The 458880-nt window shown below is 65.6% G+C and carries 415 protein-coding genes, 1 tRNA gene, 6 pseudogenes and 1 riboswitch (1 of these 423 only partly in view); of the genes and pseudogenes, 192 read left to right on the top strand and 230 right to left on the bottom strand.

Annotation, left to right across the window (positions count from 1 at the left end; all coding sequences use genetic code 11):
• From QX051_RS11295 to QX051_RS11275, 5 genes are all read left to right on the top strand, one after another.
• On the top strand, window positions 1-234 hold the final stretch of the coding sequence (locus tag QX051_RS11295) for a tRNA (cytidine(34)-2'-O)-methyltransferase (protein ID WP_315738345.1). It extends 252 nt beyond the left edge of the window; only the last 234 of its 486 coding nucleotides appear in the window; its start codon lies off the left edge, out of view; its stop codon occupies window positions 232-234.
• On the top strand, window positions 231-860 hold the full coding sequence (gene queE / locus QX051_RS11290; protein WP_315738346.1) for a 7-carboxy-7-deazaguanine synthase: 630 nt from the start codon (window positions 231-233) through the stop codon (window positions 858-860). Before QX051_RS11295 ends, queE begins: the two co-directional genes overlap by 4 nt.
• 17 nt (window positions 861-877) lie before the next feature.
• Window positions 878-1246, top strand: coding sequence for a 6-carboxytetrahydropterin synthase (locus QX051_RS11285; protein WP_315738713.1), 369 nt, complete (start codon window positions 878-880; stop codon window positions 1244-1246).
• Between the two features lie 93 nt (window positions 1247-1339).
• Window positions 1340-2227: an oxygen-dependent coproporphyrinogen oxidase gene (gene hemF, locus QX051_RS11280; RefSeq protein WP_315776146.1), complete on the top strand. Its 888-nt coding sequence runs from the start codon at window positions 1340-1342 to the stop codon at window positions 2225-2227.
• A gap of 32 nt (window positions 2228-2259) precedes the next feature.
• Complete coding sequence (locus tag QX051_RS11275) at window positions 2260-2985, top strand: HAD family hydrolase (RefSeq protein ID WP_315776262.1); 726 nt, start codon at window positions 2260-2262, stop codon at window positions 2983-2985.
• Between the two features lie 60 nt (window positions 2986-3045).
• Here the strand turns inward: QX051_RS11275 and QX051_RS11270 are convergent, their stop codons facing one another.
• From QX051_RS11270 to QX051_RS11255, 4 genes are read right to left on the bottom strand one after another with little or no spacing between them, the layout of a single operon-like run.
• A complete protein-coding gene (locus QX051_RS11270; protein WP_315738348.1) occupies window positions 3046-3819 on the bottom strand; it encodes an ABC transporter permease in 774 nt (257 codons plus the stop codon).
• Complete coding sequence (locus QX051_RS11265) at window positions 3803-4633, bottom strand: ABC transporter ATP-binding protein (RefSeq protein WP_315776145.1); 831 nt, start codon at window positions 4631-4633, stop codon at window positions 3803-3805. Before QX051_RS11265 ends, QX051_RS11270 begins: the two co-directional genes overlap by 17 nt.
• Window positions 4634-4647: 14 nt before the next feature.
• A complete protein-coding gene (locus QX051_RS11260) occupies window positions 4648-5646 on the bottom strand; it encodes an ABC transporter substrate-binding protein (RefSeq protein WP_315776144.1) in 999 nt (332 codons plus the stop codon).
• 52 nt (window positions 5647-5698) lie between these two features.
• Window positions 5699-6778, bottom strand: coding sequence for a 4-oxalomesaconate tautomerase (locus QX051_RS11255; protein ID WP_315776143.1), 1080 nt, complete (start codon window positions 6776-6778; stop codon window positions 5699-5701).
• Between the two features lie 103 nt (window positions 6779-6881).
• Between QX051_RS11255 and QX051_RS11250 the strand changes: the two genes are divergently transcribed.
• Window positions 6882-7781 (top strand): LysR family transcriptional regulator, encoded by a 900-nt coding sequence (locus QX051_RS11250; protein WP_315738715.1) that lies wholly within the window; start codon window positions 6882-6884, stop codon window positions 7779-7781.
• Window positions 7782-7819: 38 nt separating this feature from the next.
• On the opposite strand, the gene QX051_RS11245 is transcribed toward QX051_RS11250, so the two are convergent.
• From QX051_RS11245 to QX051_RS11225, 5 genes are read right to left on the bottom strand one after another with little or no spacing between them, the layout of a single operon-like run.
• A complete protein-coding gene (locus QX051_RS11245; RefSeq protein ID WP_315776142.1) occupies window positions 7820-8596 on the bottom strand; it encodes a TSUP family transporter in 777 nt (258 codons plus the stop codon).
• Window positions 8593-9843 carry a CCA tRNA nucleotidyltransferase gene (locus tag QX051_RS11240; RefSeq protein WP_315776141.1) on the bottom strand — a complete coding sequence of 417 codons (1251 nt, stop codon included), beginning with the start codon at window positions 9841-9843 and terminating at the stop codon, window positions 8593-8595. Before QX051_RS11240 ends, QX051_RS11245 begins: the two co-directional genes overlap by 4 nt.
• Entirely contained in the window at window positions 9840-10103 is a 264-nt protein-coding gene (locus QX051_RS11235; protein WP_315776140.1) for a DUF6111 family protein, read from the bottom strand. Before QX051_RS11235 ends, QX051_RS11240 begins: the two co-directional genes overlap by 4 nt.
• A complete protein-coding gene (locus tag QX051_RS11230; protein WP_409997670.1) occupies window positions 10100-10759 on the bottom strand; it encodes a CoA pyrophosphatase in 660 nt (219 codons plus the stop codon). Before QX051_RS11230 ends, QX051_RS11235 begins: the two co-directional genes overlap by 4 nt.
• Before the next feature lie 8 nt (window positions 10760-10767).
• Window positions 10768-11370, bottom strand: coding sequence for a DUF1285 domain-containing protein (locus tag QX051_RS11225; RefSeq protein WP_315776138.1), 603 nt, complete (start codon window positions 11368-11370; stop codon window positions 10768-10770).
• Between the two features lie 263 nt (window positions 11371-11633).
• Here QX051_RS11225 and QX051_RS11220 point away from each other — a divergent pair, with 263 nt between their 5' ends.
• The 6 genes from QX051_RS11220 to QX051_RS11195 all read left to right on the top strand — a co-directional run bounded on the left by QX051_RS11220 (window position 11634) and on the right by QX051_RS11195 (window position 21659).
• On the top strand, window positions 11634-12632 hold the full coding sequence (locus tag QX051_RS11220; protein ID WP_315738357.1) for a MoxR family ATPase: 999 nt from the start codon (window positions 11634-11636) through the stop codon (window positions 12630-12632).
• Complete coding sequence (locus tag QX051_RS11215; RefSeq protein ID WP_315776137.1) at window positions 12632-13588, top strand: DUF58 domain-containing protein; 957 nt, start codon at window positions 12632-12634, stop codon at window positions 13586-13588. The genes QX051_RS11220 and QX051_RS11215 overlap by 1 nt, the downstream gene beginning before the upstream one ends.
• Window positions 13585-16407 (top strand): DUF4159 domain-containing protein, encoded by a 2823-nt coding sequence (locus QX051_RS11210; protein WP_315776136.1) that lies wholly within the window; start codon window positions 13585-13587, stop codon window positions 16405-16407. The genes QX051_RS11215 and QX051_RS11210 overlap by 4 nt, the downstream gene beginning before the upstream one ends.
• A gap of 142 nt (window positions 16408-16549) precedes the next feature.
• On the top strand, window positions 16550-18613 hold the full coding sequence (locus QX051_RS11205; RefSeq protein ID WP_315738360.1) for a hypothetical protein: 2064 nt from the start codon (window positions 16550-16552) through the stop codon (window positions 18611-18613).
• A gap of 190 nt (window positions 18614-18803) precedes the next feature.
• Window positions 18804-19175 (top strand): DUF2946 family protein, encoded by a 372-nt coding sequence (locus tag QX051_RS11200; protein WP_315738361.1) that lies wholly within the window; start codon window positions 18804-18806, stop codon window positions 19173-19175.
• 162 nt (window positions 19176-19337) lie between these two features.
• Window positions 19338-21659 (top strand): TonB-dependent receptor, encoded by a 2322-nt coding sequence (locus tag QX051_RS11195; protein ID WP_315776135.1) that lies wholly within the window; start codon window positions 19338-19340, stop codon window positions 21657-21659.
• A gap of 142 nt (window positions 21660-21801) precedes the next feature.
• Here the strand turns inward: QX051_RS11195 and QX051_RS11190 are convergent, their stop codons facing one another.
• On the bottom strand, window positions 21802-22314 hold the full coding sequence (locus QX051_RS11190; RefSeq protein WP_315757014.1) for an N-acetyltransferase: 513 nt from the start codon (window positions 22312-22314) through the stop codon (window positions 21802-21804).
• A gap of 248 nt (window positions 22315-22562) precedes the next feature.
• Here QX051_RS11190 and QX051_RS11185 point away from each other — a divergent pair, with 248 nt between their 5' ends.
• From QX051_RS11185 to QX051_RS11170, 4 genes are all read left to right on the top strand, one after another.
• On the top strand, window positions 22563-23963 hold the full coding sequence (locus tag QX051_RS11185; protein WP_315776134.1) for an ethanolamine ammonia-lyase subunit EutB: 1401 nt from the start codon (window positions 22563-22565) through the stop codon (window positions 23961-23963).
• Between the two features lie 17 nt (window positions 23964-23980).
• Complete coding sequence (gene eutC, locus QX051_RS11180) at window positions 23981-24742, top strand: ethanolamine ammonia-lyase subunit EutC (RefSeq protein WP_315776261.1); 762 nt, start codon at window positions 23981-23983, stop codon at window positions 24740-24742.
• Window positions 24735-26141, top strand: a complete 1407-nt coding sequence (gene eat, locus QX051_RS11175) for an ethanolamine permease (protein WP_315738364.1) — start codon at window positions 24735-24737, stop codon at window positions 26139-26141. The genes eutC and eat overlap by 8 nt, the downstream gene beginning before the upstream one ends.
• A 149-nt stretch (window positions 26142-26290) precedes the next feature.
• Window positions 26291-27352, top strand: coding sequence for an AraC family transcriptional regulator (locus QX051_RS11170; protein WP_315776133.1), 1062 nt, complete (start codon window positions 26291-26293; stop codon window positions 27350-27352).
• 16 nt (window positions 27353-27368) lie between these two features.
• Here QX051_RS11170 and QX051_RS11165 read toward each other — a convergent pair whose 3' ends face one another.
• From QX051_RS11165 to QX051_RS11155, 3 genes are all read right to left on the bottom strand, one after another.
• On the bottom strand, window positions 27369-28541 hold the full coding sequence (locus tag QX051_RS11165; protein WP_315757010.1) for a M20 aminoacylase family protein: 1173 nt from the start codon (window positions 28539-28541) through the stop codon (window positions 27369-27371).
• 78 nt (window positions 28542-28619) lie between these two features.
• Window positions 28620-29552, bottom strand: a complete 933-nt coding sequence (locus tag QX051_RS11160) for a glycosyltransferase family 2 protein (RefSeq protein WP_315738367.1) — start codon at window positions 29550-29552, stop codon at window positions 28620-28622.
• A 48-nt stretch (window positions 29553-29600) separates the two neighbouring features.
• A complete protein-coding gene (locus QX051_RS11155; RefSeq protein ID WP_315776132.1) occupies window positions 29601-30122 on the bottom strand; it encodes an NUDIX domain-containing protein in 522 nt (173 codons plus the stop codon).
• A 127-nt stretch (window positions 30123-30249) separates the two neighbouring features.
• Here QX051_RS11155 and QX051_RS11150 point away from each other — a divergent pair, with 127 nt between their 5' ends.
• Complete coding sequence (locus QX051_RS11150) at window positions 30250-31134, top strand: metallophosphoesterase (protein WP_315776131.1); 885 nt, start codon at window positions 30250-30252, stop codon at window positions 31132-31134.
• A gap of 15 nt (window positions 31135-31149) precedes the next feature.
• Here QX051_RS11150 and QX051_RS11145 read toward each other — a convergent pair whose 3' ends face one another.
• Complete coding sequence (locus tag QX051_RS11145) at window positions 31150-31698, bottom strand: hypothetical protein (RefSeq protein ID WP_315738370.1); 549 nt, start codon at window positions 31696-31698, stop codon at window positions 31150-31152.
• Window positions 31699-31934: 236 nt separating this feature from the next.
• Window positions 31935-32141, bottom strand: coding sequence for a hypothetical protein (locus tag QX051_RS11140; protein ID WP_315717315.1), 207 nt, complete (start codon window positions 32139-32141; stop codon window positions 31935-31937).
• A 195-nt stretch (window positions 32142-32336) separates the two neighbouring features.
• Between QX051_RS11140 and QX051_RS11135 the strand changes: the two genes are divergently transcribed.
• Entirely contained in the window at window positions 32337-33782 is a 1446-nt protein-coding gene (locus QX051_RS11135; RefSeq protein ID WP_315776130.1) for a short-chain fatty acyl-CoA regulator family protein, read from the top strand.
• 281 nt (window positions 33783-34063) lie between these two features.
• On the opposite strand, the gene QX051_RS11130 is transcribed toward QX051_RS11135, so the two are convergent.
• On the bottom strand, window positions 34064-34750 hold the full coding sequence (locus tag QX051_RS11130) for an L-2-amino-thiazoline-4-carboxylic acid hydrolase (RefSeq protein WP_315776129.1): 687 nt from the start codon (window positions 34748-34750) through the stop codon (window positions 34064-34066).
• A 153-nt stretch (window positions 34751-34903) separates the two neighbouring features.
• On the opposite strand from QX051_RS11130, the gene QX051_RS11125 reads away from it, so the two are divergent.
• The 3 genes from QX051_RS11125 (at window position 34904) to mdoH (ending at window position 39334) form a co-directional block, all read left to right on the top strand.
• Window positions 34904-35530 (top strand): LysR family transcriptional regulator, encoded by a 627-nt coding sequence (locus QX051_RS11125; RefSeq protein ID WP_315776128.1) that lies wholly within the window; start codon window positions 34904-34906, stop codon window positions 35528-35530.
• Window positions 35531-35720: 190 nt separating this feature from the next.
• Window positions 35721-37217, top strand: a complete 1497-nt coding sequence (locus QX051_RS11120) for a glucan biosynthesis protein G (protein WP_315776127.1) — start codon at window positions 35721-35723, stop codon at window positions 37215-37217.
• Window positions 37205-39334 (top strand): glucans biosynthesis glucosyltransferase MdoH, encoded by a 2130-nt coding sequence (mdoH, locus tag QX051_RS11115; RefSeq protein ID WP_315776126.1) that lies wholly within the window; start codon window positions 37205-37207, stop codon window positions 39332-39334. Before QX051_RS11120 ends, mdoH begins: the two co-directional genes overlap by 13 nt.
• An 18-nt stretch (window positions 39335-39352) precedes the next feature.
• Here the strand turns inward: mdoH and QX051_RS11110 are convergent, their stop codons facing one another.
• A complete protein-coding gene (locus QX051_RS11110; protein WP_315738376.1) occupies window positions 39353-40651 on the bottom strand; it encodes a TadE/TadG family type IV pilus assembly protein in 1299 nt (432 codons plus the stop codon).
• 347 nt (window positions 40652-40998) lie between these two features.
• Between QX051_RS11110 and QX051_RS11105 the strand changes: the two genes are divergently transcribed.
• The 3 genes and pseudogenes from QX051_RS11105 (at window position 40999) to QX051_RS11095 (ending at window position 42932) form a co-directional block, all read left to right on the top strand.
• Entirely contained in the window at window positions 40999-41394 is a 396-nt protein-coding gene (locus QX051_RS11105; RefSeq protein WP_315776125.1) for a hypothetical protein, read from the top strand.
• 107 nt (window positions 41395-41501) lie between these two features.
• Window positions 41502-42347, top strand: a pseudogene (locus QX051_RS11100) (alcohol dehydrogenase catalytic domain-containing protein); the annotation flags it as partial.
• Between the two features lie 46 nt (window positions 42348-42393).
• A pseudogene (locus QX051_RS11095) lies at window positions 42394-42932 on the top strand (hypothetical protein).
• Between the two features lie 26 nt (window positions 42933-42958).
• Here the strand turns inward: QX051_RS11095 and QX051_RS11090 are convergent.
• Window positions 42959-43669, bottom strand: coding sequence for a hypothetical protein (locus QX051_RS11090; RefSeq protein WP_315776124.1), 711 nt, complete (start codon window positions 43667-43669; stop codon window positions 42959-42961).
• Window positions 43670-44156: 487 nt separating this feature from the next.
• Between QX051_RS11090 and pgm the strand changes: the two genes are divergently transcribed.
• From pgm to QX051_RS11070, 4 genes are all read left to right on the top strand, one after another.
• Complete coding sequence (gene pgm / locus QX051_RS11085) at window positions 44157-45797, top strand: phosphoglucomutase (alpha-D-glucose-1,6-bisphosphate-dependent) (RefSeq protein ID WP_315776123.1); 1641 nt, start codon at window positions 44157-44159, stop codon at window positions 45795-45797.
• Window positions 45798-46015: 218 nt separating this feature from the next.
• Entirely contained in the window at window positions 46016-47251 is a 1236-nt protein-coding gene (locus tag QX051_RS11080; RefSeq protein ID WP_315776260.1) for a lytic murein transglycosylase, read from the top strand.
• A 437-nt stretch (window positions 47252-47688) separates the two neighbouring features.
• Window positions 47689-48192, top strand: a complete 504-nt coding sequence (locus tag QX051_RS11075) for a DUF1993 domain-containing protein (RefSeq protein WP_315717326.1) — start codon at window positions 47689-47691, stop codon at window positions 48190-48192.
• 159 nt (window positions 48193-48351) lie between these two features.
• Window positions 48352-49449 (top strand): alkene reductase, encoded by a 1098-nt coding sequence (locus QX051_RS11070; protein ID WP_315776122.1) that lies wholly within the window; start codon window positions 48352-48354, stop codon window positions 49447-49449.
• A 168-nt stretch (window positions 49450-49617) separates the two neighbouring features.
• Here the strand turns inward: QX051_RS11070 and QX051_RS11065 are convergent, their stop codons facing one another.
• Both QX051_RS11065 and QX051_RS11060 read right to left on the bottom strand, forming a co-directional pair.
• Window positions 49618-50034, bottom strand: a complete 417-nt coding sequence (locus QX051_RS11065) for a hypothetical protein (RefSeq protein WP_409998089.1) — start codon at window positions 50032-50034, stop codon at window positions 49618-49620.
• A gap of 490 nt (window positions 50035-50524) precedes the next feature.
• Complete coding sequence (locus tag QX051_RS11060) at window positions 50525-53452, bottom strand: autotransporter domain-containing protein (RefSeq protein ID WP_315776120.1); 2928 nt, start codon at window positions 53450-53452, stop codon at window positions 50525-50527.
• Window position 53453: 1 nt separating this feature from the next.
• On the opposite strand from QX051_RS11060, the gene QX051_RS11055 reads away from it, so the two are divergent.
• Window positions 53454-53606 carry a hypothetical protein gene (locus tag QX051_RS11055; RefSeq protein WP_315773427.1) on the top strand — a complete coding sequence of 51 codons (153 nt, stop codon included), beginning with the start codon at window positions 53454-53456 and terminating at the stop codon, window positions 53604-53606.
• A 393-nt stretch (window positions 53607-53999) separates the two neighbouring features.
• Here the strand turns inward: QX051_RS11055 and QX051_RS11050 are convergent, their stop codons facing one another.
• Window positions 54000-56375: a TonB-dependent receptor gene (locus QX051_RS11050; protein WP_315776118.1), complete on the bottom strand. Its 2376-nt coding sequence runs from the start codon at window positions 56373-56375 to the stop codon at window positions 54000-54002.
• 312 nt (window positions 56376-56687) lie between these two features.
• On the opposite strand from QX051_RS11050, the gene QX051_RS11045 reads away from it, so the two are divergent.
• Complete coding sequence (locus tag QX051_RS11045) at window positions 56688-57323, top strand: response regulator transcription factor (protein ID WP_315776117.1); 636 nt, start codon at window positions 56688-56690, stop codon at window positions 57321-57323.
• Between the two features lie 127 nt (window positions 57324-57450).
• Here the strand turns inward: QX051_RS11045 and QX051_RS11040 are convergent, their stop codons facing one another.
• Window positions 57451-57807 carry an EF-hand domain-containing protein gene (locus QX051_RS11040; RefSeq protein WP_315738719.1) on the bottom strand — a complete coding sequence of 119 codons (357 nt, stop codon included), beginning with the start codon at window positions 57805-57807 and terminating at the stop codon, window positions 57451-57453.
• Between the two features lie 955 nt (window positions 57808-58762).
• Here QX051_RS11040 and QX051_RS11035 point away from each other — a divergent pair.
• Together QX051_RS11035 and QX051_RS11030 are read left to right on the top strand one after the other, a co-directional pair.
• The gene (locus QX051_RS11035; protein ID WP_315776116.1) at window positions 58763-59605 is read left to right on the top strand and encodes a hypothetical protein; all 843 of its coding nucleotides are present in this window, start codon (window positions 58763-58765) and stop codon (window positions 59603-59605) included.
• Between the two features lie 48 nt (window positions 59606-59653).
• Window positions 59654-59995: a hypothetical protein gene (locus tag QX051_RS11030; protein ID WP_315717331.1), complete on the top strand. Its 342-nt coding sequence runs from the start codon at window positions 59654-59656 to the stop codon at window positions 59993-59995.
• Window positions 59996-60038: 43 nt separating this feature from the next.
• Here the strand turns inward: QX051_RS11030 and QX051_RS11025 are convergent, their stop codons facing one another.
• The 19 genes from QX051_RS11025 to QX051_RS10935 all read right to left on the bottom strand — a co-directional run bounded on the left by QX051_RS11025 (window position 60039) and on the right by QX051_RS10935 (window position 80322).
• Window positions 60039-60980, bottom strand: a complete 942-nt coding sequence (locus QX051_RS11025; RefSeq protein WP_315776115.1) for a TonB family protein — start codon at window positions 60978-60980, stop codon at window positions 60039-60041.
• Window positions 60977-61402, bottom strand: a complete 426-nt coding sequence (gene exbD, locus QX051_RS11020) for a TonB system transport protein ExbD (protein ID WP_315776114.1) — start codon at window positions 61400-61402, stop codon at window positions 60977-60979. The genes QX051_RS11025 and exbD overlap by 4 nt, the downstream gene beginning before the upstream one ends.
• A gap of 3 nt (window positions 61403-61405) precedes the next feature.
• Window positions 61406-62182 carry a tonB-system energizer ExbB gene (exbB, locus tag QX051_RS11015; RefSeq protein ID WP_315773416.1) on the bottom strand — a complete coding sequence of 259 codons (777 nt, stop codon included), beginning with the start codon at window positions 62180-62182 and terminating at the stop codon, window positions 61406-61408.
• A gap of 335 nt (window positions 62183-62517) precedes the next feature.
• Window positions 62518-64260, bottom strand: coding sequence for an ABC transporter substrate-binding protein (locus QX051_RS11010; RefSeq protein ID WP_315738720.1), 1743 nt, complete (start codon window positions 64258-64260; stop codon window positions 62518-62520).
• A gap of 119 nt (window positions 64261-64379) precedes the next feature.
• On the bottom strand, window positions 64380-64709 hold the full coding sequence (locus QX051_RS11005) for a DUF2160 domain-containing protein (RefSeq protein WP_315738392.1): 330 nt from the start codon (window positions 64707-64709) through the stop codon (window positions 64380-64382).
• A 187-nt stretch (window positions 64710-64896) separates the two neighbouring features.
• Window positions 64897-65703, bottom strand: coding sequence for a carbohydrate ABC transporter permease (locus tag QX051_RS11000; protein WP_315776113.1), 807 nt, complete (start codon window positions 65701-65703; stop codon window positions 64897-64899).
• Entirely contained in the window at window positions 65703-66605 is a 903-nt protein-coding gene (locus tag QX051_RS10995; RefSeq protein WP_315738394.1) for a sugar ABC transporter permease, read from the bottom strand. Before QX051_RS10995 ends, QX051_RS11000 begins: the two co-directional genes overlap by 1 nt.
• Window positions 66606-66608: 3 nt before the next feature.
• A complete protein-coding gene (locus QX051_RS10990) occupies window positions 66609-67691 on the bottom strand; it encodes an ABC transporter ATP-binding protein (RefSeq protein ID WP_315738395.1) in 1083 nt (360 codons plus the stop codon).
• A 12-nt stretch (window positions 67692-67703) separates the two neighbouring features.
• Window positions 67704-68786: an ABC transporter ATP-binding protein gene (locus tag QX051_RS10985; RefSeq protein WP_315738396.1), complete on the bottom strand. Its 1083-nt coding sequence runs from the start codon at window positions 68784-68786 to the stop codon at window positions 67704-67706.
• Window positions 68783-70336, bottom strand: a complete 1554-nt coding sequence (glpD, locus tag QX051_RS10980) for a glycerol-3-phosphate dehydrogenase (RefSeq protein ID WP_315776112.1) — start codon at window positions 70334-70336, stop codon at window positions 68783-68785. Before glpD ends, QX051_RS10985 begins: the two co-directional genes overlap by 4 nt.
• Before the next feature lie 153 nt (window positions 70337-70489).
• Window positions 70490-71323 (bottom strand): DeoR/GlpR family DNA-binding transcription regulator, encoded by an 834-nt coding sequence (locus tag QX051_RS10975; protein WP_315738398.1) that lies wholly within the window; start codon window positions 71321-71323, stop codon window positions 70490-70492.
• A gap of 158 nt (window positions 71324-71481) precedes the next feature.
• Window positions 71482-71673 carry a hypothetical protein gene (locus QX051_RS10970; RefSeq protein WP_315738399.1) on the bottom strand — a complete coding sequence of 64 codons (192 nt, stop codon included), beginning with the start codon at window positions 71671-71673 and terminating at the stop codon, window positions 71482-71484.
• A 160-nt stretch (window positions 71674-71833) separates the two neighbouring features.
• The gene (locus QX051_RS10965; protein ID WP_315738400.1) at window positions 71834-72076 is read right to left on the bottom strand and encodes a hypothetical protein; all 243 of its coding nucleotides are present in this window, start codon (window positions 72074-72076) and stop codon (window positions 71834-71836) included.
• Between the two features lie 369 nt (window positions 72077-72445).
• Window positions 72446-72874, bottom strand: coding sequence for an acyl-CoA thioesterase (locus QX051_RS10960; protein ID WP_315738401.1), 429 nt, complete (start codon window positions 72872-72874; stop codon window positions 72446-72448).
• 51 nt (window positions 72875-72925) lie between these two features.
• Window positions 72926-73549: a flavin reductase family protein gene (locus QX051_RS10955; RefSeq protein ID WP_315776111.1), complete on the bottom strand. Its 624-nt coding sequence runs from the start codon at window positions 73547-73549 to the stop codon at window positions 72926-72928.
• 65 nt (window positions 73550-73614) lie between these two features.
• The gene (locus tag QX051_RS10950; RefSeq protein WP_315773451.1) at window positions 73615-74223 is read right to left on the bottom strand and encodes a TetR/AcrR family transcriptional regulator; all 609 of its coding nucleotides are present in this window, start codon (window positions 74221-74223) and stop codon (window positions 73615-73617) included.
• Between the two features lie 24 nt (window positions 74224-74247).
• Window positions 74248-77388, bottom strand: coding sequence for an efflux RND transporter permease subunit (locus QX051_RS10945; protein WP_315776110.1), 3141 nt, complete (start codon window positions 77386-77388; stop codon window positions 74248-74250).
• Window positions 77389-77657: 269 nt separating this feature from the next.
• Window positions 77658-78764 (bottom strand): efflux RND transporter periplasmic adaptor subunit, encoded by a 1107-nt coding sequence (locus QX051_RS10940; RefSeq protein ID WP_315756977.1) that lies wholly within the window; start codon window positions 78762-78764, stop codon window positions 77658-77660.
• Window positions 78765-78990: 226 nt separating this feature from the next.
• Window positions 78991-80322 carry an MFS transporter gene (locus QX051_RS10935; RefSeq protein WP_315773399.1) on the bottom strand — a complete coding sequence of 444 codons (1332 nt, stop codon included), beginning with the start codon at window positions 80320-80322 and terminating at the stop codon, window positions 78991-78993.
• Window positions 80323-80357: 35 nt separating this feature from the next.
• Between QX051_RS10935 and QX051_RS10930 the strand changes: the two genes are divergently transcribed.
• Window positions 80358-80546 (top strand): hypothetical protein, encoded by a 189-nt coding sequence (locus tag QX051_RS10930; RefSeq protein WP_315776109.1) that lies wholly within the window; start codon window positions 80358-80360, stop codon window positions 80544-80546.
• Between the two features lie 36 nt (window positions 80547-80582).
• Here QX051_RS10930 and QX051_RS10925 read toward each other — a convergent pair whose 3' ends face one another.
• The 4 genes from QX051_RS10925 to QX051_RS10910 all read right to left on the bottom strand — a co-directional run bounded on the left by QX051_RS10925 (window position 80583) and on the right by QX051_RS10910 (window position 83756).
• Window positions 80583-81545: an alpha/beta hydrolase gene (locus QX051_RS10925; RefSeq protein ID WP_315776108.1), complete on the bottom strand. Its 963-nt coding sequence runs from the start codon at window positions 81543-81545 to the stop codon at window positions 80583-80585.
• Window positions 81546-81594: 49 nt separating this feature from the next.
• Window positions 81595-82152, bottom strand: a complete 558-nt coding sequence (locus QX051_RS10920; RefSeq protein WP_315776107.1) for a TetR/AcrR family transcriptional regulator — start codon at window positions 82150-82152, stop codon at window positions 81595-81597.
• A 126-nt stretch (window positions 82153-82278) separates the two neighbouring features.
• The gene (locus QX051_RS10915) at window positions 82279-83451 is read right to left on the bottom strand and encodes a winged helix-turn-helix domain-containing protein (protein WP_315776106.1); all 1173 of its coding nucleotides are present in this window, start codon (window positions 83449-83451) and stop codon (window positions 82279-82281) included.
• Between the two features lie 74 nt (window positions 83452-83525).
• On the bottom strand, window positions 83526-83756 hold the full coding sequence (locus QX051_RS10910) for a hypothetical protein (protein WP_315776105.1): 231 nt from the start codon (window positions 83754-83756) through the stop codon (window positions 83526-83528).
• A gap of 380 nt (window positions 83757-84136) precedes the next feature.
• Here QX051_RS10910 and QX051_RS10905 point away from each other — a divergent pair, with 380 nt between their 5' ends.
• On the top strand, window positions 84137-84787 hold the full coding sequence (locus QX051_RS10905) for an OmpA family protein (protein WP_315738410.1): 651 nt from the start codon (window positions 84137-84139) through the stop codon (window positions 84785-84787).
• 66 nt (window positions 84788-84853) lie between these two features.
• Here QX051_RS10905 and QX051_RS10900 read toward each other — a convergent pair whose 3' ends face one another.
• Window positions 84854-86182: a phospholipid carrier-dependent glycosyltransferase gene (locus QX051_RS10900; protein ID WP_315776104.1), complete on the bottom strand. Its 1329-nt coding sequence runs from the start codon at window positions 86180-86182 to the stop codon at window positions 84854-84856.
• 139 nt (window positions 86183-86321) lie between these two features.
• On the opposite strand from QX051_RS10900, the gene QX051_RS10895 reads away from it, so the two are divergent.
• The 5 genes and pseudogenes from QX051_RS10895 to QX051_RS10875 form a co-directional block, all read left to right on the top strand.
• On the top strand, window positions 86322-87023 hold the full coding sequence (locus QX051_RS10895) for a FecR domain-containing protein (protein WP_315776103.1): 702 nt from the start codon (window positions 86322-86324) through the stop codon (window positions 87021-87023).
• Between the two features lie 35 nt (window positions 87024-87058).
• A complete protein-coding gene (locus tag QX051_RS10890) occupies window positions 87059-88186 on the top strand; it encodes a hypothetical protein (protein ID WP_315776102.1) in 1128 nt (375 codons plus the stop codon).
• Window positions 88187-88338: 152 nt separating this feature from the next.
• Window positions 88339-89772, top strand: a complete 1434-nt coding sequence (locus tag QX051_RS10885; protein ID WP_315776101.1) for an MATE family efflux transporter — start codon at window positions 88339-88341, stop codon at window positions 89770-89772.
• A gap of 283 nt (window positions 89773-90055) precedes the next feature.
• Complete coding sequence (locus QX051_RS10880; protein ID WP_315776100.1) at window positions 90056-91285, top strand: Tad domain-containing protein; 1230 nt, start codon at window positions 90056-90058, stop codon at window positions 91283-91285.
• Between the two features lie 424 nt (window positions 91286-91709).
• A pseudogene (locus QX051_RS10875) lies at window positions 91710-91811 on the top strand (GTP-binding protein); the annotation flags it as partial.
• Between the two features lie 176 nt (window positions 91812-91987).
• Here QX051_RS10875 and QX051_RS10870 read toward each other — a convergent pair.
• The gene (locus QX051_RS10870) at window positions 91988-92506 is read right to left on the bottom strand and encodes a cupin domain-containing protein (RefSeq protein WP_315717363.1); all 519 of its coding nucleotides are present in this window, start codon (window positions 92504-92506) and stop codon (window positions 91988-91990) included.
• A 149-nt stretch (window positions 92507-92655) separates the two neighbouring features.
• On the opposite strand from QX051_RS10870, the gene QX051_RS10865 reads away from it, so the two are divergent.
• Complete coding sequence (locus QX051_RS10865; protein WP_315738416.1) at window positions 92656-92871, top strand: CsbD family protein; 216 nt, start codon at window positions 92656-92658, stop codon at window positions 92869-92871.
• 364 nt (window positions 92872-93235) lie between these two features.
• On the opposite strand, the gene QX051_RS10860 is transcribed toward QX051_RS10865, so the two are convergent.
• Entirely contained in the window at window positions 93236-93694 is a 459-nt protein-coding gene (locus QX051_RS10860) for an FKBP-type peptidyl-prolyl cis-trans isomerase (protein ID WP_409998083.1), read from the bottom strand.
• 870 nt (window positions 93695-94564) lie between these two features.
• Window positions 94565-96151 (bottom strand): gamma-glutamyltransferase, encoded by a 1587-nt coding sequence (gene ggt, locus QX051_RS10855; RefSeq protein WP_315776099.1) that lies wholly within the window; start codon window positions 96149-96151, stop codon window positions 94565-94567.
• Between the two features lie 132 nt (window positions 96152-96283).
• Here ggt and QX051_RS10850 point away from each other — a divergent pair, with 132 nt between their 5' ends.
• Window positions 96284-97063, top strand: coding sequence for a rhodanese-related sulfurtransferase (locus QX051_RS10850; RefSeq protein WP_315776098.1), 780 nt, complete (start codon window positions 96284-96286; stop codon window positions 97061-97063).
• Entirely contained in the window at window positions 97050-97277 is a 228-nt protein-coding gene (locus tag QX051_RS10845) for a SlyX family protein (RefSeq protein ID WP_315776097.1), read from the top strand. Before QX051_RS10850 ends, QX051_RS10845 begins: the two co-directional genes overlap by 14 nt.
• Window positions 97278-97290: 13 nt before the next feature.
• On the opposite strand, the gene QX051_RS10840 is transcribed toward QX051_RS10845, so the two are convergent.
• Entirely contained in the window at window positions 97291-99201 is a 1911-nt protein-coding gene (locus QX051_RS10840) for a diguanylate cyclase (protein ID WP_315776096.1), read from the bottom strand.
• 170 nt (window positions 99202-99371) lie between these two features.
• Window positions 99372-99611, bottom strand: a complete 240-nt coding sequence (locus QX051_RS10835; protein WP_315738420.1) for a hypothetical protein — start codon at window positions 99609-99611, stop codon at window positions 99372-99374.
• A gap of 182 nt (window positions 99612-99793) precedes the next feature.
• Here QX051_RS10835 and hemE point away from each other — a divergent pair, with 182 nt between their 5' ends.
• Entirely contained in the window at window positions 99794-100840 is a 1047-nt protein-coding gene (gene hemE / locus QX051_RS10830) for a uroporphyrinogen decarboxylase (RefSeq protein ID WP_409998082.1), read from the top strand.
• Between the two features lie 4 nt (window positions 100841-100844).
• On the opposite strand, the gene hemC is transcribed toward hemE, so the two are convergent.
• From hemC to QX051_RS10815, 3 genes are all read right to left on the bottom strand, one after another.
• A complete protein-coding gene (hemC, locus tag QX051_RS10825; protein WP_315738421.1) occupies window positions 100845-101822 on the bottom strand; it encodes a hydroxymethylbilane synthase in 978 nt (325 codons plus the stop codon).
• Window positions 101823-101837: 15 nt separating this feature from the next.
• Window positions 101838-103463 (bottom strand): choline dehydrogenase, encoded by a 1626-nt coding sequence (locus QX051_RS10820; RefSeq protein ID WP_315776095.1) that lies wholly within the window; start codon window positions 103461-103463, stop codon window positions 101838-101840.
• Window positions 103464-103560: 97 nt separating this feature from the next.
• The gene (locus QX051_RS10815; RefSeq protein ID WP_315776094.1) at window positions 103561-104739 is read right to left on the bottom strand and encodes an acetate/propionate family kinase; all 1179 of its coding nucleotides are present in this window, start codon (window positions 104737-104739) and stop codon (window positions 103561-103563) included.
• 170 nt (window positions 104740-104909) lie between these two features.
• Between QX051_RS10815 and QX051_RS10810 the strand changes: the two genes are divergently transcribed.
• Complete coding sequence (locus QX051_RS10810) at window positions 104910-105944, top strand: uroporphyrinogen decarboxylase family protein (RefSeq protein ID WP_315776258.1); 1035 nt, start codon at window positions 104910-104912, stop codon at window positions 105942-105944.
• A gap of 138 nt (window positions 105945-106082) precedes the next feature.
• Window positions 106083-106730: a hypothetical protein gene (locus tag QX051_RS10805; RefSeq protein WP_315776093.1), complete on the top strand. Its 648-nt coding sequence runs from the start codon at window positions 106083-106085 to the stop codon at window positions 106728-106730.
• 12 nt (window positions 106731-106742) lie between these two features.
• Here the strand turns inward: QX051_RS10805 and QX051_RS10800 are convergent, their stop codons facing one another.
• The 14 genes from QX051_RS10800 to QX051_RS10735 form a co-directional block, all read right to left on the bottom strand.
• The gene (locus QX051_RS10800) at window positions 106743-107723 is read right to left on the bottom strand and encodes a PDR/VanB family oxidoreductase (RefSeq protein WP_315776092.1); all 981 of its coding nucleotides are present in this window, start codon (window positions 107721-107723) and stop codon (window positions 106743-106745) included.
• Window positions 107724-107733: 10 nt separating this feature from the next.
• Window positions 107734-108489 carry a GntR family transcriptional regulator gene (locus tag QX051_RS10795; RefSeq protein WP_315738426.1) on the bottom strand — a complete coding sequence of 252 codons (756 nt, stop codon included), beginning with the start codon at window positions 108487-108489 and terminating at the stop codon, window positions 107734-107736.
• 5 nt (window positions 108490-108494) lie between these two features.
• Window positions 108495-109538, bottom strand: coding sequence for an aromatic ring-hydroxylating dioxygenase subunit alpha (locus QX051_RS10790; RefSeq protein WP_315738427.1), 1044 nt, complete (start codon window positions 109536-109538; stop codon window positions 108495-108497).
• 372 nt (window positions 109539-109910) lie between these two features.
• Window positions 109911-110519: a nuclear transport factor 2 family protein gene (locus QX051_RS10785; protein ID WP_315776091.1), complete on the bottom strand. Its 609-nt coding sequence runs from the start codon at window positions 110517-110519 to the stop codon at window positions 109911-109913.
• 1080 nt (window positions 110520-111599) lie between these two features.
• The gene (locus QX051_RS10780; protein WP_315738429.1) at window positions 111600-112268 is read right to left on the bottom strand and encodes a hypothetical protein; all 669 of its coding nucleotides are present in this window, start codon (window positions 112266-112268) and stop codon (window positions 111600-111602) included.
• 153 nt (window positions 112269-112421) lie between these two features.
• On the bottom strand, window positions 112422-113090 hold the full coding sequence (locus QX051_RS10775; RefSeq protein WP_315738430.1) for a DUF1109 domain-containing protein: 669 nt from the start codon (window positions 113088-113090) through the stop codon (window positions 112422-112424).
• Window positions 113087-113719, bottom strand: coding sequence for a sigma-70 family RNA polymerase sigma factor (locus QX051_RS10770; protein WP_315738431.1), 633 nt, complete (start codon window positions 113717-113719; stop codon window positions 113087-113089). Before QX051_RS10770 ends, QX051_RS10775 begins: the two co-directional genes overlap by 4 nt.
• On the bottom strand, window positions 113709-114215 hold the full coding sequence (locus QX051_RS10765) for a DoxX family protein (protein WP_315776090.1): 507 nt from the start codon (window positions 114213-114215) through the stop codon (window positions 113709-113711). Before QX051_RS10765 ends, QX051_RS10770 begins: the two co-directional genes overlap by 11 nt.
• Window positions 114212-114997 (bottom strand): DNA-binding domain-containing protein, encoded by a 786-nt coding sequence (locus QX051_RS10760; protein WP_315776089.1) that lies wholly within the window; start codon window positions 114995-114997, stop codon window positions 114212-114214. The genes QX051_RS10765 and QX051_RS10760 overlap by 4 nt, the downstream gene beginning before the upstream one ends.
• A complete protein-coding gene (locus QX051_RS10755; RefSeq protein WP_315776088.1) occupies window positions 114997-115866 on the bottom strand; it encodes a DUF692 domain-containing protein in 870 nt (289 codons plus the stop codon). Before QX051_RS10755 ends, QX051_RS10760 begins: the two co-directional genes overlap by 1 nt.
• A gap of 53 nt (window positions 115867-115919) precedes the next feature.
• Window positions 115920-116267: a DUF2282 domain-containing protein gene (locus tag QX051_RS10750; RefSeq protein ID WP_315738435.1), complete on the bottom strand. Its 348-nt coding sequence runs from the start codon at window positions 116265-116267 to the stop codon at window positions 115920-115922.
• A 128-nt stretch (window positions 116268-116395) separates the two neighbouring features.
• On the bottom strand, window positions 116396-116968 hold the full coding sequence (locus tag QX051_RS10745) for a TlpA disulfide reductase family protein (RefSeq protein ID WP_315772083.1): 573 nt from the start codon (window positions 116966-116968) through the stop codon (window positions 116396-116398).
• 20 nt (window positions 116969-116988) lie between these two features.
• Window positions 116989-117333 (bottom strand): hypothetical protein, encoded by a 345-nt coding sequence (locus QX051_RS10740; RefSeq protein WP_315772081.1) that lies wholly within the window; start codon window positions 117331-117333, stop codon window positions 116989-116991.
• A gap of 169 nt (window positions 117334-117502) precedes the next feature.
• Entirely contained in the window at window positions 117503-117718 is a 216-nt protein-coding gene (locus QX051_RS10735) for a hypothetical protein (RefSeq protein WP_315776086.1), read from the bottom strand.
• A gap of 272 nt (window positions 117719-117990) precedes the next feature.
• On the opposite strand from QX051_RS10735, the gene QX051_RS10730 reads away from it, so the two are divergent.
• From QX051_RS10730 to QX051_RS10710, 5 genes are all read left to right on the top strand, one after another.
• Window positions 117991-118470, top strand: a complete 480-nt coding sequence (locus QX051_RS10730) for a VOC family protein (RefSeq protein WP_315755474.1) — start codon at window positions 117991-117993, stop codon at window positions 118468-118470.
• Window positions 118471-118661: 191 nt separating this feature from the next.
• Window positions 118662-118955, top strand: a complete 294-nt coding sequence (locus QX051_RS10725) for a hypothetical protein (RefSeq protein WP_315776085.1) — start codon at window positions 118662-118664, stop codon at window positions 118953-118955.
• Window positions 118956-119259: 304 nt separating this feature from the next.
• Window positions 119260-119625 carry a hypothetical protein gene (locus QX051_RS10720; RefSeq protein ID WP_315738441.1) on the top strand — a complete coding sequence of 122 codons (366 nt, stop codon included), beginning with the start codon at window positions 119260-119262 and terminating at the stop codon, window positions 119623-119625.
• 73 nt (window positions 119626-119698) lie between these two features.
• Window positions 119699-120505: a sensor histidine kinase gene (locus QX051_RS10715; RefSeq protein ID WP_315776084.1), complete on the top strand. Its 807-nt coding sequence runs from the start codon at window positions 119699-119701 to the stop codon at window positions 120503-120505.
• The gene (locus QX051_RS10710) at window positions 120496-120867 is read left to right on the top strand and encodes a signal transduction histidine kinase (RefSeq protein WP_315776083.1); all 372 of its coding nucleotides are present in this window, start codon (window positions 120496-120498) and stop codon (window positions 120865-120867) included. Before QX051_RS10715 ends, QX051_RS10710 begins: the two co-directional genes overlap by 10 nt.
• A gap of 19 nt (window positions 120868-120886) precedes the next feature.
• Here the strand turns inward: QX051_RS10710 and QX051_RS10705 are convergent, their stop codons facing one another.
• A complete protein-coding gene (locus tag QX051_RS10705) occupies window positions 120887-121807 on the bottom strand; it encodes a LysR family transcriptional regulator (RefSeq protein WP_315776082.1) in 921 nt (306 codons plus the stop codon).
• A gap of 135 nt (window positions 121808-121942) precedes the next feature.
• On the opposite strand from QX051_RS10705, the gene QX051_RS10700 reads away from it, so the two are divergent.
• The 7 genes from QX051_RS10700 (at window position 121943) to QX051_RS10670 (ending at window position 127898) form a co-directional block, all read left to right on the top strand.
• A complete protein-coding gene (locus QX051_RS10700) occupies window positions 121943-123223 on the top strand; it encodes a gallate dioxygenase (RefSeq protein WP_315772068.1) in 1281 nt (426 codons plus the stop codon).
• A 215-nt stretch (window positions 123224-123438) separates the two neighbouring features.
• Window positions 123439-124401 (top strand): PDR/VanB family oxidoreductase, encoded by a 963-nt coding sequence (locus QX051_RS10695; RefSeq protein ID WP_315776081.1) that lies wholly within the window; start codon window positions 123439-123441, stop codon window positions 124399-124401.
• 4 nt (window positions 124402-124405) lie between these two features.
• Window positions 124406-124609, top strand: a complete 204-nt coding sequence (locus tag QX051_RS10690; RefSeq protein WP_315776080.1) for a hypothetical protein — start codon at window positions 124406-124408, stop codon at window positions 124607-124609.
• Between the two features lie 263 nt (window positions 124610-124872).
• Window positions 124873-126516 (top strand): nitroreductase family protein, encoded by a 1644-nt coding sequence (locus QX051_RS10685; RefSeq protein ID WP_315776079.1) that lies wholly within the window; start codon window positions 124873-124875, stop codon window positions 126514-126516.
• Between the two features lie 65 nt (window positions 126517-126581).
• The gene (locus QX051_RS10680; RefSeq protein WP_315776257.1) at window positions 126582-127325 is read left to right on the top strand and encodes an ankyrin repeat domain-containing protein; all 744 of its coding nucleotides are present in this window, start codon (window positions 126582-126584) and stop codon (window positions 127323-127325) included.
• Window positions 127322-127636, top strand: a complete 315-nt coding sequence (locus QX051_RS10675; protein WP_315776078.1) for a hypothetical protein — start codon at window positions 127322-127324, stop codon at window positions 127634-127636. Before QX051_RS10680 ends, QX051_RS10675 begins: the two co-directional genes overlap by 4 nt.
• A gap of 22 nt (window positions 127637-127658) precedes the next feature.
• Window positions 127659-127898 carry a hypothetical protein gene (locus QX051_RS10670; protein ID WP_315738450.1) on the top strand — a complete coding sequence of 80 codons (240 nt, stop codon included), beginning with the start codon at window positions 127659-127661 and terminating at the stop codon, window positions 127896-127898.
• A gap of 126 nt (window positions 127899-128024) precedes the next feature.
• Here the strand turns inward: QX051_RS10670 and QX051_RS10665 are convergent, their stop codons facing one another.
• Window positions 128025-128468 (bottom strand): Rieske (2Fe-2S) protein, encoded by a 444-nt coding sequence (locus QX051_RS10665; RefSeq protein ID WP_315776077.1) that lies wholly within the window; start codon window positions 128466-128468, stop codon window positions 128025-128027.
• 191 nt (window positions 128469-128659) lie between these two features.
• Here QX051_RS10665 and QX051_RS10660 point away from each other — a divergent pair, with 191 nt between their 5' ends.
• Window positions 128660-129304 (top strand): glutathione S-transferase family protein, encoded by a 645-nt coding sequence (locus QX051_RS10660; RefSeq protein WP_315776256.1) that lies wholly within the window; start codon window positions 128660-128662, stop codon window positions 129302-129304.
• 5 nt (window positions 129305-129309) lie between these two features.
• Here the strand turns inward: QX051_RS10660 and QX051_RS10655 are convergent, their stop codons facing one another.
• Both QX051_RS10655 and QX051_RS10650 read right to left on the bottom strand, forming a co-directional pair.
• On the bottom strand, window positions 129310-131028 hold the full coding sequence (locus tag QX051_RS10655; protein WP_315776076.1) for an ATP-binding protein: 1719 nt from the start codon (window positions 131026-131028) through the stop codon (window positions 129310-129312).
• A gap of 25 nt (window positions 131029-131053) precedes the next feature.
• Window positions 131054-132670, bottom strand: a complete 1617-nt coding sequence (locus tag QX051_RS10650; protein ID WP_315776075.1) for a flavin monoamine oxidase family protein — start codon at window positions 132668-132670, stop codon at window positions 131054-131056.
• A 136-nt stretch (window positions 132671-132806) separates the two neighbouring features.
• Here QX051_RS10650 and QX051_RS10645 point away from each other — a divergent pair, with 136 nt between their 5' ends.
• From QX051_RS10645 to QX051_RS10625, 5 genes are all read left to right on the top strand, one after another.
• Window positions 132807-133211 carry a nuclear transport factor 2 family protein gene (locus tag QX051_RS10645; protein WP_315738454.1) on the top strand — a complete coding sequence of 135 codons (405 nt, stop codon included), beginning with the start codon at window positions 132807-132809 and terminating at the stop codon, window positions 133209-133211.
• Window positions 133212-133487: 276 nt separating this feature from the next.
• Window positions 133488-134006: a hypothetical protein gene (locus QX051_RS10640; RefSeq protein ID WP_315776255.1), complete on the top strand. Its 519-nt coding sequence runs from the start codon at window positions 133488-133490 to the stop codon at window positions 134004-134006.
• A gap of 92 nt (window positions 134007-134098) precedes the next feature.
• Window positions 134099-134260 carry a hypothetical protein gene (locus QX051_RS10635; RefSeq protein WP_315738455.1) on the top strand — a complete coding sequence of 54 codons (162 nt, stop codon included), beginning with the start codon at window positions 134099-134101 and terminating at the stop codon, window positions 134258-134260.
• A 59-nt stretch (window positions 134261-134319) separates the two neighbouring features.
• Window positions 134320-134910 (top strand): cysteine dioxygenase, encoded by a 591-nt coding sequence (locus QX051_RS10630; RefSeq protein ID WP_315776074.1) that lies wholly within the window; start codon window positions 134320-134322, stop codon window positions 134908-134910.
• Window positions 134867-136486, top strand: a complete 1620-nt coding sequence (locus QX051_RS10625) for a rhodanese-like domain-containing protein (RefSeq protein ID WP_315776073.1) — start codon at window positions 134867-134869, stop codon at window positions 136484-136486. The genes QX051_RS10630 and QX051_RS10625 overlap by 44 nt, the downstream gene beginning before the upstream one ends.
• A 160-nt stretch (window positions 136487-136646) precedes the next feature.
• Here QX051_RS10625 and mmsB read toward each other — a convergent pair whose 3' ends face one another.
• The 21 genes from mmsB to QX051_RS10520 form a co-directional block, all read right to left on the bottom strand.
• A complete protein-coding gene (gene mmsB, locus QX051_RS10620) occupies window positions 136647-137837 on the bottom strand; it encodes a multiple monosaccharide ABC transporter permease (RefSeq protein WP_315738458.1) in 1191 nt (396 codons plus the stop codon).
• Between the two features lie 21 nt (window positions 137838-137858).
• Window positions 137859-139409 (bottom strand): multiple monosaccharide ABC transporter ATP-binding protein, encoded by a 1551-nt coding sequence (gene mmsA, locus QX051_RS10615; protein WP_315776072.1) that lies wholly within the window; start codon window positions 139407-139409, stop codon window positions 137859-137861.
• Between the two features lie 80 nt (window positions 139410-139489).
• Complete coding sequence (chvE, locus tag QX051_RS10610) at window positions 139490-140560, bottom strand: multiple monosaccharide ABC transporter substrate-binding protein (RefSeq protein ID WP_315776071.1); 1071 nt, start codon at window positions 140558-140560, stop codon at window positions 139490-139492.
• A 108-nt stretch (window positions 140561-140668) separates the two neighbouring features.
• Window positions 140669-141550, bottom strand: coding sequence for an SMP-30/gluconolactonase/LRE family protein (locus QX051_RS10605; protein WP_315776254.1), 882 nt, complete (start codon window positions 141548-141550; stop codon window positions 140669-140671).
• Entirely contained in the window at window positions 141550-142632 is a 1083-nt protein-coding gene (locus QX051_RS10600; protein ID WP_315776070.1) for an aldose epimerase family protein, read from the bottom strand. The genes QX051_RS10605 and QX051_RS10600 overlap by 1 nt, the downstream gene beginning before the upstream one ends.
• 4 nt (window positions 142633-142636) lie before the next feature.
• Entirely contained in the window at window positions 142637-143563 is a 927-nt protein-coding gene (locus tag QX051_RS10595) for a Gfo/Idh/MocA family oxidoreductase (RefSeq protein ID WP_315776069.1), read from the bottom strand.
• A 2-nt stretch (window positions 143564-143565) separates the two neighbouring features.
• Window positions 143566-144495: a dihydrodipicolinate synthase family protein gene (locus QX051_RS10590; protein WP_315776068.1), complete on the bottom strand. Its 930-nt coding sequence runs from the start codon at window positions 144493-144495 to the stop codon at window positions 143566-143568.
• A gap of 9 nt (window positions 144496-144504) precedes the next feature.
• Entirely contained in the window at window positions 144505-146241 is a 1737-nt protein-coding gene (locus tag QX051_RS10585) for an IlvD/Edd family dehydratase (RefSeq protein ID WP_315738465.1), read from the bottom strand.
• Complete coding sequence (locus QX051_RS10580) at window positions 146238-146978, bottom strand: FadR/GntR family transcriptional regulator (protein WP_315772067.1); 741 nt, start codon at window positions 146976-146978, stop codon at window positions 146238-146240. The genes QX051_RS10585 and QX051_RS10580 overlap by 4 nt, the downstream gene beginning before the upstream one ends.
• On the bottom strand, window positions 146975-147955 hold the full coding sequence (gene yjfF, locus QX051_RS10575) for a galactofuranose ABC transporter, permease protein YjfF (RefSeq protein ID WP_315776067.1): 981 nt from the start codon (window positions 147953-147955) through the stop codon (window positions 146975-146977). Before yjfF ends, QX051_RS10580 begins: the two co-directional genes overlap by 4 nt.
• Window positions 147952-148944 (bottom strand): ABC transporter permease, encoded by a 993-nt coding sequence (locus tag QX051_RS10570; protein WP_315776066.1) that lies wholly within the window; start codon window positions 148942-148944, stop codon window positions 147952-147954. Before QX051_RS10570 ends, yjfF begins: the two co-directional genes overlap by 4 nt.
• Window positions 148941-150491, bottom strand: a complete 1551-nt coding sequence (locus QX051_RS10565) for a sugar ABC transporter ATP-binding protein (protein WP_315776065.1) — start codon at window positions 150489-150491, stop codon at window positions 148941-148943. The genes QX051_RS10570 and QX051_RS10565 overlap by 4 nt, the downstream gene beginning before the upstream one ends.
• Before the next feature lie 113 nt (window positions 150492-150604).
• Window positions 150605-151570, bottom strand: coding sequence for a galactofuranose ABC transporter, galactofuranose-binding protein YtfQ (gene ytfQ / locus QX051_RS10560; protein WP_315776064.1), 966 nt, complete (start codon window positions 151568-151570; stop codon window positions 150605-150607).
• 239 nt (window positions 151571-151809) lie between these two features.
• On the bottom strand, window positions 151810-152454 hold the full coding sequence (gene eda, locus QX051_RS10555; RefSeq protein ID WP_315738471.1) for a bifunctional 4-hydroxy-2-oxoglutarate aldolase/2-dehydro-3-deoxy-phosphogluconate aldolase: 645 nt from the start codon (window positions 152452-152454) through the stop codon (window positions 151810-151812).
• On the bottom strand, window positions 152451-153347 hold the full coding sequence (locus tag QX051_RS10550) for a sugar kinase (RefSeq protein ID WP_409998088.1): 897 nt from the start codon (window positions 153345-153347) through the stop codon (window positions 152451-152453). Before QX051_RS10550 ends, eda begins: the two co-directional genes overlap by 4 nt.
• Window positions 153348-153394: 47 nt before the next feature.
• On the bottom strand, window positions 153395-154426 hold the full coding sequence (locus QX051_RS10545) for an L-idonate 5-dehydrogenase (protein WP_315776062.1): 1032 nt from the start codon (window positions 154424-154426) through the stop codon (window positions 153395-153397).
• Between the two features lie 35 nt (window positions 154427-154461).
• Window positions 154462-155229 carry an SDR family oxidoreductase gene (locus tag QX051_RS10540; protein WP_315776061.1) on the bottom strand — a complete coding sequence of 256 codons (768 nt, stop codon included), beginning with the start codon at window positions 155227-155229 and terminating at the stop codon, window positions 154462-154464.
• A gap of 82 nt (window positions 155230-155311) precedes the next feature.
• Window positions 155312-156508 carry a mannonate dehydratase gene (uxuA, locus tag QX051_RS10535; protein ID WP_315776060.1) on the bottom strand — a complete coding sequence of 399 codons (1197 nt, stop codon included), beginning with the start codon at window positions 156506-156508 and terminating at the stop codon, window positions 155312-155314.
• A gap of 52 nt (window positions 156509-156560) precedes the next feature.
• Complete coding sequence (locus QX051_RS10530; protein WP_315776059.1) at window positions 156561-157286, bottom strand: GntR family transcriptional regulator; 726 nt, start codon at window positions 157284-157286, stop codon at window positions 156561-156563.
• Window positions 157287-157304: 18 nt separating this feature from the next.
• Window positions 157305-159167 (bottom strand): TRAP transporter large permease subunit, encoded by a 1863-nt coding sequence (locus QX051_RS10525; RefSeq protein WP_315776058.1) that lies wholly within the window; start codon window positions 159165-159167, stop codon window positions 157305-157307.
• 163 nt (window positions 159168-159330) lie between these two features.
• Window positions 159331-160347: a TRAP transporter substrate-binding protein gene (locus tag QX051_RS10520; RefSeq protein ID WP_315776057.1), complete on the bottom strand. Its 1017-nt coding sequence runs from the start codon at window positions 160345-160347 to the stop codon at window positions 159331-159333.
• A 184-nt stretch (window positions 160348-160531) separates the two neighbouring features.
• On the opposite strand from QX051_RS10520, the gene QX051_RS10515 reads away from it, so the two are divergent.
• The 4 genes and pseudogenes from QX051_RS10515 (at window position 160532) to QX051_RS10500 (ending at window position 164372) form a co-directional block, all read left to right on the top strand.
• Window positions 160532-161542 carry a Zn-dependent oxidoreductase gene (locus QX051_RS10515; protein WP_315776055.1) on the top strand — a complete coding sequence of 337 codons (1011 nt, stop codon included), beginning with the start codon at window positions 160532-160534 and terminating at the stop codon, window positions 161540-161542.
• Window positions 161543-161564: 22 nt separating this feature from the next.
• A complete protein-coding gene (locus tag QX051_RS10510; protein WP_315776054.1) occupies window positions 161565-163061 on the top strand; it encodes a mannitol dehydrogenase family protein in 1497 nt (498 codons plus the stop codon).
• A 156-nt stretch (window positions 163062-163217) separates the two neighbouring features.
• A pseudogene (locus QX051_RS10505) lies at window positions 163218-163442 on the top strand (arabinose ABC transporter permease); the annotation flags it as partial.
• Window positions 163443-163637: 195 nt separating this feature from the next.
• Window positions 163638-164372 carry a TonB family protein gene (locus QX051_RS10500; protein ID WP_315776053.1) on the top strand — a complete coding sequence of 245 codons (735 nt, stop codon included), beginning with the start codon at window positions 163638-163640 and terminating at the stop codon, window positions 164370-164372.
• Between the two features lie 3 nt (window positions 164373-164375).
• Here QX051_RS10500 and QX051_RS10495 read toward each other — a convergent pair whose 3' ends face one another.
• From QX051_RS10495 to QX051_RS10470, 6 genes are all read right to left on the bottom strand, one after another.
• Window positions 164376-165812, bottom strand: coding sequence for an FAD-binding oxidoreductase (locus tag QX051_RS10495; RefSeq protein WP_315776052.1), 1437 nt, complete (start codon window positions 165810-165812; stop codon window positions 164376-164378).
• Between the two features lie 119 nt (window positions 165813-165931).
• Window positions 165932-167593 carry an ABC transporter ATP-binding protein gene (nikE, locus tag QX051_RS10490; RefSeq protein ID WP_315776051.1) on the bottom strand — a complete coding sequence of 554 codons (1662 nt, stop codon included), beginning with the start codon at window positions 167591-167593 and terminating at the stop codon, window positions 165932-165934.
• A gap of 47 nt (window positions 167594-167640) precedes the next feature.
• The gene (locus QX051_RS10485; RefSeq protein ID WP_315738483.1) at window positions 167641-168501 is read right to left on the bottom strand and encodes an ABC transporter permease; all 861 of its coding nucleotides are present in this window, start codon (window positions 168499-168501) and stop codon (window positions 167641-167643) included.
• Window positions 168502-168503: 2 nt separating this feature from the next.
• On the bottom strand, window positions 168504-169535 hold the full coding sequence (locus QX051_RS10480) for an ABC transporter permease (protein WP_315738484.1): 1032 nt from the start codon (window positions 169533-169535) through the stop codon (window positions 168504-168506).
• Window positions 169536-169553: 18 nt separating this feature from the next.
• Complete coding sequence (locus QX051_RS10475; RefSeq protein ID WP_315776050.1) at window positions 169554-171173, bottom strand: ABC transporter substrate-binding protein; 1620 nt, start codon at window positions 171171-171173, stop codon at window positions 169554-169556.
• A gap of 158 nt (window positions 171174-171331) precedes the next feature.
• Window positions 171332-172747 (bottom strand): NAD(P)/FAD-dependent oxidoreductase, encoded by a 1416-nt coding sequence (locus tag QX051_RS10470; protein WP_315776049.1) that lies wholly within the window; start codon window positions 172745-172747, stop codon window positions 171332-171334.
• Between the two features lie 210 nt (window positions 172748-172957).
• On the opposite strand from QX051_RS10470, the gene QX051_RS10465 reads away from it, so the two are divergent.
• On the top strand, window positions 172958-173854 hold the full coding sequence (locus QX051_RS10465) for a LysR substrate-binding domain-containing protein (RefSeq protein WP_315776048.1): 897 nt from the start codon (window positions 172958-172960) through the stop codon (window positions 173852-173854).
• Between the two features lies 1 nt (window position 173855).
• On the opposite strand, the gene QX051_RS10460 is transcribed toward QX051_RS10465, so the two are convergent.
• The 3 genes from QX051_RS10460 to hydA all read right to left on the bottom strand — a co-directional run bounded on the left by QX051_RS10460 (window position 173856) and on the right by hydA (window position 177258).
• Entirely contained in the window at window positions 173856-174617 is a 762-nt protein-coding gene (locus tag QX051_RS10460) for an SDR family oxidoreductase (RefSeq protein ID WP_315776047.1), read from the bottom strand.
• A 1-nt stretch (window position 174618) separates the two neighbouring features.
• A complete protein-coding gene (locus QX051_RS10455; protein ID WP_315776046.1) occupies window positions 174619-175590 on the bottom strand; it encodes an NAD(P)-dependent oxidoreductase in 972 nt (323 codons plus the stop codon).
• Window positions 175591-175788: 198 nt separating this feature from the next.
• Window positions 175789-177258 (bottom strand): dihydropyrimidinase, encoded by a 1470-nt coding sequence (gene hydA, locus QX051_RS10450; protein ID WP_315776045.1) that lies wholly within the window; start codon window positions 177256-177258, stop codon window positions 175789-175791.
• Between the two features lie 128 nt (window positions 177259-177386).
• Between hydA and QX051_RS10445 the strand changes: the two genes are divergently transcribed.
• A complete protein-coding gene (locus QX051_RS10445) occupies window positions 177387-178046 on the top strand; it encodes an aspartate/glutamate racemase family protein (protein WP_315776044.1) in 660 nt (219 codons plus the stop codon).
• 250 nt (window positions 178047-178296) lie between these two features.
• Here the strand turns inward: QX051_RS10445 and QX051_RS10440 are convergent, their stop codons facing one another.
• Window positions 178297-179223 (bottom strand): N-carbamoyl-D-amino-acid hydrolase, encoded by a 927-nt coding sequence (locus QX051_RS10440; protein WP_315776043.1) that lies wholly within the window; start codon window positions 179221-179223, stop codon window positions 178297-178299.
• A 27-nt stretch (window positions 179224-179250) separates the two neighbouring features.
• Window positions 179251-180480, bottom strand: coding sequence for an amidohydrolase family protein (locus QX051_RS10435; protein ID WP_315776042.1), 1230 nt, complete (start codon window positions 180478-180480; stop codon window positions 179251-179253).
• Between the two features lie 249 nt (window positions 180481-180729).
• Here QX051_RS10435 and QX051_RS10430 point away from each other — a divergent pair, with 249 nt between their 5' ends.
• From QX051_RS10430 to upp, 3 genes are all read left to right on the top strand, one after another.
• Complete coding sequence (locus QX051_RS10430; protein WP_315738494.1) at window positions 180730-181986, top strand: GTP cyclohydrolase II; 1257 nt, start codon at window positions 180730-180732, stop codon at window positions 181984-181986.
• 15 nt (window positions 181987-182001) lie between these two features.
• Window positions 182002-183225 carry a URC4/urg3 family protein gene (locus QX051_RS10425; RefSeq protein WP_315776041.1) on the top strand — a complete coding sequence of 408 codons (1224 nt, stop codon included), beginning with the start codon at window positions 182002-182004 and terminating at the stop codon, window positions 183223-183225.
• A 273-nt stretch (window positions 183226-183498) separates the two neighbouring features.
• Entirely contained in the window at window positions 183499-184128 is a 630-nt protein-coding gene (gene upp, locus QX051_RS10420; RefSeq protein WP_315738496.1) for a uracil phosphoribosyltransferase, read from the top strand.
• Window positions 184129-184134: 6 nt separating this feature from the next.
• On the opposite strand, the gene QX051_RS10415 is transcribed toward upp, so the two are convergent.
• From QX051_RS10415 to QX051_RS10385, 7 genes are read right to left on the bottom strand one after another with little or no spacing between them, the layout of a single operon-like run.
• Window positions 184135-185508: an amidohydrolase family protein gene (locus QX051_RS10415; protein WP_315776040.1), complete on the bottom strand. Its 1374-nt coding sequence runs from the start codon at window positions 185506-185508 to the stop codon at window positions 184135-184137.
• Window positions 185505-186398: a polysaccharide deacetylase gene (locus QX051_RS10410; protein WP_315776039.1), complete on the bottom strand. Its 894-nt coding sequence runs from the start codon at window positions 186396-186398 to the stop codon at window positions 185505-185507. The genes QX051_RS10415 and QX051_RS10410 overlap by 4 nt, the downstream gene beginning before the upstream one ends.
• On the bottom strand, window positions 186385-187203 hold the full coding sequence (locus QX051_RS10405; protein ID WP_315776038.1) for an ABC transporter substrate-binding protein: 819 nt from the start codon (window positions 187201-187203) through the stop codon (window positions 186385-186387). Before QX051_RS10405 ends, QX051_RS10410 begins: the two co-directional genes overlap by 14 nt.
• A gap of 4 nt (window positions 187204-187207) precedes the next feature.
• A complete protein-coding gene (locus QX051_RS10400; RefSeq protein ID WP_315776253.1) occupies window positions 187208-187975 on the bottom strand; it encodes an amino acid ABC transporter ATP-binding protein in 768 nt (255 codons plus the stop codon).
• On the bottom strand, window positions 187972-188826 hold the full coding sequence (locus QX051_RS10395; RefSeq protein WP_315776037.1) for an amino acid ABC transporter permease: 855 nt from the start codon (window positions 188824-188826) through the stop codon (window positions 187972-187974). Before QX051_RS10395 ends, QX051_RS10400 begins: the two co-directional genes overlap by 4 nt.
• Window positions 188823-189644: an ABC transporter substrate-binding protein gene (locus QX051_RS10390; RefSeq protein ID WP_315776036.1), complete on the bottom strand. Its 822-nt coding sequence runs from the start codon at window positions 189642-189644 to the stop codon at window positions 188823-188825. The genes QX051_RS10395 and QX051_RS10390 overlap by 4 nt, the downstream gene beginning before the upstream one ends.
• 26 nt (window positions 189645-189670) lie before the next feature.
• Complete coding sequence (locus QX051_RS10385; protein WP_315776035.1) at window positions 189671-190645, bottom strand: N-carbamoyl-D-amino-acid hydrolase; 975 nt, start codon at window positions 190643-190645, stop codon at window positions 189671-189673.
• A gap of 153 nt (window positions 190646-190798) precedes the next feature.
• On the opposite strand from QX051_RS10385, the gene QX051_RS10380 reads away from it, so the two are divergent.
• Window positions 190799-191737, top strand: coding sequence for a LysR family transcriptional regulator (locus QX051_RS10380; RefSeq protein ID WP_315776034.1), 939 nt, complete (start codon window positions 190799-190801; stop codon window positions 191735-191737).
• A 115-nt stretch (window positions 191738-191852) separates the two neighbouring features.
• Here QX051_RS10380 and QX051_RS10375 read toward each other — a convergent pair whose 3' ends face one another.
• From QX051_RS10375 to QX051_RS10350, 6 genes are all read right to left on the bottom strand, one after another.
• Window positions 191853-192641 carry a creatininase family protein gene (locus QX051_RS10375; protein ID WP_315776033.1) on the bottom strand — a complete coding sequence of 263 codons (789 nt, stop codon included), beginning with the start codon at window positions 192639-192641 and terminating at the stop codon, window positions 191853-191855.
• A gap of 295 nt (window positions 192642-192936) precedes the next feature.
• Window positions 192937-193179 (bottom strand): hypothetical protein, encoded by a 243-nt coding sequence (locus QX051_RS10370; RefSeq protein ID WP_315738505.1) that lies wholly within the window; start codon window positions 193177-193179, stop codon window positions 192937-192939.
• A gap of 279 nt (window positions 193180-193458) precedes the next feature.
• Complete coding sequence (locus QX051_RS10365) at window positions 193459-194217, bottom strand: hypothetical protein (RefSeq protein WP_315776032.1); 759 nt, start codon at window positions 194215-194217, stop codon at window positions 193459-193461.
• Window positions 194218-194219: 2 nt separating this feature from the next.
• On the bottom strand, window positions 194220-194966 hold the full coding sequence (locus tag QX051_RS10360; RefSeq protein ID WP_315776031.1) for a hypothetical protein: 747 nt from the start codon (window positions 194964-194966) through the stop codon (window positions 194220-194222).
• A complete protein-coding gene (locus QX051_RS10355; protein ID WP_315776030.1) occupies window positions 194959-196821 on the bottom strand; it encodes a hypothetical protein in 1863 nt (620 codons plus the stop codon). Before QX051_RS10355 ends, QX051_RS10360 begins: the two co-directional genes overlap by 8 nt.
• A gap of 22 nt (window positions 196822-196843) precedes the next feature.
• Window positions 196844-197110 carry a hypothetical protein gene (locus QX051_RS10350; protein ID WP_315776029.1) on the bottom strand — a complete coding sequence of 89 codons (267 nt, stop codon included), beginning with the start codon at window positions 197108-197110 and terminating at the stop codon, window positions 196844-196846.
• Window positions 197111-197235: 125 nt separating this feature from the next.
• Between QX051_RS10350 and QX051_RS10345 the strand changes: the two genes are divergently transcribed.
• The 3 genes from QX051_RS10345 to QX051_RS10335 all read left to right on the top strand — a co-directional run bounded on the left by QX051_RS10345 (window position 197236) and on the right by QX051_RS10335 (window position 200491).
• Window positions 197236-197739: a very short patch repair endonuclease gene (locus QX051_RS10345; protein ID WP_315776028.1), complete on the top strand. Its 504-nt coding sequence runs from the start codon at window positions 197236-197238 to the stop codon at window positions 197737-197739.
• On the top strand, window positions 197636-199174 hold the full coding sequence (locus tag QX051_RS10340) for a DNA cytosine methyltransferase (protein WP_315776027.1): 1539 nt from the start codon (window positions 197636-197638) through the stop codon (window positions 199172-199174). Before QX051_RS10345 ends, QX051_RS10340 begins: the two co-directional genes overlap by 104 nt.
• Window positions 199175-200056: 882 nt before the next feature.
• Window positions 200057-200491, top strand: coding sequence for a DUF2267 domain-containing protein (locus QX051_RS10335; RefSeq protein WP_315738506.1), 435 nt, complete (start codon window positions 200057-200059; stop codon window positions 200489-200491).
• A gap of 59 nt (window positions 200492-200550) precedes the next feature.
• Here the strand turns inward: QX051_RS10335 and QX051_RS10330 are convergent, their stop codons facing one another.
• The 6 genes from QX051_RS10330 to QX051_RS10305 all read right to left on the bottom strand — a co-directional run bounded on the left by QX051_RS10330 (window position 200551) and on the right by QX051_RS10305 (window position 206121).
• Window positions 200551-202464, bottom strand: coding sequence for a nitric oxide reductase activation protein NorD (locus tag QX051_RS10330; protein WP_315776026.1), 1914 nt, complete (start codon window positions 202462-202464; stop codon window positions 200551-200553).
• Between the two features lie 3 nt (window positions 202465-202467).
• Window positions 202468-203277, bottom strand: a complete 810-nt coding sequence (locus QX051_RS10325; RefSeq protein ID WP_315776025.1) for a CbbQ/NirQ/NorQ/GpvN family protein — start codon at window positions 203275-203277, stop codon at window positions 202468-202470.
• Window positions 203278-203336: 59 nt separating this feature from the next.
• Window positions 203337-204683, bottom strand: a complete 1347-nt coding sequence (locus tag QX051_RS10320; protein WP_315776024.1) for a cbb3-type cytochrome c oxidase subunit I — start codon at window positions 204681-204683, stop codon at window positions 203337-203339.
• 37 nt (window positions 204684-204720) lie between these two features.
• Window positions 204721-205173, bottom strand: a complete 453-nt coding sequence (locus QX051_RS10315; protein ID WP_315738510.1) for a cytochrome c — start codon at window positions 205171-205173, stop codon at window positions 204721-204723.
• Between the two features lie 102 nt (window positions 205174-205275).
• The gene (locus QX051_RS10310) at window positions 205276-205539 is read right to left on the bottom strand and encodes a cytochrome C oxidase subunit IV family protein (protein ID WP_315755398.1); all 264 of its coding nucleotides are present in this window, start codon (window positions 205537-205539) and stop codon (window positions 205276-205278) included.
• Between the two features lie 3 nt (window positions 205540-205542).
• Complete coding sequence (locus QX051_RS10305; protein WP_315776023.1) at window positions 205543-206121, bottom strand: cytochrome c oxidase subunit 3 family protein; 579 nt, start codon at window positions 206119-206121, stop codon at window positions 205543-205545.
• Window positions 206122-206240: 119 nt separating this feature from the next.
• Here QX051_RS10305 and QX051_RS10300 point away from each other — a divergent pair, with 119 nt between their 5' ends.
• Both QX051_RS10300 and QX051_RS10295 read left to right on the top strand, forming a co-directional pair.
• The gene (locus QX051_RS10300) at window positions 206241-206396 is read left to right on the top strand and encodes a hypothetical protein (RefSeq protein WP_315738513.1); all 156 of its coding nucleotides are present in this window, start codon (window positions 206241-206243) and stop codon (window positions 206394-206396) included.
• 52 nt (window positions 206397-206448) lie between these two features.
• On the top strand, window positions 206449-206637 hold the full coding sequence (locus QX051_RS10295) for a hypothetical protein (protein ID WP_315776022.1): 189 nt from the start codon (window positions 206449-206451) through the stop codon (window positions 206635-206637).
• A gap of 6 nt (window positions 206638-206643) precedes the next feature.
• Here QX051_RS10295 and QX051_RS10290 read toward each other — a convergent pair whose 3' ends face one another.
• Window positions 206644-206889, bottom strand: a complete 246-nt coding sequence (locus QX051_RS10290; protein ID WP_315776252.1) for a hypothetical protein — start codon at window positions 206887-206889, stop codon at window positions 206644-206646.
• A gap of 302 nt (window positions 206890-207191) precedes the next feature.
• Between QX051_RS10290 and QX051_RS10285 the strand changes: the two genes are divergently transcribed.
• From QX051_RS10285 to QX051_RS10250, 8 genes are all read left to right on the top strand, one after another.
• Complete coding sequence (locus tag QX051_RS10285; protein WP_315776021.1) at window positions 207192-208610, top strand: M20 family metallopeptidase; 1419 nt, start codon at window positions 207192-207194, stop codon at window positions 208608-208610.
• Between the two features lie 25 nt (window positions 208611-208635).
• The gene (locus QX051_RS10280) at window positions 208636-210201 is read left to right on the top strand and encodes an amidase family protein (RefSeq protein ID WP_315776020.1); all 1566 of its coding nucleotides are present in this window, start codon (window positions 208636-208638) and stop codon (window positions 210199-210201) included.
• 258 nt (window positions 210202-210459) lie between these two features.
• Entirely contained in the window at window positions 210460-211227 is a 768-nt protein-coding gene (gene modA, locus QX051_RS10275) for a molybdate ABC transporter substrate-binding protein (RefSeq protein WP_315772031.1), read from the top strand.
• A 12-nt stretch (window positions 211228-211239) separates the two neighbouring features.
• Window positions 211240-211929, top strand: a complete 690-nt coding sequence (modB, locus tag QX051_RS10270; protein WP_315738519.1) for a molybdate ABC transporter permease subunit — start codon at window positions 211240-211242, stop codon at window positions 211927-211929.
• Window positions 211926-213023: a molybdenum ABC transporter ATP-binding protein gene (gene modC, locus QX051_RS10265; RefSeq protein ID WP_315738520.1), complete on the top strand. Its 1098-nt coding sequence runs from the start codon at window positions 211926-211928 to the stop codon at window positions 213021-213023. Before modB ends, modC begins: the two co-directional genes overlap by 4 nt.
• A gap of 205 nt (window positions 213024-213228) precedes the next feature.
• Window positions 213229-214089 carry a xanthine dehydrogenase gene (locus QX051_RS10260; RefSeq protein ID WP_315776019.1) on the top strand — a complete coding sequence of 287 codons (861 nt, stop codon included), beginning with the start codon at window positions 213229-213231 and terminating at the stop codon, window positions 214087-214089.
• An 11-nt stretch (window positions 214090-214100) separates the two neighbouring features.
• On the top strand, window positions 214101-214691 hold the full coding sequence (locus tag QX051_RS10255; protein WP_315776018.1) for a DUF2478 domain-containing protein: 591 nt from the start codon (window positions 214101-214103) through the stop codon (window positions 214689-214691).
• Window positions 214688-215110 carry a LysR family transcriptional regulator gene (locus tag QX051_RS10250; protein ID WP_315776017.1) on the top strand — a complete coding sequence of 141 codons (423 nt, stop codon included), beginning with the start codon at window positions 214688-214690 and terminating at the stop codon, window positions 215108-215110. Before QX051_RS10255 ends, QX051_RS10250 begins: the two co-directional genes overlap by 4 nt.
• Here the strand turns inward: QX051_RS10250 and QX051_RS10245 are convergent.
• The gene (locus tag QX051_RS10245; protein ID WP_315738524.1) at window positions 215019-215498 is read right to left on the bottom strand and encodes a TOBE domain-containing protein; all 480 of its coding nucleotides are present in this window, start codon (window positions 215496-215498) and stop codon (window positions 215019-215021) included. The genes QX051_RS10250 and QX051_RS10245 overlap by 92 nt on opposite strands.
• A gap of 21 nt (window positions 215499-215519) precedes the next feature.
• Window positions 215520-216767 (bottom strand): phosphoglycerate dehydrogenase, encoded by a 1248-nt coding sequence (serA, locus tag QX051_RS10240; protein WP_315738525.1) that lies wholly within the window; start codon window positions 216765-216767, stop codon window positions 215520-215522.
• Window positions 216768-217056: 289 nt separating this feature from the next.
• On the opposite strand from serA, the gene QX051_RS10235 reads away from it, so the two are divergent.
• Window positions 217057-219711 (top strand): flavin-containing monooxygenase, encoded by a 2655-nt coding sequence (locus QX051_RS10235; protein WP_315776016.1) that lies wholly within the window; start codon window positions 217057-217059, stop codon window positions 219709-219711.
• Here QX051_RS10235 and QX051_RS10230 read toward each other — a convergent pair.
• The 5 genes from QX051_RS10230 to QX051_RS10210 all read right to left on the bottom strand — a co-directional run bounded on the left by QX051_RS10230 (window position 219692) and on the right by QX051_RS10210 (window position 222842).
• Entirely contained in the window at window positions 219692-220192 is a 501-nt protein-coding gene (locus QX051_RS10230; RefSeq protein WP_315776015.1) for a DUF3147 family protein, read from the bottom strand. The genes QX051_RS10235 and QX051_RS10230 overlap by 20 nt on opposite strands.
• Window positions 220192-220539 carry a DUF3147 family protein gene (locus QX051_RS10225; RefSeq protein WP_315776014.1) on the bottom strand — a complete coding sequence of 116 codons (348 nt, stop codon included), beginning with the start codon at window positions 220537-220539 and terminating at the stop codon, window positions 220192-220194. Before QX051_RS10225 ends, QX051_RS10230 begins: the two co-directional genes overlap by 1 nt.
• Window positions 220536-221171 (bottom strand): phosphatase PAP2 family protein, encoded by a 636-nt coding sequence (locus QX051_RS10220; protein ID WP_315776013.1) that lies wholly within the window; start codon window positions 221169-221171, stop codon window positions 220536-220538. The genes QX051_RS10225 and QX051_RS10220 overlap by 4 nt, the downstream gene beginning before the upstream one ends.
• Window positions 221172-221266: 95 nt before the next feature.
• Window positions 221267-221908, bottom strand: coding sequence for a 2-dehydro-3-deoxy-6-phosphogalactonate aldolase (locus QX051_RS10215; RefSeq protein ID WP_315776012.1), 642 nt, complete (start codon window positions 221906-221908; stop codon window positions 221267-221269).
• A 1-nt stretch (window position 221909) separates the two neighbouring features.
• On the bottom strand, window positions 221910-222842 hold the full coding sequence (locus QX051_RS10210; RefSeq protein WP_315776011.1) for a 2-dehydro-3-deoxygalactonokinase: 933 nt from the start codon (window positions 222840-222842) through the stop codon (window positions 221910-221912).
• 71 nt (window positions 222843-222913) lie between these two features.
• Here QX051_RS10210 and QX051_RS10205 point away from each other — a divergent pair, with 71 nt between their 5' ends.
• The 3 genes from QX051_RS10205 to QX051_RS10195 all read left to right on the top strand — a co-directional run bounded on the left by QX051_RS10205 (window position 222914) and on the right by QX051_RS10195 (window position 225696).
• Window positions 222914-223738: a DeoR/GlpR family DNA-binding transcription regulator gene (locus QX051_RS10205; protein WP_315776010.1), complete on the top strand. Its 825-nt coding sequence runs from the start codon at window positions 222914-222916 to the stop codon at window positions 223736-223738.
• 31 nt (window positions 223739-223769) lie between these two features.
• A complete protein-coding gene (locus tag QX051_RS10200) occupies window positions 223770-224906 on the top strand; it encodes an MFS transporter (protein ID WP_315776008.1) in 1137 nt (378 codons plus the stop codon).
• A gap of 271 nt (window positions 224907-225177) precedes the next feature.
• Window positions 225178-225696, top strand: a complete 519-nt coding sequence (locus QX051_RS10195; RefSeq protein WP_409997674.1) for a nucleoside deaminase — start codon at window positions 225178-225180, stop codon at window positions 225694-225696.
• A 52-nt stretch (window positions 225697-225748) separates the two neighbouring features.
• Here QX051_RS10195 and QX051_RS10190 read toward each other — a convergent pair whose 3' ends face one another.
• On the bottom strand, window positions 225749-226870 hold the full coding sequence (locus QX051_RS10190; RefSeq protein WP_315776007.1) for a hypothetical protein: 1122 nt from the start codon (window positions 226868-226870) through the stop codon (window positions 225749-225751).
• Between the two features lie 570 nt (window positions 226871-227440).
• Between QX051_RS10190 and QX051_RS10185 the strand changes: the two genes are divergently transcribed.
• From QX051_RS10185 to QX051_RS10145, 9 genes are all read left to right on the top strand, one after another.
• Window positions 227441-229006: an ABC transporter ATP-binding protein gene (locus QX051_RS10185; protein WP_315776006.1), complete on the top strand. Its 1566-nt coding sequence runs from the start codon at window positions 227441-227443 to the stop codon at window positions 229004-229006.
• Entirely contained in the window at window positions 228990-230081 is a 1092-nt protein-coding gene (locus QX051_RS10180; protein ID WP_315776005.1) for an ABC transporter permease, read from the top strand. The genes QX051_RS10185 and QX051_RS10180 overlap by 17 nt, the downstream gene beginning before the upstream one ends.
• On the top strand, window positions 230068-230985 hold the full coding sequence (locus tag QX051_RS10175; RefSeq protein ID WP_315738536.1) for an ABC transporter permease: 918 nt from the start codon (window positions 230068-230070) through the stop codon (window positions 230983-230985). Before QX051_RS10180 ends, QX051_RS10175 begins: the two co-directional genes overlap by 14 nt.
• Before the next feature lie 81 nt (window positions 230986-231066).
• Window positions 231067-232146, top strand: coding sequence for a BMP family ABC transporter substrate-binding protein (locus QX051_RS10170; protein ID WP_315776004.1), 1080 nt, complete (start codon window positions 231067-231069; stop codon window positions 232144-232146).
• Window positions 232147-232349: 203 nt separating this feature from the next.
• A complete protein-coding gene (locus tag QX051_RS10165) occupies window positions 232350-233948 on the top strand; it encodes an ABC transporter substrate-binding protein (RefSeq protein WP_315776003.1) in 1599 nt (532 codons plus the stop codon).
• 91 nt (window positions 233949-234039) lie between these two features.
• Window positions 234040-235050: an ABC transporter permease subunit gene (locus QX051_RS10160; protein ID WP_315738539.1), complete on the top strand. Its 1011-nt coding sequence runs from the start codon at window positions 234040-234042 to the stop codon at window positions 235048-235050.
• A complete protein-coding gene (locus QX051_RS10155) occupies window positions 235047-235958 on the top strand; it encodes an ABC transporter permease subunit (RefSeq protein ID WP_315776002.1) in 912 nt (303 codons plus the stop codon). The genes QX051_RS10160 and QX051_RS10155 overlap by 4 nt, the downstream gene beginning before the upstream one ends.
• A gap of 27 nt (window positions 235959-235985) precedes the next feature.
• Complete coding sequence (locus QX051_RS10150; RefSeq protein ID WP_315776001.1) at window positions 235986-237020, top strand: ABC transporter ATP-binding protein; 1035 nt, start codon at window positions 235986-235988, stop codon at window positions 237018-237020.
• Window positions 237017-237994, top strand: coding sequence for a peptide ABC transporter ATP-binding protein (locus QX051_RS10145; RefSeq protein WP_315776000.1), 978 nt, complete (start codon window positions 237017-237019; stop codon window positions 237992-237994). The genes QX051_RS10150 and QX051_RS10145 overlap by 4 nt, the downstream gene beginning before the upstream one ends.
• A 9-nt stretch (window positions 237995-238003) precedes the next feature.
• Here the strand turns inward: QX051_RS10145 and QX051_RS10140 are convergent, their stop codons facing one another.
• On the bottom strand, window positions 238004-239350 hold the full coding sequence (locus QX051_RS10140) for an 8-oxoguanine deaminase (RefSeq protein WP_315775999.1): 1347 nt from the start codon (window positions 239348-239350) through the stop codon (window positions 238004-238006).
• A gap of 140 nt (window positions 239351-239490) precedes the next feature.
• Here QX051_RS10140 and QX051_RS10135 point away from each other — a divergent pair, with 140 nt between their 5' ends.
• Together QX051_RS10135 and QX051_RS10130 are read left to right on the top strand one after the other, a co-directional pair.
• A complete protein-coding gene (locus QX051_RS10135; RefSeq protein WP_315775998.1) occupies window positions 239491-240318 on the top strand; it encodes an FAD binding domain-containing protein in 828 nt (275 codons plus the stop codon).
• Window positions 240315-243029 (top strand): molybdopterin-dependent oxidoreductase, encoded by a 2715-nt coding sequence (locus QX051_RS10130; RefSeq protein ID WP_315775997.1) that lies wholly within the window; start codon window positions 240315-240317, stop codon window positions 243027-243029. The genes QX051_RS10135 and QX051_RS10130 overlap by 4 nt, the downstream gene beginning before the upstream one ends.
• Before the next feature lie 116 nt (window positions 243030-243145).
• On the opposite strand, the gene QX051_RS10125 is transcribed toward QX051_RS10130, so the two are convergent.
• Window positions 243146-243457, bottom strand: coding sequence for a hypothetical protein (locus tag QX051_RS10125; protein ID WP_315775996.1), 312 nt, complete (start codon window positions 243455-243457; stop codon window positions 243146-243148).
• Between the two features lie 199 nt (window positions 243458-243656).
• Between QX051_RS10125 and QX051_RS10120 the strand changes: the two genes are divergently transcribed.
• From QX051_RS10120 to QX051_RS10110, 3 genes are all read left to right on the top strand, one after another.
• Complete coding sequence (locus QX051_RS10120; RefSeq protein WP_315775995.1) at window positions 243657-244841, top strand: urate hydroxylase PuuD; 1185 nt, start codon at window positions 243657-243659, stop codon at window positions 244839-244841.
• 519 nt (window positions 244842-245360) lie between these two features.
• Window positions 245361-245660, top strand: coding sequence for a hypothetical protein (locus tag QX051_RS10115; RefSeq protein ID WP_315775993.1), 300 nt, complete (start codon window positions 245361-245363; stop codon window positions 245658-245660).
• Window positions 245623-245946, top strand: a complete 324-nt coding sequence (locus QX051_RS10110; RefSeq protein ID WP_315775991.1) for a hypothetical protein — start codon at window positions 245623-245625, stop codon at window positions 245944-245946. Before QX051_RS10115 ends, QX051_RS10110 begins: the two co-directional genes overlap by 38 nt.
• Window positions 245947-245970: 24 nt before the next feature.
• On the opposite strand, the gene QX051_RS10105 is transcribed toward QX051_RS10110, so the two are convergent.
• Entirely contained in the window at window positions 245971-246609 is a 639-nt protein-coding gene (locus QX051_RS10105; protein ID WP_315755360.1) for a TetR/AcrR family transcriptional regulator, read from the bottom strand.
• A gap of 315 nt (window positions 246610-246924) precedes the next feature.
• Between QX051_RS10105 and QX051_RS10100 the strand changes: the two genes are divergently transcribed.
• From QX051_RS10100 to QX051_RS10085, 4 genes are all read left to right on the top strand, one after another.
• On the top strand, window positions 246925-248046 hold the full coding sequence (locus QX051_RS10100) for an efflux RND transporter periplasmic adaptor subunit (RefSeq protein ID WP_315775990.1): 1122 nt from the start codon (window positions 246925-246927) through the stop codon (window positions 248044-248046).
• A complete protein-coding gene (locus tag QX051_RS10095) occupies window positions 248043-249119 on the top strand; it encodes an efflux RND transporter periplasmic adaptor subunit (RefSeq protein ID WP_315775989.1) in 1077 nt (358 codons plus the stop codon). Before QX051_RS10100 ends, QX051_RS10095 begins: the two co-directional genes overlap by 4 nt.
• On the top strand, window positions 249116-252193 hold the full coding sequence (locus QX051_RS10090) for an efflux RND transporter permease subunit (RefSeq protein WP_315775988.1): 3078 nt from the start codon (window positions 249116-249118) through the stop codon (window positions 252191-252193). Before QX051_RS10095 ends, QX051_RS10090 begins: the two co-directional genes overlap by 4 nt.
• Before the next feature lie 110 nt (window positions 252194-252303).
• Window positions 252304-253578, top strand: coding sequence for a DUF2130 domain-containing protein (locus QX051_RS10085; protein WP_315775987.1), 1275 nt, complete (start codon window positions 252304-252306; stop codon window positions 253576-253578).
• An 89-nt stretch (window positions 253579-253667) separates the two neighbouring features.
• Here QX051_RS10085 and QX051_RS10080 read toward each other — a convergent pair whose 3' ends face one another.
• The 4 genes from QX051_RS10080 to asd all read right to left on the bottom strand — a co-directional run bounded on the left by QX051_RS10080 (window position 253668) and on the right by asd (window position 257631).
• Window positions 253668-254561: a DUF3313 domain-containing protein gene (locus QX051_RS10080; RefSeq protein ID WP_315775986.1), complete on the bottom strand. Its 894-nt coding sequence runs from the start codon at window positions 254559-254561 to the stop codon at window positions 253668-253670.
• Window positions 254562-254735: 174 nt separating this feature from the next.
• Window positions 254736-255614 (bottom strand): DMT family transporter, encoded by an 879-nt coding sequence (locus tag QX051_RS10075; protein ID WP_315755497.1) that lies wholly within the window; start codon window positions 255612-255614, stop codon window positions 254736-254738.
• 30 nt (window positions 255615-255644) lie between these two features.
• On the bottom strand, window positions 255645-256640 hold the full coding sequence (locus tag QX051_RS10070; protein ID WP_315775985.1) for an NUDIX hydrolase: 996 nt from the start codon (window positions 256638-256640) through the stop codon (window positions 255645-255647).
• A gap of 115 nt (window positions 256641-256755) precedes the next feature.
• A complete protein-coding gene (asd, locus tag QX051_RS10065; protein ID WP_315775984.1) occupies window positions 256756-257631 on the bottom strand; it encodes an archaetidylserine decarboxylase in 876 nt (291 codons plus the stop codon).
• Window positions 257632-257666: 35 nt separating this feature from the next.
• Between asd and QX051_RS10060 the strand changes: the two genes are divergently transcribed.
• Entirely contained in the window at window positions 257667-259331 is a 1665-nt protein-coding gene (locus QX051_RS10060; protein ID WP_409998087.1) for an aminotransferase class III-fold pyridoxal phosphate-dependent enzyme, read from the top strand.
• Window positions 259332-259606: 275 nt separating this feature from the next.
• On the opposite strand, the gene QX051_RS10055 is transcribed toward QX051_RS10060, so the two are convergent.
• From QX051_RS10055 to QX051_RS10045, 3 genes are all read right to left on the bottom strand, one after another.
• The gene (locus QX051_RS10055; protein WP_315775983.1) at window positions 259607-260239 is read right to left on the bottom strand and encodes a hypothetical protein; all 633 of its coding nucleotides are present in this window, start codon (window positions 260237-260239) and stop codon (window positions 259607-259609) included.
• A 144-nt stretch (window positions 260240-260383) separates the two neighbouring features.
• On the bottom strand, window positions 260384-261073 hold the full coding sequence (locus QX051_RS10050; RefSeq protein WP_315738560.1) for a class I SAM-dependent methyltransferase: 690 nt from the start codon (window positions 261071-261073) through the stop codon (window positions 260384-260386).
• 50 nt (window positions 261074-261123) lie between these two features.
• The gene (locus QX051_RS10045; protein WP_315775982.1) at window positions 261124-262179 is read right to left on the bottom strand and encodes a glycosyltransferase family 1 protein; all 1056 of its coding nucleotides are present in this window, start codon (window positions 262177-262179) and stop codon (window positions 261124-261126) included.
• A gap of 357 nt (window positions 262180-262536) precedes the next feature.
• Between QX051_RS10045 and QX051_RS10040 the strand changes: the two genes are divergently transcribed.
• The 4 genes from QX051_RS10040 (at window position 262537) to QX051_RS10025 (ending at window position 267716) form a co-directional block, all read left to right on the top strand.
• Entirely contained in the window at window positions 262537-263235 is a 699-nt protein-coding gene (locus tag QX051_RS10040) for a L,D-transpeptidase (protein WP_315775980.1), read from the top strand.
• 255 nt (window positions 263236-263490) lie between these two features.
• Complete coding sequence (locus QX051_RS10035; RefSeq protein WP_315738563.1) at window positions 263491-265128, top strand: DUF4403 family protein; 1638 nt, start codon at window positions 263491-263493, stop codon at window positions 265126-265128.
• Window positions 265129-265539: 411 nt separating this feature from the next.
• Window positions 265540-266280 carry a response regulator gene (locus QX051_RS10030; RefSeq protein WP_315775979.1) on the top strand — a complete coding sequence of 247 codons (741 nt, stop codon included), beginning with the start codon at window positions 265540-265542 and terminating at the stop codon, window positions 266278-266280.
• A gap of 23 nt (window positions 266281-266303) precedes the next feature.
• Complete coding sequence (locus tag QX051_RS10025) at window positions 266304-267716, top strand: ATP-binding protein (RefSeq protein WP_315776250.1); 1413 nt, start codon at window positions 266304-266306, stop codon at window positions 267714-267716.
• Window positions 267717-267787: 71 nt separating this feature from the next.
• Here QX051_RS10025 and QX051_RS10020 read toward each other — a convergent pair whose 3' ends face one another.
• The 3 genes from QX051_RS10020 to QX051_RS10010 form a co-directional block, all read right to left on the bottom strand.
• The gene (locus QX051_RS10020) at window positions 267788-268306 is read right to left on the bottom strand and encodes a PRC-barrel domain-containing protein (protein ID WP_315775978.1); all 519 of its coding nucleotides are present in this window, start codon (window positions 268304-268306) and stop codon (window positions 267788-267790) included.
• 586 nt (window positions 268307-268892) lie between these two features.
• The gene (locus tag QX051_RS10015; RefSeq protein ID WP_315772004.1) at window positions 268893-269141 is read right to left on the bottom strand and encodes a hypothetical protein; all 249 of its coding nucleotides are present in this window, start codon (window positions 269139-269141) and stop codon (window positions 268893-268895) included.
• Window positions 269142-269304: 163 nt separating this feature from the next.
• Window positions 269305-270792: a hypothetical protein gene (locus tag QX051_RS10010; protein WP_315776249.1), complete on the bottom strand. Its 1488-nt coding sequence runs from the start codon at window positions 270790-270792 to the stop codon at window positions 269305-269307.
• A gap of 215 nt (window positions 270793-271007) precedes the next feature.
• Between QX051_RS10010 and QX051_RS10005 the strand changes: the two genes are divergently transcribed.
• The 10 genes from QX051_RS10005 (at window position 271008) to QX051_RS09960 (ending at window position 280751) form a co-directional block, all read left to right on the top strand.
• Window positions 271008-271790, top strand: a complete 783-nt coding sequence (locus QX051_RS10005; RefSeq protein WP_315772002.1) for a lytic transglycosylase domain-containing protein — start codon at window positions 271008-271010, stop codon at window positions 271788-271790.
• A 79-nt stretch (window positions 271791-271869) separates the two neighbouring features.
• A riboswitch (TPP riboswitch) is annotated at window positions 271870-271980 on the top strand.
• The gene (locus tag QX051_RS10000; RefSeq protein WP_315775977.1) at window positions 271968-272981 is read left to right on the top strand and encodes an FAD-dependent oxidoreductase; all 1014 of its coding nucleotides are present in this window, start codon (window positions 271968-271970) and stop codon (window positions 272979-272981) included. Its footprint overlaps the riboswitch before it by 13 nt.
• Window positions 272972-273169, top strand: a complete 198-nt coding sequence (gene thiS / locus QX051_RS09995) for a sulfur carrier protein ThiS (protein WP_315775976.1) — start codon at window positions 272972-272974, stop codon at window positions 273167-273169. Before QX051_RS10000 ends, thiS begins: the two co-directional genes overlap by 10 nt.
• A gap of 358 nt (window positions 273170-273527) precedes the next feature.
• Window positions 273528-274310: a thiazole synthase gene (locus QX051_RS09990; RefSeq protein ID WP_315775974.1), complete on the top strand. Its 783-nt coding sequence runs from the start codon at window positions 273528-273530 to the stop codon at window positions 274308-274310.
• Window positions 274297-274905 carry a thiamine phosphate synthase gene (locus QX051_RS09985; RefSeq protein WP_315775973.1) on the top strand — a complete coding sequence of 203 codons (609 nt, stop codon included), beginning with the start codon at window positions 274297-274299 and terminating at the stop codon, window positions 274903-274905. The genes QX051_RS09990 and QX051_RS09985 overlap by 14 nt, the downstream gene beginning before the upstream one ends.
• 387 nt (window positions 274906-275292) lie before the next feature.
• Window positions 275293-277194 carry a phosphomethylpyrimidine synthase ThiC gene (thiC, locus tag QX051_RS09980; RefSeq protein WP_315775972.1) on the top strand — a complete coding sequence of 634 codons (1902 nt, stop codon included), beginning with the start codon at window positions 275293-275295 and terminating at the stop codon, window positions 277192-277194.
• A gap of 568 nt (window positions 277195-277762) precedes the next feature.
• A complete protein-coding gene (locus QX051_RS09975) occupies window positions 277763-278149 on the top strand; it encodes a RidA family protein (RefSeq protein ID WP_315775971.1) in 387 nt (128 codons plus the stop codon).
• 433 nt (window positions 278150-278582) lie between these two features.
• Window positions 278583-279842, top strand: a complete 1260-nt coding sequence (locus QX051_RS09970; RefSeq protein WP_315775970.1) for an acyltransferase — start codon at window positions 278583-278585, stop codon at window positions 279840-279842.
• Window positions 279843-280030: 188 nt separating this feature from the next.
• Window positions 280031-280288, top strand: coding sequence for a hypothetical protein (locus tag QX051_RS09965; protein ID WP_315775969.1), 258 nt, complete (start codon window positions 280031-280033; stop codon window positions 280286-280288).
• Window positions 280289-280481: 193 nt separating this feature from the next.
• Window positions 280482-280751, top strand: coding sequence for a hypothetical protein (locus QX051_RS09960; protein ID WP_315775968.1), 270 nt, complete (start codon window positions 280482-280484; stop codon window positions 280749-280751).
• Between the two features lie 33 nt (window positions 280752-280784).
• Here QX051_RS09960 and QX051_RS09955 read toward each other — a convergent pair whose 3' ends face one another.
• Window positions 280785-281405 (bottom strand): glutathione S-transferase, encoded by a 621-nt coding sequence (locus QX051_RS09955; protein WP_315738576.1) that lies wholly within the window; start codon window positions 281403-281405, stop codon window positions 280785-280787.
• Window positions 281406-281513: 108 nt separating this feature from the next.
• Here QX051_RS09955 and QX051_RS09950 point away from each other — a divergent pair, with 108 nt between their 5' ends.
• Window positions 281514-282041, top strand: coding sequence for a mismatch-specific DNA-glycosylase (locus tag QX051_RS09950; RefSeq protein WP_315776248.1), 528 nt, complete (start codon window positions 281514-281516; stop codon window positions 282039-282041).
• A gap of 414 nt (window positions 282042-282455) precedes the next feature.
• Here QX051_RS09950 and QX051_RS09945 read toward each other — a convergent pair whose 3' ends face one another.
• Both QX051_RS09945 and QX051_RS09940 read right to left on the bottom strand, forming a co-directional pair.
• Window positions 282456-284072, bottom strand: a complete 1617-nt coding sequence (locus tag QX051_RS09945) for an IS1182 family transposase (protein ID WP_315775967.1) — start codon at window positions 284070-284072, stop codon at window positions 282456-282458.
• 607 nt (window positions 284073-284679) lie between these two features.
• Entirely contained in the window at window positions 284680-285120 is a 441-nt protein-coding gene (locus QX051_RS09940) for a hypothetical protein (protein WP_315717830.1), read from the bottom strand.
• A gap of 416 nt (window positions 285121-285536) precedes the next feature.
• Between QX051_RS09940 and QX051_RS09935 the strand changes: the two genes are divergently transcribed.
• Together QX051_RS09935 and QX051_RS09930 are read left to right on the top strand one after the other, a co-directional pair.
• Window positions 285537-285806: a helix-turn-helix domain-containing protein gene (locus tag QX051_RS09935; protein WP_315717831.1), complete on the top strand. Its 270-nt coding sequence runs from the start codon at window positions 285537-285539 to the stop codon at window positions 285804-285806.
• A 161-nt stretch (window positions 285807-285967) separates the two neighbouring features.
• Complete coding sequence (locus tag QX051_RS09930; protein WP_315775966.1) at window positions 285968-286495, top strand: collagen-like protein; 528 nt, start codon at window positions 285968-285970, stop codon at window positions 286493-286495.
• A gap of 30 nt (window positions 286496-286525) precedes the next feature.
• On the opposite strand, the gene QX051_RS09925 is transcribed toward QX051_RS09930, so the two are convergent.
• A complete protein-coding gene (locus QX051_RS09925; protein ID WP_315717862.1) occupies window positions 286526-286798 on the bottom strand; it encodes a DUF2277 domain-containing protein in 273 nt (90 codons plus the stop codon).
• Window positions 286799-286894: 96 nt separating this feature from the next.
• Between QX051_RS09925 and QX051_RS09920 the strand changes: the two genes are divergently transcribed.
• From QX051_RS09920 to QX051_RS09900, 5 genes are all read left to right on the top strand, one after another.
• Window positions 286895-287956, top strand: a complete 1062-nt coding sequence (locus QX051_RS09920) for an alpha/beta fold hydrolase (RefSeq protein WP_315775965.1) — start codon at window positions 286895-286897, stop codon at window positions 287954-287956.
• Window positions 287957-287977: 21 nt separating this feature from the next.
• Window positions 287978-288331, top strand: coding sequence for a hypothetical protein (locus QX051_RS09915; protein ID WP_315775964.1), 354 nt, complete (start codon window positions 287978-287980; stop codon window positions 288329-288331).
• Window positions 288332-288494: 163 nt separating this feature from the next.
• Window positions 288495-289616: an efflux RND transporter periplasmic adaptor subunit gene (locus tag QX051_RS09910; protein ID WP_315771986.1), complete on the top strand. Its 1122-nt coding sequence runs from the start codon at window positions 288495-288497 to the stop codon at window positions 289614-289616.
• Entirely contained in the window at window positions 289617-292691 is a 3075-nt protein-coding gene (locus QX051_RS09905) for a CusA/CzcA family heavy metal efflux RND transporter (protein WP_315775963.1), read from the top strand.
• Window positions 292688-292999, top strand: coding sequence for a DUF3240 family protein (locus QX051_RS09900; protein ID WP_315775962.1), 312 nt, complete (start codon window positions 292688-292690; stop codon window positions 292997-292999). The genes QX051_RS09905 and QX051_RS09900 overlap by 4 nt, the downstream gene beginning before the upstream one ends.
• A 109-nt stretch (window positions 293000-293108) precedes the next feature.
• On the opposite strand, the gene bfr is transcribed toward QX051_RS09900, so the two are convergent.
• From bfr to QX051_RS09885, 3 genes are all read right to left on the bottom strand, one after another.
• Window positions 293109-293594, bottom strand: a complete 486-nt coding sequence (gene bfr, locus QX051_RS09895; protein ID WP_315717837.1) for a bacterioferritin — start codon at window positions 293592-293594, stop codon at window positions 293109-293111.
• Between the two features lie 120 nt (window positions 293595-293714).
• The gene (locus tag QX051_RS09890) at window positions 293715-293999 is read right to left on the bottom strand and encodes a bacterioferritin-associated ferredoxin (RefSeq protein ID WP_315738584.1); all 285 of its coding nucleotides are present in this window, start codon (window positions 293997-293999) and stop codon (window positions 293715-293717) included.
• A gap of 188 nt (window positions 294000-294187) precedes the next feature.
• A complete protein-coding gene (locus QX051_RS09885; RefSeq protein WP_315738585.1) occupies window positions 294188-294445 on the bottom strand; it encodes a hypothetical protein in 258 nt (85 codons plus the stop codon).
• A gap of 181 nt (window positions 294446-294626) precedes the next feature.
• Between QX051_RS09885 and QX051_RS09880 the strand changes: the two genes are divergently transcribed.
• Together QX051_RS09880 and QX051_RS09875 are read left to right on the top strand one after the other, a co-directional pair.
• A complete protein-coding gene (locus QX051_RS09880) occupies window positions 294627-294965 on the top strand; it encodes a hypothetical protein (protein WP_315738586.1) in 339 nt (112 codons plus the stop codon).
• Window positions 294966-295180: 215 nt separating this feature from the next.
• Window positions 295181-295462, top strand: coding sequence for a hypothetical protein (locus QX051_RS09875; protein WP_008964967.1), 282 nt, complete (start codon window positions 295181-295183; stop codon window positions 295460-295462).
• A gap of 82 nt (window positions 295463-295544) precedes the next feature.
• Here QX051_RS09875 and QX051_RS09870 read toward each other — a convergent pair whose 3' ends face one another.
• The 3 genes from QX051_RS09870 to ettA form a co-directional block, all read right to left on the bottom strand.
• Window positions 295545-296732: a lytic murein transglycosylase gene (locus QX051_RS09870; protein WP_315775961.1), complete on the bottom strand. Its 1188-nt coding sequence runs from the start codon at window positions 296730-296732 to the stop codon at window positions 295545-295547.
• Between the two features lie 132 nt (window positions 296733-296864).
• Window positions 296865-297443, bottom strand: a complete 579-nt coding sequence (locus tag QX051_RS09865; RefSeq protein WP_315738588.1) for a TIGR00645 family protein — start codon at window positions 297441-297443, stop codon at window positions 296865-296867.
• Window positions 297444-297588: 145 nt separating this feature from the next.
• Window positions 297589-299238, bottom strand: a complete 1650-nt coding sequence (gene ettA / locus QX051_RS09860) for an energy-dependent translational throttle protein EttA (protein ID WP_315755321.1) — start codon at window positions 299236-299238, stop codon at window positions 297589-297591.
• A 304-nt stretch (window positions 299239-299542) separates the two neighbouring features.
• Here ettA and QX051_RS09855 point away from each other — a divergent pair, with 304 nt between their 5' ends.
• On the top strand, window positions 299543-299761 hold the full coding sequence (locus tag QX051_RS09855; protein WP_315738590.1) for a hypothetical protein: 219 nt from the start codon (window positions 299543-299545) through the stop codon (window positions 299759-299761).
• 124 nt (window positions 299762-299885) lie between these two features.
• A complete protein-coding gene (locus tag QX051_RS09850) occupies window positions 299886-300848 on the top strand; it encodes a D-2-hydroxyacid dehydrogenase family protein (protein ID WP_315738591.1) in 963 nt (320 codons plus the stop codon).
• Between the two features lie 81 nt (window positions 300849-300929).
• On the opposite strand, the gene QX051_RS09845 is transcribed toward QX051_RS09850, so the two are convergent.
• Window positions 300930-302165 (bottom strand): L,D-transpeptidase, encoded by a 1236-nt coding sequence (locus QX051_RS09845; RefSeq protein WP_315775960.1) that lies wholly within the window; start codon window positions 302163-302165, stop codon window positions 300930-300932.
• Between the two features lie 363 nt (window positions 302166-302528).
• Here QX051_RS09845 and QX051_RS09840 point away from each other — a divergent pair, with 363 nt between their 5' ends.
• The gene (locus QX051_RS09840) at window positions 302529-303551 is read left to right on the top strand and encodes a hypothetical protein (protein ID WP_315775959.1); all 1023 of its coding nucleotides are present in this window, start codon (window positions 302529-302531) and stop codon (window positions 303549-303551) included.
• A gap of 14 nt (window positions 303552-303565) precedes the next feature.
• On the opposite strand, the gene sseA is transcribed toward QX051_RS09840, so the two are convergent.
• From sseA to QX051_RS09825, 3 genes are all read right to left on the bottom strand, one after another.
• Window positions 303566-304423, bottom strand: a complete 858-nt coding sequence (sseA, locus tag QX051_RS09835; RefSeq protein ID WP_315775958.1) for a 3-mercaptopyruvate sulfurtransferase — start codon at window positions 304421-304423, stop codon at window positions 303566-303568.
• 107 nt (window positions 304424-304530) lie between these two features.
• Entirely contained in the window at window positions 304531-304944 is a 414-nt protein-coding gene (locus QX051_RS09830) for a rhodanese-like domain-containing protein (protein WP_315775957.1), read from the bottom strand.
• A 120-nt stretch (window positions 304945-305064) separates the two neighbouring features.
• Window positions 305065-306240: a VWA domain-containing protein gene (locus tag QX051_RS09825; RefSeq protein WP_315738596.1), complete on the bottom strand. Its 1176-nt coding sequence runs from the start codon at window positions 306238-306240 to the stop codon at window positions 305065-305067.
• A 115-nt stretch (window positions 306241-306355) separates the two neighbouring features.
• Between QX051_RS09825 and QX051_RS09820 the strand changes: the two genes are divergently transcribed.
• Window positions 306356-306601 (top strand): GlsB/YeaQ/YmgE family stress response membrane protein, encoded by a 246-nt coding sequence (locus QX051_RS09820; RefSeq protein WP_315738597.1) that lies wholly within the window; start codon window positions 306356-306358, stop codon window positions 306599-306601.
• A 97-nt stretch (window positions 306602-306698) separates the two neighbouring features.
• On the top strand, window positions 306699-307541 hold the full coding sequence (locus QX051_RS09815; protein ID WP_315717852.1) for a MoxR family ATPase: 843 nt from the start codon (window positions 306699-306701) through the stop codon (window positions 307539-307541).
• A 33-nt stretch (window positions 307542-307574) separates the two neighbouring features.
• Here QX051_RS09815 and QX051_RS09810 read toward each other — a convergent pair whose 3' ends face one another.
• On the bottom strand, window positions 307575-307958 hold the full coding sequence (locus tag QX051_RS09810; protein WP_315738598.1) for a response regulator: 384 nt from the start codon (window positions 307956-307958) through the stop codon (window positions 307575-307577).
• A complete protein-coding gene (locus tag QX051_RS09805) occupies window positions 307951-311649 on the bottom strand; it encodes a PAS domain-containing protein (RefSeq protein ID WP_315775956.1) in 3699 nt (1232 codons plus the stop codon). Before QX051_RS09805 ends, QX051_RS09810 begins: the two co-directional genes overlap by 8 nt.
• 238 nt (window positions 311650-311887) lie before the next feature.
• Here QX051_RS09805 and QX051_RS09800 point away from each other — a divergent pair, with 238 nt between their 5' ends.
• Window positions 311888-313399, top strand: a complete 1512-nt coding sequence (locus tag QX051_RS09800) for an ATP-binding protein (protein ID WP_315738600.1) — start codon at window positions 311888-311890, stop codon at window positions 313397-313399.
• Window positions 313400-313444: 45 nt separating this feature from the next.
• Here the strand turns inward: QX051_RS09800 and QX051_RS09795 are convergent, their stop codons facing one another.
• Window positions 313445-315574, bottom strand: coding sequence for a phosphocholine-specific phospholipase C (locus QX051_RS09795; RefSeq protein ID WP_315775955.1), 2130 nt, complete (start codon window positions 315572-315574; stop codon window positions 313445-313447).
• A gap of 277 nt (window positions 315575-315851) precedes the next feature.
• Here QX051_RS09795 and QX051_RS09790 point away from each other — a divergent pair, with 277 nt between their 5' ends.
• Window positions 315852-317444: an ATP-binding protein gene (locus tag QX051_RS09790; protein ID WP_315775954.1), complete on the top strand. Its 1593-nt coding sequence runs from the start codon at window positions 315852-315854 to the stop codon at window positions 317442-317444.
• A gap of 850 nt (window positions 317445-318294) precedes the next feature.
• Here QX051_RS09790 and QX051_RS09785 read toward each other — a convergent pair.
• Window positions 318295-318699 carry a VOC family protein gene (locus QX051_RS09785; RefSeq protein WP_315775953.1) on the bottom strand — a complete coding sequence of 135 codons (405 nt, stop codon included), beginning with the start codon at window positions 318697-318699 and terminating at the stop codon, window positions 318295-318297.
• A gap of 103 nt (window positions 318700-318802) precedes the next feature.
• On the opposite strand from QX051_RS09785, the gene QX051_RS09780 reads away from it, so the two are divergent.
• Entirely contained in the window at window positions 318803-319285 is a 483-nt protein-coding gene (locus QX051_RS09780) for a MarR family transcriptional regulator (RefSeq protein ID WP_315738605.1), read from the top strand.
• A 182-nt stretch (window positions 319286-319467) separates the two neighbouring features.
• Here the strand turns inward: QX051_RS09780 and QX051_RS09775 are convergent, their stop codons facing one another.
• Together QX051_RS09775 and QX051_RS09770 are read right to left on the bottom strand one after the other, a co-directional pair.
• Window positions 319468-320646: a cytochrome P450 gene (locus QX051_RS09775; RefSeq protein WP_315775952.1), complete on the bottom strand. Its 1179-nt coding sequence runs from the start codon at window positions 320644-320646 to the stop codon at window positions 319468-319470.
• A gap of 90 nt (window positions 320647-320736) precedes the next feature.
• Window positions 320737-321528 (bottom strand): helix-turn-helix transcriptional regulator, encoded by a 792-nt coding sequence (locus QX051_RS09770; RefSeq protein WP_315775951.1) that lies wholly within the window; start codon window positions 321526-321528, stop codon window positions 320737-320739.
• A 177-nt stretch (window positions 321529-321705) separates the two neighbouring features.
• Here QX051_RS09770 and QX051_RS09765 point away from each other — a divergent pair, with 177 nt between their 5' ends.
• A complete protein-coding gene (locus QX051_RS09765; RefSeq protein WP_315775950.1) occupies window positions 321706-322851 on the top strand; it encodes an ABC transporter substrate-binding protein in 1146 nt (381 codons plus the stop codon).
• Window positions 322852-323182: 331 nt separating this feature from the next.
• On the opposite strand, the gene QX051_RS09760 is transcribed toward QX051_RS09765, so the two are convergent.
• The 6 genes from QX051_RS09760 to QX051_RS09735 form a co-directional block, all read right to left on the bottom strand.
• Window positions 323183-324310 (bottom strand): integrase core domain-containing protein, encoded by a 1128-nt coding sequence (locus QX051_RS09760; RefSeq protein WP_409998081.1) that lies wholly within the window; start codon window positions 324308-324310, stop codon window positions 323183-323185.
• 267 nt (window positions 324311-324577) lie between these two features.
• Entirely contained in the window at window positions 324578-326212 is a 1635-nt protein-coding gene (locus QX051_RS09755; RefSeq protein WP_315775949.1) for a GMC family oxidoreductase, read from the bottom strand.
• Between the two features lie 63 nt (window positions 326213-326275).
• Entirely contained in the window at window positions 326276-326869 is a 594-nt protein-coding gene (locus QX051_RS09750) for a GNAT family protein (RefSeq protein ID WP_315775948.1), read from the bottom strand.
• 183 nt (window positions 326870-327052) lie between these two features.
• Window positions 327053-327979 (bottom strand): SMP-30/gluconolactonase/LRE family protein, encoded by a 927-nt coding sequence (locus QX051_RS09745; protein WP_315775947.1) that lies wholly within the window; start codon window positions 327977-327979, stop codon window positions 327053-327055.
• Between the two features lie 160 nt (window positions 327980-328139).
• Complete coding sequence (locus QX051_RS09740) at window positions 328140-328979, bottom strand: AraC family transcriptional regulator (RefSeq protein ID WP_315738613.1); 840 nt, start codon at window positions 328977-328979, stop codon at window positions 328140-328142.
• A gap of 78 nt (window positions 328980-329057) precedes the next feature.
• Entirely contained in the window at window positions 329058-329435 is a 378-nt protein-coding gene (locus QX051_RS09735) for a hypothetical protein (RefSeq protein ID WP_315738614.1), read from the bottom strand.
• A gap of 134 nt (window positions 329436-329569) precedes the next feature.
• On the opposite strand from QX051_RS09735, the gene QX051_RS09730 reads away from it, so the two are divergent.
• Window positions 329570-329842 (top strand): hypothetical protein, encoded by a 273-nt coding sequence (locus QX051_RS09730; protein ID WP_315718054.1) that lies wholly within the window; start codon window positions 329570-329572, stop codon window positions 329840-329842.
• A 23-nt stretch (window positions 329843-329865) separates the two neighbouring features.
• On the opposite strand, the gene QX051_RS09725 is transcribed toward QX051_RS09730, so the two are convergent.
• The 3 genes from QX051_RS09725 to QX051_RS09715 form a co-directional block, all read right to left on the bottom strand.
• The gene (locus QX051_RS09725) at window positions 329866-330342 is read right to left on the bottom strand and encodes an HXXEE domain-containing protein (protein ID WP_315738615.1); all 477 of its coding nucleotides are present in this window, start codon (window positions 330340-330342) and stop codon (window positions 329866-329868) included.
• Window positions 330343-330649: 307 nt separating this feature from the next.
• Window positions 330650-331084, bottom strand: a complete 435-nt coding sequence (locus tag QX051_RS09720) for a cupin domain-containing protein (RefSeq protein ID WP_315775946.1) — start codon at window positions 331082-331084, stop codon at window positions 330650-330652.
• Window positions 331085-331433: 349 nt separating this feature from the next.
• A complete protein-coding gene (locus tag QX051_RS09715; RefSeq protein WP_315775945.1) occupies window positions 331434-332087 on the bottom strand; it encodes a glutathione S-transferase family protein in 654 nt (217 codons plus the stop codon).
• A gap of 191 nt (window positions 332088-332278) precedes the next feature.
• Between QX051_RS09715 and QX051_RS09710 the strand changes: the two genes are divergently transcribed.
• The gene (locus QX051_RS09710) at window positions 332279-333499 is read left to right on the top strand and encodes a polyhydroxyalkanoate depolymerase (protein WP_315775944.1); all 1221 of its coding nucleotides are present in this window, start codon (window positions 332279-332281) and stop codon (window positions 333497-333499) included.
• Here the strand turns inward: QX051_RS09710 and QX051_RS09705 are convergent.
• Window positions 333489-334532, bottom strand: coding sequence for an AraC family transcriptional regulator (locus tag QX051_RS09705; protein ID WP_315775943.1), 1044 nt, complete (start codon window positions 334530-334532; stop codon window positions 333489-333491). The genes QX051_RS09710 and QX051_RS09705 overlap by 11 nt on opposite strands.
• A 131-nt stretch (window positions 334533-334663) precedes the next feature.
• On the opposite strand from QX051_RS09705, the gene QX051_RS09700 reads away from it, so the two are divergent.
• From QX051_RS09700 to QX051_RS09690, 3 genes are all read left to right on the top strand, one after another.
• On the top strand, window positions 334664-335113 hold the full coding sequence (locus QX051_RS09700) for a cupin domain-containing protein (protein WP_315718048.1): 450 nt from the start codon (window positions 334664-334666) through the stop codon (window positions 335111-335113).
• Between the two features lie 263 nt (window positions 335114-335376).
• Entirely contained in the window at window positions 335377-336864 is a 1488-nt protein-coding gene (locus QX051_RS09695; RefSeq protein WP_315775942.1) for an NAD(P)/FAD-dependent oxidoreductase, read from the top strand.
• A 161-nt stretch (window positions 336865-337025) separates the two neighbouring features.
• Entirely contained in the window at window positions 337026-337820 is a 795-nt protein-coding gene (locus tag QX051_RS09690; protein WP_315775941.1) for a substrate-binding domain-containing protein, read from the top strand.
• A gap of 77 nt (window positions 337821-337897) precedes the next feature.
• On the opposite strand, the gene QX051_RS09685 is transcribed toward QX051_RS09690, so the two are convergent.
• From QX051_RS09685 to QX051_RS09670, 4 genes are all read right to left on the bottom strand, one after another.
• Window positions 337898-338695 carry a transporter substrate-binding domain-containing protein gene (locus tag QX051_RS09685; protein WP_315738623.1) on the bottom strand — a complete coding sequence of 266 codons (798 nt, stop codon included), beginning with the start codon at window positions 338693-338695 and terminating at the stop codon, window positions 337898-337900.
• Window positions 338696-338860: 165 nt separating this feature from the next.
• Complete coding sequence (locus tag QX051_RS09680; RefSeq protein ID WP_315718042.1) at window positions 338861-339094, bottom strand: hypothetical protein; 234 nt, start codon at window positions 339092-339094, stop codon at window positions 338861-338863.
• Between the two features lie 149 nt (window positions 339095-339243).
• Window positions 339244-340152 carry a hypothetical protein gene (locus QX051_RS09675; RefSeq protein ID WP_315775940.1) on the bottom strand — a complete coding sequence of 303 codons (909 nt, stop codon included), beginning with the start codon at window positions 340150-340152 and terminating at the stop codon, window positions 339244-339246.
• Between the two features lie 161 nt (window positions 340153-340313).
• Complete coding sequence (locus tag QX051_RS09670; RefSeq protein ID WP_315775939.1) at window positions 340314-341507, bottom strand: MFS transporter; 1194 nt, start codon at window positions 341505-341507, stop codon at window positions 340314-340316.
• Between the two features lie 62 nt (window positions 341508-341569).
• On the opposite strand from QX051_RS09670, the gene QX051_RS09665 reads away from it, so the two are divergent.
• Window positions 341570-342376: a helix-turn-helix transcriptional regulator gene (locus QX051_RS09665; protein WP_315775938.1), complete on the top strand. Its 807-nt coding sequence runs from the start codon at window positions 341570-341572 to the stop codon at window positions 342374-342376.
• Between the two features lie 126 nt (window positions 342377-342502).
• On the top strand, window positions 342503-343852 hold the full coding sequence (locus QX051_RS09660; protein WP_315775937.1) for a malonyl-CoA decarboxylase: 1350 nt from the start codon (window positions 342503-342505) through the stop codon (window positions 343850-343852).
• A gap of 678 nt (window positions 343853-344530) precedes the next feature.
• Here QX051_RS09660 and QX051_RS09655 read toward each other — a convergent pair.
• Window positions 344531-344947, bottom strand: a complete 417-nt coding sequence (locus QX051_RS09655; protein WP_315775936.1) for an SRPBCC family protein — start codon at window positions 344945-344947, stop codon at window positions 344531-344533.
• 462 nt (window positions 344948-345409) lie between these two features.
• Here QX051_RS09655 and QX051_RS09650 point away from each other — a divergent pair, with 462 nt between their 5' ends.
• A complete protein-coding gene (locus tag QX051_RS09650; protein WP_315775935.1) occupies window positions 345410-346606 on the top strand; it encodes an XRE family transcriptional regulator in 1197 nt (398 codons plus the stop codon).
• A gap of 3 nt (window positions 346607-346609) precedes the next feature.
• Entirely contained in the window at window positions 346610-347122 is a 513-nt protein-coding gene (locus tag QX051_RS09645) for a DUF4411 family protein (protein WP_315775934.1), read from the top strand.
• Window positions 347123-347206: 84 nt separating this feature from the next.
• Here the strand turns inward: QX051_RS09645 and QX051_RS09640 are convergent, their stop codons facing one another.
• From QX051_RS09640 to QX051_RS09625, 4 genes are all read right to left on the bottom strand, one after another.
• Entirely contained in the window at window positions 347207-348247 is a 1041-nt protein-coding gene (locus tag QX051_RS09640; protein WP_315775933.1) for a hypothetical protein, read from the bottom strand.
• A 401-nt stretch (window positions 348248-348648) separates the two neighbouring features.
• The gene (locus tag QX051_RS09635; protein WP_315718031.1) at window positions 348649-348903 is read right to left on the bottom strand and encodes a DUF3297 family protein; all 255 of its coding nucleotides are present in this window, start codon (window positions 348901-348903) and stop codon (window positions 348649-348651) included.
• Window positions 348900-349376, bottom strand: coding sequence for a glutathione peroxidase (locus QX051_RS09630; protein WP_315775932.1), 477 nt, complete (start codon window positions 349374-349376; stop codon window positions 348900-348902). The genes QX051_RS09635 and QX051_RS09630 overlap by 4 nt, the downstream gene beginning before the upstream one ends.
• Complete coding sequence (locus QX051_RS09625; protein WP_315775931.1) at window positions 349376-350770, bottom strand: amidase family protein; 1395 nt, start codon at window positions 350768-350770, stop codon at window positions 349376-349378. The genes QX051_RS09630 and QX051_RS09625 overlap by 1 nt, the downstream gene beginning before the upstream one ends.
• 244 nt (window positions 350771-351014) lie before the next feature.
• Here QX051_RS09625 and QX051_RS09620 point away from each other — a divergent pair, with 244 nt between their 5' ends.
• Together QX051_RS09620 and QX051_RS09615 are read left to right on the top strand one after the other, a co-directional pair.
• Window positions 351015-352118, top strand: a complete 1104-nt coding sequence (locus tag QX051_RS09620) for a lactonase family protein (RefSeq protein ID WP_315775930.1) — start codon at window positions 351015-351017, stop codon at window positions 352116-352118.
• A gap of 79 nt (window positions 352119-352197) precedes the next feature.
• On the top strand, window positions 352198-352632 hold the full coding sequence (locus tag QX051_RS09615) for a group III truncated hemoglobin (RefSeq protein WP_315775929.1): 435 nt from the start codon (window positions 352198-352200) through the stop codon (window positions 352630-352632).
• Window positions 352633-352686: 54 nt separating this feature from the next.
• Here the strand turns inward: QX051_RS09615 and QX051_RS09610 are convergent, their stop codons facing one another.
• Window positions 352687-352944 carry a DUF6894 family protein gene (locus QX051_RS09610; protein WP_315718026.1) on the bottom strand — a complete coding sequence of 86 codons (258 nt, stop codon included), beginning with the start codon at window positions 352942-352944 and terminating at the stop codon, window positions 352687-352689.
• Window positions 352945-353249: 305 nt separating this feature from the next.
• Between QX051_RS09610 and pqqA the strand changes: the two genes are divergently transcribed.
• The 10 genes from pqqA to QX051_RS09560 all read left to right on the top strand — a co-directional run bounded on the left by pqqA (window position 353250) and on the right by QX051_RS09560 (window position 363964).
• Window positions 353250-353330 (top strand): pyrroloquinoline quinone precursor peptide PqqA, encoded by an 81-nt coding sequence (gene pqqA / locus QX051_RS09605; protein WP_012029362.1) that lies wholly within the window; start codon window positions 353250-353252, stop codon window positions 353328-353330.
• Window positions 353331-353545: 215 nt separating this feature from the next.
• On the top strand, window positions 353546-354475 hold the full coding sequence (gene pqqB, locus QX051_RS09600) for a pyrroloquinoline quinone biosynthesis protein PqqB (RefSeq protein ID WP_315775928.1): 930 nt from the start codon (window positions 353546-353548) through the stop codon (window positions 354473-354475).
• Between the two features lie 20 nt (window positions 354476-354495).
• Window positions 354496-355251: a pyrroloquinoline-quinone synthase PqqC gene (gene pqqC / locus QX051_RS09595; protein WP_409998086.1), complete on the top strand. Its 756-nt coding sequence runs from the start codon at window positions 354496-354498 to the stop codon at window positions 355249-355251.
• 206 nt (window positions 355252-355457) lie between these two features.
• On the top strand, window positions 355458-355766 hold the full coding sequence (gene pqqD, locus QX051_RS09590; RefSeq protein WP_315738637.1) for a pyrroloquinoline quinone biosynthesis peptide chaperone PqqD: 309 nt from the start codon (window positions 355458-355460) through the stop codon (window positions 355764-355766).
• Window positions 355763-356956: a pyrroloquinoline quinone biosynthesis protein PqqE gene (gene pqqE / locus QX051_RS09585; protein WP_315775926.1), complete on the top strand. Its 1194-nt coding sequence runs from the start codon at window positions 355763-355765 to the stop codon at window positions 356954-356956. Before pqqD ends, pqqE begins: the two co-directional genes overlap by 4 nt.
• Window positions 356949-357938, top strand: coding sequence for a prolyl aminopeptidase (gene pip / locus QX051_RS09580; protein ID WP_315775925.1), 990 nt, complete (start codon window positions 356949-356951; stop codon window positions 357936-357938). The genes pqqE and pip overlap by 8 nt, the downstream gene beginning before the upstream one ends.
• A gap of 178 nt (window positions 357939-358116) precedes the next feature.
• Entirely contained in the window at window positions 358117-358785 is a 669-nt protein-coding gene (locus QX051_RS09575; protein ID WP_315738641.1) for a DUF4286 family protein, read from the top strand.
• A 337-nt stretch (window positions 358786-359122) separates the two neighbouring features.
• Window positions 359123-360922, top strand: coding sequence for an FAD-dependent oxidoreductase (locus tag QX051_RS09570; RefSeq protein WP_315775924.1), 1800 nt, complete (start codon window positions 359123-359125; stop codon window positions 360920-360922).
• Complete coding sequence (locus QX051_RS09565; RefSeq protein WP_315738643.1) at window positions 360892-362742, top strand: 2-oxoacid:acceptor oxidoreductase subunit alpha; 1851 nt, start codon at window positions 360892-360894, stop codon at window positions 362740-362742. Before QX051_RS09570 ends, QX051_RS09565 begins: the two co-directional genes overlap by 31 nt.
• Before the next feature lie 166 nt (window positions 362743-362908).
• Window positions 362909-363964 carry a 2-oxoacid:ferredoxin oxidoreductase subunit beta gene (locus QX051_RS09560; protein ID WP_315775923.1) on the top strand — a complete coding sequence of 352 codons (1056 nt, stop codon included), beginning with the start codon at window positions 362909-362911 and terminating at the stop codon, window positions 363962-363964.
• A 298-nt stretch (window positions 363965-364262) separates the two neighbouring features.
• Here QX051_RS09560 and QX051_RS09555 read toward each other — a convergent pair whose 3' ends face one another.
• Window positions 364263-365543: a TMEM143 family protein gene (locus QX051_RS09555; RefSeq protein ID WP_315775922.1), complete on the bottom strand. Its 1281-nt coding sequence runs from the start codon at window positions 365541-365543 to the stop codon at window positions 364263-364265.
• Between the two features lie 160 nt (window positions 365544-365703).
• Here QX051_RS09555 and QX051_RS09550 point away from each other — a divergent pair, with 160 nt between their 5' ends.
• On the top strand, window positions 365704-366114 hold the full coding sequence (locus QX051_RS09550) for a VOC family protein (RefSeq protein WP_315775921.1): 411 nt from the start codon (window positions 365704-365706) through the stop codon (window positions 366112-366114).
• Window positions 366115-366129: 15 nt separating this feature from the next.
• Here the strand turns inward: QX051_RS09550 and QX051_RS09545 are convergent, their stop codons facing one another.
• The 3 genes from QX051_RS09545 to QX051_RS09535 form a co-directional block, all read right to left on the bottom strand.
• On the bottom strand, window positions 366130-367668 hold the full coding sequence (locus QX051_RS09545; RefSeq protein ID WP_315775920.1) for a SpoVR family protein: 1539 nt from the start codon (window positions 367666-367668) through the stop codon (window positions 366130-366132).
• Window positions 367665-368942, bottom strand: coding sequence for a YeaH/YhbH family protein (locus QX051_RS09540; protein ID WP_315775919.1), 1278 nt, complete (start codon window positions 368940-368942; stop codon window positions 367665-367667). Before QX051_RS09540 ends, QX051_RS09545 begins: the two co-directional genes overlap by 4 nt.
• A 224-nt stretch (window positions 368943-369166) precedes the next feature.
• Window positions 369167-371110, bottom strand: a complete 1944-nt coding sequence (locus QX051_RS09535) for a PrkA family serine protein kinase (RefSeq protein ID WP_315738651.1) — start codon at window positions 371108-371110, stop codon at window positions 369167-369169.
• Window positions 371111-372245: 1135 nt separating this feature from the next.
• Between QX051_RS09535 and QX051_RS09530 the strand changes: the two genes are divergently transcribed.
• From QX051_RS09530 to QX051_RS09505, 6 genes are read left to right on the top strand one after another with little or no spacing between them, the layout of a single operon-like run.
• A complete protein-coding gene (locus QX051_RS09530) occupies window positions 372246-375092 on the top strand; it encodes a bifunctional transaldolase/phosoglucose isomerase (RefSeq protein WP_315775918.1) in 2847 nt (948 codons plus the stop codon).
• 14 nt (window positions 375093-375106) lie between these two features.
• Entirely contained in the window at window positions 375107-376144 is a 1038-nt protein-coding gene (gene gnd, locus QX051_RS09525) for a phosphogluconate dehydrogenase (NAD(+)-dependent, decarboxylating) (protein ID WP_315775917.1), read from the top strand.
• Window positions 376141-377664, top strand: a complete 1524-nt coding sequence (gene zwf, locus QX051_RS09520) for a glucose-6-phosphate dehydrogenase (RefSeq protein ID WP_315775916.1) — start codon at window positions 376141-376143, stop codon at window positions 377662-377664. Before gnd ends, zwf begins: the two co-directional genes overlap by 4 nt.
• Before the next feature lie 53 nt (window positions 377665-377717).
• Window positions 377718-378416 (top strand): 6-phosphogluconolactonase, encoded by a 699-nt coding sequence (pgl, locus tag QX051_RS09515; RefSeq protein WP_315776247.1) that lies wholly within the window; start codon window positions 377718-377720, stop codon window positions 378414-378416.
• A complete protein-coding gene (locus QX051_RS09510; protein ID WP_315775915.1) occupies window positions 378403-378933 on the top strand; it encodes a gluconokinase in 531 nt (176 codons plus the stop codon). The genes pgl and QX051_RS09510 overlap by 14 nt, the downstream gene beginning before the upstream one ends.
• 19 nt (window positions 378934-378952) lie before the next feature.
• Window positions 378953-379777 (top strand): HAD family hydrolase, encoded by an 825-nt coding sequence (locus tag QX051_RS09505; RefSeq protein WP_315738656.1) that lies wholly within the window; start codon window positions 378953-378955, stop codon window positions 379775-379777.
• A gap of 11 nt (window positions 379778-379788) precedes the next feature.
• Here QX051_RS09505 and QX051_RS09500 read toward each other — a convergent pair whose 3' ends face one another.
• The gene (locus QX051_RS09500; protein WP_315775914.1) at window positions 379789-381600 is read right to left on the bottom strand and encodes a glycoside hydrolase family 15 protein; all 1812 of its coding nucleotides are present in this window, start codon (window positions 381598-381600) and stop codon (window positions 379789-379791) included.
• Between the two features lie 40 nt (window positions 381601-381640).
• On the bottom strand, window positions 381641-383593 hold the full coding sequence (malQ, locus tag QX051_RS09495) for a 4-alpha-glucanotransferase (RefSeq protein ID WP_315775913.1): 1953 nt from the start codon (window positions 383591-383593) through the stop codon (window positions 381641-381643).
• Between the two features lie 352 nt (window positions 383594-383945).
• Between malQ and treS the strand changes: the two genes are divergently transcribed.
• Genes treS through treY form a run of 5 tightly spaced genes read left to right on the top strand, consistent with a single transcriptional unit; the run spans window position 383946 to window position 396032 of the window.
• The gene (gene treS / locus QX051_RS09490) at window positions 383946-387251 is read left to right on the top strand and encodes a maltose alpha-D-glucosyltransferase (protein WP_315771977.1); all 3306 of its coding nucleotides are present in this window, start codon (window positions 383946-383948) and stop codon (window positions 387249-387251) included.
• Entirely contained in the window at window positions 387248-389386 is a 2139-nt protein-coding gene (gene glgB, locus QX051_RS09485; protein ID WP_315775912.1) for a 1,4-alpha-glucan branching protein GlgB, read from the top strand. The genes treS and glgB overlap by 4 nt, the downstream gene beginning before the upstream one ends.
• A gap of 4 nt (window positions 389387-389390) precedes the next feature.
• Window positions 389391-391466, top strand: a complete 2076-nt coding sequence (gene glgX, locus QX051_RS09480; protein ID WP_315775911.1) for a glycogen debranching protein GlgX — start codon at window positions 389391-389393, stop codon at window positions 391464-391466.
• Window positions 391463-393229 carry a malto-oligosyltrehalose trehalohydrolase gene (gene treZ, locus QX051_RS09475; protein ID WP_315775910.1) on the top strand — a complete coding sequence of 589 codons (1767 nt, stop codon included), beginning with the start codon at window positions 391463-391465 and terminating at the stop codon, window positions 393227-393229. The genes glgX and treZ overlap by 4 nt, the downstream gene beginning before the upstream one ends.
• Before the next feature lies 1 nt (window position 393230).
• Window positions 393231-396032: a malto-oligosyltrehalose synthase gene (gene treY, locus QX051_RS09470; protein ID WP_315775909.1), complete on the top strand. Its 2802-nt coding sequence runs from the start codon at window positions 393231-393233 to the stop codon at window positions 396030-396032.
• On the opposite strand, the gene QX051_RS09465 is transcribed toward treY, so the two are convergent.
• The gene (locus QX051_RS09465; protein WP_315738666.1) at window positions 396033-396344 is read right to left on the bottom strand and encodes a polyhydroxyalkanoic acid system family protein; all 312 of its coding nucleotides are present in this window, start codon (window positions 396342-396344) and stop codon (window positions 396033-396035) included. It abuts the gene before it with no gap.
• A 170-nt stretch (window positions 396345-396514) separates the two neighbouring features.
• Between QX051_RS09465 and QX051_RS09460 the strand changes: the two genes are divergently transcribed.
• Window positions 396515-396679, top strand: a complete 165-nt coding sequence (locus tag QX051_RS09460) for a DUF3309 family protein (protein WP_006614022.1) — start codon at window positions 396515-396517, stop codon at window positions 396677-396679.
• A 94-nt stretch (window positions 396680-396773) separates the two neighbouring features.
• Here QX051_RS09460 and ligD read toward each other — a convergent pair whose 3' ends face one another.
• Window positions 396774-399464 (bottom strand): DNA ligase D, encoded by a 2691-nt coding sequence (ligD, locus tag QX051_RS09455; protein ID WP_315775908.1) that lies wholly within the window; start codon window positions 399462-399464, stop codon window positions 396774-396776.
• 640 nt (window positions 399465-400104) lie between these two features.
• Here ligD and QX051_RS09450 point away from each other — a divergent pair.
• Entirely contained in the window at window positions 400105-400986 is an 882-nt protein-coding gene (locus QX051_RS09450; protein ID WP_315775907.1) for a Ku protein, read from the top strand.
• A 45-nt stretch (window positions 400987-401031) separates the two neighbouring features.
• Here the strand turns inward: QX051_RS09450 and QX051_RS09445 are convergent, their stop codons facing one another.
• Window positions 401032-401325 carry a DUF6496 domain-containing protein gene (locus tag QX051_RS09445; protein WP_315775906.1) on the bottom strand — a complete coding sequence of 98 codons (294 nt, stop codon included), beginning with the start codon at window positions 401323-401325 and terminating at the stop codon, window positions 401032-401034.
• 183 nt (window positions 401326-401508) lie between these two features.
• On the bottom strand, window positions 401509-401688 hold the full coding sequence (locus tag QX051_RS09440; RefSeq protein ID WP_315738670.1) for a hypothetical protein: 180 nt from the start codon (window positions 401686-401688) through the stop codon (window positions 401509-401511).
• Between QX051_RS09440 and QX051_RS09435 the strand changes: the two genes are divergently transcribed.
• Window positions 401687-401944: a hypothetical protein gene (locus tag QX051_RS09435; protein ID WP_315775905.1), complete on the top strand. Its 258-nt coding sequence runs from the start codon at window positions 401687-401689 to the stop codon at window positions 401942-401944. The genes QX051_RS09440 and QX051_RS09435 overlap by 2 nt on opposite strands.
• Before the next feature lie 179 nt (window positions 401945-402123).
• Here the strand turns inward: QX051_RS09435 and QX051_RS09430 are convergent, their stop codons facing one another.
• The 6 genes from QX051_RS09430 to QX051_RS09405 form a co-directional block, all read right to left on the bottom strand.
• Window positions 402124-402813, bottom strand: coding sequence for a response regulator transcription factor (locus QX051_RS09430; protein ID WP_315775903.1), 690 nt, complete (start codon window positions 402811-402813; stop codon window positions 402124-402126).
• A complete protein-coding gene (locus tag QX051_RS09425) occupies window positions 402810-405527 on the bottom strand; it encodes a sensor histidine kinase KdpD (protein WP_315775902.1) in 2718 nt (905 codons plus the stop codon). Before QX051_RS09425 ends, QX051_RS09430 begins: the two co-directional genes overlap by 4 nt.
• A 67-nt stretch (window positions 405528-405594) precedes the next feature.
• The gene (locus QX051_RS09420) at window positions 405595-406200 is read right to left on the bottom strand and encodes a K(+)-transporting ATPase subunit C (RefSeq protein ID WP_315775901.1); all 606 of its coding nucleotides are present in this window, start codon (window positions 406198-406200) and stop codon (window positions 405595-405597) included.
• Window positions 406201-406321: 121 nt separating this feature from the next.
• The gene (gene kdpB / locus QX051_RS09415) at window positions 406322-408439 is read right to left on the bottom strand and encodes a potassium-transporting ATPase subunit KdpB (RefSeq protein WP_315775900.1); all 2118 of its coding nucleotides are present in this window, start codon (window positions 408437-408439) and stop codon (window positions 406322-406324) included.
• A gap of 16 nt (window positions 408440-408455) precedes the next feature.
• Window positions 408456-410159, bottom strand: coding sequence for a potassium-transporting ATPase subunit KdpA (gene kdpA / locus QX051_RS09410; protein WP_315775899.1), 1704 nt, complete (start codon window positions 410157-410159; stop codon window positions 408456-408458).
• Between the two features lie 33 nt (window positions 410160-410192).
• Window positions 410193-410282: a K(+)-transporting ATPase subunit F gene (locus tag QX051_RS09405; protein WP_042340291.1), complete on the bottom strand. Its 90-nt coding sequence runs from the start codon at window positions 410280-410282 to the stop codon at window positions 410193-410195.
• Between the two features lie 439 nt (window positions 410283-410721).
• On the opposite strand from QX051_RS09405, the gene QX051_RS09400 reads away from it, so the two are divergent.
• The 4 genes from QX051_RS09400 (at window position 410722) to dapA (ending at window position 412832) form a co-directional block, all read left to right on the top strand.
• The gene (locus QX051_RS09400; RefSeq protein ID WP_315738677.1) at window positions 410722-411174 is read left to right on the top strand and encodes a hypothetical protein; all 453 of its coding nucleotides are present in this window, start codon (window positions 410722-410724) and stop codon (window positions 411172-411174) included.
• A gap of 87 nt (window positions 411175-411261) precedes the next feature.
• Window positions 411262-411477, top strand: a complete 216-nt coding sequence (locus QX051_RS09395) for a hypothetical protein (protein WP_409998080.1) — start codon at window positions 411262-411264, stop codon at window positions 411475-411477.
• Between the two features lie 132 nt (window positions 411478-411609).
• Window positions 411610-411885 (top strand): hypothetical protein, encoded by a 276-nt coding sequence (locus QX051_RS09390; protein ID WP_315775897.1) that lies wholly within the window; start codon window positions 411610-411612, stop codon window positions 411883-411885.
• A complete protein-coding gene (dapA, locus tag QX051_RS09385; RefSeq protein WP_315775896.1) occupies window positions 411882-412832 on the top strand; it encodes a 4-hydroxy-tetrahydrodipicolinate synthase in 951 nt (316 codons plus the stop codon). The genes QX051_RS09390 and dapA overlap by 4 nt, the downstream gene beginning before the upstream one ends.
• 36 nt (window positions 412833-412868) lie before the next feature.
• On the opposite strand, the gene QX051_RS09380 is transcribed toward dapA, so the two are convergent.
• The 4 genes from QX051_RS09380 to mobB all read right to left on the bottom strand — a co-directional run bounded on the left by QX051_RS09380 (window position 412869) and on the right by mobB (window position 416630).
• The gene (locus tag QX051_RS09380; protein WP_315775895.1) at window positions 412869-413126 is read right to left on the bottom strand and encodes a hypothetical protein; all 258 of its coding nucleotides are present in this window, start codon (window positions 413124-413126) and stop codon (window positions 412869-412871) included.
• A gap of 222 nt (window positions 413127-413348) precedes the next feature.
• Window positions 413349-415004, bottom strand: coding sequence for an OFA family MFS transporter (locus tag QX051_RS09375; RefSeq protein ID WP_315771955.1), 1656 nt, complete (start codon window positions 415002-415004; stop codon window positions 413349-413351).
• Between the two features lie 732 nt (window positions 415005-415736).
• Window positions 415737-415988: a sulfurtransferase TusA family protein gene (locus QX051_RS09370; protein ID WP_315775893.1), complete on the bottom strand. Its 252-nt coding sequence runs from the start codon at window positions 415986-415988 to the stop codon at window positions 415737-415739.
• 108 nt (window positions 415989-416096) lie between these two features.
• Window positions 416097-416630 (bottom strand): molybdopterin-guanine dinucleotide biosynthesis protein B, encoded by a 534-nt coding sequence (gene mobB / locus QX051_RS09365; protein ID WP_315738683.1) that lies wholly within the window; start codon window positions 416628-416630, stop codon window positions 416097-416099.
• A gap of 242 nt (window positions 416631-416872) precedes the next feature.
• Here mobB and mobA point away from each other — a divergent pair, with 242 nt between their 5' ends.
• The 3 genes from mobA to QX051_RS09350 all read left to right on the top strand — a co-directional run bounded on the left by mobA (window position 416873) and on the right by QX051_RS09350 (window position 419500).
• Window positions 416873-417502, top strand: coding sequence for a molybdenum cofactor guanylyltransferase MobA (gene mobA / locus QX051_RS09360; protein ID WP_315775892.1), 630 nt, complete (start codon window positions 416873-416875; stop codon window positions 417500-417502).
• A 9-nt stretch (window positions 417503-417511) separates the two neighbouring features.
• The gene (locus QX051_RS09355) at window positions 417512-418102 is read left to right on the top strand and encodes a cation transporter (RefSeq protein ID WP_315775891.1); all 591 of its coding nucleotides are present in this window, start codon (window positions 417512-417514) and stop codon (window positions 418100-418102) included.
• 186 nt (window positions 418103-418288) lie between these two features.
• Complete coding sequence (locus tag QX051_RS09350) at window positions 418289-419500, top strand: ABC transporter substrate-binding protein (RefSeq protein ID WP_315738686.1); 1212 nt, start codon at window positions 418289-418291, stop codon at window positions 419498-419500.
• Between the two features lie 63 nt (window positions 419501-419563).
• On the opposite strand, the gene QX051_RS09345 is transcribed toward QX051_RS09350, so the two are convergent.
• Entirely contained in the window at window positions 419564-420529 is a 966-nt protein-coding gene (locus QX051_RS09345) for a TAXI family TRAP transporter solute-binding subunit (protein ID WP_315738687.1), read from the bottom strand.
• Between the two features lie 107 nt (window positions 420530-420636).
• Here QX051_RS09345 and QX051_RS09340 point away from each other — a divergent pair, with 107 nt between their 5' ends.
• Window positions 420637-421602, top strand: coding sequence for a tripartite tricarboxylate transporter substrate binding protein (locus QX051_RS09340; protein WP_315775890.1), 966 nt, complete (start codon window positions 420637-420639; stop codon window positions 421600-421602).
• Between the two features lie 170 nt (window positions 421603-421772).
• Window positions 421773-421845: transfer RNA gene (locus QX051_RS09335), tRNA-Ile, on the top strand.
• A 17-nt stretch (window positions 421846-421862) separates the two neighbouring features.
• Here the strand turns inward: QX051_RS09335 and QX051_RS09330 are convergent.
• From QX051_RS09330 to QX051_RS09310, 5 genes and pseudogenes are all read right to left on the bottom strand, one after another.
• Window positions 421863-422450: pseudogene (locus tag QX051_RS09330) on the bottom strand (tyrosine-type recombinase/integrase); the annotation flags it as partial.
• A 93-nt stretch (window positions 422451-422543) separates the two neighbouring features.
• Window positions 422544-423074, bottom strand: coding sequence for a hypothetical protein (locus QX051_RS09325; RefSeq protein ID WP_315775888.1), 531 nt, complete (start codon window positions 423072-423074; stop codon window positions 422544-422546).
• Entirely contained in the window at window positions 423064-423954 is an 891-nt protein-coding gene (locus tag QX051_RS09320) for an FAD:protein FMN transferase (protein WP_315775887.1), read from the bottom strand. The genes QX051_RS09325 and QX051_RS09320 overlap by 11 nt, the downstream gene beginning before the upstream one ends.
• On the bottom strand, window positions 423935-424393 hold the full coding sequence (locus tag QX051_RS09315) for an FMN-binding protein (protein ID WP_315715594.1): 459 nt from the start codon (window positions 424391-424393) through the stop codon (window positions 423935-423937). Before QX051_RS09315 ends, QX051_RS09320 begins: the two co-directional genes overlap by 20 nt.
• A gap of 628 nt (window positions 424394-425021) precedes the next feature.
• Window positions 425022-427016, bottom strand: coding sequence for a multicopper oxidase domain-containing protein (locus QX051_RS09310; protein ID WP_315776246.1), 1995 nt, complete (start codon window positions 427014-427016; stop codon window positions 425022-425024).
• 575 nt (window positions 427017-427591) lie between these two features.
• Here QX051_RS09310 and QX051_RS09305 point away from each other — a divergent pair.
• A complete protein-coding gene (locus QX051_RS09305; protein WP_315775886.1) occupies window positions 427592-427894 on the top strand; it encodes a hypothetical protein in 303 nt (100 codons plus the stop codon).
• A 97-nt stretch (window positions 427895-427991) separates the two neighbouring features.
• Here QX051_RS09305 and QX051_RS09300 read toward each other — a convergent pair whose 3' ends face one another.
• From QX051_RS09300 to QX051_RS09290, 3 genes are read right to left on the bottom strand one after another with little or no spacing between them, the layout of a single operon-like run.
• Entirely contained in the window at window positions 427992-428672 is a 681-nt protein-coding gene (locus tag QX051_RS09300; RefSeq protein ID WP_315775885.1) for a hypothetical protein, read from the bottom strand.
• Window positions 428669-429226, bottom strand: a complete 558-nt coding sequence (gspM, locus tag QX051_RS09295; RefSeq protein WP_315775884.1) for a type II secretion system protein GspM — start codon at window positions 429224-429226, stop codon at window positions 428669-428671. The genes QX051_RS09300 and gspM overlap by 4 nt, the downstream gene beginning before the upstream one ends.
• The gene (locus QX051_RS09290; protein WP_315775883.1) at window positions 429223-429882 is read right to left on the bottom strand and encodes a PilN domain-containing protein; all 660 of its coding nucleotides are present in this window, start codon (window positions 429880-429882) and stop codon (window positions 429223-429225) included. Before QX051_RS09290 ends, gspM begins: the two co-directional genes overlap by 4 nt.
• 304 nt (window positions 429883-430186) lie before the next feature.
• Here QX051_RS09290 and QX051_RS09285 point away from each other — a divergent pair, with 304 nt between their 5' ends.
• Window positions 430187-430351, top strand: coding sequence for a hypothetical protein (locus tag QX051_RS09285; RefSeq protein WP_315775882.1), 165 nt, complete (start codon window positions 430187-430189; stop codon window positions 430349-430351).
• On the opposite strand, the gene QX051_RS09280 is transcribed toward QX051_RS09285, so the two are convergent.
• The 11 genes from QX051_RS09280 to QX051_RS09230 form a co-directional block, all read right to left on the bottom strand.
• Window positions 430323-431264, bottom strand: a complete 942-nt coding sequence (locus QX051_RS09280; protein WP_315776245.1) for a type II secretion system protein GspK — start codon at window positions 431262-431264, stop codon at window positions 430323-430325. The genes QX051_RS09285 and QX051_RS09280 overlap by 29 nt on opposite strands.
• A gap of 2 nt (window positions 431265-431266) precedes the next feature.
• Window positions 431267-431971 carry a prepilin-type N-terminal cleavage/methylation domain-containing protein gene (locus QX051_RS09275; protein ID WP_315738698.1) on the bottom strand — a complete coding sequence of 235 codons (705 nt, stop codon included), beginning with the start codon at window positions 431969-431971 and terminating at the stop codon, window positions 431267-431269.
• Window positions 431971-432384, bottom strand: coding sequence for a type II secretion system protein (locus QX051_RS09270; RefSeq protein WP_315782078.1), 414 nt, complete (start codon window positions 432382-432384; stop codon window positions 431971-431973). The genes QX051_RS09275 and QX051_RS09270 overlap by 1 nt, the downstream gene beginning before the upstream one ends.
• Window positions 432353-432826, bottom strand: a complete 474-nt coding sequence (locus QX051_RS09265) for a prepilin-type N-terminal cleavage/methylation domain-containing protein (protein WP_315775881.1) — start codon at window positions 432824-432826, stop codon at window positions 432353-432355. The genes QX051_RS09270 and QX051_RS09265 overlap by 32 nt, the downstream gene beginning before the upstream one ends.
• A 2-nt stretch (window positions 432827-432828) precedes the next feature.
• Window positions 432829-433308, bottom strand: coding sequence for a type II secretion system major pseudopilin GspG (gene gspG, locus QX051_RS09260; protein WP_315775880.1), 480 nt, complete (start codon window positions 433306-433308; stop codon window positions 432829-432831).
• Window positions 433309-433326: 18 nt separating this feature from the next.
• Window positions 433327-434541 carry a type II secretion system F family protein gene (locus QX051_RS09255; RefSeq protein ID WP_315775879.1) on the bottom strand — a complete coding sequence of 405 codons (1215 nt, stop codon included), beginning with the start codon at window positions 434539-434541 and terminating at the stop codon, window positions 433327-433329.
• Window positions 434542-434545: 4 nt separating this feature from the next.
• On the bottom strand, window positions 434546-436219 hold the full coding sequence (locus QX051_RS09250) for a GspE/PulE family protein (protein ID WP_409998079.1): 1674 nt from the start codon (window positions 436217-436219) through the stop codon (window positions 434546-434548).
• A gap of 113 nt (window positions 436220-436332) precedes the next feature.
• Window positions 436333-436860 carry a tetratricopeptide repeat protein gene (locus tag QX051_RS09245; protein ID WP_315775877.1) on the bottom strand — a complete coding sequence of 176 codons (528 nt, stop codon included), beginning with the start codon at window positions 436858-436860 and terminating at the stop codon, window positions 436333-436335.
• Window positions 436857-439214, bottom strand: coding sequence for a type II secretion system secretin GspD (gene gspD, locus QX051_RS09240; protein ID WP_315775876.1), 2358 nt, complete (start codon window positions 439212-439214; stop codon window positions 436857-436859). The genes QX051_RS09245 and gspD overlap by 4 nt, the downstream gene beginning before the upstream one ends.
• A 138-nt stretch (window positions 439215-439352) precedes the next feature.
• The gene (locus QX051_RS09235; RefSeq protein ID WP_315775875.1) at window positions 439353-440969 is read right to left on the bottom strand and encodes a porin; all 1617 of its coding nucleotides are present in this window, start codon (window positions 440967-440969) and stop codon (window positions 439353-439355) included.
• A gap of 454 nt (window positions 440970-441423) precedes the next feature.
• Window positions 441424-441660 (bottom strand): hypothetical protein, encoded by a 237-nt coding sequence (locus QX051_RS09230; protein WP_315775874.1) that lies wholly within the window; start codon window positions 441658-441660, stop codon window positions 441424-441426.
• Between the two features lie 449 nt (window positions 441661-442109).
• On the opposite strand from QX051_RS09230, the gene QX051_RS09225 reads away from it, so the two are divergent.
• The 3 genes from QX051_RS09225 to QX051_RS09215 all read left to right on the top strand — a co-directional run bounded on the left by QX051_RS09225 (window position 442110) and on the right by QX051_RS09215 (window position 449667).
• Window positions 442110-447164, top strand: coding sequence for a helicase (locus QX051_RS09225; protein ID WP_315775873.1), 5055 nt, complete (start codon window positions 442110-442112; stop codon window positions 447162-447164).
• Between the two features lie 34 nt (window positions 447165-447198).
• The gene (locus QX051_RS09220) at window positions 447199-448719 is read left to right on the top strand and encodes a formylglycine-generating enzyme family protein (protein ID WP_315775872.1); all 1521 of its coding nucleotides are present in this window, start codon (window positions 447199-447201) and stop codon (window positions 448717-448719) included.
• Window positions 448720-449103: 384 nt separating this feature from the next.
• Window positions 449104-449667 carry a DUF4399 domain-containing protein gene (locus QX051_RS09215; protein WP_315776243.1) on the top strand — a complete coding sequence of 188 codons (564 nt, stop codon included), beginning with the start codon at window positions 449104-449106 and terminating at the stop codon, window positions 449665-449667.
• A 1152-nt stretch (window positions 449668-450819) separates the two neighbouring features.
• Here QX051_RS09215 and QX051_RS09210 read toward each other — a convergent pair.
• From QX051_RS09210 to QX051_RS09190, 5 genes and pseudogenes are all read right to left on the bottom strand, one after another.
• Window positions 450820-451523 (bottom strand): annotated as a pseudogene (locus tag QX051_RS09210) (DUF932 domain-containing protein); the annotation flags it as partial.
• Window positions 451524-451530: 7 nt separating this feature from the next.
• Window positions 451531-454659 carry an efflux RND transporter permease subunit gene (locus tag QX051_RS09205; RefSeq protein ID WP_315775870.1) on the bottom strand — a complete coding sequence of 1043 codons (3129 nt, stop codon included), beginning with the start codon at window positions 454657-454659 and terminating at the stop codon, window positions 451531-451533.
• Between the two features lies 1 nt (window position 454660).
• Window positions 454661-455872, bottom strand: coding sequence for an efflux RND transporter periplasmic adaptor subunit (locus QX051_RS09200; protein ID WP_315775869.1), 1212 nt, complete (start codon window positions 455870-455872; stop codon window positions 454661-454663).
• Window positions 455873-456040: 168 nt separating this feature from the next.
• Window positions 456041-457462 (bottom strand): glycosyltransferase, encoded by a 1422-nt coding sequence (locus tag QX051_RS09195; protein WP_315775868.1) that lies wholly within the window; start codon window positions 457460-457462, stop codon window positions 456041-456043.
• Between the two features lie 16 nt (window positions 457463-457478).
• A partial coding sequence (locus QX051_RS09190; protein WP_315775867.1) for a thioester reductase domain-containing protein occupies window positions 457479-458880 on the bottom strand: 1402 nt, incomplete at its 5' end.

Here is a 458880-nt window from a genome sequence, read left to right as displayed (position 1 = left end):
ATCTGCTATCTCGACTTCAGCTACGGCGCGGACGACATCCTGCTGCTCGGGCGCGAGAGCGCCGGCGTGCCGGAGGCCGTGGCGGAGGTCGCCGATGCGCGGCTGCGGATTCCGCTGCAGCCCGGGCTGCGCTCGCTGAACGTGGCGATGGCGGCGGCGATGGCCGCCGGCGAGGCGCTGCGCCAAACCGGACAATTTGTCCAAATGCAATCTGCGCAAGGAGCCGAAGGGTGAGCTACGCGGTGAAGGAAATCTTCATGACCCTGCAGGGCGAAGGCGCCCAGGCGGGCCGCGCCGCGGTGTTCTGCCGCTTCGCCGGCTGCAACCTGTGGAGCGGACGCGAGGCCGACCGCGCAACCGCGACGTGCCGGTTCTGTGACACCGATTTCGTCGGCACCGACGGCACGCTCGGGGGCCGCTATGACAGCGCCGATCTCGCCGAGGCGATTGCCGGGCAATGGACAGGCGGTGCCGCCGACCGCTATACGATCCTCACCGGCGGCGAGCCGCTGCTGCAGGTCGATGCCGACCTGATCACGGCGCTCCACGCCCGCGGCTTCGCGGTCGGGATCGAGACCAACGGCACGCTCATTCCGCCCGACGGCATCGACTGGATCTGCGTCAGCCCGAAAGCGGGCACCGAGCTGAAGCTGCGGCAGGGCCATGAGCTGAAGCTGGTCTATCCGCAGGACGGCGCCGGGCCGGAGCGGTTCGAAGGCCTCGCCTTCGAGCGTTTCTCGCTGCAGCCGATGGACGGGCCCGACGCGGCCGCGAACACGGCGCGCGCGATTCAATACTGCCAGCATCATCCGCAATGGCGGCTCAGCCTGCAGACGCACAAGATGATCGGCATCAGATAGGGATTGTGACTGACACGATGTGGGAATTGACCAAGTCGTTCACCTTCGAGGCCGCGCATACGCTGCCGATTACGACGCTCGGCGAAGCCAGCCAGGAAATCCACGGCCATTCCTTCCGCGCCGAGGTGACGGTGCGCGGCGATGCGACCAATCCCGAGACCGGCATGGTGGTGGATTTCGGCGTGCTGACGCAGCGCTTGAGCGAGATCCAGGCCATGCTCGACCACAAGTTCCTGAACAAGATCGAGGCGATCGGGCTGCCGACGCTCGAGAACCTGTCGCGCTTCATCTATGAGCGCGTCCGCTCCATCGGCCATGTCACCAAGGTCAGCGTCCACCGCGACAGCTGCCGCGAGACCTGCACCTATTTTGGCCCGCAGGGCTGATCGCTTATGGTAGTAGCCAGGTGTAGCGACATGAGCGGTCCCACCCTCCCCTCCAGGGGAGGGTGAAAGAAACGCGCCCCGGGGAAAACTGCCATGACCACTGCCGCCATCGAGGATCGCAAGGCCCGCGCCCGCGCCTGGTTCGAGAGCCTGCGCGACCAGATCTGCGCGGCGTTCGAGCGGCTCGAGGACGAGGCGCCGGCCGCCCTCTATCCACGTCAGGCCAGCCGCTTCGTGCGCACGCCGTGGGAGCGCACCGATCATGCCGGCGGCCCGGGCGGCGGCGGCGTCATGAGCATGATGCACGGCCGGCTGTTCGAGAAAGTCGGCGTGCACTGCTCCACCGTGCATGGCGAGTTCGCGCCCGAATTCCGCAGCCAGATCCCGGGCGCCGCCGAGGATCCGCGGTTCTGGGCCTCGGGCATCTCGCTGATCGCGCATCTGTGGTCGCCGCACGTGCCGGCGGTGCACATGAACACCCGCTTCGTCGTGACCACCAAGGCCTGGTTCGGCGGCGGCGCCGACCTGACGCCGGTGCTCGACCGCCGCCGCACTCAGGAAGACCCGGATACGCTCGCCTTCCACGCCGCGATGAAGAGCGCCTGCGATGCGCATGCGGCGGTCGCGTCGTACGACAAGTACAAGCGCTGGTGCGACGAGTACTTCTACCTTCCCCATCGCAAGGAGCCGCGCGGCATCGGCGGCATCTTCTACGACCATCACGATTCCGGCGACTGGGAGGCCGATCTCGCCTTCACCCAGGATGTTGGCCGCGCCTTCCTGAAGGTCTATCCGGAGCTGGTCCGCCGTAATTTCAGCGCGCCTTGGACCGACGCGGACCGCGAGGAGCAGTTGATCCGGCGCGGCCGCTATGTCGAATTCAACCTGCTTTATGACCGTGGCACCACATTTGGGCTGAAAACCGGCGGCAATGTCGACTCGATCCTGTCCTCGATGCCGCCCGAAGTGAAATGGCCCTGAAACCTTCAGCCCCGCCGCCGCGTACCCAGGAGATGACCGCTCCCCTGCCCCGCGCCATGCTGATCGACATGGACGACACCATCCTGTCGGCCTATGGCCGGCCCGAGATCGCGTGGAACATCGTCGCCACCGAATTCGCCGACGAGCTGGCGCCGCATACCTCGCAGGAGGTGGCGGCCGCGATCCTCTCCTCGGCGCGCAGCTTCTGGTCGGTCGCCGGCGCCGAATGGCGGATGAAGCTGATCCAGGCCCGCCAGGAGGTGGTCAAGGGCGGCTTCGCGGCGTTGACCGCCGCAGGCCCGGCGCTGCCGATCGAGCTTGCGATCCGCATCGCCGACCGCTTCACCGCCTATCGCGACGAGCAGATGTTCATCTTTCCCGGCGCGCATGAGGCGATCGACGCATTCAAGGCGCGCGGCGTCCGGCTGGCGCTCGTGACCAACGGCGAGGCCGGCCAGCAGCGCGCCAAGATCGAGCGCTTCGCGCTGGCGCACCGCTTCGACCACATCCAGATCGAGGGCGAGCACGGCTTCGGCAAACCCGAGGAGCGCGCCTATTGGCACGCGATGGAGCGGCTCGGCGTCGGCCCCGAAGACACCTGGATGATCGGCGACAATCTCGAGTGGGAGATCGTGGCGCCACAGCGGCTCGGCATCTATTCGATCTGGATCGACGTCCATGGCGACGGCCTGCCGGAAGGCACCGACGTCAAGCCCGACCGCATCATCCGCTCGCTGACCGAGCTCGTGCCGGCCTGAAGCCTGGTGATCGATGCCAGAGCGCCGGCCCGTCAGGACCGGCGCTCTGTCGTATCCGGATCAGGCCGGACGCTCGGCGACGTTGGGGCGCCATTTGATCAGGCGGCTCTCCACGAGGTCGAGCAGCGCGTCGATGCACAGCACGAAGATCGCCAGGATGAAGATGCCGGCGAACACGCCGACCGCATCGAAATTGCCTTCGGCCTGCGCGATCAGATGGCCGAGCCCGGCGGACGAGCCGAGATATTCGCCGATGATGGCGCCGACCACCGCAAAGCCGACCGAGGTTCGCAGCGACGACAGGATCCAGCTCGCAGCCGCCGGGAAGTAGACGTGACGCAGCAGCTCCGAGCGCCGGGCGCCAAGGATGCGGGCATTCGCCAGCACCACCGGGTTGACCTCGCGCACGCCCTGCAGCGCGTTGAAGAAGGTGACGAAGAACACCAGGGTCACCGCAAGCGCCACCTTCGACCACAGGCCAAGGCCGAGCCATAGCACGAAGATCGGCGCCAGCACCACGCGCGGCACGGCGTTGAGCGCCTTGATGAAGGGATCGAGGATGCGCGCCGCGGAATGGTTGAGGCCGAGCCAGACGCCGGCGGTGACGCCGAGTCCGGTGCCGATGATGTAGCCGAGGATCGTCTCGGTCAGCGTCGTCGAGACATGCGCGTAGAAGCTCTGCGCCGACAGCCAGGCAAACACCTGCTTGAGCACCGCCAGCGGCGCCGGGAAGAAGAACGGATCGATGACGCCGTAGGTGACGCCGGCCTGCCAGCCGCCGACGATGACGATCAGCAGCGCGAGCTGGATGAGGCGTTCAGTCATGGCGGGCATAGCTTTTCTCCACTTCCCCGCGCAGCGAGGCCCAGATGTTGCGATAGAGATCGGTGAAGCGCGGATCGAGCTTGATCTCGGCCACGTCGCGCGGCCGCTCCAGGTCGACCGGGAAGCTGTCGATGACCCGCGAGGCCGGTCCCGAGGCCAGAACGACGACGCGATCCCCCAGCGCGATGGCTTCCTCGAGATCGTGGGTGATCATGACCACCGCGCGCTTCTCCTCCTGCCACAGCCGCAGCAGCTCGTTCTGCATCAGATGGCGGGTGTGGATGTCGAGCGCCGAGAACGGCTCGTCCATCAGGATGACCTTCGGTCCGTGGATGAGCGCCTGGGCCATCTGCACGCGCTTGCGCTGGCCGCCGGAGAGCTGGTGCGGATAGCGGTGCTCGAAGCCCCTCAGCCCGACCTTGACGAGCCAGGCCATTGCGCGCTCATGGCGCTCACGGGCCGACACGCCGCGGAACAGCGGGCCGAGCTCGACATTCTCGATCGCGGTCTTCCACGGCAGCAAGGCATCCTGCTGGAACAGATAGCCGATGTTGCCCTGGACGCCGCGCACCGGCTGGCCATCGATGGCGATGCTGCCTACGCTCGGCTTCAAGAGGCCCGCGATCGCGTTGAGGATGGTGCTCTTGCCGCAGCCGGTCGGACCGGCAATGGCGAGAAACTCGCCATCGGCGACCGTGAGGTTCACGTCCCTGACGGCGGTGTAGTTGCCGAAGGACATGGTGACCTGATTGATCTCCACCATGTTCCTGGCGCTGCGGGACTGGACCATCGGGTCCAGGTCCTTGACGACGGCGAGTGCCATTGTTTCCCCCCCGATCAGTTCGAGACGCTCTGCGCCTTCACGGCGAAGGCGTTGGTGTAGGTCTTGGCGAGGTCGATCGACGTCGCATCCACCTTGTCGTTGAAGCTCTTGAGGACGAGCAGCGGCGTCTGCACGTCGGTCTCGTCGAACTGACCATCCCTGGAGAAGATCGCCTTGGCCTTCTCGACCGCTTTCGTATAGGTCTGCTTCTCGCCGGAGATGAAATCGTTCGGCAGCACTGCGACGATCTCCTCGGCATTGTGCGTGGCGATCCAGCGCAGCGCCTTGACCGTGGCGTTGGTGATCTTCTGGACCGTGCCCGGGTTCTTGGCGATGTACTGCTGGGTCGCGTAGAGCACGGAGGTCGGATAGATGCCGCCATAGACCTGCTTGGCGCCCTCGTCGCTTCGCGCATCGATCAGGATCTTGCCGATCCCCTTCTGCTCGACATAGGTCGCGGCCGGATCGTAGTTCACCAGCAGATCGATCTTGCCCTGCTCCAGCGCGGCCACGGCAGCGGCCCCTGATCCGACGCCGATCAGATACACGCTCTCGGCGGGGATCTTGTTCTGCTTGAGATAATAGCGGACGAAGAAGTCCGAGGATGAGCCGGGGGCGGTGATGCCGATCTTGGCGCCCTTGATGGTCTCCGGCCTGGCCGGGTCGAACGTCGCAGCCTTGCCACCGGCCAGCACCAGACCGGAATTGCGCGACAGCAGCACGAAGCCGACGACCGACTTGTTCTGCGACTGCATCTGGATGGTGTGGTCGTAGAAGCCGACGGCGACATCGGTCGATCCGGCGACCAGCGCCTGCAGCGTCTTGGAGCCGCCGGAGGCGAAATTCTCCACGGTGATGTCGAGCCCTTCCTTCTGGAACAGGCCAAGGCCCACCGCGACCGGAAACGGCAGGTTGTTCAGATTGTACGAGCCGACGCTGATGCGCACGGGCTCGGCGGCGGCCGAGCTGCAGATTGCGACAGCCGCAGTGATGGCGAGCATGAGACGACGCATGTGACTTCCTCCCTTGTTATCGATGTCGATTGAGTCCGGACGCCGCGTGCGCTCAGGCGGCGTGTACCATCCGTGTCGTGGGCTTTGCGAACACGCAGCCTTCGAACAGCCTGCGGGCGGTCCGCAAAATCCCAGCCACGATCCGGCCATCGCGCTCCTGCAGCTTGACGTCGATATGGCCCATCGGGTGCTCGATGCCGATCACCGCAGGCGCGACCTGCAGCCCAGCGAGACGCGCACTCACCGTGTCCGCCACGATCAGCGAGGTGGCGATGCCGACGGCGCCGGTGGTGGCAAGCGACGGGTGGCAATCGTGCGGCATGAAATAGCGGGCCGACACGTGGCCGCCATGCACCGCGGGGGCGAGCAGCACCGGCTTGGGAATGACACGGTCGCGGACGTCGCCGAGTCCCATGCGCCCGCCGGCCGCCACGCGCAGCCGCTCGAGCCGCTCCAGCAGCGCCGTGTTCGCACTCAACGCGGCGGCGCTCTCATAACCGGTCACGCCGAGATCCTCCGCACGCACGATCATCATCGGCATCGCGCAGTCGATCAGCGTGACGTCGACATCGTCGATCGTCTCATTGGCCTCGCCGGTCGGAAACATCTCGTCCATCCGGTTGGCCGCATCGAGAAAGGTGAGCGCAATCGGCGCCGCTCGCCCTGGGACGCCGTCGATCGACGCGTCGCCGAGATATGACACTTTGCCGTTGGGGGTCGGCACCTCGGCCTCGATCAACTGGCGCGTATTGACGTTGTGGATGCGGACCAGCGTCGCCGGACCTTTCGCCGGCACCAGCCCCGCCTCGATGGCAAAAGGTCCGACCGCGGCAAGCATGTTGCCGCAATTGGGCGAGGTATCGACCAGTTGCTGATCGATCCGCACCTGCGCGAACAGATAATCCACGTCGGCGCCGGGCACGCTGGCCGGCCCGACGATGGCGACCTTGCTCGTGACCGGATTGCCGCCGCCGATGCCGTCGATCTGCAGCGGATGACCGGAGCCCATGACCGAGAGCAGAATCTCATCTCGCCGGGCCGGATCGCTCGGCAGGTCCGACGCCAGGAAAAAGGGCCCCTTCGACGTTCCGCCTCGCATCAGGACGCACGGTATCGAGATCAGATCGTTCATGCCGGCCTCAGTTATGTCATTTTCGTATCAATCTACGTTACTGTTGCGTATACTGAGCTGAGATCGATCTTTGAAATGCAAAGAATTGCGGTATTGATGCATGATTAACATCAATTGTGAGATCCTAGACCTCCGGGCCTTCCTGAGCGTCTCCGATCTGGAGAGCTTTCATCGGGCCGCCGAGGCCCTGAACCTCTCGCAGCCGGCATTGAGCCGGCGCATCCAGAAGCTGGAGGGCGCGATCGGCGCGCCGCTCCTGGAGCGCACGACGCGTCACGTCGCGCTGACGGCGCTCGGCGCCGAGCTGGTGCCGCTCGTGCGGCGTATGATCGAGGAGTTCGACGGCTCGCTGTTTGCTGTGCGCGACAGCGGCCTCAATCGCGGAGGCCTCGTCACCATCGCCTGCCTGCCGACCGCAGCGTTCTACTTCCTGCCGTCGGTTATCCGCGAGTTCAACGATCAATATCCCAACATCCGCTTTCGCATTCTCGACCTGCCTGCCACCGATGGGCTGCAGGCCGTCGAGCGTGGCGAGGTCGAGTTCGGCATCAACCTGATGGGAGCATCGGACCCCGAGCTGATCTTCGACCGTCTGGTCGAGGATCCCTTCGTGCTCGCCGCGCGCAAGGATCACCCGCTCGCCGCGATGGCGACGGTCGGCTGGGGCGATCTCGAGCCCTACCCTCTGATCACCGTACACCGGTCCAGCGGCAACCGGACCCTGCTCGATGCCGCGCTCGCCAAATCAGCGATCAAGCTGCGCTGGTTCTATGAGGTGACGCATCTCTCCACGTCGCTTGGACTCGTCGAGGCCGGGCTTGGCATCTCGGTTCTTCCGAAGATGGCGACACCGCAGAGCGATCATCCCTTCCTCGTCACGCGCCCCATCCTCAATCCCGAGATCTCTCGCACCATCGGCGTCGTGCGCCGCAGAACCGGCACGATGTCGCCTGCGGCGGAGCGTTTCCTGAAGATGCTGATCGGCCGCTGGGGGCGGACGTAGAGGCCGAGCAGCACAGCAGGTAGCCTGACGCCGAAGGGCTATCCCGCCGGCAGCAGGTGCCGCAGCGCCGACGCGATCATCACGCCGCCGCCGGTGATCACGGCGGCGTCGAGGATGGCGGCGTGGATGTGCACCGGCATGCGGGCGACGAAGGCCTTGGCGAGGAACGCGCCCGGCACCGCGACCGCGCCGATCAGGAGCGCGAAGGCCAGCACCTGCGCCGTGACCACGCCGGCCAAACCAAACACCGAGATCTTGATGACGCCCGTCGCCACCGAGATCATCGCGTCGGTGGCGATGACCGCGGCGCCTTCCAGGCCCGCCGCCATCAGCAGCGACAGCAGGATCACGCCGGAGCCGGAGGTGCCGCCGACCAGCACGCCATAACCGACTGCTCCGGCGGCAAGCCCGCCATTGCCGATCCTGACCTCGCGCTTGCGCAGGATCCGCCGCAGCGGGACGCTCATGATCAGCATGGTGCCGATCACGAACGCCGCGCCGGCATTGGTCAGTCGCGTGTAGCCGTAGGCACCGAGCGCGGTCGTGAGCGCCGCCGCGGCGATGACGATGCCGGCCCGGGTGCGATCGGCATGCTGGAGGTAGGCGGCGACGCGGCTGAGGTTGGTGAGGATCGCCGAGATCGCGATGATCGGCACGACGGGTTCGGCGCCGACCATCGGCACCAGCACGAGCGGCATGAGAGCGCCGGTGCCGTAGCCGGCGAGACCACCGATGATGGAAGCAAAGAGAGCGACGGAAGCGACGAGCAGGAGTTGCAGGAGCGAGATGTCGGCAAAGCCTGCCAGAAAATTCATGAACGTCCGTCGCGGTTGACACGCGCCGCCGCCTGATCGGCGATCGCGTTCAGCGATGCCTCGTCGAGCGGAAAGTCCGCAGCTAACCAGGCATCCTCTGCGAGGGTGAGCACATGACCGAGAAGCGGTCCCTCCGCAACCCCGCGCGCGATGAAATCGGCCGCCTTCAACGGCAATTTCGGCGGCGTGAAGCGCTGCGGCAACAGCGCACGCTCGCGCCAGCGCCGGTCGTCGCGATCGCGCGCCCGCGCCCAGCCGAGCATCAGGCGGTCGCGATAGACGGTCTCGCCGAGACGATACAGCAGACGCCGGACTCGCGCCTCGTCGGCGGATGCGAACCGCCACCAGCGATGGCCCATGCCGTCCAGCGCCTTGGTCTCGGCATTGGAGAGCTTCAGTCTGACGCCGAGACGGCGCGCATCCTCGGTCACGGCGACCGCGAGCGCCGCGAGACGGCGGACCGCGCTCGGCGAAAGCCCCAGTTCGCGCTCGATGCCGATCATCGCGGCGAACGGACCGAGATAGGCGACGCCGCCGAGGATCGCCGTCAGCAACCCGCCATCCGCCATCGCCGTGATCGCGCCGACCGCGCCGTCGGTGACGAGCAGTTTCAGCATCTCCATGCGCACTCGCTCGGCGGACAATGCGGCGAGGCCGGCGCGGCCGGCGATGCAGGCCAGATAGCCCTCGCGGTCGGGGACGCCGTGGCCGAATGCCGAATGGATGCGGAAGAAGCGCAGGATGCGCAGATAATCCTCGGCGATGCGCTGGGCGGGATCGCCGATGAAGCGCACGCGGCGTTGGGCGATGTCGGCGAGACCACCGACGTGATCATGCACCACGCCGTCCGGCCCGACGGACAGCGCATTGATGGTGAAGTCGCGCCGGTGCGCGTCGCCGACCCAGTCGCGGCCGAACTCGACCTTGGCCTTGCGGCCGAAGGTCTCGGTGTCCTCGCGCAGGGTCGTGACCTCGAATGGATGCCCCTCGAGCACGAGGGTCACGGTGCCATGGTCGATGCCGGTCGGCACGCTCTTGATCGACGCCGCCTTGGCGCGCCGGAGCACCTCCGCCGGCAGCGCCGTGGTCGCGATGTCGATGTCGCCGATGGCGATGCCGAGCAGCGCATTGCGCACGGCGCCGCCGACCACCCGCGCCTCCTCGCCGTCGCAATTGAGCAGCGCGAGCACGCGCGCGGCGGGACCGGACGAGAGCCAGGGCGCATGCAGCACCCGCGCGCCGATCATTTCTCGACCCCTGGAACGAGCCTGCCGTTCTCGACATGAGCGGGGATATAGGTCGAACGCGGCGGCGCGCCGGAGAACTCGGCGAGCAGGACCAGACTTGCAATCACCAACACCAGCGCCGCCACCGTCAATTTTGTGATCAGATGAAAGGGCCAGTTGACAGGCACCAACAGCCCCGATTTGGTCGCGAGCAAGAACAACACATAAACCGCAAAAGGAATGAGGAAAATTCCGATTTCCGTCAACACGCCACGGATCATGGCTGACAGACCCGCTCGTACAAAACCCGAAGGATACCCGCTGTAGCGCCCCATATGTAGCGCTCGGCGAACGGCATCGCGTAATACAAACGCTCCATGCCGCGAAACTCCTTGGAATGCAGCTGATGATTGGCGGGGTCCATCAGGAAGGCCAGCGGCACCTCGAAGGCGTCGTCGACCTCGCCCTCGTTGATCTTGAGCGTGAATCCGGGCCGCACCCGCGCCACCGTGGGCAGGATGCGGAAGCCGAAGGCGGTGCCATAGACGTCGAGATAGCCGATCGGGTCGACGAAGCTGCGGTCGAGCCCGACCTCCTCTTCGGCCTCGCGCAGGGCGGCATCGAGCGGCGAGGCATCGGTGACGTCGATCTTGCCGCCGGGAAAGGCGATCTGCCCGGCATGGCTCGAGAGGTTCGGCGAGCGCTGGGTCAAAAGGACCGTCGGCTCGGGATGGTCGACCACCGGGATCAGCACCGCCGCGGGGCGGATGGGCTGCTCGCGGGAGATGATCTCGAGCATGCGGTCGGTGCCGGAATCTCCGCTGGCCGGAATGACATCCGGATCGAGCAGGGCCTGCGGAACGTCGAAGCGCAACCGCGCGCGGCCCCGCGCGAAGAAATCGGCTGAACTGAGCCCAGCGGTCCCGTTCCTCACCATGGGCTGGTTCAAAGCGCCGCCCTCACCTGTTCTGCATCGGCCATGGGGAAGAACGCGCCGCCCGACCCCACGCCGAACATGACACGCCCATCGATCATCCGCTCCTCACCCATGTCAACAAGCTCGTAGTACAGCGCCCGCGTCACCTTGGCCCAGAGATCGGCTCGCACATGCAGATAGGGCGTCAGGCCGCCGCTCTCGCCGGGCTCGAAGCGCAGCCGGTGCTCGGCATCGCACGCAACCCAGTCGTCGACATTGGTGCGGAAATGCAGCAGCGGCCCGCGCGCATCGCTCTCCGTCCGCATTTCTACGGCCGTGAAGGGGGCATCATCGACGCGGATGCCGACCTTCTCCACCGGCGTGACCAGGAAATAGCGATCACCCTCGCGCTTGAGGATCGTCGAGAACAGCCGCACCAGCGCAGGCCGCCCGATTGGCGTGCCCATGTAGTACCAGCTACCATCACCGGCGATTCGCATGTCGAGATCGCCGCAGAATGGCGGATTCCACAAATGCACCGGCGGCAGTCCCTTTGTGGATGTGCCAGCCTGCGTTGCCGCCGACGTCAGCCGATCGAGTCCGTTGTCGGTGGTCTGCCCTTGCTTCGCCATGGTTTGCCTTGAGTTTGCGTCCACCTTGGCACGATTGGTGCAAGATTCCATCGCCGTCGTCTGTGCAAAAGTTCCTGGCGGCCCTGCAGGTCATGTAAGGTCGCCATAACGTGATGCCGTCAATACCCCGTAATGCCGATAATATGGGGATAGTTTAACTCAACGAATACAGCGCCTTCGCATAGGTTGGCATCCGTGTCCCGGCAAACTGGAGCGGAACGTCCGTCCGAAAGTTCAAGATGCGGGGCAGAAGGAGCGCGGGAATGGCTGAGAGTGCCGAGAAGCTCGAGGATGCGATCGTCCGGTCGGCCGAACAGGTCTCCGGCCAGATCCGAGCGGCAAAGGATGCGATCTCCAGCGTCATCTTCGGCCAGGACCGCGTGGTGGAAAACACGCTGGTGACCATCCTGTCCGGTGGCCACGCGCTGCTGATCGGCGTCCCCGGCCTCGCCAAGACCAAGCTGGTCGAGACCTTGGGCGTGACGCTCGGCCTCGATGCCAAGCGCATCCAGTTCACGCCGGACCTGATGCCGTCGGATATTCTCGGCGCCGAGGTGCTCGACGAGAGCGCCGGCGGCAAGCGCTCGTTCCGCTTCATCGCCGGCCCGGTGTTCGCGCAACTGCTGATGGCGGATGAGATCAACCGCGCCAGCCCGCGCACGCAGTCGGCATTGCTGCAAGCCATGCAGGAGCAGCACATCACCGTCGCAGGCGCCCGCCACGACCTGCCGAAGCCCTTCCACGTGCTCGCGACCCAGAATCCGCTGGAGCAGGAAGGAACCTATCCGCTTCCCGAGGCCCAGCTCGACCGCTTCCTGATGGAGATCGACGTCGACTATCCCGATCGCGACGCCGAGCGCCGCATCCTGTTCGAGACCACCGGTGCCGAAGAGAGCGGCGCCAAGGCCGCGATGACCGCAGACGCGCTGATCGCTGCGCAGCGGCTGGTGCGCCGGCTGCCGGTCGGCGATTCCGTGGTCGAGGCGATCCTGTCGCTGGTGCGGTCCGCCCGCCCCGGCCCGGAGGCCGGCGACGCCGGCAAGCTGATCGCCTGGGGCCCGGGTCCGCGCGCCAGTCAATCATTGATGCTCGCGGTGCGCGCCCGCGCGTTGCTCGACGGCCGCCTCGCTCCCTCGATCGACGACGTGCTCGATCTCGCCGAGCCCGTGCTCAAGCACCGCATGGCGCTCACCTTCCCGGCCCGCGCCGAGGGACGCACCATTCCGGACGTGATCCGGCAACTGAAGAGCCGGATTGGCTGATGGCCGCAGCGACAGGGCACGCCGACAAGGAGATTCTCGCAATCCGGCGTGCCGATGGCGAAAGCCGGACGCTGGCGTCGTCGCTGCCGCGGCTGGTGCTCGAAGCGCGCCAGATCGCCGCCAATGTGATCCATGGTCTGCATGGCCGTCGCCGCGCCGGCTCCGGCGAAAGCTTCTGGCAGTACCGCCGCTTCGTCTCCGGTGAGCCGTCGCAGCGCGTCGACTGGCGCCGCTCCGCGCGCGACGATCATCTCTACGTCCGTGAGCAGGAATGGGAGGCCGCGCACACGGTGTGGATCTGGCCGGACCGCTCGCCGTCGATGGCGTTCGCGTCGAAGGGCGCCCGCGACAGCAAGCTCGAGCGCGCCCTGATCGTGACCTTCGCCCTGGCCGAGTTGCTCGTGGCCGGCGGCGAACGCGTCGGCATTCCCGGCCTGATCAATCCGACCGGGAGCCGCAACGTGATCGACCGCATCGCGCAGGCGATGCTGCATGATGAGACGATCAGGCCGAGCCTGCCGCCCTCCTTCGTGCCGTCCGCGCTCGCCGAGATCGTCGTGCTGTCGGATTTCTGGTCACCGATCTCCGAGATCAGCACCATGCTCGCCGGCCTGTCCGCGTCGGGTGCGCACGGCACGATGGTCCAGGTGGTCGATCCCGCCGAGGAGACCTTCCCCTATTCCGGCCGCGTCGAGTTCGTCGAGCCGGAGGGCGGCGAGGTCATCACGGCCGGCCGCGCCGAGAGCTGGGCGCAGGACTACGTCGCCCGCGTGGCACTGCATCGCGACCAGATCCGCGCCGAGACCGGCAAGCTCGACTGGCTGTTCACCACCCACACCACCAGCCGCTCGGCCGCCGAGCTGCTGCTGTTCCTGCATGCCGGTATGACCACGGCCAAAGGTAGCGCGCGCGGCGGCGTCAAAGTGGGCGCTGGCCCCGGAGGGCTCGGCGCATGATGGGCCTACCGCTGTCGTTCGCCGAACCCTTGCTGCTGACCGGGCTCATCAGCCTGCCGGTGCTGTGGTGGCTGCTGCGGGTGATGCCGCCGCGGCCGCGCCGCATCGAGTTTCCGCCGACCCGGCTCTTGTTCGACATCACGCCCAAGGAAGAGACGCCGTCGCGCTCGCCCTGGTGGCTGACCCTGCTGCGGCTGATCGCGGCGGCGCTGGTGATCTTCGCCGCGGCCGGTCCGATCTGGAATCCGCGCACCGAGGCCGTCGGCAGCAAGGCGCCGCTTGTGCTTTTGCTCGACGACAGCTGGAGCGCGGCCGCAAGCTGGGACACGCGTATCAGGGCCGCCGACGAGATCATCGCCAATGCCGATGCCGACCGCCGCGGCGTCGCGCTGATGCCGCTGTCGGAGCCCGCACGCGACCTCACCTTGATGCCAGCCGGCGCGGCGCGCGTCGCGCTGCGCCAGATCGCGCCCAAGGCCTACACGACCGAGCGCGCCGATGCGCTGCCGCAGCTCGATCGCTTCCTGAAAGCGACGGGCGATGCCGAGATCATGTGGTTCTCCGACGGCGTCGATCCCGGCCGCGGCAGCGAGTTTGTCACCGGCCTTGCCAAGACCATCGGCGATCGCAGCCTGACGGTGTTCGAAGGCGGCACCCTGTCGCCGCTGGCGCTTGCGGGCGCCGAGAACGCCGCGGCCAAGATGACCGTGAAGGTGCTGCGCGCCGATCTCTCGGTTCCGGGCGGCATTGTGCGCGCGCTCGACGCCAAGGGCTCGCCGCTCGGCGAAGCGCAGTTCGGCTTCGCCGCCGGTGCGCACGACGCCGAGGCGAGCTTCGATCTTCCGGTCGAGCTGCGCAATGACATCACCCGGCTCGAGATCGCCGGCGAGCGCTCCGCAGGCGCCGTGCAACTGCTCGACAAGCGCTGGCGGCGGCGTGCGGTCGGCATCGTCTCCGGCGCCACCAGCGACACCGCGCAACCGCTGCTCGCGCCGACCTTCTATCTGACGCGCGCGCTGGCGCCGTTCGCCGATCTCCGCCTCGGTGATCGCGGCGCTCCGCAGCAGGTCATCACGCAGTTCCTCGACCAGAAGGTGCCGATGATCGTGATGGCCGACGTCGGCACGCTGTCGCCGGAGCTGCGCGACCGTCTCAACGGCTGGATCGAGAATGGCGGCGTGCTGGTGCGCTTCGCCGGCCCGCGCCTGGCGCAGGGCGACGACGATCTCGTGCCGGTCAAGCTGCGCCGCGGCGGCCGCACCCTGGGCGGCAGCCTGACCTGGGAGAAGCCGCAACACCTGGCCGCGTTCGCCGCCGACGGCCCGTTCGCCGGCATCACCGTCCCGAAGGACGTGACGGTCAATCGCCAGGTCCTCGCCGAGCCCGACGCCGTGCTGGCGACCAAGAGCTGGGCCTCGCTGGAGGACGGCACGCCGCTCGTCACCGGCGAGCATCGCGGCAAGGGCCTGATCGCGCTGTTCCATGTCAGCGCCGACATGCGCTGGTCCGATCTGCCGATGTCGGGCGCGATGGTCGAGATGCTCCGCCGCATCGTCGACATGTCCGGCTACACTTCGACGCCGGGCCCTGGTCCCGCGGGTGAGACCGCCAAGGCCACGCTGGCGCCGCTGCACATCCTCGACGGCTTCGGCGCCTTCGGACCGCCGCCTTCGACCGCCAAGCCGCTGCCGGCGGATTTCAACGACCGGGCTTCGCTGGATCATCCACCCGGATTCTATGGCCCAGCCGAGGGACCCACCGCAGTGAACACGCTCAGCCCCGCCGATCGCATTCTGCAGCTCGACACGTCGACGCTGCGCGCCAAGCGTGCCAGCTACACCACCGCCGAGCCGCGCGATCTCCGGGGCATCCTGCTGTCGACCGCACTGCTGCTGTTCCTGATCGACGCGGTCATCGTCGCCCTGCTCGGCGGCGTGCTGGCCTCGCTCGCGCGGTGGCGGCGTGCAGCGCCCGCGTCCATCGCGCTTGCGGTGCTTGCAACCGGCGCCCTGCTCGCGGTCGCGATGCCGACGGCCGCGCGCGCCGACGCCGCCAGCGACGATTTCGCCATGCGCGCGGTGTCGCAGACGCGGCTTGCCTATGTCGTGACCGGCAATGCCGACGTCGATTCCATCGTCAAGGCCGGCCTGACCGGACTGACCTTGTTCCTGGCCCAGCGCACGGCGCTCGAAGCCGGCGACCCCGTCGGCATCGATCCTGCGCATGACGAGCTCGCCTTCTTCCCGCTGATCTACTGGCCGATCGTGCCGGGCACGCCGAAGCCGCCGCAGGACGCGATCAACAAGATCGACGCCTACATGAAGCAGGGCGGCACGGTCATCTTCGACACCCGGGATGCGGTCGAGGCGCCGCCCGGCGACAACGGCGCGCAGCAGACCCCGGGCATGCAGTCGCTGCGCGAGATTCTCTCCTCGCTCGACGTGCCCGAGCTCGAGCCGGTGCCGCGCGAGCACGTGCTGACCAAGACGTTCTACCTGCTGCGCGACTTCCCCGGTCGCTTCACCGCAGGCCAGACCTGGGTCGAGGCGCTGCCGAAAGACGAGGACGAGGACAGCGCCTCGCGCCCGGCGCGCGGCGGCGACGGCGTCTCACCGATCATCATCACCTCCAACGACCTCGCCGGCGCCTGGGCCATCCGCCCCGACGGCCAGGCCATGCTGCCGATGGTTCCCGGCGAGCCGCGGCAGCGCGAATTCGCCTTCCGCGCCGGCGTCAACATCGTGATGTACACGCTGACCGGCAACTACAAGGCCGACCAGGTGCACGCGCCTGCGCTGATCGAACGGCTTGGGCAGTGATGACAATAGCCACGCGCAGCCGCGCCAAAACATCCGTCGTCACGCCCGGCCTTGAGCCGGGCATCCACGCTCCTGTTTTCCGAGGGAATGACGTGGATGGCCGGGACAAGCCCGGCCATGACGAAGCCAGCGAGTTTGCCTCATGAATTACGGCATCGCGTTCACGCCTCTCGTCCCGACGGTCGTGCTGTGGCTCGCGATCGGCGCGATCGTCGTCATCGCCGCGCTCCTGTTGCTCGGCCGCTCGCGCTCGGCCTGGATCCGCGTCACCGCGCTCGCCTTGATCGCGCTCGCGCTGGCCAATCCGCAGTTCACGCGCGAGGACCGCGAGCCGCTGAGCTCGGTCGCCGCCGTCGTCGTCGACAAGAGCCCGAGCCAGAATTTCGGTGACCGCAACAAGCAGACCCAAGCGGCCCAGGAGTCGCTGGTCGACAGCTTGAAGAAGATCAAGGGCCTCGAGGTCCGCGTCGTCGATGCCGGTCAGGCCGATGGCGAGACCGACGGCACGCATCTGTTCAGCGCGCTGACCTCGGCGCTGTCGGACGTCCCGGTCGATCGGGTCGCGGGCGCCTTCCTGATCACGGATGGACGCGTCCACGACATTCCCGGCAACGTCGCCGCGCTCGGCTTCCAGGCTCCGCTGCAGGCCCTGATCACGGGCCAGAAGGCCGAACGTGACCGCCGCGTCGCGATCACCGCCGCCCCTCGCTTCGGCATCGTCGGCCAGCCGCAGACGATCAGCTTCCGGCTCGACGACCAGGGCGTCAGCGGCGCCAGCGCCAAGGTCGTGATCCGGCGCGACGGCGAGGTCATCAGCGAGCGCACCTTGACCAGCGGCCAGGCCGCCAATGTCGACGTCGACATCAAGCACGAAGGCCAGAACATCGTCGAGATCGAGGCCTCGCCGCTCGACAACGAGCTGACCCTCGTCAACAACCGCGCCGTGGTCTCGATCGATGGCGTCCGCGACAAGCTGCGCGTGCTGCTGGTGTCGGGCGAGCCGCATTCGGGCGAACGCACCTGGCGCAACCTGTTGAAGTCGGACGCCAGCATCGATCTCGTCCACTTCACCATCCTGCGGCCGCCGGAGAAGCAGGACGGCACCCCGATCAACGAGCTGTCGCTGATCGCGTTTCCGACCCGCGAGCTGTTCCAGCAGAAGATCAACGAATTCCAATTGATCATCTTCGACCGCTACGCCCGGCAGGGCGTGTTGCCGATCGCCTATTTCGACAACATCGCGCGCTACGTCCGCAATGGCGGCGCGGTGCTGGTCTCGGCCGGGCCGGACTACGCCTCCAACACCAGCATCTGGCGCACACCGCTCGATTCGGTGCTGCCCGCCGAGCCGGTCGGCGTCACCGAGAAGCCCTTCTATGCGCATCTATCTGACGCCGGCAAACGCCATCCGGTTACGCGCGGCCTCGAGGGCTCGGGCTCCGAGCCGCCGCGCTGGAGCCGCTTCTTCCGCACCGTCGAGACGCGTAATGCGGTCAGTCCGCCGGTCATGACCGGCGCCGACGGCAAGCCGCTCCTGCTGCTGTCGCGCTTCGGCGCCGGCCGCGTCGCTCTGCTGCTGTCCGACCACATCTGGCTGTGGGCACGCGGCTACGAAGGCGGCGGACCGCATCTCGATCTGCTCAGGCGGATGTCGCACTGGCTGATGCAGCAGCCTGATCTCGACGAGGAAGCGCTGCGGCTGCAGATTCAAGGCAAGGATCTCGCCGTCATCCGCCAGACCATGGGCGACACCGTCCCGCCGGTGACCGTGACCTCGCCGTCCGGCACCACGCGCGAGCTCACTCTGAGCCAGGGCGATCCCGGCGAATGGCGCGCGACCCTGCCCGCCAACGAGCTCGGCCTGTGGCAGGCGACCGACGGCACGCTGAAGGCGCTGATCAATGTCGGCCCGACCAATCCGAAGGAATTCTCCGAGGTCACCTCGACCACCGAAACCCTGAAGCCGCTGGCACAGGCGACCGGCGGCGACGCCCGCCGCATCGCCGACGGATCCGGCATCGACTTGCCGCGCATCGTCCCGGTGAGGTCATCGACCTTGTTCAGCGGCGACGGCTGGATGGGCGTGCGGATGCGCGACGCCAGCGTGGTCAAGGGCGTCGGCGTGCTGCCGATGTTCGCCGGCGTGATCGGCCTGCTGCTGCTGCTCGGCGCACTCGCCGCAACCTGGGTGCGCGAGGGTCGTTAGCCTCGAAGGATACGAGCCCGCGCGACGTGGCGCGAAGGGCACAGCGACGGGGATTTCATCCGCCGTCGCAGTACACTGATTGACAGCTGTGAAGCCCCCCTGCGATGTTACAATGTAACAACGGCTGAGCCTCTCAGCCGAACGGGGTGGCCTATTCACATGAGCCAGATCACATGAGCCAGAGCTGGCGATGAGCTGGTTTCGCGCGAACATCAAAGATGTCTCGCGGCTCGCGCTGTTGGCGCTGGTGCTGCAATTCGCGCTCGCGTTCGGCCATGTTCATTGGCTCTCCACGCAGAGCCTGGACGGCAGTCGTATCACGACCGCACAGGCCCATACCGGCTCCTCTCCCGCAAGCCAGGACCCCGACCAGCAGCCCTCCGCTGATGGCTGCGCCATCTGCGCCGTCATGGCGATGGCGCAATCGATCCTGCTGTCACCGACGCCCGTTCTGACGCCTCCTGAAGCGGTGGCATTTCGTCTGCCCGATGCGATCACCGCCACTGTCGCGGCTGTTGTCGTCGACACCGCCTTCCAGCCGCGCGCTCCTCCCATCGCCTGATCTGAACCGCTCGAAACGCCGCCACGGTTGCGCTCACGCGCACGGCGGCCGCGTGCAGGAATGGGTCCGTCGCAAGCCGACGGCAGGCGCATCCCGCCAGCAACGAAAGACGTGGGACGCCTGATCAGGATCAGGAATTGAACGATGTTGTCGAGAGCCTTGATGTCGGGCTGCAGCGCCGCAGCCATGTTGTGCGTTTTGGGTGCGCCCGCGCGCGCTGACGATCCGAAGCCGGCGGCCGAGTTGCCCGAGGTCAACGTGACAGCGCCGAGCCCGATACGGGCACGGAAGCCGGTGGTGCCGCGGCCCAATCCTACCGCGCGCGTCGCGCGCGGGCCCCGTGCGCCGACGCCAGCGCGAGAAGCACAATCAGCGCCACCGCCGCCGCAACAGGGTGTGCTGCCTGTCGTCACCGACCAGTTCGCAACCGTCACCGTGGTGCCGAACGAGGAGCTTCGCCGCTCCGGCGCCGCCACGCTCGGCGACCTTCTCAATTCGAAACCCGGCATTACCGGATCGAGCTTCGCGCCGGGCGCCTCGAGCCGGCCGATCATCCGCGGCCTCGACGTCAACCGCGTCGGTATCGTCGAGAACGGCATCGGCGGCGGCGGTGCGTCCGATCTCGGCGAAGATCATTTCGTGCCGATCGATCCGCTCACCAGCGACCAGATCGAGGTCGTTCGCGGCCCCGCGGCGCTGCGCTACGGCTCCACCTCGATCGGCGGCGTCGTCAGCGCCACCAACAACCGCATTCCGCAGGCCCTGCCGACCTGTTCGACCGCGCCGTTTCAGACCTATGGCCTGCCGGCGAGCGCGCCGGCCGCGGGCAGCGCGCCTTGCGTCACCGCGGAAACGCGCACCTCGTTCAGCTCGGTCGACCGCGGCGTCGAGGGCGGCGTGCTGCTCGATGCCGGCGGCGGCAACTTCGCACTTCATGCCGATGCCTACGGCCGCAAGACCGGCGACTATTCGATTCCGGGCTACCCCTATCTGTTCGACCAGACCCGCCCGGTGAACGGCCGGCAGCCGAACTCCGCCGTGCAGAACGATGGCGCCTCGATCGGCGGCAGCTATTTCTTCACCGGCGGCTTCATCGGCGCGGCGATCCAGCAGACCGATGCGCTCTACCACATCCCCGGCATCGACGGCGCCGACAGCCGGACCCGGATCGACGCACACCAGACCAAGATCACCGCCAAGGGCGAGTATCGCCCGGACTCCGCGGCGATCGATGCGATCCGATTCTGGGCCGGCGCGACAGACTATCGGCACAATGAGCTCGGCCTTGCAGCCGTCACCGACCCGACCACCGATGGCGTGCGCCAGACCTTCACCAATCGCGAGCAGGAAGCGCGCGTCGAGATGCAGATGATGCCCGTCAATCTGCGCTTCGCCACGCTGACGACCGCCTATGGCGTGCAGGCCGGGCACCAGGAGCTGAATGCGCCGAGCCCCGACAACCCCGGCTCGGTGTTCAACGGCCTGTTCGGCCCCAACACCAACAATCGCGTCGCCGGCTATGTCTTCAATGAGCTCGCCTTCTCGCCCTCGACCAAGGCGCAGGTCGCTGGCCGGATCGAGCACGTCGCGCTGAACGGCTCCACACCGAACTTTCCGGTCGACTATCTGCCGGACGGTACGCCGCAGGCCAACATCGCCCGCAATCCGTCGTACACGCCGAAGAGCGCGAGCGTCGGCCTGTTGCAGAACCTGCCGGGCGATCTGGTGGCGAGCGTAACCGCGCAATATGTCGAGCGCGCACCGAAGCCAGCCGAGCTGTTCTCGCGCGGCGGGCATGATGCGACCGCAACCTTCGACATCGGTAATCCGAACCTGACCATCGAGACGGCCAAAACCGTCGAGGCCGGGCTGCGCAAGGCCACCGGCCCGTTCCGCTTCGAAGCCACGGCCTACTACACGCAGTTCAGCAACTTCATCTACCGCCGGCTGACCGGCGTGATGTGCGGCGACGATTTTGCCTCCTGCGGCACCACCGGCACCGAGCTGAACCAGGCGGTCTACTCGCAGCGCAACGCGCTGTTCCGCGGCTTCGAGTTCCAGAGCCAGTTCGATGTCGCTCCGCTCGGCAGCGGCATCTGGGGCATCGAGAACCAGTTCGACGTCGTCCGCGCCACCTTCTCCGACGGCACCAACGTGCCGCGGATTCCGCCGATGCGCGTCGGCGGCGGCCTGTTCTGGCGCGATGCCAACTGGCTGACCCGCATCAACCTGCTGCACGCCTTCGCCCAGAACGACATCGCGCCGATCGCGGAGACACCGACGCCGGGCTACAACCTGCTGAAGGCCGAGGTCAGCTACCGCACCAAACTCAATCCGAACATGTTCGGCGCGCGCGAGATGCTGGTCGGCCTCGTCGGCAACAATCTGTTGAACGAGAAGATCCGCAACTCCGTGTCCTACACCAAGGATGAGGTGCTGCTGCCCGGCATCGGCGTGCGGATCTTTGCCAATCTCAAGTTCTGATTGCGAATTCGGTCGGGGCGCGGAGGAAAGCAATCTGAGCCCCCTTCGTCATTGCGAGGAGCGAAGCGGCGAAGCGAAGCAATCCAGACTTCTCTTGGGGCTCTGGATTGCTTCGCTTCGCCGCTTCGCTCGCAATGACGACCTACCTGGCGTAGTCCCAGTCAGGACGGATCGCGCCCTCGACGTCCTCGAACGCGCCGTCGACGAGCTCGTTCACCAGCAGCCGGTTGTAGTCGACCGGGCCCGGCATGATCGCCCGGCCTTTCGGCACCGGCTTGAACCCGACACGGCTGTAGTAGGCGGCGTCGCCGACCAGCAGAATCAAGCGATGGCCCTGCGCCCGCGCGTCCGCGATCGAGCGCTCCATCAGCATGCGGCCGATGCCGTGCTTGCGGAACGGCGGCTCGACCGTCAGCGGCCCGAGCATCAGCGCCTTGGTGTCGCCGACGCAGATCGGGAGCTGCCGCACCGAGCCGACCAGCAAAGTGCCGATATGGGCGGTGAACGACAGCGCGAGCAGATGATCGACATGCTCGCGCAGTCGATAGGCACTCAGCACGAAGCGGCCGGGGCCGAAGGTGCGCTCATGCAGCCGCTCTATCGCCTGCGCGTCGCCCGGCTTCTCGGCGGAGATCGTAATGGACAGGTCACTCATGTGGGGTGGCGAGATAGCATTCTGGAGCGGCGCGGTCCATGGCAGGCCGTCCACGTGTTGACAGCATTCGCCCGCCCCGGGGTCGCCAATGCCAATTTTCTGAGCATTCGCGTGGCGTGACCGAAGATTGTGCTAAGATGTCAAGTTTCCGGAGCCGCCCTCGCTTAACCTGCCCCAGGTCATGAGCGTTGTGGTCGCCGTCGCGGCCGCTGGGACCGCTCTGACGCAGCACGAGCGGCAGGTCGAAGATGACGGGTGCGTTCCGGTCGCGCCATCGCGGCGAAACTCATGTGTTCGATGATCTCAAGACGCTGTTGGCCTGCGCCTCGCCGCGCCGGTCCGGCGATGAGCTGGCTGGCCTCGCAGCCGACAGCGCCGCGCGGCGGGTGGCGGCGCGGATGGCGCTCGCTGACGTGCCGCTGCGGCGTTTCCTCGACGAGCCGCTGATTCCCTATGAGAGCGACGAGGTCACGCGCCTCATCCTCGACAGCCACGATGCCGCCGCATTCGCGCCCGTCGCGTCGCTGACCGTCGGCGAATTGCGCGAATGGCTGATGTCCTGGGAGGCGGACGCTGACCGGCTGGCCGCCCTCGCGCCGGGCCTGACGCCGGAGATGGTGGCCGCGGTCTCCAAGCTCTGCGGCAATGGCGATCTCGTCGCTGTCGCCGCCAAATGCCGGGTCGTGACCCGCTTCCGCTCCACGATCGGCCTGGAGGGGCGGCTGTCGTCGCGGCTGCAGCCGAACGATCCGACCGACGATCCCCGGGCGATCGCCGCAGGCACGCTCGATGGCCTGCTGTTCGGCATGGGCGATGCGGTGATCGGCATCAATCCCGCGACCGACAATGTCGAGGCCTGCATCCGCCTGCTCACGATGCTCGATGATCTCAGGCTCAAATTCGAGGTGCCGACGCAGTCCTGCGTGCTGAGCCACGTCACGACCTCGATCCAGGCGATCGGGAAAGGCGCGCCGCTCGATCTCGTCTTCCAGTCGATCGCCGGCACCGAGGCTGCCAATGCCGGCTTCGGCGTGACCCTGGCGCTGCTGGCCGAGGCGCAGGACGCGGCCTTGTCGCTGAGGCGCGGCACGATCGGCAACAACGTCATGTATTTCGAGACCGGCCAGGGCGCGGCGCTGTCGGCCGAGGCTCATCACGGCCTCGATCAGCAGACAGTCGAGGCCCGCGCCTACGCGGTGGCGCGCGCCTTCTCGCCGCTGCTGGTCAACACCGTGGTCGGCTTCATCGGTCCCGAATACCTCTACGACGCGAAGGAGATCATCCGCGCCGGGCTGGAGGATCATTTCTGCGCCAAGCTGCTCGGCGTGCCCATGGGCTGCGATGTCTGCTACACCAACCATGCCGAGGCCGATCAGGACGACATGGACGATCTGGCGCTGCTGCTTGCGGCGGCCAACGTCAACTTCCTGATCGCTGTGCCCGGCGCCGACGATATCATGCTCAACTATCAGAGCCTGTCGCATCACGACGTGATGCGGCTGCGGCATCTGCTCGGCCGCCGCCCGGCGCCGGAGTTCGAGGCGTGGCTGGCACGGATGGGCCTGCTCGACAGCAGCGGCCGCATGCCGCCGCTGCCCGGCAGCGCGCCGGCCGTGGCCCGGCTGATCGGCCATGGAGCGCGCGCGTGAGGGACGATGCGTTCGACATGTTACGCCGGATGACGCGCGCCCGCGTCGCGCTCGGCCGTTCCGGCGACGGGCTGCCGACGCAGGCCAAGCTCGCATTCCAGATGGCGCATGCGCTCGCCCGCGATGCTGTCTGGGGCCGCGTCAATTTCGACGGCATCGCCGACGCGCTCGCGCCGCGCGAGGTGATCAAGGTCGCGAGCGCAGCGCCGGACCGCGCCAGCTATCTGCGCCGGCCCGACCTTGGGCGTCGCCTGGCCGCGCAGGAAGCCGCCGGGCTAACATCCGGTCCGTACGATCTCGTCTTCATCATTGCCGACGGGCTGTCGGCGGATGCGGTCGAAAGCCATGCCGCCGCTGTCGTGATCGCCACCGAGGCGCGTCTGACGGGCCTGTCTATCGGCCCGATCGTGCTGGCTTCGCAGGCGCGCGTGGCGCTGGGTGACGCTGTCGGCGCCGCGATGCGCGCCCGGCTGGTGGCGGTCCTGATCGGCGAGCGTCCGGGTCTGTCGGCCGCGGATTCCCTGGGTGTGTATCTGACACTGCACCCAGCCCCTGGCCTGCGCGACAGCGCGCGCAACTGCATCTCCAACATTCACCACCATGGGCTGTCGGCCGAGCGCGCCGCCGACAAGCTGGCCTGGCTGGTGCGCGAGGCGCTGCGGATCGGCGTCACCGGCATCGGCCTCAAGGAGGCGGCGCCGGACGCCGCGATCGAGACGACCACACCGTCATCACAAATCACCCATCACAAACAGACAGGAGCGACTGGACATGAGTGACGAGACCAAACCGACGCTTTCGAAGAGCCTGACCGGACTCCATCTCTGGGGCATCGCGGTCGGGCTCGTCATCTCCGGCGAATATTTCGGCTGGAGCTATGGTTGGGACAAGGCCGGCACGCTCGGCTTCCTCGTCACCACGATCTTCATCGCGGTGATGTATACGACCTTCATCTTTTCCTTCACCGAACTCACCACCGCGATCCCGCATGCCGGTGGTCCGTTCGCCTATTCCTACCGTGCCTTCGGCCCGCTCGGCGGCTTCGTCGCCGGCTTTGCGACACTGATCGAATTCGTGTTCGCACCGCCTGCCATCGCGCTCGCCATCGGCGCCTATCTCAACGTCCAGTTTCCGGCGCTGTCACCCAAGACCGCCGCGCTCGGCGCCTATGTGGTGTTCATGGCCCTCAACATCGCGGGCGTATCGATCGCCGCGACGTTCGAGCTGTTCGTCACGGTCCTGGCGATTGCCGAGCTCCTGGTGTTCATGGGCGTCGTGTCGCCCGGTTTTTCCTTCGCCAATTTCACCGCCAATGGCTGGGCCGGTGAGAATTCGTTCTCGCTGGCGAGCATCGGCGGCATCGTCGCAGCGATCCCCTTCGCGATCTGGTTCTTCCTGGCGATCGAAGGTGCCGCCATGGCCGCGGAGGAGACCAGGAATCCGACGAGGACCGTTCCTCGCGCCTACATTGCCGGCATCCTGACGCTCGTCGTGCTCGCCTTCGGCACCATGATCATGGCCGGCGGCGTCGGCGACTGGGCGAAGCTCGCCAACATCAACGATCCCTTGCCGCAGGCGATGAAGATCGTGGTCGGCGAGAACTCCGGCTGGCTGCACATGCTGGTGTGGATCGGCCTGTTCGGTCTGATCGCCTCGTTCCACGGCATCATCATGGGCTATTCGCGGCAGATCTTCGCGCTGTCGCGCGCCGGCTTCCTGCCGGCCAAGCTCGCCGCACTGCATCCGACCTGCCGCACGCCGCATTGGGCGATCCTGGCCGGCGGCGTGATCGGCATCGCCGCGATCTACTCCGACGAGCTCATCCAGTTCGCCGGACAGACGCTGACGGCGAACATCGTCACCATGAGCGTGTTCGGCGCGCTCGTGATGTACATCATGAGCATGGCCGCTCTCTTCCGCCTGCGCGCCACCGAGCCCAATCTTATCAGGCCGTTCAAGGCGCCGCTCTATCCGGTGCTCCCGGCCGTGGCGCTGGTGTGCGCGACGCTCTCGCTGCTCACGATGATTTGGTTCAACCTGCAGGTGTTCGCCGCCTTCGTGGTGCTGTTCGCCGCCGGTCTGCTGCTCTATCGTCTGACGGCCGGCAAGCGCGGCAACGCGGCGAATGACGATCTGCTCGACATCGCTTTGACCGAGGCCCGCGCCATGGCCGACTGATCCGCCAGGGCCGGCGAGATCCAGGATCGAGGCAAGCCCTCCGCGTCCCTGCGCGGAGGGCTTTATCGATAGCCCGCTTCGGCAGGCACGTGACTTGCATAACTACGAGGTGTCAACCGACGGCGTACGTCCTCAAAGGCGAGGATTTCATGGCACAGCCTCTTGCAGCCGAACGCGAGCATCCGCGCGACCGCAGCCGGAACATTCTGGCCGCTGCTGCGACCGGTGTCGCTGATTTCATCGCCCTGACGGGAGGCCGTCCGGAAGCGGTATTCGAACGGGTGGGCATCGATGCCGAATGCCTCGGCCAGACCCGCCGCGCGCTCGACCTCGCCGACTATGTCGCGATGATGGAAGACGCCGCGCAGGAGACCGGCAACGACAATTTCGGACTGTGGTTCGGCCAGCGCTACCAGCCGCAGATGCTCGGCCTGATCGGCGAGATCGCGCTGTCCGCGCCGACGCTCGGTTCGGCGATCGAGCATCTCGCGCTGTGGTTTCCCTGGCATCAGCAGGCCACCGAGACCCGCCTCGCCCGCAAGGACGGCTTTCTCCACCTCGAATATCGCATCCTCGACGGCTCGATCGTCGATCGCCGGCAGGATGCCGAATTGACCATGGGCATGTTCGCGAACGTCTTCCGCGCGTGCCTGCCATCGGGCTGGGCGCCTGACATGGTGCTGTTCGAGCATGCCCGGCCGGCCGCCTGGCGCGATCATGAGGCAGCCTTCGATGCCGACGTCGGATGGTCGCAAGGCACCAATGCGCTGGTGTTTCGCGACCGCGGCCTGGACCGCGCCATGCCAGGGGCCGATCTGTCACGCCTGCAGCGGCTCACGACCGATCTTGCCAGTGTCGCCGGCTCGTGCGGCACGCCGGCGTTCCTCGATCTGGTCCGCGGCGAGATCAGACGACGGCTGTCGGCCGGCGCGCTGCATCTCGAGGAGGTCGCCGACGCGCTGTCGACCACGCCGTGGACGTTGCAGCGCCGGCTTGCCGAGTTCGGCGCCACCTTCTCCGACCTCGTCGAGGCGACCCGGCTCGACCTCGCCCGCCACTATCTGCGCCAAGCGCATCTGCCGCTCGGCGACGTCGCCTTCCTGCTCGGCTATTCCGAGGCGTCCGCGTTCTCCCGTGCCTTCGCGCGCTGGAGCGGCTGCAGCCCGCGGCAGTGGCGCCAACGGTCATTGCAGGCGACGGCTCGCAGCTAGCGCCACGCCGCCGGCATCAATCAGCCGGCATCGTCTTCTCGACCAGCCGCACCCAATAGGAGGCGCCATGGCCGAGAATGTTGTCGTTGAAGCGATAGGCCGGGTGGTGGCAATCCTTGCCGTCGCCCATGCCGAGGAAGACGAAGGCGCCGGGACGGGCCTGCAGCATGAAGGCGAAATCCTCGGCCCCCATCAGCGGCGGCGCATTGTCGACCACCCGCTCCGCGCCGACAACGTCGCGGGCGACGTCAGCGGCGACGCCGGTCTCGCGCGCATGGTTCATCGTGATCGGGTAGAGCCGCGTGTATTTCGTCGTCGCCTCACCGCCATAGGTGCGGGCGATGCCGTCGGCGACCTCGGCAATGCGGCGCTCGACCAGATCCTGCACCTCGGGATCCAGCGTGCGCACGGTCCCCTTCAATTCGACGGTCTCCGGAATGACGTTCATCGCCTTGCCGGCCTCGACGACGCAGATCGAGATGACCGCCGACTTGATCGGATCGACGTTGCGCGACACGATCGACTGCAGCGCCGTGATGATGTGCGCAGCGATCAGCACGCTGTCGACCGCCTTGTGAACCCCGGCGCCGGCATGACCGCCCTTGCCGCGGACGGTGATCTCGATCTGGTCCGATGACGCCAGCATCGGGCCCGGCCGCAGCGCGAAGACGCCTTCGGGCACGCCCGGCGCATTGTGCAGACCGTAGACCTCCTGGATGCCCCAGCGGGTCATCAATCCATCGTCGACCATCGCCTTGCCGCCGGCGCCGCCCTCCTCGGCGGGCTGGAAGATTACGATCGCGGTGCCGTCGAAATTGCGCGTGTCGGCGAGATGCTTGGCGGCACCCAGCAGCATCGCGGTATGGCCGTCATGGCCGCAGGCATGCATCAGGCCCGGCGTCTTCGACGCATAGGGCACCCCCGAGGCTTCCTCGATCGGCAGCGCATCCATGTCGGCGCGCAGGCCGACGGTGCGACCTGAACTCGTCCGACGGCCGCGGATGACACCGACCACGCCGGTGCGCCCGATGCCCGTCACCACCTCGTCACAACCGAATTCGCGCAAGCGCTCGGCGACGATGCCGGCGGTGCGATGCACCTCGTACATCAATTCCGGATGTTCGTGGAAATCATGGCGCCAGGCGGCCATGTCGTCGGCGAGCGCGGCGATGCTGTTGAGGATGGGCATGGAGGCGGTGTTCTCGTTCAGGACGTTGACGCCCGAACCATGACCGGAACGGCGGACGGACACAAGCTTTCGCCTGCATCACCCCTCGATCGGCGCGTGTGACAGATAGGCCAGCAGCTTCATCTCGCGGCGACCGCGGGTGACGGTGTCGAGCACGAGGCCCGACGAGGCCGACAGCAGCGCCATGATCATCAGGCCCATCGACAGCACGGCGGTCGGCAGCCGCGGCACCAACCCGGTCTCGATATAGGTGACGAAGATGGGAATCGCGAAGCCGATCGAGACCAGCGCGAGGAAAATGCCGATCGCGCTGAAGAAGCGCAGCGGCTTCTCCGAGCGATAAAGCTTCAGGATCGTGCCGAGGATGCGGAAGCCGTCGCGCCAGGTGTTGAGCTTGGAGACGGACCCTTCGGGCCGCGCGTAGTATGGCGTCGCGACCTCGGCGACCGGCAGCGCCAGCTCCAGCGCATGCACGGTCAGCTCGGTCTCGATCTCGAATCCGTCGGAGAGGACGGGGAAGGATTTGACGAAACGGCGCGAGAATACGCGGTAGCCGGACAGGATGTCCTTGAAGGCCTGGCCGAACACCTCGGCGAGGAAGCTCGTCAGCATCCAGTTGCCGGTGCGATGACCCATGCGATAGGCGGCCTGCTCCTGGTCGACGCGCAGGCCCACCACCATGTCGAGCCGCTCGCTGACGAGACGCGCGATCATGCCGGGCGCACTCGGCGCGTCATAGGTCGCGTCGCCATCGACCAGGACGTAGATGTCAGCATCGACATCGGCGAACATGCGCCGGACGACGTGGCCCTTGCCCTGCCGCCGCTCAGAGCGCACCTCGGCGCCGGCCGCGCGCGCGACCTCGATGGTGCGGTCCTTGGAATTGTTGTCGTAGACATAGACCGTGGCCGTCGGCAGCGCCTGCTTGAAATCGCGGACCACGGTGGCGACCGCGGCCTCCTCATTGTAGCAGGGCACCAGCACGGCGATCCGCATCGAAGGTGATATCATCGACCCCTCTCCCACGGCCGGGAGACTGCCCTCATTCGGTGCAGAAATTCATAATGATCCGGCGGCAACGTTCTGTTCCGGCCGCCAGGTGGGAATGACCTTAACGCCGTCTAGCACCTCGCGCAGGCGGGACAGCGTGCCGAGCGTCGTTCCCTCCGGCAGCGCATCAAATGCGAAGAATCCGGTCTCCACGATCTCGAGGTTCGGCTCCGGCGGCCGGTCCTGCGTGAACCTTTTGATAACGAAGACGGCGACGTGGTCGCGCGACGAGACGTGGCTGTTGAGGAAGATGCCGTGCAGCTCCGGCTCGCCTTCGAGCGCGATCCGGCCCTCCTCGAACAGCTCCCGCGTCAGCGCCTCGATGAACGTCTCGCCGACCTCGACGCCGCCGCCCGGCAGGTGCCAACCCGAGACATAGCCATGCCGGACCAGGAACACGCGGTTCTCGGCATCCAGCACCACGCCGCGGACGCCGAGCGTCATGCCGCGGGCGAAGCGCCAATAGAGATGGAAGCCGCGGCGGAGCACGGGCTCGAACCGGATCCGCAGCCGGCTCAGATGTGTCGTCATCGCTGTCGTCGTCCTGGTTGTTCTTGCGCTCGCTGGCAGGGCTTGTCATGAGAGCCGGGCACCACGAGGGATAGCACGAGATGACATCTGGGCGCGCTTGCATCCGCCATCGGCACCGAGGGGCATAATGGCCGCCTTCACGCTCGCCCATCTGTCCGACCCGCATCTCGCGCCACAGCACAAGCCGCGCCTGTCGGAGCTCGCCGGCAAGCGCGCGCTCGGCTATCTCAACTGGACGCGCAATCGCTACAAATACCATCGCAGCGATATCCTCGATCTGCTCATCTCCGACCTGCACACGCAGATGCCGGACCAGATCGCCGTCACCGGCGATCTGGTCAATTTCGCCCTGGAATCCGAATTCCCCATCGCCCAGGCCTGGCTGCGGACGGTGGGGCCGCCGGACAGGGTCACCGCGATCCCGGGCAATCACGACGCGTATGTGCGCTCGACCCGGCTGCGCTTCGCCGAGAGCTTTGCCGACTATTTCGGCGGCGATGCCGCGGGACCGGCAACGTTCCCCTCGCTGCGCCGGCGCGGGCCGCTGGCGCTGATCAGCCTGTCCTCGGCCGTGCCCTCGGCGCCGTTCATGGCGACGGGACGGATCGGCAGCGCGCAACTCGCCGCGCTTGAGCTGCTGCTCGAATCGCTTGCGCACGAGCAGCTGTTCCGCGTGCTGCTGGTGCATCATCCGCTGCGCTCGGCCCACCGGATGAAGCGGCTGACCGACGCCAAGAAGCTGATCGCGCTGCTCGCGCGCCATGGCGTCGAGCTGATCCTGCACGGCCATGACCACGTGCATTCGACCATCTGGATCGACGGCCCGGAGCGCAAGATCCCGGTCGTCGGCGTGCCCTCGGCCTCCTCGATCGCGCATGGCCACTATCCAGCCGCGGCCTACAACATGTTTGCCATCAGCAGCGACGGCAATCACTGGCGCTGCGACATGACCGTGCGCGCGGTCAACGAGGCGCTGCGCGTGCGCGAAATCCGCGAGGTCCGCCTGCTTTGAGTCGCGGCCAAGTCCTCAGATCTGCTGCAGGCTCGCATAGAACGCGACCCCGAACAGCGACAGCGCGCCAAGCACGAAGCCGAGCACGAACGGCCAGAACCCGCCGCGCCGCCGCGGCGCCTCGCTGGTCTCCTTCGCCTGAGCCCGGGCGACGCTGAAGGCACGCTCGCGCTCGACCATGCGGCGGGCGACGTAGTCGGTGACGGCTTTCACGATCGCACCGATGTCGTGCGACTCGACGAGCACGATGCGGCCGTTGCGGGTGTCCTGCACGAAGCGATACTGCCGCTTGTCACGCCCCATCACGACATGGGCGACGACGTCGATCCACAGCCGCGGCGTCTCGCCCTGGCTGATGCCACGGTCGAACAGATCGAGCTGGCTCGGGATCTCTGCGAACAGGGGGTCGAGCGCGTCGTTGAGTATCTCCAGCCGAGCCACCTCGGCGTCGCGCAGGTCGACCACCACGCCCGTTCGGTCCGCGGCCTCGATCCGGGCCTGGCGCAGCGCTTCGCGCAGGCGCACGGGGCGGGAGTCTGTGCTGCTATCGGCGGCCTCGGACATCGCTCACGCTTTCACGGTTCGGCCCTGGTTTCGCCAGGTTCCCACCGCGTAAACCTAGCAGTAACCCAGTATTCTGCAATCCCCTTTCATCTTCAATGGGTTATAAGCACGCCGTCGTAACCACGAAAAGGACGTGGGCGGCCCCCGCCGATGTGATCCGGCTGAGACCGCCCCGTCCTTGGGCTCTTCCTTGAGCTTATTGAAATACCCGGCAATGCATTCCTTGCGCGGCCGCGTCAGGCGGCCGGAGCGCGCTGCGGTTCCTCGACGATCGAGAACCGCACGCCAGCCTTGTGGCGGTTCTCCTCGGACACCTCGCGCCAGCAATCCTCGGCTTCCTTGCGCGACTTGAACGGACCCTTCACCTGGGCCGAGCCTTCCACCAGCTTGTGGAAATTCATCGAGCCGAACTCGCCGCCGATCACCCAGAAATTGCTGCTCATGAGACTCTCCTTCAACCGTCACAATTTTGACAGTGCATTGCGAATTGCGTGACAGGAGATAAACGCGAGTCCGGATGTTTCGTATAGAGCCCTTGTTTTCGAATGGTGATGTCATGTAACATCATCACTTGTCATAAATGTCATTTTGTAAATATTGTCACAAAGGCGGGCCGGCCGGCCCGAAGGGGGATCGCGATGCCCGGCGAATCCGGAAAGAAGCTGTTCGTCGGCCCGCGCTTCAGGCGCATCCGCCAGCAATTGGGGCTGTCGCAGACCCAGCTCGCCGAGGGCCTCGGGATCTCGCCGAGCTATGTCAACCTGATCGAGCGCAACCAGCGCCCGGTCTCTGCCCAGATCCTGCTGCGGCTGGCCGAAACCTACGACCTCGACCTGCGCGACCTCGCCAGCGCCGACGAGGACCGCTTCTTCGCCGAGCTCAACGAGATCTTCTCCGATCCGCTGTTCCGCCAGATCGAGCTGCCCAAGCAGGAGCTGCGCGATCTCGCCGAGCTCTGCCCCGGCGTCACCCACGCGCTGCAGCGGCTGTACGCGGCCTACACCGAGGCGCGCCGCGGCGAGACCCTGGTGGCGGCGCAGATGGCCGACCGCAACGAGGGCGCCCGTTTCGAGGCCAACCCGATCGAGCGCGTGCGGGACCTGATCGAAGCCAACCGCAACTATTTCGCCGAGCTCGAGCAGCAGGCCGAAAGCCTGCGCGACGCGCTCGACGTGCCGGCCGAGGGGCTCTATGCGGCGCTCGCGGCGCGGCTGCGCGAAAAACATTCGGTGCAGACCCGCGTCATGCCGGTCGACGTGATGCGCGAGACCCTGCGCCGCTACGATCGCCACCGCCGCCAGTTGCTGATCTCCGAGCTGGTCGACGGTCCCGGCCGCACCTTCCAGCTCGCCGTGCAGCTCGGCATGGCCGAATGCCTGCCGCAGTTCGAGCTCATCATCGGCCGCGCCGGTGCGCTCGACGACACCGCGCGGCGGCTGTATCGCATGACGCTGGCGAGCTACTTCGCCGCCGCCGTGATGATGCCCTACGCCCCGTTTCTCGCCGCGGCCGAAGCGCTCAACTACGACATCAACGTGCTGGCGCAGCGCTTCAACACCGGCTTCGAGCAGGTCTGCCACCGCCTCACCACCCTGTCGCGCCCGAACGCCCGCGGCATCCCGTTCTTCATGCTGCGCGTCGACAATGCCGGCAACGTCTCCAAGCGCTTCTCGTCGGGCACCTTCCCGTTCTCCAAGTTCGGCGGCACCTGCCCGCTGTGGAACGTGCATTCGACCTTCGACACGCCCGACCGCCTCCTTAAGCAGATCATCGAGCTGCCGGACGGTTCGCGCTATTTCTCGATCGCCCAGATGGTCCGCCGCCCGGTCGCGCCGCATCCGCTGCCGCAGCCACGCTTCGCCATCGGCCTCGGCTGCGAGATCAGGCATGCGTCGCGCTTGGTCTATGCCGCCGGCATCGATCTGGAGAAGACCGAGGGCACGCCGATCGGGGTCAACTGCCGGCTGTGCGAGCGGGAGAACTGCGCCCAGCGCGCCGAGCCGCCGATCACGCGCACGCTGATCTTGGACGAGACCACGCGGCGCGTCAGCTCGTTCGCGTTCAGCAATGCCAGGGAGCTTTGAGACCACGGCTCTCTCCTCCGTCATTCCGGGGCGCGCGAAGCGCAAACCAGGAATCCATCCAACGACACCGCCTGCGGCCCTGATTCCGGGCTCGCGCTTCGCGCGCCCCGGACTGACACCGCGTTTTTAGCCCCATCTATCCACGTCATTGGTCACGGCGCGCAGAGAGCAGCGCCCGATGCAGACAGCGCCGCATGCGCGCCTTTGCCCACCCTACGAACTGCAATCGCTAAGAGAGCTTTCGTTTGGAAGAACCTCGCGTTGCCAAAGAATGATCCGACCTAATCCGAGGCCAGCCGCGAGAAGCGGAAGTTGCAGTGGCTTGCGCCACCGGCCAGCGTCTGCGTCCGCTCGAGCCGGACGCCGCGCGTCGCATAGGCGTCGACGTCCAGCCCGCAGATGTTCGGCAGGATGTCCTTGTCACCATGACGAGCGGCGAATTTGCAGAAGCCGCAAGCCTTGTAGTCGATGCCGAATTCGAAGGTGTCACTCGGGCCGGGCTCGACGACGTCGTAGACGAAGTCGTCAGGAAATTCGTGCCGATGGCTTTCCGATGTACTCAACGCCGCCTGTTGACGCAAGAAGCTCCGGTTCTCGGGCGACATGAATCGGCGGCCCGCTTCGAGACGCTGCGCTTCAGGCTCCGTGAGCAGCTGCGCCTTGTGGACCTCTCGTTCGATGTCGCCGATCACGGCGGATGGCAAGCCGTGTCGCCGGAGCACACGGCTCATGGCCATGAAGCCGATGAGCTGCATGAAGAACGCGGTCATGCGGCTTGCGGCGCCTCCGACATATGGAAGCTGGTTGAGCACGACGTCGAACTCCTTCAGGACGTCGGTCCTGATTGCATCGATGTCAGACAGCTCAGCCCGCTGGCTCAGGAAGGGACCGGCAAGGTCGAGGCGCTGGCGCATGGCGTCCTGCATGGCGCCGATGTGCGTCTGGTAGAAGAGATGGATATCGGACATCGAACCTCCTTCGTTGCCGGACCTGTCCGGCCAGCACGTTGAGCAAGCAACCCTACCCGCGACCATCCGCGGGCCTCAAAGCAGAGTTTCTGCGGCTCAGCGAAAGAAAATCTATTGCAGGCCTACGGACCTGCCGTGCCAGAGTGCCTGACGATGACCTACAGCCTCCCTCCCCTGAACGCGCTCCGAGCCTTCGAAGCTGCGGCGCGACATCTCAGCTTCAAGCTGGCTGCGCATGAGCTGCATGTGACGCCCGCCGCTATCGGGCAGCACGTGAAGGCCCTCGAACTGCGCCTCGGGGTGCGTCTGTTCGAGCGGCTGCACAAGCAACTCGTCCTGACGGCGGAGGGACAGTCCTATCTGGTCGGGATCTCCGACGGCTTTCGCCGCATCGCAGATGCGACCTCGCAGCTCAAACCCCGATGCGCGGTGCTGCTGCAACTGGGCGTCCACGACGGCTTCGATTTGCGTCGCCTCGCGCTGGAGCATTTCCGCGGCACACATCCCGACATCGGATTGCGGGTCGTGCAGCCGGCCGGCTTGCATGAGTTGGTCGAAGGGAAGGTCGACGTGTTGATCGGCCGTGGCCTTAGCAACCATCCCGGCTATCGCTGCGACAGGATCGAAGGGAGCAGCGGCTTGGGAGACTGGCTCATCGTACCTGAAGGGACGGCGGAGTGTCCGGAAGTGACGGGCTTGCGCGTATGGTTGCGTTCCAGATCGGCTGACGCCTTGCCGACCGACCGTCGACCAGGTCGGATCGGCCTCGTCCGACGTTGAAGCCTCCCCCCTCGCCTTTGCCAATATAGAGCCGTGCGAGCAACGACCGGTCAGCGGCGTCATGATCGTCGTTCATGTGCCGTTCGGACACGACGATCGATTATTCGGGCTGAAAGGTCGCGCTTCCCGATGGAACCCGACGCCTTCAGAAATGTTGCTCCGCAGTTCCATGCAGCAAAGCGAGAATAAGTTGAATCGCCGTCAGTTCATTCAATCTGCGGCTGCGATCCCGGTCGCCGCATCGCTGGCGCGGAGTGCGTCGGCAGCGGCGCAGCCGTTCAGTGCAGCCACTGTCCGCGACCTCGCGCGCAATCTCGCGGCCAAGCCCTACGCTGCGCCGGACGACAAGCTGCCGGACGCGCTGGCCAAGCTCGACTACGACGCCTATCGCTCGATCCGCTTCCTGCCGGACCATGCGCTGTGGCGCGGCGATAACCTGCCGTTCCAGGCGCAGTTCTTCCACCGCGGCTCCATCTACAAGGACCGGGTCGACATCTACGAGATTGCCGACGGGCAGGCCAAGCCCGTGGCCTATCGTCCGGAGGACTTTGCATTCGGTCAGCAGGTCGCGGCGTTCCCGGCCGCCGATCTCGGCTTTGCCGGCTTCCGCATCCACGCGCCGATGAACCGGCCGGACTACTACGACGAGGTCTGTGTGTTTCTTGGCGCGAGCTATTTTCGCGCGGTCGCCAAGGGCGAGATCTACGGGCTCTCCGCGCGGGGGCTGTCGATCGACACCGGCGAGGCCAAGGGCGAGGAATTTCCGGTGTTCAAGGCGTTCTGGCTCGAGAAGCCGACGGGCGGCGCCACCGCGATGGTGGTGCACGCGCTGCTCGACAGCAAGAGCGCCACCGGCTCCTACCGGTTCACCATCCGTCCCGGCGAGACGACCGTGTTCGACGTCGAGGCCTCGCTGTATCCGCGCGTCGAGATCGCTCACGCCGGGCTCGCGCCGATGACCAGCATGTTCTTCTTCGGACCCAACGACCGCAACGACGTCGACGACTTCCGCCCCGCCGTGCACGATTCCGACGGGCTGGCGATGTTCAACGGCAAGGGCGAGCAGTTGTGGCGCCCCCTGAGCAATCCGCGAGACCTGCAGGTCAGCGTGTTCAACGATCTCAACCCGCGCGGCTTCGGCTTGATGCAGCGGGAGCGAAAATACGCCGCCTACCAGGATCTGGAATCGCATTTCGAACGGCGGCCGAGCCTGTGGATCGAGCCGATCGGTGACTGGGGTGACGGCGCGGTGGTGCTGTTCGAGATTCCGACCAAGCAGGAGATCCACGACAACATCGCCGCATTCTGGCGACCGAAGGCGCCGCTCGCCGCCAAGGGAGAGCACAACATGACCTACCGCCTGCATTGGGGCCAGGATGCGCCGAAGCCGCATGCGCTCGCGCGCGTCACTCGCACCGGCGTCGGCGTTCACGGCGAAGGACGGTTGTTCGTGCTCGAGCTCGAGGGAGACGCCTTGAAGGAACTCGATCCGGGCCAGGTCAAGGGCGTGGTCAGCGCCGACAAAGCGGAGGTGACCAACATCGTCACGCAGCCCAACCCCGTGACGGGCGGATGGCGGCTGAGCTTCCAATGTGCCGTGAATGGCGCACCGGTCGAGCTGCGCGCCGAGCTCACCGCCAATGACAAGCTCGTCTCCGAGAGCTGGATCTATCGATGGACGCCGTAACCTCAAGGCAGATGCGCGCGCCTCATCGCGCGGCGATCAACGGCTTCCTTCCCGCAGAAGCGCCGCTCGCGATGGAGCCGTCGCCGCTGCATCACGTTCCGGCGGCGCAACAGGCGATCACGAGCGGGCCACGCATCGCGTTGCGGCGCGCGCTGATCTTCGCCGGCACGGCCGCGTTGACCTTGGCCGGCTGCTACAAGATGTACGAAGTGGTCGAGGTCGGCGGGGTGACCGTGCTGGAAGGCATGGTGCTGGTGCTGTTCTCGATCCTGCTTGCGTGGATCGCCTTCGCCTTCGTGTGCGCGCTGGCCGGCTTCTATGCCTTGCTGGGGCGGCGGCGCGATACGATCGCGATCGACATCGACGGCCCTCTGCCCGATCTCGCAAGCCGCACGGCGATGCTGCTGCCGACCTACAACGAGGATCCGCATGCGGTGATGGTGCGGCTGCGGGCCATGATCGAATCCGTCGCCGAGACCGGTCAGGCCGAGCGCTTCGACTGGTTTCTGCTGAGCGACACCACCGATCCCGACATCTGGATCGGCGAGGAGGCCGCATTTCTGGCGCTGCGCGAGGCCTGCGGCACCGATCGCGTGTTCTACCGGCACCGCGCCGACAATGTCGCCCGCAAGGCGGGCAACATCGCCGAATGGGTGCGGCGCTTCGGCGCGGCTTATGATCACATGATCATCCTCGACGCCGACAGCCTGATGAGCGGCCCGACCGTGGTGCGGCTGGCGCATGCGATGGAGCACGCCCCGCAAGCGGCGCTGATCCAGACCCTGCCCGTGATCGTCAACGGCACCAGTCTCTTCGCTCGCCTTCAGCAGTTCGCCGGCCGACTCTACGGGCCGGTCATCGCCGCCGGCAATGCCTGGTGGTACGGCGCCGAAGGCAACTATTGGGGCCACAACGCCATCATTCGCGTCGCGGCGTTCGCGCAGGACGCGGCCCTACCGGAGTTGCGCGGCCGCAAGCCGTTCGGCGGGCATATTCTCAGCCACGACTTCATAGAAGCCGCGCTGATGCGCCGCGCCGGCTGGGGCATCTACATGACGGTCGACCTCGACGGCAGCTTCGAGGAAGTCCCGCCATCGCTGATCGACCATGCCGCGCGCGACCGGCGCTGGTGCCAGGGCAATCTGCAGCATTTGGCGGTGCTGCCGGCGCGCGGCCTGCATTGGGTATCGCGGCTGCACCTGTTGATCGGCATTGGCGCCTACATCACCGCGCCGCTGTGGTTCGCCTTCCTCGTGCTCGGCATCCTGATTTCGCTGCAGGCCAATTTCGTCCGGCCGGAATACTTCCCGAAGGGCTTTGCGCTGTTTCCGACTTGGCCGGCCCAGGACCCGGTGCTCGCCGCCCAGGTCTTCGCGGCGACGCTCGGCCTGCTGATGCTGCCGAAGCTGCTCGCCTGCCTCGGCACGTTGTTCACGCCGACGCGCCGCCGAGGCTTTGGCGGCGGGTTGCGCCTCTGCGTCGCCGTGCTGGCGGAGACCGTGCTGGCTGCGCTGATCGCGCCCTCGATGATGATCTTCCAGTCGGTCGCGGTGACCGAGATCCTGCTGGGACGCGACGCCGGCTGGCAGGTACAGCGCCGCAGCGACGGCGGCGTGAGCCGGCAGGAGATCTATCGAAAGTTCGCGCTGCCCACCCTGTGCGGCCTCGCAATGGCTGCCAGCGCCTATGCGGTGTCGCTGCCTCTGCTCGCCTGGATGTCGCCGGTCATTGCCGGCCTCGTGCTGTCGATTCCGATCGGACTTCTGACGGGCGGCCGCAGCACCGGCACCGCCCTGTTCGTGACGCCCGAGGACCGGACGCCGCCGCGCGTGCTGATCCGGGCGCGGGAGCTTGCCGATGAGCCCGAGCCCCGCCGCGAGGCCGCGCTGGTCGCGCTGCAGCGGAATGCCGAGCTGCGGCGACAGCATGTCGATGCCCTGCCCGCGCCACAGCGGCGCGAGCCGGGCGACATCGACGTCGACCTCGCCACCGCCAAGGCGCGGATCGCGGGGGCCGGCTCGTTCACGCAGGCGATCCGCTTCCTGTCGCGCCGTGAGATCCTGGCCGTCCTCAGGGATGGCGCGACGCTGGAGCAGCTCGTCGCACTTCCCGCATGAGCGCCTGGACGACCTGCCCTATTTGGTCAGATGCGCCGATGCGATCGCCTGCTGGAACAGCGCGGTAAGCGCTGCGCCGATGCTGCCGCTCGAATCGACTTCGTAGTAGTAGCCCGGGCTGGCGCACGATTTCATGATGCCGCTGATCGAATCCCGCCATGGCGCGATATAGGTCGTGTACCAGCTGTTGTTGGTGATCGCGAGATAGGTGGTGTAGAGCACGGCGATCTTGATGCCACGAGCCTTCAACGCATCGCAGGTCGTCGTGTTCAGCGGCTCCTGGCAGCGGCCGCCCGAGAGAACTGTCTTGCTGCAGGTGGTCGGATAGGAATAGTCGGCGACGCCGTCGGAGACGAAGAACAGCCATTTCTGCGGCTTGGTCGACGAGCCATCGCCCTGGGTCGGGATGACGCCGTTCATCGCGGACATCGCACCGTCGAAATCGCTGCACATGTCGTTGTTGTAGCCGCTGTAGGGGATCGTCATCAGGTCGAGCGAACCGACCGACGATTTCACCGAGGACATGCTCGAGGACAGGCTGGCGATGGTCGTGAGGCCGAGCGAGCCGCAGTCGCTGCCCAGGCTGTAGACCGCCATGCGGTACTGGTTGCTGACGACCTGGCTGGCGGTCGCCGTGTCCGTGAGCGACTGCGTCGCGCTCCGGACGACGTCGATGCGCATCGTCACGCCCTTCTTCTTGGCGATGGAATAATAGCTGTTGGTCTGCAGCGTCTTCTTCGAGCTCGACGTATAGGTGTCGTGGCAGGCGAAGGCGCACTTGTCGGACGTCGCATTCTGCAGCGTCGTCATGTCGGCCGTGGTTGCGCCGAGGCCCTGCGACGGCGAGTTGTCGAGCAGAACGTAAAAGTCCATATAGGTCGGGAACGAGGCCGAAGCCGACGACGAGGCCGAGACCGTCATGGTCGGGTAGCCGAACATGTGCATGAAGGCCGTCTTGACCACCACGGTGGCGCTGCCGGTCACGGTCCGCGCGGTGACGCTGTCGCTGATATCGATGTTCAGCGAGTCCGCCGCCAGATTGTGCGCCGCCATCTGGCCGTTGAACATGTTGGTCGCCGCCGTCTTGGCATCCGACGCGGCGCCGCGCATGGCGGTGTAGCCGGTCGCAGCCAGCATCGCGGCGTCGATCGAAGCCGACAGCTTCGCCTTGGCGCGCACGGCCATCGAATAGTCGATCGCCGAGCCGACGAAGGCGAGGATCGGGAGCAAAGCAAGCGCGAAGATGATCGCGATGTTGCCGCTCTGGTCGCGACGGAAACGCGACAATAGCCTGAGGTATCTATTTCCGGCCAGCACGGCCACACTCCAACGAACACGGTGATGTTGCCGGGAATGTTGCGGATCAAGCGTTGCATTGGAATTGATGGAATTGCCGAGAATTGGTTACGTTGCGTTTCCGATTGTCGTAAGCGGCCTTCCGGCGGTGTCGATGCACCACTCAGAGTGACATGACTGCCATGCGGACAGTGTTTTTGGCGGGCCCAACACGGAATGCCGGACGGGTCTCATCCGCCCGCCGCCCCCTGATCTGCGCGGCACCCCTCCTCTGGTACCCCGATTGCAAAGCGGCTGCGCCGATTGCATAGTCCGCGCGGTTTGCAGCGCCGGGGCGCGCTGATTCTCTGGGGGAGTTGAGGACGACGATGGCGGATGCCGATCTTGATGCCGTGATCCGGCAACTGGCCAAGCAGCAGAACAAGGCCATTCTGGCGGCGGCGAAGAAGCGCAGGGACCGCTTCAACGGCATGGCCGTCAAGGCCAAGGACAAGGACGCCAAGGAGCGCTTCAAGCTGCTCGCTCGCGAGGCAGTCGAGCAGGCCAATGCCGCCGCCCGACGGCTCCTGATCTCCGCCGACAACGTCGCCGACAGCTACGCCCGCGCGATGCGCCAGGCCGCCGCCGCGGAGCTGCCCAGGAAGGCGGAGTCCAAGCCTCCGGAGAAAAAGGCCGACGCCGCGGCAGCCAAGCCGCAAGCTCGCAAGGCGGCCAGGAAGGCTCCTGCGAGGGCCACGGCGAAGAAGGCCGCCAAGTCGGCCTGAGCCGGGCTCCGAGCGGACGCCTCGCCACCTCCGAAAATTGCGCCTTCGATAGCAACCATCGCCGCGCCCTTCGACTTGCCTCCGCAACATTCTGCCCGGAGGACTGTATGAAGGCGCTGGTTTGGCATGGCAAAGAGGACATTCGCTGCGACACGGTGAGCGATCCCGAGATCGAGCATGACAGGGATGCCATCATCAAGGTGACGAGCTGCGCGATCTGCGGCTCCGACCTGCATCTGTTCCACAACTACATCCCGGCGATGATGCCCGGCGACATCATGGGCCACGAGACCATGGGCGAGGTCGTCGAGGTCGGTTCCGGTGTCAACGGCAAGCTCAAGAAGGGCGACCGCATCGTCGTGCCCTTCACCATCATCTGCGGCGAATGCGAGCAGTGCCGACGCGGCAATTTCTCGGTCTGTGAGACCACCAACCGCAACAAGCATCTTGCCGAGAAGGTGTTCGGACACACCACCGCAGGCCTGTTCGGCTACACGCATCTCACCGGCGGCTATCCGGGCGGCCAGGCCGAGTATCTGCGCGTGCCGTTCGCCGACGCCACGCATATCAAGGTTCCCGACGGCTTGACGGACGAGCAGGCGCTGTTTCTCAGCGACATCTTCCCAACCGGATGGCAGGCGGCCGCGCAATGCGACATCGAGCCGGACGATACCGTCGCTGTGTGGGGTTGCGGCCCGGTGGGACAGATGGCGATCCGCAGCGCCATCCTGCTCGGCGCCGCCAAGGTGATTGCGATCGACCGCATTCCGGAGCGGCTGGCGATGGCCGAAGCCAGCGGCGCCATCCCCATCAATTTCGACAAGGAGAGCGTGGTCAGACGGCTGAACGAGCTGACCGACAACAAGGGCCCGGAGAAGTGCATCGATTGCGTCGGCTTCGAGAGCCATGTCACCCTGGCGCAGCCCGATAGCGTAGTCGATCGCGCCAAGCAGGACAGCTGCGTCAAGGTCGTGCTGAAGCCATAAGGGATCGCATCGCATGTTTCATGTCTCGAATCTCGTGAGGTCGAAAGGCGACCCCAAGATCATCTCGACCGGCCCGAGCTCGCTGACGCCGGCCGATCGACTGGCCCGCGGGCTCGGCTGGTTCAGCATTGCGCTCGGCACGCTGGAGCTGCTGGCGCCGCACCGCGTCACCCATGCGCTCGGCATGGAGGGCCGCGAGGGACTGGTGCGCGCCTATGGCGTGCGCGAGCTGTTCGCCGGCGTGCCACGCTCTCGGTGGAGAAGCGGGCCGGCCTGCTGAGCCGCGTCGCCGGCGATGGGCTCGACATGACGACGCTGGCCGGTGAGCTCAGGCCGAGCAATCCGCGCGTGGGCAGCGTGCTGGCGGCGCTGGTCATGGTCGGAGGCATCACGGCGCTGGACTACATGTGCGCCCAGGACGTCAAGAGCCAGCACGATCCGCGACGCGGCCGCAAGCGCCTCTACAGCGACCGCAGCGGCTTTCCCAGGGGCATCGCCGCCGCAAAAGGCGCGGCGTTGCCGCGGCCGGCGCGCAGCACCGCTGCGACCTAGCCGGCCTGTGACAAAGCGTCCTGAAGCTACGGCTTCAGGACGACAGAGAACCGGCGAAAGCCCGCGATCTTCGGAAACGCCTCCGCGGCCTCCGGCGAGACCAGGGCCACCACGGCTGCGCTCACCTCGCCATTGTTCAGCCGGGTGATCGCGGTGGCCTGTCCTTCCAGCAGCAGCACCTCCGTCGCACCGGCCGCATTCATGGCCGCGGTGATCTTCGCGTTGGACTTGGCATAGCGCTCGTCGATCGCGATCACCTTGCCGCTGAGATCGGCGACTCCGCGCACGGTGGGACGCGTCAGCAGCACCGCGACGAGATGACTGTCGGCGGGCCCCTCGGGGACACGCAGCGCGGTCATCCGCTCGGCCAGCTCGGCCGCCACCGTCACCGCAGCCACCATGACGTCGCTCTGGACCTTGGCCGGATTCGGCATATCCGTCGTGGCGGAGGGGGTCTTGATCACCGGCGCGGGCGCGCCGTCAGCCGGCGCGACCGGATCGGGCCGCGGCGTTTGCGCCGGCGCCGCGAGCGGCTTTTCGATCGGTTTATCAATCGCCTTTTCAATCGGCTTTTCAGTCGTCTTGGCGGTGACGATTTGCGGCTTGACCCGGCGCTTTGCGGCGTGGGCGTGCTTGCGCTGCAGGGCCGCGCGGCGCGCGACCGCGGCTGCAGGCTTACGGATCGTCTTGGCAGGCTCCAATGATTGCGGCGGCTGGTCGGCGACGGGACCGTCCACGCAGGGCCTTCCGCTCAGATCGACGCAAGGCGAGGCCACTTGCGGCGTCACCTGGTGGCTGCAGCCGGCCAGGGCCAAGGTTGAAACGACGGCCAACGCGCCGAGACAAAGCGCTCTCACTTTTCCGCTCCTGACGACTCTCCTGCGCACGGGACGCGCCTCTGCTTTGGCCTGCTATTTCAAGGGCCATCCGTTAAACTCAGGCTTAAGCGCCGGTCCCGGCACGCGGACTCAGTGAGGCGTGGTTAATGTCGCGCGCACAAGGCGGCGGCATTGGCCGGCCTCGACCGCGAGAACCCGGCATTCCCTCAGCGGATATCAAATAGGCTTCACGCCGCCGCGGGGGGCGTGCACGAATTCCGTTGATCGGATCACCGCACGCCGCCATGTTGCGGCAGGTTCGTCGCGACGCCCCGCGTTCCCTGCGCCCGCCGCGGCGGAACGAAGCGCCGCCGCAGATGTTTCTCGAACTTGCGAAGGATGCTCCATGGCCAAGACAGACCCCGCAGCCGGCAAGCCGATCGCCAATGCCGCGCTCGCCAACATTCCGCGGCTGATCACGGCCTATTATGCGCTGAAGCCCGACCCGCACCGGCCGACCCAGCGCGTCGCGTTCGGCACGTCGGGCCATCGCGGCTCGTCGTTGAAGACCGGCTTCAACGAGAACCACATTCTCGCCACCAGCCAGGCGCTCTGCGACTACCGGCGCCAGCAGGGCCTCGACGGCCCCCTCTTCGTCGGCATCGACACCCACGCGCTGGCCGAGCCGGCGCTCGCCAGCGCGCTGGAAGTGTTCGGCGCCAATGGCGTCGAGGTGATGGTCGACAAGGACGGCGGCTACACGCCGACACCGGTGATCTCGCACGCCATCATCTCCTACAACAAGGGCCGCACGGCGCATCTCGCCGACGGCGTCGTCATCACGCCGTCGCACAATCCGCCGGAGGATGGCGGCTACAAATACAATCCGCCGCATGGCGGTCCCGCCGACACCGACGCGACCGCCGAGATCGAGCGGCAGGCCAATGTCTATCTCGCCAACGACCTCGATGGCGTGTCGCGCATCAGCTACAGTCATGCCAAGCAGCGCGACTCGGTGCACGCTTACGACTACATCACGCCCTACGTCGCCGATCTCGCCAACACCGTCGATCTCGACGCCGTCAAGGCGGCTGGCATCAAGATCGGCATCGATCCGCTCGGCGGCGCTGCGATCGCCTATTGGGCGCCGATCATCGAGCGCTACGGCCTCAATGCCACCATCGTGAACGAGCTCGTCGATCCCACCTTCCGCTTCATGACCGCGGACTGGGACGGCAAGATCCGGATGGACTGCTCATCGCCCTACGCGATGGCGAGCCTGATCGGCATGCGCGAGCGCTTCGATGTCGCGTTTGCCAACGACACCGACGCCGACCGCCATGGCATCGTCACGCGTTCGGGCGGGCTGATGAATCCCAACCACTATCTGGCGACGGCCATCTCCTATCTGTTCGCGCACCGGCCCGATTGGCGAAGCGACGCCGCGATCGGCAAGACCATCGTGTCGAGCTCGATGATCGATCGCGTCGCGCGCAAGCTCGGCCGCAAGCTCGTCGAAACCCCCGTCGGCTTCAAATGGTTCGTCGAAGGCCTCGGCTCCGGCAGCTTCGGCTTCGCCGGCGAGGAGAGCGCAGGCGCGTCGTTCCTGAAGCGCGACGGCACGGTGTGGACCACCGACAAGGACGGCCTGATCCTCGGACTGCTCGCGGCCGAGATCATGGCCAAGCGCGGCCGCGACCCGAGCGAGCTCTACAAGGAGCTGACGGCAGAGCTCGGCGCGCCAGTCTATGAGCGCATCGACGTACCGGCGAGCCCGTCGGCAAAGGCGGCGCTGAAGGCCCTGACGCCGGAAATGCTGAACCTGAAGGAGCTCGCCGGCGATCCCGTCCGCATGGTGCATACGAAGGCTCCGGGCAACGGCCAGTCGTTCGGCGGCATCAAGGTCGAGACCGACTACGGCTGGTTCGCGGCGCGCCCCTCCGGCACCGAGGACGTCAACAAGCTCTATGCCGAGAGCTTTCGCGACGCCGAGCATCTCAAGCGGATCCAGAGCGAGGCCCAGGCGGCGCTGGCGAAGGTGGGGTGAAAGGGCGAGTAGCGAATAGGGTTCTTGCCGTTCCCCATTCGCCATTCGCTATTCGCCCCTGCCCCCTTCCCTCCCGCCCCCCGCATCGGATATCGATGGCTGGACAACGACCTGACAGCCATCGGTGAGACCGGATGCGAAGCTCTTCGACTGCCTTGCGCGTCATCTTCAGCGCGCTCGCAACCTCGTTCATGCTGGTTGTCAGCGCCGCGGCGCAAATGGCGCCGGAAGCGGCCGCGCCGCGTCCGAGGCCGGCGCCTTCCTTGCGCGCCGCAGCCTGCCATAGCGGCCAGAGCTTCGACCGGTTTCTCGCCGAGCTGAAGCAGCGTGCCATTGCCGACGGCGTGTCGCAGAGCGCGATCGCGGCTGCCTCGCCATACCTCACCTACAACCAGAGCATCGTCAACCGCGACCGCGGCCAGCGGGTGTTCGGCCAGCTGTTCACCGAGTTCGCCGGCCGCATGGCCGCAAGCTACCGGATGCAGAACGGCCAGCAGCACATCCGGATGCATGCGGCGGCGTTCGCGCGCGCCGAGAAGGAGTATGGCGTGCCCCCGGCGGTCATCGCCGCATTCTGGGGCCTGGAGAGCGATTTCGGCGCCAACATGGGCAACCTGCCGGTGCTGCCCTCGCTGGTGTCGCTGGCCTACGACTGCCGCCGCAGCGAGCGCTTCCAGAACGAGACCATCGCCGCGTTGAAGGTCATCGACCGGGGCGACCTCGCGCCGTCCGAGATGATCGGCTCCTGGGCCGGCGAGCTCGGCCAGACTCAGTTCCTGCCGACCCACTACGTCACCTATGCCGTCGATTATGACGGCGACGGCCGTCGCGATCTGCTGCGCAGCGCGCCCGACGTGATCGGCTCGACGGCGAACTATATCGCGACCGGGCTGAAATGGCGCCGCGGCGAACCCTGGCTGGAGGAGATCCGCGTGCCCCAGACCTTCCCCTGGGAGCAGGCCGATCTCACCGTCAAGGCGCCGCGCAGCAAATGGGCCGGCCTCGGCGTGACCTATGCCGACGGCCGGTCGCTGCCGAACGATCCGCTCGAAGCCTCCGTGCTGCTGCCGATGGGCCGCAACGGCCCGGCGTTCCTGGCCTACGCCAATTTCGCGGCCTATACCGAATGGAACAACTCGCTGATCTATTCGACCACCGCGGCCTATCTCGCCACCCGCATCGCCGGCGCGGCGCCGATGCGCAAAGCCAGTGGCCCGGTCGCGCAACTGCCGTTCAACGAGATCAAGGAGCTGCAGCAGCTCCTGGTGAAGGCCGGTTTCGACGTCGGCAAGGTCGACGGCGTGCTCGGCCAGCAGAGCCGTATCGCGGTCAAAACGATGCAGTTGCGGCTCGGGCTGCCGGCCGATTCCTGGCCAACGGCGGAACTGCTCGTAGGCATGCGCGGCACACCGCGGGCGCAGGCGGCGCCGGCTTCAGCGACAGCGACACGGTAGGTGAGCCGACATCATCGCGCGACGCTCCTCGTCTCTCAATTGCTGATGACCTATTGTCCGACTTCATGCGACCGTGTCGTCCGCTCTTGGCTATTCCAATTTATCACCTTGGAATTGGACCGCCAGACGATCGCTCAGGACAAAAGCGCGAGCAGACGGACAATTGAAGCCCAATTTGGCTTGTAGCGCCGATCTTCATCCTGACCATGTTCGGCCACCCAGGCTCGTCGTTCTCCACGACCTCGATCCGGCATTTCGTCCACGGCTTGGCGAAATCCTCTAGGGGACGCGTCCACAATCGCCGTGACCTCAGCGTGAACGACTGGAATGCACGGCGACCGCAAAATCAGAAAGATGCAGTTGCATTCTCTTGGACGCCGCCCCATCTCCGAGGGCGCGCGCTTTCGTCGCGACGTCTCCTGCCAAAAGAGAGCATCATGTCCTTTTACGATTCGACCGTGCCGGCCTACCTCCAGATCCTCGGCAGCCTGTCCGGCCTGCTCAGCAAGGCCGAGGCCCATTGCGAAGCCAAAAAGATCGCCCCCGAGGTCCTGCTCGGCGCTCGCCTGTATCCGGACATGCTGCCGCTCTCCAAACAGATCCAGCTCGCCTGCGACTTCGCCGCCAAAGGCTGCGCCCGGCTTTCCCACAGCGAGGTCCCGAGCACACCCGACACCGAGACGACGTTCGCCGAGCTTCGCCAGCGGCTTGCCAGAACCATCGATTACCTGAAGACGTTCCAGCCGGCGCAGTTCGAGGGCGCCGATAGCCGCGACGTGACCTTTCCAAGCGGGCCCAACACCACGCTGACCCTGAAGGGGCAGGACTTCGTTAACCGCGTCTCGTTTCCGAACTTCTATTTCCACGCCGCGATCGCGCACGGCATCCTCCGCCACAACGGCGTCGAAATCGGCAAGCGGGACTTCCTCGGGGTTGCCTGACCCCCTTTTGTTTTCTGCAGCAGGCTACCCAACGGACGGCTTGTTGCGGCGGCCCCGATCGCGCAGCTCGTTTGCGTCGGATGGATACCTCCTGGCATTGCGCTGTTCGCGGCAATGCACAATTGACCACAATCCCCTCCTCTCTCCTGGAAAGACCCGATGAGTGCATCCAAACTGTTCGAGCCGCATAAGCTCGGTCCGATCACCCTGGCCAATCGCGTCGTAATGGCGCCGCTGACCCGCAACCGCGCGGTGGACGGCCTTGCGCCGGGCCCGCTGACGGCCGAATATTACAGCCAGCGCGCCTCCGCCGGCCTGCTGATCTCCGAGGCCAGCCAGGTCTCGCAGCAGGGCCAAGGCTACCAGGACACGCCCGGCATCTATTCCAAGGAGCAGATCGCCGGCTGGCGCAAGGTGACCGACGCGGTGCACGCCAAGGGCGGCCGCATCTTCGTCCAGCTCTGGCACGTCGGCCGCATCTCCCATGTCTCGCTGCAACCGAACGGCGGCGCCCCGGTCGCGCCCTCGGCGATTCCTGCCAAGACCAAGACCTTCGTCGGCGGCACCTTCACCGACGTCTCGACGCCGCGCGCGCTCGAGCTCAGTGAGATTCCCGGCATCGTCGCGGCGTTCAAGCAGGCCGCGCTCAATGCGATCGAGGCCGGCTTCGACGGCGTCGAGATCCACGGCGCCAACGGCTATCTGCTCGACCAGTTCGCCAAGGACGGCGCCAACAAGCGCACTGACGCCTATGGCGGGTCGATCGAGAACCGCGCAAAGCTGATGCTCGAGGTCGCCAAGGCCGTCTTGGAGGCGATCGGCGCCGACAAGACCGGCATCCGGCTGTCGCCGGTGACGCCCGCGAACGACATCTCCGATTCCAATCCGCAGGCGCTGTTCGACTACATCGTCGACCAGCTCGCTGCGCTGAAGCTCGTCTACATCCACGTCATCGAGGGTGCGACCGGCGGTCCGCGCGACGTCGCGCCGTTCGACTACGCGTCGCTGCGCAAGCGCTTCAAGGGCACCTATATCGCCAACAACGGCTACGACCTCGCGCTCGCCAACAAGCAGCTCGACGCCGGCGCCGCCGACCTGATCGCCTTCGGCCGGCCCTTCATCGCCAACCCGGATCTTGTCGAGCGCCTCAAGGCCAACGCCCCGCTCAACGAGCTCGACCGCGCCACGCTCTATGGTGGCGGCGAGAAGGGCTACACCGACTATCCAACGCTGAAAGCGGCGCAAGCGGCGGAGTAGTCGCCATCACGTAAAGCAGCCGCCCGCAGGGCGGCCGCTTGCCCACCATGCCTCCGCGAGAGCGGAGGGAGTGGTGGGCACGGCGCACGAGAGGCCGCGCCTGTCGCGGCGACACCTCGCTTCGCGCCTTTGCCCACCCTGCGCTTCTGCGGTCCGGCACATCCCCACCTATATCATGCTGCCCGGCAGGAAGCACCGCACATCGATGCGCAGGCCCGTATTCAGCTCGCGATAATACACGGGCCATACCATCGTCCGGCCGGCGCGATTGGGCTCGGTCACCACGGCCTCTTCCGGAACGACCCACCATTGGCCTTCAATGCGAACACGGTAGCGGCCATCCTTCGTGTCCCAATCCGTGTCCGAGAGCGCGGTGCCATCCGCATTCGAGCAGCACGGCCCCTTGCCCGAACGCAAACTCTCGAACCAGCCCTTGAGCGGAGAATTGGCGTAACGCCCATCGAGATCGCGCGCCGCCGCATCGCCAAGCAGCAGAGAATGCGCCCCCAGACTGCCGGCGAGAAGCACGACAGAGATTGTCGCTCGTACCCAAGGAGGTACGTGGGGCCGGTGAACGGCATCCATCGATGACGTGATGATCGATACAAGGCTTGAAGATCTACGGCTCACGTGCACCACCTCGCTGCTCGATACGATGCGCAATAGCTGGTCGGGTTCTGTGGCGGAAGTTCGTAGTTGGCGGAGGCCGGCAGAAACTAATCGCGATGCTTCGCAAATTCCAGAAGCGCGCAGCGATCTCGTTCACGAGGTCAGCGGGACAATTGCCCAAAATCCATCGTGAGCAGACTCATCGACGATTCATACCGGCTGCGTAGGGTGGGCAAAGCAGCCGCCCGCAGGGCGGTCGCGTGCCCACCGTGCATCCGCGCAAGCGGAAGGAATGGTGGGCACGGCGCGCGGTGGAGTTGAGCTCGTGGCATGCAGTGTCGCACGCGCGCCTTTGCCCACCCTACGACAGCGGAGACACGTCACGCTTTGGTCAAGCAACAACAAGGCCGGGATTGCTCCCGGCCTTTGACGTCGTGCTTCGCAGGTCCTGCCCGAGGCAGCCGCTTCAGAACTCCGCGCGCACCTTCAGCAGCGCCGACTGCTCGAGATACTGGCTACCCACCACGGCGTTGTAACCCAGCGAGATCGACTGACGCTCGCCGAACGCCACCAGCTTGAGCGCGGCGCCCAGCTCGGCCAGGTTGCGCTCGGGCGACGGTCCGGCGGCGAGGAAGGTCGCGCTGCCGCCGGCAAAGCTTGCGGTCACGTTCTGCGCGGTGTTGCCGAACTCGTGCCGCCACGCCGCCAGCGTCTCCAGGCCGAAGCCGTAGGTCGAGGTGACCAGCAACGGAACGGTGGCGCGGAGGCCGAGGTTCGAGCGCACCGAATTGGTGGCCTGCCTGGCGATCGCGAGCGCAGCACCTGCGGTGCTGGTCTCGGTATAGGCATGCTGATCGAGACGGCCGTAGGTCACGCCGGCGAACGGCGTCAGCACGGCCTCGCCGAGCTTCACCGGGACACCAAACTCGCCACGCGCCAGCGTAAGCCAGCCCTTGTGGCTGCCCGAGACGGTGTCGGTAAAGCCCGCGAAGTTGACGCGGCGTGTGGTGGTGTAGTCGACCAGCGCGATGCCTGCGGAGCCGTTGACGTACCAGGACGGCTGAACATAGGCGGCGTACGCCGTGCCCTGATAGTGCTGCATGCCGACCGCATCGCCGGCGGCGGTCCGATCGTCGATGCTGCTGGTGGCGTAGCCAAACGCAGCACCGACGCGGAACGCATTGTCGATCCGCTGATCGATGCCGGCGACGAGGCCCCCGGTGTTGCCGCTGTAGCCGGCAACACCCGCCACGTCACGCTGCGAGGCATTGGTGCCGATCAGGCTGCCCCAGACGGTGCGCTCCGGCTCGGGCGCGATGGCCGACACCAGCGGCGCCTTCACCGTCGGACGAGCCTTCGGATGGAAGGCCATCAGCATCGAGGCGAGCGGATCGGCGTCGTCGGCGAACGCCGAGGCGACACGCGAATTGGGCGACGCGGCCGCCGCCGTCAGCCGGTTGTCGATCTGGTTCTGGAACAGCGATGCGGTGCTGAGCGGCACCTGGACCTGGGCGCCGTTGACGAGCGGACGCAACTGATCGCCGGCGCCGCGCACCTCCCGGTCGGTGCTGAGGCTCTGCACCGCGCCGCCGAGCGCCTGCAGCTGCGCATTGCTGCCGTTGTAGCCAAGCAGGCCGTTGAGCGCGGCAAGGCTGCTGGGCGAGATGCCGGCAATGGTCGCGGGCGACCGCACGGACGCGTTCAGCAGCAGAGCCCCCGTCGAGGTATCGGCAGTGAAGCCGACCAGCGCGCTGGAGAAATCGACGTCGAGCGGCGTCGCCGACACCGCCGTCGCGACACGATAGAAGTCGCCATTGCGCACGATGCCCTGAAGCGTCGGCGCAACCGTCCCCGCGCCGGCGAAGGTCACCGCGCCGGTGATGTTGCCGATCTTCGTCGACGGCGCTGCCGCGGTGCCGCCCGACCCGAAGATCGTCGTGCGCAACACCGCGCCATCGACGAGCTGCACGCCGGCCCCGCCGCTCATGGTGACCTGCGACTTCATCAGGTCGAGCATGCCGAAATTGACGATGCTGGCGAGGCTGGTCACGCCGTCGAGCGTCAGCGAATTGCTGCCGAGGCCGCTCTGCGCGACGACGTTGCCGCTGAAGCCGGTGCCCTTCAGCAGGATGGTATTGGTCGCACCATCCTGGTCGTTGATAATGATGTCGCCGCCGAGCGCGCCGGTGTTAACCAGATTGAAGGTGCGCGCGCCGAAAAACGTCGCCGCCTGGGTGGTGCTGGCGGCGCAGAGCGGATCGGTCGTGTTCGCGCCCGCCGTCGGACAGGCATTGCCGTTGACGTCCGTGCCCGAGCCGGAGCTGCTATAGGTGCCCGCGACGGTGCCTGCGGTCGCCTTCGCAAACGAGCCGCGCGAGGCGCTCTGGTCGACCGAAATCGATCCCAAGATCGTGCCGCTGTTGGCGATGTCGTGCTCGCCCGAGCCCAGATAGAGGTTGCCCTGGATCAGGCCGGCATTGCTGATGACGCTGTCGCGCGGGCCCGAGTTCGAGCCGCTGCCGGTCAGCGGGAGGGTCGATCCCGCCGCAAGCCCCGCGGCCGTGGTCAGCGGATTGGTGTCGAGCGCCAGGATATCGCCCTTGATCACGCCGCCGGCAGTGTTGGTCAGCGTCAGCGCCTTGGTTTCGGTCACCGTCACGTTGCCGCCGGCGTCGAACTTGTAGAGCGGCGAATCCGGATTGCTGCCGGGGATCGTATCGAACTCGGCGCCGGCGAAGGCGCCGATGGCCCAGTGCCCATCATAGAAGCGGCTCGCCGCCGTCCAGCTGGTGTTGGCGATGGTGCCGGAGTTGGTGATCGTGGTGTCGGCCCGGCCGTAATAGGCGGCGGCATAGTTGCCGGTCGCCGAGATCGTGCCGCCGGCGCGGTTGTTCACCACGAAGCTGTTGGTGTTGTCGTCGGAATACAGCGCCGAGATGATGGCGAGGTTGGTGCCGTTGTAGCGGCCCGTCGCGGTCGCACCGACCGAAACGCTCAGCTTGGTGGGATCGAACGCGCCGAAGAAATTCTGGGTGGCGGCGAGCGTCCCGGTGTTGTTGACGGTGAACCTGTTGACCTGGCTGTCGGCGACGATGACGTGAAGCCGGCCAGCGCTGAGCTGGCTGGTGGTGAGGCTGAGCCAGCCGGCGTTGTTGATGACGACGTTGTTGACGGCCGGATCCTCGGCATTGGAAAAATTGGCCGCGATCATGCCGCGATCGGCCAGACCGGCCTGGGTGTTGGTGGTGAGATTGCGAACGGCCGTCGAATCCAGCGTGACAATCGTCGTCGGCGGATTGGGATTGTAGCCGGTCACCGGAAAGGCCGGGTTCGCCGGCGTATAGGAATTGCTGCCGCTCGAGGGCGTCGCCGTCGCCGCAGCGGCGTCGTACACGGTGATTGCCGTGCTGATGGTCCCGCTGCAGGTGACGGTGACGCCTGGCGTCGTACATTCGGCCCTTGCCTCGCCGGCAACCATCCACGTCGACAACAACACAAAACTTGCGGCAGCCGCCTCGCTGCGCTTTCTGTTCTTTGACTTCACCTGACGCCCCACGGTACGCAATACACGGCTTCTTGTTGATGACCGATTGCATCGAAACGTGGGCAGGAGCCAGCAAGGCGAAAGTTTCTAGGAGCGCCCGGGACATTTTCAAACTAACAACTGAATTAGTCCCATAACTCCCGGACTAATTATCATCATCCGCTTCATTTGAAACATCACTCTTCCGCCAGATCTGAAATTTTAACGACAAGGACGGCGGACCGCTCCACCGTGGAGGACAGCACAGAGATGAACTCGCGCTCCCGGTTCCGACACCTACTGGCTCCGATCAACAAATGAAAAGGCCGGGATTTCTCCCGGCCTTCTTGCCACGGTGGGGGGCTGCCGTGGCGCGGCGCGGATGCGCCTATGGTGGCTGGTCGTCCGCTCCTGAGGCTCAGAACTTCGCCCGGATGCCGGCATAGGCCGCGAGCGGCATCCCCGGAACCATACTGCGCGGATCGTTCAGCGCGAACGCCGTTCCGCCGCCGGCGGTGTTGAAGCCGGCGGGGTCGAACACGGTACCTGCCGAGTAATAGCGCTGATTGAACAGGTTCTGGATCAGGCCGAACACCTCGACGTTCTTGGTCACCTGATAAGATGTGTTGACGTTCACGACCCAGTAGGCCGGGACCTTCGGGTAGACGTTGGTCTCGTCGTGCAGCAGGTACTGGCTGCCGACATAGTTGACGCTCGCGCCGACCTTCCAGGCATCGGTCACGGCATATTCCGCTCCGAGCTTCAGGCGATGCGCCGGAATGCCGGGAATGTGGTTGCCGGAGACGACGCCGACCGGCACCCGGAGGAACGGATCGTTGACGTCGAAGGCGCTGCGGAAGGTGGCGTCGATGAAGGTGTAGTTGGCGTAGGCGGTCCACCGGTTCCAGGCCAGGTCGACCTTGGCCTCGACACCCTGGCGCAGGGTGGTGCCGGCGTTCTTGAAATAGCCGCGCACCGGGTTGAGCGGATCGACCACCTGCAGGATGTCGTCGGAATTCTCGGTGCGGAACAGGCTGAGGCCCCAGCGCAGCCGCCAGCCGTCATCGACCGCCACCGATTTGATCGGCGCCTTGCGGTAGGCCGGCAGGTCGGCAGCGTAGGCCGAGCGGCCGCCGGAGATCTCGCCGCGCAGGCCGCCTTCGACCGTGCGCGACACCACCTGCTTGAGCGGCGGATCGGCGATCAGGAAGTTGTCGATCAGGCAGGGATTGGCCGGATCGGAGCAGCCTAGCTCGAGCGGCGTCGGCGCGCGGTTGGCTTCGGAGTAGCCGGCATAAGCGGTCATATCAGGCGTGATCTTGTAGGTCAGGCCGACCACCGGGTTGAAACGCTGAAAGTTGTTGTTGCTGTTCAGGAGCGGCGCGAAGCCGGTCTGGTCGCGCAGGTTGATCTGCGCCCAGTTGAAGCGGCCGCCAGCCGTCAGCGCCAGCTGCGAGGTGATGTCGAAGGTGTTGGTCGCGTAGACGCCGAGATAGGTGTTCTTGGCATTCAGGTTGACCGGAGCAAGGCCGGCGTTGGGCTGGTCGATATAGACGCCGAGGCCGGTGACGAACAGGTTGTTGTCGAGGGTGCCGAGCTCGGAGGTCGCCTGGAAGTTGGTGTTGCCGTGATCGACGCTGGCGCCGACGACGAAATGGTTGTCATGACCGAATAGCTGCGTGGTCGAGGTCGCCTGCAGCGAGCCACCATAGCTGTCGGTCTTGACCGTGTTGCGGTCGATCTGGCCGAGCGCCGCATCGGCGGCCAGCGTGTTGGCGGTTGGGCCGTTGCGGTTGATGTCCCACGGGGTCCCGGCGGCGTCCTCAAGGACGAACACGCCGCCGCCGTCCTGCACTTCGGTGCCATTGCCGTCGACGCGCGCCGACTTGTAGTTACGGTAGTAGCCGTTGGCCTGGATCGACAGCGTGTCGGTCGGTGTCCACTTCGCGCTCGCCTGCACCATCTGCATCTGCAGATGCAGCGACTGCGGCCAAGTATAGACGCTGGACCAGCGCTGGTTCAACATCTCGATCGGCGTCGCGGCCACCGAGCCGAGCTTGTTGTCGGCGCCGGTGAAGGACAGGTGGAATTCGGTATTGTCGCCGCGCGCGCCGAAATCGGCATACATGCGCCGGATCTGCGAGGCCGACGAGTAGTCGCGCCAGCCGCGGTCATAGGCGCCCTCCGCCGCGATATAGGCCGAATAGGTGCCGTTGTTCCAGCCGTATTGCGCGCCCGACTGGACCCGGCCGAACGATCCGCCGAACAGCTGGGCTTCTCCGCCCTGGTAGGTGAAGCCGTTCTTCATCTCGATCGACATGGCCCCGCCGGTGGCGTTGAGGCCGAACAGCGGATTGTTCGGCATCAGCGTCATGCGCGCAATCGCCATTTCCGGGATCAGGTCCCAGTTCACGACGTCACCGAAGGCCTCGTTGATCCGGGTGCCGTTCTGGTAGACGGCGATGCCCTGCGGCGTCCCGAGCACGGGTGAGGCGGTCTGACCGCGATAATTCAAGTCGCGCTGGAACGCGTTCCCGGTCTGGTCGCTGAGGGAGACCCCGGGCACCGATTGCAGGATGCTGTCGAGCAGCGTCGGCGCGCGGCTGTGGTCGAGCTCCCGCGCCCCGATGGTTTCGACATTGGAAGGAATCTTGTCCTTCGCGATCTCGCTGCCCTGAACGGGCGAGACGCCGACCACCTCGATGGTCTGCAGGGTTTGCTGCGCGAACGCAGCCGTAGGCAGCAACGCACACGTCGCGAGAAGCGCGCTCTTCAGCGCCGACAGTCTGGTCAAGACGTCCCCCAGTTTCTTGTCGACCGGTTCCGGCAACAGCCCACGCCCCTGAGCCTTTATCCGCACCAGAAACGGCCGATTTACCTGTTTACGAACGTTAACATTCGTAAACAGCCCTCCAGTTCGTCGCAACGGGCAATATTCTTCGGTACCTAGGGACAATCTTCCCGGATCCGGAAAGTGGCGATCAATTCGCCGAGCTATCTCCCAGCCTCGGCCGCACTGTTGCACCCGATCCTGGTTTGCAAGGGAACTCACATGGTAGAGGAAGCATCGGCGCCGTCGGCGCCATAAGGGCAAGACCTTCATCGGATGTATCGCGTTCTGCTCGTCGATGACCACCCGGTCGTGATCACGGCCTGTCGCTGGCTGCTGAATGAAGCCGGGATCCGCTCGCTGTCCGAGGCACACGATGCCGACAGCGGGTACCAAGCCTATATCCGCGACCGGCCGGACGTCGCGATCGTCGATCTGCGTCTACAGGGACGGGAACTCGGCGGAATCAGTCTGATCGAACGCATGCGGTCGCACGATCCCCGCGCCCGAATCCTGGTCTTCAGCATGCACGCCGATCCGCGTATCGTCCGCTCCGCGATCGACGCCGGCGCCAACGGCTATTTGCTCAAGGACGCCCCGCCGCACGAGCTGCCAAAGGCATTGGAACAGGTTCGAACCGGCGGCACCTATCTCGACCCGCAGCTCGCCACCCGCATCGCCCTGCTCCGCGCCGATCCGGACGGCATGGCGACCGCGGCATTGACCCCGCGCGAGCGCCAGGCACTTGCGCTGCTGGCTCAGGCGAAATCCTATCAGGCGATCGCCGACCATCTCGGCATCAGCTACAAGACCGTCATCAACCTGACCTACCGGCTGCGACAGAAGCTCGGGGCGCGCAGCCTGCCCGACCTAGTTCGTCTCGCAGTGGAAATGTCCCGCCCAAGCATGTGAGGGCCAATCGCCCTCCCTGCCGGCCCGCCACGAGCATCCGCCTGAAAGACGAGGGCCTGCGACGGTCTCCCATCACAGGCCCTCGAGCTCATGTCTGTGTCGCGTCGGTCCAGTGCGGACCGATGTCTCACTTCAGCAGCTTGGCCACCGACTTCAGCTCCTTGGAATCGAGCGTGCCGTCATGGTCAGGATCGGCCGCCTTGAAGCGGCCTTCCACCAGCGCGAGATACTCGTCCTTGGTCAGCGTGCCGTCATTGTCGGGATCAGCGGCCTTGAGATCCTTGGCCGAAACGCGGCCGCGCAGCTCCTTGGCGTCGAGCGTGCCGTCGTGGTCGCGATCGAGACGATCGAACAGCGCGCCGGCGGCCGTGCGGACCTCGTTCATGTCGGCGGTGCCGTCCTTGTCGGGGTCGATCGAGGTCAGCAGCTTGGAAGGGGCCGGTGCACTGACAGCGATCGTCGACGTGCCGACGATCGCTGTCATGCCGACGGCAGCGGCCGTCATCATCAGTTTCCAATTCATCGAATTGATCCTTTGTCTCCGCCGTCCGAGGGGCGGCGATGAAGGGCACGAAAACAACGTATGCGAGCGTCGGCGGTTCACCGGCAACGCGCCACACATCACTTTGACCTATGGGAGGCCTTGTCATTTCGCAAGTGCAAGAACGCGACGCCCGGGAAATTCCCGCAAGAGCGTCGGGACTAGAACCTCGGTCCGTGCAGGAAATATCTCCCCGGACGGTCGCGACGCGGACCGCTATCGTGGTCGAAGACACCTCCTCCTGCCTCGGCCCGGGCATTGGCGACGTGGCGTCCGCGCTTGGCGACATGCCTTGCGGTTCTGGCACCGCTCCCCGATGACGCCTGTCGGACTTGCCAAACCTGACCTCTCTTGCCGGCCTGGGTTTGATTCCACCATGCTTCCAACTGGTCCCGCAGCGGCTCCTCCGCGAAGGCGCGTCCATCCGGCAGCAGCGTGGACAGAAGGAGTGTGAGCACCAGTCCGAGCCGCATCGGCTGAGCGGACAAGCGGCGACGATGACCGGGTGTGTGAAGCACGGGCGTGTCCATTCTCTGGCTGATCCGGCGATCAGCAATGCATGCTGCAGCACATGTTTTCCTCGCTCTATGACATCAATGTGTTTGCAACACGCCACATTCATCGCCGCCCTGAGATTCACTCGCGAAATGGCCGCCATATTGTCCCGGTCAAAATGTCCCGTTCGACTTGTCAAAACATCCCTATTCCTCATCGAAACAGGAAGGCCGGAGCAATTGCGGCATTCAACGACTGATCGTTTCCCGATCGCGTCATCTTTCAGCCGACGGGCCCGCATGTTTTCGCCCCGCCGACTCGTTAGCTCATCAGTTGAAGGGAGCGCGGGGACATGCAGCCGAACGGCATCGCCAGGAGTGCAAGAAGACGATCGCGATTGTACATGGCTGCCGGTGCTCTCGTTCTCGCGCCGTTCGGTGCAGCGGCCGAGGAGATCCAGGGCAATGACCCCGCCTCGCCCGGACATTTCCAGGTCGAACAGCGCTTCGGCTATCTGACAACCTTCAATCCGCAACAGAACGGCGGACGCCGCGTGCCGCAGCGTGCGGTCACCGGCGAGACCGAGATCGGCTACTCGCCGACCGAATGGTACGAGATCGCGTTGACCTCGCCTTACGCCTTTGCCCGCACCAATGTGCCGATGGCGCTGGGCAACGTGATGGACAATGGCGTGCCCGGCTATTCATTCCAGTCCGGCGGCGTCACCATTCGCCAGACCTTCATCCAGGGCGACCGGCTTGAGCGCACCGTCTTCCTCGGCCTGGTGTCACGCACCATCCTGGCGCCGCAGGGCGGCCTGACGCCAGACCTGTGGGTCGCCAACAAGGCCGGAGCCGGCCAGCCCGGCGCGCCGCGCTTCGTGCAGGAGGCCACGCCGCGGGTGGCGCAGATGTTCACGCCGATCATCGGCGTCAACCTGCCCAACGACTATCAGCTCATCTTCAACGCCAACATGACCTTCGGCATCGACGGCGCCGGCTCGGCCTTCGAGCCCTCGGTGCGCTTCGTCAAGCGCCTCAGCGATCGCTGGACCATCGGTATCGAGCACTTCTCCAATCTCGGACCGTTCGGCTACATCCTGCCCTGGAATCAGCAGATGCAGACGCTCTACGCAGTCGCCGACACCCGCTTCAAGGGCTTCGAGCTCAGCTTCGGCGTCGGCTACGGCCTGACCAACGCCTCGCGCGGCCTTGCCGTCAAGACCAGCATCGGCAAGGATTTCTGATCGGCGCGCCTTCATCCCATGACCAATCATAAGAAAAGGACACTCGTCATGCGTCGCCTCGTCACCGCCTGCGCGCTTCTCATGCTGGCCGGCTCCGCCGCGTCCGCCGAGGACGGCCCGCGCTTCCTCAATCGCACCGGCCAGACCATCGTGAAAATGTACCTGGCGGCCGCCGGCACCAAAACCTGGGGCGCCGACCAGTGCAAGAACGACGACGAGGGCGAGGTCGACCACAATGAGCGCATGACGCTGGTCGGCGTGAAGTCCGGCCGCTACGACATCAAGCTGTCCGAAAAGGGCGGCCGCACCTGCGTCGCCAAGAACATCGAACTCAAGGAAGGCGCGCAGTTCGTCGTGCGCGATACGGATCTGACCGAGTGCAGCAAATAAGCGGCACGCGGCGGCACCGATATCGCCCTGGATGGCGCCGCGTTCAGCGCGGCCTCAGATGGAGGGGGACCGTGCGCGAGACCTGCGCCTGAGCCATCGCCGGCGGAAAGCGCGGGAACGGCGCGGCGCGTTCGATGATGCCCATCGCCGCGCGGTCCAGCGCCGGCGAGCCCGAGCTTCCAGCGAGCCGTCGCGACAGCAGCCGTCCGTTGCGATCGATCACGACGTTCAGCATGACGGTGCCGCTCGCGCCATTGCCGTCGGAGGGATAGGCTGCGGCGCGGCGGATCTGCGCCACCACCTCGGCGTTCCAACTGGCCTGGCCCTCGCGCGCCCCGACGCTGTCCTCGCCGGGATTGGGCGCCGACGCGACACGTGAAGGCCGGGCCGCTGGCGCCGCAGCCGGCTTCGGCGGTGCGGGCTTCCTCTCGACCCTCTCCTTCGTCTCCTTCTTCTCCACTGGCTTGCGCTCGACACGCTCGGGAACGGGCTTCGGCTCCGGCGGTATCGCCTCGATCTGTTTCGGTGGTGGCGGCGGCGGCAAAACGACATCGTCTGCACGCGGCGGCTCGGGCGCGAGCGCGACCTGTGGCGCGGGCTCCGGCGAGGGAATGACATCCGGCACCGGCTCCGGCTGCGCCATGACCTGCGGCTCCGGCTCGGAGGGAGCCGGCGGGACAGGCTCAGCGACGGCCTCGCGCGCGACCGGGTCGTCCTTCACCGGCTCGTCCTTCGGCGGCTCCACCGGCGGCGGCTCGGACGCCGGCGCATCCTGCGCCGTCGGCGCCGGCTCGCTCACCACCGCCGGGGTGAACACGACGTCGAAGGCCGGCGCCTGGGCACGTCCCTGCGGCGCGGGACGCAGCAGCAGATAGCCGACGGCGAGCCCGACATGCAGCCCGCCCACCACCAGCGCGGCGATGGTCCACAGTGTCCGCTCCCGGCGCTGCTCGTATTCGAACGGATCGAGCGTGAGGACGCTCACTGCGCGCCCCGGTCTTCCAACGCGACCAGCGCCACCTTGGTATAGCCGGCGCGGCGCAGCGTGTTCATCAGCGCCATCACCTCGCCATAGGGCAGCGTCTGATCGGCGCGCAGCAGCACGCGCTGCTCGTGATCGGACTTGGTGGCGGCATCGAGCGAGGCGGCGATGTCGGGCTGCGCCACGCTCTGGTCGCCAACGGCGAGCGAACGGTCGGCCTTGAAGGTGACGAAGACCGGCGTTTCCGCGCGCGGCTGCGGCTCGGCCGAGATCGCCGGCAGGTTGACCGGGACGTCGACCGTGGCGAGCGGCGCTGCGACCATGAAGATGATCAGGAGCACCAGCATGACGTCGATGAACGGCGTCACGTTGATGTCGTGCGTCTCCTCGAATTCGTCGGGGCGTCGGGCGAGCTTGACGGCCATGGCTCACTCCGCCGGATTGGCGATCGACAGCATCGGCGCCTCGACGGCGCGGATGGCGCTGCGCCGCGTTTCGGCGGGCCCGGCGTGCTGACGGTCGAGATCGCGGCTGAGCAGGCGCATCACCGCCACCGACGCATCGGCGATGACGGCGCGATAGCCGCCGGTGGCGCGCGCGAACAGGTTGTAGATCACGACCGCGGGAATCGCGGCGGCGAGGCCGAAGGCGGTTGCGAGCAGCGCCTCCGCGATGCCCGGCGCCACCACCGCGAGGTTGGTCGTATGCGCATGCGAGATGCCGATGAAGCTGTTCATGATGCCCCAGACCGTGCCGAACAGGCCGACGAACGGCCCGACCGCGCCGACCGTGGCGAGAATGCCGATGCCGCGGCCGATGCGCGCCACCGCCGCCGCCTCGATCCGCTCGAACTGCCAGGAGACGCGCTCCTTGATGCCGTCGGCGGGAAGGCCACGCGACTTGTCGATTTCGTCATCGGCGACGGCCAGCAGCCGGCCGACCACACCGTCGTCGGCGGAAATGCGTCCCGTCGCATCCGACAGCGCGCGCGCGGCCATCGCGATGCCGAGCGCGCTGCGCGAGGTGCGCAGTGCCGCGCGGAGTTGGATCGTCTTCACCACCAGAACGGTCCAGGTTGCGACTGAAGCCAGCGCCAGCCCGATCATCACCGCCTTCACGACGATGTCGGCCTGCATGAACATGGTCCAGGGCGACAACGCTTCCGGCAGCGTGCTCGCGATATTGGCGATGTGCGCCTGATCCATGGCCGTACTCCCTCGGTGGCCCCGTGGTTGGTGATCACGATCCCGGCGTGGATCGCATAGGGCCATGCCGGATCGTGTCGGAGCCTTGTTGTTTCGTGTCGTTGGGGCAAAGTCACGGCGAAGATCGCGACAATCCCGATCGTCAAAGAGTGCCGCCTGTCCCCACCGGCTTCAAGGCACTTGCTGCGTGGAAGTTGTCCCATGCGATCCGGGAATAATTCCCGAATGGAACGGGAAGCCCCTCACCTCTGGGCCAAAAGAAAAGGCCGGGATTGCTCCCGGCCTTCGTGATGGGATTGCCCGGTCGAGCCGGACGACGCCTTCAGAGCGTGGGCTCACTTCGCCTCGGCGCGCTTCGGCGGGGTGGCCGGCCACGACTTGATCAGGGTGTCGTAGTCGATCGTCTCGCCCTTGGGCTTCTCGTTCGCGAGCTTGCGCTGCGGAGCGATGTTGCCGTCCTTGGCCGACTTGTTGAACCAGAACTCGGCCGATTCCTTCTTGTTCAGCTTCGGACCGCACTCGCCCTGGACCTTGGACTTCTCGAGACGCTCGAGGACGGAGTCCTGGGCGGCTGCGAGCGCATCCATCGCGGCCTGCGGCGTCTTCGCACCGGACGACGCATCGCCGATGTTCTGCCACCACAGTTGCGCCAGCTTCGGATAGTCGGGCACGTTGTTGCCGGTCGGGGTCCACTGCACGCGCGCGGGCGAGCGGTAGAACTCGACGAGGCCGCCGAGCTTCGGCGCACGCTCGGTGAACGACTTGTCCCAGATGTCGGATTCACGGATGAAGGTGAGACCGACATGGCTCTTCTTCAAGCTGACCGTCTTGGAGACGATGAACTGCAGGTACAGCCAGGCGGCCTTGCGGCGATCCGGCGGGGTCGACTTCAGCAGCGTGAGCGAGCCCGCGTCCTGATAGCCGAGCTTCATGCCTTCCTTCCAGTAGGCGCCGTGCGGCGACGGAGCCATGCGCCACTTCGGCGTGCCGTCAGCGTTCACGACTGGCAGACCCGGCTTCACCATGTCGGCGGTGAAGGCGGTATACCAGAAGATCTGCTGGGCGACGTTGCCCTGCGCGGGCACCGGGCCAGCCTCGGAGAAGGTCATGCCCTGCGCCTGCGGCGGCGCGTACTTCTTCATCCAGTCGAGATATTTGGTGATCGAGTAGACCGCCGCCGGACCGTTGGTGTCGCCACCGCGCTCGACCGAGGAGCCGACCGGACGGCAGCCTTCCATGCGGATGCCCCATTCGTCGACCGGCAGGCCGTTCGGGATGCCCTTGTCGCCGTTGCCGGCCATCGACAGCCAGGCGTCGGTGAAGCGCCAGCCGAGCGAGGGATCCTTCTTGCCATAGTCCATGTGACCATAGACCTTGACGCCGTTGATCTCCTTGATGTCGTTGGTGAAGAACTCGGCGATGTCCTCATAGGCCGACCAGTTCACGGGCACGCCGAGGTCGTAGCCATATTTGGCCTTGAACTTGGCCTTGTAGTCCGGATTGGTGAACCAGTCGTAGCGGAACCAATACAGGTTCGCGAACTGCTGGTCGGGCAGCTGATAGAGCTTGCCGTCCGGAGCGGTCGTGAACGACTTGCCGATGAAGTCGTTGACGTCGAGATAGGGGTCGGTGACGTCCTTGCCCTCGCCCTTCATGTAGTCCGACAGCGCGATGGTCTGGCCGTAGCGGAAGTGGGTGCCGATCAGGTCGGAGTCGTTGATCCAGCCGTCATAGACGTTCTTGCCGGACTGCATCTGGGTCTGCAGCTTCTCGACGACGTCACCTTCCTGGATGATGTCGTGCTTGAGCTTGATGCCGGTGATCTCGCTGAACGCCTTGGCGAGCGTTTTGGCTTCGTACTCATGCGTGGTGATGGTCTCGGAGACGACGTTGATCTCCATGCCCTTGAAGGGCTCGGCGGCCTTGGCCAGCCACTGCAGCTCCTTCAGCTGCTCCTCTTTCGAGAGCGTCGAGGGCTGGAATTCGCTGTCGATCCACTTCTGGATCGTGGCGTCGTCGGCAAGCGCCGGCACGGACAGCGTCATGGTCGCGGCGAACAGCGCGGCAGCGCTGGTCATCGCGAGATAGCTTGCCTTGGTCAGGTGATGCTTCCTAGGTTTCAAGTGTCGCATGCTTTCCTCCTTGAGCGACGTATCCAGGTCCGGGTTGCCCCCGGATCTGCCCTTCCTCGCCTGCCTCAGACGGTGCGAAAGATCGCAACGGCGGATGCAAGCGAAATTGCGGTCGCGAGCCACAGGCTCGAAACCTCAAAACTGTCCTCGCCGACCGGCAGGGTCGCGATCGTGTCGGTGCCGACAAGCCCGATCCAGACGAGGTGAATGACGGCGGCCGAGATCAGCGAGATGAACAGGCGGTCGCCGCGCGTGGTCGGAATGCGCAGCACGCCGACGCGCTCGGCCTCGGGATAGCGCGCGGCGAGTAGCGTCATGACGCCAAGGGTGCAGGCCAGCGCGGCGAAGAAGATCGCCGTCGGCGCAGTCCAGGCCATCCATGCGATGCTGTCCATGGCTATCAGCTCCAGGCGATAATGCACCCCCTCCCCCGCTTGCGGGGGAGGGTTGGGGTGGGGGCGCCGCGAGTCCGACTGCCCAAGAGGAGAGATGCCCCCACCCGTATCGCATCTGGCGATGCGATACGGCCTCCCCCGCAAGCGGGAGAGGCGGAACGGAGGCCGTCGCGGATCGTCTGCATCATCACACCCGCCCCAGCGCGAAGCCGCGCGCGATGTAGTTGCGGACGAACCAGATGACGAGCGCGCCCGGGATGATGGTCAGCACGCCGGCAGCCGCGAGCAGGCCCCAATCCATGCCGGACGCCGACACGGTACGGGTCATCACCGCCGAGATCGGCTTGGCATAGACCGAGGTCAGCGTGCGCGCGAGCAGCAGCTCGACCCAGGAGAACATGAAGCAGAAGAAGGCGGCGACGCCGATGCCGCTGGCGATCAGCGGCACCAGGATCTTCACGAAGAAGCGCGGGAACGAATAGCCGTCGAGGAACGCCGTCTCGTCGATCTCGCGCGGGACGGAGGACACGAAGCCCTCGAGGATCCAGACCGCGAGCGGGATGTTGAAGATGCAATGCGCCAGCGCGACCGCCCACGGCGTATCGAACAGGCCGATCGCCGAGTACAGATTGAAGAACGGCAGCGCGTAGACCGCGGCCGGCGCCATGCGGTTCGACAGCAGCCAGAAGAACAGGTGCTTGTCGCCGAGGAAGCGGTAGCGCGAGAACGCATAGGCCGCCGGCAGCGCCACGAGGATCGAGATCACCGTGTTGATGATCACGTATTTCAGCGAGTTGATGTAGCCGGAATACCAGCTCTCGTCGGTGAAGATGCGCATGTAGTTGGCCAGCGTCGGCTGATGCGGCCAGAGCGTCATCGTTGTGACGATCTCGTTGTTGGTCTTGAAGCTCATGTTGACGAGCCAGTAGATCGGCAACAGCAGGAAGACCAGGAACAGCGAGATGATGATGCGACGGCCCGGAATGGTGTTCATCACGCGCCCCCCTTCACCGGCCGGCGCTCGGCGCCGGCATTGGTCATGATGGTGTAGAACACCCAGCACACGATGAGGATGATCAGATTGTAGACCAGCGATAGCGCCGCCGCCTTGCCGAGGTCGAACTGGCCGAGCGCGATCTTGACGAGCTCGATCGAGATGAAGGTCGTCGAATTGCCCGGTCCGCCGCCGGTGACGACGAACGGCTCGGTGTAGATCATGAAGCTGTCCATGAAGCGCAGCAGCACGGCGATCAGCAGCACGCGATGCATCTTTGGCAGCTGGATTGCGGTAAACACCGCCCAGCGCGAGGCGCCGTCGATCTGCGCAGCCTGATAATAGGCGTCGGGGATCGACTTCAGGCCGGCATAGCACAGCAGCGCCACCAGGCTGGTCCAGTGCCACACGTCCATCACGATGACGGTGGCCCAGGCATCGAGATCGTTGGACACGTAATTGTAGTCGATGCCTACGCTCGTCAACGCATAGCCAAGCAGGCCGATGTCGGGCCGGCCGAAAATCTGCCAGATGGTGCCGACCACGTTCCACGGAATCAAGAGCGGCAGCGCCAGCACGACGAGGCAGAAGGCCACGGTCCATCCGCCCCGCGGCATCGACAGCGCCACGACGATGCCGAGCGGCACCTCGATGGCCAGAATTGCGAGCGAGAAGATCAGGTTGCGCCCGAGCGAGGCGAGGAAGCGGCCGCCGAGATCGGTCGAGGGATCGAGCAGCTCCTTGAACCAGCCGACGCCGTTCCAGAAGAACTGGTTGTTGCCGAACGTGTCCTGCATCGAATAGTTCACGACCGTCATCAGCGGCAGGATGGCGGAGAACGCCACCAGCAGGAACACCGGCAGCACCAGGAACCAGGCCTTGTTGTTGATGGTCTTGTCCATCACTCAGGCTCCCTCGACGAGACGGCTGTCGGCGTAGACATGGACATAGGCTGGATTGAACTTCAGCCCGATCGCCGAGCCCTGCGGCGAGAAGCCGGCCGGCAGTCGCGCGGCGAACTTGACGTCGCCGACACGAACGCGCGCGAAGCGGATGCGGCCGAGATCGTCGACGCGCTCGATATTGGCATCGAGCAGGCCGGGTCCGGGCTGAGCGACATCGACGAATTCCGGACGGACGCCGATCTCGATCTTGGCTCCGGCCGGCAGCGCGTCGTAGCTGCGCGCCAGCGTCAGGGTGTGACCGTCGATGCGGGCTTCACGTCCATTCACCTCGGCCGAGAGGATGTTCATGCCGGGCGAGCCGATGAAGTAGCCGACGAAGGTATGGGCCGGCTTGTCGAACAGCTCAGCGGGCGTGCCGCTCTGCACCACGCGGCCGTCATGCATCACGACGACGGTGTCGGCGAAGGTCAGCGCCTCGGTCTGATCGTGGGTGACGTAGATCATCGTCAGATCGAGCTCGCGATGCAGCGCCTTCAGCTTGGAGCGCAACTGCCATTTCAGCTCGGGATCGATCACGGTCAGCGGCTCGTCGAACAAGACGGCGGCGACGTCGGAGCGCACCAGGCCGCGGCCGAGCGAGATCTTCTGCTTGGCGTCGGCGGTCAAGCGCGTGGCCTTGCGGTTGAGGTCCGGCGTGAGATCGAGCAGACGTGCGATCTCTGCAACGCGCTTGTCGATCTCGGCCCTTGGCACGCCGCGGTTCTTCAGAGGAAACGCAAGATTTTCGCCCACCGTCATCGTGTCGTAGATGACCGGAAACTGGAACACCTGCGCGATGTTGCGTTCGCGGGTCGAGGCTTTGGTGATGTCCTTGCCGTCGAACAGGATCTTGCCGTGCGAGGGCGTCAGGATGCCGGAGATCAGGTTGAGCAGCGTGGTCTTTCCGCAGCCGGACGGGCCGAGCAGCGCATAGGCGCCGCCCTGGCGCCAGGTCATCGTCACCGGCTTCAGCGCGTAGCTCTCGATATCGCCGCTGTTGCCGTTGTAGGCGTGGGCGAGATCGACGAGGTCAATGCGGGCCATGCGGCATCTCCCTCAGATCGCCGGCGCGGCGACCAGGCGGTCGCCGGCGTCGAACACGAACACATTGGACGGATCGAGCACCGCGTCGAGGATCTCGCCGGGCTCGTATTCATGGACGCCGTGCAGCACGGAGACCCAGTTCATGCCGTCGCGCGTCAGATGCACGAAGCTCTCCGATCCCGTGATCTCGGTGACCGAGACGGTCGCAGGAAAGGCATGGCGGCCGTGGCTGCCGTCGCCTTTGCCAAGCCCGAGTTGATGCGGGCGGAAGCCGACGCGGTAGGCGCCATCGGGCAGATCAGCATAGAGGCCGACCGCCGGCGCCTTGACCCCGCCGGCATACTCCACGCTCTCGCCGCGCTTCTGGATCTCGACCGTGTTCATCGGCGGATCCGAGAATACCTGGCCGACACGTAAGGTGTCGGGTCGGCGATACACGGCCGCGGTATCGCCGGCCTGTAGCGCCTGCCCTTCCCACATGCAGATGGTGCGGCCACCGAGCAGCAGCGCCTCCGACGGCTCGGTGGTGGCGTAGACGAAGATCGCGCCCGAGGCCTCGAAGATGCGCGGCAGCTCGGTCCGCAGTTCCTCGCGCAGCTTGTAGTCGAGATTGGCGAGCGGCTCGTCCAGCAGCACGAGGTCCGCCCCCTTCACCAGTGCGCGCGCAATCGCCGTGCGCTGCTGCTGGCCGCCGGAGAGCTGCAGCGGCGTGCGCTTCAGATAGGGCTCGAGCCGCAGCAGCCGGGCGGCTTCCGCCACGCGCTTCTCGATCTCCTGGCGCGACTTGCCTTGCACGCGCAGCGGCGAGGCGATGTTCTCATAGACCGAGAGCGAGGGATAGTTGATGAACTGCTGATAGACCATCGCGACCGAGCGCTGCCGCACGTCGGCGCCGGTGACGTCCTTGCCGTCGACCAGCACCCGCCCCGTGGTCGGCCGGTCGAGGCCGGCGAGCAGCCGCATGATCGAGGTCTTGCCGGACAGCGTCGGCCCGAGCAGCACGCTCAGCGTGCCGCGCTGCAACGTCAGCGAGACGTCGCGAATGGTGGTCACGCCGTCGACGATTCGGGAGACGTGATCGAGCGTGACGCTCATGCGCGCCCTCCCGCCTCACGCGCCGGCACGGCGGAGCGCTCGCGATTGGCTGTGATCCACGCATCGAGCGCGGCGATCTCAGCCGCCGACATCCGCAACCCCAGCTTCGATCGACGCCACACGATGTCCTCGGCCGTCAACGCCCACTCGTTCGTCATCAGGTACCTGACTTCACGCTCCGTCAAGGTGCCACCGAAATCCTGGCCGAGATCGGCCAAAGATGTCGCACCGGCGAGCATGGCCGCAGCCCGCGTGCCATAGGCATGGGCGATCCGCTTCGCATGTGCATCCGACAGGAACGGATAGGTCTTGCGGAGATCCGCAATCAACGGCGCAACGGCCGAAACCTTCATGTCGCCGCCGGGCAGCGGCGCCTTGCCGGTCCACCCCTCCTCCGCCTTGCCACCTTTCACATAGGGCGCGAGACGCTCCAGCGCCTCTTCCGACAGGCGCCGGTAGGTGGTGATCTTGCCGCCATAGATCGACAGCAGCGGCAAGCCGCCGGGCGTATCGAGCTCGAACACGTAGTCGCGGGTCGCCGCCTTGGCCTCGCTGGCGCCATCGTCATAGAGCGGACGCACGCCGGAATAGCTCCACACCACGTCGGCCGGCGTCACCGGCTTGGCGAGATATTCCCCGAGCGCGGCGCAGAGATAGGCGATCTCCTCGTCGGTCGCCTTCACCTTGGCCGGATCGCCCTGATAGTCGCGATCGGTGGTGCCGATCAGCGTGAAATCCTGCTGATAGGGAATGGTGAAGATGATGCGGCCGTCGGCGTTCTGGAAGATGTAGGCGCGGTCGTGGTCATAGAGCTTGCGCACCACGATGTGCGACCCCTGCACCAGCCGCACTTTCGCTTTCGCATTGACGCCGGCGCCGGTCGCCAGCACCTGCTCGACCCAGGGACCGGCGGCATTGACCAGCGCGCGCGCCTTGATGGTCTCGCGCTCGCCGGTCTGCGTGTTCTCGGTGGTGACCAGCCAATGGCTGCCATCCTGCCGGATTTCGATCGCGCGCGTGCGGGTGCGGATGACGGCGCCGCGATCGACGGCATCGCGCGCGGTCAGCACGACCAGACGCGCATCGTCGACGAAGCAGTCGGAATATTCGAAGCCCTTGCTGTAGCGCCCGGGGATCAAGGGGCGGCCGACCTCGTCGCTGCGCAGGTTCACCGACCGCGTCGGCGGCAGCAGCTTGCGGCCGCCGAGATGATCATAAAGGAACAGGCCGAGGCGCAGCAGCCAGGCCGGGCGCAGGCCCGAATGATGCGGTAGCACGAAACGCAACGGGCGGATGATGTGGGGCGCGATCTGCCACAGGATTTCGCGCTCGATCAGCGCCTCGCGGACCAGCCGGAACTCGTAATATTCGAGATAGCGCAGGCCGCCATGCACGAGCTTGGTGGACCAGGACGAGGTTCCGCTCGCCAGATCGTTCATTTCACAAAGGAAAACGGAATTTCCGCGTCCGGCCGCATCGCGCGCGATGCCGCAACCGTTCACGCCGCCTCCGATAATGGCGAGGTCGTAGATCCGCTCCAACAGACGCATCCCCCGGCAATCGCCTTGACTGTGGCGATTTCACTTTCGGTTTCGAGTTAAACACAAACGAAAGTGAAAGCAAATCGAAATTCGCATGTTGGGCCGCGATTGGGCAAAACCTGCCCAAACCGGGATCAAGGAGCCTGCGAGAGTGGCGGAAAGTCAGGCGCGGCGGAGCACGGCGGACCCCGCCGTTTCGGTTGCCTCCGCGACGTCGTCGGCGTCGGCGGCGGGCATCGCCGAGACCACCTCGATGCCGCGGCTATGGCAGAGGCTGGCCAGTCCGTCCGGCAGCGGCCGGTCGGTGACGAAGGTCTGGATCTGGCTGAGATGGGCGATGCGCACCGGCGCGCTGCGATGAAGCTTGGTGGAATCGGCGACCAGCATCACGCTGCGGGCATTGGCGATGATGGCCTGGGCTACCTGCACCTCGCGATAGTCGAAGTCGAGCAGCGCGCCCTCCTCGTCGATCGCGGATGCGCCGATGATCGCGTAGTCGACCTTGAACTGGCCGATCAGCTGCGTCGCCGTCGATCCGATCACGCCGCCATCCGAGCGCCGCACCGTGCCGCCGGCCACGATCACCTCGATGCGCGGATGCGGATAGAGCAGCATCGCGACGTTGAGATTGTTGGTGATGACGAGCAGGTCCTGGTGCGACGACAGCGCGCTCGCCACCTCCTCCGTCGTGGTGCCGATGTTGATGAAGAGCGAGGAGCCGTTCGGAATCCGCGCGGCGGCGACCGCGCCGATCGCCTTCTTCTCGTCGGCAGCGACGAAGCGCCGCGCCTCGTAGGCGAGATTCTCGACGCCGGAGGCGATGATGGCGCCGCCATGGATGCGCGTCAGCGCGCGCTGCTCGCACAGATCATTGAGGTCCTTGCGGATGGTCTGGGCCGAGACTTCGAAGCGGCGCGCGAGATCCTCCACCATGACGCGGCCGGAGGCGCGGGCGATGTTGAGGATGTCGGTCTGGCGTTGGGAAAGGACGGCCATGGCAAGCTTTCAGGACAAGCTGCACCATGGTGATGCTGATCGAGTCAAGCGTCAATCGGCGAAGCATTGGGCGCATCGCAGCAATCGCCGGCTCGGAGCACGTCCGGCGCGGCACGGTCCGGCTGACGTGCGCCGGCGGCCGCCTGCGCCAAGCTCGCTCAGGCGGCTGCGCTCAGCTCGCCGGTCACGAGCCGAAGCGCGGCGCGTTCGGCTTCGCGGGCATTGCGAAACACCTGGCCCTCGAGGGCATTGAAGCGATGGGACGCCGCGAAGAAGCGGAAGCCGCCACGATCGCGGACGACGATCCCCGCCGCCTGGGAGCTGACCTCGATGATATAGGTGTCGGACATTGCGAAATCCCGTCGTTCATTCCGGGGCGTATAACGGGGCTCTATGACGAACGTTCCGGTCCTGGAGCCGCCGGCTATCCGATCTGCATGCCAACAGGAAATTGTGTGGATGTTATGTTGGCTGCGCTGCACGCGCCTTCACCGTCACGACACGGCCGAATCAGCGTGGATCATTCGGGACGAGCGTCGGCCTGCGCAGCGACGCATCGGCCCCGCCGATGCGATCGTGATGCTGACCCAGCAACTGATAGATGGTGCGCAGATCCTTCAACACCTCGACTTGATCTTCACGAAACGCACTGAGCTGATTCTCGTAGACGCAAATCCTGCGCTCGGCGTGGAGAAGCCGCTGCTGCAGCTTCTTCAGGACCTGCAAGATCAGTTTCTCGTCGACGTCCGACATGGACTTCCTCCCACCCTGTTCGCGCACCGCGCCCCGCCATTTCCCTGTGCCGGCAATTTTTTCCGGCTGGCCCTTTTGGCCTTGTTGATCGGAAGCGGACTACCAACCTCGATGCCCGTCCGATGCGCCACTCGAAGCGCGCAATGAGGCAGAGACGCGGCATCGCACCTCCAAGCAACCAGAACTTGCAAATATCGTAAACACGCCTGCCCTGTGGACAAGACCTACATCGCGCGAGATTGATCGGCACAGACGCCGCAAACGCGTGCTCGAATGAACGCGCACCGCCGGATCACGGTTCCTATGCCGAGCAAGTGGCATATGCCGGGCATTAACTGATGTTATTTTGGCGGGAGACCAAGATTGCGATCAGGCCGTGGTCGCCCCGTCGCGCCGGATCGGCTGCGGCCGGCCGTCGTCGTCGATCGAGACGTAGGTGAAGTTGCCGTCGGTGACGAGGATCGGCTGCTCCTCCTTCCGGCGCAGCACCCAGGCTTCGAGACGCACCGTCATCGAGGTGCGGCCGACGCGGACGAGATGCGCATAGACCGAAACGAGATCGCCGACATAGACCGCCTTGCGGAAGTTCATCGCCTCGATCGCGACCGTCACCGTGCGCGACTTCGCGACCTTGGCGGCGTACACGCCGCCGCCGACGTCCATCTGGCTGAGCAGCCAGCCGCCGAAGATGTCGCCATTGGCATTGGTGTCGGCCGGCATCGCCAGAGTGCGGATGCAGAGATCGCCGCGGGGCTCGGTCGGCGCGGACAGCGCGGCATGGATGGTCGCTTCGGTCACGTCGGATGGTCTCCAATTGCGGGAGCGTTCAAGAGGCGTCGAGCAAGGCCGTCAGTCTGGCCTCGCCATTTCGAACATCGCCTCCTGCATGATCTCGAAATAGTCGCCGCGACGGCCGGCGCGGACGATCGGATGCGCCAGCGCAGTCTGATAGACCCCGTCCTTGATCAGCGTCTTGTCGATATGCACGCCGACCACCTCGCCGAGCGTCAGCCAGGCCTGCGCCTTGGCACCATCGGCGCCCTGCAGCTGAATGATCTGCGTCACTTTGCACTCGAACGCCACGGGGCTTTCGCCGACCCGCGGCACGTTGACGAATTTGCACGGCACCGGCGTGACGCCCGCGAGCTTGAACTCGTCGACCTCGCGCGCGACATGCGCGGCGGTCGCATTCATCTGCGTGGCCAGGCCGCGCGTCACCAGGTTCCAGACGAACTCGCCGGTGTCCTGGATGTTGGCGACCGAGTCCTTCCACTGCGTCGAGGAGAAGCCGATGATCGGCGGGGTGTAGTTGAAGGCGTTGAAAAAGCTGTAGGGGGCGAGATTGACGTGACCGTCCGGATCGCGCGACGAGATCCAGCCGATCGGACGGGGGGCGACGATGGCATTGAAGGGATCGTGGCGGAGGCCGTGGCCGTTCTTCGGTTCGTAGAAATGCAGATCCCGTTCGGTCACGCCGTCGTCCCTTCCGTCATTGCGGGGAGCGCAAGCGACGAAGCTTCGCTCGAATGACGGCGAACTTAGCTTGCAGCGCCCCTGGAACCAAGCCCTGCCAGCACGAAATCGATCATCTCGTCGACCGTCGGGCCCGGCTTGGTCGCGCATTGCGCGATCATCTGCGGATGGAAGAAGCGCATCATCGCGGTCGTCGCACATTTTGCCGCCAGCGGCAGATCGGTGACGGCGAATTCGCCGGAGGCCGCGCCCTGCCCGATCACGCGGCCGATGATCTCGGTGATCAGCAGCATGTGCGCCTCGCAGACGTCCCAGCTCTCCTCCATCGCCACCGCGACCATCTCGTGCAGCTTGTTGTCGCCGACATAGCGCTCGGTGTTCATGCGATGAATGGTGCCAAGCAGCTCGCGCAGCCGCGGCGCCGCAGGCCCCGCCCGCTCCGCGATCGCGATGGCAGCCGCCTCGACCTGCGCCATCAGCGTGCGGGCGACCCCCCGGTGGATCGCCTTCTTGGAATCGAAGAACCGGTAGACATTCGCCGGGCTCATGCGGAGCTCCTTGGCGATGTCGGCGACGGTCGTCTTCTGGTAGCCGATCTGTCGAAACAGACGCTCAGCAACGACGAGAATGCGTTCGTGCGTATCGGATTCGATATGGTCGGAAACCAGGGTCATCATGCCTGCGATCTTGTTGGTCCTTCATTCGGCGGCCTCGGCCAAAGGAAGCGCGGGCCTCGGCACGTCAACGTGCTGCGTTGCGGAATGATCCGCGTCCTTCGTTCCGCGCTCGTCCAGGCTCTTGCGGAACCATAGGGCATACAATCCTGGCAAGTACAGCAGCGTGAGAAAGGTTGCAACGAACAACCCGCCCATGATGGTGATCGCCATCGGGCCCCAGAACGCCGAGCGCGACAGCGGGATCATGGCGAGGATCGCGGCCAGCGCGGTGAGCACCACGGGCCGGGCGCGGCGCACCGTGGCCTCGATGATCGCGTCCTTGCGGGTCAGACCATGGGCGACGTCGGTCTCGATCTGATCGACCAGGATCACCGCGTTGCGCATAATCATGCCGGCAAGTGCAATCAGGCCAAGCAGCGCCACGAAGCCGAACGGCGCGTTGGCGACATTGAGCCCGAGTGAGGCACCGACAATGCCGAGCGGCGCGGTCAGGAACACCAGGATCAGCCGCGAGAAGCTCTGCAGCTGGATCATCAGCAGGGTCAGCATCACGATGACCATCAGCGGAAACAGCACGAAGATCGAGGCATTGCCCTTGGCGGATTCCTCGAACGCGCCGCCGGCCTCGATCCGGTAGGCGGGCTCGAGGTGGTTGCGGATGTCCTGTAGCTTCGGCGAGATCTGGTTGGTGACATCGGGCGCCTGGACCCCGTCCGCCACGTCGGCGCGCACGGTGATCGCCATGTCGCGGTTGCGCCGCCACAGGATCGGCTCCTCGTGGGAATACTCGATCCTGGCGATCTGCTGCAGCGGCACCGCGATGCCGTTCTTCGAGGTGATGGTGAGATCGCCGACATGGGCGAGATCCAGCCGCTCGGACGGCGCCGCACGCGCGACGACGCCGACCTTCTCGATGCCGTCGCGGATGGTCGTGACCTGCACGCCGGAGATCAGCATCGCCAGCGATTGCGACACGTCCTGCGGGGTCAGGCCAAGTGCGCGGGCACGATCCTGGTCGACGACCAGCTTGAGGTAGGGCGACTGCTCGTTCCAGTCGAGCTGCGGATCCCTGACGTTCGGGTTCTGGCGCATGACGTCGCGCACCTGGTAGGCGATCTCGCGCACCTTGGCCGCATCGGGGCCGATGATGCGGAACTGGACGGGGAAGCCGACCGGCGGACCGAAATTGAAGCGATCGACCCGGACGCGCGCTTCGTTCAGCTCGCCATTCGCAGCCGCGGTCTCGATCTTGGCCTTGATGCGCTCGCGCGCGGCGACGTCCTTGGCGACGATCACGATCTCGGCGAAGGCTTCGTTCGGCAGTTGCGGGTTGAGACCGAGCCAGAAGCGCGGCGAGCCCTGCCCGACATAGGCGGTGTAGGTCTCGATGTCCTTGTCATCCTTCAAGAGCGCTTCGGCCTTGCGTGCCGCCTTCTCGGTGACGCTGAAGGCGGTGCCCTCCGGCAGCCGCAGCTGCAAGAACAGCTCGGGCCGCTCCGACAGCGGAAAGAACTGCTGCTGGACATGGCCGAAGGCCACGATCGATGCCGCGAAGACGCCGACCGTCGCGGCAACGGTGGTGATTCGATGCGTGACGCACCAGCGCACGATGGCGCGCAGGCCGCGATACATGCGCGTGTCGTAGACCGCGTGCTCGTCATGGCCGTGATGGGCCTTCATGTCGGGCAGCAGCTTGACACCGATATAGGGCGTGAAGATCACGGCGACGAACCAGGACGCGACCAGCGCGATGGCGACGATCCAGAAGATGCTGCCGGCATATTCGCCGACGGCCGAATTGGCGAAGCCGATCGGCAGGAAGCCGGCGGCCGTGACCAGGGTTCCGGTCAGCATCGGGAACGCGGTGGATTCCCAGGCAAAGGACGCAGCGCGCATCCGGTCCCAGCCCTGCTCCATCTTCACCACCATCATCTCGACCGCGATGATGGCATCGTCCACCAGGAGGCCGAGCGCGATGATGAGGGCTCCGAGCGAGATGCGATGCAGGTTGAGCCCCATGATGTTCATGACGATGAAGACGAGCCCGAGCACCAGCGGCACCGACAGTGCCACGACGATGCCGGTGCGCCAGCCGAGCGCCAGGAACGACACGAACAGCACGATCACCAGCGCTTCGACGAACGAGTGCACGAACTCGCTGACGGCGTGCTCGACCACCTTGGGCTGGTCGGCGATCTGCTCGATCTCGATGCCCTGCGGCACCGCCTTCATGAAATCCGCGGCGGCGGCGTGCACCTCCTTGCCGAGCTCCAGGATGTTGGCCTCCTTGGCGGTGACGACGCCGATGCCGAGCGCGGGCTTGCCCTCCTGCCGCACCTTGAAGCTCGGCGGATCGACGAAGCCGTGGCTGACGGTGGCGATATCGCCGAGCCGGAACACGCGTCCGTTGCTTTCGACCGGCGTCTCCGCGACCGCCTTGGCGCCGTCGAGCGCGCCGGTGACGCGCAGCGGCACGCGCTGCGACGAGGTCTCGACCGTGCCGGCCGGGGTCACATTGTTCTGCTTGGCAAGCGAATCGAACAGCGCCTGCGGCGTGATGCCGAGGGTGGCGAGCTTGGCATGGCTGAACTCGACATAGATGCGCTCGTCCTGGGTGCCGTAGAGATTGACCTTGGTAACGCCGGCGACCTTCAGCAGGCGCTGGCGCAGGCCTTCGGCGGTCTTCTTCAGCTGCGCATAGTCGGCGCCGTCGCCGGTCATCATGAACAGGATGGAATCGACGTCGGAGAACTCGTCATTGACGAACGGACCGATGATGCCCGACGGCAGCGACGACTGCACGTCGTCGAGCTTCTTGCGGATCAGATAGAACAGGTGCGGCACCTGGGCCGGCGGGGTCGAATCGCGGAAGGTCACCTGCATCGCGGTGAAGGCCGGCTTCGAATAGGTCTGCACCTTCTCGAAGTAAGGCAGCTCCTGCAGCTTCTTCTCGATGGGGTCGGCGACCTGGCTCTGCATCTCAGTCGCCGTGGCGCCGGGCCACATCACCGAGACGTTGACGACCTTGACGGTGAAGAACGGATCTTCGGCGCGGCCGAGCTTCTGATAGGAGAAGAAGCCGGCGACGCCGAGCGCGACGATCAGGAACAGCACCAGCGGCGGATGATTGACCGCCCAGGCCGACAGGTTGAACCGCTTCATGGGTGCTCTCCGAGATTCGATATCACTGGTCCGAGCCGTTGCTGTTAGTCACCGTCACCGCGAGCGAAGCGACCTGTCCGCCATAGCCCAAAGGGCGACGGCGGAAGCAATCCAGAATCCGCCTGCAGAAAACAGTCTGGATTGCGCCGTCGCTTCACTCCTCGCGATGACGACCGTTACGTCCGTCATTCCGGGGCGATGCGAAGCATCGAACCCGGAATCTCGAGGTTCCGGGTTCGCACTACGTGCGCCCCGGAACGACGGCAGAGCTAGAACGTCAGCGCCGACACGACGCGCACCCTCTGGCTGGGATCGATCTTCTGCACGCCGAGCGCCACGACCTTGTCGCCTTCGTCGACGCCTGACGTGACGAGCACGTCCTTGCTGTCATAGGCCTTCACCTTCACCGGCTTCAGCGCCACCTCGCCCTTGTCGTTGACGACGTAGAGCGACGGATCGCGGCCATCGCTGAACAGCGCCGACAGCGGCAGCCGCGCGACGCGCGTGGTGGCGGGATCGGCGAGCGTCAACGTCGCAGTCATGCCGAGCGAGACGGCGTCGCCGGCGTCCGGCAGCGAGAACTTGGCGAGATAGGTGCGCGTCGCGGAATCGGCGGTGGGCGCGATCTCGCGCAGCTTCGCCGCATATTGCTTGTTTGCCTCCGACCACAATGTGACGTAGGCGCTGCCGGTCTTGGCGCGTTCGAGCAGGGTCTCCGGGATCGCGACCACGGCCTCCTTCTCGGCAAAGCGCGCGACACGGATCGCGGCCTGGCCGGCGGCAACGACCACGCCTGGTTCGATCATGCTCGCGGTGACGACGCCGCGCGCGTCGGCAACCAGCGTCGCATAGGACAGCGAGTTGCGTGTCAGTTCGACCGAGCGCTCGGCGCGATTGAGCCGCGCCCTCGCCTCGTCGGCGGACGCCCTGGCCTGGTCCATCTGGGCATCCGTGGTCCAGCCCTTGGCGCGCAGCTCCTTGGCGCGGGTCTCGGCGGCGGAGGCCTGCGCCAGCACGCCGGTGGCGGCGCGGAATTCGGCTTCGGCCTGCTCGGCCTGCAGCTTCAGGTCGACCTCGTCGAGCGTGGCGAGCGGCTGGCCGACCTCCACGGTCTGGCCGACCTCGACCAGGCGCTTGGCGACCTTGCCGGCGACGCGGAAGCCGATATCGGCCTCGATGCGCGGCCGGATGGTGCCGACGAAGCTGCGCTCGGGCGTCTCGGCCTCGTAGTGGACGGGCGCGACCAGAACCGGCCGGACCGGCTCGGCCTTCTGGGCGACGGTTTCATTGCACCCGGCCAGGGCGACGGCCATCGTGGCCAGCGCAAGGCCCGTCAACAGCTTGGAATAGCTCGCGAAAATCAGGCGGATCAACATGGGGCACCCTCGCTGCTCTTACGAGGAAGTGTCGAATGTCGAATGACGATTGTCAATATTCGTCAGCAATCATGACTTCGTGATCATCTGGACACGTTGCCGCAGGTGCTCAGTGGAGCGGCAGGCCGGTTCGGAACTCCGCCGTGCGCTCAACCGCCACCGATTCCGGGGCCGTCCGCCGCCGCGGTCGAGCCCGGCCCCGCAATCAGGGCATGCACCGTGCGCTTCACTCCGCGGGCGCCTGCCCGGCGAATTCGACCTTGCTCTCATGGCCGCCGAAGAACGCGAGCAGCCCCGCGATCAGCGGCAGCACCGACAGCGCGAGCAGGCCGTGCGTGGTCGAGCCGGTCGTGTCCTTGATCCAGCCGACCAGATAGGGACCGCCGAATCCGGCGAGATTGCCGATCGAGTTGATCAGCGCAATTGCGCCGGCCGCGGCCGTACCCGACAGCCACGCCGTCGGCAGCGTCCAGAACACGCCGAAGACACAGAACACGCCGATCGCCGCGACCGTGAGCGCAACCATGGTGAGCGTGGGATCGCCAATCATGCTCGATGCGGCCAGCGCCACCGCGATCAGGATCAGCGGCGCGCCGACATGCATCACGCGCTCGCGTGTCGCATCGGAATGCCGCGCCCACAGGATCATCGCGACGGTGCCGAACGCATAGGGGATCGCGGTGACGAAGCCTGTCTGCACATTGGTCAGTCCGAATGCCTTGACGATCTGCGGCAGCCAGAACTGCATGCCGTAGAGCGCGCCGACGAAGCCGAAATAGATCAGGCTGAGCACGATCACCTTCGGCGACGACAGCGCCTCGCCGAGCGTCATGTGGCCGGCGGCCTGCTTCGCCGCCGTCTCGGCCTCGAGCTTCGCCGCGAGCCAGGCCTTCTGCTCCGCGGACAGCCAGGTCGCATGCTCCGGCCGGTCGGTCAGGTAGAACCAGGTGACGACGCCGAGGATGACCGAGGGGATGCCCTCGATGATGAACAGCCACTGCCAGCCCTGCAGTCCCATCAGGCCGTGCATGCCGAGCAGCAGGCCGGAGACCGGCGCGCCGATCACGGTCGAGATCGGCACGGCAACCGCGAAGGCGGCGAGGAAGCGCGCGCGATACTGGGCGGGGTACCAATAAGTGAGATAGAGGATGATGCCGGGAAAGAATCCGGCCTCGGCGACGCCGAGCAGGAAGCGCAGCGTGTAAAAGCTCCACGGGCCCGAGACCACGGCCATCAGCGCCGAGATGATGCCCCAAGTCACCATGATGCGCGCGATCCAGCGGCTGGCGCCGAACTTCTCCAGCGCCAGATTGCTCGGCACCTCGAAGATGAAATAGCCGATGAAGAAGATGCCCGCACCCCAGGCGAACACCAGCGGTGAGAATTTCAGCTCCGCATTCATGGTCAGCGCGGCGAAGCCGAGATTGACCCGGTCGAGATAGGAGAAGAAATAGGCCAGCACCAGAAACGGAATCAGGCGCCAGGAGATGGCGCGGATGGTCGCGGACTCGATATCGGAGCGGCCAAGCGCGGCCGGACTGGTGGCGGACGGACTCATCGATCTCCTCCCCGGAGCTTTCTGGACATTGATAGTTGAAGGCGGTGTTGAGCATCGGTCGTGGCAAGTCAATCGGAAAACCTGACATCCCACAGCCCGTCGGCGCATCGCGGGGGCGCGGCGCGCGCATGACGCCCTCCTCGCCCGAGATGCTCATCCGCGTCGTCGGCATCCTGCTCGGCATCTGGATCGACCGGATCGCGACGCGGCCTGCTTGGGCATAGGCCTGCCAACGGCAAGCCGCGATATCAACCGAAAGCTCAGATCGGCCCCGCGCCGGCGCGGCTGAAGAAGGCGTTGAGCTCCTCGGCCAGAACGGCAGGCTGCTCTTCCGGAATGTAGTGGCCGCACGAGGAGACGGTGATGCCCTCGACGTGATCGGCGACCTCCCTGAGCGGCGCGGCCATGTCCACGATCGATCCCTGGTCGGCACCGACGGCGAGCACCGGCGGCTTCAGCTTGCCCCTTTGTTTCAGCTCGCGGTTCTGACGCGCGGACAGTGCGGCGGCACGATAATAAGCGAGCCCGGCGCGCAAGCCGCCGGCCTTGGTCAGCACGCGGGCGTATTCGTCGAGATCGCGTTCGGAGAACGCTTCGGGATTGGCACCTTTCCGGCGCAGGAACCAAGCGAGATAGTCGCGTTCGCGGCCGTGGATCAGCATCTCCGGGAGATCCGCGACGGCGTGGAACGCGAAGTGCCAAGTGCGCCACGCGCGGTCTGGCGCGAAGGGCAGCGCCTCGGGCAGGGTGACGCCGGGAATTCCTGCATCGAGCAGGGCCAGGCTGCGCACCTCGGCTTCGAACAGCGCCGCATAGGGATAAGCCACCCACGCACCGATATCGTGGGCCACCAGATGATAGCTGGTGACGCCGAGTTGCTGCAGCAGCCGATGCACCGCCGTGGCCAGGGTCTGAGTGTCGTAGCCTTCGGCTGGCCGGTCCGAATCGCCCTGCCCGGGGAGATCCGGCGCAATGACCCGATAGCGCGACGCGAGCAGTGGCATGACCTTGCGCCAGGCAAACCAGCTTTCGGGAAAGCCGGCGAGCAGCGCCACGACCTCGCCATCCGGCGGGCCACCGCTGACATAGTGCAGCCGAAGGCCATCGACGGTCTCGAAGCGGTGGGTAAAGCCCGGCAACGACGCATCGGCGCGACCGAACGGCTCGGCCGCGACCAGCCGCGACGGACTTTTGGCAGAGATGGCACTCATCAACTCGGTCATGGATCATCCTCCTAATTATAGAACAACTGTTTCCTATTTAGACACGACATCACGCGAACAAGGCGGCAGCCTGGTCTGCCACGGCCATCATCTCGCTCCTCGTGCGCCCTGTCTTGCCGACCACCCGAAATCCCTGGATCACGCAGAACAAGGCTCGGGCCACGACTTCCGCGTCGAGATCCGGCCGGATCGATCCATCCGCCTGGCCCAGCCTGATCAGGTCGCGCAACAGGGTCTCGACCCGCCGTAACGCTCCGCGGACCTTGGCAGCGGCCTCCGCATCCAAGGTGGCGAGTTCGGCCGCGCTGGTCACGACGAGGCAGCCGCGCCGGCCTTCGCTGTCGCTGGCGGATTCCGCGTAGAACTGCAGCAAGGCCTCCAGCTTGTCGCGGCCGCTGGGCTGCGCATCGATGCGCTCGCGCACCTGCTGGTCGCGGCGCGCGATGTAATGATCCAGCGTCGCCAGAAAGATCGCGCGCTTGTCCGCGAAGGCCTTGTAGAGGCTGCCGGTGGCGAGCTTCATGGCCGCGCGCAGTTCGGCCAAGGACGCGGCGTGGTAGCCGCGCTCGCTGAAGACCACCAGGGCCTTGTTCAGGGCGGTGTCCATATCGAACTCGCGCGGCCGACCGGGCCCGCGGCGCTCGGATGAATCCTGTTGCGACCTCGTCATTCCTCCTTTTAGGAAACATTCGTTTCCAAATCAAGAGCACTGAGCGGATCTCCGACGACCAGGTCAGTCTCCAAGCTGAAAGCGCTGGAACCGGTGCAGCTCGTCCTCGATGGTCCGCTTCAGCGCCTTGCGCCGGTCGCCGCGCGCCGCCTTGCCCTCGCCGACCCAGCTCCATTTCTGCATCAGGAGCTTGCCGTTCTGGCGGTCGGTCTTGAGATCGAGCGCGGCGACGATCTCGTCGCCGACCAGCACCGGCAGCGCGAAATAGCCGAACAGGCGCTTGTCCTTCGGGACATAGGCCTCGAAGCGATGATCATAGTCGAAGATCGCCTGCGTCCGCTTGCGCTGGATGATGAGCGGATCGAACGGCGACAGGATGTGCACGCGCTCGGAGCTGATGTCGATCGGCTCCTCCAGCGCGGCCGGCGTCGCCCAGTGCTCCTGCCTGCCGGCGCCCTCCAGCGTCACCGGCACGAGCTCGCCGCGCCGGACCCTGGCATCGATGACCCGGCGCACCGCGGCCTTGCTTGGCGCATTGAGATGGCAGAGCGAATCGAGGCTCACGACGCCTTGGGCGCGCAAGCCGCGGTCGAGCAGATAGGCTGCGATCTCGCGATCGTTGGCGCCCTTCGGCAGCCGTTGCCAGCCGAAATGCCGGGCGGTGAGGTCGTAGGTCTTGAGCATGCCGTCGCGGCCCGACACCGTCAGCACGCCCTCGTAGAAGCCGAGCTGCAGCGCGCGCTTCGACGGCTTGCGGCTGGCCCAGGCGTGGTCCTTCTCGCGCAGCACGTCGTCGTCGATGTCGCGGATCGTCAGCGCGCCGCCTTGGCGGATCAGCCGCATGACCTTGCGCGTATCCTCGGGCTTCACGGTCTGCAGCCAGCGATGGCCCTCGCGGCGGTAGCGGCGCATCGCCGGAACGAAGTAGCGGAAGTCGTGCAGCGGGATGTAGGACAGCGCGTGGGTCCAATATTCGAAGACGGTCTTGTCGGTGCTCTGCGCCTGCCTGAGATCGGCGCGGCGATAGGCGGGAATGCGGCTGAACAGGATGTGGTGATGGCAGCGCTCGATCACGTTGATGGTGTCGATCTGCACATAGCCGAGATGAGCAATGGCGGCGGCGACCGCCTCGGGGCCCGCGCCGAACGGCGCCTCAGCATCGAGCCGCTGCGCGCGCAGCCAGATGCGGCGCGCCTGCGGCTTGGAGAGCGGGATGGGCGTGGGGACAGCGGGCATGCCGCGCAATGGTGCGAGATTCGCCCCCGCTCCCGCAACGGCAAATCAGGCCGGGGAGATCCCCTTGCGGAACCTCAAGGCTTGGCCTTGTCCGGAATGCTGCCGGTGGCGATCTCGGCCTTGCAGCTGGCGCGGCCGGGATCGGGCGCACGGCACTTGTAGATGCGGCCGGTCAGGCGGTCGACCAGCCAGGCCGTATCCTCGGAGGGACTTTCCAGGCCGACATAGCGGTTGCCGACCGCGGTGATCAGCGTCGACAGCAGGATCGATGCCGCAATGATGCCAGCCCCGATCAGCGTCGACATGGAACCGGCTGATCCCGTCTGATCCTGACTGCTCGCCCGATGGGACTGATAGTCGCGCCTGTGCGATGGGTTGAACACGGCTTTGCTTTTCTGTTCGCGTTTCTTTGACTACGAATCCACTCGCCGTTCGCGTCCTTCAGGTTTGCGATTTTTTCCCGGCGAACGCTATCCGGTAGAGCCGCATCTGGCCGATTTGTTGTTCGCGGACCGGCCACCTGCCGATCGCTTTGCGGCAGCGCGCGGCGCGTCTCGCGGACCACTCGCCCCTCAAGGGCCGCCCGGTCCGGCAACGTGACGTCGATCACATTTGATGCTTTGAACCCGTTCTATCGTTCACGCATCCAATGGCCATAGGGCATGACGACCCGAGGATGACGACGATGACCCCATATTTTGGACGTTTTGCAGTTCAGGCGGCGGCGTTCTCCGCGATGCTGGCGATCGGCGCAGGCACCGCCCTCGCCGGCGAGGCCGTGTCGGCCGACAAGATCCTCAACGCGCTGAAGCCGAAGGCCGTGACGCGCGGCATTTCGGTCGGACCGCAGGCGACCCCGCAGGCCGACGCGGCAGCGCAGGCGAAGCAGGCGGCCTTCATCGACAGCATGCGCAACCGCAAGACCCGCTCGCTGTCGCTCGGCGAGCGCGAGCAGATCGCCGAGATCGCGGCGACCAAGCCCAAGATCGATCTCGAGATCCAGTTCGACTACAACTCGGCCGAGATCAGCAAGGCCTCGATGCCGGCCGTGCAGGAGCTCGGCAAGGCGCTGTCCGATCCGAACCTGAAGGGCTCGACCTTCGTGGTTGCCGGCCACACCGATGGCATCGGCAGCGACGGCTTCAACCAGGATCTCTCCGAGCGCCGTGCCGACACCATCAAGCGCTATCTGGTCGAGAAGTTCGCCCTCGCCGGCCAGGACCTCGTCACGGTCGGCTATGGCAAGACCAAGCTCAAGGACGCGGCCAATCCGGCCGATCCGCTCAACCGGCGGGTCCAGGTCGTCAACATGGACACCAAGACCGCGGCGAAGTGAGCGCTCCGCCGCGCATCGCCCCGCCCGCCCACGGTCCCTGGCGGACGGGGCGCTTTTTGTCCGGATTCAGATCCAGCTCTGGAACAGCATCAGCCGGGTGAAGGTCTGCATCGTCGTGCCGATGAAGGCGGCGCTGACCGGCAGCATCGCGACGAAGCCCAGCACCACGACGGCGACATAGCTCAACAGCACCCAGCGCGGCCAGCGGGTCAGCACATGGACGAGCGCGAGGCTCGCCAGCGTCGCCGACGGCAGGTAGTAGTAGATGAAGCTCAGCGCGCGCGGCAGCAGCGCCCAGGGCAGATAGCAGCCGAGATAGAACGCCAGGATCAGGAACGCCGCCGCGCTGCGCGTCGCGATGAAATCCCGGACGCAGATGCCGAGCGCGGCAAGTGCCGGCCACAGCACCAGCGGATTGCCGAGCAGCACCACCGCGGCGATGTCGGTGTCGCTGGTCTTGTCGAACAGGAACCAGACCGGACGGACCAGCAACGGCCAGGTCGGCCACGCGCTCATGTAGGTATGGCCGGCGATCGCCGTGGTGACGCTGTCGGCGAAGATGCGCCGCTGCGCTTCGAAGATGCCGATGACGGACAGGCCATGCAGCGGGACGAAGGTCGCGAGATAGCAAACGGCCGGCATTGCGACGAGGCACAACACGATCTGCAGCCAGCTCAGTTGCGGCCATTGCTCGGGCCGATACCAGTCGGTCGGCTCGCCATCGCCGAACGAGGTCTGCCAGTGCTGCAACAGCTTGATGAGACCGACGATGAGAAGCGCCGTCAGCAGCGGAAACAGCCCGCTCCATTTGCAGGCGATCGCAAGGCCGAACAGCGCGCCCGCCAGCGCGAACACGACCTGCGGCCGGCGCTGCCTGAACGAAAACAGAAAGGCCGCGATCCCGAGCAGGCTGAAGGCGAGTGCGCCGATGTCGAGCATCGCGATGCGCGCCTGCACGAACAGCATCTGGTTGAAGGCCGCGAGCAGCGCCGCTGCGATGGCAGGCCATTGCGCCGCGAACAGCGCCAGGCCGCACAGATAGATCGCGGCAACGGCGAGCCCGCCGAGCACGGTACCGGGATAGCGCCATGCGAAGGCGTTGTCGCCGAACGTCCTGATCGACAGCGCAATCAGCTCCTTGGCGAGCGGCGGATGCATCGGGTTGAGCTGCGGCGTCGCCGGCGACAGTCCCAGCATCTGCCGCGCCGCCGGCACGTAATGCACCTCGTCGAAGACGAATTTCGGCGGCGAGGCGAGCCCGATCATCAGCACGACGTGCGCGATCGCGAAGATCAGCAATGCCGTCATCACACAGCGGCGGACCGACAGAGCGCCATCCTGCGCAACCTCGCCGTCCTCGTCGTCGTCATCCCGGCGAGCAGCAGATACCTTCATGGGCCTCCGCGTTGAACTGATCTCACGGTGGCGGCAACTAACCACCGAACGGTCATCGAGGCAAACTTGTGCCCATTTTACAACAACCCCGCGCGCCGTCTTCGGCTAGATTGAGCAGGAAACAATCTTCGGTGTGGATATGAGTCTGCGTCGCCGAATCTCTGTCGCTGCGATCTCGGCGGCCGCCCTGCTGGGCGTCGCGGGCGGCGCAAGCGCCGACGGCCGCATCGGCGAAGCCGTGCTGGTGCAGAAGGACGTGCTGCGCGTGGCAGGCGCCTCGAGCAGCCCGATCAGCGTCGGCGACGGCGTCGTGCGCAACGAGACCGTGCGCACCGGCAATGACAGTGCCGCGCGGCTCGTCATGATCGACAGCACCAATCTCTCGCTCGGCGCCAACGCCACCCTGACGCTCGACCGCACCGTCTTCAACGACGAGACCAGCTATCGCGACATCGCGATCCGGCTCGGCACCGGCGCGTTCCGCTTCGTCACCGGCCATTCCGAGAAAACCGCCTACAAGATCAACACGCCGCTGGCGACCATCGGCGTGCGCGGCACCATCCTCGACATCAGGTCGCAGCGCGGCCAGACCATGGTCGTGCTGCAGGAAGGTGCTTCGCGGGTCTGCACCCTCACCTTCCAATGCCTCGAGCTGACGCAGCCGGGCGACACCGCGATCATCACCGCGACCGGCCAGGGCCGAAGCGCGATCAAAAAGACCGGCAATCCGTCGTGGAGCTTTGCCGCCACCTGCGCGTCGACATCGGGCCTCTGCACGGTCACCGATCTCGCCAGCAATGCGCCGCCGCAGGACTTCACCGGCATCCTGTGCGGGCGGTGACGATGAGAACGCGCCGCAGTCAGCTTGCTGTCCTGATGACCGCCATCGCCGGCGGGCTGCTCGCGCTCGCCCTGCAGGCCGCGCCGGCCGCCGCGCAGAGCAGTTGCGAGGTGGACAATTTCGCGGCGGCGCTGTGCCCGACCGCGTCGCCGTCGCCGACCTCCTCGCCCACCGCAACGCCCACGCCGTCAGCCACGCCGACATCGACCTCCAGCCCGACGCCGACGCCCTCGCCCTCGATCTCGCCGACCCCGTCGCCGACGCCCACCGGCGCGGGAAACAGCGCGAACGCGATCAACGGCCTCGCCGACCAGCGCTTCAACCAGATGATCACCAACCGCGTGCTCGGGCTGGTGCTGCTCGGCGTCAACGAGCAGGTCAACTGCAACGACTGCGTCAGCGCGTTCGGCGCGGCCGGCTCGTTCTCGGCCGGCATCCATGGCCGCAAGCAGCTCACCAACAATCTGGCGCTGCTCGCCGGCCTCGCCTACACGCACTACGACGAGAACGGCTACCATGTGACCTCGGCGCCGATCGGCGCCTTCGCGCTGCGCTACGACTTCACCGATTGGGGCTCGTCGCGGCCGTTCTTCGACGTCGGGACGATCCTGACGCCGTATGAGCGCGTGCGCTACGGCCGGAGCTATGCGACGAGCCTCGGTAACGTCACGGTGGACGGCACCACCACGGCGTCGAACTACGCGGTCTATGGCCGCGCCGGCTGGATCAGTCGGTTGTCGCCGCGCGACGAGCTCGCGGCGTCGGTCGAGCTGTGGCAATTGTGGCAGCACGTCGCCGGCTATCGCGATCCCGCGCTCGCCTTCAACCCGTTCGATGCGACGATCGCCGGCGGCACCGACCGCACCAGCCTGGTCAAGGTCGGCGGCCAATGGACCCACCTGTTCGGCTCCAGCATCGAAGCCAACATCAATGGCGGCTACGTCCAGTCGTTCGCGACCAGCTCCGGCATCGTCGCCACCGTCACCGGCAACGGCACGGTGACGCCGACCATGGGCAACCAGGGCTGGTTCGAATATGGTGGCCGACTCGGCTTCCGCCTGCCGCAAGGCTGGATCGCCGATCTGTTCGTCAACGGCACGCTCGGCCCGCAGCCGGTCGGCAACACCATCCACGGCGGCGTCGGCCTGCGCGTCCATTATTAGCGGCTGGCCCGGCGCCGAGCGGATCACCCTCGCTCCGTCAAAATTTCATGATCGGCCTGCGCTCGGGTCGCCTTGACCCGCGCCCGCCGGCGGACCTATTGAATGATAATCATCATTTAAACGCGATGGTTCGCTAGGCGCGCGGAGATCCGATGGACGTTTCCACCCAGGCGACCACCGAAGCCCGGCCCGGTGTTGCGGCGGCGCCGTTCGAGCCGGCCCCGGCTCCGCCGCGCGCCAAGGCCGCGTCGGTCCGCACGGCATTGCTCTCCGGCCCGGTGCTGCCGGCGCTGTTCCGGTTGGCGCTGCCGACCATGACCGTGCTGGTGGCGCAAACCGCGGTCAACGTCGCCGAAGCGTATTACGTCGGCTTCCTCGGCACCGATGCGCTGGCCGGCGTCGCACTGGTGTTCCCGATCTTCATGCTAATGACGATGATGTCCAATGGCGGCATCGGCAGCGGCGTCTCCTCGGCGGTGGCGCGCGCGGTCGGCGCCGGGCACAACGCCGATGCCGATGCCATCGCCTTCCATGCCATCGTTCTGGCGGTGATCGCCGGCGGCCTGTTCACGCTTGCGACCGCCCTGTTCGGCCCGGCGCTGTACCATGCGCTCGGCGGGCGAGCCGGCGCTCTGGAGGCGGCGCTGCGCTACTCCAACTATCTGTTCGCCGGCGCCGTCCCGGTGTGGATCGTCAATCTGCAGGCGGCGGCGCTGCGCGGCGCCGGCAATGTGCGGGTGCCGGCGCTGGTCACCCTGGTCGGCGCGCTGGTCATGATTCCCGCCTCGCCGCTGCTGATCTTCGGCATCGGCCCGCTGCCGGGGCTCGGGATCGCCGGCGCGGGCATCGCCTTCGGCCTGTATTACTGCGGCGCCATGCTGGTGCTGGTGCGCTACATGACCTCTGGCCGCTCCAGCCTGCATGTGCGCGTTGCGCGGCTACAGGGCCGGCTGTTCGCCGACATCCTGAAAGTCGGGCTGCCGACCGCGCTCAACGCGGTCATGGTCAATCTCACCGTCATCCTGGTGACCGCGCTCGCCGGCCGCTTCGGGACCTCCGAGCTCGCCGCCTACGGCATCGCCTCGCGGCTCGACTACATCATGATCCCGATCCTGTTCGGGCTGTGCACGGCCACCCTGACGATGGTCGGCATCAATGTCGGCGCCGGCCAGCGCGGCCGTGCGCGCCGCATCGCCTGGATCAGTGCCCTGGCGGGCGCAGCCCTGGTCGGGATCATCGGCCTGATCGTGGCGCTGCACCCGCCGCTCTGGCTCGGCCTGTTCAGCCGCGACGCCGGGGTTCTGCGCGAGGGCGCGACCTATCTGCGCACCGTGGCGCCGGCCTACGCCGCGCTCGGCTTCGGGTTCGTGCTGGCTTTTGCCGGCCAAGGCGCGGGGCACGTGCTGTGGCCGTTCGTCGGCTCCGCCCTGCGCGTGCTGATCGCGGCGGGCGGCGGCTACATCGCAATCATCATGCTCGGCGGCGGCATGGCCTCGCTCGCCGCGATGGTCACGCTGTCGCTCGTCGCCTACGCACTCGTTTGCAGCCTCGTTCTCTCGCCCCGGATCTGGCGCTCACCTCATTAGCGCTACGTCCACCGACGGGCGCAATCCAACCGCCTGCAACTCACGACAGTCACCGCCAAATACAGGCAATTCACGCGGCCACTACCAGTGAGTGGTGCGAACGGGCACCTCTCGCTGATCCGGCAAACAGACTGATAACCTTCGGCTCCCACCATTCCGTCCACGGGTTCCTTTATGGAACCGGATTCAGCATGCGGTAATGTCTGACCGCCACTTCCTTGCAGCAGGGGCTCGCATCCGCCGGCGTCGAGCCTCGGACAGCCATCAGCAGGAAGCGTTGCACATGACCGCATCGATTTCGTCGAAGACTCTTCGCGATCTGGCATGGAGATTTGGCCGCGCGAAGGATGGCCAGATCAGCATGATCTTCGCCATCACCATCATCCCCATCCTGGTGTCGGTCGGCGCCGCCGTCGATTTCGCCAAGTCCAGCGACACCAAGGCGCAGTTGCAGAAGTCGGTCGACGCCGCGGTCCTCGCCGGCGTGACCCAGGCCAGCGCGCAGCAGGTCTCGACCGCGAGCGCGGTGTTCTCGGGCAGCTTCAAAGGCCGGTTCGGCACCGGCACAACGGCGACCTTCACGCCCAACAGCGACGGCTCGCTGTCGGGCACCGCGACGACCTCGGTGAAGACCTCGTTCCTCAACGTGATGGGCACGACATCGCTCGGCGTGACGGCGTCCGCAACGGCCAAGGCCGGCGCGCAGACTACGTCGCCCGTGTGCATCCTGCTGGTCAGCACCATCAACGCGCAATCATTGCTGGTGAATTCCGGGGCCCAGCTCAATGCGCCGAGCTGCGAGATCCACGTGCTGTCGACGCAGAGCCCGGCCGCGATGTTCAACGCCACGCTCAACGTCAAGCGCATCTGCATTAAGGGCACCAATATCACCAAGAACGGCGGCGCCACTCCGCCGGCCGAGACCGGCTGCGCGGCGATCTCCGACCCATTTGCCGGCAAGCTGCCCGCCGTCACGGTGGGCGCGTGCACCACCAACAACAAAGTCTATGATCCCGGCTCGGTCACGCTCAGCCCCGGCGTCTATTGCGGCGCGACCAACTTCAACGGCTCCGGCACGCTGACGCTCAATCCGGGCCTCTACATCATCAAGGGCGGCGCGATGACCTTCAACTCGGGATGGACGGTGACCGGCAGCGGCGTCACCTTCTACCTCGTCGACCAGAACGCGACGCTCACCTTCAACGGCAACGTCAATGCGACGCTGTCGGCGCCGACCAGCGGCACCTACGCCAATATCCTGATGTACGAGCCGAGCGGCCTGTCGACGACGAACCTTCCGATCAACGGCACCAGCAGCTCGTCCTACACCGGCCTGATGTATCTGCCGAGCCGCAACGTCACCATCAACTCGGTCTCGACCATGAGCAGCAACAGCGTCACGATGGTGTTCAACACGCTGATCCTGAACCAGACCAACTGGGCGATCGCGCCCGGCGCGTTGTCGATGTCGGCGGCGAGTGGTCCGGCCGGCACGGCGTTCCTGTCGAGGTAGTTGCCATAGAGCCAATTCTCGTGAGTGCTGTTTCAGCGGCTTGTCGCCGGGACTGACGACCCGGCGAAAAGATATCAGCTCCTCTCTTAGGAGATGAAACGGAGCTGCATCCCGCCACCGATACTGCTTCCCCCTCCCCGTTCTTCACGGCAGAGGGAACGCGGTGTCGCTGGCGGCTGCAGCGTCGTTTCAGCAGTGCAAGGACTTCACCAGCTCACCAGAGCCGCTCGCGCCCTGCGTCTCGGCCGCCGCCTCTGCCGACTCCCCAAGCCGCCGCCGGCCCGCCCACTCACCTTCGTCGCCACTCCCTCCCCTTGACACCCTCCCCCGCTTCAGATGATGTTACGTTATAACATTGCATAAAGAGACTACATGCCCGCTCGCCGGCACCGACCCCTCCCCCTGAAGAGGCTGTTCGACCTCGATGCGCAAACTCCCCGTCACGGTCTTGTCCGGCTTCCTCGGGGCTGGGAAGACCACTTTGCTCAACCACATCCTGAACAACCGCCAGCGACTGAAGGTCGCGCCGCGCCAACGAGGCGGCCCGACCAGCCCGCATCCGAACCGAAAGTCCCCGGGTGCAACGAACCGCGAGACACACGCGCGACAGTCGCCCCTGCTTCGCGTGTGAGAGGGAAGGCGGTATAGCCGCTCCCTGCCCGGCGGAGCCGTCGCGAGACGGCTCCGCCATTTCCTTGATGGCTACGACTTCGACTCGGCGGGATCGCGGTGCACCGGGTCGATCCACAGCACCGTCTCGGGCTTCTCGACCGGCTCGATATCGATGTTGATCGCGACCGCCTCGCCGTCGCTGCGCACCAGCACGCATTCGAGCACTTCGTCCGGGCTCGCATTGATCTCCTGGTGCGGCACGTAGGGCGGCACGAAGATGAAATCGCCGGGACCGGCCTCCGCGGTGAACTGCAGCCGATCGCCCCAGCGCATACGCGCCTTGCCCTTCACGACGTAGATCACGCTCTCGAGATGACCGTGATGATGCGCCCCGGTCTTGGCGTCAGGCCTGATCGTGACCGTGCCCGCCCACAATTTCTGCGCTCCGACGCGCGCGAAGTTGATCGCCGCCTTGCGGTCCATGCCCGGCGTCGACGGCACGTTGGAATCGAGCTGATTGCCCGGAATGACGCGGACGCCGTCGTGCTTCCAGCGCTCGTCGCCGTGATCGTGGGAATGGCCGTGCGCGTGATCGTGAGAGCCTGACATGATTTCTTCTCGGGATTTCATCTGTTCGAGGGAACCAAGCCATTGTTAGCCGAAATGCCGCAGCGAAGCTATTCGCAGTTCCCCACGAACCATTCTGCATCGCGTGCGTTGGATCGGTGGAGTTCACACAAACAGCGGAGGACGAAGTCATGGGTGCCACCACCGACAAGATCAAGGGCGTCGCCAACGAGACCATCGGCAAGGCCAAGCAGGGCATCGGCGAAGCCACCGGCTCCGAGCGCCTGCAGGGCGAGGGTGCCGTGCAGGAAATCAAGGGCAAGGGCCAGCAGGCGCTGGGCGATGCCAAGAAGGCGACCAAGGACGCGGTGAACACCGCCGCCGGCGCCGCCAACAAGAATCTCTGAGCAGGATCGGCGCGGTCGCGGAGATCGCGCGAAGACGCTCCATATCAACTACAAGACCGGCCCCTCACGGGGCCGGTCTTTGCATCGTCGTTAGTTGACGATAGATGGCAACCATCAACCCGATTATTACAGCGCTCCAGCCGGCGCCCATGAATGCGCCCTTTCCCCTTGTGGGAGAGGGCATGTAGGACAGCGCCACAAGCTCGGTCGGGTGAGGGGTCTCTCTCCATGAGCGTCGCTCGCCGAGAGAGACCCCTCACCCCATTGTGTTCGCGGTTGGGCCCGTGATGCCCTCTCCCACAAGGGGAGAGGGCGCTGTATCGCGCAGCACGCTTGGTTGCCCTCCCGGCATCATTCGCGCGCCTTACTTCACGCCGAGCAGTTCGACGTCGAACATCAGCGTCGCGTTCGGCGGAATCACGCCGCCGGCGCCGCGGGCGCCGTAGCCCAGCTCGGGCGGAATGATCAGGGTACGCTTGCCGCCGACCTTCATGGTGGCAACGCCCTCGTCCCAGCCGGCGATCACGCGCTTCATGCCGATCGGGAATTCGAACGGCTCGTTGCGATCCACCGACGAGTCGAATTTCTTGCCCTTCTGGCCGTTCTCATACAGCCAGCCCGTATAGTGCATCACGCAGGTCTGACCGCGCGTCGGCGTGGCGCCGGTGCCTTCCTTGGTGTCGATGATCTGCAGTCCGGAGGGAGTGGTCATGGTCTTTCCTGTGGGTTTGGCGGAACTGGTCTGTGCCGAGACCGCGCGGGAGCCCAGCAAGACACCGGCCGCGGCCGATGCCGCCGCCATCAGCGCAACTCTTCTGTTCATCGGACGCCGCATGCTCCAGACCGCCTCTGCTCGTTCACGGGAGCCGCGGTTTAGCTCATGCGGGAGCGGCTGACCAGCCCGGCATCGACTTCCGAAAAAAATAATTCACTTGCGTATAATCGGAATTCATGATTATCTCCCCCGCATCCCGCCTCACCGCAGAGGGGCGTAGCGCGCGATCGTCACGACACGCGAGGTGGGATGCGATGGCCGCGTTGTTGCCGCAGCGTGTCTTCGGACGCGCCGACGAACGGCAGCTTGCGGACGTGAAGTCGCAGCGTCCTGATACCCCGATGCTGGTATCACGCGCAGTGCGCGCAAGCGCATTGTCGCAATGGTGGCCAACAAGCCCGGCGCACCAGGGAGACTGCGTATAAGCGTGAAGACCGTCGCGCAGGGAATGCCGGTTGAATCGGCTTTGCCTGTGGTACCTGCCGCCTGCATTTTTTTCGCAGGCGGGCCATGGGTGAGGCCTTCACCCGGCATTCCCTGCGCCCTCTGCATTTTGCAAGGGCCACGATGATCGCAGACCTCGGGCGTCCGTGCCGCGAGAACGAGACCGTGTGTCGATCGTTGTTTGAGCCGTGTATCCGCCCCATCCACCGCCGTCGTCCCGGCGCCGATCCGGGGCCCATACGCCGCGGCGGACGTGACGTGCGAGGAACTAACGGCTGGCCTGCCTCAAACCACTGCCTGGGGTTATGGGTCCCGGCGCAAGGCCGGGACGACAGCGGTGTGTGTGGATGCGGCTTGCGTAGCCACCATCGTCATTGCGTGGAGCGAAGCGACGAAGCAATCCGGGGTCACGATCGCCACTCTGATCGTTTCGCTGCGCTCGCGATGACGAACGCACGGAGGAATTCCGGCACCTCAATAGCCCAGCGCACAGCCGTCCTTGCGCGGGTCGGAGCCGCCGGTGAGCGTGCCCTTGTCCCAGTCGATCCAGATCGCCTGACCGCCGCCGAGCGGCGACACCACCTTGGCGGTCTTGTGGCCGATCTTCTGCAAGCCCTCGACCACCTCGGCCGGCACGCCGTCCTCGAGCTGATAGACGCCCTCGTAGTGCAGACCGCGCGCCATATCGATCGCTTCCTGCACGTCGCAGCCATAGTCGAGGATGTTGGTCAGCACGTGGGTCTGGCCGACCGGCTGATACTGGCCGCCCATGACGCCGTACGACATCTGGGCGCGGCCGGCCTTGGTGGCGAGCGCCGGGATGATCGTGTGCAGCGGACGCTTGCCCGGGCCGATGCAGTTCGGATGGCCCGGCTGGATGCGGAAGCCGCCGGCGCGGTTCTGCAGCAGCACGCCGGTCTCGTTGGAGACGATGGCCGAGCCGAACGAATGCGCGATCGAATTGATGAAGGAGCAGACGTTGCGGTCGCGGTCGACGACCGTGATGTAGACCGTCTCCGGATTCATCGGCGGCGCGACGTTCGGCAGGTCGAGCAGCTTGTCGAGGCTGATCTGCGAGATGTACTCGTCGGCGAACTCCTTGGCGAGGATGCTGGCGACCTCCGTCGTCATGTGCGCGGGATCGCCGATGTGCTGCTCGCGCATCATGTAGGCGATGCGCGCGGCCTCGGCCTCGAGGTGAAAGCGCTCGACGCTGAGCGGATCGATGCGCGTGAGGTCGAAGCGCGAGAGGATGTTGAGCATCACCAGCATGGTGATGCCCGGGCCGTTCGGCGGGCACTGCCAGACGTCGTAGTCCTTGTAGGTGGTGCCGATCGGCGAGGTCACCTCGGTCTGGTGGTTGGCGAAATCCTCCAAGGTGTGCAGGCCGCCGATGCCACGCAGCGTCTGCACCATGTCCTCGGCGACCGCGCCGGTATAGAAGCCCTTCGGCCCGTCCTTGGCGATGACGCGCAGGGTCTGCGCCAGCTCCGGCTGGCGGATCACGTCACCCACGGCAGCGGCCTTGCCATGCGGCAGAAAGTAGCGCGCGGTGTTGGTGCCGTTCTTGAGCTTCTCGAACTGGTTGTTCCAGTCGAACGCGACACGCGGCGCCACCACATAGCCGTCCTCCGCGGCGCGGATCGCGGGCTGCAGCAGCCGGTCGAGCCCGAGCCGGCCGTGGTCGCGCAGGATGCGGTCCCAGGCATCGATCGCGCCGGGCACGGAGACGGCATGAGCCGAGGTCAGAGGGACCGAATGGATCTTGCGCTCGAGAAACCAGTCCACGGTCGCGGCGGCGGGCGCCCGGCCCGAGCCGTTATAGGCCATGATCCGGCCTTCGCCCCTGGGTTGGACCAAGGCGAAGCAGTCGCCGCCGATGCCGGTCGATTGCGGCTCGATCACCCCGAGCAGAGCGCAGGCCGCCACCGCCGCGTCGGCTGCGGTGCCGCCGGCCCGCAGCACCTCGATCCCGGCCAGCGCCGCCTGCGGGTGCGAGGTGGCGATCATTCCGTTCTGGGCGTGGACCGTCGACCTGCCGGGGAATTGGAAGCTTCTCATCGTTGCTCGCTGCGTGATCGTTTGGTGGCTGGAATGCCAGTGCTGACCGGCTACATCGCACATTCCTTCCAGGCTCGGCAATGCCCGGGGATACCAGCTTTTCTATGGTCAGCTCTGCTGGTAAACGGCCGCATGCCCCTCGCCGTCGCCGCCTTCTATCAGTTCGTCGCCCTGCCGGATTTTCGCGACCTGCGCGCGCCGCTCCACGCCTTTTGCGCCGAGCGCGGCATCAAGGGCAGCGTCCTGCTGGCCGAGGAGGGCATCAACGGCACCGTGGCCGGGACCGAACCGGCAATTGCTGCTCTGGTAGGCGAGTTTCGCGACGGAACGCTGTTCGCCGGCCGGCTGGACAGTCTGGAGCTGAAATACTCGCGCGCCACGGCCATGCCGTTCCGGCGCCTCAAGGTGCGGCTGAAGCGGGAGATCGTCACGCTCGGCGATCCCGCCGCCAATCCGACCCGGCAGGTCGGGACCTATATCAGTCCCGCCGATTGGAACGCGCTGATCGCCGCGCCGGATACCGTCGTGCTCGACACAAGGAATGCGTTCGAGGTGGCGATGGGGACGTTCGAAGGCGCGGTCGATCCAGGCCTGCAGAGCTTCGGGCAGTTCAAGGATTTTGCGGAACGCGCACTCGATCCTGCGAGGCACAAGCGGATCGCGATGTTCTGCACCGGCGGCATCCGCTGCGAGAAGGCGAGCGCGCTGCTGCTGGCGCGCGGCTTTTCCGAGGTCTACCACCTCAAGGGCGGCATCCTGAAGTATCTCGAGGAGATCCCGGAAGCCGAGAGCCGCTGGCGCGGCGGCTGCTTCGTGTTCGACGAACGCGTCGCGCTCGGCCACGGTCTGCGGGAGCACAGCGCGGCTACGATCAAGGCAGTTCCGGAGGGCGCACGCGATGAGCAGCTCTGATCCATCCAACGCGGTGCTCGGCGAGCGAATCGACACGCTGGAGATGCGCCTCACCTTCCAGGACGACACGATCGAGACGCTGAACCAGACCATCACCGCGCAGTGGCGCGAGATCGATGCGCTGAAGCGCAAGATCGCCCTGCTGGTCGAGCGGCTCGAGGACGCGCAAAGCAATGCCGAGGGGCCGCGCAATGAGCAGCCGCCGCACTACTGATCGTGCGGCGATCTCAGGCCGGGACGGTCGCCGGCGCCTTGCCGGCGGGCAGATCGATCACCTCTCCGGCCATGATCAGGCGGTCGCGGCCGGCGTCCTTCGCGGCATAGAGCGCGCGGTCGGCCGCCTCGATCAGCGAGGCCGGGCCGGCCGATCGCTCGAAGCCCGGCCGGCACACTGCGCCACCGATGCTCGCGGTGACGATGCCCGCCGGGTTGTGATCGTGGACGATGCGGGCCTCGTGCAGTGCCCGCCTGATCCGCTCGCCGAGCCTGGCGCAGCCCCCGGCATCGGTGTTCGGCAGCAGGATGGCGAACTCCTCGCCGCCGTAGCGGGCCGCCAGATCCGAGCTGCGCTGCGCCTCGTCGGCGAGAATGCCGGCCACGGTGTGCAGGCATTCGTCGCCGGCCGGGTGGCCATAGGCGTCGTTAAAGGCCTTGAAGTGGTCGATGTCGATCATCAGCAGCGCCAGCGAAGTCTTGTCGCGGTAGGCCCTGCCCCACTCCTCCAGCAGCCGCTCGTCGAACCGGCGGCGGTTGGCGAGCCCGGTGAGACCGTCCTCGATCGCAAGCGTCTCGAGCCGTCCTTGCAGCGTCTTCTGCTGCGTCACGTCGCGGGTGACGGCGACGAAGCCGTCGAGCGCGCCGTCCGGCTGACGGGTGGCGCGGATCGTGGCCTCGACCCAGATCTCCGACTTGTCGCGGCGGCGCATGCGATAGGTTGCGCGTGCTTCGTCGACGGCCCCCCTCCTGAGCTGATCGAGGATCTCCTGCAACTGCGGGCGATCCAGCGGATGCACGCCGGAGAGCGCGCGCTTGCCCAGGAGCTGCGACGGGTGCCAGCCCAGCACGCGCATGGTCGAGGGCGAGACGTAGCCGATGCAGTCGTCCAGTTCGATCCGCGTCACGATGTCGCTGGAGCCTTCGGCGAGCAGCCGGAAGTTCTCCTCCTTTGCCGCCAGCGCCGCGGCAAGCTGCTGCCGCTGCAGCAACTGCTTCGCGAGGAAGATGCCGATCGCAATGACGAGCGCGACCAGACAGACCAGCACCGTGAGCCGAATCAGCGCATCACGCTTCCATTCGGCCAGGACCTCCGCCTCCGTGCGCGTCACCAGAATGAGGAACGGATAGCGCTGCGCGTGCTGATAGAACCCGATGCGTTCGGATGTTTCGCCGAGCCTTCGGAACTGCAACGGCCCCGACGCCGGATGATAGGGGATCGCTTCAAGTACGGGGCGCCCGACCGTCTGCGGGTCCGGTTCCGCATTGTCGGCGAGGACGGCTCCGTCACGGCTCATCAGGCTGATCGTCCCCTCACGACCGACGGCAAACTGACGGTAGAACTGAGCGAAATAGGCAACGTCGACGGTTGCCAGCACGACGCCGCCGAACCGGCCATCCGCGTGATTCCAGCGCCTCGACAGGGTGATGACCCATTGACCGCCGGCCCTGCTCTGCACCGGACGACCGATCAGCAGCGAGCGATCGGCCGAAATCCTGTGGTGTGCGAAGTAGTCGCGATCGGCATTGTTGTAGTTGGTGAGCGTGACATCCTCGGTGGTGGCAAGCCAGTCGCCGTTTTCGCCATAGGCGAAGATGCCCCGGATGCGGCCGAGATTGGCCTTCCTCGTCTTCAGGATCGTCTGCAGTCGGGCGATCGCACCGGGCTTGCCGTCATCGGTCTCGAGCGCGGCGACGACGCCGCGCAACAGCGAATCCGCAAGCTCGAAGGTATCCTCGACGTGCTGGGTGAGCGAGTGAGCGAGGTTGCCGAGATCGGTTTCGGCATTGCGCACCTCCGCCTGTCGGGACGTCCATTCGCCCCAGACGCTGTAAGCGAGAATCGCGACCGACACGAGCGCAAGCACGCCCGCCGCCCACATCGGCAGGCGGCTTCGATCAACTCTGGTCGCACCAACGTCCATTCCGCGGGACTCTCCGGACGCCGGGAGAGTCCCATGGACATCTTATCTAACCCTGAAATGCGGCGGGTCCGAAGGCGTCCGCGGCGCCCCGTAAGATTACGGCGTCTCCCGTACGACTACGGACAAACAGCGGCGGCGCCGCAGTCAAGGCGGGCGTTCAGCCTGTTAGTTCAGCGAACGAACACCGATCGCACCTTGTCCCAAAGCGATGGCGAATGGTCTCGGTCAACGTCGGCGTCGTCCTTCACACGGGTCGTCGAGGGCTGCTGCAGGCTCACCGGATCCGATGCCGGAAACGTGTCCATCAGTCCCTTGTCGAGCTGCGTTGCAGTCTTGCGGTCGAGACGCGCGGCTTCGCGGGGATCGACGGCGTGCTTGTCGTGCGGCGCAGGATTGAATTTCTCAGCCATGACCAATCTCCCTGTGGGACGACAACGCAGGGGCGAAGGACGTGTTCCCCTCGATGTGACGCCCTGCGACTGCGGGGACGCTCGCATCTCCCGCGACGCCCGAGCGGATATGACCTTGGCCGGAACCGCTTGGGCATGTATCACGGACGGTAAACTGTTCCCGAAGGTTGCGGAGCCCGAGCGTGAGTGAGACTGCCGTGAACAAGCCTTTCATCGACGTGCTGGCCGGTCAGCGGCAGAGCGGACCGCCGATCTGGATGATGCGGCAGGCCGGCCGCTATTTGCCGGAGTACCGCGAGGTCCGCGCCAAGGCCGGGGGCTTTCTCGATCTCTGCTTCAATCCTGAGCTCGCGGCCGAAGTCACGCTGCAGCCGATCCGGCGCTTCGGCTTCGATGCGGCGATCATCTTTTCGGACATTCTGGTGATCCCGCATGCGCTCGGCCGCAGCGTCCGCTTCGAGGTCGGCGAAGGTCCGCGGCTCGACCCGCTCGATACGCCGGAGAAGATCGCGACGCTGTCGGCGAAGGCAGACCTGTCGACGCTGGAAGCGGTGTTCGAGGCGCTGCGCCGTGTGCGGGCCGAACTGGCACCGAGCACCGCCCTGATCGGCTTTTGCGGCGCCCCGTGGACGGTTGCGACCTACATGGTCGCGGGCCAAGGCACACCTGATCAGGCGCCGGCGCGGCTGCTCGCCTATCGGCATCCCGATGCGTTCGGCAGAATCATCGATGCGCTGGTCGACAGCTCGATCGCCTATCTCTTGAAGCAGCTGGAGGCCGGTGCCGACGCGCTGCAGATCTTCGACACCTGGGCCGGGGTGCTGTCACCGCGCGAGTTCGCGCGCTGGTCGGTCGCGCCGACGCGACGCATCGTCGAGGGCGTCCGCAAGGCGCGGCCCGACGCCAGGATCATCGGCTTTCCGCGTGGCGCCGGCGCGCTGTTGCCGGGCTACGTCACCGAAACCGGAATCGATGCGGTCAGCATCGACTGGACGGCGGAGCCCGCCTTTATCCGCGAACGGGTGCAGAGCAAGGTGGCCGTTCAGGGCAATCTCGATCCGCTGGCGCTGATCACCGGTGGCGCGGCGCTCGACCAGGCGGTCGACGACGTGCTGGCGAGCTATGCCGGGGGACGTCACATCTTCAATCTCGGCCACGGCATTCTGCCGGAGACGCCGATCGCCCATGTCGAGCAGATGCTGGCGCGCGTCCGCGCCTACAGGGGATGACCGATCAACGCGGCCGGCTGCGCTCGATCAGCTCGGCCGCGCCGTTGGCAAGCAGCTCGAGCCCGACCGCCCGGCCGAGCTCGCGCGGACGATCCGCCGGCGCGGAGCGTTGCGCCTCGATGAAGCGGCCGCCGTCCTCGTCGAGCACCGAGGCGGTCAGCGTCAACTGTCCGCCGTCGATGGTCGAAAAGCCTGCGATCGGCGAGTTGCAATGGCCGTTGAGCACCCAAAGCACCTCGCGCTCGGCGTCGGCGCAGGTCCGCGCCGCCGCATCGTCGATGGTCGCTAGGATGCGCCGGGTTTCCCAATCCGACGCGGGGCACTCGACGGCGACGATGCCCTGCCCGACCGCCGGCAGCATGTCGGCGACCGGAAACTCGTAGGAGGCGCGGTCGGACAAGCCGACCCGCTCCAGCCCGGATCGTGCCATGATCAGGGCGTCGGCCGGCCCCACGGCGCCGCCGTCCGGCAGCCGCTGCAGCTCGCCATTGTCGAGCTTGCGGATGCGGGTGTCGGCCGCGCCGCGGAAATGGATCAGCTCGGCCTGCGGAAACAGCCGCCGCGCATAGGCGGCCCGGCGCACGGCATTGGTGCCGATCTTGAAGCCCCGGCCGCCATCCTTGCGAAATTCGTCGAGCGACAGCCCGCGCCGCAGCACCAGCACGTCGCCCGGCGGATCGCGCGACAGCAGCGCTGCAACCACCAGACCGGGCGTCTCCTCGTTGCCCGGCATGTCCTTCAGCGAGTGCATCGCTGCATGCAGCCGGCCGTCCAGCATGGCACGGCGGATTTCGGCCACGAACGCCCCACCCTTGCCGCCATGCGAGAGCAGCTTGCTGGTCTGGTCGGAATCGCCCGTTGTCTCGAACTTGACGATCTCGATGTCGAGCGACGGAATCGCAGCCTGCAGCCGGCGGGCGATCTCCTCCGTCTGCGCCAAGGCCATCGTGCTCTTGCGGGTGCCGATCCGGAAACGTGTCACGAACTCATTCCTGCGTCAGCGCGCGTCCTGCAAGATCATGTCGGAGGCCTTCTCCGCGATCATGATGACCGGCGCGTTGGTGTTGCCCGAAACCAGATCCGGCATGATCGAGGCATCGACCACGCGCAGGCCGTCGACGCCGCGCACGCGCAAGCGTTGATCAACCACGGCGACCGCATCGGTCCCCATCCGGCAGGTCGAGGTCGGATGGTAGATCGTGCTGCCGGTCTGCCGGCAATAGGCCAGGATGTCGTCATCGCTCACGATCTTGGACCCCGGATAGGCTTCATCCGAGACATACGGCCTCAGCGCCGGTGCCGCCAGGATTTTCCGCAGGATCCGGAGACCATCGATGTTGGCCCGCCGGTCGGTTTCACTGGCGAGATAATTGATGCGGATTTCCGGCGGCACCGTCGGATCCGCGCTCCTGATCCGCAGCGAACCGCGGCTTTCGGGCCTGAGCTGGCAGACCGAGGCGGTGAAGCCGGAGAAGGTGTGCAGCTTCTCGCCCATCTTGTCGGTCGAGAACGGGATGAAGTGGATCTGGATGTCCGGGCTCGCAAGCCGCGGATCGGTCTTGAAGAACGCGCCGGCCGTACCCGCCGCGATCGTCAGCGGACCGTTGCGGAAGGCCGCATAGCGTGCGCCGGCCAGCACCTTGCGCACGGGGTTGTTGACGATGTCGTTGAGCGTGATGCGCTGGCTGCAGCGCATCACGATGCGGACCTGCAGATGGTCCTGCAGGTCACTCCCGACACCGGGCGCATCAAGGACCACGTCGAGGCCGTGCTGCTTCAGCAGCTCGCCCGGACCGACCCCGGACAACTGCAGCAGTTGCGGCGAGTTATAGGCACCGCTCGACACCAGGATCTCTTTGCGAGCGCGGGCCGTCCGCATCCGGCCGCGCTGGCTGAACGTCACGCCGCACGCCCGGCGTCCCTCGAACAGGATGCGCTGGGCCAGCGCGTCGGTCTCGACGTGGAGGTTGCTGCGGCCGAGCGCCGGCCGCAGGTAGGAGACTGCGCTGCTGGCGCGCCGGCCATGGCGTGTGGTGGTCTGGAAGAAGCCCGCGCCCTCCTGGCTCTGGCCGTTGAAGTCGCCATTGAAGGGCAAACCGGCTTCGACCGCCGCCTTCACGAACGCTTCGGACAACGGGTCCTCGTGTCGCCAGTCGGACACCGGCAGCGGGCCGTCGACGCCATGATAGTCGTCGCCGCCGCGGGACTGATTTTCCGCCCGCTTGAAATAGGGCAGCACGTCGTCATAGCCCCAGCCGACATTGCCGCGCTGGCGCCAGCGGTCGTAATCCTCGTGCTGGCCGCGCACATAGAGCAGGCCGTTGATCGAGCTGGAGCCGCCGAGCACCTTGCCGCGCGGCTGGAACACGGAGCGGCCGTCGAGCCCGGGCTCCGGCTCGGTCTGGTACATCCAGTTGACGGATTTTTCCTTGAACAGCTTGCCGTAGCCGAGCGGAATGTGGATCCAGATGTTGCTGTCCTTCGGACCGGCCTCGAGCAGCAGCACCGTGTGCTTGCCGTCGCTGCTGAGCCTGTTGGCGAGAACGCAGCCGGCCGAGCCGGCACCGACCACGACGTAGTCGAACTCCATGTCCGCCTCACGCAACGCCACGCTGCCTTCCATCGCTTCCCCACCGGCCTTGTTGTTCTTTCATCCTCGATGATACCAAAACGCAAGGACATGCAAGCGGCAAATCAGCAGGTCTGGTCGGCCATCTCAGTCATTGCTGCCTAAGCAGGCGCGCGGCGTGCCGCGCGATCATCATTTCCTCATTGGTATTGACCACGCGCACGCGCACCTGCGACCGGTCCGAAGAGATCAAGGAATGGCTCGCACGATTGCGGCCGTCGTCCAACGCGATCCCGAGCCATTCGAAGCCTTCGCAGACGCGCTGGCGAATGCGCCATGCGTGCTCGCCGATGCCGCCGCAGAACACCACCGCGTCGATGCCCGAGAGGATCGCGGCCATGGCGCCGAGCTCGCGCCTGATGCGGTCGACAAAGTAGTCGATCGCCTGCCGGGCTTCCGGCGTGCCGGCTGCCTCCAATTCGCGCATGTCCTGCGACAGTCCCGACAATCCCTTGAGGCCCGAATGATTGTAGAGGAGATCGGTGACCGCCTCGGCGGTCATCCGCTTCTCCTGAAGCAGATAGAGGACGACGCCAGGGTCCAGCTGACCGCAGCGCGTGCCCATCGGCAGACCGTCGAGCGCCGTGAATCCCATCGACGAACCGATGCTCTGCCCATCCCGGATCGCACACATCGAGGCGCCGTTGCCGAGATGCATCACGACCACCCGGCCCTTCTCGTCGAGCGGAGCGATCTCCTTCAGTCGCGAAACGACGTATTCGTAGGACAGGCCGTGAAAGCCGTAGCGGCGGACGCCTTGATCATAGAGCTCACGCGGCAAGGCGTAGGTGTCATTGACCCAGGGGTGCGAGCGATGGAACGCGGTGTCGAAACATGCGACCTGCACGGCATCGGGAAAGGCGCGATGCGCGGCGCGGACGCCGGAGAGATTGTGAGGCTGGTGCAATGGTGCCAGCGGAATGAGCTTTTGCAGATCATTCAGAACATCGTCATTGACGACGATCGGCTGCGTGAAAGCGAGCCCGCCATGGACGACGCGATGACCGACGGCGTCGACTTCGGTGCGACCGATGGCGCGTTGCAGTACCTCGAGCACGACGCCGAGAGCCGCCTCGTGATCGGTGGCGCTCGCGGCATCGAGCCGTTCGTCAGCCAGCGCACCGTCCCTCAGCTTTGCTTCGAGATGCGGCGCCGCACTGCCAAGCCCTTCGATCTGGCCATGCACGGCCTCGACAAGCGCGGCATCTTCCTCGAACAAGGCGAACTTGATCGAGGATGAGCCGGAGTTGAGGGTCAGGATGTGTTGCATCGATGATGCCGCCTCGTGGAGAATGATGAACTGATAAACCGCAGAAAATACGAACTATTTCCGTGACGATCCGAAGACGAATAAAACGCTAGGTTGCATTCTGCCCTGAGCTTACTGCCTGCTATCATATCAAAGGTTGAGTCGGACCCGCGGGAGAGCATTGCGTGAATATGCCTCGACATCTCCTGCCGACCACCGTGGTCGGAAGCTACCCGCAGCCGGATTGGCTGGTCGATCGCGCAATGCTGTCGAAGTCCGTTCCCCGCATTCGCATGCAGGGCATGTGGCGCATCCCCCGGCCGCTGCTCGACGACGCCCAGGACGATGCGACCATTGTCGCGATCCACGACATGGAACAGGCCGGGATCGACATCGTGTCGGATGGCGAGATCCGGCGCGAAAGCTACTCCAACCGGTTCGCGACTGCGCTCGACGGCGTCGATGCCGACAATCCCGCCATCATCATCTCGCCGTCCGGGATCAAGACGCCGGTGCCGCGCGTCGTCGGCCCGATCCGGCGGACACAGCCGGTCGAGCTGCGTGACATGGAGTTCCTCCGCCGTAACACCAAGCATGCCGCCAAGATCACCCTGCCCGGGCCGTTCACATTGAGCCAGCAAGCCCAGGACGACTTCTACGGTGACGACGAGGCGCTCGCGATGGCCTTCGCCGACGTCGTCAATGCCGAGGCCCGCGACCTGCAACGCGCCGGCGCCGACGTCATCCAGCTCGACGAGCCCTGGGTCCGCAACAATCCGCAGGCGGCGCGGCGCTATGCCGTCAAGGCGATCAACCGGGCGCTCGATCATATTACGGTGCCCACCATCGTTCACGTTTGCTTCGGTTATGCCGCCATCGTGCCGGGCTCCAGCAAGCCGAGCGGATATGCGTTCCTGGCCGAGCTTGCCGATTGCCACGCCGCGCAGATCGCGATCGAGGCGGCGCAGCCGCGTCTCGACCTCGGCGTTCTCAAAGATCTCTCGACCAAGACCATCGTGCTCGGCGTCCTCGATCTCGGCGATGCCGAGGTCGAGCCGGTCGCGGTCGTCGCCGAGCGCATCCGCAACGGCCTCAAAGTGGTGGCGCCGGAGCGGCTGGTCGTGGCGCCGGACTGTGGCATGAAATATCTGCCGCGTGCGACCGCCTTCGGGAAATTGAAGGCGATGTGTGGGGCGGCGGCGCGGGTGCGCGAAGAGCTCGCCTGAAAGCCCAATGTGGCAGATGCGGCGCATGTCGGGCGCGACGCTCCACGATGGCGCCACCCTGCAAACCCATTTCCGGAATAAGGCAGCCGGCGAGCGCGAGGAGTCGGCTGGCCCGATCTCGTCGCAAGGGAGGCTCCGATGGCCGTCTGCATCACGTCGAGACATGTCGCCGGTGCGATCGGCATGCTTGCCGGCGCAGCGTTGAGCGGGACCGCGATGGCCGATCCGCTCGACGACATCATGGGCGGCCTGATGCGCGACGCGCGCAGCTCGTTTGCGCGGATGGTGCCGATCGGGCTCGTACCGACCATGCCATCGCTCCAGCCACCTCCCATCCAGCAGCCAACGGCACTCCCACCATCCTCTCCGCCCGCGCTCCCGCCACAGGCTCAGACCGTCAAGCCGCAGGCCGCGGCGAAACCACTGCGCCCCCGGCCGCCGCTCAGTCCCGCCGCGACGACGCTGGCGGCTGCCCATGCAGCCGAGACGGTCGCCGACGCCAATCTCGATGCGGCGCTGGCGGCCAACGAGAAGGCCATTTCCGACCGCGACGCGGCGGAGGCGCTGGCGAAGGCCAATCCCACCGCTACCAACATCGCGGCGGCCAAGGCCGCGGCCGAGGCCGCCTACATCGCGGAGGCCAACCTCACCGACGCGCTGCTCGCCGACAAGGACGCCGACGCGCGCCTCAAGGCGGCGCGGGCCGCTCTTGCCGCGGAGCAGAGCGGCCGGAGACCGGCCGCCAAGCCGCAGGAAGCGATGCCGGTCAGCCTCGCCGACAAGTAGCCGGCATCGCGCTCACAGCGCGTCGGCTCGTTCCATCGTATCGATCGTGACCACGCCATGGGCGCGCGACACGCAGGCGCAGAGCTTGCGGTTGTCGTGCTTCTGCTCGGCGCTGAAGAACACGTCGCGATGATCGATCTCGCCCTCGACCTCGACCACGTCGACCGCGCAGACGCCGCACTCGCCGCGCCGGCAATCCGCCATGACCTCATGGCCGGCGACATTCAGCACGTCGAGCATCGAGCGGTCGCGCGGCACCACGATTTCCTCGCCGCTGCCACGCAGCCGGACCTTGAACGGCTCGGTCGACAGCCGGCCGCTCGATCCGAACGTCTCATAGCTGAGATCGGCGGGAGCGCGGCCGCACGCCGCCCACGCGCTGCGCGCGGCATCCAGCATCCGCATCGGTCCGCAGAACAGCACGGCTGCTCCGGACGGCAGACTCGAAAACAGACCGGGCAGGTCCAGCCGCTGCGACTGGTCTGCGGCATACACCGCGAGCCGGTCGCCGAGCAGCGCCGAGAGCTCATCGACGTAGGCCGCCTCGTCCTGCGATCGCACCGCGTAATGCAGCGAGACGTTCGGCGTCTTGCGGAGCAGCGCGTGCGCGGCCCCAACCAGCGGCGTGATGCCGATGCCGCCGGCCACCAGACAATAATGCGGCCGCTGCCAGTCGACCTGCAGCAGCGAGGTCGGGCTCGCCACATCCAGCCGCGCACCGGGCTGCAGCGACCACAGATAGCGCGACCCGCCGCGGGAATCCTCGGCGAAGCGCACAGCGATCCGGTAGCCACGCGGATCCGCCTCGCCGACCAGCGAATAGGAGCGGACATCGGGCTGGCCGGCGGCGAGAACGCCGACCTTGATGTGGCTGCCAACCGCATAGGGCGCGCAGACATAGCCGTCGGGCCGCAGAATGAATTCGCGGATGCCCGGCGCGACGTCGCGTGTCGAGACCAGGGTCGCAGGCGACCAATTGTCCTGGAATCGCATGATCGCCTCCTCAGCCGTTGGTCTGCGTCTTGATCAGCACCGCCGCCGGCACGAGGTCCATCGGACCACGCGCCTTCACGGCCAGCCGCAGGTTGCGGGCGGCAAGCCGGGCATGCTCGCGCATGATCCCCTCGGCGCGCGCGCCCTCGCGGTTCTCGATCGCGTCGATGACGATGCGGTGATGCTCCTGTGCGACCACCAGGATGTGACGCGCCTCGGGGAGCGCCGATTGCGCCATCACGAAGCCGCTTGGCGAGGCGAACGGCAGCGCGCTGGCGCGGTCGACCTGGCGGATCACGGGCGGACTGCGCGACAATTCGGCCAGCAAGGCATGAAAGCGCGCATTCAGCGCCACATAGGCCGAGAACCCATCGAACGAGAGCTCGGCGGGCGCGATGAGCTCGTCGATCTGGGCGAGGCATTCGCGCATCGGCTCGGTGTCGCGCACGGACACGCCGCGCTCGGCGGCGAGCCGCGCCGCCAGTCCTTCCATCGTGCCGCGCACCTCGATGGAGTCGAGCACGTCACGCTCGGAGAACGACTTCACCATGAAGCCGCCGGACGGAATGGCCTCGAGCAGCCCCTCCTCCTCCAGCCGCACCAGCGCCATCCGCACCGGCGTGCGCGAGACGCCGGCGGCCTCGACCGCCTGCAGCTCGGAGATGCGCTCGCCAGGGCGCAAGCCGCCGGTGAGAATCAGGTCGCGCAAAGTGAGCTGCGCACGGACGGTCTGCGAGATCGAGCGCTCGCTGTCACGCTCAGCCATTCCATTTACTCCGCGGCTTCGCGCAGCGGCGTTTCGCGCGCGATCATCCGATCGATGATCCGTCGTGCCCACATTGCGCCTGCATCGATGTTGAGGTTGTAGAAAACGCGTCCTGGATTCTCGTCCATCGCACGCTGCTGCGCTTCCAGGATCAGCTCGTCCTCGCGGAAGATGCCCGACACGCCCTCGCGAATCTCCGTCGTCAGCCGCTGCTCGGAAAGCTGGTAGTTGCGGGCGAACGCCCAGAAATAGTGGCAGGTCTTGTCGGTCTCCGGCGTGATGGTGTTGAGCACCATGCCGTTGACGCCCTGCGAGCGGTCGCCCTCCGGCGCGCCCGTCCCGGTCGGGGCGACGCCGACGTCGATCGTCACCGTGCACGGCGCCTCGAAGCGGATGATCTGCCAGCGGTCGACGAGACCGGGCTTGCCGAGCTGCTTCGCCCAGAACGGCGGCGGCTCGATGCCGCGCATCCAGCGCGTCACGGTCGCGGTGCGCTCGCCATGGGTGACGTCGAACGGCGCTTCCGCCACCGCGTCGTTGCCGATCGACGAGCCGTGCACGAAGGTCTCGTGCGTGAGATCCATCAGATTGTCGACCACCAGCCGGTAGTCGCATTTGACGTGGATGGTCTTGCCATCGCCGGCCCAGGCCGGATCGTGATTCCAGTGCATGTCGGGAATGGTCGCGGGATCGGCCAGCGCCGGATCGCCCATCCACAGCCAGATGAACCGATGCCGCTCGACCGCCGGATAGGCCCGCACGCAGGCCGAGGGGTTGATGGTCTCCTGCGAGGGCATGAACGTGCAGCGGCCCTGCGGGCTGAACTTCAAGCCGTGATAGCCGCAAACGACAGTATCGCCTTCCAGCCGCCCCTTGGACAGCGGCACCAGCCGGTGCCAGCAGGCATCTTCGAGCGCGGCGATGGTGCCGTCGGCCTTACGGTACATCACGACGTGCTTGCCGCAGATCGTCCGCGGCAGCAGGGCCTGCTTGACCTCGGCGTCCCAGGCAGCGGCGTACCAGGCATTCATCGGAAAAGAAGCGGCCATGGCGTGTCCTCGTGTCGGTATACGTCCAACTGACCGCTGTATACAATAAATGGGAGACAAGGCGCAAGTTCCGCCTGTTCCATGTCCACATCTGCCATCTCTGTATACAAAACACCTTCTCAGCCGCGCGACGGTTCCGCCAGAAGGAACGAAGCTGACAGACAATCCTTTCTAATTCAGTGACTTGCGTTGATTCCTCGCCGGTCCTCGACCAGATGTCACCCGTTCGGCTTCGGTCTTCGCCGCCCAGCGAGCGCTCGATCCCTTGGCATCTTTGCCTGGCAATGGGACCACAGGCACGAGGGATCAGCCGCCCCCACGGCGAGAGCAGATCCCGCAGGCACGCGGCGCCAGCGAGGCAGGGTTCGACGATCACGAGTGCTCGCCCCGAAGCCACGCGGCGCCGCGTGCATAGAGCGCTTCGACTTCCGGCCCCTTCAGCCCGGGCATGTCGCGCTTCACCGTGTAGCCGATGCGCGTCTGCAGATAGGCGAGATGCCGATACCCCACGGGAAACTGCTCGAGCAGCGCACGATCCAGCGCCGGCACCGCGCCGGGTGTCACCGGGTCCATGCGATCCTTCTCATAGATCGGCTGGCGCAGCACGATGCCCCATTTGCCCGCGCGCTTCTCGAGAAAGTCGTAGAAGCGGCCGGTGCAGAGCACGTCGCAAACGACGCCTTCGACCTCCGCACGCTGTGAGATCGTCATCTTGGTCTGCGCGATCGCGCGGTGGCCGGCGAGATCGACCGAGATGCCGCCGAGAAAGTGCAGGATGTTCACACCCTTGGCCCAGGCCGCCTTGCTGATCTCGATGAACTCGTCGCCGGTGCCCTGCGTCCACGTCGCCATCATCCGCCCATCCGGATGCCACACCGTGCGGAAACGCTCCCAATCGCCGGCATCGCGCCAGATCGCCCAGTTCTGCAACAGCTCGCGGATCTGACGGTCGTCCTCGATTTCGGCGGCGGTCTTGGTCATGTGCATTTCCTCCGTGTTGTGCGGCTGCTGGATACATGGATCGGAGCAGCGCTGCAAAACTCACATTGCTGGTGATGAAGTCCAAAGCGCGCCAAGCATTCAGTGTCGTCCCGGGCAAGTCCGACAACGCGGAGCGTTGCCGGACGCCGACCCGGGATCCATACGCCGCGGCGGATGCAGCTGGGCGAGAATGGTCGACCATCGTGCCTCGCACATCTCCTTGGGGTTATGGATCCCGGATCGGCGCGCGCGTTGCGCGCTTGTCCGGGACGACAGTTGAGTAAATGTCGACACCTTCGGCCTCATCACGGAGGCGAAGTGATAAGCATCTTTCATCCCGCGGCACGTCGTGCCCGGGTGATGCAGCATCCGTGTCCCTCCTGATCATGAGAGGGCGCGAGGAAGGCCGGACCTCGGCTGAGGCCCGTGGCCCGCCTGCTCAAAAGAATGCAGGCGGCAGGTACCACAGGTACAGCCGGACAGACCCGGCCTTCCCCGCGCGACGGTGTTAACGGTGTCCTTCGTGCTCTCCCTGGGGATCGGCTTTCTTGCCCCCATCGCCCGCGCGTGCCGTCAAGCAACGCTCACGGACTTGACCTCAGCGTCGAGAGGCCAGGACCACACGACTTCGCCGTACGTAACCACTGCGCTCGTCGGCACAGCCATCACGTCCATCGCAGCCCACCTCCACGTTCGTGACGACGCGTACGTCCCTCTGCTCGAGGCGGGTTGCGCCGACATAAGCACAGTTTCTGAAAAACAGCAATCAAAATCTTTCCAATCGGCAGGCCGCCTGCCCCGAAACAGCGCGAGAAGCTCATCGTTCGGCCGTTCGGTCGCTCCTAAGGCCTTTCCCCTGAACGACCAAAGCGATCGCATTTGCATCGTTGATGTCCGCAGCCGTTGCTGAGCTCTCATGGTCCGAGGCCGCGGCGGGGGTCTCAGAGGACGGCCACAGGCGCTGCCAGCACTGCGCTCTTGTCCATCTGCGATCCCCCTCCCCCACAGCCGTGCATGATGGCCTACGAATCGTCGGGTCACCTCGCCGGCCTTGCCATCATGCGCCAGCTCTCTGACCGCCTATTCCGGAATCCGTGCGATCAGCTGATGATGGGCATTGACGCCGATGTCGCCGCGCTGCGCGCCATGAGCCGCACCGTCGCTGTGATAGACGAGCAGCACGGCGTTGTCGTGGGTCAGAGGCTGCGGCGCCATGATCGTCAGCTTGGCCTTGCCATCTGCGCTGGCCACGAAGTCGTTGGTCGTGGCAGTGCCGTCGAGCGGCGTGAAGCCGACAGGCTTCTGGTCGAAATGGTTTTCGAACAGGCTGTAATGGCCGCCCGGCTTCAGATGATCGAAGCTCATGGCAATCTCGACCTTGCCGCCAGCCGCCGGCGTGAGCGTCACGCTGCCGCTCGCCGCCAGCCAGTCGCCGAGCGTAAAGCCGATCGCCTCTCCCTTGGCATTGGAGATTGCAACGGTCATCGCATCCTGATCGATGAACGCTGGCCGGAAGCCGGCGACATGCGAGATGTTCTGCGGCCCGACGGCGACCGGCGCTGCCGCGTCCGCGACGAAGGCATGGGGATCGACCGACTTCGGCTGCTTTGTCTCGGCCGAGAAGAATGCAGCATGCGTGACGAAGGTCAGATGGCTTGCATCGGCCGCCATGCTGGGGCCGGAGGCAGCGAATGACGCGAGCAGCAGCACCGGGCCGGCCCACGAGATCAGATTCTTCGATCGTTGCATCGTCCTATTCTCCTGGCGCCGCGTGCATGTCGACGCGCGCGATGCGCGTCCTGGCGGGCCTGCCCGCGCCGAAGCCCTGCTGGCTGTTCGCTTCGAACGCGACAAAGGTTACGCCCGCTGCCGCCCATGTTCGTGGCGCGCAGCACTGCGAGCTCAGTCCTGGGCAAAGACGCGTGGCGCGATCGAGAGGAACATGCGGCGGCCAAACAGGGCGGCCACCCCCATGAGCAGGACCGCCGTTCCGACGTTCCACATCAGGATCATCACCGAGGCGTCGATGGTATGGAACAGCGCGAGCGCCGTCGACGTGATCGCAGAGACGGCGAGGCTTCCCATCAGAGCGACCATGGTGGGACGAAGCCGCGCGGCATAGCGCAGCATCACCAGCAAGGCCAGCGACAGCGGCAGACTCGTCACCGCGAGCGTCGTGAAGCAGCGCGCCGCTTCGCCCGGACTCATGCCGTCGGGACCGATCGAGACCCAGTCCGTCAGACACTGATAGCCGATGTTGGACAGCCAGAGCGCAAGCGCCGGCAGCGGCAGGAGCATCCAGAGTCGCGAGCGGTCGGGAAGACTGATCAGGAACGCCGCGATCACCGCCAGCACGCCGGTCAGGATCGATCCCAGCAGGCTGGTGACGAAGGGCGCATCGTGCAGGCGCTGCGCCAGATCCGGACGGATCCCCTGGTTGACGGCGAGCAACGCCACGATGGCGGCTGCTCCCAGCAGCCAGCCGCAGGCGCGCAGCAGCGGCGGCCGCAGCCGTCTCACCGGCCGCATGTCGGTCGCAAGAGAGTCGATCAGGTCATCGGTCTTGATCATGGCTCGTTCCGCGGAATGAGCAGTTTCTGAAGGCTCTTCAGAGCGCGGTGCATGTTGACTTTCAAGGAGGTCGTGGACATTCCGGTCGCCGCCGACGCCTCCCTGAGCGACAGCTCCTTGAGCTTAAGCAGCCGCACGGCCTGTTGCTGGGCCGGCGGAAGGTTGCCGATCGCCCGCTCCAGTTCGCGGCGGTCAGGGGCCGCCTCCGCACTGGTCTCGGGCTCGGCTGCAATCTCGTGCTCCGGCGCCAGCGCGATCTCTCGCCCACGCTGGCGGACCTGCCGCCGCACCCGATCGATCAGCCGGCGGTTGGCGATGGTCACCAGCCACGGCGCGAACGGGCGCGTCGGATCATAGGTGTGGCGGATCGAATGAATGGTCAACAGCACGTCCTGCACCGCGTCCTCGATGTCGCTGCGGTCGTTGCAGCGCCGGGCCGCGAGCGAGCGCAGATACGGCGTGATCTCCTGCAGCAGTCGCTGATAGGCGACGCGGTCACCCTCCTGGGCATGCGCCATCAGGATCGCCCAATCGAGCGCCCGCCGCCCCGGCCTGACCTCGGCACGCGCCTGATGGCCGGCCGCGACGAGCCTCAGCCGCGGTGCGGGACCGCCCGGATCACCGCTCATCGGCGCCCTCCGCCTTTCGACCGAACGACGCCGCGAGATGATCGAGACTGACAGGCCCCGGCCCCAGGGCGATGATCGCAACGGCCATCGCAGCCCATGGCAGATGAAAATTGGCCCAGCCGTCGGGAACCACGAGCTGAATGATTGCGGTCATCATCAGAAGCCCGAGCGCGCTCAGCCGGGTCGCGAGCCCGGCCACGAGAAGCACGGGCAGCACGATCTCGGCCACGCCATCGAAGAACGCGAAGGCCGTAGGCCAGGGAAGATCGTAGGCCTGCCCGAACACATGCAGCTTGAACTCATCCTCGAACAGATAGGAAGCGGCCGGCGACAGCGACAGCAACCCATCCCACTTGGTCAGGCCGGATCTGAAGAACGGGACCGCCAGCGCGATCCGCAGCACCGGGGGCGCCACGGTCCCCGCCAGGCGAGCGAGCCGATCCGCGACGTCACGCACGACGACGGCGAGGGCTGGAATGGTTGCGGCCGTTCTCATGCCGTCCCCGCCATCGGCGCGAGGTCGAAGCCGATCACGGCTCCGCTGTGGATCAGGTCGTGGAGCGTTCCGGCCAGCTCGAACCGGACGTCGGCGCGCAGCGCATTCTCGAGCGCCGTCAGGACCGATCGGCCAGCCAGGAGGGCCTCGACGAAAGCGAGGCTGCCCGCGGGGATCGAGCGGACCACGACATCAGCGTCCGGACGGACGATCAGCGCGGCCTCTCCGGCGTCGAGATCTACAGGGCCAGGAATTCCTCCCGCCGTATTCATCTGCCAAATCGTGAGCGCAGGAAACGATGAGCCGACGAGCCGCAACGACGGATGAAACCGCAGGCGAAGCCCGGGCAGATCGGACGGCGCAACGGCTGCGAAGGCCGCCGGTGTGACCGGCCCGGCCTCGGCGGCGTGATAGGCCTCCGTCCAGGCGCGCTCGATCCGCGCGACATCCGCCAGATAGGGCAGCGCCGATGCCGGCGCGAAGCCGTGGATGAACGCGGCGAAGCCGGCGCCGTAATCGAGCAGGATGGGAGAGCGCGGAAGCTCGGAGACGACATAGCGGCGCGCCATGGCCTGGAAGAACTCCGCTCCGACGATGCGATGCACTGCGGGATAGGCGTCCTTCAGCGTGGCCGTCAAGCCGACCACGACGTTGTTGCGGTAGACGCCGAACCGTCGCCGGCTCGGCGTGCCGTCCGGCCCGACCAGGCCGGCGGGCACCGGCTGCTCGGGGTCGAGCAGCGCCCGCGCAAAGCTGCCAAGAGGTTCAGCAGGCGGCGGCATCACGCCACCTCCGTCACTTGCATGCGCATGATCGCCTCGGCGCGGCTGGCATCTTCCGCGAGCACCGGCCAGGGTGGCACCTCGGCGTCCCACTCGACCAGCGTCGGCACGGGGCCGATCGACCGGATGGCACGCGCATACAGCGCCCAGACCACGTCGTCGACCGGACGGTCATGGGTATCGATAAGGAGCGGCTGTCCGTGCTCGTCGGCCTCGCGCGCGTGACCGGCGAGATGGATCTGCAGCACATGCCCAAGCGGAAACGCGTCGAGATAGGAATACGGATCCCACTGCTGATTAGTTGCGGCGACGTGCACGTTGTTGACGTCGAGCAGGAGTCCGCAGCCGGTGCGGCGCGCGATCTCGGCAATGAAGGCGGGTTCGGACCAGTTGCTCTCGGCGAACGCGACATAGGTGGACGGATTTTCGAGCAGCATGCGGCGGCCGAGCGCGCTCTGCACCTCGTCGATATTGGCGCAGATGCGGTTCAGGGTTTCCGTCGTGTAAGGGACCGGAAGCAGATCGTTGAAGAACCCGGACTCGTGCGACGACCACGCGAGGTGTTCCGAGAACAATCCGGGCTCGTAGCGCGCGATCAATTGGCGGAGGCGGCCGAGATGGGCTTGGTCGAGCGGGCGATCGGCGCCGATCGACAATCCGACGCCGTGAAGCGACAGCGGATAGCGCTCGCGAATAGCCATGAGGTAGCGGTGCGGCGGTCCGCCCGCGCCCATGTAGTTCTCGGCATGCACTTCGAAGAAGCCGATGTCGGGCGATGTTTCGACGATGCAGCGGTAGTGCTCGGCCTTCAGGCCGACGCCCCCCCGTGCAGGGATCCCTGCAGCCGTCGAGAATTGCGAGCGTGACACGTGGTGGCTCCGATCAAGAAGTGAGGCGGGCCGCGCGCAGCCCGCCCGCGGCATCAGGCCTTCGGCGTGAGGCTTCCCGATCCCTTCGGGGTCTGCATCGTCGTGCAGGTGCCCTTGGGTTCGAGCTTGAAGGCATTGCCCTGATAGTCCGCCGTGCTCGTGCCCGCGCAGGTCGTGCCGGCGCCCGCGAAGCAATCGTTCTGGCCCTTCAGCGCGACGCCGAAGCACTTCTCCATCTTGCCGTCCTTCATGGCCTTCATGGTCTCGGCCTGCTTGGCCTTCATCATCTTTTCCATGTCGCCCTTGGCCATCATCTCCGCCGAGGCGGACGTCACGGCAAGCGTGCCGGCGGCGACCGCGAATGCGCCGACAATCATTGCGGACAGCGTGCGATTGGACATGCGTGTTCCTCCATTCTCAGGGTTCAGCCTGCGGACATTGCAGGCGTCTGGCGGCCATCGGCACGCCTGCACATTGGTTCGCTCGGATGCGGCGGAAGGTTACGTCGCCGCGTTCGAGATGGCGTCCCTCAATTGCGCCTGAGATAGACGAATAGATCGGCGGCCGCCGACGACGACCAATCGGCGGCGCCCTGGAGGTATCCGATGACGAGGCCCGAAGCGGAGATCAGGTAGGTGATCGGCATTCCATGGAGGATGAACGGCGCGGTCCTGCCGCTGCCGTCGCCCTGCTGGGCCACATATCCGTTCGGATCGAGGCAGATCGGCAGCGTCTTCAGCCCAAGCGACCCGACGAAACGACCGACACGGTCGCGATCGCTCCGGTCTTCGGACACCGCGACGACCTGCAGGCGATCATGGGCGACGCTGCGCGCGAGTTGATCCAGCACCGGCAGTTCGGTGCGGCAGGCCGCGCACCATGAGGCGAAGAAGTTCAGCAGGATCGGCGCGCCGCGCAGCGCGGCCAGATCGAGCGTCCCGCCCTCGAGGCGAAACAGCCTCACCGGCGGCAGGCTCTGTTGCGGCCGCAGCAAGATGAGCTGATGGCGCCCGTCCGCGAAGGCCGGCACGTCATCGTGAGGCGGCGCAGCCAGGGCGGATCCCGCGCCCGCCATGAGGACCGACAGCAGGCCGCCGGTCACATCGCGCCGGCTCGCCACGCTCATTCCGTCACCTCCTCGACGACGAGAACGGGCGACGACTGCGGCACGGCGGGACGGAATGCGATGAAGAAGAACAGCGGATTGGGTAGCCAGTACAGCCAGCCGATCGACGGCTCACGCCGGCCATCCGGAAGCCGAAGGTCCAGCCAAACGTACAAGAACTTGTAGATGCACAGCCCGGGGATCCAGTTCAGCCGAAGATGGCCCGTCTTCAGGTAGCGCCGCCGGATGTAGAGATTTCCTTCGAACGGCGTGATGCCCCAGAGTCCGACCGGCCCTTCGGCAATCACCTCGCCGCTCGGCCGGTGCGTGATGCGCACGATGCGCGGGCGTGTGATCTGCAATCGGATACCTCCGCTGATCGCTCCGGACCATGTTGTTCCGACGGTTCGATCGCGGACCTGGAAAGGTTACCTGGCAGCTTGTCACGACGGAGCGGATATCCGCGGCGCAAATCCGGCTACGGCGGCCCGAGCCTCGACTGGCCTCACGGCTGACGAATCCGGATCGAGATCACACGCCCTGCCCGATCGCAGCGTCGCCGATCACGAGCGGACCGAGACGAAGGCAGGTTCGCGTGATCAGACTCTCCAGCTTGGCCGACGTGAGCTGCTGCGACATCTTCGCGACGCAGGTGAACCCGACCGCCTCGGCGGCGCTCCCGGCTGCGAAAACGAATGCCAGCAGGACGAGCGCGTCCGATATCACGGACGGCGTGATGGCTTTCATGCAATTCCCCCTGCCGCAGGACCCGCGGCGGCAAGCCTCACGACACGTCCATACGATATGACTGCGCCAAGACCACAACCGTTGGCGGAACCGACCCGCTGCAGACCACCTGAAAAAAATCTGCTGGAAACGCCGGCCGTCGTGTCGGCATGTGCGCATGCGGACCGTCCTTGGGTCAGCCGTATCGATACGAGCTGGCTTGAGCACTCCCAAATGGCCGCCTATCCAAGGTTGAAGCGTGGCCTGCACCCGGACCGGAGAGGACCCCTGCGATGCCGACGAACAAAAACACGATCTGCCTGTGGTTCGACAAGGACGCCGAGGCGGCCGCGCGGTTCTATGCCGAGGTGTTTCCCGACAGCCACGTGGCCTCCGTGCACCGCGCGCCGGGCGACTATCCGTCCGGCAAGGCCGGCGACGTGCTGACAGTGCAATTCACGGTGTGTGGCATCCCCTGCCTCGGCCTCAATGGCGGTCCCGCGTTCACCCACAATGAATCCTTCTCGTTCCAGATCGCCACCGACGATCAGGAAGAGACCGACCGCTACTGGAACGCCATCGTTGGCCATGGCGGCCAGGAAAGCCAGTGCGGCTGGTGCAAGGACAAATGGGGCATCTCCTGGCAGATCACGCCGCGCGCACTCACCGACGCGATGGCGGCCGGCGGAGCCGAGGCCAAGCGCGTGTTCGCCGCGATGATGACGATGAAGAAGATCGACGTCGCCGCCATCGAGGCGGCGCGGCGGGGATGACCTTGCCAGCCGGAGCGCAGCATCGCCGCGCTCCGGCGTCACGGGCGCAGGCTGCCGCCACGATGGCGCGCAGGCAGCCGTTCGACGCCAGAGCCTCGGGACGAAACAAATGACGCCGCCGGGGGAACCATGGGATGGCCAGCAGATTGGTTCCATGACGCAATCCCCCCACCCGGAGACATCTCATCACCATGAAGATTCTTACGATCACTCTCGCAGTAGCCGCGAGCACATTGATGGCTGCAGCCGCCTCCGCTGCCCCGCTCACGGCCGGTATATCGGTCCTCCCGGAGAGCAGCATCCAGCAGGTTCGCCTGGTCTGCAACGCGAACGGCCGCTGCTGGCGCCAAAGCCGCGAACGCCGTGTCATCATCCGCGAAGACCGCGGCGCCTACGGCTATGGCCGGCACGAGCGGCGTGGCTATGAAGATCGTGGCGGCATCGGCATCCGCGCGCCCGGCGTGAGCGTCGGAATCGGCCGATAACACGCCCGACGTTCCGACTCATGCCAAGGCATCGCGATCAGAACTGCACATGATCCACAAATGAGCCAGGCGTCCGACGTTCGCATGTCGATGCAACGATGCTACGAACGTCGGATGAGCCGCCAGGCCAGACTCGCTCTCGCTTCAGGCGATGGCGGCGACCAGATCCTCACGACAAATAGTTTCGGGCTGGACCTCGCTATCGCGCGCGCGCACACCATATGTTGATGATCACCGCGCGTCCCCCGGCTGCCATCGGTGACTGAGAGCCATACGCTCCCGCCGCGACCAGAAGGCGGACAGCATGTCGAAAACTTCGAACACCTCTTCGAACACCACCACGTCCAGTGCGCGCGTGGTTGGTGCGACCGCTCCTGGCGCCGCCATTCTTTGGGCTGCTGATCGTCGCCGCGATTCTGATCCGGTGGCCGCCGTTCGCAGCGGGGCGCTTGCGCCAGTTCACCCCGACAAGCCCTCCGAGCCGGCCAAGCGAGAGCGGTCATCGCTGCACGCGACACTCGCCACCAGGGCGGAGAATGCGTTGGAGACGGCGGGCCTGATGCAGCAGGGCGGCGAGCGCGCTGCCGCGATCAGGAAGGCGACCATCCTCGCAAACGCCGCCGAGATACTCGGGCATTTCAACGGAAGTGTCCGCTCGCGAACGAAGTGACGCTGGGGCGGCCTGCTCCTGCGTACCATCGTGCCCTCCGAGGGCGGCATCCGGTACAAGGACATGTCAGCCAATGCTCGAGATCAACCTCACCACAGAGCCTCCTCACGGCACGGTCGTGGATCCCGACTTTCTGCTGACGGAAATCATCGGGCTGAAGCGCCTGCTCGTCGAGGCCGAGAGCAATGCCAAGACCCGGTCCGAGCAGGCCGAAATCGAGGCGAGAGAACGCGAGACGGCGAGCAGGCTGCAAAAGCTCATTCTCGAGGAGCTGCACCATCGCATCAAGAATACGCTCGCGACCGTCACCGCCATCGTCTCCCAGAGCCTCCGCAACGTGCCGGCGACCAAGGATGCACAGCATGCCATCTCCGGGCGGCTCCTGGCCCTCGGACGGGCACACGATCTCCTCCTGCAAGCGAAATTGTCCAGCGGCGATCTCCGCACGGTGATCCGTACGTCCGTCCAGGCCTTCGACACGCCCGACGACTCACGCTTTGCGATCACCGGGCCCGACGTGCTGGTGACGCCGGATGCCGTCATCGCCATCGCGATGACGCTCAACGAGCTGTGCACGAACGCCCTGAAGTTCGGTGCGCTGTCCGTGCCGGAAGGACGCGTCGATCTGCTGTGGACCGTCGACCAACGCCGGGTCCGCTTCGCCTGGACCGAAAGAAACGGCCCGGTCGTTCAACAGCCCGCCAGCCGAAGCTTCGGAACCCGGCTGATCGAAACGCTCGGCGTGCAGCTCGGCGGCGAGGTTCAGTTGAACTATGCGCCGTCAGGGCTCTCCTACACGTTCGACGCGCCGATCGCCGTTCTCGACTCTCCCGTGAGACCGCCGATGCACGCAACAGAAAGGGATCTCCGATGTCGCTGAGCCAATTTAGCGTCGATGAGCAGCCGCATACGATGGACGGATTGCGCCTGCTCGCCCAGGATGGCGCCATCGGCGTCGAGGCCTTCGTCAGCCGCAAGGTGATGGACATCTGGGCCGAGTCGATCGAGCACACGGGCGGCCGGCAGAGCCTGTTTCGTGTCCAATACAATGCGCTGGGACAATTGAACCTTGCTACGATCGAGCGGATCGTGAGCAGGAAATATCGGCGCGGCGCCGCATCCAACCGTCAGCATCCCTTCATCGAGGTGTTGTTCTCGGATATCGCCGACAGCGGTGAAACGCTCGATCTGAGCGAGCTGGTGCGAGAGCCATTGCCGCCGTCGTTCCATCGGCTTGCGTGAGACAGGCGGACGGCGCACCTCAGGTCTGACCGATCAGGGTGTGCGCGGACGCGGCGCAGATCTCCTCGAGGAAGTCGAGGAAGGCGCGGGCGCGCGAGGAGATCAGCTTGCGGCTCGGAAAGATCGCGGTCAACTGGGCGGCGCGAGTGTCGAACGCGACCCCCCTGCCGATCTCGACCAGCCGGCCCTCGCCGAGCAGCTCGACGCAATAGTGCTCCGGCAGAAAGGAAATGCCGGCGCCGTGGGCGACGGCGCGGCGCACCGCGAGCGGATTGTTGATGCGGGCGACATGCGCACCGACGTCGAAGCGGACGAGATGGCCGTGCTGCTTGATCGTCAGGGTGCGATCGCCATAGCGCCGCTCGCAGATCATGAGATGGCGCTCCAGCGCGCGGACGTCGTCGCCGATGTCGTGCGCGGCGAGATAGGCGGGGCTGGTCACCCAGATCAGGCGGCCGCCGATCAGCACCTTCTGCGCCAGCTCGGAATTCTCCTGCACGCCGACCACGACCGCAATGTCGAAGCGGTCGGCCAGCATGTCGATCGCCCGCGTGGTCGCCTCGACATCGAGCTCGATGCGCGGATAGCGGCGGTGGAATTCGGCGAGCTGCGGGGCCAGGATCTCCTCGCAGAATGCCGGCGGCAGCGCCACGGACAGTCGGCCGCTGGGCACGCCGACCAGCCCGGTCATGACCGCGTCGGCCTCAGAGACCTGATCCAGGATCTTCTGACATTGCTGGAAGAACAGCTCGCCCTCGCGGGTCACCCGGACGCGCCGCGAGTTGCGGTCGAACAGCCGGATGCCGAGATCCTGCTCGAGCCGGGCGACCGATTTGCTGACCGAGGATTTCGGCATGCCCAGGGACCGCGAGGCGCCGGTCATGCCGCCGGTCGCGACCACCGCATGGAACACCGGAATGTCCTCGATCCGCCATTTCATCCTAGAGCCGCTCGTTCATCGAGAGAAACGATCCGTGCACGTTAGCATGATTGTCTAGCATGGGAAACTTCGTAAGGTCCGTCGCAGCACGGCCGCGGGTCACAGTCCAGGGCGGCCCATTTCGCGGAGGGACACTTGGCCCGGATCATCGGCGGCATCGGCGCCTCGCACTCGCCCACCATCGGCTTCGCACTCGACACCAACAAGCAGAACGACCCGGCCTGGAAGCCGATCTTCGACGGCTTCGCAGTCGTGCGCGACTGGGTGAAGCAGAAGGACATCGACGTCCTGTTCATGATCTACAATGATCACATCACCTCGTTCTTCTTCGATCACTACTCCGCCTTCGCGCTCGGCATTGACGACCGCTATATCGCCGCCGACGAAGGCGGCGGACCGCGCGACGTGCCGCCGGCGAAGGGCCACCTCGGCCTGTCGCAGCACATCGCGATGGCGATGATGGCGGACGAGTTCGACATGTCGTTCTTCCAGGGCAAGCCGGTCGATCACGGCCTGCTGTCGCCGCTATCGATGATGGGCGATGCCAGCGGCCCGTGGCCGGGCATGGTGGTGCCGCTGCAGGTCGGCGTGCTGCAGCTGCCGATTCCCAATGCGAAGCGGATGTGGAAGCTCGGCAAGACCCTGCGCAAGGCGATCGAGAGCTATCCGGAAGACCTGAAAGTGGCGATCTTCGCCACCGGCGGGCTGTCGCACCAGGTTCACGGCGAGCGCGCCGGCTTTCTCAACGAAGACTGGGACAACGAATTCCTCGATCTGCTGGAGAACGACCCGGAGCAGCTGACGGCGATGCGCATCGCCGACTACGCGGTCAAGGGCGGCATGGAAGGCGCCGAGGTCATCATGTGGCTGATCATGCGCGGTGCGCTCTCGGACAGTGTGAGGCTCGTGCACAAGCAGACCTACGCACCGTCGGTGACCAACATCGCCACGCTGGTGTTCGAGGATCTCGGCGGCGCGCCCGACCCGCAGGAGGTCGCGGCCTATCGCGCACACATCGGCCATGAGCTCGCGGGCGCGGAGATGCTGACCGGCACCTACCCGTTCACCCATGGCCGCAGCCAGGCCAATTTCCGCATCAACGACTTCCTGCACCGGCTCGTCATCCCCGCGCATCGCAAGAGATTCGTTGAGGAATTCGACGCACTGGCGGACGAGCACCGTCTCACGGACGAGGAGCGCGAGCTCATCAAGAACCGCCGCTGGATCGAGATGATCCGACGCGGCGTCAGCTTCTTCGTGCTGGAGAAGATGGCCGCCGTGATCGGCGTCTCCAACCCGGAGGTCTATGCGGCGTTTCGCGGCGAGACGCTGGAAGCCTTTCTGAAGACCCGCAAGGTGCCGATGCGCTACTCCGTCGCCGGCGGCGCCAAGGCGGACGCGATCGACGCCCATTGACATTGGCACGGACGACCGGCGCCGCCGCCCCGCAGCGGCGACGCAGATCATGTCTCCGGCAGGTTGATGCCGCGCGCCTTGACCCAGCGCTCCAGGAGCTTGCGCTCATCGCAGCATGCACAAGCAGAAAAGCCGCCGCGCCTCGCGGCGAACGCCGCTTGGCCCTCCCCTTGCATCGGCCTCTCATGAGCCGGTTCGCAAGATGGAGTTGTCAGATGTCCGACAGCCTGCACACCGTCGTCGTGGCCAGGAAGGCCATCGAGGCGCACAACATGGCCTCATTCGAACTCGTCCCGGCGGACGATCAGCCGCTGCCGGGCTTCACCCCCGGCAGCCATATCGACGTCACCCTGCCGAACGGACTCACACGGCAATATTCGCTGCTGAACAGCGCCGCCGAACGCAATCGCTACTGCATCGGCGTGTGGAAGGATGCCAACAGCCGCGGCGGCTCCAAGGCGCTGCATCTCGATATCAACGAAGGCGACAAGCTGCAGGTCAGCCGCCCACGCAACCGCTTCAAGATCCCGAAGGACACCAAGCGCGCGCTGCTCGTGGCGCGCGGCATCGGCGTCACGCCGATCCTGTCGATCGCGGACACGCTGAAGGCGAAGAACATCCCGTTCGAGCTGCACTACGTGTTCGCGCTGATGTCGCCGGATTCGTTCCGTAGCACCATCGAGGCCTCGGCCTTCGTCGAAGATACGACATACTACAAGGAAGCCACTGAGGACAATCAGCTGCTGAAGGCCGCCGAGCTGCTGGCCGACCGGCCCGACGACACCCAGCTGTTCATCTGCGGCGTCGACTGGTGGATGGATCCGATCGTCGCGCTGGCCAAGCAGAAGGGCTTTGCCGAGGAGCGCATCCATGTCGAGCGCTTCACCGCGAAGGCGGCCGCGGCGCTACTCGACAAGGTGTTCGACGTCACCATCAAAAGCACCGGCGCGACCTTCAAGATCCCCGGCGACAAGACCGTGACCGCGTTTCTCGAGGAGAACGGCGTCAAGATCGCAACCTCCTGCGAGCAGGGCCTATGCGGCACCTGCAAGACCAGGGTCGTCGAGGGCGAGGTCGACCATCGCGACAAGCGCCTGTCGGCGGCGCAACGCGCCGAAGGCTACTTCCTGCCCTGCGTATCGCGCGGCAAGGGCGACCGGCTGGTGCTGGATCTCTAGCACCGTGACGACCGAGACCGATCTGTGGCAGACCGCGTGGATCATCGCGCAACAGCATGGGACCGACGGGCCTGCGTTCGCGGCCCGCATGGCCGACGGCTTCAGGCTCGGCCACAAGGTCGCCGCGCATCGGGCGTGGCTGTCGATCGCGGCCAAGGTCGCCGTGCTGATCGACGACAGCGCATCGGGCACCACGCACCGGCATTGATATGTCGAGAAGCGGACAGTTCTGATCGCGCTGTTCAGAATCGGACACGCTGTGTCGGCGCGTCATTCCGGGGCGACGCGCAGCGGCAAGCCCGAAATCCATATCCACCAGCCGTGGTTATGGATTCCGGGCCTGCGCCCAACGGGCTCATGACGACGGGGAGGCAGTTTCGGCTGTTCGGAACGTTTTTTGCTCCGCCTGACGCAGTCACCAAGCGACCGTCCAACATGCGCGAACGCGCAGGTCGCACCTTGTGAGGAAGCATGTCCGTGTCACAGTCCGGCACGGCGGACGTTCCAGCCGCCGCCGACATCGCGTTGGCCTATCACGCCCGCACCAAGCACAGCCTCAAGCGCTATGCGGCGGGGCCGGAGACGCTGGACTGGGACGCGCAGCCCAATCCGTTCCGCGAGTTCGCCGGCAGCCCGCGCACCGATCTGCCGCTGGCCTCGGACCGTCTCGCCGTGAGCTTCGCCGATGCCTGCGACGCCACGGCGCCGGTCCAGCCGTTGACGATCGACGGCGTCGCGCTGCTGCTGGAATTGTCGTTCGGGCTGGCGGCCTGGAAGGAGTACGGTCCGGATCGCTGGGCGTTGCGCTGCAATCCCTCCAGCGGCAATCTGCATCCGACCGAGGCCTATGTCGTCGCGGAGAATGTGACAGGGCTCAGCGACGGTCTTCATCACTATGTCAGCCGCGATCACGTGCTGGAGCAACGGTGCCGCCGCGGCAGGCCATCGCATGGCGAGCCGCGGCTATGGCTCGCGCTGTCCTCGATCCATTGGCGCGAGGCGTGGAAATATGGCGAGCGCGCGTTCCGCTACTGCCAGCTCGACCTCGGACATGCGATCGGCGCCGTCAGCTACGCCGCCGCTGCGCTCGGCTGGTACGCGCGCGTGATCGACGGCATCGACAGTGCGAGACTCGCAGCGCTGATGGGACTCGATCGCGCGGATGATTTCGCCGGCGTCGAGACCGAGAATGCCGATGTGCTGCTCGCGATCGCGCCGCGCGATGCGAGCTCGCGATCGCCTGCCGGTTTGCCATCACTCGCCACGATCGACGACACGTGGAAAGGTCAGGCGAACCGGCTCGATCGCCATCCGCTCTACCGCTGGCCCATCATCCCCGAGGTGAGCGCGGCCACGGCCGGCGCGGCGCAGGATGCGATCTCCATTCCGTGGCGGTGCCCGCCGCTGACGCGGCAATCACAGGCGCGCGCGGCCGAGCTCATTCTCGGTCGTCGCAGCGCGCAACGCTTCGACGCCAGGTTCACGATGGATCTCGCAACGTTGCTTCACCTTCTCGACGCGCTGCTGCCGCGCGCTACGCCGCCATGGACCATCTGGCCGTTCGCGTCGCGGCTGCATCCGCTGCTATTCGTCCATCGCGTCGAGGGGCTCACGCCCGGGCTCTATGCGCTGCCGCGCGGCAGCGAGGCGGAGACCAGCCTGCGGCGCGCGCTGCGTCCCGACTTCGACTGGCAGCCGGTCGAGCGCGTGCCTGATCATCTGCCGTTGTTCCGGCTGCTGCCGACCGACAGCCGCGGCGTGATCCGCACCGCTAGCTGTCACCAGGCGATCGCGGGCGACGGCTGCTTTGCGATGGCGATGCTCGCCGAGTTCACGCCGGCCGTCAGCGACCATCCGTGGCGCTATCGGCAACTGCATTGGGAGGCTGGCCTGATCGGCCACGTGCTCTACCTCGAAGCCGAGGCGGCGGGCCTGCGCGGCACCGGCATCGGCTGCTTCTTCGACGACTCCGTGCACGAGATGCTCGGCGTGGTCGGAGAGCAGTTCCAGGTGCTCTATCACTTCACGGTCGGCCGTCCCCTGACCGATGATCGCATCACGACGCTGGCGGCCTATCCCGGCCGAACGCGCAATGAAGCGGGAGTCCTGCCATGAGACCGCGTATTCCGTTTCAGCGCATCGATGTCGACCACGCAGCCGAGCTGCTGCAGCGCGACGATGTGCTGCGCTTCGACGTCCGCGACACCGCCTCGTTCGACACCGCGCATATGGCCGGCGCGCGGCATCTCACCCAGCGCAATCTCGCCGAGATGATCGCCGGCACGAGCAGGCGCGCGCCGATCCTGATCTACTGCTATCACGGCAATGCCAGCCAGGACTACGCGCAGACCTTCTCCGATTTCGGCTTCACTGAGGTCTATAGCCTCGACGGCGGCTATGAGGCGTGGCGCCAGCGTTGTCCCGCGCGGAGCGGCGCGGCGAACGTCAGTCCGGCCCTGGCGGCGTGGCTCGCCGCCCAGGGCTTTCCCGCTGACGACGTCGACGCCATCATCGCCAATCGGACCACGCCGCTGATGAAGGCGGCACATCTCGGCAATGTCGTCGTTATCCGCGAGCTGCTCTCTGCCGGCGCCGACGTCGCCGCCAGGAACGCGGACGGCAATAACGCGCTGTGGCTCGCCTGCGTCGGCCGGCATCTCGACGCCATCGACGCGCTGGTCGAGGCCGGCATCGATCTCGACAACAGCAACGACAATGGTGCGACAGCGCTGATGTATGCGTCCTCCTCCGGCAAGGCCGATGTGGTCGCGCATCTCCTGGCCAAGGGCGCGGACATCCGCACCGAGACGCTCGACGGCTTTTCCGCGCTCGACATGGCCGCTTCGCTCGAATGCCTGAACCTGCTGCGGAATGCGGCCAAGGCGGCGGCTTCAAAGGCGCCCGCGCCCGAGGTCCGGCCGTGACCGTCATCGAGCACGATTTCGGCATGCAGCAGCGCCAGGTCGAGCGCCGCTTCCGGACGCTGCTCAGCCTCGATGCGCTGCACGAGGCCAATGTCCGCGCCAATCCCATTCCTTATCTGGAACGCGCCAGCGAGCGCATCTACCAGCTTGAGAAGGCGCTGTTCGATGCGCTGCAGGCGGCGACGGCTGCGGCCGACGATCATGGCGAGACGGTGAGCATCGGCAAGGCCGAGCATCAGCGCCTGCTGCATTGCTGGGCCATCGTCGAGAGCGCCTATGCGCAGCTCGTCGCCGATCAGCCCGAGACCTGACTGAACGAGGTTGGAGAAAGAGATGAGTGAAGGATTCTTCGTGGACTGGGATGGCAACCTGCGCAGCGCCGCCGATCCCGGCGGCGGATATCTGTGCGACATCGACACTGTCGCGCGCTATGTCGCGGTGACGACCAAGAACGGCACGCTGGTGCACGAGGCGACCTTTTTCAGAACCCGGGCCGATGTCGACAAGGCCGGCATCAAGGCACAGCTTGTATCCGGCACCCATCCGTGGGGCAAGAAGGCGGATGGGTTCTGAGGGTCCGCCGAACGACATCACGTAGTGAGTGTCATTGCGAGCGAAGCGAAGCAATCCAGGGCTCAGGTAGGATTCTGGATTGCTTCGTCGCTTCGCTCCTCGCAATGACGTTGGAAATCCCATCCGTCAATCCGGGTGGATCATGATCTCCATGGTCTCGTCGAGGTCGTCGAACGGATCGGGAATATCTTCCACCAGCGCGACGCCGCACAGGCAGACCTCGCCGTCGATGACAGCGAGCGCAATCGGCTCCAGGCTCTGCCCTGCGCAGGCACCGGCGTTGCACAGCCCGGTGTCGATCTCGAACGTTGCGCCATGCCGTCCGCAGCGCAGCAGCGTCCGATCCTTATTGAAGAACTGGCCGCTACCGATGTTCAGCCATTTGCCCTCGTGTGGGCAGCAGTTGACATAGCCCACAAAGCCACCGGACACAGTGTGGATGATCACGATAGGAAACGGCCGCGCCTCGCCATTGTCGCCGATCCGCGACAGGCTGAACGCCTTGGCTTCACCCGGCGCGATGCCGGCGGTCGGACAGATCACGAAGATTTCCGGCTCACGTTCCGTCATGCGCGGCGCTCCCTGACCGGCGCGACGGAGCTACGGGACCGCGATGACGTCTCCTGTCGCAAACCCGACGGCAGCAGCCCGACGTGTCGAGCCACGGCGCATCAGTCTCGATCTGTCCCGATCCTTGCATGAAGCATGCCGTAGGCATCGAAGACACGCGCGATGTCGGCTTGGAGACAATGATGGCCGCGATGAAATTCTACATGACGCCGGGATCGTGCTCGACCGGCATCCACATCATTCTCGAAGAGCTTGAGGAGGTGTTCGAGGCCCATATCGTCAACCTGCCGGCCGGCGACAATTTCAAACCGGACTATGTGGCCATCAACCCGAAATCGACGATTCCGGCGCTGGTGCGCAGCGACGGCAGCGTGCTGACGGAGGTGCCGGCGATTGCCTATTGGCTCGGCCGCTCCAGGCCGCGCGCCAGATTGTGGCCTTCGGATATCGAGACCGAAACGCGGCTGCTCGAAGCCATGAGCTACATTGCCGGAACGGTGCATGGCCACGGCTTCGCGCGCATCTTCGCCACGCCGACCTTCAGCCGCAACGAGGCCGACCAGGAGTCGGTGCGCGCGCTCGGCCGCAACATCGTCGTGAAGGGCTTTGCCATCCTGAACAAGATGCTCGACGGGCAGTCCTATCTCGGCGGCGAATTCTCGGTCGCCGATCCGATCCTGTTCTATGTCGAGTTCTGGGCCGACAAGACCGGCATTGCGCTGCCGGCCAACCTGCTCGCGCACTACCGCCGCATGCTCGCGCGCCCGGTCGTGCAGCGGGTGCTGCGCGAGGAAGGGTATAATCCGGCGACCTTGGGGCAGGCCAGCCAGTTGTAGCCGATCTACTCCGCGGCCTCCGGCAGCAGCTCGTGGTCGCCAAGATCGATGCCGCGGAAGATGGCGCAGCGGCGGAAGACCTCGATGGTCGGGCGGACGCTCTTGTGGTGGCAATATTTGGCGACCAGCTTGGCCAGCCCCTTGATGTCGCGGCCTGACGCGCCTGGGAACGTGTCCACCAGCAGCTCCACCAAGCCGGCATCGACGTTCAAGCCGAACTGCGCGCACATCACCCGCCAGATCCGGCCGCGCGCTTGCGCGTCCGGCGCCTGGAACCTGATCAGCGCGATGCAGCGCGACACGATCGCTTCATCGATGTCGTCGATGCGATTGGTGGTCAGGAACAAGAGCCCGTTGAAATATTCCAGCACACGCAGGAATACGCCGACGACGGCATTCATCGTCATGTCGTCCTCGCGCCGCTTGATGTAGACGTCGGCCTCGTCGATCAGCATGACCGCGCCCCAACGCTGCGCGCGCGTCAGCGCATCCTTCAGCGCACTCTCCATCGCCGCGACGTTCAGCCCGAGCTGACCGGAATGCACGCGGTACAGCGGCCGGCCGATGATCTCGGCGTAGACCTCCGCCGTCAGCGTCTTGCCGACGCCGGGCGGCCCCGCGCACAGCACGGTGGTGCCGCCGGACTTGCCGGCGACGATGTCGTCCATCAAGAGGTCCATCTCGGCAGTGAGGATGTCGATCAGGTCGGTCTGCTCCTCCGGCAGCACCAGCTTCTGCTTGAGCTCGGGCTGATAGGCGTAGGGCACCATGTCGTCGGCATGCACCCAGAGATAATGGTGCAGGTCGAGATGGAACATCAGCATATAGGGATGGACGGGAATGCGGCAGAAGATGCCCTTCGGGATCGCCGCCCTGGATTCTTCGACCTCCTGCTCGGCGTCATAGAGATTGCTCTTGGCAGCCTTGCGCAGGTACTGCCCGAGTATGTCGCCCGTGACCTCGAGCGTCAGCGCCCGCTCGGTGAGAATGCCTTCGTCGTTGACGAGCCGCGCGCTGCCGCCGCCGGACGACAGCACGATCACGTCCTTGCGCGACCAGTCCATGTCGCGATGCGAGGAGTTCGGATCATCGGCGAAGAAGCCGATGCCGCGGCCGGAGAACTGCGCTCCGTAGCGGCCGCGCCAGGCGAAATAGCGCTCGGCCGTCTCGTCATAGGCGGATATCAGCTCGGGTGTTTCCTTGAGGAAGCCCTTGGCGGCGAAGATTTCGGCGACCGTCCTGCCGACGATGTCGCCGGCGGAGATGCGCAGGGTGGACGTGGTGATCGCGCCCTTGGCGTTGGCCTTGAGCTCGATGAAGACGCGGCCGGCCTCGTCATTCGACGGTGCGGTGTAGTCGAGTCGCGTCACGACATAGGGCAGCGGCCGGCTGGCGACGTTGGCCGTGAACATCCAGCCGCGGATGGCGTCCGAGATCAGGTAGCGCGCAATCGCCGGCAGCACCGATTCCAGTTCGTGCTCGGAGAACCGGGCGCCGGAATCGGCAAAGGCGCGCTGCAGGGTGGCGATCTGCGCCGCGCGGGCGTGCCATTCGGGACCGGCCTTCTGGTAGCTGTCGCGCAGGAAGTCGAGCTCGGCGGTCGCGAGTTGCGCCATATTGACCTCGACCTTGTCGCCGAAACGCAGCTGCTCCGTCAACGAGGCCAGACGCGGGAAGGCCGCCGCCATCGCCAGGATGGTCGAACGTTCGATCTGCAGCTTCATCGGTCGTACCTCGACGCTGTCGGACTCACGACGACATTCTCGTCGGCGTGCGCATCACATCTTCCGCCTTTGCCAGCAGCAGGCGGTTGGCGGCGAGCGAGAACTCCTGCCAGGCGGCGGCGATGTCGCGCAGGATCGTCTGCACGTAGTCCTTCGACGGCTTGTGCTCGAACGGAAAGTTCGACAGCGCGCAGGAGGTGCGATTGAAGGCTATGGCATCGTCGAGCAGCGACTGCATGACATCGCGGAACGGTTTCTGGATCTCCGGCATCAGGGCGGAGCGCCCGCGTTCGACGGCGACGTCGCGCATGTCGAAGGTCAGTGCGTCCAGCACCTGCAGCGCCGCCGCGAACACCCCCTCGGTGGCTCCGAGAACAGCGAGCTGGGTCAGTTGCTCGCGCTGCTGCGTAGCGAGGCTGCGGTTGAGCCGCTGCCGATAATCGTCGAACGCGGCATCACGCTGCGCGGCGACCCAGGCGCCGAACCAGGCGAGGCTCGCTGCGTTGCCCGACAGCCCGTCGCCGATCGCCACGGCCGGCCGCGGCCCGGCGATCTCGCCCATGCTCCGGGCCATCGCACGCTCGATGCGCTTGGCGGCGTTCAGGGCACCTTCGAGATAGCCGGCCGCGTGGCTTGCGGTCTCGGCGCCACCGAGGTGCAGCCGCCCGTCCCATAGCGCCCGCCGCAGCATCGGATTGGCGATCTCGCTGTGCTCGCCGCGCGGCGAGGTGCGATCCAATGCGCTGCAGGTGAAGCGCTCGGCCGCCCAGTCCTGATAGTGCTGTTCGCCGCCTTCCAGCGCGGAGCCGAACAGCTGCACCATCTGGCTGTCCATCAGCAGTGGCAGCCCGACACTGAAGGTCGCGCGCAGATCGGGCGAGAAGGCGAGGAAGCCGCCGAGCGCAGCACGGTCGCCGCCGGCATCGCAGGCGTCGAAGATCTCGCCGATCACGGCCTGCTCGTGGCTGACGAACGCATTGCCGGACCGGCCCTGGTCGCGCCAATGCGCCTGGTCGTAGGCGATCACGACCTTGGCCTGCGCCGCCATCCAGGTCTCGGCACCGCGCATCGCATCGAAGGTCGCGTCGTCCAGCTCGGGAAAGAAGCCGACGTGATCGATCAGCAGCCGCGGCGGCAGCGCGAGCACGGCGCGCTTGGCCTCGATCGCGACCGATTCGGTTGATGTGGCAAAGATCAGCCGCACATGCGTGCCGCAATCGACGATGCGCATCAGCTCATGGCCGAGATGGATGCAGGGCTGCGGCAGATCACGCGCCAGCGCCTCGACCAGCTTCGTCATGCCGCCGGAGAGCCGGCGCGCGCCCTGGTGGACCGGCGGCCCGCCGATCTGCTCGGCCGACTTGTCCGCCTCCTTCAGATGAAGAACCGTGCCGTCATCGTGCTGGGCAAAGTCGGACAGGCCGAGCTCCGCGATCAGGCCGGTCAGCAGCGGCTGGGTGTCCGGCCAGAACCAGGTCGGGCCGAGGTCCAGCGCAAGCCCCGCCTTGCTCCTGACCGACAGCACACGTCCGCCCAGGCGATGTCGGGCTTCGAACAAAGCGAACGTGCTGCCGCGCTGCTGCAGGCTGCGCGCGAGTGCCATTCCGCACAATCCACCTCCGACAATGGCCGTTTCGAGCATGGCAGGACCTCGGCTGATGCGTTGCGATCGCGTCTCGACCGGGTCCTGCAAGAAGCTTGCAAGTTTTTGCGCACCAGGGGATGTGCGTTTCCAAACATTGCTTGATTTTCGCACCGGCTTGGCTCACGCCATCACAATGAGCGACGAGCGCGAGATCCTGGCCGCCAATGCGGCCTTCTATGCTGCCTTCACGGCCGGCGATTTCGCGGCACTCGTTGCCCTCTGGGCCGATCGCGACGGCATCTCCTGCATTCATCCGGGCTGGCCGGCGATCGTCGGCCGCGCCGCCGTGATCGGCAGCTGGCGCGACATCCTCGCCAACCCAGGCCGGCCGAACATCGTCTGCGCGGACCCGCACGCGATCGCCGACGGCGATCATGGCCACGTGCTCTGCATCGAGCTGGTCGACGGCGCGGCGCTCGCGGCGGCCAATCACTTCGCGCGCATCGACGGCGCCTGGCGGATGATCCACCACCAATCCAGCCCGATCGCGCAGCTCGCGACGCCGGAACACGACGCCGACGGCCATCGTCTCCACTGATCGCCGCATCTGGCACGAAATTTGATCTACCCTCCCTGACCGGCAGCAATGTCGGGGATTGTTGATTTTCGTCGCGTCGGATTCGGGTCGAATGTCCGTCTCCACGCAAGGCGATCTGCGCAGGCTGAGACCAGCAACGTGCAGATGCCGACGGGAGGCAGGGATGGCACGCGTTCTGACCGCCTATCTGAAACGCAGCGATGTGCCGACGCGCACAGCGTTGCAGCACGCCATCGACCTCGCGCTCGGACAGGCGCAGGGAGCACTGGTATGAACATCGCGGCTCCACTTCAGCCGACGGCGATCCATGCCGTGCCTGCCGAGCTCTGCGACTGCGGCTTCCGCCTGCTGATGATCCGCCAGTTCAATGTCGGCGCGGTGCCGCCGGCCTTCGCCATCATCGATCAGCGCGTCATGCGCATGCCGCAGCGGCTCGGCCGCCATGGCGTGTCGTTTGCCGCCACGTTCCTGCCCGAGGTGATGTCATGGCTGATCGATCATCTCGGCCGGCCATCGCTGCATGATGAGACCGGCCGCTCCTACCGCAATCCGCGCTGGCCTGTCGTGTGCTGGCATGACCAGGAACGCTACTGGCCGAGCGGCGCCGTCACGGTCGAGTGGTTCGCCGAGGTTGCCTTCCAGGATCACGCATCATGGATGGCATTCCGCACCCATTGGCACGAAAGCCTGACGGGCCGCAATGCCGGCGCAGATGCGACCGATGGAGAAGCAGAGCAGCGCGACGCGTACGATGCGGAAAAGGAATTTGCCGGCGAGGTGCTTCAACAGGCATGATCTGCCAAAGTGATGCGGAGCCGTGCCGGGCTCTGTTCGATGCCGGTCGTGGCGTGATATCAAGGACGTGATCAAACCGCGCGGAGGCTCTCATGCGCTACGTCTCATGGTTCGGAGGCTGGCTCGGTCATTTGCTGCCGCAAGGGCGCGCTGACAGCCGTCTCAAAGCGCACGACATCCTCACCCGGCGCCCGGCCGCCGAGTTGTCCAATGAGGACCTGTTCTACATCGCGATGCTCGGCCCTCACGTCTGAGTGGGATCAGATCCCTCGCCCATCGGCGGCCTCCCGCCTCGATACGACACGAGCCCGACATGACTGACATTGCGCGCTTCCGCGACTTCGTCGCCGATACGGCACGCCTCGTCGCAAGCACGACAAACGAGCCGGAGCTGCTCGCCGCGCTCGCACCGAAACTGAAGGAGCTGGTCGCGCATGACGACTGGCTGCCTCAGGCCTTTGCGGTCGCCGACGGCGGCCGCTACCGACAATATCTGCTGTATGCCGATCCGCTCGATCGGTTCTCCATCGTGAGCTTCGTGTGGGGCCCCGGCCAGGGCACGCCGGTGCACGACCATCGCGTCTGGGGCCTCGTCGGCGTGCTGCGCGGCGAGGAACTCTCGGTCAGCTATGCGCGGCAGCCGGACGGCACGTTGCGCGAGGCTGCGCCGGAGCGGCTGCGGGCTGGACAAACGGCCGCGGTATCGCCACACATTGGCGACATCCACGCGATCTCCAACGGTCTGGCGGACCGCTCCTCGATCAGCATCCACGTCTATGGCGGCAATATCGGCCGCATCCGCCGCGCGGTGTATGATGCGGAGACCGGCGCCGCCCGAGACTTCATTTCCGGATATTCGAATGACACCGTCCCCAACCTGTGGCCCGACCGCACCGCCGCCTGACGGTTTCCGCATCATCACACCGACCGAGTTGCGGCGGCGCTGGCGCGCCGGCGAGGAGGTGGCACTGCTCGACGTCCGCGAGGAAGGCCCCTACTCGCTGTCGCACCCGTTCTTCGCGGTGTCGCTGCCACTGTCGCAGATCGAGCTGCGCATCCTCGATCTCGTGCCGCGTCTGAATGTAGCCGTCGTCGTTTATGATGATGGCGAAGGCTATGCCGCCCGCGCGGTGCCGCGCATTCATGCACTGGGCTACACCGACGTCGCGATGCTCGCTGGCGGGCTGTCGGGCTATGCGCGCCATGGCGAGGTGTTCCGCGACGTCAACGTGCCGAGCAAGGCGTTCGGCGAATTGGTCGAGGCCATCCGGCACACGCCGTCGCTGTCGGCCGACGAAGCCAAGGCGCTGATCGAGCGCGAGTCGAATCTGGTCGTGCTCGACGCCCGCCGCTTCGAGGAATATCGCACCATGAGCATCCCGCGCGGGGTCAGCGTCCCCGGCGGCGAGCTGGCGTTTCGGGCGCGCGAGGTCGCGCCGTCGCCCGACACCACGATCATCGTCAACTGCGCCGGACGCACGCGCTCGATCATCGGCACGCAGTCGCTGATCAATGCCGGGCTGCCGAACAAGATCTATGCGTTGCGCAACGGCACGATCGGCTGGACACTTGCCGGCCATCAGGTCGAGCGCGGCAAGACCGCGCGCCTCCTGGAGCGGCCACGGACGAGCTACGCGACCGCGCTGGCTGATGCCAAGGCCTGGGCCGAGCGCGTCGGCGTCGGCGTGCTCGATGCCGCGACATTCGCGCGCCATCAGGCCGAGGCCGGGGCGCGCACGCTGTATTGCCTCGACGTCCGCACGCCCGAGGAATATGCCGCCGGCCATCCGGCTGGCTTCGCGTCGGCACCGGGCGGCCAGCTGGTGCAGGCGACCGACGAGTGGGTGGGCGTGCGCGGCGCCCGTCTGGTGCTGTTCGACGATGACGGCGTGCGCGCACGCATGACGGCGTCATGGCTGAAGCAGATGGGCTGGGACGTGGCGGTCGTGGGACCGGATGTCGTTGGAGCGACCGAAACGGAAATCCGCGCCGCACGCCGACCGCCGCTGCCGCAGCGTGGCGACGCGGCAATCAGCGCCGAGCAACTCGCGGCCGATCCCGCTGCGTGGACGATCGTCGATCTCACGCGCAGTCCGAGCTACAAGGCCGGACACATTCCGGGCGCACATTTCGTGCTGGCGTCGCGCTTTGCGGATGATCTCGCCAAGCTGCCCGGCGACGGTCCGATCGTGCTGACCAGCAACGACGGCAGCGAAGCCGCGTTTGCGCTTGCGGATGCACGTGCCGCGACGACGCGTGAGCTCCGCGTGCTCAGCGGCGGCACGCGCGCCTGGACGGCTGCCGGGCATGTGCTGGAGAGCGATCGGTCCTCATGGATCTCGCTTGCCGACGACGTCTACAAGCGTCCCTATGAGGGCACCGACAACGCCGCCGAAGCGATGCAGGCCTATATCGACTGGGAGCTGCAGCTCGTCGCTCAGCTCGCCAATGACAGCGTGTCGAATTTCCACGTGGTGTAGTTCTGGTGAATGCGCAGGGTGGGCAAAGCCGCATTCGCGACGCGAATGCCGCGTGCCCACCGCTTTCACGCGGGTCGCGAGACGTGGTGGGCAGGCGCCGCCTTCGGCGTCGCTTTGCTCCCTAGGTCGTTACAGCTTCACCGGGAGCTGCGCGCCGAACTCAACGGCGCTGGTTGTAGACGTCGATGCAGACGGCGCCGAGCAGCACCAGGCCCTTGATGACCTGCTGATAGTCGATGCCGACGCCGAGAATGGACATGCCGTTGTTCATCACGCCCATGATCATGGCGCCGATGACAGCGCCGCCGACCCGTCCGACGCCGCCATAGGCCGAGGCACCGCCGATGAAGCAGGCCGCGATGACGTCGAGCTCGAAGCCGAGGCCGGCCTTCGGCGTCGCGGTGTTGAGCCGGGCGGCGAAGATCAGGCCGGCCAGCGCCGCCAGCACACCCATGTTGACGAAGGTCATGAACACGAGCCGCTCGGTCTTGATGCCCGACAGCTTGGCGGCCTTGGCGTTGCCGCCGACCGCATAGATCTGCCGGCCGACCACGGTGCGGCGCGTCATGAAGCCGTAGAGCGCGATCAGCGCCGTCATGATGACCAGCACGTTGGGCAGGCCGCGATGCGAGGCGATCAGATAGGTGAAATACATCAGTGCGCCGGCCAGCACGACGTTCTTGGCAGCGAAGAAGCCGAACGGCTCGACCTCGATGCCGTGCTCCACCTCGCGCGCACGGCCCTTGACGCTGGCATAGACCAGAATGAGCGTCAGCACCGCGCCGATCGCGAGCGACGTGGGATAAAGATGCGCCGCGCTCGGCATGAACTCAGGGATGAAGCCGGACGACAGCTTCTGGAACGTACCCGGGAACGGCCCGACCGATTGCCCCTGCAGCAGCGCCAGCGCCAGGCCCTTGAACACCAGCATGCCGGCCAAGGTGACGATGAAGGAGGGAATGCCGAAATAGGCCACCCAATAGCCCTGCGCGGCGCCGATCGCGGCGCCGACGATCAGGCAGGCGATGATCGCGAGCGGGAAGTCGACGTGATAGCGCACCATCAGCACGGCCGCGACGGCGCCGACGAAGCCCGCAACGGAGCCGACGGACAGGTCGATGTGCCCGGTCACGATCACGAGCAGCATGCCGAGCGCCATGATGACGATATAGCTGTTCTGCAGCACCAAGTTGGTGAGGTTGAGCGGCTGCAGCAGGGTGCCGTCGGTCATGAACTGGAAGAACAGCATGATAACGAACAACGACAGCAGCATGCCGTAGCTGCGCAGATTGTTCTTCAGGAAGCCGCTGTGCGACTTCTCCTCCGGGAGCGAAACCGTCTTGTCGGTCATTGCTGGCGTCCTCCCGACCGCTTACGCGGCCGTCTCCTGGTTCTTGATGGTTTCGTTGCGCATGATGGCGCGCATGATCTTTTCCTGCGTCGCCTCCGGCCCGGCGAACTCGCCGACGAAGGCGCCGTCATTCATCACGCAGATACGGTCGCAGATTCCGAGCAGCTCCGGCATCTCCGATGAGATCACGACAACACCCCGGCCGGCATCCGCGAGCTCCTGGATGATACAGTAAATCTCATACTTTGCGCCAACGTCGATGCCCCGCGTCGGCTCGTCGAGGATCAAGACCTTGGGATCGGTCATCAGCCATTTCGACAGCACGACCTTCTGCTGGTTGCCGCCGGAGAGCTGGCCGGCCTCCTGATAGACGTCGGAGCAGCGGATCCGCATCCGGCCGCGGTAGCCGGACGCCGCCTTGAGCTCGGCGATGTCGTCGATCACGCCGTTCGGCGCGACCTGAGAGAGGCTCGCCAGCGTGATGTTCTTGCGCACGTCGTCGGCCAGAATCAGGCCGAGCTGCTTGCGGTCCTCGGTGACATAGGCGAGGCCAGCGTCGATCGCGGCCGGTACGCTGTTGAGAGTGACGTCGTGGCCTTCGAGGCGGGCGCGGCCCGTGATGTTGACGCCCCAGGAGCGGCCGAACAGGCTCATGGCGAATTCGGTGCGCCCCGCGCCCATCAGGCCGGCGATGCCGACGATCTCGCCACGGCGCACCTGGAAATCGACGTTCTTGATTACCTGGCGGTCGGTATGCTGCGGATGGTAGACCGACCAGTTCTCGACCGTGAACACGGGCTCGCCGATCTTCGGCTGCCGCTCAGGGAAGCGGTGCGCCATGTCGCGATTGACCATGCTCTTGATGATCCGGTCCTCCAGGACCGGCTCGGCGCGGCAATCGATGCTGTCGACGCTGCGTCCGTCGCGCAGCACCGTGATGCGATCGGCGACGCGGGCCACCTCGTTCAGCTTGTGCGTGATCAGGATCGACGAGATGCCCTGCTCGCGGAAGGTGACGAGGCGGTCGAGCAGCGCCTGGCTGTCGGCCTCGTTCAGGCTCGCCGTCGGCTCGTCCAGGATCAAGAGCTTGACGCGCTTGGACAGCGCCTTGGCGATCTCGACCAATTGCTGCTTGCCGACGCCGAGATCGGTGATCAGCGTATCCGGCGATTCCTTCAATCCCACCTGAGCCAGCAATTGCTGGGTGCGCCGGTAGACCTCGTCGCGATCGATGACGCCAAAGCGTGACGGCGCATGCGACAGGAAGATGTTCTCGGCGATCGACATCAGCGGAATCAGCGCGAGCTCCTGGTGGATAATGATGATGCCGAGCGCCTCGGAATCGTTGATGTCACGGAAGCGCCGCTCCTCGCCTTCGAAAATGATCTGGCCCTCATAGCGGCCGTAGGGATAGACGCCGCTCAGCACCTTCATCAGGGTCGACTTGCCGGCGCCATTCTCGCCGACGAGGGCGTGGATCTCGCCCGCCGCGACCGTAAAGCTGACGTCGCGGAGCGCCTGCACGCCCACGAAGCTCTTGCTGACGCTGCGCATCTCGAGGATTGCCGTCATCGCGCTGTATCCCGCAACACTTGAAGTCGTTGAGATAAGAGGAGCCGGCGAGCGCATGGCCGCGCTCGCCGGCCATGAGATCACTCGACCTGCGACTTTTTGTAGTAGCCGCCTTCGATCAGGACCTTCTCCCAGTTGCTCTTGTCGACCACGACCGGCTTGAGCAGATAGGCCGGGACGACCTTGACGCCGTTGTTGTAGGTCTTGGTGTCGTTGACCTTGACTTCCTTGCCGCTCAGCGAAGCATCGACCATGTCGGCGGTCACCTTGGCGAGGTCGCGGGTGTCCTTGAAGATGGTCGAGTACTGGTCGCCGCGCAGGATCGCCTTGACCGACGGCACCTCGGCGTCCTGGCCGGAGATGACCGGCATCGGCTGGTTGCCGCTGCCATAGCCGACGCCCTTCAAGGACGAGATGATGCCGATCGAGAGGCCGTCATAGGGCGACAGCACCGCATCGACACGCTTGTTGCCGTAATAGGCGCTGAGCAAGTTGTCCATGCGGGCCTGGGCGGTGGCACCGTCCCAGCGCAGGGTCGCAACCTTGTCCATGCCCTTCTGGCCGGAGGCGACCACGAGCTTGCCGGAGTCGAGATAGGGCTGCAGCACCGACATGGCGCCATTGTAGAAGAAGTAGGCGTTGTTGTCGTCCGGCGAGCCGCCGAACAGCTCGATGTTGAACGGCCCCTTGCCGTCCTTCAGCCCGAGCTTGTCCACGATCGACTGCGCCTGCAGCACGCCGACCTGGAAGTTGTCGAAGGTCGCGTAGTAGTCGAGGTTCGGCGTGTCGCGGATCAGGCGGTCATAGGCGATCACGGTGATGCCCTTGGCCTTGGCCTGCTTCAGCACGTCCGACAGCGTGGTGCCGTCGATCGCGGCGATCACCAGCACCTTGGCGCCCTTGGTCACCATGTTCTCGATCTGCGAGAGCTGGTTCGGAATATCGTCCTCGGCATATTGCAGGTCGGTGGTGTAGCCGCGCTCCTTCAGCACCTTCACGATGTTGTTGCCGTCGTCGATCCAGCGCGCCGAGGATTTGGTCGGCATCGCGATGCCGACGGTCCCCTTGCTCTGGGCCAGTGCGGCGCTGGACAGCGCCATCGCGCCGAGGCCGGCCAGGACGGCGGCCATGATGGTCTTCATTCTCGACATGTCTTCACTCCCTTTGGATTTTCGAATTTGGACAAGAGATACCCGATTGCGTATCTTGATACCAGTTAGCTGTTAGGCTGAACGACGCTTGACTGATTGTTCCTCCTCTCAGATCGACAGCTTGACGTCGGGCTCGGCGCGACCGTGAGCGCCGACGTCAAGAAGGAAAGTCTGGCCATGGCCAGGGTCGGCCGCCTTGGCCGCCGCGTCCATGTCCTGCCAGGCCGACGTCACCAGCAGGCGCGACAGATCGGGACCGACGAACGCCGGGCAGCTCGCCTGGCTGGCCGGAACCGCGATGCTTCGCAGATGCTCGCCCCGCGGGCTGTAGACGTCGACACAACCGCCGCCCCAGCGTGCGTTCCAGATCCGTCCCTCGGCATCGACGACGGCGCCATCGAGCCCACCGACACCGGCATGGCGCAGCAGCACCTCTGGCTCGCCGCGCGGCAGGCCCGTCTCCGGGTCGAGCGCGACACGGTAGAGGACGTTCTCATCCGTATCGGCGAAATAGCCGATCGCGCCATCCGGCGAGAAGCAGATCGCGTTGGGAATGGTGACGTTGGGGAACAACCGGATGATCTCGCCGCGATGCAGCGCATAGATCGAGCCCAGGCCGCATTCGGCGTTGCGGCCCATGGTGCCGATCCAGAACGTGCCGGAGGGATGGACCCGCGAATCGTTCGACCGCGTCGCCTGATTGTCGGCTTCGAGCGGCAGATGCAGCGACAGCGCGCCGTCGGCGACGCTGCGGATGTAGAGTCCGTCCTCGGCCACGATCAGCTGCCTGTCGGCATCGATGCGGCCGAGCGCGCTCGCCATCCTGCCGAGCCCGTGGCGGCGGACTTCGCCGCTGCCGATCTTGGCCTCGAACAGCAGGCCTTCACGAATGTCGAACCACCAGGCGGTGTCGGTGTGGGGATCGTAGGTCGGCCCCTCGCCGAGATGGCAGCGCTCGTCGCAAAGGATCGTGGTCGGCACCTGCTCCATCATGCGGACGCTCCCGCGGTCGAGAAGCGATACACCGTCTCGTGCTTGTAGACGTCGTCGGGCGCAAGACGCGCGCTGGGAAAATCCGGACGGTTCGGACTGTCCGGCCAGGCCTGCGGCTCCAGGCAGAGCGCGTCGGACTGACGATAGACACGCCCCTTGCCGCTCACGGTCGCGTCAAGATAGTTGCCTGAATAGACCTGCAAGCCAGGCTGATCGGTGAGCAACTCCATGATCCGCCCGGAGCGCGGCGACTCGAGCCGGGCCGCGAAACGCACGCCAGAGCCGTCGCGCAGACAGAAATTATGATCGTAGCCGCGACCGCATTTGATCTGCGGGTCGTCAGCGCGGATGCGGGCACCGACCGCATGCGACTCGCGGAAATCGAACGGCGTGCCGGCGACGGAATGCGGCGGCCCCGCCAGCGGGATCGCAGTCTCGTCGATCGCGAGATAGTGGTCGGCTTCGACTGTCAAACGATGATCGAGAATGCCGGTGCCGGCGGCCAGGCCGTCGAGATTGAAGAAGCTGTGGTTGGTCAGGTTGACGATCGTCGTCCGGGTCGTCCGGGCGCTGAAGCTGACGGCCAACTCCGTCGGTCCCGTCAGCTGATAGGTGACACGGACGTCGAGCCGCCCCGGATAGTTGGCCTCGCCGTCGGGACTGACATAGAGCATCGTGACCGAGGGCTGGGCGCCGTCTTCGGTGGCGACGATCTGCCAGAGCTTGCGGTCGAAGCCGTCGGGGCCGCCATGCAATGCATGCGCACCATTATTGGCGTCGAGGCGCAGGTCCTGACCGTCGAGCGAAAAGCGCGCCTTGGCAATGCGGTTGGCGTAGCGTCCGACCGTTGCACCGAAAAATTTCCGGAGCTTGAGGTAGCTCAGCAGGTCGTCGTGGCCGAGCACGACGTCGTCGACGCGGCCCTGCGCATCCGGCACCAGCAGCGCCTGCAGCGCCGCGCCGTAAGTGATGATCCGCGCCTCGAAACCGTGAGCGCCACGCAAGGTGACGCGCTCGACCTCGCGGCCGTCCGGCAGCGTGCCGAAGACATCCCGGGTGATCCGTGCCTGCTCCGCCATGGCGTCAGTCCTCGAACGGCTCGACGAATTGGCGGCGGCCGAGCAGGAAAGCGTCAGCCACCAGCCGCAGCGGCGCCAGATCGACGTCGCTCGCGCCGGTCCTTGTGAGTTCGACGAAGCGACGGTAGAGGCCGGGATACTCGCGCTCCTTCTCGTCGACCATCGGCTGGTCGTCCGCGGTCATCCGCGCGCCGCCCAGCGACAGCTTCAACTGGCCTGCGTCGGTCTCGATCCGGATGTCCCAGCTCTGCGGCCCGGTCTGGCGGAAGTCGAACTCGGCCGCGATCGGCAGGTCGCTCGCCGTCGACAGTGACAGGTTGGCCGCGATCGGAGCCTGGCGGTTGGACGGGAACGACAGTTCCGCCTCGGTCACGAACACCGGCTCTGGCAGAATGCGGGTCAGGATCGACAGCGCGTTGATTCCGGGATCGAACACCCCTAACCCGCCCGGCTCCCAGATCCAGCCCTGCCCCGGATGCCAGACGCGCACGTCCTCCTTCCAGTCAATCCGCACGCTGCGAATCTGGCGGGAAGACAGCCACGCGCGCGCCGGCTCGACGGCGGGCGCGTAACGTGAATGCCAGGTCGCGAACAGCGTGCGCCGCTTCGCGGCGGCAAGCGCGACCAGCGGATCGAGCTCGCTGACGGCGGCGCCCGGCGGCTTCTCCAGCATCACATGCTTGCCGGCTTCCAGCGCGGCGAGCGCCTGCGCACGGCGCACCTGCGGCGGGGTGCACAGCGCGACCGCGTCGATCTCGGGTCCGTCGCGCAGCAGCTCTTCGATCGTGCCGAAATGCGGCAGGCCGGGCAGCGAGGCATTGCGACTCGCCACTGCCGTCAACGTCACGCCCTCGGTGGCGGCGATCGCCGGCACGTGCTGATCCCTGGCGATCTTGCCGAAGCCAACGATGGCGACACGAAGCTCGCTCATCTCTAGCGTCCCCAGCGCAGCACGACTGGGTCGAGCCGGCGCGCGATCTCGATCAGTCCCTTCTGGGTCGCCGGATGAATTGGCGGCTGCGGGCTGCGCAAGGTGTCGTGGCGGATCACGCCGCCCGCCTTCATCAGTATCTTGCAGGTGGCAAGCCCGCACTGCCGGTTCTCGTAGTTGATCAGCGGCAGCCAGCGCTCATAGGCCGCCGCCGCGGCCTCGCGGTCGCCCGCGAAATACGGATCGATGATCTTACGAATGCCGTCGGGATAGCCGCCGCCGGTCATCGCGCCGGTGGCGCCCGCGTCGAGATCGGCCATCAGGGTGATTGCCTCCTCGCCGTCCCACGGACCTTCGATCGCCGTGCCGCCTGCCTCGATCAGCGCGCGCAACTTGTCGGCCGCGCGCGGCACCTCGATCTTGAAATAAGCGAGGTTCTCGATCTCCTTGGCCATGCGCGCCAAGAACGGCACCGATAGCGGCGTGCCGGCGACCGGCGCGTCCTGCACCATGATCGGGATCGAGATCGCGTCCGACACGCCGCGATAGAACTCGTAGATCGAGCTATCAGGCACGCGGAAGGTGGCGCCGTGATAGGGCGGCATCACCATGACCATGGCCGCGCCCTTCTCCTGCGCGCGGCGCGAGCGCTCGGCGCAGACAAAGGTCGAGAAATGCGTCGTGGTGACGATGATCGGCACGCGGCCGGCGACATGATCCAGCACCGTGGTCATCACCAGATCGCGCTCGTCATCGGTCAGCACGAACTGCTCGGAGAAATTGGCGAGGATGCAGATGCCGTGCGAGCCGGCATCGATCATGAAGTCGATCGCGCGCTTCTGGCCCTCGAGATCGAGGCGGCCGTCAGCGTCGAAGATGGTCGGCGCGACCGGGAAGGCGCCCTTGTAGAGCTTTTTGGCGGAAGCGGTCATGCGGCACCTCTAGTGATTGTCGCGCGGCACCGGCGAGCCGCTGCGGCCAACGAGAAAATCGAAATCAACGCCGCGATCCGCCTGCAGCACGTGATCGATGTAGAGCTTCTGATAGCCGCGAGCCGCATGCGGCTTCGGCGGCGTCCATGCGGCGCGGCGCGTCGCCAGCTCCTCGTCGCTGACATGCAGATGCAGCGCGCGGGCGGCGACGTCGAGCGTGATCATGTCGCCATTCTTCACCAGCGCCAGCGGTCCACCGACGGTGGCCTCCGGCGCGACGTGCAGGACGACGGTGCCGTAAGCGGTGCCCGACATGCGCGCATCCGAGATGCGGATCATGTCGCGCACGCCCTGGCGCAGGAGCTTCGCCGGGAGCGGCATGTTGCCGACCTCGGCCATGCCCGGATAGCCCTTCGGTCCACAGTTCTTCAGCACCATGATGCAGGACGCATCGATGTCGAGATTGTCGTCGTCGACGGCGTCATGCATCTCCTCGACACTCTCGAACACGACCGCGCGTCCCGTATGGTTCATCAGCTCCGGCGAGGCCGCCGACGGCTTGATGACGGCGCCGTTGGGCGCGAGATTGCCGGTGAGGATCGCGATGCCGGCTTCCGTCTTGAACGGCGAGTCGAACGGGGTGATGACGTCGGCGTTCCAGTTCGGCGCGGCGGCGACGTTGTCCCATAGCGTCTTGCCGTTGACGGTGCGGGCGTCCTTGTGCAGCAGGCCGCGCTCGCCGAGCGCGCGCAACACGGCCGGCAGGCCGCCGGCGTAGTAGAAGTCCTCCATCAGGAAGCGGCCCGACGGCATCAGGTCGACCAGGCAATGCACGTCGCGGCAGAGCCGATCGAAATCATCGAGCGTCAGCTCGACGCCGACACGGCCAGCAATGGCGAGCAGATGCACCACGGCGTTGGTCGAGCCGCCGATCGCGGCCAGCGTGCGGATCGCATTCTCGAACGCCTGCCGCGTGAGGATGTCGGACGGCTTGAGATCCTCAGCAACCATCTCGACGATGCGGCGGCCGGCCATGCGCGCCAGCAGGTTGCGGCGCGCGTCCGCAGCAGGGATCGCTGCATTTTCCGGCAAGCCGATGCCGAGCGCTTCCACCATCGACGCCATGGTCGAGGCCGTGCCCATGGTCATGCAGCTGCCGGCGGAGCGGTTCATGCCGGCCTCGGCCTCGTGGAATTCCTTCAGCGTGATCTCGCCGGCACGCAGTTGCTCGCTCATCGAGATGATGTTGGTGCCGGAGCCGATGATCTGGCCACGATAGACGCCGCGCAGTTGTGGCCCGCCTGAAACACCGATCGCAGGCAGGTTGGCCGAGGCGGCGCCCATCAAGAGCGCCGGCGTGGTCTTGTCGCAGCCCATCAGCAGCACGACGCCGTCGAGCGGGTGCGCGCGGATCGCCTCCTCGACATCCATCGAGGCGAGGTTGCGGAACAGCATCGCGGTGGGACGCATCGTCACCTCGCCGAGCGAGGAGACGGGGAATTCGAGCGGATAGCCGCCGGCGTCGAGCACGCCCTGCCGGACATGCTCGGCGATGACGCGGAAATGCGCGTTGCAGGGCGTCAGCTCCGACCAGGTGTTGCAGATGCCGATGACCGGACGGCCCTCGAACCGGTCCTGCGGCGTGCCGCTGTTCTTCAGGAATGAGCGATAATAGAAGCCCATCTTGTCCTGGCGGCCGAACCACGCCTGGCTCCGCAGCGTCTTCTTCTCGTTGTCGTTGCTCATTCCCGGTCCGTTCGTGCAGCCGACTGGGCATGGCGCCGCCGGCCGTTGTAGATGACTTCGATCATCGCCTCGGAGGCGCCCTCGGCGTCTCGAGCGGCGATCGCGTCGATGATGCGCTGGTGCCAGACCAGCACGGTGTCGCGATCGGCAGTCTCGATCGGGGCGCTCAGGACGAACGAGGCGCGCAAGGCGGCTTCGATGACGGCGCCGATCGAGCGCATGAAGGGATTGCCGGAGGCATTGGCGATCGCGATGTGCAAAGCGAGGTCGGCTTCGGCGAAGGCGACCGAGGTCGACGGCTCGCGCTCCATCTGCGCCATTGCCTTGCTCATCGCGGCAAGATCGTCCTCGCTGCGGCGTTCGGCAGCGAGCGCCGCCGCGCGCGGCTCGATCGCCAGCCGGATCTCGGCGAGGTCGGCGAGGAAGCGCTTGTCGATGCCGGCATCGAGGTGCCAGGCCAGCACGTCGGGATCGAACATGTTCCAGTCCGAGCGTCCGCGCACCACGGTGCCGACGCGCGCCTTGGTCGACAGCAGCCCTTTTGCAACGAGCGTCTTCACGCTTTCGCGCAGCACCGGACGCGACACGCCGAACGTCGCCGTCAGCTCGGCATCGCCGGGCAGGCGCGCTCCCTCGGCCAGACGGCCGGAGATGATGTCGATGCCGATGCTGCGGGCGACCTCGGCATGGTTGGAATGCGCGCGCCGTGTCGGAATCGAGACGAGCTGCGAGGTCATGTCCTCGCCCCCGCCGGTTTGACGGACGAGCGGCGCGCCAGCGCCATCAGACCTTGCTGCAGCGCAATGAAAACGAACAACAGAACCCCCGTGGCGATCTTGGTCCACCAGCTCGACAGCGTGCCGTCGAAGTTGATGTAGGTCTGGATCATGCCCTGGATCAGGACGCCAAGGAAGGTGCCGATGACGGAGCCCTGCCCGCCCGTCAACAATGTTCCGCCGATCACCACCGCGGCGATGGTGTCGAGCTCGACACCGACCGCAGAAAGCGAATAGCCGGCCGCGGTGTAGAAGGAGAAGACGATGCCGGCGAGGCCGGCAAGCACGCTGGACAGCATATAGATGCGGATCGTCATCGGTCCGACCGGAATGCCCATCAGGGCCGTCGCGGCGCGGCTGCCGCCGAGCGCATAGACGTTCGCGCCGAAACGGGTGAGGTGCAGCAGCAGCGCGCTCAAGACCAGGATCACCAGCATCGCAATCGCGATCGCGGTGAGTCGTCCGCCGCCTGGCAGCCGGATCGCGAAATCGGACACGGCGCTGTAAATCGGCGCGGTGATCGGAATCGACTCGGTCGACAGCAGGAAGCTGACGCCGCGTGCCAGGAACATGCCCGCGAGGGTCACGATGAAAGGCGGCAGGTCGAAGACGTGGATGATGGCGCCCATCGCGGCGCCGAACAGCGCGCACAGCACGAGCACCATTGCGAACGCGGCAAAGGGCGGGATGCCCCAGCGCTCGATCGCGAGCGCCACGAACACCGTGGTGAAGCCGATCACCGAGCCGACCGACAGATCGATGCCGCCGGAGATGATGACGAAGGTCATCCCCGCCGCAACGATGCCGAGGAAGGCGTTGTCGGTGAGCAGATTGGCGACGACGCGGGTCGAGGCGATGTTCGGGAATTGCAGCGCGCACAGCGCGAAGCCGGCGACCAGCACGAACGCGGTGATCGCAATCGAGGTCGATGCCCTCATGGCTTGGTCCTCCGCCAGCGCGCGGTGAAGCGCGAGAGATCGCCGATGCGCGGCGACTGCGCCAGCAGCACGGCGAGCACGACGACCGCCTTGACCAGCAGGTTGAGCTCCGGCGGATAGCCCGACAGCAGGATGCCGGTGTTCATGGCCTGGATGATCAGCGCGCCGGCGACCGCCAGCACCAGGCTGAATCGCCCGCCGAACAGCGAGGTGCCGCCGATGACCACGGCGAGGATCGCATCGAGCTCGAGCCACAGCCCGGCATTGTTGGCGTCGGCGCCCATGATGTCGGCGGCCGCAATGACGCCCGCGAGCGCGGCGCACAGTCCGCACCAGACATAGACCGACAGGATCATGGCGCGGGTGCCGACGCCGGAGAGCTCGCTCGCGCGTGCATTGCCCCCGGTCGCCTCGATCAGGAGCCCGAGCGCGGTGCCGCGCACGACCGCCCCCGTCACCAGCAGCATGCCGACCGCGATCACGATCGGCGTCGGCAGGCCGAGCACGGCGCCGTTGCCCATCCACACCAGGTCAGGCGACGTGAACGTGACGATGCGCCCCTCGGTGATGAGCTGCGCGATGCCGCGCCCGGCAACCATGAGGATGAGCGTGGCGACGATCGGCTGGATGCGCAGGACGGCGACGAGGATGCCGTTCCACAGCCCGCAGGCGAGGCCGACGGCGAGCGCCGAGCCGATCACGACCGGCAGCGGCTGCGTATCGGCGAGGCTCGCCGCAGTGGCGCCTGCGATCGCCATCACGGCGCCGACCGAGAGGTCGATGCCGCCGGTCGCAATCACCAGCACCATGCCGAGGGACAGCAGCGCCACCGGCGTGCCGCGGTTGAGCACGTCGATCACGCTGCCGAACAGCCGGCCATCCTGCAGATGCAGGTTGAAGAACTGCGGCGACACCGTGCGATCGATGATCAGGATCACGATCAGTGCCAGGGCTTGCGCGAGACCACGGCGCGGAATCCGGAGCGTCATGATGCGGCCTCGTGCGCGGTCGGTACATCGGCCGCGATCGCCGCGAGGATGCTGGAAACTTCGACGGCGTCGCCCTTCAGCTCCTCGACATGGGCACGGTCGCGCAGCACGATGACGCGGTTGGAATAGGTGACGATCTCGTCGAGCTCGGAGGAGATCACGAGCAGCGCCAGGCCCTGCTCGCAGAGCTCGCGCACCAGGCGGATGATCTCGGCATGGGCGCCGACGTCGATGCCGCGGGTCGGCTCGTCGAGCACGAGAAGCTTCGGCGAGGTCGCAAGCCAGCGCGCAAGCAATGCCTTCTGCTGATTGCCGCCGGACAGCAGCCCGATCGGCCGTTCCGGATCGGGCGGCCTGATGTCGAGCATGCGAATGTAGCGCATCGCGATCTCATCCTGCTCGCGCCGCGACAGCGGCCGGTGCAGGCCGCGCCGGGCCTGCAGCGCCAGGATGATGTTCTCGCGCACGGTCAGATCGGCGACGATGCCCTCGGTCTTGCGCTCCTCCGGGCAATAGCCGAAGCCGAGCCCGGCGGCATCGCGCGGCGAATTCAGCCGCACGGTCTCGCCGTTGACGGTGGCCGCGCCGCTGTCGGCACGCTCGGCGCCGAACACCAGTCGCGCCGTCTCGGTGCGGCCGGAGCCGAGCAGGCCGGCGAGCCCGACCACCTCGCCGCGGCGCAGCTCGAGATCGAACGGAGCAAGATAACCCTGCTTACCATAGCCCTTGAAGCTGATGCAGACCTCGCGTGCGGTCTCGGGCTGGCTGGCCGCACGTTCGCCGGTGGTCTCGGCCAGCTCGCGGCCCAGCATCATGCGGATGAGGTCGAGCCGCGGCAGACCGGCCATCTCGCGCGAGCCGATCAGCCGGCCGTTGCGCAGCACCGTGACGCGGTCGCAGATCTCATAGACCTGATCGAGGAAGTGGCTGACGAAGATGATGCCGATGCCATCAGCCGCGAGCTTTCGCATCACCTTGAACAGGATTTCGACCTCGTGGCGGTCGAGGCTCGCCGTGGGCTCGTCGAGAATGAGGACGCGCGCCGACAGATCGACGGCGCGCGCGATCGCCGTGATATGCTGGACCGCGACCGAGTAGCTCGAAAGCGGTGCGCCGACGTCGATGTCCAGCCCATATTCCAGCAGCAGCGCATGCGCGCGCCGCCGCATCTCGGCCTCGCGCACGACGCCGAAGCGCGTCGGCTGCCGACCGAGATAGAGATTCTGCGCCACCGAGAGGTTCGGCAGCAGATTGACTTCCTGATAGACGGTGGCGATGCCGGCATCGACCGCGTCCTTGGCGGAGCGCGGCGCGATCTCGCGGTCCGCCAGCCGCACGTTGCCGGCGTCCCGCGCGAACACCCCGGTGACCACCTTGATCAGGGTCGACTTGCCGGCGCCGTTCTCGCCCAGCAGCGCGTGAATCTCGCCCTCACCCAGCGTGAAGTCGACGTCATCAAGCGCCTTCAGCGCACCGAAGCTCTTGGCCAAGCCGCGGATTTCCAGCAGGGCTGGACGCATCGCCGGCGGAGCTGAACTATCAGACATGACGAACTACTTGGCGATCACCAGGAAGGTTGACGTCCGCACGATGTGCGGACGCCAGCGACTTGTCGTCCGTCGTCCCGGCGAGCGCCGGGACGACGGCTCAACAGCCAGGCTCAGTAGCCGAGGCCCTTCTTGCTGTCGTAGATCTTCTGCGGCTCGTCAGCGGCCGTGTAGAGCTTCGATTCCGTCTGGATCCACTTCGGCGGCGTGGTGCCCTTTTCCTTGTAGGCAACGATGGCGTCGAAGGCCGGTCCGGCCATGTTCGGCGTCAGCTCGACGGTCGCATTGGCTTCGCCTGCGGCGATCGCCTTGAAGATATCCGGCACGGCGTCGATCGAGACGGTCAGGACGTCCTTTCCCGGCTTGAGCCCGGCTTCCTTCATCGCCTGGATCGCGCCGACCATCATGTCGTCGTTGTGGGCATAGACCGCGCAGATCGACTTGCCGCCGTTCTCGGCCTTGATGAAGCTCTCCATCACCTCCTTGCCCTTGGCTCGGGTGAAGTCGCCGGTCTGGCTGCGCACGACCTTCAGGTTGGCATTCTTGGCGACGACCGCGTCAAAACCCTTCTTGCGGTTGGTGGCGACGCTGGCGCCGACCGTGCCCTGCAGCTCGACGACGTTGCAGGCCTTGCCGCCGACGGTCTTGGCGAGCCACTCGCCGGCGACCTCGCCTTCATGCACGCTGTCGGAGGTGACGGCGGTCAGATAGAGGTCCTTGCCCGACGGATCGATGTCACGGTCGAGCAGCACCACCGGAATCTTGGCTTCCTTGGCTTCCTTCAGCACGGCATCCCAGCCCGAGGCCACGACCGGCGCGAGGAAGATCGCATCCACGCCCTGCGCGATGAACGAGCGGATCGCCTTGATCTGGTTTTCCTGCTTCTGCTGCGCGTCGGCGATCTTCAGGTTGATCTTGCGCTTGGCGGCTTCCGACTTGGAGACGGAGGTCTCGGCGGCGCGCCAGCCGGACTCGGAGCCGATCTGCGAGAAGCCGACGGTCAGTTCGGCAGCGCTGGCGGACGTGGCAAGCAACAAGGCGGCCGTCGCGGAGGCCGCAAAGAGGGCTTTCAGGGTCATCAGGCGTTCTCTCCCAAATGTCTGTTTTGGATGCGCCGCCGCTCCAGAGCGGTGTCGTCGCACCTTTTCAGCCGGCCTCAACGGCCGACGTGCCCGGTTATTCCACGGAACCTCAGGGCTGACTAGTCATATTATTTGACTGTAATACTTTTTGAAAAGGATGTGCGAGCCCGCGCGTGCACACTGCCCAAGAGCGACAGCATACACCAATGAAATCTTAAGTTGTCAGCAGCGTTCAGCTACCGCAGCTTGGTCGCCTCGCGGGCGCGCAGCTCGATCGCGGCCCAGGCGCCGGCCCTGATGTCCGCCGCCGGCGCGACCCAGGAGCCGCCGATCGCAACGACCTTCTTGTGCGCGAGCCATTGCGCAGCATTGCCGGCATTGATGCCGCCGGTCGGGCAGAAGCGCACGCTCGGGAATGGCCCCGCCAGCGCATCGAGCGCGGCAAGTCCGCCGGCCGGCACCGCGGGAAAGAACTTCACCAGCTCATAGCCGCGCGTCACGCAGGCGATGAGATCCGACGCGGTCTGGACGCCCGGCGCGAACGGCAGCTCGCCGGCTTTCGCCGCATCCAGCAGCTCGATCGACAGCCCCGGACTAATCGCAAACGCCGCGCCAAGCCTGGCCGCGCGCTCGTAGTCCGCTGGTGTCAGCACCGTGCCAATTCCGACCACGGCATCCGGCACCTCGCCAATGATGGCCCGCGCAGCATCGAGACCGGCTTGCGTGCGCAAGGTGATCTCGATCACGCGCAGACCACCGCTCACAAGGGCGCGCGCCAGCGACACGGCGTGCGCCGCATCGTCAATGGTGATCACGGGGATCACCGGCGCCAGCGCGAGCACCGCATCGAGCTTCGCGCGCTTGTCCAGAGTGCTCATCACGCCTCGCTCATCGCCAGAATGTCCCGCGGCATCGCGGTTGCCGGAATCACGGCCCCCGGCGCCATGATCACGGCCCCCGCCAGCCGGTGGCCCGCCAACGCCGCCTTCCGTGGCGGCGCGCCCTTGATGCGCGCGGCGAGATAACCCGCATTGAAGGAATCGCCGGCCGCCGTGGTGTCGATCGGCTTGAGCACCGCGGGCGGCGCAATGTCGACCAGCACGCCATCGGCATGGATCAGACAGCCGCGCGCGCCGCGCTTGACGACGACTTCGCCCACGCCGGCGTCCTTGAAGCGGCGCAGGCTGACCGACGCATCGGAATCGCCGAACAGCATCTGCTCGTCCTCCAGCGTCGGCAGCGCGACGTCGACCAGCGGCAGGATCGCGCGGAATGCGCGTTGCGCCGCCTCGCGGCTGGCCCAGCCGCGCGGCCGATAGTTGCCGTCGAAGGCGACCCGCGCGCCGCGCTTGCGCGCCACCGTCAAGAGCTCGCGCAGCTTGGCCTTGCCGGTCTCGCCGTACAGCGAGAGGCTGATGCCGGAGAGATAGATCCAGTCGAAGCGCGAAAGCCTCTCGAGCATGTCGCTGTCGGCGCGATCGAACAGCTCGCGCGCCGGCGCGCGGTCGCGCCAATAGAGGAAGCTGCGCTCGCCCTTGGCATCGCGCTCGATCATGTAAAGGCCGGGCACGCGGCCTTCGACCTGCAACACCTCGGCGGTATCGATGCCCTCCGCCTGCCACGCCGCCAGCATCGCAGCGCTCAAGGGATCGTCGCCGAGCGCGGTGACGTAGGAGGTGGGCACGCCGAGCCGGGCCAGATAGAGCGCCGTGTTCAGCGTGTCACCGCCGAAGCCGCGCCGGAACAGACTGCCGTCCTCCTGCGCGAACTCCACCATGCACTCTCCGATGCAGGCGACTTTCATCGGCGTCGATCCATCCATCAAAACGTCAAATGAACCTTCATCGACCGGCTTCGATCGCTGGCGAGCTCGAAGGCGGCAACCGCCTGCTCGAATGGCAGCGCGGCCGAGATCAATGGCTTGACGTCGAGCAGCCCCTCGCCCATCAGCCGCACCGCCAGCTCGAATTCGCGGTCGAACCGGAACGTGCCGCGCAATTGCAGCTCCTTCGTGACCAGCGTGTTGACCGGCAGGGCCATCTCGCCGCCGAGCCCGAGCTGGACGATGATGCCGCCGGGCCGAATCACGTCCAGCGCGGCCCGCAACGCAGCCTGGTTGCCGGAGGCCTCAAACAACACGTCGAACGTGCCCTTGCCGGCCCGCCACGGATCGAGCGCGGACGGCTCCGCACCGACATTGAACCTATGGCTGGCGCCGAGGGCGCGCGCGACCGCCAGCGGCGCATCGGCGACGTCGGTTGCCACGATCTCGGCCGCGCCGCCGTAACGCGCAACCAGGATCGACAGTGCACCGATCGGGCCGCAGCCGGTCACCAGCACCCGCTTGCCGAGCAGCGAGCCGGCCTGATGCGCGGCATGCAGACACACCGACAGCGGCTCGGCCATCGCCGCTTCGCCGAGCGACAGGGACGGCGCGATCGGAACAGCCTGCGCGGCATCGACGGTGACGAACTCGCGGAAGCCGCCCTGCACGTGGGGATCGCGCATCGCGCTGCCCATGAAGCGCATGTCCAGGCACTGGTTGCGCAGCCCCTCGCGGCAATAGACACATCTGCCGCACGGCAGGCTCGGGTTGACCGCGACGCGCGCGCCTTCGGCAAGGCCGCTGACGCCGCTGCCCACCGCGGCAACGATGCCGGCGATCTCATGGCCCAGGGCCATCGGCTGCTTGATCCTGACGGTGCCGAAGCCGCCATGATGATAGTAGTGCAGGTCCGAGCCGCAGATGCCGCCGGCTTCGATCTTGACCCGGACCTCACCTGCTCCGGGCGCCGGATCGGGATAGCTGTCGATGCGCAGATCCTTGGGCGCATGAATGACGACGGCTCGCATCGGCTGTTCTCCCTGGCTCGTTGTCCCGGCCGATCCTACATCGACGCCAGCATGCCGCCATCGACATAGATGGTCTGGCCGTTGACATAGGTGGAGGCCTCGGAGGCCAGGAAGATCGCGGTGCCGACCAGCTCGTCCGGACGGCCCCAGCGCTTCGCCGGGACGCGCGACATCAGCCAATTGTTGAAGTCGGGATTGCTCATCAACGCCTGGTTCATGTCGGTCAGCATGTAGCCGGGGCCGATGGCGTTGGCCTGGATGCCGTGCGCCGCCCATTCGACCGCCATCGCACGGGTCAGGTTGCGGATGCCGCCCTTGGCCGTGGTGTAGGGTCCGATCGTCGGCCGCGCCAACTCGCTGCCGAGCGAGCCGATGTTGATGATCTTGCCGCTCTTGCGCGGGATCATCCGCTTGGCGGCCTCGCGCCCGATCACGAAGGCGCTGGTGAGATTGGTCTCGATGATCCGGCGCCACTCGTCGGTGGTGAACTCGACCAGCGGCTTGCGGTGCTGGATGCCGGCATTGTTGACGAGGATGTCGATCGCAATCCCCTCGTCATCGAAGCGCGCGAAGGCGCGGACGACGGCCTCTTCGTCGGTCACGTCGAACGGACAGGCCTCGGCCTGATGGCCCACGGCGCGGAATTCCTCCACGGCTGCCAGCGTGCGCGCCGGGTCGGTGCCGTTGATGACGAGCCGCGCGCCAGCCTTGGCGAAGCCTTCGGCGATGGCGCGGCCGAGGCCACGCGAGGACCCGGTCACCAGCGCGGTCTTGCCGGAGAGATCGAAGAGCGAGGTCGACATCGGTTCAACTCGTGGAAGGCTTCGGGCCGGCATCCTCGGTCACGCGACGCGCCCTGACAAGCGCGTTATCCTGCCCTGCCGATCAAACCGGGAGACGGTTAATGGCCGCTACCGCGGTCATGACGCCGCGGATCTCGGCAAGACCTTTGAGCCGGCCGACCAGCGGATAGCCTGGATGGGTGCCGCGGCCGACGTCGTCCGCCAGCTCGTGGCCGTGGTCGGGCCGGAACGGAATCCGCCAGTCCGGCTCACCCTCGGCCTTGCGGCGAGCCTGCTCCTTCAGCAAGGTCGTCACGACCGCAACCATGTCCACGTCGCCGCGCAGATGCTCCGCCTCCATGAATGAGCCGTCGAGCATCTTGGTGACGTTGCGCAGATGCACGAAGCGGATGTGCGGAGCGAAGCGCTCGGCGAGCGCCGGCACGTTGTTCTGTCCGCCGGCGCCGAGCGCGCCGGTGCAGAACGTGATGCCATTGGCCTTGGACGGGGCGGCGTCGACGATGAACTGCAGATCATCGGCTGACGACACCACGCGCGGCAGGCCGAACAGGTCCCGCGGCGGATCGTCCGGATGGACACACAGGCTGACGCCGCACTCCTCCGCCGTGGGTACCACCTCGCGCAGGAAGCGCGCGTAGTTGGCGCGCAGCTCGGCATGGCCAATGCCGCGATATTTCTCCAGCATGCGGCGCAGGCCCGGCACGTCGTAGCGATCGTAGGCCCCCGGCAGCCCCGCCATGATGGTCGCGAGCAGACGGTCCTTGTCGGATTCCGAGGCCTGCGCCACCCACGCGCGGGCACGGTCGAGCACGTCGGAGGAGAACTCGGCCTCAGCGTCCGGCCGCTGCAGGATATAGCAGTCGAACGCCGCCAGGCGATCCTGATCGAAGCGCAGCGCGGTGGCGCCGCCCGGCAGGCGGAAGGCGAGCTCGGTGCGGGTCCAATCCAGCACGGCCATGAAATTGTAGCAGACGGTGGTGACGCCGCAGGCCGCGAGGTTGCGCAGCGACTGCCGGTAATTGTCGAACAGGTCAGAGAGGTCGCCCTCGCCGAGCTTGATCGCCTCCGACACGGGCAGGCTCTCGACCACGCTCCAGCGCAGCCGTAGCGATGAATCACCCTCGATCATGCCGATGCGCTTGACGATCTCATCCGTGCTCCACACCACGCCATAGGGAATGTGGTGCAGCGCGGTCACGATGCCGGTCGCGCCGGTCTGGCGGACCTGCGGCAAAGTGATGGGATCATCGGGTCCGAACCAGCGCCACGTCTGTTCCATGTCGTCCACCTTCCAAAAGTCGTCCACCTTCCAAAATGATTCACGCGTGCGGTCAGCGCCGCCGCCGCGTCCTTGTGCGCGGCTCGGCCTGCGCCAACTCTTCCTGCCGTGCGAAAATGCCGTCAGCGCGGCGGAACACCTCGCGCAAATGACGGCGCATCGCCGCCACCGCCTGGGCCTCGTTGCAGGCCGCGAGCCCGTCCAGGATCTCCTGATGCTGCGCGATCAGGAGCGGAATGTGGCCGGCATCCTCGATCAAGGTCAGATGCCGGACGCGGTCGAAATGGATCTTGGTCTGGCGGATCACCTGCCAGACATGCGGATGCCGGCTGGTGCGGGCGATGGTCTGGTGGAACGCCTCGTCATGGGCGTAGAACTCCGCCGGCGTCGCCGCCGCCTTCTGTTTCTCGATCAGCTTGTTCAGCTCGCGCAGCGAGGTTGCATCCATGTAGCGCACGGCCTCGGCAACCAGCGCACATTCGAGATGCTCGCGGATGAACTGGGCCTCGCCGAACGCCTCGCGCGACACCGGCGCGACGACGCTGCCGCTCTGCGGATAGATTCGGACCAGATCGACATCGGCGAGCTTGATCAGCGCCTCGCGCACCGGCGTGCGGCTGACGCCGAGTCGCTCGCACAGATCGAGCTCGGCCATCGGCGTCCCCGGCGGCAGCGCGCCGGAGACGATGTCCTCGAGCAGCCGCTCATAGACCTGGTCGGCGAGCCGCCGCCCGGCCTTGCCGTCCATCCGCGTCAGCGGTGTCAGATCGTCATCCATGGCGGCAGTCTATCCGATTCACAGGAAGCCGATCGAGATCCATGGCAGGAACACGATCAGCAGCAGCGCCACCACGAGCGCGGCGAGATGCGGCCAGACATGGCGGATGACCTCGTCGGGCGAGGCACGGCCGATGGCGCAGGCGAGATAGAAGCCGACGCCGAACGGCGGCGTGAACAGGCCGAGCCCCATCGCGAACACCGCGATGATGGCGTAGTGCACCTCGTGCACGCCCATCATCCGCGCGATCGGGAACAGCAGCGGCCCGAACAGCACCACGGCCGGCACGCCTTCCAGCACGCTGCCGAGCACGACGAAGGCGAGGGCCGAGATCAAGAGGAAGCCCCAGCGGCCGCCGGGTACGGCGACCATGAGATCGACGAGCTGTTGCGAGAAGCCGGACTGGGTCAGCGCCCAGGCCATGCCGGTCGCGGCACCCACCACCAGCAGGATCGCGCCGGACAGCGAGGCGGTATCGACCAAGATCGGATAGACCCGCTTCCAGTCGAACTGGCGATAGACGAAGATGCCGACCAGCACCGTGTAGATGACGCCGATCGCCGCGACCTCGGTCGCGGTGGCGACGCCCTCGACCACCGCCGAGCGGATGACGATCGGCAGGCCGAGGCCCGGAATGGAGACCGCGAACAGCTTCAGCCGCGTCTTGGCATCGAAGCGCTGCGCGCCGCTCATGTCCTCCTTGCGGGTCTGCATGAAGACCACGACGGAGAGCGCGATCAGGCCGACCACCGCCGGCAGCAGCCCGCCGGTGAACAGCGCGGCGATCGATACGCCGGTGACGGATCCTACCGTGATCAGCACGATCGAGGGCGGAATGGTCTCCGACATCACGGCCGAGGCCGACAGCAGCGACACCAGATCGCCCTCCCGGCTGCCGCGCTGCTTCATCTCCGGAAACAGCGCCGGCGCGACCGCCGCCATGTCGGCCGCCTTGGCGCCGGAGATGCCCGAGACCAGGTACATCGCGCCGAGCAGCACATATTGCAGGCCACCGCGGAGATGGCCGATCAGCGACACGAGAAACAGGATCATCGCCCGCGCCAGCCCGGCGATCTCGATCAGCGCTCCCAGCAGCACGAACATCGGCACCGCCAACAGCACCATGTGCGACATGCCCTCGCTGACCCGGCCGGGTACGATCGAGACGGGCACCGTGGTGCTGAAATGCAAGTAAGCCACGGTGGCGAGCAGGAAGGTGAACGCGATCGGCGTGCCGATCACCATGGCGCCCGCGACAAGGACGAAGAAGAAGATGAACAGATTGTAGTTGCCGAGATCCTCCAGCACCGGTGCGGCCGCATAGAGCGCCCCTGCGCCGGTGAATACCAGCGCCAGCACGCCGATGATCTGCGGAAGGCTCGCCTGCTGGACCAACCGGTCGACGGCCGTGAGCAGCATGAGGAGCACGCCGACCAGCATCGCCGCCTCGCGATAGCCTTCGCTGATCTCGAGCACCGGCATGTTGCTGATCAGATGGCTTTCGAGGTGATGCCAAGACGGCATCACCAACGCGACCAGAACGGTGCAGACCAGCATCAGGCCGAACGCATCGGTGCGCGCCCGCCACGCCGGCGAGAGGTTCCGCACGAAAGCGGTGAGACGCATGTGCTCGGACCGGCGCAGCGCCACCACCGCGCCGAGCATGGCGAGCCAGACGAACAGCACGGTGGCAAGCTCGTCCGACCAGATCAGCGGTGCATTGAAGACGTAGCGCGCAGCCGTTGCTGCGCCGAGCAACACCAACTCGGCGACGACGATGGCCGCGGCCAACGCCTCGACCGTGCGGCCGAGCATCTGGTCGAACCGCGCGAACACACCGTGCGACGGCACGGAGGTCGTCGCTGTGATGTCAACGGCCATTGCATCCTCCCCGGCTCGTTCCTTGTTCATCGCGACCACCGTCGTTCCGGGGCAAGGCCGCAGGCCTTGAACCCGGAATGACGATGAGCATGCAACGGCTTGGCGGTTTATGACGGGCTTCCACGAATTCGTCTCGTTCCACAGCGCTTGACTGGGCGTGGCCTCAGAGCTGGCCGACCGACTTCTCGAGCAGGCCCCAGGCCTCGGCGCCGAATTTGGTCTTCCACTCGGTGTAGAAGCCCGCGGAGCGCAGCGCATCGCGGAACGGCTTGGTGTCGACCTTGTTGAAGGTGATTCCGGCGCCTTGCATCTCCGCTTGCGCCTTTTCGTTGAAGCTCTGGATGTCCTGCCGCTCCTTCACGGCGGCCTCCGACAGCGCCGCGGTGATGGCGTCGCGCACGTCGGCGGGCAGACCGTTCCAGCGCGTCGCATTGGCGAAGATGTGGTGACCGTCCCAGATATGACCGGATAGCGCGATGTATTTCTGCACCTCGTAGAGCTTGGCGCTCTGGATCAGCGCCAGCGGATTCTCCTGGCCGTCGACGATGTGCGTCTGCAGCGCCGCATAAAGCTCGCCGAAATTGATCGGCGTCGGCGCAGCACCGAGCGTCTTGAACAGCGTCACCCACAGCGGATTGCCGGGCACGCGGATCTTGAAGCCCTTGAGATCGTCGGGCGAGGCGATCGGCTTGGCGCCGGAGGTGATGTTGCGATAGCCATTGTCGAGGCATTTCGGGAGCACGTGCAGGCCGACCTTGGCGAACTCGCCGCGCACATGGTTGCCGAGATCGCCGTCCATCGCCGACCACACCTGGTCGTAACTCTCGAACGCGAACGCCACCGCATTGATGCCGCCGATCGGCACCACCGTCTGGTTCACACCTGACGTCGACATGAAGTCGAGCGCGCCGCTGCGCACCTGCGAGAACATGTCGGGCTCGCTGCCGAGCTGGCTGTTCGGATAGACCTGCAGGTCGACCAGACCACTGGTCTGCTTCTTGATGACCTCCGACGCCTCGATGATTCTGATGACGCCGGGATGGGTGGCGGGAAACGCCGTGCCGTAACGCAGGCGATACTTAGCCGACTGCGCCCGGGCTGGCCCGAACGCCAGGGCAGACGCCCCCGCGAGTGCGGTGCCGACGAAGCTGCGACGGGACATGGATGTGGACGAAGACATTGGCAAACCTCCCCTGCCGGCCCGCTTGGGAGCCTTTTGTATGTCATTCATGGAGCTAAAGCCTATAATGGATACCAAATACGGCTTCAATACATAGCTTGTATCCAAGTTTTGGGATTGCTATACGGCAGCCGCTCACGGTGGAGATGAGCGCCCAAGAAGCGCCCAAGGGATGGAGAAACGCGTGAAGAGCCTCGTGGTGGAGCGGCCCGGCCGCCTGTCGATTGAAACCCGCGCCATCCCCGAGCCCGCCGCCGGCGAGATCCGAATCAAGGTCGAGCGCGCCGGCATCTGCGGCTCGGACATCCACATCCTCCACGGCAGCAACCCGTTCGCGCGCTATCCGCGCGTCATCGGCCATGAGTTCTTCGGCCGCATCGACAAGCTCGGCGACGGTGTCGACGCACGGCTCGGCGCTCGCGTCGTGGTCGATCCGGTCGTCGCCTGCGGCCACTGCTATCCCTGCTCGGTCGGCCGTCCCAATGTCTGCGCTGAACTCGCCGTGCTCGGCGTCCACCGCGACGGCGGCTTTTCCGAATATGCCTGCGTGCCGGCTGCGAACGCGCATCTGCTGCCGGACAGCGTCGACGACGACAAGGCGCCGCTGGTCGAGCCGTTCTCGATCGCCGCCAACATCACCGACCACACAAGCGTGTTTGCCTCCGATGTCGCGCTGGTCTATGGCGCCGGGCCGATTGGGCTGACCGTGATCCAGGTGCTCAAGCGCGTCTATGGCGTCAAGGAACTGATCGTCACCGACCGCATCGACCAACGCCTCGACGCGGCGCGGCACAATGGCGCCGATCGCGTCATCAACACCGCACAGACCGCCCTGCCCGCGGCGCTCGCGGACGCCGGCATCAAGCCGACACTGATCATCGATGCCGCCTGCCACCCCGCCATTCTCACTGAAGCGATTGAGATCGCCTCGCCCGCCGCGCGGATCGGCCTGCTCGGCTTCTCGGCCGAGCCGTCCACGATCGTGCAGCAGAAGGTCACGGCGAAGGAGCTTTCGATCCACGCCTCGCGGTTGAACAGCGGCAAGTTCGCCAAGGTGATCGCGTGGTTCGCCAGCGGCACCTTGCAGCCCGAGCGCCTGATCACCCACCGCTTCGAGCTCGACGCCTACGCCACCGCGTTCGACACGTTCGAGCACAACCAGACCGAATGCTGCAAAGTGCAGCTGATCTTCTGATGCAAACCATCTGATCCCAAACATGGACCGTCTCGGCACCGCCACGCTCCACCGCCTGCCCGCCGGCATCGTCAGGCCGGACTACGACCGTACGACGGTCGCGACCGGGATCGCCCATCTCGGACTGGGCGCGTTCCATCGCGGCCACCAGGCCATCTACACCGACGCGCTACTCAAGGACGATCCGCGCTGGGGCATTCTCGGCGTCTCCTTACGCTCACCCGACACCCGCGATGCGCTCGAACCGCAAGGCGGCCTCTACAGCGTGACGGCCAGCGATGGCGCCGGCCATGCGCGGCGCGTCATCGGCGCGCTCACCGGCGTTGCGGTCGCGCCGGAAGATCCTGCGGGCCTGATCGCACGGCTGGCCGATCCCGCGGTGCGTATCGTCTCGACGACGGTGACCGAGAAGGGCTACAGCCACGATCCGGCCACCGGCGCGTTGCGCGCCGATGATCCCGACATCCGTCACGACGCTCTCAATCTCACGCATCCGCGAAGCACGCTCGGCTTCATCGTCGGCGGCTTAAGGCTGCGGCGGCAGCAGGGCCTGCCGCCCTACACCGTGCTGGCCTGCGACAACCTTCCCGCCAACGGCCACACCCTGCGCGGCCTCGCGATCGCCTTCGCCGAGCTGGTCGATCGCGATCTCGCCCGCTGGATCGCCGCCGAGGTCCGCTTTCCCTCGAGCATGGTCGACCGCATCGTGCCGGCCACCACTGACGCCGACCGCGCCGACGTCAGCGCCGCGCTCGGCCTCGCCGACGCCTGGCCGGTCGTCACCGAGCCGTTCAGCCAATGGGTGATCGAGGATGATTTCGGCGGCGCGCGTCCGGCCTGGGACGTCAGCGGCGCGCAGTTCGTGCGCGACGTCGCGCCGTTCGAACTGATGAAACTGCGGCTGCTCAACGGAGCCCACTCCACCATCGCCTATCTCGGCTATCTCATGGGCTGTGAAACCGTGGCCGCAGCCATGGCCGAGCCCGATCTCGCCGGTCTGGTCGAGGACATGATGCGCGAGGAGGTCACCCCGACTCTGCCCGCGCTCGGCGGCTTCGACGTGCCAGCCTATCGCGCCGCGCTGCTCAACCGCTTCCGCAATCCCGCGCTGAAGCACCGGACCGCCCAGATCGCGATGGACGGCTCGCAGAAGCTGCCGCAGCGCCTGCTCGGCACCATCAGCGACCGGCTTGCCCGCGGCCTGCCGATCACCCGGCTCGCGCTCGCCGTCGCCGGCTGGATGCGCTACGTCAGCGGCACCGACGAGCAGGGCCAGCCGATCGCGCTACGCGATCCGCTTGCGATACGGCTGCGTGCGCTGGCGGATGACGCCGGACCGATCGCGAGCCGCCTCACGCCGGCGCTGCTGTCGCTGGCGTCCGTGTTCGGCAACGACTTACCGAGCGATCCCCGCTTCACGTCAGCGGTCGAGACCGCACTCGACAGCCTCTTCCATCAAGGCGCTCGGGCCACGATAGCGCAGACCCGCGTGGCTCGGCGCGCTGATCTCATGGACTGAAAGTTCCGGCCCGCCGGAGTGTGGGCTCGATCGGCGGGGCGGAAGGAACTTTGACGGGCTTCCGCCGTCAAGATGTCGCACACCAGAGCTGGTGATCGCGCAGCGCTGCGGACGCAGCGGTAAGCCGCAGCGTTCAGCATCGCGAAAGGACCCGCCATGAGCCTCGCAGCAGCGACGGAGCTGTCTCCGCAGCGCGCCTCGATCGACAACGCCGTCTGCCATCTCGTTCAGAACTACAGTCCCAAGGGCAACCGCGTCGGCTGGCTGGTGATGGCCTCGATCCTGGTCGAGGCCTGGGACCTCTAATCGATCGCCTTCGTGCTGATCTTCATCAAGGAGCAGTTCAATCCGGGGCCGCTGGAGCTCGGCCTCGCCGCCGCGACCTTGTTCGTGGCGATCTTCCCGCTGGCCGGCCTGCTCGCCGCGATCTTCATCCCGCCGGAGGTGTATGGCTACGAGGCGGATTGAGATCGGCTCGGCTCGTCGACGTGTTCAGCGCACTCTCCGCGCGTCGGCCGTCAGCGACAGCATGAGAAAAGCAGGCTACATTGCCCGGACGGTCAATGGGTGGCTTCGATGCGATACGTCTTTTGTTGCGTTCTCGTCCTGCTTTCGCTGTCGGGCACGGGGTTTGCGGACGAGATCGCATTCAAGCGTGAGCTTTCTCGGCACATCACGGAAAACAGCTGGGTCATCCCGGGCCGATTGCAGAGCAAAGCCGTTCAAGTCGGGGTTGTCTTCACAATCGACCGCGACGGGAAGCTTTTGGATGCAGCGGTCGATCAAAGCTCCGGCTCGCCCGCCGACGATGCAGATCTTCTCTCCAGCCTCCGGCGCATGCGCGCCTTTCCGCGGGTCCCGGACGAGCTGAACGTCCCTTATGAAGTCAAGACCACGTTCAATCTGGGAATGCAGAGACAGCTCGGCTACGTGGAGCTGCAATGGCCCCCCACCGGCCAGACGTCGGGCCAGGAGATCGCCTATCGCAGCGACATCCAGCATCATCTGCGGGTCTCTCCACGCGTCTTGCCCGACGACATCAATATCCGGAGGGAGACACGTTCGATCATCGCGTTCTCACTCGATCGCGACGGCCACCTCATCGATGTCAGGGTCACCAAGAGCTTCGGGATGAAGGCGGTCGACGATAAGACCATCGCCTGGCTCAAGTCGATCGAGCCCTTTCCTAAAATGCCCTCGGAGCTGAGTTCACCGATCAAGCTTACCGCCGAACTGGTCTTCCTCCCCAAGGGCATCTGGAACGACGAGGAGGCCCGACGAAGGGTCAACGGCGTCTGCCGCGGCTGCTGACCATCACGGCGCGTCGCGTCGGCCTGACGCCAACGGCAGCAGCTTGCCCGGGTTCATCAGCCCATGCGGATCGAGCGTGCGCTTGAGCTGTTGCATGAGCTCCAACTCGAGCGGCGCCTTGCACAGCGGCATCTCGGCGGTGCGGAGCTGACCGATGCCGTGCTCGGCGCTGATCGAGCCGCGGCGGCGGGTGATCTCGTCATGGACGAGGCGGGTGATCCGCGGACCCTGCGCGTAGAACTCGGCTTCGGTCATGGCGAGCGGACGCATCAGGTTGTAGTGCAGGTTGCCATCGCCGAGATGGCCGAACACCATGGGCCGGACGCCCGGCAGCGCCGCACGGACTGCTGCATCCATCACATCAACGAAATCGGCGATCTCGGCGACGGGGACGGCGATGTCGTGCTTGAGCGCCTTGCCCTCGCGCACCAGCGCCTCCGACACGCTCTCGCGCACCCGCCAGAACGCCTTGGCCTGCGCGCCGTGCTGCGCAACGACGGCGTCGGAGGCGAGCTCTCCCGACATCGCCACGGCCAGTGCGGTTTCGAGCCGCGCGGTCAGCGCGCCCTCGTCGCCGATGTCGCTGAGCTCGATCAGCACCGCGGCCTCGGGCAGCGCCGTGAACGGCAGACGCGCGTCCGGGATCTGGCGCAGGATCATGTCCAGCGTCGCCGCCGTCAGGAACTCGAACGCGGTCAGACGGTCGCCGCAATGCGCGCGTGACAGCCGCAGCAGCTCCAGCGCGGCCGCGGCATCGGAAACGGCGACGAAGGCCGTGGCGCGCGCGGTCGGCTGCGGAAACAGTTTCAGCACCGCGCCGGTGATGATGCCGAGCGTTCCTTCCGAACCGATGAACAGATCGCGCAGCGCGTAGCCGGTGTTGTCCTTGCGCAAGGAGCGCAGGCCGTCCCAGATCCGGCCGTCCGGGAGCACCACCTCGAGGCCGAGCGTCAGCTCGCGCATCACGCCATAACGCAGCACGGCGACGCCGCCGGCATTCGCCGCGAGATTGCCGCCGACGGTGCAACTGCCCTCGGAGCCCAGGCTGAGCGGAAACAGCAAGCCGGCCGCGCGCGCGGCGTCCTGCACCTTGGCCAGTACGACGCCGGCATCGACCACGATGGTCTGGCCGATGGCATCGACCGCGCGGATACGGTTCATCCGCGCCAGCGACAGCACGACCGCCCTTCCGCCCGCATCCGGCGTCGCGCCGCCGGACAGGCTGGTGTGGCCGCCCTGCGGCACCACGGCGGAGCGCGCCTCGGCGCAGGCCACCATGACGGCCGCAACCTCCGCGGTCGAGCCGGGGCGCACCACCGCAATCGCAGTGCCATGATACTTGCCGAGCCAGTCGCGCAGATATGGCGCCTGATCCTCGGCCGCGACGAGAACATGCGCCGCGCCGATGGCGCCCTGCAGCCTTTCGATCAGCTCCGTCATGATCAGCGCTTTGACCCTTTGATGGCTTGAGAGGCCGATGCCCGCAAACTAACAGGCCAGCCGATCGCGATCCCAATACCAAGTTGTCCGGCGTCCATAATCGATTGTTATGGGTGCGTTCAGGCCGGCGCCAGCGCCACTGGCGGCGCGATGTGCGGCACGGCTTCGACCAGCTCGCGGGTGTAGTCGGTCTGCGGGTTGGCGAACAGCGCCCGGCTCTCGCCCTGCTCGACGATCAGGCCGGTACGCAGCACGATGGTGCGGTCGCACATCATGCGCACGACGTTGAGATCGTGGCTGACGAACAGGAAGGCGAGATTGTCCTCCCGCCTCAGCCTGTTGAGAAGCTGCAGCACCACGGCCTGCACGGAGACGTCGAGCGCCGCGGTCGGCTCGTCCAGCACCAGCAGCCGCGGCCGGCAGGCGATGGCCCGCGCGATGCCGACGCGCGCCTTCTGGCCGCCGGAGAGCTGATGCGGGAACCGCGACAACAGCTCGCGCGGCAGCCCGACGCGGTCGGCGCATTCCTCCACGCGCTGGCGCAGCTTGTCGCCGTTGCGCATGTTCATCAGCCGAAACAACGGATGAGCGATGCAGTCGAACGCGGTATAGCGCGGATTGAGGCTGTCGTTCGGATCCTGGAAGACGATCTGAATGTCCTTGCGCAGCTCGCTCGCGTGGAAGTCGCGTGCCGGGATCTGGCCGATCGGCCGCCCGTCGAACAGGATCTCGCCCTCGCTGGGGTCGATCAGGCGGCAGATCATGCGCGAGGTCGTGCTCTTGCCCGAGCCGCTCTCGCCGACCAGGCCGACGCTCTCGCCGCCGCGCATCGTCATCGAGAAGTCGGCCACCCCAACGGTGCCGTCGTCGAAGCGCTTGACGATGTTCTTGACGTCGAGCAGCAGCGGCGTGCCGTGCGGCGGAGGCGGCAGCTCGCTTATCTCGACCAACGGAATCCTCTCGCCATCGGGCACCAGATCCTCGATGCGCGAGGTCGCCGTCGGCGATGCCGCGACCAGACGCTTGGTGTAGGGGTGCTGCGGGCGATGGAACAGCGTCAGCGGCTCGGCCTGCTCGACCAGCCTGCCCTGCTCCATCACCACGACGCGCGCGCAGTAGCGCGCGGCGAGCCCGAGATCATGCGTGATCAGGATCGTCGCCATGCCGCGGTCGGCGGCGATATGAGCGAGCAGGTCCATCACCACCTTCTGTGTGGTGACGTCGAGGCCGGTGGTCGGCTCGTCGGCGATCAGGAGCTGCGGACTGCAGGAGATCGCGACCGCGATCATCACGCGCTGGCACATGCCGCCGGACAGCTCATGCGGATAGGCGCCCATGCGCCGCTCGGGATCGCGGATCTGCACCGCCTTGAGCAAGCTCAGAGCCTCGGCCTGTGCCTCCTGCCGCGACAGACGGCGATGGGCGAGGATCGCATCCGCAATCTGCTGGCTGACGGTGCGGATCGGGTTGAGCGCGGCGCGCGGGTTCTGGAAGATCATCGCCATGGCTGCGCCATGCAGGCTGCGCAGATCGGCGCCGCCGGCGCGGGTGATGTCCTGGCCCTTGAAGCGGATGCAGCCGTCGGTGATGCGGCCGGCCTTGTCGAGCAGATGGGTGATGGCAAAGCCGGTCACCGATTTGCCGGAGCCGCTCTCGCCGACAAGGCCCAGCATCTCGCCGGGCTGCAGCGACAGCGACACGCCGCGCACCGCCTCGACGAGGCCGCGACGAGTCGAGAAGGTCACCTTGAGGTTCTCGACCTCGAGCAGCGGCGCCGTCACGTGCGCATCCGGGGATGCGCCCGGCTCTGCTTGGTTCTGACGAGACATCACGTGCGCATCCGGGGATCCAGGATATCGCGCAGACCGTCGCCGAGCAGATTGAAGCACAGCACCGCGCTCATCAGCGCAAGTCCGGGAAACGCCACCAGCCACCAGCGCCCCGTGGAGATGAAGCGTGCGCCCTCGGCGACCATGATGCCCCATTCCGGCGTCGGCGGCTTGACGCCGAGGCCGATGAAGGAGAGGCCCGCGGCATTGAGAATGGCCCAGCCGAGATTGAGCGAGATCTGCACCGCCATCGCCGGCAGCACGTTCGGCAGCAGGAAGCGCAGCACCACGGCGATGTGGCTCTCGCCGCAGGCCCGCGCGGCCTCGACCCAGCCGAGATTACGGCGGATGTTCACTTCGGCGCGGGCGAAGCGGATGTAGAACGGCAGATTGATGATCGCGGTCGCGATCACGATGTTCTCGACGCGGTTGCCGAGCGCGGCGACCATCGCCATCGCCAGCACGAACAGCGGGAACGCCATCAGGACGTCGACGAAACGGCCGACCGCCTTGTCGAGCCGGCCGCCGGCATAGCCGCACAGCGCGCCGACGACCGACCCGAGCGCGAAGGACACGGCGACCGCCGTCACCGCGATGGTAAGATCGAGCCGGCTCGCGACGATCAGGCGGCTCAGCACGTCGCGGCCGAGCTGGTCGGTGCCGAACCAGTGCGCCGCGCTCGGCGGCTGCAGCGCGGCGGAGACCTCGGACGCGACCGGATCATAAGGCGCGAGCCACGGCGCAAAGATCGCGATCAGTGCCAGCAGCAGCGCGCCGCCGGCTGCGACGGCGGTGACCGGATTGCCGCGTAGCACGAACGCGGTATGGCGCAGGGTCGACGCGGTCTCGATCGTGCTCATGCTCACGCCACCGTCGCCCTGGGATCGGCGATGCCATAGAGCAGATCGACCAGGAGATTGACGATCACGAAGATCGTCGCCATCAGCAGCACGAAGCCCTGCACCGGCGCGTAGTCCGACACCAGCAGCGCATCGAGCGCGTAGGAGGCGACGCCCGGCCAGGAGAACACCTTCTCCACCAGCACGTTGGCGCCGAGCATGGTCGAGAATACGATGCCTGCGATGGTGATCACCGGAAGGATCGCGTTGCGCAGCGCATAGGTGACGACGATGCGCCACCACGACAGCCCGACCGAGCGCGCGGTGCGCACGAAGTCGCTGCCGAGCGACACCAGCATCGAGGCGCGGGTGATCCGCGCTAACGGCGCGATCACGAAGAGCGCCATGGTCAGCGCCGGCAGCATCAATTGCCGCGCCGCCGCCCACCAGCCCTCGAGATCGCCGGCGAGCAGGAAATCGATGATCAGGAAACCGGTGCGCTGCGGCGGCAGCGTGGCGAAGATGTCGATGCGGCCCGTGGGGTCCGGCGCGAAGCCGAGCAGATAATAGAACACGTAGATCAGCAGCAGACCGGAGACGAAGGTCGGCACGCAGACGCCGAGCGAGCAGAACAGCCGCACGCCGTGATCGACCAGCGAGCCTGGCCGGAGCGCTGCGAGCACGCCAAGCGGCACCGCCGAGACCAGCGCGATCAGCAACGCGGTCAACGTCAGCTCCAGCGAGGCCGGCAGCCGCTCCTTGAGGTCCTTGGCAACGGCCTGCCCGGTCATCATCGAACGGCCGAGATTGCCGCGGCCGACGTCGTACAGATAGATCGCGAGCTGGTTCGGCAGCGGCTTGTCGAGCCCGAGCTGCCGGCGGATCACCTCGATCTCCTCCTGGCCGGCATTGGGACCGGAGGCAAAGAACACGGCCGGGTCCCCCGGCAGCACGCGCATCAAGAGAAAGGTGAAGACCAAGACGCCGAACAGCGCCGGCAGCGACGAGACGAAGCGTCGTCCCGCCCGAGCCAAGGTTGCGCCGATCGTGCCCATGGTTATCTGCCGTCCCCGTTACTTGCGGCTCAGGTTACGATAATCGACCTGCCGCGTGAACTGGTAGACATAGCCATCCACCGTCGGCTGCATCACCGCGTCCTGCGCCGCCTGCCAGATCGGGATCTGGAACATCTGGTCGAAATGGACGGCGTTGAGCGCCTTGCCCTGCTCCTCATATTTCGCCTTGTCGGCCTCGAAGCGCGCCTCCTGCGCGATCTTCTCCAGCTCGGCGTTGTCGGTGGAGGAGTAGTTCCAGCGCTGCTTGCCGGTGTAGAAGTTGCGATAGAAGTAGTCGGTCGAGGGCAGCCAGGCGACGATGCCCTCGGTGAAGAACGGCAGCTTCTTCTCGTTGATCGCGGTCGACATCTGCGCATCCGGCAGCTTCTGGATGTCCACCTTGATGCCGATCTTGGCGAGCGATTCCTTGACCAAAGCGGCCATCGGCTCGGCGGTCGCCGCCTGGCCGACATTGAAGCTGAAGGTGGTGGAGAAGCCGTCCGCCATGCCGGCGTCCTTCAGATAGGCCTTGGCCTTCTCCAGATCGAGCTTGATCGGCTGCGGGATCGGATAGCCGCCGCTCGGCGGCTTGCCGTCAGCCCACGTCGCGCCGTAGAGCGCCGCGCCGCGGCCGAACAAGGCCGCCTTGAACATGTCGTCATAGGGCAGCGCAGAGGCGATGGCGCGACGCACATTGACGTTGTCGAACGGCGGAATGGTGTTGTTCATCGAGATGAAGGTCACCGCATTGTATTGCGGCGTCGAGATCACCTTCAGCTTGCCCTTGCCTTCGAGCGACTGCACGTCGCTCGCCTGCAGGTCGATGACGAGGTCGGCGTCGCCGCGCTCCACGAGGTTGGCGCGCGTCGCCGGTTCAGGCACCGACTGGATGATCAGGCGCTTGAACGCCGCCGGCTTGTCCGGCGTGCCGCGATTCCACGCTTCATTGCGCTTGGCGATCACCTGCTCGCCGGGCTTGAAGGTCTCGACGATGTAGGCGCCGCTGCCGGCCGCATTCTCTTTGGTCCAGTTTAGCGCCCACGGATCTTCAGCCGTCGCATGCGCCTTGGCTAGCTTGGAGTTGATGATGATCGGATAAACGGTGGCCAGATTCGGCAGCGCCAGCTTGTCCGGCTTCGGCAAGGTCACTTCGAACGTCAGGGGATCAATGACCTTGAACTGATCGGCCGACGTCAGCGAGCCCGTCAGCAGTTGCGCCTTGCCGAGGATCGGCGCGCTGACGCAGCGGTCGAGCGACCATTTGACGTCCTCGGCCGTCACCGGCGAGCCGTCCTGGAACTTGGCGTCGGGGCGCAGCTTGAAGGTGATCTTCAAACCGTCAGCGCTGACCTGATAGGATTCAGCGAGCTCGCCGGTGATCGTGTCGAGATCGAACACCCACTTACCATTGAGCTGCTTGCGACCGAACGACACCAGCCGGTCGTAGCTCGACATCGACAGCGCGAAGGCCTCGCGCGTCGAGCCCGGAATGTTCGGATCAAGCGTGTTGACGGTGGCACCGGTGACATAGCGCAGAGTCTCGGCGCGGCTCTGCGCATGCGCCGATGGCGCAGCCAGCATCACCGCGAGCAAGGCGGTCGCAGCGAACAACGAACGTTTGGACATCTCGAAACTCATCGCCCTTGTTCCCTCATTGGTCTCAAAATCCGGGACTGAAATACCCTGCCAGCGGTCACCGGCGACGCAAGCGCAGCAGATGGAAGCGCATCAGATGGAAGCGCATCAGATGGAAGCGCATCAGATGGAAGCGCATCAGATGGAAGCGCAGCAGCAATTCACGTGCCACGGCGCACCTCGGCCTGCTTCACATCGTAGGCCTGGAAGCTGGCCCAATGCTTGTCGATGTCGGCCTTGAACAACCCGCGCGTCAGCCCATGCACGAGCTTCGGCACCGCTGTGGTCATTGCATTGATGGAAGAACCCGACGCGCCGAAGCTCATCGTCGAGGCAATGGCGAAAACATGGACGTCGCGGATCCACGGCGTCCGGCCAGCCACACGCTCGCACAGCGCATAGTCGTCGGCGAGATAGGGAAAGGCGCCGAGCCGGTCGTTGCGCTCGCTGGCGTCGGGCGTGTAGCGATCGCACCAGCGTGCGATGTTGGCGGCAAAGCGCTGCAGCTCCGGACGCTTTGCGAAGTCCATCGAGATGCCCGTCGCGCTGACTACGAAATCGACTGTGACTTCGTCTTGCGGTGTCCGCAGCACGACTCCGTCGGACGTCTCGCACGCGGCCACGATCGGCGCGCCCTCGTGTAGATGGAACGCGGCATGACGGGCGCAGCGATCATAGGTGTGCTGCGGAAAGCCCTCGCGCAACTCGAGGACCGCGCGCATGAAACGCCAGCGCCAGACGTCGTCGAGCTCGGAGAAATGCCGCAGGAAACCGCGGAACGTCAGCCAGCGATAGGGCTGGATCAGCTGGATTTCCGTGCGGCGGCATAGCAGATCGACGCGCGCCGCACCGGCTTCGAGCGCAGCCGCCGCATTGTCGAACGCCGAGGCACCGGCGCCGATCACGGCGACGCGGCGGCCGCGCAAGCTGTCGAAATCGATCTCGGCGCCGGAATGGGCGCCGCGCGTTGCGGGCAGATCGCGCAGCGGCTCCGGAATGCTCCAGTCGCCCATCCCCTCCTGCCCGGTCGCCAGCACGATCTTGCGGGCGTAGATCGTCGCCTCACCATCCTTGCTGCGCACGGTCGCCTGCAGCAGTCCATCAGCGGCCGGCGCGATATCGACGACTTCGCAGCCGTTGCGCACGGGAAGGTCGAGCACCTCGCGATACCAGGCGAGATAGTCTGCCCAATATTCGCGCGGAATCAGGTCAAGATTGCGCCAGCTCTCGCCGCCGAACTTCGCCTCGTGCCACGCCTGATAGGTCAGACAGGGTATGTCGAGATCCGGTCCGGTGAAATCTTTCGGGCTGCGCAGGGTCGGCATGCGCGCATAGCTGAGCCACGGTCCTTCGCGGCCAGCTTCGGCCTTGTCGAGCACGAGAATGTTGCTGACGCGTGAGCGCAGCAGCGCGAAGGCGGTGGCAAGACCCGATTGGCCGCCGCCGACGATCAACACATCGCGCGCAGGTCGGCCATCGGGACCGATGATAGGCGTCAGCCATGGCATGCTGGGATGCGCGATCCTGGCAAGATCGCTGCGGACCTGGGCCGTCAGCGCGGCGAGACCGGCGCTCATGCCGGCCACCGGATGAAACACGCGCAATCGCGATCGACACGCTCGCTGTCGCTCACGCTCTCTCCATCAGTCATGTCACCCGGCGAGCGAAGCTTAGCAAAGCGAGCCTGGAGCCGACCATACCGATTTGTCCGCCGCCCATAACAGCTTGTTATGGGACGGCAGCGGCAGCTAGAATCGACAGCCATCCGCAGCGAGACAAGAGGTCGCATGCCGCTCAATCTGCGCCAGATCGAGGTGTTCCGCGCCATCATGATGACAGGCTCGATCAGCGGCGCTGCGCGGCTGCTGTCCGTGTCGCAGCCCGCGATCAGCCGGCTGCTGGCCTATACCGAGGATGGCCTCAAGCTCAAGCTGTTCGAGCGCATCAGCGGCCGGGTGCAGCCGACGCCGGAGGCCAGGCGGCTGTTCGCCGAGGTCGAGCACGTCCATCGCGGCGTCGCGCGCATCAACGATCTCGCCGACGAGTTGCGCGCGGGCGGCACCGGGACGATCGCCGTGGTGGCGAGCCCGAGCGCGGGACACAGCATGGTGCCGGAGGCGCTGGCGCGGCTGCGCGACCGCTTTCCCGATCTGCGCGTCGAGTTCGAGTCGCTGACCCTGCTGGAGATCGTCAGCCGCGTCGGCACAGCCCGCGCCGATCTCGGCATCACCGTGCTGCCGGTCGACGAGCCGACAGTCGCGGTCGAGACGATCGCGGAGGGCGCGCTGCACGTAATCATGCCGGCCGATCATGCCCTGGCGAAGCTGCGCAGCGTCAGGCCGAAGGACATGCTGCCCTATCCGCTGGTCGGCTTCGGCCCGCAGACGCCTTATGGCCACATCGTCACATCGGCCCTCGCCGGCGGCCCGGAGCCGACCACCATCGTGCGCTACACACCCGACGCCTGCGCCATGGCCCGCGCCGGCGCGGGCCTTGCCGTGGTCGACCAATTCGTGCTGCGCGGCCGCGCCTGGCCCGACCTCGCGGCACGGCCACTCGCACCGAAGATTCCGATGCGCGCGTATCTCCTGACGCCACGCTTCGAGCCACTGTCTCGCAACGCGGCCGCGCTTGCGGACATTTTGCGCGGGCGCGATCGGAAATCCGGCACTGCGAGGCGTTGAGCTAAGCCGCCAGCCAACCGCCATCGACCGGCAGCACGATGCCGGTCGTGAACGACGCCTCGTCGCTGGCGAGGAACAGCGCGGCGGCCGCGACCTCGTCTGCCGCGCCAAAACGCTTCATGGCGTGGCGCTGGCGCGAGGCCTCGCGCACCGGCTCGGGATCGGCGTGGCGCGCAAAGCTCCGGCGCAGCAGCGGCGTGTCGATCGCGCCCGGCGCCAGCGCATTGACGCGGATACCATCGGCGGCGAAGTCCACCGCGATGGTGCGGGTCAGGCTGATGATCGCGCCCTTGGCGGCGATATAGGCGCTGTTGCCTTTGCCGCCGGCGACCGCAAGCTGCGACGCCACGGTGATGATCGATCCGGCCTTCTGCTTCTGCATGATCGGCACCGCGACCTTGGCCCACAGCCAGGTGCCGCCGACATTGGCGCGGAACACCGCGTCCCAGTCGGCCGGAGCGGTGGTGACGACGGTGCCGCCACAGGAGAAGCCGGCCGCGGTCATCAGCACGTCGAGCCGGCACCGTGCCCCGGCCACGCCCTCGATGGTCGCCTTGGCGAAGTCGGCGTCACCGACATCGCCGACATGGACGCTGCCATCCCCGCCCGCGCTCCGCACAAGCGCCAGCGTCTCGTCCGCGCCCGCAGCGTCGCGATCGACCAGGGCGAGATGCGCCCCCTCGCGCGCGAACATCACGGCGCTGGCGCGCCCAATGCCGGAGCCGCCGCCGGTGACGATCGCGACCTTGCCTGCAAGCCTCATCTCAATCTCTCCCGTGCTGATCGAACCAGCGGCCGAAATGCTCCGCCGATGCCGCGCAGTCGAAGCGCGCGCGCCAGCCGAACTCCTCGGCCAGTCGCGTCGTCGACAGCCGGCCGCGGTTCGGAGCAAACACCGGCACCGTCGGCGCCTCGCCCTGCTCCGCGAGCCGGCAGACGAAACCGGAGCGGCCTTGCGCGAAGGCGCGGCCCCAGGCCTCGGCGGTAAACATGGCTGTGCTGGAGATGTTGTAGAGCCTGTGCTGCGGCCTCTCGGCTTCCAGCAACCGGCAGACGGCGTCGGCGACGTCGACCGCATAGACCCAGTCCTTGTCGCCCGGCTCGTTCAGCAGCGCCGGCGCATTGCGCGCGCAACAGGCCGCGATCAGCGCCTGCGGCGATGGCGTGTCGCGCACGCCGCCGGCGCGCTCGAAAGGGCCGAAGACTGCCGACAGGCGCACGCTGATCACGTCGGTTTGCCACAGATCCGACAGCCGCGCGGCGACGCGCTCGAAGGCGAACTTGGTGATCGCATAGAGCGACACCGGCTCGCACGGCGTGGTCTCCTCCAGCACGGCAAAGCGCCGACCGCTGGCGCCATAGGACGCCGCCGAGGACAGGTTGATGACGCGGCGGATGCCGCTGCCGCGCGCCGCCTGCAGGATCGGCACCTGCGCAAGCAGATTGACCGCGAGGATGCGCTCCGGGTCAGCCGCATCGCGCTCGGGCCCGGCAGTGATCGCGGCGCCGAGCACGACGGCATCGCAGCCGCTGGCGACGGCGGCCGCGACGGCGCTCGCATCGGTGACGTCGCCCTGCACCAGGTGCAGACGCTCGCGATACGGCGCGAGGGCGCGCTGCGCTGCCGCCGGCAAACCTGCTGCGTCAAAGATCGTCGCGGCATGGCCGCGCTCCAGCAGGCCTTGCGCAATGTTGAGCCCGACGAAGCCGGCGCCGCCGAAGATCAGGACATGCATCAAAGAGGTCCTCGCGTGGACAGCGATCGACAAAGGGCGTTCAGCTCTCTCCCCACGTCATGGCCGAGCGCCGTCCCGGCCATCCACGTCCGGCGGCATCCCGGGAAGCACGTGGATGCCCGGGTCCAGCCCGGGCAGGACGGCGGACAGCGGAGCGACCGCGTCGACATGATCAGCTACTCCAACAGCTCTTCGCGCCTAGAGCAGCTTCGCCCCAAAATTCTGCTCCGGGTCCATATCCGCGACCAGGCGCCCCGTCGGTTTCGCAGCGTCGCCGCCGCTGCGGGCGAGGAACTGGCCGGAGCCGGGCTGGGCCGACAGTCTGCCGCCGTCAACGATGACGCGGCCGCGCGACAGCACGGTCACCGGCCAACCCTGCACGCTGCGCCCCGCAAATGGCGTGTAGCCGGCGAGGTCGTGCATGGCGGCATCGCTGATCGTGACGTGCTTGTCCGGATCCCACAGCGCGAGGTCGGCATCGGCGCCGATCGCGATCGCGCCCTTTCTCGGATGCAGATTGTAGATCTTGGCCGGCGCCGTCGCTGTCAGCTCGACGAACTTGTTGAGGCCCAGCCGCCCCTTCGACACCATCGCGTCGAACAAGAGCGGCAGCCGCAGCTCCAGGCCCGGCAGGCCGTTGGCGATCTGCTTGAAGTTGGGGTTGGGGCCGGCGCGCAGCTTGCCGGTCTCGTCGAACCGATACGGCGCGTGATCGGAAGAGATCGTCTGCAGGTCGCCGAGCGACAGCGCCTGCCACAGCGCCTCCTGATCGGGCGCGCGGCGCGGCGGCGGACTGCACATCCACTTCGCACCCTCGATGCCGGGCTTGTCGAGATCATCGGCCGTCATGAACAGATATTGCGGGCACGTCTCAGCAAACACCTTCAGCCCCTGCCCACGCGCATCCCGGATCACTTTGGCGCCTTCCGCGGTCGAGACGTGGAAGATCATGATCGGCTGATCGACGAGGGCGGCCATGCCGATCAGCCGGTTGAACGCTTCGGCCTCGGAGAAGCGGGCGTGGCTGATGGCGTGATATTTCGGCGCGGTGTAGCCGCGCGACAGCAGCCGCTTCACCATCCAGGAGATGATGCCATGGTTCTCGGCGTGCGCGCACAGCATGGCGCCGCCTTCGCGCGCGGCGACGAGAATGTCGAGCAGCGGCTCGTCGTCGATCTTGAGCCGGTCGTAGGTCATGAAGATCTTGATCGAGCCGTGGCCCTGGCGGATCAGCGCCGGCAGATCGCGCTCCAGCGTCTCCCTGGTCGGATCGGCGACGATCATGTGGAACGCGTAGTCGATCACGGCCCCCTTGCGCGCCAGCGCGTGATAGTCCTCGACCACCTGCGGCAACTGCATGCCGACATGCTGGGCCGCGAAGGAGATCACGGACGTGGTGCCACCGAACGCGGCCGACGTGGTGGCGCTCTCGAACGTGTCGGCATTGACGATCCCTGCCGCCGAGAGCTGCTCGATATGGCAATGGCTGTCGACGCCGCCGGGCAGCACATATTTGCCGCGCGCATCGATCTCGCGCTTGGCCGGGCCGAGCCCGCGGCCGATCGCCGCGATGGTTTCGCCTGATATCGCGACGTCGGCCTCGAACGTGTCGGTGGTGGTGGCGACGCGCCCTCCCCGGATGATCAGGTCATAGGCCGGCTCGGTCATCGCGATCTCCTAGTTCTGCCAGATGGAACGCCGTGGACGCGAGACGACCGCATCGGCCCCATTGCGTCAGCCATGGCATAGTGGTTGCCTGTCACGCGCCGTCAACACTGAAGAAGCAGGTAGCTCCCATGTCCCGCCCGCGCATCACCGTGATCAATCCGAACTCCAACCAGGTGGTCACCGACGGCTTGGCGGCGGCGCTCAAGCCGCTGATGTTCGCCGACGGGCCGGAGATCGTCTGCGAGACCTTGAAGGAAGGTCCATACGGCATCGAGAGCCAGAAGGACGCCGACAGCGTCACCCTGCCGCTGCGGCGTCTCGTCGAGGGCGACAACGCGTCCAGCGCGTTCGTGATCGCCTGCTACAGCGACCCTGGCCTGCATGTCTGCCGCGAGGCCACGGCACGGCCGGTGCTCGGCATCGCCGAATGCGGCGTGCTCACCGCGCTGACCCGCGCCGACACGTTCGGCGTTCTCGCCATCGCGCAGCGCTCGATCCGCCGCCACATCCGCTATCTCCGCCAGATGGGCTTGATGGATCGGTTGGCCGCGGAACGGCCGTTGGACATGACCGTGGCGGAGACAGCGTCAGGTGAAGGCACCTTGGCGAAGATGATCGCGGTCGGCCGCGCGCTGAAGGACGAGGACGGCGCCGGCGCCATCGTGATGGGTTGCGCCGGCATGGCGCGGCACCGGAAGAGCTTAGAGGAGGCGCTGGGGATTCCGGTGATCGATCCGACCCAGGCTGCGGTGACGATGGCGCTCGGCGCGGTGGCGTTTGCCGGGTGAGTGGCGCTGAGCCTTGCGCTCTGCATTCGCTGATCTGCCCGACCGGTCGCCTCACACACGGCTGTCGTCCCGGCCTTGAGCCGGGACCTATAACCACCGGTTGCGGTGAGGCAGGCAACTAACAGTCACGTTCCTCGATAGCTTCCGCGGTATGGGTCCCGGCGTTCGCCGGGACGACACCATTGTCGTCGCTGGAGTCGAGCACAATAACTGCGATCTGCTTAGCTCCGGCAGCTAAAAAACTCGTTGTTCACTCCGGCGGCACCGCGCCCGTGCGGCTGGTGATCAGCCCGTAATGCTCGATCCGCCGATGCCTTGCGAAGTCGAAGATCGTCTGCTTGCCGAACCGCGTCGCATCGAGATCGCACGGCACGACCAGCACCTCGTCCCCTTCCGTCGCGGCTTCCGCGACGATCTCGCCGTCGGGATTGACGATCAGGCTGCCGCCGATCAGGTGATGGCCGTCCTCGACGCCGGCCTTGGCGACCGCCACCACCCAGCACGAGTTCTGATAGGCGCCGGCCTGCGCCGAGAGGCGATTGTGAAACAGGCGCTGCTGCAGGCCCTCGGCGCTCTTCAATGAGTTCACCGACGGCGTATTGTAGCCGATCAGCACCAGCTCGACGTCCTGCAGGCCCATCACGCGATAGGTCTCCGGCCAGCGGCGGTCGTTGCAGATCGCCATGCCGATGATGCCGCCGAGATCGCGCCACACCGGAAAGCCGAGATCACCAGGCTCGAAATAGCGCTTCTCCAGATGCTGGTGGCTGCGCTCCGGTTCGAACTCCTCGTGGCCGGGCAGATGCACCTTGCGGTACTTGCCGACGATGGTGCTGCTGCGATCCGTGAGGATGGCGGTGTTGTAGTGGTGCCCATCCGGCGTCAGCTCGGCATAGCCGAGATACATCGCCATACCATGCTGCGCAGCGCGATCGAACAGCGGCTGCACGGCGGCATTCGGCATCATCAGCTCGAACCAGCTATCGACCTCCACCTGATTCTCCATGTACCAGCGCGGAAAGAACGTCGTCAGCGCCAGCTCTGGATAGACGATGAGATCGGCCCCCCGGCGCTTGGCCTCGTCCAGCAGTGCGATCATGCGCGCCACCACCGCCTCGCGGCTGTCGGCGCGCTGAATCGGCCCCATCTGGGCGGCGGCAACGTTGATCACGCGCATGGTTGGTCTCCTATTCTAACTCTAGCGTCACCCCGGCCGATGCAGCAACGGCCGCGTCCGCGAGAACGATGGCCGGCCGCGCTTGAGGCCCCATAGCGGCTGCGCCAGGGTCGCCACCGTCTCGGTCGGCGTCGACGCATCGATGCAGACCAGATCGGCAGGCGCGCCGACCCTGATGCCGTAGTCGCCGAGCCGCATCAGCTTCGCCGCATCATGGGTCACCATGTCCAGGCAGCCGGCGAGATGGTCAGGGCGTGAGACGTGGCAGACATTGGCATAGAGATTGGCCATGCGGATCAGCGAGCCGTCGCCATAGGGCGTGAACGGGTTGAGCACATTGTTGGTCGAGAGCGAGCAGGTCACGCCCGCAGCGCGTAGCGGCTCCAGGGGGACCACGCCGCGTGGGATCGCATGATCCTGCCGGCGCCCCATCAGATGCAGGTCGGTCGAGGGCAGCACGGTGACGGCGACCCCGGCATTGGCCAATTGCGCAGCGATGGCTTTGAAGCGCTGCGGCGGCAGCAGCGACAACTGCGTGACGTGACCGACCGCGACGCGGCCGCCCCAGCCATACTCCTCGGTCTTGCGGCAGACATATTCGATCTGCATGTGATCGAGCGTCTCGGCGAGATCGAGATGCATGTCGATGTCGACGTCGTGCTCGCGCGCGATCGCGAAGATGCGGTCGATCTGCGCCGGCGGGTCGGTGTCGAAATACGGGGCGGCGCCGATGGTTCGCGCGCCGCGGCGCAGGCCTTCGATCAGCAGCTCCTCGGTGCCGGGATAATTGGTGAGACCTTCCTGCGGAAATACGCAGATCTCGAGATCGAGCGCCCAGGCATAGTCCTTTGCGAGCCGCCGGATCGCCTCGAAACCGATGAAGCCGATGCCGGGATCGAGCTCGACATGGGTGCGCATGCGCATCGTGCCATGGCTGACGCAGCGCTCCACCGTCTGCTTCGCTCGCGCGTAGACATCATCAGCGGTGAAGTTGCGCTTCGCGGCCGCGGTCTCGCGCACCGCCTCGGCGACTGTCCCGTCGCGGATGGTGCAGCGGTCGAGGATGCAAGTCTTGTCGAGATGGATGTGCGTCTCGATGAAGCCGGGAACGACGAGGCAATTCTCCGCGTCGCGCTCCGCGCCGTCGGCTGGCAGCGACGGCGCGATCGCCGCGATGACACCATCGGAAATTCCGATATCGGCGCGGCGCACTTCGCCCTGCTGCGCCAGCACCGCGTTGCGAATGATCAGGTCCATGCTGCCGCCAGGGATTCCATACGCGCGCCAAGCTGGCGGCCCGGCTGCGAAAAGGCAAGCACCATGCCAAGGCCCGTCCGCCGCAACGCGCGGCCAGCGGTCGATACCATTCGTTTACAAATAGACGGCCGCCGGGAACCACTTGTTTGCCGGGGAAAAACTGCTATATTGATGCATGGAAAACGTGAACTCGTTCTGCTCAGGCCCGTCGTCAAGGCGGGCCGTTGCCGTTTTGGGGGTAGCTGTCCGATGACTCGCTCCAACCGTACGGATCACATTCGCCTGACCTCGCACCCGGTGCCAGGCGCCAAGCACAATTTCCCGCTCCACTGGGGCGCCGAGAGCGCGCGCGAGCGCGGCCCGATCATCGGCACGGTGTCGCGTCCGCAGGACCGCAACGTGATCGGCAGCCATGGCGGCTCCTACACGGTCTACCGCGCGCTCGCGGTATCATCTGGTGCGCTCGATCCGATCCGCCGTCCGGATCTCACCAACACCCATCCCGCCGCCACCATCGGCCCGTTCGCGCAGTGGCGCGATCCGGCGAAGATCGTCGCGCTCGATCCCTGGGGCCATTTGGTCGCCGAGAATTTCGGCGGCGAGATCGCGGAAGGAATCGATATCCGGCCGACGATCGCCGTGACCAAGGCGCGCATCGAGCTGCCGGAGCTGCATGCGGCGCTCGCGGCCAAGCGCCTCGTTCATGATGGCGATGTCGTGCACGCCAACGGCAGCGTGTCGGTGGTCAAGATCGCGATCGATCCGGTGTGGTACCTGCCCGGCGTGGCCGCGCGGTTCGGCACCAGCGAGACCAATCTGCGCCGCGGCCTGTTCGAGCAGACCGGCGGCATGTATCCGGAGCTGGTGACCCGGCCCGACCTGCAGGTGTTCCTGCCGCCGATCGGCGGCACCACGGTCTATCTGTTCGGCGACGTCGACAAGCTCAATGACAGCCGGACGAAGATTACATGTCGCGTGCATGACGAGTGCAACGGCTCCGACGTGTTCGGCTCCGACATCTGCACCTGCCGCCCCTATCTGATCCATGGCATCGAGGAATGTGTCGCGGCCGGGCAGAACGGCGGCCTCGGCATCATCGTCTACAACCGCAAGGAGGGCCGCGCCCTCGGCGAGGTGACGAAGTTCCTGGTCTACAATGCGCGCAAGCGCCAGGAGGACGGCGACGCCGCGGCGGCCTATTTCGAGCGCACCGAATGCGTCGCCGGCGTGCAGGATGCGCGCTTCCAGCAGTTGATGCCTGACGTCATCCACTGGCTCGGCATCAAACGCATCGACCGCTTCATCTCGATGAGTGACATGAAGCATGACGCACTGGTGGGCCAAGGCGTCGACATCGTCGAGCGCGTGCCGATCCCGGACGAGCTGATTCCGGCGGATGCCCATGTCGAGATCGCGGCGAAGAAGGCGGCCGGCTATTTCTCGCTGGAGCCGCAGAAGCCCGAGGCGCTCGGCGACACCGTCGGCCGGCCGCTCGAGAAATACTGAGCGAAGCCTGAGCTCATGGACGACGTCTCCTACCTCCTCTCGGCCCGCGCAGTGCGCGAGCGCGCGCATCAGATGCTGGCGCTCGGTCTTGCCGACAAGCTGTCGCATTTTCGGGTCGAGATCGGCAAGCTCGATGCGATCGCCGACCTCGTGCTGGACGTCACCAGCAAGGCCTATCCCGATGGCGAGGTGCCGTTCCACTCGCGCTGGCGGCATTTCGTGGTCGGCGGCGTCGATCGCTGGGCCGCTGTCGCAGACAAGATTCAGTGGAATGATGCGGCCTCACGGGCGCGCGCCGAGTTCGATCTCGCCATCACCAGCGTGCTGCTCGACGCGGGCGCCGGCGCGGCGTGGCGTTACCATGATGTCATAAGCGACACGCGTATCGGCCGCTCCGAAGGGCTGGCACTGGCGAGCCTCGACATGTTCGCACGCGGTGCGTTTTCGGCCGATGCAAGCCATCCGCTGCGGGCCGACGCCGCGAGGCTGCAGCACATCATCGTCGCCGATCTCGAACGCGGCTTCCAGGTGAGCGCCGACAATCCGCTGGTCGGACTCGAAGGCCGCGTTGCGCTGCTGCGCCGGCTAGGCGAGGTCACGGCTGCAAAGCCGGAGATCTTCGGTCGGAAAGATACCCCACGTCCCGGCGGTCTGTTCGATCAGCTCGCCGCTGGTGCGACCGGCGGCCACCTCCAGGCCGCTGACATTCTGCAGCAGGTGCTGCTGCAGCTCGGCCCGATCTGGCCGTCGCGGCTGACGCTGCAAGGCATCGCGCTCGGCGACTGCTGGCGCCATGCTTCCCTGGTCACCGATGACGCGACCAGCGGTCTCGTCCCGCTGCACAAGCTGTCGCAATGGCTGAGCTATTCGCTGATCGAACCGTTGCAGCGCGCGGGCCTGGTGGTCGAGAACATCGACGGCCTCACTGGCCTTGCCGAATACCGCAATGGCGGTCTGTTCGTCGATGGCGGCGTGCTGCTGCTGCGCTACCCTGCCGATGCCGCGCGCGCCCATGCAGTCGACTCGCCGCTGGTGGTGGAATGGCGCGCGCTGACCGTCGCCCTGCTCGACCGTCTGGCCTTGCTGATCCGTCAGCGCACCGGCCAGACCGCGGAGCAGCTGCCGCTGGCGCGAATCCTCGAAGGCGGCAGTTGGGGCGCCGGCCGCAAGCTCGCCTTCGCTCGCCGCCCGGACGGCTCGCCGCCGCTGACCATCATCAGCGACGGCACGGTGTTTTAAGGGGGGTTTGAGGCTAAACTCATCGATCTTGCGCCTCCGTCATTGCGAGCGAAGCGACTTGTCCGCCATAGCCCGAAGGGCGACGGTGGAAGCAATCCAGGGCCAGGAGAAAGTCTGGATTGCTTCGTCGCTCCGCTCCTCGCAATGACGAAACTGATGAAGTGCCTGTAGGGTGGGCAAAGCGCAGCGTGCCCACCATTCCAAGCTGAGCTAATATCAGGTGGGCACGGCGCTTCGCGCCTTCGCCCACCCTACGCTTCGGAGATGAAAGCCATGGAAGGCGTCACGGTCGTCGATCATCCCCTGGTGCAGCACAAGCTGACCTTGATCCGCGACAAGTCGATCTCGACCAAGTCGTTCCGCGAGCTGCTCAAGGAGATCGGCATGCTCCTGTGCTACGAGGTCACGCGCGACCTGCCGCTCACGGAGGTCGAAATCGAGACGCCCCTGGCGCGGATGCAGTCGGCCAAGATCGCCGGTAAGAAGCTGGTGTTCGTGCCGGTGCTGCGCGCCGGCGTCACCTTCGTCGACGGCATGCTCGACCTGGTGCCGACCGCGCGCGTTGCCCATATCGGCCTCTACCGCGAGCCGCAGACCTTCACCGCCGTCGAGTACTTCTTCAAGGCACCATCCGACCTGCAGGAGCGTCTCGCCGTCGTCGTCACACCGGTGCTCGCGACCGGCAACAGCGCGGTCGCCGCGGTCGACCGGCTCAAGGAGCGCGGCGCCAAGGACATCCGCATGGTCTGCATGATCGCCGCCCCCGAAGGCGTCGAGCGCGTGCGCGGCCTGCATCCTGATGTTGCGCTGTGGACCGCCGCGATCGACGAGGGCCTCGACGACGACGCCTTCATCGTGCCGGGTCTGGGCGATGCCGGCGACCGCGCCTACGGCACGAGGTAGCAGCGGTCAGCCGGCGAACGCGGCCTGCGCCTCCGGCAGCGCCCAGATCCTCTCGATCGCAGCAGCACCTGCGGCCATGATGGTCGCCTCGTTGCCGTGGAGATAGCGACCGTCGTGGATCAGCAGCCGGCCGTCGACCATCACCTGGTCGATGTTGGCGCGGTTGGCGAGGGCGATCAGGCCGCGGCGGGGATCGTGCAGCGGCTGGAGATGCGGATGGGTCATGTCGACGACGGTGAGATCGGCGGTCGCACCCTGTGCTAGTACGCCCAGATCAGGCCGCTTGATCATCGCGGCGGCGATCGCCGTGACCGCGTCGATCAGTTCCGGCGCGCTCGCGGTCTCGGCGCTTCCCAGCGCGATCTTCGAGATCATCGACGCCGCGTTGAGCTCGCCGAGCAGGTCCATGTTGTAGCCGTCGGTGCCGACCGCCGTGCGTACGCCATGCGCGGCGAAGCGGCCGAAGGCGGCGGTGACGCCGGCGCGTGCGAAGACGCGCGGGCAGTTCAGCACGCCGGCACCACGCGCCGCCATCAGCGCAAGGTCCGCATCGGTCGAGGCGTGGCAATGCGCGGCCAGCAGATCTGGACCAAGCAGGCCGAGCCAATCGAGATACTCGGCCGGGGTGCGGCCGTCGTAGCGCTGCGCGATGGTCGCGACCTCGCCTGCGCTCTGCGCCATGTGCGTGGTGATGGGAACGCCGAGCTCGCGCGCCCGGCTCGCAGCCGCGCGCAACAGATCCGGTCCGCAGGTATCGGTCGCGTGCGGGCTCATCGCGAGACGAATGCGGCCGTCGTCCTGGCCGTGCCAGCGCTGATACAGCCCATTCCAGATCGCCATGTCGGCTTCGCCGTCATTGCCCGCGTAAGTCACGACGCCGGAGGCATCCGCCTTGGCATCTGATGTCGAGAACAGATAGGGCGCGCCGTAGAAGCGCAGGCCCATCTCGAGAGCCGCATCGAACAGCTCCGGAATCGTGTTGCGGAACGGCTCCATGACCGTGGTGGCGCCGCCCTTCAGGAGCTGCAGCACCCCCATGCGGCCGATCGCCAGCCGCTCCTCCACCGAAAGGATCTCGGCCCCGCGCTTGGACAGCGGCAGCAGCACCGTGTAGACGATGCTCTTGTTGTTGCGCCGACCGTTGCCGTCCTCGGTGAGCGTGCGTGCGATCGCCTCGCTGAAGATGTGGTTGTGCAGGTTCAACAGGCCCGGCAGCACGAAGCGGCCCGGACGATCGAACACCTCGTCCGCCGCCGGCCGATCGCGCGTCACGGCCGCGATGCGCCTGCCCTCGACCAGCACCCAGTGATCGCGCAGCACATCCTGGACGCCGTCCTTGCGCGTCAGCACGTAGCTGCCGAAGATCGCGGTCGTGCTCATGCGTCCTTCGCTTCCGCCGCCTCATGACGCTGATAGTTCGCCGCGATCTCGGCGCCGGTGGTGATCCACACGTCCCGGCACGACTTCGCGTAGGTCAGGAACTCGCGCAACAGGCGGAAACGCATCGGCCGCCCCGAGACCTGCGGATGCAGCACGGTCGTCACCATCGCGCCCCAGTCGCGGACTTCGTCCAGCTCGTCCTTCCACATCGACAGCACATGCTCTTTCGGAAAGATCGAGCGCGGCGAGAACCGCGCCGACAGGCCGTGCATCCAGTCGTCATAGCTCGCAGTCACCGGGATCTCGATCGTGCCCGGCTTGCCGTCCGCGAGGCGATGGCGATACGGCCTGACGTCATCGCGGAAGGACGAGGTATAGACGATGCCCTGGCGCACCAGCGCTGTCAGAAGCTCCTCGCAGAACTCGCCGAACGGCGCGCGGTAGCCGATCGGACGGACGCCGAGCCGGCGCTGGATCGCCTCGAAGCCGCGCTCGATCTCCTCGATGATGAAGGGATCACCGGGATCGGGCAACAGATGGTGATAGCCGTGATGGCCGATCTCGTGGCCGGCCTTCAGCACGGCTTCGGCCATCGCCGGGTGCGCGTCGACCGACCAGCCCGTGATGAAGAACGTCGCCTTGAGATCGAGCTCGGCGAGCAGCTCGAGCAGCTTCGGGGTGCCGACGCGCGCCTCATAGCCGCCAAAGCTCATCGTCACCAGACGCGCGGCATGCGCCGGATCCTTCGAGGTCCAGGCGCTCTCGGCGTCGATGTCGAACGACAGGAACATGGCCGCGCGATACGGCTCAGGCCATGGATAGTCCGGCGCCGGCGGCGCGGTGTTGGCGGGAATGAGCGGAATGCCTGCGAGCGCCTTACTGTCCGGCATTGATCAGCACCTTCTCGATTCCATTGTCGCTGAGCTTCCACTTGGCCAGCAGCGCCTTGTAGCTGCCGTCGGCGATCAGGCCCTCCAGCGCGGCGCGCAAGGCCTCGCGCAGCTCCTCCGCCTTCACCGGCGTCGCCAGCCCCGTATATTGGTAGGCGATCGGCGTGCCGACCGGCACATAGGTGTTCGGCTCGAGATCCATGATGTAGGGCAAGGTCTCGTTGCCCTGCACGGCGGCGTCAATGCGGCCCTGCTTGAGCTGCGTCCGCGCATCGGCCGAGCCTTCCGTGCCGACGAACTGAATCGGGCTCGCGCCGCAGTTCTTCTCGCTCCAGGCGGCGATGTCCTTGGGGAACATCGTGCGCCTGCTGGCGCCGACCTTCTTGCCGCACAGCGCGGCCGGCTCCTTGAGCTCGGCCGCGCGCGACGCCTGGACGAAGAAGCGCGGACCGCTGCGCAGATAGTCGAGGAAGGTCGCGGTGTCCTGCCGGCTCTTGTAGTCGGTCATGCCGGTCAGGATGATGTCGAAGCGTTGCGTGGCGAGGCCCGGCATCAACTGGTCGAAGCTGGTCTCCTGCCACACCGCCTTGACGCCGAGCTTCTTGGCCAAGGCCTCGCCGAGCTCGACGTCGAAACCGGTCAAGGTCGCGGTGGCCGGATCCTTGAACTCCATCGGCGGATAGTTCGGCACCACCGCGATGCGCAGGCCGTTCTGCTTGATCTCGGCCGGCAGCTCGGCGGCGAGAGCCGCGCCCGCCACGGCCACGCTCATGAGCCCAGCCAACACGATCGACTTCAATTTCATCACCTCACCCCACTTCAGCTGCCAGAAATGCCTTGGTCCTCGCCTCGCGCGGCGCACGCAGCACCTCGCCGGCCGGACCACTCTCCACGATCACGCCCTGGTTCATGTAGACGACCCGGTCGGCGACCTCGCGCGCGAAGCCGAGCTCATGCGTGACGACCAGCATGGTCATGCCCGATGTCGCGAGTTCCTTCATCACGCTGAGCACCTCGCCGACCAGCTCGGGATCGAGCGCCGAGGTCGGCTCATCGAACAGCACCAGCCGCGGCTTCATGGCGAGCGCGCGCGCAATGGCGACGCGCTGCTGCTGGCCGCCCGACAATTGCGATGGATAGGAGCCCGCCTTGTCGGCGAGGCCCACCCGCCGCAGCAGCGCCATGGCCTCGTCCTTCGCTTCGGCCGGTCCACGCTTCTGCACCTGCACCGGCCCCTCGATGACGTTCTCCAGCGCCGTCATGTGCGGAAACAAATTGAAGCGCTGGAACACCATGCCGCAGGCGAGGCGCTGCCGCGCGATCTCGCGCTCCGACAGCCGATGCAGCCGGCCATCCTGCTCGCGGAAACCGAGCAGCGCGCCGTCGAGCCAGATGCCGCCGCTGTCGGCCGTGGTCAGCTGGTTGACGCAACGGAGCAAGGTGGTCTTGCCGGAGCCGGATTGCCCGATCATGCAGACCACCTCGCCCTCGAACACATCGAGCGAGACTTGCTTGAGCGCCTGGAATTCGCCGAAGCGCTTGCTGACCTGACGGATGGCGACGAGCGGCGTCATCAGCGTCCCCGCGCGATGCCGCGGGCAAAACGGCGTTCGAGCAGCATCTGCAGCGGCGTCAGGACCGAGACCACGAGCAGATACCAGAGGCCGGCGACGATCAGGAGCTCGATGACGCGCGAATTGGCGTAGTAGATATTCTCGGCCGAGTGCAGCACCTCCGGATACTGGATCACGCTGGCGAGCGAGGTCGCCTTGACCAGGCCGATGAACTCGTTGCCGAGCGGCGGGATCACCACCCGCATCGCCTGGGGCAGGATGATCCGGCGCAGCGCCTGCAGCCGTCCCATGCCGATCGCCTGCGCCGCCTCGTATTGGCCGATGTCGACCGACAGCAGCCCGGCCCGCATCACCTCCGAGGTGTAGGCGCCCTGGTTGATGCCGAGCCCGAGCAGCGCAGCCAGGAACGGCGTCATCACGTCGACGGCGCGCGCGCTCCACAGGCCGGGAATGCCGATGGTCGGAAACACCAGCGCGAGGTTGAACCACAGCAGCAGCTGCAGGATCAGCGGCGTGCCGCGAAACAGCCAGGTGTAGCCGGCGGCGACCGACCGCAGCACCGGATTGGGCGACAGCCGCATGATCGCGACGACCACGCCGAGCGCGATGCCCAGCGCCATCGCCGCGACAGCCATGACCATGGTATTGACGATGCCGCGCAGGATCACCGGCGCGGTCAGGAAACGTTCGACGTAAGACCATTCGATCTGGCCTCTGGCGAAGGCGCGGCCGATCGCCAGCAGGATCACGACGATGACGGCAGCCGTAAGCCAGCGGCCCCAATGCGCCTTGCGCGCGATCCTGTGCGCCGACAGGTCGGGAAAGCCATCGGCCAGCACGTCGGCGCGGCTCATTGCGGCGCCGCGTTGAGCATCGGCTCGCGCACCGCATTGGCGCCGAGACCCCATTTGTCGAGAATGGCCTTGTAGCTGCCGTCGGCGATCATCGCCTTGATCTGCTCGGTCACGACTTCGCGAAGCCCCGCATCATCCTTGCGGAACATGATGCCCTGGTAGCCGAAGGTGATGGGCTCACCGACGATGCGATACTTGCCGGCCTCCTGCGACTGCGCATAGGGCAAGGTTTCGCTGCCCTGCACGGCGGCCTCGATGCGGCCCTGCTTCAGCTGGTTGCGGACATCGATCGAGTTCTCCCCCGGCACATATTGCGCCGCCGGCTTGCCGGCGGCCTCGCAGACCGCCTTGCTCCATTTCTCGATCTCCTGCGGGAAGCTGGTCGAGCGCGTGGTGCCGATCTTCCTGCCGCACAGATCGGTCGCGACCTTGGCATCGCTCTCCGCCAGCACGACGAATTGCGGACCTGTGACCAGATAGTCGACGAAGTCGGCGGTCTCGCGGCGCGAGGCGCGATCGGAGATGCCGGAGATGATGAAGTCGGCGCGCCTGGTCTGCAGCGATGGGATCAGCTCGGCGAACGGCGTCTCGCTCCAGACGATCTTGACGCCAAGCCGCTTCGCCAGCTCGTTGGCCAGGTCGATGTCGAGCCCCTTCACCTCGTTGGTGGCGGGGTCGTGATATTCCATCGGCGCGTAGGTCGAGTTGACCGTGAGCTTGAGCACGCCAGCCTGCTTGATCTCGGCGGGCAGCTCCGCGGCTCCCGCCGGAGCGAGCGAGGCGAGGATGACGAAACCTGCGAACGACGAACGGCGCATCCTGCGACACTCCCCCATGTGAACGGCTAATCGACCGCGACCGGCTCGACCACGCCGGCGCGCTCGGTGATGACCTTGTACTGATCCGGCCGGCGATGCGCCGCGAAGTTGAACATCTTGTCCTTGCCCTGGCGGCACAGATCGAGGTCGATGTCGGCGACGATGACCTCATCGGCGAGCGTCGTCGCCTTCGCCACGATGCAGCCATTGGGATCGACGATGCAGGAGCCGCCGATCAGCCCGCTGCCATCCTCGTCGCCGGCCTTCGCCACCGCGATCGCCCAGGTCGCGTTCATGTAGGCGTTGGCTTGCGCCACCAGCGTCGAATGGAAGGTGCGCAGCGAGGCATCCTCGGTGGTGCCGCCATTGGGATCGTAGGCCGCGGAATTGTAGCCGACGCAGACCAGCTCGACGCCCTGCAGCCCGAGCACGCGCCACGATTCCGGCCAGCGCCGGTCGTTGCAGATCATCATCCCCATGATCGCGCCGCCCCATTCGCCGCCGGCGCGCACCGCTGGAAAGCCGAGATCGCCGTAGCCGAAATAGCGCTTCTCCAACTGCTGATACCTGGCGCCCGGCCGCGGCTCGACCGAACCCGGCAGATGCACCTTGCGATATTTGCTGATGATCTCGCCGTCAGGGTCGACCAGGATGGAGCTGTTGAATCGGCGTCCGTCCGGCGTCAGCTCGGCATAGCCGACATAGAAGCCGACACGAACCTCTCGCGCCCGGTCGAACAGCGCAGCGACGGCCGGGTTTGGCATCGACCGCTCGAAATGGTCGTCGAGCGCCTCGTCTTCGAGGATCCATCGCGGAAAGAACGTCGTGAAGGCGAGCTCGGGGAAAACCACCAGCTTCGCGCCCTGGCTGGCGGCCTGATCCAGCAGCGCAATCATGCGGGACAGCGTGTGCGTCCGGCTGTCGGCGCGCTGGGTCGGTCCCATCTGGGCGGCGGCGGCGCGGAAGATACGGCTCAATAGTGCCTCCGATCTGTGCGCCATGCCGAACGATCAGGCGGAACGCCGCCTGGATGCGCGCACTGGAAGAAGGGATCATTTGGCGAAGGCGGCGCGGGATTTGCAATCTGCCCACACGGCCGCGCGCTATGATATTTTGGCCAAGACCATCACCGGGGCTTATAGGACGACCATGCCATGAACCTGCGCCAGCTGGAGATCCTGCGGGCCGTCATTCGCCATCACACCACCGTCGCCGCCGCCGAAGAGCTGGCGCTGTCGCAGCCCGCGATCAGCAACGCGCTCAAGGCGATGGAGGCCCAGGCCGGCTTCACCCTGTTCGAGCGCGTCAACAACCGACTGTTTCCGACGCCGGAGGCAATGACGCTCTATGAGGAAAGCGATGCGATCTTCACCTTGCATGCCCGGCTGGAAAACCGCGTGCGTGACCTGCGCGAGCAGAAGACGGGTCATCTGTCGATCGTCGCCACGCCGCCGCTCGCCTACAGCATCATCCCGCCGACCTTGTCGGGCTTCCTGCGGCGCCGGCCGCAGACGCGGATGTTCTTCGACGTCAGGCGCTATGAGGGCATCATCGAGGGCGTGCTCGGCAATGTCGCCGAGCTCGGTTTCGCGCTCGGACTGTCTGACCATCCCGGGATCGCCCATGAGGTCGTGCACACCGGCGAGATGGTGTGCGTGATGCCGGCCCGGCATCCGCTTGCCGAATGCGACGTGATCTCAGCGCGGGATCTCGTCGGGTTCCCGCTGATCGGCCTCGAACGCGGCACCCGCCTCGGCGAAGCCGTGCGCGAGAGCTTCCGGCAAGCCGATGCGGACTTCCTGCCGACCGTCGAAGTGCGCTACTGCAACACGGCCTGCGTGCTGGCTTCGACCGGCGTCGGTGTCGCCGTGGTCGATCCATTCTCGCCGCGCCAGGGCGGGCATGATCTCGTAGTACGGCCGTTCACGCCCTGCACCACGGTGTCGGCCTATGTGCTGTGGTCCGAGGCAAGGCCGCTGTCGAATCTGGCGAAGACGTTTCGAAACGAGGTGCGCAACGCGAGCCGGAGTCTCACCGGTTGCGTCGACGCGATCGGGGCTCCGAGTCTCGCCGCTTCCGCGGAACGCAGCTGAGCTTGCCGATCGGCACGGTGCGTCCATGATTAAACCGGTGGACGTATCGTTTGCCGCCCATCATCCGAAACGCCTGCCTGCGGCGGGCTTCCCGGGATGATGCTCTGCGTCGCTGTCATCTTGCGGCTGGCGGCGGAGTTGTTGCAGTCGACCATGGCTCGCCCGCCCGCAGTCGCGCCGCCAGCGCCGCCGCGCAGCCGGCGAGCAGCTTCTCGCCCTTTGCAGCAGATGCCTTGCGCGCGTCGCCTGCGACGCCGGAGGCCGTGATGTCGGCGAACGATCTGAACATTTTCAGCGACGGCACCAGCGAGCCCATGATGTCGAAGCTCGGCCCAAAGGCCGCGTCGAGCCTCGCCGCATCGACGAGGCTGGGATGAACCACCATCATCATCGAGGTCTCGGCTTCGCAGGCATGCATCACGCCCTCCTGATCCTCGAGGACCTCGGCCATCATCTCCCGCCCTTCCATGAAATAGGTCGTCGTCGCGATCGGCGCATTGAGCTCGCGCGTCAATTCGACGGTGAGAGTGGCCAGCGCCTGAATGTTGCCGCCATGGCCGTTGACGATCACGATGCGGCGGAAGCCGGCATTCAGGATCGAGCGACACAGGTCCCTAAGCACGGCGTGGTAGGTGGCGAGACCGAGGGTGAAGGTGCCGCCGAACGGAACGTGATGGTCGGCGAGCCCGCACCAGACGGTCGGCGCGACCACGATGGGATAGTCTGGAGCCAGCTCCAGCGCGGTGCGACGGCAGACCTCGCTGCACAGGAAGTCGTCAACGCCCGTCGGCAGATGCGGGCCGTGCTGCTCGGTCGAGGCCACCGGCAACAACACGATCGCGTCGCGCGCCGCGAGCGCGCGAAGCGCTGCGGCGGAAAGTCTGTTCCAGGCGGTTTCTGTCATGATGGCTGCTCGCATGGTCGGAGATGAGGAAGATTGGCTCATACCACCCGACACCGCAACGGCGCATCTTGCGCGCAGGCCGCGACAGCCGTCTGCGTGCACCCCAGCCACGACGCGGCTGCAGTTACAGCGCCCTCTCCCACAACGGGCGAGGGCGCAGTAACGGGCACCGCACCCTCGGCTAGATCAGGAGCTGCTTTCCATACACTCAAACATCGATAACGATTGCGATGACCTCAACAAGGTGCAACGGCCTTGCGTCCTCACGACACCAGGACCCGCACGGCAGGCCGACTCACGCCCGCGCCAACTCGATGTCGTGGGTCTGCTTCGTCTCCGCGTCGTACACCCTGATCTGCAACATCGGAAACCGGCGCTTCAGGTCATGCGCGCCGTTGTGCGCGCCCTCTTTTGTCTTGAACTCGGTCTTGATCTGACCATCGACCACGACGGCATAGCCGGTCAGCGGAAGGTCTTTGCCGGATTTGTCTTGAGCAGGCTTGTTGTGAACAGACTTCTCTTGGGCAGACTTGAGCATTGCGAGCCGACGTCGATTCGTGAGTTGAAGGGCATCGAGCGCGCCAGTGTCTGCGCCTCGAACGACTCCGATCTAAGGTGAGTCTGTCGCGCGGAGCAAGCGAAGACGCGTTCTGCACAAGCAGTGCGATTACGGTTCAACCTGATGGCGCAACGCGCGGCCGGCAATGATCTCGGGATGTGCTGGCGGAGTGACTTTAGGAAGAACGATCGAATAACCCTACGGGAACTTCGAGTCCAGCTTCCTTCGGATCCGAGCGTGGCGTTCGACGCTCGTGACTCAGGAAAACGTATTTGGCGAAGAATGAGCATCGCTTGAAGCTTGGGCTCGTTTTGAATACGACGACTTCCAGCGTTCAAACTCACGTGGCAGAGTCTTCAACAGCTCGTCCACGGTCATCTCTGGCGGATCATAGGTGCGCCGAAGCTGCCGTATGAACCGTACGAGCCGCCGAGGTGTACCGTCCTTCTTGCCCTGAGCACCTCGCTTGAGCGTGTTGCGCTCGCTATCCCAGTAAAGTTGATCCGCCAATCCAACGACGGGACACGCGCCAAACGCTTCCTGCTGACCCCCGATCTGCTCCAGCGTCTCAGGCTGCTTGTCAATTGGGAAGGCAAGCATGACGCGCGCAGCTTGACCATGGTCCTTGAGGGCCATCCAGCTCATACGCACGATGTGCCTGCTCCAAAGGCGATTCTTTAACTCACATGAGTATCGGAATATTTGCTTTACCTGTCGCCTTCCGGAGGCGTCAGGGGGAAGGAGCTCATTGACGTAGAAGAGCGAGAGCCAATCCCAAAGGCCTTCATCGAAGCGGATCGCTGCCGCGGGAAGTCCATTCAGCTTTGCAAGCAGGTACTCTCCAAGCTCAAGTCGCGATTCGAAGCTGCGACCGTCGATAGCGACAGGACGATCAAAGCCCTCCGAAGTGTTCGGATCGGTTAGCAGATTCGTGGGAGCAGGATTCGGAGCGCCCGTCTGCAACCAATCGCGAAACCGCTCGCGACCATCACGATTTAGTCGCCGTACAGCCGGCATGATCAATCCTCTGGTTGAATAAGGTTTAAAATACCGTGACGAACACTAAACGCGGCGCAGACGTCGTCTATCCATTTCATCGCCTCCGCAGTATCTGACCAGTCTGGCTTCTCGTGCCCAGTGAGTTCCTGCGCAAACCTGATCCAATCAGTAGTCCAATCACCATCGTCTTCGTCATCGGTATCTTCACCCCGCCGTTCAAGGCAAAGCATCATCAATACTTGCCTGAGCGCAGCAGGCAGAATGAGGGCCTGAAACTCAGGATCAGTCCGAAAGCGGCTGACCGCTCCCGGAATCTGATTGTTGATTACCAGCGCCGGTTGATGATCGTCGTCGTATATCTCGGTTTTCCAAGGCTCCTGTTTGAGATCGCGCTCTACGACCTTGAGCAGTTCGTGGCGTCCGGCCTCGATGTCGTCGTCAGCACCTAGGCGGTCTCCCCACGCGAGAACCCTGCCGGTGTCTGGTTCAACGACCTTAATGCGGAACTTTACCGACGATGGTTCAAGCTCGCGCAATACCAGCGACGATTGAGGAACAATTTCTGCAACCGTGCCAAACGAAAACCGCTCGTGGAGGCTTTGCCGGTAAGCTTCCACGACCACGTTAGCTTGTGGCGGAAGCTTCAAAGTTGAAAGATCAATCTCTGCGCGGAATTCTGCCGTCCCATCGGCAAATGGTGTCACAGCGAAGACGGCCATGCCGGAGTCGATCTTCTGGCGGCCAGTACTGTTGATTCTGCTACGCATCAACGGCCTCCCTCGTGCGGATGATATTGTAGTCGACGATTAGATCGCGGCGCAGATCGAAACCGTCGACCAACAGTTCAAACTCGCGATCTTCAATGGTCAACAGAACAACGTTATCGCTGGCTTCGTGCTCTGCTCCAATAGAGTTCACCCTAAGCTCTGAGTCAGTAAAATCGAAATCGAGGCGGTCCCATTTTGGCTTGCCATGCTCGACGTCGTAGCACACCGTGACCTTGACCACGGCAGGCAAGGTCGCATCGATAAAGCCCGGCCCGGGCTTGACCGAAAATCCTCCTTTGCGCTTCTGCAACAGGAGTTTCCGCTTTTCCGCAGGAAACCGTGGCGGTCTTGCGAGTTCGGGCCCTTCTTGTTGCTTCGTCCTCTGACCTTTTCCTCGAATCTTATCTGGCGGTTGCGCAGGGTCTTCGACCCAGAAAAAGCTTTTCAGCGCTGATTTATGAACACGATCCTGACCTGTCGCAAGGAACCGGTGAAGAGTAGTCGGGGCGTACCTGATCTGACCGAGCGTTTGCCGAGGATATGTCCAGTTCTGCTTAACTCGAGCTGCAGTTGCCGCCCATTTGGTGTGAGCAGGGTTCTCAGCATCTGCAAGAAACTCGCTTATTGCGTCATCCTGCGCAACGAGCATCGCAAAGCAGCCCTGCGCACTGAATTGGGCCGCTTCGTCCGGCACTGTGATGTCGCCTCTCACATATAGAGCGGCTTGTTCCTGCCCTTGCAATGCTGCCTGGAAGAAGACAGTGAACGCGGAATCAGCCACCTCCCCCTTCTTTCGTCCCAGTGAAATTGGAACCTGAAAGCCGACAACTTCCCCCTTGGAATATTGATCTCTTAACGTGGAGATTTCGGCGTCGAGCATGCTTTCAGTGATACGTTCTTCTGAGCCGCGCTCGCGTTTGCTCACTTTAACAAGATTCTTAGAATCGAAATTATGCGCAGCATCGATGAATCCGATGAGCCCCGCCGGCAACACGTCTTTGGCAATACGCCGAACACTTTCTGAATTCACCTCCTGGTCAAGCACGTCGATAACAAGGCGACCGGTTAGGATAGGATACGCATAATTCTTGACAACGAAACGCAACAGATGGTCGCGATCTATGTCACCCACCGGGAAGGGCACAACGACTGACAACCCCGGCTCATTTTGGCGCGCGAGCTGAAAGGCTTTTTTGAAGTCACTGATGTCCTGAGGGTTACGAATGGGCTGCAGACGCTGGCCGCTCCAATCTCCAAAATGCCCGTGGGGAGCATAGCGGACACCGTCAATAAAGTGGGTACGATGAACAGCCTGACCCAGCAACAGCGCTGAGCCTTCGCCTTCACGTTTCGTGAGTCCAAAGAGACAGCGGCTAGCCGACATCATCGGATAGACAAGTTTGCCGAGTCCCCACCTCCCGTTCTTGCTCCCTTGCTTAAATGAGCGCCCGTGGCGAAACCAGAAAGAACGGAAATTACCGTCATCCTGCTCGTCGTCAGTTTTTCCAGTTAGCCCCTCCGTTCCAAAGTCTTCGATTATTAAGGCTGATGGGGCCGCCAGAAGATTGTCCGGAATATTGAAGCGGCTTGCTTCAAGATGCGGCATCATGTCTGCCAGTAGGACCCTCATGTATTCTGCGTTCAGCCCACTTCGGCTGTCGACCCGCGCAAATCGGAGTTGCACGGGTTCCTCTGAACCGACCCGCCTCGCATCCTGAGAGTTTTGCGTGGCCTCGCGGACCAGAGCTTCTGTTTCCGGCACTGTTTCCGTGTTGAACTGGTCTCCTTCCGTGACCTCCTGCTCAACGTCGTTGAAGCCACGTTCTGAGAACTTCCAGCAATTTTCTGCAGCCATTAAGACCTCTCGGATGCACAAACTAGAGCTTAAAATCTACGTCGTCGCTGTTGCGTTGCTTGCTCTCGAACTTGTTTCGAGCGAGCCTCAACTCCCGATCCAGCACGCGGAAAATCTTATCGATTTCCTCTTTGCCGTAGTCGTAGTTGTTCCGGTTGCTCAGGTTTGAGATCAGCCGAATATCCTTGATAGTGCGAACAACTCTCTTCTCCGCGAGACGGCGGAACCGCTGGCTGGGAGACTCCCCTGAACGCCCTTCATCCTCATCGACTGTCTCTTCACGATCCATGCGTCACCGGGATACACTCCATTACGCGCATAGGTACACTGTAAATCAACGAATGTCAAATTTTACGTGATATACGATCTACATTTTCCGTATTTAGTGCGCAAACGTAAAATCCAGGGACCCGGATGGACAGGATTACCGTAGAACGTCGTAGCGCCAATATGGCAGCGATAAAGGGCTCCAATACCAAGCCCGAATTGGAGGTCCGCAGACTGTTGCGTGAGTTAGGGGTCGGCTACAGGCTTCATGTAAAAGGCCTGCCTTCGCGCCCTGACATAGTTATGAAGGGGCGCCGCAAGATTATTCTTGTGCACGGTTGCTTCTGGCACCGGCACAACGAATGTCCATTTGCCTACAGCCCCAAATCTCGAAAAGCATTCTGGGAAAAGAAGTTTGCGGCCAACGTGGCGCGCGATGAGCGCGACCAGAACACCCTCAAAACGATGGGATGGGACGTTATGGTTTTGTGGGAATGTGAAGTTGCTGACGCTAAGTTGCTTCACAGGCGAATCAGTTCTTTTCTCTATGGGAAACCCAATGCGCGGGGGCGGCGCCCAAATTCACGACAAAGGGCTCATCAAAGAAAAGCTGACCCGGCTCGCAGGCGGAGCTCGGCCAAGGGTCCTTGATCTGTTTTCCGGATGCGGCGGAATATCGCTGGGTTTCGAGCGGGCTGGATTTGAAATAGCAGCGGCAATCGAACTCGACGCGCATGCCGCCGCAACACATGCGGCAAACTTCTTCAAAACTTGTGCTCCAGAAACAACTGCACATCATGCGAAGCCTCGAAATATCCTTGAGGTCGAGCCAGATGAGCTGGCACACGAACTTGGGCTCGGGCCCATCAAAAAGGCATTTGACGTCGTGGTCGGTGGCCCGCCCTGCCAAGCGTATACGCGCATCGGGAGAGCCAAACTTCGAGAGATTGCCGCGCATCCAGCGGCCTATAAGATTGATCCGCGCGCCAACCTTTATCTTCGCTACCTCCATTATGTGAAAGCGACGACGCCTCTGGCGCTTCTCATCGAAAATGTTCCCGACGCTCTGAATTTTGGCGGCCACAATGTAATGGCTGAAATCGCTGACGCTCTTGCGGAGCTCGGCTACGAAGCAAGATACACCCTACTAAACGCAGCATTTTACGGTATCCCGCAAATGCGGGAGCGAGCCTTTCTTCTCGCATACCACCGTTCAATTGAGGCGACTATCAGATTTCCCAAACCGATTCGCCATATGAGCCTGCCTCGAGGATATAACGGCGTAAGGTCGGTTGCCTTAAAACACATTGATCTCTTCGATGGCGGTAATTTCGTTGAATCTGATCGCGGATCGGCACGACTGCGTTTCCCAGTTACTTGCAAGGAGGCCCTCGGTGATCTGCCGCCGATAACGCTGCACATGGAAGGTAAACTTCGTAGAGGGGCGCGGCGGTTTGATCAATGTATCCCATACGCCTCGAACGGCCGTGAAGTACGCGGCTACGCAAGGCTTATGCGTCGTTGGCCAGGATTTGAGGCAGAACTTGGTGTTTGGGATCACGTGATACGCTATCTTCCGCGCGATATTCAGACCTTTTCGGAAATGCCAAATGGAGCTGAATATCCAGCAGCCCACGCAACTGCTGTATCCATTTGGGAGCGGCGCGTAACAAGTGAGGAGAAGCGTGCGGGCCGCAAGCTATCGAAGACGGAACGAGAGAAGCTTCGCGATTTGATCGTACCTCCCTACCCGCTTGGATCATTTCCGAACCGATGGTGGAAACTGCTGCCCAATTTCCCCTCACGCACGTTGATGGCTCATCTCGGCAAAGACACATACAGCCATATCCATTACGACTCTAAACAGGCACGTGTGATTAGTGTGCGCGAAGCAGCCCGTCTCCAATCCTTCCCCGACGGATTTCGCTTTTGTGGAACTATGAATCCTGCTTATCGCCAAATCGGGAATGCCGTCCCTCCCTTGCTGGCCTGGGCCATTGCGCGCGAAATGGCGAAAAGCCTTCAAGCAGCGGTCCGATTCGATAATAAATTCACCGCCGGATTGGTTGCCGAAGCTGCTGAGTGAAGCTTGCAAGACTGCTCGGACTCACTCGTCGACCCGTTGATCGTTCCGCACGAAACAGCATGACCGCCATGCGCGAATTGCCCGTCGTGCCACTCTGCCACAGATAAACCTCTTGCAGCGTCGGGCAAATCAGCTCCACATTTCCGCGCATCCCGCCTCATGAAGAGGGGCGTGTCGCGAACGTCACGAGACGTGGAGTGCGGGATGCGATGGACGCGACGTGTCGCAGCGGGTGTTATGCCTGCGGACGAACGGCACGGCGCGGACGGCGAAATCGCATGGTCCTGGCGCCGCGACGCTGGCGTCAAGCTCGCGACGAGGTTTCAGCCTCGCACGAGTGACGGTGGCAAGACAGCCCGTTCACCGGGGAGAATGCGTATAAGCCGTAACACCGTCGCGCAGGGAAGGCCGGGATGTCTCAGCCGAACCTGTGGTTCCTGCCCCGTGCATTCTTTCCGCACGGGGGCCATGGGGGCGGCGAGCTCCCGGCCTTCCCTGCGCCCTCTCACTTGAAGAGGGTGACGTCATGCAAGCCTCGGGCGTAACCTGCGCCGCGAGATCGCGATGTGCTGTCCTGCTGTTTGTCAGTGTGAACCCCGATCCCCGTGAGATCACGGATGCCGCGCCCGCCGCCCGGTATCCCTGTCGGCAGCTCGGCGCAGATGAGCGGGAACCGTCAACGGCGGCCCGGCGCGGTTGACCCTCCATTTACCTCACGATCGGCCACAACACTCGCGTTGATGCAGATCAACATCCTCGCTGAGAACGCGCCGCCTACTCACAAGGCTCCCTAGCGAATCAGTCGTCGCTGTTGCTTCGTTCGGCGTCCCGCGAACGGTCCTTGTGCAGCATTCATCTTGTGCAGCATTCATGGAGAATCACATGAGCGAGATCGGCGTGACGGCTCTGGATCACACCGTCCAGGAAACCAACATCTGGCTGAAGGCCATCGAGCAGCGCCTCGCGCTCTCGAGCCGACAGCAGGCCTACAACGCGCTGCGCGCGGTGCTGCACGTGCTGCGCGACCGCCTGCCGATGGCGACCGCCGTGAACTTCGGCGCGCAGCTGCCGCTGCTCATTCGCGGCATCTACTACGAAGGCTGGCATCACGCGGCGACGCCGACCAAGGACCGCCATCTCGAATATTTCGTCGATGACATCTTCCGTCAGTTGCCGCCACAATTTCCGGTCGATCCGCTCAGGGCCGCACGCGGCATCTTCGAAATTCTCTGGGAGAAGCTCGACCCTGGCGAGTTCGATAAGCTGATGGGTCATTTGCCGGTGCCGTTGCGGAATCTGCGCGAGCCGGCGACCTGAAGGGGAGCAAGCTCCCGAAAGGTAAGAAACAGCTCGCAACTCGCAACCAGCGTCCGACCTCAATGGGCAATCTGCCGATACAGTGCGGGCAGTGCTGCAGGCAGTCGCCTGATGTTGCCGACGATGCCGTAGCCGCCGCGGCCGAACAGGGTCGGAAAATACGACTGCGCCGACGCATCGATGGTCACGCCGAACACCGCGACGCCGCCGCGCCGCGCCTCCTGCACCGCCTTGCGCGTGTCCTCGATCGCGAAACGTCCCTCATAGTGATCGACGTCGTTCGGCTTGCCGTCGGTCAGCACCAGCAGCAGACGCTTGCGCTCGGGTCGCTCGGCGAGCTCGCCGGCGGCGTAACGCACCGCCGTGCCGATGCGCGTGTAGTAGCCGGGCCTGAGCGCACCGATACGGCGCTCGACCCGCCCGCTCATCGGCTCGCCGAATGCCTTCACGGTCTCCAGGCGGACCCATGAGTTGCGCCGCGAGGTGAAGGTGAGAATGCTGTGGCTGTCGCCGCAGGCCGACAGCCCATGCGCCAGCACCAGCAGCGCCTCCTTCTCGACGTCGAGCACGCGCACGCCGTCGATCCACGCATCGGTGGACAGGGAGACGTCGACCAGGAGAGTCACCGCGAGATCATGCGCGAGCGGGCGCATCGCCAGATGCACGCGATCAAGTCCGCCATGGCCGGCATTGAGATCGCTGCGCGCGCGCACCAGCGCGTCGATGTCGAGGTCGTGGCCGTCGGCCTGCGCGCGCATCACCTCGTGACGCGGCCGCAAGGTCTCGAACCTGCGCCGTACGCTGCGGATGCGCCGACGCATCGCATCGTCCGGAGCCCACGCCTCGCCCGCCTCGGCGGCGTCGCCGGTCACGACGCGGCAATGGTCCGGCAGATAGGCGCCGCTGCGATAATTCCATTCGGGATACAGCCGGCCGCTGTCGAGCCGGGCCGTGTCCACCGCCTCGGGCGGCAGGTCGAGATCGAATTTCAGCTTGCTCGCCGGACGCCCCTTGCGCCTGGCGATCGCGAGCTCATCGAGATCGTCGGCGGCCTTGCGGGCATCGTCATCGTCGGGATCGTCGGAAGGGCGATCGACATTGACCATCTCCGCCATCGCCAGGATCTTCTCGAAGCGGTTGAGAATGAACGGATCGCGCTTGGCCGTGTCGTCGCGCTCGCGCCGCGCAAAGCGCTTGCGGGTGTCGGGTGCCCCCTCCTGCTCCGCGGGCGTCTGCGTCTCGTCGTCATCGCGCGCCGCGGCAACGGCATCGCGGCTCCAGCAATCGCCCCATAGCGGACACGGCAGCATCGTCCGATAGCCGGGCGGGGCGGCCTCCGGCAACGCGCCGCCGGCGATGACCGCATTCCACAGCGCGCCCTTGGGCGGCGCGCCGGCGCCGAGCAGCGCCATGACGATATGCTCGACCTGCTGCTCGAGCCGAGGCAGCGGCCGCCGCGGCCGCGCCGCAGCCAGCGCTTCGGCGAGTTGCGCATGCGTGCGCGCCAGTCCCGGAAAGCGCGCCAGCACCAGCGAGGTCGTCTCACAGGCCCGGCGCAGCGCCAGCAGATCATGCCGCAGCGGATCGCGCTCCGCGATCGGCTCGACCGCCATGGTCGCGAACCACGCCGCGAGCCAGTGATAGAGCTGCGCATTGAGCGCGCGATCCGGCAGCAAAGCGATGGTCTCCGGCAGGAACACGGTGGCGCCGTCGCGCCCGGCCTGATCGAGGCATTCGTCGCCGAGGCCAATGCGCTGGCGCCAGCCGAGCCGATGGCCCGACTTGCGCGCCCTGGCTCCGGCGACCTGCACGCCGCTCTCGCCGCCCAGCGCGCGGAACATCACGGCGATGCGGCCACTGATCTCGTTCAGCGCGACGGCCTGATCCGGATGGACCGGATAGCTCGAGGTCGTGCCGACCATGCGGTGCCAGGCGCGGCCGACGGTCTCCTCCAGTTCGAGAAAGTCGAGCATGGCTCACCCGATCACGGCACGCGCGACCTCGCGCAAAGCGGCCTTGACGTCGGCGTCATCGGTGAGCGGCTCGATCATCGCGGCGAGCACGGCGTCGGCGACGGGCGTGCCAGCCGCAACCAGGGTTGCGCAATAGACCAGGAGCCGGGTCGAGACGCCCTCCTCCAGGTCATGGCCCTGCAGCGCGCGGAGGCGATGCGCGAGCGCCACCAGCGGCCGAACGCGCTCCGGCGGCAGCCCGCTCTCGGCGGCGACCACCGCGATCTCCTGCTCGGCGGGCAGGAAGCCGAATTCGATGGCGATGAAGCGCTGCCGCGTCGACGGCTTGAGCGCCTTGTGCAGCGACTGATAGCCAGGATTGTAGGACACCACGAGCATGAAACCGTCGGGCGCGATCAGCTCCTCGCCGGTCCGCTCCAAGGGCAGGATCCGGCGGTCGTCGGTGAGGGGATGCAGCACCACGGTCACATCCTTGCGGGCCTCGACGACCTCGTCGAGATAGCAGATGCCGCCCTCGCGCACGGCGCGGGTCAGCGGGCCGTCGGTCCAGACGGTGTCACCGCCCTTGAGCAGATAGCGTCCGGTGAGATCGGCGGCGGTGAGGTCGTCGTGACAGGCCACCGTGTGCAGCGGCAGTTCCAGCCGCGCCGCCATGTGCGCGACGAAGCGGGTCTTGCCGCAGCCGGTCGGGCCCTTCAGGAGCACCGGCAGGCGATGCCGGAACGCATGCTCGAACAGCGCGCATTCATTGCCGGTCGGCGTGTACGAGGGAAACGACGGGGCGGTATCGATCGCGTGCAGCGCGGGCTTCATGATCACTCTCCGAATCGGGGGATGCGGGCGGCAGCATCGAGGCCGCCGCCTGCGGGATTTCACTCCGCCGGCTGCAGCGCGCCGGGGATCACGGGCTCCTTGGCGCGGCCGGGCACCAGCACGGCCCAGACGAACATCAGCGCCGCGATCGCCACGAACACACCGGAGCCGAGCCGCACCCAGTAGAACATCGCGAGTTGGTCCTGCACGTCCATGTAGCTCTGGCCGAGCACGCGCTGCAGATGCACCTGGATGATGCCGGCGAAGGTCAGCGCAAAGGTCATCGTCATCATCGCCGTGCACATGATCCAGAAGCTCGCCATCGAGAGCCACTGGTTATACGGCGCACGCTGGCGCAGTTGCGGCACGGCATAGGCCATCACGGCGAGGTTGAGCATCACATAGGCGCCGAAGAAGGCGAGGTGGCCGTGAGCGGCGGTCACCTGAGTGCCGTGGGTGTAGTAGTTCACGCTGGACAGCGTGTGCAGGAAGCCCCACACGCCGGCGCCGAGAAACGCCATGACGGAGCAGCCGACCGACCACAGCAGCGCGGCGCGATTCGGGTGCCTGCGTCCCGCCTTGAGCGTCATCTGCACCGTGAAGATCACCATGGTGAAGAACGGCGCGACCTCGAGCGTTGAGAACAGCGAGCCGATCCACTGCCAATAGCCGGGCGCGCCGATCCAGTAGAAATGATGGCCGGTGCCGAGGATGCCAGAGAACAGCGCCAGGCCAATGATGACGTAGAGCCACTTCTCCACCACTTCGCGGTCGATGCCGTTGAGCTTGATCATCAGGAAGGCCAGGATCGAGGCCATGATCAGCTCCCAGACGCCCTCCACCCAGAGATGGACGATGTACCACCAGTACATCTTGTCGACGGCGAGATTGGCCGGGTTGTAGAACGCGAACAGGAAGAAGATCGCGACGCCCCACAGACCGAACAGCAGGATGTTGGTCACCGTCGTCTTGCGACCCTTGAGCGCCGTCATGGTGACGTTGAACAGGAACATCAGGCAGACGACGACGATGCCGACCTTGATGATGAAGGGCTGCTCGAGAAACTCGCGGCCCTCATGGTAGTGGAAGATATAGCCGACGACGGCAGCCCCCGCGGCGCCGAAGAACAACCAGAACTGGATCTTGGCGAGCAGCGGGCTGTAGAGCTCGGTCTCGGTCTCCTCGGGCAGCAGAAAGTAAGTCGCCCCCATGAAGCCGATCAGCGACCACACGATCAGCGCGTTGGTGTGGATCATGCGGACGATGTTGAAGGGCAGCAGGACCGACAGCGTGTTCGGCAGCACGTAGATGGTGCCGGCGAGCAGGCCGAAGATGACCTGGGCGAGGAAGAGCGTCAGCGCGCCGTAGAAATACAGCATCGCGACCTTCTGGGTCTCATATCTCATCGCGGATCTCTCTCATGACGGGGGGCGGGATGCCGGCTCAGCCGGCCTTGTTCGGCGGCCAGTCCTGACGCTTGATCGTGTCGGCCCATTGCAGGAAGTCGGCGAGGTCGTTGAGCTCTTGGTCGGACAAATTGAACTGCGGCATCTGCCGGCGGCCGGGAGCGCCCGAGGGCTGCGACTGCATCCAGGATTTCAGCATCTCGCGCGCGGCGGCCGGGTCCTGTCTGCCGCCCCAGCGGTCCCAGACATTGCCGACCTCGGGCGCGAAATAGGCGCCCTCGCCGAGCAGGGTATGGCAATTGATGCAGGAGTTCTTCTCCCAGACGTGCTTGCCGCGTGCGACGCCGTCGGACAGCGTCGACGCATTGGTCGAGGTCGTGACCATGTAGTAGTGGCTGTGCGCTGTGAGCCCGAGGAAGATCGCAAAGAAGAAGGCCGAACCGCCGTAAAAGACGTTCCGCGCGGCCGACTTGGTCAGGCGTTCCGCCATGACACGTCCTTTCCGTTTGGTGAAGTTCGATGGTGTGAAAGCAATCTACCGGCAATGCCGAGGGGCTCTTTGTCGGAGCGCAACGAGCGCGGCGATGGCCGATCAGATGAGCGCGCGGATCGCGACCGCGAGCCCGGCAAGCGCAACGAGAGCCGCCAGCCACGTGGTGAGCAGGCCGCGCCACAGCGCGGGCGCATCGCGCAAGCCGAGAAAATCGAGCACGATCACCCTGCCCTTTGCCAATGCGAGCAGCAGTGCGGCCGCATCGACGAGCCATCGGCTCGGCAGCAGCAGCGACGCCGCAAGCGTCGCAATGGCAAGGGCCAGCAGTTGAAGCCAGGCCCGATCGAGACGGTCACGGAACATGGCTCAACCGACCAGATAGAGGACCGGAAACATGACGATCCAAACCAGGTCGACCATGTGCCAGAAGGCGGTCCCGGTCTCGACGCCATTGGCGGTGGCGCTGCGGCCGACGACGGCCAGGATGACGATGCCGAGCAGAACATGCAGGAGGTGAAAGCCCGTCAGTAGGAAGTAGAGCGTGAAGAACGGTGATGTCTCCATGCCCGCGCCAGCGGCGATCTCGCCGCCATATTCCGTCAGCTTGACGGCGATGAAAACGGCACCCAGCAACACGGCGAGCCCGAGCCAGCGCCGGGCGCTCCCGGTCGAGGCGTGCCGCACAGAAGCAGCAGCTCGCGCGGCGGCCCAGCCGCTGGTGACCAGCACGGCCGTGTTCACAGCGGCCAGGCGGCTATCGAGCATCGCCTGCCCGACCGCGAACACGACGGGGTTGAGGGCCCGCGCCACCACGAAACCGCCCAGCAGGAGGCCGAAGGCGACGAGCTCGCTGAGGATCAGCACCCACATCATGGCGTCGCCGGGCAGACCATCCAGCACGCCCCAACGTTCCTCCTGCTCCGGCTCACAAGCGAGCGCCGACATCCCTGCCTCCGAGTTGAACGTCGAGAGGCTAGTCGGACCGTCGGTTTGACTCTTTGTCGGCGCGCAAACAGCGGACCGGCGAGGCACGCTAAGAGCCGGCATCGTCAGGAGCAGATCCCATGACCGAAGCGCAGCTCGGCCTCCTCACCGCGACGCCGATCATCATCGTCTTTGCCGGCGCGCTGTGGCGCATGGGCGTGCTGTCGACCACGGGGACGGTGTCCGCGGTCGCGCTCTCCGTCGCGATCGCCTTGGTCCTGTTCACCACGCAATAGCCCGCCTGGAACCTTTGCCGTCCTCGCACGTCAGTTCGTGCGGAGGTGCCGCATGGACGACACACGATTTGCAGAGCTGCTCGGAAACGCCGCCATCGGCGTCTGGGGCGACATGCCGCGCGACATCCAGGAGGCGCTGTTCGAGACGGCGATGCGCGGTCACGACGATCTGAGGCACGAGCTCGCCAAGCTGCTTCACGACCGGCATCCGCGTACGCAACATCCGCCGCGTCCGGCTTGAGCGGTCTCAGTCGGGATGATCATCAGCCCGGAACTGTGACGGCTCGTCGTAACCCTTGCGGCTGCTGTAGAACAACAGCACCATCAGCCCAATTCCCACGATGAGCGAAAACACCACGCCGAGCGTGAGGGCGATCCATCCTTCTCGCGGCATCGGATCGCCCGGCAGGGTCAGCCCCTGATAGGCAAAGACGATGGCGGCTGCGAGAATCAGCAGCAATGCGACGATGATTGTGATCGGTCCAGCACGCATGGCGATCGTGCTCCTGGCAGCGAGAACCAAGCCCGCCCGCGATCGTTCCTCGGCGATCCCGGTAATGGCGCACGGCGATAGTTCCGAAATGTGAGAACGGGTCGTCGCGCTTCGCCTGACCTTGCGCTGCCGCAACCACCGCGCTGCATCCAATCGCGGCATCATCTGCTCAAAGGATGACGCGCTCGCCCTCGGCCTGGTGCATGCCGCATGGCTGCTCCCGCCCGGGATCGCTAGGCGCCCGGGAACTTAGCTGATACCTCTATCGGCTTCCCATCGGCAGCAAAGGACAAGGACCGGAGATGGACAACCGCAGCGAGATCTGGCGCGGCGTCGACGCGATCAAGACCCGTTTCATCGAGCTCAGCGACCGGGTGTGGAGCATGCCCGAGGTCTGCTACACCGAGGCCCGCTCGTCCGCCGAACACCTCGCCGAGTTGAAGCACCAGGGTTTTCGCATCACCGAGAAGGTCGCGGGCATCCCGACCGCGCTGATGGGGGAATGGGGCGAAGGCGGCCCGATCATCGCCTTCATGGGCGAATACGACGCCCTGCCCGGCCTCAGCCAGGAGGCCGGCGTTGCGGAGCACCGTCCGGTCGAGACCGGCGGCCATGGCCACGGCTGCGGCCACAATCTCCTGGGCTCGGCGGCGCTGCTCGCGGCCACCGCCGTGAAGGACTGGCTCGCCGCCAACAAGGTTCCCGGTCGCGTGCGCTACTATGGCTGCCCGGCCGAGGAAGGCGGCGCCGCAAAAGCCTTCATGGTGCGCTCGGGCGCGTTCGAGGATGCCGACATCGCGATCACCTGGCATCCGTCGAGCTTCTGGGAAGTGGTGATGACGCCCTCTCTCGCCAACACGCGCGCGGACTTCATCTTCACCGGACGCACCTCGCATGCGGCCGCCTCGCCCCATCTTGGCCGCAGCGCGCTCGACGCGGTCGAGCTGATGAATGTCGGCGTCAACTACATGCGCGAGCACATGCCGAGCGACGCCCGCGTGCACTATGCGCTGCTGGACACCGGCGGCATCGCGCCCAACGTCGTGCAGGCGCATGCACGGGTGCGCTACTCGATCCGTGCCCGAGACCTGCCCGGCATGAACGAACTGGTCGAGCGTGTGCACAAGATCGCACAAGGTGCGGCGCTGATGACCGAGACCAAGGTGGAGATGAAGATCATCTCCGCGGTCTCCAACATCCTGCCCAACACGCCGCTTGAAGAGGCGCTGTACGGGATCATGGAGGAACTCGGCCCGCCGCATTTCGACGCGACCGACAAGGATTTCGCCGGACAGATCCAGGCGACCCTGACCGACAAGGACATTGCCTCGGTCTATTACAGCATCGGCTTGGACCCGACCGACAAGCCGCTGGCCGACTTCCTGGTGCCGCTCAATGCCAAGCGCAATCCGCAGATCGGCTCGACCGACGTCGGCGACGTCAGCTGGGTGGTGCCGACGGTGCAGGTGCATGCACCGACCGTAGCGATCGGCACGCCGTTCCACACCTGGCAGGTCGTCGCGCAAGGCAAGACGCCAGCCGCGCACAAGGCCATGGTGCAGGCTGCCAAGGCCATGGCCGGCCTGGGCATCAAGGCGCTCAACGAACCCGCCTTGATTGCAGCTGCCAAGGCCGACCTGAAAAAGCGGACGATGCGCACACCTTATGTCAGCCCGCTGCCTGCCGAAGTGGAGCCGCCACTGATGATGTCGATCGCCTGAAACGTCAACCTTGGGGGGAAACACAATGGCGAGAACGGCAACAAAGAAGAAGCCGGCGGCGAAGACTGACAAACCTGCCCCGAAGCGCGCGGCCGTGACCGCCACGGTCAACAAGAAGCCCGTGAAGGCCAAGCCGCAGCACAGGCCACAAGCGAAGGCAGCCGCGCCAAGACCGCGGCTGCCGAAAGGACCGGTCTGGCAGTGGTCGGCGGTCGACACGGCAGCTGCGATCCGCGCCGGCGCGGTCTCCTCGGTCGAAGTGACCGAGGCGCATCTCGCGCGCATGCATGAGGTCAATCCGAAGCTCAATGCCGTCGTCGTCGATCTCTCCGAAGACGCCCTGAAGGCTGCGCGTGCGGCCGACAAGGCGCGGGACAAGAGCGGCCTGCTGCATGGCGTGCCGGTCACGATCAAGGAGAACGTCGACTACGAGGGGCGGCCGAATCCCAACGGCGTTCCATCGCAGATGGGGATCATCGCGCCGTCGGACGCGCCGGTCGTGCGCAACCTGAAGCAGGCCGGCGCGATCGTGCTCGGCCTCACCAACACGCCGGAATTCTCGTTCCGCGGCTTCACCGACAACCCGCTGCACGGGCTGACCTTGAACCCGTGGGATCCAGAGATCACCTGCGGCGGCTCGTCGGGCGGCGCCGGAGCCGCGGTCGCGGCGGGCATCGGCACCATCGCGCATGGCAACGACATCGGTGGGTCGCTGCGCTGGCCGGCGCATTGCAATGGCGTCGTGACCATCAAGCCGACGCAGGGCCGCATCCCCGCCTACAACGAGAGCGCTGCTGCCGAGCGACCGATGCTCGCACATCTCATGTCGTCGCAGGGGCCGCTGGCGCGCAGCGTCGCCGACGTCCGGCTGGCGCTGGAGGTGATGAGCCGGCGCGATCCGCGCGATCCGTGGTGGGTGCCAGCGCCACTGGAAGACGTGAAGCCCAAGCGGCCGGTCAAGGTCGCGCTCGCCAAGATCCCTGACGACATGGACGTCGATCCGTCCGTGCACGCGGCGCTGCGGCAGGCAGCGGATCATCTGGAGCGGTCGGGCTACCGGGTCAGCGAGGTCGAGGTCCCGGAGATCTCCGGCGTCTGGCAAACCTGGTGCGACATCATCACCAACGAGGTGGTGGTGATGCAGGAAGCCAAGATGCTGGCCGTGACGTCGGAGGATTTCCACAAGGCCTGGGGCGGGATGCGCGCCAAGGCCGAGATGCTCGACCTCGCCGGCTGGATGAATGCGACCGCGCAGCGCTCGACGCATATCCGTGCCTGGCAGATGTTCTTCGAGGACTACCCGATCGTGCTGGCGCCGACCACGGTCAAGCCGACGCCCGGTCCGCGCGACGACACCATCAGCCCCGAGCGTGTGCGCGAGATCTTCTTCAACGAGATCCGCTTCATCTCGGCGATCAACGTGCTCGGCCTGCCCGGCGCCGTCGTGCCGGTCACGGTCCACGACGGCCAGCCCATCGGCGTGCAGCTGATCGCCGGCCGCTATCGCGAGGACCTCGCGCTCGATGCCGCCGCAGCAATCGAGAAGCGTGCAGGAATGCTGGTGCGGCAGCTCTGGGAACGGATGGCTTAGTCCCGCTGCGGCCCGAGGATCGTGGTCCTCGGGCCGTCATGTTTCCGACACTGCCCGGCATCGATTGTCGAAAGTCGAACACTGACGCGCATCGCGTTCGCTCGAGATCGCCTCGGGTTGACGGGAACTGGCCGACCTGTCTATTTTGATGTATACGAATGGATATAGCTCGGCGCCGGCACTGGCCCACGCGTCGGAACGGGACTTGCAATTCACCGAAACGACCCCGCCTCGGTGGATACGAACAAGGACAATGCGATGAGATCGACACGCTCCCTCACCGCCGCTCTGTGCGCGGCGGCCATTCTTCTGACCTGCGCGACTGCGTTCGCCGGCAGTGCCAACGTCGCCGTGGCCGCCAACTTCACCGAGCCCGCCAAGGAGATCGCGGCGCTGTTCAAGGCCAAGACCGGGCACGAACTGGTGATGAGCTTCGGCGCGTCCGGACAGTTCTACACCCAGATCAAGGAGAACGCGCCGTTCGCGATCCTGCTCTCCGCCGACGACGAACGGCCGAAGAAGCTGGTCGACGAGGGCCTCGGCGTCGCCGGGAGCCGTTTCACCTACGCCATCGGCAAGCTCGTGCTATGGAGCAAGGACCCGAACGCGGTGAAAGGCGAGGAAACGCTGAAGGCGAACGCGTTCAACAAGCTGTCGATCGCCAATCCCACCGCGGCGCCCTATGGCGCCGCCGCGGTCGAGACGCTGAAGGCGCTGAAGCTCTATGAGACGATCCAGCCCAAGATCGTCCAGGGCAACACGATCTCGCAGGCGTACCAGTTCGTCGACACCGGCAATGCCGAGCTCGGCTTCGTCGCGCTGTCGCAGCTGATGCCGAACGCCGGCGGCTCGCGCTGGCTGGTGCCGCAGAATCTCTACGGCGAGATCCGCCAGGATGCCGTGCTACTGAAGGCGTCCGCCGGCAACGAGGCCGCCACCGCATTCCTGGCCTTCCTCAAGACCCCGGCAGCCCGTGCGGTCATCGAAAAGTTCGGCTATGCTCTGGATCCGAAGTCGGGCACCTGAGCATTCGGATTCATGAACCTCCACGTCTCCGCCGATATCTGGCAACCGATCCGGCTGACGCTCGAACTGGCAGCGCTCGCGACGATCGTCCTGATGATCGTGGGCACGCCGATCGCATGGTGGCTGGCGCGGTCGCGGGCGTGGTGGAAGGAGGCGGTCGCGGCACTGGTGGCGATCCCACTGGTGCTGCCGCCGACGGTTCTCGGATTCTACCTGCTGGTCGTGCTCGGCCCCAGCGGTCCGGGCGGCGCTCTGGCTTCGCTCTGGGGGGCGCGCACGCTGGCCTTCACTTTTCCGGGCCTGGTGATCGGCTCGGTCCTGTTCTCGATGCCGTTCGTCGTCCAGCCGATCCGCAACGCCTTCGAGGCCATGGGCGAAAAGCCGCTGGAAGCGGCCGCCACTCTGCGCGCCTCGCCCTGGCGCGTGTTCTGGACCATCGCGGTGCCGCTGGCGAGCCCCGGATTTCTCACCGGCGCCATCCTCGGCTTCGCCCATACCGTCGGTGAGTTCGGCGTCGTGCTGATGATCGGCGGCAACATTCCCGGCAAGACCAAGGTGCTCTCGGTTGCGATCTACGACTATGTCGAGACCTCGCAATGGACCGAGGCCTCCGTGCTGGCGCTCGGCATGGTCGTGTTCTCGTTCTGCGTCATTCTGACGATGATGCTGATCGAGAAGAAGATGACGCGCAGCGCGTCATGAGCACGGTCAGGGTCAATTTCCACGGCACGCTCGGTCGCTTCGAGCTGAACGCGCGCTTCGAGGTTCCGGCGCGCGGCGTGACCGCGATCTTCGGTCCGTCCGGTTGCGGCAAGACCGCGGTCATGCGCTGCATTGCCGGCCTCAACCATCTCGCCGGCGGGCTATGCTCCGTCGCCGGCGAGGTCTGGCAGGACGAAAAGCATTTTCGTCCCGTGCATCAGCGTCCGATCGGCTACGTCTTCCAGGAAGCCAATCTGTTTCCGCACCTCTCGGTCCGCCGCAACCTGATGTACGGCCATCCCGGCTCGAGCAGCGCGGCCGCGATCGGCTTCGACGAGGTCGTCGCGCTGCTCGGCCTTGGACGGCTGCTCGACCGCTCGCCGCGCCACCTGTCCGGCGGCGAGCGGCAGCGCGTCGCGATCGGCCGCGCGCTGCTCAGCCAACCGAAGCTGCTGCTGATGGACGAGCCGCTGTCGGCGCTCGACCAGATGACCAAGGATGAGATCCTGCCGTACCTGGAGCGGCTGCACGCCGCCCTCGACCTGCCGATCCTCTATATCAGCCACGACCTCGCCGAGGTCGAGCGGCTTGCCGATCAGCTGGTGCTGATGCGCAATGGCGCGGTCCTGGCTTCGGGCCCCTTGTCCGTGCTGCAGGCCGACCTGTCGCTGCCGCTCGCGCTGTCGCGCGACGCCGCCGTGAGCCTCGACGCCACCGTCACCGCCCAGGATACGGCCGATGGCATGGCGACACTCGAAGTCCCCGGCGGCCAGTTCCTGCTCCCGGCCGAGCCCCTCACGCCGGGGGCGCGCCGCCGCCTGCGCGTGCTCGCTGACGACGTCAGTCTCGCGCTGGAAACGCCGAGCCGCAGCACCATCGTCAACGTGCTCCGCGCCAGAATACTCGAGATCCGCAGCCAGTCGGACCACCGCGTCACGGCCTTGCTCGGACTCGGCGAGGATGGTCACGGCGCGCGGCTGCTGACGCGTGTCACCCAGCGCTCGTGGAATGAGCTCGGCCTGCGGGCGGGGCTTGCGGTCTATGCCCAGGTCAAGGGTGTCGCGCTCGTCCGCCGCGAAGAGCCTATCGCCTGAATCCAAACACCTGGCATTCGGCAACATCGCGCGATGTTGCATACGTGACAATAGCACCCCTCATGTTATATCGTAAACAATACAACTTCGGATGAGACAAAGCGGCAGGCGCTTTGATTTCGTCAATGCAATGAACGAGTTGAGCGGCAGGACATCGTCTGGCCCGGTGCTTGCTATCTGGATCTCGCAACAAGAGGTCATCAGCATGAAAGCCGCCGTCACCTGGCATCCGAACGCGCCCAAGCCGCTTGCGCTGGTGCTGGGCACCAACGAGATCGCCTCCGCCGTCGCGGCCAAGCTCAATCATGCCCGCTTCGCGGTCGTACTATGCCATGACGCCTTCCCGCCGGTGATCCGGCGCGGCATGGCCTTCCATGACGTCCTGTTCGGCGAGACGCGCGACCTCGACGGCGTGATCGGCTCCCGCGCCGAGAGCATCGCCGATGTCGTGCGGATTCACCGTGAGCCAGACCAGGCGGCCGTGACCGGGATGCATCTGACCGACATCATCGCCTTCCGCTATCCGGCCGTCATCATCGACGCCCGCATGCAAAAGCATCTGGCGACGCCGGATCTGCGCGGCGTCGCCGGTATCGCCGTCGGCATCGGGCCGCGTTTCGCGCTCGGGCACAATTGCGACATCGCGATCGAGACTCATCCCCGCGAGACCGGCACGATCTTGGCCCATGGCACGACGCGCGATGCGGACGGCAAGGCACGCGATCTCGGCGGCGCCGGCCGCGAGCGTTTCGTCTATTCGGACCAGGAGGCCGTCTGGCACACCCCCCTCGACATCGGCACCCGGGTCTACAAGGGCCTGCAGCTCGGCTCGCTCGGCGGCACGCCGGTGCTCGCACCGCTCGACGGCGCGCTGCGCGGCATCGCCCGCGACGGCGTACGCGTGCCGGCCAACGTCAAGCTGCTCGAGATCGATCCGCGCGGCCGTCAAGCCGCCTGGACCGGCATGGACGAGCGCGGACAGGCCATCGCGGCGAGCGTCGTCGCGGCCCTTCACCAGATCATGCAAACCGGTCGGAAGGCGGGCCGCGTCTCCGCCAACGTATGAGGAGGACTGCCATGGATGTCGCTGACGTCGGGACTTGTCAGATCGTGGCGCTGCAGGGCGCAGCGTCCAGCGTGATCCAGGAGATGCTCGGCGATTTCGCCACGCGGCTCGGGGACAATGGCCTGCGTGTCTCCGGCGTGATCGAGAGCAGCGCCGACAAGGCCAGGCCATGCAAGGCCATGATGCTGCGCAGCCTCGACGATGGCCGCGTGTTCGCGATCTCTCAGGATCTCGGCCCGGAGTCGCAGGCCTGCAATCTCGACCCGGAGGGCCTCGTGCTCGCCTGCGCCGCCGTGCAGCAGTCGATCTCGCGGGGCACCGACATCGTGATCCTCAGCAAGTTCGGCAAGCAGGAAGCGGCAGGAGGTGGCCTTGCCGATGCCTTCGGCTCCGCCATCGCAGCCGGCCTCCCGGTCATCACGGCGGTCTCACCGGCGATGATGGACGCGTGGACGCGCTTTGCCGGCGCGTTCGCCGAGCACGTTGACGCCGATATCGCGCACCGGCCGGGCTGGATCGAGGCGCGGTACAGCCGCTGGGTGACATCGCGAGCCACCCGTGACATGGTTGGCTCTCAACGCGAGCGGATCGGAATGGGATGAAGCGCGAAGCTCAGGTCGCATTGACCATCAACTTCGGCAATGGCGGCAGCCTGTGCCCGGAGGATCTGCTGCTGATCGATATCATCCGGAGGGAGCGCTCGATCCTCGGCGCCGCGCGCGCGAGCGGCATCTCCTACCGCAAATGCTGGCTGATGGTCGATGCGCTCAACCGCACCTTCGAGACGCCGGTGTTCGAGACACATCCGGGGCGCCGGGGCGGCGGCGCGGAGATCACGCCGTTCGGCGAGCGGCTGATCGCGCTGTACCGCTCAATGGAGCGGCGCACGCGCACCGCAACGGCTGCCGCACTCAGCGAGCTGCAGAAGGCTACGGATCCCCGCTATCAGAAGCGGGCCAGCGGCGCGGCCGAGGCAGCTCCGAAGGCCGAACCGCGCCGGGTCCGATCGCGACGCTCTTGATCATCGCCCAGGCGGACAGATCCGGCTCCAGCGCCAGCCGCTCGACCGACTCCAGCGTCACCAGCGCATGCAGCCTGGTCGCGCCGAGATCGAAGGTAACCCGTACGTAAGGCGGCTCGAGCGGCAGGATCTGCTCGATCCGGCCCGGCAGCCGGTTGGTGATCGACACGTCCATCGGCCGCGACAGCGCGATCGAGACGTCGCGGGCCTCGATGGTCACCGAGACGCCGGCGTCGATCGCCGCGTCCACCATCGGCACGCGCAACTCGCCATCGGCAAAGAACAGCGTCGACATGCCATATTGCGGATCATGGCGCAGCACGCGCGCGGGAACCGTCGTGCTGAGAACGACGGACGAGGCTGAAGACGATGCAGACTGGCCGGTCATCGCGCAGCAGCCTCCACGGCCTCAAGGCCGGTCGTGATCATACAGCACGCGAACGCGGATCGTGCCTTCCACCGCGCGCAGCTCCGACAGCAGCGCCTCGCCCTCGCCGCCGACCACGTCGGTTTCGAGCACGACATAGCCGACCTCGGGATCGGTCTGAAGATATTGCGCGAGGATGTTGATGTTGTGCCGCGCCACCGCCTCGTTGACCTGGCGCAGTACGCCCGGCACGTTGCGGTGGACATGGATGAAGCGCGTGCCGGTCGGGCGCGCCGGCAATTGTACCTGCGGGAAGTTGACGGCGCCAAAAGTCGAACCGACGTCGGAATAGTCGATCAGCTTGCGCGCGACCTCGCCACCAATTCGGTCCTGCGCCTCTTCGGTGGAGCCGCCGACATGCGGGGTCAGGATCACGTTGGGCAGGCCCTGCAGCGGCGAGACGAACGGATCGGCGTTCGATGCCGGCTCCGCCGGGAACACGTCGACCGCGGCGCCGGCGAGCTTGCCCTCGCGCAGCGCGCTGGCCAGCGCTTCGATGTCGACCACGGTGCCGCGCGAATTGTTGATCAGATAGGCCCCGTCCTTCATGTGACGGATCTGGCGCTCGCCGATCATGTTGGCGGTCGCCGGCGTCTCCGGCACGTGCAGCGACACGACGTCGCTCATCGCTAGCAGCTCATCAAGGCTCTCGACCGGCTCGGTGTTGCCGTGGCGGAGCTTGTCGGTGAGATCGAAGAAGATCACCCGCATGCCCATGGCCTCGGCGAGGTTCGACAGCTGCGAGCCGATGTTGCCATAGCCGATGATGCCGAGCGTCTTGCCGCGCACCTCTCGGCTGCCATTGGCCGACTTGTCCCAGCCGCCGGCATGCGCCGACACCGAGCGCGGGAAGATTCGGCGCATCAGCATCACGACTTCGGCGATCGTCAGCTCGGCGACGCTGCGGGTGTTCGAATAGGGCGCATTGAACACGGGGATGCCGAGCCGCTTCGCGGCATCGAGATCGACCTGGTTGGTGCCGACGGAGAAGCAGCCGACCACCATCAGCCGGTCGGCGGCCTGCAGCACGTCGGCGGTGAGATGCGTGCGCGAGCGAATGCCAAGCATGTGCACGCCCGACAGCATACGCTTCAACTCCGCCGAACCGAGCGCCTTCGGCAGCCGTTCGATTTCCGTATAGCCATTGGCCTCGAACATGCGGACGGCCGAGTCGTTCACGCCCTCAAGGAGCAGAACGCGGATCTTTTGCTTGGGCAGCGATAGCGGCATGGGCCTGGCCTGATTCAGTCGTGGATGTGGCGTAGTGTAGCGGTTGTTACAGTCGCGATGCGTTGAAACTTGGTGAATGCGACGCGGCAGGAACGCTTTCTGTCGCTTTCCCAGGGTCTTGTCCACTCCGCACAGGCATTTTGACCGGCGATGCAAAATCAGCGCCTGGCATACCGGCCGCACCGCACGGCCTGCACTGCAACAACCGGAGATCGCTGTTTTGGCTGCTGACAAACCATGCGAGCAGAGCTAGCCTTTCTTCCAATCACAAAATCATCGGGAGGTCAGCATGTCAGACGGGGTTGTCGAGACACGCGCGTCGGAGGTGTCGGCCGGTGAAACGCAGACGGTCGATGTCGCCGTCGTGGGTGCCGGATTTGCGGGGCTGTACCTGCTGCACCGCCTGCGCAAGGCGGGCTTCTCGACCGTGACGCTGGACACGGCAAACGACGTCGGCGGCACCTGGTACTGGAACCGGTATCCCGGCGCGCGCTGCGACATCCAGACCGTCGACTACAGCTACACCTTCGATCCCGAGCTCGAGAAGGCCTGGCAATGGTCGGAGAAATACGCCACCCAGCCGGAGATCCTGCGCTATCTCGGCTTCGTCGCCGACCGCTACGATCTGCGCCGCGACATCCGCTTCGGCACCCGTGTCCTCGGCGCCTCCTGGGACGATGCCAAGGAGCGCTGGCTGCTGACGACCGACAAGGGCCCCGCCGTCTCCTGCCGCCACTACATCATGGCGACCGGCTGCCTGTCGCAGCCGAAGCCGCCGGAAATCGACGGTGTGCACGACTTCAAGGGCGAGATCTACTTCACCAGCCGCTGGCCGCATGACGGCGTCGACCTCCGCGGCAAGCGCGTGGCCGTGATCGGCACCGGCTCCTCCGGCATCCAGTCGATCCCGCTCATCGCCGAGCAGGCAGCGCAGCTCACGGTGTTCCAGCGCACGCCGAACTTTGCGCTCCCTGCGCATAATGGTCCGCTCCCGGCCGATCGCGCCGCGCAGCTCGCAGAGGATCACAACGGGCTGCGCGAGCAGGCGCGCTGGTCGATGACCGGCGTGCCGATTCCGCCGGCCACCGAGTTCAGCTGGCAGATGAGCGAGGCCGAGCGCCGCGAGCGCTTCGAGAAGCTGTGGGCCTCTGGCGACCTCGTCGGCATGCTGACACAGCTCTGGGCCGACCAGGGCGTCGACCCCGACGGCAACGCGCTGCTCGCCGATCTCATCCGCGAGAAGATCCACGAGATCGTCAAGGATCCCGAGACCGCCGCAGCGCTCACGCCCCATGACCATCCGTTCGGCGCCAAACGCCCCTGCCTCGACACCAACTACTATCAGACGTTCAATCGCCCCAATGTCACGCTGGTCAATCTGCGCCAGGAGCCGATCGCGTCCATCACCGCTGATGGCATCAAGACCGACAGGCGCAGCTTCGACATCGACGTCATCGTGTTCGCGACCGGCTTCGACGCCATGACCGGTGCGATCCGCGCCGTGCATCCGATCACCGGGCGCGGCGGCAAATCACTGGAGGATGTCTGGGCCAACGGACCGCAAACCTATCTCGGACTCACGATCGCGGACTTTCCCAATCTGTTTCTGATCACGGGTCCCGGCAGCCCGTCAGTGCTGTCGAACATGGCGGTCTCGATCGAGCAGCATGTCGACTGGGTGGTCGACCGTCTCATCGCCCTTCGCGAGGACGGCTTCACCACCATTGAGCCCACGGAGACCGCGCAGGCCGGCTGGGCCCGCCACATGGCAGACTGCGCGACCGTGACGCTGCATCGGCTCGCCAACACCTGGTACACCGGCGCCAACGTGCCGGGCAAGCCGCAGACGCTGATGCCTTACACCGGCGGCGTCGGCCCCTATCGCGGCATCTGCAACGAGATCGTCAGCCGCGGCATGCTCGGCTTCAAGCTGTCAGGTCCGAACGGCGCGTCCCAATGCAATGACGGCGAGATCGTGCGGCTGCAGCCGGATGTCCGGCTGGTGCTGAACATGCTGGCCGAGATGAACCTGCCGCCGATCGAATCGATGGGCGCGGCCGGCGCCCGTGAATTCGTCGCGCAGTTCAACGCGACGAGGCCGCCGGGACGTCCCGTTGGCGAAGTCAAGGATGGCACATTGCAGGGCGCTGATGGTCCCCTGGCCTACCGGCTCTATCGTCCGGCGACGCCCGGCCCGCATCCGATCGTGGTGTACTTCCATGGCGGCGGCTGGGTCCTCGGCGACGAGCAGTCGGACGATCCGTTCTGCCGCGACATGTGCCGCCGCTCCAACATGATTTTCGTCAGCGTGAACTATCGCCATGCGCCCGAGCACCGCTTCCCGGCGGCGGCTGAGGACGGCTATGCGGCGACGCGCTGGGTGGCCGAGCACGCCGCCGAGCTCGGCGGACGCGAGGGACCGGTGCTGGTGGCAGGGTGGAGCGCCGGCGGCAACATCGCTGCGGTCACCTGCCAGCTCGCGCGAGATCGCGACGGGCCTGATATCGGCGGCCAGCTGCTGCTGTGCCCGGCCACCGACTGCAGCTTCGATCGTCCGTCCTACACGGAGAATGCGACCGGCTACTTCCTGACGCGGTCGCTGATGTACTGGTTCTGGGACATCTACTGCTCGCCGGCGGATCGCACCGATCCGCGCGCATCGCCGTTGCGGGGCAAGCTGCAGGGCCTGCCGCCGGCCTACATCGTCACCTGCGAGTTCGATCCGCTGCGCGACGAGGGGATTGCCTATGCGGAAGCCCTCGCCGCCGCGGGCGTGCCGGTCGGACAGCTCAGGGCGCACGGCCACTTCCATTCGTCGTTCATGATGGTCGACGTCGTCATCACCGGCGTCGGCGGCCGCATGCGGATGGCGGAGGCGCTGCAGGCGTTCACCCAGTCTGCGGAAGAAGGCGAATCGCTGGAGATCAACGCCGCCGCGAGCTGACCAGCGGAGGCTGCGGCCGAGCAGTATCGCAACGGCCCGCAGCCTTGCGGGCCGTTGCTGCGACGCGCAGCTTGCGTCGGATCGCCCACGCTGTCACCGAGACGACGAGCCACGCCGTCGCTGCGGCGGCGAAGGCGGTCGCGACGCTTAGCTGAACCAGCATGGAGAATACGGCCGCGAACGCCAGCATGCCGAGGCTGCCGAGCACCGCGCCTACGGTGTCGAGCGCAGCCGCTTCGCGTCCGCGCCGCTCCCCGAAGAATCCCTGTTGGCGCTTGCGCCTGATCTCGTGCGCCTCGATCAGGGTGACGCTGGCGCAGAAGATGGCGGGCAATGCCAGGAAGAGGCCGCCGATCGCAGGACCGAAGGCCTTGGCAATGAGCCCCGCGGCGACTGTCGCGGCGCCGCCCAGCGCGAAGCGGATGACGTATTCGTGCCACTTGCCGTCCTTCAGCGCCGAGGGCGAGATGCGGATCAGCATCACGCGCCTCCAGAGAAGACCGCCTGGAGTCCGAGCGCCGCCACCAGCCAGACGACCGTCGCGAGCAGGCTCGCAGTCAACGCGCGCAGATGCAGCCGCATCAGCAGTTGGCACACGATCATGCTGTAGAGACAGAGCGCGACGGCGCCGAACATCATCGAACGGCTCTGGACCGCCGCGTAGGCGGCGTCATGTGTGACGATCGCAATGCCAAGCGTCGCCAGCGCAACCGAGGGCGCGGCTCCGAACAATCCGGCAAAGCTCTTCGGACGCAGCACGTCGCCAATCATCGCGAATGCCGGAACGATGACGCCGCCGATCAGGAAGCGGATGACGTATTCGGTCATGTCCGGCTTGCTCCCGGTGGTTCGTAGCCGGTCCACGGGCGCAAGCTGCGCTCGAGGGCAGCGCCGAGCATGAATCCGACAACGACGTCGCTGGCCCAATGCGCCAGCAGCATCACGCGCGTGATGCTGAGCCCGACGGCAGCACTCCTCACCGCAATCCTTGCGCGTGCCGGCAGCGGACCGGCGGCGGAGTAGAGCGCACCCATGTGCAGCGCATGTCCCGAGGGAAAGGCGTCCTGTGCATGGCCGGACGGCGCCACGCCGTGGAGATGGCCGCGCAAGGTGGTGCGATCCGGCCGGGTCTGATCGAAGATGGCCTTCAAGGCATGCGGCAGAGCCGAAGCCGCAACCGTGACCACCAATGCATGAGTGGTCGTCGCACGAACGCGGCTGCTTTGGCTGCGCGTCACCAGCCAAGCCACCGATGTCAGGGCCAACCACACCTTCTCGTCCGCACCCCACGCGAGGCCGCGTGCGAGCTTTTGCAGCCACGGCTCCGTGGTTCGTGCAGCTACGTCCGCAATGATGCGGTCCGCCTTGGTCGGCTCGACGTGGATGGCCGTGGCGGAACTTTGCTTGCGAGAGGGCACCGAAATTGCCGGTGTGATCTTCTTCCCGATGGCGCGGATCATGGCACTTGCGAAGGACGAACAATATGTTCACCTACAACGCCGAGCCCTCACAACGGGTTTCGGGAACAGTCACGAAACTGTCACGAGTTACCAGCTCAGCCCTGACCGCGAATAGCCTCGTCATACGCCTCGACCGAGGCTCGAGCTGTCTCCCGCACATCGCTCGCGCTCATGCCCGGCTTGTACAGGCTCGAGCCGAGACCGAAGGCGCGCACGCCGACGGCGACGTAGGAGGCGAGCGTCTTGTCCGACACACCGCCGACGGCGCCGACCACGACGCCTTTCGGCAGGACTGCAAGTTGCGCTGCAATCCCCGACGGACCGAGCACTGACGCCGGAAAGTATTTCAGGGCCGAGGCGCCGCAATGCAAAGCCAGAAAGGCCTCGGTCGGCGTGAAGACCCCGGGCATGGTCACCATGTCATAGGCCTGCGCCGTCGCCAGCACTTCGACGTCGACGTTCGGGCTGACCATCAGGCGCCCGCCGGCCTCCGCAACGCGCACGCAATCCGCGGCATTGACGACCGTTCCTGCGCCGATCAGGCAGTCCTTGCCGAACCGAGATGCCAGACGCTCGATCGAGACGAACGGTTCCGGCGAGTTGAGAGGAACCTCGATCAGCTCGAAACCGGCTTCGATCAGGACATCGACGATGGCCTCGGACTCGTCGGGTTTGATACCGCGCAGGATCGCAACGAGCGACCGCTTCACATGCGGCCAGGCGACGGACTGTGTCATTTCAGAAACGCGCTCCCCAGATCTGCCGCGCGGCCTTGAGCAGGCCGCGGCGTGACGCCTGTTCGGCATCGCATTCATTCACATCGAAACCAGCAGCGGCCAGCGCCTCGCGATAGAGGCGGCCGAGCCGGCCCGCTCCGATCAACCGGAGTGGAAGCTCGGCGCCGAACCGCGCGCGCGCATCGGCGATTTCGCTGCCGATCAGAATCCCGGAGAGCCTTGCAGCTCCATCGGACCGCCGCTCGAAGCCGAGGAGCTGCGCCGCGCGCAGCCGGAACAGCGCGTTCGTCAGTGCCGTCGGCGCGGCCAGCGCCGCCGCGAGGCTCTCGCGGAACGCCGTGTCGTGCTCGACGGTCGAGGCTTCCGGTTCGACGGCATGCATGAGGATGCTATGCTGAGAGACCACCGCGAACAGCTCACCGGTCATGTAGGTGGCGAAGTCGATCACCACGCCGGCATCGATCTGGATCCATTTGCTGTGGGTGCCCGGAATGCAGACGATCCCGGTGAATTCCGGCTCGGTGACGCCGAGCAGCTGGGTTTCCTCGCCGCGCATCACGTCCGGCCGGTCCGCGCGAACCTGCGCCAGTCCCGGCAGAATTCTGACGTCGCGGTCGGCGTCGACACTGATCGCTCCGGCATACAGCGCATCCAGACGGGTGGGCGTGTGCAGATACGGCGCCTCGACCCAGCCTTGCCGCGCGCCGGCCATGCCGCAGATCAGCACCGGAACATCGGCCGGTGCGGCAAGCTTCGCCAGATGATCACGCAGCACCGGCGCGAAGCCTGATGTCGCGCAATGCAGCATGCCCCCGCCACCACGGCTCTCGGCAAGCTCCGTCCCGTCTCCGGCCATAAGCCAGGCACGGAAACTGGAGGTTCCCCAGTCGACGGCGACAAAGGCCGGCGTTGCTGACGAATAGACGGCGGTCACATCCTGCTCCCGAACACTTCCACATCTGGCAATGGCACGCCGGGCGGGCCACGCAAACAACAAATTGCATCATGCACGATTATGCACGTTGTTGTTCTTGTTCATGCATGGTAACAAGCGGCATGTCAGACCTTCCACTGGCGCGCCGCGACCAGATCGCCGGCCGCCTCTCTGCGGGGCAAGCGGTCATCGCGACCGCCCTCGCCGACGAATTCGGCGTCTCCGAGGATGCGATCCGGCGCGATCTTCGCGCGCTTGCCGCCGAAGGACGCTGCCGCCGCGTGTATGGCGGCGCATTGCCGATCGTCGGCGGCATGGCACCGATGGCGGCGCGTATCGGGCAAGATCGCGAACGCAAGCTGGCGCTCGCCCGGTCGGCCGCCCGCAGCATCGCGCGTGGGGAGTTTCTCTTCCTCGATAGTGGCAGCACCAATCTCGCCCTCGCTGAAGTCCTGCCCGATGATTTCGATCTCACCGTCGCGACCAACGCCATCGACATTGCCGCAACCGTGCTGCATCGGCAGGACCTGCAGTTGATCGTGATCGGCGGCTCCGTTCACCCCGCAGTCGGCGGCTGTGTCGACGCCGACGCCATCATGCAGGTACAGCGCTTGAACATCGACCGCTGCTTCATCGGCGCCTGCGCTGTATCGGCGCAAGGCGGCATCAGCGCGGTTGATCCGACTGACGCAACGTTCAAGCGAACGCTGCTGTCGCTGAGCCGCGTAAGCGTCGCAATGGTCACCAACGAGAAGCTCGAGACCCGAGCCCCCCACCGTATCGCCGGCGCCAAGACGATCAGCCAGCTCACCGTCGAGCATGATGCGCCGGCGGCCCGACTCGCCCTGCTCAGACGGGCGGGAGCTACCATCATGACCGCCACCCCGCCCGGATGACGGCGCCTTCGGAGTTTCAGGAATCTTCCAGATGAGTTCGGATCACCGCGCGGCGCGGCTCGCGACACGCCTGGCCTTTTTCGTCGCCGGCTTCGGCATCGCCTGCTGGGCGCCGCTGGTGCCGTTCGCCAAGCAGCGGCTGGGGGTCGACGATGCGACGCTCGGGCTGCTGCTGCTCTCGCTCGGCGTGGGCTCGGTCGCATCGATGTTGGCGGCAGGTCTCCTGAGCGCCCGCTACGGCAGCAAGCCCGTCGTCATCGTCAGCGGCATCGCCTTGAGCATGCTGCTGCCCCCGCTGACGATCGCCTCAACGCCAGCCACGCTCGGGCTTGCGCTGTTCGCCTTTGGCGCGGCGCTCGGCTCGCTCGACGTCGCCGTGAACATCCAGGCGATCGACGTCGAGCGGCTGAGCGAGCGTCCGCTGATGTCCGGCTTCCACGCGCAGTTCAGCATCGGCGGCTTCGCAGGCTCCGGCGTCATGACTGCGCTGCTCGCGTTCGATGTCGCGCCGCTGCTCGGCACGCTCGCCTGCTGTGCGCTCGCCCTGGCCACGATGACCGTGGCTGCCCCACGACTGATAGCGAGCAAACCGGCGCAATCGGGCCCTCTGCTCGTGCTTCCTCACGGCGCAGTGCTGCTGCTGGCGGCGCTCGCCGCGATCATGTTCCTGGTCGAGGGTGCGATGCTCGACTGGAGCGCGCTGTTGCTCGCCGGGTCGGGCCGCCTGCCGGCCGCGCAAGCCGGGCTGGGCTACATCATGTTCTCGATCGCAATGACCGCCGGGCGTCTCGTCGGCGATGCCGTGGTTGCACGGATCGGCGATCGCGCGACGTTACTGGGGGGCAGCGTCATCGCGATCACCGGCTTCGTCGTGCTGCTCGCGGTTCCCTGGATTGTTGCTGCCATGGCCGGCTTCGCGCTGATCGGCTTGGGTGCATCGAACCTGGTCCCGGTGCTGTTCCGCCGGGCCGGCGCGCAGACCGCGATGCCGGTCGGGCTGGCCGTCGCCGCCGTCACCACCGCCGGCTACTCCGGCGTACTGCTTGGGCCCGCCGGCATCGGCTTCGTCGCCGCGGCCACCAGCCTGCCGGCCGCGTTCTGGATGTTGGCCGCACTACTCGTCATTGTGCTTCTGAGCGCACCACGCGTCGTAGCTGCGCCAAATTAGGAACGAGCCCGGTGCTTGGCTTTGATACGCATCTCATGCCCCAGCCAAGAGCAGAATCGGACGCGCCCCCAATATCGTCACTCTCATTCTCATCATCGTCGGCGCGGCGTAGACGGCAATCCTGGAATCCGCGCTCGCGGCCATCGTAGCCTGCCCGCCTGCCCCGCTTCGTGCGCCGCCCCGCAACGCAGGTTGCAGACATCGCCTCCCTTGCGAAGCTCGTCCGGACGGCTCAGGATCGCCGGACAGACAGCGGAGCAGTCTAGTGGAGATCGATGGCGAGGCCCCTGCGGACGAAGACGGATTTGCCGACACACAGGCGCGCGACGCGCATTTCCTGCGCCACAGCTTCGCTGTCGCCCTCCGCTCGATGTCACACGGCAATCACCCGTTCGCCGCCATTCTCGTCGATGCTGACGGCAGGGTCCTGATCGAAAGTGAAAACGGCTACCTGCCAGCGCGCGATGCCACAGCGCATGCAGAGCGACTGGTCGCGACGCAGGCCTGCACGTCGATTGCCCCCGAGATCAGAGCTGTGGCTACGCTGTATTCGTCGGCAGAGCCGTGCGCGATGTGCGCGGGCGCCATCTACTGGGCCGGCATCGGACGCGTGGTCTACGGCCTCAGCGAGCGGCGGCTACGCGACCTTACCGGCAACCATCCGGAGAACCCGACGCTCGACCTGCCCTGCCGCGAGGTGTTCGCGAGCGGCCAGCGCGCAACCGAGATTGTCGGCCCCTTGTTGGAGGAGGAAGCCGCGGCGCTGCATGAAGGAGCCTGGGACAAATGAAGCAGGCGCCGCGACCGAGCCGCGGCGCCTTCTTCGAGTGCTTCGATCCGTATCAGAACTTCACGGTCACGCCCGAGTAGAGCGACGACTCGGTGCAAGCGCCCGTGGCGACGCGAGTGCCGCCGCCACCGGCGACGGAACAGCCGACCGCGTTGTTGTGGTCGAGGCCGAACTTGTTCTGCCAGTAGCGATAGGCCACCCAGACGTCGATCATGTGGCTCTGCTTCTCACCCCACATCGCCTTCGACGCATCGAAGGTCAGGCGGATCGGCTCGGAGTTGAACTCGACCTTGGTCGGATAGACGCCGTTCGCGACGCTGGCCGGGAGCGGCTCGGTATCGGTGCCCTTCTTGCCGTACCAGCCGGCGCGACCCGAGATCGAGAAGAACTGCATGCTCTCAGGCAGGAAACCGAGATCCATGTAGTAGTTGGTCTCGACCGCCCAGGTTGGCTTGAACGAGGTGTTGCCGTCGGAGATGCAGGGGTTCGACCAGCCGGCGCCGCACTGCGAGAACGAGTTGTGGTTGGCGAACTCCCAGTACATCAAGGGAGCGACGTTGAAGTAGCCCTTGTAAGGCAGGTTGAACGCGAACTGCAGACCGGCGACGACGTCACGCTTGGCCGCGCCGAAGTAGCGGTTCTCGGTATTGGCATCCATGCCCACTTCGAACGAGATGTTCTGCAGCGGCCCCACCGTGAAGGCCTTGGTGTTGAAGATCTGGTTCCAGCCGAAGGTCGAGCGGAACAGGCCGTAGATCTCGGTCGCACCGGCGCAGCTCGCCGGCGTGAACGCGAAGCCCGCGTTGGGCGAGACGATGCCGCCGGTCTGCGTGCAGGGCCCCGCCGGGTCGTTGTGGTCCGACTTGAACAGCGAGATCGTGAAGAAGTTGGTGCCGTAACCCCAGACGTCGAAATGGGTGAACGAATAGACCTGCTTGGCGGTCTTGGCGTTGAACGTGCCGTTGCCGTTGACGCTCCACGCACCAGGCTGGCTGGCATCGAAGATGTAGGAGTAGCTGACGCGATTATCGACGACGAGGAAGAACGGCACCTCGGCCGGAGCCTTCTTCGCGATCGCCTTGGCGGGCAGGTCAGCAGCCCCTGCGACACCGACTGAGCTAAGCGCTACCGCGCCCAGCGCGACGGCCGCCGCGATTGTTTGACGTAACGACATTCAGAACACCCCCAGTTGACAAGCGCCGATTCCCGACTTGCATGCACAGTTGCGCCGTTCCACCGGCTGGAGAAGCCTCAACTTTCTCCAGGACTTGCCCGCAGTTTGATCAAGGTTCCGCCGTATTGCAGCAGCGACGACAGCAGACGCAGGCCTGAACATGGGACGATTGGCCGCGGCCTCGATGCTCCCAAATTCCGATCTTGCCGCTTCACATTGCAGAAGTTTTTCCGAAAGCCCCCGCGTGGCCTTCCGCGCGCTTTCGCGAGCAAGCCTGGGCGCAAGCGCGCCCCTGACGCGTATTGGATGACGCTGCTCATCCAACGTGCAGCTTGCCGCGGCGGATCGATTTCCGGCCAGTGTCTCAAAAGTGCCACAGCGCTTTATCGATCACAGCTGATTGCAGCGTACGCTGCTTGCAACCAAGGGCGCGCTGCATTCGCCGATCGCCGCGCGATGGGCGCTTGGACAAGAGTTGGGCAGAGGATGGCGCTTTTCGCCTCTTACGCGCCGCGGAAAATTAGATCACAATTGAGGCATCTTCGTTCCCCTGCCCCCACGACGCAGCAAATGCCTGAACCCGCGCCGGCCGATCCGAACCCTATGCCTCCGCTCCTGCAGACGATCGGGTTGACCAAGCGCTATGGCGACTTCCTTGCCAACGACGAGATCGACATCGAGATCCGGCCACGCGAGATACACGCTTTGCTCGGCGAGAACGGTGCCGGCAAGTCGACGCTGGTGAAGACGATCTACGGACTGGTGCAGCCGAGCGCCGGTGAGTTGCGCTGGCAGGGTGTGCCCATCAAGCTGTCCGGCCCGGCCGAGGCGCGATCTCTCGGCATAGGCATGGTGTTTCAGCATTTCTCCCTGTTCGACAACCTCACCGTGGCTGAGAACGTGGCGCTCGGGCTCGACGGCAAAGAGCCATTCAAGGCCATGTCAGCGCGGCTCGCGGACGTCGCGCGCGACTACGGACTGCCGCTCGATCCGAAGCGCGAGGTCTGGCAATTGTCGGTCGGCGAGCGGCAGCGCATCGAGATCGTGCGGGCGCTGATGCAGAGTCCGAAATTCCTCATCCTGGACGAGCCCACCGCCGTGTTGACGCCGCAGGAGGCCGACCAGCTGTTCGTCGTGCTGGAGCGACTGAAAGCAGAAGGCCGCGCCATCCTCTACATCAGCCACAAGCTCGAGGAGGTGAAGCGGCTGTGCGACACCGCCACCATCCTGCGCAGCGGCAGGAAGGTCGCGACCTGCAATCCGAAGCTGGAGACGGCTGCCTCGCTGGCCCGCATGATGGTGGGGACCGAGATCAAGGAAGTGAAGCCGCCGGCCAAGCGGCGCACCACCGTGCCGCGCCTGGTCGTCAATGATCTCACCCTCGCCCCCAGCGAGCTGCATGGCGTGGGCCTCAAGAACATTTCCTTCGAGCTGAAGGGCGGCGAGATCCTCGGCATTGCCGGTGTCGCCGGCAACGGCCAGGACGAGCTATTTGCTGCGCTGTCCGGCGAACGCCTCGTCAAGGAGCCCGGCACGATCATCATCGAGGGCCTCGCTTGCGGCAATCTCTCGATCAGCCAGCGCCGCAAGATGGGAGCCGCCTTCGTGCCGGAGGAGCGGCTGGGGCACGGCACCGCCCCGCGGATGAAGCTGTCGGAGAATGCGCTGCTGACGGGACACGCGGCCAGCGACATGGTCCGGCACGGCTTCATCAACGCGGCAGCGACGCTGCGGACCGTCGATCGCACCACCGAGACATTCGATGTCCGCAAGGCGAAGCGCGATCCGGAAGCGGCGAGCCTGTCCGGCGGCAATCTGCAGAAGTTCGTCGTCGGCCGCGAGATCCTGCGCACGCCGGCGGTGCTGGTCGTCAACCAGCCGACCTGGGGCGTCGACGCCGGCGCCGCCGCGATCATCCGCCAAGCGCTGATCGATCTCGCCAGCGCGGGCGCTGCCGTCCTCGTGACCAGCCAGGACCTCGACGAACTCATCGAGATCGCCGACCGCATCGCCGTGATGTTTCACGGGCAGCTTTCGAAGGCGCTGCCACGCGCGGAGGCGACGCGCGAAAAGCTCGGCCTGTTGATGGGCGGCGCCAGCATCGAGAAGGAGGCCGCGCATGCAGCTCGTGCTTGAGAAGCGCGCCGAGCGCTCGCGCATCATTGCGCTGGTTTCGCCGCTGATCGCGATCGCGCTGACGCTCGTCACCATGAGCGTGCTGTTCGCCGTGCTCGGTAAGAACCCGATCACTGCGCTCGGCGTCTACTTCATCGCGCCGCTCACCGACGGGTATTCGCTGCAGGAGATCGCGGTGAAGGCCACGCCGCTGGTGATGATCGCGATCGGCCTGTCGCTGTGCTACCTCGCCAACGCCTGGAACATCGGTGCCGAGGGCCAGTTCCTGATCGGCGCCGTGGCCGGCAGCTGGATCGCGGTGAAGACGCAGGGCACCGAGGCGGGACACTGGGTGCTGCCGGCAATGCTGGTCGCAGGTGCCGCGGCCGGCGCCCTCTATGCGCTGATCCCGGCGCTGTGTCGCGTCAAGTTCGGCGCCAGCGAGATCCTCACCAGCCTGATGCTGGTCTACGTCGCCGATCTCCTGCTCGACTATCTCGTCCGCGGCCCCTGGCGCGACCCCGCCGGCTTCAACTTCCCCACAACGGCGGAGTTCGATCCGGTCGCGACCGTACCCGTGCTGATCGAGGGCGGACGCCTGCATCTCGGCAGCATCATCGCGCTGATTGTCGTTGCCGGCGCCTTCGTGCTGCTCGAGCGCACCATCAAGGGGTTCGAGATCCGAGTCGTGGGCGTGGCGCCGCGTGCGGCACGGTTCGGCGGCTTCAATGCGAACCAGCTCATCCTTCTGACGTTCGCCGTGTCGGGCGCATTGGCCGGTCTCGCAGGGATCATCGAGGTGGCGGGCCCCATCGGACATCTGCAGCCCGGCATCTCGCCGGGCTATGGTTTCACCGCGATCATCGTGGCCTTTCTCGGGCGGCTCAACCCGGTTGGAATATTCATTGCAGGGCTTTTCCTCGCGTTGACGTTCATTGGCGGCGAGCAGGCCCAGATCACGATGAAGATTCCACTCGATGTGACCAAGGTGTTCCAGGGCATCCTGCTGTTCTACGTGCTCGCCTGCGATTCGCTCATCCTCTACCGTTTCAAGCTCGTCTTGGCCGCGCGGCAGGTGCAAAGTGGTGCTGGTTGAAGCAATCATCCTGTCGGTGCTCGCCGCCTCGACGCCGCTGCTGCTGGCGGCCACCGGTGAGCTGGTCACCGAGCGCTCGGGTGTCCTCAATCTCGGCGTCGAGGGCATGATGATCGTCGGCGCGGCCTGCGGCTTCGGTGGGGCCTGGCTGTCCGGCTCGATCATCGTCGGCGCGCTGTGCGGCATCGTCGCCGGCATGCTGATGTCCTTGATCTTCGCGTTCATGACCCTTGGCCTCGCCGTGAACCAGGTGGCGACGGGCCTCGCGCTGACCATCCTCGGCATCGGTCTGTCCGGCCTGATCGGCGCGCGCTTCGTCGGCGAGCGCATCAGCACCGCGCCGCACCTCTCCATCCCCGGCCTCAGCGACATCCCGCTGGTCGGCCGTATCGTGTTCGGCGAGGACGCGTTCGTCTATCTGTCGCTTGCCTTGATCATCGCCGTCTGGTGGTTCCTGTACCGCACCCGTGCCGGCCTGGTGCTGCGCGCCTGCGGCGACAACCATGTCTCCGCCCACGCGCTCGGCTATCCCGTGCTGCGCATCCGTTTGCTCGCGGTGTTGTTCGGCGGCGGCTGCGCCGGGCTTGCCGGCGCCTATCTGCCGCTCGCCTACACGCCGTTCTTCATTCCCGGCATGACCGCGGGGCGCGGCTGGATCGCGCTGGCGCTGGTCGTGTTCGCATCCTGGCGGCCGGGCCGCCTCGTCATCGGCGCCTATCTGTTCGGTGCGGTGACGATCCTGCAGCTGCATGCGCAAGGCGCCGGCGTCGGCATCCCCTCGCAGTTCATGTCGGCGCTGCCGTACCTCGCCACCGTGATCGTCCTGGTGCTGCTGTCGCGCGCCCGCACCGGCGGCTCCACCGCGCCGGCGGCGCTGGGGACGGTGTTCGTGCCGGATCGCTGAAGCAATCATCCGGAGCGCCAGCGATGGGGCGCGACGCTCTGGCTCACGAGGTTTCCCCCCGACTGTTTGGAGATATTGACGATGATGAAAAGGCTTCTGGGGGCTGCCGCCGCGTTGGTGCTGGCGGGAAGCATCGCCGGCGTGGCGCACGCCGCCGACAAGCTGAAGATCGGCTTCATCTACCTCGGGCCGATCGGCGACCTCGGCTGGACCTATCAGCATGAGCTCGCGCGCCAGGCGCTAGTGAAGGAGCTCGGTGACAAGATCGAGACGACCTATCTCGAGAATGTGCCGGAAGGACCCGACTCCGAGCGCGCCATCGAGCAGTTGGTCCGCGCCGGCAACAAGCTGATCTTCACGACCTCGTTCGGCTACATGGATCCGACCCTGAAGGTCGCCAAGAAATATCCCAACGTGCATTTCGAGCACGCCACCGGCTACAAGCGCGACAAGAACATGTCGACCTATTCGGCGCGCTGGTATCAGGGCCGCTACATCCAGGGCATCATCGCCGGCAAGATGTCGAAGGCCGGCGTGCTCGGCTATATCGGCTCGTTCCCGATCCCGGAGGTTATCTCTGGCATCAACGCCACGATCATCGGCGCGCAGACGGTCAACCCGAACATCAAGGTTAAGATCATCTGGGCCAACACCTGGTTCGACCCGGGCAAAGAAGCCGACGCCGCCAAGGCGCTGATCGACCAGGGCGCCGACATCATCATGCAGCACACCGACAGCCCGGCCGCGATGCAGATCGCAGCCGAGCGCGGCAAGCTCGCCTTCGGCCAGGACTCCGAGATGATCAAGTTCGGCCCCAAGGCGCAGCTCACCTCGATCCTCGACACCTGGGGCCCCTACTACATCGCGCGCGTCAAGGCCGAGCTCGACGGCACCTGGAAGTCGGAGGACACCTGGGGCGGCCTCGATTCCAAGATCTTCGAGATGGCGCCCTACACCAACGTGCCCGATGACGTGAAGAAGCTGGCGGAGGAGACCCAGGCGGCGATCACCGCCGGCAAGCTGCACCCGTTCAAGTGCCCGGTGCTCGGCCAGGACGGCAAGGAGATCGAGTGCAAGGGCGGCGACCATCTCGCCGACGGCCAGATCCTCGGCATGAACTTCTACGTCAAGGGCATCGACGACAAGGTGCCGGGCAAGTAATCAAGCTGGAGCTGCCGATCACCCTGCGGCTCTGCTGCGGCAGGGTGATCGGTGCTCACATTTGAGTTGGACCTTTTGTTACGACGGATGATGAGGTAGATCGTTACCCGAATGCATCGTGTGGTACGGCCGCATCGTCTGGGTCGAGTCCAATGATGCTCCACCTTGCGATGCCTTGACAGCCGTAACCGGGAGTTCCAACTGTGAACAGATCTATCCTGCTCGTTGCCGTCTGCACGTCGGCGCTACTGACGACTCCAGCCGCTTTCGCCAAGACGCTGGTTTTCTGCTCGGAAGGCAGCCCGGAGAACTTCTATCCCGGTGTCAACACAACTGGGACATCGTTCGATGGCAATGAGCCAATCTACAACCGCATCGTCGAGTTCGAGCGCGGCAGCACGCAAGTCGTGCCAGGTCTCGCCGAAACATGGACGATCTCGCCCGACGGCACCACCTACACGTTCAACCTCCGCAAGGGCGTGAAGTGGCATTCGACCTCCAAGTCGTTCAAGCCGACACGCGACTTCAATGCCGACGACATTCTGTTCTCGATCGAGCGGCAATGGAAGGAGGATAATCCCTATTTCAAGGTGACGAGCCCGAACCATTCGTATTTCGGCGACATGGCGATGCCGAAACTTTTGAAGTCGGTCGAGAAGATCGACGATTATACGATCAAGGTGACCCTCAATCAGCCGGAAGCCCCTTTCCTCGCGGATCTCGCGATGCCGTTCGCCGCGATCCAGTCGAAGGAATATGCCGACGCGATGCTGAAGGCCGGTACGCCCGAGAAAATCGACCAGGATCCGATCGGCACTGGTCCATTCTACCTCGTACAGTATCAAAAGGACGCCGTGATCCGGTACAAGGCGTTTCCCCAATATTGGGGCGGCAAGGCCAAGATCGACGACCTCGTCTATGCGATCACGCCGGATGCATCCGTTCGCTGGGCCAAGCTGCAGAAGGGCGAATGCGACGTGATGCCCTATCCGAACCCGGCCGACATCGACACGATCAGAAAGGACCCGAACGTCACCGTGCTGGAGCAGCCGGGCCTCAACGTTGGGTATCTCGCCTTCAACACGCAGAAGAAGCCGTTCGATGACGTGCGCGTGCGTAAAGCGCTCAGCATGGCGATCAACAAGCAGGCGATCATCGACGCGGTCTATTTGTCGACCGGCATCGCGGCAAAGAACCCGATCCCGCCGTCGATGTGGTCCTACAACGACGCCGTCAAGGACGATCCCTATGACCCCGACGCGGCCAAGAAGCTTCTCGCCGATGCCGGATTCCCGAACGGCCTGGAGACCGATCTGTGGGCCATGCCGGTGCAGCGTCCCTACAATCCGAATGCCAAGCGCATCGCCGAGCTGATGCAGGCCGATCTCGCCAAGATCGGCGTCAAGGCCGAGATCAAGTCGTTCGAATGGGGCGAATACCGCAAGCGGCTGCAGGCCGGCGAGCACCAGATGGGCATGTACGGCTGGACCGGCGACAACGGCGATCCCGATAACTTCCTGCACACCTTGCTGGGCTGTGCTTCGGCGGCGGGATCGGGGTCGAACATCGCAAAGTTCTGCTACAAGCCGTTCGACGAACTGGTCGTAAAGGCCAAGACCGTCAGCGACCAGGCCGAGCGTGCCAAGCTCTACGAACAGGCCCAGGTGGTCTTCAAGGAGCAGGCACCGTGGTTCACGATCGCGCATGCGGTGCAGTTGAAGCCTGTCAGCAAACGCGTGATCGACTTCAAGCTATCGCCGTTCGGACGCCACAGCTTCTATGGCGTCGACGTCAGGGATTAGCGGACCTCAGGGCGAAGCAGCTTTCGCTGCTTCGCCGCTTCCGCTTCGCTGCCTCCCGAAGACCTTCCGGGGAAAGTTGACAGAGCTCTGCATGTTGCGGTTCGTCTTTACCCGGCTGAGCCTCGTGGTCCCGACCTTCATCGGCATCACGTTGCTCGTGTTCGTGCTGATCCGCCTCATCCCCGGCGACCCTATCGAAACCATGGCCGGCGAGCGCGGCATCGATCCCGCCCGCCTCGCGCAATTGCGCAAGGATTACGGTTTCGATCAGCCCGTGCTGGTCCAGTATGGCCTCTATCTGTCGCGGCTGGCGCACGGAGATTTCGGCCGCTCGATCGTCACCCATGAGCCGGTGATTGCCGAATTCCAGACCTTGTTCCCCGCGACGGTCGAACTGTCGGTCTGCGCGATCCTGTTTGCGCTGTGCGTGGGGCTGCCGGCCGGCATCATCGCCGCGGTCAGGCGCAATTCGATCTTCGATCACGGCGTGATGGGGATCTCGCTCACCGGCTATTCGATGCCGATTTTCTGGTGGGGACTGCTGCTGATCCTGCTGTTTTCGGTGCAGCTCGGATGGACGCCGGTGTCGGGCCGGATCGCGGTGCAGTATTTCATCGAGCCGGTGACCGGCTTCCTGCTGATCGATACGCTCCTGGCCGGTGATGTCGGCGCGTTTCGTTCGGCCCTGTCGCATCTCGTCCTGCCGACGATCGTGCTCGGCACGGTACCGCTCGCGGTGATCGCCCGCATGACGCGATCGGCCATGCTGGAGGTCCTCGGCGAGGACTACATCCGCACCGCCCGCGCCAAGGGGCTGCCGCCGTTCCGCGTGATCGCGATTCACGCCTTGCGCAATGCGCTGATCCCGGTGGTGACGGTGATCGGGTTGCAGGTCGGCGTACTGTTCACCGGCGCCATCCTTACCGAAACCATCTTTTCCTGGCCGGGCGTGGGCAAATGGCTGATCGAGGGCATCAACCGCCGCGACTATCCGGTGCTGCAGGGCGGCACGCTGCTGATCGGCGCGATCGTCATGACCGTCAATCTGCTGGTTGATATCGCCTATGGGCTGATCAATCCCCGCATCCGGTACACGCGATGAGCGCCGAGAACCTCCCAACCCGCATCGTTGTCGCGCAAGCGGACGCGCCACCGTCTCCATTGCTGGAGTTCTGGCAAGACTTCCGGAAAAATGCCGGGGCCGTCGCGGGCCTGGTCGTCATCGCGGTCCTGATCCTGCTCGCGCTGTCGGCCGATGTCGTCGCGCCGCATTCGCCTGTGCTCACCGACAATGCGGCGTTCCTGAAGCCTCCCTTCTGGCAACAGGGTGGATCGCTGTCCTATCCGCTCGGCACCGACGCGATCGGGCGCGATATTCTGTCCCGTCTCATCCACGGCGCGCGGCTGTCGCTTCTGATCGGCATCGCGGTGGTGACGTTGTCGGTGATATCGGGCACGATTCTCGGCCTGATCGCCGGTTTTTTCCGCGGCGTGACCGAGGTCGCGATCATGCGGCTGATGGACATCACGTTGACGCTGCCGAGCCTTCTGCTCGCGATCGTCATCGTCGCGATCCTCGGGCCGGGCCTGATGAATGCCATGCTGGCTGTCGCGATCGTGCTGCTGCCGCACTACGTGCGGATCGCGCGTGCCGCCGTGATCAGCGAGGTCTCGAAGGACTACGTCATCGCGGCCAAGGTCGCGGGCGCCGGCCGGCTCCGCCTGATGTTCAAGGAGGTACTGCCGAACTGCGCGGCGCCGCTGATCGTGCAGGCGACGCTCGGAATTTCCACCGCGATCCTGGACGCGGCTGCGCTCGGCTTTCTCGGTCTCGGCGCGCAACCGCCCCTGCCCGAATGGGGAACCATGCTGGCGGACGCGCGCGAATTCGTGCTGCGGGCCTGGTGGGTCGTCACGCTGCCGGGCCTGGCGATCCTGCTGACCGTGCTGGCCTTCAACCTGCTCGGTGACGGGCTGCGCGACGCGCTTGATCCCAAGCTCAAACGATAATCTGCGCAAGAGAGTGAAGGCGATCCGATGCCGCTTCTCGAGATCGAAAATCTGTCGGTCGCATTTCCATCGCGGAACGGGATGGTCCGTGCCGTGGATGGCGCCAGCATCGCGCTCGACAAAGGCGAGGTGCTGGGCATCGTCGGCGAGTCCGGATCCGGCAAGAGCGTCGGCATGCTGGCCCTGATGGGACTGGTGCCCTACCCCGGCCAAGTCCAGGCCGACAAAATGTTGTTCGAGGGACGGGATCTGCAGACCCTGTCCGACCGCGAGCGGCGCGCCCTCACCGGCAAGGACGTCGCGATGATCTTCCAGGAGCCGACGACGTCGCTCAACCCGTCGTTCACGATCGGCTATCAGCTGGCCGAGACGCTGCGCATTCACGAGGGGATGAACCGCAAGGCCGCGCGGCGGCGGGTGATCGAGCTGCTGGAGCAGGTCGGCATTCCCGCCGCCGAGAGCCGGCTGTCGTCCTATCCGCACCAGCTCTCGGGCGGCATGAACCAGCGCGTCATGATCGCGATGGCGATCGCCTGCAATCCGAAGCTCCTGATTGCCGACGAGCCGACGACGGCGCTCGATGTCACCATCCAGGCCCAGATCCTGGATTTGCTGCTGTCGCTACAGCGCGACCGCGGCATGGCGCTGATCCTCATCACCCACAACATGGGCGTGGTATCAGACACGACCGAGCGCGTCGCGGTGATGTATGCGGGGCAGATCATGGAGCAACGCCCGACCTCGAGCCTGTTCGCCTCGCCCCAGCATCCCTATACGGCAGCTCTGCTGGCGGCGCGCCCGGAAGCGAGCGACGGGAGACGGCTCGCCACCATCCCTGGCGTGGTGCCCGGAGCTTACGACCGGCCGCCCGGGTGCCTGTTCAGCCCGCGTTGCATCTATGCGACGCCGCTGACCGATGCGGTGCGTCCCGAGTTGCGTCCCTGGAGCGATGGCCTGGTGCGTTGTCATTACCCACTCGGCGATCCCACGCGCGAAGAGCGAATCGAGGCCGACCGGCATAGCGCCGGTGCGCCGAGCCAGGCCCACGAGGCCCTGTCATGACGGCGCTCGTCACCGCGGACGGTCTCAAGCGCAGCTACGAGGTCAAGCAGGGCCTGTTCCGCGCCCCGGCGCATCTGCAGGCGGTCGGCGGCGTGTCCTTTGCCATTGAGGCCGGCAAGACGCTGGCGGTCGTCGGCGAATCCGGTTGCGGCAAATCGACTCTCGCGCGACTGGTCACACTCATTGAGAATCCGGACGCCGGCACGCTCATGCTCGACGGCCTCGACGCCGTCGATCCTCCGGCCGGCGCCGCGAGGACCTTGCGGCGTACCGTGCAGATCGTGTTTCAAAATCCATATGGCTCGCTCAACCCGCGCAAGCGCGTCGGCGCCATCCTCGAGGAGCCGCTGATCATCAACACCGACCTCACCAAGCAGGAGCGGCGCGCGCAGGCGCTCGACATGATGGCGAAGGTCGGGCTGCGTCCGGAGCATCATGGCCGCTATCCGCACATGTTCTCCGGCGGCCAGCGGCAGCGCATCGCGATCGCGCGCGCCCTGATGTTGCGGCCGAAGCTCTTGGTCGCCGACGAGCCGGTCTCCGCGCTCGATATGTCGGTGCAGGCGCAGGTGCTCAACCTGCTGGCCGATCTGCAGCGTGAGCTGGGGCTCGCTTATCTCTTCATCTCGCACGACCTCGGTGTTGTCAGGCACATCGCCGACGACGTGCTGATCATGTATCTGGGACTGGTCATGGAGCACGGGCCGAAGGAGCGCATTTTCGCGCGGCCACTTCATCCCTATGCGCAGGCCCTGGTCGACGCCACGCCGGGCCTAGGCCGCAAACGTCAGCGGATCGTGCCCAAGGGCGAGTTGCCGTCGCCGCTCGACCCACCGGCCGGCTGCGTGTTTTCGACCCGCTGTCCCCATGTGACGGATCTCTGCCGCGCGCAGCGCCCGCCGCTGCGCCCGCTCGACGGCCGCCTCGTCGCCTGCCATTACGCCGAGCGCTTCCTGGACCCACAGCCGGCCTGACAATCGTCTTCACCCCGCCTGCATCTGAGCTGCCGCCGCGCTGTGGCGCCGGATCAGCCGGGTGACATCGAGCCCCGGAATGGCGCCGTCGATCACGGTCCAGCGGCCGCCGACCATCACGCGATCGGCACGGTGCGCGCCACACAGCACCAGCGCGGCGATCGGATCCCCTGAACCCGAGAAGCGCAGCTCGTCGAGCTTGAACAGTGCGAGGTCGGCGGCCTTGCCGACCGCAATCTCGCCGAGCTCGGGCCGGCCGACGCAGGCGGCCGAGCCCTTCGTCGCCCAGCGCAGCGCATCCTTGTGGCTGATCCGGCTAACGCCGTAGCGCGCCCGCTGCAGCAGGAAAGCGGAGCGCACCTCCTGCATCAGGTTGGAGCCGTCGTTCGACGCCGAGCCGTCGACGCCGAGGCCGATCCCGACGCCCGCCTCCTCCATCTCGCACACCGGGCAGCAGCCGGAGGCGAGCAACTGGTTCGAGCAGGCGCAGTGCGTGATCGTCGTCCTCGCCTTGCCGAGCCGCTTCATCTCCTCGGCATTGAAGAAGATGCCGTGCGCAAGCCAGGTGCGCGGACCAAGCCAACCCTGCTTTTCGAGATAGTCCAGCGGACGACAGCCGAACATCGCCTCGCAGAAGCGGTTCTCATCCTCGGTCTCGGCGAGATGCGTGTGCAGCCGCACGTCGAGCTTGTCGGCGAGCGCAGCCGTCTTCTGCATCAGCGATCCCGTCACCGAGAACGGCGAGCACGGCGCCAGCGCGATCTGCACCATCGCATCCGGCCCGCGCTCGTGATAGGTGGCGACCACGCGCTCGCTGTCGGCGAGGATGGTGTCCTCGTCCTGCACCACGCTGTCCGGCGGCAGACCGCCGTCGCGCTCGGACAAGTTCATCGAGCCGCGAGTCAATAGCACCCGAATGCCGAGCCGCTTCGCCACCGCGACCTCGATGCCAACTGCATCTTCGAGCCCGGCGGGGAAGACGTAGTGATGATCTGTCGTGGTCGTACAACCCGACAGCATCAGCTCGGCCATCGCGACCGTGACCGCCGCATCCAGTGCCTCCGGCGTCAGCTTCGCCCAGATCGGATAGAGCGCCTTCAGCCAGGGGAACAGCTCGCGGTCCATCGCGGCCGGCAGCGCGCGCGTCAGCGTCTGGTAGAAGTGATGATGGGTATTGATCAGCCCGGGGATCACGACATGCGCGCTGGCATCATAGGTCGCCGCATCAGCGGTGGCCGGCTCGGCACCGGCAGACACCAGCTCGACGATGCGGCCGTCCTTGACGACGACACCGCGCGCAGCATCCTCGGCGAGAATGGCGAGCGGGTCCTTGATCCAGATCGGCGTCGTGCTCATGGCTGCCTCGTCTCGTTGATTGGGCGTTTGCGTGTGCCGGTAACTTGCAAGCGGAAGGCCAGCGTCATCCTATTGCCAGTTGGCGCTGGTCTTGCAAGGATTCCACCCGCGATAGGCTGCGCCCACGAGCTGGCATCACCATGGATCTGAACACCATCACGGAGGTCGTGCGCCCGAGAACGCGGGCCGAGCTGCCCAGCTGGCAGGCAGGCGATGCCTGGCTGGCCGGCGGCACGTGGCTGTTCTCCGAACCGCAGGCGCAGCTGTCGCGGCTGATCGATCTCAGCGAGCTCGCCTGGCCGCCACTCACCATCAGCGATCAGGGCCTGGGCATCGCCGCGACCTGCAGCGTCGCCGCGCTGGACGCGCTGCCCTGCCCGGCCGACTGGATCGCGGCGCCCCTGATCGATCAATGCTGCCGCGCGTTCCTCGCTTCCTTCAAGATCTGGAAGACGGCGACCGTCGGCGGCAATCTCTGCATGTCGCTGCCGGCCGGGCCGATGATCTCGCTGCTCGCCGCGCTCGAGGGCGTCTGCACGATCTGGAGGAGTGACGGCAGCGAGCAGCGCATAAGGGTCACCGACTTCGTCACCGGCAACAACAGCAACGTGCTCGCGCCTGGAGACCTGTTGCGCCAGATCGACATTCCGCTGCCCGCGCTCAAGCGCCGCACCGCCTTCCGCCAGATCGCACTCACTCCGGTCGGACGCTCCGGCGCGCTGCTGATCGGAACCTCGGGCCGCAACGGCGACCTGCTGCTCACCGTAACCGGATCGACCGTCAAGCCGCTGCAGCTGCGCTTTGCCAGCATGCCCGACGCAACCTTGCTGCGCGCGAGCATCTTCGGCGACATCCCCGATACGTCGTATCATGATGATGTTCATGGCAAGCCCGCCTGGCGCAAGGCAATGACCCTGCGCCTCGCCGAGGAGATTCGCGCCGAGCTCGCTGGCGGCGCGCGGCCATGAGCGTGATCGTCGATGGCAAGGAAGTCGATGCTGCCCCGCGCCCCGGACAGTGCCTGCGGACCTTTCTGCGCGACGCCGGCCATTTCGGCGTCAAGAAGGGCTGCGACGCCGGTGATTGCGGCGCCTGCACCGTGCTGCTCGATGGCGAGCCGGTGCACAGCTGCCTGATCCCCGCCTTTCGCGCCGAGGGCAAGGCGGTCACGACTGTCGAAGGTCTCGCCGCCGATGACGGTCTGCATCCGATGCAGCAGGCCTTCCTCGATGCGCAGGCGTTCCAATGCGGCTTCTGCACCGCAGGCATGATCGTCACCTGCGCCTCGCTGAATCAGGCGCAGGTGAAGGATCTCGGCGCGGCGCTGAAGGGCAATCTGTGCCGCTGCACCGGTTATCGCGCCATCGAGGACGCGCTGCTCGGCCTCACCCATGTCGAGGATGTCACGGCCGGCGAAGCCTTCGGACGCAGCCTGCCGGCCCCCGCCGGCCCCGACGTCGTGCGCGGCCGGGCACGCTACACCTTCGACACGACGGTCGAAGGCCTGCTGCACGTCAAGCTCGCGCGCTCGCCGCATGCGCATGCGCGCATCGCCGCCATCGACAAGAGGGCTGCGCTGGCCGTGCCCGGCGTGCATGCCGTGCTGACGCATGAGGATGCGCCGGCGACGCTGTTCTCCACCGCGCGCCATGAGCAGGCCTGGATGGATCCGGCCGACACCCGCGTGCTCGACGACGTCGTCCGCTTCATCGGCCAGAAGGTCGCCGCAGTGGTCGCCGACAGCGAAGCCGCCGCCGAGGAAGGTTGCCGACGCCTCGTCGTCGACTACGAGATCCTGCCTGCCGTGGTCGATCCCGAAGCCGCGATCGCGCCCGGCGCGCCCGTCATTCACGCCGGCCGCACAGCTGCGCATCGCATCGCGGACGTCAGCCGCAACATCGTCGCCGAGACCCACGGCGAGCTTGGCAACGTCACCGCCGCGCTCGCGTCTGCCGCCGCGACCTATGAGGGCACCTTCACCACGCAGCGGGTGCAGCACGCCGCCCTGGAAACGCACGGCGGTCTCGCCTGGCTCGACGACCACGGCGTGCTCACCGTCCGTTCCAGCACGCAAGTGCCGTTCCTGACACGGCGGGCGCTGTGCGAAATCTTCGACCTGCCTTCCGACCAGGTCCGCGTGTTCTGCGAGCGCGTCGGCGGCGGCTTCGGCGGCAAACAGGAGATGTTCGTCGAGGATATCCTCGCGCTCGCCGCGCTGAAGACCAACCGTCCCGTCAAGCTCGAATTCACCCGAGAGGAGCAGTTCATCGCGACCTCGACGCGACATCCGATGCGTGTCACGGTCAAAGCGGGCGCCGACAGCGACGGCAAGCTGACCGCGCTGCAGCTCGATGTAGTCTCCAACACCGGCGCTTACGGCAATCACGCCGGGCCCGTGCTGTTCCATGCCTGCGGCGAGTCGATCTCGGTCTACAATTGTCCCAACAAAAAGGTCGACGCGATCGCCGTCTACACCAACACGGTGCCGGCCGGCGCCTATCGCGGCTACGGCCTGCCGCAAACCACCTTCGCGGTCGAAGCCGCAATCGACGAGCTCGCGCGGCAGCTCGGCATCGACGCTGTCGAGATGCGACGCCGCAATATCGTCAGGCCCGGCGATCCCATGCTGGCGCCGCCGGCATCGGAGCACAGCGACGTGCTGTACGGCTCCTACGGGCTCGACCAGTGCCTCGATCTGGTCGAGCGCGCGATGGCCGAGACGACGCCGACGCCGGAGCTGTCGGCCGAGTGGCTGACGGGCGATGGCATCGCGCTGACGATGATCGATACGGTGCCGCCTGACGGCCACTTCGCCGACGCCGCCATCAGCCTGCGCGACGACGGCGGCTTCGTGCTCACCGTCGGCACCGCCGAGTTCGGCAATGGCACCAGCACCGTGCATCGCCAGATCGCGGCGACCGTGCTCGGCACCACGCCCGACCGCATCACCCTCGAGCAGTCCGACACCGCCCATGGCGGCCACGACACCGGCGCCTACGGCTCGACCGGCACGTTCGTGGCCGGCCGCGCCACGCAGGCCGCGGCGGAGGCGCTCGCCGAGACGCTCAAGCGCTTCGCCGCCGATCATTGGAACCTGGATCCGGACGGCTGCCGGATCGCTGACAATGCGATCAGTTGCGGCGCTCGGCGCCTGTCCTTTTCCGAGATTGCCAAGCTCAGCGGATCGCCGCTCACGGCAAGCGGCAACTCGCAGGGCACGCCGCGCTCGGTCGCGTTCAACGTCCAGGGCTTTCGCGTCGCCGTGAACAAGCACACCGGCGTGGTCAAGATCCTCAAGAGCGTGCAGGCCGCGGATGCTGGCCGCGTCGCCAATCCGATGCAGTGCCGCGGCCAGATCGAGGGCGGCGTCGCGCAGTCGCTGGGTGCTGCGCTCTACGAGGAGATCGTGATCGACGAGACGGGCCGCGTGATCAATCCGCGCTTCCGCGACTACCATGTGCCGTCCTATGCCGACGTGCCGCGCACCGAAGTGCTGTTTGCCGACACCAGCGATACGATCGGCCCATTGGGGGCGAAGTCGATGAGCGAGAGCCCCTACAATCCGGTCGCCGCCGCGCTCGGCAACGCGCTGCGCGCCGCCACCGGCATCCGCTTCACCGCCGTGCCGTTCAAGCCGGACCGGCTGTTTCCGCAGTTGCAGGAGACATTCGGCGAATGAGCCAATGATGGCGGCGATCCGGGGACGCGCATGAGCGAGACATTTCGTCCGGTCGACGAGCGTCCGGCGGCCATCAGCTCCTCTGCGCAGCACGTCCGAGGTGGGAGATGGCCGCGCTAGGGCTTCGACCGGCGATCGTAGGACCAGCCGAACAGGCCGCTTCGCTCGGTCTCGGGCTCCGGCTCGGCTGCCGGAGCAGATTGCGTCGGCTGCGCGGCCGCCTGTGGCGCGGCAGGCGCGACCGGCTTTGGAATGGTCTCGCACTTCATCGAATAGACCAGCTTGCCGTCCTCGGTGCGCCCGATCGGCGCGCAGGCATCGGCGCGCCTGGCGGCTGCCGGCTTTGGCGCGGGCGCTGTCTGCGCCAAGGCGGATTGCACCAAGGCGGGCTGCGCCATCACCAGAATGATCAGGACCGGTCTCTTCATCGCGTCCGCCATGCGTCGTTACCGGATGCATTGAACGCAATCGCGCGGTCGATGTCCACCAGATCAAGCGCGCATGAAGGCCTGTCTCCTGTGCACGGCCTGCCAAAGCGATGCGCTGGAAATCACACGGGATCGATGCAACAGATGGGGCGCAGGCGGCCGTCCTTCGGCGCGTGCTGCACAAGGAGATGAGCGCACGATGTGGGCCTCGATCATATCGGAATGGCTGAGCCTGATCTTCCGCTGGCTGCACGTGGTCGCGGCGGTGGCGTGGATCGGGAGTTCGTTCTACTTCATCGCGCTCGATCTCAGCCTGAAGCCGCGTGAGGGCCTGCCGACGGGCGTGATGGGCGAAGCCTGGCAGGTCCATGGCGGCGGCTTCTACCACATCGTCAAATATCTGGTGGCGCCGGCGCAGATGCCGAGCGAGCTGACTTGGTTCAAATGGGAGGCCTACACCACCTGGCTGTCCGGCTTCGTGCTGATGATCGTGGTGTATTATCTCAACGCCGACCTGTTCCTGGTCGACAAGTCGATCCTCGATCTCACGCCCGTTCAGGCCGGCCTGTTCAGCTTCGGCTCGCTGGCGATGGCGTGGCTGCTGTACGAGGGCGCCTGCCGCAGCGGCCTTGCCAGGCACGAGCTGCCGTTCGCGATCGGCGGCTACATCTTCCTCGTCGCGCTCACCTACGCCTTCACCCACGTGCTGAGCGGCCGCGGCGCCTTCAATCAGATCGGCGCGATCATCGGCACCATCATGGTCGCCAACGTGATCGCGGTGATCATCCCCAACCAGAAGAAGATCGTTGCCGCGTTGCTCGCAGGTCAGGCTCCGGACCCCAGGCTCGGCAAGACCGGCAAGGAGCGCTCGGTCCACAACAACTATCTGACCCTGCCGGTCGTGGTGCTGATGATCAGCAATCACTATCCGCTGCTGTTCGGCACCCGCTACAATTGGGCGATCGTCGCCATCGTGCTTGCGCTCGGGCCGGTGATCCGCCACTTCTTCAACGCGCGTCACCAGGGTCATCCGTCGCCATGGTGGGTGTGGGGCGTTGCGGCCGCGGGCATGATCGGCATCCTGCTGTTGTCCGCGGCGGGCCCTCGCGACGCCAAGACGACGATGAGCGCGCCGCCAACATTCGCGCAGGTCGAGGAGATCGTGACCTCCCGCTGCAGCATGTGCCACGCCGCCGAGCCCGTATGGGACGGCATCGTCGCAGCCCCCAAGGGCGTGCGGCTCGACACCGCCGACAACATCCAGCGCAATGCACGGCTGATCGCGCGCAACGCCGCGTGGTCGAGCGCCATGCCGCCCGGCAACATCACCGAGATCACCGGCGAGGAGCGCGCCGTGCTCGCGGCGTGGGTGGGCGCGCAATAGCCGCTCACCTTCACTGTCCTCTTCACCTGTCAAACAGCTCGTTCGCCGAGCCCACGCACCCGCGCGAGCTCATGCGCCCTGGCAACGGTTCGACTTTCAATCATCGCGGTTCTCTAGGAGAAGACGTGCCACGGCGCTCCGCGGCGCGATCGGCCCGGGTTGCGTATATCGTTCGCCCTCACGGGCGCGGGACATGTTCTCGGCGCGCAACAAGCACTCGACCCATCGTTCCGGCATTCGCCGACAACGCAGCCGTCGGCTCGGTCATTGCGCGACGGCGTGCTTGCAGATGCTCGCTTCGGTTCCCCACGACGCATGCGTGAAGCCGACGCTGGGACAACCGGATTTTCACAACGCGCAGTTGAGCTGCGATCCGAGCAACGACGATTGAGTTGGAGCGCATCCGATTGTCGTCATGACCTTGCGGCAAAATTTACCACCCATTGGGACGCGGCTTGGCTGCAGAAAACATGGCGCTAGAGTGGCGCCCACAATCAGCTATCAGCGAAACGCTCCATCATGTCGATCTCCGTCAAAGGCCGGCTGGCCATTGTCGCGCTCATCGCGCTTGCCTGCTTCGCAAGCTCGGTGCTGAAGCTCTATCTGGGGCTGCTGTGCATCTCGCTGCTCGTGAGCTTTGCCGTGGTCGGCGTCGTGGCCCGGCTGGTCGAAGGGATCGCCAGCAAACGCAATCGGAGCGGCGAGCAGCGGCTGGCCCATCGCCGCGATCGCCCTGCTCTCGTCGAGGGCCCGCAGCCGCTGTCGATGACGACGATGGATCATGTCGACACGCCATCGCCGGCGGGGCCCGCGCGATGAGCGGGATGCATACGGCCGCGCCGGCCTCGTCGTTCCGTCTGATCTGCAGCATCGTCGGCGGCACCGAACGACCCTCGCGGTCGTCGATCATCCGTCTCGCGATCGAGCGCTGAAGGACTGGCATTATCGGACACCGGAGACTGGCAAATGGTGCTACGAGTTCGACCGCTGGAACGGCGAGGACCAGATCATCCTCTCGGCCAAGCCGATCGAGGACACAACGACGCCGCGCTCGGTGGCGATCCATCGGAAAAGGAGCGAGTGGCCGTTCAGGTCGCCGCACTGATCGCGTCGATACGGCGTCTGTACCTCACCCCTTCGGCCGCTTCCGCTTCGCCTCCAGCGCCGTGAGATAGGTTGCCATCATCTCCGGCAGCGCGGCGACCACGACGTCGCGACTGCACGGATCCTGCTCGCGCGTGAACAGCAGGGTACCGAGCACGACGGCATCGAGCGTGGTGGCCGCCTGTTGGCCCAGTTCGTCGCCGAGCCTGGCGCGCATGACGCGGTCGATGAGGGCCCTGAACTCGGCATGCATGGTCTGATCGTGCAGATCCAGCGTCGCCAGCGCATCTGGATGGCGAACGAAGTAGCGAATCGCCCAGCCTATCAACTGCTCGATGACCTGCGGCGGCGACATCGCTGCCCATTCCGCATCGCTTCGCTGCAGCACGCGATCGAACGCCGGCTGCAGCTCGGCATCGTGACGCTCGGCGAGCGCGTCGAGCATCTGCTCCTTGTCACGGAAGAAGTGATAGACCGAGCCGATCGACGCGCCGGCGCGCTGGGCTGCGGCGTGCATGCCGACGGCGCCGATCCCGGCCTCGGCGATGATGGCGGCTGCCGCGTCGAGCAACTGCTCGCGGCGCTCACGGCCGCGCGCCTGGCGGGGCGCACGAGCCGCAGTGCGCGCGGGGTCATTCAGGTCGGTCGCAGCTTTCCGTCGCACGTTCGCGTCTTGCCTTCGTTCATCGCGGCGGCAGCGATGCCGATGTCCCAACAGGAGCGCCCGACAAGCCGCATAGGGGTAATTGGAAACCGCCACGAGAATGTTACTAGACGATATATTCTAGATTTGATTGTCTAATTCACGCACTGTCAAGAGGATGGTGTTCAACTCTCGCGTGAACCTGCTTCCTTGCAACGGCGGGCGGCTGAGCGAATTCTGCGGGCTGCTTACGACCAACAGGCGCTTCTGATCCGGCGTGCATGCGCGGCGGGACAGGGACGACCGTCACCACCCAACCGGGCCGAAGATACGACCATGTCTCCATTCGCAGGATTCCCCTTCCTTCGGGCGTCGGGCTCACGCCTACTGGCCGTGGCCGGCTGTGCTGCCATTGGCCTGCTGCTGGCCGGCTGCGAGCAGAAGACGGCCGCAACGGCGCCGCCATCCCGGCTGGTGCGGACCGAGGTGGTCAAGCTGTCGGAGCGGCGGCAATCGATCACGCTGACCGGCGACGTCCAGGCGCGCGTGCTCGCGGACCTGTCGTTCCGGGTCAGTGGCCGCGTCACCGAGCGGCTGGTCGAGGTCGGCGCGCACGTCAAGGCCGGCCAGTTGCTGGCCAAGATCGACCCGGCCGAGCAGCAGGCCGATCTCGATTCCGCGGAGGCCGCCGTGACGGCTGCGGAGTCGCAGGTCAAGGTCGCGACCTCCAACTTCAACCGGCAGCAGACCTTGTTGTCGAGCGGCTTCACGACACGGGCGACCTTCGACCAGGCCCAGGAGACGCTGCGCACGGCGGAGGGTTCGCTGGAGTCCGCCAAGGCGCAGCTGGGCACGGCCAAGGACGCCCTGACCTATACCGAGCTGCGCGCCGATGCCGACGGCACCATCACCGCGCGCAACATCGAGGTCGGCCAGGTTGCCCAGGCCGCGCAGTCGGTGTTCACGCTGGCCCATGACGGCGCCCGCGACGCCGTGATTGACGTCTACGAGGCCGCGCTGTCGCTCAAGTTCGACGACAGCAAGGTGGCGCTTTCGCTACTGTCGGATCCCTCGGTCACCGCCAAGGGCACGGTGCGCGAGGTCTCGCCGACCATCGATCCGAAGTCCGGCACGGTCCGCGTCAAGATCGCGATCGAGACTCCGCCACCTGAGATGACCCTCGGCAGCGCCGTCAGCGCCACCGGCTTCATCAAGCCGGAGCAGCGCATCGTGCTGCCATGGAGCGCGCTGACGGCCGCAGGCAAGACGCCGGCGGTCTGGCTGGTCAATGCCGCCGACAAGTCCGTGTCGCTGAAGCCGATCACGATCGAGGATTACGAGACCGGCGCGATTGTCGTCTCGGCCGGATTGAAGCCCGGCGATCGCGTCGTGACCGATGGCGGCAAACTGCTCAGCGTCGGACAACAGATCACATTCAACGAGGAGAAGCGGTCGTGATGACGCCGATGCGTTGTGTTCTTCCGCTCGGCGCGCTCGCCCTGCTCGCCGGCTGCAACGAGCAGGCCGCTGCCCCCGAGCCGGTCCGGCCTGTGCTGTCGATGAAGATCGAGCCGCAGGCGGCTAACGGCTCGGCCGTCACCGGCACGATCGAGCCGCGCTACAAGTCTGATCTGAGCTTCCGAGTCCTTGGACGGCTGATCTCGCGTCCCGTTTTCGTCGGCGACATGGTCAAGCAGGACCAGGTGGTGGCGGCGATCGATCCCGCCGCGCTCGAGCTTGCGGTGCGGGCGGCTGCCGCCGAGGTCTCGCGCAGCCAGGCACAATTGACCAACGCAACGGGGACCGAAGGCCGGCAGCGCACCTTGCTGGAAACCGACGCCACCACCAAGGCGACCTTGGAGAGCGCGGAGCAGTCGCGTGCAGCCGCCCAGGCCTCCGTCGTCAAGGCGCAGTCCAACCTCGCCAAGGCGCGCGAGCAGCTCGGCTACGCGCAGCTCAAGGCTGATTTCGCCGGCATCGTCACCGCGGTCGGCGCGGAAGTCGGACAGGTCGTCTCGCCGGGCGTGAGCGTCGTCACCATCGCGCGGCCCGACGTCCGCGAAGCCGTCATCGATGTCGGCGACGACATCGCCGGCGGCCTGCAGGCCGGCACGCCGTTCACCGTGCGGCTCCAGGTCGATCCCGGCGTCAGCGCGGCAGGCAAGGTCCGCGAGATCGCGCCGCGCGCCGATGCAACCACGCGCACGCGCCGCATCCGCATCACGCTCGACAACCCGCCGGAGATCATGCGCCTCGGCACCACCGTGACCGCCACGCTGGACACCGAGCAGAAGACCGTCATCCGGCTGCCGCGCTCGGCGGTGCTGGAGCAGAACGACAAGAGCTTCGTCTGGCTGGTCGATGCGGCGAGCAAGACCGTCAAGCGACAGGAAATCACGATCGCCAGGAACGAGGACGGCAGCGTCCGCGTCACCGGCGGCCTCGACGCCGGGCAGCGTGTCGTCACCGCCGGCGTGCACAGTCTCAAGGATGGCCAGTCCGTCCGCATCGATCAGGAATCTCAGCCGTGAAGTCCTTCAACCTCTCCGACTGGGCGCTCGAGCACCGCTCGCTCGTCTGGTATTTCATGATCGCGTTCATGGCCGCGGGTCTCTACTCCTACCTGCATCTCGGCCGTGAGGAGGATCCGTCATTCACCATCAAGACGATGCTGATCCAGGCCAAGTGGCCCGGCGCCTCCGCCGAGGAGATGACACGCCAGGTCACCGACCGCATCGAGAAGAAGCTCGAGGAGCTGCCGGCGCTCGACTATACCAAGAGCCTGACCGTGCCCGGCCAAACCACCGTGTTCGTCAACCTGCGCGACACGACCAAGGCGCGCGATGTCGTTCCGACCTGGCTGCAGGTGCGCAACCTGATCAACGACATCAAGGGCGACTTTCCGTCCGGTGTGATCGGGCCGGGATTCAACGACCGCTTCGGCGACGTGTTCGGCAACATCTACGCCTTCACCAGCGACGGGCTGAGCCAGCGCCAGCTCCGTGACCGCGTCGAAGAGGTCCGCGCCAAGGTGCTGACCGTGCCCAATGTCGGCCGCGTCGACATCGTCGGCGCGCAGAACGAGGTGATCTATCTCGAATTCTCGCCGCGCAAGGTGGCCGCGCTCGGCATCGACCAGCGCACCATCCTGACCGCGCTGCAGGCGCAGAACGCGGTGTCGCCGTCCGGCGTGCTGCAGGCCGGCCCCGAGCGCGTCGCCGTGCGCGTCTCCGGCCAGTTCACCTCCGAGGAAAGCCTCAAGGCGATCAACCTGCGCATCAACGACCGCTTCTTTCCGCTCACCGACGTCGCCACCATCACCCGCGGCTATGAGGACCCGCCGACGTCGCTGTTCCGCTTCAACGGCCAGCCGGCGATCGGGCTTGCCATCGGCATGAAGGCGGGCGCCAACCTGCTCGACTTCGGCGAGGCGCTGAAGGAGGAGATGGCGAAGGTCGTGGCCGACCTGCCGGTCGGCGTCGGCGTGCATCTCGTCTCGGACCAGCCCAAGATCGTCGAGGAAGCCGTCGGCGGCTTCACCAAGGCACTGTACGAAGCCGTCATCATCGTGCTGGCGATCAGCTTCGTCAGCCTCGGCGTGCGCGCGGGCCTCGTCGTCGCGATCTCGATCCCGCTGGTGCTCGCGATCACCTTCCTGTTCATGAACTACACGGGCATATCCCTGCAGCGCATCTCGCTGGGCGCGCTGATCATCGCGCTCGGCCTCCTGGTCGACGACGCCATGATCGCGGTCGAGATGATGGTGGCGCGGCTCGAAGTGGGCGACAGCCTGCGCAAGGCAGCGACCTATGTCTACACCTCGACCGCGTTCCCGATGCTGACGGGAACGCTGGTCACGGTCGCCGGCTTCATTCCGATCGGCCTCAACAACAGCGCCGCCGGCGAGTTCACCTTCACGCTGTTCGTCGTGATCGCGGTGTCGCTGGTCGTGTCGTGGATCGTCGCCGTGCTGTTCACGCCGCTGCTCGGCGTCACCATTCTGCCAGCGACCTTGCCGAGTCATCATGCCGAAGGCGGCCGGCTGACGCGGATCTTCCGCGCCATGCTCAATGCCTGCATGCGGCACCGCTGGACCACGATCATCGCCACGGTGCTGATCTTCGGCCTCTCCGTGTTCGGCATGCGCTTCGTGCAGCAGCAGTTCTTCCCCTCCTCCGACCGCAATGAGCTCGTCATCGACTTCAACCTGCCGCAGAACTCCTCGATCGCCGAGACCAATGCGCAGATGGCGCAGTTCGAGCAGGAGGCGCTGAAGGGCGATCCCGACATCGACCATTGGTCGACCTATGTCGGCTCCGGCGCGCAGCGCTTCGTGCTGTCGTTCGACGTGCAGCCGGCCGACGTGTCGTTCGGCCAGATCATCATCGTCACCAAGAGCCTCGAGGCGCGCGACCGTGCCCGCGCCAAGCTGCAGGCCTATCTGACCAAGACGTTCCCCGGCACCGACGCCTATGTGCATCTGCTCGACATCGGCCCGCCGGTCGGCCGCCCGGTGCAGTATCGCGTCAGCGGGCCCGATGTGGCCAAGGTGCGCGAGATCGCGCAGGAATTGGCCGGCGTCCTGCGCGGCAACAGCCATCTCGGGGCCGTCATCTTCGACTGGATGGAGCCGGCGCGCGTCGTGAAAGTCGACGTGCTGCAGGACAAGGCGCGCCAGCTCGGCGTCACCTCGGAGGACATCGCCAACGCGCTGAACGGCGTGCTCGACGGCACCTCGATCACCCAGGTGCGCGACGACATCTATCTGATCGACGTTCGCGGCCGCGCCCAGGCCAAGGAACGACAGTCGCTGGAGACGCTGCGCGATCTGCAGCTGTCCGGATCGAACGGCCAGTCGATCCCGCTCGCGGCGCTGGCGACCCTGCGCTACCAGATCGAGCAGCCGGAGATCTGGCGCCGCTCGCGGCAGCCGACGCTGACCCTGAAGGCCAGCGTGATCGATCAGGTGCAGCCCAACACGGTCGTCGATCAGCTCAAGCCGGCGATCGCGGCCTTCGACGCCAAGCTTCCGGCCGGCTACAAGGTCGTCACCGGCGGCAGCGTCGAGGAGAGCGCCAAGAGCCAGGCGCCGATCATCGCGGTCGTCCCGATCATGCTGTTCACGATGGCGACCATCCTGATGCTGCAGCTGCAGAGCTTCCAGCGTCTGTTCCTGGTGTTCGCGGTGGCGCCGCTGGCCCTGATCGGCGTCGTCGCGGCGCTGCTGCCGAGCGGCGCGCCGCTCGGCTTCGTCGCCATCCTCGGCGTGCTGGCGCTGATCGGCATCCTGATCCGCAACTCGGTGATCCTGATCGTGCAGATCGAGCATCTGCGCGACGAGGGTCGGCCGCCGTGGGAGGCCGTGATGGAAGCGACCGAGCACCGCATGCGGCCGATCATGCTGACGGCGGCCGCAGCCTCGCTGGCGCTGATCCCGATCGCGCGCGAGGTGTTCTGGGGCCCGATGGCCTATGCGATGATGGGCGGCATCATCGTCGGCACCGTGCTGACCTTGCTGTTCCTGCCGGCGCTCTACGTCGCCTGGTTCCGCATCAAGGCGCCGGACAACACCGCGGCTCCGGAGGCCACGCCGCACGGCGCGTAAGACGCCGAATGGCGGGGAATCGCAGATAATTGCATGGGATAAGCCGTCCGCGTGGGTTAAACGCCACGCGGCGGCCGGTTAGATTCGGCCTTCATGGAAGGATGCGAATCATGACCGATCCTCAGATCGTCTGCCCCTCCTGCCGCACCGAGATCAAGCTGACAGAGCAGCTCGCAGCGCCCTTGATCGCGGAGACGCGCCGGCAGTTCGAGAAGCAGCTCCAGGCGAAGGAAGCCGATTTCGGCCGCCGCGAGGCGCAGCTCAAGGCGGCGCAGGAGCAAATCACGCAGGCCAAGGCCGCGATCGATCAGCAAGTCGCCGCCAAGCTGAAGGCCGAGCGCGCTGCGATCGCGCAAGCCGAAGCCGAGAAGGCGCGCCAGGCCGTCGCGGATGAGATGGGCAATCGCGATCGCCAGCTCGCCGAGTTGCACGAGACCATCCTCAGCAAGGACGCCAAGCTCGCCGACGCCCAGAAGGCGCAGGCCGAGATGATGCGCAAGCAGCGCGAACTCGACGAGGCCCGCCGCGAGCTCGATCTCACCATCGAGACCAAGGTGCAGGAGAGTCTCGTCGCCGTGCGCGACAAGGCGCGGCTCGAGGCCGAGGAAGGACTGAAGGCGAAGGTCGCCGAGAAGGAAACCCAGATCGCCGGCATGCAGCGCCAGATCGAGGAACTCCGCCGCAAGGCCGAGCAAGGCTCGCAGCAACTGCAGGGCGAGGCGCTCGAGATCGAGCTGGAATCGCAATTGCGTGCGCGCTTCCCCCGCGACCTTGTCGAGCCGGTGCCGAAGGGCGAGTTCGGCGGCGACGTGATCCATCGGGTCGTGGCCCCCAGCGGCCAGGTCTGCGGCGCGATCCTGTGGGAGTCCAAGCGCACCAAGAACTGGAGCGATGGCTGGCTGGTCAAGCTGCGCGACGACCTGCGCGCCGCCAAGGCCGACATCGCGCTGATCGTCTCGAGCGCGCTGCCCAAGGGGGTCGACGGCTTCGACCTGATCGACGGCGTCTGGGTCGCCGAGCCGCGCTTCGCGCTGCCACTGTCGCTGGCACTGCGGCAGTCGCTGATCGACGTCGCCTGCAGCAAGCTCGCGCAGGAGGGCCAGCAGACCAAGATGGAGATGGTCTACGCCTATCTCACGGGCCCCCGTTTCCGCCACCGCATCGACGCCATCGTCGAGCGCTTCACCGAGATGCAATCGGACCTCGACCGGGAGCGCAAGACCATGATGCGGCTCTGGGCCAAGCGCGAGGAGCAACTGCGCGGCGTGCTGGATTCGACGGCGGGACTGTATGGCGACCTGCAGGGCATCGCCGGCCGGGCGATGCAGGAGATCGAGAGCCTCGACGTGCTGCTGATCGAGGGCAAGAGCGAGGCGGCGGAGTAGCGCGCGCCGGCCGCGCCGATCCGAGGCGTGCCAGCACCGCACCACGTTTATGCTTTCCTACGCGGCCGCGTCTGGCATTCCTGTGGCCGCTACTGCTTCGCCATCTGCGTGCTCGCCTGTGCGTCCCTTGGCACAGCACCCTTGTCGACCCATTCCGGCGGGGCGCCCAGGCGGTTGGCGACCATACCGATGACTCCAGGATCCCTGCCGAACGCCTCACACGCCGCGTTCTTCGGCTTGCCGCCGAGGGCCGCGCCGATCCGTTCGATCGACGGCAGCTTCGGCACCTTGCCGAACGGGGTCTCGCCGGTCACCAGCATCTGGCCGAAATCGGCGCTGAAAGAACCTGCCAAATCGTAGGCATCGCCGGCCTGCGACAGCACCGGCGAGTTGGTGAACGAATTAGCGCCGCGCGCCCACACCATTGCGGCCTGCTGCCGGCCCTTGCGGTCGAGCGCTTCAGCCTCGATCGTGAGACTGCCGAGCCCGATCGGCAGCCGCGGCACCGGAACAGGAACGCCGAGCGCGCCCGGCACGGCCGACACGACCTTGGAGGCCCCGGCGGCAACCGGATCGGTCGGCGTCGCCTGGGTGATGAAGGTGCGCGTCGTCAAATCGGCCCTCTGATTGGGCGCCACGACCGTGAAGCGTTCGCTCAGGTTGAGACACAGCGCGCGGTCGACGGCGTTGGCGACGAGCTGCCGCTGCTGGTCCGTCAGCACTGCGCCGGCCTGGCCCGAGAAGGTTGTCGGCATGATACGCACGGTCTGCGCCGCGAGCACATTGTCCTTGTCGACGTTGAGCTGCGACTTGGCGAGCAGGCCGTTCGATTCCGCCAGCGACTGATAGGATGCGAGCGCGCCGCTCTGCGTCATCGGCGCGGTGGCGCAGCCCGACAGGCCGAGGGCCGCGCACAGCATCGCCAGGCGGATGGTGGCCGGGGTGCATGATCTCACGAAAGCCGCGACGTCGATTTCGACCATGCCCGGACCGCCTCACGCCGACCAATCTGCGCGCCCCTCGCGAGCGGCGCCATGTTTCTCCTAGGAAAATCCGGACAGCGTGGGGCGGAAGCATGGAGAGATGTTACGCAACGCCACCAACCAAGGAGAGAGTGCGGCAAGCGCGTCCGCGGTCCGCCACCTGCGCCGGCGGACTCAAAATCCGCTTGTGATGGCGACGACGCCCGACACGGCCAGGACGGCGCCCAGCCAGGCGGCCGGCGCGGGCCTGAGCCCGGTGCTCCACCACAGCAGCGGCAGGATCATGACAGGGGTCGTCGACGACAGGCTGGAGACGATCCCGACGGGCCGGCTGGTCAGCGCAAACAAGACGAGTGTCATGCCGACGCCCATCCCGAGCACACCGCTCAGCGCGGACCGCATGACGACCGATCGATCCACTGCGAACGAGCTGCGGAAACGCGGCATGACGGACAAGGCGACCAAAGCAGCCAATCCGATCGCAGCGCGAATTGACGTGGCCAATGCCGGATCCAGACCCGCGGCCATCACGGGACGCGCCATCAGGACAGCGGCCGCCGCGAACAGCGCGGCCGCCAGACCGAACAACAAACCTGCTCCGACCGAGCCGTGCGCTTCCTGAGCGACCGCGACAGGCTGTCGAAAGACGATCGCGACCCACACGCCGCTCACGATACACCCCACGCCCGTCATCTTGATCGTGGACAGCGTCTCACCGAGCAGGAGATAGCCGAGCACGGCCGCGAATGCAGCCCAGCTGGCGTAGACGACGGCGGTCAGGCGCGGCCCCAGCCGGGCCAGCGCCGCATAGAAACAGGAATCCGCGACGACGACGCCGAGCAGGCTCGATGCTGCCAGCATCAGCAGCTGATCACCGGACGGCGCGGCCCAGTGGCCTCGCAGCGTCACCAAGGCCAGCATGCTCAAGAGCGCCGCCGCAAGGCGGATCGCGTTGAACCTGACGGGACCGAGTTGGCGGACGGCCGACGGCGCGATGATGTTGCTGACGGCGATGCTGAAAGCGGCCGCCAGCGCGGCCAGATCGTGAAGCATCATCGGCGGCACGCCGGTCGGCCGAACACCTCACGCGGCACGGCCAAGCCAGGCGCGCATCTTCTGGGCCAAGGTGAGGCGCGGCTCTCCCGCCGATGTCCCGTTGCCGACCGGATCATCGGCAGCTTCGCGATCCGCATCGGAAGGCTGCGGCTCGGAGCTGCCCGTCTCTCGTGTCGGCACGGCGCCGGCTGCGCCGCCACGAGTCGCCGGACGGTCCGGAACGAGCGATTTGATCGCGGCCACGACAGCTTCCACCCGCTCGACATCCTCGGGCACGCGCTCCGCCTCGGCGGGCTGCGGCGCGATCGTCGCGCCGACCTCGGACAGCGCCTCCGTCTCCGACCGGTCCGGCCGAGCCTCCGGCGCCGCTGCTGTGGCCGCCGCTGCCGGCGTTGGTGCGATCTCCGGCGCGGGCGCGTCGTGCTCGGCTGCGGTGACGACGGCGATCTCTGCAGGCGGCGCAGGCGGCTCGCTGACGCGGCTGCGGCGCTTCTTCGCCACGGCAGACTTTTCGGCGACGGCGGCCTTCTCCGCCACGATCTTTTCAGCTGCCGCCGGGGTCTTTTCCACCGTTCTGGCCACCTCCGGCGCCGGCTTCGCCCTGGTCTTGCGGATCAGTCCGGCCAGCGCGTAGGGCCCGACCATCTCCAGGAACGTCCTTTCATGATCGCGCGACAGCCGCGCGACCGCGGCATCGAGCAGCAGCCAGTCGACGGCGCGGACGTCGTCCATCAGCGGCTGCGACGGCTCGTCGGCCGCTTCCATGCGCCAGTAATGCACGACCTTGGAACGCGTGCCGGTGTCGACGACCAACGTGCCGAGGAACTCGTGCACGGTGACCTTGTGGCCGGTTTCCTCCAGCACCTCGCGCTTGGCAGCGTCGCGCGGCGTCTCGCCGTCGTCGAGCTTGCCCTTGGGCAGCACCCATTCGTCGCGCTTGCGCAGGCGCACGACCGCGATGCGCGGCGGCTGTTCCCGCCGCAGCACGATGCCACCTGCCGCCATGATCGGCGCTCTCGCCATCGCCTCTCCCGAGCCGCAACGACCGCAACTCCCGCGGTCCGATTCGCCAGTTGAACGCTCCGATATAGGACTGCGCAACGACGAAATCGAGATTCCGCAAGCGTGGACCTGACATTCATCCGGCGGCGACGCGCCTGCGCCACAGTGGCTGTCCGGCGCGGATGCGGGCGCCTTCCGTCACATTGGGGCAGAACGTGAAGTCGCCGGGCGCGAGCAGGATGATCGTCGAGCCATGCTCGAACCAGCCGAGCTCGTCGCCCTTGCGCACATTGTTGTTACAGGTGTAGGCGAGCGGCCGCTCGGTCTGCGCGTTCAATACGCGGTCCAGCGCATGCAGGCGGATGCTCGCCACCAGGATCGCGGCGACCGGCACGATCGTGAGCGGCTCGCCGGAAGCGAGATGGGTGCGGATCACCGCGCGCTCGTTCTTGCAGAACAGCCGCTCGACCCGCTTCAGCGCGATCGGATTGACGTTCCAGACGTCGCCATGGATCAGGCTGACATGCTCGATCGTCATGTCGGCCGGCGCGTGGAAGCGGTGATACATGCTCGAGGTGAGGCGCAAGGTGACGAAGCAGCCGTTGCGATGGGTCTCGACGACAGCGGGATCGGCGACCAGATCACGCAGCGAATAAGGCGCGCCCTTGATCTGATAGAGCTCGCCGTCGCGGATCAGGCCGTGGGCACCGATGATGCCGTCCGACGGGCTGGTGACGATCGTGGAATCGGGATCGAACGGCCGCAGGCCGGGCTTCAGCTCGCGCGTGAAGCAGGCGTGCAGGCTCTTGAAGCGGCTTTCCTTGGCCTCGGAGAGATCGAGGTCGGAAAACAGCTTCCACAGCGCGATCGACGCGTCCCGGACGAGCGGGTTCTCGATCTTGGAGAACCAGCCCATGAAGCGGGTCAGCGCGGCGCGCGGCACGCGGTTGGTGAGCAGGAAGTTGAGATCTTCCTGTTGGGTAACGGAGGCGATCAGGCTTTTGACTGTCATGAATCTGTCAGCAGGAGGGGTTAGCGCTGGTGGACATGATGGAAAACTCGATTCCTTATGTATCGCTCGCCGTTGGCGCTGCCGTGACGGCCGCCGTCGCCCCGAAGGTCAAGGCCCGCATCGAATTGTCGCGCGCCAAGCACCGCTCGCTGGCCGGCCATTCCAAGATGTCGCGCCGGATCTCGAAGCTGATCCCGCGCTATGAGTTCGACATCGACGACTTCTTCCGCTCCGACGGCGCACCGCCGGATGTCGCGACCCGGCGGCAGGATGGCTTCTTCCGGCTCGGCACGCTGTTCCAGGAGAAGTTCGCCAAGAGCCGCGCGCTGACGGCGGAAGCCGCGAGCCGCATCTCCGATCTGCAGTTCACGCAGTCCTACCGCGTGCCGTTCCAGTACAGCCGGCTGGTCAAGGAGCAGCTCGGCGCCGGCTCGTTCATGCAGGCATCCTCCGGCGTGACCCTGACCGATCTCGACGGCAACCGGTTCTACGATCTCACCGGCTCCTACGGAGTCAACATCTTCGGCTACGACTTCTACAAGGAGTGCATCGCGGCCGCCGAGCGGCGCGCGAGCGCGCTCGGCCCGGTGCTCGGGCTCTATCATCCGGTCGTCGCCGACAACGTGAAGCGCCTGACCGAGCTGTCCGGCATGGACGAGGTCTCGTTCCACATGTCCGGCACCGAGGCGGTGATGCAAGCCGTGCGGCTCGCCCGCTACCACACCGGCCGCAGCCATCTGGTGCGCTTCGCCGGCGCCTACCACGGCTGGTGGGGCGACGTGCAGCCCGGCGTCGGCAATCCGATCGCGCCGCACGAGACCTACACCTTGGCCGAGATGTCCGAGCGCACCCTGCACGTCCTGCGCACGCGGCGCGACATCGCCTGCGTGCTGGTCAATCCACTGCAGGCGCTGCATCCGAACGGCAATGCGCCTGGCGATTCCGCGCTGGTCGACTCCTCGCGCAAGGGCCGCTACGACCGCGCGGCCTACACCGCCTGGCTGAAGCAGCTGCGCGAGGTGTGCACGGAGCGCGGCATCGTGCTGCTGTTCGACGAGGTGTTCCTCGGCTTCCGGCTCGCGCCGGGCGGCGCGCAGGAGTATTTCGGCGTCGCAGCCGACATGGTGACCTACGGCAAGAGCCTCGGCGGCGGCCTGCCGATCGGCGTGGTCTGCGGCAAGCGCGAGCTGATGCGCCGCTTCCGCGACGACCGCCCGGCCGACATCTGCTTCGCCCGCGGCACCTTCAACTCGCATCCTTACGTGATGGCGGCAATGGACGAGTTCCTGAGCCGGCTCGACAGCCCGAACTTCCGCGCCATCTACGACGGCCTCGACGAGACCTGGAACGGCCGCGCCGCGCAACTCAACGCCGCACTGGCCGAGCACGAGCTGCCGGTGCGCGTGTCCAATCTGCAGTCGATCTGGCTGGTCGAGTACCCCGTGCCCTCGCGCTACAATTGGATGCTGCAATACTACCTGCGCGCCGAGGGCCTGGCGCTGAGCTGGGTCGGTACCGGCCGCTTGATCTTCAGCCTGAACTACACCGACGCCGATTTTGCCGAGGTGACCAGGCGCTTCGTCACGGCAGCCGAGAAGATGAAGCAGGACGGCTGGTGGTGGAACGACGGCACCCTCACCAACAAGACGATCAAGCGCCAGATCCTGAAAGAGATGCTGGGCGCCGTGGTCGGGCGCTGAGTTTGCGGCCACCCTCCCCTGGAGGGGGAGGGTCGCCTCACGGGGCGCGTAGCGGCGCGTGAGGCGGGGTGGGGTGATCTCTCGACGCAGTTCAGTGCTCGTGGAGAGATCACCCCACCCCGACGCCCGCTGCGCGCGCGTCGACCCTCCCCCTCTAGGGGAGGGTGGCACCGCCGCTTCGGCTTCGGGCGCGATCGATCTCACTTTGGCCTTCCCACAAACACCGATGCCCGGGACCGGCCCGGGCATCGTGCAATTCAAACGCAGCGTCCGGCTCAGGCGTGCTGCTCTTCGAGGCTCTCGCCCATCAGATGCAGGCCGGGGTCGATCAGCTCGCCGCGCAGCAGCGCCAGCGGGGCCGAGCGATACTGCACGAAATCGTTGAACGGGTCGGTGATGATCTTGGTCATCCAGACGAGGCCGGTCTCGACGTCACGGATGAAGAACAGGTGCACGGTGCGGAACAGCAGCCCGCCGATGCCGATCACGAGCCACAGCTTGGCGGTCTCGCGCACGAAATCCATCGCCGAGGTCCAGGGCGACAGCAGGCCGAACAGAGTCGGCTGAAGATAGAGCACCACGGGAGCCGCGGCCCAGATCGACATCAGCACGACCTTGCGCTGCAGATTGTAGCCGACCTTGATCTCTTCCTTGTGCTCGTGGGTCGCCTGGTTGACGTGGTCGTAGCCCTTCGGCTCGAAGAAGAAGTGGCCCGCCTGGCGCGAGGTCATCGACACCAGCCAGCCGATCAGCGCCGAGACCAGCGGATCGAACACCATCATCACGTAGGCGATCATGAAGCTGAGCGCGCTGACGAAGTGGAGGCTCTGGTTGATGCGGCTGTGATGATAATAGCGGTGGTCGTCCCAGCGCTGGATCCGCAGCTGCTCCAGGAAATGCTTGATCATGGTTGCTCCGAAGAATGAGTTGCAGGTCGTGTACAGGGATTCGGTGTAGATCGTGTGACATCATCAAGATGTCACACGATCGGACGCAGCGAGACATTGGGGACTACGGAGAACGCCGCAGCGGCGGCAGAGGGCTGCCGCGGCTCAGGCCGCGGCGGCACGCTCCAGCTTGCGGAAGCGGACCAGCGAGAAATGGCCGAGCGGCGGGATCAGGCGGCGTTCGACCAGCTCCATGCGCTCGGCGCCGGCGAGCCAGCGGAGATAGCGCGACCAGCCGAACTCGGCGGTGCGGAAGCCGAGACGGCGGACCACCGGCTGCAACGCCTGCTCGATGACGCGGCGCAGGCCATCGTCGGCGCTGACGCGGGTCAGGATGATCAGCTCGCCGCCCGGGCGCAGCACGCGCGCGAATTCGTCGAGCGCGACCTCCGGGTTGGGAACGGCAGTGACGACATATTGCGCCATCACGACGTCGAAGGAGTCGTCGGGGAAGTCGAGCTGCTCGGCGTCCATCACCGCGAGGCCCTCGACGTTTTTGAGCCGCTGGTCGGCGACGCGGCGCATCGCCTTGCCGAGCATCGCCTCGGAGATGTCGGTGCCGAACACGCGGACATGGGGCGCATAGAGCGGCAGCGAGATGCCCGTGCCGACGCCGACCTCGAGCACGCGGCCGCCGAGCTTGTTGGTGGCGCTGATCGCAGCCTTGCGGCCCTTCTCGAACACGCCGCCGAACACGAGGTCGTAGATCGGTGCCCAGCGGTCGTAGGCCTGCTCGACCTGCTCGCGATCGAAGTCGAGCTCCCGCGCGCCGTCGAGCTTCATGGTTTCTGCCATCGTTACATCTCACTTGGTTTGGAATTGATGGAGTGACGCAACATCTGCCGTCAGCCGCGCACGGCGCTCTGACCGGCCAGCACCGGGGCCGGACGTACGACGCGGGACGGCTGCAGCACAGCGAGATTGCCGATGAACTGGCGCGCGCTGTTCTCCCAGGAGCGATCGAGCGCAAATGCGCGGCAGGTCTCCCGCGACATCGTCAGCGCCTTCAAACATGCTGCGCGCAGATCCCAGTCGATCGCCCCGATCGGATGATCGGCGATGACGTCGAGCGGACCGGTCACGGGGAAGGCCGCGACCGGCGTGCCGCAGGCCAGCGACTCCAGTTGCACCACGCCGAACGTATCGGTCAGGCTCGGAAACACGAACACGTCGGCGGCGGCCATGTGCGCGGTCAGATCCTTGCCGGTCTTCTCGCCGAGGAAATGCGCCGTCGGAAACCGGCGCTCCAGCTCCGCCTTCTGCGGGCCGTTGCCGATCACGACCTTCGAGCCGGGCAGATCGAGCGACAGGAACGCCTCGAGGTTCTTCTCGACCGCAACGCGGCCGACCGTCATGAACACCGGACGCGGCAGATCGAGCGTGACAGGCTCATCCGGATTGAACAGTCTCGTATCGACACCGCGCGTCCAGAAGCCCAGCTTCTTGAAGCCGCGCGAAGCGAGATCCTGCTTCAGCGAATTGGTCGCCACCATGGTCATCGCAGCCGCATCATGGAAGCGGCGCATCACCCAGTAGCCGACGGCATCGGGGATGCCGGTGCGCACCGAGACATATTCCGGAAAGCGCGTCGTGTAGGACGTCGTGAACGGCAGGCCGTGGCGCAGACAGTAGCGGCGCACCGCCCAGCCGATCGTGCCTTCGGTGGCGATATGAATCGCATCCGGCGCGGCGACCTCGATGCGCCGGGCGATCTCGCGGCCGTTGGTCACGGCGAGCCGCAGGCCCGGATAGGTCGGCACGCCGAACGATGGAAAGCCTTCCGGCGTGAGGAAGGTGATGTCGGCGCCGAGGCCGGCGGCCGCGCGCGCCAGCGAGGTGAGCGTGCGCACCACGCCATTGACCTGCGGGTGCCAGGCGTCGGTTGCGATTAAGATCCGCATAAGGCGATCCGGAAAGTTGCAGCGATTCTGAACGGCCACAAATTCCGACATTGTTATTTCAGGCGTGTGACGTCATCGAACTGTCGAAGGGTCTTTTTGCCCGCCCGCCGCTATTTTCCCCGCGATCCGTGGCGGCGTCGCACAGGCGCTGTCGTGAAACCGTCATGAAACAAACGGTTAAGCCGACGAAACCGTTTTGCGTGCAGCGCGCAAACGCAACGAAACTTTTCTCCCCTATGAGTTGCAGCATCAGGCGTGGGTCGAAGCGCCACAAAGAATGATGACAGGCAGCCGATTTTGACGACGCCGGCCGAGATAATGGCAGCGCGCACCAAGCGATCAAACAAGGGGACGTCCATGTTCACGCCAGGCACAGTCCGTTCGCCATCCCGCATCCTGTTCGGTGCGCTGATCGTCGGCACGATCGTTGCCACAACGCCGACGCTGGCCGCGCCCCCGGCCCCGCTCCCCTTCCCTTTCCTGCTGCAGCCGCCAGTGGCGACCTACGAGCCGCCGGCAACGACGCCGCAACTGATCACGCCGCGCGAGGACGAGGCGACCGCCTATGAGTTGCCCCCGCGCCTGCGCCGCCAGGTCGTGAGCTACGCGGCCCGCGAAGCGCCCGGCACGATCATCATCGACACACCAAACAAGTATTTGTACTACGTTCTCGGCAACGGCCAGGCGATGCGCTACGGCATCGGCGTCGGCCGTGACGGATTCACCTGGTCGGGCGTGCAGTCGGTGACCAGGAAGGCCGAATGGCCGGACTGGACGCCTCCGCCGGAGATGATCGTGCGTCAGCCCTATCTGCCGCGTCACATGGCCGGCGGTCCCGGCAATCCGCTCGGCGCCCGCGCGATGTATCTCGGCGGCACCGTCTACCGCATTCACGGCACCAACGCGCCCGAGACGATCGGCACGCATGTGTCGTCGGGCTGCATCCGCCTGACCAATCAGGACGTGATCGACCTCTATTCCCGCGTCGGTGTCGGCGCCAAGGTGATCGTGCTGCCGATGGAGCGCCGCGCCGATCTCGGCCGCATGACCCGCTGACCTGCGCGGGCCGCACTGCTCGTTCCTTCTCCCGGATCCTCCCTGACTGGACCGCCGAGGCCCGAAAGCCGCGGCGGTCATTTCTTTGCGCGCATTTCGCCATTCACCATCACGGCCGATTGATGGTGGCCTGCTTCATCGGCTGCCCTGGCGCGCCTCCGTCCGGCCCTGTAAGCTCGGCAATCTTGCATTCACCGCGATCTCGCCGCTTCCGGCACGAGCCGGCCCGTGGCAACTGGAGTCCGTGGATCCGACATGAATCTTCCGACGCCGCGACCGGATTGGCAAAGCAGACCTCATCCGCTCGCTCCGAGACCGCAGCAGCCACGGCGGCGCTCGCCGCCCCGGCTGCGGATGATCCTGATCGGCGCCGCCGGCCTTGCCGCCGTCGTGCTGATCGGCATCATCATCGCGGAGGTGTTTCTGTTCTCGGGCAGCACGCCGGCGCCGCAACTGACCCAACTGCCGCCGCTGCCGCCGGCCACGCGCAACTCGATCATCATGACGCCTGTGTCGATCTCGCTCGGCGCGATTCGTGACGCCGCCGAAAAGGCCGCGCCGCGCAACTTCTCCGGCAAGGCCGACAACCCCGTCAACCAGATCCTGCAGAACGCCGACATCGGCTGGACGGTCACCCGCGGCGTCATCGCCGCCACCGGCACCCAGGACACATTGTCCCTGGCGACGCCGCTCTCGGGCCGGCTGAACGTCACCGGATCGCTGTCCGCCAAGGCGACCGGCGCGCTCGGCGATGCCATCGGCGGCCTGCTCGGCTCGGATGCCGCCAAGCAGATCGGCGGCATCAACATCAAGAATCTGAACGCCACCGCCGACATCAAGGGCAACGTCCTGATCGCGATGCGGCCGCGGCTCGCCGCCTCATGGTATGTCGAGCCGAATTTCGCCGCCCAGGTCAATCTCGGCGACACCGCGCTGACCGTGGCGGGCGCCCGCGTCAACGTGCCGGCGCAGATGAAGCCGATCATCGACAAGACCGTCAATGAGCAACTCAGCGCGCTCAGCGACAGGCTGCGCAAGGACCCGACCATCCGACGCGTGGCGCAGGCGCAATGGGCCCGCGCCTGTCGCTCGGTGCCGCTGCAGGGCACCGCGCCCGGACTGCCCGCCGTCTGGCTCGAGATCAAGCCGACGCGCGCGTTGGCCGCGCAGCCCGCGATCGATGCCAACGCAGTCAGCGTCACCATGGGAATCGAAGCGGAGACCCGGGTCACGGCGGCCGAGACCAAGCCGGAGTGTCCGTTCCCCGATAAGATTACGATCATTCCGCCCACCGCCGGAACTATCAATGTCGCGGTTCCGATCGACGTCCCCTTCACCGAGCTCAGCAAGCTCGTCGATTCGCAACTTGCGGGGCGGACGTTCCCCGAGGACGGCTCCGGCCCGGTCGCGGTCACCGTCAAGCATGCGACCGTCGTGCCCTCGGGCGACCGGCTGCTGATCTCGCTGCAGGTCAAGGGCAAGGAGAAGGAGAGCCTCTTCGGCTTCGGCGCCGATGCGACCGTGCATATCTGGGGACGCCCCATGGTGGATCAGGCGCAGCAGATTCTGCGGCTGTCCGACCTGCAGCTCGCCGTCGAATCCGACGCGGCATTCGGCCTGCTCGGCGCCGCCGCTCGCGCCGTGGTGCCGCATCTGCAACGCGCGCTGCTGGAACGTTCGGTGGTCGATCTCAAGCCTTTCGCCGACAACGTCCGCGACAAGATCGCCACGGCGGTCGCCGAGCTGCAGAAGAACGAGAACGGCATCCGCGTCGATACCGACATCAACAATCTCGCTTTGACCGACATCGCCTTCGACGCCACCGTGCTGCGCGTGATCGCCTCGGCGGAGGGCACGATGTCGGTTCGAGTCAATACATTGCCAGGACTGTAACGGCCCGTTGCTACGCCTGGACGACGACGCCTTGCCGAAGCCGGCGGCAATTCGTGATCCTCGACGGCCGAGGCCACTTCAGGAGCAGGACATGGGAAGCCAAATGGATGGCGCCGTTAGTCTGGCGATCGACAAATAGACGGACGCGAGGCATCGACGGCTTCGTCATCATTCCGCTTCACGACCGATCTGGTATTATCATCCGCAAGCGCATAGCCGGGCCGTCATGCGCGGCGCGGACGAGAGACGGGACCGTGGCGCTCCCGCCACTGCGCGGGCTTGACGCGCTCTCACGAAAGCCGCAACACGGCGCAGAGAGATGTCGTCGGGCCCTTTCCGCGCGCCCGTCGCAGGAAACATTCCGTAACAAAATTCTTCGCAAAACGCCGCGATTCTAGGTCACTTGTCGGTATGGCCCAGACACAACCACACATTCTTGTCGTCGAGGACGACCGCGAGACGCGGACGCTGATCGCAAAATATCTGCGCAACAATGCCTGCAACGTGACCACCGCGACCGACGGCCGCGAGATGACCCGCATCATGGGCGACCACCGTGTCGATCTCCTGATCCTCGACGTGATGCTGCCCGGAGAGGACGGCCTGACCTTGTGCCGCAAGCTGCGCGCGGAGTCGCAAGTGCCGATCATCATGCTCACCGCGCGCGGCGAGGACGTCGATCGCATTCTCGGACTGGAGATGGGCGCCGACGACTATCTGCCGAAGCCGTTCAACCCGCGCGAGCTGCTCGCCCGCATCAACGCGGTGCTGCGCCGGCAGGCGGCCGCGATGACGGCGAGCGCAACCGAAGGCGCGACCGCGCTGGGCTTCCTCGGCTGGACGATCGACTTCCGGCTGCGCGAGCTGCGCAATCCCGAAGGCGCGCGCGTGGCGATGACCAGCGCCGAGTTCGATCTGCTCCGCACCTTCTGCGAGCGGCCGGGCCGCGTGCTGTCGCGCGACAGCCTGCTCGACCTGACGCAGGGCCGCAGCGCCGGCTCGTTCGAGCGCTCGATCGACGTGCTGGTCAGCCGCATCCGCCGCAAGATCGAGCCAGACCCGCAGGAGGCCACCATGATCAAGACCGTGCGCTCCGGCGGCTACATGTTCACGCCCGTCGTCGAGGTGGTGACCGGCCCGCAAAGCCATTGACCATCGGATCGAATGGCGATGTCATGATGTCGTTCGGCTTTCTCAACCTCAAGGGAATCCGCGGCCAGATCACGGCGCTGGTGGCCATTTCGATCGTGGCGCTCCACGCCATCATCACTGCGACGTTCCTGATCTATCGTGCCGAGCAGCCCGACCCCGAAAACGAGGTCGGGCCGTTTCAGCTCGCGACGGCCATCCGCATTCTTGGCCGCGCCCCTGCTGCCGAGCGACCTCGGCTGATCTCCGACATCGCTCGTGCCTATCCTGAGTTCGAGCTCAAGCCTCACGCGGGACCTCTGCCGGGTGATCCCGGCCGCCTGCACGAGCCGGCCGGCCCCGACGTCGGCATCGGGAGCGGTGGCGACGAGCGCCGCCCGGCCCCTCCGGAGATGCCTGACGGACGGCCTCACGGTCCAGGCGGCTTTCGCGGCCTTGGCCCAGGCTATCGCATCTTCATGCCGCCGCCCGGCTCCCAGACGCGCACCGTCATCTTCGCTCTGCCCGATGGCAACATGGTCTCGGCCCGAATGGTCGACCGGCCGCACCGGCCGCCGTTCTGGGGTGCGCCCTGGCTGACGACGATCATGTTCGCGCTGATCAGCATGACGCTGCTCGGCCTGTGGGCCGCGCGCGCACTGACATCGCCGCTGTCGGGCTTCGCGAAGGCCGCCGAGAATTTCAGCCTCGACGGCGATGCGCCGGAATTGCCCGAGCGCGGACCGGAGGAGATCCGATCGTTGGCGCGCGCTCTCAACCGGATGCGCCAACGCATCACGGCGCTGATGAACGACCGCACCAAGATGCTGGCGGCCATCAGCCACGATCTGCGGACACCGCTGACCCGCATGCGGCTGCGTTGTGAGTTCGTCGAGGACGAGCTGCAGCGCAGCCGAATGCTGGCCGATCTCGATCAGATGCATGCGATGCTGGGCTCGGTGCTGTCGTTCCTGCGCAACGGCCGCAAGCTCGAGCCGATGACGCTGGTCGATATCGCGAGCATCCTGCAGCTCGTCGCCGACCAGTTCGCCGACGTCGGCCACAGCGTCACCTATATCGGCCCGGCGCACGCAATGGCGACGGTGCGGCCCGACGACCTGATGCGCTCGGTCACCAATCTGGTCGAGAACGCCGTGAAGTACGGCAAGGAAACGGTCATCAGGTTAACTGCGTCGGGGAAGCGCCTGACGATCGATGTGGAGGATGACGGACCCGGGATCGCCGATGCGCGCAAGCCCGACATGCTGGAGCCGTTCGTGCGCGGCGACGATGCCCGCAACATGGACGAGGCCACCGGCTTCGGGCTTGGCCTGTCGATCGCAAAGGCGATCGTCCAGGCTCATGGCGGCGAACTGTCGCTGCACGATCGCAGGCCGCACGGGCTGATCGCCCGCATCGAGCTGCCGCTCGGCCAGACCACCTTGCGCCCCGCAGCATGACGCGCGAACGCGCCCGGACAAGCCGGGCGCGCCGCGATCGAGACGAGCAGCTATTTTCGTCGGCGATGCCGTTACTGGGAGTACTTGAACTCGGGCATCGACTTCAGCTGGTCCTTGGTCGCGTTGATCATCGCGTGATCGGGATACCAGCGGTTCTTCGTGGAGCTCATCGACGAGGACGAAGTGCCGGTGGCCGCACCAGTCGTGGTCGAGGACGTGGTGCCGGAGGCCGGGGCATTCGACGCAGTGCTTGCCTGAACCGGCTGATCCGAGAACTTGATCTGATCGAACGAGACGGCGACGAGGTGCTCGCCCATGCCGAGGAAGCCGCCGACGCCGATCACGACACCCTTGACCGCGCCGCTCTTGTCGACCAGCAGGTCGTCGATCGAGCCGACATTCTCGTTGTTGTTGTTGTAGACCTTCACGCCAACGAGCTTCGAGCTGCGCCAGTCGCCCTGATACGACGCCGCGGTCGTATCGGCGCGGATCGTGGTGCTGGTCGTCGTGGTGGTGCTCTCCGCGGCAAACGCCGCGGTCGCGAGCAACAGGGAACCGGCGAGGCCGGCCGCAACAGTTTTCATCACCATGTGGTGTCTCCTCTCAATGTGTATGATGACGAGAGAACTGCAACCGCCCCCCAGCGTTCCGTGGGAACTACGATTTCGTCATTTTGCGCGACAAGCCGCCTCGGTGCAGCGCGACAACGTCGTTTTGTGACACTCGGGAGCGCGCCGGGCCGGCGAGCTGAAGCCGGAATCGAGTTTGGGGAGAGCGTTCGACTGGGAGCCCGTGCAACCGGAAGAGCCGCCCCTCACAGCAGAGGACTGCGAGTCGGCGGTCTTCGTTGAGCTGCGCGCGTCGAGCACGGATCCCGCAACGCGGTTCGATGCTCACCTCCCGCAGGTCAATCGCATCTGGAAGAGGCTGGCAGCCCGATACGCCCGCCTGCGGCGGGCTCCTCGGGACGAGGGCTGCTTGGCAAGATCCAAGCCCTCATAAATCCAAGCCCTCGTGGTGAGCGTCTCGAACCAGGGGGCCACGACGGCTCAGCCCATAGGAGATTGCCCTGACCGCCGACTGCGTCAGGGCCATCTCATTCGGGACGACTGGTCGGTCGATCGACGAAAACTCCGAGCTTCGATATTTCCGAGAGAGCGGCGCATTCTGAATCAGCTACGCGGCCATCGCGCCGTCCTCATCGACGGCCTCGGCATAGAACGCGATGGTCTCGTAGCGATAGTCGCAGAGACGGCAGTGCCAGAGATAGGCGGTGCGCCGCCCATCCTTCTCGACCCAGGCCGGCAGCGCGATCGGCTCGCCACATTGGGCGCAGGGATTGTTGCGCGGCAGGTCGAGGACGCGCATCGCGGATTGCGCGTTGTCGAAATTGCGAAACTGGATGTCGGCTGCCTTCACGGCCATGACGCGCTCCCTCTCTGTTCAGTCTTCTTGAATGAGTCAGGCATGCTGTCGAACTGACGGGCGGGATCATAGCCGCGCAGCGGCTGATTTGCACGCGCCGGGATGCCGCGCGACATCCGACCTCACGAGGATGGGATCCGAGGATGGGATCAATGCGTTTGATTCAATTGCCTCCGGAAGTGACCGCCGGTTCCGCGACATGGCGGGCGCCTGGATTACGCAGATGAATGGTGGCGATATCGTCGGCATAAACCTTCTGCCAGCCGTCGACGTGATCGAGCAGCTTGGTCGCCGCACTCTGCGTGCGCAGCAGGGTCGCCTCGATGTCGTAGTCCTTGAGCAGGCGGAACAGATTGTCCGGCTCCATCAGGCCGGAGGCGGCATTGTGATCGACGAAGAACTTTTCGCCATAGAGCTCGGTGCGGCCGTCGATGAACGGCGCGACACCGGCTGAGATCAGGTAGCCGCCGAAATCATAGTCGTTGAGGACCCGCGTGAGGTTGAGCTTCTTCAGCTCGGTCACGGCTGCGACCGGGGTGCCGCGCATGTTCGGCGTGTAGTTCAGGATCGCGGCCGATGCGATGGTGCCGGCGCCGAGCGCGAGCATCACCGCCCCCATCAGCGCGGCTCCCGACGCGCGCGCCTGCGGCAGCACGGGCAGCGCGCCCGCCTGCCGGGCCAGCGGCGCGGCGAGCACCAGCGGGCCGACCAGCGCCAGGATCTCCGCCGCGCGCGCCTGCGCCAGCGCCATGTGCAGCAGGCCGAGCAGCATCAGGATGCGCACCGGCGGCAGCCTGAGGCCGTGGAACAGCGCGAACCCGATCGCGATCAGCAGGCAGATCTCGAACGGGCCGAGGCCCTGGAAATCGGTCGCCTTCCATTCCACGATCAGCGGCAGCGCCTGTCCCAGCGACAGGATCTTCTGCGACGCCAGCAGCGCGTTCCAGCCATAGGGCGTGCAGCAGCTCGCCGCCAGCGCGAGCGCGGCGAACCCCGCCCAGCGCAGCGCCAGGCTGGAGCGGACCGAGCGATCGGCGTTGACCAGCGAGTCGAGCGCGGCGGGCGCGATGAAGAACAGGCCGAACACGAAGCCGCCATGCAGATTGGCCCATAGCGCGATCAGCAGCGCCAGCGGCCATGGCGGCGCGTCCTTGCGATCGGCGGCGTCGATCAGACCGGCGATCCAGGCGACCAGGATGGGAAACGCCAGCACATGCGGCCGCGCCAATAGATGCGGCAAGCAGAGCAGGAACGCCGCGACCACGAACACCAATGTCGTGCTGTCGCGCAGATGCCGGCCGAGCGCACGCGCGAACAGCGCAAAGGACAGCGCAATCGCCGACGCCGCCAGCACCACCGGTCCGGTCCAGCCGGCGAACTTGTAAGCGGCGGCATAGGCGACCTGCGCCAGCCACTGCGTGGAGATCCACGGCGCGCCGCGCATGGTGAAGGAATAGACGTCGACCTCGGGCACCGTGCGGTGGTCGATGATCCACTGCCCCACCGTGATCTGCCACAACGTGTCGGGATCGTTGAGCAGCCGGTTGCCGGAGATCAGCAGCAGCGCATAGACGCCGGCGCCGACCCACAGCGGCAGCAGCGCCTGCGCGCGCCCGGCGGTCGCTTCGGTGTGGGTGACGGACAGCGTCATCGCGGCATGGCCCCATTGGCGGAATTGCTCCGCCAGCCAAGCATGCACGGTATAATTCGCGGTAAACCGCCGGCGCATCCGGACTCGACCCGGCGTCTTCGCCCCATTCCTGCCACATTATCGCCCGGCGTTTGCGCCAATTACGGTGTGCAAAGTGTAAAGCGCGTGCTGGGGGGCTACTCGGCATGCGTGTGGTTCCCGGGGGATCCTGACACATGAGACGTCTCGTGCTGACGGCCTGCATTGCAGGCTTCGCGATGGCTGGTCCCGTGCCGTTCGCCATGGCTGCCGATGATGCGAGCACCGCATCGGACAGTGCAGCCAAACCGAAGGCCGGCAAGGTCAAGCTCGCCCATGTCCGCTCTGACGGCACCAGGGAGCTGGCCGTACGCAGCGCGGTGACCAAGGCCGCGCGCGAGGTCGAGGCGATCGAGGCCGTCAGCAGCGCCGACACCTCGCCGCCGATGGACGCCAATGCCTCAGCGCCAGCCGACACCGATGCCGCTGCGGCCGAGCCCCGCGAGGCCGAGCGCAAGGCGGCCGAGGCCAAGCCGCGCCACATCGACAGCGGCCATCCGCATATCGACGCGCTGGTGGCGGTGCACGCCGCCGCCAACAACATTCCGGAATCGCTGATCCACCGCGTCATCGTGCGCGAGAGCAAATACCAGAAGGATCTGGTCGGCCGCTGCGGCTGCATCGGCCTGATGCAGATCAAGCTCGGCACCGCGCGCGGCCTCGGCTACACCGGCGACGCGCAGGGCCTGCACGATCCGAACACCAACCTCACCTATGGCGTGCGCTATCTCGCCGGCGCCTACCGTGCCGCCCGCGGCGACCACGACCGCGCCGTGCTCTACTTCGCCAGGGGCTATTACGAGGAGGCCAAGCGGCAGCGCCTGGCTGACGCGCGGCCCGCCGGCCGCTCCGAGCGGACGAGCGCCCCGCTCGACATCACCCCGAAGATTGCGACCGGCCGCCACGCGCGGGCGCACTGATCGCCATTGGTTCCAAGGGCCGTCGGCATTGTCTTTCCGTGACACTCCGTTGACACGGGGGGATATCGGTCTATTTTAAGCGCGTTCCGAGGGGAGCTCCGAGGGGAGCTGAGATACCGCAGCGATGTGCGGTGACCCTTTGAACCTGATCCGGGTCATGCCGGCGAAGGGACAGGGATGCAGCAGATAACCACGCGCGGGGATGTCCCCGTTTCCATCATCGGTGCAGGCATCGCGGGTGCTTGGCAAGCCTTGCTGCTCGCGCGGGCCGGCCATCACGTCACCTTGCACGAGCGCAGCGACGCCGATCTGATGCTCTCCACCAGCCATTGGGCCGGCGGCATGCTCGCGCCCTATTGCGAGAGCGAGGTCGCCGAGCCGATCATCAGCCGGCTCGGGCTCGCCTCGCTCGACATCTGGCGGCGCGAGCTGCCAGACACGCCGTTCAACGGCTCGCTGGTGATCGCGCATGCCCGCGACCGCGCCGACTACGACCGCTTCGCCCGCCGCACCTCCGGCTATCAGCGGCTGGACGCGCAGCAGCTTGCGGCGTTGGAGCCGTCGCTGGAGGGCCGCTTCCGCGAGGGCCTGTTCTATCCGACCGAGGGCCATGTCGAGCCACGCCGCGTGCTGCCGAAGCTGCATCAGCGCATCGTCGAGGCCGGCGGCCGGGTGCTGTTCAACAGCGACGTCACGGCTGATGATCTCGACGGCCTCGTGATCGACTGCCGCGGGCTGGAGGCGCGCGACGCCGAGCCCGAGCTGCGCGGCGTCAAGGGCGAGATGATCCTGATCGAGACCGCCGAGGTGCAGCTCGCGCGGCCCGTGCGGCTGATGCATCCGCGCTTCCCGCTCTATCTGATCCCGCGCGAGGACAATTTGTTCATGCTGGGGGCGACCTCGCTCGAGGCCGAGGACACCGGCGTCAGCTTGCGCTCGGCGCTGGAATTGCTCGGTGCCGCCTACTCCGTGCATCCCGCATTCGGCGAGGCCCGCATCCTCGAATTCGGCTCAGGGCTCAGGCCGGCCTATCCCGACAATCTGCCGCGCATCACCATCAAGGGCGAGCGCGAGATCCGCGTCAACGGCCTCTATCGCCACGGCTTCCTGATCGCGCCCGCGCTGGCGCAGGCGACGCTGAACTACATCTCGCACGGCCAGATCGACAACGAGGTGATGCGATGCGCGTGACCGTCAATGGCGAGGCCCGCGACATCGCCGCGACCTCCGTCGCCGCGCTGCTCTCCGAGCTCGACTACGAGGGCACCCATTTCGCGATCGCGCTGAACTACGACGTCGTGCCGAGGAGCCGCTGGGCCGAGACGGCGCTGAAGGCAGGCGACGAGATCGAGATCATCACGCCCCGGCAGGGAGGGTGAAGTTCATGGAGCGCTCGCTTGCGCCACGCACTCCGCTGTCGTCCCGGCGAACGCCGGGACCCATAGCCACCGGCTTTTGTGTTGAAGCTCGATCTCTCCCACCGAGGTCCCACGCCAGATCACGCGGTATGGGTCCCGGCGTTCGCCGGGACGACGTGGGGAGGGAGGTCGCACCCCACGCACACCTGTCATCGCCCGGCGAAAGCGCGAAGCGCGTCTCGGCGAAAACGACCGGGCGATCCAGTACGCCGTGGCCTATCTGCGTGTCCGAGCCACCTCTGGAATACTGGATCCCCGCTTTCGCGGGGATGACAGGCTTCGTTGCGGCGACCACCGTCCGACATGGCGGAGACCATTGATGCCCACCTTCTACGACAAGACTTTCACCTCCCGCCTGCTCATCGGCACCGCGCTCTACCCCTCGCCCGCGATCATGCAGGACGCGATCCGCGCATCGGGCGCGCAGATCGTCACCGTGTCGCTGCGGCGCGAGGCCGCCGGCGGCAAGACCGGCGATGCGTTCTGGAAGCTGATCAACGCGCTCGATGTCACGGTGCTGCCGAACACCGCCGGCTGCCGCAGCGTGCGCGAGGCGGTGACGACCGCCAAGCTCGCGCGCGAATTGTTCGGCACGAGCTGGATCAAGCTCGAGGTGATCGGCGACAACGACACCTTGCAGCCCGACGTGGTCGGGCTCGTCGAAGCCGCGACCATCCTGATCAAGGACGGTTTCGAGGTCTTCCCCTATTGCACCGAGGATCTCACGGTCGCGATGCGCCTGGTCGATGCCGGCTGCAAGGTCGTGATGCCCTGGGCGGCGCCGATCGGCTCGGCCAAGGGCATCACCAATCGCGATGCGCTCAAGCTCCTACGCGACCGCCTGCCTGACATCAGCCTCGTCGTCGACGCCGGCCTCGGCGCGCCCTCGCACGCGGCGGAGGCGCTCGAGCTCGGCTACGACGCCGTGCTGCTCAACACCGCGGTGGCAAAAGCCGCCGACCCGGTCGCGATGGCGCGCGCCTTCCGGCTCGGCTGCGAGGCCGGCCGCACCGCCTTTGAGGCCGGGCTGATGGACGCCCGTGATTTCGCCTCGCCCTCCACTCCTGTCGTTGGGACACCGTTCTGGCATGCCGTATCCTGATCGCTTCTATCCTGTCGTCGACAGCCTCGCCTGGGTCGAGCGCCTGACCAGGCTCGGCGTCGGCACCGTGCAGTTGCGCGCGAAAGACCTCAACGACGGCGAGGCGCTGCAGATCGTCACCGACGCGCTCGCCATCACCAAGGGCACCGCGACCAGGCTGATCGTCAACGACTATTGGCGCGCCGCGATCGTCGCCGGCGCCGCGCACGTCCATCTCGGCCAGGAGGATCTTGCGGAGGCCGACGTCGCCGCGATCAAGGAGGCCGGCCTGACGCTCGGCCTCTCGACCCATGACGACGCCGAGCTGGAAACCGCGCTCGCGGCCAAGCCCGACTACGTCGCGCTCGGTCCGATCTTCCCGACCACGTTGAAGGCGATGCGCTTCGCTCCGCAGGGCGTCGCGAAGATCACCGAGTGGAAGAAGCGCGTCGGCACGATTCCGCTGGTCGCGATCGGCGGCATCAAGCTGGAGCAGGCCGCAGAGATCTTTGCCGCCGGCGCCGATTCCATCGCGGTCGTCAGCGACGTCACCCAGAATGTAGACCCCGACGCCCGCGTCCGCGCCTGGCTCGATGCGACGAAGGAGCCGGCATGACGCGCGCTGATATTGCGAATGCGTCTGAGAGCGATTGGGCCCCGACCTCGCCCCACACGAGCTCGTTCCCTCCCCCCTTGTGGGGGAGGGCTAGGGAGGGGGGTGAGCCACGAGCACCGAACGCGGGGTTACCCCCCTCCCCAACCCTCCCCCACAAGGGGGGAGGGAGCCTGAACAGCATCCGCCCCTTACGTCGACAACTCATTTTCGCCCTCGGCTCGGTACGAGCGAGCAACTGGCATGAGGCTCAACTCTCTCCACCGTCATTGCGAGCGAAGCGACGCAATCCAGAGCGACGTGAGCAGCCCTGGATTGCTTCGTCGCAAGTGCTCCTCGCAGTGACGTCCCCCATTCACTCCGACAACAACGATTGAGAAGGAGTATCCCATGAACATCCGCTCCAATCCCGACACGACCCTGCCCGCCGTCACCACCGGCCCGCTGCCCTCCTCGCGCAAGATCTACGCGACGCCTGATGCCGCGCCCGACCTGCGCGTGCCGCTGCGCGAGATCATCCTTTCGGAAGGCGCCGGTGAGCCGAACCTGCCTGTCTACGACACCTCCGGCCCCTACACCGATCCGACCGTGACGATCGACGTCAACGCCGGCCTGTCGCGCGCCCGCATTGCCTGGGTGCGCGAGCGCGGCGGCGTCGAGGAATATGTGGGCCGCGACATCAAGCCGGAGGACAACGGCAATGTCGGCGCCGACAAGGCCGCAAAGGCCTTCACCGCGCATCACAAGCCGCTGCGCGGCCTCGACGGCCACAAGATCACCCAGCTCGAATTCGCCCGCGCCGGCATCATCACCAAGGAGATGATCTACGTCGCCGAGCGCGAGAATCTCGGCCGCAAGGCCCAGCTCGAGCGCGCCGAGGCCGCGCTCGCCGACGGCGAAAGCTTCGGCGCCGAGGTCCCGGCCTTCATCACCCCGGAGTTCGTGCGCTCGGAGATCGCGCGGGGACGCGCCATCATCCCCTGCAACATCAACCATGCCGAGCTGGAGCCGATGATCATCGGCCGCAACTTCCTCACCAAGATCAACGCCAATATCGGCAACTCGGCGGTGACCTCCTCGGTTGAAGAAGAAGTCGACAAGATGGTGTGGGCGATCCGCTGGGGCGCCGACACCGTGATGGACCTCTCCACGGGCCGCAACATCCACACCACGCGCGAGTGGATCCTGCGCAATTCGCCGGTGCCGATCGGCACCGTGCCGATCTACCAGGCGCTGGAGAAGTGCAACGGCGACCCGGTGCAGCTGACCTGGGAGCTCTACAAGGACACCCTGATCGAGCAGTGCGAGCAGGGCGTCGACTACTTCACCATCCATGCCGGCGTGCGGCTGGCCTACATCCACCTCACCGCGAGCCGCGTCACCGGCATCGTCTCGCGTGGCGGCTCGATCATGGCCAAGTGGTGCCTCGCGCATCACAAGGAGAGCTTCCTCTACACCCATTTCGAGGAGATCTGCGACATCATGCGCAAGTATGACGTCTCGTTCTCGCTCGGCGACGGCCTGCGCCCCGGCTCGATCGCGGACGCCAACGACCGCGCGCAGTTTGCTGAACTGGAAACGCTTGGCGAGCTGACCAAGATCGCCTGGGACAAGGGTTGCCAGGTGATGATCGAGGGCCCCGGCCACGTGCCGATGCACAAGATCAAGATCAACATGGACAAGCAGCTCAAGGAGTGCGGCGAGGCGCCGTTCTACACCTTGGGGCCGCTGACCACCGACATCGCGCCGGGCTACGACCACATCACTTCGGGCATCGGTGCGGCGATGATCGGCTGGTTCGGCTGCGCCATGCTGTGCTACGTGACGCCGAAGGAGCATCTCGGCCTGCCCGACCGCAACGACGTCAAGGTCGGCGTCATCACCTACAAGATCGCCGCCCACGCCGCCGATCTCGCCAAGGGCCATCCCGCAGCGCAGCTCCGCGACGACGCGCTGTCCCGCGCCCGCTTCGACTTCCGCTGGACCGACCAGTTCAACCTCGGCCTCGATCCGGAGACCGCAAAGCACTTCCACGACGAGACCCTGCCGAAGGAAGCCCACAAGGTCGCGCATTTCTGCTCGATGTGCGGCCCGAAATTCTGCTCGATGAAGATCACCCAGGACGTCCGCGACTACGCCGCCACGCTGAATGATCCGACCACCGTTGGCATGACCATCAGCGGCACCATCGAGGACGGCATGGCCCAGATGAGCGCCAAGTTCAAGGAAATGGGCGGCAGCGTGTATCTGGATGCGGAGAAGGTGAAGGAGAGCAACAAGGCGCTGTCCTGAGCCGCCCCGCTCTCTCCATCGTCATGGCCGGGCTTGCCCCGGCCATCCATCAAAGCCGGGCGCAAGCCCGGCTTTTTGTTTGAGATCTGCTCGGTCCTTCGATTTCGCAATTGATGCGTTGGTTGCCGCTTGTTGCGACAATGACGGAAGCTCGCCGATGTCCGCCTTCTCAATTTCAGCGACAAGGAACGGTCGACGAATGCAGAAACAGCCTCCTTCACGTTCCCAATCCACAACTATCCGCAAGGAACGCGAGTAAGTAAACCCAAGGGATTAGGTCAATTTCGGTTTAATGGCCCGTTAAACCGACCGCCAACTAAGTTCTTTCATCATTGTACTTTGTAGGAAAGGACATCACCTTCGCGGCGAAAGAAGCAGGAGAATCTGATGTCCGAACGGTCTTCCCGCGAGCCGAAGCAGCACTGGTTGTTCGGTCTAGCCGCCTGCCTGTGGCCGGTCGCCTTTGCATTAGTAGGAATTTTCGGTAGCCTGCCGAAATCCACTGCCCAGGTCCTAGCGCGTGCTTTGCGCCTCTGGTGAATAGTTACGAGATCGAAATGGACGTCCCATGCCCATCCACCACATCCCCGCCCCACCCCACATCAAAGCCCCGCCGCTGTCGTTCGGCACCCGCGTCGGCGATCTCCTCTTCGTCTCCGGCATTCCCGGCTTCGACGCCCACGGCAACCTGCCCGACGACTTCGACGCGCAGTTCGCCAATGTCGTGACCAACTTCACCCGCGTCCTGACCGAAGGCGGCGCTGATATTCGCGACCTCGTCAAGGTCAACGTGCTGCTGACGCGCGCCGCTGATGTTGCGACCATGAACCGGCTTTACGCCGCGGCGTTCGGGCCGGCGCCGTATCCGGCGCGCACCACCTGCGTGGTGGTGGCGCTGCCTGATCCGAAGATGCTGATCGAGATCGAGGGCGTCGCGGCGGTCGTGAAACGGTAGGGTGGGTTAGCGGACGGCAACCGACGATCTCTCCACGCTCGCACATGGCTGAAAGCCGTTCGCGTAACCCACCATTCCGCGCAGGCGGCGGGTTACGCGCCCTGGCAAACATTCCCTCCGCGGTGAAATCGTCCCGCGGGCGCTAACCCGCCCTACGTTCTCCGTGCAGGAAGCAACCGCTCCGCCTGCAGAATTCGCCGGCCTCAACTACTCGCCGTCGCCCAAGCGCAGTTCAACCGCGAGGTCCCCTTCATCCACCGCAATGATGCCGAGCCGCGCCGCCGTTTGCCACCGCCACAGGCGGCCTGCCTCATTCTTCTGCAACCCTGCGTCGTGATGGCCCCCGCTCCGCGATTTTCGTCTCTTGCGGACGATTTAAATTTTAAATAGGATTTAATAGTCCGAAACATTATCTCCGAAAATTTCACGATAGATGTTTTATTCATGGCCGTTCCATGCCCTGTTCCGCCTCGTCGGCGCCGCCACGGCGCCATTGCGGGAGGCGATCCGGGAGGCCTTCCAGGCCCAGGTCTATCCGCTCGGCTACGTTCCCTCGCATGACGGCATGCGCGGGCTGATGACCCTGGGCGTCGTTACGGCCCATGTCTCGCACACGCTCGTGCCGGGCGCGGTGCTCTATATCGACCTGTTCTTCGTGGCGAGCGCCTATTACATCACCGGCCTGCTGCTGCGGGACATCGACAAGCACGGCCACATCAGGTTCCGGCAGTTCTATGCGCGGCGCTTCGCCCGGATCGTGCCGCCGCTGCTGCTGATGCTCGCCGCCTATCTGCTGTTCACCTGGCTGCTGCGGCCGCCATTCCTCCCGGCGCTGGAACGCGCCGCGATCGCGCTCTCCTACATCGCCAACTACTGGTATGTGTTCGACCCGAAGACGATCGAGGACATCGGCCACACCTGGACGCTGTCGACCGAGGAGCAGTTCTATCTGCTGTGGCCGCTGACCTTCGCAGTCCTGGTCAAGCGCCTCGGCGTCACCTGGCGATTGGTCGGCGCCATCTGCGCCATTGCGGCCGCGATCTGGGCCTGGCGCGTGGCGCTGGTGCTCGATGGGGCCGAGTGGCGCCGGCTCTACACCGCGTTCGACACCCGCGCCGATGCACTGATGGCGGGATGCGCGATGGCCGTCGTGCTCAGGCTGGTGCCGCACGGCACCTCACCCGCGCTCGACCGGCTCTGGCCGAAGCTGGCGTGGCCGCTCCTGATCTATTGGGGCACGGTCACCTTCCTGTTCTGGCCGGCGGACGGGCCGAGCATGAACTACTATCTGTTCGGCAGCATGGTGTGCGGCGTACTTCCCGGCATCCTCGCGTTGACCATGCTGATGCGCAGCCACGGCACGATCTGCCACCGCATCTTCGAATGGCCGGTCGCGATCTTCCTCGGCCGGATCTTCTACGGCATCTATCTCTGGCACCTGCCGGTCCTGAATTTCCTGGACAGCTACGGCGTCTGGTGGCCGCTGCGGCTCGCGATCGGGCTGCCGCTGTCGGTCGTGGCGGCCACGCTGTCCTACGCCTATCTCGAGCGCCACTTCCTGCGCCGGCGCGCGGGGCCGGTGGCCTCGCAGGCGCTCCTCGCCGGCGCGGGTCCGGCGCTGGTTCCGACCGCGAGCTTCAGCGGCGATCTCCGGTTCTCGTCCCGACCGAGCGCCGGAGGCATCCACTCCTGAGGCCTGCGCGACGCGCTACGCACGCCGAGAGGCCTCTCGCTCCGCCACCTCATCGCGCCTCATCATCGGCCGGGGGCATCGCGCGCTTTTGCCGCACGATTCGCGCGCGGCTGCCTTCAAATTGATCGAGACCGCTCCGACATAGGGCCGGCCGCGGGCTGGGCCAGTTTGTTGCCGGAGTTTTCACGATGCCTCGTTTCACCACAGTCTGTCTTGCCGCAGGCCTCGCCGCGGCCGCGCTGCTCGCCGCTGCGCCGGCGCAGGCCGGCTACTACATCATCCGCTGGGACAACACCGGCATCTGCCAGGTCTGGAGCGAGGCCTTCGCCTTCAAGCCGATCGCATGGCCGTCCGGCTATCAGGTCATCAGCCGGCCGGTGCCGACGTTCAACGACGCCGTGACCCGCCAGATCACGCTCCGCCAGCAGGGCCGCTGCACGCTGTAAGCCGGCGCGCCCCTGACGGCATCATGTGACGACCGCATGTCGTCATTCACATCCCGGACATCGCTGTGAACGACGGCACGGGCGGCTTGCGTTGCGCGCGCTTTTGTCGCACCACTTGGGCCTTGGTCCGGCCGCAAGGCCGGTGGCCCGCGCAGGCGGGCGATTGTCGTTGTTTCGTTTGAGGAGATTGATGATGCGTCGCCTGACCACGTTCGCTGCCGCCACGGCCATTGCAGCCGCCTCGATCGTGCCTACCGCCTTCGCCGCGCCTGCGCCCACGTCCGGCTACTACGTGATCCGCTGGGACAACACCGGCATCTGCCAGATCTGGAACACCGAGTTGCAGTCGAAGCCGGTGGAGTGGCCGTCGACCTACAAGATCGTTTCCAAGCCGGTGCCGACCTTCGTCGAGGCGACCAACATCCAGCTCAAGCTGCGCGACGAGCGCCGCTGCTTCCTGTAAGCGGCGTTCGCACGCATTCATGCATGGCGGCGGTCAGGCGGCGCTGACCGCGCTCGCCTGCATCGGCACGAATCCGGGCAGATCAGTGATCCGCGCCAGCCACGCCTGCACGCTCGGGTACGGCGTCAGCGACACGCCGCCTTCGGGCGCGTGCGCGGTGTAGCTGTAGAGCGCGACGTCGGCGATGGTCGGCGCCGCGCCGGTGAGGAACGGCCGCGCGGCGAGTTCGCGCTCCATCACCGTGAACAGGCTGTTGGCGAGCAGATGCGCCCTCGCCATGTCCAGCGGGGCGCCGAACAAGGTCGCCACCCGCGCCGCTGCCGGGCCGAACGCGAGCGGACCGGCCGCGGCCGACAGCCAGCGCTGGACCTGCGCCTGGCCGAGCGGATCGCGCGGCAGCCATTTGCCCGAGCCGTCATAGCGGCCGGCGAGATAGACCAGGATCGCATTGGAGTCCGGGATGACGGCGTCGCCGTCGACCAGCACCGGCACCTGGCCGAACGAATTGAGCGCGAGAAAGTCCGGCCGCTTGTGCGCGCCGCCCTTGAGGTCGACCTCGACGAGCTCGCAAGGCAGGTCAAGCAGGCTCAACATGAGCCGCACGCGATGCGCGTGGCCGGAAAGGACGAAATGATACAGACGACGTTGCGACATGCTGTGCTCCTGTTGCTCGCCGTCACCTAGACCACGGCCGCCGCAGCAACAATGCAGCATCGCGTCAACAGCCTGTTGCAACGACTGCAACAATGCGACAACGGCGCCATGGACCGCCTGCCCGACCAGCTCCAGCCCGGCCTGCGCCTCGTCTTCGTCGGCACCGCCGCGAGCGAGCGCTCGGCGGCGACCGGGCACTATTACGCCCATCCCGGCAACCGCTTCTGGCCGACGCTGTTCTCCGTCGGCCTGACGCCACGGCTGTACCAGCCGCACGAGTTTCCAGCGCTGCTGTCGCTCGGCATCGGCTTCACCGATCTGTGCAAGCTGGGCGCGGGCATGGACCATGTCGCGCTGAAGGCCGGCGTCGACGTCGCCGGTTTCGCCGACAAGATCCGGCAGCATCGACCGGCAGCGGTCGCCTTCACCAGCAAGAAGGCGGCGAGCCTGTTCTACGGCAAGCCGACCGGCGCGATCGCGCTCGGGCGGCAGCCGGAGCAGGCCGACTTCCCGACCACGTTCGTGCTCGCCTCGCCCTCCGGCGCGGCGTCGGGTGCGTGGACATTGGCGCCGTGGCGGGAGCTGGCGATGCATTTGGCCCAGACCTCAGACGCGCAGCCGACTCGCGTGCGGTGATGATGGGTAGTAAGCCCATCATCATTGCGGCAAGCGACTCGCTGACGACGATCCGCGCAATGCCGATGACTGCGCCCTCTCCCCTTGTGGGAGAGGGCATGTAGTATAGAGCGGCAAACGCGCTCGGGTGAGGGGTCCCTCTCCGAGCGTAGTTTGCTGAGAGAGACCCCTCACCCAAGCGAGCGGGCTGATCGGCCGGAGATGCCCTCTCCCACAAGGGGAGAGGGCGCTGCATCGCAGAGCGCAATGCTGGCGATCCGACGCGCGGTTGTGGCTATCCACGTCACCGAGGTGAAGCATCCTATCTCTGCCCGACGGGCAATCCGCGCATGCGCATCATGCGCAAACTGCCCGTCGTGTTAGTTTGTCGCACCCACGCGCGCTTGCCACGTCGAGGCTGGGCAAGAATCCGAATTAGGGGGGTGAGAGGGCTCGGCGCGGTGCAATTTCGAGCCATGACTGCATCATGGTCCAGAATCGGATCAGGGCAAGCGAAACCGCCTCCCATGCGCCCCTCGCTTCGCCGGAAGTGGCATGTAGAGCTGCAAGAGCCCATTCGGCGATGCGGGCGAGGAAGTCGTCGAAGCCGAGAATGTTGAGGGCGCGGGTGAGATTGTAGCAGAGCGCCATGAGGCTCCATTCCCCGCGAACCTTGTCGAAGCCGCGGACAAGGAAGTGCTGATAGCCGGCGCGGCACTTGAGCGTGCCGAACGGGTGCTCGACGATGGCCGAGCGGCGGCGCATCAATTGGCCGGCCTGTTCGCTCGCCATCCTCTGGCGGTGACGATCCAGCACCTCTTCGTGCTCCCATCGAGAGACGCGGCGGCTTTTTTCCTTCGCAGAGAGACAAGACGCCTTGAGGGGGCAGATGCCGCAAGTCGCCACGGAGGCCAGGTAGCGGCGTTCCATCCTGCCGCTCGTATTCTTCCAGAGCTTCTTTGTTGGATGCAGCGCTTGGCCTGCGGGACACTGGTAGGTGTCGGTCGCGGAATTGTAGGTGAAGTCACCTCGCGTGAAGCGACCGTGCTTCTTGCCATTGCCGTGATGCAGCGGGACATAGGCGGTGACGCCGTCATCCTCGCAAGCCTTGATATCCTCGCTGTTGTAATAGCCGACATCTGCCAGTATCTGCAGCGCCTCGACCTGGAGGCCCTCCTTGGCCGCCTTCGCCATCATATGAAGGTGTCCTGTATCGCTGCGATTGACGACCTCGCTGGCGATGATCAGCTTATGCTTGTCGTCGACGACGCTCTGGACATTGTAGCCTGCGATCGTCTGGTCGCCCTTGCTCAGCAGTCGCGCATCGGAATCGGTCTTCGACACCTGTCCCTTGTCGCCCTTGTCCAGGTTCTCCAGATCGGACTGTGCGCGTTCACGCCTGGCCATCAGCTCCTTGATCTTGTCCCCGACATCGCCGCCATCCTTGTTGCCATCCTTGCCGTCGTCGGGCTGCTTGGCTTCCGCCGCGTCGTTGGTGTCGAGAGACTTGCCGTACGCCTCAATCTCCTCATCGAGCTTGGCGATCTGTTTGGCGAGCTTCCCGCGCGTGAAGATGCTGTCCTTGCTGGCATTGCCGTGGAACAGCGCGCCGTCGACCGCGACCAGGGTCCCGCCGATCAACCCGATCTCCTGCAGCAACAGGACGAAGCTACGGTTCGCCGCCTTCAAGGCAGCCCAGTTCTCCTTGCGGAAGTTCGCAATCGTCCGATAGCCGGGCTTCAGGTTCCTCAACAACCAGATCAGCTCCAGATTGCGGCCGGCTTCACGCTCGAGCCGGCGCGACGATCTGATCTGGTTCAGATAACCATAGAGATAAAGCTTCAGCAGGTCCGCCGGATCGTACGGCGGCTGCCCGACACCCGATCCCCTCCGCTTGGCGTGGCGGAAGCCAAGCTTGGCCAGATCGAGAGCGTTGACGTAGCTGTCAATCGCACGAACCGGATTGTCCGGCCCGACATAATCCTCAATCCGAGGCGGAAGCAGGCTCTTTTGATCGCGGCTCTCGCCGCTCTTGAACGGCCGATTCGTCATGCCCCCAAATCTTACCGTGAACACTGAGTTCTTGCCCAGCCTCGTCGGGCAAATCAGGACGATGTTTTCGCTCAACCCGCCTCATGCAGAGGGACGTACGCGTCGTCACGATACGTGGAGGTGGGCCGCGGTGGACGTGGTGGCTGCGCCCGACGAGCGCCGGCTGTCACGTACGGTGAAGTCGTGATGTCCTGACACCCCGAAGCTGGTGTCACGTGCGTGCTCATGCGAAAGCGTAGCGCGCGCAATGGTGGCCAACAAGCCCGGCGCACCAGGGAGACCACGTATAAGCCGTCAAACCATGCGCGCAGGGAAGGCCGGGATGTCTCCGCCGAACCTGTGGTTCTGCCGCGTGCTTTTTTGTTGCACGCGGACCATGGGAGCGGCGAGCTCCCGGCCTTCCCTGCCCCTCTCGATTTTCGACGGGGCTCTCACGATGCATCCCTCGCGCACGCGGTGCGGCGAGAGCGCGGGCTTATGAGCAGAAGAGAGGGAGAGAGACGGTGTTGGCAATGCTCAGCACGCAACAACGGCCATCGCCCAGTCAAGCCGGGCGATGACACCTGTTGTGAGTTGCTAGGCGTCCACGATGACGACGACGACGCAACTACCTGATCGTGATAGCAAGCCCCGACAGATCGACGTTCGCCAAGAGGCCGATCTGCTCACCCGAGAGCTCCAGCACCGCGCCCTTCTGGTTGGTCAGCACGATGCCGCGCACGCCGCGGCCGACGGCAAGGCCCGCGCCGGCGGCGCCATAGACGCCCTCGACGTCGGACGGACGCCAGATGTTGCTGACGCGGCCGCGCAGCACCGTGCGCGAGCCGCCGAACACCAGGCCCCAGTCGAGGCCGCCGGTCGACAGCGGATAGGCGCGGCCATGAAAGTTCAACACGCCGCTGCCGCCGGAGCCGCCGATGATCCACCCCGCTTTGTAGATGGTCAGCGTGATGAAGCCGCCATCTGCGTGCGCCGTGGCCGGAATGACAGCGCCGCAAGCAGCTGTCAGTGCCACCAGCAGACCGCGAAGCGAGGATGCAATTGTCATGGATGAAGTCTCCAGCGAAGTGAATTTGGGCTTGAGGTAATTCGATGGCCGTGTGCGACGATCGTGCCCCACTAAGCGAATCGATCGGGCCGAATTTAGCCCTTTGCACGGCACCGTGCATGCGCAGCCGCCGGTGTGTTCGATATGATGCGCTCGCAGCGCAGGAACTGTGGCGGTCCGACGATTAGTCCTCTGCACCCCCATCGTGGACGCGCGTCGACGCCGGCCAAATGGGTCGAGACCCGCGCGAAACCAAGGCCATTTCGGGGTATTCGGCACCGGTGCGACAACAGGACGCCCGCGTTAAGGCCCCATTAACCTTGTCGGACCACGGTGATCTACGGGCTGGATGTTTAGTTGGTCTCGATGTTTGCGCGTCGTTTCAGTGTCGGCGTGGGCGTTGATCGGGAGGAGTTATGTCGCAAGAATTGTCATCCGAAGCCGCAAGTCCGTCACTCGTGCCGCTTGCCATGCCACCGTCGCGCTCCGCGGCGGAGGTCCTGCCGCTGTTGATCGGCACGCCGTTGTCCGAGATCGAGCGCGAGCTCATCGTGCAGACCCTGGCGCGCTGCAACGGCAACCGTACCCACGCAGCAAGGCTGCTCGGCATGCCCGTGCGCACTTTGCGCAACAAGATCCGCATCTACACGGCCGACGGCATCGCGGTGCCGGCCTATTCGGCCTGATCCAACGGCGGCCACGCGATATCCCATCGCGTGGAACTCATCAGGATGCGAGGCCGATTGATGTTGATCAATCGGCCTCGCAGCCCTGCTGCAATTGCTGCCATCATCGCGGCTCTGTTACGCTTCGCCGCGAATCAGAGGTGTGTAGCGGAGTTGCGGTAGTGGCAAAGAATCCGGCCGGACGCGGCCTGCAGGGCCCCGTGGGTCCACGTGGCCCGCAGGGGCAGCCCGGGCGGCGCGGGCCAGATGGTCAGCGCGGCAAGCCGGGTTCCGACGGCAAGGCAGGTGCGCAAGGCAAGCCCGGCCCGCAAGGGCCGCGCGGCGAGCAAGGCCCGCCCGGCAAGCCGGGACCGCAGGGGCCTCAAGGTCCGCAGGGTGAACCGGGACCGCCGGGCACGCTGCCGACGATCGATCAGCTGATGCCCTGGCTCGAGCAGATCTTCGCGGCCTATGACGACTACAAGCGCGCGCGGGATCGCGAGGCGCATGAGCGCGAGGCCGAGCTGGTCGCGGTGCGCGACATCTTCGCCGCGACGACCCATGACGATGCGCTGGACGAGGCCTTCGAGGACGACGATCCGCACGACATCGACATCCCGAAGAAGAAGAAAAAGAAAAAGGGCAAGAAAAAGAAGAAGCACGACAAGCAAGCCCAGGACCGCCACGACCACGACGACGATGGGTTCTGAGCTTCGCCTTCTGTCAGGGCACGATGGGCCTCAGCGCGGGCCGAACCTGGCCGCCGAACGCTCCCGCGCCTTGGCCGCCTCGATCTCGCGGTCGCGCGGCGGGGCCTGGGTCTGCAGCGAGGTCAAGAGCCGCCGCGCGGCGTCGGCCACCTCCTCGACCGCGCGGGCGAAGGCGGCCTCGTTGGCCTGCGACGGCGCATTGAAGCCGGACAGCTTGCGCACGAATTGCAGGGCCGAGGCCTGAATTTCAGCCTCCGTCGCCGGCGGCTCGAAATTGAACAGCGTCTTGATGTTGCGGCACATGATGAGTCCCATCAATCCGGTACTGAACCAAGTCGCAGATCGTGCTATCATGTCCCCGACGCGGCCGGAAGAGTCGCGCATGATCAGGGGGAGTCCATGGTTCGACCGCTTGCCGCCGTTTTTGCCGCCGTCGTCGTTTTTTGCGCGCCGGCCCGCGCCGCCGACTATCCCGCCCCGAAGCAGGGCGACTTCGTCGTCAAGGATTTCAAGTTTCACACCGGCGAGACGCTGCCGGAGCTGAGGCTGCACTATACGACGGTCGGCGAGCCGACCGGGCAGCCGGTGCTGGTGCTGCATGGCACCGGCGGCTCAGGCGGAAGCATGCTGGTGCCGACCTTCGCCGGCGAATTGTTCGGCAAGGGCCAGCCGCTCGATGCAACCAGGTACTACATCATCATTCCCGACAGCATCGGCCACGGCAAATCGTCGAAGCCCTCCGACGGGCTGAAGACCAGGTTTCCCGCCTATGACTATGCCGACATGGTCGATGCGCAGCATCGCCTGCTGACCGAGGGCCTCGGCATCAAGCACGTCCGGCTCGTGATCGGCAATTCCATGGGCGGGATGCACAGCTGGGTGTGGGCCACGCGCTATCCGGACTTCATGGACGCCGCGGTGCCGATGGCCTCGCAGCCGACTGAAATGGCGGCCCGCAACTGGATGCTGCGCCGGCTGATGCTGGAGACGATCCGCAACGATCCCGACTACAATGGCGGCAACTACACCGCACAGCCGCGCATGATGAAATATGCCGTCACGGCCTATGCCACCGCCACGGCCGGCGGCACCATCGCCTATCAGCTCGCGGCACCGACCGCGGCCAAGGCCGACAAGCTGGTCGAGGAGCGGCTCGCCACGCCCATTCCCACCGACGCCAACGACTTCATCTATCAGTGGGACTCGTCGCACGACTACAATCCGTCTGCCGATCTCGACAAGATCAAGGCGACCGTGATGCTGATCAACTCGGCCGACGACGAGCGCAACCCGCCGGAGACCGGCGTGACGGTCGACGCCATGAAGCGCGTCGCCAACGGCAAGCTCCTGCTCATCCCGACCTCGGCCGAAACGCGCGGCCACCTGACCACCGGAAATGCGAAGTTCTACGCCGAGCCGCTGCGCGAATTGCTGGCGACGGCGCCACAGCGCGGCATGTAGGTCCGCAGAAGGGAGCGTTGAATGCGCAGGATGGTGCTGGCCGGTCTCACGATGGGCTCGCTCGCCTGCGCGACCGTCGCCGCCGCCTTCGACAACGGGCAGTTCGACAACGTCCCGCCTGACATTCGCGCGTGGTTCAAGAGCGTGATCGCGCCCAACGGCGTGCCATGCTGCGATGTCTCCGACGGCCACCGCACGACCTATGACGTGCGCGACGGCACCTATTGGGTGCCGATCGAAGGCCGGTGGATGGCGGTGCCGGAACGCGCCATCATCCGCGACCGCGGCAACCCGATCGGCGAGGCCGTGGTGTGGTACGTCCATCACCGCGGCGACATCATCATCAACTGTTTCGTTCCCGCCGATGCCGTATGAGGCGCTGGCGCGTGCGGCTACCACTCATGCGACTCATTAGCGGCACGAGAAGTGACCTCCGGTTTCGTGACTAGCTCCGATTGACCTAAGTCAACAGTCGCGGAAACCGGCCGAAATAGTGTACAGAATGTGTCATGCATGAACCTGAAGATTCTTGATCGAGATGCCCAAGCGATTGTTTCACTGGTCCGCAGGCCGTCTGGCCCGGGCGTCTCTCGGGCTGGCTCTCGTTGTGGCGCCCTGCGCCGCATCGGCCGATGATGAGCTGAAGCTCACGCCAAGCCAGGCGCAGAACCTCGGCGTGCGCGTGACGCATCCGATCTCCAGCCGGATGGACAAAACGCTGCCCTATCCCGCGCAGATCGTCATTCCCACGCCTCAACTGTGGGTCGTCAGCGCGCCGGTCGCGGGGATGATCACCAACCTCGCCGTTGCCCGCGGCGATCGCGTGACCGTCGGACAACCGCTGCTCACGCTGGAGAGTCCGAGCTTCGTCTCGCTCCAGCGCGATTACCTGCATGCGCTGGCCCAGGAGGTTCTCGCGGTTCAGCAGTTGAAGCGCAATGCCGACCTGTTCGAAGGCAAGGCCATCCCGCAACGCGTGCTGGAGTCGAGCCAGACCGAAGCGCGCCAGGCCAGCATCGTCGTCGCCGAACGTCGGCAGATGCTGCACATCAGCGGGCTGTCCGACGAAGCCATCGCCCGGCTCAGCAGCGAGGCGGCGATCAGCGCGACGCTCACTGTGACGGCCCCGCGCACGGCGTCCGTGGTCGAGCTCGCGGTATCGCCGGGCCAGCGCCTGGAACAGGCCGCGTCACTGGTGAAGCTCGCCCGGCTGTCGCCGCTATGGGCCGAGATCGCGATTCCCGCAACCAACATCGGCGCCATCAAGACCGGCGCCAAGGTCGACATCGAAGGCTATGCGACACCGGGCCAGGTCATCCTGGTGTCCGAGACGACCGATGCCGCCACGCAGACAATTCTCGTCCGCGCCGAGATTCCCAACAACGGCGAACTGCATTCCGGACAAATGGCGGCGGCCCGCATCGGCTTTGTCTCGGCAGGAGAAAGCGCGTGGGAAATTCCCTATAGCGGCCTCGTCCGGCGCGGTGAGCAGACCGCGGTGTTCGTTGCCACGGAAGGCGGCTTCCGGCTCGTTGCGGTCACCCTGCTCGCGGAGGATCAGGATCACGTCGTCATCGCAGGCCCCCTCACGGACAAGAACGAGATCGCCATCGGCGGCATCTCGGCGTTGCGCGGCATCCTCTCGCGACTGGGGCAGTAGATGCTGCAACGGCTGGTCGCATTCGCGCTGTCACAGCGGCTCTTCGTCATCCTCAGCACGCTGCTGGTGATCGGCGCAGGCGCCGTTGTCTTGCCGAGCCTGCCGATCGACGCCTTTCCAGACGTCTCGCCGGTCCAGGTGAAGATCATCATGAAGGCTCCCGGCCTGACGCCGGAAGAGGTCGAGCAGCGCATCACGGTACCGATCGAGCTGGAGCTGCTCGGGTTGCCGAACAAGAAGATCCTTCGCTCGACCACGAAATACGCGCTGGCCGACATCACCGTCGATTTCGAGGACGGCACCGACATCTACTGGGCCCGCAATCAGGTGTCGGAGCGGCTGTCCAACATCTCGCGCGACTTTCCCGAGGGCGTGAACGGGGGCCTCGCCCCGATCACGAGCCCTCTGGGCGAGATGTTCATGTTCACGATCGACAGTCCCGAACTGTCGCTGGCCGAACGCCGGACCTTGCTCGACTGGGTCATCCGCCCAGCGCTGCGCACGGTGCCCGGAGTAGCCGACGTCAACGCGCTCGGCGGCTATGTCCGGGCCTTCGAAATCGTGCCGAGGAACGACGCGCTGGCGGCGCGCGGCATCTCGTCCGAGCTGTTTCGCAAGGCCATCGAGGCCAACAGCCGCAACGACGGTGCCGGGCGGGTCAACCAGGGCGAAGACAGCGCGCTGGTCCGCATCGAAGGCAGCATCCGCGGCATCGACGACATCCGGGCGATCATCGTCGACACCCGCGACGGAATCCCGATCCGGGTCAGCGACGTCGCAAGGGTCAAGATCGGCGCACTCACCCGCTATGGCGCCGTCACGACGGACGGCAAGGGCGAGACGGTCGAGGGGCTCGTGCTCGGTCTGCGCGGCGCCAACGCCGGACAATTGGTGCGCGACGTTCGGGCCCGGTTGGACGAACTGAAGCCGTCGCTGCCGAGCAGCGTCTCCATCAACGTGTTCTACGACCGCAGTCGGCTGGTCAACCGCGCCGTCGGCACGGTGGTCCGGGCGCTGGGCGAAGCCACGGTGCTCGTTGTCGTGCTGCTGCTGCTGTTCCTCGGCAATTGGCGCGCCTCGCTGGTGATCGCGCTCAGCCTGCCGCTGGCGATCGTGATGGCGCTGATCGTGATGCGGGCTGTCGGCATGTCCGCTAACCTGATGAGTCTGGGCGGCCTTGCGATCGCGATCGGCATGCTGATCGACGCGCTGGTCGTGGTGGTCGAGAACATCGTCGGCAATCTCGCCAAGCACGATCACGGAAGCGCCACGCCGCTGATCCACGTCGTCTACCGCTCGGTTTGCGAAGTCCTGCAGCCGGTCGCCTCGGGCGTCCTGATCATCATCATCGTGTTCGTTCCGCTGCTCACCTTGCAGGGGCTGGAGGGAAAGCTCTTCATTCCGGTCGCGCTGGCGATCATTTTCGCTCTGGCCGCATCGCTGCTGCTTGCGCTGACGGTGCTTCCGGTCGCGACGTCCTTCGTGCTCACATCCGCATCGCATGACGATCCAATGCTGATCCGGGCAGCGCAGCGCGTCTACGCGCCCGCGCTCGACTGGGCGCTCGGGAACGAGCGCAAGGTGATCATCGCGGCGCTGGTCAGCCTCGTTGCCGCGGGATACGGCTACACCCAGCTGGGCAAGACCTTCATGCCGACGATGGACGAAGGCGACGTCATCGTTAGCGTGGAAACGCTGCCGTCCGTCAATCTCGACGAGTCCCTCGCCATCAATGCCCGGCTGCAGACGGCGTTGATGAAGGTACCAGACGTCGCCGGCATCATCGCGCGCACCGGCTCGGACGAGCTCGGGCTCGATCCGATGGGACCCAATCAGACCGACACGTTCCTGGTGCTCAAGCCGGCAGACCAGCGGCAGACCAGCGACCGCGATGTCCTGCTCGAGAAGCTTCGCGAGGTCCTGACCGGCTTCCCCGGCGTCTCGCTCAGCTTCACGCAACCCATCGACATGCGCGTGCAGGAAATGATCAGCGGCGTGCGCGGCGACGTCGCGGTCAAGATCTTCGGCCCGGACATCACCAAGCTCAACGAGATCGCAGCGAAGCTGTCGGCGATCATGTCCGACATCGATGGGGCCCAAGACGTCTACACGACGCTCAACGAGGGCGCGCAATACTACACGATCGCCGTCAACCGGATGGAGGCGGGCCGCCTTGGGCTCACCGTGGACTCGATCTCGGCCGCCTTGCGCACGCAGATCGAAGGCCGAACGATCGGCACCGCGCTCGAGGAGGGACGCCGGACGCCGATCCTGGTCCGCGGCGGCGAGACCACGCGGCAGGCTCCGACGATGCTGGCGGCGCTGCCGCTGACGCTTGCGTCAGGCCAGCATGTTGCGCTCTCGCAGGTCGCCCGCATCCAGAGGGTCGACGGCCCAGTGAAGATCGATCGTGAGGACGGCAACCGCATGAGCGTGGTTCGCAGCAACGTCCGCGGCCGTGACATGGTCGGCTTCGTGCAGGCGGCCCAGCAAAGGGTCGCAGCCGAGCTGCCGCTGCCGTCCGGCTATCGGCTGACATGGGGCGGGCAGTTCGAGAACCAGCAGCGTGCAGCCGCGCGTCTGTCCGTCGTTGTGCCGGTCGCGATCGGCCTGATCTTCGTGCTGCTCTTCACGACGTTCGGCTCGGTGCGCCAGGCCCTGCTCGTCCTCGTCAACATTCCCTTTGCGCTGATCGGCGGCGTGTTCGCGCTGGTCTCGACCGGCGAATACCTCTCCGTCCCGGCCTCCGTCGGCTTCATCGCACTGCTTGGAATCGCCGTGCTCAACGGCGTCGTGCTGGTGTCTCATTTCAACCAGTTGCGCGCTCACGGGCTCTCCGAGCAGCGCATCGTGGTCGAAGGCGCAAAGCGCAGGCTGCGGCCGGTGCTGATGACGGCGAGCATCACGGCGCTCGGATTGATCCCACTGCTGTTTGCATCCGGACCTGGATCGGAGGTCCAGCGTCCGCTTGCGATCGTCGTGATCGGCGGCCTGTTGTCGTCTACGCTGCTGACGCTGATCCTGTTGCCGATCCTGTATCGCCGCTACGGCGCCGCTGCGAAGGACGCGACATGACCGGCCAAGCCGTCTGCCTGACACTGATCGTGCCGGATGCGCTTCGTGCCGAGGTGCTCGACCATCTGAGCGAGCAGACCGATCTGGTGAGCGGCTTTACGGCCTCTGATGCGTCCGGACATGGCGTCCGCGTCCGGCTGCGCAGCGCGGCGGAGCGGGTCAAGGGACATGCCGACGAGGTCGTCGTGCGGATCGTGCTGCAGGGACCGGATCTCGAGCACCTGCTGGAACGGCTCAGGAACGCATTTGCTGGGACGAAGCTCGTCTATTGGGTCATGCCCGTGACGGACTTCGGCATTATCGACTGAGCACGACTCTGGGCGCCCCTCACGTCACATGGGCGGTCGATTCAAGGCATGAAACACCAGCCGTGAATCGACCCTGTACCGAAAGCGGACGACCGCCTCACCGTCGACGTCAGTGCTCGCTCTCGAGGCCGCCGACGTGCTTCTGCGTGTAGAGCTCGAGACCGATCCGGTTGATCAGGTCGAGCTGGGTCTCGAGGAAATCGATGTGATGCTCCTCGTCCTTCATCAGTTGTTCGAACAGGTCGCGCGACACGTAGTCCTTCACGCCATGGCAATAGGTTGCGGCTTCCTGATACAGCGTCCGCGCGCCGATCTCGGCGGCGAGATCGCACTCGATGATCTCCTTGACGTTCTGGCCGATGCGCAAGGGATCGAGCACCTGCATGTTCGGAAAGCCGTCGAGGAACAGGATGCGGTCGGTGAACTTGTCGGCGTGCTCCATCTCCTCGATGGATTCCTTGCGCCAGACCTTCGCCATGTCGAGAAGGCCCCAATTGTTCAACAGGCGATAGTGCAGCCAATATTGGTTGATGGCAGTCAGCTCGCTGCGCAATCCCTTGTTGAGATATTCAATGACCTTGGGGTCGCCCTGCATGGATAAGCTCCGAAAAAGTTAGAGGCCGCAGGCGCTCAATAACAGGTTCGAAGTGCGGAGACGACCCCCGTTCATGTGCATTTTTAGGGCGGAAAGCACGCGACCGAGGGCAAACGCCTGTCAGCAGGCGGCGAGCGCGAACCGGCTCTGAAGGTCGTCATCGATCGCCTGCACCGGCGCCGCCCCATGATGGTGGCCGTGCTGACAGCCAACCTGGCAGGAGCGGGCGCAAGGACCCAGCGCCTCGTCGATGATCGTCTTGATCGTGCGCGCACAGCGGCCGCATTCCGCGCTGCACCCCAGGCAACCGTAGACCTGCTTGGGGTTCCGCGGCAGTTCGTCCGCAGACTTCACCGCGTTGCGGATGTCGTGATCGCTGATGACGTTGCAGGAACAAACAATCATGAGAAACCGGCCAATCGTCCTTGGTCAGGTATCGATAGTCATCCGCAGCTACCCGCGCAAAGGGAAAACGGCGCTTTTGAAGCGATTCCAATTTCCAGATCAATCTAGAACGACTCCAACTATGCGAGCTTGCCGCAGATCAAAGTCGTCGCCGGACGACCATCGAGTGGCGATCGAGCAGCCGGAACTCAGTCGCCCCCACCCCCGTCGCCTCCACCACTGTCACCACCGTCACCCCCGCCATCGATCGGGTTTCCCACGACGTCTGACGAGGTATTGGAAAACCAACTCGCAAGTTCGATCCCCTGGCCGTCGTGCGATGAGCTGCCGGAATCGCTGATGGTGGTGTCGGTGGAAGAGCGGCGGCGGTTGGGCCCGCGGTCGGCGCGAACCAGCAGCGCGTAGCAGATGGCCGAGGTCAGTCCGATCGCCACGACGATCGTCATCGTGGGAGTCATGCCTGCTCCGAACCGAGGTCAAATTTTGTGCACTGCAACATTGAACGCATCCTTGAGATGGGTCGTCCAATGGAACGCGCCCGTTCATTGATCATTCAAGCGGGATATGTGAACCTGCCGTATCGCTTGATGCGCGATCCGCCGACTTGGAGTGAGAGAGGTTAAGGTCATGAAGAAGACTCTTGCGGCCCTGGCCGCCGTCGCGACGCTGTCGACCGCAGCGCTGGCCCCTGCTCCTGCTGAAGCGCGCAATGGTCGTGTCGCCGCCGGTGTCGCTGCCGGCCTGCTCGGCGGCGCCCTCATCGGTGGCGCCATCGCTGCGGGCAGCAATCCCTATTATTACGGGCCGGGCTACTCCTACTCGCCAGGATATTCCTACGGGCCGGGCTACTCCTATTACGGCGGGCCTGCCTACGTCGCCGATCCCGGCTATGCCTGCTATTGGCAACGCCAGCGCTTCTGGGACGGCTATGGCTGGCGGCTTCGCCGCGTCCGCGTTTGCGAGTGATCGTTCACCTTCATTAATTCCATGACCTTGCACCGGAATTTCGAGAACGGCGGCCTCCACGGCCAGAAAAAACCGTTTTTCCGTCGCATCAGGTCGGACAGAGTTTACGAAGGGTTGACGGATTGTCGTGTTTTCTCACGATGCTGACGGCCCCTGATCGTGCGTGAATCACCAACCTGGTGCCCGCGAGGGCGCCTTCCAGGAGATCTCGGAACATGAAGAAGATCCTGACCGCAGTGCTTGCGGTTGCGACCATCGCCGGGTCGCTGAGCGTGACGGCACCAGCCGCCAAGGCTGGCGACGTGGGTGCCGGCGTGGCTGCCGGCCTGATCGGCGGCGCCCTGATCGGCGGCGCGATCGCGTCCAGCCGCCCAGCCTATGGCGGTCCGGTCTATGTCGAAGCCCCTCCGCCGGGCCCGCCGCCGTGCGTGTGGCGCCGTGAGCGCTATTGGGACGGCTACGGCTGGGTGTCGCGCCCGGTTCGCGTCTGCTACTGATCCTGACGACGCATAGCGTTGCAGCAAGCCCGGCCCTGCGGCCGGGCTTTTTGCTGACGGCCAACCCGCTGAATTCGGTCGATCAGCGCGCGGCGTCGATCGCCTGCAGCACCGACTCGCTCGGCCAGCAGTCGACCTTCAGGCCCGCCTTCTTCTGAAATGCGCCGAGCGCGGCGCGGGTCTGCATGCCGGCCTTGCCGTCCAGCTTGTCGCCGTAGAGACCGAGCCGCGTCAGGCCCTTCTGCATCGCCTCGACGTCCTTGCTCCGAAGCTGCTTCGACGCCGCCCACGGCGTCGCGAACGGGGCCGAACTCGTCATGCGGTCCGCGAGGTGGCCGACGAACAGCACGTAGAGATCGGAGAAATTGTACTCCTTGATGACGAAGTAGTTCGCCGTCGTCAGGAAAGCCGGACCATAGATGCCCTCAGGCTGCAGCAGCGACGCCGGCTGCCGCTGCTCGGCTGCGCTCAGCCGCTGGCCACGCACCGGGACGAAGCCGGCCCGCAGCCATTCGCCGATCGGCTTCTTCACCTCCGGCACACCCATCGCGCAATCGACATTGGCAGGCGGCTTGACCTCGTAGGCCCAGCGCACGCCGCGCTGCCAGCCCTTGTTCGCAAGCTGCAGCGCCGCCGAGCCCAGCGCGTCCGGCACCGAATGCCAGAGATCGACCTTGCCGTCGCCATCGAGATCGACGCCGTGCTTGTAGTACTCCGACGGCAGGAACTGGGTGAGCCCGACCGCCCCGCCCCATGAGGCCCTGAGATCGCCGCGCGACACGACACCGTCGCTCAGCATCTTCAGCGCCATGATGAACTCGGTGCGGTACTGGTCCTTGCGCCGGCCGACATAGGCCTGCGTCGCCAGCACGCGCAGCGCATCGTAGGGCAGCGCATAGCGGCCGAAATCGGTTTCGCGGCCCCAGATCGCGAGCACAACTGGCCCCGGCACGCCGAAGCGGCGTTCGATCTCGGCGAGCGCCGAACGATATTGCTGGATCAGCTTCTCACCATGCGCGGCCAGCCGCGCGATCGACGCTTCCTTGATGTAGTCGGCTGGCACCTGCACGAACTCGGCCTGCGCCGGCGCCCCCGTCGCGGGCCGGCCGGGCAGCAGCAGATCGGGAAGCTTGTAGTCAGGCTCCAACCCGCGCGTCTCGGCCTCGAACGTCGCGCGGGAGACGCCCTGCTCCTTGGCTTCGGGCCAGAGCGAGTTGACGAACTCCGTGAAGGCGGCGTCGGTCGCGCTCGCTTGGCCATCGCCAAACATGCAGAGCACCAGACCGACGAGAACGAGCCTGCGCAAACGGAGTAGCAGCTGCCGAGCCATCCGATAGGGCTAGCACAGCCTGCGGCCGTTGTGAACGTCAGCAGACCGCGCGGCGGAACTCGGGGCTGCCGCTCAATGCCCCGCCTGCTTCGCCTCTTCGATCGCGGCATTCGACAATTTGTCGACCACGGCGATGCCGATCGCGGAGAGGATGAAGACCGTGTGGATGATCGTCTGCCACATCACGCCGGTCTCGGTGTAGTTCGACTTGCCCGACGAGAGCGCGCCGGCCTCGATGAAGGTACGGAGCAGATGAATGGAAGAGATGCCGATGATGGCCATCGCCAGCTTGATCTTCAGCACGCTGGCATTGACGTGGCTGAGCCATTCGGGTTCGTCGGGATGGCCCTGCAGATTCAGCCGCGACACGAAGGTCTCGTAGCCGCCGACGATCACCATCACGAGCAGGTTCGAGATCATGACCACGTCGATCAGGCCGAGCACCGCGAGCATGATCTGCTGCTCGGAGAAATCGAAGGCGTGAGCGAACAGGTGCCAGAGCTCCTTCAGGAACAGCACGACATAGACGCCCTGTGCGATGATCAGCCCGACATAGAGCGGTAGCTGCAGCCAGCGCGAGCCGAAGATCAGCATTGGAATGGGGCGCAGCGCTCCGCCCTTTGAGGACAGGGTCGCGTCGGGGGAAGACATGATGGGATTTTCTCGCGGCTGGATGGGATTGCGGAACGACTATCTACGCAATCACGTCGCACATGGAAGCGACAACTGGCCGCAGCCTGGGCGCGACGCTTTGTCCCGGAACGAAGACAGCGTCGCGCCTTGCGATGTCCTGAGATCAGCGCGTCAGCTTCTTGTACTTGACCCGGTGCGGAATCACGCTGTCCTGGCCGAGCCGGCGCATCTTGTCCTTCTCATAGTCCTGGAAGTTTCCTTCGAACCATTCGACATGGCTGTCGCCCTCGAAGGCCAGCATGTGGGTCGCGATACGGTCGAGGAACCAGCGATCGTGGCTGATGATGACGGCGCAGCCGGCGAAGTCTTCCAGGGCCTCTTCGAGCGCACGCAGGGTATCGACGTCGAGATCGTTGGTCGGCTCGTCGAGCAGCAGCACGTTGGACCCGGACTTCAGCATCTTGGCGAGATGCACGCGATTGCGCTCGCCACCCGACAGCGCGCCGACCTTCTTCTGCTGGTCGGCGCCCTTGAAGTTGAACGACGAGCAATAGCCGCGCGAGTTGACTTCCTTCTTGCCGAGCAGGATCAGCTCGTTGCCGCCGGAGATCTCTTCCCACACCGTCTTGTTGCCATCGAGCGCGTCGCGCGACTGGTCGACATAGCCGAGATGCACGGTCTCGCCGATGGTGATGGTGCCGGCGTCCGGCTTCTCCTGCCCGGTGATCATGCGGAACAGCGTGGTCTTGCCGGCGCCGTTCGGGCCGATCACGCCGACGATGCCGCCGGGCGGCAGCTTGAAGGTGAGATTGTCGATCAGCAGGCGATCGCCGAAGCTCTTGGTCAGCCCCTCGAAATCGATGACGTTGTTACCGAGCCGCTCGGCCACGGGAATGATGATCTGCGCGGTCTGGGTCTGCTTCTCGCTCGCCTTCTTGAGCAGCTCCTCGTAGCGCTGGTAGCGCGCCTTGGATTTCGCCTGGCGGGCCTTCGGCGACGCCGCGATCCACTCCTGCTCGCGCGCCAAAGTGCGCTGGTGCGCCGCGTCCTCGCGGCCTTCCTGCTCCAGCCGCTTCTGCTTCTGCTGCAGCCAGGACGAGTAGTTGCCCTCGTAGGGGATGCCCTTGCCGCGGTCGAGCTCGAGGATCCAGCTGGTGACGTTGTCGAGGAAGTAGCGGTCGTGGGTGACGATCAGGATCGCGCCCGGATAGTTGCGCAGATGGCCTTCGAGCCACGACACCGATTCGGCGTCGAGATGGTTGGTCGGCTCGTCGAGCAGCAGCAGCTCGGGCTGGTCGAGCAGCAGCCGGCACAGCGCGACGCGGCGACGCTCGCCGCCGGACAGCTTGGCGACGTCGGCATCGTCGGGCGGACAGCGCAGCGCATCCATTGCCTGGTCGACCTTGCTGTCGAGATCCCACAGGCCCTGCGCCTCGATCTCGTCCTGCAGCTTGGTCATCTCGTCGGCGGTCTCCTCGGAGTAGTTCATCGCCAGCTCGTTGTAGCGATCGAGAATCGCCTTCTGCTTGCCGACGCCGAGCATGACATTCTCGCGCACCGTGAGCTTTGGATCGAGCTGCGGCTCCTGCTCGAGATAGCCGACGCGGGCGCCCTCGGCGACCCAGGCCTCGCCGGTATAGTCCTTGTCGATGCCGGCCATGATCTTGAGCAGGGTGGACTTACCGGAGCCGTTGACGCCGAGCACACCGATCTTGGCGTCCGGGTAGAACGACAGATGGATGTTATCGAGCACCTTGCGGGTCGGGTAGGTCTTGGACAGACCCTGCATGAAGTAGACGAACTGGCGCGCCATCGCGTGTCCCTTGAAGCCTGCCGGAATTGTCGGAAAATGGTTGCCGCTGATGTAGCCGCGCGGTCCCCAAAGGGCAACCGGCGAGCCGGTCCTGACCGGAACAAATGCCGGGAGAATCACGGTCGGTCCTGCGCCGGGACGGGCCTCCAGCCCACGGACGAATACGGGTCCGTCACCTTGTGTGTGGCGGATCACGACAATTGCAACCATCTTTTAATTAATTCGGCGGGACACTCGGTCTCGGCCCGCAAGACCCGCGCGCCCAAGCGGCAAAAGCCGCGACCGACAACAGCGAGAGCCCGTCATGGCAGCCTTCACCTCAGCCTCCCTGCCCGCTCCGGCGGCCCACCGCAACGACCGATCCGGGATCGTCGACGAGATCCGCGGCTTCTGGCGCGACTTCGTCACGCGAGCGTTCAACCCGTACCGACCGGAGCTGCATTACATGCGTGGCCCCGGCCCCGCCTGGCGCGCCAAATACGGCCATGACGCCGCGTTCCGGCTGAAGACCCGCCTCGACTGATATCGCCTGGTTCCGCGTCACAGCGGGACGACGCCTTGCGCACCCAGCCCTTTGCGCGCAAGCATGGCTCCATTCCCGACGGCATTCATGATTGCCGCCGTTTCCCGATGAATGGACCTTGCCGATGACACGGCTGCGCTGTGCGATCCTCGACGACTATTACGATACGGCCCTCTCATTGGCCGACTGGCCCCGGCTGGCCGACAGAGTGGATGTGACAGCTTTCACACAGCCGTTCGGCAACGAGGAAGCGGCCGCCGGCGCGCTCACCGATGCCGACATCATCTGTGCGATGCGCGAGCGGACGCCATTGCCGCGCTCCCTGATCGAGCGGCTGCCGAAGCTGAAGCTCCTGATCACCTCGGGCATGCGCAACGCCGCCATCGACATGGAGGCCGCCAAGGCGCGCGGCATCATGGTCTGCGGCACGCAATATGGCCGTGACCCCACCGCACCGCTCACCATGGGCCTGATCCTGGAGCTGACCCGCAGGATCGGCCAGGAGAACGCCCGCATGCATGCCGGCGAGCCTTGGCAGGCGCTGGGCGGCGTGGAGATCGAGGGCAAGACGCTGGGCGTGATCGGGCTGGGCAAGCTCGGCACCAAGGTGGCGGAGCTCGGCAAGGCGTTCGGCATGAACGTGATCGCCTGGAGCCCCAACCTGACGCCAGACCGCTGCAACGCGGCGGGCGTCGGCTACGCCACCAAGGAGGAGCTGTTCGCGACCGCCGATGTCATCACCATCCATGTCGTGCTCAGCGACCGCTCACGCGGGCTGGTCGGCCCCGCCGACCTCGCGCGGATGAAGCCAACCGCCTACCTGGTCAACACCTCGCGCGCACCGATCGTCGACGAGGCCGCGCTGCTGCAGGCGCTGCGCGACAAGCGCATCGCCGGCGCCGGGCTCGACGTGTTCTCGGTCGAGCCGCTGCCGGTCGCCCATCCGCTGCGCGGGCTCGGCAACGTCGTGATCACGCCGCATCTCGGCTACGTCACCGAGGAGAGCTTTCGGGCCCATTACGGTCAGATGGTCGATTGCATCGCCGCCTGGCTCGCCGGGTCCGAGCCGCCGCGCCGGCTGGCTTGAGGCAGGCGAGAGCGGCTCACAAAGCAAAACACCCTCCGCGAGGAGGGTGTTTCCAACGGGCTCAGCTCGGGCAAACGCGCCTCAGCGGATCGTGACCGGCGGCGGCAGCGGCTGCATGTTGGCCGGCTGGCTAGCCGGCACGGCCGCCTGCGCCTGGACAGGCGCCTGAGCCGGTGAGGCCGCGGCGGCAGCCATGTTCTTGCCGGAGCCCGGAGGTGCACCGCCCGGCATCACGACCACGCGGGTGCCGACCTTGACCCGGTCGAACAGGTCGGCGACGTCGTCGTTCAGCATGCCGATGCATCCTGACGACACGAACTTGCCGATGGTCGACGGCTGGTTGGTGCCGTGGATGCGGTACACGGTCGAGCCCAGATACATCGCGCGGGCGCCGAGCGGATTGCCGGGACCGCCGGCCATGAAGCGCGGCAGATAGGGCTGGCGCTCGATCATCTCGCTCGGCGGATACCAGTCCGGCCACTCGGTCTTCTTGGTGATCTTCTGCACGCCGGTCCAGGTGAAGCCTTCGCGGCCGACACGGACGCCGTAGCGCATCGCCCGGCCGTTGCCGAGCACCAGATAGAGGTAGGTGTTGGGCGTATCGACGACGATCGTTCCCGGCGGCTCCTTGGTGACGAAGTCGACCTCCTGGCGGCGCAGGTTCGCCGGCAGCGGCGCCGGCGCCGCATCGGGTTGTTCCTCAGGCGGCAGGGCTGCCACCGTCATCGGCCGATCTCCGGCGGCCGGAGCCTGTGCGGCGCCCGCGACGGCGGGAGCGCCACCGACGGCGCCGGGCGGCCGCGGCGCACCGGAGTCGCCACCAGGCGCGCTGTTGCCGTAGGCGCCACCATAAGCCTGTTGGCCGGAGGCGGGACGATCACCGTAGATCACCGGGGGCGGACCAGCCGGACGGCCGTAACGTGGATCATCCGGGGACATCACGGGGCCGTTCGGAGCTGCTCCATAGACCGCTGCACCGGCCGGACGCCCATATCGGGGATCGTCGGGAGAAAGGATGGGGCCGGTCGGAGCAGCAGCGCCATAGACCGGCGCATTGGCTGGACGACCGTAGCGCGGATCGTCCGGCGAGATCACCGGGCCGGGCGGCGGCAGGGCCGCGGAATTGCCAGGCGCATCCTCGTCGTCGAGCGCGTCGAAATCCTGCCCCTGCCCGCGCGCATCGGCCGGGTAAGGCGTCGGCGCCGGTGAATACGCTCCAGGCGCGGTCTGATAGACCTGCTGTGCCTCGGCAAACGAAGCTGCCGTCACGCCCGCTGCCGCGACCGCGCAAACCGTCAGGATTTGTCTGATCATCATCGCCCTTGCAGTATCCCCAAGCCGCCGATTGGGACCTTTGCTGTGCCAGATGGCCGAAGATAGCGGCGCATTCAAGACAATTCCGGCCAGAGCGGCCCGACTTCGGCAATTTGTGATCATGTCTCCGTCGTTGCACGGAAGTCTCACGCCGCCGAAAAAGTGCAGCGGAGCCCCCGCAGGCCCTATCGATGCCGTGATTTGCCGAGCGGGCGGGAACACTTCCGGTATTCTGACTTGAGCCTGATTCGCGATGCACGGCAGAAGCCGGCCTCGTCGCGGACGCGGCTATTCCCTGTGATCACCGCGTTCCCTACTGGCTCGAATGTCTCGGCAGTCCCGCTGCCGTGGCGAGAGTTACCGTCAATGCTTCCCGGCTTTCGTTTTCTGGTCGCCGCGATCGTCTGTTCCATTTCTCTCACCATCTTCGGCATGGGCGCTGCGGCTCTGTTGCGCGCCGCCCATGAGCAGTTCGCCAGCAACGCGTCCTGGCGCACGACTCAGGCGTCGGGCTTCACGACGTTCCTACCGCCGGCCGAACCCACGCCGGTGCTCGCGGTGCTGCGGGTGGATTCGATTCCGACACCGCCGGTGACGCCGCCGCCGGTCGTAGCCGATGCTGCCCCGGCAACGTCCGAACAGCCGAGCGCGCCGTCGACGGCGGCGCCGCTCACAGAAGCGCCCGAAGTGACCCCCGTTGCGGTGGCCACCGATGTGCCGACGCCCTCGCTGCCGGCGGAAACGGTCGACACGTCCCGCACCTCCGCCATTGTCGCGACCGCGTCCGCGACGAATGACCGGATCGAGAGCATCAAGCCGGAGCGCTCCATTCCGGACACGACCGCTTCGATCGTCGTTCCGGTCGAAAAAGCGTTCGACAAGCCGAGCATGGACAGCTCGCCCGAGACTGCAGCGACCGCCCCGTCGCGGGCGTCGCGTGAAGCTGCGGCCGCCGTGGTGGCACCGCCGCCGCCAGCTCCTCAGATCCTCGCCAGCGCCGATCCGATGATGACGACCGTAGCCGCCGCTTCAACCGCGCTCGCGCCCGTTCCGGCGGTGCTTGACCCGATCGCCGCCAAGCTCGCCGCACTGGCCGAACAGCCGGCTCATCAGGAGCGGCCCGCCGCCAGCGAGCATCGTGCCTCGGTGAAGGTCGCGAGCATTCAGTTGCGCCGGAGCATCCTCAAGAAGCGCCAGGCCCGCGAGAAGCAGATCGCGGCGCGCCGCGCCAACCAGCGGCGCATCGCACAGCGGCTCCGATCGGCACGGCAAGCTGCTGCTGCTGCTGCTCAGCAGCAACAGGCCGCATTCCCTGATCCGTTTGGACAGCAGCCGTTCGGTCAACCGCAGACGGTCAGCCAGCAGGCGGCCGGGCCGCGCACACGGTAAGGAGGAGCCGCCGATCAGGCTGGCCCGGTCGCAACCGGCGGGCCGTTCTCGATGCCCCACTCCGACCACGAGCCGTCGTAGAGCGCGGTGTCGCGGATGCCGAGACGATAGAGCGCCAGCGTGAGCACCGCCGCCGACACGCCGGAGCCGCAGGAGGTCACGATCGGCTTGGCGAGATCGACTCCAGCGGCGCCGAATGCCTCGCGCAACTGGTCGAGCGGCCTCATCATGCCGGTCGTCGCGTCGAACAACTCCGCATAGGGCAGATTGCGGCTGCCGGGGATATGGCCGGATCGGAGGCCGGGCCGCGGCTCCGCGACCTCGCCCGCGAAGCGCGGCGCCTGCCGTGCATCGATCACCTGCTCGGCATTGCCAGCGAGATTGGCAACCATCTGCTCGATCCGGCGCACGCGCGCGGCATCGAATTTCGCGCTGTAGGTGCCGAGCGCCGCCGTGACCTGTCCGCTCTCGACTGGGCGTCCCTCCGCCATCCACTTCTTCAGCCCGCCGTCGAGCACGCGCACATCCGTGTGGCCGAATGACAGGAACATCCACCAGGCGCGCGACGCGGCGACCCAGCCGCCGGAATCATAGACCACTACCGTATCGCCATTGCTGACGCCGAGCCGGCCCGCGTCGCGGCCGAACTGCTCGGCGCTCGGATACATGTGCGGCAGCGGATTGGAATGGTCGGAGACCTCGTCGACGTCGAAAAACACGGCGCCGGGGATGTGCGCCTTCAGATAATCGTCCTTCGGCAGCGGCAGCACACCCGGCATCTTGAAGGTCGCGTCGAGCACCTTGACCCTGGGATCGCCCAGATGCGCAGCGAGCCAGTCGGTGGAGACGAGAGGGTCGTTGGGGGTGGTCATGCGTGGCTCCGCGGTCACTTTCGGTCCTCATGGCCGGACTTGATCCGGTCATCCATCTTCTTCAAGCGATGGACACGCGGGTCAAGCCCGCGCGTGATGGGCAGCGATCAATCCCTCTTCTTGGGCGCCCAGGCCTCGACCGCCCCGCCGGCGTCCCGCCACGCCGCGAAGCCGCCGCCGATATGGGCGACCGGTTTCAGGCCCATGTCCTGCGCGGTCTTGGCAGCGAGCGCAGAGCGCAGGCCGCCGGCGCAGTGGAAGATGAACGTCTTGTCCTCTTGGAAGATCGCCTTGGCATAGGGGCTCTGCGGATCGATCCAGAACTCCAGCATGCCCCGCGTACAGGAGAACGCGCCGGGGATCCTGCCCTCGCGCTCGATCTCGCGCGGATCGCGGATATCGACGATGACGACGTCATCGCGCTTGGCAGCCTCGATTGCCTCAGCCGCAGAGAGCGTGGCGATCTCGGCATTGGCTTCGTCGAGCAGCGCCTTGATGCCGCGGGTGATGGTCTGGGGCATTCTCTCGTTTCCTCTTGGCGTCATTCCGGGCCGATGCGAAGCATCGACCCCGGAATCTCGAAGTGGCAACGCAATGTCGGGATTCCGGGTTCGCCCTTCGGGCGCCCCGGAATGACAGCATCACCGCACCAGCTCCTTCATCGCTGCTTCCAGACCCTCGATCGTGATCGGATACATGCGCTCGGAGAAGATGCGGCGGATGAGGGTGGTGGACTCCGAATAGTCCCAATGCTTCTGCGCTACCGGATTGAGCCACACCGCGTGTGGATAGGTGCGAATGACGCGGTCAAGCCACACCGAGCCCGGCTCTTCGTTGACGTGCTCGACCGAGCCGCCGGGCACCATGATCTCATAGGGCGACATCGACGCGTCGCCGACGAACACGACCTTGTAGTCGTGCGGGTACTTATGCAGCACATCCCAGGTCGGCGTGCGATCGGTGAAACGCCGCTTGTTCTGCTTCCACACGCCCTCATAGAGGCAGTTGTGGAAGTAGAAATATTCCATGTGCTTGAATTCGCTCTTGGCGGCCGAGAACAGCTCCTCGACCTGCGCGACGTGGGAATCCATCGAGCCGCCGATGTCGAAGAACACCAGCACCTTCACCGCATTGCGCCGCTCAGGGCGCATATGCACGTCGAGATAGCCGTGGTTGGCGGTCTCGCGGATCGTGGTGTCCAAGTCGAGCTCGTCGGGCGCACCGGTGCGGGCGAACTTGCGCAGCCGGCGCAGCGCCACCTTGATGTTGCGGATGCCGAGCTCGACATTGCCGTCGAGATCCTTGAACTCGCGGCGGTCCCACACCTTCACGGCGCGATTGTTGCGGTTCTTCTCCTGGCCGATGCGGACGCCTTCGGGATTGTAGCCATAGGCGCCGAATGGCGAGGTGCCGGCGGTGCCGATCCACTTGCTGCCGCCCTGGTGACGGCCCTTCTGCTCTTCCAGACGCTTCTTCAAGGTCTCCATGAGCTTGTCCCAGCCCATGGCCTCGATCTCTTTCTTCTCTTCCTCGGTGAGGTATTTTTCGGCCAGCTTCCTCAGCCATTCCTCGGGGATTTCGGCCTTCTCCATCGCATCGAGCAGGTTCTCCAGCCCCTTGAATACGGTGCCGAACACGCGATCGAACTTGTCGAGATTTCGTTCGTCCTTCACCAGCGCGGTGCGCGACAGATAGTAGAAATTCTCGACCGAATGCTCGGCGAGGTCGGCGTCGACAGCCTCCATCAGCGTGAGATATTCACGCAAGGAGACCGGGACCTGCGCGTCGCGCAGCGCTGTGAAGAATTGCAGGAACATGCCCATTAGATCGCGCGGCCGGGAGGGCACGTCAAGGGCCGCTCCACGCCCCGCGCTGGACCCGCCGGCATTTTGCTCTACAATCCCTGGAACAACAGGCGAAATGGGGGCTTTCATGGGTATCATTGCAGCGCTGATCATCGGCGCCATCGCGGGCTGGCTGGCAGGGCTGATCGTGCGCGGCGCCGGTTTCGGCCTGATCGGCAACATGGTCATCGGCATCATCGGCGCGCTGGTCGCAAGCTACGTGCTGCCGGCACTGCACATTGCGCTCGCCAGCGGCACGCTGGGGACGATCCTGGACGCCACGATCGGCGCCGTCATCGTGCTCGTGATCCTCTCATTGATCAGGCGCGCTTGATTATTTCTGCTTCCGATGGCAGCCATCATCTCAAAGCCGCAGCAGCGTTGCCGCTGCGTAGCCACTCAACACAAGTTCGAACGATGAGCGAGACGCGATGAAATTTACCGGCACCCAGGACTACGTCGCCACCGACGACCTCAAAGTGGCCGTCAATGCGGCGATCGTGCTCGAGCGCCCGTTGCTGGTGAAGGGCGAGCCGGGGACGGGCAAGACCGTGCTGGCCGAGGAAGTCGCAAAGGCCGTCAACGCGCCGCTGCTCACCTGGCACATCAAGTCGACCACCAAGGCGCAGCAGGGCCTTTACGAATACGACGCGGTGTCGCGGCTGCGCGACAGCCAGCTCGGCGACAGCAGGGTGTCCGACATCAAGAACTACATCAAGCGCGGCAAGCTGTGGGAGGCCTTCACGGCTGAGCAGCGGCCGGTGCTCTTGATCGACGAGATCGACAAGGCCGACATCGAGTTCCCGAACGACCTGCTGCTCGAGCTCGACCGGATGGAATTCCACGTCTACGAGACCAACGAGACCATCAAGGCGAAGCTGCGCCCGATCGTCATCATCACGTCCAACAACGAGAAGGAGTTGCCGGATGCGTTCCTGCGCCGCTGCTTCTTCCACTACATCAAGTTCCCCGATCCGGATACGATGGGCCGCATCGTCGACGTGCACTTCCCTAACATCAAGAAGCGTCTGGTCGAGGAGGCCCTGCGCATCTTCTTCGAGGTCCGCGACGTGCCCGGCCTGAAGAAGAAGCCGTCGACCTCCGAGCTGCTCGACTGGCTCAAGCTGCTGCTCAACGAGGACATCGGACCCGAGCAGCTGCGCGAGCGCGATCCGCGCAAGCTGATCCCGCCGCTGCACGGTGCGCTGCTCAAGAACGAGCAGGACGTGCACCTGTTCGAGCGGCTCGCCTTCCTCAGCCGGCGCGAGGTGTGAGGCGCCCGGCTCAATCCGACGGGGCCGAACGCGTCATTGCGGCGCCGTCCTCTCGATCAGGCGTCCGAGCGCGCGCATGATCCCATCGACGGCAATCGGCTTCTCGCAGCGGAGGATCTTCGAGAAGCGGTCCGGAATGACCGATTCGTCGTAACCGGTGGTGAAGACGAAGGGCACGCCGCGCTCGACAAGCAGATCGGCGACCGGAAACGCCATGTCGCCGCGCAGGTTCACGTCGAGAACGGCGCCTTCGATCCGCCCCTCGCGTTTGATCAACGCGAGCGCGTCAGGGACGGTTCCGACCGGGCCCAGGATCGTGCCACCGGCGCCGCCGAAGGCGCAGCGCAGCTCGTCGGCAAGCATGTATTCGTCCTCGACGATGAGGATATGACGGTCGCGAAGCGAGCGTTCAGGCATGCTCATCGAGCTCCAGTGTGGTGAGCGAAACGGGAATCGATATCGTGCAACGGACACCGTCGGATTCGAAAGTGTATGAGGTCCTCGCGCTGAGCTGATAGGGCAAGGCCTGTTCGATCAGCTCGCGCCCTTGTCCGGTGCCGCGGGGCATCGTGGCTGGCGGCGGCATGTCGACGCCGCTCTCGCGCCACTCGATGTGCAGCCAGGGTCGTCCCTCCGCGCCTTCGCACTCGAGCGACCAGCCCACGCAGAGCCGGCCGGACGGCTGCGCCAGCGCACCATACTTGACCGCGTTGGTGGCGAGCTCGTGCAGCGCCATGGCAAGGGTCTGAACCGTCGACGACCGCAGCCGAACGCCGGACGGCCCCGAAAGCTCGATGCGCTCGGAACCGCCGGCGACAGCAGACAGCTCGCTGCGGATCAGATCGTCGAAGGTGACGCGATCATGCTCCTTGAGGCGCGACAGCAGGCCCTGGGCGCGCGACAGCGTATCCAGCCTATCACGGAAGCGGGCGCGAAAATCGCCGAGATCGGTGCTCGCGCGCGCCGTCTTGTCGGCCATCGAGCGGACCACGCCGAGCAGGTTGCGGGTGCGATGCTGCAGTTCGGCGACCAGCACCTTCTGCCGCTCCTCCCATTCGCGCCGCTCGGTCACGTCGACCATGGCGCCGGTCATGCGGATCGGTCGTCCTGCATCGTCATAGAAGAAGCGCCCACGGCCGTACAGGCAGCGAATTGCGCCGCCCGGATGCACAACACGAAACTCGCTGACATATTCCTGGTGCGCCTCCATCGCGCGGTGAAGCGCGGCTTCGGCTGCGGGACGATCGTCGGGATGGATGCGCGCGGCCCAGACCTCGTAGCTCGGGGTCAGTTCGCCAACACCATAGCCTTCCATGCGAAAGTGCTCGTCCGACCAATACACCTCGCCGGTCGCGACGTTCCAGTCCCACAGGCCGAGCCGCCCCACCTCGACCGCGCTGCGCAGGCGCTCCTCGCTCTTGCGCAACTCCCGTTCGGCCTTGTTCTGCTCGGAGATGTCGCGCGCCGTTCCGAACCACTCGATGATCTCGCCGTTGCGCCCGAGAATGGGGATGGCGCGCGAATGGATCCAACCGAGGCTGCCATCGATCCGGATGACACGGTGCTCCAGCTCGAACATGCTCTTCGTCGCAACGACCCTGCTGATCGCCGCCATCACCTGCGGCTGATCGTCCTGATGAATGTATTTCGCGAGCCAGCCCTGGCTCGGCTTCATCGTATCGGCAATGAAGTCCTTGCCCTGCAACTGGCGCATCTCCCGCCAGTCAGGACTCATGCGATAGACGACGTCGGAGCTCGCCGTCACGAAAGCGCGATAGCGCTCCTCGCTGGCACGCAGCCGCTCCGTCGCCTCGGCACGCAGCCGGGCCATCTTGAGATGCGCCTCGACGCGCGCCAGCAGTTCACGCGCACTGAACGGCTTGATGAGATAATCATCCGCACCGGCCTCCATGCCTTCGACGCGGCTCTCTTCTGCGGCCCGGGCCGACAGCAGGATCACCGGGATGGTGCCGACCTGTTCATCGGCGCGCAGCCGGGCGAGCAACTGCATCCCATCGATGCGCGGCATCATCACGTCCGACAAAACGAGGTCGGGTTTGTCGCGGGCGATGGCCGCGAGCGCGGCTTCACCATCGGCGACGGTCTCGACATCGTAGCGCGCTGCGAGCAGGCGGCGGACATAGTCGCGCATGTCGGCATTGTCGTCGGCCAGGAGGATGCGGGGGCGCGGCCCGGCCCTGTTGGCGGAGGGGGCGGGGACGTCGATGTCCCGAACGGCATGCGCATCGAGCGGCGGCGTATCCGGCAGCCAGCGCAACGCCTCCTCGATGAAGGGGCGCTCACCGCGGAGCATCGGCTCCTGCGCTGGCGCCGCGTCGACCTGGTCGGACGGCAGATGGCTTCGTCCCCTGGGAATTCTGACTACGAACGTGCTGCCCTGCCCGGCTTCGCTGGTCGCTGCGACGGATCCACCGTGCAGCTCGGCGAGCTCGTGCACAAGCGCGAGCCCGATGCCCGAGCCCTCATGGGTGCGGCCGCGCGCGCCGGCGACGCGATGGAAACGGTCGAAAAGTCGCGGCAGCTCGTGCTGCGGGATGCCGGTTCCGGTGTCCTTCACGCTCAGCTCGAAATGACGATCGCAGGTGACGAGCCGGACCTCGATGTCGCCCGTGAAGGTGAACTTGAACGCGTTGGACAGCAGGTTGAGGACGATCTTCTCCCACATTTCGCGATCGACATAGGCCGGCTCCGGCAGCGGCGGGCAATCCACGATCAGCCTGAGGCCGGCGGCCTCGATCGCCGAGCGGAAGGTGCTGGCGATCTCCGCGGTCAGGCTCGCGAGGTCGACCGGCGCGTAGACCGCCTGCATCCTGCCGGCCTCGATCCGCGAGAAATCCAGCAGCGTGTTGACCAGCTTGAGCAGCCGCAAGGCATTGCGCTGGGCGATTTCCAACCGGTCGCGATCCGCCGGCGGCAAGCTCTGCGACCGCAGCAGGACATCTTCGAGCGGACCGAGCATCAGCGTCAGCGGCGTGCGAAACTCGTGGCTGACATTGGCGAAGAACGCGGTCTTGGCCCGATCGATCTCGGCGAGCGTCTCGGCGCGGCGCCGCTCCTGCTCATAGGCCAGCGTCTCGGCGAAGGCGCTGCCGAGTTGAGCGGCCATCAGATCGAAAAAGCCCTGGTGCTCGGCATCGAGGGCGCGGCGCGGATTGACGCCACAGATCAGGATCGCCGTCGCCTGCTCCCGGCCCGTGGCAACCGGCAGCGCAAGCGCCAGCTGTGGCGGCTCGGGCCATGCGCCGGTCGGCACGCCGGCAAATTTCGCACGATCCAGCATGACGCGAATCGGTGCCGCCGCACGCGCCGCCTCCCGGATCGGCCACAGCGCGCCTCCGTTGCCGTCGAGGGCAATCTGCGCCGGCGCGATCGCGCTGTCCGGCTGCACCCCCGCAGCGCTCAACAGCCGTGCCGATCGCTGGTCCTCGCTCAGCTGGTAGATCACCGCAAACGGGACGTCATGCGGATTCTCGGCGAGGACATCGGTGGCTTCGCGACAAGCGTGGGCCAGACTGTCGGCACGGCCGCGCGCGGCGAGATCGCGCAAGGTCCGCATGCGGCGCTCGCCCACGACCCGGGCCGTCGTCTCGATGACGGGGGTGAATACGCCGCCGACGCCGCCGGTCTCATCGCGAATCGGCGAATAGGAGAACGAAAAATAGGTCTCTTCGAGGTAGCCATGGCGGTCGATGAACAGCGGCATGTCGCGTGAGCGGGTCGCTTCGCCAAGCCCAACGACCTGCCGCAACATCGGGCTGATGACCTCCCAGATCTCGGACCATACCGCGCACCCCGGTGCCCCCAGCGCGGCGGGATGCTTCTGCGAGCCGAGGATCGGGCGATACTCGTCATTGTAGAGCATGACGAGCTCCTGGCCCCACCAGATCAGGATCGGGAACGCGCAGTCCAGGCAGGTGCTGACCGACGTGCGCAACGACTGAGGCCAGCTCTCGGGCGGCCCCAACGGCGTCCGTGACCAATCATGGATGCGCATGAGCGCTCCCATCTCGCCGCCACCCTGCAGGAAGTCGGCCCCGCGCGCGAACGCCTGAAACGTCGCGCGACCGGCATCCGAATGCTGGTTCACTCCTGGTCCCTTTTGGCCCCTTTTTCGCCGCACAGTATCGCGAAATGCGCGCGGGCGCCAAGCACGGGCCCGAACGAGCGACAAGCGCATCGATGGGGAACTCGGCGGCGAGGCGGGTTCCATCTGTCCATCCACAGCCGATCTCGCAATTTGGGACAGTCCACCGCAAACGCTCGACGTGCGCGCCTGCGCTTGTTAAGCGCCAGCCTCTGCGTGAGGCGGGGTTGAGTCGGGGCACATGACGGTTGCGATCGAGATGGGGCAGACGGCGGCGGGATCGCCTGCAGCTCTCGACCTCGAGGAACTCCTGGCGACCCGGCTCCTGGTGCAGGGCAATTCCGGCTCCGGCAAGTCGCATCTCTTGCGCCGCCTGCTGGAGCAGAGCGCGCCCTGGGTGCAGCAGACGATCATCGATCCGGAGGGCGACTTCGTCACGCTCGCCGAGCGATTCGGCCATCTCGTGATCGCGGCCGAGGATCACACCGAGCGCGCGCTGCAGGTCGCCGGCGAACGGGCGCGGATGCATCGCGTCTCGACGGTCCTCAACCTCGAAGGCCTCGATGCCGAGAATCAGATGCGGCGCGCGGCCGCCTTTCTGAACGGCCTGTTCGAGATCTCCCGCGACCACTGGTACCCGATGCTCGTCGTGGTCGACGAGGCCCAGCTGTTCGCACCGGCGGTCGCGGGCGAAGTCTCCGACGAGGCCCGCAAGGCTTCGCTCGGCGCGATGACCAACCTGATGTGCCGCGGTCGCAAGCGCGGCTTGGCGGGCGTGATCGCGACACAGCGGTTGGCGAAGCTCGCCAAGAATGTCGCGGCCGAGGCCTCGAACTTCCTCATGGGCCGCACCTTCCTCGACATCGACATGGCCCGCGCTGCCGACCTGCTCGGCATGGAGCGGCGCCAGGCCGAGGCGTTCCGCGACCTCGAGCGCGGCCAGTTCATGGCGCTGGGCCCCGCGCTGTCGCGCCGGCCGCTGGGCCTGCGCATCGGCCCGACTGACACCAAGCCGCGCAACGCGACGCCGCGGCTGATGCCGCTGCCGGAGGCCTCGCTCGAGGACGCCCGCGCGGTGATTCTCGCCGCACCGCCGCCCGAGACGAACGCGAGGCCGCAGCGCAAGCCGCAGCCCGAGCTGCTCGACCAGTTGATGGCGGCGAAGTCCGCCGCGCTCGAGCTGCGCCCCGAACCGCCGGCGCCCGCCGTCAGCGAGGAGGAGCTCGCCGAGCGCCGCGCCCGCGTCGAGCGCGTGCTGCGCGCCGTGCTGGCCGAGCCCGACGCCGGCTTTCGCGCCGTCGGCGTGCTCTATCAGGAGTTCGTCGTCCGCTGCCGCATCGAGGGGCTGGGCACGGCGGTGCCAGACCTCAACGAGTTCCGCCGCATGCTGACGCGCGCCCGCGCGGGGCTCGGCGGCGACGAGACGGCCGACGACGCCGGCTGGCGGGACGTCACGCTGCGCGCCTCGCTGCTCCCAGAGGACATGCAGGGCGTGTTCATGATGATCGCCCGCGCCGCCAAGGACGGCCGCCCCTGCCCGAGCGATGCCGCGATCGCCCGCGCCTATGGCTCGCACTCGTTGCGGCGGGCGCAGCGCCTGCTGACCTATATCGAGGACCAGGGCCTCATCGTCTGCCAGCTCGATGGCGCCGGCCGCCGCATCGTCACTTTGGTCGAACTCGCCTGGGCCACCGCGCCGGGTGATCCCAATGCCGACGACGCCGAGCAAAGTCTCGTCACCTCATCATCTTGAGGATGCGCCCGGATCGCTCCGGGCGCATCCCGATATCGTTCGCGATCAGGTCGCGGCGATCCTGCCCATCGCCGGGTCGCTGATGCTGGGCCGGCCGTTCTCGACATGACCCGCGAGCTGCCAGTTGAAGTTGGCATCGGTATCAGTCGTGACCGTCAGATCGTACCAGCCATGGGTCTGCTGCAGGCGAACCCGCGTCTCGAGCCGCTGTCCGCGCTGCAGGCGGTGCCGCTCGCTGCGTCCGGTGTAGTTGTCGGCCAGCGTCACGACGCAGCTCGCCCCCTTGTTGGTGAGCGCGATCGCAAGGCTGCGCGAATCGTCGCCATCGTCCCAATCGCAGAGATGGACGGTGTCGACATCGACCAGCGCGGCGGTGGTGGCGACGCCGCCCTTGAAGTGGCGGAAGAAGCCGTTCGGCCCGTACACCGACAGATCGTACTGGCCGGCGCTGGCCGCAAGGTCCCATGCGCCCCGCAGCGACTTGCCGGCCTCGACGGTGTAGCTCCACGGTCCGGCCGCGGTGTTGCCGGAGCGGACGTGGAAGCAGACGCCCGCCTGCCCCGGATTGACGAAGCGGATCGCAAACGTCCTGTGCGCGGCGTCGGCATCGCCGTCGACGCGGAGATCGTAGGGCAGCGCGCGCGCCGGGCGAATGCCAGGCTCCTGCTGCGGCATCACCTGCTTGGCCGGCGGAACCGGGTGATAGTCGTCGAAACGCGCACCGGAGGTGATGTCCGCGACCGGCGGCTTGAAGCCGGCCGTGCTCGGCAGCGGTGCCATGCCTTCGTTGGGCGAGGTGAAGTTGAACGCCGAGGTGAGATCGCCGCACACCGCGCGCCGCCAGGCCGGGATGTTGCTCTCGAACAAATCAGGCGCCTTGTGATGGAAGCGGCGCTCGATGAAGCGGATCACCGAGGTGTGGTCGAACACTTCCGAGCACACGAAGCCGCCGCGCGACCACGGCGACACCACCAGCATCGGCACGCGGACGCCGAGGCCGTAGGGGCCGGCCACGTGGCTGCCGTCGCCGGCGAAGAGGTCCGTGCTGACATCGACGGTCGACTGGCCCCAGGCCTGCGACATCGCCGGATACGGGCCGACGACATGGTCGAAGAATCCGCCGCCCTCGTCGTAGTTGATGATCAGCGCGGTCTTGCTCCACCGTTCCGGATTCGACGTCAGGATGTCGAGCACCTTGGAGATGTACCAGGCGCCCGGCCCCGGCAGCCAGTTCGGATGCTCGCTGAACGCTTCGGGAGCTGCGATCCACGACACCTGCGGCAGCGTGCCGTTGCGCACGTCGTTGCGCAGCCCGTCGAACAGGTTCTCGAACGTGCCGCCCTTGGCGATGTTGCTGCCGCGCAGCGCCTTCTCGTACAGCGGGCTGCCCGGCTGCGCGTTCTGATACTGGTGGAAATACAGCAGCGAGTTGTCGCCGTAATTGCCGATCCACGGATTCTGGGTCCAGCCCCAAAAGCCTTCCGCCGTCAGGCCGAGACCGATGTCCTGGTAGACCTTCCAGGAGATGCCGGCCTTCTCCAGCCGCTCCGGGAACGTGGTCCAGTCGTAGCCGGCTTCCGCATTGGTGATGACCGGGCCGCCGCCCTTGCCGTCGTTGCCGTCCCAGCCGGTCCACAAGTAGTAGCGGTTCGGATCGGTCGGGCCCATCACCGAGCAGAAATACGAATCGCACACCGTGAAGGCGTCCGCGAGCGCATAGTGCCAGGGCAGATCCTGCCGATTCATGCAGGTCATCGTCGTGGTGCCCTTGTTGGCGATCCACTTGTCGTAATTGCCGTTGTTCCAGGCCTTCTGGCCGTCGTTCCAGCCATGCGCCACGTCCTCGACATAGACCTGGCCGGCATTGTCGACGCGGAACGGCATCACCGATCCCGTGCCGCCCGGCTGCTGCCACACCGGGTTGCCGTTCGGCAGCTTCACGGCGCGCGGATCGTTGAAGCCGCGCACGCCGCGCATCGCGCCGAAGTAATGATCGAAGGCGCGGTTCTCCTGCATCAGCACAACGATGTGCTTGACGTCCTCGATGCTGCCGTGGCGGTTGAACGCCGGAATGGCATGCGCGCGCTCGATGCTCTGGCCGAGGGCCGCGGTCGCAGCCGACGCTCCGAGCAGCCGCAGGAACTCGCGCCGGTTGTGCGCGATCGTGTTCGACATCTCGTTCATTCCCCATGGTGATGACGGTGTCGAGCGACTTAGGTCGGCGCGTTAACAGCCGCGTGACCGGCCGGTAAAGGATGTGTGGCAGGCTTTTGACGCCGCGCGGCGGTGCGGCATTCGCGGCGGCGCGAAGGCGCCCTGCCGCGATCCGCGTCGAAGCCGCCATTGCCCTTGCGCCAGAGGCGAAAAGCTGAATGATCCGTTCGGGTTGAGACGACGACAGGCCGGGCCGCCACCGGGTTTGGCGCGTTGCGTTTTTGAGGATGATTTGCATATGCCGACGTTGACGGTGCAAGCGGCGGGTCTGCAGGGAGCGCCGGTATGGATATGGCTGCAGGTCGTGTCCAACGGACTGGTCGCCAGCGCCTTCTTCACCATCGCCTTCGTGGTCGGCACGTTTCTGCGGCGGCGTTGGCGCGACGTGATGTTCCGCGGCATCGTCGGGGCGCTTGCGACTTTCGTGGCCGTCGTCGGTGTCACCCGCGTGCTCGCGATCGTCGATCTCTGGGTGCCGACCTCGACCATCACAGGGATCATCAACGTCTTTCTCGGCGTGACCTCGATCGGGATCATCGTCGTCATGATCAAGATGCTGCCGCAACTGCTGGTGCTGCCGACGCGCATCACCTTGCAGAAGGCCTATGCGCAGCTCGAGGAGGAGATCCGGCAGCGCCGCGCCGCGGAGGCGATGGTGCGGCGATTCCAGGAGATCGAGGCCAACGAGGCCCAGGTCCGTCAGGCACAGAAGATGGAGGCGATCGGCCAGCTCACCGGCGGCGTCGCGCACGACTTCAACAACATCCTGACCGTCATCACCGGGACGATCGAGATCCTCGCCGATGCGGTCAAGGACAAGCCCCAGCTCGCCGGCATCGCCGGCATGATCAGCGCCGCCGCCGAGCGCGGCGCCGATCTGACCCGGCACCTGCTTGCCTTCTCGCGCCGCCAGCCGCTGCAGCCCCGCGCCACCGACATCAATGCGCTCGTCGTCGAAGCCGGCCGTCTGCTGCGGCCGACGCTCGGCGAGCAGATCGAGATCGAATCGATGCTGGCCCATGACAGCGCGCCGGCGCTGATCGATCCGAGCCAATTGTCGACGGCGATCCTCAACCTCGCGCTCAACGCGCGCGACGCGATGCCGGACGGCGGCAAGCTGACCTTGGAGACCAAGAACGTCACGCTCGACGAGCACTACGCGCAACTGAACCGCGACGCCAAGCCCGGAAGCTACGTCATGATCGCGGTCAGCGACACCGGCCAGGGCATTCCCGCCCCGCTGCTCGACAAGGTGTTCGAGCCGTTCTTCACCACCAAGGACGTCGGCAAGGGCTCGGGTCTCGGCCTCAGCATGGTCTATGGCTTCGTCAAGCAATCGAACGGCCACGTCAAGATCTACAGCGAGGAAGGCCACGGCACGACGGTCAAGCTCTATCTGCCGCGGGCCGCGAGCGCGCCGGAGCCGCCGGCGGCCGAGCCCGGCCGGCCGGCTGTCGCACAGGGCGACGAGACCATCCTGATCGTCGAGGACGATGCGCTGGTGCGCGACTACGTCGTGGCTCAGGTGCGCCGTCTCGGCTATCGCACGCTCGCCGCGAGCAACGCCGCCGAGGGCCTGGCGCTGATCGACAATCCGGAACGGATCGACCTGCTGTTCACCGATGTCATCATTCCAGGCGGCATGAACGGCCGCCAGCTCGCGATCGAGGCCGAGAAGCGCCGTCCCGGGCTGAAGGTGCTCTACACATCGGGCTACACGGAGAACGCGATCGTGCATCATGGGCGGCTCGATGCCGACGTGCTGCTGCTCGCCAAACCCTACGTCAGCGCCGATCTTGCGCGCATGATCCGCACTGCGCTGGAGGCGTGAGGCTGACATCGGTCGCTGCGGTCGCGATCCGACATCTGATCGACGTTTCCAACAGCCCATCCTCGCCATGTCTGTCATCACCCGCGAAGCCGGGCGTGACGGCGGAGCTTGTAGAGGCTCATGCTGATCTCACATCCGCCCATTTTGCTCATGGGTACACGCTCTCGCAGCTGATGAGGCCCGAGTGATGCGGCAGTCACGTCCCTCCCGAACAACGAGAGGGCGCAGGGAAGGCCGGGAGCTCGCCGCCCCCATGGCCCCCGTGCGGAAAGAATGCACGGGGCAGGAACCACAGGTTCGGCCGAGACATCCCGGCCTTCCCTGCGCGATGGCTCTACGAATTATACGTGATCTCCCTGGGGATCGGCTGTCTTGCCCCCATCGTCCGCGCGTGCCGTCAAGCAACGACCGCGGACTTGACCTCAGCGTCGAGAGGCCAGGACCACACGACTTCTCCGTACGCGCCGACTGCGCTCGTCTGGCGCAGCCATCACGTCCATCGCCCCCCACCTCCACGTATCGTGACGACGCGTACGTCCCTCTGCACGAGGCGGGTTGGCAGGAGATAAGCACATTTTCCGAAAAAGCGAAAGGAAAATTTTGTTGCGTGCGCGGGATGCCGGACTGCCTGGAAGCTCACGCCAGGATGAAAGCAGCGCCGCTCACCCAGCAAGGCGTCGCTGCGGCTCCTCGGCGCCATCAGGCCTGTATTCGAGCAGGTCGCCCGGCGGGAGACATCCTCGGCTCAGGGCCTATTGAATTGCTTGCGGGACAAGGGCGGCTCGATTCACAGGCACCCCGAGGAGACGCCGGCATGAGTGATCTGTGCTTATGGGGTAATCTTCCACGTTTAGGTGTTTGCTGACGAGTTCATCCACACGATTTCCCAAACGTAGCCATCCGGGTCTTCAATGTGGCGGTTGTACATGAAGCCGAGATCCTGAGCTGGGTTGGGATCGGCGCGTCCGCCCGCAGCAACAGCGCGAGTTAGGGTTGCATCAACGGCATCGCGGTCGGCGACCGTAAGGGCGAACATAGCCTGACTCTCGCGTCGAGCGTCGCCGATGGGGCGTTTGGTGAATTCGCGATATTGATCGTGGGTCAGCAGCATCACACCGATCGTGTTCGTGAACATGAGGGACGTCGAGCTTTCGCCGGAAAACTGTGAGTTCACCGCCCCACCAAGGGCAATGTAGAATGCTGTCGACGCGGCGAGATCTCTCACGGGGAAGTTCACCAAAATCATGTTGGGCATCGCTTTCCTTCCAAGACCTATGAGGCCAAGCTGTCGCCTCGCCTCATAGCGGTAGTCCAAATGTATCTTAATATCAAGATACTTTATTGAAAGACACTTGCCCATGGATCGTGCCGAGATCGCTTCAAAACAATGGGCTCGCGAGCGCCCTGATCTTCCAACGCTGCCTGTAGAGCTCGTGGGGCGTTTGCTTGACGCCGCCGCACGGGTGATCCGCGACCACATGAACCCATTGCTCGCAGAAGCAGGGCTACAGGTTGGCGAGTTTGACGTCCTCACGCCCCTCAGGCGCGCCGGTGAGCCCTATATGCTTTCACCGACCCAGCTCTATGAAGCGGCAATGATCTCTTCAGGCGGCATGACGAACCGCCTCGATCGGTTGGAGCGCGCCGGATTGGTCGAACGATACCCCGATCCCAATGACCGACGTGGCAGGCAAATTGCTTTAACCCCTGCCGGCAAGCGCGCGATCGACGATCTGATTGGTCCAATGGTGGCCCTGGAGGCACGATTGATTTCCGTCCTGACACCGGCGGAACAGAAGACGCTCAACGCTCTTCTCAAGAAATTGCTCACCGGCCTCTAGGTCGTTTTGGCACCTCAGCCTTCACCTATCACCTGGGACGACTGCTTCACGCTGGCCGCGAGCTATGTGATCTCGTCCAACTACGCGGTTGCGGGTGCCGACACAATCTCGAGATTCCGGGTTCAAGGCCTACGGCCTTGCCCCGGAATGTCGATGGTCGCGACGCAAGAGGATTGCGTCCGTCAATTCGGCCCCGCGTCCCAGGTCACCGGCAGATTCAGCAGGCCGCGGAAGGCCCAGCCGCCGATGCGCACGGGCTCGGTGTTTCGGAGCCTCAGGTTCGGCAGTCGCGCAAACAGCGTCGGCAATGCGACCTCGGCAATCATCGCCCGCGAGGCCCAGGCGCCGGCGCAGAAATGCGGACCGGCGCCGAAGGCGATGCTCTTGGCGACGTCGCGGCGGATGTCGAAGCGATCCGGCTCGGAAAAATGCGTCTCGTCGCGGTTGGCCGAGCCGAACATCAGGAACACGCGCTCCTCCGGTTCGAAGGCGACATCGCGAATCGTCCAGGGCTTGGCGATGCGCCGGGGCGTCATGCCGATCGGCGAGATCCAGCGGGCATATTCCTCGAATACCTGCAGCCAGCGCACCTCGCCATTGAGGGCCAGCGCGAGCTGATCGGGATGCGTCAGCAGCGCCCACACCGTGCCGGCGATCGCATCGCGCGGCTCGTTCTGGCCACCCGAGATGGCGAGCTTGATGTTGGCGCGGATGCTCTCCATCGGCATTTGCGAGGCAAGCATCACGCCAAGCAGGCTCTGGTTCGGGGTCTTCTCCAGCACCGGCAGCATGTCGTCGATGGCGGCGTCGATGCCGGCAGTCGCGGCGTTGCAACGCGCCTCGACCGCGGGATCGGCGGTGTAGTTGGCGATGCCGTCGATCATCGCCTGCGACCACGCATTCATGTCCTGAAAGCGCATGTTGGTGAGGCCGGTGATCAGCTTCAGGCACTCGGCCGAGAACGGCAATGCGAAGTCGCGGACGAGGTCCACGTCGGCGGTGGGATCGAGCGCGTCGATCAGCCGGTCGGCATGGGCCTGGAACTGCGCCAGCCAGTGCACCCGCACGGCCCGCGGCGACACCGCCGGCGCGATCGCCTGGCGCTCGGCCATGTGCGCCGCGCCATCCTTGCGCATCATGTTGTGGCCCATCAGCCGGTTCATCAGGCCCTGCGGCTGATGCGAGCTGAAGACGTCGATCTGCTTCTCGGACACGAAGATGTCGTCGCGACGGCACAACAGCGTACTGCCGAGCTGCGGCACGAAGGCGATCGGCGCCTCCTGGCGCATGCGCGCCAGCGCCGGATAGGGATCGGCCCAGAAGGTGGCGGTATCGATATCGAAGCGCGGTGCTGTGCTCACTCTCGGTCTCCGGTCTGCCAGCGCAGGCTAGCTGCACGCTCCGGCAACGTCTGTCCCGGCGATGGGTGACAGCAGGCGAGCCTCCCTCGCTCAGTTCAGCGGCCGCGGTGTCGCCATCAGGCGAAGGGCGATCGCGAACAGCTCGTTCTGCGAGGCGATGCCGAGCCTTTCATAGGCGCGCTTGCGATAGGTGAAGACGGAGTTGAGGGCGATGCCAAGATCCCCGGCGATCGCCTCGGAGGTGAAGCCTTCGAGGATGCGACGGCAGACATCCTTCTCCCGCGCGGTCAGCACCGACAGCGGTCCGCCGGCGGCAAACAACGAAGCAAATTTGTCGGCCGGGTCCATCGCGGCGGCGCGATCCTGGCAATGACGCGCGACGATGGCCCCCACGATCGGGGCGACCGCGGCGATGCGCTGGCGCTCGTGGGGCGCAAAACCGCCTTGCACAGCGGTGCGATAGAAGTTCACGTAGGTGCAGTGCTCGCCGACCCAGATCGCGGTGGCGGCCTTGTCGACGATCTCGGAATCTTCGAAGAACAGCTTGCGGTAGCCCTTCGGGTACATGCGGCGCGCGAAATTCGGCAGCAGGATGTAGCGCGCGTCCGCGCGCCTGCGGAAGATCGTGTCCCGGTTCGGATCGGCCGTGTGGAAATGCTCCGAATAGGCCGCGCCGAGATCAGGCCCGATCGCGATGTTCCCCGTGCTGAGCAGGCAGCGCGCCGAGCGCTGGTTCTCGAAGGTGAACACCATGCAGTGGCCGACATCGGCAACGGTGCGCAGCGTCTCGATCAGGACTTGCGGAAACTCGGGCTGTCCGATCGCGAGCACCATCGCGCCGACGGCGCCGGCCGCCTCGATGCCAGGCCCCTGAGCCTCCATGCGTTCCTCCCGGATCTCTTTGTTCGCTGAAACCTAGCAGCAACCCGCCTCGGCTGGAAGCGCCGCCCCGCGTCACCAACCACGGGGACAGACACGAGGCCGCCAGTCCGGCTACGCTCATTGGCCAAAGTCTCGGCCAGTCAACGCGCCGAGCACGCTCAACGGGGAGGAACCACGATGAGAGCCGCGCTCACGGCGATCGGAATTGCTGCAACGATGGCTTTCGGCTCGCCCGCGCGCGCCGACATCAAGGTCGGTATCGTGGTGTCCGCAACCGGGCCCGGCTCGGCGCTCGGGCAGCCGCAGATCAAGGCGGTAGCTGCGCTGCCGAAGGAGATCGGCGGCGAGAAGATCGTCTATATCGCGCTCGACGACGAATCCGACAGCGTGAAGGGATTGCAGAACGCGCGCCGGCTGGTGATCCAGGATGGTGTCGACGCCATCATCGGCTCGTCGCTAACGCCGGTCACCATGCCGATGCTCGACGTCGCGCTCGAAAGCAGAACGCCGCTGCTGTCGCTGGCGGCCTCGACCGCGATCGTGCAGCCGATGGACGACAAGCGCAAATGGGCGTTCAAGGTCGTGCCCAATGACGACATCATGGCCGCGGCGATGCTCAAATACATCGCCAAGAGCGGGGTGAAGACACTCGGCTTCATCGGCGTGTCCGACGGCTATGGCGAAGGCTACTATCAGGAGGTGACGAAGCTGGCGCCGAAGCTCGGGCTCACGGTGACCACCCACGAGGTCTATGCCCGCGGCGACACCAGCGTCACCGGCCAGGCGCTCAAGGTGATCGCCACCAATCCGGATGCGGTGTTCATCGCCTCGGCCGGCACGCCGGCCGTGCTGCCGCAACAGGCGCTGTGCGAGCGCGGCTATGGCGGCAAGATCTTCCAGACCCACGGCGTGGCAACGCAGGAGTTCATCAAGCTCGGCAAGGAGAATGTCGAAGGCGCGGTGTTCGCCGGCGAGGCGTTCTCGATCGCCGACGATCTCGCGCCTGAGGATCCGTTCCGTCGGGCCAACGACGCATTCGTGACCGCCTATCAGGCCGCCAACGGCGACAAGCCGAACATCTTCGCCGCGCATCTGTGGGACACGGTCACCTTGCTAAAGGGCGCGATTCCCGGCGCACTGAAGGCCGCCAAGCCCGGCACCCCGGAGTTTCGTAGCGCCCTGCGCGACGAGCTGGAGCGCGGCAAGGACGTCTATCTCAACAACGGCCTGTCCAACATGAGCCCGACCGACCACAACGGCTACGACGAGCGCTCGGCGTTCCTGATCAAGGTCGAGGGCGGGCGGTTCAGGCTGGTGAAGTAGTTTGTGCACGTCGCGCGTGACCGCCGCCTGCCGCACGGGCGGTGAGCTCCCCTCCCCCTTGCGGGGAGGGGTCGGGGGTGGGGGGGTCCGCGAGTCCTGCTCTAAATGATGAGCGATTGAGAGCTCCGAACCGTGTCCACATCGTTAGCTCGCCGGGCCACCCTCGGCTTGCTTTGACTCGTGCGATAGATCACGACTTGCAGATATCGTGGTTCGCTCTTGCGAAACAACAGCGCCCTGCCGACAGCGCGCCCACAGCGGAGTTCAGCGCCCTGACCGACCGGGTTGATCCCTGACATTTTGGACCGGGCTGATCCCTGACACTATTCGATCACTGCTGTGTTGTCTCCGCCGTTTCCTGCGCGACGCGGAGCCGCGCACGCGGCGGAGCAAAGCGCAGGAAACGGCGGTCGCGGTCGATCAGCCCGAGGTCTCGGCCCCAGAAGCGGACGATGTGGCCGCCGGTATCGTGCTTGGCGAGGCCGATGAGTTCGCCGGCGAGCGCTTCGCCAACGAAGACGTGCTCGCCTTGCCATTTGATGTCCCCGGTGGGACGCACGCGGCGGACCTCGTGATCGGCGTCGTACCAGGGATCATCGAGACGGTCTGGCATGAAGCGCACCGGCCTGCGCCAGAGCTTGACGGGGGCCACCTGGTCGAGCGCCTCGTGCGGCCGCTCCTCGTTGAAGTGGCGGCGAAAGGCGTCGAAGCGTCGCTGCTGCTCGGCGGCCGTGTCTGCCGGTGGCTTCGACGTCTCGGCCTTCAGCGTGCGGTGCATGCGCTCGTGCCGGCCGTTGTCCTGCGGGCTCGCTGGTGGGATGTAGCGTGGCTCGATGCCGAGCTTGAGCCACCACACCGAGAGCGCCGAAAGGCCGCCAGCTCCCGTCGATCCGAACGGTACTCCATTGTCGGAGCGGATCGCGTCGGGAAGGCCGATATCCTTGAAAACGCGCTCCAGAGCGCCCTTCACGCCAGCCCAGGTCGGATCGACAATGCGCACCTCGATGAGATAGCGGCTCGCCGCATCGGTGATGGTGAGCGGATCGCAGCGCGTGCCATCGCCAGTGCGGAACCAGCCTTTGAAGTCGATCGCCCACTCGTCATTGGGGCCCTCCGCCGGCGTGATCAGCTCGCCTTGCGCGATCGCCCGACGTCGGCGTGGCCGCGCTTCGACCAGGCCTTCACGCTTCAGGAGGTCGCCGATCGTCGAGGCCGCCGGCCAGTCGACCTCCGGCCGCTCGCGCGCGAGCCAGGCCTTGATCTTCTTGGGGCCAAAATGCGGAAACCGTCGTCGTGTTGCGATGATGCGCCGTGCCAGCCGGTCCGCTGTGGCGTGCGGGCAGTTCTGCACGGCGTGGCTCTTCTCCTCGAACCACTGCGGATCCCCGCTCGCGCGGCGGCGCTCCCAAACGTAGAACGTCTCCCGGCTGATGCCGTGCCGCGCGCACAGCTCCGTCACCGAAAAAGCTCCCGTGTCGTACTCCCGAAACAACCCGATACGCTGCTCCACAGGACTGCTCTCCCTGAAAGGCATCGACCGATCCTCCTTCGAATCGGACGAAGCTTGCCTGTCAGGAATCAACCCGGTCTGAATTGTCAGGACTCAGCCCGGTTCATACCCCCGTGGACCCCCACCCCCGACCCCTCCCCGCAAGGGGGAGGGGAGCTCACCTCCGCTGGGGTGATTGCCCGATCTCCAAGCAAGTGCCGAGTGTGGGGCGCCCCACTACGCCGACAGGCTCTCCGCCGCCGGCGCCTTGCCCAAAATCAGATCCGCCGCCTTGTCGCCGATCATCAAGGTCGCGGCGTTGAGGTTGGCGGAGATCATGCGCGGCATGATCGAGGCATCGGCGACGCGCAGGCCCGAGAGGCCGTGGACGCGGAGCTGGTCGTCGACCGTGGCCCAGGTGGAATCCGCCGGGCCCATGCGACAGGAGCAGCCGGGATGGAACGTGGTGGTGGCGCGCTGCGTTGCGGCTGCCAGGAGCTCGTCGTCGCTGTTGACCTTCGGCCCGGGGAAATCCTCATACGCGTAATATGGCGCGAGCGGCGCCGAGGCCAGCAGGCGACGCGCCAGCTTCATGCCGGCGACGACGACGCGGCGGTCGAGCTCGGCGGTGAGATAGTTGGTCTGGATCAGCGGCTGATCGAACGGATCGGCCGAGCGCAGCCGCACGTAGCCGCGGCTCTCCGGGCGCTGCTGCCACGACGCGACCGTCATGCCGGGCTCGTCCTCGAGCTGGCCCTGCACACCCTCCTTGTAGCTCGCCGGCGTGAAGGTGAGCTGCAGATCGGAGCTTTCGGCGGTCTCGCCGGAATGCCAGAAGCAGTAGACCATGGTCGGCGACAGCGACAGGATGCCGCGCCGCGTCACCGCCCATTTCAGCGCCTCGCCCCACAAATTGAGGCCGCGCGCGAGCTCGTTGACGGTCTTGATGTTCTTGACGCGCGCGACGGTGCGCGGCGCGTAGTGGTCCTGCAGGCCCTCGCCGACGCTTCGGAGTGCATGACGCACCTCGATGCCGTGCTCCTGCAGCAGCTCGGGCGCGCCGATGCCGGACAGCTGCAGCAGCTGCGGCGAGTTATAGGCGCCGCCGGACAGGATCACCTCCTTGCGCGCGCGCACCTCGACCGGCACGCCGCCGCGCCCACCGCGGTGATAGCGCACGCCGACCGCTCGCTTGCCCTCGAGCACGATGCCCGTGGCATGCGCGTGGGTGCGCACCTCGACGTTCGGCCGTTTGCTGGCCGGACGCAGGAACGCGGTCGCCGAGGAGACACGGCGGCCGTTCTGAATGGTGCGCTGAACGTAGGACACGCCCTCCTGGATCGCGCCGTTGTAGTCCGGGTTGCGCGGGATGCCGAGCGAGACCGCGCCATCCATGAAGGCCTCGCACAGCGTGTCCTTCCACTCCATGGTGGTCACGATGAGGCTGCCGTCGCGACCGCGATACTGATCCTCGCCGGCGCCGATGCGCTTCTCCATGCGCTTGAAGTGCGGCAGCACGTCGGAATAGCTCCAGCCGCGATTGCCCATCTGCGCCCAGGTGTCGAAATCCTGGCGCTGGCCGCGATTGTAGACATGGCCATTGATCGAGGAGGAGCCGCCGAGCGTCTTGCCGCGCGGCGCGTAGATGCTTCGCCCAGCGGTGTAGGGTCCCGGCTCCTGCTGATAGCCCCAGTTGATGCTCTTCATGTAGAAGGTCTTGATGAAGCCGGCCGGCAGATGGATGTAGGGGTGCCAGTCGCGTGGCCCCGCCTCCAGCACGCACACCGTCACCGACGGGTCCTCGCTGAGGCGGCTCGCCAGCACGCAGCCGGCAGAGCCGGCGCCCACGATCACATAGTCGAAGGTATCCATCTGGTCGTTCGTCCCGGTCTCGTCATCGTCCGCCGCGCCAGGCGGCAAGCGGCCATAGCGCGATCAGCGCGGCTTGTCATTCAATTGGTAGTCCAGATGCGCCTTCACGGTCGGCCATTCGGCCGCGGTGATGCTGTAGACGACGGTATCCCGCAGCGTGCCGTTCGGCGCGATCTGGTGGCTGCGCAAAATGCCGTCCTGCTTGGCGCCGAGCCGCTCGATGGCGCGCCGGCTCTGGTGGTTGAAGAAGTGGGTTCGGAACTCGACCGCGATGCAGTTCATCGCCTCGAAGGCGTGCGCCAGCAGCAGCCGCTTGCACTGGGTGTTGAGCGCGCTGCGCTGCACCCGCTTCGCATACCAGGTCGAGCCGATCTCGACGCGACGGTTGGCGGCATCGACATTCATGTAGGTGGTCATGCCGGCGACGCGGCCGTCGGGGTCGAGCACCGTGAACGGCTGCATGCTGCCGGCCGCGAGCAGGCCGAGCCGGCGCTCGATCTCCTTGGCCATGGTCTCGGGTTTCGGAACTGCGGTGTACCACAGCTTCCACAATTCGCCGTCGCTGACCGCCTCGACCAGCGCGTCGTGATGGTCTGATGACAGCGGCACGAGGCTGGCGTGCGCGCCGCGGAGGGTGACTGGTTCGAGAAAGGGCATTTGACACTCCTTCCCCTCATCCTGAGGAGCAGCGCGCAGCGCTGCGTCTCGAAGGATGAGGCCGAGGTCGGGCCTCATGGTTCGAGACGCGCCTACGGCGCTCCTCACCATGAGGAGCAATTCCGAGAACGTTCTACGTTGCTCGTTATCATCCGCGCAGCGTCATGACGATGCCCAGCTGTCCTACTTGTTCAGAAAATTCAGCGGCAGGCCCGGCCGCGGCCAGTCCATCGCCACCAGCTCACCCCTGCCCGACAGCGTGATGTAGGCCGTCTTCAGCTCGGGACCGCCGAAGGCAATGTTGGTCGTCACGCGGTCACCGGTCGGCACCTGCTCGACCAGCGTGCCGTCGGGCGCGATCACGCTGATGCAGCCGGTCACCAGCGTGGCGACGCAGACATTGCCGTTCGCCTCGACCGCGAGCGAATCGAACATCTGGTAGCCGCCGAGGCCCGCGATCGGCCGGCCGCGCTCGCCGCGATAGATCACCTCGCGCGGCTTCACCGTGCCGGGCTCGGCGAGATCGTAGGCCCAGAGACGCGCGGTCGGCGTCTCCGCGATGTAGACGGTCTTCTCATCCGGCGACAACCCGATGCCATTGGCCGGCAGGATGCCGTGGACGGCCTCGACGATCTCGCTCATGCCGGGCTTGAGGTAGTAGAACGCGCCGACATCCATGTCGCGGGCGCGGCGCTTGCCGAGATCGGAGAACCACAGGCCGCCATGCCGGTCGAATACGAGGTCATTCGGTCCGCGCAGCGCGTGCTCGCCGCAGCGGCTGACCACGGTCTCGATCTTGCCGCTCTGCAGATCGACGCGCTGGATCGAGCCGCCGAGATAGTCCTCGGGCTGCGGGCCCGGCATGATCATCTTGCCGGTCGGAATCCAGGAGAAGCCGCCATTGTTGCAGATGTAGATCTTGCCGTCGGGCCCGAGGGCTGCGCCGTTCGGCCCGCCCGGAATCTGCGCCACGACCTCCTTGCGGCCGTCGGGAAACACCCGCGTCAGGCGCTTGCCGCGGATCTCGACCAGCACCACCGAGCCGTCGGGCATCACCACGGGCCCTTCCGGAAATTCCAGATCGGTGGCGAGCACGCGCATGTCGGACATCGGACGACCTCCCGCTTTCGTCGCCGCGCTGCGGCGCATTTGTTGTTAGGCGTGAGGTTATCGCAAACGTGCCGCTGCTTGCCAAGCAATCGGCGGGGTCCGGCGCCGCAGGGCTGGCCTGCAGCGTCTCGACACAAATCCGGGACGCCTCCGGCGGGGGTCAGCGAATCACCGGAACCCAGATCTCGAACCCGCCATCACCGGTCCTCGGATCGAAGCGCTGATCGTAGCGTTCGAAGCTCGGTGCGTCGGCGACCGTGCAGCCCGATTGCGGCAGCCAGTGATTCCAGATCGTGTTGACGGTGCGGCGGATGGTCGAGACGTGGCCCGGATGGGCGAACACGGCAAAGGTCGCGGCGGGAATCCGAACCTTGGCGAAGCTGCGCGGCAGGTCGGAGAAGTCGGTCACCGCGACTCCTGCCACGTAGTCGAAATTTCCGGCATCGTCGCCGTTGCAGCAGACACCGTAGGCGACATCTCCGATGCGAGCCGGGATCTCGTGCACCACCTGGTGGAAGCGCTGCCACAGCGCCGGGATACCGGCCCCATTGTCGTGGCTGAAGCGTTCGGAGACGCCCGCCACGAGCAGGGGCTTGGCCGTCACGAAGCGCGGGGCGGCGAGATCGTCGAGCGGGGTCTGGTCCATCATGATCGGCTCCTGAAGCGGCAGGCCATCGAGGCATGGGTTGGCGCGCACCGATTCCGGCGTGACGCCGAACTGGTCGCGGAACGCGCGCGTGAACGCTTCGTGGGAGCCGTAGTCAGCCTCAAGCGCGAGACTGAGAATGTCGGGTGCGCCAGAGGCCAGAGCCCGTGCCGCCTCGCTGAGACGGCGCAGCCTGACATAGCGCATCACCGAGACGCCGGTCGCCGCCGCGAACGCGCGCACGATGTGGAAGCGCGACACGCCGGCGATGGCCGCCACGTCATCCAACGTCAACGGCGCCGAAAGATGACTCTCGATGAACCAGAGCGCCTTCTGGGCCGGGTTGGTGGACACGCTTCTCTCCTATCGAAGCGCCCGATCCTGCGCGCGGAGATCCACGTGCGCTTGATCGTTATTGCGCTGCGGACCGTGCTATTTGCTGGTCGGCTTCGCCGGCGCCGCGTCCTTGGCAGCCGGCGCATCGGCCTTCTTCCTCAGCTCGTCCGCGAGCTTCGCCTGGGACGCCTTCAGCTCGTCGATCAGACCCTGCTGCGAGATCAGCGCGGCCTTCAGCGCCTGGATCTGGCGATTCGCCGCATCGAGCTTCTGCTGCTGATCGAGCGATTGCTTGGTCATCGTCTTCTGCAGGAAATCGATATTGCTCTGCAGACATGATGTCCGTCGATCCATCGCCTTTTCTGCAGTGCAGATTTCGATGCCCGGAATATCCTGCGCATGTCCGGCAGAACTCACACATATCGCGAGCACGCTCGCGGCAAAGATGATTCGCGCGGCAACGAATTTTCGCATCACAATTTTCTCATTGGCTTGCCCAACACATGATTTTGCGTGGAACTGACGGAGTTTCCTGATTGATACCATACTGAGACCTCAATCGCGCATTGAAGTTCCGGCCGGGACCCGTTTTTAGGGAGATGGACAGAATGGCTACGCGCGAAAAACGGCTGGCGCAATTCGACGGCAGCGGTGAGCCACCGCCGGGGCAGACGGTCGAGGTGCTGTGCGAAGATCACAGCGGCACCTATCAACTTCCGTTCCCCTGTTTCTACATTGATGGCAAATGGCACAACAAGGAATCCGGCGGCGCGCTCGAAGCCACTGTCATCGGCTGGCGCTTCCCGCGCGCGCGATTTGATGAGCGCAATGGACGCCGTCCGCAGCCGAGCTTCGTTGCCGATCGCGCTTCGTCTTATTGATCACACCGGGCCCTGAGTTCTGCTCAGGGCCGGTCTTGCCGAAAATACGGTTTCGAACGCAGATTGAGCATCACGACCGGATAGGCCATCAGCAACGCGCCGGTGACGACCGCAAGGACAGCCGTTCCAACGTCGAGCACACCGTCACCCCACGCCCGCCGCCACATCGCAATTGCGATCGGAAAGAACAGAATCAGCGCCGTCGCCAGCCCCGGCGAGAATCTGCCTCCACTGCGCAGGAACGGCAGAATGTGGAAGAAGATGGCGTTGATGATCATCAGCGCTGCGTAGGCGAGCGCGGCCGGCGGCCATGTCTCGGCAAGCTCTGCCTGCACCGCGCCGAGCACGACCACCAGCGCGTTCGTCACGTAGAAGTCGCTCCACTCGACCGGCAGCTTCATCACCGCACGCGCCCAATTGCGCCAATCGAACGTGTATTCCTCGAGAATATGCGCGCCATAGGCCGCGAGCGCGAGCCAAGCCAATGTGGTCAAGGTCATGATCGATGCTCCCCTCGCGGGTGATGGACCGGCGCCGGATCGGTCGCAAGGGGCAATGTAGAGCACCAAGGCGCGAGACGGGCAGCGCGCGCGCCGTGTTTCAAAATGCGACGCCGCTGCCTGCCGTCTTAATCCCTGGAACGCTGCTGGAACGAATCGCGTCCGAATCGGATGCCGCATCTGGTGCGCGACCTGTTCACGCTAGATATCGGACACGTCGGAGACGACCCACCACATCATGAGGAGAAGCATCGTGCCGCATGCCGCAACCGGATGCCAAAGATTAACGGAGAAGGAGCTCAGGCGTTCAGGTCCACGGCGTGACCGGGGGCACGTTGTCGGTCGCCGGCGGCATCTCGACCGTCTTGAAGTCGGCCGGGCTGACGATCTCCATATATTCCATGTCAGGGGAATAATCGTAGAGGTAGTGCACGATGCCGGGACGCTGGTGCACGACGTCGCCGGCCTTCACCAGGGTCGGCTTGTCCTCGTACATGAAGCGGGCCCAGCCCTTCATCATGATGACGATCTGGAAATCGCAATCATGACGATGCCAGCCGGTGCCATCCACCGGCGGACAATCCGGATTGGCCTTGACGAGGTGGCAGATCACCTGCCCGCCGGTGGCGTCGGCGATGCCCAGATCGCGATACAGGAAGAAGTCGCGCAACCCGCCGCCCGTGTAGGCGGTGTCGTCGGGCTTCACGTGCGAGAACTTGGTCACCACTGCATGCTGGTTCATGACGGCCTCCACCGGTTGATCCCGACATCGGCGACCGTTGCGGCCCATCGATCGGCCACAGCGGCCACCACGTCCGAAAGCGGATTGTGCCATGCGAAAACCACGCCACGCCCCGTTTGCAACGCAAAGATCGGCAGGCCAGGACGGCATCGCGGGCTGAACCGATTGCCAACAACCGGGTTTTGGCCGACTCCACACGGCAGTGGTGACGTGCTGACAGCTCACGCCACGCGCCGCGAAGACGCAGATCCGGCTTCAAATTGAGCAGCACCTGCCCGTGGCATGAGCCGTTCTCGCCGGAGCCGGCGGCTGCAAAGGGCCGCGGGCACGGGCCGCTGACGGCAGGACCCTAGTACTCGACCTCCAGCTCCTCGATCTCCTCGGGCTCGGCCTTGGCGGCCTCGATCCATTGCTGCATCTCCGGCAGCGCCATGATCAGGTCGGCATAGGCCCTGAGCTGCGGCTCGAGCTTCACGTCATAAGTCACGAAGCGCGTCACCACCGGCGCATACATCGCATCCGCCATGCCGCGCCCGCCGAACAGAAATGGGCCGCCGGATCTGTCCAGGCAGTCGCGCCAGATCGCCCAGATGCGGTCGATGTCGGCCTGCGCCCGCGTCCAGACCTTGAAGCCCGGGAAGTGGCCCTTGAGATTGACCGGCAGCGACGCCCGCAGGGTCGTGAAGCCGGAATGGATCTCGCCCGAAATCGAGCGACAATGCGCGCGCTGGATGCGGTCGGCAGGCAGTAGGCCCGCCTCCGGAAAGGTCTCGTTGAGATACTCGCCGATCGCCAGCGTATCCCAGATCGTCGCACCATCGTGGCGCAGGCACGGCACCAGGATCGAGGACGACAGCAGCAGGATCTCGGCGCGCGCCGATGCGTCGTCCGGACCGACCACGACCTCGTCGAAATCGAGCCCGGAAAATTTTGCGAGCAGCCAGCCGCGCAGCGACCACGACGAGTAATTCTTGCTGCTGATGGTCAACGTCGCTTTGGCCATGTCGCCCCTACCCTCTTGTCGCTTTGCCGCTTGTCGTTCGCCCATCGTGCCGCTCGTGCGAGCGGCATCATGCGCGGAGCCGGATACGTCAGAGATTTCAGCGAGCAAGCGACATGCCAGTTTTTCAGGCAAGCCTCGGCCACTCTGGCTCCGATATTGCATACAGCAATGCATGTAATGGATCGGACGCGATGGCGCTGCTGTACCAAGCCTATCAGAACCACATGGACCTGACCGAGCCGTGGCGCCAGAGCGCGGCAGCCGCCATGCGCTATCTCAACCTGATCCCATCAGGGCTATCCAGCCGCGCCATGCGGCGTCTGTCCGCCGCGCTCGAGCTGATCTCCCGCGCGGCCTTGACCTACGCTCGCCCGGCGTATGGCATCGACAGCGTGACGGTCGGCAACCGCGAGCTCGCCGTCACCGAAGAGGTCACGTTCGAGACGCCGTTCGGCTCGCTCCTGCACTTCAAGAAGGACGCTGCGCCGGATCAGCCCAAGGTGCTGCTGGTCGCGCCGATGTCCGGCCATTTCGCCACCCTGCTGCGCGGCACCGTGAAGACGCTACTGCAGGATCACGACGTCTACATCACAGACTGGCACAATCCGCGCGACATCCCGCGCGATCATGGCCGCTTCGGTCTGGAAGATTACACCGATCATCTCATCAGTTTTCTCAGCCAGCTCGGTCCGCGGCCGCACATGGTGGCGATCTGCCAACCGTCGGTGTCGGCACTCGCCGCGACCGCCGTGATGTGCGAGGACGAGCATCCGTCGCGCCCCGCCACCTTGACCTTGATGGCCGGACCGATCGACACGCGGATCCAGCCGACCAAGGTCAACGAGTTCGCCAAGAGCAAGCCGATCGACTGGTTCGAGGACAACCTGATCCACTACGTGCCCTTCCAGTGCAGGGGCGCCTTCCGCAAGGTCTATCCGGGCTTCGTGCAGCTCACGGCCTTCGTGTCGATGAATCTCGAGCGCCATGTGAAACAGCACATGGATCTCGCCAATCATCTCGCCAAGGGTGAGGTCGAGAAGGCGGAGACCATCAAGACGTTCTACGACGAGTATTTCGCGGTCATGGACCTTCCCGCCGAGTTCTACATCGAGACCGTGCGCGACGTGTTCCAGGAGCATCTGCTGCCGCAGGGCAAGCTGATGCATCGCGGCCGTCCCGTCGACCCGAAAGCGGTCCGGCGTATCGGCCTGATGACGGTGGAAGGCGAGCGCGACGACATCTGCTCGATCGGACAGACGCTCTCGGCGCAGGACATCTGCACCAATGTGCGTGCCTATCGGCGCGTCCATCACATGCAGGCCGGCGTCGGCCATTACGGCGTGTTCAGTGGCAAGAAGTGGAATAACGAGATCTATCCGCTGCTGCGGGATTTCGTGCACGTCAATTCGTGAAGCGGCCGCGCTGCACACGTTGCAGTGTCGCGGACGGCGCCTCCCCGAACTTGTCGCGATAGGCACCCGCCATCCGCCCGAGATGGGTGAAGCCGAGGTCGAAGGCGATGTCGATGATCCGCGCCTCCGGTGGAGCCGCCATCAATTGCGCATTGAGCCGCGCCAGCCGGATGTCGAGCAGCATGTCGGAGATCGACATGCCGAAATGGCGGCGGAAGCCGCCTTGCAGCGCCCGGATCCCCACGCCTGACGACGCCGCGAGTTGCGCCAGATCGAGCGGTTCGGCTGCGTGCGCCGCCAGGAGATCACGCGCCCGGCGGACGGCCTGCGGCAGCGTCTCGACCCGGCCGGAATGCAGCCTGATCGCCTCCGCCAGGCCATTGCCCGGCTGCTCGAACAGAATGTCCAGCAGCGTCTCGCGCCAATTGGCTGCCGCAACCGATGGCAGGCCGCGCCCACCGCCGAGACGCTCGGCGAGGTCGGCGAGCCCAAGCATGTGAGCCCGGAGCCGCGAGCCATGACATCCCGACAGCGCAATCGCGGGATCGAATTCGATCGGTTGCACCGCGCGCCCGGACAGCGCGGCGGCGCGCTGTTCCACGAGACGGCGGTCGAGCAACAGGATCAACTGGGCGCAAGCGTCCCAGACCATGCGCGTGGGCAATGTCGGAGACAGCAGCGATGCCGCATGGTCTGGCGCCGTGGTGACCTCGCCGGCCCCGGCGAAAACCCGCGCGGTCCCCGCCAGCGGAAGCTGCAGCAGAAAGAAGCGGTCGAGACAGCCGGGATCGATGCTTACCGCACCGCCATAGGCGACGTAGTTGATGGAAAAGCCATCGAATGCCGCACAATTATGCAGAGCGAGGAAATCGCGCGCAGTATCCGCCTCCGGCTGCAGCCCATGCGGACAGAAGATGCGGCCTATTTGTTCAGCGGCCTCATCGACATCGTGCGTTGCAACACGGCCATAGGCTGTAAGCCGCGGCACAGCCGGTGACTTCCAACTACGATCAGCGGCTGCATCTGCAGTCATGGCCTACGTCGTCCGTCGAGATCGTTTGAAACCTATAATAATTAGCAACTGACGTCGAGGGATTCGTTTTCTGGATAGACTTGGCGTCGCCCTGGCTTGATCCTCCCATGCGTGCAGCAAGGAGATCCGCCATGATCACACTGGAAAAAGGCATCACGCGCGCTGGCACCGGCTATGCCGGCAAGACCTGGAATATCCTGGGTCAGCTCTATTATCCCAAGGCCGTCACCGACTCCACGTTCGCCTTCGAGACCAACAGCGAGCCCGGGCAGTTCGTGCCGGTTCACGTTCATCCCACCCAGGACGAGTTCATCCTGGTGCAGGAAGGCGTCCTCGACCTCAAGCTCGACGGCGTCTGGGTCAAGGCGAATGCCGGCGACCTCGTGCGCATGCCGCGCGGCATTCCGCATGGCTATTTCAACAAATCCGACAAGCCGGCGCGCGCGCTGTTCTGGGTGTCGCCGATGCAGAAGCTGGAGGCGCTGTTCAACATGCTGGACAATCTCGCCGACCCGGCCGAAGTGGTGCGGATCTCGGCGGAGCACGAGGTCGACTTCCTGCCGCCCGAGGCCAACGACTAGGCGGCAGCGCCGGGCCCGGCGAGCGCTCCTCAATTGTTGCGGTACGGACGGAGCGCGATCATCGCTATCGGCCCGGTGCGTGCAGCATGAGCAACGGCTGCGCCTGAACGACATGCGATCGGCGAGATCCTTCTCGCCCTGATTTCGAAGCTGGCTTGTCCGTCGGCATCGCACATCTCGGTCGCGCCGGGCGACCTTCGTCACCATCGAACTCTTGCGGCGCGGCGGGTGCGCGGCTGCGCGCTCGACAACAAGGAGGTCCCATGATCAGCCGAAAGAATGTCTGTGTGATCGGCGCCGGTGTCTCCGGCCTGGCTGCAGCCAAAGCATTCACCGCCCGCGGGCACGACGTCACCATCGTCGAACGGAGCGCCGATCTCGGCGGCGTCTGGGAGCCCGCGCGGTCCTATCCCGACGTGCAGACGCAGAGTCCCAAGGAGCTCTATCGCTACACCGACAAGGCGATGCCGGATCACTATCCCGAATGGCCGAAGGGACCGCAGGTCTATGCCTATCTTGCCGACTACGCGAAGTCCCACGACCTCATCCGCCTGATGCGGTTGAACACGACCGTCCTTGCGATGCAGCGCCGCAGTGACGGCAAGCCTGGATGGAGCCTCGACCTCAAAACCGGAGACCGAACGAGCCGGGAGGATTTCGATTTCGTCGCCGTCTGCACCGGTCAGTTCAACGAGCCGCAGACGTTGTCGCTTGCCGGCGAAGATCAGTTCGCGGCCGCCGGCGGCTTGATCCTGCATTCCTCGAAATACAACGATGCCGCGCTCACGAGGGGGCGCGACGTGGTGGTCCTCGGCGGCTCGAAATCGGCAACCGACATCGCGGTCAACGCCGTGCGCTCCGGCGCGCGCTCGGTCACGATCGTGCTTCGTGAAGCGGTGTGGCGCATTCCCTACTTCATCGGCGGTCTGATCAACTTCAAGCGCATCCTCTATATCCGCGCCCAGGAGCAGATGTTCCCAAGCTGGGGCATCGGCCCGCTCTCGCGCCTTGCCCATCTGCTGGCCAAGCCGCTCGTCTGGGCCAATTGGCGCGGCCTGGAGAGTCTGCTCAAGACGCAGTTGAAGCTCGCCAAATGCAACATGGTGCCGAAAGGCAGGATCGAGGACGGCGTGAACTGCTCCGTCCCGATCGCGACGCCCGACTTCTTCCCGATGGTCGCAGACGGCCGGATCAAGGCCGTCTACGGCACCTTCGACCATTATGAGCCGAACACCGTCGTGACCAGCGGCGGTGAACGAATTCCGGCCGACGTCGCGATCCTCGCCATCGGCTACAAGCTCGGGGTCCCGTTCCTGTCGGCAGCCGACCGCGCCAGACTGGTCGATCCGGACGGGCAGTACCGGCTCTATCGGCTGATCGCCAATCCCGATCTTCCCGACATGGGCTTCGTCGGCTTCAATTCGAGCTTCTGCACCGTGCTCTGTGCGGACATGGCCGCCAACTGGCTGGTGCGGTATGCCGACAAGCAATTGGCGCATCAACCGAGCGAGCGCGAGATGCGCGACAACATCGAGATGATGCTGCATTTCAAGCGGATCGAGCGCCCTGCCGCCGGCGTCTATGGCGGACTTTGCGTCGCGCCCTATCACTTCAAGCATTTCGACGAACTGCTTGCAGACATCGGCGCCCAGCGCCGACGGCGCAACCCGTTGGCCGAGATGTTCACGCCGCCCGATGCGGACGCGTATAACGACTTTCTCGCATCCGCGCCGGCCTATCAGGCCGGCTGAGGTAGCGGCGAGCAGCCTCGCCACACTACTAACACAGTGACGCCGCAAGCGAGACGCATTGCAGGGACGGCCGTATGCGCCGACGCCGGCGCTGGCCTTCCTGGCAAGGCCGGGCTATCCAAAGCGCCCCCGGCCTCCAGCCGTTCGCCTCGGAGCCTGCCATGATACTCTCGCCCCATCTCCGCATCATCGGTCTCGCCGCTTCGGCCGCGTTCCTCCTGACCACCGCGGCCCAAGCTGCAGAAGTCCACGTCATGATCTCCGGCGGCATGACCGCTGCGTTCAAATCCCTGGTGCCGGAGTTCGAGCGGCGCTCGGGTCACAAGGTCACGATTGCCTACGGCCCGTCGATGGGAACGACCACGAATGCGATTCCCGTTCGCCTCGAGCGCGGCGAACCTGCCGATGTCCTCATCATGGTGGGCTACGCGCTCAGCGATCTCACCACCAAGGGCAAGGTGATGCCCGATAGCCGTGCGGACCTCGCCAATTCGCCGATCGGCGTCGCGGTCAAGTCGGGGATGCCGCATCCCGATATTTCGAACGCGGAAGCCGTGAAGCGCATGCTGATCGCCGCCAAGACCATCGCCTATTCGGACAGCGCCAGCGGCGTCTACGTCTCCACCGAGATGTTCGATAAGCTTGGCATCAAGGACGAGATGAAAGGCAAGGCGCGGATGATTCCGGCCACTCCCGTCGGCGAGATCGTCGCCCAGGGCGAAGCGGAGATCGGCTTTCAGCAGATCAGCGAGCTCAAGCCGGTGAAGGGCATCGACATCGTCGGGCCGCTGCCGGCCGGACTGCAGAAGATCACGGTGTTCTCCGCCGGCATCGCTACGGCCGCCAAGGAGCCGGAGGCCGGCAAGGCGCTCATCACGTTCCTGGAATCACCGGATGCGCGTCATGTCATCACGGAAAGCGGCCTCGATCCGATCGTGAGGCGGGCGCCGAACTGAGATGAAGCGCGCCGGCTGAGACGATGGCTCTCCCCCGCCTGTGGCGTGGGAGAGTTCGGCAGGCAGCGTCGGTGCGCCTACTGGGTGAGCAAAGTCGATTCGCTCAGATTGTTGGCGCCGTAGGCTTTCTTGAGCAGGCCGTTCGCCTTGGAATCCGTCATGAACTTGGTGACGAAGGCCAGCGACTGCGGATGCTTCAGCGGCACCGCAACCGCGGTATCCGTCTTCTTGAAGGTCTCGGCGAGCACCTTGGTGCCGGAAATCTGCTTGGTGATGAGATTCAGTTGATCGCGCGCCAGCGCGAGCGCGTCGATCTCGCCCGCGCTGAGCAGCGCGTAGACTTCCTCGTAGGACTTGAAGCCGGTGACGGTCGCCTTCTTCAGGAAGGCCTTGGCACCGCGCAGCACGGTCGTGTCGTTGATGGCCGCAACCTCGGTGCCGGCCTGGTCCAGCGCCGCGATGTTGGCGACGTCGAGACCGGCGCGGATGATGAAGGTGGTCTCGACCGAATCGTAGACCGGACCGAACGAGACCTTGGTTTCGCGCTCCGCGTCCTTCGGCATGAAGGCCACATCCCAGACGCCCCGAGCAGCTTCATCGGTGATCGCATTGGAATTCGGATGCTCGACGAACTCGACGGGCACACCGACCTGCGCGGCCATCGCCTTGCCCAGTTCGACCGGAACGCCTGAATAGCCGCTGTCCGACTTGACGCACCAGAACGCACCGCCGGCGGGGCCAACGGCAATGGCGACGCGAAGCTTGCCCGTCGGCGCGATTTCTTCCTTCAAGCCGGCTGCGCCCGCGGCGTGGCCGGCAAACGTGACTACCGCAGCTACCAGGGCTGCGTCACGCAGCCAGCGCCAAAACGCCATGGCCCTCTCCCATTGGATTGCAAGTTGGATACGAGCCGCACCTTGCCGGGAGCACCGTTAAATACAGCTTACCTCGCTTACGCAAAGCAGCATGCGACGCGCAAAACTTGCGCGTCGCAATTGCGGTTTCAAATAACTCGATACCGAAAACCGATTAAGCGTCGCTTAAACGCAGCGGCGAACCGCGACGCCATTGACGATCACCGTGCGGCACGCCGCGGCCGCCACCGGCGGCTTGCGAACCACCACGGCGCCCGCCGCACCGGCGCAGCCGGCCCGCACGACGCCGCGTGCGCAGACCACGGCATTGGCATCCGACATCGACACGAACGGCATCGCCGCCAGGATGAACAATCCGCACAGCGTGGAAATAATGGCACGTGAGACAATGGCGCTCATCTTCAAACTCCTGATCATGATCTGATTGGTCAAATATCCACCCCGTCGCGACCTTGCCTGGGACTTCCCCGCCCGACAATTGTGACAATTTGGGTGGATCGCGCTCGTATGCATCTCGGATGGTAACCATGGACGGCAGCCGCTCCGCATCAGCGATTGGCCGCGAACTGCGCGAGCATGCCCTTGCAGCCAGGCGTCAGCGCGCCGGCATTGGCCGCGAGGCACTGCGCAATCCGGCCACCACCTGGCTCGATGCCGCTGCACAACGCCCGCGCGTCCGCGCCGCACGCCGCCCTCACGATGCGCAACTCCTCGAGCGGCCGCAGCGGTCGCAGCACCAGCGCCGGCGCCGTCGGTGCAGCGGTGGTTGCCACCGCGGGCGCGGCGACAGCCGCAGTTGCCGGCGCGGCACCACCGCTCGAAGCCGCCATGGCCTGAGCGCAGGGAGCGGACACCTTGGCCTTGTTCTGCTCCAGGCATTGCAGCGCCGCCGCGCCGCCCGGCGGCACGCTGCTGCACACCTTGCGGTAATCGGAGCCGCAGGCACTTCGGATCGCGGCAACCTGCGCCTCGCTCGGCTTGACCGCAGGCGCCGACGCAGCCGGCTTGGCCGCAGCCGTGGCGGACTGGGCAGGCACGGCCGGGACGGACGCGGCCGGCTGCGCCGCGACCTTCGGAGGCTCGGCGGGAGGCTTGCTCGCCTCGGCGGCGGCCGGCCTGCTCTCGGCCGGTGGCGCCGAATCCGGCTTGGCTTGCACGACAGGCTTGGCCTCTGCCGCGGGTTTGGCTTCTGCCGCAGGCTTGGTCTCCGCGGCAGGCTCGAGCGCCTTGACCGCCGTCTGACAAGATGAGGACAGGCTCGCGATGTTCTTCTGCAGGCATTGGAACGCCGCCGTGCCGCCGGGCGGCACGCTCGCGCATTTCGACATGTAGTCCGACCGGCATGCCGACTTGATCGCGTTGCGCTGCGCATCGCTCTGCGCCAGCGCCTCCGTTGCAGCAAGGCCGGCCGCCGCGACCATCCCGAGCACCAGCATTCTCCTGAAGCGATTGATCATCGATCGATCCTCAATGGTGTCGTGCTTCAATCTCTCGTCGCCACCGCGGTCGCCTGCATGGTGGCCAATCAGATCTCATCAGTATCAGCACGCGCATATCGGCCCAGGTTGCGCCGGCAGCGCGTGCCTGGCAATTGGGAAAATTTGGGTGGATCGCATTCTCACTCCGCCGGCGCCTCCCGCAGCGCCGGCTGCGCCGCCGGAAGCTCCGGCGGCAGGATCAGCGCGGCGATGACCGCAACCAGGCAGAGCACGGCGAACGCCTGCAGCATGGTGACGAAGCCGCCGCGCTCATACAGCCAGGCGACCAGGCCAACCGAGGCGCCGGCCGCGGTGAAGCCGACGAAGTAGCGCACCGCATAGGCGCGCGAGCGCCATTCCTCGGCCGTGTATTTGCCGACCATGGCGTCATTCACGGTGACCTGCCCGAACGCACCCATGACGATGCCGATCGAGGCCACGATCAGCGCCCAGTCGCGCGCGTCGGCGGCGAGATACAGCAGCGGCGCCAGCACCAGCGACAGCGGCAGCGCGATCGTCTTCAGCGCGTGGCGATCGAGCAGCCGCCCTATCGTGTACTGCGTCATCGCGCCGAACACGTAGACGCCGGCCGCGATCACGCCGAGCAGCGCCGGGCTCTGCGTCAACCCGGCCAGCCGCTCCGCGAACAGCTTTGGCAGCGCCACGGTGATCGCGTTGAACGTCGTGGAGATCGCGATCACCACCAGCAGCAGCGCGAGCACCACGCGCCACATCTGGTCGCGCGCGACACGGGCCTGCGCCGCGGCCTGCTTCGATCCGCGGCGGTCCTCATGCACGACCGACAGCGCGAACACCACGCCGATCGCCACCGTGATCACCCCGGGTACGATGAAGGCGAAGCGCCAGCCGAGATATTGCCCGACCACGCCGGTGACCAGCGCCGACGAGGCGACGCCGAGATTTCCGAACACGCCGTTCAGCCCCATGTCGCGACCGAGCCGGTCGGCGTAGGACACCAGCATCGCGGTTCCCACCGGGTGATAGATCGAGGCGAACAGGCCGATCGAAAGCAGCGCCGCGCCGAGCTGCCACGGCGTCTGCACCAGGCCGACCGAGATCATCGACAGGCCGATGCCGAGATAGAAGATCAGCATCATGTGCCGCCGGCTCCAGCGGTCGCCGAGCCAGCCGGTCAGGAGCGACCCGGCGCCGAAGGCGACGAATCCCGGCGTCGCATAGGGCAGCAGGTCCGCATAGGCCATGCCGAGCGCCGGGCCCATGATGATGACCGCGGCTGCGAAGATCAGCATCGCATAGTGGTCGATGAAATGGGCCGCGTTGACGAAGCCGATGACGCGGCGGGCGCTGTTCATGGGAGCTGTCCTCGATTCCTGACGGATCGGTTATAGTCGACGCGACCAACGAGAAGCCGCCAATGACCATCGTGGACACGCCATTGAAGCCGCTCGGCGCCGATCGGGTGACGACCGAGCCCGGCGTCCATCTGATCGCGCGCCTCTATCACAAGGGTGCGCGGCTCGATCCGCACATGCACCGCGAATCCCAGTTGATCTACGCCTCGCGCGGCACGATGCAGGTCACGACGCCGCGGGGACGCTGGCTGGTGCCACCGGACCGCGCGGTCTGGGTGCCGGCGCGCCATGGCCACGCCATCGACATGCTGGCCGACAGCCAGATGCGGACGCTGTATTTCGAGCTGGACTGGCTGAAGCGGGAGACGCGGGGCGCGCGGCTCGACCGCGAGTTCGTGGTGCAGGTCTCGCCGCTGCTGCACCAGGCGATCCTGGCGCTGTTCGCGGCGGACGGCGGGCCCGAGCGCACGGCGCTGCTGGTGCGGCTCGCTCTGCTCGAATTGCGCCGCGCCGAGGACTCCTCGACCTTCATCCCCTTGCCGCAGGATCCGCGCGCGCGCCGTGCCGCCCAGCTCGTCCTCGCCTCTCCCGCGAGCGAGGAGGACCTGGCGACCCTGGCGGGCAAGGTCGGCAGCTCGGCCCGCACCCTGTCGCGGCTGTTCGCGGCGGAGACGCGGCTGAGCTTCAAGGCGTGGTGCCAGCGTGCCCGGATCGCCGCCGCGATCGAGCGGCTGTCCACCGACCGTCACCTCTCCGTCAAGCAGCTCGCCGCCGATCTCGGCTATGCCAGCGTGCCGGCGTTTTCGCATGCCTTCAGGCAGGTCACCGGCCGCACTCCGACCGAATTCGCGGAGCAGACAGGTGCATGACACGCCGGCCGCATATGCACGCCGCGACGGCGGCGTTGACGATTTGTTATGTTTGAATGTGACCAGCTTTGCCATAAATCCATGTAACATCGCCTTCATCACGCTCTGGGATTCGACCGACATCAGATGGCCAATGCCTTTTTCACCGACCTGATCACCACAATTTCCGAGCGAGGCCGGACGCTGCTGCGCGGCGGCGGCGCCCCTGTCGAGAAGCACGATGCGACGAGCCTGGCCGAGCTGTGCGAGGCGCTGGTGTCCGGCGCCGGCGAGGCCTCGGGCACGGCGATGGCCCGCGACGTGCTCGACGGCTATCACGATCTCGACCCCGAGGGGCGCAAGGCGTTCTTCACCGCGCTGGTCCATGATTTCGGGCCCGACAAGGCCAGGCTCGCCAAGGCGATCGACGACTGGCGCGCGGCGCCGTCGGACGAGGGCGCGAGCGCGCTGCATTTCGCCTCCGAGCCGCGCCGGCAGGAGCTGATCCGCCGGCTCAACCGCGCGCCGGGCGGCACGCCCGAGCTGGTGGCGATGCGCACCGATCTCCTGGATCTGTTGAAGGCCAATCCGGAACTCGCCGCGCTCGATCGTGACGTGGTGCATCTCTTGAGCTCGTGGTTCAACAGGGGGTTTCTCGTGCTGCGCAAGATCGACTGGTCGACGCCGGCGAACATTCTGGAGCAGATCATCCGCTACGAGGCGGTGCATGAGATCCACGACTGGGACGATCTGCGCCGCCGCATCGATCCGGTCGACCGCCGCTGCTACGCCTTCTTCCATCCGGCGATGCCCGACGCGCCCCTGATCTTCGTCGAGATCGCGCTGACCGAGACGATCCCCGGCGCCATCGCGCCGCTGCTCGCGGTCGACCGTCCGCCGGTGCCGGCCGACCGCGCCCGCACCGCCGTGTTCTATTCGATCTCCAACACCCAGCGCGGGCTCGGCGGCATCTCGTTCGGCAACTTCCTGATCAAGCAGGTGGTGGAGGAGTTGAGGCGCGAGCTGCCGAAGCTCGACACCTTCGTCACGCTGTCGCCGGTGCCGGGCTTCATGAATTGGCTGAAGTCGACGGCCGATGCGACCGAAGAGGATCGCAACGTGCTGAAGCTGCTGAACGAGCCGCGCTGGGTCGAGGACGCCGAGATGTCCGCCGAGTTGCGCCCCGTGATCGAGCCGCTCGCCGCGCACTACTTCCTGAGGGCGCGCACGTCGAAGGGAAAGGTGATCGATCCCGTCGCCCGCTTCCACCTCGGCAACGGCGCGAGGCTCGAGCGCATCAACTGGCTCGGCGACCTCTCGTCCAAGGGCCAGCGCGAATCCGCGACCGTGATGGTGAACTATCTGTATCGGCTCGAGGACATCGAGAAGAACCACGAAGCCTATGCCAATGACGGCGAGGTCGTCGCCTCCAGCGCGGTCAAGAAGCTGCTGCGCGCCGAGGGCCGGCGGCTGCTGGATATGCGGCTGTCGTCGTAATTGGTCCCCTATACGGCGCATGGGACGAACCACGCGAACCACAAAGTCAGTGTCATCCCGGCGAACGCCGGGATCCATAACCCCAGGACGTGATTTGGGGCGGACTCGTCGTTAGACCTCGCGTCCCACATCCGCCGCGGAGTATGGGTCCCGGCGTTCGCCGGGACGACGCTGTAGGAAAACCGCTTTCACATCTCAAACAGCTGGAGGACGTGCGACCGCGGCCTCGCGGCGCCTGACGCCCGAGTGCTGCGAAACACGTCACCCTCATCAAATACAGAGGGCGCAGGGAAGACCGGGTGCTGGCCGCAACCCATGGCCCCCGTGCGGGAAAAAGTGCACGGGGCAGGAACCACAGGTACGACCGGTGCATTCCGGCCTTCCCTGCGCGATGGTTGAACGGTGTCCTTCGTGCTCTCCCTGGGGATCGGGCTTTCTTGCCCCCATCGCCCGCGCGTGCCGTCAAGCAACGCTTGCGGACTTGACCTCAGCGTCGAGAGGCCAGGACCACACGACTTCTCCGTCCGCCCAGACGCCGGTCGTCACCCGACATCTCCACGGCCACCGCATCCCTGCCCCGACGTTCGTGACGACGCGTACGCCCCTCTGCGATGAGGCAGGATGCATGCATCATTGCTGATTTTCGGAATTTGTCAAGCGGAAAGATCTGGGCGCCGCTCACAACGCCTTCTGCGTCGCCTCCACATGCCGCGCGAAGCTGTCGAGAATCGCCTGCCAGCCACCCTGCTGCTGCTCGACCGAGTGGGTCGTTTCGGCATCGAAGACGACGCGAACGACAACACCCTTCGGGCCGGGCTCGAAGTGAACTTCCGCCTGCCGGTCGCCGAAGGCGTATGCGATCAGCTTGTGCTCGACGATCTTGGTGTAGGTGCCGGCGAAGTCGAACCCCATGCTGCCGTCCTTGGCCTCCATCCGCGACGAGAACGCGCCGCCTTCGCGCAGGTCGACCGTGGCCTTGGTCGTATGCCAATCGTCCGACGCGGCGTTCCACTTCACGATATCGGCCGGCGTCGTATAGGCGCGCCAGACCTGATCGATCGGGGCTGTGACGGTGGTTTCGACGATGATCCGCATGGATGTTGCTCCGGCTTCGGTTGTGACGGGAGCTGCACGGGTGCAGGCCCGGTGTTGGTCCAAGGACGGCCCAGACCGGCAAGTCCCGACACGCCGCGGGACAAATCTTGCGCTCTGGGGAACCGCTTCGCTGACTCAGATGGAACGCTTCGAGCCGCGTGGACTACCCCGAAATTCGGAAGAAGAGGAGATTTGGCGTCGTCCTTCAACCAACAGGAGCGTTGAAAAACCAAGCGGAATTTGCCTTGAGCAGGTACGAGGCGTGACACAAACTCACACCGGTCCAAGGTACTCCCCCCTGCTACCCGGCCGGGGTCGAAACACCCTCTGGAGTGTTATGATAATGGATTCTATAGTCGCATGGTCAGTCCGCCCCTTCGGAATCTTTAAGAATCGAGGGATACGTTTGTTGCGCTGACTTGATGGGTTTTCGCCAAATTGGCTTTATGCGATGTTCGAAACATGCCTGACGTGAATCCAGATATTCTGATTTGGGCGCGCGAGACCGCTGGGCTTACGCCTGACGAGGCTGTCAAAAAGCTGGGCATAAACCCTAGCAAAAACATGACCGGCGCCGAGAAGCTAGAGGCCTACGAAAAAGGCGTACTGAGTCCGTCACGACCTCTGCTCGTCAGGATGTCACAACAATATAGACGTCCTCTAGTGGCTTTCTACATGAAAAGCAGACCAGCGCAGGGCGCCCGCCCGGAAGATTTTCGAAACATCCCGGATAGAGATCCCGACTCGGACATTTTGATCTCAGTTCTCGTGCGCAATGTGAGAGCAAGGCAATCTGCAGTCCGAGAGATCCTCGTAGACGACGAATCCGCTCCGCTGGCATTCGTTGCTTCGAAATCAATCAAGGACGGTCCGACGGCTGTTCTAGAAAGCATAGTCAACATTACCGGAATGAAGCGCGAGGAATTTCGCGCGAGGCCTACTCCTGAGCTCGCTTTTGCCTACCTGAGAGCAAAAGTTGAAGCGGCCGGAGTTTTTGTCCTACTGATTGGCAACCTGGGCAGCCATCATACTGCGATAGATGCGGAAGCATTCAGAGGTTTCGCCCTTGCGGATGAAATTGCCCCCTTCGTTGTTGTCAACGACCAGGATGCAAGAACAGCCTGGTCGTTCACGCTGATCCATGAATTGGCGCACATTTGGCTTGGCGCCAGCGGCATAAGCGGCAAGGTTTCTGACGTGGAAACCGAAAAGTTTTGCAACACCGTTGCCAATCTATTCTTCCTTTCGGACGCCGAGCTGGACACACTGAAAATTGAGAAGGGCGAATCGCAGCAAGAGACAATTTCGAAGATTTCGGAGTTCGCCAGGAAGCGTCACATAAGCGGATCGATGGTTGCGTACAGCCTCCTGCGAAAGGGCAAAATCACAGTTGAGACGTGGCGCGCCATCACACATTTTTTTTCTACTCAATGGCGGAGGAGTCGAGACGCTCAAAAGGAGCGAGATCAAGATTCATCGGGGCCAAATTACTACGTTGTTCGGCGACATCGTTTGGGGCGCGCCCTGATGCATACCGTCTTGAGAGCTTTAAACGAAGGAACTTTAAGCCCTACCCGCGCGAGCCAAATCTTAGGCGTCAAGCCACGAAGCGTCTCTCCGCTGTTGAGTGACGCAGCTTTTGGCGGCAGAGCCGCTTAAGCCATGCTGTATTTGCTGGATGCGAACGTTCTCATTACAGCTCATACACTTTACTACCCCGTCGATACGGTACCAGAATTTTGGAGCTGGCTAGCCTACCAAGGCGCTGCAGGCTCATTGAAAATCCCCATCGAGAACTTCGAAGAAGTGAAAGATGGAGGCACGGACGATGAGAAGGACCTGCTTTTTGGCTGGATTTCAGACAAAGATGTTCGAGAGGCAATCGTGCTCGACGCTCAAAGTGACCCCGCGTTGGTGGCGGAAGTGATCAGCCGCGGATATGCTCCCGACCTTACCGAAGATGAGCTTCCGGCACTGGGGCGAGATCCATTTCTCATTTCGTACGCACTAGCTTCTCCTAAAGATCGATGCATCGTTACGACCGAAGTTTCGAAACCCAAGCGAGTGAGACAAAACCGGCATATTCCAGACGTATGCGGAACGCTCGGAGTGCAATGCTGCGACACATTTAAAATGACCAGAGCGCTCGGTTTCAAGACGGGATGGAAGCCCTAGCATTATTAGTAGCTGGCTAGCTAATTCACTACCTCTCGACGCTGACAAGCTCCCAAAGATAACAAATCGTGGCATTCAGTAACCCTACGGCCGCAGCCGCAGCACCGCCGCCGGCAGATTCGCGGCCAGCCACTCCGCGATCACCCGCTGCTTGCGGTGATAGGCCAGCCCCACCGCGACCACCGCAACGCCGATCAGCGACAGCGCGAACGGGAACAGCAGCGAATCCTTGAAGACGACGTCGGCGAGATGGCCGAGATACATGGTGATGCCGATGGCGCCGAACACGGCGTAGGCGCGGCGGACGATGATGACGGCGATCGCGAGCAGGCCGACGTTCAGCAGGCAGTAGATCGCCTTGCCCAGCTCGGTCGCGCCTTCGGTGGCGCTGACGCCGCCCCAGAAGGCCATCAGGCCGAACAAGTGCAGCCAAAAGCCGAAGTCGCGGCTGTGGCTGGTGTAGTCGACGATCCACGCCACCGCGAGAATGCCGAGGCCGAACCAGATCGACACGATGCGGCGCATCTCCCAGTCGAAATGGCTGACATTGAAGATCCAGGGCGTGAGGTCCATCGACATGAACCACAGTGCGACCGACATGATCGCGACGATGAAGGGCACGCGATAGAAGCGCAGCGCGATCGCACCCGCCGCGATCGTGGCGATCTCCATGAACAGCCAACTGCCCTTGATCCAGACGTAGAAGTCATGAACCGTGCCGGGCTTGCCGAACTTGCCCCACCAGCCGAATTCGGCCTGGACGCCGTAGACGGCGAGCGGTGCCATCGACACGGCGATGGCGATCAGCAGGCCGCCGGGGACGCGTAGGTCGCGGCGCCAGAGGTGGTCGCCGGCGAAGCCGAACGCGGCGGCATAGGCGAGCGCGCAGGCCGTCAGGGCGCGGCCCCCCATCTGCGAGAAGGCCACTGTCGAGAACAGGCCCATGGCGCCGATCACGATCAGCGCGCCGGCGTACCAGAGCAGATGCGCGGCATCGAATTTGGCGTGCGCCGCCGGACCCGCCTTCGCCTGTTGCTCGAGGTAGGTCAGCAACCGCTGCAACTCGTCGGGCCCGATCGCGCCGGCCCCGGCTGCGGCGCGCAGATCTTGTTCCGAATAGGACATCGTCTTCACCCTCTGTGATCTCGCCGGAGACGGCACGCAGGGGTCCGATCGCGCAAACGCCTGGGGACGTCGCGCGTCGGGACCGGTGCCGACGGGGCGGATATGGGTGAGTGTAACGGAATGTGAGCGACGTTCAATATGATTTTGAACGACGCTCAAATATCTACGACCAACGTTCTAAATTACCCATCGCGACGCGGGTGCTAAAGCTGCTTCGACCCCGCCCTTCTCCACACCGTCATGACCGGGCTTGTCCCGGCCATCCATGTCGTGCGCCTGGAATGACGACGTGGATGCCCGGGACAAGCCCGGGCATGACCAGTCCTGGGTTGGCGGTTTGCCTCATCGCTGAGGCCAGAGGTTGGCGGATACGACCACCAGAGGCCCGCAGCGCAGTCGCCTCAATCCTTGAAATACGGCTCGACCGGGCCGTGGACCTTGATGGTCAGCGGGTTGCCGTGGCGGTCCTTGGCGTTCCCTGCGGCGACGCGGATCCAGCCTTCGCTGATGCAGTATTCCTCGACATTGGTCTTCTCGGCGCCCTTGAAGCGGATGCCGACGTCGCGCGACAGGATCTCCGCATTGTAATAGGGGCTCTTCGGATCGACCGACAGCCGGTCAGGAAATGGGGTCGCAGTCGTCTCGTTGTCGCTCACAGCAGTGCCTCGATCTCTTTCTTCAACGCCTCGGGCGTGGTGGTCGGCGCATGGCGCGACACCACGTGACCGGTGCGATCGACCAGGAATTTGGTGAAATTCCACTTGATCGCTGAGCCCAGCAGGCCCGTCTTCTCGCCCTTCAGGAACCGGTATAGCGGATGCGCGTCCGCACCGTTGACGTCGATCTTCGCGAACAGCGGGAAGGTGACGTCGTACTTGCCGGCGCAGAACGCGCCGATCTCCTCGGCCGTGCCGGGCTCCTGGGCGCCGAACTGGTTACAGGGAAATCCGAGCACGGCAAAGCCCCTGTCAGCATAGGCCCGGTGCAGCGCCTCGAGGCCGCGATATTGCGGCGTGAAGCCGCAGGCGCTGGCGGTGTTGACGATCAGCAGCACCTGGCCCTCGAAGCGCTTCAGCGGCACCTGCTCGCCGGACAGCGAGGTCGCCGTGAAATCGGTGATGCCGGCCATCAGCCCAGCACCGGATCGATCGGCGACGGCGGGGTGCCGCCGGCCTCGATCGCCTCGCCGGCAGCGAGACACATGTCCTCGCGAAAGCGCTGGCCGACGAGCTGGACGCCGACCGGCACGCGACCGACCATGCCGGTCGAGACCGTCAGGCCCGGCAGGCCGAAGAACGGAATCGCGATCTGCGTGAGCTGGGCGTGCCAGACCTGCCTGAAGGACTCCTCGTCCTTGCGGTCGAGCTGATCGGCGAACGGCAGCATGCCCGACACCGGCATCAGCAGCAGCGGATGCTGCTCCATGAACAGGAGCCATTGCCGGGTCAATGCGGCTCGGCGCGCCAAGGTCTGCGACAGGTCGAACGGATGCACCTTGTCGCTGACGCCGCGCAGGCAGGCGAGCGCACCGGGGTCGCCCTCCTTCTCGGCCGCCGCGAGCTGCGCCTCGTAGCCGTCGCCGAGCCAGAGACGGGTCTGCAGCAGCGCGGCCTCCTGCATCGGCGGCGTGTCCGCGATCTCCTCGACGGTCCAGCCGGCGGCTTCCAGCCGCCTGGCGGCATCGCGCAAGGCGGCCACGACCTCCGGCACCGGGTTCAGCCCGTCCGGGTTGACGCACAGCGTGACGCGCTTCGGCAGCGGCGGGCCCTCGAGCGGCACCGGCATCCACCAGACATCGCGAACGTCGCGCGCCGACATCGCGGCCAGCGCGATCCTGACGTCGTTGACCGTGCGGGCGAGCGGGCCGGAGACGGCGCTGATCTGCGGTCCGATCGGGCGCTCGGGGAACTGTGTATTGAAGGCCGGGATGCGGCCGACCGTCGGGCGCAGGCCGTGGATGCCGCAGGCGTAAGCGGGATAGCGGACGGAGCCGGCGATGTCGGTGCCATGACCGATATGGCCGATGCCCGCCGCAGTGGCCGATCCTGCGCCGCCCGAGGAGCCGCCCGGCGTGATGCCGGGGTCGCGCGGATTCTTGGTGTGGCCGTGGATGAGGTTGCTGGTGAACCAGCGATAGGACACCGCCGGGGTGTTGGTGCGGCCGAGCAGCACCGCGCCCGCCTTCACCAGATTGTTGACGACCGGATTGTGTGCCGACGCGATCGCGTCCTTCTGCAGATTGAGGCCGTTGGTGGTGGCGAAGCCGGCCTGGTCGACATTGACCTTGATCGTCACCGGCACGCCGGCGAGCGGCCCCGGGTCCTCGCCGCGCGCCAGCCGGGCGTCGATGGCGTCGGCCTGCTGCAGCACGTCCTCGGGGCGATGGTCGATCACGGCGTTGATCGCGGGATTGACCGCATCGAGCCGCGCCAGCGCCGCGGTCGCGGCATCGCGGGCGGAGACCTGTTTCGACTTGATGAGGGCGGCGAGGTCGGCAGCCGGCAGGCGCCAGAGATCGGTCATGGGAAGCTCCGTGGTGACGGATGGCTGTTCTAGCGCGCGGGCTGGATGGGAGAAAGCCGTCCAGGCGCGGCACTCCGGGATAGCCCATGCAGCAACGCGCATGGGTCTTGTCCCCCGCTCGCCGATCGGGACCGAGGGGACGATCAATACCGATCCTGCATCGATCGATCCGGAAACAAGCTTGGTCAAGCTTCACAAACGACTTTAAGACCTCAAGCAACAACATCACGAAGGGGGAAACCACATGATCAGACCGGGCACCATCATGGCCGCTACATTCGTTCTCGCCGCTGCAGCAACGCTGGCGCCGCGCGCAGGCCACGCCGAGACCTACGCCTATGTCGGCAATGCCGACAGCAACGACATCAGCGTCTTGAAATTCGATGCTGCGACCGGCGAGATGACCCCGGTGCAAACGGCTTCCTTCGTCGGCGTCGACAAGCCGGGCTCGTCGACCCCGCTCGCGGTCAGCCCGGACAAGCGGGTGCTGATCGCCGGTGTGCGGTCGCAGCCTTACCTCGCGGAGAGCTTCGCGATCGATGCCAAGACCGGCCAGCTCACGCATGTCGGCAACGGCCCGCTCGCCGACAGCATGGCCAACATCGCCTTCGACCGCACCGGCAATGTGCTGTTCAGCGCGTCCTATGGCGGCAACAAGGTCGCGGCGAATCCGGTCCAGGCCAACGGCGTGGTCGCCGCGCCGAGCCAGGTGCTCCCGACCGGGCTGAACGCGCATGCCTTCCTGCCCTCGCCCGACAACCGCTTCGTGTTCGCAACCAATCTCGGCTCCGACCAGGTGCTCGGCTTCGCCTTCGACGCCGCCACCGGCGCGCTGACGGCCAAGGACGCGCTGACGGTGAAGACGCCGGAGAAATCCGGGCCGCGGCACTTCATCTTCCACCCGAACGGCAAGTTCATCTATCTCCTGCACGAGCTCAACGCCGATCTCGCCGTCTATGCCTATGATGCCGAGAAAGGCAGCTGGAGCGAGCAGCAGCGCACCACCGCCCTGCCCGCCGGCTTCACCGGCAAACCCTGGGCGGCCGATCTTCACGTGACGCCTGACGGCAAGTTCCTCTACGCCTCGGAACGCGGCTCGAACACGATTGCCGGCTTCAAGGTCGATGCGGCCAGCGGGCGCCTGAGCCTGATCGGCAGCGTGCCGACCGAGACCCAGCCACGCGGCTTCGCCATCGATCCCACCGGGCGCTATCTCGCCGCCGTCGGCGAGCTGTCGAACGGCATGACGGTGTATCGGATCGACGCCGCCGGCGGCGCGCTGGAGAAGCTGAAGTCCTACGCGGTCGGCAAGAAGCCGAACTGGGTGGAGTTCGTCAGCCTGCCGTGACCGAACGCCAGGGCCGCCGCGAGATCGTGAGTGGCGGCCCGGCGTTTCCACCGGCGCTATCATCCCCTATATACAGCGCATGACCATGCCTGCCGCCCAGCCCGACCGCCATCCCCTCGCCGTTCAACATCCGGAACTCGACGACGCATCGATCCGCCTGCTGGTCGAGACCTTCTACGGGCGCGCACGGGAGGACGAGCTGATCGGCCCGATCTTCAACCGTGCGGTGGAGGATTGGGACGAACATATTGGCAGGATCAGCGATTTCTGGTCGTCGATGTTCCTGAAGACCGGCCGCTACAGCGGCGCGCCGATGCGGCCGCATCTGTTGCTGTCGTTGCAGAGGCCGCATTTCGACCGCTGGCTGCAACTGTTCGAGGCGACGGCGAAGGACCTGCTCGCGCCGGAACTCGCGGAGCTCTTCATCGTCCGCGCCCGCCGCATCGCCGACAGCTTCGAGATGGGCATCGCCAGCACGCGCGGCGACATCGTGCGCCCGCGCCATTCGGTCTGACCTCGGCTGCAAACATGCGAGCGTTCGAGGAGCGGCGATGCGGCCGCTCTGCGCTCAATGGCGCGTCATCGATTGCGCCGGCATGTTGAAGATCGCTTCGGAGAACGGGAACTCCAGCACGATCTCGCCGTCCTCGTCGGTGACCTCGATGACGGCCGTCATCAGCGCCGCGTTGCCGCCTTCGGTACGCAGCAGTTCCTTGATCATGTCGCGCGCGACTTCCCAGGCGCGGTCGGGACTGCGCAGCACCTCGCCGTCGGTATCGGAGACCAGTTCCTCGCCGATCCGTGTGTTGAAGAAATATCTAGGCATCATCAGCTTCCAATGGGGTCGCGCGCTTGGGTTTTGAAGTCTCGAACATCTCACGACTGCTTCATCCGGCCAGCTCAGCCCCTCAAGCTAGGGACCGAATTGTACGGCGTTGCGAAGCCATCGATCACGAATTCGTTGTTTTCGCGGCTCAATCCGACGAAAACGGCAGCAACTCGCATCTGCAACTTCGCACTGCAATAAACAGGCCTGAGAGGCTCAAACAAAAAGATTCCACTGGCGAACTTTTCGTAGCACGGTAGTTTAATGCTGAGGACGATAACCGTCCCGTCTTGAAGGAGAGGACAATGGCCTGGAAAGCACCGAAGATCGTTGAAGTGCCGGTCGGCATGGAAATCAACATGTACGCCTGCGCGGCCCGCAAATAATTCGCGGGTGTGACGTCCAGGTCTCGGCGATCAGGACGTCGACGCTTGAGGGTGGGGATCAGCGACCGCGTATGTGCCAGCCCGTACGCGGGTCGGATGTCCCACCCTCGTCACCTTCCCTGCGGGCGATCCTGGCCGTTGGTCAGCTTGCCTGTCGGTCATCCTGCCGCTGGTAATCGCGTGCGCCACCACAGCTGAATTCCAGGAGACGGCTCATGCTTCGCCTCGTCGTCCTGGGCGCCGCCGCAGGCGGTGGAGTGCCGCAGTGGAATTGCGGCTGCGCCGTGTGCCGTGCCGCGCGCACGGATCATCCCGAGATCAGCAACAGCCAGGCCTCGGTCGCGGTCAGCGCCGATGGCGCCAACTGGTTCCTGATCAACGCCTCGCCCGATCTGCGCCAGCAGGTCACCCGCACGCCGCAACTGCATCCGAAGCCCGGCGCCTTGCGCCACAGTCCGATCGCCGGCGTGATCCTGACCAATGGCGAGATCGACGCGGTTACGGGGCTGCTGTCGATGCGCGAGAGCTCGCCATTTTCGATCCATGCGCATCCCAAGGTGCTTGCGATCCTCAGATCGAACAACATCTTCGATGTGCTGAAGGACGAGACCGTCAAGCGCGTGCCGATCGTGATCGATGTGCCGTTCCGGCCGCTTTTGCAGGACGGCAGGCCCTCGGGCCTGGAGGTCACGGCCTTCGCCGTCTCGGGAACGAGCGCGTGGTATCTGCGCGACAAGCAGCATCCCGGCGGCAGCTCCTCGACCGGCGACACGCTGGGCCTGAAGATTGCCGATCTCGAAGGCGGCCAATATTGCTACGTCATCGCCGCCTGTGCCGGCGTCGACGATGATCTGAGAACGAGATTGAAGGGCGCGCCCCTGGTGCTGTTCGACGGCACGGTGTGGCGCGACGACGAGATGATCCAGGCCGGACTCGGCAACAAGACCGGGCAGAGCATGGGACATATCGCGATGTCCGGAGAAAGCGGCGCGATCAAGTCGCTGGCGGATATCGGGATCGGCAGGAAGGTCTTCCTGCACATCAACAACTCCAATCCGGCGTGGCTGCACGCCTCACACGAGCGGCAAACGTTGGAACGCGAGGGATGGGAAATCCCCGCTGAAGGGATGGAGATCGAGCTGTGAGTGAGGCGAAACTGAGTGGAATGACGGCGCTGTCGGTCGGCAAGGGCGTGACCTTGAACAGTGCCAGCGAGCTGGAAGCGGCGCTGCGCCATATCGGGGCGACGCGCTATCACAACCTGCATCCGTTTCATAAGCTGCTGCATGGCGGCAAGCTGAACAGGGGCCAGGTGCAGGCCTGGGCGCTGAACCGCTACTACTATCAATCGACGATCCCAATCAAAGACGCGATGGTGATGACGCGCTTCCGCGATCGCGCCACCCGGCTGGAATGGCGGCACCGCATCGAGGATCATGACGGCGACGTCGGCAGCGAAGGCGGCATCGAGCGCTGGATCAAGCTCACGGAGGGCCTCGGCCTCGACACGGACTATGTCGAATCCACCGAGGGCATCCTGCCCGCTACCCGTTTCGCGGTCGAAGCCTATGTGCATTTCTGCCGCGACCGCACGCCGCTGGAGGCGATCGCCTCGTCGCTGACCGAGCTGTTCGCGCCGAGCATCCATGAGGAGCGCATCTCCGGGATGCTCGAGCACTACAATTTCGTCAACAACGACACGATGAGCTACTTCAAGCGGCGTCTCACCCAGGCGCCGCGCGACGCCAACTTCGCGCTGCATTACGTCAAGGAGCACGCCACCACGCCGGAGCAGCGCGCCGCCGTGTGCAACGCGCTGATCTTCAAGACCAACGTGCTGTGGGTGCAGCTCGACGCACTGTATTACGCCTATGTCGAAGGCAACATCCCGCCCGGCGCCTTCGTGCCGAAGGAGGGGTAGCCGTGTCCCGTTTGAACCACCGCTCTCGTACCGCGAACGGTGCACTCCCTCCCCCCTTGCGGGGGAGGGTTGGGGTGGGGGGTCCACACGGGAAGTCTTTGCTGGGACCCCCACCCCCGACCCCTCCCCGCAAGGGGGAGGGGAGTGGCATCGTGCTCTGCGCGGCCACCGTGCTTCTTCACGACTACACGACTTAGAGACCCGCCATGGCTCCGCGTCACATCCAAGTCACCGAGACCAGCCGCGTGGTGCTGCCGCGACACACCAAGCTGAAGTTCGACGAGACGCGCCAGGTCTGGGTCATCCTCGCCCCTGAGCGCGTGCTGGCGCCGGACGAGATCGCGGTCGAGGTGCTCAAGCTGTGCGACGGCGCGCGCGCCGTCGCCGGCATCATCGACGATCTCGCGGCGAAATATGCCGCGCCCCGCGACGTCATCGCGACCGACGTCGTCGCCATGCTGCAGGATCTCGCCGACAAGGGATTTCTCACCGAGGTTCGGGAGACGACATCATGACCGAGCTCACCGAGACGACGCCGCAGATCGACGCGAATGACGGCCTTGCCGTGCTGGAGCGGCGCGGCTCCACGGCCGAGACCTACGGCATCCCGCTCGCCGTGCTGGCCGAGCTGACGCATCGCTGTCCGCTGCAATGCCCCTATTGCTCCAACCCGCTGGAGCTCGATCGCGCCGGGCAGGAGCTGACGACGGCGGAGTGGAAGAAGGTGCTGTCGGAGCTCGCCGAGATCGGCGTGCTGCAGATCCACTTCTCCGGCGGCGAGCCGACCGCGCGCAAGGATCTGGTCGAGCTGGTGCAGCATGCCAACGACGTCGGTCTCTACACCAATCTGATCACCTCGGCCGTGCTGCTGACCCGCGAGCGGCTGAAGGAGCTGGCCGATGCCGGGCTGTCCCATGTCCAGATCAGCTTCCAGGGCAGCGAGGCCGGCATCGCCGACCGCGTCGGCGGCTACAAGGGCGGTCACGCCAAGAAGCTCGAGGTCGCGCGCTGGACCAGGGAGCTCGACCTGCCGCTGACGGTCAACGCCGTGATGCACCGGCAGAACCTGCATCAGCTGCCTGAGATCATCAAGATGGCGGTCGATCTCGATGCCGACCGGCTCGAGGTCGCCAACGTGCAGTATTACGGCTGGGCTCTGAAGAACCGCGCCAGCCTGATGCCGACCTACGCCCAGCTAGAGGAGACCGACCGCATCGTCGAGGACGCCCGCGAGCGGCTGAAGGGCACGCTGACCATCGACTACGTGGTGCCGGACTATTACGCGCTGCGGCCGAAGAAATGCATGGGCGGCTGGGGCCGGCAGTTCTTCAACATCTCGCCGTCGGGCAAGATCCTGCCCTGCCACGCCGCCGAGAGCATCACCGGGCTCGACTTCATGTCTGTCCGCTCGAACCATTCGATCGCCTGGATCTGGCAGAACTCCGAGGCCTTCAACCGCTACCGCGGCACCGGCTGGATGAAGGAGCCGTGCAAATCCTGCGAGTTCCGCGAGATTGATTTCGGCGGCTGCCGCTGCCAGGCGTTCGCGCTGACCGGCGACGCCGCCAACACCGATCCGGCCTGCACCTTGTCCCCGCTACACGAGAGCATCTTCAAGCAGGCCGAGCGTGACGCGGCCTCGGGCCAGGACCGCTTCCTCTATCGCAACTTCGCCGGCGGCACGCCCGAGAGCAATGATGCCTGACGCCGAAGCCGGCCGCGCCTCCGCGCACCGCAGCGATCCGTTCACCCCGCTGACGTCGGAATGGCTGGATGTCTCCGGCGGTCACCAGATCTATGTCGAGAGCAGCGGCCGCGCTGGCGGCATTCCCGCGGTTTATCTGCACGGCGGGCCGGGCTCCGGATGCCAGCCGGATCACCGCCGGCTGTTCGATCCCGAGCGCTTCCACGCCGTGCTGTTCGACCAGCGCGGCGCCGGCCGTTCGCGTCCTGCACGCAGCCGCGACAACAACACCCTGCCCGACCTGATCGCCGACATGGAGGCGATCCGCGAAAGATTCGGTTTCGAGCGCTGGATCGTCGCCGGCGGCTCCTGGGGCGCCACCTTGGCGCTGGCTTATGCGCAGGCGCACCCGACGCGCGTCACGGGGCTGGTGTTGCGCGCGACCTTTTTCGGCACCCGCGCGGAGGTGGCGACCGCCTTCGGCGAGACGCTGGCGCGCTTTCACCCGGCCCTGCACCGCGACTTTCTGGAGCTGCTGCCGGAGAACGAGCACGCCGATCCGTGCGACGCCTACTTCCGGCGCATCCTCGATCCCGATCCGGCGATCCATGGCCCTGCCGCCCGCGCCTGGCACGATACCGAGCGCGCGCTGTCGGAGGTGAAGCCCGCGCGCGCCCGGCTCGATCGCCTCGCCATCCGCTCCGGCACCGCCTTGCCGGCGACGCCGTTCATGGAGGCGCACTATTTCTCGCACGACAGCTTCATGGCGCCGGACCAGTTGCTGCGCAATGCGAACAGTCTCAGCGGGATTCCCGGAATCATCGTGCAGGGCCGCTACGACCTGCTTTGTCCGCCGGCGACCTCGGCACGGCTGGCGGAGGTGTGGCGCGACGCCGAAATCCGTGTCGTCGAAGCCGCAGGTCACAATCTTTATGACCCCGGCATCCGCGATGCGGTCATGAAAGCCATCTCCGACATGGCTAAGCGCACGACCGCGCCTTAAACATGTGATCGTCTCCCCTCATTCCTGAGGAGCCATGCGCAGCATGGCGTCTCGAAGGATGAGGCCGATCCATCCCGACCTCATGGTTCACCAGGCAATGCGCAAGCATTGTCCGCGAGACGCGCCCGAGGGGCGCTCCTCACCATGAGGAATTGGCCGCCAAACAAGGACATCTGCAATGCCCATCGCCGGGAAAGGCATGCTGTTGACATCGATGAACATCGATGCCGCTGACGAAGCCGACTTCAACCGCTGGTATGACAGCGAGCATCTCGAAGAGCGCGTGGCCATCCCCGGCTTCATCGAGGCGCGGCGCTATGTCGCCGAGCAGGGCAGCCCGAAATATCTCTGCCTGTATTCGACCGAGACGATCGACGTGCTCGACAGCGCGCCCTATCGCGCCCGGCTGGAGTCGCCGACGGAATGGTCGAAGGCAGTGATGGCGCGGTTCAAGAACATGATCCGCAGCGTCGCACGCATCACGATCTCGATCGGCGCCGGTCGCGGCGCGGTGCTCGGCATCATCCGCCTGCGGCCGAAGCCGGGACAGGACGGGGCGCTGCGCGACGCGCTGCAGATCGAGCTCGATCCGAGCGAGGTCAAGGGCGTCATCTCGATGCACCTGCTCGAGGGCGATGCTGATCTCTCCGGTCCGGCAGCCGGGGTTCCCGCGAGCTCGCGCGATGCCGACTGGTTCATCCTCATCGACGGCACCGACAGTCATGCCATCGCGACCTTGATGACCACGCGCTTCGCGGCGATCGACGGTCCGCTGGCGACGCAGATCTCGGCCGGCATCTACAGGCTGATGTGGGACCTGAGCCGCGCGGACATCGCCTCTGGCTGAGCGCGCATTGTTCTGCATCAATGACGCGAGCGTGCAACCGGCAGATGCAGCCGCTCGCCACAATGCCGCAACGCAACAAATTCAATGTCAGCATCACGCCCGCAATGCGGCGCCGCACACTGTGCACGAAGGGCAGCTTTGCAAATTTGCCTTTGTGTGCGCCTTGGAATGGCTCTAGTCTGATAGGACTATTCAATTGAGCCATTCAAAAAGCAGAAGGGCGACGAACAGGACCTGCTCCGGACTCCCAATCGATCCCCAGCCGATCCTGAACAAGCAGTCGTCCTCACGTCAGGAAGGCCGCGCGCTCATGGTTCGCCGCGCGGACAGGGTATGAATGAGAGCGACTGATATCTCGGCCCCCGACTACTTTCACAAAGTAGTCGATTGCCAATGGGCTTGTCCCGCACACACTCCGGTCCCCGAATACATCCGCCTGATCGCCGAGGGTCGCTACAGCGACGCCTACATGATCAATTGGAAATCGAATGTATTCCCGGGCATTCTCGGACGCACTTGCGATCGCCCTTGCGAGCCCGCCTGCCGACGCGGGCGCGTCGAGGAAAGCCCGGTCGCGATCTGCCGCCTCAAGCGCGTTGCGGCCGATTTCAAGGACGACGTCCATCAGCGCATGCCGCGCCCCGTCCCCCGCAACGGCCGGCGCATCGCGCTGGTCGGCGGCGGCCCGGCCTCGCTGACCGTTGCCCGCGATCTCGCGCCGCTCGGCTATCACTGCACCGTGTTCGACGCCGATCCCAAACCCGGCGGCATGATGCGCTCACAGATTCCCAAGTTCCGCCTGCCCGACAGCGTCATCGACGAGGAGACGGGCTACGTGCTCAGCCTCGGCGTCGACTACAAGGCCGGCCATCGTATCGACAGCCTCAAGAAGCTGCTGGCCGAGAACTATGACGCCGTCTTCATCGGCTCCGGCGCGCCACGCGGCCGCGAGCTGAACATTCCGGGTCGGGAGGAAGCGGCGGCCAACATCCATCTCGGCATCGACTGGCTATCCGGCGTCTCGTTCGGCCACACCGACAAGATAGGCAAGCGCGTGATCGTGCTCGGCGGCGGCAACACCGCGATGGATTGCTGCCGCACCGCGCGCAGGCTCGGCGGCGAGGACGTCAAGGTCATCGTGCGCTCCGGCTTCGAGGAGATGAAGGCGTCTCCGTGGGAGAAGGAGGACGCGCTGCACGAGGACATTCCGATCCTCAATTATCTCGTTCCGATCGCGTTCCACCATGCCGCCGGCAAGCTGACCGGCATGACCTTCCAGAAGGTGAAGGCGGAATATGACGCCAACGGCGGACGCTCGCTGGTGCCGTCCGGCGAGCCCGACGAGACCTATCCCTGCGACGACGTGCTGGTCGCCGTCGGCCAGGAGAACGCATTCCCCTGGATCGAAGCCGATTGCGGCATCGAATTCGACAAGCGGCACATGCCCAAGGTCGATCCGACCACCTTCGTCTCGACCAATCCAAAGGTGTTCTTCGGTGGCGACGCCGCGTTCGGGCCGAAGAACATCATCTGGGCGGTCGCACAGGGCCACGAGGCCGCGCTGTCGATCCATCGCCTGCTCTCCGGCGAGGACATCACCGAGCGCCCGCTGCCCGAGGTGCACATCTCCTCGCAGAAAATGGGCATTCATGAATGGAGCTATGACAACGACATCTCCTCCGAGAAGCGCTTCAAGGTGCCGCATCGTGACAAGGTCGTGGCGCTGAAGGACATCCGCACCGAGGTCGAACTCGGCTACGACGTCAAGCTCGCGCTCGGCGAGGCGCATCGCTGCCTGAATTGCGACGTGCAGACGGTGTTCTCCGACACGCTGTGCATCGAATGCGACGCCTGCGCCGACATCTGTCCGATGGATTGCATCACCTTCACCGACAATGGCGAGGAGGCGGATCTGCGCGCGCGGCTGAAGGCGCCCTCGCTGCATCCCGACCAGAGCCTCTACGTGTCCTCGGATCTGAAGACCGGGCGCGTGATGGTGAAGGACGAGGACGTCTGCCTCCATTGCGGCCTATGCGCCGAACGCTGCCCCACCGGTGCGTGGGACATGCAGAAATATTTCATCGAGACGACCCACGCAGGTAACGCATGTCCCAGCAAGCGCCGCTCAGCAGCGTAAACGACTTCGTCGTCCGCTTCGCCAACGTCAACGGCTCCGGCTCGGCCAGCGCCAATGAGCTGTTCGCGCGCGCCGTGCTCCGTCACGGCGTGCCGGTGAGCCCACGCAACATCTTCCCGTCGAACATCCAGGGCCTGCCGACCTGGTACGAGGTGCGCGTCACCGAAGCGGGCCATCTCGGCGCCCGCGGCGGCGGCACTGATTTGATGGTGGCGATGAACCCGCAGACCTGGGACAAGGACGTCGCCGGTATCGCGCCGGGCGGCTATCTGTTCTACGATTCCACCAAGCCGATGCCGGCAACCAAGTTCCGCGACGACATCACCGTCATCGGCGTCCCGCTGACCGCGATCACCAACTCGACCTATTCGGATCCGCGCCAGCGCCAGCTGTTCAAGAACATCATCTACCTCGGCGCGCTCTCAGCGCTGCTCGACATGGATCCGAAGCTGATCGAGCAATTGATCGGCGAGCAGTACAAGGGCAAGGAGAAGCTGCTCTCCTCCAACGTCCACGCGCTGCATCTCGGCCGCGACTGGGCGCTGCAGAATTTGAAATGCCCGATCGGCCTGCGCATCAAGAAGGCCGACAAGGTCGGCGACCGCATTTTCATCGAGGGCAACAACGCCGCCGCGCTGGGCGCCGTCTATGGCGGCGCCACGGTCTGCGCTTGGTACCCGATCACGCCGTCGTCTTCGCTGGCCGAAGCGTTCAGCAACCACTGCAAGAAACTGCGGCACGATCCGGAAACCGGGCAGGCCAAATACGCGATCGTGCAGGCCGAGGACGAGCTCGCCTCGATCGGCATGGTGGTCGGCGCGTCCTGGAACGGCGCCCGCGCCTTTACCACGACATCGGGCCCCGGCGTTTCGCTGATGACCGAGTTCATCGGCCTGTCCTACTTTGCCGAGATCCCGGCCGTGATCATGAACGTGCAGCGCGCCGGCCCCTCGACCGGCATGCCGACGCGGACGCAGCAATGCGACCTGATCGCCTGCGGCTATGCCTCGCACGGCGATACCAAGCACGTGATGCTGTTCCCCGAAGATCCGGCCGAGGCGTTCGAGTTTGCCGCTGCGGCGTTCGATCTTGCCGAGCGGCTGCAGACCACGATCTTCCTGATGCTCGACCTCGACATCGGCATGAACCAGCGGCTGTGCAGACCGCTGAAGTGGGACGATGCCAAGCAATATGACCGCGGCAAGGTGATGACGGCGGAGATGCTCGACGAAGGCCGCGACTTCGGCCGCTATCTCGACGTCGACGGCGACGGCATTCCGTTCCGCACCTACCCCGGCACGCATCCGACGAAGGGCTCCTACTTCACCCGCGGCACGTCGCGTGACCGCTACGCGCGCTATTCCGAGGAAGGCGCCGTCTATGCCGACAACGTGCAGCGCCTGCTGCGCAAGTTCCAGACCGCGCAAGACATGGTGCCGCGGCCGCTGCAGGCCAATGCGAGCAAGCCGACGAGATATGGCGTGATCTATTTCGGCTCGACCGCGCCGGCGATGGACGAGGCGATCGGACTGCTGGAGGCGCGCGGCTGCCAGCTCGACCGGCTGCGCATCCGCGCCTTCCCGTTCCATTCGAGCGTGGCGAGTTTCATCGCCGAGCACGATTTCGTCTATGTGGTCGAGCAGAACCGCGACGCCCAGCTGCGCCAGCTGATCGTCACCGAGAACGGCATCGACCCGGTCCGGCTGGTGCCGATCCTGCATTATGACGGCACGCCGATCACGGCGCGCTTCATCGCCGATGCGATCGGCGACCACCAGGACCACATCAAGGTCACCCCACTGCGCAAGGCCGTGTCATGACGTACTCTTCGCTCTCTCCGCCGTCATGCCTGGGCTCGACCCGCCTGCGCGGCCGTAGCTGCTTCGGCGCGGCGAAGGCCCGGGTATCCACGTCTTTCCTCTCGGCCCCGACGTGGATGGCCGGGACAAGCCCGGCCATGACGATGCCGGGTGATGCGAGGCTCTCATGACCTACATCGCAAAGCCTAAGTTCCAGCATCCGGGCATCAAGAAGAACGCGCTCGGCTACAGCCATCGCGACTACGAGGGCAAGATTTCGACCCTCTGCGCCGGCTGCGGCCACGATTCGATCACGGCCTCGATCATCGAGGCCTGTTTCGAGCTGTCGATCGAGCCGCATCGCGTGGCAAAAATCTCCGGCATCGGCTGCTCGTCGAAGACGCCGGACTATTTCCTCGGCAATTCGCACGGCTTCAACACCGTGCACGGTCGCATGCCCTCGGTGCTGACCGGCGCCAACCTCGCCAACCGCGAGCTGATCTATCTCGGCGTCTCCGGCGACGGCGATTCCGCCTCGATCGGCTTCGGCCAGTTCGCCCACGCGATCCGGCGCGGCGTGAACATGACCTATATCGTCGAGAACAATGGTGTCTACGGCCTGACCAAGGGCCAATTCTCGGCGACCGCCGACCGCGGGTCGAAGTCGAAGAAGGGCGTCACCAACACCGACAATCCGATCGATCTGGTCGGCATCGCGCTGCAGCTCGGGGCCACCTATGTGGCGCGGTCCTTCTCGGGCGACAAGAAGCAGCTGGTGCCGATCATCGAGGGCGCCATCCAGCACAAGGGCGCGGCGTTCATCGACGTCATCAGCCCGTGCATCGCGTTCAACAATCACGCCGGCTCAACCAAGAGCTTCGACTATGTCCGCGAGCACAACGATGCCGTGAACCGGCTCGACGTGCTGACCGGACGCGATCCGATCGAGATCGACCAGGATCCGGGCACGGTGCAGATCGTCGAGCAGCACGACGGCTCCAGGCTGGCGCTGCGCAAGATCGACGCCGACTACGACCCGCATGACCGGCTCGGCGCCATGACCTTCCTCCAGAAGCATGCCGCGCAAGGCCAGATCGTGACCGGGTTACTCTATGTCGACCCTGAGGCCGACGATCTGCACAGCCACCTCAACACGGTGGAGCGCCCGCTCAACCGGTTGGAGGCGGCGGATCTGTGCCCGGGGCAGGCCGCGCTCGACAAGATCAATGCGAGTCTGCGCTAGCAGACCGCTGCGTGGAGAGCGTGTGCTCTGTAGCCGTCCTTCGAGACGCCTGCCTCCGGCGGGCTCCTCAGGACGAGGGCGGAGTGCATTGCGCCCGCTTCTGGCGGGGCTATCGCATTTCACAATCGGAGTTTTGCGCTTCTCTATCTCCACGTCATGGCCGGGCTTGTCCCGGGCATGACGGAGTAACTAACTGGCAGATCGTTCGTTGCGACAGCTCGGCATATCCTGGTGAGCCGCGCCCTCGCTCCTCATCGTGAGGAGCGCCGCCGTCTTGAACCATGAGGCCCGTCATCGTTTATGACGATTGCGGCCGCAGCGCGCTCGCCCAAACGCGATCGAGCTGCGCGATCGCCGCTGGCAGCGGCAGCGCCGAGAGCGCGTCGTCGCCACCACTCACAAGCCCAAACTCGCGCAGCCGCAGCAGCGCCTCATCGATATTGAACGCCCGACCCAGCCCGAACATCTGCTGCAGCAACTCCTCGACATGGCTGCCCAATGCAGCACGCGAGAGCGGCACCGACGCCAGCAGCAGGCCGCCATAGGCCAGCATCGCTTCCTTCCAGTCCTGGTCCTCGGCCTCGCCGATCAAATAGTTGAAGATGCCGGAATTGTTGTTGACGTTGCGGAAGTAGATGTTGTCGGTGACCTGCTTCTGATGGATCAGCGACTGGCGATGGAAGTTGCCCCATTGCCGCAGGATGAAGGCGCCGAGCGCGAACAATCCCGACAGCGCCGCCAGCGCCTGCTCGGTGTCGTTGTCGTGCACGGTGCCGCTGAGGCCGAGATAGAAGCCGGCGACGATGAACAGCACGGTCAAGGTCGAAGCCAGCTTGAGCAGGATCGGTACGCCGCCGACGAGCGCCGGCACGCCCAGCGTCAGTTGCTCGCGCAGGCCCATGACGACGCGGACGTTCGGCAGCAGCGCCTCGAGGTCGAAGCGCGCGATGTGGCGGAAATATTTGAACAGCACCGCGCCGCCGCGGATCTTGTTGCGGCCGCGCCAGGCGGCGGCCTTGCTCTTCTTCTTGACCGGCTCGTCGGGCTTGGTCGCGACCATCAGCACGATGTCGTCATAGACCTCGATCTCATGCTTGCGCCGTCGCAGCCCATACAGCATGGGGACCTCGATCGTCTCCTGATGCTGGCCACGCCGGAACATCCGTACGGCACGATAGTCGGAGATCGGCGCCTTCAGCTTGACCCGCACCAGCGCATGCTCGGCAAAGGCGCGCTCGATCTCGCCATGGCTGATCTCGATGAAATTGGCCTCGCCGAGTACCCGCACGACTTCGTCGGCGAGGCTGCGATAGGCCGCGTCGAGATCCTCCGGCGATCGACGGCGGCCGACCGGCACCTCGGGATCGAAGTCGAAATAGGCGTCGCGGAACCGATCGAGCTCGTCGAAATATTGATGGTGCAGAATCGCGCCGAGCATACGCGCCAGCTGCCGCAGCTCGCTGGCCTGAGCGTCATCGACATGGCCGTTCGAGATCAGGCCATCAAGAATGTCCGACTTGCGCAACGGAATGAACCGGTCCCGCCGCTCCGCCGCCGCCGTCTTCCCTGGTCCGACCACGCCTCTCACGCCCGAGCTTCGATCTGCGCCATTGACAGCCGATCCGGCTGCACGGCCGGCGCGTCCGGCCAACCCGCATACCATAGCGCCCCGATCCCGTTCACGCCACTCGCCGCAACACGTAAGCTGCAGGTCCCGCCTGCAGAACGAGAGACTGATCATGACCGACGCCGGACAGCAGACATCCCCGTTCCGGGCCATCCGGGCCATCGACTACACCGTCATCCTGGTGCGCGACTGGTCCGCGATGCGCCGCTTCTATGAGGAGGTGCTGGGCTTTCCCCTGCTGCGCGAGCTGTCACAAGGCCGGATCGAGTACCAGGCCGGCAGCAACACGCTGGCGCTCGCCCGGCCGCAACGGCTGGCCTCGGACCAGCCGACGCCGCCAGGGAGCGCATCGCTTCAGCTCGCCTTCAAGGTGACCCGCGACGATGTCGACCGCTGCGCGGCCGAGCTGACCGGCAAGGGCATCGCCCTCATGGAGCCGCCGACGGACCAGCCCTTCGGCCACCGCACGCTGTTCTTCAGGGATCCCGACGGCAATCTGCTCGAGGTGTTTGCGGACATCTAAGGCTTGGCGGCCGCGCTAGGCGGCCGCCGGTTGTATCCGGGGATTGAGCACGTACTCCTTCAGCACCTTGTCGGTGGTGGCATCGACTTCCACCAGCGACACGTCGTAGCTCCAGAGATCGGCGAGATGCTGCAGCACGCGCTTGGTGTCGGTCTCGCTGAGCTGGGCCCCCTTCACCACGGTATGCCGCAGCATCAGGCGGCGGTCGCCGGCGAGATCGACATCGACCACCTCGATGTTCGGATCGATGCAACCGACGTCGTACTGCTTGGACAGCTCGCGGCGGACGCGGCGATAGCCGCGCTCGTCATGAATGGCGTCGACGAGGATGCCGGCGCGCTCGGCCGGATCGTCATGCAGGTGGAAAAGTCTGAGCTGTCGGATCAGGTTGGGGCTGAGGAACTGGCTGATGAAGCTCTCGTCGCGATAATTGGCCCAGACGTCGCGCAGCACCGCCATCTCGTCGCCGGTGCCGGCGATGTCCGGAAACCATTCGCGGTCCTCGTCGGTCGGGTCCTTCACGATGCGCTCGATGTCCTGCATGATCGCAAAGCCGAGCGCGTAAGGGTTGAATCCGGAGAAGCGCGGATCGTCGAACTCCGGCTGGAAGACGACGTTGGTGTGCGACTGCAGGAACTCCAGGAAGTTGCCGTCGGTGAGGCGGCCGTCCTGGTGCAGCCGGTTCATGATGCGATAATGCACATAGGTCGCCGTGCCCTCGTTCATGACCTTGGTCTGGCCCTGCGGATAGAAATATTGCGCGATGTGGCGGACGATGCGCAGCAATTCGCGCTGCCACATCGCCAGCCGCGGCGCGGTCTTCTCCAGGAAATAAAGCAGGTTCTCCTGCGGGAGGCCGAGCAGCGCGCGGCGCCGCTCGACGTTCAGCATCGCATTGGTCTTGACCGGGCCGGTCGGCACCGTACGCCAGAGATCGTTGAACTGGCCCTCCTCGTAGAGCCTGCGCTTGCCGGCGCGCTTCTCCTCCTCGCGGAAGTCGAGCTTCTTCTTGCCGGGGTAGCGGTCGACGCCGTGCGACATCAGCGCATGCGCCGCGTCCAGCGTATGCTCGACGGCGAGCCGACCGTAGCGCTCCTCGCATTGCGCGATGTAGCCGCGGGCGAAATCGAGATAGTCGAGGATGCCGTCGGCGTCGGTCCACTGCTTGAACAGATAGTTATTCTTGAAGAAATGGTTGTGGCCGAACGCGGCGTGCGCGATCACCAAGGTCTGCATCGTCGCCGTGTTCTCCTCCATCAGATAGGAGATGCAGGGCGAGGAGTTGATCACGATCTCATAGGCGAGGCCCATCAGGCCCTTGCGGTACGAGGCCTCGTGGTAGGCGAAGTGCTTGCCGAACGACCAGTGCTTGTAGAACAAGGGCATGCCGACCGAGGAATAGGCGTCGAGCATCTGCTCGGCCGTGATCACCTCGATCTGGTTGGGATAGGTGTCGAGCCCGAGCTCCTTTTCGGCGACGGCTTCGCAGGCATCGTGGATGCGCTGCAGGGTGAGGAAATTCCAATCCGCGCCCTCGAACAGCAACCCGCTCATGACGCCGCCCTCTCCTGCGTGGTGCCGCGACGCTGAAACAGGTCGTGGAACACCGGGAAGATCTCGCTGCGGTCACGCACCTTGCGCATCGACAGCGGCTCGCCATCGGCGCGCAGCCGCTCATACAGCGACCACAGCGCGGAGTCCGGCATCTCGAACGAATAGGTGCCGGATTCACCGACCTCGAGATAGGCGAAGAACTGCGACACCGGCAGGATATTGTCCGTCAGCAGGCGGGCGACGTTATCGGAATCCGAGGTGGCGTTGTCGCCGTCGGAGGCCTGCGCCGCGTAGATGTTCCAGTCCGAGGGGCGGAAGCGCGAGCGGACGATGTCGTGCATGCATTGCAGGGCGCTCGACACCAAGGTGCCGCCGGATGCCGGTCCATAGAAGAAGGTCTGCTCGTCGACCTCCTCGGCGCGATCGGTATGACGGATGAAGACGATCTCGACATGACGGTAGCGCCGGGTCAGGAACACGTAGAGCAGCATGTAGAACCGCTTGGCGAGGTCCTTCATGTGCTCCGACATCGAGCCCGACACGTCCATCAGGCAGAACATCACGGCCTGTGCGATCGGCTTCGGCACGGCCTCGAAGCGCCGGTAGCGGATGTCGATCGGATCGATGAAGGGGATGCGCTTGGCCTTGGCCTTCAGGGCCTCGATCTCGGCCAGCAGCGCCGCACGCTTGTCGTCGTCGGTCTCCTGCTCCAACTGGGCTTCCAATTCGGCAATGGCCTCCGGCCGCGGCCGGCGCAGCGCCACGCGGCGGGCCAAGGCGCGGGTGACGGTGCGGCTGATCGAGATGTTGGCCGGTGAGCCCGACGTCGAGTAGCCGGCACGCACCAGCCCCTCGCTCTCGGCCTCGGCGAATTTGCGCTTGGCGAGATCAGGCAGCTCGAGATCGTCGAGGAAGAGATTGACGAACTCCTCCTTGCTCAGCACGAAGCGGAACGCGTCCTCGCTGTCGCCCTGCCCCGGCGCCGACTTGCGGCCGCTGCCGTCGCCGGAGCGCGGCAGGATGTCGCCTTCGACGAACTTCTTGTTGCCGGGCAGCACCATGTCGCGGGTGCCGCCCTCGCGGCGGAAGCGCGGCTCGTCCATGCCGTCGAGCGGGATCGAGACCTCGCCGCCCTCCAGCACGTCCTTGATGTCGCGGTCCTGCGAGGTCTTCTTGACCGCTCCCTGAACCAGGGCCTTGGCGCGGCGCAAAAATCGCTGGCGATTTTCGAGACTTTTGCCGCCCGGATTCAGGCGCCGATCAATGATGTGCATGACCACGTTCCATACGCCTCCTGCTGCAGCGGCTTCGACTCCTGCTCTCCCCCGCCGCGATGCCGCGGTGCAGTATCGGACCCGACACTGCAACGGCACCCTCTGCCTGTCAGACGCCTCCCAGCGAAGCTCAGCGTCGAACGTTCATCTCGTTCGTAACCCTGGCGCCGACGTCAGACCGATGGCCTGCCGCACCTGCAGTGAACATCGGCGCCGGACCACGATCAACCCGCCTGCTTCACGCGCATGTACCACTCGACCAGCCGACGGACCTGCCGCTCGGTGTAGCCGCGTTCGACCATGCGCGCGACGAAGTCGTCGTGCTTCTTCTCGGTCTCGCCGTCCTTCTTGGTACCGAACGAGATGACCGGAAGCAGATCCTCGACCTGCGAGAATATCCTCTTTTCGATGACTTCGCGGATCTTTTCGTAGGAGGTCCAGGACGGATTTTTGCCTCCATTCTGGGCTCGGGAGCGCAGCGAGAACTTGACAACCTCGTTGCGGAAGTCCTTCGGGTTGGCGATCCCGGCCGGCTTCTCGATCTTGGTCAGCTCCTGGTTCAACAGCTCGCGATTGAGCAGCTGTCCCGTATCGGGATCCTTGAAGTCCTGATCCTCGATCCAGGCGTCGGCGTAGTCGACGTAGCGGTCGAACAGGTTCTGGCCGTAATCGGAGTAGGATTCGAGATAGGCCTTCTGGATCTCGTGGCCGATGAACTCGGCGTAGCGCGGCGCGAGATCCGCCTTGATGAATTCGAGGTATCGTTTCTCGAGCTCCTCGGGCAGTTGCTCGCGCTTGATCGACTGCTCCAGCACGTACATCAGATGCACGGCGTCGGCCGATACTTCCGCCGTATCGTGATTGTAGGTCGCAGCCAGCACCTTGAAGGCAAAGCGGGTGGAGATGCCGTCCATGCCCTCGTCGACGCCGGCAGCATCGCGATATTCCTGCACGCTGCGCGCCTTCGGATCGGACTCCTTGAGGCTCTCGCCGTCATAGACCCGCATCTTGGCATACAGCGTCGAGTTCTCATGCTTGCGCAGGCGCGACATCACCGAGAAGCGGGCGAGCGTGTCCAAGGTCGCCGGCGCGCAGGGCGCGGTGGAGAGCTCGGAGCCCTGGATCAGCTTCTCGTAGATCTTGCGCTCCTCGGTGACGCGCAGGCAGTACGGCACCTTGATGACGCAGATGCGGTCGATGAAGGCCTCGTTGTTCTTGTTGGTCTTGAAGCTCTGCCACTCCGACTCGTTGGAGTGGGCGAGGATCACGCCGTTGTAGGGAATGGCGCCGATGTTCTCGGTGCCGATATAGTTGCCTTCCTGCGTCGCCGTCAGCAGCGGATGCAGCATCTTGATCGGCGCCTTGAACATCTCGACGAATTCGAGAATGCCCTGGTTGGCGCGGTTGAGACCGCCCGAATAGCTGTAGGCGTCGGGATCGTTTTGCGCGTAGGTCTCGAGCTTGCGGATATCGACCTTGCCGACCAGCGAGGAGATGTCCTGGTTGTTCTCGTCGCCGGGCTCGGTCTTGGCGATGCCGATCTGGCGCAGCCGCGACGGCTGGATCTTGGCGACGCGGAACTGCGAGATGTCGCCGCCGAAGGCTTCCAGCCGCTTGTAGCACCACGGGCTCATCAGGCCGGACAAACGGCGGCGCGGAATGCCGTATTTCTCCTCGAGCATCGGGCCCAGCGTGTCGGGATCGAACAGGCCGAGCGGCGACTCGAACACGGGGCTCAGCTCATCTCCGGCCTTGAGCACGTAGATCGGATGGGTTTCCATCAACTGCTTCAGCCGTTCGGCCAGCGACGACTTGCCGCCGCCGACCGGTCCGAGCAGATAGAGGATCTGCTTGCGCTCTTCGAGACCCTGCGCGGCGTGACGGAAGAAGCCGACGATGCGCTCGATCGTGTCCTCCATGCCGTAGAAGCCGGCGAATGCAGGATACAGGCGAACCGTCCGGTTCAAAAAAATACGGCCAAGGCGTGGGTCCTTGGCCGTGTCTATCATCTGAGGCTCGCCGATCGCAGCTAGTAGTCGTTCAGCGGCGTTCGCGTATCGCATCGGGTCGGTTCGACACGATTCTAGATATTCCTGCATCGACATGTCGGTCTGGCTGCGTGCCTCGAACGACCTTGCGAACGCGTTGAACAACGAATCGTTGTACATGATCCCTCTCCACGTAGGTTCCGCCGCACTGCTGCAACGGGCCGAGATCCAAGTACGTTCCTGCTGATCCCGAACCGACTCAGAGTGAAGCGCGCTAGCCCCCATTGGGCACCGTCTTCGTCCTTTTCCGCAACGCAAAGTGCATGCAGCATATGCCCTATCAACATGCACTTCGCTCAATAGTTCGGCAAAAGCCGGCCGACTCTCCCCATTTGTACCTCATTGTCTCTGCTTCGCAACATCCGCAATACCCCGGCACCGTAGTCTCCCTGCGCCGCACAAGGTGTTGTGAAGCCACGTGAACTGGTGGCGTGACAGCTCCAAAATCAGTCTCTCTTCCCGAAGTGAACCGCGAGTGAACGCAGCTCTTCTCGCGAGCGCTCCAGGCAGGGAACGTCTCACTCGCTGCGCGACCTGATGCGCGCCGGCCACGGCGGCCGACCAAACATGGGCCTGCGACCGCATCTGCCGTCGCTCATACAACGTCCTCGAGCGAGCGATGACCGCGCGCATCTCATAGGGCCGCGCGCACGCATGTTCGCCGCCAGATCCGAACGTCGTGAAATAACGCGCGGCCGAAGCCGGATGGATCACTCGATGCCGATCATTGCCATGATCACACGGCAGTTCGCCGCTGAGCATCTGCAGCCGGAAAGCATCATGGGTTATACGCCGACACTCGTGAGGCGCTGCCGAGGCGACAACCGCGAGACGTTCGCCATGATCCGTTGCGTAGGGCACCATTACCCAGAACACATGTGGCACCTTTCCAGCATTGCAAGCCGGAGAAGCTTTCGATCGACGGCATTTGCTTGCCTCCCGGGAGCCTCTCCGGCGCACGAGCGCTGCTGAGGTCGACGCAGGCCGAACGCCGACCGCGCTCTGGCGGCTCCGCCGCGCGCTTTGGCCGGAACGATCAGCGGCGGGCTTCGCGTCGCCTGCCGATCTCCCTCCGGACGCCCCCCGCCGGCACGTCACCCCGGCTCGAAGCTCTTGGGATTCCAGAGGGATCAATCCATTATGAATGGCGTTCTCCTGAGGGCTGGCGCATAGTTGTTCATGTGAGGTCCCCATCGACCTGGCAGCGGCCAGGCGGGAACCCAAAAAAGCAAGCCGACGCACATAGATAGGCATCATGAATCCGGTCAAAGCTCTCGAAGAACACGGCCAGGCGGTCTGGCTCGATTTCCTCGCACGCGGCTTCGTCGCCAAAGGCGACCTCAAGCGGCTGATCGATGAGGATGGCGTCAAGGGCGTCACCTCGAATCCCGCGATTTTCGAGAAGGCGATCGGCAGCTCCGACGAATATGACACACCGATCGCCACGGCGCTGAAGAACGGCGATCGATCGCCGACGCAGCTGTTCGAGGCCGTTGCCGTCGAGGACATCCAGAATGCCGCCGACGTGCTGCGGCCCGTCTATGACCGCTTCGAGGGCAATGACGGCTTCGTCAGCCTCGAAGTCTCGCCCTATCTGGCGATGGACAGCAAGGGCACGATCGCCGAGGCCGAGCAGCTCTGGACGGCGGTCGACCGCAGGAATCTGATGATCAAGGTGCCGGCGACCAACGCCTGCCTGCCAGCCATCCAGCACCTGATCTCCAAGGGCATCAGCGTCAACATCACCTTGCTGTTTTCGCAAGACGTCTACCGGCAGGTTGCCGAAGCCTACATTGCCGGCCTCGAAGCCTACGTCGGCGCCGGCGGCGATCCGTCGCATGTCGCCAGCGTGGCCTCGTTCTTCGTCAGCCGCATCGACAGCGTGGTCGACAAGCAGCTGGACGAGAAGATCGCCCAGGCCAATGATCCGACCGAGAAGGAGCGGCTGGCCGCGCTCAAGGGCAGGATCGCCATCGCCAATGCAAAGATGGCGTATCAGGACTACAAGCAGCTGTTCGCCGGCGCGCGCTGGGAGCGGCTGGCCAAGCAAGGGGCCAAGCCGCAGCGGCTGCTCTGGGCCTCCACCGGCACCAAGAACAAGGACTACAGCGACGTCCTCTATGTCGAGGAGCTGATCGGGCCGAACACCGTCAACACCGTGCCGCCGGCCACGCTGGACGCCTTCCGTGATCACGGCAAGGTGCGCGACAGTCTGGAGGAAGACGTCGATGCCGCCCAGGCCGCCCTTGAGGATCTGGCGAAGACCGGCATCTCGCTCGACGACATCACCGCAGATCTCGTGATCGACGGCGTCAAGCAGTTCGCGGACGCCGCCGACAAGCTCTATGGCGCGGTTGCGCACAAGCGCGCCGTCGTGCTCGGGACCGGGCTTGGGCAGCAGTCGATCGCGGTTGCTGCTGATCTGCAGAAGAAGGTTGCCTCCGCTACCGAGGACTGGCGCAAGGACGCCAAGATTCGCCGGCTCTGGCACAAGGACGCGACGGTCTGGACCGGCCGAGACGAGCACAAATGGCTGGGCTGGCTGACCAGCGCGGAGAAGGCCGACATCGCCGATTACGAGGACTATGCGCAGCGGGTGAAGGGACAGAAATTCTCCGACGCCGTGGTCCTCGGCATGGGCGGCTCCAGCCTCGGGCCGGAGGTGCTGGCCGAAACGTTCCCGCGCCGGGCTGGCTTCCCCAAGCTGCACGTGCTCGACTCCACCGATCCGGCGCAGGTGCGCGCGATGGAGAAGGCGATCGACATCGCGAGGACGGTGTTCATCGTCTCCTCGAAGTCGGGCGGCACCACCGAGCCGAACGCGATGAAGGACTATTTCTTCGCACGCGTGGCCGACGCGATCGGGCCCAAGAAGGCCGGCCATCGCTTCATTGCCGTGACCGATCCCGGCTCGTCGCTGGAGAAGGCGGCCAAGGCACAAGGCTTCGCCCGCATCTTCCACGGCGAGCCGAGCATCGGCGGCCGCTATTCGGTGCTGTCCCCGTTCGGCCTGGTGCCGGCCGCCACCGCCGGCATCGACGTGCGCAGGCTGATCACGCAGGCGCTGTCCATGGTGCGCTCCTGCGGGCCCGACGTGCCGCCGCTACAGAACCCGGGTGTGCAGCTCGGTCTGGCGATGGGCCTTGCCGGCCTCGAAGGCCGCGACAAGGTGACGATCTTCGCCTCGCCCAAGATCGCCGATTTCGGCGCCTGGGCCGAGCAGTTGATCGCGGAATCCACGGGCAAGGAAGGCAAAGGCCTGATCCCGATCGACGGCGAGCCTATCGCGTCGCCTGAGCTCTATGGCCGCGATCGCTTCTTCGTCGATATCAAGGTCGAGGGCGACGAGGTGGCGGGCCATGACGCGAAGCTCGCCGCGCTCGAAGAGGCCGGTCATCCGGTCGTGCGCATCGTCATGAAGTCGATCGACCAGCTCGGCCAGGAATTCTTCCGCTTCGAGATAGCGACCGCTGTTGCCGGCGCCGTGCTCGGCATCAACCCGTTCGACCAGCCCGACGTCGAATCGGCCAAGATCAAGACCCGCGAACTGACCGCGGCGTTCGAGCAAAGCGGCGCACTGCCGGCGGAGGACCCCGTCGTGGCGATCAAGGGCTGCGAGCTCTACACCGATGCGCAGAACGCCGAGAGCCTGCGCGGGCATGGCGCCGACGGAACGCTCGCGTCCTGGCTGAAGGCGCATCTCGGCCGCGCCGGCGACGGCGACTACATCGCCCTGCTGGGCTATATCGACCGCAATGCAGGCAATATCGACACGCTGCAGCGGATCCGGCTGAGGCTGCGCGACGCCAAGCACCTCGCCACCTGCGCCGAATTCGGTCCGCGCTTCCTGCACTCGACCGGCCAGGCCTACAAGGGCGGTCCGGACAGCGGCGTGTTTCTCCAGATCACCGCCGACGATGCCGAGGATCTGCCGATCCCCGGGCAGAAGGCGAGCTTCGGCGTGATCAAGGCGGCGCAGGCGCGCGGCGATTTCGACGTGCTCACCGAGCGCGGGCGCCGGGCTCTTCGGGTCCATCTCAAGGGCAATCTGAAATCGGGCCTGAAGATGCTCGACAGCGCGATCAGCGAAGCGCTGAGCTAGGAAGGGCCTCGTCGATGCAGCTTGGAATGATCGGTCTCGGGCGGATGGGCGGCAACATCGTGCGCCGCCTGATTCGCGCGGGGCACTCCTGCGTGGTCTATGATCGCGACGCAAAGGCTGTGGCCGCGCTGGTCTCCGAAGGCGCCACCGGCGCCGCGAGTCTCGAGGAGTTCGTCGGCAAGCTCGCCCCCCCGCGGCACGCATGGATCATGCTGCCGGCCGGCAAGATCACGGAAGCCACCGTCGAGCAGCTCACCGGGCTGATGACCCGCGACGATGTCATCATCGACGGCGGCAACAGTTTTTGGCAGGACGACGTCCGCCGCGGCAAGGCGCTCAAGGAGCGCGGTCTGCACTACGTCGACGTAGGCACTTCCGGCGGAGTCTGGGGCCTCGATCGCGGCTACTGCATGATGATTGGCGGCGACAAGCCGGTCGTCGACCGGCTCGATCCGATCTTCGCCGCGCTCGCGCCTGGGATCGGCGACATCCCGCGCACACCGGGCCGTGATGGCCGCGACCCGCGCGTCGAGCAGGGCTATCTGCATGCCGGTGCGGTGGGCGCCGGGCACTTCGTCAAGATGATCCACAACGGCATCGAATATGGCCTGATGCAGGCCTATGCCGAGGGCTTCGACATCCTCAGGAATGCGAACAGCGCGGCGCTGCCGCAGGCGCACCGCTTCGACTTCGATCTCGCAGATATCGCCGAGGTGTGGCGCCGCGGCAGCGTCATTCCGTCCTGGCTGCTCGACCTCACCGCCAGCGCGCTGGCGCGGCAGCCCGGTCTGGAGAAATATTCCGGCTATGTCGAGGATTCCGGCGAGGGCCGCTGGACCGTGAATGCGGCGATCGACGAGGCGGTGCCGGCCGAGGTGTTGACCGCCGCCTTGTTCGCCCGTTTCCGCTCGCGCCAGGAGCACACGTTCGCGGAGAAGATTCTCTCGGCCATGCGCGAAGGCTTCGGCGGACACAAGGAGCCCGAACAGCACCCAGACCCGGCGCGCCAGAGCGCGCCCGAGATCGTCAAGCCGAAGGCGGACCGCGCGTGACCGCCCACCATTCGCATCAGCCGCAACACCAGAAGCCTGACGCCTGCGCCTTCGTCCTCTTCGGCGTGACCGGCGACCTGACGCATCGGCTGGTCCTGCCATCGCTTTACAATCTGGCCGCCAATCATCTGCTGCCCGACAGGCTCTGCATCGTCGGCATTGCCCGCAAGGGCATGTCGAGCGAGCAACTGCGCGACAATCTCATGGAAGGCCTGCGCAAATACGCCACACGCCCGATCGAGGACGAGATCGCGCAGCGCCTGTTGCAATGCGTGACGGCGATCGAGGCCGATCCGAAGGAGCCGGAAAGCTTCGATCAGTTGAAGGCGAAGCTGGAAAAGCTGGAAGCCGCGCGGGAGACCCACGGCAATCGGCTGTTCTATCTTGCGACGCCGCCGAGCGCCTTTGCGCCGATCGCGCAACAGCTCGGGCGCGTCGGGTTGCTGCGCGAGGACGGCAAGGCTTGGCGCCGCCTCGTGGTGGAAAAGCCGTTCGGCACCGACCTCGCCTCGGCCAAGAAGCTGAACGACGAGCTGCTGCAGCTCGTGACCGAGCACCAGATCTACCGGATCGATCATTACCTCGGCAAGGAGACGGTGCAGAACATCCTGGTGCTGCGTTTCGCCAATGGCATGTTCGAACCGATCTGGAACAGGCATCACATCGACCATGTCCAGATCACCGTCGAGGAGAAGCTCGGCGTCGGCACGCGCGGCAGCTTCTACGACGCCACCGGCGCCCTGCGCGACATGGTCCCCAACCATCTATTCCAATTGCTGTCGCTGGTGGCGATGGAGCCGCCAGCACGGTTTGATGCACATACCGTCCGCTCCGAGAAGGCCGAGGTGCTATCGGCGATCCAGCCGTTGAGCGAACGGGAGGCGCTGCTCAACTCGGTGCGCGGCCAGTACACGGCCGGCATGATCGGCGACGCCGAGCTGCCCGACTATGTCAGGAGCAAGGACGTCCGTACCGACAGCACCACCGAGACCTATGCCGCCTTCAAGCTCACGATCGACAATTGGCGCTGGGCCGGCGTTCCGTTCTATCTGCGCACCGGCAAGGCGCTTGGCGCCAAGCGCACCGAGGTGGCGATCAAGTTCCGCCAGGCGCCGTTCGCGATGTTCAGTTGCACGCCGATCGAAACCCTGGCCGAAAACTATCTGGTCATCGGCATCGAGCCGACCCAGAGCATCACGCTGCAGTTCAACACCAAGGTACCCGGCCCCACCATCCGCACCGACGGCGTGCAGATGAAGTTCAACTACAAGGACTATTTCCAGGCTGAGCCGGCCACCGGCTACGAGACGCTGATCTATGACTGCATGATCGGCGACAACATCCTGTTCCAGCGCGCCGACAGCGTCGAAGCCGGCTGGAAGGCCGTCGAGCCGTTCATCGGGGCGTGGAAGAAGGCTGGCCGCGATGGCCTGCATTCCTACGCGGCCGGCAGCGAGGGACCTGAGGCGGCGGCCGATCTCCTGGCCCGCGACGGCCGCAGCTGGCGCAAGCTGGTTTAGCCGTGGCCGGGCCGCAGGACCGCAAGCTCGTGCGCGTCGCCGACCGGGCGACGATGGCGAGGGTCGCGGCCGAACATCTCCTGGCTCGGACTGATACCAATCCGGGACGCGTGGCCATCTGTCTCACCGGGGGATCGAGCCCGAGGCAGCTCTATGAGCTGCTGGCGACGGACGCTTATCGTGAACGGATTCCATGGCCGCGCGTCCACTGGTTCATAGGTGACGAGCGATATGTTCCGCCCGGCGATTCCCTGCACAACATGACCACGGCACGTCACGTGTTCCTCGATGCCTGCGCGCCGGCCGCGAACATCCACCCGATCGCGACCGATGGGTCGGACCCGGAGGCCATTGCCCGCGACTATCAGCGCACGCTGGAAGCGTTCTACGGCGCCGCGCGGCTCGACTCCGGGCGGCCGCTGTTCGACCTCGTGCTGCTCGGCATCGGTCCCGATGGCCATGTCGCGTCGCTATTCCCCGGCTTTCCCGCAATCGACGTCACCGATCGCTGGGTTGTCGGCGTCGACAAGGCTCACGTCGCACCCTTCGTGCCGCGGATCAGCCTGACGTTGCCTGCGCTCGCCTCCTGCCGAACCATGCTGTTCGAGGTCGCCGGTGCCGACAAGCGCGCGATCATGGCGCACGTGCTGGCCGGTGAGGACCTGCCCGCCAATCGCGCCCGCTCGATTCAGCAGACGATCCTGCTCATCGACAGCGAGGCCTGGCCGGAGGGGCGAAGTGGCGAGATCTGACCTGCCCCATGCGCTCGTCATCATGGGCGTGTCCGGCTCCGGCAAGAGCACGATCGGGCAAGCATTGGGCCAGCGCCTCGGCTGGCGCTTCGAGGATGGCGACAGCTTTCACCCGCCCCCGAACGTCGCCAAGATGAGCGCCGGCCACCCGCTCACGGACGAGGATCGCTGGCCCTGGCTGCAGGCCATTGCGGCGGAGATCGCGCGTTGCCGTACTGCGGGCCAGCACATCATCATCGCCTGCTCTGCGCTCAAGAAGGCCTATCGCGACATCCTCGTCGGCGGCCGCAACGATGTCCGCATGGTCTATCTCCAAGGCAGTCAGGAGCTGATCGGCGAGCGGATGAGCCATCGCGAGGGGCACTTCATGCCGCCGGGCCTGCTCGCCAGCCAGTTCGCCACCCTGGAACCACCTGGGGCCGCCGAGCATCCCATCACCGTCTCGGTCGACGCGCCGGTCGCGGCGATCGTGGACGACATCATGCAACAGCTTCACGCCGGTCGGCGCTGCTCCTGACCGCGAACAGGAAGGGCTCATGACCCGCATCGCTCTCGTCGTATCCGACGTCGACGGCACGCTGCTGACCAAGGACAAGGTTCTGACCGAGCGGGCTGCGAAGGTGGCGCGACGGCTGCATGAATGCGGCGTCGCCTTCACGCTCACCTCGAGCCGCCCGGCGATCGGCATGCGCTTTCTGATCGAGCCGCTGCAGATCAGCCTTCCGGTCGGCCCGTTCAACGGCAGCTCGATCATCGGCGCCGACATGCGCCCGCTCGAGCAGAGCCTGATCCCGCCCGCGGCCGCCGCGCGCTGCGTCGATCTTCTCCATCAATCCGGCGTCGACATCTGGGTCTTCACCAATGATGCCTGGCTGACGCGCAATCCGGACGGCGAGTACGTCCCGAACGAGCGGCGCGCCATTCGCGCGGAGCCGACGATCGTCGACGATTTCTCCCCCTATCTGTCGAACGCCTGCAAGATCGTCGGCGCCAGCAGCGATTTCGAGCTGCTGGCGCGCTGCGAGAGCCAGATGCAGCAGGCATTGGGGGCGGAAGCGACCGCTGTCCGCTCGCAGAGCTACTATCTCGACATCACGCCGCCAGGCCGCAACAAGGGCACCTTCGTCAAAGCGATGGCCCAGCGGCTCGGTATCCCGCTCGACCAGGTCGCGACCATCGGCGACATGCATAATGACGTCGCGATGTTCGAGGTGAGCGGCTTGTCGATCGCCATGGGCAACGCCAGTGACGAGGTGAAGAGCAAAGCCAAGCGCATCACCACGTCCAATCAGGACGAAGGCTTTGCCAATGCGATGGAGATGATCCTGGCAGAGAACGCGCAAGGCTCATCCGCAAGCTGACACACGGCAGCTCAGGCTTCCGACCGCTGCCTTGCGGGTTTGTCGCTGGCCTTCTTGGCACTGCTCAGATTCTGCGCCGTGTTGATGAGCGCGATATGGGTCAGCGCCTGGGGAAAGTTGCCGGTCTGCCGCCGTGCCTCGGTGTCGTACTCCTCGGCCAGCAGTCCGACGTCGTTGGCGATGTTCACAACGCGGCGGAACAGCGTCTCGGCTTTTTCGGTGGCGCCCGCCAGAACATGCGCGTCGGCCAGCCACAGCGTGCAGGCCAGGAACGCGCCTTCGATCGGCTGCTGCTCGTCCGGAGAGACGTCGCGCGGATCGTGCCGGAGCACGAAGCCATCCCGCAGCAGATGCTGCTCGATCGCCTCGACCGTGCCGCGAATGCGCGAATCGGAGCACGGCAGGAAGCCGACCGCCGGCAACAGCAGCAGGCTGGCATCGAGCAGCCGCGAGCCATAGGACTCGACGAAGCTGCCGAGGCCTTCGTCGTAGCCCTTGTCGCAGACGTCGCGATGAATGGCCTCGCGCAGCCGCCGCCAGCGCTCCAGCGGCGCCTTGAACCCGAACTTCTCCGCGCTCTTGATCGCGCGATCGAACGCGACCCAGGTCATCACCTTGGAAAACACGTAGTGACGGCCATCGCCGCGGCGTTCCCATATGCCGTGGTCGGGCTGGTCCCAGACGTCGGTGAGATGGTCGAGCACCGCGCATTCCAGGTCCCAGGTGCCGTCGTCCAGCTTGAGCTTGGTCATGCGGGCTTGGTGGAAGGCATCCATCAGTTCGCCGTAGACATCGAGCTGGAGCTGCGCATGCGCGGCATTGCCGATCCGCACCGGCTGGGCACCCTCGTAGCCCGGCAGCCACTCGGCCTCCCACTCCATCAGCCGCCGCTGGCCCATGATGCCATACATGATCTGCATATAGGCGGGAGCGCCGGCCGCGGCGCGCAGCAGCCAGTTGTGCCAGGCCAGCGCTTCCTCCGTGTAGCCCGAGTTCATCAGCGCCAGCAGCGTGAATGTCGCGTCACGCAGCCAGCAGAACCGGTAGTCCCAGTTGCGCCGGCCGCCGAGCTTCTCCGGCAGCGAGGTGGTCGGCGCCGCGACGATGCCGCCGGTCGGCGCGTAGGTAAGCGCCTTCAAGGTGATCAGCGAGCGCATCACAAGCGCACGATGCTCGTCCTGATGGGTGCAGCGCCGCGACCAGTCGGCCCAGAACGTTTCGGTGTCGTCAAGCGCCTGATCCGGATCGATCGCCTTGGGCACCGGCAGATGCGACGGACCGTAGGTGAGCACGAAGGGCACGGTGTTGCCGGCAGCGACCTCGAACTCCGCCACCGTGGTCATGTCCTCGCCGCGGGTGGCGACCGGCGTGTGCAACACCGCCATGTCCTGGCCGCAGATGGCGAGCAGCGCGGAGCGATCCTCCGAGCGCTTCACCCAGGGAATCTCGATGCCGAAGCCGAATCGGATGATCAGCTCCATCCGCATGGCGACCCGGCCGGAGACGCCGCGGACCAGCCGAACGACATCGGAGGCGCTGCCCCGTGGCGGCATGAAATCGATCACCTCGACGGTGCCGGTCGCAGTTTCGTATCGCGTCTCGAGGATGAGGCTGTCGCCGCGATAACGGCGAGACGTCGATCGGACGTCGCCGCGCGGCTCGATCAGCCAGCGGCCATGGCTGCGATCTCCCAGCAAGGCTGCGAAACAGGCATCCGAATCGAACGCCGGCCAACACAGCCAGTCGATCGACCCGTTCCGGCTCACCAGGGCAGCCGTCTCACAATCACCAATCAGCGCGTAGTCTTCGATCCTGCAGGACATTTGGCATCCGCGTGCAACTGCCCCCCGCAATCCCCCCGTTCTAAACGCCGGCCGGGCTGATCCGTTCGGCGGTCGCCGCCTTCAACGCCGCGACGCTGGTCGCACCGGCGATGTCCTCGAGCTTGATCGGCATCTTGCGGCGCCAGTTCGGATGCTCGTCGATCGTGCCGGGAATATTGGGCTGATCGACCACTTCCAGCAGATCCTCCAGGGAAATCACCAGCAGCCGGGACCGCGTCCGCGACAGGAAGGCGATCGCTGAGTGGACGTCGTTGGCTCGAATGCCGTTTTGGCGGAGCACCTCGTCCCAGAGCCCCAACGCATCCCAGCGATCCTGGTCGCTTTCACCGGGATCGATGCCCAGCCCGCGTTTGGTCTTGAGATCGCCGAACGAGCGCCAGCCGGCGTAGGTCGAGAGATCGTGGGTATTCAGCGTCACCAGCGCATTCGGCGGATAGAAGTCGACATCGCGGAAGCGCCCGTTGTCGTCGCGTTCGAAGATCATCACCTTGTAGGACCACAGTCCCCAATCGGCCATCTGCTCGCGAAAGCCCTCCGGCACGGTGCCGAGATCCTCGCCGATGACGATGCATTCGTTGGCGACGCTCTCGATGACGGTTGCGGCGAGCAGCGCCTCGAACGGCATCTGCACGTAAGCGCCCTGCTTGGCCGGAAATCCGTGCGGCACCAGATAGAGCCGCTTCAAACCGAGCACATGGTCGAGCCGGATCGCGCCGGCATGCCGCATCGACGCCCGGACCATTTCCCGGAACGGCTCGAAATTCTTCAGCGCCAGTCCAGGCGCGTTGAAGCCGGCGAGCCCCCAGTTCTGCCCGACCGTGTTCAAGGGATCGGGCGGCGCCCCGACCGACAGCGTGCGCGAAATGGCGCCCTGCTCGTTCCAGGCATCGAAACCGTCGGATTGAACGCCGACCGCAACGTCGAGATACAGACCGACCTTCATTCCCAGCCGCTGCGCGAGATCCCTGCAATGGCTCAATTGTCGTTCGGCGAGCCACTGCACATAGGCGACGAAATCGGCCTCCCTCCGATCGGGGCCGCTGAGCAGCGCCGCGCAGCGCCCCGCATCGGGCTGCCGCCACTCCTCGGGCCAGTCCCACCACGGCTTCTGGAAGCGATGCCGCAACACCTCGAAGCAGGTGAAGCGCGCCAGCAGATCGCCGCGCTCGGCGCGGTAGGCCTTGAACTCCGCCGCCGCGGCGGCGCCGGGCGCAGCCATGAAGGCGTCGAAGGCCGCGCGCAAGGCCGGCCATTTCAACGCCGCCACTCCCTTGTAGTCCACCAGCTCGGCCTGCCGCAGCGGCTCGAGCACCTTGCTGTCCGGCCCGTTCGCGAAGCCGGGCGCCTGCTCCACATCGACATAGAGCGCATTCAGGAACAGCCGGCTATTCGGTGCATAGGGGCTGAAATCGCCCGGCCGATCGTCGAACAGCGCGTGCAGCGGATTGAGGCCGACGCCATCGGCGCCGAGCTTGGCGCAAAGCGTGATGAGATCGGCAAGATCGGTGAAATCGCCCGTGCCCCAGTTGCGACTGGATCGAATGCCGTAGAGCTGGACCGCCAGCAGCCAGACGCGATCGAAATCACCGCCGAAGGCCTTCGCCGGCGCGACCAGCAGCGGCAGCTCCTCGCGGTACGACGACGCATCCACCAGCTCGAGGCGATAGCTGCCGACCGGCAGATCACCCGGCCACTCGACCAGGGCCTCAGCGGCCTGCCCGGAGACTTTCTCAGCGTCGCCACGCCTGATGGTCCACCTGACTGGCAGCTTGGCCGCCTCGTTGAGGCGGCTGCGCGCCGGCTGCCCGGACCGAATCACGACCGCGCCGCTCAGCAGCCGATGAGGCGTGGGCCTGGGAAAAGCCTCAACGATGATCTTGAGCGCCGCTTCGTCGGTGACACGACGCTGCCCCTGACCATCGTAGAATTCTGTCAGGATTCCGAGACTATGGGCTTCGCTGTAGAGATCCATTCGGCACGCGATCTGGACGTAACGGGAGACGTACGTCGTAAATTGTTGTGGGACGGCAAGAAGATAAGCCCCTAACGCCGCGGCATGGCCGTCGTTCCCGGGGGAACAAAACGAGCCTTGCAGCTTTGTAAGGGGGTCGTCTCGGCTTCTAGCGAACCGGGACGCCGTTTTCTTGTCAATGGCATCACCGTGAACAAATTTGCGCACACGTTCGAGAGCGTCACCCCCAAGGACGCTTTCTCCCCTATTCTGCCCTCTTTTGAGGAGAGCCGCATCTGCCGAGACCGAGACATCTTTCGAGACGCCTCCGATCGCAGCTGCATCATCATCCTCTCTCCTAGGTGAGGGCCTCGTGAACCTGATGTCATCCCTGGATTCGCCGAGTCTGCAGACCGAGACCGACGGCGACGGTCTCTGGTACAAGGACGCGATCATCTACCAGCTGCACGTCAAGGCGTTCGCCGACAGCAACAATGACGGCGTCGGCGACTTCGCCGGCCTGACCGACAAGCTGGATTATCTGCAGGACCTCGGCGTCACCACGCTGTGGCTGCTGCCGTTCTACCCCTCGCCCGGCCGCGACGACGGCTACGACATCGCCGATTACGGCAGCATCAATCCCGATTTCGGGACGATGAAGGAGTTCAAGCGCTTCATCCAGGAGGCCAAGCGGCGCGGCCTGCGGGTGATCACCGAGCTCGTGGTCAATCACACCTCCGACCAGCATCACTGGTTCAAGCGCGCCCGGCGCAGCCCGCCCGGCTCCAGCGCCCGCAACTGGTACGTCTGGAGCGACACCGACCAGAAATATCTCGGCACCCGAATCATCTTCACCGATACCGAGAAGTCCAACTGGACCTGGGATCCGGAGGCCGGCCAGTTCTACTGGCACCGCTTCTTCTCGCACCAGCCGGACCTCAATTTCGACAATCCGCGCGTGGTCAACGCGATCATCCAGGTGATGAAACGCTGGCTCGATGCCGGCGTCGACGGCTTCCGGCTTGACGCCATCCCCTACCTCTGCGAGCGCGACGGCACCAACAACGAAAACCTCCCCGAGACGCATGCGATCATCAAGCGCCTGCGTGTCGAGCTCGACAATTACGCCAAGGACAAGCTGCTGCTGGCGGAAGCCAATCAGTGGCCGGAGGACGTTCAGGAATACTTCGGCCAGGGCGACGAATGCCATATGGCCTATCACTTCCCGCTGATGCCGCGCATCTACATGGCGATCGCCCAGGAGGACCGCTTCCCGATCACCGACATCCTTCGCCAGACGCCCGACATCCCCGCGACCTGCCAATGGGCGCTGTTCCTGCGCAACCATGACGAGCTGACGTTGGAGATGGTGACCGACGTCGAGCGCGACTATCTGTGGTCGACCTACGCCAACGATCCGCGCGCACGCATCAATGTCGGCATCCGCCGCCGCCTCGCGCCGCTGATGGACAACGACCGGCGCAAGATCGAGCTGATGAACTCGCTGCTGATGTCGTTTCCGGGCACGCCGATCATCTACTACGGCGACGAGATCGGCATGGGCGACAACATCTATCTCGGCGACCGCAACGGCGTGCGCACGCCTATGCAGTGGACTCCCGACCGCAATGGCGGCTTCTCGCGCGCCGACCCGGCGCGGCTCTACGCGCCGATGATCATGGACCCGGTGTACGGCTACGAGGCGGTCAATGTCGAGGCGCAATCGCGCAGCTTGTCGTCGCTGTTGAACGCCACCAAGAAGCTGATCTCGGTGCGCAAGTCGACGCTGGCCTTCGGCAGGGGCACCATGACCTTCATCCGCCCGGCCAACCGGTCGGTGCTGGCCTATGTCCGCCAGTACAAGGACGAGGTCATCCTCTGCGTCGCCAACCTGTCGCGCTCGGCGCAGGCGACCGAGCTCGATCTCTCGCCGTTCAAGGATCGCGTCCCGATCGAGATGCTCGGCCGCTCGCGCTTTCCCGCGATCGGCGAGCTGCCTTACATGATCACGCTCGCGCCCTACGGATTCTACTGGTTCCAGCTCAAGGAGCGCGAGAAGTCGGAGCCCATCATCCAGCGCGCGGTGCCGGAGTTCGAGACGCTGGTCGTGCCGCTCGGCTCGACCTGGGTATCGCTGGCTCGCACTCGCAGCGTGTTCGAACGCGACGTTCTGCCCGGTCATCTGGCGCGCGCGCGATGGTACCCCGAGCGCTCGGCGGACGCGATCCATCCGACGCTGACCTCGGCGATCCCGTTCTGCGACATCGGCGACAACCGGCCCTGGCTGATCTTCTTCAAGGCCGCTGAGCGCGACGACAAGCTGCGCTATCTGCTGCCGATGCAGATCGAATGGGTCCGCTTCGATCGCGATCGCTACAATCCGCAAGCCTTTGCCGCCGTGCGCCAGGGCGCCCGCGAGGGAACACTGCTCGATGCAGCGACCAGCCCGATCTTTCTTGCGCTGCTCCTGCACAATCTGAAGCAATCGCTGACGGTCGAGGAAAACGGAGTGCGCCTCGAATTCCGGCCGACGTCGCGGTTTCCGGACAAGCCAATCCGCGAATCCGAGCAGGTGCGCGTGGTCGAAACCGACCGCTGCAGCAGCAAGGCGGTCGTCAACAACGAGTTCTTCATCAAGATCCGCCGCGAGCTGGAGGCCGGCCCGCATCCGGAGATCGAGATCGGCCGATTCCTCACGGAGGCGGTGGGCTTCGCCAATGTCCCGCCGCTGCTCGGCAGCATCGAGGTGATCCAGGAGGGCGAGCGGCAGACCGTCGGCTGCGTCCATGGTTTCATCGAGAACCAGGGCGACGGCTGGACCGTCAGCGCCGCCTATCTCGATCGCTACGTCGACGACCAGCGCGTGTTCGCCGCGAGCGGCGACGTGCGGCAGAGCGAGGAGCTGTCGCCCTATCTGCGCTACATGGCGCAGGCAGGCCGTCGCGTCGGCGAACTGCATGCGGCGCTCGCCTCGCGCAGCGACGTCGCCGATTTCGCGCCCGAACCCACGACCGCAGATCATCTCGATCACTGGATCGACCGGCTGCGCGCCCAGGCCGGACGGGTCCTGACGGACCTGAGCGAGCGCCGCGATCACCTCAAGGATCCGGAACGAGGGCTGGTCGACCAGGTGCTCGCCAGGCGCGGCGAGTTGTCGGAGCGCCTCAGCAGCCTGATCCCGCACCATGTCGGTGGCTGCGACATCCGGCTGCATGGCGATTTCCATCTCGGCCAGATCCTCATCGTCAAGGATGATATCTTCATCATCGATTTCGACGGCGACGAGGAGCAGCCACTCGCCGAGCGCCTGCGCAAGGCGCCGCCGGCCCGCGACATCGCGGGCTTCCTGCGCTCGATCGATTGCTCGGTCCGCGTCGCGCTCGAGCGTGCTCTGAGGGCAGGCCCGGACGATCACGGCCGGATCCCCGCCGCGCTGTCGGAATGGCGCGACCAGGCTGTTACGGCCTTTTTGACGGGCTATCGGGAGATCAAGGCCAACCAGCGCCTCTGGCCGGACGATCCGCACACCGCGGAGGCGCTCCTTAACTTTTTCATGCTGGAAAAAGCCCTCGGAGCGCTCGAATATGATCTGGCTCACCGGCCGGACTGGTTGCGCGTCGCATTGGGCAACCTGCTTCGCGTCCTGTCCGAGCCAGCATCAGCCAGCGAGTCCTCATGACCCATCTTTCTCCCGAGGCGTTTGCGATCATCGAAGGTCGGCATGCCGACCCGTTTCGCTATCTCGGTCAGCACAATGTCGACGGGCGGACCGTCGTGCGTGCCTTCCTGCCCGAGGCCTCGCGGGTCGAGGTGGTCGGCGAGCACGGCGAAGTCTCGCCGCTGACGCGCATCCATGATGCCGGCCTGTTCACCGGGACCATGCCGTCGCTGCAGCGCTATCGGCTTCGGGCGACATTCGGCGACCACGTCACCGACCTCGAGGATCCCTATCGTTTCCTGCCGATCCTGAGTGATTTCGACCTGCATCTGCTCGGCGAAGGCAACCATGAGCGGCTTTACGACAAGCTTGGCGCGCATCCGATGGTGCTCGACGGCGTCGATGGCGTCGGATTCGTCGTACTCGCGCCCAATGCACGTCGCGTCAGCGTGGTCGGCGATTTCAACTTCTGGAATGCGCGGCGCCACCCGATGCGCGTCCGCGGCAACGGCTATTGGGAGCTGTTCATTCCCCGTGCCAGGGCCGGCGACCACTACAAGTTCGACATCATCGGCCCGCAGGGCGAGCACCTGCCGCTGAAATCGGACCCGATGGCCTTCGCGGCCGAGATGCGTCCCAAGACCGCATCGATCGTGGTCGACGAGACCAGCCTGCCGCGGCCGCGGCCGGCGCCACATGACATCAACAAACTGAATCGACCGGTCTCGATCTACGAGGTGCATCTCGGCTCCTGGCGGCGCAAGGACAACAACCAGTGGCTGACCTATCGCGAGCTCGCCGAGCAGTTGCCGGCCTATGCACGCGACATGGGCTTCACGCACATCGAATTCCTGCCCGTCAGCGAGCATCCGTTCGACGGCTCCTGGGGCTATCAGCCGACCGGCCTGTTCGCGCCGACCAGCCGCTTTGGCAGTCCTGAGGATTTCTGTGCGCTGGTCGATGCCTGCCACCGCGAAGGCCTTGCGGTGTGGCTCGACTGGGTGCCGGGCCATTTCCCGGATGATCCGCACGGCCTCGGCCATTTTGACGGGACAGCGCTTTACGAGCACGCCAACCCGATGCAGGGCCGGCATCTCGATTGGGGCACGCTGATCTACAATTACGGCCGCACCGAAGTCGCCAACTTCCTGCGCTCGAACGCGCTGTTCTGGCTGGAGCGCTACGGCATCGACGGCCTGCGCGTCGATGCCGTCGCCTCGATGCTCTATCTCGACTACAGCCGTCCCTCCGGCGGCTGGATCCCGAACAAATATGGCGGGCGCGAGAATCTCGAGGCGATCGAGTTTCTGCGTCGGACCAATATCGACGTGTTCGGTCATTTCCCGCAGGCGACCACGGCTGCCGAGGAATCCACGGCGTGGCCGCAGGTGTCGCGCCCAGTCGACATGGGTGGGCTCGGCTTCGGCTACAAGTGGAACATGGGCTGGATGCATGATACCTTGCGCTACATCAGCAAGGATCCGATTCACCGCAAATATCATCACGGCGAGATCCTGTTCGGCCTGCACTACGCCTTTTCGGAAAACTTCATCCTGCCGCTGTCGCATGACGAGGTCGTGCACGGCAAGCGCTCCATTCTCGGCCGGATGCCCGGCGACGACTGGCAGCGCTTTGCGAATCTGCGCGCCTATTACAGCTTCATGTTCGGGCATCCCGGCAAGAAGCTCCTGTTCATGGGCTGCGAGCTCGCCCAGGAGCGCGAGTGGAATCACGACACCTCGCTCGACTGGCATCTGCTCGGCGATGCCAAATATGCCGGCATCCAGGCCCTGATCCGAGACCTCAACCATCTCTACCGCAACGTGCCGGCACTGCATGAGCGGGACTGCGAGCCGGACGGATTCGAGTGGCTGATCGCCGATGACGCGGACCGCAACGTGTTCGCCTGGGTGCGAAAGGGCTTCGATGAGCGCGCGCGCTGCGTCGTGGTCGTGAACTTTTCGCCCAACGTGTATTACAATTACCGGGTCCGCGTGCCGTTCGGCGGCAAATGGAGGGAAGCTTTCAATTCCGACTCCCTGCATTATGGCGGCAGCAATGTCGGCAATGTCGGCCAGGTCCATGCCTCTGAAGAACACCAGCTCAACCTCATCCTCCCGCCCATGGCAGCGGTATTTCTCGTCCCGGAAGCCTGACGCAATGCGTCTGGCCGCAGGAAGCCACGCCCGTCTCGGAGCAACCTGGGACGGACGGGGGACCAATTTTGCCTTGTTCTCCGCCAATGCCGAGAAGGTCGAGCTCTGCCTGTTCGACAGCCAGGGCCGGCGAGAGATCGAGCGGATCGAATTGCCGGAGCGGACGGAAGATGTCTGGCACGGCTATCTCAACGACGTCTCGCCGGGGCAGCTCTATGGCTACCGCGTCTACGGGCCCTACGAGCCGGAGCGCGGCCACCGCTTCAATGCCAACAAGCTGCTGCTCGACCCCTATGCCAAGCGGCTCGCCGGCCGGCTGGTCTGGAGCGATGCCCATTTCGCCTACCGCGCCGGCTCGCCGCGCGAGGATCTCTCGTTCGACCGGCGCGACAATGCCCGCGGCATGCCCAAGGCGGTCGTCATCGACGAGACCTTCAACTGGGGCCGGCGCGAGATGCGGCCGCAGATCCCGTGGGAGGACACGATCATCTACGAGGCCCACGTCAAGGGCCTGACCACCAAGCGCGACGACGTGCCGCCCAATCTGCGCGGCACCTATGGCGGACTCTCCTCGCCCGCGATGATCAAGCATCTGAAGCGGCTCGGCGTCACGACGATCGAGCTGCTTCCGATCCACGCCTTCATCGACGACCGCATGCTGGTCGAGAAGAAGCTCGTCAACTACTGGGGCTACAACACCATTTCCTTCTTCGCGCCGGAGCTGCGCTACGCGCAGGACAATCCGCTCGATGCCTTCCGAACGACGGTGGCGCGGCTGCACGATGCCGGCATCGAGGTGATGCTGGACGTGGTCTACAACCACACCGCCGAGGGCAACCATCTCGGGCCGACCCTGTGCTATCGTGGCATCGACAACGCCTCCTACTACTGGCTCCAGCCCGACAATCCGCGCTTCTACGACGACTTCACTGGTTGCGGCTCGTCGGTGAATCTCACCCATCCGCGCGTGCTGCAGATGGTGATGGACTCGCTGCGTTACTGGGTCGAGGTCTGTCACGTCGACGGCTTCCGCTTCGATCTCGCGACAACGTTGGCGCGCGAGAAGCACGGCTTCGACCGGCGCAGCGGGTTTCTCACTGCGATCCGCCAGGACCCCGTGCTCGCCGGTGTGAAGCTCGTGGCAGAGCCGTGGGACGTCGGCCTCGGCGGCTACCAGGTCGGTGCCTTCCCGTCGCAATGGTCGGAGTGGAACGACCGCTATCGCAGCGCCATGCGCCGCTACTGGAGTGGCGAAGGCAGCTTGATCGGCGAGGTCTCCAGCCGCATGACCGGCTCGTCCGACATCTTCAATCACGACGGCCGTAGCCAACGCGCCAGCGTCAATCACGTCACCGTCCATGACGGCTTCACGCTGGCGGACCTGTTCAGCTACAACAGCAAGCACAACGAGGCGAACGGCGAGGACAATCGCGACGGCTCCAACGACAATCACAGCAACAATTGCGGCCATGAAGGCCCGACCGACGACGTCGCGATCAATGCGATGCGCCGACAGTTGCGCAAGAACCAGCTCGCCTGTCTGTTCCTCGCGCAGGGTCTGCCGATCCTGCTCGCAGGCGACGAGGTTGGCAACTCGCAGCACGGCAACAACAACGCCTATTGCCAGGACAACGAGGTCGGATGGGTGGACTGGAGCGGCATGGGCCGCGAGGGCGACGACCTCATCGACTTCATCGCGCACATGACCGAGCTGCGCCGTCGCTTCGGCCAGATTCGCGCGCGCCGCTGGCTGGACGGCCGCCGCTCGGACGGCAGCTTCGGCGTGCTGTGGCTGACGCCTTCGGCGGAGGAGATGACGCAAACCGACTGGACCTTTCCCGACGGACGATTTCTCGCCTACGTGCTCGCCCCGTTGGAACAGGAGCAGGCTCCGATCTTTATCGTTCTGAATGCAGCGCCCGAAGAGATTGGATTCAAATTGCCCGAGCTCGCCGAATACAAGACGTGGCAGCAGGTCCTCGACACCACCGAAGCCCAGCAGAAGCAGGTCGATTTCACCGCCGGGGCCGACCTCAAGGCTCCGCCCCGCTCCGTGCTGGCGTATGCGGGCCTGCCATGAGCCCCCGTCAGTTCGGACCTCACATCACCGGGAAAGGCACGACGTTCCGATTGTGGGCTCCCGCCGCCAAGCGCGTCGATCTGGTGCTCGACGGCAAGCACGAGATGCAGCGCCTCGACGGCGGCTGGTATGCGCTTGAGGTCGCCGGCGTCGGCGCCGGCACGCAGTATAAGTTCCGCATCGACGACGAGCTCGACGTTCCGGATCCCGGATCGGATTTCCAGCCAGAGGACGTCTCCGGTCCGAGCGAAGTCATCGATCACCGCGCCTACACCTGGCGCTCGGAAAACTGGCGCGGCCGCCCGTGGCAGGATGCCGTGTTCCTGGAAAGTCATGTCGGCACCTTCACGTCGGAAGGCACCTACCGCGCGATGATCGACAAGCTCGATCACCTCGTCGAGACCGGCATCACGGCACTCGAGCTGATGCCACTGGCGGATTTCGCCGGCCGGCGCAATTGGGGCTATGACGGCGTGCTGCTCTACGCACCCGACAGCGTCTACGGCCGGCCCAACGACCTGCGGGCGTTGATCGACGAGGCCCATTTGCGTGGGGTGATGGTGTTTCTCGACGTCGTCTACAATCACTTCGGCCCGGAGGGAAACTACATCGGCCTGTATGCACCGACATTCTTCACCGATGCGCATACGCCATGGGGCAGCGCGATCGACTACCGGCGCGCGGAAGTGTGCGCCTTCGCGATCGAGAACGCGCTGCATTGGCTGACGAATTATCGCTTCGACGGCCTGCGCTTCGATGCGGTCAATCACATCCTATCCAACGAGGGTGAGATCCCGATGCTGCACGATCTGAGCGCGGCGGTTGGCAAGCTTGTCGAAGCAACCGGGCGGCACATCCATCTGGTGCTCGAAAACGGCGACAACCGCGCCAGCATGCTGGATTCCGCGGAGGAGCCGCCGCGCGGCAAATTCCGCGCGCAGTGGAACGACGATTATCATCATGCGTGGCACGTCATGCTGACGGGCGAGAGCGGCGGCTATTACGGCGACTACCAGCAGGCGCCGCGCCGCGATCTCGCTCGCGCGCTCGCCTCCGGCTTCGTCTATCAGGGCGAACCGGCGGCATTCTGGGGCGGCGATCCGCGGGGTGAGCCGAGCGGTCATCTGGCCCCCGGAGCGTTCGTCAACTTCCTGCAGAACCATGACCAGATCGGCAATCGCGTGTTCGGCGACCGGCTCGAGGCGCTGGCGCCGCCGCAAGGGATCGCGGCGGCGCTCGCGGTGACGCTGCTGGCGCCGACCGTGCCGATGCTGTTCATGGGCGAGGAATGGGGCTCGAAGCAGCCGTTCCCATTCTTCTGCGACTTCCAGGGCGACCTTGCGCATGCCGTGCGTAAGGGACGCCGCAAGGAGTATGAGTGGGCATACGCCAAACATGGCGACGAGGTCCCCGATCCGCTCGACATCGAAACCTTCAAGTCCGCGATCATCGACTGGGACTCCCGTAATTCATCGCCGGGGCGCGAGCGTCTGGCGCTGGTGCGCGCGCTCCTCGCCGTGCGTCACAAGGAGGTTGCGCCGCGGCTTCCGGGCGCAAAATTCGGCGACGCTGATGTGACCGATGACGGTCGCCTGACCGCGCATTGGGAGATGGGCGATGGCAGCAGGCTGACTCTGCTTGCCAACGTCTCGGACAAGGAGCTCGCGGCTTCGCCGAACGGCGTCCCGGGCACTCCGATCTGGGGCGGCACGCCTGGAGACCGCCTGCCGCCGTGGTCCGTGTTCTGGAGCATCGGAGGATAGCATGCCTCCGGCCGTCCCCCTCGCGACCTATCGCCTGCAGCTCACGGGTGATTTCAACTTCGAAGCGGCCGCGCGCGTCGTGCCGTATCTGAAGGCGCTCGGCATCAGCCACGTCTACGCCTCGCCGTTCATGACGGCGCGGAAGGGCTCGACGCATGGCTACGACATCACCGATCATTCCAAGCTCAATCCCGAGCTCGGCGGCGAGGACGGCTTTGCCAAACTGAGCGCAGCGCTCAAACAGCACGATCTCGGCCTCATCCTCGACTTCGTGCCGAACCATGTCGGCGTGCATTTCGACGACAATCCATGGTGGCTCGACGTCCTCGAATGGGGCCAGGCGTCGCCGCACGCCGCCTCGTTCGACATCGATTGGGACCAGTTGCCGTATCGCGCACGCGGCGGCGTGCTGCTGCCGATCGTCGGCACCTCCTACGGTCATGCACTCGAACATGGCGACATCGAGCTGCGCTATGATCCGGGGGAAGGCTCGTTCTCCTGCTGGTACTTCGAGCATCGGCTGCCGATCGCGCCCGAGCGCTACGGCGAAGTGCTGCGCATCATCGTCAAGGAGGCAGGCGCAGAAAGCAGTGAGACCGGCAGGGCGATCCTGGAGCTCGCCTCGCGCTATCAAGGCCTGCGCCATCCGAACCGCAAGGAAGCGCCGGCATTCAAGGCGGCCCTCAAGGCCATTCCGGGCGCCGCCGACGTCATTGCCCGCGGGATCGCGGCCTACAAGGCCGGGCCCGAGCGTCCGGCACAGACGCTCGCCCTGCATCATCTGCTGGAGAGGCAGCACTACAAGCTCGGCCACTGGCGGCTCGCCTCCAGCGACATCAACTACCGCCGCTTCTTCGACGTCAACACGCTGGCGGGCCTGCGCGTCGAGGATGCCGGCACGTTCGAAGCGATCCACCGGCTGGTCAAGACGCTGATCTCCGGCGGCCAGTTGCAGGGATTGCGGCTCGACCATATCGATGGCCTGCGCGATCCCGCACAATATTTTCAGCGCCTGCGCCGGCTGATCCGCGACGCCCGCGGGCCGGCCGCGGGGCCGTTCTACGTCGTGATCGAGAAGATCCTCTGCGAGCAGGAGAAGCTGCCGCGCTTCGCAGGCGTGCACGGCACCACCGGCTACGAATGGATGAACGTGGTCATCCAGCTTTTGATCGACGGCAACGGCCTGGAGCCGCTCGACGAGATCTGGCGCCAGATCAGCAACAAGCCGCCCAAGCTGGCGCCGGTGATAAAGGAAGCCAAGCGCCGCGTGCTGGAGACGCTGCTGACCAGCGAGTTCACCGTGCTGACGCGCCTGCTGGCGCGCATCGCCAACGGCCACTACTCCACGCGCGACTATTCGGAAGACATCCTGCGCCAGGCGCTCGAACTGTATGTTCTTCACTTCCCGGTCTATCGCACTTATCTCACCACAGCCGGTCCGACCGAGACCGACCGCAAGCTGATCGACCACGCCATCGCCGGCGCCCGCGCCGAATGGTTCGCCTCCGACGGCTCGATCTTCGAGTTCCTGCGCGACGCGCTGACCATGGATCTCATCAAGCGCGACCGCAGCACCAACCACAGCGTCCCGCGCGTGCGCCGCTTCGCCCTCAAGGTGCAGCAGCTCACCGGGCCCATGATGGCGAAGTCGCTGGAGGACACCGCCTTCTACCGCTTCCACCGGCTGCTCGCGCTCAACGAGGTCGGCGGCGATCCGGCGGCGCATGCTCTGGCCATCGCCGACTTCCACAAGCTGATGCAGGACCGCGCCAGGCATTGGCCGCACGGCATGACCGCCACCGCCACGCACGACACCAAGCGCGGCGAGGATGCGCGCACGCGGCTGGCCGCCATCACCGAGCTGCCCAATGACTGGACGTCGTCGGTCGCGCGCTGGAAGACCTTGAACGCGCCGCACGTCATCACGGATGGCAAGATGCGCGCGCCCTCGGCGGCGTTCGAATACATGCTGTACCAGACGCTGGTCGGCATCTGGCCGGCAAGCGGCACCGATGACACCCTGCCCGATCGGCTGCAGGCCTATGCGCTGAAGGCCGCGCGCGAGGGCAAGGAGGAGACCAGCTGGCTCAATCCGAACGAGGCCTATGAGAACGGCCTGCGCGCCTTCATCGACCGCATCCTGGACCGCGACCGTTCGCCCGAGTTCCTGCAGTCGCTGGAGACGCTTGCCAAGCGGCTGGCGCTGCTCGGCGCGCTGAACTCCCTGACGCAGCTGACGCTCAAGGCGACCATGCCGGGAGTGCCCGACTTCTACCAGGGCACCGAATTCTGGGACCTCTCGATGGTCGATCCCGACAATCGCCGCCCGGTCGATTTCGCCGCACGCGAACAGGCGCTGCGTGCGTGCGAGAGTCCCGACTGGGCGCACCTCGCGGACCATTGGCCGGATGGCCGCATCAAGCTGGCCTGGACGCGGCGGCTGCTCCGGCTGCGTAACGAGATGTCCTCGGTCTTCACGGACGGCGCCTATGAGCCGCTCGAGGTGAGCGGACGTCATGCCGATCACATCATTGCCTTCGCACGGCGGCGCGGGCGCGACGCCGTCATCGTCGTCACTGCGCGCAACTTTGCGCCGTTTACCGACGCTGGCCGGGTGTGGCCCCACGCGGATGATTTCGAAGCCGAGGTTCATGCCCGCGGTTACACATCTGCGGACATGCAGAACGGCATGGTCGCGGTGTCCTCCATCTTCAAGCACGTGCCTGCAGCAGTGATCCCGGCGCGGACTGATGCGGCAGCCCACCCGGCTGGTCGACGCCAGACAGCGGCGGCGCCGACCTGATCAGCTCTTCTTCGTCAGCAGCAACTGGCCGCGGTTACGGATCGCGGCCTGCGCCGCCTCGGCAAAGCGCTGCAGCAGCCAGGGCAGCACGACCTCGACACGCACGTGATCGTCGGCGACGTCGACATGGCCCGACGCCGCCTGACCGAGCGCGCGAACGCGAAAGATCATCTTGTCGCCCTCCCAGCGCTCTTCGTCGACCTTCAGGACCGGAACGCTGGTCGCGGCGCGGCTGAGACCGGCCTGGAGCCGGCGCACAGCCTCGTCCTTGCCGAGGCGATGCGGAATGGAAACGACAAGCGGACTTGACATCGCGATCTCCTGACTAACAACCGCCTTCATGTAGTCATCGGTGGATGCGACCGCAAAGACACACCCTGCATTTTACTTGTTCCCATGCGGAACTTTCGAAGTTCCAACCAGTTTCCTCGGCGAAGGCAGAGCACGTTGTCGCCCCGCTGCCGGGCACTGGAGGGAAGCACATGTCCATCGGAACTATCATCCTCATCATTCTCATCATCGCCCTGCTCGGCGGCTTTTCCGGCATCGGCGGCGGTCCGTTCTACGGCACCGGCTACTACGGCGGCGGCGGCCTTGGCCTGATCATCGTCATCGTGCTGATTCTCGTCCTGCTCGGACGCATCTGATCCGATCGATCTCATAGCCATCCAACTGATCAGCTCGGGCTGACGTGGCCGCGCCACGTCGGCCTGGGCTTGATTGCGCCCCGCATCGCATCCGTTACGCTTCCACTTCGTTCGCGAGCTTCCTCATCGCCGACTTGATCGCTCCGGCCGCGTCGTCATAGCCCTCCCACGCCTTGGTCTTGGGCAACAGCGCCGGCACGGTTCGGACCGTGTACCGCTTGGGTTCGAGCCCGTTCTTCACCTGCGCCCACGTCAGCGGCATCGACACGGTGGCGCCTTCGCGGGCGCGCGGCGACAGCACGGCGACGGCCGTCGACATCCGGTCGTTGCGCAGATAGTCGAGGAAGATCTTTCCCCTGCGCAGCTTCTTCGACATGTTGAGCAGATATTGCTCCGGGCTGTCGTTCGCCATCCATTGGCACACGCCCTGGGCAAACGCCTTCGCCTCGGGCCAGCTCACCTTGTCGCGCGCGCCGTGCAGCAACGGCGTCACCACATGCAGACCCTTGCCGCCCGTGGTCTTGCAGAAGCTCTCGAGTCCGAGGCTCTTCAAGCGCTGGCGCATGTCCTTGGCTGCCGCGATCACCTCCTCGAACGCGACGTTCGGCGCCGGATCGAGATCGAACACCAGCCGGCCCGGAACGTCATAGGCGTCCGGCGCGCAATTCCATGGATGCAGCTCGACGGCGGCGACCTGAGCCACCGCGATCAATCCCTCGACGCGATCGATCTGCAGATACGGCTTGCGATCGCCCGAGACCTTGACCAGCTCGAGCAGGTCCGACATGCCCTGCATGCCGTGCCGCTGGAAGAATTTTTCGCCACCGATGCCGTCAGGCGCACGCACGATCGAGCATGGCCGGCCCTTCAGATGACCGATCATCCAGTCGCCGACGGCTTCCAGATAGTTCGCGAGATCGAGCTTGGTGACGGGCTCGCCGTCGCCGGCGTCCGGCCACAGCGCCTTGTCGGGCTTGGAGATCGCAACGCCCATCACGGTGGCCGAGCCCTTCGTCCGAGACGGCGTCTTGTGGACCGTGGTGCCGACGGTCGCGACGCTCGCCGCGGCGCGCGCCACCGGCTTCGCAACCTTCGTCGTCACCACCGGCTCCTCGGCAACGACCTCGCGCGCCGGCTTGTCCTCGCGCAGTGCCTTGAACGAGGCCTGCCTGACATTGCCGTCGCCGGTGAAGCCTGCAAACTCGATCTCGGCGACCAGCTCGGGCTTGAGCCAATGCACCTCGCGCGTCTTGCGCGGCGCGTTCTTGCCGCTGAACGGGCTCTTGTCGGAGGCAGCCGCCTTCAGCGCCGGCATGATCTCCTTCACCGTGTCCTGGCCGAAGCCGGTGCCGACGATCCCGACATAAGCGAGATGATCGTCCTTGTTGACGCCGACCATCAACGATCGGAATTTGCCGTTGGTGGTCTTCCAGCCACCGATGACGACCTCGTGGCCGGGCCTGGTCTTGGCTTTGGTCCAGCTCTCCGTCCGTCCCGAATGATAGGCCGAGTCCAGCTTCTTGGAGACGATGCCCTCCAGCGACAGCTTGCGTGCGGACTCCAGCACCGCCTCGCCGTCGCTCTCGAAGTGCTCGACATAGCGGATGCGCGGCGCCTTGCCTTTGATGTTCGCCTTCAACAGCTTCGCGAGCCGCGCCTTGCGCTCGCGCAAAGGCTGGCGGCGAAGGTCGAACTCTTCGGCGAACATCAGGTCGAAGGCAAAGAAGATCAGCTCGTCGGTTTCGCCCGCTGAGATCGCCGCCTGCAGCGCCGAGAAATTCGGATTGCCGTCCTTGTCGAGCGCGACGATCTCGCCGTCGATGATCGCATCCGGCAGCTTCGCGGCCTCCTGCGCGATCGCACTGAACTTGGCCGTCCAGTCCAGGCCCTTTCGCGTCTTCAGGGTTGCCTTGCCGTCTTCGACCCTGATCTGCACGCGGTAGCCGTCGAACTTGATCTCATGCCCCCACCCCTCACCGCTCGGCGGCTTCGCGACCGAGGTACAAAGCTCAGGGGCGACGAAGTCCGGCAACGATGACACCATGCGCGGCGCCACTGTCTTCAACTTCAGGCTCGCTTTCGTCGTCTTTGCCGACGGCGCCGTCTTCGTCGAAGTGGCCTTGCCGTCGCTGCGGTTCGAATGCCACACCGCATCGGCATTCATGCGCTGTGTCTTGGCGAGCATGAACGGCTTCGGCGCTTTGCCTTTGCCGGCCGCGATCTGCTCCATCGTGCGCCCCGACGCCACTGATTTGTCGGCGTCGAGAATGTCGTTGGCCTCGCCCTCCTTGGCAAATTCGTCGCGATGCTTGATCAGGAGCCAATTGGTGCGCTTGCCGCCGGTGCGATCGTGGCGCATGCGCACCAGCACCCAACTGCCATGCAGCTTCTCGCCATCCAGCGTGAACTTCAGATCACCCTTCTTGAAGCCGCTCTCGGGATCCTCGCTCTCCCAATAGCCACGGTCCCACAGCATGACGGTGCCGCTGCCATACTCGCCTTCCGGGATCGTGCCCTCGAAATCGCCGTAGTCGAGCGGGTGGTCCTCGACCTCGACCGCGAGCCGCTTGTCATGCGGATCGAGCGACGGGCCCTTGGTCACCGCCCACGACTTGAAGACGCCGCCAAATTCGAGCCTGAGATCGTAGTGCAGCCGCGTCGCGTCGTGCTTCTGGATGACGAAACGCGGCCGCGGCGCACGCGCAACCTTGGCGTCGCCGGACGGCTCCGCCGTCTTGTCAAAATCGCGCTTTTTGCGATAGGTGGAGAGCTTCCTGAGCGCCACGGTGATCCCTCGCGTTGAGTGGTAGCGTAGCAAAGCCGGTGAACTCGTGGAACCGGCCGCATCAACATGATGATAACATCGGGCAAAGTTCCGCGTTCCCGCGGCTCAGGGAGCCCAGGCTGCGCTGGCGTCCGCCCTCTGCCAATCGAGAGGGCGCAGGGAAGGCCGGGAGCTCGCCGCCCCCATGGCCCGCCTGCGAAAAAAATGCAGGCGGCAGGTACCACAGGTGCAGCCGAGACATCCCGGCCCTCCCTGCGCGACGGCTTTAACGGCTGCTTCGCGTTCTCCTCGGCGCGCCGGACTTGTTGGCCACCGTGTCGCGACAATGCGCTTGCGCGCATCGCGCTGGATACCAGCATCGGGGTATCAGGACCGCGCGACTTGACCGTGCATGCCGGATTGTTCGTCGGCGCGACTGAATCACGCTGCAATCCGACACACCCATCGCATTCCGCTGCCGACGTCCGTGACGACCGCGATACGTCCCCTCCGACGCAACGGAACGGGTCGAACCATAATGCTGATTTTACGAAGTCGTCAAGCGAATTATTTTTTCCCGAAGCGACCTTCGCCGGGCCCATGGAACCCACACCGACGCTTGCCCGTTGCAGCCTCGTCCGGATTGTCCAAGGAGACCACGATGGCCCCCCGCGCCTATTGGAAAGGCTCGCTCAAACTCTCGCTCGTCAGTTGCCCCGTCGTCCTCTATCCGGCGTCGACCTCGGTGGAGAAGACGCGCTTCCATCTGATCAACCGCGAGACCGGCAACCGGCTCAAGCAGCAGATGGTCGACTCCGAGACCGGCGACATCGTCGAAGGCGACCAGAAGGGCCGCGGCTACGAGCTGTCCAAGGGACAGTACGTCGAGATCGAGCCCGAGGAGCTGGAGGCGGTCCAGATCGAGAGCAACCATACGATCGACATCGACAGCTTCGTGCCGCGCGACGAGATCGACCAGCGCTATCTCAACCATCCCTATTACATCGCCCCCGACGGCAAGGCGGCAATCGACGCCTTCGCGGTGATCCGCGATGCGATGAAGGATCAGGACCGCGTCGCGCTGGCGCGCATCGTGCTGACCAACCGCGAGCATATCATCGCCATCGAGCCGATGGGCAAGGGCATGCTCGGCACCACCCTCCGTTTTCCCTATGAGCTGCGCGACGAAGGCGAGTTCTTCGACGACATCAAGGCGCCGAAGATCACCAAGGACATGGTCGAGCTCGCCGGCCACATCCTGCAGACCAAGGCGGCGCATTTCGATCCCTCGGACTTCAAGGACCAATACGAGACCGCGCTGAAGGCGCTGGTAAAACGCAAGGCGTCGGGCAAGCCGATCAAGCTACCGGAGCCGGAGGAACGGCCCGACAACGTCGTCAGCCTGATGGATGCGCTGAAGCAGAGCCTGAACGGCAAGAGCGGAAAAAAGACGGCGCGTGCGGCGCCACGGCGGACGAGCACGCATCGACGCACGGCGAAGAAGGCGCATCGGTCGGCGGCGCGGCAGAGGAAGGCGGGCTGAGTACGCCGTAGCCCGGATGAGCGCAAGGCGGCGCAATCCCGAGCCTCAGCTTTTCTTCGATGATTTCTTTGCTGTCTTCCGGCTGGTCTTCTTCGTGATCTTCTTGCTTGATGCCTTCTTGGTTGTCTTTTTCGATGACTTCTTCGCCGATGTCCGCGCGCTCTTCTTCGGCGGCACCTTCTTGCCCTCGCGGCGCGCCTCCGAGAGGCCGATCGCGATGGCCTGCTTGCGGCTCTTGACCTTGCGACCGGAGCCGCCGCTGCGCAGCGTGCCGGCCTTGCGCTTCTTCATCGCCCGGCCGACCTTGGCCGATGCCTTGCGCGAGTATTGTCGTGCCATGAACATCCTCCCGATAGCGACACGTAAACCGCGTCGGCGAGACGAAAGTTCCAAAGCGCAAGCTGATGCCGCGTACCTCCACACATGCTTTCACGATCGCGGGAATCGAAGCCCGTCGATACATCGAGATTCCAATGCAGCTTCGCGCTCGTCGCCTCGATGACGGATAGACCGAGAAGCCGATCAGACGTTCTGATCCGCCGCATGAGGCGCAACTGGACAAGGCGACGTTCCGAATGATGCGTCCCTGGCCTCTTCCTCAGTCAGCAATTTCAGGAGCACCGTCCGCTTGGACTCATCGTTGAATTCAGCGAGACGTTTCCTGAACAGGATGAGGTTCTGCAGATGAATGTATTCTTCCATGACCGACCTCACTGATGGGAGCCAAGAACAACGCGTCGGGCTGACCTTGATTGAGATGAATTTCGGGCATGATGCTCTTCCCGGTATCGCCGATGACAATCTCTGCGCCGCAGTCGGCTGCCTCGCCCCCCAAAATTCAGATCGCGTTCTGACAAGCCGAGACATGGCACGTCCCGTGTTTACACCATCGTGCATGCAAACGCACGATCAGCTGCGCCGATCAGGTGGCACGACCGCAGTCTCGATCATCCGTTGATCCAGAGAACGGGCGCCTGCGGACGTACTGTGCCGCAGCGCGACATGACCGGTTGGTCAAAATTGCTCGTAAATTTAACGAAACGAGCTGATGCCGCCCGCGGGACACGCAAGCTCGCCCATCGAATGGCGATGTCAACGCCCCTGACACATAGGACCAGTCGGCCGATACGGCCAAGCTCAGTCCGGCGCGCGCAGCCGATAGCCGATGCCGGTCTCGGTCAATACGAATTGCGGGCGCTCGGGATCGGCCTCGATCTTCTGCCTCAGTTGGCGCACATAGACGCGCAGATATTGCGCGTCGGTCAATTCGTCCCACAGCTCCTTGAGCAGGAAGCGGTGCGTCAGCACCTTGCCGGCGTGTTGCACCAGGACGCGGAGCAGATCGTATTCCTTGGGCGACAGCTTGATCTCGCGCTCGCCGACCTTGACGATGCGGCGGACGAGATCGACGGAGAGATCGCCGGAGCGGAACACCGGACGCTCGCCCTGCACCTGCAACTGATGCCGCAACGCCGCGCGCAGCCGCGCCAGCAATTCATCCATGCCGAACGGCTTGGTGATGTAGTCGTCGGCGCCGAGATCGAGCGCCTGGACCTTGCCCGCCTCGTCGCCGCGGCTGGACAGCACCACGACCGGCACAGCCTCGTTGCGGCCACGGATGGTACGCAGCAGCTCGAGCCCGTCGATGTCGGGCAGGCCAAGGTCGAGAATGATCAGCGCCGGCTCCTGGCCCAACAGATCCAGCGCAATCCTGCCGTTCGAGGCTTCGAGAATCTCGTAGCCCTGCGTGGTCAGGCCCATCCGCAGCAGCTTGCGGATCGGCGGCTCGTCGTCGATCACGAGCACCTTGATCGGAGCGCCGGTCATGCGGCCGTATCCAGCGGTCTGGCCTGCGCCGGCACCGGCAGGCGGATGGTGAGGACCGCGCCGCGCCGATCGGTGCGGTTGCCGGCGAAGATGCGGCCATGCATCGCCTCGATGAAGCCGCGCGAGATCGCGAGCCCCAGCCCCGTGCCGGGCCGCACCTGGTCGCCCTTCTGCACGCGATAGAACTTGTCGAACACGTGCTCGACCTCCGCGGCGGGAATGCCGTCGCCTTCGTCACGGATCTCGAGCACGACCCAGTTGTTGTCGCGGGCCGCACGGATCGCGATCGAGGTCTCGGGAGGCGCATATTTGGCGGCGTTGTCGAGCAGATTGAACAGCACCTGCTCGAACAGCACCGCGTCGACCTCGACCATCGGCAGATCGGGCGCCAGCTCCAGCGAGACATGATGACCGGCGAGGATCTTGCTCGCGCGCCGAAGCGCGCTGCCGACGATCTCGCCGACGTCGTGGAGCGCGGCGTTCGGCACGATCGCGCCCGATTCCAGCTTGGTCATGTCCAGGAGATTGGCGATGAAGCGGTTGAGCCGCTCGGATTCGTCGATGACGGTGGCGAGCAGGTCGAGCTTCTCCTTGTCGGACAGCCTGGCGGCCAGATCGCGCATCGTCGAAGCCGCGCCGAGCACGGAGGCGAGCGGCGTCTTCAGATCGTGCGAGATCGACGTCAACAGCGCCGAACGCAGCCGGTCCTGCTCCATGGTGCGCTTGACCTTGTCCATGTCCTCGACCAGCAGCACGCGCTCGATCGCGAGCGCCCCCTGGTCGACCAGGGCATCGAGCAGCCGGCGCTGGTCCGGCGTCAGCAGCGGCCCGGTGCGATCGTCGTCGATGCCAATGACACCGATCGAGCCGCGCCCGGTGCGCATCGGCAGGAACAGGCGCTTCGCGCCGGGCAGCGTGTCGGAGCCGCGGCCCGCTGCGCGGTCGTTGCTCCAGGCCCAGCTCGCAGCGGCGAGGTCGGCGTCGTCGAGCTGATCCTCCGGCGGATAGCCGGTCATGACCGTGAGCTTGCCGTCCTGCGGCAGCAGCAGCACGACCCGCACCTTCAGCATCAACGCCGCCTGATAGGCCGTCGCCCACAGCACGTCGTCGAGGGTCGCGGTGCCCGCGAGCTTGCGGCTGAAGGCGTAGAGCTGCTCGGTGGTCCGGATGCGCTGGGTGGCCGAATCCGCCTGAACGCGCACGCGCGCGGCGACGTTGGACACCAGGATGGCGATCAGCATGAAGAAGAAGAACGCGCCGATGTTGGTCGGATCGGTGATCGTGAACGTATACAGCGGCGGCAGGAAGAAGAAGTTGTAGCAGAGCGAGGCGGCGAGGCTCGCCAGCAGCGACGGCCCAAGACCGTAACGCGCGGCGACGCCGACCACGGCGGTCAGGAACACCAGATCGACGTTCTCGATACCGAAGAAGGGCTGGATGAGCTCGGCGAGGCCGAGGCCGACAGCCGTGATCAGCAGCGCCATCAGATAGGGCTTTGGCCGCAGCGGCTCGCTGCGCGGGCGCGTCTGCACCGACGGGCTCGGCGTGTCCGGCGCCTCCTCGCCGGCGATCACGTGGATGCTGATGTTGCCGGCGCGCCTGACGAGGTCATGCACCACCGAGCCCCTGATGATCTCGAACAGGCGCGAGCGGCTCGACTTGCCGATGATGATCTGGGTGACGTTGTTGGCCTGCGCGAAGCTGATGAGGTCATCCGCGATGCGCCGGCCGACGCCCGGAATCGTCAGCGCCTCGCCGCCGAGGGTCTCGGCCAGCCGCAGCGTATCTGCGAGCCGGTCGCGCTGCTTGTCGGTGAGCTGCAGGTTGCGCCGGGTCTCGATGGTAACGGCGGTCCACGGCGCGTGGACACGGTCGGCGAGCCGCTTGGTGTAGCGCACCAGCCCTGTCGCCCGCGGATCCTCCGACACGCAGACGAGGATCCGCTCGCCGGCCGCCCAGGGCCCGGCGATGGCATTGGCCTGCATGTGGGTGAGCAGTTGCTCGTCGACGCGCTCGGCCGTCCGGCGCAGCGCGAGCTCGCGCAGCGCGGTCAGATTGCCAGGCGAGAAATAATGCTCCAGCGCGCGCTCGGCCTGTTTGGGGACATAGACCTTGCCCTCCTTCAGCCGCTGGATCAGATCGTCGGGCGTGAGGTCGATCAGCTCGATGGCGTCGGCGCGGTCGAGGATCGAGTCCGGGACGGTTTCGCGTACGCGCACATGAGTGATCTGGGCGACGACGTCGTTGAGGCTCTCGATGTGCTGGACGTTGACCGCGGTGTAGACATCGATGCCGTGCGACAGCAGCTCCTCGACGTCGAGATAGCGCTTGGGGTGGCGGCTGCCGGCGGCATTGGTGTGCGCAAGCTCGTCGACGATCGCGAGCTTGGGGCGGCGCGCGATCACGGCATCCAGATCCATCTCCTCGACGATCTGGTCCTTGTAGGAAATATGTTTGCGCGGGACGACCTCCAGGCCGCGCACCAGCGCCTCGGTCTCGGCGCGGCCATGGGTCTCGACGAAGCCGATCACGACGTCGACGCCGGCCCTCAGCTTGGCATGCGCGCTCGACAGCATCTCATAGGTCTTGCCGACGCCGGGGGCCGCGCCGACGAAGATCTTGAGCTTGCCGGCAGGACTGTCCTCCCGCCGGGCCGCTTCGAGCAGGGCTTCCGGCGAGGGACGTTGGTCAGGATCGCGGCGTTGACTGGCCATGCGGCATTATAGACGGAGGGACCTCGGCGCCAAGGCCAAGACCTTCAAGGCCAAGACCTTCAGGGCGTCACTGCGGTTTGGCAGCGTCGAGTGCCAGATTGAGCGCAAGCACGTTAACGCGGGGTTCGCCGAGCAGCCCGAGCAGACGGCCCTGGGTCTGCCGGGCGATCACGGCCTGGACGCTTGCCTCCGGCAAGCCGCGCGCCTTGGCCACCCGCGGCACCTGGAACAGCGCTGCCTCCGGCGAGATGTCCGGATCGAGCCCGCTCGCCGAGGTCGTCACCAGATCGACCGGCACGGCCTGCGCGGGATTCTCCGCCTTCAGCTTGTCGACGTCCTCCTTGACGCGGTCGGCCAGCGCCTTGCTGGTGGGGCCGAGATTGGAGCCGGACGAGTTGGCAGCGTTGTAGGGCGCCGAGACCGTCTTGGTGGAGTCGTTCGGATCGGCTGCCGAGGTCGCCGACGGACGGCCGTGGAAATATTTGTCGTCCTTGAACTCCTGGCCGATCAGCGCCGAGCCGATCACCTGGCCGTTGCGCGTGATCAGGCTGCCTTCGGCCTGCGCCGGAAAGATGGTGCCGGCGACGACGGTCATGGCGAGCGGGTAGAGCAGCCCGGTGATAAGGGTCAGCGCGAGCAGGATGAAAATGGCGGGACGGATTTCTTTGAGCATTGTGGTGTCTCCTGTTTCTCTCCCGTCATTGCGAGCGAAGCGAAGCAATCCAGAGTCTTCAAGCCGTGATAGTCTGGATTGCTTCGTCGCTTCGCTCCTCGCAATGACAGCGGTTGTGGTGTCAAGCCAAATGCAAGGCGGTCACGATCAGGTCGATCGCCTTGATGCCGATGAAGGGGATGATGATGCCGCCCAGGCCGTAGATCATCAGGTTGCGGCCGAGCAGCGCGCCGGCACCGATCGCCCGATACGCGACGCCCTTCAGCGCCAGTGGGATCAGCGCGATGATGATCAGCGCGTTGAAGATGATCGCGGACAGGATCGCGCTCTGCGGGCTCGCGAGGTTCATGACGTTCAGCACGTTGAGCTGCGGGTAGAACGCCAGGAACATCGCCGGGATGATCGCGAAATATTTGGCGACGTCATTGGCGATCGAGAACGTCGTCAGCGCGCCGCGCGTCATCAACAGCTGCTTGCCGATCTCCACCACCTCGATCAGCTTGGTCGGGTTGGAGTCGAGATCGACCATGTTGCCGGCCTCGCGCGCGGCCTGCGTGCCGGTGTTCATGGCGACGCCGACGTCGGCCTGCGCCAGCGCCGGCGCGTCATTGGTGCCGTCGCCGCACATCGCCACCAGCTTGCCCTTGGCCTGCTCGTCGCGGATCAGCCTGAGCTTGTCCTCGGGCGTGGCCTGCGCCAGGAAATCGTCGACGCCGGCTTCGGCGGCGATCGCCGCCGCCGTCATCGGGTTGTCGCCGGTGATCATGATGGTGCGGATGCCCATCCGGCGCAGCTCGGCGAAACGCTCGCGGATGCCGCCCTTCACGATGTCCTTGAGCTGGACGACGCCGAGCAGGCGCCCGTCCCTGGCGACCGCGAGCGGCGTGCCGCCGGATTTGGCGATGTCGTCGGAGATTGCACGGATCTCGCGGACAAGCTCGCTCTCGACCGGCTGGACCGCGCGCACCGTGTTGCCGGAGACGGGCTGGGTCGGGCCGCCGCCGATGGCGTTGAGGATGGCGTCGACCGCACCCTTGCGCACCGAGGAGCCGCCGGCATCGACGCCGCTCATGCGGGTCTGCGCCGTGAACGGCACGAAAGTGGCGCCGAGCTCGGCCATGTCGCGGCCGCGGATGCCGTATTTGTCCTTCGCCAGCACCACGATCGAGCGGCCCTCCGGTGTCTCGTCGGCGAGCGATGCGAGCTGCGCCGCGTCGGCGAGCTCCTGCTCGCTGATGCCCCTGACGGGACGGAACGCAGTCGCCTGGCGATTGCCGAGCGTGATGGTGCCGGTCTTGTCGAGCAGGAGCGTATCGACGTCGCCGGCGGCCTCGACCGCACGGCCGGACATCGCCAGCACGTTGAAGCGCACCAGGCGGTCCATGCCGGCGATACCGATTGCCGACAGCAGCGCGCCGATCGTGGTCGGGATCAGGGTCACGAACAGCGCCACCAGCACCACCACCGAGATCGAGCCGCCGGCATAGGCCGCGTAGCTCGGGATCGTCACGGTCGCGAACACGAAGATGATGGTGAGGCCGGCGAGCAGGATGTTGAGCGCAATCTCGTTCGGCGTCTTCTGCCGCTCCGCACCTTCGACCAGCTTGATCATGCGGTCGATGAACGTCGAGCCTTGCGCCGCCGTGATCTTGACGCGGATCCAGTCCGACAGGACCTGGGTGCCGCCGGTCACCGCCGAGCGGTCGCCGCCGGATTCGCGGATGACGGGAGCGGACTCGCCGGTGATGGCGGCCTCGTTGACCGAGGCGACGCCTTCGATCACCTCGCCGTCGGAGGGAATGGTGTCGCCGGCCTCGACCAGCACGATGTCGCCGACCTTCAGGCTGGTGCCGGGCACGAGCTTGTAGGTGTGATCGGCCGGGCTCGCGCCCGTCAGCAGCTTGGCCTGGCTCTCGGTGCGCGTCTTGCGCAGCGAATCCGCCTGCGCCTTGCCGCGGCCTTCGGCGACGGCTTCGGCGAAGTTGGCGAACAGCACGGTGAACCACAGCCAGAGAATGATCTGGAAGGTGAAGCCGAGGTTCGCTCCGCCGGTGACGACGTCGCGCAGGAAGATCACCGTGGTGAGCGCGGCGACGACCTCGACGACGAACATCACGGGGTTCCTGATCATCAGCCGCGGGTCGAGCTTGACGAGCGCCGCCTTGATGGCCGGCAGCACGATCTTCGGGTCGAGCATCGTCGACATCGACGAGCGCTTCTGCAGTTTCATGGTGTCCATGGAGGTTGCTCCGAGATCAAAACACGGTGCCGGCGGTCATCGCGAGGTGCTCGACGATCGGACCGAGGGCCAGTGCGGGGAAGAAGGTGAGGCCGCCGATGATCAGGATGACGCCGACGACGAGACCGACGAACAGGCCGCCGGTGGTCGGGAACGTGCCGGCCGAAGGCGGGATCGACTTCTTCTGCGCGAGCGAGCCCGCGATCGCCATCGCCGGGATGATCATGAAGAAGCGGCCGACGAACATCGAGGACGCGAGCGTGAGGTTGTAGAAGAAGGTGTTGCCGGTGAGGCCGCCGAAGGCCGAGCCGTTATTGGCGGTCGCGGAGGTGTAGGCATAGAGCACCTCGGTGAAGCCGTGCGGACCGGCATTGGCCATCGAGGCGACGGCCGAGGGCAGCACCACGGCGACCGCGGTCCAGCCGAGATACATCAGCGGCAGCACCAAGATTGCCAGCATCGCCATCTTGACCTCGCGGGCCTCGATCTTCTTGCCGACATATTCCGGCGTGCGCCCGACCATCAGGCCGGCGACGAAGATCGCGAGCACGACGAACAGCAGCATGCCGTAGAGGCCGGCGCCGACGCCACCGACGATGATCTCGCCGAGCTGCATGTTGATGAGCGGGATCATGCCGCCGAGCGCGGTGAAGCTATCATGCATGGCGTTGACGGCGCCGCAGGACGCCGCCGTGGTGATCACGGCGAACAGCGACGAGGCGACGATGCCGAAGCGGACCTCCTTGCCCTCCATGTTGCCGCCGGTCAGGCCCAGCGCGTTCAACGTGGTCGTACCGTTGGCCTCGGCCCAGTAGGTGATAGCGACGCCGGCGATGAACAGGACGCCCATCACGGCGAGGATCGCCCAGCCCTGGCGCTGATTGCCGACCATGCGGCCGAACACGTTGGTGAGGCCGGCACCGAGCGCGAAGATCGAGAGCATCTGGATGAAGTTCGACAGCGCGTTCGGGTTCTCGAACGGATGCGCGGCGTTGGCATTGAAGAAGCCGCCGCCATTGGTGCCGAGCATCTTGATCGCGACCTGCGAGGCCACCGGGCCGACCGCGATGGTCTGCTTCGCCCCTTCCAGCGTGGTCGCCTCGACATAGGGCCCGAGCGTCTGCGGGATGCCCTGCCAGACCAGGAACAGCGTGTAGACGATGCACAGCGGCAGCAGCACATAGAGCGTGCATCTGACGACATCGACCCAGAAATTGCCGACGGTCCGCGCCGAGGCGCGTGAGAAGCCGCGGATCAGCGCGATCGCGAGCACGATGCCGGTTGCGGCCGACAGGAAGTTCTGGTGCGTCAGGCCGAGCATCTGCACGAGATAGGAGACCGTGCTCTCGCCGCCGTAGTTCTGCCAGTTGGTGTTGGTCAGAAAGCTGATCGCGGTGTTGAACGACAGATCCTCAGCCACCGCGGACTGTCCGGCGGGGTTGAACGGCAGCACGGCCTGCAGCCGCATGACGCCGTAGATGATCAGGAAGCCGCCGACATGGAACAGCAGCATCGCGACCGTGTAGGTCAGCCAATGCTGCTCGCGGCGCTCGTCGACGCCGCCGGCCCAGTAGATCGCGGACTCCACGGGCCGCAGCACCGGCGACAGGAAGGTGCGCTCGCCATTGAAGACGCGCGTCATGTACCAGCCGAGCGGCTTGGCGAGCGCGACGATGACGGCGCAGTAGAGCAGGATCTGGATCCAGCCGATCACAGTCATGGGATGTGTCCTTGAAGGTGCGAGAGCCGGCGGTCAGAACCGCTCGGGCCGCAACAGCGCGTAGGTGAGATAGATCAGAAGGCCGAGCGACACGGCGCCGGCGAGCGAATAGTCAAAGATCATGGCGCGTCTCCTAGAGTCGCTCGCAGGCATAGGTATAGCCGATCGCCAAGGCGAAGAAGCCGGCGGCCAGCGCCAGCATCAGGATGTCAAGCATGGTGTGCTCCTCATGCGCGCGAAAGACGCGCAATGCGTGGAGCGGCCGCGAGCGCCGGTGCAGCCACGGTCCGTTCCATGGCGGACAGATGGCATCGGGCCTCGTAGGTTTTCGAGACGGCACCACCGGCTGAGTTATAGGAATCTCATAAAGACCGCGGCATTCCCCGGGCAAAATCGCGCGGCTGCGGGCCTCGTCCGCATATGAGCGGCCGCACGGCGGAGGCGTCTTTATGCGCCGCTTATTTCTCTCAGCCCCCGCCCCTCTCGCATTCCTACGGCGCCGTCGGCCACATTGCCGGTCAGGGCCCACCGGGCCAACGCTCACTGACGACGGGAGGCCAGCATGGCTGCCTTGACGACACGACCGGATGTGCCGGAGCCGGCACAGATCGCGCAGACCACCACGGCGATGCTGGCGGCTTTGCTTGACGACGACGAGGGAGTCTCACCCTTGTCGGCGCGCGGGCGGCGCCGGCTGCGGATCGCACGATTCCTGGAGGTCGAGGCGCGGATCGATGCCGCGCTCGAGCTGATCGCGCTGCAACTGCCGCGATGGCAGCTCCGCCGCATCGCCTATGATGACGGCGAATGGCACTGCGCATTGTCGCAACAGCGCGAATTGCCGGACTGGCTCGATCGTTGCGCTGAAGCCCGCCACAGCGATCTCGCCCTCGCCATTCTCCACGCCGCGGCCGAAGCCCGCCGTCTCGAGCCGAGCGTCTCGCAGCCTGACGCAAGGCGCGGCATCACGACGGAGCCGGCGGTCGCCGACCTGCTCTGCTGCGACAATTTCTGAGCCGCCGTCATTGCCGCGATGTTGCTTTCCGCTGACAAGGCCACGGAGCTTCCGGCCGCCAGGGTGCTGCTTCGATTTCTGCTACGAATGTTGGTCCTCATCCTGTTCGCCGCGTTCGGCAGCATCGGCTTCGGTCTCAGCCTCGCTGCCCTGCTCTGGATGACGACGATCCTGTGTGCCGTGCTCGCGACGCTGCGCCGGGAGCGCGTGTTCGCCGCGAGCCTGAACCATTGGGACGAGATGATCGGCTACACCGCGCTCTATTGCGCGGTGATGGCGCTGATCCAGCCGTCCGGAAACTAAGCGCCCTTACACCGCTCTTATGCGATCGCACGCGGCGCCATCTCGAATTCCTACCCCTCGCCTTCGATATTGCCGACCATGAGCGCCGATCGTTCCGACCGGCCTGCTCACACCACAGCAAGGATCACACCCGTGAAAAGTCTCGAACCCCCATCGTGCAGCATGCCGGCCCCCGCGCTCGTCTTCATCGGCAAGAACGGCCGTGGCCAGTGGGTCGCCCAGGAGCAGAATGGGCTCTATGGCGGCCTGTTCGTGAGCCGTGCCGAGGCGATGAAATATGCGCTGTTCGAGAACGGCCACCACCCGGAAACCATCGTCGAGCTCGCGCGCACGATCGAGCTCGATGCCGATGGCCGGCTTGCTCCGATCGGTCTGCTGTTCGCGAGCGGAAGGCGACCGGTCGCATGAGCGATGCGCTCAGGATGCAGCCTGGATCGGCCGCACGCTGGCTCGCCGGCACCATCGCGGACATTCCAACCCCGTTCGATGCCAATGGTGCGCTCGACCGCCCGGCGCTCGCCAGACTGTGCGAGCGGCAGATCGAAGCGGGCGCCAGCGCGATCCTGGTCTGCGAGACCGCAGGCGAAGCATCTACGCTCACCGCGGCAGAGCGCGAACAGGTCATTCGCACGGCAGTGACGGCGGCCGCCAATAGGGTCCACGTCATCGCCGGAGCAGGATCCAACGCGACGCTCCAGGCCGTGCAGAACACCCGCCAGGCGGCAGCCGCCGGCGCGGACGCGATCATGTCGGTGGTCCCTTACTACAACCGACCTACGGCAGAGGGAATCTACGCGCATTTCCGCGCCGTCGGCGACGCGACGGCGCTGCCGGTCATTCTGCACGATTGCCCGTCGCGCACGGGACGCGCACTGCCCGACGATACACTGGTGCGCCTTGCGCGGTGGGCGCAATTCGTCGGCCTGCGTGACGGCACCGGCGATATCGCACGGACCGTACATCTGCGATCGCGGCTTCCGGTCGGCTTCCGCCTGCTGTCAGGCGACGATGCGACGGCGGTGCCGTTCGCAGCCGCCGGAGGCGACGGCAACATCTCGCTGGTGGCCAACGTCGCACCGCAGCTCTGCGGCGCGCTTTTCGCCTATTGTCAGCGCGCCCGCTGGCGCGCTGCGCGACGGCTGCATCATCAGTTGCTGCCGCTGATCGAGGCATTCAGCCGCGATACGCCGGCCGCAGTCAAATACGCGCTCAGTCTCCAGGGGCTCATCGCCGCCGGCGTTCGTCTGCCATTGACAGCTTTGGACTCTCCCACGATGGCAGCCGTCATGCAGGCCATGACGCTGCTCAGCGCTCACACCGCAGCCGCGTCACGGAGGCAGGAGGTCCGGTGTTGAGAGGGCCCACCGCGCGGTGCCGCGAGGACCGATCGTTCAGAAGCTCCCTTTGTCGTCAACAATCTGCGGCGACCGCGGCCGGACTCTCGCATCACCCGGCGGCGACGGAGACGCCACGGAACTGCGCCGACAGAGCAGCTCGTTGCGCAAGCGCCGCAGCTTGGCCGCGGCGATCGCGGCATGAATGGTCCTGAAGATGCCGCGCAGCGTCTTGATTGGATGCGGCCGCCGGATGGCTCTCAGGCCGATAGCGCCGCGGGCTTCGCGAAACAGGTCAACCGCGCTCATGTCCATTCTCCGTCGGGCCGGCGCCAGATCCGGCCGGCAAGGCGGAAGATGGAGCCCAGCAGCGTAGGAATGCGAGAGAGGCCGAATTCGTCTCGTATAGGAAATCAATAAGTGCAAGGAGGCTCGGCGCTTTCGCGGTAAGCGAGCTTCCACCTAGCGGCCGCGCAGCACCGCGCAAAAAAAAGGGGCGGCCGATCCGGCCGCCCCTTTTGTATCGTCGTCGATCGGTCAGAAGATCTTGACCGCGCTTTCCAACGTCTTCCAGACGCCCCAGGCCAGCGGCACGCCGACGAAGGCCCAGAACAGGGCGGCCTTGACGTCGAGGCCGCCCTTGCCGATGCCGAACGACCCATGCTGGATCGCCGACTCGTTCTTGGCGAGCTCCGCCTGGTACTTCGCGACTTCGTCCGCGCTCATGTTCCACTTGTCATCGACGGGCTTGATCAGGAAGTTGCAGATCAGGCCGGCGAGCAGCATGGCGCAGAGAATATACATCGTCGTGTTGTACAGCTGGTCGCGCGGCACGCCGGCGGCGAGCTGGAACTCGCGGATGTAGTTGACGACCACCGGACCGATGATGCCGGCCGTCGCCCACGCGGTCAGCAGCCGGCCGTGGATGGCACCGACGAACTGGGTGCCGAACAGGTCGGCCAGATAGGCAGGTACGGTCGCGAAGCCGCCGCCGTACATCGAGAGGATGATGGCGAAGGCCCCCACGAAGAGCAGCTTGGACCCCATCGCTGCGAAGGTCGGCGCCAGCGCATAGAGCACGATGCCGATCAGGAAGAAGCAGTAATAGGTGTTCTTGCGGCCGATGTGATCCGAAAGCGACGCCCAGAAGAAGCGGCCGCCGATGTTGAACAACGACAACAGGCCGGCAAAGCCTGCCGCGATGCCCGCGATCGCGGCCTTCTGGCCGGCGTCGAGCTGGTTGAAGCTGACGTCAGGCAGACCGATCAGCTTGCCGGCGAAGATCTCCTGCAGCATCGGCGAGGCCATGCCGATCACGCCGATGCCTGCCGACACGTTCAAGCAGAGCACCCACCAGACCAGCCAGAACTGCGGAGTCTTGTGCGCGTTGTCGAGATGCACATGGTGCTCCGAGATCATTGCCTTCTTGACCGCAGGCGGCGTCCAGCCTTCGGGCTGCCAGCCGACCGGAGCGACGCGATAGGCAAAGGCACCGATCATCATGAAGACGAAGTAGATCACGCCCATCGTGACGAACGTCTCCCAGACACCCACCGAGGTCGGGGTCTTGAAGTAGTTCATCAGCAGGTTGGCGAGCGGAGCACCGATCATCGCGCCGCCGCCGAAGCCCATGATGGCCATGCCGGTCGCCATGCCGCGCCGGTCCGGAAACCATTTCACCAGGGTCGACACCGGCGAGATGTAGCCGAGGCCGAGGCCGATGCCGCCGATGACGCCGGCGCCGACCCACATCATCCAGAGCTGGTGCACATAGATGCCAAGCGCTGCGATCAGCAGGCCGCCACCCCAGCAGCAGGCCGCAACGGCACCCGCCTTGCGCGGTCCGGCCCGCTCGAGCCAGCCACCCCAGACCGCCGCGGAGCCACCCAGCAGTACGAAGAACAGGGTGTACATCCAGCCAAGGCTTGCGACCTTCCAGTCGCAGGTCGTCGTGAACAGCTCCTGCACCAGGGTCATGTCCGGGCAGGCCTGGGTCTTGGTCACGCCGATCGCGCGCGACAGCGGCAGCCAGAACACCGAGAAGCCATACGCCATGCCGATGCACAGATGGATGCACAGCGCAGCCGGAGGAACCAGCCAGCGGTTGAACCCCGCCTTGGCGACCGTGTGCTCACGATCGAAGATCCCCGCTTGCGAGCCCGGGAGCGTGCCCGCGCTTTCAATGGTAGCCATGCATTCCTCCCCTACGGACTCCCGTCCAACGCAACAACGTCATGTTCTGTCCCCTTGATCAGAATCAATACGCCCACTCACCCCGCCCGCTATCGCGTACCAGAGCAGTCCCGCAACGCACAAACGCTCATCATTGGCTCGATGCGCATAACACCCCACCCGAGACGTTATGCCCTCACCATCTTTGTGCCGCTGTTCTGCCTGGCCCGCTCCCCAGCGGGCATGACTCGTCTCCCGCAACCTCCGCGGAAGCGTCTCAATTGGTGCAGAACTGAGGCAAATTGTCGATAGTAAAATGGTAATAATCGGTCGATCTTCGTGGATTGATCGCACTGCAGCGGGAATGTGTTGCTAACAAACACACAAATTCACGTGCAACCAACGCGACCGCCACTCACGGCTGTAGCCACATTGCTCTCGATTACTTTCCGGACGCGTCACGACCATTCCTGATGGAATCAACTAATGAGATGTCCGGGCGATCAGCGACGGGACACGGCTTAAGGCCGCATGCGCGCGCTCGCGGAAACGTGAAGACGAAGCAACTTGTCCTTGCCTGGCAACAGCGTCGCAAGCCTGGACTGAGAACGCGGCATTGTTGTGAGCTCGGGTTGACGCCGCTGCGACGATAGGAAGCAGCACGATCCCTTGACACATCGATGCGTCGAGATCGCACCCGCGAACTACGTAGTTCGAGCAACCTGCAGCAGAGGATGTTCACCGCCGCACGGGTCATCCGGCCGGTCCCGCCACCTTCTCGATCCGAAACAGAATGCCGCGCTCGGTGCGATCGACACTCTCCACCCGATCTCCGGTCTCCCGTACCAGATTCGGGATGTCGATCACCGCAAGCGGGTCGGTACAGCAGACTTCGAGCCGCTCTCCCGCCTTGAGCGTCCGTAATGCCTTCCGGGTCTTCAGCACCGGCAGTGGGCACTTCAGGCCCGTCAGATCCAACCTCGTCATCATCATGTGCGCGACCATGGCCAAGCGGTTCCGGCACGTCAACCGGGCCGCACCATCACGGGAACCCTGAACTGGGTTCCTGGGATGCCAGAGGAACACTGACGTTGCGAACTCGCGCGAGTTCCATCACGGAACACCAAGTTTGTCGCACAACGCCAGAACGTCCGCCAGCGGCATCGCCAGATGGTGGACGAGCGCCGCGATCGCCGGGATATCGTCGAGATGAACGCGCGGCAGCGCGGTCTCGACATCGCCGTCGCTGGCGAGCCCGACGATGCCTGGATCATCGGGAAACAGCAGCGGCTTGCCGTTGGCTGTGCGATGCACCTCGATGCGGCGATGCGGCCCGGCCTTGTAGCCTTCGATGACGACCAGATCGACGGGAGACAACTTCGCCAGAAGCTCCGCGAGTGCCGGCTCCCTTGCGCCGCGCAGCTCGTGCATCAGCGCCCAGCGCGTGCCCGACGCGACGAGGACCTCCTCGGCGCCAGCCTCGCGATGCCGCCACGAATCCTTGCCGGGAACGTCGACGTCGAACTTGTGATGGGCATGCTTGATCACCGAGACGCGCAGTCCCTGCCCCTTGAGATGAGGAATCAGCCGCGTCAGCAGCGTGGTCTTGCCGGCGCCGCTCCAGCCGGCGAGGCCGATGACTTTCATCGCGGTCTCCAGAAGAGCCCCGGCGCTTTCGCACAGCCAGGAGCGCGGAATCGATCGATGGCCCGAAGGCCGGGTGGAACGCCATGTCCACGCTTCGCGCTGTCATGCCAGCAGCCCCGCGGACCAGGCAAGGCCCGTAAGCGAGGGGCATGCCGGTGCGTGCGGCCGCCCCGCAGACTCAAATGGTGGATCGTGCGCGCCAACGCTGACGCCCTGGCAGCAGTCGTGGTAACGAACCCGCGATGACAGCCATGACCTCGACTTCGATCCCCGGCGTGCTGCTCGCCGGCGGTCGCGCGCAGCGGATGGGCGGCGGCGACAAGCCGTTGCGCATGGTCGACGGCCGCACCATCCTGGAGCGCGTGATCGCGCGGCTGGCGCCGCAGTGCAGCCGGCTGATCCTCAATGCCAATGGCGACCCCGCGCGCTTCGCAGGCAACGGCCTGACAGTCGTGCCGGATGGTGTCGTCGGCTTTCCGGGCCCGCTCGCCGGCATTCTCGCCGGCCTCGACTGGGTTGCGGCGCACATGCCGGAGGCGCGGTGGATGCTGAGCGCCGCCGGCGACTGTCCATTCCTGCCGCGTGATCTGGTCGTACGGCTGGCGACAGCGCGGGCGGCGGAGCAGGCCGAACTGGCGTTGGCGGCGTCCGGCGGACAGATCCACCCAGTGATCGGGCTGTGGCCGGTCGGGCTGCGCGAGGACCTCCGCCACGCCCTGGTCGCGGAGGACATCCGGAAGGTCACCCGCTTCACGGCGCGCTACAAGGTCGCGACCGTGAGCTGGCCGTCGGTTCCGCTGGATCCGTTCTTCAATGCCAATACCGCGCTCGACCTCGCCGAGGCGGAGCGGCTCGCAGCTCTCGAGGATTGAGGACGCCTGATGGACGCGACAACCATGGTCCGCCGCGCCGTGCTCGCCGTTGCCGTGCTCAATCTCGGATATTTCGGCATCGAGTTCGCCGTGGCGTTGGCGATCGGCTCGGTGTCGCTGTTCGCGGACAGCGTCGACTTTCTGGAAGATGCCTCGGTCAACATCCTGATTGCGCTGGCGCTGCGCTGGAGCCCGCCGCGGCGGGCGCTGCTCGGCAAGGTGCTGGCGCTGATCCTCCTGGCGCCGGCGATCGCCGGACTGTGGACCGCCGGGGAGAAGTTCTTCACGCCGATCGTGCCCGCGCCGCTGCCGCTCACCGTGACCGGCCTCGGCGCGCTGATCGTCAATCTCGGCTGCGCGCTGATCCTGGCGCGGGTCAGGGACCACCGGGGCAGCCTGACCCGCGCCGCCTTCCTGTCCGCACGCAACGACGCCTTCGCCAACATCGCGATCATCGCGGTCGGTCTCGTGACCGCCTTTGTGTGGCCCTCGATCTGGCCCGACCTGATCGTGGGCGTCGGCATCGCACTGATGAACGCCGACGCCGCACGCGAGGTGTGGGAGGCTGCGCACGAGGAGCAAAAGACCGCCAAGGCCTGAACGGCCGAGGAGCCTGCGCGCGTGCACGACGACCTCGCTGCTTGCGGCGTTGCAGCGCACAGGATCGCTCCACCGCTCCGCCGTCCGGCACGATTGACGGCCGCCCTGGATTGATTGCAGATAGGCGGACCGGCCGGCAGAGCCGGAACAAACAACGGCATCATGCCGGTATCGGTGGAGGACTGATTGCAACTCAGCTGTTTGAAGCGGGCGGCGTGGGCCGCAGCCGCGCTGCTGGTCACGACCGCCGCGCAGGCCGAGATCTCCGACAACGTCGTCAAGATCGGCGTGCTCAGCGACATGAACGGCCCGGCCTCGACGCCGACCGGACAGGGGTCCGTCACCGCGGCGCAGATGGCGGTCGATGATTTCGGCGGCAAGGTTCTGGACAAGCCGATCAGCGTCATCGTCGGTGATCATCAGCTCAAGCCCGACATCGGCGCGGCGATCGCGCGCCGCTGGTACGACACCGAGCAGGTCGATCTCATCGTCGACGTGCCGGTCTCCGCGGTGGGCCTCGCCGTGCAGACCATCGCCACCGAGAAGAAGAAGCTGTTCATCACCCAGTCGACCGGTTCCGCCGATTTCCACGGCAAGTTCTGCTCGCCCTACGCGATGCAATGGGTGTTCGACACCCGCGCACTCGCCACCGGCACGGCGAAGGAGGTCGTCAAGCGCGGCGGCGACAGCTGGTTCTTCATCACCGACGACTACGCCTTCGGCCATTCGCTGGAGCGCGACGCGTCGAGCGTCGTCACCGCCAATGGCGGCAAGGTCGTGGGCGCGGTGCGGCCGCCATTCGCGACGCCGGATCTGTCGTCCTTCATCCTGCAGGCGCAGGCTTCCAAGGCCAAGATCATCGGCATCGCCGCGGGCCCGCCCAACAACATGAACGAGATCAAGACCGCATCCGAGTTCGGCCTGCTCAAGGGCGGACAGCAGATGGCGGCTTTGCTCGCGCTGGTCACCGACATCCATTCGCTCGGCCTGCCGGCGGCGCAGGGGCTCTTGCTCACCACCTCGTTCTACTGGGACATGGACGACAAGACGCGGGAATGGTCGAAGCGCTATTTCGCCAAGATGAACCGGATGCCGACGATGTGGCAGGCCGGCGTCTATTCCGCAGTCATGCACTATCTCAACGCCATCAAGGCGGCGGGCAGCGACGATCCGCTCGCGGTCGCCGCGAAGATGCGGGACACGCCGGTCGAGGACTTCTTCGCCCGCAACGGCAAGCTGCGCGCCGACAATCTCATGGTGCACGATCTCGTGCTGGCGCAGGTGAAATCGCCGGAGGAGAGCAAATATCCGTGGGACTACTACAAAATCCTCGCGACCATCAAAGGCGATGACGCGTTCGGACCGCCCGATCCGGCGTGTCCCTTGATCAAGAAGTGAGGGCGCCGCAACGATGAAGGCATCGTCCCGTCGAACGCCGGCGTTCGACGGGACGACAGCGGCTCACTTGGCAACGCCAATCTCTTTCAAATATCGCATCACGCCTGGATGGATCAGTGCGAGATCGGGCGCTGCCGCAACGGTGTTGGCGGCCGTGGTCTCGCAGGCCTGCGCCAGCGTCCTGCACAGCGCGGCTTCCGCGCCATGCAGCGTCTTCGCCAGCCGGTAGGCAACGTCGTCGGGCAAGGTCTCGCGCACCAGCACGAAACTCCATGACCCGATCGAATCGATCGCCGCGTCCTGCCCGGCATAGCTGCCGGCGGGCACCGTCAGGGCCTTGAGGAAACCGTGCTTCGCCCTGACCTGCGCGATCTCCTCGGCGGACGGCGCGATGAAGCGGGCACCGCCCGGCGCCTTGGCCATCGCCGCGAAGCCGGGCCAGCCGATGCCGGCGCCCCACAGCGCCGCGGCGCGCCCGTCCTGCACCATGGCCGGGCCGTCGCCAGCACGGTCGAGATAGATCGCCTTGAAGTCCTGGTCCTGCTGCAGGCCGAGCCCGTCGAGCATGTAGCGCGACATGATCGGCAGGCCCGAGCCCTTGGCGCCGAACACCACCGTCTGGCCGACGAGATCGCGGATGCTGCGATAAGGACTGTCGGCGCGCACCACGAACAGGCCCGGGCTGGAAAAGATCGCAGTCAGGATCTTGAGCCGCGTCTTGGGGCGGTCGATGCCCATGAAGGCCTGGTAGGCCGGCTCGCCGGCGACGAGGCCGAGATCGAGCTCACCCTGCTCCAGCAGCGGAATGTTCTCGTTGCTGCCCTTGGTGTTGCGCGTGACGATCGCAAGCCCGGCATCGGCGTCATTCAGGGCCTTGGCGAAGGCATCGCCATAGAGCGGAAAGCCGCCGCCTGGCGTCGCGGTCCCGAGACTGATCGTGAGCTTGCTGATGGCGTTCCCTCCCTGCTGCGCTGCGGCGGCGCTGGACACCAGCGCAACGGCAAGGCCGAGCATTCGCAACGACGTCATGAGCCTGCCTTTCCCTGCCTGCGCGTCCGACACAAGCTTGTATGCAAGCGTGCAGATCTATGGAAGCATGTCGCCAAAGACGACGACAAGAACTTCGGGAGGACGAGATGAAGTGGGCGCGCACGTTCCTGGCCGGCCTGGTGGTCACGGCATGCCTGGCGATACAACCGGCCGCGGCGGCCTACCCCGACCGTCCGATCCGCTGGCTGATCGGCTTTGCACCGGGCGGGCCGGTCGACATCGTCGCGCGCATCATGGCGCAGTGGCTGTCCGATCGGCTCGGCCAGCAGGTGGTGGTCGAGAACCGCACCGGCTCGGGCGGCAACATCGCCGCAGCCGCCGCGATCAACGCGCCGCCGGATGGCTACACGCTGCTGTTCGTCGCGCCCAACAACGCGATCAGCACCTCGCTCTACAAGAAGCTGCCTTACGACTTCATCCGCGACACCGTGCCGGTCGCCAGCATCATGCAGCTCACCAACATGCTGGTGGTCAGCAACGACGTGCCGGCCAAGTCGGTGAAGGAGTTCATTGACTATTGCAAGGCCAACCCCGGCAAGATCGCCTTCGCCTCCTCGGGCAATGGCACCTCGGTGCACATGGCGGCCGAGCTGTTCAAGACGATGACCAAATGCGACATGCTGCACGTGCCCTATCGCGGCTCGGCGCTGGCGTTCCCGGACATCATCTCCAACAAGGTGCAGTTGATCTTCGACAATCTGCCGACGGCGCTGGAGCAGGCGCGCGGCGGCAGCGTGCGCGCGCTCGGCGTCACCTCGCCGCAGCGCTGGCCGACGGTGCCGGACGTCCCGGCGATCGCCGAGACCGTGCCGGGCTACGAATCGGTTGGCTTCTACGGCATCTCGGCGCCCAAGGGCACGCCGCCTGAGATCGTCGAGATTCTCAACAAGGCGGTCGGCGAGGCGCTGAAGGACCCCAAGCTGGTGGCACGGCTCACCGAAACCGGCGGCATCCCGCGCGCGATGACGCCGGCGGAGTTCGGCAAGCTGGTCGTCGACGAGACCGAGAAGTGGCGCAAGGTGGTGGAATTCGCCGGGGTTTCGGTGGACTAGCGTCGCGGCGGGCCGAGACCGGGCCGGCGGCGACGCGCCAAAACGATCCGGTAGCGGCATTGCCGGATGGCTGGCCAGGCTGTAAACGGAGCCCGAACCGTCGTTGGGGTTCCCACGCCGCGCCGGACAGGCCCGCTCCTGCCCGCCGCCAGCAAGACCTCCGCGCCGCGGGGCCTGTAGCTCAATGGTTAGAGCCGACCGCTCATAACGGTCTGGTTGCAGGTTCGAGTCCTGCCGGGCCCACTCGCAAAGTCAATAGTTTACGGCTTGCGGGCCAAGTGCCTCTCCAGGTCAACCACTGTTTCGACCACCGATACGTTCTGCTTGCGGTCCTTTGACGTAATCGCGGCCGCGGCCTCGCGCATGTAATCCGGATGATGATGGCCATATGTGTCGAGCAGTACCTTGACCGACATTCCGAGAAAACCTGAGGCCTGCCAGGGGTCGGCGCGCCTCTGCATGAGCCACGTCGCTGCCGTGTGGCGCAGCGTGTGCGGCGAGATATTCCCCTCCCTCAGCGACAGCCCTGACAGCCGCACCGCGGTCGCAAATCCAGTTTTGACGGATTTGACCGGCTGGCCGTTCCATTCGACGAAGTGCGAACGCACTGCGCCGCGCCGCGTCCAGCGCCGCATGTGCGCCAAAAGCCGTCCTGGTATCGGTACTGGAGGCTTCCGCTTGTTAGTCGCTCGCTTGCCCTCCGCGAGGCGATAGAAGATCCCCCGATCGAGATCGACGAATGACCGGCCTCCGTCGCGCTCAGGCGAAGCCGACGCGATGGCCCCAGCGCGCGTACCAGTGTACAACCCGATCAGCAAGAAACGGGCGATATGGCGCAGCGGCCGCCGGCTCGGAGAATTCCTCCATGCGGCGACTGGCCAACTGCGAGCAAGGAAGTCGTTGCCGGGATGGAGACCTGCTCGGCCCAACGCCGGATGCGGTCAACCTACCTTGCTCATGACGTTGACCAGATCGGCATCGGCAGGCGCGTCGGCAGGAACCAGGGTCGGAGAGGTCGCACGTTGTGGCCGCACGGACTGAGCCGTGGCGACAACGCTCGAGCGGCCGACGATGATGTGGGCGGTGATGACAGCCGGAACGCCGAGCCCGAACGCAATGTGGACCGTGCTGATCCAGGGCCGAAGCGCTTCGGATCCGACGTAGTAGAGCCCGAACGCCGTCGCGATGAGCAGACCATACATCGCGAGGCTGACGATACCGGTCGCTCGATTCTTCCCGGCACGCCACGCGCGCTGGACGTGCACGGGACCGAGCGCCCCAAGCAGCATCAGCGTCACCATTGCAGTTCCGCCATGCATGCTCAGCAGGAATGCGGCGGCCTGCTGCCACATCTCGCTGTCCAGCTCCGTGCGGGTCTTCATCTGATCGGCATAGATCCACAGCGCCCCGCTGGCGAACAAGAGTCCGAGAATTCCGTAGAGGGCGAACCGAAACAAGCCTTTAAGCCGCATGCTGGTGAACTCCTTGCCAGTCCGGTGTCGTATGAATGGCGCCGTTCGCCGCAATCAACATCGCGCTCGCCTGGAAGCGCGCCAGTGGCGCCGCAGCCTGTTGGCCAGCCACCATCACGACCTTGGTGAGGGCGTCGGCAACCATGCAGGTTGGCGCGCTCACGGTGGCGCCGTGGGCCACCCCTGTGGGCAGCCGGGTCGAAGGCGTGACGACCGCTGTATCCATTGTTTCCATCGATCGAAACGGGTCGAAGCGGCGCGCCGACGACGCGAGCGCCCCATTGCTTACTTCGACCTGGCACAAAAGCCTGTCTGGGAAACGCGGGTCGCGAATGTGGACGATGCGAGCATCGGGCCCGAAGGCGGCGAGGTCCCCACCTGCATTGACCATTGCGGAGCGCACGCCGCGGCTCTGCAACGCCGCGATCGCGCGGTCCACGGCGAACCCCTTGGCGATGCCGCCGAGGTCGATCTTGACGGCGGAATCGCGGAAACGGACGCGGTCGTCGGCGAGCAACTCGATCGCAGTCGACTGCGGGACATCCGCTTGCGCCGTCGAGCCCACAGACGGCCTTCCCGCGCCGGCGACGGCAACGTCGAAGGCGCCGTCGGAGTGATGGGTCACATCGAGCGCCATCTTCAGCACGGCGTAGGTCCAGGAATGCACCTTCACAACGCCGCTCGATGCCGCGCGGTTCAGCCGCGACACGTCGCTGTCGGGATCGTGGAAACTCATCAGCCGATGCACGTCGGTCACCGCGGAAAACGCAGCTTCAACGGCATTCTCCGCATCGCAGCGGTGTGCATCCGTGACGTCGATCTCGACGAATGTCCCGAGCAGAGCCCGTGCTCGTCGAAGGCTAGCGGAAGTGGCTGGCATGATACGACAGCACCTTCTTAACGCCCTCGGTCAAGTGGGTCGAGGACAGCGTGGCGCCCGAGATGTTGCGAATGTCGGAGTTGATGCGAAGCTCGTTCTGACTGCTCTTGCCGACGAACTGACCGAGCCAGCTGGCATCGTGCACCTCGCCGCCATAGGATTCGCGATAGTTCAGAATGTCGACGCGACGCACCCGCCCGTCGGGTCCGACGGCAACCGTGTAGTCGATCAGGAGGTGCTTGCCGACGACGTGATCGTAATAGAAGTAGCCGCCATTGCTCGCCTTCCATACCCTGCCCGGCTGGACTTCGGAAAAGCTGGCTCCCGGAAAAGCGGCCTTCTGCGCCTCTTCGACGCTCATGTACTGAATGGCATGGGCCGGCGCGGCGATCGACATGACGGCCACTGCGGGCGCCGTCCATTTCAACCAATCGCTCATCTCGTCCACCTCAACTTTGTTTCCATGGTACGCCCTCCCTCGCCGAACGCATTTTCGTCTTCTCAGGGCATCAATCGCTGTCAACCTCTCCTGCGAAGCCGTCTAAACGGCAGCAGCGACGCTCCGAACCATCCAGTTCAGTGCGACAATGAACCCGAGCGATCGATCACACTTTGCCTCGGCAACAGCCCTACCCGTTCGCGGGTCTGCCTCCGTCCTTGCGACGTTCGCAACCAAGCGCGCTGCAAATGGCTCCGAATGTCAGTCGAGAGAGTAGTGTTTCGATTGCGGCGAATTGCCGCGTCGATGTTGGCGATTTGCCGGAGCGGCTGAGGAATAACAATGTTGCTGCAGATCGCCACATCGCGGGGACCGCGCTCGTGCAGCTTGCGGCACGCGAGCCTGACATTTCAAAGTCATGCAAAGACGTTTGCAGCCGTTTAGACCGATCCAAAATGCGTAATTCCTTCTTCGAACCGGACCTGGAAAGCGCGTCGCGTTTGGCAGGCGATCGTCCTTCGCGGCGGTAAGGCGGCCGCGCAAGAGCATCGCTGCGCACAAACGAAGGTCGGCGCCGCAGATGTGGCGCCGACCTCGTGAACGACATGGCAGAAGACCGCTGCCGCAACTACCACGGCATCTGGTTCATTGCCTCCCATGGATTGCCGCCATAGGGCGAGGGCACGACCTTGATCTTCGCCATCATGCCTCCGTCCTCATGTTCGAGAATATGGCAGTGATAGACGAACTCGCCGACCTGTGAGAACGGGATATCAATCACCACGGGCTTCGACGTGCACTGCCCGTTCCGCCACTGCTCGATGCTGCAGACCCCGCTCTGGGATTCCATTACTTCCGGGACGTTCGGAGTCGCGACGCCGAGCGGGACGTTGTCCTGCAGCATGCCCCCGCCGATGCTCCTGTTCAGCGATACTGATAGTGGCGTGTTCTCCCCCGCCTTGCTGTTGACGGTCCGGAAGCGCGTCTGGTGAATGTGGAAGTTGTGATTTTCCGTCGACAGCTGCACCAGCTCCCAGGTCTCGTGGACGGGGCGCTGTCCCGGCGCGAGCGGTAGGCAGACGATGTTCTGCGACGGGTCGAACTGGCTCACCGGAAGCTGGGTGCCGGGCACCGGGTTGCCGTTCTGATCGACCTCCTCATAGCCGAGACCGAAGGTGCCGTCGTCGGTCAGGTCGGCGATGCCGAAGAAGATCCGGCGGCGATGTCCCGCCGGCAGCGGACGGCAGCCGGCACGCAGCGGTGCAGCGTTCGCATACGGCACCTTGGCATCGAGGATGCCTGATGGCTGCATGGTCGCCAAGGCGTCGCCCCTGATGTCCATGGCGTAGGCGATGTGGTTGCGCCAACCGCGCTGGTGGAAGTGCACCTTGGCGAGATCGACCGCCGGCCACTGATCGCCGCTGCCCATCGTCAGTCCGGCCATCTTGAAGGTCGCGGAGGCAGACCGCCCGAGGCTGGCGATCGCACCCGTCGCGGGATCGCGATAGGTGACGAAGACTTCGGTGCGCGAGCTCGGCATCATGACCATCTGGGTGACGCAGACCGGCTTCGAATGGAAGCCCGACGTCGGCGACGGCGGACAGGGAACGACCCTGAAGCGGGCGCCGCCGAGACGAACCATGGTGTCCATCGTCGTATCCTGCGGCAGGTTCACGCTCACGCCGTCGACCGAGATCAGCTGCATGACCATCGGCTTCTGCGTCTCGTCATCGGTCAGCTGAAGATTGTAGGACAGGCTGCCGGACGCATTGGTGAGCCGCCAGATCTCGCCATCGGGATCGGTGACCTTGATCTTCGGGAACGTCTGGCCGTTGACCGTGAAGAACCATTTGCCGCCGGAGAAGTTGGAGCCGCCATCGGCCGACAGATCGACGCCCGGGCACGACCCTTCACGCACTTCGGAGCTGTCTGCCGGAAACTGGGCGCAGAAGCCCGGATCCTGCTGGTTGATCACCTCGCCCGGCTGGACGTCCACCGGACCGCCGTCGAACTGCACCGGGCCGCCGGGCGCGACCTGAAGATCCTTCAGGATCAGATGGCGCACGCTCGCGTCCGGAAACGGCGAATGCCTGGCATCGCCATGCGCGTAGTCCGAGACCTCGCCGACCGAGATGATGCCGGCCAGCCCCTGCGAGACCTGGTTAAGCGAAATGCCATGGATGTGCGGGTGAAACCAGAACTGGCCCGACGGGTGGTTGCGCGGAATCTCGATGCGGAAATCCGCGGAGTCCATCTTGTTGGAGCCGTGCTGGTGGGTGGTCTGCGGCACCGGCATGCCGTTGGCCGAATTGAAGATCTGGACGAAGACGTAGTCCCCGAAGGTCTGGTCGGTCAGCGTCGGCGCGCGCGGCTCGACGATCAGCCCATGGGTATGAAGGTTGGTCGGGTTGCGAAACAAATTGGCCTGACCGGGATCGGTGTTGTGATTCACCTTGGCCGGGTCGAGCTGCGGCAGCTGGTTCACCAGCCTGATCTTCAGCGTATCCCCCTTCTGCAGGGCAAGTCGCACGCCACCGTAGTCCGCCACCGCGGCGCCGGCCGGACATTTGTCGCCTGAGGCGGGCCGCCGACAGATCTCGTAGACCCAGCCGGTCGGGTTCATCGGCGAGCCCCCAGGGGGCGCATAGGTGATCGTCGAGATCGGCTTGGGGCGTGCGATCATCAGCAGATCGAGCACGCCGTGCCAGCTCCTGAACACCGTCGGCTCGGCCAGATCATGGGCCTGCGCCGCAGGACCCGCAACGGTCAAACCGGCCAACATCGCGGCCGCCGATGTCAGTAATCGCAGAGTTGGCTTGCGCACACGCCCAACTAACATGCCTGATCCCCATCTGGCTCGAGATACACCGGTAGGAACGATCACCGTCCCCGGGATGAGTAATTCGAATGAGCAGTCCGAACTCATCAGCCGATCTGCCGCATCGTCCCCCTCCGCCTTCGTCGCTACGTCGGGTGGCTCCTTTGTGACGTTTTCTTTCGCTTTGTGAGAATTGCCGACCGGCGTTTAAGAATCGATCTAACTACACATCCAGCCGGCTGCGTTGTGCGCGTGGCGGACAGCAGCGACACAAAAACGACAACCAGCTCTCGTAGCTCGCCATGAAGCTCATGAGATCGTGTCGGACGTGAACGCTGCCGGACATGTTTGTGAGTGCCCCGCTCCGAGGAGACCGAACGATGCTGCTTGCTGTTGTTCTCGCATGGGCCTGCAACGTGACCGGCATGGCCTGTGGAGCACCGACCACCGAGATCATCCAGAAGGCCTATGAGCAGGAGGCGCCGTCATCCGGAGTCCGCCACGACATGGGCCTCAAGATCGTCGAGGCGACCTGCGACAAGGGCGACGAGGGCGGCCGTTTCCTGTGCCAGGTCTCGTTCGTGTCGGAGGACGATCCGGACAAGCGCCTGTATTTCGACATCGTCTCCGCGGCTCTCACGGACAAGGGATGGGTGCTGACGAGCGGATTGTGCAAGCGCTGAGCGCCACCGACCGACAGCCGCATCGGCTTCGATCGGGGCATGCCGGTGCGGCCGTCCGGCGTCCACCGTCGCACCTCGATCCAGATCGGATCCATCCTCACAATTGGCGGCGTCCCGAACGTTGGCGTTGATGCATCCGAAGTAGCCTGGACTCAGGCGACAGAAAGGGCGGCCCTGCTTGAGCCAGCGGAGGCGCCGTGGGGGTTGACGGCATCTGCGCAAAGCTTTCGTTAGCTGAATTTGTCGGCTGGGCCGGCGTCGGCAGCAGCGTGAGAACGGTGACGTCTTCGCCCCGTTGCAGCGTGACCGATCTCGCCTCGACGAGACGCAGCGTCCAACCCCGATAGTCTGCGCCGGTTCTGATCCGCAACGGCGTCTTGCTGCTCGTATCGACGAACACGGCAAGGCCGCGGTCCCCGTTCACGACGGTGCCGACGAGCGCGAGCTGCGGCCGTTCCGGAACGGACGGCTCCTGCACCACCGGAGCGGCCACGACGGCCGGCGGCGGGACATCGGTCGGCGGAGGGCGGCGAGACGGCGAGAACAGCGGGCGTTCGCGCGTTGCCGACAGCTGCTCGAGCGGAATGCCCCACAATGGGTTGCCGGTGCGCGACGGCGGTCGCTGCGCGATGGACGAGGCTTGCGCCGATCCGCTCGGCTGTTCGGCGGAGACCGCTTCCGAGACGTCCAGGCCGGTCGAATGAGCGATGCCGAACGCCGACCCCACCGCCAGAACGCTGCAACAGCCGATCATGCAAAGCTTGGCGAGACTGCTCATTGCGGGCCCTGCCACTGTCCGGAGATCGTCATCAGCACGCGCAGTTTTCCGCCGGAGGCCGCCGAGGGGGCGTTCCCTTCAACCACCAGCTCATCGACGAACAGACAGGGCATGCCGGCCTCCAGATCGTAGAGGATCGGCTGCAGGGCGGACTGAGGGGTCTCGAAGTTTGCGTTCACGCTGATATGACCGTCCTTGGCCCGCTGACCCTGCACATCGAGCTGCGACGACGACACGCTGCCGCCATGACGCGTCACCACGTCGCCGAGGCGCTGCAGCAGGGCAGCTCCTGCCACCGTCACGGTCGGTCCTTCGAGGAAGGCTGATCCCGTCAGGCCGGCATCGCCGTTGCCGTCCTGATGTGCAGCCGCCATGCTGTGGGCGTCCAGCAGGCGGAGTGTATCGGTGAGCGCGGCCGCCTCGCTGCGCTGATCGAGCACGCTCTTGATCGGCAGCGCCGTCGCAGCGATCAGCACGATCAGCAGTCCGCCATAGACGGCGGCGGCGACCGACGGCGCTGCGGGACGGCCCGTGACGAATTTTGCGATGCTCATGTGCCGAGTCCAAAATGCGGCTTGATGCCAGCTTCGATATGGAACCGTTCGCCGGGATCATCGGCCGACCGTGTGGTCGGTGCGAAGAAGGTCGCGCGCGTGAAGTGCGCGGACTGCTCGATTAATTTGACCAGCGCCGGCGCGTCCTGGGTCATGCCGACGATTTGCATCCTGTCCTTCTCGATCCGCAACTCGGTCACATAGGTGTTGTCCGGAAGGATCCGGGACAGCGCCTCCAGCAGCACGACCGCTGCGGGAGTCTCCTGCTTGCGTCGCATCAGGCCGCGCAGCGCGGCACTGTCGGCCCCTTGCAGATCGAGGCGCAGCGCTGCGCGCCGATCCGAGATCTTCTGCGCGAGCTGGCGTTGCTGCTCGTCCAGATGTCCTCCCAGCAGGCTCGTTGTCGCGAACGACAGCGCCGCCGCGAGGGCGGCGACCATCAGGAGCGCGGTGAGGACGCGACTGATACGGCCGACGTCGAGCGCTCCCTCCAAGCGCTGCTCGGTCAGCCTCGTTTCGCTGAACGCAATGAGCCGGTCGTCACGCGGCGTCGGCGCCGTCTCGGGCGCAGCAAACAGGACGATCGATCCGGCACGCCAGGACTCGGCAAGGCGAATGAGCGGATCCAGCTTCGCTCTTGGTGCTGTGATCACCATGGTCCGAATGCGCTCACCCGATATCTCTACTGGCGCAGTCCTGCCGAACACGGCCTCTTCGGCCGACCACGGCGTCAGCCGATCGAGCTGCGAGCGTATCATGGCATCGAGAAACTCGACGGCCCGCTCGGGCAGATCCAGCGGCCGCCACAGGAAGCGGTCCGATCTCAGCACCACTTCGATCCGGCTGCCGCGCAGGACTGTCTTCCAGCTCTCGGGAAGTGCGGGACAGGCCTCGTGGCCGTCCGGCAGACGAACCCGATAATCCGGCGGGACCGGTCGCCGAGGCCGCGCGACCATCCGCATGATGAAGACGTTCCGTTCGGTCTCGATCAGCCGAATCCCCGGCCTGATATTGAGCCGGCCGATCGCGGCGACGATGGTTTCGGCGACAGAGCCGATCCAGGCCGCCAGTTTGCGGCGCACTCTCGTCGACATCGTCATCTCGGCGCCCTCCCCGCTTGTTTGAGCATCCCCGGAGCATCGACGTCATCGCGCCACGACAGCACCCGGTAAGGATCGTCACCATCGCCCAGCAGGATGACCGCCTCCGTTGCGGCCCGGCGACCGCCGTCAAAGCCGATCGTGATCCACACGCGGACGGCATCGGCGACCTCCAGCGTCGCTGCGGCGCGTGCGGGACCGAGCGCCGCGTTGAGCGACCTGACGTCTCGACGCAGGCCGGCTCGCTGCTCGAGGAAGCTCTTCAGCTGATCCGGCGTCATTCCGGGAAGCGCGGCCACCACTTCGGGGGCGGCCTCCAGCGGGTCGACCTCCCTGCGGCCGCTGAAGACGGTCACGAAGGGCATCGCCTTGTCGACCAGCGCCGGCGGCAGGTTGAGCACCAGCCGAAGCTCCTCGACATTGGCGAACGGCGCGGTGCGCGGCATGTAGTCCGCACCGGCTGTGCGGTAGAGATCGCGCTCTGCGTCCGCGCCGGTCTCGGCCGGCGGCGTTCGCCAGCCGACGATCCGCTCGGCATATTCGCCGGCCCTGTCAGCGCGCGCGCCGAGACCCTCTAACAAGGCGGCCAGCATCTGCTTGGAGGCATGATTGAGATCGATGCGAGCTGCTTCCGACCGAAACGCGACCGAGACCTGCGCATGATCGAGCCGGAACGAAAAGGCCCCGGCAGCGGGGCGCTGCGGCTTCGGCAACGCCAACAATTTGTAGGCCGCAAGCTCCAGGCCGGCGGGGACCAGCGCGGCGGATCGCAGGCGCGCATCGTCGAGCGACAGCCGCTGGGCGGTGCTGACGAGATAGACGGACAGGGCTCCCGCGAGTCCTGCGAGCGAGACAAGGAGCCAGAGCACCGCCACGAGGACGAAGCCACCTTCCCGATCATCGGGATCAGACTCTCGCGGATGGCTGTCTCGGCACATGATCATTGCTTCGATGCCGCGGAGGCACGCCCGACCGTCGCATCGGCGGAAAGCGCCTGCCTGTCGCAATTGGTGTCCGCGGGCCGGCAGACGCTGTCGGCCGGCGCCGAGACACGAATGACCGCGATCCGCGACAGCGATGGCGCGCTCCCGCGGCTTCCGTCATGCACCGTCACCCGCACGGCTGCCGGCAGCTTCTCTGCATTGCGCCACGACGGACTCCAGATCCGGTCGGACCCCGCATAGGCGAACGACACCCGGTACGGCGCCTGCAGCAGCACGACCGGATCGGCGAACTCCCAGGCGGACACACTGCCAGGTGCGAAGGCCGCGCGAGTCCGCGTCAACGCCACGTCGTCGCCACCGCCGCTTTCGGCGATGCGGATCACATCGAGACCCCGGCCCCGCTGCGGTCCGAGCGCCGTTCGGACGAGCGTGATCGACGTCTCCGATCCGTCGAACAGAACGGACCTGGCCTGTCCATCGGGCCTCATGAACTCGGCGGCCGCGATATCGGCGGCAATGCGGTCGAGCGCCACGCTCACCGATTCGCTGCGCTGGATGCGATGCAGACCGCGATTCCAGTTCGGCAGCCATTGCGCCGTGATCGCGAACAGCGCGGAGACCAGCAGCCCCATCACCACCATTGCGACGAGGGCTTCGACCAGCGTGAAGCCTGCTCGACGATCGTTGACCCGTGTCGTCATCACTCGGCCCGCCTCCGGAACAGCCGGACGGTTTCCAGCTCCATGGTCGCGCCCGATGGCGATCGCACCTGGAGCATGATCTTCTGCGGGATCCAGGCGGATGCGCCGCCCGGCGCGCCGATATCGACGGGGAAGGGCTCCGCCTGCGCGCGCCAGAGATGTGCCGTCGCCTCCCCCGACTGCGTCGGAGATGTCGGCGGCAGGCGCGACGGAAAGGCCAGCCACAGCGCGTCGTAGGCGGCCTGTACCAGCGCGACGTGCTGCTCCAGCTTCCTGCTGCCGCGCGCCGAGGACCCCATGAGCGCACCGATGGCGACGAGCGACACCGCCACGATCGCGAGCGTGACGAGCGTCTCGATCAGCGTGAATCCCGCTGTCGCCCTATCGCTTCGACAGACCAGCGTTTGAGACAACTTCGATCCTTCCTGTCAGCCAAGTGACGCGAATTTGGTAGCCGGCGTCGAGATGGGTGAGCGTGATGACGCCGCCGCACGACCTGCCCGATCCGAAGAAGCTGATGGTCTCGAAGGCGGGCCGCTCGTCGCAACTGCGCGGCAGCACCGTCTCGAACCGCACGTCCGCAGGTAAGCGGACGACGTGCCCGTTCGCGCCCGAGCGGAGCGCCCGCGCCTGCGCATCGATGCGAGTCGTGACCTCGAGGCCCCGCCTGATCGCGGCATTGCGATCGGCCTTCAACAGCGCAGCAGCCTCGACCGCATAGGCTTCGAGTTGCGGCCGCGAGGTCTGCCGCGATATGGTGGGGACCACGACGGACGCCAGCAGCGCGACGATCGCGAGCACGCACACCACCTCGATCAGAGTGAAGCCGGCCTCGCAGCCGTCACGGCCCCTCATTGCTATCTGGCACCGATCGTCATCGACGAGGAGATGTCAGCGGCGAGATCCACGCCCCCCTCCTGCCCGTCCGATCCGTACGACACGATCTCGTAGGGCACATGCTGCCCGGGCGAGCGGTAGACGTAAGCGTGGCTCCAGGGATCGCTCGGGACGTTTCCTCCCTTGAGATAAGGTCCCGCCCAGCCTGGGATGGTCGAGGCGGGCCGGACCAGCGCGGTCAGGCCTTCCGACGAGGTCGGATAGCGGCCGGTGTCGAGATAGAACAGATCGAGCGCGCTGGAAAAACTCTGAATCTGAATCCGGGCCGTCTTGACCCGGGATTCGTTCAGGGAGGACAGCACACGCGGTCCGATCAGACCCATGATCATTCCGATGATGGCAATGACGACCAGCATCTCGACCAGCGTGAAGCCGCTCTGAGGGTCGTCGCGCGCGGTGCGTCTCCGCCGCGCGGTGCCGCTGATCCCTGCCTGTTTCATGCGATGGTCCATCTTGGGCTACCCGACGAGTTGCGTCACCGACAGGAGCGCCGTCATCACCGAGACGATGAGACCTCCGACGACGGTGCTGATGAGAATGATCGCGGCCGGACCGACGATGCCGACGATCCGGTCGAGGCCGCGTTGCAGCTTCGCCTCGTAGAACTCGGCGATGCGGCCGGCGAGGATCGGCAGTTGTCCGGTCTCCTCACCGATCCGGATCATCCGCGTCGCCATCGCCGGCAGGATGTTGGTCGCTGCCAGCGCCTCCGACAACTTGCCGCCGTGACGAACACGGTCAGCGGCGGCGTTCCACGCTGCACCGCTGCCGGTGACCGACATGATGTCGACCAGGATGCGCAGCGTCGCCGTCAATGTCAGCCCGCTGCCAAGCAGGATCGCGAGATTGCGGCAGAACACGCTCGTGCGATACGACCGGAACACGGTCGCAAGACCCGGAAGTCGGCAGAGCCGCGCAATCACCGCAGCCCGTACGCCGGCGCGGCTGAAAGCGAGCAGACCTACAGCGATCAGCGCGCTTGCCGATAGCGCCATCGCCGTGCCGTTGCCGCGCACAAAATCAGAGATGTCCAGAAACGTGTTGATGGTGGCATCGGTCCTGGCGCCGAAGTCGCGCAGCACGGCCGAAAACTGCGGCAGCACGACGATGAAGAAGAACAGCATCACCAGACACGCGGCGATCAGCACGAAACACGGATACTGCATCGCGTCACTGAGCTTGCGACGCATGGCTTCCGCGCGCGCCCGCTCGGCGCCGAGCACGTCGAGCACGTGATCGAGAGTGCCCGAGACCTCGCCGACCCGCACCAGCGCGACATACATCGCAGGAAACTGCACAGCATGATGCGACAGCGCTTCGGCGAAACTTTCTCCCGCCAGCACGCTGGATCGCAACCGGCCGATGATCGGACGCAGGCGCCCGATATCGGCGTCGCCGGCCAGCAGTTCGAGCGACTCCTCGAGCCGTGCCCCGGCTTTCAACAACAGCGCCAGATCGCGCGTGAAGGTCGTGACATCCCCGTGGGTCGGACCGCCGAGCAGCGCAAGCATGTCGCGCGCGACGAAGCTCGCGGCCTTTTCCTCGACCGTCTCGATCGGCAGCAGCCGCAGATACTCGATCCGGTCAATCACCTCCTTGGCCGTCGCGGCCGAGATCGTGCCGTGCACCAAGTCGCCGTTCTCGGTCAGTGCGCGATAGCGGAATTTGCTCACCGGCTCACCGTAACGTCGTGACGCGCAGGATCTCGGCGACCGACGTGGCGCCGGCCCGGCACTTTTCGAGGCCATCGTCGAGCATCGTGGTCATGCCGTTCAGAATGGCGCTGCGGTCGATCACGGCCGCATCGGCCGTGCCCTGGATCAGCGATCGGATCTCCGGAGTTAGCTCCAGGACCTCGAAGATGCCGAGCCGGCCGCGATAGCCGGTACCGCCGCAGCTCTCACAGCCCGCCGGCTCGTAGACCGTCTCGCCGACGTCGAAGCCTACCGCGGCGTAGCGCGGGTCCGCGCAGAGATCGGCGGCGCTCAGCATCCTTTTCGACCTGCAGCGCTCGCACAGCCGGCGCACCAGCCGCTGCGCGATCACCGCGCGGAGCGTCGATCGCAACAGAAAATCTTCGACGCCGAGATCGAGCAACCGCGGCACCGCCGCCGCAGCGTTTTCGGTGTGCAGCGTGGTCAGCACGAGATGGCCGGTCAGCGCCGCATGGACCGCGACATGGGCGGTCTCGTCGTCACGCACCTCGCCGACCATAATGACATCCGGGTCCTGCCTCACGAAGGACCGCAAGGCAGAGGCGAAGGTCAACCCGATCGATGGCCTGACCTGCGACTGGTTGATGCCGGGAATCTCGTACTCGACCGGATCCTCGATCGTGAGGATCTTCCGCGTCGGCTCGTTGAGGATCGACAGCGCGGTCGCGAGCGTCGTGGTCTTGCCGCTGCCGGTCGGCCCGCAGATCACGATCATGCCGTGCGGCAGCGCCAGCAGGCGGCGGAGCGATCGATCGTCGTGCGGGGCAAAGCCGAGCTTCTCGATGGCGAGCAGGCCCCGGTCCTTCGGCAGCAGCCGGATCACCGCCGACTCGCCATGCTGCGTCGGCATCACGGCAACGCGCACGTCGAGCTCGAAGCGGCCGACGCGGAGCCGCGCAGCGCCATCCTGAGGCAGGCGCCGTTCGGCGATATTCAGCCCGGCGACGATCTTGATGCGCGAGATGACGGCTTGGGGCAGCACACCCGACGGCTCAGGGACCGGCTTCAACAGGCCGTCCACGCGCATCCGGACCGACAACCCGCTCCGCATCGCTTCAACGTGAATGTCGCTGGCGCGCAGTTCGACCGCCTGCTCGAACAGATCGTTGACGGCGCGCACCACCGGCGCTCCGGTGGCGAGGTCGCGCAGGCTTTCGATGTCGTCGTCGCGCAGTTGCGGCGCAGCCACCTCGTTGCGCGCAGGCACCTCGTCATCACCCGCGAGCCGGTTCAACGCGGTGGCGATGTCCTCGGTGGAGGCCACCACCAGCTCGACCGCGCCGCCAAACACCAGCTCCGCGGCGCGTGCAGCCGCGGTGTCGCGGGGATCGGCCACCGCAAGGCACGGTCCGTGCCCGGCGGATTGGAACGGAAAGACCATCGTCTCGCGCAGGAAGCGCCGTGAAAACTGCTCGGCCAGCGGCTTGGACGCCAGCAGTTCGGACAGCGCGATCCGAGGCAATCCGAGCTGTCGCGCGATGTCGTCAGCGGATTCGGGAGCCGCGGCGTCGGTCGCCGCCGTTGATCTCATCCCCGCGCTTTCGCGCGCCGCGCCGACCGGTCGAGCGGCGAGACCGTCCGCCCCTCCGCCACCCTGCAGATCGTCAGCAAATCGGAGAAGAGGAGTCGAGCTCATGGCGCGTCCCGTGATGGATCGTTGTCGATCACCTCATTGCCGAGGGCCGGATCGTTGAACGGTTCGTTGTCGATGCCAAAGATGACACTTCTGCGATGACCTGATTAGAAGAACTACAAACCTGATCCCGATTCAGCCGCACCAACCCTGGTCGTCTGTGTCGGCCGCCATTCGAGCGCGAGGCGCTGACCGTCGACGATCTGACCGGGTGACATTTTGAGTGCGACCGCATCGCGAATTCGCAGATAAGGCTCGCGCAGGGGAACAGGCGCGGCCGCCGCCGCCAGGCTCAGCCATTTGTAGGCCAGCACATGGTCCCGGCACACGCCATGCCCCTTGTCGTAGCTCAGGCCCAAATGATGCTGCGCCGTGGGATCGCCGCGTTCAGCGGCTCCGGCATAGAGCTCGACCGCGGCCTCGTAGGACTGCGGGACACCGAACCCGTTGTCGTACATGTAGCCCAGCGCGGTCATGGCCCGCGGATGTCCGCGCTGCGCCATCGGCGCCAGCAACGCCGCCGCCCTGACATAGTCGCCATGCGCGAGCGCGGCCCATCCGTCTCCCTTCGGCCGCGCGCCGGACGGAGCGGTGCTCAAGGCAAGCGCCAGAATGGCGAAGGCGGTCGTCGCTTGCCGCGTCATCGATTGCTCCGCGGCGCCTGGAGCGCACTCGTCGACACCGGCCTGATCGTGCCGCGCAGCTTGGAGCGCAGCTCCTCGGCGACGTAGTGCGCGTCGGTGCCGTCGCGGATGATCTGGGGGCGAATGAAGATGATCAGCTCGGTCCGTCCGCGGCTGCGGTCGTTGTTGCTGAACAGGTCGCCGAGGCCCGGGATCTGGTCGATCCCCGGAATACCACTGCGGCTGCCCTGATGGGTCTCGCTGATGAGACCGGCCAGCAGCACGGTCTGGCCGCTGGCGACTGCCACCGAACTCTTCACCTTGCGCTGCGCAACCGTCGGCGTGAGGCTGTTGGCGGTCTGCGGCGAGACGTTGCTGATCTCCTGCTCGATCTCCAGCCGGACGTTGCCGTTCTCGTTGACCCGCGGAGCGACCCGCAGGATGATTCCGGTGTTGCGGTAATCGATCGTGTTGACGACCGTGTTGTTGGTCGTGAGCACCGTCGCGCTGCCGGTCGACACCGGCACCTGATCGCCGACCTGCAAAGTCGCCGCCTGGTTATCGATCACCACCAGCGATGGGTTGGACAGCACCTTGACGTCGGTGACCGTATGCAACGCACTCAGGATCGCGCTCGGCTGGGATTCCGAGCCGACCAGGAAATTGAACCCGGGAAAGGCGCGGCTGAGAAAGGCGTTGGTGATCGTTCCCGCGGCCGAGGCAACCGTTGCCGGTGCCGATGTCGAGGTGGTGTTGAGCGCTGACCCCTGGTCGGGCTTCAGGCCGAGATTCTTGCTGGTGAGATAGGCCTGCACGCCGTAGTTCAGCGAATCGTTGAGCGTGACTTCGGCGATCGTCGCGTCGATTGCGACCTGCAGCTGCGGACGATCGCACTGACGCAGGGTGGCTTCGATCAGCCGGTAGTTTTCCCTGTCCGCGTAGATGAGAAGCGTGTTGTTGACGACGTCGGGCGTGATCCGCACGCCCTCCATGAGCGGCTTGCCGCCCGTGCCCGTTGCGCGCGATTCCGATCCCGCGTCGAGCCCAGCCTGGGCCGGTGGCGGCGTCCCGCCGAAGCCGCGGTTGGCGACAAGGCCGGCGTTGCCCTGCTGCTGGCTCGCGAAGCCGCCCGACTGTGCCGTCGTGCCGGCGGCCGAGAGCCGCTCGCTGCTCGAGCTCGACGATGCTCCCGATCCGGGAGCGAGATCAGTCGACGATCCCTCGGCCGCGCTGCCCGCGTTTCCGGTGAACATGTCGTTCAGCACCCGCGCCATCTGGCGCGCCTCGCCATACTTGACACGGTAGACATGGACGCTGTTGCGCAGCGTGTTGCCGGCATCCAGCCGCTTGATCCAGGTCTCCGCCGTATGCAGCAGCGCCGGCTTGCGGCTGATGACCATGACGGCATTCATCCGGCTGACCGTCTGGAACTTGACCATGTTCTGGCCGAGCCCGCTGTCGCCGGTGTCCATGATCTTCTCGAGCTCGGCGACGATCGGCTCGGGATTGCCATTGACGATCGGAAAGATCCCGACCGACTGTCCGCGCATCCAGTCCGCATCGAAGCTCAGCGCGGCATCTATCGCAGTGCGGCGCTCGGCGCCGGTCCCCTGGATCAGCAGCAGGTTGCGGCCCGGGTCGGCGCGCACCGTGCCCGGCTTGAGCGCAAAGCTGTCGAGCAGCTTCAGCAGTGTCGGGGCGGAGACATATTGCAGCGGCAGCACGGAGATGCCGTAGCCAGGCTCTGCCGAGCCTCCGGCGGGATCGACGTTGCCGGCGCCGACCGCGTCGCCGAGCGGAATCAGCCGGTATCCGGAGTTGTCGCGAACCAGCGCCGTCCCCGAGAGCCGGAGCGCGTTCTCGAGCACGTAGGCAACGTCCGATTTCGGGACCGGGCGCACCGAGGACAGGCTGACCGTTCCCTGGATCCTTGGATCGATGGTATAGCCGACGCCGAGGACGTCGCCGAGCACGACCTTGGCCACCGTCGCGATCGGCGTATTCTCGAAGTTCAGCTCGAACCCGTTGCCAACCGGCTGCGAATGCGCCGCCACCTGCTGGATCGGAAGCGAGCCCGCGGCCGGCGCTTCCGCTCGCGCATCCCTGGCATCTCGTGCATCGTCGTTGCCACCATAGATTTCGGCACGGGCGCGCCGCGCCGCCGGCGACTGCTCCGGCATCGCCTGCCTGGGATAGCGCGGCGAAAGGTCGATCCGGCCCACCTTGTCAAACACGTCATCACCGCGGCTATCGCTGCCGAGCGTCGCCGGGTTGCAGCCCGCCAACGCGATCGACGTCATGACCAGCGTTGCGAGCGTGCGGCATCGCAGCCAACCTGCGCTCAAATCAGCAATCTCAACCACTCGCCCGCCCACCCGATCTGCCGAGTCCGTTCTTCGTTTCGAGGCACACCCGGACGGAGAGCGGTCGCTTTCCGCCCGGGTGCTCCAACCTGTGTCTTGCGAGGCGACGCCGCTGCCGTCAGGCCACGGCCCCTGCTTCGCGTCGGTCGGCTACCAGAGCCAGCCGACGCCCGCGAGAACCCGATCGGACATCGCCCCCGCCGCGCTGTGATCGATCACCTTGGTGTAGTTCAGCTTGTAGACAAGGCTCGGGTTGGGAAACACGGCAATGCCGACATCGTGGAACGTCATGTCACCGCTGCCCGTGATGTTGTTCAGGCCGTTGGTGAGATCGGAGCCGAGCATGCCAGACGTCTGGAAATTCTGTCGGGTATAGCGGTAGAACGGCACGATGTCGTAGTCGTTCGGCGCCCTGAAGTGGTAGGCGATCTCGCCGGAATAGCCCCACATGTTCTTGCCGACGTTGTTGTCGTCGACGAGATCATTGTTGGCGCGGAGGTTCTCCGGATTGGAGAAGTTTACATGGGCATATTCAGCCCGCAGCTCCAGCCCGGTGTTCGGAACGCGATAGCGAGCCTCGGTATTGAAGATCGTCATCGCGTTCTTGCCGAGCGGAACCTCGCTGCCGTCCGGCAGCGTCGCATAGGCGCCCCGCGGCGTGACGTTCGGCGAATAATAGATCGCCGAGCTTCCGGCAAAGCCGGGGAGGAACGATGGCGTGTAGCTCAGCCGGAGCGTATAGGCGAGCTGGTTGCTCAGCTGCCGATAGTCGCCGATCGGCGCTCGCGACAGCGCGAGCGCTTCGGAGCCGCTGATGCCGCCTTCATAGCCTCCCGGATTGATGTGGCCATTGTCACCGCGATGATCGAATCCGTCGCCGAAGTCCTCCGCGCTCTGGCTGACCTGGAACTGGTAGTTCAAGCCATCGATGATCTTGCCATGAAACCCCGCCGATGGCGCATACCAGGTCGTCGGGATCAGGCCGTTGGCGAGCTCCGGCCGATGCACGCTGTAGAACAACGTCGGCTCGTGATACAGGTTGGTGAAGGAGATCGGGATCAGGTCGATACCCGGCGAGCGCAGGGTGAAGTGGTCGTTGAACTTGATGTCGAAGAAGGCCTGCTCGACCTCGACCGCACCGTGGAGCTTGTCGTCATTGTCGAACGCGATGCCGCCATGCTCCCATTCCAGCTCCGCGTTGAAGGTGATGGAGTCATTGACCTGATAGGTCGGCAGCAAGACCAGGCGGGCCATGTCGAAGCCGTTCTGCCACTGACCGTTAGCTGCGGGATTTTGCACCGAGCCGAACTTGATCTCGCCGTACATGCCGATCTTCATGCCGGGGACCGGCGACGGCGCGGCACCGAACAGGTCTCTGCTGGGCTGCGGCGCAGGCGCTTTCAGATCGGCTGCTGGGAGAAATCGCGGCTTGGAATCCGAATCGGCGAACGCTGCCGCGAGCCGTGATGCCGGGGACGACGATGGTGCGGCATCAGCCGCCTTCGATCCACTGGCCTTGACGTCCTTCGGGTCGGCGAGCGCCATGGCATTGCCGACCGGCAACCTGGATGCAGCCTGCGCGTTGTCGGATGCCTTCGCGCCGCCGGCACGCGCGTCCTTGGCGCCGATCAGAGGCATCGGATCGGACGGGCGGCGGGATGCAAGTGATGCGGACTGCCCGACGCTGGTCGTCTTCTTTGCCTTGGCGTCCTTGAGCTCGACTTGAAGGCTGTTGATGCGCTGCTCCATGGACTCGAGCTTCGCCATCAGCGCTTTGACGGCCGCCCCGTCCGTGGACCGCGCCGAACCGGCTTCGGCCGCCTGGGCTGCTGCCGCGCTCAACGCCAATGTCGATACCGCGGCAAGCAGAGATGGCAGGAGTCGGTCGCGGCCGCGAAGCGGGCCGCCGCCTTTGCCAATACTCAAAGCGCCGTCGTGTGAAGACGCGGAGCAATCTGCGCGCCTTCCGCTGCAGCTAATCAAGACCATCAGTCAAACCTCCCCATGATGATGCGCGGACGTGCATCCCCTTCGCCCGCGCCGCCGTGAGCACAGAATTCGTGCGCGACTGCGAGCCATTCGCGCTAGAAGCCCGCGATGTCGATACTTGGGCTCGTCGGGGATGCTCGCGTGTCAGCACTTGGGCGGCGCTCGTTGCGCGGCAGAGGCGCGGCTGGGCCTACCAATCGCTCGGACCCTGCCGAGATCTGGCTAAGTGTTTTCAGTCATTGATAATTGCTGCTGGGTTCATGTCCGGCGTGCGAAGCGCTGAGTAGCGCAGCGTAGAGCTGCATTCATGCCTTTGCATCGCGAAGTAATAAGCGATGTCACACTTCGTCAGCGACGGCCCTACTCCGAAAGAAATTGCGTTGGCGCGATGGCGCAGCTCGGACGAAGCGATGGAATCCGACGAAAAACCGCAAGTGATCGCGACTGAGATTGCGGCAAGACGCCGCATGCTTCTCTCATGGAGATGCCGCATCTACGCACGCGAATACCAGCCGTTTCCGATCAAGGCAGTCAAACCGGAAAGACGCTCGGCTTCTTTAAAGGGATTCTAAACCGGTTACGCGAACCGACAGCGGCGGTTCTCGAAATGATAACAAATCAGTTGGCGCAATTTTCAGGACCGACGACACGCCCGGACTAGCTCCCATCATTACGCCGCATTGCGTGACGCTACTATTCGCCAGTTAGTGCGGTCTATCTGACGTTGGCTTCAGTATTCCCTCGAATGCCGTCGACGAAAGACGTCGCCTGGCCACATCGGGATCGTGAATAGTCAGATACGTCCATCTTCTTCGACGCGCGTGACGGAATTTTCTGCAAAGCGGGACGAACGTCAGGACGGGAGTTGAGGGTGAACCGATTGCTTCGCTTGGTCGCCGCTATCATCGGAGAGGCACTATGAACGCTGTCCATCGGTTGGAGCCGGCGGCCGGACCGTTGCAGAATGTTCTTGGATATCTCACCGAGATGATCCTGCGCGATGCACGTGCGGTCGCGCGCCTGTCTGACCATCGGCTTGCGGGCGGACAATGCTTCGTGTTTCATCAGCATGAGCTGGAGAAGCTGCCCGGCATTACCTACAACACGTTCGATGCTGATGGCCCCGTGTGGCTCTCCATCGAACGCCTGGTCGCCACCGATCCTCCCGCCGTCGAGTACGACCTGGCGATGTGGATCGACGTGTCCGCCGATCCGGACCGTCGCCCTCTGGTTCGGCAGCGCGTGACGATCACGGTGCACGCGGCGGAAAAAGACCTGCTGATCGCGGCCGGTCACGCACGCGCCGAGCACTGCTCGCCGGCGAACGGCCCGGGGGTGGCCGCCGGGCTCTGGAGCGTGCGATTGCATCTTGAGCAGCGCCCGGACATCGTCGAGCGTCTGGACCGCTATCTCGCCGGCTCGTGGGCCAATTGGGCCGCGGCCGAGCGGCCACGCCGCAAGACCATCGCGGTTCACCAGCGATTGCGCGAGATGGCTCGCGTGGCGGGAGCCGGAGGCAACGATGGCAGCTGCGAAATCGTGTGGGGCGTTGGCGTGTCACGCTGGCGGCGACAAGGCCGCGAGCTGGATCTGCCGCTGCTCGAACGCCTGGTCGAGATCGAGGTCCTCGATGGCTCCGACACCGAAATCAGAATCCGGCCCCGCATGGTCGGCGCGACGGCCAATCTCAAGGCGTTCGAACCGCCGACATCAGCGGCCGGCTTGGCGGGGCAAACGGCCGAGCAGTTGCTCGAGACGATCGAGCGCGGCAACGAGCTTTCGCCATTCCAGCCCGCCAGCTTCGAGCCGGTTCTCAGCGCCATCGGCTCACAGCTCGACCCGCATGGGATCTACTGTCCCACCATGCCCGACTCCGCGTTGCTGCTTCCCGAGGAGGACGAGCAACTGGTCGTCTCCGATCGCTGGGTGGTCTTTGCGCGGCCGCGCTCCGACGCACTGCTGTTGCGCGACATCTACCGACTGAAGCGAGCGATCGAATACGCGCCGGGCGACGCGTGCTGCCTGGCCGCACTGTCTCGCCTCCTGCTTGGCGCGCCGGACCACGAAGCGCATGACGGCGCGCGCCGTCGTCTATCCGGCGTGATCGGTGACCCGATCGACATCGGGCCGGATGCGCAGATCGCGGCGGATCACGGCGACCTGTTCTTTCCGCTGCCGACGAACTCCGACCAGATGGAGATCGTGCGACAGCTCCGGCGATCGGACGGACTTGTCGTGCAAGGCGCGCGCGGGTCCGAGCGCACGTCCACCCTCGTCAATCTGGTTTGCCATCACCTCGCAATGGGCCTGCGCGTTCTCGTCGTCTCGCGCAACGAGGCTGCACTTGGACTGTTGTCCGAGAAGCTGCCGCGCGCCGTCCGTGATCTGACGGTCGATCTGACCGGCTCCGACAAGGACGTCTTGAAGCATGCGGAGACAGTCGTCAGCCGGCTGCTGTCGATCCTCAAGACGACGAACCCGCGCGCGCAGGCGGAACAGGTCAATCGGCTGGAGCGCGACATCATCGCGACCAGCGTCGAGATATCGCGTCTCGATGACGCGTTCGCAGATATCGCCAGCCGCAGCATGCTGCGGTCACCCGGTGTCCCCGACCTGCCGTTCGACGCGTTGACGACGCTGATCGCCGACCGCGACGCCTATGCCTGGTTCACCGATCAGCCGTCACGATTCGTGAGTGAGAACGACCTTCTGGTTGCGGCGGTCGAGCAGGCCCGTGAGGCGCGTGTTCGGCTGGGTGCCGATCTCGCATATGTCGACGACGCGCTCCCGGAAATCGCGGCCCTGCCGGACGCCGCGACCGTGAGACGTCTGCACCAGGACCTGCAGCCGGTGCGGATCGACGGCGAAAGCCGTGACGGCCGGCTTGCCTGCCAGATCATCGCGGAGCTCGGGCCGGACGGAGCGGACTTGCTCGCCGGCGACCTCGACGCGCTCGCGGCGGCCCACCGGGTCATTGCCGACGAGCCCTGGCTCGCAGCGCTGTCGCCGGTCGGCCGCAAGGCCGATGCAATGTCGGTTGACGGTGGCATCCTCGTCGATTTTGCTCGCGATGCGTCGTCCCTGCTGTCGCAACGTGCCGGCTTCCTGGTTCGGCCGGTGGAAACGCCGGCGGACGCCTTCGCCAGCCAGGAACTGCTCACGATTGTCGAACGGCTGTCGGCCGGAGCAAGGCCGTTCGCGACATTCTCCCTGTCCGGCCGTGCGTTGAAGCAGACCGTGGAGGCGATCAGGGTGGCGGGCTTCGCGCCGAAAGGCGCGGCCGACTGGGGCCATGTTCGCGACTATCTGACCTGGCGTCGTCACCTGCATTCGCTCGACGCCAGATGGCGATCGCTGGCGGCCGAAATCGGTGCGCCTGCGCCCGAGCCGGACTCCTCTCACACGTTCCACGGTCACGAGCGCGTCGTCAAAAGCGTCGAGGCCGCGATCGTGCTGGCGGCGCTGGCGAAGCGCAATGTTCTCACCGCCGCACCGAAGCTGTCGATGCCGGACGACGCGATCGCCGGATTGCTCGGCGACGGCCGACGACTTTCTGCGCTGGCAGCTGCGGTGAGGAGCATGGCTCTCCGCATCACCAAGCAGCGGCTGGAGCTCACCCGGCTGAACGGGCTGTTTCGCGGCAGCGGTAAGCTCACAACGCTGGCTCATGCCGACGTGCTGTCGCAGATCGGCTGCGATGGTGTCGAGCCGCGCGACATCGAGACGCGTTGGACCACCCTTCGCACCCGGCTGAAGTCGCTGCACGACCGGCGCCAGGATCTCGAGTTGCTCGACGAGGTCTGCGGAGCGATGACCGAGGCCGGAGCAGATGCCTTCGCCCGTCGGCTCAGGACCGAGCCGGCACATCCGCAGACCGGCGATCCGGTGCTCGTTGCAGATTGGATGATGGCCTGGAACTGGGCGGTGCTGATGCGGCAGAACGAAGGCATCGATCAGCACCGGCGCTTGCGAGATCTGTCCGACCAGCGCGCGGCGATGGAGATGCGACTGCGCGAGCTGTTCGGCCAGGTGGTCGTGGCACGGATGCATCTCGGCCTGGTACAGAACACCGGCAGCGCCATGAGGCAGGCCCTCACCGTGTTCATGACCACGCTGCGAAAAATGGCAGCGACCTGTTCCGGCCCCACCGCATGCCGGTTGCGTCACGTTACACGCGAGGCACTCGAGAGCTGCTACGAAGGCATCCCATGCCAGCTCGTGCCGGCATGGCGCGTGGCCGAGCAGCTACCGGCCCGGCTCGGCGCATTTGATCTCGTCGTCATCGACGATGCCTCGCAATCCGATCTGCGCGAACTCACTGCGATGCTCCGGGCCCGCAAGGTCGTCGTCATCGAGGACGATCGGCAGACCGGCGAGCGCGTCGCGCAAGGTGAGCACGACATCGAAACCATCGCACGCAGCATCCTGCGCAGCGGTCCGGCTGCCATGCGCCAGTTCCTGCTGCCGGGCGCAGCGCTCTGCGATTTCGTCAAGATGCTGTTTCCCGATCGGATGATCAGACTTCGGGAGCACGCTCGCCGGGTCGATCCGGTCGCGCTTGCAGCCGTCGGCTCACCGCAGCCATCGGCACAGCCGGCAACCGGTACGCATCCGGCTGCCACGGGACCCGCTGCTGGCACGGCGGCGGATCACCCTGCATCTGCGCAATCCCTGACGCGCCGCGCCTATTCGCTGGAAGACGAGATCGCCACGGTGGCCGAAAGCCTGTCGATGGCCCGGCTGTCGGAGCAACGCGACGAGCCGGCCATCTCGATCGAGAGTCCGGTGCCGGATTGGCCGAGCAACAGGACAGGCGCCGGCATCGATGCACGCCCATCGCGGCGCGGGGCGCGTGAGGTCGCGACCGACGAAACGCCTGCCGCCTCGTCGTCTGATACGCCCGCCTCTGCGCCGCCAACGTCCGTCGCGCCCGCAGCGCCGGTCGAAATCGCGGAGAATGAGCCGCCCGTGGCCGATCGTTTTGCGCAGGCTGCAAGGCCGCCGGCGGACGATGTCGCCGTCGCACGAGTGGCCGTGCTCGCCCACGAGGTGGAAACGTCCGAGACGATGACACTCGGTCAAGCCGAGTCGGAGCCTGCCGCTGTCCGTATCGATCATCGCGCGCTGTCGCCGGGTCGGCGTCCGCGGCCTGATCATGGAGCGAGGCGTCCACACCGCTCGCTCCGCCGGCACATGATGGCCGCTGCCGCCGGCTTGGCGGTCGCGGTGGTTGGCGCATCGATCTACTGGCAGCCGGCGGCGAGCCGGATCACGACGTCCTGGCAGACGGTCTTGAACCGACTCCCGGTCTCCTGGAATGCGGCCTCGCCGGCCGCCGCGCTACCGGCCGGCACCGAGCCCCGCAAGGTCACCGCGGATCGGATCACGCCCGACGTCAGGGGCGGTGCAGGCGGCGATGCGATCACCACGGGGAACGCGACCGCGACGATGGTATCCCACGCCGTGCTGTATCAGGAGGATCCGCAGGATCCGAACGGCAAGCGCTATCTCGGGAAGGTAACCTGGCATGTCGAGCCTGAGGCAGGAGCGGTGCCGGCATCGATCAAAGGCGATGTCGAGATCGACAAGAGGATGAAGGCGACGTTGTCGCTGCGTCCAAACAAGGAAACCGAAATGCCAGCGAGCCACATCATGGAGATCAAGTTCAACTGGCCGGACGATCCGTCTCACGTCGGGGTGGAGACTTTGAAGGGCGTCAGCATGAAACCCAAGGAAGCGGGCCGCGGGACCCCGTTGACCACCATGACCGCCAAAGTGACGCCAGAGTTCTTCATGATCGCGCTGTCGGCGGGTGATGTCGACATGAAGCGGAACGTGTTGCTGCTCAAGGGCAAGGACTGGATCGACATACCGATCGTCTACAATGGCGGCAGCCGGGCGGTGCTGGCGATCGAGAAGGGAGCGGACGGTGAGCGCGCATTCAAGGATGCGTTTGCCGCCTGGGGCCAATGACCCGGCGGCAAGGCCGGCGCACGAAAGGTGTCCGATGATCGGCATCGACGTCGTCGCGCCAGCGCAGGCGCCGGCCACCGATCGAGACGAGCGAGCGCTGACCGCCGTGACCTATCCGGTCCCTTGCGAGCAGTGCGGCCGGATCGTGCGGGTGGCGATGAACACGCTGCGCCCGCCCAGTTTCCACAGTGTCGACGAGCAGGTCGCCTGCCCCGAGATCCAGGAACGCCGCAGCAGGGGCGACGGCGGACTGTTGTTGATGATGTGCGGCCCCTTGAAGCAATCGCTCGCCGCACGATGCGATGCGGCCGAGGTCGCGGCCACCGCTCCCGGTGGCGGACAGGCGGGACGGGTCGTCTGCAGCATTCCCGGCGTCTCGATCGCTCAATACGCCCCGAACGAGGCGCGCAGCCGCGCGGGGATCTGGCAGGCGCACGGCTACGACAAGCTGGCCACGACGCTTCGTGCGGCCGCGGCGAGGGCGGAGCGCAGGCCGCTGGTCTGGACCCGCGCTGCCGCGGCCGGCCTCGGCGCATTGTTGCTCGCTGCCGCCGCTAGCTGGTTCATGCTGGCGCGGGAGCCGGCCGCTCCCCCACCAACACAGCCGCAAGCCGCCGAGGCCTCTGTGGCCGCGTCGAGCCGCGCAAGCGTCGAGAGTTCGGGGCGCGTCGTCACGGCAGAGGCCGTGTCGGCCGCGACCGCCCCCGCCCCGGCGCCGCTGCCGAACGCGCCCTCGGACACTGCAATGCTCTCGCGTTCCGCGGAAACCGCGCCGCTCGAGGCGCCCGCCCTGCTCGCGTCGGCAAGCGCTGCGACTGCTCCCGAGACTGCGCCGGCGGCAGAGTCGACTGCGACCCCAGGGCCGGCGGAGGCAGCGGCGATTCGCCTGCCTGACATGGTAATGATTCCAGGAGGGGCATTCGCAATGGGCGGCGTCGAGAGCTCCGAGCTTCCGGTCCACCGCGTCACGATCAAGCCGTTCGCGCTCGGCAAATACCCCGTCACGATTGGCGAGTGGAAGGCGTGCGTGGCTGACAGGGCATGCGCCGACGTGATGAGCGGCCCGGACGACAACCCCGTGACAAATGTCGGCTACGACGACGCCAGGGGCTATCTGGCTTGGCTCTCGCGGGCCGTCGGCAAGCCGTTCCGGCTCCCGACCGAGGCCGAATGGGAATATGCCGCGCGCGGCGGCGCAACGACGGCGTTCTGGTGGGGCGACCAGATGCGCTCCGGCATGGCCAATTGCAACGGATGCAACGAGCCCGGCGCGCCCGCGCAGCTCATGAAGGTCGGAAGCTTTGCGGCCAATCCGTTTGGCCTGTTCGACATGGGCGGGAGCGTCGACCAATGGGTGGCCGACAGCTGGCACAAGAGCTATCAGGGCGCGCCGTCCGATGGCTCGGCATGGATCGACGAGCAGAGCTTCGTCCATGTCATTCGCTCGGGTTCATGGAAGAAGGATGCGAGCTATGCCCGCAGCGGGAGCCGCGATCGCTATGATGGGCGCGTCAGGTATCCGACCCATGGCTTTCGCCTCGCTCTTTCGCTCTGATGCGGCCGCTGTATGCTGAGCCAGGCCAGCGTGCCGTCGACACCGATGCCCGGCCTGCGCCCGCAAATGTCTCGCACCACAGCGAACACCAGCGTCGCAGATCCGCAGGACGCCTGTTCTGCCGAGCCTCTTTATTCAAATTCTTATCGGGAATCGTAGGACGAGACCGATCGAAACCTCAAATTTGCCGCGCTACGCCCCATTCATGGACCGGCTACACCGTTCGATATTTGCGATCGATGATCGTCGTTGTTTATGAGTTGGGGATTTATGTGGAGTGAGAAATCTACGCGTCGCGCGCCGCTATTGGATCTGACGCCCTGGCGACGACGTCGTCTCGCCACAGTCGCGACGCTCGGGTCCACCGTGTTGGCCTGCACGCTGGTGCTGTTGCCGCCTTTCGCATGGGCGCAGGCGAAAACGACGCCGAAGGACGCCTACCTGTATTTCATCACGCCAACCGACGGCGACACCGTGAAGAGCGCGTTCTGGTGCCGCTTCGGACTTCGCAACATGGGCGTGACCCATGCCGGTGACGCCTTTGCCAATACCGGCCATCATCACCTCCTGATCGACGCCGATGAGCCGATCAGCCCGGGCGAGCCGATTCCGCAGGACAGAAAGCACCTGCACTACGGCGCGGGCGAGACCGAGGCTCTGATCGAGCTGCCCCCCGGCAAGCATACCCTGCAGCTCGTCCTGGGCGACGGCATGCACTTCAACTTCGATCCGCCGCTGGTATCGAAGAAGATCACGATCACCGTGAGCAGTGCTTCGCAGAGGCACGGGCGGAGCGCCACTCACGCCCACCGGCGGACGCGGCATCTTCACGCGCACACCGCGCGTCAAGCGGCGCAACCGTCGGCCGCCGAAGCGCCGCCGCCCGATCCGGCAAAATCGGCGGGAGCCGTCGATTTCATCAAGAGCTTCCTGTCGGGTGCGAAATGAACCTCCGCCGCTCCCCCATGGAGCCGGTTCGGCCGGCACATCAGTTCATCGCGACGTGCCGAAGCCTCCAACCGCAGCGCTGCATTTGTCCGGCTCGGCTCTATTGATACGACCTCCAGACGCGTGGCTTGCTTCGCCTCGGCGAGCGCCAAGAGCGATCATCAGCATCGGTCCAAGCTCGGAGGCGAGGCGCTGGGAGACCACGCCACTGATCGTCCGGAACAGGTACGACAGGAAATAACCAGCCGCGAATGGAATGAACACCAGAGCCGTAACGGTCCAGCCTGGGATTGCGGCCGTGGCGAGAGCGCACCATCCTCGGTTGGCGGCGATATCGTTCAATTGCGACTATCATCTCGCTTCAGACCTGCACCAGGGGTGCATAGGGTGTGAAATCTCCCTTCCCTTCCTTCCTTGATCCTTGGCTTGGCTTCTCGTCCTCTTCCGGGGCTTGTGGATCAGCCAGATCTCAGCGGACAAATCGCTTAAGTCCTGCGGTCGGCAAGTCGATATGGCTACAGTTGCGCTGCCAACAAACTGCCTTCCGAGTGCGAAGTTCGTGGGGGCTCTTTGCATTACGATCGGGCGAGCATATTCCTACCCCCGTATAGCAATGAGACTATCTCGGCAGTCCCGCTGCAGACCGATCGCGGCTCGCAGCGGCCGATCGATCCTGGGAATCGTCAGCCTGATAAATTGGACCAAGACGATTCAGCGCCCCGGGGCCAATGATGAAGCCGCTTCCAACGCGTGGCAACTGACGCACGCCGCCTGACTTTCTGCCCACCCACGGCAAATCAGATGTCGGTTGTCAGTCGATTTTCGGCCAGACGTCAGCACCAAGCTCGCCACTGCATGCCGACGTCGTTGGCGATATCGTTCCGTGCAGGATGCGCACTAAGCCCATGATCTCGCGAAATTGGCAAACCAGCGCGATCCAGAAACGTCGGACGAATCGTTCGTCCGCCTGGAAGTCGTATCTGTGATCGACTGTTCGATTTATGCTCTCGCGAGCCGGGCTGAAGGACCGGCGAGCCCCCCGGCCGTTTGCACGCGGCCGCGCCGCCGGTTCGGCTTGCGGGAGCGGCGGCGCTGAAGACCGTGCGTGCAGACGGCCGCGCAACCGGTGTCAACCGGTTGCGCGGCTTGTGCTCAGGCGGCACGCTCCATCAGGCGCCTGGCCTTGCTTTCGAGCTCGAGTCTTCCGTCCTGATGCGCCTTGCTTCGGGCCACGGCGGTGATGCCCTGCACGAAGTCGAAGATGCTCTCCGGCTTGCGGTTCTCCTCGCCAAGAACGGCTTCAATGACCTTCGATGTCTCGGCTTTGGAAAAGCCATTCTTGCGCAGAAACCTCTCCCGGTCCTCATCCGTGCGAGCAACGATCCGCTGCCGTGCGGCTGCAATACCAGCGACAAACGGCGCGGGCGAGGAATTGGCAAAACTCGTCAATGCCGGTGCAGCTTCATGCGCAAACCGCTGCGCGGCGAACTTCGAATGCCGGATGGTGATCTGCTCAAAGTTCTCCACGCCCCAGAGATGCGGTTCATGCAGACGGCGCGCAGATAGAAGCTCGCTATGCCAAGCGTCTTGCTCCCGACCTCACTGTTCCAACAGTAGAAGCCCCGGAAATAGACATCGGGCGAGCCGTCCGGCAGCCGTCCCGCCTCGATTGGATTGGTGTCGTCGACCAGAAACAGGAACACGTCGCGATCACTGGCATAGAGCGTGGTCGTATCCTTGGTCACGTCCACGAAGGGATTATGGCTCATGCTCGACCAGTCCAGCACGCCCGGCACTTTCCATCGTGTGTCACCGGTGCCATTGCCGGCGATCTGCACAACGGCGGCAACGAGTTCAAGCCGATCAATGCCGTGCAGACGATCTGCGTGGTGAGGCCGGGTCACTCTCGTCGAGCTTCATTTCATCCTTCGGCCCGACAAAGCGCGAAAGCTTTCTGCTTGAAATCCGGCCGACGTCGTCCATGATCGTAAAGGCGGCCGGCACGAATACGAGGCTGAGAAAGGTCGAGGCGAGCAGCCCGCCAATCAATGCGACCGCCATGGGGGAACGGAATGCGCCGCCTTCGCCGACTCCCAATGCAGAAGGGACCATGCCTGCGGTCATAGCCGCTGTGGTCATGATCACGGGCTGAGCGCGCTTGCGGCCGGCTTCGATCAACGCCTTCGTGCGCTCCACACCGCTCGCCACCTCGGTGATTGCGAAGTCCACCAGCAGGATCGCGTTCTTCGTTACGATTCCCATCAGCATGAGGAAGCCGATAGTGGCCGAGAGGTTGATGGCATTGCCGGTCAGAAGCAGCGCAAGGAACGCTCCGCCGATCGAAAGCGGCATGGAGAAGATAATGGTGATCGGATGCATCGCGTCGGCGAAGAGAAGAACGAGGACGGAGAGCACCATGAGTACGCCTGCAGCGATCGCGAGCGAAAAACTCGAAAAAACTTCTTCCATGATCTCTGAATCGCCGAACCTTGCGATCGTCACACCGGCTGGCAAGTTTCGCGCCGAGGGCAGCGCCATAACCTGCTCGATCGCCTCGCCGAGCGGGGTGTTTCCGACGAGATCGGCCTGGATCGCGACGCGACGCCTGCTGTCATAGCGTTCGATGGTCGTCGGCCCCTCGCCGAAGCCGACGTCGGCGACCGTGGCCAACGGTACGGTGCCGTTCTTGGCCCTGATTCGCAGCATATCGAGGGTCGATAGATCGCCCCGCGCCCGCTCGTCGAGTTGCACGCGGATCGGTACTTGCCGGTCGATGGCCGAGAACTTCGCCAGATTTGCGGATGTATCTCCGATCATCGCAATCCGTGCAACTTCGGCGATCTGCGTCCCGGAGATTCCGAGATCGGCAGCCTCCTCCAGCCTTGGCAAGATGCGAATCTCCGGCCGGGCAAGAGCCACAGTCGAGACGACATTCGCGAGAACGGAGACGTTCTGCCGGACGTCCCGCTCCACCGCGAGCGCCGCCTGCTCAACTGCGGCGCCATCGGGTCCGGAAAGGATCAGCGTGAACTCGCGTCCGCCGCCGCCATTGCCGAAGCTGTAACGTATGTCCGCGATCGCGCTGAGCGTCGCGCGCATGTCGTGCTCGAATGCCTTCTGGTCGTGCGACCGGTTCCTGCGCGCAACGAGCTCGACGATGATAGTGGCCTTGCGGACGTCACCGGCGGTGACGCTCAGCCCGTTGGCGCCGGCGGCGCCGCCGGTGACATAGACGCTCCTGACTTCTGGCCGTTTCGCGAGCAGGGCCGTGATGCGGTCCGCGGCGGCCGCGGTATCCGCGATCGTCGAGCCCGGTGGCAGCTCGATCTGGAGAACCGAACGCGACAGGTCATTGGTCGGCAGAAAGCCAAGCGGTAAGGATCCTGCGACCATTAGCGAGCCCAGGAAGACCAGCGCCGCAAGCGCGAGCGTGACGAAGCGGTGGCGAAGCGACCATTCGAGCATGCGAAGATAGTGCCGCATGATCACTCCGTGCCCTTCGGCATGGTGCTGACGGTCGCGAAGGAAATATGCCGCCAGTAGCGGCGTTATCAGCCGTGCGACCAGCAGAGAAAACGCCACTGCAATTGCGACCGTGAGGCCGAACTGCTTGAAGTATTGACCGGCGATGCCGCCCATGAAGCTGACCGGCACGAACATGGCGACGATGGTCATGGTCGTCGCGACGACCGCGAGCCCGATCTCGTCGGCCGCCTGGAGCGCGGCGCGATAGGGTGATTTGCCCATCCGGATGTGCCGGACGATGTTCTCGATCTCGACGATCGCATCATCGACCAGGATGCCGGTGACCAGCGTGATCGCAAGCAGACTAACGGCGTTCAGCGAAAACCCGATGAGGTCCATCGCCCAGAAGGTCGGAAGTATTGACAGTGGTATCGCGAGCACGGAAATCGCCGTCGCTCGAAGGTCGCGCAGAAAAATCAATACGACGATGACCGCAAGGATTGCGCCTTCGGCCAACGTCTGCATGGTGGCTCTATAATCGGACTTGGTATAGCGCACCGTGCTGTCGATCTCGAACACGGACAGGTCGGGATGCTCGTTGGTGAGCGTCTGCAACTTCTTCGCGACCGCCTCCGCGACGGCCACGTCGGAGAAGCCCTTTGCACGAAAGACACCGAAGGCGACCACCGGACTCCCATTGAGGCGAGCAAAGCTGCGTGCTTCGGCTGCGCCATCGGTGACCGTGGCAATCTCCTTCAACGCAGCCCTTCGACCGCCCGGCAGCACGATCGCGCTATTGGTCAGTCCGTCGATCGTCGCGGCCCCCGCGAGCATCCGTATGGTTTGCTCTCCCGACCCCACTTCACCGCGCCCGCCGGTGAGATCGACATTGGTCGCTCGCAGTTGCTCGTTCACGTCCGCCGCGGTGATGCCAAGTGCGATCAGCCGGTCGGGCAGCAGCGATACCCGGATTTCACGATCGGCGCCGCCCGCACGCTTGACCTGCGCGACGCCCCGAACGCCCTGAAGCGCCCCCGTGATGACGTCATCGACGAACCAGGACACCTGCTCGGTCGTCCAAGAGGGAATCGACACGGCATAGGTAACGATTGCCATCCCTTCGACCTCCACCCGCTGTATCGAGGGTTCCTCGATGCTCTGCGGCAACTCCGACCGGATGTTAGCCATCGCATTGCGGACGTCGTTGACCGCACGGTCCGCCGGCGTCCCCAGTTGAAACTCGATGGTCGTCACGGAGACCCCGTCAGAGATGCTCGACGTGACGTGCTTGACCCCGACGACCCCGGTCGCCGCATTCTCTACGTTCTTCGTGACCTGCGTTTCCAGCTCACTCGGCGCAGCGCCGGTCTGGGCGATCGTGACGGTCACGATGGGGATGTCGATGTTGGGCATCTGCGTTATCGGCAGGGTCTTCAGGCTGACCGCGCCGAGCACGATCAGGACGCCAAACAACACCAATGACGGAATAGGCTTACGAATCGACCAGGCGGAGATGTTGAGGGCCATATCAATCTGCCCGCCCTGGTCCGGCATCGCTGCGGACCGGCAAGATCCGTTCGCCTGGCCTGACAAAAGCGGCGGCTCGAACGACGACCTCCTGACCTTCGATCAGCCCGTCGACAATTTCGACACGGGTGCCGCGTTTGAGGCCGGTCTGGACATTGCGGATTTCGACGACATCGTTGGTCGCAAGCTGAACATAGGTGCCATTCTTGCTGAAGCTCACGGCGGACAACGGCACAGTGATGGCTTGTCGCTTGCCGATTGTAATGCTGCCGCGGGCAAAAACACCGGCCCTCATGGCCGTATGCGGCGGGAGCGCGACCGCGACGCGGCCGAGACGGCTCGATTTGTCTACAGTGGGATCGACCAGCCGCACATGGCCGATGACGGCCTCGCTGACGCCGGGCAGCCAAACCTCGACGTCTTGGCTTGGCTCGATCTGTGGAAGCACCGTTTCCGGAACCTCGGCATCGAATTCGATTTGACCGTTGCGGACGAGCCGGAATAGAGGTTCGCCCCCCGTGCCGGCCACCGCGCCCAGGCGGGCGGCGCGGTGCGAGATAATCCCCGCAGACGGCGCCTTCAGTTCGGTTCGCGCGATTTTCAGCTCGATCTCGCCACGCTGCGCCTCCGCAAACGCTTCCTGGGCTTCGGCCATGCGCAAATTCTCCGCAGAGGCAGCGGACTTTGCCGCGGCGACCTTGGCCTGGGTCTCACGCGTCAGGAGTTGCGCTGGAGATATCGCGCCGGTCGCGTTCAAGGTTTGCGTGCGTTTCAACGTCTCCGCCGCTTCCGCTTCGTTGGCTTGCATCTCCGTCAACGACGCGTTCATCTGCGCGACCGACGCTTGGGTTATCGCGATCATCGCGGTGTTTTGCGCGAGCTGTGTCCGGAGCATCGTGCTGTCGAGGCGAGCGAGCACCTGCCCTTCTTCGACGCGATCGCCGACGTCGGCCAGCATCTCGACGATACGTAACCCGTCGACTTCCGCACCGACAACATCCTCCTCTCGGGCCACGAGGGATCCGGTCACCGCGAGTGTCTCGGTGATCGAATGCCGTACGGCTCGGGCGAGCGTCGTGGCGATCGGTGCGGCCCCCGGGCGCTCGGCTGCGTCCCGTCGCGGATCGGAGATTTGCGTTGCGACCGCTTCGGCCTGCTGGCGCCCCGCGCCGATCACAGCGAAGATGTAGACGCAGACCGTGACGACGAGCACTAGGAGGGCGATCCAAGCGAACCTTAACACCGGCCTTTTCACCCGACTACCTTCCTTTGGATCCGACCGCGAAGCCGGCATGATGTGAATCCGACGGCCGGCGTCAGCATCCGCGATCGACCGCTTTTCGAATGAGTATGGCGTACGCCGTTCGAGGATCAGGACGGATCAAACCGTTCCCAACGTCCCGCGTATCAAACCAGCGTCGACGTCGATCGTCCGGCGGCTGGCGGCCTCCGCAGGAGTACCGACAGGGTCGAACCTGTGACGCGGATTTCCCTGAGAGCTGGCCGACGATCCGCCCGCCGCAAGCCGTTCGACCAGTTCCGCAATCTCGTCACGAGCGTTGTGGCGGACGAACGCGGTGCGTAACGCTTGCGCACCGCGTCGGTATTGCGGCTTGGTGAGCACGGCGCGGACCGCCTCGCGAATCTGCGAGGCGGATGGCCGGCCGGTTCCAAGATTGATGCCGGCGCCTGCCCACGCGACCCGCGCAGCGATTTCCGGTTTTTCCTCACTATCCCCGGCAACCACCAACGGCACACCGAGACTGAGCGCGTGATTGACGGCGCCATAACCGCCATTGGTCACCATGACGCTCACCTTCGGGAGCAGGCGGTCGAACGGCAGGAATGTCACCGCCTTCGCATTGGGCTGCAACACCACCGGGATCGATTCGACTGGTGGGCCGCCGGTGCATGCGATCACCGTCAGTTCCTCGTTCGCCAGGGCCGTCAGAGTTGGTCCGACAAGCTGCCCAAGATCGCCGTTTGCGAGAGTGCCTTGCGTGACGAGTACGATCGGACCCGCTTTGTCGACGTCGTCCCACCAAGGCGGCGGGTGGAAGCCGATCGATGGCGGTGGCAGCAGCGGTCCGACGAAGCGGATGCTGTCTGGCATCTTGCCACGCGAATATTCGAACTCCTTGGCCGTAAGCTGCAAATACAGATCCGGCAGCGTGATCATGCTATCGAACAGAAATGCCGGCAGAGGGCGCGCCCCGTTCTTCACCAGGACATCGTTGAAGTATTGCTGCACCGAGCCGAAGATCGCTTGTTGCAGGTGGCTGTTCATTGCAGCATTGCGCGCGCGATCGGCTGGCGTGATGGATGGCGGGAGCGCGGTGCCGAAGAATGCGGTGTCCGCGCTCGACAAGGCGAGAGCGGTGATCCCGAGCGCGACGATCGGGGCTCTTTTTTCCGGCGGCCCGAGCACGAGCGGAAAGGTCCCGCAGAACATCGTATCGGTGATGATCGCATCGAAAGGAAAGTCGCGGCGCAACTCGCGTATCCCGGCGGCCTGATGCGGCATTGCATCCGCAAAGATGTGCTTCAATCCGAAGCAGAGCTGAGCGGGGCCAGGTGCAATCTTGCGGCGTTCGGGAAAGCGCTCGTCGAGCTTCCGATAATCGACGTCGATTTCCGGGCGAAACGCGACGAAGCGCGCGCCGGTCGCCTCCACTCGCTCTCTGAACAGGCTCCCGCTATATACGACGACCTCGTGGCCGCGACCGACGAGGAGTTGGGCAACGGCCAACAAGGGAAATACGTGACCGGGTAGCGCGGTGACCGCGATGAGAAACCGCGCCATGTTGTGCTCTCCTATCCTAACCCACCAACCGATCGCTGTTCATTTCGCCGTTTCTGGCAACCGCATCGGACACAGTTCCTGCGAGCCGCAGATTGACAAAATAGCGTTCGAGAAGGGCCGCGCTGACCGGAGCGATCGCCGCGCCCACCGCAGCCAAGTGTTCCTGCGTGAAGTCCGAGGTAATTTCCGGGTGCGATCGCGACGTGTCCTCCTTTGACACGATCGACAGGACGGCTGCGAGATCATCGTCCTGTGTTTCGGCAAGCCGCCGTCGTCCAATGTCGATCCATTGATCGAGCGGCACGAGGTCGAGCCGAAGGCCGAGCCGGCGAAAGATCCGTGGGACCTCCCGCACATCAATTGGTTCACGGTTCATGAGATGATAGACGCTTCCCCAGGACGCTTCCCTGCCCGCGAGCCGGACGATCGCTCGCGCGACGTCATCGGCCGGCGTCATGTTCAACATCAGGTCCAGGTCGGGAATCGCGCCAAGTTCCGCATAGAGCCGGACAAGGCGCCAGATTAGATCCGTTTCGTTGCAGATTCCGTTCGCGCGATCACCAGTGACGCTGCTGAGGCGATAGATCGACAGCGGCAGGCCGCGAAGCTGCGCCTGCCGGACGAGCGTGTCGCCGACCCACTTGCTTTGGCTATAGCCGCTCGCGAGACCCTGCCACGAGGTCAGATCAGTCTGCTCCGACACCGGCCCAGACTGATATTTGTCGATCACCGCAAGGGTGGAAACGTAGTGCAGCCGCTTTGGTCGTCCACTCACGGTCCAATCGAGCAGCGTGAGGACGCTGTCCACATTGGCGGGTTTTATCGCAGCATAGTGATGGAGGAATTCGACGCTCGCGCCGCAATGATAGATCGCTTCGCACTCGTCTCGCACAATGCGGACACCCCTCTCATCGAGTCCGAGAGCCGGATGTCCGAGATTTCCGGTCAGAACCTCGATACGATCCTCGTCCCAACACGCCGAAAGCTTTCGCTTATCGAGCGCCTGCCGCAAACGGGCTTCGGCCGATTGCCGATCTGGGGCGCGAACGTGGCAGGCGATTTGCGCGTCCGTCTCCTGGATCAGCGTGGAGAGAAGATGACTGCCGACGAAGCCGGTGGCGCCCGTCAGGAAAATGCGTTTGGGCTTCTGCGGCGCGCGCCCGCCGATCAGCCTGATGTGCGTCGGCAGGAGAATGTCGCGGGACAAGTCCAGCGGCCCCTCCGAAGGTCCGTCGAGATCGAGCTGCGCTGCGAGGTCCCGGACGATGGGCGTCGCATAGACCGCCGTGATCGGGAAGTCCGGCTGGATCTCGTCGCGGATGCGGCGGCCAAGACGGATGGCGAGCAGCGAATGGCCGCCGAGATCGAAGAAGTTGTCATGGATCCCGACGCGCTCGAGCCCGAGGGTCTCGGCAAAC

The sequence above is a fragment of the Bradyrhizobium sp. SZCCHNR1053 genome (assembly GCF_032381235.1).
Classification (GTDB): Bacteria; Pseudomonadota; Alphaproteobacteria; order Rhizobiales; family Xanthobacteraceae; genus Bradyrhizobium.
The sequence above is the reverse complement of the archived record's forward strand: the minus strand, read 5'-3'. Positions and strand labels throughout refer to the sequence as shown.

Bases quoted from the DNA above. Each gene is read 5' to 3' on its own strand.
- QX051_RS09890 (WP_315738584.1), bottom strand. From the start codon at position 293,999: ATGATTGTTTGTTCCTGCAACGTCATCAGCGATCACGACATCCGCAAC.
- QX051_RS10355 (WP_315776030.1), bottom strand. From the start codon at position 196,821: ATGGCTGCAGAAAATTGCTGGAAGTTCTCAGAACGTGGCTTCAACGAC.
- mmsB (WP_315738458.1), bottom strand. From the start codon at position 137,837: ATGACCGACAAGACGGTTTCGCTCCCGGAGGAGAAGTCGCACAGCGGC.
- QX051_RS09430 (WP_315775903.1), bottom strand. From the start codon at position 402,813: ATGACCGGCGCTCCGATCAAGGTGCTCGTGATCGACGACGAGCCGCCG.
- QX051_RS10735 (WP_315776086.1), bottom strand. From the start codon at position 117,718: ATGAAAGCCATCACGCCGTCCGTGATATCGGACGCGCTCGTCCTGCTG.
- QX051_RS10660 (WP_315776256.1), top strand. From the start codon at position 128,660: ATGAAATTCTACATGACGCCGGGATCGTGCTCGACCGGCATCCACATC.
- QX051_RS11170 (WP_315776133.1), top strand. From the start codon at position 26,291: ATGGCACAGCCTCTTGCAGCCGAACGCGAGCATCCGCGCGACCGCAGC.
- QX051_RS09505 (WP_315738656.1), top strand. From the start codon at position 378,953: ATGACCCGCATCGCTCTCGTCGTATCCGACGTCGACGGCACGCTGCTG.
- QX051_RS09570 (WP_315775924.1), top strand. From the start codon at position 359,123: ATGAGAGCGACTGATATCTCGGCCCCCGACTACTTTCACAAAGTAGTC.
- QX051_RS10160 (WP_315738539.1), top strand. From the start codon at position 234,040: ATGTTGCGGTTCGTCTTTACCCGGCTGAGCCTCGTGGTCCCGACCTTC.
- QX051_RS11240 (WP_315776141.1), bottom strand. From the start codon at position 9,843: ATGATCGGCGCGCGGGTGCTGCATGCGCCCTGGCTCTCGTCCGGTCCC.
- QX051_RS11010 (WP_315738720.1), bottom strand. From the start codon at position 64,260: ATGACCAGCGCTGCCGCGCTGTTCGCCGCGACCATGACGCTGTCCGTG.
- sseA (WP_315775958.1), bottom strand. From the start codon at position 304,423: ATGACCACCCCCAACGACCCTCTCGTCTCCACCGACTGGCTCGCTGCG.
- QX051_RS10135 (WP_315775998.1), top strand. From the start codon at position 239,491: ATGGATCTGAACACCATCACGGAGGTCGTGCGCCCGAGAACGCGGGCC.
- QX051_RS09250 (WP_409998079.1), bottom strand. From the start codon at position 436,219: ATGAGCTCGACTCCTCTTCTCCGATTTGCTGACGATCTGCAGGGTGGC.
- QX051_RS10230 (WP_315776015.1), bottom strand. From the start codon at position 220,192: ATGCTGATCCGCATCTCGCCCTCGGCGCTGAAGGACGGCAAGTGGCAC.
- QX051_RS10495 (WP_315776052.1), bottom strand. From the start codon at position 165,812: ATGACGGAGCTGATCGAAAGGCTGCAGGGCGCCATCGGCGCGGCGCAT.
- QX051_RS10140 (WP_315775999.1), bottom strand. From the start codon at position 239,350: ATGAGCACGACGCCGATCTGGATCAAGGACCCGCTCGCCATTCTCGCC.
- pqqB (WP_315775928.1), top strand. From the start codon at position 353,546: ATGCTTCGCCTCGTCGTCCTGGGCGCCGCCGCAGGCGGTGGAGTGCCG.
- QX051_RS10715 (WP_315776084.1), top strand. From the start codon at position 119,699: ATGCTCGAGATCAACCTCACCACAGAGCCTCCTCACGGCACGGTCGTG.
- QX051_RS09230 (WP_315775874.1), bottom strand. From the start codon at position 441,660: ATGCGGCGTCTTGCCGCAATCTCAGTCGCGATCACTTGCGGTTTTTCG.
- QX051_RS09550 (WP_315775921.1), top strand. From the start codon at position 365,704: ATGACCGACGCCGGACAGCAGACATCCCCGTTCCGGGCCATCCGGGCC.
- QX051_RS09780 (WP_315738605.1), top strand. From the start codon at position 318,803: ATGGATCGTGCCGAGATCGCTTCAAAACAATGGGCTCGCGAGCGCCCT.
- QX051_RS10800 (WP_315776092.1), bottom strand. From the start codon at position 107,723: ATGCGATTCCAGGACAATTGGTCGCCTGCGACCCTGGTCTCGACACGC.
- QX051_RS09705 (WP_315775943.1), bottom strand. From the start codon at position 334,532: ATGACTGCAGATGCAGCCGCTGATCGTAGTTGGAAGTCACCGGCTGTG.
- QX051_RS10890 (WP_315776102.1), top strand. From the start codon at position 87,059: ATGACCGCCATCGCCGGCGGGCTGCTCGCGCTCGCCCTGCAGGCCGCG.
- QX051_RS09925 (WP_315717862.1), bottom strand. From the start codon at position 286,798: ATGTGCCGCAACATCAAGACGCTGTTCAATTTCGAGCCGCCGGCGACG.
- gspM (WP_315775884.1), bottom strand. From the start codon at position 429,226: ATGAGCATCGCAAAATTCGTCACGGGCCGTCCCGCAGCGCCGTCGGTC.
- QX051_RS10695 (WP_315776081.1), top strand. From the start codon at position 123,439: ATGTCCGACAGCCTGCACACCGTCGTCGTGGCCAGGAAGGCCATCGAG.
- QX051_RS10250 (WP_315776017.1), top strand. From the start codon at position 214,688: ATGAAGCGCGAAGCTCAGGTCGCATTGACCATCAACTTCGGCAATGGC.
- mobB (WP_315738683.1), bottom strand. From the start codon at position 416,630: ATGAAAGTCATCGGCCTCGCCGGCTGGAGCGGCGCCGGCAAGACCACG.
- QX051_RS09715 (WP_315775945.1), bottom strand. From the start codon at position 332,087: ATGGCCAAAGCGACGTTGACCATCAGCAGCAAGAATTACTCGTCGTGG.
- QX051_RS10415 (WP_315776040.1), bottom strand. From the start codon at position 185,508: ATGAGCACGACCGCGATCTTCGGCAGCTACGTGCTGACGCGCAAGGAC.
- QX051_RS10970 (WP_315738399.1), bottom strand. From the start codon at position 71,673: ATGTCCGACACCTATATCATCGAGGTCAGCTCCCAGGCGGCGGGGATC.
- QX051_RS10785 (WP_315776091.1), bottom strand. From the start codon at position 110,519: ATGACCAAGACCGCCGCCGAAATCGAGGACGACCGTCAGATCCGCGAG.
- QX051_RS09665 (WP_315775938.1), top strand. From the start codon at position 341,570: ATGACCATCGTGGACACGCCATTGAAGCCGCTCGGCGCCGATCGGGTG.
- QX051_RS10040 (WP_315775980.1), top strand. From the start codon at position 262,537: ATGTTCACGCCAGGCACAGTCCGTTCGCCATCCCGCATCCTGTTCGGT.
- QX051_RS09900 (WP_315775962.1), top strand. From the start codon at position 292,688: ATGACCGGCCAAGCCGTCTGCCTGACACTGATCGTGCCGGATGCGCTT.
- QX051_RS10360 (WP_315776031.1), bottom strand. From the start codon at position 194,966: ATGCGTAGCAGAATCAACAGTACTGGCCGCCAGAAGATCGACTCCGGC.
- QX051_RS10720 (WP_315738441.1), top strand. From the start codon at position 119,260: ATGTCGAAAACTTCGAACACCTCTTCGAACACCACCACGTCCAGTGCG.
- QX051_RS10025 (WP_315776250.1), top strand. From the start codon at position 266,304: ATGATGTCGTTCGGCTTTCTCAACCTCAAGGGAATCCGCGGCCAGATC.
- QX051_RS09235 (WP_315775875.1), bottom strand. From the start codon at position 440,969: ATGGCGAAGCTCGAGTCCATGGAGCAGCGCATCAACAGCCTTCAAGTC.
- QX051_RS10775 (WP_315738430.1), bottom strand. From the start codon at position 113,090: ATGATCAAGACCGATGACCTGATCGACTCTCTTGCGACCGACATGCGG.
- QX051_RS10870 (WP_315717363.1), bottom strand. From the start codon at position 92,506: ATGTCAGGCTCTCACGATCACGCGCACGGCCATTCCCACGATCACGGC.
- QX051_RS09565 (WP_315738643.1), top strand. From the start codon at position 360,892: ATGTCCCAGCAAGCGCCGCTCAGCAGCGTAAACGACTTCGTCGTCCGC.
- QX051_RS10030 (WP_315775979.1), top strand. From the start codon at position 265,540: ATGGCCCAGACACAACCACACATTCTTGTCGTCGAGGACGACCGCGAG.
- QX051_RS09710 (WP_315775944.1), top strand. From the start codon at position 332,279: ATGGCGCTGCTGTACCAAGCCTATCAGAACCACATGGACCTGACCGAG.
- QX051_RS10865 (WP_315738416.1), top strand. From the start codon at position 92,656: ATGGGTGCCACCACCGACAAGATCAAGGGCGTCGCCAACGAGACCATC.
- QX051_RS09950 (WP_315776248.1), top strand. From the start codon at position 281,514: ATGGACCGCCTGCCCGACCAGCTCCAGCCCGGCCTGCGCCTCGTCTTC.
- QX051_RS09370 (WP_315775893.1), bottom strand. From the start codon at position 415,988: ATGGTCGCGCACATGATGATGACGAGGTTGGATCTGACGGGCCTGAAG.
- yjfF (WP_315776067.1), bottom strand. From the start codon at position 147,955: ATGAGGGCATCGACCTCGATTGCGATCACCGCGTTCGTGCTGGTCGCC.
- QX051_RS11230 (WP_409997670.1), bottom strand. From the start codon at position 10,759: ATGGTGAGGAACGGGACCGCTGGGCTCAGTTCAGCCGATTTCTTCGCG.
- modC (WP_315738520.1), top strand. From the start codon at position 211,926: ATGAGCACGGTCAGGGTCAATTTCCACGGCACGCTCGGTCGCTTCGAG.
- QX051_RS09355 (WP_315775891.1), top strand. From the start codon at position 417,512: ATGGACGCGACAACCATGGTCCGCCGCGCCGTGCTCGCCGTTGCCGTG.
- QX051_RS10385 (WP_315776035.1), bottom strand. From the start codon at position 190,645: ATGGCGCACAGATCGGAGGCACTATTGAGCCGTATCTTCCGCGCCGCC.
- QX051_RS10315 (WP_315738510.1), bottom strand. From the start codon at position 205,173: ATGGCGGAACGCCTGACCAAGTCGGCCGCGCGGAACGTCTTTTACGGC.
- QX051_RS09700 (WP_315718048.1), top strand. From the start codon at position 334,664: ATGATCACACTGGAAAAAGGCATCACGCGCGCTGGCACCGGCTATGCC.
- QX051_RS10915 (WP_315776106.1), bottom strand. From the start codon at position 83,451: ATGCCCGCTGTCCCCACGCCCATCCCGCTCTCCAAGCCGCAGGCGCGC.
- QX051_RS10305 (WP_315776023.1), bottom strand. From the start codon at position 206,121: ATGTCGGCGCTCGCTTGTGAGCCGGAGCAGGAGGAACGTTGGGGCGTG.
- QX051_RS10035 (WP_315738563.1), top strand. From the start codon at position 263,491: ATGAATCTTCCGACGCCGCGACCGGATTGGCAAAGCAGACCTCATCCG.
- QX051_RS09940 (WP_315717830.1), bottom strand. From the start codon at position 285,120: ATGACAATTGCATCCTCGCTTCGCGGTCTGCTGGTGGCACTGACAGCT.
- QX051_RS09545 (WP_315775920.1), bottom strand. From the start codon at position 367,668: ATGAGCGGGTTGCTGTTCGAGGGCGCGGATTGGAATTTCCTCACCCTG.
- QX051_RS09795 (WP_315775955.1), bottom strand. From the start codon at position 315,574: ATGTCGAACACGATCGCGCACAACCGGCGCGAGTTCCTGCGGCTGCTC.
- QX051_RS11070 (WP_315776122.1), top strand. From the start codon at position 48,352: ATGAGTGCATCCAAACTGTTCGAGCCGCATAAGCTCGGTCCGATCACC.
- QX051_RS09395 (WP_409998080.1), top strand. From the start codon at position 411,262: ATGTTGGTCCTCATCCTGTTCGCCGCGTTCGGCAGCATCGGCTTCGGT.
- QX051_RS10655 (WP_315776076.1), bottom strand. From the start codon at position 131,028: ATGAAGCTGCAGATCGAACGTTCGACCATCCTGGCGATGGCGGCGGCC.
- pqqC (WP_409998086.1), top strand. From the start codon at position 354,496: ATGACGGCGCTGTCGGTCGGCAAGGGCGTGACCTTGAACAGTGCCAGC.
- QX051_RS09615 (WP_315775929.1), top strand. From the start codon at position 352,198: ATGACCATGCCTGCCGCCCAGCCCGACCGCCATCCCCTCGCCGTTCAA.
- glgB (WP_315775912.1), top strand. From the start codon at position 387,248: ATGACCCATCTTTCTCCCGAGGCGTTTGCGATCATCGAAGGTCGGCAT.
- QX051_RS10820 (WP_315776095.1), bottom strand. From the start codon at position 103,463: ATGGAAGGCAGCGTGGCGTTGCGTGAGGCGGACATGGAGTTCGACTAC.
- QX051_RS10080 (WP_315775986.1), bottom strand. From the start codon at position 254,561: ATGGTCGAAATCGACGTCGCGGCTTTCGTGAGATCATGCACCCCGGCC.
- QX051_RS10520 (WP_315776057.1), bottom strand. From the start codon at position 160,347: ATGTCTTCGTCCACATCCATGTCCCGTCGCAGCTTCGTCGGCACCGCA.
- QX051_RS10145 (WP_315776000.1), top strand. From the start codon at position 237,017: ATGACGGCGCTCGTCACCGCGGACGGTCTCAAGCGCAGCTACGAGGTC.
- QX051_RS09575 (WP_315738641.1), top strand. From the start codon at position 358,117: ATGCCCATCGCCGGGAAAGGCATGCTGTTGACATCGATGAACATCGAT.
- QX051_RS09770 (WP_315775951.1), bottom strand. From the start codon at position 321,528: ATGGAGGCTCAGGGGCCTGGCATCGAGGCGGCCGGCGCCGTCGGCGCG.
- QX051_RS10220 (WP_315776013.1), bottom strand. From the start codon at position 221,171: ATGATCCGCGCCATCGGGAAGAAGATCACACCGGCAATTTCGGTGCCC.
- QX051_RS10345 (WP_315776028.1), top strand. From the start codon at position 197,236: ATGGACAGGATTACCGTAGAACGTCGTAGCGCCAATATGGCAGCGATA.
- QX051_RS09465 (WP_315738666.1), bottom strand. From the start codon at position 396,344: ATGTCAAGTCCGCTTGTCGTTTCCATTCCGCATCGCCTCGGCAAGGAC.
- QX051_RS10940 (WP_315756977.1), bottom strand. From the start codon at position 78,764: ATGTTGATCCGCCTGATTTTCGCGAGCTATTCCAAGCTGTTGACGGGC.
- QX051_RS11285 (WP_315738713.1), top strand. From the start codon at position 878: ATGTGGGAATTGACCAAGTCGTTCACCTTCGAGGCCGCGCATACGCTG.
- QX051_RS10300 (WP_315738513.1), top strand. From the start codon at position 206,241: ATGACCGAAGCGCAGCTCGGCCTCCTCACCGCGACGCCGATCATCATC.
- gspG (WP_315775880.1), bottom strand. From the start codon at position 433,308: ATGAAACAGGCAGGGATCAGCGGCACCGCGCGGCGGAGACGCACCGCG.
- QX051_RS10925 (WP_315776108.1), bottom strand. From the start codon at position 81,545: ATGACCGAGTTGATGAGTGCCATCTCTGCCAAAAGTCCGTCGCGGCTG.
- QX051_RS11150 (WP_315776131.1), top strand. From the start codon at position 30,250: ATGGCCGCCTTCACGCTCGCCCATCTGTCCGACCCGCATCTCGCGCCA.
- QX051_RS10935 (WP_315773399.1), bottom strand. From the start codon at position 80,322: ATGAGTCCGTCCGCCACCAGTCCGGCCGCGCTTGGCCGCTCCGATATC.
- QX051_RS09690 (WP_315775941.1), top strand. From the start codon at position 337,026: ATGATACTCTCGCCCCATCTCCGCATCATCGGTCTCGCCGCTTCGGCC.
- QX051_RS11270 (WP_315738348.1), bottom strand. From the start codon at position 3,819: ATGCCCGCCATGACTGAACGCCTCATCCAGCTCGCGCTGCTGATCGTC.
- modA (WP_315772031.1), top strand. From the start codon at position 210,460: ATGAGATCGACACGCTCCCTCACCGCCGCTCTGTGCGCGGCGGCCATT.
- QX051_RS10895 (WP_315776103.1), top strand. From the start codon at position 86,322: ATGAGTCTGCGTCGCCGAATCTCTGTCGCTGCGATCTCGGCGGCCGCC.
- chvE (WP_315776071.1), bottom strand. From the start codon at position 140,560: ATGTCGAGAATGAAGACCATCATGGCCGCCGTCCTGGCCGGCCTCGGC.
- QX051_RS10100 (WP_315775990.1), top strand. From the start codon at position 246,925: ATGTCTCCATTCGCAGGATTCCCCTTCCTTCGGGCGTCGGGCTCACGC.
- QX051_RS11065 (WP_409998089.1), bottom strand. From the start codon at position 50,034: ATGGATGCCGTTCACCGGCCCCACGTACCTCCTTGGGTACGAGCGACA.
- QX051_RS10310 (WP_315755398.1), bottom strand. From the start codon at position 205,539: ATGTTCCGTGACCGTCTCGATCGGGCCTGGCTTCAACTGCTGGCCCTT.
- QX051_RS09280 (WP_315776245.1), bottom strand. From the start codon at position 431,264: ATGTGCCGAGACAGCCATCCGCGAGAGTCTGATCCCGATGATCGGGAA.
- eutC (WP_315776261.1), top strand. From the start codon at position 23,981: ATGTTACGCCGGATGACGCGCGCCCGCGTCGCGCTCGGCCGTTCCGGC.
- serA (WP_315738525.1), bottom strand. From the start codon at position 216,767: ATGCCGCTATCGCTGCCCAAGCAAAAGATCCGCGTTCTGCTCCTTGAG.
- QX051_RS09285 (WP_315775882.1), top strand. From the start codon at position 430,187: ATGATGAAGACGTTCCGTTCGGTCTCGATCAGCCGAATCCCCGGCCTG.
- QX051_RS09380 (WP_315775895.1), bottom strand. From the start codon at position 413,126: ATGGACATGAGCGCGGTTGACCTGTTTCGCGAAGCCCGCGGCGCTATC.
- QX051_RS09610 (WP_315718026.1), bottom strand. From the start codon at position 352,944: ATGCCTAGATATTTCTTCAACACACGGATCGGCGAGGAACTGGTCTCC.
- QX051_RS10685 (WP_315776079.1), top strand. From the start codon at position 124,873: ATGTCCGTGTCACAGTCCGGCACGGCGGACGTTCCAGCCGCCGCCGAC.
- eat (WP_315738364.1), top strand. From the start codon at position 24,735: ATGAGTGACGAGACCAAACCGACGCTTTCGAAGAGCCTGACCGGACTC.
- QX051_RS10465 (WP_315776048.1), top strand. From the start codon at position 172,958: ATGCCGCTCAATCTGCGCCAGATCGAGGTGTTCCGCGCCATCATGATG.
- QX051_RS10625 (WP_315776073.1), top strand. From the start codon at position 134,867: ATGACACCGTCCCCAACCTGTGGCCCGACCGCACCGCCGCCTGACGGT.
- QX051_RS09345 (WP_315738687.1), bottom strand. From the start codon at position 420,529: ATGACGTCGTTGCGAATGCTCGGCCTTGCCGTTGCGCTGGTGTCCAGC.
- pgl (WP_315776247.1), top strand. From the start codon at position 377,718: ATGGCGAGGGTCGCGGCCGAACATCTCCTGGCTCGGACTGATACCAAT.
- ggt (WP_315776099.1), bottom strand. From the start codon at position 96,151: ATGAGAAGCTTCCAATTCCCCGGCAGGTCGACGGTCCACGCCCAGAAC.
- bfr (WP_315717837.1), bottom strand. From the start codon at position 293,594: ATGCAGGGCGACCCCAAGGTCATTGAATATCTCAACAAGGGATTGCGC.
- ettA (WP_315755321.1), bottom strand. From the start codon at position 299,238: ATGGCGCGCCAGTTCGTCTACTTCATGCAGGGTCTGTCCAAGACCTAC.
- QX051_RS10115 (WP_315775993.1), top strand. From the start codon at position 245,361: ATGTCGATCTCCGTCAAAGGCCGGCTGGCCATTGTCGCGCTCATCGCG.
- QX051_RS10010 (WP_315776249.1), bottom strand. From the start codon at position 270,792: ATGACGCTGTCCGTCACCCACACCGAAGCGACCGCCGGGCGCGCGCAG.
- QX051_RS09830 (WP_315775957.1), bottom strand. From the start codon at position 304,944: ATGCCCCAGACCATCACCCGCGGCATCAAGGCGCTGCTCGACGAAGCC.
- QX051_RS10860 (WP_409998083.1), bottom strand. From the start codon at position 93,694: ATGAACAGAAGAGTTGCGCTGATGGCGGCGGCATCGGCCGCGGCCGGT.
- QX051_RS09920 (WP_315775965.1), top strand. From the start codon at position 286,895: ATGGTTCGACCGCTTGCCGCCGTTTTTGCCGCCGTCGTCGTTTTTTGC.
- QX051_RS10725 (WP_315776085.1), top strand. From the start codon at position 118,662: ATGAAGATTCTTACGATCACTCTCGCAGTAGCCGCGAGCACATTGATG.
- QX051_RS09825 (WP_315738596.1), bottom strand. From the start codon at position 306,240: ATGTTCCTGCAATTCTTCACAGCGCTGCGCGACGCGCAGGTCCCGGTC.
- QX051_RS11080 (WP_315776260.1), top strand. From the start codon at position 46,016: ATGGCGCCGGAAGCGGCCGCGCCGCGTCCGAGGCCGGCGCCTTCCTTG.
- QX051_RS09640 (WP_315775933.1), bottom strand. From the start codon at position 348,247: ATGTCCTATTCGGAACAAGATCTGCGCGCCGCAGCCGGGGCCGGCGCG.
- QX051_RS10235 (WP_315776016.1), top strand. From the start codon at position 217,057: ATGTCAGACGGGGTTGTCGAGACACGCGCGTCGGAGGTGTCGGCCGGT.
- QX051_RS10330 (WP_315776026.1), bottom strand. From the start codon at position 202,464: ATGCTCGACTTTCTCGAACTGGAGGAGACCGTCGGCCGCGCCTGGCAC.
- QX051_RS09885 (WP_315738585.1), bottom strand. From the start codon at position 294,445: ATGACGATCGTCGTGGCGATCGGACTGACCTCGGCCATCTGCTACGCG.
- QX051_RS09245 (WP_315775877.1), bottom strand. From the start codon at position 436,860: ATGACGCGGCAAGCGACGACCGCCTTCGCCATTCTGGCGCTTGCCTTG.
- upp (WP_315738496.1), top strand. From the start codon at position 183,499: ATGGAAGGCGTCACGGTCGTCGATCATCCCCTGGTGCAGCACAAGCTG.
- QX051_RS09725 (WP_315738615.1), bottom strand. From the start codon at position 330,342: ATGACCTTGACCACATTGGCTTGGCTCGCGCTCGCGGCCTATGGCGCG.
- QX051_RS11135 (WP_315776130.1), top strand. From the start codon at position 32,337: ATGCCCGGCGAATCCGGAAAGAAGCTGTTCGTCGGCCCGCGCTTCAGG.
- treY (WP_315775909.1), top strand. From the start codon at position 393,231: ATGCCTCCGGCCGTCCCCCTCGCGACCTATCGCCTGCAGCTCACGGGT.
- QX051_RS09750 (WP_315775948.1), bottom strand. From the start codon at position 326,869: ATGCCCTTTCTCGAACCAGTCACCCTCCGCGGCGCGCACGCCAGCCTC.
- QX051_RS10455 (WP_315776046.1), bottom strand. From the start codon at position 175,590: ATGCATGTCCTGATCTTCGGCGGCGCCGGCTTCGTCGGGCTCAACATT.
- QX051_RS09620 (WP_315775930.1), top strand. From the start codon at position 351,015: ATGATCAGACCGGGCACCATCATGGCCGCTACATTCGTTCTCGCCGCT.
- QX051_RS09435 (WP_315775905.1), top strand. From the start codon at position 401,687: ATGACCGACCTCACTGATGGGAGCCAAGAACAACGCGTCGGGCTGACC.
- QX051_RS11005 (WP_315738392.1), bottom strand. From the start codon at position 64,709: ATGGACAGCATCGCATGGATGGCCTGGACTGCGCCGACGGCGATCTTC.
- QX051_RS10335 (WP_315738506.1), top strand. From the start codon at position 200,057: ATGAGCGAGATCGGCGTGACGGCTCTGGATCACACCGTCCAGGAAACC.
- QX051_RS09310 (WP_315776246.1), bottom strand. From the start codon at position 427,016: ATGAACCCGACCGGCTGGGTCTACGAGATCTGTCGGCGGCCCGCCTCA.
- QX051_RS10045 (WP_315775982.1), bottom strand. From the start codon at position 262,179: ATGCGGATCTTAATCGCAACCGACGCCTGGCACCCGCAGGTCAATGGC.
- pqqD (WP_315738637.1), top strand. From the start codon at position 355,458: ATGGCTCCGCGTCACATCCAAGTCACCGAGACCAGCCGCGTGGTGCTG.
- QX051_RS10295 (WP_315776022.1), top strand. From the start codon at position 206,449: ATGGACGACACACGATTTGCAGAGCTGCTCGGAAACGCCGCCATCGGC.
- QX051_RS10985 (WP_315738396.1), bottom strand. From the start codon at position 68,786: ATGAGCGTCACGCTCGATCACGTCTCCCGAATCGTCGACGGCGTGACC.
- QX051_RS10430 (WP_315738494.1), top strand. From the start codon at position 180,730: ATGACTCGCTCCAACCGTACGGATCACATTCGCCTGACCTCGCACCCG.
- QX051_RS10900 (WP_315776104.1), bottom strand. From the start codon at position 86,182: ATGAAGGTATCTGCTGCTCGCCGGGATGACGACGACGAGGACGGCGAG.
- QX051_RS09425 (WP_315775902.1), bottom strand. From the start codon at position 405,527: ATGGCCAGTCAACGCCGCGATCCTGACCAACGTCCCTCGCCGGAAGCC.
- thiS (WP_315775976.1), top strand. From the start codon at position 272,972: ATGCGCGTGACCGTCAATGGCGAGGCCCGCGACATCGCCGCGACCTCC.
- QX051_RS11140 (WP_315717315.1), bottom strand. From the start codon at position 32,141: ATGAGCAGCAATTTCTGGGTGATCGGCGGCGAGTTCGGCTCGATGAAT.
- QX051_RS11130 (WP_315776129.1), bottom strand. From the start codon at position 34,750: ATGTCCGATATCCATCTCTTCTACCAGACGCACATCGGCGCCATGCAG.
- QX051_RS10730 (WP_315755474.1), top strand. From the start codon at position 117,991: ATGCCGACGAACAAAAACACGATCTGCCTGTGGTTCGACAAGGACGCC.
- QX051_RS11215 (WP_315776137.1), top strand. From the start codon at position 12,632: ATGGCCGCAGCGACAGGGCACGCCGACAAGGAGATTCTCGCAATCCGG.
- QX051_RS09745 (WP_315775947.1), bottom strand. From the start codon at position 327,979: ATGTCCGACATGCGCGTGCTCGCCACCGATCTGGAATTTCCGGAAGGG.
- QX051_RS10290 (WP_315776252.1), bottom strand. From the start codon at position 206,889: ATGCGTGCTGGACCGATCACAATCATCGTCGCATTGCTGCTGATTCTC.
- QX051_RS09810 (WP_315738598.1), bottom strand. From the start codon at position 307,958: ATGCCTGAACGCTCGCTTCGCGACCGTCATATCCTCATCGTCGAGGAC.
- QX051_RS09880 (WP_315738586.1), top strand. From the start codon at position 294,627: ATGAAGAAGACTCTTGCGGCCCTGGCCGCCGTCGCGACGCTGTCGACC.
- QX051_RS10540 (WP_315776061.1), bottom strand. From the start codon at position 155,229: ATGTCGACCTCGCTCTTCGATCTCTCCGGCAAGACCGCGCTGGTGACC.
- QX051_RS10325 (WP_315776025.1), bottom strand. From the start codon at position 203,277: ATGAAGCCCGCGCTGCACGCGATCGATACCGCCCCGTCGTTTCCCTCG.
- QX051_RS10805 (WP_315776093.1), top strand. From the start codon at position 106,083: ATGGCCGTCTGCATCACGTCGAGACATGTCGCCGGTGCGATCGGCATG.
- malQ (WP_315775913.1), bottom strand. From the start codon at position 383,593: ATGGATCTCTACAGCGAAGCCCATAGTCTCGGAATCCTGACAGAATTC.
- QX051_RS09500 (WP_315775914.1), bottom strand. From the start codon at position 381,600: ATGTCCTGCAGGATCGAAGACTACGCGCTGATTGGTGATTGTGAGACG.
- QX051_RS11245 (WP_315776142.1), bottom strand. From the start codon at position 8,596: ATGAATTTTCTGGCAGGCTTTGCCGACATCTCGCTCCTGCAACTCCTG.
- QX051_RS11045 (WP_315776117.1), top strand. From the start codon at position 56,688: ATGTATCGCGTTCTGCTCGTCGATGACCACCCGGTCGTGATCACGGCC.
- QX051_RS11160 (WP_315738367.1), bottom strand. From the start codon at position 29,552: ATGATATCACCTTCGATGCGGATCGCCGTGCTGGTGCCCTGCTACAAT.
- QX051_RS09530 (WP_315775918.1), top strand. From the start codon at position 372,246: ATGAATCCGGTCAAAGCTCTCGAAGAACACGGCCAGGCGGTCTGGCTC.
- QX051_RS10710 (WP_315776083.1), top strand. From the start codon at position 120,496: ATGTCGCTGAGCCAATTTAGCGTCGATGAGCAGCCGCATACGATGGAC.
- QX051_RS09865 (WP_315738588.1), bottom strand. From the start codon at position 297,443: ATGTCTTCCCCCGACGCGACCCTGTCCTCAAAGGGCGGAGCGCTGCGC.
- QX051_RS09460 (WP_006614022.1), top strand. From the start codon at position 396,515: ATGTCCATCGGAACTATCATCCTCATCATTCTCATCATCGCCCTGCTC.
- QX051_RS11105 (WP_315776125.1), top strand. From the start codon at position 40,999: ATGGCGGATGCCGATCTTGATGCCGTGATCCGGCAACTGGCCAAGCAG.
- QX051_RS10480 (WP_315738484.1), bottom strand. From the start codon at position 169,535: ATGGGCACGATCGGCGCAACCTTGGCTCGGGCGGGACGACGCTTCGTC.
- mobA (WP_315775892.1), top strand. From the start codon at position 416,873: ATGACAGCCATGACCTCGACTTCGATCCCCGGCGTGCTGCTCGCCGGC.
- QX051_RS09275 (WP_315738698.1), bottom strand. From the start codon at position 431,971: ATGACGACACGGGTCAACGATCGTCGAGCAGGCTTCACGCTGGTCGAA.
- QX051_RS09340 (WP_315775890.1), top strand. From the start codon at position 420,637: ATGAAGTGGGCGCGCACGTTCCTGGCCGGCCTGGTGGTCACGGCATGC.
- QX051_RS10510 (WP_315776054.1), top strand. From the start codon at position 161,565: ATGGACCGTCTCGGCACCGCCACGCTCCACCGCCTGCCCGCCGGCATC.
- QX051_RS10790 (WP_315738427.1), bottom strand. From the start codon at position 109,538: ATGGCCGCTTCTTTTCCGATGAATGCCTGGTACGCCGCTGCCTGGGAC.
- QX051_RS09960 (WP_315775968.1), top strand. From the start codon at position 280,482: ATGCGTCGCCTGACCACGTTCGCTGCCGCCACGGCCATTGCAGCCGCC.
- QX051_RS09720 (WP_315775946.1), bottom strand. From the start codon at position 331,084: ATGAACCAGCATGCAGTGGTGACCAAGTTCTCGCACGTGAAGCCCGAC.
- QX051_RS10205 (WP_315776010.1), top strand. From the start codon at position 222,914: ATGCACGATTATGCACGTTGTTGTTCTTGTTCATGCATGGTAACAAGC.
- QX051_RS10780 (WP_315738429.1), bottom strand. From the start codon at position 112,268: ATGCAACGATCGAAGAATCTGATCTCGTGGGCCGGCCCGGTGCTGCTG.
- QX051_RS10810 (WP_315776258.1), top strand. From the start codon at position 104,910: ATGCCTCGACATCTCCTGCCGACCACCGTGGTCGGAAGCTACCCGCAG.
- QX051_RS10125 (WP_315775996.1), bottom strand. From the start codon at position 243,457: ATGAAGAGACCGGTCCTGATCATTCTGGTGATGGCGCAGCCCGCCTTG.
- pqqE (WP_315775926.1), top strand. From the start codon at position 355,763: ATGACCGAGCTCACCGAGACGACGCCGCAGATCGACGCGAATGACGGC.
- QX051_RS09910 (WP_315771986.1), top strand. From the start codon at position 288,495: ATGCCCAAGCGATTGTTTCACTGGTCCGCAGGCCGTCTGGCCCGGGCG.
- QX051_RS09440 (WP_315738670.1), bottom strand. From the start codon at position 401,688: ATGGAAGAATACATTCATCTGCAGAACCTCATCCTGTTCAGGAAACGT.
- QX051_RS10085 (WP_315775987.1), top strand. From the start codon at position 252,304: ATGACCGATCCTCAGATCGTCTGCCCCTCCTGCCGCACCGAGATCAAG.
- QX051_RS10470 (WP_315776049.1), bottom strand. From the start codon at position 172,747: ATGAGCGCCGGTCTCGCCGCGCTGACGGCCCAGGTCCGCAGCGATCTT.
- QX051_RS09320 (WP_315775887.1), bottom strand. From the start codon at position 423,954: ATGCCAGCCACTTCCGCTAGCCTTCGACGAGCACGGGCTCTGCTCGGG.
- QX051_RS10525 (WP_315776058.1), bottom strand. From the start codon at position 159,167: ATGGCCGTTGACATCACAGCGACGACCTCCGTGCCGTCGCACGGTGTG.
- modB (WP_315738519.1), top strand. From the start codon at position 211,240: ATGAACCTCCACGTCTCCGCCGATATCTGGCAACCGATCCGGCTGACG.
- mdoH (WP_315776126.1), top strand. From the start codon at position 37,205: ATGGACGCCGTAACCTCAAGGCAGATGCGCGCGCCTCATCGCGCGGCG.
- QX051_RS09535 (WP_315738651.1), bottom strand. From the start codon at position 371,110: ATGTACAACGATTCGTTGTTCAACGCGTTCGCAAGGTCGTTCGAGGCA.
- asd (WP_315775984.1), bottom strand. From the start codon at position 257,631: ATGACAGTCAAAAGCCTGATCGCCTCCGTTACCCAACAGGAAGATCTC.
- thiC (WP_315775972.1), top strand. From the start codon at position 275,293: ATGAACATCCGCTCCAATCCCGACACGACCCTGCCCGCCGTCACCACC.
- QX051_RS09850 (WP_315738591.1), top strand. From the start codon at position 299,886: ATGACACGGCTGCGCTGTGCGATCCTCGACGACTATTACGATACGGCC.
- QX051_RS09220 (WP_315775872.1), top strand. From the start codon at position 447,199: ATGATCGGCATCGACGTCGTCGCGCCAGCGCAGGCGCCGGCCACCGAT.
- QX051_RS09325 (WP_315775888.1), bottom strand. From the start codon at position 423,074: ATGCGGCTTAAAGGCTTGTTTCGGTTCGCCCTCTACGGAATTCTCGGA.
- QX051_RS10225 (WP_315776014.1), bottom strand. From the start codon at position 220,539: ATGACCGAATACGTCATCCGCTTCCTGATCGGCGGCGTCATCGTTCCG.
- QX051_RS09290 (WP_315775883.1), bottom strand. From the start codon at position 429,882: ATGGTGATCACAGCACCAAGAGCGAAGCTGGATCCGCTCATTCGCCTT.
- exbB (WP_315773416.1), bottom strand. From the start codon at position 62,182: ATGGATCAGGCGCACATCGCCAATATCGCGAGCACGCTGCCGGAAGCG.
- QX051_RS11235 (WP_315776140.1), bottom strand. From the start codon at position 10,103: ATGATCCGTGGCGTGTTGACGGAAATCGGAATTTTCCTCATTCCTTTT.
- QX051_RS09625 (WP_315775931.1), bottom strand. From the start codon at position 350,770: ATGACCGATCTCTGGCGCCTGCCGGCTGCCGACCTCGCCGCCCTCATC.
- QX051_RS09875 (WP_008964967.1), top strand. From the start codon at position 295,181: ATGAAGAAGATCCTGACCGCAGTGCTTGCGGTTGCGACCATCGCCGGG.
- QX051_RS09630 (WP_315775932.1), bottom strand. From the start codon at position 349,376: ATGGCCGGCATCACCGATTTCACGGCGACCTCGCTGTCCGGCGAGCAG.
- QX051_RS10595 (WP_315776069.1), bottom strand. From the start codon at position 143,563: ATGAGCGAGCTTCGTGTCGCCATCGTTGGCTTCGGCAAGATCGCCAGG.
- QX051_RS10605 (WP_315776254.1), bottom strand. From the start codon at position 141,550: ATGGAGCAGGTGCCGACCACGATCCTTTGCGACGAGCGCTGCCATCTC.
- hemF (WP_315776146.1), top strand. From the start codon at position 1,340: ATGACCACTGCCGCCATCGAGGATCGCAAGGCCCGCGCCCGCGCCTGG.
- QX051_RS09735 (WP_315738614.1), bottom strand. From the start codon at position 329,435: ATGCGAAAATTCGTTGCCGCGCGAATCATCTTTGCCGCGAGCGTGCTC.
- QX051_RS10435 (WP_315776042.1), bottom strand. From the start codon at position 180,480: ATGGACCTGATCATTCGCAACGCGGTGCTGGCGCAGCAGGGCGAAGTG.
- QX051_RS09790 (WP_315775954.1), top strand. From the start codon at position 315,852: ATGCCGACGTTGACGGTGCAAGCGGCGGGTCTGCAGGGAGCGCCGGTA.
- QX051_RS10350 (WP_315776029.1), bottom strand. From the start codon at position 197,110: ATGGATCGTGAAGAGACAGTCGATGAGGATGAAGGGCGTTCAGGGGAG.
- QX051_RS11200 (WP_315738361.1), top strand. From the start codon at position 18,804: ATGAGCTGGTTTCGCGCGAACATCAAAGATGTCTCGCGGCTCGCGCTG.
- QX051_RS10255 (WP_315776018.1), top strand. From the start codon at position 214,101: ATGGATGTCGCTGACGTCGGGACTTGTCAGATCGTGGCGCTGCAGGGC.
- QX051_RS09445 (WP_315775906.1), bottom strand. From the start codon at position 401,325: ATGGCACGACAATACTCGCGCAAGGCATCGGCCAAGGTCGGCCGGGCG.
- QX051_RS09305 (WP_315775886.1), top strand. From the start codon at position 427,592: ATGCTGCTTGCTGTTGTTCTCGCATGGGCCTGCAACGTGACCGGCATG.
- QX051_RS09300 (WP_315775885.1), bottom strand. From the start codon at position 428,672: ATGAGCAGTCTCGCCAAGCTTTGCATGATCGGCTGTTGCAGCGTTCTG.
- QX051_RS09695 (WP_315775942.1), top strand. From the start codon at position 335,377: ATGATCAGCCGAAAGAATGTCTGTGTGATCGGCGCCGGTGTCTCCGGC.
- QX051_RS10055 (WP_315775983.1), bottom strand. From the start codon at position 260,239: ATGATCAAGCATTTCCTGGAGCAGCTGCGGATCCAGCGCTGGGACGAC.
- QX051_RS09855 (WP_315738590.1), top strand. From the start codon at position 299,543: ATGGCAGCCTTCACCTCAGCCTCCCTGCCCGCTCCGGCGGCCCACCGC.
- QX051_RS10485 (WP_315738483.1), bottom strand. From the start codon at position 168,501: ATGAGCACGATCGAGACCGCGTCGACCCTGCGCCATACCGCGTTCGTG.
- QX051_RS11190 (WP_315757014.1), bottom strand. From the start codon at position 22,314: ATGAGTGACCTGTCCATTACGATCTCCGCCGAGAAGCCGGGCGACGCG.
- QX051_RS10110 (WP_315775991.1), top strand. From the start codon at position 245,623: ATGTCGACACGCCATCGCCGGCGGGGCCCGCGCGATGAGCGGGATGCA.
- QX051_RS10500 (WP_315776053.1), top strand. From the start codon at position 163,638: ATGCGATACGTCTTTTGTTGCGTTCTCGTCCTGCTTTCGCTGTCGGGC.
- QX051_RS10130 (WP_315775997.1), top strand. From the start codon at position 240,315: ATGAGCGTGATCGTCGATGGCAAGGAAGTCGATGCTGCCCCGCGCCCC.
- QX051_RS11260 (WP_315776144.1), bottom strand. From the start codon at position 5,646: ATGCGTCGTCTCATGCTCGCCATCACTGCGGCTGTCGCAATCTGCAGC.
- pqqA (WP_012029362.1), top strand. From the start codon at position 353,250: ATGGCCTGGAAAGCACCGAAGATCGTTGAAGTGCCGGTCGGCATGGAA.
- QX051_RS10075 (WP_315755497.1), bottom strand. From the start codon at position 255,614: ATGCTTCACGATCTGGCCGCGCTGGCGGCCGCTTTCAGCATCGCCGTC.
- QX051_RS09660 (WP_315775937.1), top strand. From the start codon at position 342,503: ATGGCCAATGCCTTTTTCACCGACCTGATCACCACAATTTCCGAGCGA.
- QX051_RS10150 (WP_315776001.1), top strand. From the start codon at position 235,986: ATGCCGCTTCTCGAGATCGAAAATCTGTCGGTCGCATTTCCATCGCGG.
- QX051_RS10630 (WP_315776074.1), top strand. From the start codon at position 134,320: ATGACTGACATTGCGCGCTTCCGCGACTTCGTCGCCGATACGGCACGC.
- QX051_RS09400 (WP_315738677.1), top strand. From the start codon at position 410,722: ATGGCTGCCTTGACGACACGACCGGATGTGCCGGAGCCGGCACAGATC.
- QX051_RS10750 (WP_315738435.1), bottom strand. From the start codon at position 116,267: ATGTCCAATCGCACGCTGTCCGCAATGATTGTCGGCGCATTCGCGGTC.
- QX051_RS11155 (WP_315776132.1), bottom strand. From the start codon at position 30,122: ATGACGACACATCTGAGCCGGCTGCGGATCCGGTTCGAGCCCGTGCTC.
- QX051_RS10280 (WP_315776020.1), top strand. From the start codon at position 208,636: ATGGCGAGAACGGCAACAAAGAAGAAGCCGGCGGCGAAGACTGACAAA.
- QX051_RS09560 (WP_315775923.1), top strand. From the start codon at position 362,909: ATGACCTACATCGCAAAGCCTAAGTTCCAGCATCCGGGCATCAAGAAG.
- QX051_RS10460 (WP_315776047.1), bottom strand. From the start codon at position 174,617: ATGAGGCTTGCAGGCAAGGTCGCGATCGTCACCGGCGGCGGCTCCGGC.
- QX051_RS09990 (WP_315775974.1), top strand. From the start codon at position 273,528: ATGCCCACCTTCTACGACAAGACTTTCACCTCCCGCCTGCTCATCGGC.
- pgm (WP_315776123.1), top strand. From the start codon at position 44,157: ATGGCCAAGACAGACCCCGCAGCCGGCAAGCCGATCGCCAATGCCGCG.
- QX051_RS10795 (WP_315738426.1), bottom strand. From the start codon at position 108,489: ATGGCTGAGCGTGACAGCGAGCGCTCGATCTCGCAGACCGTCCGTGCG.
- QX051_RS09945 (WP_315775967.1), bottom strand. From the start codon at position 284,072: ATGACGAATCGGCCGTTCAAGAGCGGCGAGAGCCGCGATCAAAAGAGC.
- QX051_RS09800 (WP_315738600.1), top strand. From the start codon at position 311,888: ATGACGGTTGCGATCGAGATGGGGCAGACGGCGGCGGGATCGCCTGCA.
- QX051_RS11145 (WP_315738370.1), bottom strand. From the start codon at position 31,698: ATGTCCGAGGCCGCCGATAGCAGCACAGACTCCCGCCCCGTGCGCCTG.
- QX051_RS10410 (WP_315776039.1), bottom strand. From the start codon at position 186,398: ATGCCGGACAGTAAGGCGCTCGCAGGCATTCCGCTCATTCCCGCCAAC.
- QX051_RS10565 (WP_315776065.1), bottom strand. From the start codon at position 150,491: ATGTCTGATAGTTCAGCTCCGCCGGCGATGCGTCCAGCCCTGCTGGAA.
- hydA (WP_315776045.1), bottom strand. From the start codon at position 177,258: ATGACCGAGCCGGCCTATGACCTGATCATCCGGGGAGGGCGCGTCGCC.
- QX051_RS09450 (WP_315775907.1), top strand. From the start codon at position 400,105: ATGGCCCCCCGCGCCTATTGGAAAGGCTCGCTCAAACTCTCGCTCGTC.
- QX051_RS10845 (WP_315776097.1), top strand. From the start codon at position 97,050: ATGAGCAGCTCTGATCCATCCAACGCGGTGCTCGGCGAGCGAATCGAC.
- QX051_RS09955 (WP_315738576.1), bottom strand. From the start codon at position 281,405: ATGTCGCAACGTCGTCTGTATCATTTCGTCCTTTCCGGCCACGCGCAT.
- QX051_RS09405 (WP_042340291.1), bottom strand. From the start codon at position 410,282: ATGATCTTTGACTATTCGCTCGCCGGCGCCGTGTCGCTCGGCCTTCTG.
- QX051_RS09645 (WP_315775934.1), top strand. From the start codon at position 346,610: ATGCTGTATTTGCTGGATGCGAACGTTCTCATTACAGCTCATACACTT.
- QX051_RS10405 (WP_315776038.1), bottom strand. From the start codon at position 187,203: ATGAAATTGAAGTCGATCGTGTTGGCTGGGCTCATGAGCGTGGCCGTG.
- QX051_RS09655 (WP_315775936.1), bottom strand. From the start codon at position 344,947: ATGCGGATCATCGTCGAAACCACCGTCACAGCCCCGATCGATCAGGTC.
- QX051_RS11165 (WP_315757010.1), bottom strand. From the start codon at position 28,541: ATGCCCATCCTCAACAGCATCGCCGCGCTCGCCGACGACATGGCCGCC.
- QX051_RS10905 (WP_315738410.1), top strand. From the start codon at position 84,137: ATGACCCCATATTTTGGACGTTTTGCAGTTCAGGCGGCGGCGTTCTCC.
- QX051_RS10380 (WP_315776034.1), top strand. From the start codon at position 190,799: ATGAACCTGCGCCAGCTGGAGATCCTGCGGGCCGTCATTCGCCATCAC.
- QX051_RS10260 (WP_315776019.1), top strand. From the start codon at position 213,229: ATGAAAGCCGCCGTCACCTGGCATCCGAACGCGCCCAAGCCGCTTGCG.
- QX051_RS11040 (WP_315738719.1), bottom strand. From the start codon at position 57,807: ATGACAGCGATCGTCGGCACGTCGACGATCGCTGTCAGTGCACCGGCC.
- QX051_RS10880 (WP_315776100.1), top strand. From the start codon at position 90,056: ATGACCGCATCGATTTCGTCGAAGACTCTTCGCGATCTGGCATGGAGA.
- QX051_RS11205 (WP_315738360.1), top strand. From the start codon at position 16,550: ATGAATTACGGCATCGCGTTCACGCCTCTCGTCCCGACGGTCGTGCTG.
- QX051_RS09915 (WP_315775964.1), top strand. From the start codon at position 287,978: ATGCGCAGGATGGTGCTGGCCGGTCTCACGATGGGCTCGCTCGCCTGC.
- QX051_RS10000 (WP_315775977.1), top strand. From the start codon at position 271,968: ATGCAGCAGATAACCACGCGCGGGGATGTCCCCGTTTCCATCATCGGT.
- QX051_RS09840 (WP_315775959.1), top strand. From the start codon at position 302,529: ATGCTTCCCGGCTTTCGTTTTCTGGTCGCCGCGATCGTCTGTTCCATT.
- QX051_RS09205 (WP_315775870.1), bottom strand. From the start codon at position 454,659: ATGGCCCTCAACATCTCCGCCTGGTCGATTCGTAAGCCTATTCCGTCA.
- QX051_RS11195 (WP_315776135.1), top strand. From the start codon at position 19,338: ATGTCGGGCTGCAGCGCCGCAGCCATGTTGTGCGTTTTGGGTGCGCCC.
- QX051_RS10340 (WP_315776027.1), top strand. From the start codon at position 197,636: ATGGGAAACCCAATGCGCGGGGGCGGCGCCCAAATTCACGACAAAGGG.
- QX051_RS10590 (WP_315776068.1), bottom strand. From the start codon at position 144,495: ATGACCGCTTCCGCCAAAAAGCTCTACAAGGGCGCCTTCCCGGTCGCG.
- QX051_RS11275 (WP_315776262.1), top strand. From the start codon at position 2,260: ATGACCGCTCCCCTGCCCCGCGCCATGCTGATCGACATGGACGACACC.
- mmsA (WP_315776072.1), bottom strand. From the start codon at position 139,409: ATGACGGCAATCCTCGAGATGCGCAGCGTCAGCAAGAGCTTCGTGGGC.
- QX051_RS09820 (WP_315738597.1), top strand. From the start codon at position 306,356: ATGGGTATCATTGCAGCGCTGATCATCGGCGCCATCGCGGGCTGGCTG.
- QX051_RS10995 (WP_315738394.1), bottom strand. From the start codon at position 66,605: ATGGACAAGACCATCAACAACAAGGCCTGGTTCCTGGTGCTGCCGGTG.
- QX051_RS10950 (WP_315773451.1), bottom strand. From the start codon at position 74,223: ATGACCCTGGTTTCCGACCATATCGAATCCGATACGCACGAACGCATT.
- QX051_RS10545 (WP_315776062.1), bottom strand. From the start codon at position 154,426: ATGCGAGCCGTCGTCATTCATGCGCCCAAGGATCTGCGCATCGACAGC.
- QX051_RS09375 (WP_315771955.1), bottom strand. From the start codon at position 415,004: ATGGCTACCATTGAAAGCGCGGGCACGCTCCCGGGCTCGCAAGCGGGG.
- QX051_RS10320 (WP_315776024.1), bottom strand. From the start codon at position 204,683: ATGAGATATGAGACCCAGAAGGTCGCGATGCTGTATTTCTACGGCGCG.
- QX051_RS09420 (WP_315775901.1), bottom strand. From the start codon at position 406,200: ATGCTCAAAGAAATCCGTCCCGCCATTTTCATCCTGCTCGCGCTGACC.
- QX051_RS09265 (WP_315775881.1), bottom strand. From the start codon at position 432,826: ATGAGGGGCCGTGACGGCTGCGAGGCCGGCTTCACTCTGATCGAGGTG.
- QX051_RS10245 (WP_315738524.1), bottom strand. From the start codon at position 215,498: ATGACCGGCCAGTCTGCATCGTCTTCAGCCTCGTCCGTCGTTCTCAGC.
- QX051_RS10840 (WP_315776096.1), bottom strand. From the start codon at position 99,201: ATGGACGTTGGTGCGACCAGAGTTGATCGAAGCCGCCTGCCGATGTGG.
- QX051_RS10475 (WP_315776050.1), bottom strand. From the start codon at position 171,173: ATGAGTTTCGAGATGTCCAAACGTTCGTTGTTCGCTGCGACCGCCTTG.
- QX051_RS09785 (WP_315775953.1), bottom strand. From the start codon at position 318,699: ATGCCCAACATGATTTTGGTGAACTTCCCCGTGAGAGATCTCGCCGCG.
- QX051_RS10390 (WP_315776036.1), bottom strand. From the start codon at position 189,644: ATGCGCCGTTCGTCGTTCGCAGGTTTCGTCATCCTCGCCTCGCTCGCT.
- QX051_RS11030 (WP_315717331.1), top strand. From the start codon at position 59,654: ATGCGTCGCCTCGTCACCGCCTGCGCGCTTCTCATGCTGGCCGGCTCC.
- QX051_RS10770 (WP_315738431.1), bottom strand. From the start codon at position 113,719: ATGAGCGGTGATCCGGGCGGTCCCGCACCGCGGCTGAGGCTCGTCGCG.
- QX051_RS10990 (WP_315738395.1), bottom strand. From the start codon at position 67,691: ATGGCCCGCATTGACCTCGTCGATCTCGCCCACGCCTACAACGGCAAC.
- QX051_RS11000 (WP_315776113.1), bottom strand. From the start codon at position 65,703: ATGAACACCATTCCGGGCCGTCGCATCATCATCTCGCTGTTCCTGGTC.
- QX051_RS10060 (WP_409998087.1), top strand. From the start codon at position 257,667: ATGATGGAAAACTCGATTCCTTATGTATCGCTCGCCGTTGGCGCTGCC.
- kdpB (WP_315775900.1), bottom strand. From the start codon at position 408,439: ATGGACACCATGAAACTGCAGAAGCGCTCGTCGATGTCGACGATGCTC.
- QX051_RS10050 (WP_315738560.1), bottom strand. From the start codon at position 261,073: ATGGCAGAAACCATGAAGCTCGACGGCGCGCGGGAGCTCGACTTCGAT.
- QX051_RS10765 (WP_315776090.1), bottom strand. From the start codon at position 114,215: ATGAGAACGGCCGCAACCATTCCAGCCCTCGCCGTCGTCGTGCGTGAC.
- QX051_RS09845 (WP_315775960.1), bottom strand. From the start codon at position 302,165: ATGATGATCAGACAAATCCTGACGGTTTGCGCGGTCGCGGCAGCGGGC.
- QX051_RS10645 (WP_315738454.1), top strand. From the start codon at position 132,807: ATGAGCGACGAGCGCGAGATCCTGGCCGCCAATGCGGCCTTCTATGCT.
- glgX (WP_315775911.1), top strand. From the start codon at position 389,391: ATGCGTCTGGCCGCAGGAAGCCACGCCCGTCTCGGAGCAACCTGGGAC.
- QX051_RS11220 (WP_315738357.1), top strand. From the start codon at position 11,634: ATGGCTGAGAGTGCCGAGAAGCTCGAGGATGCGATCGTCCGGTCGGCC.
- QX051_RS10945 (WP_315776110.1), bottom strand. From the start codon at position 77,388: ATGAAGCGGTTCAACCTGTCGGCCTGGGCGGTCAATCATCCGCCGCTG.
- kdpA (WP_315775899.1), bottom strand. From the start codon at position 410,159: ATGACTGTGATCGGCTGGATCCAGATCCTGCTCTACTGCGCCGTCATC.
- QX051_RS10005 (WP_315772002.1), top strand. From the start codon at position 271,008: ATGAGACGTCTCGTGCTGACGGCCTGCATTGCAGGCTTCGCGATGGCT.
- QX051_RS10910 (WP_315776105.1), bottom strand. From the start codon at position 83,756: ATGTCGACGCTGATCGGGGCTGGCATCATTGCGGCATCGATCCTGCTG.
- QX051_RS09730 (WP_315718054.1), top strand. From the start codon at position 329,570: ATGGCTACGCGCGAAAAACGGCTGGCGCAATTCGACGGCAGCGGTGAG.
- QX051_RS11265 (WP_315776145.1), bottom strand. From the start codon at position 4,633: ATGGCACTCGCCGTCGTCAAGGACCTGGACCCGATGGTCCAGTCCCGC.
- dapA (WP_315775896.1), top strand. From the start codon at position 411,882: ATGAGCGATGCGCTCAGGATGCAGCCTGGATCGGCCGCACGCTGGCTC.
- QX051_RS11225 (WP_315776138.1), bottom strand. From the start codon at position 11,370: ATGGCGAAGCAAGGGCAGACCACCGACAACGGACTCGATCGGCTGACG.
- QX051_RS10440 (WP_315776043.1), bottom strand. From the start codon at position 179,223: ATGCGCGTGATCAACGTTGCCGCCGCCCAGATGGGGCCGATTCAGCGC.
- QX051_RS09815 (WP_315717852.1), top strand. From the start codon at position 306,699: ATGAAATTTACCGGCACCCAGGACTACGTCGCCACCGACGACCTCAAA.
- QX051_RS10180 (WP_315776005.1), top strand. From the start codon at position 228,990: ATGCAGCTCGTGCTTGAGAAGCGCGCCGAGCGCTCGCGCATCATTGCG.
- treZ (WP_315775910.1), top strand. From the start codon at position 391,463: ATGAGCCCCCGTCAGTTCGGACCTCACATCACCGGGAAAGGCACGACG.
- QX051_RS09680 (WP_315718042.1), bottom strand. From the start codon at position 339,094: ATGAGCGCCATTGTCTCACGTGCCATTATTTCCACGCTGTGCGGATTG.
- QX051_RS10585 (WP_315738465.1), bottom strand. From the start codon at position 146,241: ATGAGCAACGACAACGAGAAGAAGACGCTGCGGAGCCAGGCGTGGTTC.
- QX051_RS11255 (WP_315776143.1), bottom strand. From the start codon at position 6,778: ATGAACGATCTGATCTCGATACCGTGCGTCCTGATGCGAGGCGGAACG.
- QX051_RS11210 (WP_315776136.1), top strand. From the start codon at position 13,585: ATGATGGGCCTACCGCTGTCGTTCGCCGAACCCTTGCTGCTGACCGGG.
- QX051_RS10370 (WP_315738505.1), bottom strand. From the start codon at position 193,179: ATGCTCAAGTCTGCCCAAGAGAAGTCTGTTCACAACAAGCCTGCTCAA.
- QX051_RS09540 (WP_315775919.1), bottom strand. From the start codon at position 368,942: ATGCACATCATTGATCGGCGCCTGAATCCGGGCGGCAAAAGTCTCGAA.
- gnd (WP_315775917.1), top strand. From the start codon at position 375,107: ATGCAGCTTGGAATGATCGGTCTCGGGCGGATGGGCGGCAACATCGTG.
- QX051_RS09675 (WP_315775940.1), bottom strand. From the start codon at position 340,152: ATGATCAATCGCTTCAGGAGAATGCTGGTGCTCGGGATGGTCGCGGCG.
- QX051_RS11035 (WP_315776116.1), top strand. From the start codon at position 58,763: ATGGCTGCCGGTGCTCTCGTTCTCGCGCCGTTCGGTGCAGCGGCCGAG.
- QX051_RS10015 (WP_315772004.1), bottom strand. From the start codon at position 269,141: ATGGCCGTGAAGGCAGCCGACATCCAGTTTCGCAATTTCGACAACGCG.
- QX051_RS10665 (WP_315776077.1), bottom strand. From the start codon at position 128,468: ATGACGGAACGTGAGCCGGAAATCTTCGTGATCTGTCCGACCGCCGGC.
- QX051_RS10835 (WP_315738420.1), bottom strand. From the start codon at position 99,611: ATGGCTGAGAAATTCAATCCTGCGCCGCACGACAAGCACGCCGTCGAT.
- QX051_RS10635 (WP_315738455.1), top strand. From the start codon at position 134,099: ATGCGCTACGTCTCATGGTTCGGAGGCTGGCTCGGTCATTTGCTGCCG.
- QX051_RS10285 (WP_315776021.1), top strand. From the start codon at position 207,192: ATGGACAACCGCAGCGAGATCTGGCGCGGCGTCGACGCGATCAAGACC.
- QX051_RS09225 (WP_315775873.1), top strand. From the start codon at position 442,110: ATGAACGCTGTCCATCGGTTGGAGCCGGCGGCCGGACCGTTGCAGAAT.
- QX051_RS10155 (WP_315776002.1), top strand. From the start codon at position 235,047: ATGAGCGCCGAGAACCTCCCAACCCGCATCGTTGTCGCGCAAGCGGAC.
- QX051_RS10215 (WP_315776012.1), bottom strand. From the start codon at position 221,908: ATGACACAGTCCGTCGCCTGGCCGCATGTGAAGCGGTCGCTCGTTGCG.
- QX051_RS10395 (WP_315776037.1), bottom strand. From the start codon at position 188,826: ATGAGCCGCGCCGACGTGCTGGCCGATGGCTTTCCCGACCTGTCGGCG.
- QX051_RS09650 (WP_315775935.1), top strand. From the start codon at position 345,410: ATGCCTGACGTGAATCCAGATATTCTGATTTGGGCGCGCGAGACCGCT.
- QX051_RS10760 (WP_315776089.1), bottom strand. From the start codon at position 114,997: ATGCCGCCGCCTGCTGAACCTCTTGGCAGCTTTGCGCGGGCGCTGCTC.
- QX051_RS09905 (WP_315775963.1), top strand. From the start codon at position 289,617: ATGCTGCAACGGCTGGTCGCATTCGCGCTGTCACAGCGGCTCTTCGTC.
- QX051_RS10120 (WP_315775995.1), top strand. From the start codon at position 243,657: ATGTGGGCCTCGATCATATCGGAATGGCTGAGCCTGATCTTCCGCTGG.
- exbD (WP_315776114.1), bottom strand. From the start codon at position 61,402: ATGGCCGTCAAGCTCGCCCGACGCCCCGACGAATTCGAGGAGACGCAC.
- QX051_RS10170 (WP_315776004.1), top strand. From the start codon at position 231,067: ATGATGAAAAGGCTTCTGGGGGCTGCCGCCGCGTTGGTGCTGGCGGGA.
- QX051_RS09195 (WP_315775868.1), bottom strand. From the start codon at position 457,462: ATGGCGCGGTTTCTCATCGCGGTCACCGCGCTACCCGGTCACGTATTT.
- QX051_RS10200 (WP_315776008.1), top strand. From the start codon at position 223,770: ATGAGTTCGGATCACCGCGCGGCGCGGCTCGCGACACGCCTGGCCTTT.
- QX051_RS10445 (WP_315776044.1), top strand. From the start codon at position 177,387: ATGTCCCGCCCGCGCATCACCGTGATCAATCCGAACTCCAACCAGGTG.
- QX051_RS09670 (WP_315775939.1), bottom strand. From the start codon at position 341,507: ATGAACAGCGCCCGCCGCGTCATCGGCTTCGTCAACGCGGCCCATTTC.
- QX051_RS11075 (WP_315717326.1), top strand. From the start codon at position 47,689: ATGTCCTTTTACGATTCGACCGTGCCGGCCTACCTCCAGATCCTCGGC.
- ytfQ (WP_315776064.1), bottom strand. From the start codon at position 151,570: ATGACCCTGAAAGCCCTCTTTGCGGCCTCCGCGACGGCCGCCTTGTTG.
- QX051_RS10365 (WP_315776032.1), bottom strand. From the start codon at position 194,217: ATGCCGGCTGTACGGCGACTAAATCGTGATGGTCGCGAGCGGTTTCGC.
- QX051_RS09935 (WP_315717831.1), top strand. From the start codon at position 285,537: ATGTCGCAAGAATTGTCATCCGAAGCCGCAAGTCCGTCACTCGTGCCG.
- QX051_RS10650 (WP_315776075.1), bottom strand. From the start codon at position 132,670: ATGCTCGAAACGGCCATTGTCGGAGGTGGATTGTGCGGAATGGCACTC.
- QX051_RS09755 (WP_315775949.1), bottom strand. From the start codon at position 326,212: ATGGATACCTTCGACTATGTGATCGTGGGCGCCGGCTCTGCCGGCTGC.
- QX051_RS10670 (WP_315738450.1), top strand. From the start codon at position 127,659: ATGAGTGAAGGATTCTTCGTGGACTGGGATGGCAACCTGCGCAGCGCC.
- QX051_RS09315 (WP_315715594.1), bottom strand. From the start codon at position 424,393: ATGAGCGATTGGTTGAAATGGACGGCGCCCGCAGTGGCCGTCATGTCG.
- glpD (WP_315776112.1), bottom strand. From the start codon at position 70,336: ATGCGTCTGTTGGAGCGGATCTACGACCTCGCCATTATCGGAGGCGGC.
- QX051_RS09685 (WP_315738623.1), bottom strand. From the start codon at position 338,695: ATGGCGTTTTGGCGCTGGCTGCGTGACGCAGCCCTGGTAGCTGCGGTA.
- pip (WP_315775925.1), top strand. From the start codon at position 356,949: ATGCCTGACGCCGAAGCCGGCCGCGCCTCCGCGCACCGCAGCGATCCG.
- QX051_RS10600 (WP_315776070.1), bottom strand. From the start codon at position 142,632: ATGGCGGAGCAGGCACGGATCACCCGGGATGTCTTCGGCACGCTGCCG.
- QX051_RS10580 (WP_315772067.1), bottom strand. From the start codon at position 146,978: ATGACCTCGCAGCTCGTCTCGATTCCGACACGGCGCGCGCATTCCAAC.
- QX051_RS10020 (WP_315775978.1), bottom strand. From the start codon at position 268,306: ATGGTGATGAAAACTGTTGCGGCCGGCCTCGCCGGTTCCCTGTTGCTC.
- QX051_RS09965 (WP_315775969.1), top strand. From the start codon at position 280,031: ATGCCTCGTTTCACCACAGTCTGTCTTGCCGCAGGCCTCGCCGCGGCC.
- QX051_RS10850 (WP_315776098.1), top strand. From the start codon at position 96,284: ATGCCCCTCGCCGTCGCCGCCTTCTATCAGTTCGTCGCCCTGCCGGAT.
- uxuA (WP_315776060.1), bottom strand. From the start codon at position 156,508: ATGGAACAGACGTGGCGCTGGTTCGGACCCGATGATCCCATCACTTTG.
- QX051_RS10070 (WP_315775985.1), bottom strand. From the start codon at position 256,640: ATGGCGAGAGCGCCGATCATGGCGGCAGGTGGCATCGTGCTGCGGCGG.
- QX051_RS10570 (WP_315776066.1), bottom strand. From the start codon at position 148,944: ATGACGCTCCGGATTCCGCGCCGTGGTCTCGCGCAAGCCCTGGCACTG.
- QX051_RS09870 (WP_315775961.1), bottom strand. From the start codon at position 296,732: ATGTTTGGCGATGGCCAAGCGAGCGCGACCGACGCCGCCTTCACGGAG.
- QX051_RS11125 (WP_315776128.1), top strand. From the start codon at position 34,904: ATGACCTACAGCCTCCCTCCCCTGAACGCGCTCCGAGCCTTCGAAGCT.
- QX051_RS10965 (WP_315738400.1), bottom strand. From the start codon at position 72,076: ATGTCGGACGTCGACGAGAAACTGATCTTGCAGGTCCTGAAGAAGCTG.
- QX051_RS10815 (WP_315776094.1), bottom strand. From the start codon at position 104,739: ATGCAACACATCCTGACCCTCAACTCCGGCTCATCCTCGATCAAGTTC.
- QX051_RS10185 (WP_315776006.1), top strand. From the start codon at position 227,441: ATGCCTGAACCCGCGCCGGCCGATCCGAACCCTATGCCTCCGCTCCTG.
- QX051_RS10425 (WP_315776041.1), top strand. From the start codon at position 182,002: ATGGACGACGTCTCCTACCTCCTCTCGGCCCGCGCAGTGCGCGAGCGC.
- QX051_RS09975 (WP_315775971.1), top strand. From the start codon at position 277,763: ATGCCCATCCACCACATCCCCGCCCCACCCCACATCAAAGCCCCGCCG.
- QX051_RS10705 (WP_315776082.1), bottom strand. From the start codon at position 121,807: ATGAAATGGCGGATCGAGGACATTCCGGTGTTCCATGCGGTGGTCGCG.
- QX051_RS10920 (WP_315776107.1), bottom strand. From the start codon at position 82,152: ATGGACACCGCCCTGAACAAGGCCCTGGTGGTCTTCAGCGAGCGCGGC.
- QX051_RS10190 (WP_315776007.1), bottom strand. From the start codon at position 226,870: ATGTCGTTACGTCAAACAATCGCGGCGGCCGTCGCGCTGGGCGCGGTA.
- QX051_RS11185 (WP_315776134.1), top strand. From the start codon at position 22,563: ATGACGGGTGCGTTCCGGTCGCGCCATCGCGGCGAAACTCATGTGTTC.
- QX051_RS10885 (WP_315776101.1), top strand. From the start codon at position 88,339: ATGGACGTTTCCACCCAGGCGACCACCGAAGCCCGGCCCGGTGTTGCG.
- QX051_RS10530 (WP_315776059.1), bottom strand. From the start codon at position 157,286: ATGGATGACGATCTGACACCGCTGACGCGGATGGACGGCAAGGCCGGG.
- QX051_RS10375 (WP_315776033.1), bottom strand. From the start codon at position 192,641: ATGACAGAAACCGCCTGGAACAGACTTTCCGCCGCAGCGCTTCGCGCG.
- QX051_RS09970 (WP_315775970.1), top strand. From the start codon at position 278,583: ATGTTTTATTCATGGCCGTTCCATGCCCTGTTCCGCCTCGTCGGCGCC.
- QX051_RS09765 (WP_315775950.1), top strand. From the start codon at position 321,706: ATGAGAGCCGCGCTCACGGCGATCGGAATTGCTGCAACGATGGCTTTC.
- QX051_RS09985 (WP_315775973.1), top strand. From the start codon at position 274,297: ATGCCGTATCCTGATCGCTTCTATCCTGTCGTCGACAGCCTCGCCTGG.
- QX051_RS10975 (WP_315738398.1), bottom strand. From the start codon at position 71,323: ATGGCCGTCCTTTCCCAACGCCAGACCGACATCCTCAACATCGCCCGC.